Origin of the sequence: Pseudoduganella plicata, from assembly GCF_004421005.1 — a bacterium.
GTDB classification, from domain to species: Bacteria; Pseudomonadota; Gammaproteobacteria; order Burkholderiales; family Burkholderiaceae_D; genus Rugamonas; species Rugamonas plicata.
On sequence record NZ_CP038026.1, the window covers coordinates 4,657,014 to 5,118,386 of the forward strand.

A 461,373-nucleotide genomic window follows, 5' to 3' on the forward strand; every position below is an offset into this window, starting at 1 on the left:
CGGAGAGCATCCTGCGTGCCTGCGTGCACTGCGGCTTCTGTACGGCCACCTGTCCCACTTACCAATTGCTGGGCGACGAACTGGATGGCCCGCGCGGGCGCATCTACCTGATCAAGCAGGTGCTGGAAGGCGCGCCAGTGAGCGCCACCACGCAGCTGCACCTGGACCGCTGCCTGACGTGCCGCAACTGCGAAAGTACATGCCCGTCCGGCGTGCGCTATGGGCGCCTGGCCGATATCGGCCGCGATGTCGTGGAGCGCCGCGTCCGGCGCTCGCTGCCGGACCGGATCAAGCGCTACGTGCTGAAAGAGGGCATGTCGCGCAAGGCGGTGTTCACGCCGGCGTTGCGCGTCGGGCAGGTGTTGCGGCCCTTGCTGTCGCCGGCGCTGCAGGACAAGCTGCCGCCGCTGCGGCGCGCCACGCCATGGCCCACGCGCCGGCACGCACGCCGCATGCTGGTACTCGATGGCTGCGTGCAGCCGGGCATGGCACCCAATATCAATGCCGCGGCGGCGCGCGTGCTCGATGCTGTCGGCATACAGCTGTTTGCCGCGCCACGTGCCGGCTGTTGCGGCGCGCTGCGCTTTCATCTGAACGACCAGGAGGGCGGGCGCGATCACATGCGCCGCAATATCGACGCCTGGTGGCCGTACGTGGAGGAAGTCGAAGCCATCGTCATGACGGCCTCCGGCTGCGGTGCCACCGTGCGTGAATACGGCCACCTGCTGGCGCACGATCCGGTCTATGCGGAAAAGGCGGCGCGTATCTCCGCGCTGACGCGCGACCTGTCCGAGATCCTGCCCGCGTTCGAAGGGGAGCTGGCGCGGCTGGCGCAACGGCACGCCGAGCCGGTGGCGTACCACCCGCCCTGCACGCTGCAGCATGGCCAGCAGGTGCGCGGCAAGGTCGAAGGCCTGCTGCGGGCGCTGGGCCTGGAGGTGCGGCTGTGCGGCGAGTCGCACCTGTGCTGCGGCTCCGCCGGCACGTATTCGCTGCTGCACCCGGAGCTGTCGCTGCAGCTGCGCGACCGCAAGCTGGAACAGCTGGCCGACACCGGCGCCCCCCGCATCGTCTCGGCCAATATCGGCTGCATCGGCCACCTGCAATCGGGAACGCAAACGCCGGTGGAGCACTGGATCGAGCTGGTGGACCGGATGATCGGCAGCCGGTGAGGTGCCATTCCACGACGTTCAAGCTGGCGTCGACAGATTCAAGTCACGGCTGAAATCGCGCAACTCGCCGCGCAGATCCATCAAGGGCCCCAGCAAACTGGCATCCTCCCAGGCCGGCACCTTGACGAAGCCGTCGGCCCATCCTGGCACGTCTTCGGCCGGCATCGGCCGCGCAATCCCGTACCCTTGCGCCAGGTCGCAACCCAGCCGGATCAGCAGGGCGCCATGTTCGGCCGTCTCGACGCCTTCGGCAATGACGCCGCGGTTGAAGGCGCGCGCCAGGCCGATGACGGCGCTGACGAGGTGCAGGTCGTCCCGGTCCACCAGCATATTGCGCACAAAACTCTGGTCTACCTTCAAGACGTCGGCGGGCAGGCGCTTCAGGTACGCCATCGACGAGTAGCCGGTGCCGAAATCGTCCAGTGCGAAGCGGATGCCCAGCGCCTGGCATTCCTGCATGATCGAGCGCACGTGATTGACGTCGTGCAGGGCCGACGATTCGAGGATCTCGAGCTCCAGCAGCCGTGGCGGCACGGCGGGGAATTCGTCGAGGATGGCGCGCAGCCGCCGCACGAAATCCGGGCGCTGGAAATGGCGTGCGGCGATGTTCACGCTGACGCCCCACAGCTGGCCCTTGCCGCCCCACGCGGTCAACTGTTGCAGGGCCTCGCGCAGCACCCATTCGCCGATGTCGGCAATGAGGTCGGTGTGCTCCACGGCGGGCAGGAACTCGGCGGGACCGAGAATGCCGCGCTGCGGATGGCGCCAGCGCAGCAGCGCTTCCATGCCGACGACGCGGCCGTGGCGCATGTCCACTTTCGGCTGGTAGTACAGGCACAGCTGGCCCGCCAGCAGTGCGTCGCGCACTTCGGTGCGGCGGTTGTGGTGGGTGCGGACCTGCTCGTCCAGCACCGCGTCGAAGAAGTGCACCTTGCGGCGGCCTTCGACCTTGGCCTGGTACAGCGCCTGGTCGGCGTGGCGCAGCAGGTTGTCGGCGCTGACGTCGCTGCCCTGGTACAGCGCCACGCCCGCGCTGGCCGTCAGCGGCACCGTGCGCGATCCCGCCTGGTAGCCCCGTGTCAGCGCGAGCATCAGCCGCTCCAGCGTCCGCTCGACGCCTGCCTTGTCGCCATGGTCGCGCAGCAGCAGCACGAATTCGTCGCCGCCGAGGCGGGCCACGTAATGGTCGTTGCCGGCAAATTCGTGCAGGCGGCTTGCCACCTGTTTCAGCACTTCGTCGCCCAGCGCGTGGCCGCCGCTGTCGTTGATCTGCCGGAAGTGATCGAGGTCGAACAGGCAGACGGCCAGCAGGGCGCCGCCATCGCGGGCGCGGGCGATCTCCTGTTCGAAACGGCCCGCGAGCGCGGCGCGGTTGGGCAGCCCGGTCAGCACGTCGTGATAGCTGCGCCACGACATCTGCTGGATCAGCTCACGCGTCTCGCTGACGTCGCGGAACACCAGCACGGTGCCCAGCATGCCGCCGGCGCTTTGCCGGATCGGCGCGGCCGTATATTCGACATTGAAGCGGCGGCCGTCGCGGTGGCGCAGGTTCTGGTCCTTGGCCTTGACGGCGGGGCCGCCCGCCTGCACGGCGGCCAGCGTCTTCATGAGCGTGTGCTGGCCGAAGTTGTTTGCCAGCGCGAACACGTCGTGCAGTTCCTGGCCGCGCGCCTCGCCGGCAGTATAGCCCGTCAGCACCTGCGCCGTCTCGTTCATCGATTCGACGCGGCCCCACGGGTCGGTCACGATGACGGCGTCGCCAATCGATGCCAGCGTGACTTCGCTGCGCTCCTTTTCCGATTGCAGCGTCAGCATCAGGTCCTGGATGCGCGCCGCCATCTCGTTGAACGTGGTGGCCACCGCTTGCGCCTCCGGAAAGCCCCGCACGGGCAGGCGCACGTGGTACTGGCCGTCGCGGAAGGCCTGCGTGGCGCGGCTGATCCGGCGCAGCATGCGCCGCGTGGCAAAGATCAGGAGGCCGAGCAGGCAGTAGATCAGGAAGATGTTCAGCGCCGTTACCAGCGCCTGGTGGCGCAGTGCGCGCCACGCCACGTTCAGCGCCGGGGTGGCGCTGAACCATATTTCCACATGGGAGCCGGAGGCGCCAACCGGCACCGTGTAGGTCAGCGGATCGATGCCGGCAACAGCGGAAAACCAGGCCGGGTAGAGCGGCGCGTCGGGCAAGCGCATCGCCTCCAGGGCCGTCCCGTCCTCCAGCCAGCGCACGCGCGAGACGCCCTCGCTGACATTGGCGGTGCGCTGCAACAGCGCCGTGACAGCGGCCCGGTCGTGTGCCGCCGCCAGAGGGGCGAGAGCTTCGGCAAGGTTTTGCGTGACCTGGCGCGTTTCCAGAACCAGCTGGTGCCGCGCCTGCCCGGCTTCCGAATCCACCAGCAGGGTATAGCGCACGGCCACGATAGCCACGATCAGCAGGGAAATTGGTACGAACAGGCGGGAATAGGCGCCCATTCTGATCCAACGGGATACGATACTTGCGGGGAGCGGCATGGCGTGGTTTTGTGAGCAAAAGTGCGCCCGCCATTATTACCTAGAATGCAATTCCAGTGTGCAACGATATCGCGTTCTCTCAGTAATGAACAGATTTCTGCGGTTACAGCACAACATGATGCATGTAACCACTAGTTATTGCTCAGCCGACAGCACTCCCCAGCAGCGCTTCGATATCGCGTGCGATTTCCTCCGGTTTCGTCATGGGCCCGTAGCGGTGCGCGACGGTACCGTCGCGCCGGACGAGGAATTTGGTGAAATTCCACTTGATCGCCTTGGTGCCGAGCACGCCAGGCGCGCTTTTTTTCAGATATTGGTAGAGCGGGTGGGCGGCGGCGCCATTGACATCGATCTTGGCAAACAGGGGGAAGGTGACGGCATACTTTGTCTCGCAGAAAGCGCCGATTTCCTCCGCCGTGCCGGGTTCCTGGGCGCCGAACTGGTTGCAGGGAAAGCCCAGCACCATGAAGCCCTGCGGCCCGTAGCGCTCATGCAGCTTCTCCAGCCCCGTGTACTGCGGCGTGAAGCCGCATGCGCTGGCCGTGTTCACGATCAGCAGCACCTTGTCGTGGTACTGCGCCAGCTCAACGGGTTGGCCGGCCAGACTGACGGCGAAGAAATCGAAGACGGACGTCATGGTGCGCTCCTCAGATCAGGCCCAGATGCTCGGTGCCGGCGGACAGGTCGCGGTTTTTCGCGCCCTTGCCTTCCAGTTTGATGGCAAGACGCAGGTCGTTGACGGAATCGGCGTTGCGCAGAGCGTCCTCGTAGCTGATCTTGTCCGCTTCGTACAGGTCGAACAGCGACTGGTCGAACGTCTGCATGCCCAGCTCGCGCGACTTCTTCATCAGCTCCTTGATCTCGTGCACCTGCCCCTTGAAGATCAGGTCCGAGATCAGCGGAGAGTTCAGCATGATCTCGATGGCCACCGCACGGCCCTTCCCTTCCTTCAGCGGCACCAGGCGCTGCGAGATCATGCCTTTCATGTTCAGCGACAGGTCCATCAGCAGTTGCTGGCGGCGCTCTTCGGGGAAGAAGTTGATGATGCGGTCCAGCGCCTGGTTGGCGTTATTCGCATGCATCGTGGCCAGGCACAGGTGGCCCGTTTCGGCAAACGCGATGGCGTGGTCCATCGTCGCGCGGTCGCGGATCTCGCCGATCTGGATCACGTCCGGCGCCTGGCGCAGCGTATTTTTCAGCGCCACTTCCCAGTCTTCCGTATCAACGCCCACTTCTCGCTGCGTGACGATGCAGTTGTGGTGCGGGTGGACGAACTCCACCGGGTCTTCGATCGTGATGATGTGCCCATGGCTGTTGGCGTTGCGCCAGCCGACCATCGCCGCCAGCGTCGTCGATTTGCCGGAGCCCGTGGCGCCGACCATGATGACGAGGCCGCGCTTGGCCATCACGATGTCCTTTAGGACCTCTGGCAGGCCCAGGTCTTCCAGCTTCGGGATGGCGCTGTTAATCGTGCGCAGCACCATGCCCACAGAACTCATCTGCACGAAGGCGGACACGCGAAAGCGCCCGAGGTCGCCGGGACTGATGGCGAAGTTGGCCTCCTTGGTCGCCTCGAACGATGCCGTCTGCTTGTCGTTCATGATGGAGCGGGCCAGATCGGCCGTGTGTGCCGCCGTCAAAGGCTGCGCCGAGACGGGGGTGAGCTTGCCGTCGATCTTCATCGCCGGCGGAAAGCCGGCCGTGATGAACAGGTCCGAGCCTTTCTTGCCGACCATCAGGCGCAGCAGGTCGAACATGAATTTGGATGCCTGGTCGCGTTCCATCGCCGCTCCTTAACCGGGGAAGTTCTCGGGATCTTGGCGGCGGCGCGGGCGGCGGCCGACGAGATCACGTTGCGGCGCACCAGGTCCGTCAGGTTCTGGTCGAGCGTCTGCATGCCCACGTTGCTGCCCGTCTGGATTGCCGAGTACATCTGCGCGATCTTCGCTTCGCGGATCAGGTTGCGAATCGCCGGCGTGCCCACCATGATCTCGTGCGCGGCTACGCGGCCTGCGCCATCCTTCGTCTTCAGCAGCGTCTGGGAGATGACGGCCTGCAGCGATTCGGACAGCATGGCCCGTACCATCTCCTTTTCCTCGGCGGGGAAGACGTCGACGATGCGGTCGATCGTCTTCGCGGCGGACGACGTGTGCAGCGTGCCGAACACGAGGTGGCCCGTCTCCGCCGCCGACAGGGCCAGGCGGATCGTCTCCAGGTCGCGCAGCTCGCCGACGAGGATCGCATCGGGATCCTCCCGCAGCGCCGAGCGCAGCGCGTTACTGAACGACAGGGTGTGCGGGCCCACTTCGCGCTGGTTGATCAGGCACTTCTTCGATTCGTGCACGAATTCGATCGGGTCCTCGATCGTCAGGATATGGCCGTACTCGTGCTCATTGAGGTGGTTGACCATGGCTGCCAGCGTGGTCGACTTGCCCGAGCCGGTGGGACCCGTGACGAGCACGAGGCCGCGCGGCTTGAGCGCGAAGTCGGCGAAGATCTTCGGCGCGTTCAGGTCTTCCAGCGTGAGTATCTTCGACGGGATCGTGCGCAGCACGGCGGAAGCGCCACGGTCCTGGTTGAACGCATTGACGCGAAAGCGCGCCAGGCCGGGAATGGCGAAGCTGAAGTCGATCTCGAGCAGCTCCTCGTACACCTTGCGCTGGCTGTCGTTCATGATGTCATAGATCATGCCGTGCACGTCCTTGTGCTCCAGCGGCGGCAGGTTGATGCGGCGGACATCGCCGTGCACGCGGATCATCGGCGGCAGGCCGGCGGACAGGTGCAGGTCCGATGCCTTGTTCTTGACGGAGAAAGCGAGAAGTTCGGAGATGTCCATTTATAATCCAGTGATCAAAACAATAAGCTCATTAAAACCGGAACCGCAGGCTGCCGGCGCGCGACTGCTGACAAGGGGGCAACCCGGGTGGCAACTCAGGTGGCAACTCAGGTGGCAACCCGGTTGCACGCTGAATTGCAACCACGCTGAAACAGCAGGCGCAGACGGGCTCCTGGCAAGGCCGGATCGACGATTATGTCCACAATCACTCTGAACATGCAAGCAGTCGGGGATGCCATCGCGGCGGCCGCCGACGAGGCGCGGCGCCCACGCGACAGCGTGCGCCTGCTGGCTGTCTCCAAGACCTTCGGCCCCGATGCCGTGATCGAAGCGGCGGGGGCCGGGCAGCGCGCCTTTGGCGAAAACTATGTGCAGGAAGGCGTCGACAAGGTGCGTGCCGTCGCGGCCGCGCTGCCCGCCGCATTGACTGACCTGCCGCTGGAATGGCACTTCATCGGCCCGATCCAGAGCAACAAGACGCGGCCCATCGCCGAGCATTTCGACTGGGTACATACCGTCGAGCGAGAGAAGATCGCCCAGCGCCTGGCCGAACAGCGGCCGGATGGACGGGGCCTGCTCAATATCTGCCTGCAGGTCAATATCAGCGGGGAAGCCAGCAAGAGTGGCGTAGCCCCGGCGGACGTGGCGGCGCTGGCGCGCGCCGTGGCCGCACTGCCGAAGCTGCGTCTGCGCGGCCTGATGGCCATTCCCGAGCCGACGGAGGACTTCGATGCGCAGCGCGCCGCGTTTGCGGCGCTGCGCACGCTGTACGACGATCTGCGCGAACAAGGCTTCGCGCTGGACACGCTGTCGATGGGCATGTCGGCCGACCTGCGCGCGGCAGTCCTGGAAGGCGCCACCATCGTGCGCGTCGGCAGCGCCATTTTCGGCGCCCGTCACACCAACAAGGAACCTCAATGAAGATTGCATTTATCGGCGGCGGCAATATGGCCGCGGCGCTGATTGCCGGACTGGCGGGGCGGGTCACGCCAGGCGCAAACATCCATGTCGTGGACCCCAACCCGGCGGCGCTGGAACACCTGCAGCGCGAGTATGGCCTGACGACAGCCGCCGCGATTGACGCGGCCGTGACGGCAGCGGAAGTCATCGTGCTGGCCGTGAAACCGCAAAACATGCGCGACGTGGCAGCCACGCTGCAGCCGCTGCTGGCATTGGTGGGGCACCAGCCCCTGGTCGTCTCCATCGCCGCCGGCATCCGCGCGCGCGATCTGTCACGCTGGCTGGGCGGCTACGGCGCCATCGTGCGTTGCATGCCTAATACCCCTGCCTTGATCGGCATGGGCATCACGGGCATGGTGGCGTACGACGGCGTTACTGCCGCGCAGCGCACGATGGCCGACCAGATGCTGGCCGGTGTCGGCACGACGATGTGGCTGGACGACGAAGGGCTGATCGACGCGGTAACGGCGGTATCGGGCAGCGGCCCCGCCTACGTCTTTTACTTCATGGAGGCGATGCAGCAGGCCGGCGTGGAGCTGGGCCTGACGCCGGCACAAAGCCTGGCGCTGGCGCAGGGCACGTTCGCGGGCGCGGCGGCATTGGCCGGGCGTTCGGAGGAACCCTTGTCGACCTTGCGCGAGCGCGTCACGTCGAAGGGCGGCACCACCTACGCGGCGCTGACGAGCATGGAGGCGGCCGGCGTGAAGGACGCCGTCACCACCGCCGTCAAGGCGGCTGCGGCACGCGGCCGGGAGCTGGGCGACGAGTTGGGGGCGCAATGATCCATCACCTGTCGCTGGGCGTGCGCGACCTGGCCGCCGGCGCGGCGTTTTATGACGGCGTGCTTGGCGCGCTGGGGTTCCGTCGCGTGTTCGAGGACGATGAAGCGATCGGCTACGGAACCGTGGACGACCAGGATATCCTGTGCCTGAAGCAGCGTGACGACGCGGCCGCGCCCGGCGACGGCTTTCACCTGGCCTTCGCGGCACCGACGCGCGGGCTGTCGATGCGTTCCACGCGGCGGGCATGCGCGCCGGCGGCAGGGACAACGGCGGGCCGGGGCTGCGCGAGGACTACGGTCCGGCTTACTACGCCGCGTTCCTGGCCGATCCGGACGGCCATCGGGTCGAAGCGGTGTTCAAGGGCGGCGTGTGAAGGGGCAGCCGTTCTGGCCCTGAAAACAAAACGGCCCGCACTGCGAGCCGTTTTTCGTTACCGCGTCACGCCTCAGTCGCGCGACACAATGACACCCAGCAGCAGGCCCACGACGCCGCCGATGATGACGGCTTTCCATGGGTTGTCGTGCACATAGGTGTCGGTGGCCTGCGCCGCCAGTTTGCTTTTCGCCACCACGGAATCTTCCAGTGTCAGCAGATTGGTCTTTGCCGAGCGCAGCGTTTCCTGGACTTTGGCGCGGGCATCGCCCAGATCCTCCGCCGTGCTGCTGGCCGCGCCGCGCAGCCACTGTTCCGCATCGCCGATGGTTTTCTTCAGGTCGCCCATCAGGCGCTCGCGGGTTTGCGCGCTGTCGCCGGAGTTGTAGGTGCTGCCATTGCCTTTGGTGCTGCCGGTGCCTTCGAGATTGGTCGTCTGATCCATAATCGCCTCTTCTTTTGAATGTCAGCTGAACGTCAGCAGGAACGTCAATCCTAGTCAGCGACGGCATTGCCTGGTGGAATCAGCGCAGCGCATAATCCAGCGCGATCCCGACAAATACCGCCGCTCCCAGGTAGTTATTGTGGCGGAATGCCGCAAAACAAGGCGCACGCTCGCGATTGCGGATGAGGAAGTAGTGATAGACGACGCAGCCGGCGGCCACGGCGAGTCCGGCCAGGAACCAGGAGCCGAGACCGAAGTGCACGCCGGCCAGCAGCAGAATGGCGAGATGGAGGACGTAGCACAGCATGACGATGGCGACGTCCCAGCGGCCAAACGTGATGGCGGACGTCTTGATGCCGATTTTCAGGTCGTCGTCGCGGTCGACCATCGCATATTCCGTGTCGTAGGCCACGGCCCAGAACACATTGCCCAGGAGTAGCAGCCACGCGATGGCGGGCACGGTATTCTGCACGGCGGCGAACGCCATCGGAATACCGAAGCCGAACGCAATGCCGAGGTAGGCCTGCGGAATGGCAAAGAAGCGTTTGAAGTAGGGATAGGTGCCGGCGATGATGACGGCGGCCACGCTCAGCTGCTTGACGAGCGCATTGAGCGGCAGGATCAGCAGGAACGCGACGATCGACAGGCCGGCCGCGATGGCGACGGCTTCCTTGCCACTGATGCGTCCGCTGGTGATGGGGCGGTCGGCCGTCCGCTTGACGTGGCGGTCGAAATCCTGGTCCGCGTAATCGTTGATTGCGCAGCCGGCCGAACGCATCAGCAACGTGCCCAGCGAGAAGATGACGAGCAGGTGCCAGGCAGGCACGCCACCACTGGCGAGCCACAGGCCCATCAGTGTCGGCCACAGCAGCAGCACGGTGCCGATGGGCTTGTCAAGCCGCACAAGGCGGAAATACAGCTGCAATTTGGAAGGGGCGGGAGCGTACACGGTATTGTCGAAGTCAGGTCAGGCGGCGGCAGGGGCATCCAGCATGGTCACGCCAGGCAGGTCGCATCCGGCAATCGCTTCCACGACGGCGTCGATGGCGGCCTTGCGCGTGAAGCTCTTGCGCCAGACGATGACGACGCGGCGCGACGGCTGCGGGTTCTCGAAATGGCGGAACTGCAGCATGCCGCCGCGGGCATCCATGTCGGGGACGGAGGCGCGCGGCAGCACTGTAAGGCCGATGCCGCTGGCCACCATGTGGCGGATCGTTTCCAGCGAGGAGCCCTCGAAAGTGCGTTGCATGCCGTTGCCTGGCGTGGAGAAGCGCGCCATCTCCGGGCACACTTCCAGCACCTGATCGCGGAAGCAGTGGCCGTTGCCGAGCAATAGCATTGTTTCCTTCTTCAGGTCCTCCGCGGGGATGCGGTCGCGCGCGACCCACGGGTGGTGGTTCGGCATGGCGACGACGAAGGGCTCGTCGTACAGGTCCTGCATCGCCATGCCGTGGTCCGGCAGGGGCAGGGCCATGATGGCGGCGTCCAGTTCGCCCTGGCGCAGCAGCTCCAGCAGCTTGACGGTGAAGTTTTCCTGCAGGATCAATGGCATCTGCGGCGTCTTCCCGATCATCGCCCTGACCAGCGGCGGCAGCAGATAGGGGCCAATCGTGTAGATGACGCCCAGGCGCAGTGGGCCGGCCAGCGGGTCCTTGTTCTGTTTGGCAAGTTCCTTGATAGCGGCCGTCTGCTCCAGCACGCGCTCGGCCTGCGCCACGATCTGCGCACCCAGCGGCGTGACGGAAATCTCGGCGCCGCCCCGTTCGAACAGCGTCACACCCAGCTCATCCTCAAGTTTCTTGATCGCGACCGACAGCGTCGGCTGCGCCACGAAGCAGGCCTCGGCCGCGTGGCCGAAATGTTTGGCGCGCGCGACCGCGACGATGTACTTGAGTTCGGTAAGTGTCATAGGTTCTTGGCTGGTAGGGGCCGGAGGCGGTCATATTGTAACGGAATGCACTGGCTATAATGGGCGCGATACCCATAGCAAGAGAGACTTCATGCCCCGATTCGAAGAGAAAATCTGTTCCCGCGCCGAGCTGCGGGCCCGCGTGGCGGCGCTGCCGAAACCTGTCGTGCTGACCAATGGGGTGTTCGACATCCTGCACCGGGGCCACGTCACCTACCTGGCGCAGGCGCGCGAGCTGGGAGCGTCGCTGGTCGTGGCGGCCAATACGGACGCGTCCGTCAAACGGCTGGGCAAGGGCGACGATCGTCCCCTGAACACGTGCGACGACCGGATGGCGCTGCTGGCGGCGCTGGAATCGGTCAGCCTGGTGGTGCCGTTCGACGAGGATACGGCGCTGGAAGTGGTGCTGGAAGCGCAGCCGGAGATTTACGCCAAGGGCGGCGACTACGATATGACGGCGATTCCGGAAGGGAAGGCGGTGCTCGCGTATGGCGGCAAGGCCGTCGCGATCGACTTCGAGCACGACCGCTCGACGACCAAGCTGCTGGCCAAGGTTCGCACGTTCGGCGCGTAAGGCTAGTTCTGCAGGATGGTGATCTTGCCGTCCGGTTCAAGGAAGGCGCATTTCATCTTGTGCAGGGGACAGTCGGCCTCGCGCAGCGCCTGCTCGACGTCGCCTTCGGCCACGCGGCATTTCTTGACGACGTCGGTGAAGACCTTGCCGTCACGGCCCAGCAGCACGGGCGACCCGTCGACCAGCTCCGCGATCTTGCGGCTGCGCGAGGTGGCGACGGCGATGATGACGTTCAAGGCGATCAGCGTCGACGCGAGAATCAGTCCGCCCTGGATGGAATTGTCGCCACCGTTGAGCGAATTCGACACAGCCTCGCTCAGCAGCATCACGATCAGCAGATCGAACGGCGTGAACTGGCCAATGGTCCGCTTGCCCGTCAGCCGCACCATCACGAGCAGAAAAGCATAAATGATGGTGCCGCGGGCAATAAATTCCCACCAGGGCAAATCCATATCGAACATGCGACCTCCGCCGTAGAGCCGAAAGCTCACTTATACGGCGTCTAGTGCATTTATGCCAACACGAATGCGTCCAACCGCTCAGCCCGTGACAACATCGGGGTCAGTCACAAAAACTGTCACAGACTGGTCCGTAATGGCGTATCGCCTGTCAGCCAGCGCCCTGTCAACCGTACTGAGCGAGACGCCGAACTGCCTGGCGATCTGGCTGCGCGGGTAACGTCCGCGGTGGAACGCTGCGGCCATTGCCGTTCGCCTGTCGGCATACAGGGTATGAAACGCTTCCAGCGGCAGCCTTGGCCCATCGCGCGTGGTCGACCCGTTGTCGCGCTCCCTGTGGTGGCGTAGCGGGTCGGCGGCGCCGATACCTGCACGGATGAACCCGTCGTAATGCGACGTGCCGTGCTCTTGCGTGCTGGCAAACATTTCGAGCACCACGTCCCGCGTAAGCCAGTCCGGTACGACGTCGAGGGCGCAATAGTAGCGGTGGCTGCTCCAGCGCCAATCGGCTGGCGCAGCCACCAACCTGGCCCGAACGGGATTGAGTGCGATATATCGTGCCACCTCGAGCAATTGCTCATCCTGTTCGACAAGCACGGCATGGTACCGACCCTGGATGAGGTGGCCTGCCTGGCCATGCCGTTGGTTGTAGCGTCTCGCATAGCTGCCGTTCAGGTAATGCATCGCCTGCGACAGGTTCGGTTCGCGCGTTTCGATCAGCAGGTGAAAGTGATTCGGCATCAGACAGAATGCGTGGATCACGACCTTGAAACGGCCGACGACGACGGCCAGCGTGTCTTGCCAGATCAGATGGTCCTTGTCGTCCGCAAAGATGTTTGCCCGTCGATTGCCCCGCGACGTCACGTGGTACAGGGCTCCGGCGAGAAGGGTACGGTGAGGTCTGCTCATCCATGCACGTTAGCATCTGACTCGGTTGCGGCCATGATGACCGTCAACGCTCGCTAATGAGCTGAGTTCGTGACAGTTTTCGTGCCTGACCCCGATGTTGTCAGTGCCGTTTATCGACTGGAAAGATGGCGAAGACGATTGCTACGGCTGCGAGAATGAGGGTTGTTGCCAGGTGGCCGGCCATCGTGAGCCAGAATCTGCCCTGCTGGAGCTGCATCGAATACGTGTGGTGGGTGCCGTACTTGTTGAGCGAGGTTGTCACGCCAGTCGCGAGGCCGTCGTAAAGCAGGCAGCATCCGAGCCCGCAGCCGATCGTGGCGATCGCTACCAGCAGCCAGTTCAGCGATCTCATCAGCATGGCCCGCCCGCGGGCCGGCGCTTGCGGGCGTTGATCGACTTTACGTTTGGCCCGCTTGCGTGGAGGAAGCTTCGACGCCATGTCTGCGGTCCTATGCCCCGCCCGCATACCCCTGCTGCCGCCACGCCTCGTAGACAACGATGGCAACCGTGTTCGACAGGTTCAGGCTGCGGTTGTCCGGCCGCATCGGTACGCGGATGCGCTGGCTGGCGGGGAAACTTTCGCGGAACGCCGGCGCCAGGCCGCGCGTTTCCGAGCCGAAGACGAACACGTCGCCCGGCTCGAACGCCAACTGCGCAAACGGTGTCGAGCCGTGCGTGGTCATGGCGAACATGCGTGCCGTGTCCGGTTGCACGTCGGCCAGGAACGCGGCCCAGTCCTTGTGCACCTTCATGCGCGCGTATTCGTGATAGTCGAGGCCCGCGCGGCGCAGCTTGGCGTCGTCCAGCGGGAAGCCGAGCGGTTCGATCAGGTGCAGTTGCGCGCCCGTGTTGGCACACAGGCGGATGACGTTGCCGGTGTTCGGCGGAATTTCGGGATTGACGAGTACAACGTGAAACAAACTTTTCTCCTAACGATGCTATGACGGTCGAAGCGGCGGCGTGCGCGCAAACACGAGGTTCGTGACCCGCGCGGCGCCGTGCCGCTTCAGGACGGCGGCCAGTTCGTGCAAGGTCTGCCCGCTGCTCATTACGTCGTCGACGATGCCGATGTGGCGGCCGGCCACCAGTGTCCGGTCCGGCACGGCAAAGACATGCGCCATATTCGCGCGCCGGGCCGAGCCCCGCAGCTTGCTCTGGGCCGCCGTTTCCTGCACCCGCTGCGTCAGCCGGGGCGACACGGCGATGTCCAGCAGACGGCCCAGCGGACGGGCGATTTCCAGCGCCTGGTTGAAGCCCCGCTCGGCAAGCCGGGCAGGCCCCAGCGGAACCGGACACAGCAGCGCCGGGCGCTCCAGCGCCGGCACCTCGTCCACCGCCCGCGCGATCTGCTGCGCGAACAGCCGCGCATGGGCCAGCCGTCCGCCGAATTTCAGTTCCAGCACCAGGCGGTCCAGCGGCATGGCATACGAGGCGGCCGCAACGGTAGCGTCGTAGGCAGGGCGCTGCGCCACGCAACGGCCGCACGGCACTACCGCCGAGCCGTCCGGCAGCGGTTCCGCGCAGACGGGACAACGGCGATCGCCGCCACGGAAGAACTGCCCGCGGCACGGCGGACACAGCGCGTCGCGGCCATACGCCCCGCACAACGCGCAGCCGCATGGCAACAACGCCGTCAGTCCTGCCTTCCAGAGGGCGCTTCCCATTGCTGCTCCCATCGCAATTGGCCACGAACAGGTAAACTACCACCCTGTACACGCCTTTACATTATCTCACCCCAGCAAAGAACACCATGCAAGTGCCCGCCAAGCCACCGAAACTTTCCGCCCCCATCGACGTCGAGCGCGTGCGCAGGCTGTTCTCCCGCCCGCTGCGCGTGCTGGAGGGCGACTTCCTGCGCCGCGAGATCGCCCACCGGATGCACGAGCGGCTGCAACTGGTGCGCCTCGTGCCCCAGCGCGTGCTGGATGCAGGTTGCGGCAGCGGGGCGGATCTGGCACTGCTGCACAAGGCTTACGTAGCGGCCCAGGTGGTGGGCATTGACGCATCGGAAGCGATGCTGCGCTCGCTGCCCGGCCAGCCAGGCCGGCAGTCGGCGTTGAACCAGCTGCTGGGCAGGCTGCTGCCGGCAAAAAGCGGCATCGACCTGCTGTGCGGCGACTTTGCCGACCTGCCGCTCGGCCCCAACAGCGTCGACCTGGTCTGGTCGAATCTGGCGCTGCACTGGCATCCGCAGCCGGACCGCGTGTTCGCCGAGTGGCGCCGCGTCCTGCGCGTGGACGGGCTGCTGATGTTTTCCTGCTTCGGTCCCGACACCTTCCAGGAGGTGCGGGCCGCGTTTGCCGACGTCGACCTCGCACCGCACACCTTGCCGTTTGTCGACATGCACGACTTTGGCGACCAGCTCGTGGAAGCCGGATTTGCCACGCCCGTGATGGATATGGAAAAGCTGACTGTCACTTATGACAGTGCCGACAAGCTGCTGGCCGACGTGCGCGCGCTGGGCGGCAACCCGCTCGCGACGGCGCGCAAGGGCCTGCTGGGCCGGGCGGCCCATGCGCGCCTGCTGTCAGGACTGGAGAAGGGCCGTCGCGCGGACGGCAAGCTGGCATTGACGTTCGAGGTGATCTACGGGCACGCCTTCCGTCCCGCTCCCCGGGTGACGAAGGATGGCGAGGCGATTATCCGCTTCGACCCGTCGCGCCGCCCCGGCAAATAAGCTGTTGGCACGGGCGCCACAATGGCGCGCTGCACCATTTCAAACACAGCTATACGCTTGATATGGCTAAGTAATAATGCTTATAATCCTTGACTAATTTTGCTACTTTTTTCCAACCGGACACACAAGAATCCGGCGTAAAAAGCGGCCGGAATCAGCAAGGCATCAATAATCAGCGTCATCGGTGATATTGTGTCTGCCGGTGGCATTGTCAAGGTTGAGCAGGCTTCTAGCCTGCTTGCAACTTTTGGTGTTTTACGCACGACGACGCACCCGGCACAGCCAGTGGCGTCGCAGTGAAAATTTTTTCTTATCTTGGGTGGTTTGGGGAAAACATGAAACTTGCGAAGCGACTTCAATCGTTGATGCACGGGCTGGCCGCGACGGTGGCAGTATCCCTGGCCGGAGCACCGGTATGGGCGGCACCTGCGGCAACGAACCAGGGCACTTACCATGCAGCCACCGGCGGCACCGGCGGCCCGATGCCGAACCAGCTTGACCTCCAGCCCGCCGCAACGCAAATCGCTTCGGAAATCTACAGCCTGCACAACTGGATGATGATCGTCTGCCTCGTCATCTTCGTGGCCGTGTTCGGGGTGATGTTCTACTCTATCTTCAAGCACCGCAAATCGGTGGGCCACAAGGCCGCCACCTTCCACGAGTCGACCGCCGTGGAGATTGCCTGGACCGTCGTGCCGTTCCTAATCGTTATCGGCATGGCGCTGCCCGCCACCCGCACCGTCGTCGGCATGAAGGACACGTCCAACGCCGACATCACCATCAAGGCCACCGGCATGCAGTGGAAGTGGGGCTACGACTACCTGAACGGCGAAGGCGAGGGCATCTCGTTCATCTCCAATCTGGCGACGCCCCGTGCGCAGGTCGGCGCGCCCGGCACCGCACCCACGCAGCCGCGCGGTGAGAACTACTTGCTGGAAGTCGATAACGAAGTCTACGTGCCGGTGCACAAGAAAGTGCGCATTGTGACAACGGCCAACGACGTGATCCACTCCTGGACCGTGCCGGCCTTCGGCGTCAAGCAGGATGCGATTCCCGGCTTCGTGCGCGACACGTGGTTCAAGTCCGAGCATACTGGCGTCTTCCGCGGCAACTGTGTGGAGCTGTGCGGCAAGGAGCATGCGTTCATGCCAATCGTCGTGCGGGTCGTCACAGCCGAGGAATACACGGCATGGGTCGACAAGAAGAAAAAGGAAATGGCCGCGCTGGCGGACGATCCGAACAAGACCTGGACCATCGACGAACTGAAAACCAAAGGCGAAAAGGTGTATAACGCCAATTGCGCCGTCTGCCACCAGCCAACCGGCAAGGGCGTGCCGAACGCCTTTGCCGCGCTGGATGGCTCGCCGGTGGTCAACGGTCCGAAAGGCCCGCAGATCGACATCCTGCTGCACGGTCAGAAGAGCGGCAAATACCCGGCCGAGATGCCGGCCTGGAAGCAGCTGTCGGATACCGACATTGCCGCCGTGATCACCTACACGCGCAACAACTGGTCGAACAAGCCAGAAGAGAACATCGTCCAACCGGCCGAAATTGTGGCAGCACGTAAGTAACAGGAGCTTCATTATCATGAGCACGACTACTATCGATCAACCACAAACGCATGGTCACGCCGATGGGCACGGACATGGGCACGATCACGCGCACGATCATCCCACCGGCCTGAAACGCTGGCTGTTCGCGACCAACCACAAGGATATCGGCACGCTCTACCTGTGGTTCTCGTTCGTCATGCTGCTGTCCGGCGGCGTGCTGGCGCTGTTGATCCGTACGGAGCTGTTCCAGCCCGGCCTGCAGTTCTTCCAGCCCGAGTTCTTCAACCAGCTGACGACGATGCACGGCCTGGTGATGGTGTTCGGCGCGATCATGCCGGCCTTCGTCGGCTTTGCCAACTGGATGATTCCACTGCAGGTGGGCGCTTCCGACATGGCGTTCGCACGCATGAACAACTTCTCGTTCTGGCTGCTGCCGCCTGCCGCGCTGCTGCTGGCCGGCTCGTTCTTCGCCCCGGGCGGCGCCACCGCCGCCGGCTGGACGCTGTATGCGCCGCTGTCCACGCAGATGGGCCCCGGCATGGACATGGCGATCTTCGCGTTGCACATCATGGGCGCCTCGTCGATCATGGGCTCGATCAACATCATCGTCACCATCCTGAACATGCGCGCGCCCGGCATGACCCTGATGAAGATGCCGATGTTCTGCTGGACGTGGCTGATCACCGCCTACCTGCTCATTGCCGTCATGCCCGTGCTGGCCGGCGCCATCACGATGACGTTGACGGACCGCCACTTCGGCACGTCGTTCTTCAACGCCGCCGGCGGTGGCGATCCGATCATGTATCAGCACATCTTCTGGTTCTTCGGCCACCCCGAGGTCTACATCATGATCCTGCCGGCCTTCGGCATCGTCTCGCAGATCATCCCGGCCTTTGCCCGCAAGCCGCTGTTCGGCTATGCATCGATGGTCTATGCCACCGCGTCGATCGCCATCCTGTCGTTCATCGTCTGGGCGCACCACATGTTCACGACCGGCATGCCCGTCACGTCGCAGCTGTTCTTCATGTACGCCACGATGCTCATTGCCGTACCGACCGGCGTGAAGGTGTTCAACTGGATCGCCACGATGTGGAAGGGTTCGATGACGTTCGAGACGCCGATGCTGTTCGCCGTCGGCTTCATTTTCGTCTTCACCATCGGCGGCTTCACGGGCCTGATCCTGGCGGTAACGCCGATCGACATCCAGGTACAGGATACATACTACGTGGTGGCGCACTTCCACTACGTGCTGGTGGCCGGATCGCTGTTCGCGCTGTTCGCCGGCTTCTATTACTGGGCGCCGAAATGGACCGGCCATATGTACCCTGAGCTGGGCGGCAAGATCCACTTCTGGGCCTCGCTGATCACGTTCAACATCACGTTCTTCCCGATGCACTTCCTGGGCCTGGCAGGCATGCCGCGTCGTTACGCCGACTATCCGACCCAGTTCACCGACTTCAACATGATCGTCTCCGTCGGCGCGTTCGGCTTCGGCCTGTCGCAGGTCTACTTCCTGTTCTTCGTTGTGCTGCCGACGATCCGCGGCGGCAAGAAGGCAGCCGACAAGCCATGGGAAGGCGCGGAAGGCCTGGAGTGGACCGTGCCGTCGCCGGCGCCGTTCCACACGTTCGAGACGCCGCCGCTGGTGAAGTAACGTTGACCTGAAAACAGCGCGGGCCGCGGCCCGCGCGCCTGCAGTTGGCAATCGAGTGAATGGAAGCAGCATGCCCGACCAGAACAAGCCGAACAACCTGCGCCTGGCCCTGATCCTGGGGGCGCTCGCGCTCGTGTTCTTCGTTGCCGTCATCGCCAAGAGAACCTGGTTCAGCTGAGCGCCGCATCGTGAACGACAACGATCCTCAGGAAGGACGCAGTGAAGAGCGCGATACGAATCGCAAGATGCTGGGCAAGCTGGTGGTCGTCGCCGTTGCCATGTTCGGCTTCGGCTATGCGCTCATTCCCGTCTACCGGCACATTTGCGAAGTCCTCGGCATCAACGTGCTGACGCAGAAGGACGGCACGGTGGCGCCGCCGAAGAACACGCAGGTCGACATGAGCCGTTCCATCACCGTGGAGCTGGACAGCAATGTGCAGGGCACGCTGCGCTTCCGGCCGACGCAGCGCAGCATCACGGTGCATCCCGGCGAGATGGCCACGGTGGTCTATGAAGTGGTGAACTCGCAGGCGCGGCCCGTCACGGCGCAGGCCATTCCAAGCTACGCGCCGCAAAGCGCCACGCCGCACTTCAAGAAGGTGGAGTGCTTCTGCTTCCAGCAGCAGACGTTGCAGGCGAACGAGGCAAAGCAGATGCCGGTCGTGTTCTTCCTCGATCCGGCACTGCCGAAAGAGGTGAAAACGATCACGCTGTCGTACACCTTCATTGAAATCGCCGGCGTGAATAAAACCGCAGCCGCGCCGGGCGGGGTGGTGCGATGAGCGGGAGCGGCAAACCGTCGTTCCTCTACTCGCTCAAGGCGGTCATGTGGTCGTTCGTGGGGCTGCGCCGCAAGAGCGACTTCGATAAGGATGACGTGAAACTCAATCCGTTTCACGTGATCCTGGCGGGCCTGCTGGCCGTCGCGCTGTTCATCGGTATATTGGTAACTGTCGTCAAATTGGTGGTTTCATAAGAGTTCACGAGGAGATGAATATGAGTTCGAATAACGCGACGGCGCCGCATTACTTCGTGCCCGGACCCTCCCGCTGGCCGATGCTGGCGGGGATGTCGATGCTGGTCACGATGGTGGGCGCATCCGGCTGGGTCAACGATGCCGCGTGGGGCCGGATCGTCTGCCTCGTCGGCATCGTGGCGATGATCGCCGTGCTGTTCGGCTGGTTCGGCGACGCCATCCGCGAATCCGAGAGCGGCTTGTACGGCAAACGCATCGACTACTCGTTCCGCTGGTCGATGGGCTGGTTCATCTTCTCCGAAGTGATGTTCTTCGGTGCTTTCTTCGGCGCGCTGTTCTACGCCCGCGTCATCACGATGCCATGGCTGGGCGACCTGGACAACAAAGTGCTGTGGCCCGACTACGCGCCGCAGTGGGGCAATGCCGGCCCGGCCGGCGTCGTGGACGCTTTCAACACGATGGGTCCGTTCCCGATCCCCACGCTGAACACGGCGCTGCTGCTGGCGTCCGGCGTCACGCTCACGATCGCCCACCACGCGCTGCAGGCAGGCAAGCGGTCGAAAACCATCGCCTGGCTGGCCGCCACGGTCCTGCTGGGCGCTGTCTTCATGGGCTTCCAGGCCTATGAATACATCCATGCCTACAGCGAGCTGAATCTGAAGCTCACGTCGGGCATCTATGGTTCCACGTTCTTCATGCTGACGGGCTTCCACGGCTTCCACGTGACGATGGGCGCCATCATGCTGTCCGTCGTTCTGTTCCGGTTGATGAAAGGTCACTTCACGCCCGAGCACCACTTCGCCTTCGAGGGAGCGGCCTGGTACTGGCACTTCGTGGACGTCGTCTGGCTGGGACTTTATGTCATAGTCTACTGGCTGTAAGGCGGCGTTATAATCGGCCCGCCCATGCAGCCAAAGCCGCAGCGGCCCGCCGCTGCGGCTTTTTTGTTGCCAGAAAACCGGTGACAGGCTCCATTTTCGGGAAAATGGAGCCTGTCACCGGTTTTCTGGACGAGCCGCGGTGGCTTAGTGCAGGCCCGTTGGCTGGATATAGCCCAGGCGGTTGGCGACAAGGATCAGGACGAACAGCAGTACCGAGAAGCCGACGCGCAGCGCGAGGGCGCGCACGGTGCGCCGGCTGCCGCCCTTGTCGCGCATCAGGTAGAACAGCGCCGAACCCAGGCTGCCGATAATGAGGATGAAGGCGATGGCGACAAGAATTTTCATACGCGGTCCGGTGGTTGAAAGCTTGCGAAGCCCATTCTAATGCGTATCGCGTTCCGTTTTAAGCTCATTCCGTTTGTCGCCACCATGCTGCTGGTGGCGCTGGGCATCGCGCTGGGTCAGTGGCAGACGCGCCGCGCCGACGACAAGCTGGCGATGCAGGCAAAGGTGGCCGCGGCCAATACGCAGGCGCCGTTGCGGCTCGATGGCACGCCCGTCGACATTGCGCAGGCCGAGTGGCGCCGCGTCAGCGTCAGCGGGACGTTCGTGGCCGGCTGGCCCGTTTACCTGGACAACCGCCCCCAGGCGGGGCGGGCCGGCCTGTACGTACTGATGCCGTTTCGCATCGACGGCAGCGACAGCCACGTGCTGGTCCTGCGCGGCTGGCTGCCGGTCGATGCGGCTCACCGTGGGCGCATCGCGCCGTACGCAACGCCCGCCCGCCGCGTCACGTTGGAAGGCATCGCGCGGTGCGACCCTGGCCACGTGCTGGGCCTGGGGACCGACGCCCGCCTGGCGCCGGGCGCCATCGTCCTCAATGCCGACGTAGCGGGTGTCGCAACGGCAAGCGGCCTGCGGTTCCAGCCGTTCGTGCTGCAGCAGACTTCGGGGGGGACGGACACGCTCGTGCGCGACTGGCCGGCACCGGCGCTGGGTATCGAGAAACACCGCGGCTATGCGTTCCAGTGGTATGCGCTGGCGCTGACCGCCTTCCTGTTCTTTGTCATAACCGGATTTTTGAGTGGGCGCAAATAAGTGGACGTAAATAAGGTGGATGCCAACAAGACTGAATCACGCCAGCGCACGCGCGGGCGCTGGAAGCTCTTCGCCGTGCTGGCCGTGTGCGCTTCGCCGCTGCTGGCGTCGTACTTCACGTACTACGTCGTCAAACCGACGGGACGCACCAACTATGGCACGCTGATCGATCCGCGCGAGTATCCGATCCCGCCCATGGCCAGCCGCACGCTGGCGCAGCAGCCGACGACGCTCGACACATACAAGGGCAAGTGGATCATGCTGAAGGTGGGCGGCTCCGACTGCCGGCAGCCCTGCCAGGACCAGCTCTTCTTGATGCGCCAGTTGCGCACGATGCAGGGCAAGGAGATGGGCCGCATCGAGCGGGTCTGGCTCATTACCGACGAGGCGCCGCTGGAAACGATGCTGCTGCGCGTGAACGACGGCACGCGCATGCTGCGCGCACCAAACGATGTCGTCGCGAAGTGGCTGCCGGTGGAGCCGGGCGGCGACGCCAGCGAGCACATTTACCTGATCGACCCGCTGGGCAACCTGATGATGCGCTTCCCGAAGAACCCGGACCCGGCGAAGATGAAAAAGGATGTCGCGAAACTGCTGAAGGCTTCGGCCATCGGCTGAGGATTGAGAACGCCATGCACCACACCACATTGGCCCAGATGGCCATCACCGCCCTGATCGTCGCGCTGCTGCCGCTGTCGATGGCCTGGATTTCAAAGGACGCCAGCAGGTACCGCAAGCTGGTCTGGATCGGCGTGTTCCTGACGTTCGACCTGATCGTGTTCGGCGCTTTTACCCGTCTCACCGATTCCGGCCTGGGGTGCCCGGACTGGCCGGGCTGCTACGGCCTTGCCAATCCGTTTCTGGCCCACGCCGAGATCCGCGCCGCCGAAGCGCTGCAGCCGACCGGGCCCGTGACGATGGTCAAGGCGTGGATCGAGATGATCCACCGCTACCTCGCCATGGCGATCGGCATCCTGATCGTTGCCATGATGGCCGTCGCGTGGCGGCGCTGGACGAAGACCAGGCAGCCCGGCTACGCGCCCGGCTATCCAACGTTCCTGTTTTTCTTCGTCTGCTTGCAGGGCGCGTTTGGCGCCTGGACGGTGACGCTGAAACTGCAGCCGGTGATCGTGACGATGCACCTGCTGCTGGGTATGGGGCTGCTGGCGCTGCTGACTTGGTTCGGCGGCCGCCAGGACCAGCTGCTGCGTCCCGCTACCGCCGCCGGCCCGGCCGTGCCGCGCGCGCGGCTGGCCGGCGTACGCAAGCTGGCGCTGGTCTCCGGCCTCGTGCTGCTGGTGCAGCTGTTCCTGGGCGGCTGGGTCAGCACCAACTACGCCACGCTGGCATGCACCGAATTCCCGCTGTGTGCCGGCAAGCTGGTGCCGGAAATGGACTTCGAACACGGCTTTCACCTGTGGCGCGAGCTGGGCAAGACGGCGGCCGGTCATTACCTGCCGTTTTCCGCGCTGACGGCGATCCATTGGGTGCACCGCAATTTCGCCTTCGTGGTCGTGCTGGTGCTGGGCTGGACGGTGGCCCGTGCGTGGCCGATTCCCGCCCTGCGGCCGGTGGCACGGGGCCTCGCGGCCGCGCTGGCGCTGCAGGCGCTGACGGGTGTCGCGACGATTTACCTGAATTATCCGCTGACGATCGCGGTGCTGCATAACGCCGGGGCGGCCGCCCTGGTGCTGCTTCTTACCATGCTAAACTACCGGGCTAAGTTTTTCAACGACGCCCCCGCCGCACACTGATGACAACCCGCACCGCCACCCAGAAACAGAACCACCGCATCGCCCAGTACTGGGCGTTGACGAAACCGCGCGTGACGCAGCTGGCGGTGTTCTGCGCCGTGATCGGGATGTTCCTGGCCACCGACGGCATGCCCGACTGGCGCGTTGTCCTGGCGGCCACGATCGGCATCTGGCTGCTGGCAGGCGCGGCGTTCGCCGTCAATTGCCTGGCCGAACGCGAGATCGACGCGCGCATGGCACGCACGGCGCGCCGGCCGATGGCGCTGGGCGACATCACCGTCGGCCAGACGGTCGTGTTCTCGGCTGTCATCGGCGGCATCGGCATGTGGGTGTTGTACACGCTCGTCAATCCGCTGACGATGTGGCTGACGTTCGTCACGTTCGTCGGCTATGCCGTCATTTACACGATGATCCTGAAACCGGCCACGCCTCAGAACATCGTCATCGGCGGCCTGTCCGGCGCGATGCCGCCGGCACTGGGCTGGGCGGCCGTCGCCAACGAAGTGCCGATGCAGGCGTGGCTGCTGGTGCTGATCATCTTCCTGTGGACGCCGCCGCATTTCTGGGCGCTGGCGCTGTACCGCCGCGACGACTATGCGCGCTCCGGCCTGCCGATGCTGCCCGTCACGCACGGCATGCCGTTCACGCAGTTCCACGTGTTCCTGTATTCGATCGCGCTGGCGGCCACCACGTTGCTGCCGTTCGCCGTGCGCATGAGCGGCCTGATTTACCTGGTCAGCGCCATCGTCCTCGACGCGATCTTCCTGTGGTACGGCTGGCGCATCTACAAGCACTACACCGACCTCGTGGCCCGCAAGGCATTCACGTTCTCCATTGTCTACCTGTCGCTGCTGTTCGTGGCGCTGCTGGTGGACCACTACATCCCGATCCAGCCATGAAAAAACTGTTCGCCGCACTGTGCATGCTGTTTGTTCTCGTCGCCTGTTCGGAGAAGCGCCCCGCGTTCACGAACACGGACATCACGGGCATCGACTACGCCAAGGGCTTTTCGCTGAAGGATCACACGGGCAAGCCCGTGACGCTGGAAAGCTATAAAGGCAAGGTCGTCGTGATGTTCTTCGGCTTCACGCAATGCCCGGACGTGTGCCCGACCACGATGTCGGAAATGGCGGCAGTGATGAAGGAGCTGGGTCCGCAGTCGGACCAGGTCCAGGTGCTCTTCGTGACGCTCGACCCGGAGCGCGACACGTCCGAGCTGCTGGCCCAGTACGCTCCCGCGTTCGACAAGCGCTTCGTCGGCCTGTACGGCACGCCGGCGGAAATCGCCACGACGGCCAAGGAATTCAAGGTGTTCTACCAGAAGGTGCCGGGCAAGACGCCGGACACCTACACGATCGACCATACGGCGGGCAGCTACGTGTTCGACAAGGAGGGCCGGGTGCGGCTGTTCCTGCGCCACAACCAGGGGCCGGCCCCGATCGTGCACGACCTCAAGCTGCTGCTGTCCTGAGCTTATTGCATTGCGGGAGCGATGGGACGGGACATGACGTAGGCATCCACGAAGCCTGACCGCGCGTGCAGGAAGGCTTCGGGCAGCGTGCCCACAATCCGGAAGCCATGTCGCTCGTACAGCGACACGGCGGCGCGGTTGGTCGACACCACGAAATTGAACTGCATCGAGCGGTAGCCCTGCGCGGCGGCCCGCGCCAGCGAATCGCGCAGCATCGCGGTACCGATGCCCTGTCCCTGCAGGTCCGGCCGGACCAGATAGGTGGCGCTGCCGACATGCGCGGCCCTTCCCGGCAGATTGGCGTTGAGCTTGTACATGCCGGCCAGGCTGCCGTCGACGAGCGCGACGTAGGTCTGCACGCCTGCCGACAGCCACATGGCATCGAATGCCGCGTCGGGAATATCCGGCGTGAATGGCAGCGCGTCGCCCTGGCGGCAAACGGTGCGAAACAGGTCCGCCATGGCATCGCGGCAGTCCGGCGATGCTTCGACCAGTGAGATCGGCTGTTGCACGCGGCGCTCCTTTGTCAGGTGAATCCACTCGCATGGGGCGGCGGACATCCACCCATCTTACCGCAGCCGTTTGCGGACTGACCAGCTCTCGCCCGGCCGCCCGCCGGCGCAGGCGAACCAACGCTCAGTGCCGGCGCTGCTGGCCCGCGGGGCCGCTACGGTCCGGTTCCGCGCCACCAGCCTGCCCCGCATTGCGGCGCGCACCGCCAATCGCCGGCACCCGGTTCAGCCGCTCGCGTATCCACCCATGGCTGCGCGCCAGCACCTGCCGCGCCATTGCGGTGCGGAAGTGGATGAAGCCATGCGGCGCTTCCGGCACCAGGTGCAACTCCACATCGGCCACCGAACGCCAGCGGTTCGCCATGCCGACCGTGTCGTCCAGCAGCGGGTCGAGCGTACCCGCAAACATCAGCGCGGGCGGTAATCCCTCCAGCTCTCCGTACAGCGGCGACAGCGGCGGCGCCCGGCGCGCCACGTCGTCCAGGTCCGGCGTCAGCAGGCGCAGACCCGTTGCCATCCCTGGTCCGTGCAGCACCAGCGTCTCCGGCCCCGCCGCGTGCACGGACGGGGTGCCGGCCAGGTCGTAGACGCCGTAATACAGCAGCGCCCCATGTACGCGGCGCAGCAGCGCAGGCTCGTCGCGCAGGCGCAGCAGGGTCGCCGCCGCCAGGTGGCCCCCGGCCGACTCCCCGACCACCAGTACCGGCAGATGCTCGCATCCGGGCAGCCCGGCAGCCAGCAACCAGCGTGCGGCCGCCAGGCAGTCGTCCAGCAGCCCTTGCAGCGGCGTATGCACGGCCAGCCGGTAATCGACCGAGACGACGGCCACGTGGCACGCCGCGATCATGGCCGCATTCAGGTCGTCGTTCATGCGCGCGTTGCCGATGACCCAGCCGCCGCCATGGATGTCCAGCACGACGCCCCGGATCGCTCCAGCCGGGCGCAGGATGCGCAACGGCACGCGCGTCCCCCCGTCCGTCACCACGTGGCGCTCCACGCCGATGCCGGCGCGTGCCAGCTTGCGGTCCGCACCGAGTTGCGATGCGCGGAGCAACGACTGGATCAGCAGCGGCGTAAGGCGGTTGCGCACCCGGAAGCGGGGCATGCGCGCGAGTTTGCGGTTGAAGGCGCGGGCTTCCTCCAACGTGGCATCGTCGAAGTGCAGTGGGGTCATCGTCGAATCCTCTGTGTTGTCCGGGGCGGCAGGCTTTCCTGTAAGCTTGCAATCTCTCGCTACAGTGAGATGCTACGACACGAACCCGGAAATTGGATGGAAAAGCGTTTTCAACCGTACAGCCGCCTGGCGGCCATCGTCTTTCTCTCAATCGGCTGCCTGTGGGTTCTGCGGCCCTTTCTGCCGGCGATCCTGTTCGCCTGTGCAATCACCATTTCCAGCTGGCCCCTCCACCTGCGCCTGCTGGCGCGCATGAAGCAGCGCGAGACGCTGGCCGCCGCCGTCATGACGGTGTCGCTGATTCTCGTCATCATCCTGCCGCTGGCCCTCGTCACGTGGAACGTTGCCGACAACGCGGGCCAGTTTTACCGCGGCCTGCGCGACGCGCTGCATGCTGGCCAGCTGGCGCCGCCGGACTGGCTGCGGCAGATTCCTGTGGTCGGCGAGACGCTCGACGCGTATCTGCGCGGATTGATCGGCAACCGCCAGCAGTTGATTGCCCTGGCGAAGCGTTACATGGAGCCGGCGCGCCACATCCTGCTCGGTGGCGGCATCGTGCTGGGGAGCGGCGTCGCGCAGGTCAGCCTGGCCGCCTTCGTCAGTTTCTTCCTGTACCGCGATGGACTGACCCTGCTGCGCGCGCTCGCCGTCGGCATGGAGAAAATCATGGGCGAGCATGCGGTGGCTGTGGCCGATACCGTCAGCCGCACGGTGCGCGGCGTCATGTACGGGCTGCTGGGGACCGCGTTGGCGCAGGCCGCGGTGGCTGCCGTCGGCTTCCTGATCGCCGGCGTGCCCGCCGTGGCGCTGCTGGCCGTCGCCACGTTCCTGTTTTCCCTCGTGCCCGTGGGGCCGCCGCTGATCTGGGGCGGTGCCGCCTTCTGGCTGTTCAGCCAGGGCAGCACGGGGTGGGGCGTCTTCATGCTGATCTGGGGCGTGTTCCTGATCAGCGGCGTCGACAACGTCGTCAAGCCGGTGCTGATCAGCCGCGGCTCCAGCCTGCCGTTCCTGCTTGTGCTGCTGGGGGTCTTGGGCGGCGTGATCGCGTTCGGCTTCGTCGGCCTGTTCATCGGCCCGACCTTGCTGGCCGTGGCGCTTGGGCTGCTGCGTAACTGGACGGGCGTGCACCCCGTCGTCGCAGCCTAGTCGATCAACGCCTTGATGAGCAGGCGCCCGTCCGGCATGCGGCTTTCCTGGCGCACCATCAGCTGGGTGGTGCGGGCAAACCAGAATTTCGACACGGTGCCGGGCTGGTTGTAGTCGGTCGTGACGACCCAGCAGTCGACCGGGCCGGCCGGGCCGGCGATCGCCTCGCTGCCGGAGACGCGGAATGTATAGCGGGCGGGCGCCGCCGGCCCGCCCGGGTGGTACAGCACCAGCTGCGCCTCGTAGCCATCGGCAAGCGGCAAGGTTTGCAGCAGTTCCATGTCGGCTTCGAAATTGAATACGGGCTCAGGCGACGCGACCGACAGCGCCTTCTGGGTATTGTTCGGCAGGTCGGGCAGGCCCGTGATCCGGTCCGGCGCGAACGCGAAACCTTCCACGGTTTTCTTGCCGTCCTTTTCCGTGATGCGCGTGTGCGTGAGCGGGCGCAAGCTGCCCGCCTCGAACGATGAATCGAGCCATTTGACGGACGGCGCCTTGCCGGTGGCATCCCAGCGCTGGCGGATCTGCACGCGCTTGCCGTCGAAGCGGATGTCGCGCTGCCAGATGTCGAGGGGGGTATTGCTGTCGGCCGCCTGCAGGTAGCGCAGGTAGCGGTGGCTGCCTTCCTTCAGGAGGTGGAAGCGCGGCAGCGGCGTGCCTGCCGCCACGTACTGCGGCGCGGCGTGGGCCGCGGCCATCAGGGAGATCAGGGCGGTGGCACAGAGCAGGCGGGTGGCGCGCATCGTGGTCCTCATGGTTAATCGTGATCGGCGTTGTCTTCCGGATCGAGGCGGGGAATGACCTTCACCAGCAGGATGCGCGGGCCGTTCATCTTCTTTACCACCAGGTCGAAGCGGTTGAAGTTGACGCGCTGGCCCTGTTTCGGAATATCGCCCAGCTTCAGCATGATCAGGCCACCGACCGATTCCACTTCGTCCAGGCCCAGTTCCTCGTTCTCGATGTCGATCCCGAGCGCGCGCTCGAGCGAGAAGATCGGCAGGCTGGCCTTGCCGATCAGGGCGCCGTCCGGCTGCTTCAGCCAGTCGTTTTCGTTCAGACGGAATTCGTCGTGGATCTCGCCCACCATCGCACCGAGCAGATTGTCGAGCGTGAGGAAGCCCACGGGGCGCTTGCCCTTTTCGCCGATCAGCGCGAAGTGCGGCGCGCCCTCGCGGAAGCGGCGGAACAGGTCGATCGCCTTGGTGCGCGCCGAGATGGTTTCGACGGGGCGCAGGAACGATGTGAACGACGTGATCGGCTTGCCCGACTGCTGCGCGAAGAACAGGTCCTTCAGGTGGACGACGCCCAGCACCGTGCTGCCGTCCTCGTCGAAGTACGGGTAGCGCGAGAAGCGGTTGCGCACCACGGTGTCCAGGTTGTCCTCCAGCGAGCGCGTGGCATGCAGGGCGATCACCTCGTTAATGGGGCGCATCAGGTCCGACACGCGCAGCTCCGAGAAGTCCAGCGAGTGGGCCAGGATGTTGCGCTCGTCCTTGTTGAACTGCTCGCCCGGTTTGCTGGTGCGCAGGATCAGCTTGAGCTCTTCCGTCGAATAATGCGCTTCGTGGCCGCCGGCGCCGTGCAGGCCCGCCAGCTTCAATACCAGATTGGCGCTGTGATTGAGCAGCCAGATGGCAGGGTACATGATCCAGTAGAACGCATACAGCGGCAGCGCGCTCCACAGGCCGACGACTTCCGGAATGCGGATGGCCAGCGACTTCGGCGCCAGCTCGCCCACGACAATGTGCAGGAACGAGATTGTGACGAATGCAAAGATGAATGCGATCGTGTGAATGATCTCGGGAGAATCGATGCCGATGGCTGCGAGCACGGGTTCAAGCAGGCCGGCGAATGCGGGTTCGCCGATCCAGCCCAGGCCCAGCGAAGCGAGCGTGATGCCCAGCTGGCATGCGGACAGGTAGGCGTCCAGCTGGCCGTGCACTTTCTCCAGGATCCGGCCTTTCAGCCCCTGCGTCTTGGCAATGGCGCGCACGCGCGTGCGCCGCAATGTGACGATGCCGAATTCGGCGGCAACAAAGAAACCGTTGAGTGCAACGAGGAGGAAAGCCAGCAGGACAAGCAAAAGGTTGTGCATAAAGCGCACTGAAGCGGGTAGTTGAAAGCATCATCTTAGCCGACACGGGCCGAGGCTAGCGCAAATTTCAACATTGCCATGTGGATACGTCGGTATCGTCTGGCGAGGCGCGCGACAATCAGACCGGTCGCAGGCCGACCGGATTGCAGCCAATCCTGCCAGGCCGACATCGCCATCAGCCCTGGACCCGCACGGAATATTCGGGACAGATCCGGAAAGTGCCGTTGCGCCGGCCTTCCCGGTGCCTTACCCGCCGAACAACCCTGTCTGCCCGGCCAGGATCGCCTCGACGGCCGGATGGCGGATGCGCCGTTCGCTGGAAATCGCATAGAACTGCTCGCGCAAGCCCGTGGCCGCGCCGACCGGCACCGCGTTGAACTGGCCGCGGATATCGTCCTCCAGGCCGGCCGGTGCGAAAAACAGGCCGAGGCCGCGGCGGCCGAAGGTGTTGAGCATGGCGTTGTCCTCGAACTCGCCGACGATATCGGGCCGGATGTGGTGCTGCAGCAGCCATTCGTCGATGCGGCCGCGCAGCGCGTTGTTGCGTGTCGGCAGCAGCAGGGGAGCGCCATTCAGGCTGTCCGGAAAATCGCGGCCATGCCTGCGTGCCAGCGCCGACGCGCCGAACAGCATCATCTCGCTTTCGCCCAGCAGGTGGCTGAACACGCGCAGGCTGGCGGACGCGCGCACCGTTCGGTCCGTCAGCACCACGTCGAGCTTGTGCAGCGCCAGGTCGGCCAGCAAGGTTTCGAATTCACGCTCCACACAGATGAGCTTGATGGGCGACTCCATGCCGAACGCCGTTTCCATCAGCCGGTAGGCGATCAGCTTGGGCAGCGAGTCGGAGATGCCGACCGTGAGGCGCATGCGTCCGTTGTCCGCCTCGTCGAGCGCCTCCTGCATGCGGTCGCCCAGCTCGAAGATCTGCTCGGCGTAGGTCAGCGCGACGCGGCCGGCATCGGTGGGCACCAGGCGCCGCCCCTGCTGGGTCAGCAGCGACTTGCCCACCGACTGCTCCAGCGCCGCCACCTGCGTGCTGACGGTCTGGATGGCAAGGCCGAGCCGCTCGGCAGCTCGGGTAACGCTGCCTTCCGAGGCCACGACGCGGAAGAAATACAGGTGGCGGAAATTGATGCCGGTTGCTTTCATGAGCTCATCCAATACTGCCTGACGTTTCGGTTTTTACGAAGTGAAGCTTCGATTATCTACCATTTTTCTAAATCGATTAAGTCTGTACAATCCTCGCATTGATTAACAACAAAGGAAAAAAAGATGAAGCACTTCAGGATGTCGTTCCTGGTCTCCTTCATCTGCCTGGCGGTAGCGGCATGGTGGGGCTATCAAAAAGGTGGATTGACGGGAGCACTGTCCGCGCTGGGCATCGCAGTGATCTTGAGCGTGATGGAAGTTTCGTTGTCGTTCGATAACGCGGTGGTGAACGCCTCCGTTCTGAAGACGTGGGATGAATTTTGGCAGAAGCTGTTCCTGGGCGTGGGCATCATCATCGCCGTCTTCGGCATGCGCCTGCTGTTCCCGCTGGTGATCGTCGCGGTTGCGGCCGATATTGGCCTGACGGACGTGTGGACGCTGGCACTGAACAACCCGGACGAGTATTCGCGGCACCTGACTAACCACCACGCGGAAGTGGCGGCCTTCGGCGGCATGTTCCTGCTGCTGGTGTTCCTGAACTTCCTGCTCGACCATGAAAAGGAAATGCACTGGCTGGGCAATGTCGAGAAGAAACTGGGTTCGCTGGGCAAGGTCTCGTCGATCTCCGTGATGGTCGCGCTGGGTGTACTGCTGGGCAGCCTGAGTCTCGTCGAGGAAGCGCAGAAGTTTGTCGTGCTGATCTCCGGCCTGTGGGGCGTGCTGATCTACGTTGGCGTCGATGCGATCTCGAACTACCTTGAAAAAGAGGAAGAGGGCGGCTCGAATGTGGGCGACATGGTCAAGAAGGGCGGTATCGGGGGCTTCCTGTACCTGGAAGTGCTGGATGCTTCGTTCAGTTTCGACGGCGTGATCGGCGCGTTTGCCATCACCAAGGACGTCGTGATCATCATGCTGGGCCTGGCGATCGGTGCGATGTTCGTGCGTTCGATGACGGTGTACCTGGTGCACAAGGGCACGCTCGACCAGTACGTCTACCTGGAGCACGGCGCGCACTACGCAATCGGCATCCTGGCAGTCATCATGCTGGCGAGTATGAAGTTCCATATTCCCGAGATCTTCACCGGCCTGATTGGTGTCGCGTTCATCGTCGGTTCGTTGTGGTCCTCGGTACGGTATCGCAAGCAGCAGGCTGCGTTGACAGCCTGAAGGTAGCAACGGAGGGGCGCTTGCCCCTCCCGCATGGAATACGCGGCACGCTCATGACACCAGCCTGTCGCGTCGGTAGTGGGTGTCTCTTTTCATCAAACTTTACGGAGAAATCAACATGGCAATCAGTCTGCAAAAAGGCGGTAACGTCAACCTGAGCAAGGAAGCTCCCGGCCTGACCCAACTGACGGTCGGCCTGGGCTGGGATGCACGCAGCAGCGACGGCGCCGCATTCGACATCGACAGCTCGGCCTTCCTGCTGAAAGTCGATGGCAAGGTGCGCGCCGATACGGACTTCATCTTCTACAACAACCTGAAATCGACCGACGGCGCCGTGCAGCACTCGGGCGACAACCGCACCGGTGCCGGCGACGGCGATGACGAAACCGTCCGCATCGACCTGACGAAAGTGCCGGCGGACGTGGAGCGCATCGCCATCTGCGTGACGATCCACGACGCCGACAGCCGCCGCCAGAACTTCGGCCAGGTGCAAAAGGCGTTCATCCGCTGCGTCAACAGCGGCTCGAACCAGGAAATCGCCCGCTACGACCTGTCCGAAGACGGTTCGACGGAAACGGCGATGGTGTTCGGCGAGGTGTATCGCAACGGCGCCGACTGGAAGTTCAAGGCCGTTGGCCAGGGCTACACGGGCGGCCTGGGCGCACTGGCTTCGTCGTTCGGCGTTTCGGTCTAAGCCATGCCGACTTTTACCGTGACGGGGGACGTCGATCCCTTCCTGCACGTTTCGATGCGCCATGGCGAAAAGATTTACTGCGAATCGAACGCCATGGTGATGATGGAGTCGGCCCTTGAACTGAAGGGCCGCATGCAGGGCGGCCTGGGTGCGGCACTGATGCGCACGTTCGCCAACGGCGAGTCGTTCTTCCAGCAGCATATCGAAGCGGTGAAGGGCGACGGCGACTGCCTGCTGTCGCCCACCCTGCCGGGTGCGATGCAGGTGGTCGATGTGGGCCAGCGCCAGTACCTGCTCAGCGATGGCGCGTTTGTCGCGGCGACGTCGGGCGTGGACCTGAAGGTGCGCACGCAAAACGTCGGCAACGCGCTGTTCGGCCAGAGCGGCGGTTTCTTCATCACGGAGACCACCGGCAGCGGCCAGCTGGTGGTGTCGGGCTTCGGTTCGATGTCCCAGCTCGAGGTTACTCCGGGCAACGACATCGTGATCGACAACGCGCACGTCGTCTGCTGGGACAGCGCGCTGCGCTACGAGATCTCGGTGACGACCAACCAGAGCGGCGGCTTCCTGGGCAACCTGGTAAACAGTGTCACCAGCGGCGAAGGGATGGTGCTGCGCTTCTCGGGCGCCGGCAAGGTGCTGGTCTGCTCGCGCAACCGCGAAACATTCGTTGCATGGCTCAACAAGGGCCGGCAACAGTAAGTAAAACTGGAGGTACTACATGTCTGTAAATCTGACGAAGGGCCAGAAGATCTCTCTGGACAAGGAAGCTGGCAGCACATTGACCCGCGTGGTCATGGGCCTGGGCTGGGATGCCGTCAAAACCAAGGGCTTCCTCGGTTTCGGCTCGAAAGGCGCCGATGTCGACCTGGACGCGTCCTGCGTGCTGTTCGACGAGTCCAACAAGCCGCTGGACGTGGTCTGGTTCCGCCAGCTCAAAAGCCGCGACGGCAGCGTCTCGCACTCGGGCGACAACCGCACGGGTGCCGGCGATGGCGACGACGAACAGATCAGCGTCAACCTGCAGGATGTCCCGCCAAACGTGAAGGCCATCGTCTTCACGGTCAACAGCTTCACGGGCCAGAGCTTCGCACAGGTGGAAAACGCCTACTGCCGCCTGATGAACGCGGACGGCGGCAAGGAAGTGGCGCGCTTCAACCTGTCCGTGCAGGGCCAGCACAACGCCCAGCTGATGGCCAAGCTGTACCGCCATAACGGCGAATGGAAGATGCATGCGATCGGCGAGAACGGCGCCGGCCGCACGTTTGACGAACTGCTGCCGCAAATCACGCAGCACCTGTAAAAGCACGCCGCCGCCGCGTACCGGCGCGGCGGCCATGAGTTGCTGTAGTAAGCATTGTTCGTGTAAGCGATGTTGTAGTAAAGCGTTTCACCTGCGCCTGCCCCATGGCGCGCTTCCCTTTGCGGTGGTCCAGGCAACTGGCCACCGCTTTTTTTTGTCCCCGACTATTCTCGCCTGGTGTCTGTCACCGGGGTTCCGCGCGACCTTTGCTGTATCCTCCCGCACCATGAAACTCCTGCACGCCCTTATCCTGATCGCCGCTTTCCTCTGCATCGTCTGGGGACCATCGGTCATGGTGGCGCGCCGGCTGCGCCGGCGCGGCGACGACAGCGCCATGCGCGCGCTGCGTTTCGTGCTGCCGGCGCAGCTCATCGTCGTGTTGAGCCTGGCCGTCGGCGCCGAACTGCTGGAGGCATCCAATCCGGCGGCGCTGCTGGTGGCGGTGGTCGCCGCCACCAGCGCGCTCGGGGCAGGCATGCTGATGCTGGTGGCGGCGTGGGCGCGCCTGCGCCGGCACTGAAGCGTTACGTCACTGCGAGGCGGAAGCCTGCGCGCTGCCGCTGCCGCTGGCCTGCGCCTGGACCGACAGCGCCTGTGCCGACTGGGCAGCGCCGGCCGCGTTGCCTCCTGCGTCACGTGCCGTGCCGATGCTGCCGCGTCCTGCGCCGGCTGCAGTGGCCGCACTGCCGGCGGCGTAGTCGCGGGTGGACGCAGCCTGGGACCGGGCTGCGTCGCGTGCAGGCGCCGCCGTGGCCGCGCCTGCCGCCAGTGCCCCGGCGCCGGCACCAAGTGCCATGCCGCCCAGGCTGTTTCGGTCGACCGACGCGGTTGCCGTTCCCTGGCCGCTGCCGTTGCCCGTTGCTCCGGCGGACTGGCTCGTCGGCGCCGCCGTGGCCGCAGGGGAGGATTGCGCGCCACCGATATCCAGGTTCCCACCCAGCTCGCCCTGCTTGCTCAACGAGCCGGTCAGCGGCTGCGGGCTCGTGGCCGGTGATGCGGTGCTGGCGGCCGGCGTCGGCTGGGGCGTTGTGCGGGCCAGCGCGCCCGTGATAACGCCACCGCCATTGCCGTTGGCAGTGGCGCCGCGGTGACTTGCGCCGGCGGGCGCCACGCTGCCGATGCCGCCGCGTTCCGTGACCATGTCGATGCCGCCGCGGCCGGCGAAGCTGCCGCTGCCCGACATCATGCCCCCCAGCGATCCGCCCAGCGGGGCGCCACGTCCGAGCAGCTGCGCGTGGGCGGAGGCCGCGATGGCGCAAGAAACGATGATGGCGATATGACCGGCGATTTTTTTGACTTGCATGATGGATTCTCCTGTGAATGGCGCGGCGATGTCCGCTGCCGTTACAGTGAAAACGCCGGGCATGCGGCATTTATTCCATCGGAACGAAAATAATTTTTCAGCGCAGCGTGGCGGGATCCACACGCAGCTCGGCGCCGACGATGCCGTAACCGATGGCGTCGCGCTCCGGCACGGGGCCCGGCAAGGCCTGCCGGGCCAGGCGGGCGACAGCCTCCCTGGCCGCGGCCCCGTCGGGATGGGGCAATTGCGGCGCCAGCAGCGCCGCCACCAGCGGCGCGGCGAAGGAAGTGCCGCGTACCTGTCGATAGGGCGGCGTACCGGGTGCCGCGCTGGCCATCTGGCTGCCGGGCGCGGCGAACATCACCTGAGGCCCGCGCGCCGCTTCCGGCAAAGGCCTGCCGTTGCGATCGACGGCACTGACGCCGACCACGCCGGGGTAGGCGGCAGGGTACAGCGGCGGCGCAGCCGGTCCGTCATTGCCCACGGCGGCGACAAGCAGGTGACCGCGGGCCACCATCGCGGCGACCACGCGGCGCAATGCTTCATTTGGCGGTCCAACCAAGCTGAGGTTGATGACGCCGACGCGTTGGCCAGCCAGCCAGGCCAGCGCTGCCCCGATTCGTTCTGCCGAGCCGCCGGTAGGGCTGTCGCAATAGATGTCCGCGGCGTACAGCGGCGTCTTCGGCGCGGCGCCGCGGAACCGGTCGTCCTGCCCCACCAGCAGCGCGGCCACCGCAGTGCCATGGCGATGCGGCCGCGCCCCCCCGTCGCAGCCCCAGCGCCGTACGCTGGCGCCGGACAGCGCCGTGTGAGCGGTATCGACTCCGCTGTCGACCAGCCCGACGGCGCCGCCGCGCGCGGGGCCGGCCGGAACGGCCGGCGCGTCGCCGGAGCCGCTGTACAGGTGATTGAAGTCGTAGGTGCCGTCCGGGTCGGCCGCACGCAGCGCCGCCAGCAGGACGGCGGTGGCGCCGTTCGTCGGCACCGCCAGCACCACGATGCTCTGCTCCAGTTCCTCCAGCCGCTGCACGCGCAGCACAGTCAAACCCAGTGCGGCGGCGCGCGCGAGCCCATCGGGCGACGGCGAGGTTGCCAGGATTTCACGGCGGACAGCAGGTTCGCCACGCGGGTCGGCTTCCAGCACGTCCGCATGGCGCCGCAGCAGCTGCGCGACCTGATCGAGGCGCGTGCCCGTCAAGTCGCCCGGAACTCGGCTGTCGAGCAGGCGTCCGGCCGCGTGCGACACCAGTTCCTGGTCGAGACCCCGCGGCAGCGGCAGGTTCAGAGACGGCAGGCGCAACTGTGCGTGTGCGCCGGCAGTGCTGGCGCACAGGAGCAGCATTGTCGTAACGCGCGCGGCAAATGGCAGGCGGGAAGAGGTCATCGGAGAATGATAAACTGTTTTGCTCGTAGGAATGATTTCCGAGTTTTTTTACACTGGCAGGGAAGAAACGTCGTCGTGGCGGCGTTATCCCGGTACTGGACGCACAATGACCCTCGATACCGACATTGCCGATCTGCTGCCGCGCATGCGCCGCTTTGCGCGCGCTTTGACCTACCATCGCGAGGATGCGGATGACCTGGTGCAGGTCGCCGTCGAGCGCGCACTGGTGCGCCAGCGGCAGTGGGAGCCAGGCACGCGGCTGGACAGCTGGATTTTTCGCATTGTCAAGAATGCATGGGTCGACGAGGTGCGCAGCCGCATGCGGCGCGACCGCATCTTCGCGCCGGCGGAAGAGGGCGCGACCGTGGGCGACGATTCGGCCGCCACGGACCAGCAGCGACTGGCGATCCGGAAGGCCATCGGCATGTTGTCGGAAGAGCATCGCCTCGTGGTGGCGCTGGTGCTGGTCGATGGCATGCCGTACAAGGAGGCCGCCGAGGTACTGGAGATCCCGATAGGGACGCTGACCAGCCGGCTGGCGCGCGCACGCGAGGCATTGCAGGGATTATTGTCCGATCAGGCGAAGGTGGGGAAATGACGTTTTCCGATGAAGTGTTAATGGCGTATGCGGACGGCGAGCTGGCCGGGCCCGAGCGCAGCGCTGTCGAACGCGCGATGCATGAAGACCCGGCAGTGGCCGAGGCCATCGCGCGCCACCGCCAGCTGCGCGGCGACGTGTTCGCGGCGTTTGCGGACGTACTCGACGAGCCGGTGCCCGTACCGTTGCGACAGGCCGTGCAGCCGAAGGTCGCCGGGCTGGAGGCGGCGCGCGTGGCGCGCAGCGGGCAGGGCACGCGCGCGCAAGGGGACTGGTGGCGCTGGGGGGGCATGGCCGCTTCGCTGGTGGTGGGTATCCTGGTGGGCATCGGTGGCTGGCAGGCCTATCGCCAGGATGGCGGCACCGCGTCGCTGGTGGCCGCAGCCGGAGGCGTGCTGGCCCAGGGAAAGCTCGCCGATGCGCTGTCGCGCGAGCTTGCGGGCAGTCCCGCGGCCGACGCGTCCGTACGCATCGGCGTCACGTTCCAGGCGCGCGACGGCAACTACTGCCGCAGTTTTGCGCTGGCCGGGGCTGCCGGTCTGGCGTGCCGCGAGGGCGATGCCTGGCGTGTCGCCGTGCTGCAGCAACAGGCTCCGGCCGCGCAGCCGGCTTACCGCCAGGCCGGCGTCGCCATGCCGCCGGCCGTGCTGGAAGCGATCGACGAGCGTATCGCCGGCACTGCGCTGGACGCGGCCGGCGAACGGGCAGCGCGTGAGCGAGGCTGGCGGCGCTGAACGGTACGCGTCACAGCTGCACGGCGATCATGGCCCCGTTGTACAGCGCATGCGTGACGATGGGTGCCAGCAGGCCCTTGCCCCGTTCGTAGGCGCAGCCGGCGCAGACGCCCAGCACGAAGACGGGCAGCATCGACAGCGGCGGGTGGATGACGGCAAAGACAGCCGCGCTGGCGCCCAGTGCCGGCAGCAGGCGCAGCGAGCGGCGCAGGCCGTTGAAGATCAGGCCGCGGAATATGAACTCCTCGAACAGCGGCGCCGCCACGCTGGCCAGCGCCACCAGCCAGGCGACGCGGCCATCGATGGCGACAGCCGGAATGGCGACGCCGGCGTGGCGCAGTCCCGCCATCCATACCAGCCCGATGGCAATGGCCGGCAGCGCGCAAGCGGCACCCCAGCCCAGCGTACCCGCCATGCCGCCGTGCAGCAGCACGGGCACGCCGTTCGCACCGGTACGCCAGTAGACCAGGCGCACGAGCGCATAGACGACGGCGCCGGCGATGGCAAACGCCAGCGCCATGTCCGGCAACGCCGGCGGCCCGGCTGCGTCGTGCAGGGCGAAGAATGCGACGGCCTGCAAGGCAAAGAACGCGACGGCCGCCAGCATGCCGTCGGCCGCCGACACACGCGACGGCGGCGCTGCCGTGGGGTCGAGCAGGAACGGCAGTTCGTCGCGCGCCTTCTGCCACAACGCCACCGCGAGCGCGGCCATCAGCACGACGACTGCCAGCCGGCGGGCCCACGCATCCGTGTACAGCCCGTAGCCATACAGGCTCGCCAGCATCATGTACAGGTAGACGAACGTGGGGCGCACGCGCGCGTGCGGTTCCGGCGCCAGCGGGTCGCAAGCCCAGACGCCCAGCGCCACGGCGATCAGCGCGAACACGGGCATGCCGATCGCCACCTGCGCCATCAGCGCCAGCAGGCGGGAGTCGACGCTGGCGCCCGATGCGATGCCGACGGCGAAGACGACGGCGGGGTAGGCCAGCGCCAGCGCGGCCCACAGCGCCGCCTTCTCGCGCAGCATGCGCGCCAGCGTATGCGGGAAGGTGTACAGCATCCACAGCGCCTGGCCTTCCGTATTGACGGTCTGCAGGGCCGACAGCACCAGCACATAACTTCCCAGGCCGAACGCGACCGACGCCAGCAGCTTCGGGTCGCTGCCCAGCTGCGCCATGTCGCGCAGGGCGCCCGTGAAGAACATCTGGCTGGCGATGACGATCACCGGGATCAGCAGGCTTTGCACGAGGAAGTTGCGGTCGCGTGCCAGCAGGCGCAGTTCGCGGCGCTGCAGCGGTGTGCCGGGCAGGATGCGCAACGTGCCGGCAACGCCGGTGCGCCGGCCCGCTTCGCGCGTGCCGGTGGCGACAACGCCGTCGGCCAGCTGGCGTTGCAGCAGCGCGATGCCGGCGTACAGGATCAACACGACCTGCGCGGCCAGCAGCAATGCCAGCCAGGGCGCGCCGCCATCGAGGCACTGGATGACGAGACCCGGCGGCGTCCACAGCGTCCAGGCGGGAAAGGCTTCGGCCCAGCCCAGCGCAATGCCCTGTCCCGGTACGGACAGCGAAATGGTCAGGTAAATCAGCGGCATCGCCGCGACCGACACCGCGGCCTGCAGGTTGCGCAATTGCGAAGGCGGCAGCGACAGTCGCAGCCCTGTGTCGGCCAGCGTGCGCAGCATGCTTGATGCTGCCAGCAGTGCCAGCGTGGCCAGCGTCGCGGGGGCGATCGCCCACCAGCGCAGGCCGCCGTACCAGCCGATGACGAGGCAGGTGGGCCACAGCATCAGCATGCCGGTGGCATTGGTTACTGTGCGTTCCAGTACCCGCGCCCACAGCAGCGTCGCGCGCGGGACGGGCAACGTGACGAGCCATTCGAGGTCCCAGTCCGTGTGCGCCAGCTCGCGACTGCCCAGCGGCACCAGCAGGCTGGCGAGCCACAGCAGCGCCACGTGCATCGTCAGCCCGCGCATCAGCTCAGGACTGAAGCGCTCCTGTATCAGTTCGTTGACTGCCACGTCCTGCGCGTCGTACGCCGCCGTTTGCGCGCCGCAAGCGGTGACGGGCGCCAGCTCGCAGTGCAGGTTCAGCAAGATGGAGCGCGACATGCTCGTGAACGCCGCCGTCATCAGGAGCGCCATCACGATGGGCAGGATCCAGCGCCCGCGCCCCTTGCGGCCCGTCGCGGCGCGGCTCCTGCCAGGCTTGGGCTTGCGCGCATACACGCTGCCGGACAGGTTCCACAGCCGCAGCAGCCGCAGGCGCACCAGCAGCCAGACGGCGTGCGCGCCGGACGGCGGCGTCATGGCACGGCCGCCGGATCGGTTATCCTCAGGAAGACTTCCTCCAGCGACGCGTCGGCTTCGCCGCGCAGCTCGTCCAGCGACCCGGTGGCGGCAAGCCTGCCGCGGTGGATGATGCCCACGCGGTCGCACATGCGCTGCGCCATGTCGAGCAGGTGGGTGGAGACAAAGATGGTCTTGCCGGCGGCGGCGCGGCCGATCAGCAGGTCCTGCACGTCGCGTGCGGCGCGAGGGTCAAGGCCGTTGATCGGTTCATCGAGGATCAGCACCGCCGGATCGTGCACCAGCGCGCAGGCGAGGCCCAGCTTCTTCTTCATCCCCATCGAATAGTTGACGGCGAATTCCTCGGCCACTTCGTCGAGGCCGAATTCATCCAGCAGGGCGTCCGCCCGCACCGCGGCGGCGGGGCGCGCCAGCCCGTGCATCTCGCCGACGAAGCGCAGGATCTCGCGCCCGCGCAGGTAGTCGTAGAAGATCGGGTTGTCGGGCAGGTAGCCCACGTGACGCTTGACCTGCGCCGCGTCGCGGTGGCAATCGAGACCGTCGACCAGCACGCGCCCGCTGCTGGGCACGAGAATGCCCATCATCATGCGGATGGTCGTCGTCTTGCCCGCGCCGTTCGGGCCCAGGAAGCCGAACACCTCGCCGCGCCGCACTGTCAGCGTCAACGGGTGCACGGCTTCGTAAGCGCCATAGCGCTTGGCCAGCGCGTCGAATTCGATCATGCCGCCTCCGGAAACAGGGATGCGGCGATTCTATAACAGCGGCGTTACTCCGGGCGCAGGCTCATGCCGATGCGTTCCCCGCGCGGGGCCCAGTTGCCTTTGATGTCCGCGGAGACGAGGATGCGTTCGGCGCGGCCGATCAGCAGCTCGCGCGGCACGGTGCCGAACACGCGCGAGTCGCCGCTGTTGTCGCGGTTGTCCCCGAGCATCAGGTAGCGGTCGGCGGGCACGGTGACGGGGCCGAAGTCGCGCATCGCCGACACCTGCGGCAGCACCTGGATGCGATACGTGGCGTCGCCACTGCGTTCCTTCAGGTGCAGCGCCGTCAACTCACCGAGCGGCTCGACCTTTTCGATGCCGTTGCCCAGCACCGTGTAGTCGGCCGGCTTGCCGTTGATGAGCAGGCGTTCGCTGCGCATCTCGATCGTGTCGCCCGGCAGGGCGGCGATGCGCTTGATCAGGCGCGTACCGTCCTTCGGCGACGAGAACGTGACGACGTCGCCCCGCTGCGGATCGCCGAGGCGTGCCAGCGACACGTTCGTCAGCGGAATCTTGGCGTCATAGGCCAGGCGGTTGACGAAGACCACGTCGCCTTCCAGCAGGTTCGGCCGCATCGACGCGGACGGAATCGGGTTCCAGTCCGCCACGGCGGTGCGGAAGATCCCGAACAGCACGAGGAATGCGACGAAGCCTTTGTTGGCGCGAAACCAGCGGGTCATGGGCGTCTCCGGTGAGATTTGTATGGTTGAGGAATCCGCAGTTTGTGGCGATTTTCTTAAGCCGGACTTACCATGTCGAAAGCAGCCAACAACCGGCGTTGGCCCTTTGTCGGCACGGCCAGCGCACGGCTGTCGAGGTCCTGCTCGACCCAGCCCTGGCGCAGTGCCAGTTGCAGCAGGCCCGCGCCGAGCGCGCCACCCAGGTGCGGCTTGCGCTCGCTCCATTCCAGGCACGGGCAGGCGAAGCGGCGGCGCAGTTTGCGCAGCGGCGCCGGGTCGAGCCCCAGCCGCGCGAAACGCTCTTCTCCGGCTGCCGTCAACGCATACTCGCCCGCCGCGCCATCGGTCAGCCAGCCTTGCATCACGCAATGCTCATGCAGCTCGACGGCCAACGCGCCGGCCATATGGCCGTAGCAGGTGCGGGCCTGGCGCAGCCGGGCGGGCGTACCCGGCTTGAACGGCGCGCGCGGTACGCCTGCCACGACCAGCAGCGCTTCCAGCGCGGCAGCGTTCACGGCGCAGCCGGTGACATCGGCGGCGCGCGCATCGACGCGGGCCAGACGATCCTGCTGGTGCTGGCGGCGGCCGGCCGCCCGTTCGGCCATGGCCGCCACGCCAGCCCGGGCCAGGCGCTGGCGCGCACGATCGCCACGCAGGCGCTGTCGCACCTCGGCGCGCTGCCGGACGTGGACTGGCACTACCTTGCCTCGCCCAACGCGCGGCTGGCGGTGTTTACGGAAAGGGAAGTGAAATGATTGCCGTGATCTTTGAAGTGATACCGCACCCGGACCGGCGCCAGCGTTATCTGGACATTGCCGCGGCGCTGCGGCCGCTGCTGGAGGAGATCGACGGTTTCATCTCCATCGAGCGCTTCCAGAGCTTGGCCGACCCGGCCAAGCTGCTGTCGCTGTCGTTCTTCCGCGACGAGGCGGCAATCGCGCAGTGGCGCGCGCTGGAGGCGCACCGCGCGGCGCAGGCGGCAGGGCGGGGCCGTGACGATAACGGCCGCGCGCTGTTTGCCGACTACCGGCTGCGCATTGCTGGCGTGGTGCGCGACTACGGCATGCACGAGCGCGCGCAGGCGCCCGCGGACAGCCGCGTCGTCAACGGCTAGAGGTTCGGCTTGGTACTTAGTATTTCCAGTTCAGCGTCACGCTGGCGTTGCGCGGCGCGGCGTAGTACGCCTGGCTCCAGTACAAGCTGGTGAGGTACTTCTTGTCGGCCACGTTGTTGACGTTGGCGGCAATGCTCAGCTGACGGTTGATGTCGTAGCGCGCCATCAGGCCGACGACGGCGTAGGACGCCTGGCGGATCACGGCGCCGCCGGCCTCGTTGCGGTACGTGTCGTCCTGCCAGTTGGCGGTGGCGCCCACCGTCAGCGCCGGCAGGGCAGGCACCTTGTACGTCGTCGACAGGCGCAGCGTGCGGCGCGGCAGGTAGGTCTTGACGACCTGGCCGGCCGGGTCTTCCAGCGACAGCACCGTGAAGCCGGCACTGGCTTGCAGGCCGCGTGCCAGTTCGCCGGACAGGTCCAGCTCGATGCCTTTCGATTCCGCGTCGATGCCGTGGTAATAGGCCCGCGTCCCGACGTTGCCCAGCTGTTCGGCCGTGTTGTCCTGGCGCGTCTTGAACAGCGCGCCGGAGGCGTTCAGTTTGCCACCGAACCATTCGCTCTTCAGGCCCAGTTCCGCCGTCCTGCCTTCCATCGGATCGAGGGTCGCGCCGTCGAAGTCCGTCTCGCTTTGCGGGTTGAAGATCGTCGTGTAGCTGCCGTAGGCCGTCACGTTCGGCGTCAGGTCGTAGGTCAGGCCCACGTACGGCGTGCTCTTGCTGGCCGACTTGTAGTGGGCCACGCCGTACTGGATGCCGTCGCTGTCCGCCTTGGTCGTCGAGATCCCGGTGACCAGTTTCATCGGGTCGGTCAGGTTGAAGCGCGCCGCGATGAAGGCGGATTTGCGCTTGTCCTCATACGAGCTGCCGTCGATGCGTGCGTCGAACGTCGGTTCCGCGTAGCTGCCGTCCCAGCCGTTCAGCGACGGCATCGGATTGCCGATGCCCTGGCCGTAGTGCGAGATGTCGTCAAGCGTGGACTTCGACCAGTTGGCGCCGAATGTCAGCTCGTGCTGGCGCCCGCCCAGGTTGAACTGGCCGGTGGCGGATGCGTCGAACAGCGTCTGCTTGTTGTCGGCATCGTAGCGCGACGGATAGGCGAACAGGCCCAGGCCCGTCTGGCGGTCCGGCGTGCCGTACACATACAGCATCTTGCTGCGGTTCTTGAACGTGTTGTGCGACAGCGTGGCCTGCGCGCGCCAGCCGTTCTCGAACTGGTGCGTCAGTTCGACGAAGCTGCGCTGGTGCTCGTTGCGGTTGCGGGTCCAGTCGGCCGCCGTGTTGGCGCCGACGTCCAGGTCCACCGGCGACAGATCAGTGTAGTACAGCGGCAGCGCGCCCCACATATTGCCCTTCGACGTGCCGATCTGCGCGGTATGGCCGGCCGTCAGCGTCGTGGCGTTCGACAGCTTCGCTTCCAGCACGCCGGACAGCACTTTGCGCTTGGTCGAGTAGCGATCCAGATAGGAGTCGCCTTCGTCGTAGGCTGCCACCAGGCGGCCCGTCAGCGTGCGCGCCTCGTTCAGCGCGCCGGAGACGTCCGCCTCGACGCGGCGCTTGTCCCACGATCCCGCCGTGACGGCGACCGACGCCTGCGTCATTGCGGTCGGGCGCTTACGGATGAAGTTGACGGTGGCCGACGGATTGCCCGTGCCGGACATCAGGCCGTTCGCGCCGCGCACGACGTCGATGCGCTCGTACAGCACCGTATCGAGTTCGCCATAGACGTTGCCGAAGACGAAGGGAATGCCCACGCCGTCATACTGGAAATTGGTGATGTCGAAGCCGCGCGCCGTGTAGTAGGTACGGTCCGACTCGACCTTCTCGACCGTGACGCCCGTGGTGTTGGCCAGCACGTCGCTGGCGGAGTTCAGGCGGAAGTCGTCCATCTGCTGGCGGGTGACGACGGAGACCGACTGCGGCGTCTCGCGCAGCGACAGGTCCAGGCGCGCCGAGGAAGCGCTGCTGCGCGCCGTGTAGCCGCCCGTGTTTTCGCCCTTGACGACCACCGTCTGGATCGGCGCTTCCGCTGCGTCGACCGCCGGCCCGTCGGGCGCGGCGTAGGCGCCACCGCACAGCAGGGCGGCGGCAAGAGCGAGGGGCGTCAGGGCGGTGCGATGGGGCGACATGGTCTTCCTTATGTTATTAATTAACGCAAATGAGAATGATTCGCATTGTATATCGGAAATGGTGATAGCGCCAGCGCAGCAGCTCTGCCGTACAGCACGACCACTGCCCGAGCAAAACCGGTGGCAGGCTTAAAACCGGTGACAGGCTCCATTTTCGGCGTAGCGTTGCCCGGACCTTTCCGGGACCGTTCCGGATTTTTCCGGCCACCGGAAGGTCCCGGCGCCGCAGGCCGCACCCGCAGACCTGCTACCATGGCGCGCTTCACGTATCGCCGAACAGCAGAGAGAAACCATGGCCGCGTACTTCACCCCGAGCCGCATCCACCCGACCGCGGAGCAGACCGACCTGCAGACGGCCACGCAGCCCGTCGTGCTGGGCGAGGCCAATGCCGGTGCGGCCAAGACGACGACGCTGGCGCTGCGCATCGCCGAGTCGCTCGCGCGCAATGTGGAGCCGGCGCGCATCCTGGCGCTGGCGTTCACGCCGGAAGCGCGCGACGTGCTGCGTCAGCGCCTGCTCGATATCGGCGTGCCGTGGGAGACGGTCAACGGGCTGGACATCCTGACCATCGAGGACCTGGCGATGCGTACGCTGGGGCAGGTCGAGGGCGAACCGCTACGCCTGACGCAGCAGCCGCGCAAGCTGAAGACCCATGTCTGCGATGCCATCGATGCCGTGGCGGACCGCTACGTGGGAAGGTACGACGCTCTCGACCTGCGCAAGTCCGATATCGCCGTCTCAGGTTTTCTCGACACGCTGTTGCGGCTGAAGGCGCGCATGGCGCTGCACGGCGAGTACGACGACGATCCGGTCGAAGCGGCCGAGGTGGCGGGCGTGCCGCTGACGGACTACCTGGTGGCGCAGTCGTACGAAACGGCGCGGCTGGACGGCGAGGAGCGGGCGCTGTTCCGCACGGCGTTCGATCCCACCTACGATCTGGCGCGCTGGCTGCAGCGCGAGCCGGGGTGTGCCGACACGTTCCCGCGCTACCGCGTGATCGTCTGCGACGAGCTGCACGACATGAACGAAGCCAGCTTCGTCATCGTCGAAGCGCTGGTCCGCTCCACCGGCGCGTTCTTCACGGGCGTGGGCGACAAGCATCAGGTCATCCACGACCAGCTGGGCGCCAGCCACGACTACCTCGGCTTCCGCTTCCGCCACGCGTTCCCGGCACTGAAAACCTATCCGCTGACGACGACGTACCGCCACGGCCCGCATCTGACCCTGGCGATCACGCAGCTGATGGGCAACAACGGCACGTCGGGCGCGCCGGACCACACGGAGATCCGCCAGCTGCATTACGACGAGGCGTCCGATTGCGCGGCCCAGGTGGTCGAGGCGATCCGGCAGTGGAAAAAGGACAAGCACAAGCTGGAAGATTGCGCGGTGCTAATGCGCGACCGGCACCAGTCCGTGGCACTGGAGAATGCGCTGATCGAGGCGGGCATCGCCTACCGCACTCCCGTGATGAAGGGTTATATGCAGCGCGAGGAAATCCTGTTCCTGCGCGGCGTGCTGGCGATCTGCCTGAACGACCTGAAGGCCGTGCCGTCGTATGAAGTGCGCACCGCCGTCGTCGAGGCCCTGGCGGTCTTCGCCGGCATGGAGACGGCGGCGAACTTCGAGAAGGTCAAGCACGATATCGCCAAGGAGCCGTCGCTGCTGACGGGTTTCTTCCAGGGCCACCTGGGCGGCAACGCACTGGCCGACGCCGCCACGGCGTTCGCGGACGTGATGCGCTACCTGCTGCAGGTGCCGGCCGACAGCCCTGCGGGCGACGTGCTGAGCGAGGTATGCACGCGCATGGATCTGGCGGCGGTGGCGAAGCGCGTGTACGTCAATCCGTATGCCGCGTCCGTGGTGGCGCGCTCGGTCGACGGCTTTGTCGCGATGGCCCGCTCGTCCGGCCTTGACCTGGCGGCGTTCTGGAAGAAGATCAATGCGGCCGAGGTGTTCGCCAGCCGCAAGCGCGAGAAGGATTTCATCCATCTCGATTGCGTGGCGGACGTGAAGGGCAAGGAGTTCGGCCACGTCATCATGCCGTACCTGGAAGTGAACGAATTTCCGAATTCGCTGATGCCGGCGAAGACGGAGCGTAACCTGTTTTACGTAGGCGTGAGCCGCACGGTGGCGCGGCTGACGCTGATCTCGCCCACGCAGCCGGAGCGGCGTAGCAGCTTCCTGCGCCAGATGCAGATCGCGACGGTGGCGCCGAAAGCGGACCAGGCGCTGCGCCAGCTGGAGGATAAGGTCGAACAGGAGCGCACGTACCGCACCTACCTGACGGCCCGCTACGAAGACCGCGAGGAAGTGCGCGCGCTGGGCGCGAACTTCGACACGGTGCGCAAGAAGTGGTACATCGAGTCAGGGCAGGACCAGGCGCCGTTCAGGCGCTGGCTGCCATAGCCGGAACTTCGGATCGTCAGTGCCCGCGGCGCTGCACCAAAGCGCTGCCGATGCCGTGGCGGTGCTTTTCGCTGACTGCCGTCACGGTGCCGTCCGGGTTGAAGACAATGGCGTTGGCCGCGCCGATTTCCTCGGGCTGCGGGCTCCAGCGATGGCCGTACGCTGCCAGCGCCTTTGCCTGCGCGGTATCCGCAAAGCCAGGCTCGACGTCCGTCATGGCTCCGTTGCGTTGCGACAGCCGCGGCGCCGCGATGGCTTCGTCCATCGGCATGCCGAAGTCGACGTAATTGACGATCGTCTGCAATACCGTCGTGATGATCGTCGCGCCGCCCGGGCTGCCTACCGTGAAGGCCGGCTTGCCGTTGCGCAGCGCGATTGTTGGCGCCATGCTGCTGCGCGGGCGCTTGCCCGCTTCCGGCACGTTCGGCGCCGGGCCGGAAAAATCGAAATCCGTCAGCTCGTTATTGAGCAGGAAGCCGTGGCCCGGCACCGTGATGCCGCTGCCGCCCCACGACTCGATGGTGAACGTGTAGGCGACAACATTGCCGTCCTTGTCCGACACCGTCAGGTGCGTCGTATGGGCACTTTCCTTTTGCAGGGGCACCGGCGCGGGGCGCAGCGGCACGCTGGTGTCGTTCTGGAACGCATACGGATCGCCTGCCGCGACCGGGGCCGCCGGTGCGCGCCGCCCGTCGATCAACGCGCGGCGGCGGGCGGCGAACTCCTTGCTGAGCAGGCCGGCGACAGGCGCGTCGACGTATTCCGGGTCCGCCAGGTAGGCGTTGCGGTCGGCGAAGGCCAGCCGGCTCGCTTCCAGGTACAGGTGCTCTGCCTGCGCGCGCGGCAGCTTGCCCAGGTCGTAGCCTTCCAGGATGTTCAGTGCCTCGCCGATGGCGACGGCGCCGCTGCCTGGCAGTGCCATGCCGTACAGGTCGTAGCCCCGATAGGTGCTGTGCAAGGGCTGGCGCAGGCGCGCTTCGTAGTTTGCCAGGTCGGCCAGCGTCATCTTGCCGGCGCGGACGTTGACGCCCGCCGCGACAGGCGGGCGGTTGACGGCGTCGACGACGGCGTGGGCGATGGGCCCTTCGTAGAACGCCTTGACGCCGCCCTTGGACAGAATGCCGTACGTTTTCGCCAGGTCCGGGTTGCGCAGCAGCGTGCCGGCGGGGAGGGGCTTGCCGTCGCGCAGATACAGCGCGGCGGTGGCCGGGAACTTGCGGAACTTTGCCGTGTTTTCCGCGACGAGGTGGCTGAAGTTGTCGTTGACGGTGAAACCCTTGTTCGCCACGTCGATGGCCGGGGCCAGTACCTGCGCGAACGACATCGTGCCGTAGCGCTGCAGCGCCTCATGCCAGCCGCGCACCGTGCCGGGCACGCCGACAGAGAGGCCGCTGGCGACGACGCTATCGAAGTCGAGCTCCTTGCCGTCGGCCATGAACACGGCCGGCGTGTAAGACGCCGGTGCCGTCTCGCGGTGGTCGATCGTTACAACGCGCTTGTCCTTGGCGAGATAGACCACCAGGAAGCCGCCGCCACCGATGCCGCAGCTGAACGGGTCCGTCACGCCCAGCGTCGCGGCGGCCGCCACGGCGGCATCGATGGCGTTGCCGCCCCGGTTGAGGATGGCCAGCGCCGACTGCGACGCCTGCTCGCTGATGGTGGCGACGGCGCCGCCGGTGCCGGTAGCGACAGGCGTCTTGCCCTGCGCGGTGGTCGTGATCGTGAGGACGATGGTGCAGAGGGCAAGGCGAATGTGCATGGCGGTATCAGTTAGGCTGGGCGATGGTGACGCGGACGTTGATGCGGTAGTCGGGCATTGCCGTGGCGTGCAGCTCGGGTGGCTCGGGCGGTTCCAGGCTTTCCAGCGCAAACGTCAGGCCGTCGTGGGTGGCGGTGGGGCTGGCGTTCGGCATGTTCTCGGCCAGGAGGAATTCACGGCTGCCGGCGGGATGGGTCAGCTTGAACGTATAGCTGATGTAGCCCGCCCAGACGCACACGGCGCCTTTCTTGCAGCGGCTGTCGTTGACTCGCTCGAGCTTGAGTGTCGTACCCGGGCCGAGGGTAACGGCTGCGCCCTGGCCCAGCGCATAGCTGGCGCTGGTGCGCGCCGGTGCATCCGATTTACGCTCCACCATCGCGCCCTCCCGCTGTTCGTTGGCCGTGGTGACGCCGCAGGCGGCAACGATGCCGAGTATCAGTGCGGCACCGGCGGCGGTGACGAGTTTTCGTTGCATGCATCCTCCATGCGCGTTGGCTGAGGGACGATCTTATCGAAAAAACATCATCGATGCCGCACGGCAGAGTGTTCTCGTCTGAAATATTGCCCGAAATCTCTCCAGCAGGCTATCGAAGAAAAACACCGGTGACAGTCACCAGTTGTTTTCCAGGAGGGCGCTGGGTACCACGCACGCCACAGTAGGCAACCCGAGAAAACCGGTGACAGGCTCCGGTTTTCTCGGGGCGGGTCCGGGCCGCAGGCCGGCGGTGCGAAATCGGAGCCTGTCACCGGTTTTTCGAAATCGGAGCCTGTCACCGGTTTTTGGGCAATAAAAAACCGGGCAGGCGCCCGGTTTTCGTGGTGCCGGGTACGCTTAGACGTAAGCGGCCAGCGAGCCCTTCATTTTCTTCAGCGCGGCCGACTCGATCTGGCGGATGCGCTCGGCCGAGACGCCGAACTCTTCTGCCAGCGTGTGCAACGTCGCGCCCGAACCGTCGTCGTTGGCCAGCCAGCGCGATTCGACGATGCGGCGCGAGCGTGGATCGAGCTTGGCCAGCGCCGTTTCCAGGCCTTCGGACTGCAGGCGCGTGACCTGTTCCGCTTCCAGCACCTTGGTCGGCTCCGTCTGGTCGGACGAGAGGTAGGCGATCGGGGCAAACTTGTCGTCCTCGTCGTCCGTCGGCGATTCCAGTGCGATGTCCCGGCCCGACAGGCGGGTTTCCATCTCGATCACTTCCTCGCGCTTGACGTCCAGCAGCTTGGCCAGCTGGTCGATCTGGCCCGGCGTCATCGCATCCAGGCCCGTCTTGTGGCTGCGCAGGTTGAAGAACAGCTTGCGCTGAGCCTTCGTGGTTGCCACTTTGACGAGGCGCCAGTTTTTCAGGATGTACTCATGCATCTCTGCCTTGATCCAGTGCATCGCGTACGACACGAGCCGGACGCCCTGGTCCGGGTCGAAGCGCTTGACTGCCTTCATCAGGCCGATATTGCCTTCCTGGATCAGGTCGGCGTGCGGCAGGCCATAGCCCAGGTAGCCACGGGCGATCGAGACCACCAGGCGCAAGTGCGACAGGACGAGCTTTTCGGCGGCCTTCAGGTCGTTGTTATCCTTGAGGCGACGGCCCAGCTGGACTTCTTCGTCGTGCGTCAGCATTGGCAGGCGGTTGACGGCGGAAATGTAGGCGTCCAGGTTTCCCAGGTTGCCGCTGAAACCGAGGTTCAGAGCACTTGTGCCGGCTGGAACCAGGGCGGTAGGTGCGGACATCGTGTTCATTGGTATTCCTCGCTTGTATTTTGGTGCAATAGGCCGTGCGGGATTGCAGAGGGCACTGTCATGGCATACAGCATGCAGCGTGGAACTTAAAGTCGTCTTAACCATTTTCCGACGCCTCCTAGCAGTTCCAGCGTTGCGTTTGAACATATATTAGCACTCTCGTCTTGTGAGTGCCAATCTCGGCATTTTTATCACTTCGATAGCCCTGTGCTATCGGAGATTAGTGGCCGGGGAAACGCAGGATGGAAGGAACTAAATAAAAACTGCTCGTTTTGGCCATCTTTTGTGGCAAATCAAGCAGAAAGGTCAGGTTAGCGTGCGTGGAAAGCTGCGCTCTGTGCGTGAACGCACGCTTGCGCGGGCACCCGGACAAGGCTGAAGGTCATTCCAGGGGCAATGTCGGAGCGTTCCGACACCGGAACAGGAAGGCCCACCGTCGAGATACCGGCAGTAACCAGACAGGCACTGGCCGCCGGTGCCCGCCATCACGACAGCCGCGCCAGCTGACGTCGCACGGACAGCGCGGCGCCCACCAGGCCCAGGCCGGCCGACAGCGCCAGGAGGAGGGCCATGGCCAGCGGATCCAGCGGCGACAGCTGGAATTCGGATGCATACAGCCGGGCAAACTCGGCAATCGCCGTGTTCAGCGGCCGCAGCGACAGCGCAACGGCACCCAGCGCCACGGCGCCGGCAAACAGGCCCAGCAGCGCACCCGTGTAATAGAAAGGGCGCTGGATATACGTGCTGGTGGCGCCGATCAGACGCAGCACCAGGATCTCCTCACGCTGCGTCAGTACCTGCAACCGGATCGTGTTGAAGACCACGGCGATGACGACGGTGCCCAGGGTGGCGGCCAGCAGCAGCAGACCCATGCGTAGTATGCCCAGCAGCGCGGCCAGCCGCTTCACCCAGGCGGAATCGACCTGCACGGACTCGACGCCAGGGATCTCCCGCAACTGCTCCGCCACTTCGTCCACGTGTGCGCTTTGGGCGGCACTCTGGAATGCGTTCAGCTTCACGACATAACTGTCCGGCAGGGGATTGTCGCCCAGCGTGTCGATCACCCCAGCCAGCCCGTTCTTGTTCTGCAGCTCCGCCAGCGCGTTTTCGCGCGGCACGAAGACGATGCGGGCGTCCTTTGCGACGGCCCGCAGCGAGCCGGCCATGCCTTGCGCATGCTCGCGTGGCAGGTCTTGTTTCAGGAAGACGGACAGTTCCGGGTCGACCGAGAGCTGTTCCGACATCGGCCGTACATTGTCCAGTACCGTCAGGCCGGCAAAGGGCAGGGCCAGCGCAATGGCGACCACCAGGATATTGAACAGGAAACTGCCGGGCGCGCGGCGCAGGTGTACCAGCGCGGAGCCCAGCGCGAAACCATGTTGACGCAGCCACACGCTCATGCCGCCTCCGCCTGCAGTTCGCCTTGCGCCAGACGGATGACGCGGGCACCACTCTCCAGCACGAGGTCGTCGTGGGTGGAGATGACGCACGTCACGCCCACGTTGTTGAACGCACGCAGTGCATCGAACACCTTGTTCGCGCTGGCACGGTCGAGGTTGGCCGTCGGTTCGTCGGCCAGGATGATCTGCGGACGGTTGACGATGGCGCGGGCAATCGACACGCGCTGCTGCTCGCCGCCCGAGAGCGCCAGCGGCTGCGCATTCGCGCGCGCCAGCAGGCCCACCTTCTCGAGCGCGGCGCGGGCGCGTTCCTCCGCCTCGGCGCGGGACAGGCCCGCTACCAGCATGGGCATCATGACGTTGTCCAGCACGGAACGGTCCGTCAGCAGCCGCTGCTGCTGGAAAATCAGGCCGAGATTACGGCGCAGGAACGGAATGCCGGCCGCCTTCAGCTTGCCGATATCGGTGCCGTTGACCGTGACCTTGCCCGAGCTGGGACGCTCCATCGCGGCAATCATCTTCAGCAGCGTGGACTTGCCGGCGCCGGACGGGCCGGCCAGATACACCAGTTCGCCCTTGGCAATGGTCAATGTGACGCCGCGCAGCGCGAGCGCATCGCCGGCATACGTCTTGGAAACGTTCTGGAATTCGATCATCGCGGTATCGCCACTTAACCGAGCAGTGCTTCGACGAACTCGGCCGCATTGAACGGCTGCAGGTCCTCGATTTTTTCGCCGATCCCGATGAAATAGACGGGCACCGGGCGCACGCGCGCGATCGCGGCAATGACGCCGCCCTTGGCCGTACCGTCCAGCTTGGTAATGATCAGGCCCGTCAGCGCCAGCGCGTCGTCGAACGCCTTGACCTGCGCCAGCGCATTCTGGCCCGTGTTGCCGTCGATAACGAGTAGCGTTTCATGGGGCGCGCCGTCCATGCCCTTGCCGATGACACGCTTGATCTTCTTCAGCTCTTCCATCAAGTGCAGCTGCGTCGGCAGGCGCCCGGCCGTATCGATCATCACGACGTTGGTGCCCTTGGCCTTGCCGGACTGGACGGCGTCGAACGACACGGCGGCCGGGTCGCCCGACTCCTGCGACACGACTGTCACGTTGTTGCGCTGGCCCCACACCATCAGCTGTTCGCGGGCGGCGGCACGGAACGTGTCGCCGGCGGCCAGCAGCACGGACTGGCCGTGTGCCTGCATGTGCTTGGCGAGTTTGCCGATGGTTGTCGTCTTTCCGGCGCCATTGACGCCGGAAATCATCATCACGGTGGGCTGGTGCCGGCCCAGCTCGAACGACTTCTCCAGCGGGCGCAGCAGGTCGGTCATCAGCTCCTTCAGCGCGCCCTTGACGGCGGCAGCGTCCAGCAGCTTGTCTTCCTTGACTTTGCGCTTCAGGGCGTCGAGCAGGTAGGTCGTGGCGTCCATGCCGGCGTCCGACATCAGCAGCGCCGCTTCCAGTTCGTCGTACAGGTCGTCGTCGATGCGCGCACCGACAAACAGGACGGACAGGTTGGCGGACGTCTTCGACAGGCCTGCCTTCAGGCGGCTCATCCACGACCCCTTCGGCTCGGGCCGGGCTGCCGTTTCCATGTCGAAGTCAAGCAGAGAACTGTCCGGAATGGACGCAGGTTCGGGCGCAATCGCGGGTGCGCTCTCGGGGATGGCGGGGGCCGGCACCGATGGGGCTGGAACGTCCGGCGTGACAGGTTTTTTCTTGAAGAAGCTGAACATTGTGTGCGGTAGGTGGCGCGGCGGCCATGGGGCCGGGATCACCGGCTATTTTACCAGAGCGCCCGCGTCAACCCTGCTGTACGGTTGACAACGTTTTCGACGGCGCAATCCCGAGCTGCGCCATCAGGCGAGCGTGGCAAGATCGTGCATGGCGCGCTGACGCCAGCCGGCCAGGGCCGGACCCAGTTCCTGCAGCGTCAACACCGTCACAAAGGCGGGCGCGCGGCGGCGCAGTGCGGGGTTGGCGCCGCCGGCCCAGATGGCGATGTCCTGGGGCAGGCGCGTGCGCAGCTCCTTGAGAGCGTCCAGCACGTGGCGCGGGTTCATTGTGCTGGAAAACGACAGCGCCACCATGTCGCAGCGGTGACGGCTGGCGGCTTCCACGATGTCCGGCAGCGGCGTCTGCGTGCCCAGCGCCAGGCAGTGGGCGCCCTCTGCGGCCATCAGCGCTTCGGCCATCAGCAGGCCGAGGCCGTGTTTTTCCTGTGGCGTCGTCGTCAGCAGGATGCGCGGCTGGGACGCCGTGCCGTGCTCGGGCTGCGGCATCGAGAAAATCGCGCTGCGGATAACGGTTTGCAGCGCTTCCGTGAACAGGTGTTCTTCGTAGATGGCGATGTCGCCGCAGGCCCACGCATCGCCGACCATCGTGGTCAGCGGTGCCATCAGGTCCAGCACGAAGTTGCGCAGGCCCATGACCATCAGGCTTTGCGACAGCTTGCGGCGCAGCGCATCGGCCTGGTGGCTGCGGCACAGCTCGACATAAGGCTGCAGATCGCCCGCGGGAACGCGCGGCCGGGCATTGCTGGCAGCCTGCTCGGCCAGCACGTGCAGCGCCTGGGTGGATTGCCCGATCACCTTGCCGGGCCGGAAACCCAGGTCGATCAGGCGCTTGACCAGCCGCAGCTTCTGCACCTGCTCGAACGGATACAGCCGCTCGCCGAACGTATCGCGCTGCGGCTGGGGAAAGTCGTAACGGCGCTCCCAGACGCGCAAGGTTTCCTTCGCCACGCCGGTATCGCGTTCGACGTCGCTGATCGTGCACGGGGCTGGCAAGGCCAGGTCGGTGGAGTTCATCTGGGGCACGTTCCTTTATCAGGCGAGCATTCTACCCCGATAGCGTATTCGCAACCCCCTGGTTGTAACAGTTGTGCGCTGGCTCGCCCCACGGGTGCGCTCAGGCGCTCAGCCACGGCATGAACTGCCGGGACAGGGGAACCGTGACGAGGGCCAGCAGCGTCTGCAGGGTGATCAGCGACGCCATCAGACGGCTGTCGCCGCCCAGCTGCTTGGCCATGATATAGGCGTTCGGAGCCGTCGGCAGCGCACAGTAGAAGCAGGCGGCCAGCGCCACTTGCGGCGACACGGCAAACACGAGGCAGACCTGGGCAGCCAGCAGCGGCATCACCAGCAGTTTCAGTACCGACGTGAGCGTCAGCGCACCCGGACGGACGCCTTCCAGCGAAAACACGAGGCCGCCACCGACGCACAACAGGCCCAGCGCGGTGGCCGATTTGCCGAGGATGTCCAGCGTATTCATCAGCTCGCCCGGCAACGTCAGGCCGGACAGGCTGACCAGTACGCCGGCCAGGGTGGCCAGGATAATGGGATTGCGCGCCAGCGTCTTGCCGACGGTGACGAAGTTCGGCTTGTTGCCACTCCACCACGCCAGCGCGATCACGGACAACGCATTGACGACCGGCAGGCACAGCGCCAGCGACAGCATCACGAGCGACGCCGTCTTCGGCTCGAAGAACAGGCCGGCCACGGCCAGCCCGAAATACGTGTTCGGACGCATCGCGCCCTGCATGACGGACGAGCGGCTGGCGCCCGGCAGCGCCGGCCACAGCAGCAGCGACGCCAACGTCAGCGCCACGATGAGGAAGGTCGGCAACAATGTCGCCAACGCCAGCTCGCCGACCTGGCTGCCATGGAAACTCAGGCGTGCCGTGCCCGCAAACAGCATGGCGGGGAAAGCGATGTTGTACGAAAACTTCTCGACGGAAGGGAAGAAATCCGCCGGCATCCAGCCAAAGCGGCGGATGGCCACGCCCAGCAGAATGATCGCGAAGACCGGGATGATCGAAGCTAGCATTGGTATTTCTACTTATATATATACAGAGATGCGAGAGGGCGTGCGTGAATCAGTCGGCCGAAATGCCGGACGGGCCCACGCGGCGCGCGTTCGGGGTGCTGGAGACGCGGATGCGGATCAGGTGACGGCCCGGATCCGTGTACATCGCGCGGCCATGCAGCGTGCGGTGGTTGTCGGCCCACAGCAGCGTGTCATCGGGCAGCTGACGAATGAAGCGCGGAGCGTGCTCTTCGACGATGCCATTCAGCAGGCGCAGGGCCGCTACCAGTTCCGGTGTGGCCAGATCGGGGCGCGCCGCAAGTCCTTTTTCAATCGAATCGTAGCGCCAGCGCATCGCCAGGCCGTCTTCCTGGAAGACCGGAGCGTAGAATAACTCAATCTGCTCGTCCTGGGCGGCGTAGACGGATGGCACGCGGAACGGAACTTCAGTGTGGCGCAGCAGCGCGTAGGCGGCGCGGCCTTCCTCGGTACGCTGCAGTTCCTTGACGATGTCTTCCACATCGATGAGCAGCGATTCGCCGCCGTTGCAACGGGCCGATGCCACCACGTACAGCAGGAATTGCTCTTCCGGCATCGGATAGAACGACGAGTCGGTATGCATATCGGCATTGCCGGTGCGTTCGGAGAAGGTGACGAATTCCGATTGCACACCCTGGCGTGCACGCACGTCCCATGCCACGCGGTGCGTACGCTGGTCGGTCGAGGTCGGGAAGCCCTGCGTCAGTGCGATGGCGTACAGCACGGCGTTGCGGTGCGGCTCGGACAGGCCGGCCAGGCCCAGGTCCGTAATGGCCAGGCCGCGCGACTTGCGCTCGGCAAGCTGTTCGGCGAAGTTGCGCAAGGTCGGCACGGACAGCAACTGCTGTTGCAACGCTTCTTCATCCGGGTGCGGATAGAAGCCGTTACCGTTGAAGTCCTCGAAGTGGGCTTCAATGATGGCGATGACTTTGGCTAGGTCCTCACCCCAGGTGAAGTTGGTTTTGACAACAGCGATGTTGCCGCTCTGCTCGATGGTTGAGAACATGATCTGGGTCCTTTGCATGAATTGCCTTGCGGCAATAAAAGCCACATTCTGAACCGGTTCGACGTTACTTTCAAGAATAATTTGTTGCGTTGCAGCAAATTGGGATTTGGCCGTAGTTCATTCATTCCTAAAGCAATCACCGCAGGAAGCCTTTCATGACAGGGATACTTGCAAAATGCAACACAGCTTGCCCGTAGGGCTAACGTGAAAAAATGCTCAGCCCGAAAAACGACAGATGTGTCGAACATGACCGGTTCTGCTCGTAGTTCAGAGCACTGATCGTTACAATGCGATAGAATTTTTGCCGCACGGCAATATCTCCGCCTGAACTTTCAATTCCCGAGGAAATCACATGAAGTGGCTCTCCGAGCGCAAGCTCTCCACCAAACTTGGACTGGCATTTGCGGCCGTCCTGCTGCTGACGGCATTCGTCGGCCTGTTCTCCATCAATCAGCTCTCGAAGGTGAACGAAACAACCGATGCCCTGTCGACGCGCTGGATGCCAGCCCTGCGGGTGATCCAAGACATCAAGGCCCAGATCGCCCGCGTGCGTACGCGGGAGCTGCAATACATCATCTCCGACCAGGTGTCGGAACTGGACAAGTACGACAAGGTCATCGCCAACGATCTGGTCGACCTGAAGAAGATGCAGGACGATTACGTCAAGCTGATCAAGACGCCGGAAGAGCGCGAGATGTACGACAATTTCCTGTCCATGTGGGACCGCTACATGGCGGAAGACGCGAAGCTGCGCGCCGCCGTGCGTGCCGGCGACAGCGTCCTGGCCAAGCAGCTCATCCGCGGCGAATCGAACAAACTGATCGTCGCCCTGCGCGGCGAAGTGGACAAACTGGTCAAGGTGTACGACGAAGGTGGCAAGCGCGCAGCAGATTTTGGTGATCAGGTATACAATACTTCCCGCGCATGGATCTTCAGCCTGCTGGTGATCAGTGTCGTCCTTGGTGCACTGGGTGCGCTGCTGATCACGCGCTGGCTTGTCAATACCCTTGGCGGCGAACCGCAGTACGCAGTGAAACTGGCGAACAAGATCGCCGCTGGCGAACTCAATGTGGACGTCGTGACCCGTCCAGGCGACAAGACCAGCCTGCTGTTCGCGATGAAATCGATGCGCGACAGCCTGGCCAACATCGTCGGCCAGGTCCGCCACGCAACCGACACGATCGCCAGCGCGGCGCAGCAAGTGGTGGCAGGCAACCTGGATCTGTCGGGCCGTACCGAGTCGCAGGCCAGCTCGCTGGAAGAAACCGCCGCGTCGATGGAAGAACTGACGACGACCGTCCGCCACAACTCGGACAGTGCGCGTCAGGCCAACCAGCTGGCGCTCAATGCGTCGTCGATTGCGGAGCAGGGCGGCCAGGTGGTATCGCAGGTGGTCGACAAGATGGGCACGATCAACGAATCGGCCAAAAAGATTTCGGACATCACCAGTGTGATCGACGGCATCGCGTTCCAGACCAACATCCTCGCGTTGAACGCGGCGGTGGAAGCGGCACGTGCAGGGGAGCAGGGCCGCGGGTTCGCGGTGGTGGCGTCGGAAGTGCGCAACCTGGCACAACGTTCGGCATCGGCCGCGCGCGAGATCAAGGAGCTGATCGGCGATTCGGTCGACCAGGTCGAAGCAGGCACGAAACTGGTGAACCAGGCCGGCAGCACGATGGAAGAAGTGGTGGTCAGTGTCCGTCGCGTAACCGACATCATGGGCGAGATTACTGTTGCGGGACAACAACAGAGTGCCGGCATCGTGCAGGTCAACGAAGCCATTGCCCAGATGGATGCGGTAACGCAGCAGAATGCGGCGTTGGTGGAAGAAGCAACCGCCGCGTCGCACAGCATGCAGGATCAGGCCGCAAGCCTGGCCCAGCTTGTGAGTATCTTTACACTTGATGGATTGCCAAACCATCAGTATAGTGCCGCCTCCAGTGCCTCGCGCACTGAATCGAAGCCGGCACGATTGAATCGGCCGCGACAATAAGAGTGAGCGCCGTCTGACGGCACAGTGGCAAATCGGGGTTTGCCCTCACCATAAGCGGTACCAGCCATGGCCTGGTTCGGTATCGCAAGACCGAATTAAGCCGTTGCTTTTCTTTTTTTGCATGCAACACAACTGAAGGAACCTGTAATGAAAAAAACTCTAATCTCCGTCGCAGTTCTGGGCGCAATGAGCAGCGCCGCTTTTGCACAGTCGAATGTAACGATTTACGGTATCGTGGACGCGGGCATCGTCAGCGAGCGCGGCGGTAAAGCAGGCAACGTCACCAAAGTGTCGTCCGGCACCGCCAACGCATCGCGTATCGGCTTCCGTGGTACGGAAGACCTGGGTGGCGGCCTGTCCGCAATCTTCACCCTGGAAACGGGCTACAAAGTCGACGACGGCCAGCTGGACGCGAGCAACACGCTGTTCAACCGTCAGGCGTTCGTCGGTCTGCGTTCGGCAACCGCCGGCACGATCACGATCGGTCGTCAGTACACCCCTTGGTACAACGCGCTGGCACAAGTTGCCGACCCGTTCGCTGCCGGCCTGGCTGGTTCCGCAAAGAACCTGTTCCCAGCCAATGGCGCCAACCTGCGTAACAGCAACGCTGTTGTGTACCAGACCCCGGTCTTCAACGGTTTCTCCGGCGAAGTCTTCTACGGCTTCGGCGAGCAGTCCGAATCGTCGGCTGGCCGTCAGGTTTCCGCTGCCGTTTCGTACTCGAACGGTCCTCTGAATGCCCGTCTGGCCTACAACAACCGCAATAACGACGTTGCGACCGGTCTGGTTCCAACGGTTGAGCGCGACATCGGCCACAACAGCCTGCTGGCTGTGAACTACGACTTCAAAGTCGTCAAAGCATTCGTTGCCTACGGCGCCAACAAAGGCCTGAACAGCTCCACGCTGCCAAACGCTGCCGCCTACACGACGGCACCGATCACGGCATCGATGGACACCCGCAACGCCCTGGTTGGCGTGCAAGTGCCTGTGGGCATGTCGGGCAAGGTCATCGCTTCGGCTATCCACACGGATGACCGCGAGTCCTTCAACCGCGATGCAAACCAGTACGCCATCGGCTACATGCACGACCTGTCGAAGCGTACCTCGGCTTACGTTTCGTACGCCAAGATCGACAACAAGAACGGCGCTTCGTACACCGTCGGTGGCAACACCGAAGTCGGTACCGGCGACTCCGCGTTCAACGTCGGCCTGCGTCACTCCTTCTAAGCTTCGGCTTGGTTGAACAAACCGGCTGCTTCGGCAGCCGGTTTTTTTTGCGCTGCGTTTTTGTGCAGCGGCAGCGAGCAGGGATTACGCGTTCGCGGTGCTGCGCCCCCTGGCACGCTCGCGGGCAATGGCTGTCCACTCGGCGTCTTCTTCGATGGCAAGCTCCGGGAATGCGCGGATGGCCGGATTGACGAGCCGGTCAACTACCTCGCCCATCAAATCCCCCACAGTCCGCTTCAGCTGCGTTGCTTCGTCCGCGGGCAATCCCGCAAGGGCTGCGAGCAGGGCGGCGTCCAATGCCGCGATGGCGTCGATCCCGCCGTCTCTGGCAGCTCTCGCACTGTCGATCCTGGTGAAATGCATGGTTTATTCCTCTTTATTGTTCCGCTGCGGCCCGCATCGATAATGCCTGACTCTGCCATACCCGAAAAACCCGGGACAGACCCAAATGCCGTTAAGTTAAGGTGTTGAAATTGTGGTGGCGGTTGAGAAGGGCTGGGGTCAGACCCGCCGGGTCTGACCCCGGATCTCATCAGCCGCCGACACGGCCCGCGCGAAAACAGGATAACTTAACGGCATTGGGGACAGACCCTGGTTTTGAGGGAAATTCCCTAAATACAGGGAAGTGCCCTGGGTTTCAGCTGTCGGCCTCCGTCCGGGCCGGCAAGTTAGAATGACGACTGTCGATACTTCCACTACTGCCATGAACACCACCTACGCTGTCGCCTGCGCCTTGTTGATCGTTTCGGGGGCCGTCATTGCTGCCGGCGCGCCAAAGAGCAACGCCCGCACCGAGCCGCGCAGCGGCGTGCCACGCTATGGCATGGTGGTGTATTCCGATTTGTGCGTGAATCCGCAAAGCGGCGAGTTCGGCGGGCAGCGCATTACCTTGCAGCGCTTCGCCGAGGTCGATACAGTGATTTACGAATACACGGCCGGCGGCCTGTCGTGGCCGATTGTCGCCAGCGACGTCAACGTCGACCCGCGCGGCAAGATGATGTATTTCACGGTACAGCCGGCCGAAGGCGAGGAGCGCACCATCAGCGGCAAGTTCTCGCCGGACGGCGCCACGCTGACCCTGGATGGCGGTTACTGTGGCGATGAAACGGTGCCGATGAAGCTGGCGAAGATGCGCGATTTCGGCCGCAAGGCAGGCGCCTGCCGGCCATGCCCCGCCAGCCGGACCAAGCCGGCGGCAATCCCGCATGGAGAGGAAATCAAGCCGGAAGGGGAGACGCCCGTACCGCCGGAGCCGCCGGCACCGCTACCGAAGTGGGAGCCGGCACCGCCGTCGCAGGGCTGAAAGGAAACGGCCCGCATCCGTGGGCCATGCAATGATCAGGCGGGGTTGGCGGCAATATACGCGCCGGCACCGGCGCCTGCGCTCAGCATCCACGCCATCAGCAGCAGGAAGGCCAGCTGCATGGCAAACAGCGTCGAGACGCGGCGTGCATCGGCGAGATTCTCGAACAACGCCTGCCGGTCGTAGCGGTAGCCGATGAAATAGGCGGCAAATACCGTGGACAGGTAATGCACGGCGCCGAACATCTCGCCCAGCTCGCCCTTGCGCGGATGGTCGATCAGTGCATGCGACAGGGCGACCAGCACGAGGTAGATGACGGATGCGGTCAGCGGCGGCAGGTACAGGCCCAGGCTTTCCACCCAGGTCCGGATGCCCGGACGCCAGCGCGCCAGCAGCGGCAGGACAATGTTGTGCGTCAGGCCGACCAGAGCGATCACCTTCAGCAGCACAACCTTGTGCAGGCTTTCTTTGCCCATCGCCAGGTTGTGGAGGTTCGTTTCGGCCTGCTTGTTATTCTGCAGGAAGAATTCGGGTGATTCCACGTGCAGGATGCGCTGGAACCAGCTGATTTCCTCCAGTGCCGCCAATGCGACGAGGGCCGTCAGGCCGGCCAGGGCCAGGATTTCAAGGCGCATGCCCGGCTGGCGCTGCCAGCGTTGCACGGTGGCGAAGCCCAGCATGCCGGACAGTACGGCAAAGCAGAGGAACTGCATCCACTCGACGATGCCGTCCTCGACCAGCAGGCGATGCAGTTTTGCCGCATCGCCCGACCACGTCACGGCCAGGCCGAGAATGAATATGTTGATGGCGATCCCGACCGCGATCACCCTTGGCAAATGCCATGTCTTAGTTGCCACTCGTTTTACTCCTTGATTGTCGAAGAATGTTCCATTGCCGCCGGGCCGAGCGGGCTCAGCGAAGACACCGGCTGCAGTTCGGCGGATTGGCCGGCGACCGGCTCTGGCGAGGTCGTGGCTCGGGTGCGGGCGCGGTTGCGGACGGCGTTGACGGCCAGCGTGACAACGGCCCAGCCCCACAGCAGCGGGTCGAGCACCGCATCCCACAGGTTGCCCGTCGGCAGGCGCAGCAGGGTGAACAGCAGGATCGTTGTCAGCAGCGCGCCCGCCTGCGCGCGTGCCTGGCCCTGAACGAGCGCGAGCGCGCAGCCGATGGCTCCCAGCACGGCCAGCACCGGCGCAGCGGTGGGGCCGAAGCCGGCATAGTAATAGCCCTGCGTCAGCAGGCCCATCGCGTCGAGATACAGCAGCAGACCTGTCAGGGCCAGCGCCCCGGCCAATGATGGCGTCATGACGGGCGCGCCGCCGGCGCGGCCATCCCAATGCTGGCGCAGTTTCAGCACGCAGCAGCCGAACAGCAGGCCGCTGGGGTACTGGAAGGCAAGGGTCAGCCAGTAGGCGGGCGACGCTTTGCCCGGCAGCAGAAACAGCACGGCCATGCCGGCCAGCAGCACGGCTCTGGCACGGCGCGGCAGCGGCGCGGCGCGCAGCAGGGACAGCAAGGCAAACAGCACGGTGGCCGTCACGACGGCCCATGCCAGGCGGCCATAGACGAACTGGCTGGCGAGATCGGGAAGCGTCATCAGTGATTGTCTCCGATAGTGATGCGGTAGCGGTGGTGTGCAATGGCCCGGCGCTGATAGGTGTACGCGATGTGCAGCTCGTTGCCGACCTGCTGCATCGTCGGGTACGAGAATTCGTCGCCGGCGTTGCCGCTGGCGATGTCCACGAACGGTCGCCACGTGCGGCCGTTTTTCGAGACGGACAGGCGCAGCATGCTGCGCGAGGTAGCGTCGCCTTCGACGTGGTTGTGCAGCATCAGGAACTCGCCGTTGCGCAGGCGGATCGCTGCCAGCGACGTGCTCTGGTTCGGCAGGTCGAGCGCCGGCAGGTCTTCCCAGCTGGCCCGCCATCGCGGCTGTAGGCCTGTTGCACGCGCTGCTCGTCGCTGGCATCGCGCATCCAGGCGCGCACTTCCGTTTTCGAGATGGGCACGACGGTCGGCTGCAAGGTGCTGATGCGGCTGCCGATGCGGGCCAGCGACGACGGATCGCCATTGGCATCGAACGACATCAGCATCGGGTATTTGATGCCGATCTCGAAATAGACGGGCAGCCACCAGCCGCCGTCCACCAGCCCGACGGGCGACGTGCGCACCAGCACGCTCGTATTGAACAGCGGCGACATCGGCAGCAGCCGGCGCACGGTAAAGGTGGCGCCCTGGTTGTTCGACACGAGATGGACCAGCCGCGAGGCGGCCCAGCCGCCCATGCCCGTGGCGACGACGTACAGGTGGATGCGGCCGTCATGGGCCGTCCATGCGACCGGATTACCGATCCGGCGCACGCCGAAACCGAGCGCCTTGCCCAGCGACGCGCGGCTGGCCACTTCCCATGGCTGGCCCCATTTGCCTTCCTGCCAGCGGGCGGCATAGACCTTGACGTTGGGAGCGCTCTCACGATCGCCCGCCCACCAGAAGGCAAGCATGCGGTCGCCCGGCAGCGTGGTCAGCGCGCTGGCATGGGCCGACGGCACGTCGCGCGGCATGGGAATAAACGAATTGGAAATTTCCGTCAGCCGCGCGGCGCCGTGCGCGACGACGCCAACCGTCGCGGGCGTGGTGGCGGCGCGCGTGGCACGCGCCCAGCGCACGCCTTCAGCCGTGATGACAGTCAATACCGCCAGGAGACAGACCAGTGCCGTCCGGTGGCGCGCGCACAGCTGCGCGAAGCGGGAACTCTCCATAGCCTTCCGTAGAGGGGCCCGGTCTGCAAGCGTTCGCGCTCGACGTGAGGGGCACCAGCAATTACAACGGGCGGCGCAGAAGCGCACGCCATGCCCGGAGACGGCATATGTTGCAAGGCAGCATACGAGTGTCCTGTCTGAAGCGGGCAAAGCCGCTATCCTACAGGAAATAGGATTGGCTGAACAACCTCAAGAGACGTTTTTTCGGTAAATTCCCGCGCGCTATGCCAACAACATTTTGCGCTGCCGCTGTGACGCGGCAGCAGTCGGCGGCACCGCGGCTTCAGGCAGCGGCGGAAAACGACTCGTGCGACGGGAAGCGCACAGCGGCCCACTCTTTGCGCAGTTGCAATGCCGTCATCACGTCCTGCGGCAGGGTGTCGATGATTTTCCCATCGTCGCCGGGCGTATCGGCCAGAAGGCTGGCCAGATGGATGATGCCGGCCAGGCGGCAGAACGGATGCGCCGCCATCGGGTCGGACGAGCACTCCAGTGCCCGCACGATTTTTTCCGGGAAATTCCAGCGGCGGCCCAGCTCGGCCGTGATCTGGCCTTCCGAGAAGCCCAGCAGGCGCTGCTCGCGCTCCCATCGTCCGCCCGGCAAGTGAGGCAGCTGTTCGATCTGGGCAAAGGCCACGGGCGACACCTGGTAGATCAGCAGCTCGCCCAGGCGCAGCATCATGCCGGCCAGCCAGGCTTCGCCGCCGTCCACGCCGAGTCCGCCGGCCAGCCATTTTGCGTAGCCGGCGCAGGCCATGCTGCTCTTCCAGAATTCGTCCGTATCCAGGCCCGGCAGTTGCGGAAACGTGTCGGCAAAGCAGGCCGCCAGGGCCAGGGTGCGGATGTGGGCCATGCCGGCCAGCGCGATGGCATCGTCAAGCGAGGCAACGTTGCGGCTGGAGCCAAAGCGCGCGCTGTTGGCCAGGCGCATCAGCTTGGCCGTCAGCGCGGGATCGCGGGCAATGATGGCGGCGACGCTCTTGGCCGACGCGTCGTCGTTGTCGAGGGTGGCAATCAGCGCATGGCCGACTTCGGAGATCGTGGGAAGCTTGACGTTGTCAAAGAAAATGGCGAGGGTGGTCATGGGGGGCTTTCGGCTGGTTGCAGCTCTGCGGATGAGCTCAGTGCCAGTGTACTGCCCGAATCTCTTGATTTACGGAATGTTTGTTTTAAATCAGTAGTGAGTGTGGTTTTTGGGCAGGCACGTTTTTCCCCGGACAGTCACCCGTGCAAAGTGCCCGTCCCCGATGCCTGTCCTCGCCGCTTATTCGACCCTTATTTCACGCTTCTCTGGCCTTGGCCGCGGCAGCCGATGCGCGGATGGCTGCCAGCGTCGCTCCTGGCGTGATCAGTTCGCCGTCATAGCGCAATTCGATCACGGCCGGCAGGTTGCGCTCGCGGGTGAAGGCAAGGGCACGCTGCAGTGCAGGTGCGAAGTCGGCGGTCCTGTCGACCACTTCGCCTTGGCCGCCGTATGCCTGCGCCAGCGCGGCGAAGTCCGGGTTATGCAGCGCCGTGCCGGACACGCGGCCCGGATACTCGCGCTCCTGGTGCATCCGGATGGTGCCGAACATGCCGTTGTTGAAGACAATGATGACGACACCGGCGTTGTACTGCACGGCCGTCGCCAGCTCCTGGCCGTTCATCATGTATTCGCCGTCGCCGGCAAACGTGATGACGGTACGGGACGGGTCGACGATCTTGGCCGCTACGCCGGCCGGCACGCTGTAGCCCATGGCGCCGCTGGTCGGGGCGAGCTGCGTGCGCATGCCGCCGTAACGGTGGAAGCGGTGCGCCCAAGTGGCGTAGTTGCCGGCACCGTTCGTGATGACGGTGTCGTGCGGCGCCAGTGCGCCGATGTCCTGCACGACCTGCCACAGGTCCAGCGGTGCGCTGCCGTCCTGGAAGATGGCCGGCTTGCCCTGCCATGCGCGCAGTGCCGCTTTTGCTTCCTCCACGCTGCCACGCCATGCGCTGCTGTCCACGGGCGCCAGCGCCGCCAGCATGCGCGCCGCCTGCGGCATGCCGCTGGCGATCATCAGGTGGGCCTGGAAAACGGTGCCCAATTCCTCGGTGCTGGCGTGGATGTGCACCAGCTTCTGTTTCGGCACGGGCGAGGCGATGATGGAATAGCCGCTCGTCGTCATCTCGCCCAGGCGCGGGCCGATGGCGATCAGCAGGTCCGCATCGCGGACGCGCGCGGCCAGCTTCGGGTTGATGCCGATGCCCACGTCGCCCACGTAGTGCGGATGCTCGTTGTCCACCAGGTCCTGGAAGCGGAACGCGCACGCCACGGGCAGCGCGTTCGCTTCGGCAAAGCGCAGGATGTGCGCGCAGGCCTCGGGCGTCCAGCCGCTGCCGCCCAGCAGCAGCAGGGGGCGCTGCGCTGCAGCCAGCAGCGTGCGCAGCTCGTTCATCTGTTCCTGCGATGGCGATGCCTGCACGGGCTGGTAGCGGCGTGTGTCCGCCACGGCGGCCTGGCTGACCAGCATGTCCTCGGGCAGCGCCAACACGACAGGGCCCTGGCGGCCGCTGGTGGCGACCTGGAAGGCGCGGGCGATGTATTCGGGAATGCGGTCGGCGCGATCGATCTGCGCCACCCACTTCGCCATCTGGCCGAACATGCGGCGATAGTCCACTTCCTGGAACGCCTCGCGGTCCGTGAAGTCGCTGCCGACCTGGCCGATGAACAGGATCATCGGCGTCGAGTCCTGGTAGGCCGTGTGCACGCCGATGGACGCATTGGTGGCGCCCGGACCGCGCGTAACGAAGCAGATGCCCGGCTTGCCCGTCATCTTGCCGTAGGCATCGGCCATGAACGCGGCGCCGCCTTCCTGGCGATTGATGACGAAGCGGATCGACGACTCATGCAGTGCGTCCAGCACATCCAGATAGCTCTCGCCGGGCACGCCAAAGGCAGTGTCGACGCCGTGGATTTTCAGTGCGTCGACCAGGATCTGGCCGCCGGAGCGGGATGGGTGCGTCATATTCTGCCTCGAAGGATGTGATCCGTGCATTCTAGAGTGACGGTGGCGCCGCGGCCTTCAGATAGGCGACATCAAATTTCTGTTTTGTCACGCCAGGCGGGCGTGTCAAAAATCTGTTGACCGCCTTACACCTGTCAGATATTGTTTACACATGAAACGCGAAAATAAAACCAGCGACGGCGACCGCATGCTGACCGTGCTGGCGGCCCTGGCCAACCCGCACCGGCTGCGCATCCTGGCCGCGCTGACGACGGGCGGGCGCAACTACGTCAGCCAGCTGGCGCGCGAGATCGGCATCAGTCGGCCCCTGCTGCACCTGCACCTGCAGAAGCTTGAGGATGCGGGACTGGTTGTCAGCCGGATGGAATTGTCCGCGGACGGCAAGGCACTGAATTACTTCGATGTTACCCAGTTCGAGTTCGCACTGACTCCGGCGGCCATCGCCGCGGCGGCGCGCTCGTTGACCACCAACCCAGATCAGTAGAGGCTTCCGATGTCCGCACCCATTTACCTGACCACCCTCGGCATCTTCTTCGGCACCGTGCTGCTGGTATTCGGGATGCGCTACCTGTCCGTCATCGCGCAGGCGAAATACCGCCACGCCAGCGACGACGCCTATCGCCAGCTGGCGCAGCAGGCCTTGCAGCAGCAGGCCGAAACGGCCGCCACGCTCAAAGCGTTGCAGGCCACACTGGGCGAAGTCAATGGCCGCCTGGTGACGGTGGAAACCGTGCTGAAGGAAGTCGGCTGACGTTTTCGCATGCTCAACCCACCGGAGAACCCAATGCACGACATATCGATATTTCGCGTGAACCTGCTGCGTGCCGTCTATCTGCTGATCGGCGTCGGCCTGGCGCTGAGCATCTGGCCGCAGCTGGGGCGGCCGCAGGAACTGATGCAGGGTGTCGTCAACTGCATGCTGGCCGTTGTGGCCGTGCTGGCGCTGGTCGGCGTGCGCCACCCGCTGCGCATGCTGCCACTGCTGCTCTGGGAAATGCTGTGGAAAACGTTGTGGGTGCTGCTGGTGGCGCTGCCGGCGTGGCGCGCCGGCACGATGGACGAGGGTATCGCAGCCACGCTGTTTGCGTGCGCCGTGGGCGCGATCGTTCCGCTCACGCTGCCCTGGTCCCATGTGTGGCGGCGCTACGTCACGGATGGCGCCGAGCCATGGCGCCGGGCCAAAGCGCCGGCGTCGGGCGCACATGCAGTACAATAGCGCCCGAAGCAAGCCAGACAGCCGCTGGCCGGCGCAGCAATGCGCTGGCGGGAGGAAGGTCCGGACTCCACAGAGCGGGGTGACGGTTAACGGCCGTCCGCTGAAAGTCCTTCGGGATATAAGGCGAGGAACAGGGCCACAGAGACGAGCGTATTAAGTTACGGTGAAACGCGGTAACCTCCACCTGGTGCAATTTCAAATAGGCACGCGATGATGCTGCTCGCGGAGCGTGCGGGTAGAAAGCTTGAGCGACGGAGTAATTCGTCGCCTAGAGGAATGGCTGTCATAGCGCGGGCGACCGCGCCGTAACAGAATCCGGCCTATCGGCTTGCTTCACTTTATTCCCAGGGTCGGTAGCCTCACGTCTATCGTCAGACAAGAGAGGCTTCCATGACCTGCGCCGTCCTGGCGCCGACCAGGGAACATCAGCTCCTCCGCCATCCGTTCAAGCCGCCCCGCAGCCGGCTGGGCGACGCACGAACTCCCACAGCACTGCCTGGCCGTCAAGACGGTCCCATGAATATCTGGACACGCCAGCTGACGTGCCCAGATGCTGTGCCAGGCAAACGGGGCTGCGCACCGCGCTTGCCGTCTGCACGCCCATCAGTGCCGTCGCGCTTGAACCGGCAATGGCGGCGCCGCAGCGGGAAGTGTTGTCATCGCGCAGGAATCGGCAGGTGGCGCGGGCGGAGGCATGGGAGCAACCTTTGTAACCGCGAAGTACGCACTTCGCTGGCAAGGCGCATGGCGTCTGGGTTCGGTCGAGCCGGCTCAGGCAGGTCGGCATGCGATGGCCTTCGGCGGCTGAGCGTGCCCGGACGCGTATAATCTCGCCTGAGGGCGCTCAGGTAATAAAATTTGTATAGACAACCTATTGCTTCGCGGAATTTTTAGCCGACGCCAGACGTCCTCTGGCGGTTAAGATTTTGTTAGGATCGCGGGGCTTTTTTACCGTCGGCGGGATAGTGCTCACTACGCCAGAATGCCCGGATTTCCCTATTGATGAGCTAACGCCACTGTCACCAGGAGCCGCCAAGGCGGGGCTTGCGCAACCGTTGCCGGGGCCCGACGCCGATATTGCCAGCCGGAAACGAGATGGCTATTTCCTAATTTTTTTTGGTAACACTGTCCACCAGTTTTTTGCTGCCAGCAGATGAGGTAGCACTTTCAAATTCCTTCCTAGGTGCCTGATTTCTCGAGTTATTTTGACTTGAGACTGCTTCAAGGAACGGCGCTAAGTCCTTAATTTCATTAGTAAAAATCGCATTTTGCTAGCCGGAAATCGCTTGACCACCCTCTTGCGTTACTCTAAAGTGGGCATGCGTGTGAAAAAGTGTAGTTTTGTGGGAAAGTCTGGCGAAACGGCACCACCAAAAAATCACCGAACAATAACCAGGGTTCTGAAAAGAAAGTTTAGCCGTGTTCCAGGGCGCGTCCGCAATCACTCTCGATGCGAAAGGCAGGATGTCTATCCCCGCCAAGCACCGTGACGCACTGAGCATTCAGTGCGAAGGACGCCTCACGCTGACCAAGCACCCGGACGGCTGCCTGCTGATGTATCCGCGTCCCGTCTGGGAAGCTAAGCGCGACCAGATCGCCGCGTGGCCGATGTCGGCCCGCGGCTGGCAGCGCATTCTGCTGGGCAACGCCAGCGATGTCGAGATGGACTCGGCCGGCCGCATCCTGGTCGCGCCGGAGCTGCGCGACGCCGTCGGCCTGGGCCGCGACGTCGTCCTGTCCGGCATGCTGACCCATTTCGAAATCTGGGACCCGGTCAAGCGTGCCGAGAACGAGCAGGCCACGATCGACGTCGGCATGCCCGACACCCTGTCCGATTTCTCCTTCTAAGGCCCGCACATGACGAACACAGCGGTGCCAGATTTTCAGCATCGTACGGTGCTGTTGGATGAAGCGGTTGACGCGCTTGCCATCGCCGGCGCGCGCGCGGACGGCATTTATGTCGACGGCACCTTCGGTCGCGGCGGCCACAGTCGCCTGTTGCTGTCGCGCCTCGGCCCGAATGGCCGCCTGATCGCCTTCGACAAGGATCCGCAGGCGATCGCCACGGCGGAAACGATCGCCGACCCACGTTTCACCATTGTCCACGACAGCTTCGCCACGATGGCGGCGGCGCTGGCCGAGCGCGGAATCACGCAAGTGGACGGCGTGCTGCTGGACCTGGGCATTTCGTCGCCCCAGGTCGATGACGCGGCACGCGGATTTTCCTTCCGCAACGACGGCCCGCTCGACATGCGCATGGACACCACGCGCGGCATGTCGGCGGCACAGTGGCTTGCCACGGAATCCGAACAGACACTGGAAAAGGTGATCAGGGAATATGGGGAAGAACGGTTTGCTTTTCAGATTGCAAAGGCGATTGTTGCTCGCCGGGCAATCGAGCCAATTTCAACCACACGACAGCTTGCCGGCATCGTGGCAGGCGCGGTCAAAACCCGGGAGAAGGGCAAGGATCCGGCCACACGGACCTTTCAGGCTATCCGGATTTTCGTCAATAAAGAGCTTGAGGACCTCGAAGCAGGCCTGAAGCAGGCATACGACACCCTGGCGATCGGCGGCATCATGGCCGTCATCAGCTTCCACTCGCTGGAAGACCGCATGGTCAAGCGCTTCTTCGCCGAACGGGTCAACGTGGCGCAGCCGGACCGGCGCCTGCCGATCCGTGCGGTGGACCTGCCGCAGCCGGAACTGAAGCTGCTGGCGAAGATGAAGCCGTCCGACGCCGAAGTGGATGCCAACCCTCGCGCCCGCTCCGCCGTCATGCGCGTCGCGCAGCGGCTGGCGACCAATCACGCCGGGAGCGCACGATGAGCGGCAAGATCAATGCCGTGCTGGCCGCGCTGCTGGTCATCTGCGCACTGTCGCTGGTGAAGGCGCAGTATGAAGCGCGCCACCTCTTTATCGAACTGGAACGCACGCAGTCGCAGGCGCGCCAGCTCGATATCGAATGGGCGCAGTTGCAGCTCGATCAGTCGACGCTGGGCAAGCACGCCCGTATCGAGGAAATCGCCCGGCGCGACCTGGAAATGACGCCGCTGACGCCGGCGCGCACGCAATACCTGACGGAGGGCGGCGAATGACGCGCTCCAACCGGGCAACGACATCACGCGCGACCGCGGCTGCGGGTTCGCGCGTTGCCGCTTCCAAGGGCGTGTCGTTCTCGAAGAGCCCCGTGCTGGCCGTGCGCCTGCCCACGTGGCGCTCGCGCGTGGTGCTGTTCGTGCTGTTCGCCGCCTTTGCCGCGCTGGCCGGCCGCGCCTTGTGGCTGCAAGGCCTGTCGACGCAATTCCTGCAGAAGCAGGGCGAGATCCGTTACGCGCGCACCATCGAACTGCCCGCCACGCGCGGCAAGATCACCGACCGCAACGGCCAGGTGCTGGCATCGTCGATTCCCGTCAAGGCCATCTGGGCGATTCCAGACGACGTGCTGCAGGCGCCGCCGGAAAAGCTGCGCGAACTGGCGCGCCTGCTGGACATGAGCGAAGCGGACCTGCGCAAGAAGCTCGACTCGGACCGCAATTTCGTCTACCTGAAACGCCAGGTGGAACAGGACGTGGCCGACCGGATCGCGAAACTGAAGATCGACGGCATCGACACCCGCAAGGAATACAAGCGCTTCTACCCGCAGGGCGAAGTGATGACGCACGTCGTCGGCTTCACCAACGTGGAAGACGTGGGCCAGGAATCGATGGAGCTGGCGCAGCAGAAGACGCTGGTCGGCACGCCCGGCTCGCGCCGCGTCATCAAGGACCGCCTCGGCCGCATCGTCGAGGACATCGGCGCCAAGCACGAACCGCACGACGGCAAGGACCTGGTGCTGTCGGTCGATTCGAAGATCCAGTACATCGCGTTCACGCAGCTGAAGGGCGCGGTGGAAAAGTTCAAGGCCAAGGCCGGCGCCGCCGTCGTGCTGGACGTGCACACGGGCGAAGTGCTGGCGCTGGCGAACTACCCCAGCTACGACCCGAACGACCGCCGCGCGCTGACGGGCGCGCAGCTGCGCAACCGCGTCATGACCGACTCGTTCGAACCCGGCTCCACGCTGAAACCCATCACGGTGGCGCTGGCGCTGGACAAGGGCAAGGTCAGCCCGCACACGACCATCGACACCGGCAATGGCCGGCTGCAGATCCTCGACCGCACCATCAGCGATACCAAGGCGCACGGCGTCATCAACGTGCAGCAGATCGTCGAGATGTCGTCCAATATCGGCACGTCGAAAATCGCGCTGTCGATGCCGGCGCAGGACATGTGGGAAATGTTTACCAAGGTGGGCTTCGGCCAGCAGCCGAAATGGGGCTTCCCCGGCGCCGTTGCCGGCCGCGTGCGGCCTTATAAATCCTGGCGTCCCGTCGAACAGGCCACGATGAGCTACGGTAACGGCATTGCCGTCTCGCTGATCCAGCTGGCGCGTTCGTACCTGATGTTCGCCCGTAACGGCGACACGATTCCGCTGACGTTCCAGAAATCGCAGGAGCAGCCCATGGGCCAGCAGATCATCAAGCCGCAGACGGCGCGCGAGATGCGCGAGATGCTGGAGATGGTCGTCTCGGGCAAGGACGGCACGGCCAAGCAGGCCCAGATACCCGGCTACCGCGTGGGTGGCAAGACGGGTACCGCCTATAAAGTGGAGAACGGCCGTTACGCGATGCCGCGCAAATATATCGGCACCTTCGTCGGCATCGTGCCGATGTCGGCGCCGCGTTTCGTCATCGCCGTGATGATCGACGAGCCGACCCAGGGCGGCCACTACGGCGGCCAGGTCGCCGCACCGACTTTTGCGAAGGTCGCAGAGAACGCGCTGCGAGCTTCAAACGTGCCTCCCGATTCCACAGTGACGGAAATCGTCGTCCCGACCGATACCGGTCCGGAGGCCATGTAATGAGCGACATGAAGAACAACAACGATATCAGCAACTGGATCAGACAGGCCGCGCCCACGGGGCAGCTGGCTTCCGACTCGCGCCGCATCAGGACGGGCGACGTATTTTTTGCGTATTCAGCCGACCCTTCGAATGACGGCGCAGGCGATGGCCGCGCGTTCATCGACGCAGCCGTGAAGCAGGGCGCCGCGGCGGTCGTCTACGACCCCGCCGGCTTCGACTGGAAGCCCGAATGGACGGTGGCCAGCCTGGCCGTACCGGACCTGAAACGCCGCGCCGGACCCATCGCGCATGCGTTTTACGACATGCCCGATGCAGGCATGTTTACCGTGGGCGTGACGGGTACGAACGGCAAGACCTCCAGCGCCGTCTGGCTGGGACACGCGCTGGCCCGCGGCGGCGACACCGCCGCCGTCATCGGCACGCTCGGCGTGGCGTTGTTCCAGGGCCGCACCGAACCGGAGTTCGATGCCACCGGCTATACCACGCCGGACCAGGTGCTGCTGGCCCGCACCCTGGCCGACTGCCGCGCCGCCGGCGCCGCCGCGCTGGCGATCGAGGTGTCGTCGATCGGCCTGGAACAGGGCCGTGCCGACGGCATGCATTTCGACGTGGCGCTGTTTACCAACCTCACGCGCGACCATCTGGACTTCCACGGAACGATGGAAGCGTATGAAGCCGCCAAGCGCCGCCTGTTCGACTGGCCCGGCCTGAAAACGGCTGTGGTCAACCTGGACGATCCGGCCGGACTGCGCCTGGCGCAGCACGTGCTGGCCCAGGGCAAGGCCGCGGTAACGGGCTACACCTTGAAAGACGCGGCAACGCAGCCGGACATTGCCGGCGTCAACCTGCTGCGCGCAAGCCAGGTGCGCACGCGCAGCGCCGGCACGGAATTCATGCTGGAGTCGCCGCTTGGCGGCGCGCACGTCAAGACGCAGCTGGTCGGTTCGTTCAACGTCAGCAATGCGCTTGGCGTTCTCGGCGCGCTGCTGGCGAAAGGCCTGACGCTGCGCGCGGCCGTGGAAGCCATCGAGGCGCTGACGCCGGCGCCGGGCCGCATGCAGCTCGTCGGCGGCAACGATGCGCCGATGGTCGTTATCGACTACGCCCACACGCCCGATGCGCTGGAAAAAACCGTCGAGGTGCTGCGCAGCGTGGCGCAGGACCGCAACGGCCAGCTGTGGTGCGTGTTCGGCTGCGGCGGCGACCGCGATCCGGGCAAGCGCCCGCAGATGGGCCGCATCGCGCAGGCGGCGGATCACGTGCTCGTCACCAGCGACAACCCGCGCAGCGAAGACCCGCACACGATCATCGCCCAGATCGTCGCCGGCATGGACAAGAGCCTGCCCGCCAAGGTACAGGCCATCGAGGACCGCGCGGCGGCCATTCTGTCGGCCATCAAGCACGCTGCAAGGAACGACGTGATCCTCGTGGCCGGCAAGGGGCACGAACCGTACCAGGAAATCAAGGGCAAGAAGCTGCCGTTCTCGGACGCCGACCATGCCCAGCTGGCGCTGTCCGCCCGCCTGACGATGATGAGGCCGAACTGATGCGCGCCACCATTGTCGATATCCTGTCCGCGCTGCCGGGCGCGCGATACGTCCACGGCGCCGACAGCCTGGCGTTCGACGGCGTCTCCACCGACAGCCGCACCGTGCAGGCGGGCGCGCTGTTCGTCGCCCTGCGCGGCGAAGTGTTCGACGCGCACGACTTCCTGCCGCAGGTCGCGACAAAGAACGTGGCCGCCGTCGTCGTCGAGGCGCTGCCGGACGGCTGGACGCTGCCCGCCATCGTTGTTCCCGACACGCTGGTCGCCCTGGGCCGCATCGCCAATTGGTGGCGCCGCCAGTTCGCCGTGCCCGTCATCGGCGTTACCGGCAGTAACGGCAAGACGACGGTCAAGGAAATGATCGCCGCCATCCTGGCTGTCGCCCACGGCGAAGACGGCCGTCTCGCCACACGCGGGAACCTGAACAACGAGATCGGCGTCCCGCTCACATTGTTCCGCCTGTCGGGCGAACATCGCTCGGCCGTCGTGGAACTGGGCATGAACCACCCAGGCGAGATCGGCCGGCTGGCCGCCATCGCCGCGCCGACGATCGGCATGGTCAACAACGCCCAGCGCGAGCACCAGGAGTTCATGCATACGGTCGAAGCGGTGGCGCGCGAGAACGGCTCCGTGCTGGCGGCCTTGCCGCTTGATGGCGTGGCCGTGTTCCCCGCGCAGGACGAGTTCACGCCGATCTGGCAGGAGCTGTCCGCCGGACGGCGCGTGCTGACCTTCGGCCTGACGAAAGAGGCGGACGTCAGCTGCACGTTCCGCGCCGACGATTTCGGCAACCAGATGTTCGTCACGGTCAGGACCGACGCGGAGCCGCTGCAGTTCTACATTGGCCTGCAGGCGGCCGGCGAGCATAACGTGCGCAATGCGCTGGCGGCGATCGCCTGCACCTACGCGGCCGGCATCGCACCGGAGCAGATCAAGCAGGGCCTGGACAGCTTCGCGCCCGTCAGCGGCCGCCTGCAAAGGAAAACGGCAGCCAATGGGGCCGTCGTCATCGACGACACCTACAACGCCAATCCCGACTCCGTACGCGCGGCCATCGACGTGCTGGCCAATGCCGCCGTGCCGCGCGTGCTGGTCCTGGGCGACATGGGCGAGGTGGGCACCCAGGGACGCGAGTTCCACGAGGAGATTGCCGCCTACGCGGCAAGCCGCGGCATCGAGCAGGTGCTGGCAACGGGCGAGCTGGCCCGGCATATGGCAGTGGCAGGACAGGCGCGCCATTTCGAACAGTTCGATGCGTTGCTGGCCGCCGTGGACGCGGCGGTAACGCCGGGTACGACCGTATTGATCAAGGGCTCCCGTTTCATGAAGATGGAACGGGTCGTGCAGCATTTGATTGGATCGCAACAAGCTAACAAGGACTCACACTAATCATGCTGCTTTGGCTCGCACAATATCTGCAGGACGACATCGGCGCCTTCCGCGTCTTCAACTTCATCACGTTCCGTGCCGTCTTCGCCACGATTACCGCGCTCCTGATCGGCCTGATCGCCGGTCCTGCCGTCATCCGCAAGCTGACGGTGATGAAGTACGGCCAGGCCGTGCGCACCGACGGTCCGCAGACACACCTGAAAAAACACGGCACGCCGACGATGGGCGGCGTGCTGCTGCTGATCGCCATTGGCGTCTCCACCTTGCTGTGGTGCGACTGGTCCAACCGCCTGATCTGGCCCGTGATGGTCGTGACGATCGGCTTCGGCATCGTCGGCTGGGTCGACGACTACCGCAAGGTCGTGCGGCAGGATCCCGAGGGCATGCGTTCGGCCGAAAAATACTTCTGGCAGTCGCTGGTCGGCGTGGCCGCCGCGCTGTACCTGGCCTTCTCCGTATCGGCGCCGACGCCGGCCGAAGTATTCCGCCTGTTCTTCGCGTGGGTGCAGTCGGGCTTCTCGATGGACCTGCCGCCCAAGGCCGACCTGATCGTCCCGTTCTTCAAGACGATCAGCTATCCGCTGGGCGTCTGGGGCTTCATCGCGCTGACGTACTGCGTCATCGTCGGCTCGTCCAATGCCGTCAACTTCACCGATGGCCTGGACGGCCTGGCGATCATGCCGACGGTAATGGTGGGTTCGGGCCTTGGCCTGTTCGCCTACCTGACCGGCAGCGCCACCTATTCGAAATACCTGTTCATCCCGCACATTCCCGGTGCCGGTGAGCTGATCATCTTTGTCGGCGCAATGGCCGGCGCGGGTCTCGCCTTCCTCTGGTATAACACGCACCCGGCGCAGGTCTTCATGGGCGACGTGGGCGCGCTGGCGCTCGGCGGCGCGCTTGGCACCATTGCGGTCGTCGTGCGCCAGGAGATCGTGCTGTTCATCATGGGCGGCATCTTCGTTGCCGAAACGGTTTCCGTGATCATCCAGGTGGGCTGGTTCAAATACACCAAGAAGCGCTACGGCGTGGGCCGCCGCGTCTTCCTGATGGCGCCCCTGCATCACCACTTCGAGCAGAAAGGCTGGAAGGAGACGCAGGTCGTCGTGCGTTTCTGGATCATCACGATGATGCTCGTGCTGCTTGGCCTGTCGACACTGAAGCTGCGTTGACCTCATGATCTATAACGGCAAAATCGCACTGGTACTGGGGCTCGGGGAATCCGGGCTCGCCATGGCGCAGTGGCTGGCCCGCTGCTGCGCGCTGCTGCGCGTGGCCGACACGCGCCCCGTGCCCGAGCGGCTGCCCGTACTGCGCGAAACGCTGCCGGGCACGCAGTTCGTCTCGGGCCCGTTCAACGCCGCACTGCTCGATGGCGTCGATTTCGTTGCGGTCAGCCCCGGCCTGGCGCCGCACCGCGAACTGGCTGGGATCATCCCGGCCGCGCAGGCCGCCGGCATTCCCGTCTGGGGCGAGATCGAGATATTCGCCCAGGCGCTGGCCTGGCTGAAGGCGGACCGCGGCTATACGCCGAAGGTCATCGCCATCACGGGCACCAACGGCAAGACCACCGTCACCACCTTGACGGGCCAGCTGTGCGAGCGCGCCGGCCTGACCACGCGCGTGGCCGGCAATATCAGCCCGGCCGCGCTGGACGTGCTGCGCGCCGATATGGACAGCCCCGACGCACTGCCGCAGGTGTGGGTATTGGAGCTGTCCAGCTTCCAGCTGCACACGACGTACTCGCTGCAGGCCGATGCCGCAACGGTGCTGAACGTGACGCAGGACCACCTGGACTGGCACGGCACCATGCAGGCGTATGCGGATGACAAGGCCCGTATCTTCGGCACCGACACGGTGCGCGTGCTGAACCGCAACGACGCCTACAGCCTGCGCATGGCCAACCCGACGGGAACCAATGTCACGTTCGGCACGGATGCGCCGGAAGCGCCGGACAGCTTCGGGCTCGTCAGTGAACGGGGCATCCACTGGCTGGCGACGGCCGAGCCTCTGGACGATGCGGAACCGAAGAAGCGCCGCAAGAACGAACCCGCGCCCGTTGTCGAAACGATGCTCAAAAAGCTGATGCCGGCCGACGCGCTGCAGATCCGCGGCACGCACAACGCGTCGAACGCGCTGGCCGCGCTGGCGCTGTGCCGGGCGATCGGCCTGCCGTTCGCACCGCTGCTGCATGCGCTGCGCGACTACAAGGGCCAGCCGCACCGCGTGGAACTGGTGGCGGCCATCGACGGCGTCGAGTTCTACGACGACAGCAAGGGCACCAACGTGGGCGCGACGGTCGCGGCCATCGACGGCCTGGGCAAGAGTTTCACGGGTGAAAACCAGAAGCTGGTGCTGATTGCCGGCGGCGACGGCAAGGGCCAGGAATTCGAACCGCTGGCCGGGCCGGTGTCGCGCTACGTACGCGCCGTGGTGCTGATCGGGCGCGATGCGCCGGCCATCCGTGCCGCGCTGCTCGATTCCGGGGTGCGCCTGGAGGATTGCGCCACACTGGAGGAAGCAACGAAACGCGCCGCGGCCCTGGCGCATGGCGGCGATGCAGTGCTGCTGTCGCCGGCGTGCGCCAGCCTGGACATGTTCAAGAACTATGCCCATCGCGCCCAGGTATTCATCGACACCGTGCGCGAGCTGGCACTGGACGCGGGGCAGGAGATCTGATGCAGCTCCCGTTCAAATTCGGCGGCGGTTCGGCGGCAACGCCAATCGACATCCGTGCGCGCCAGTCGCGCATGATGGAATACGACCAGCCGCTGGTCTGGGTTGTCATCCTGCTGATGCTGCTGGGGATGGTGATGGTGTATTCCGCCTCCATCGCACTGCCCGATTCGCCCAAGTTCGCCGCATACTCGAACACGTACTTCCTCAGCCGCCAGGCCACCTTCATGGCCATTGCCGCGGTCGCGGCGGCGTTCGTGTTCCGCGTTCCCATCGCAACAATGCAAAAGGCGGCGCCGTACCTGTTCATCGCCACCCTGGTGCTGCTGGTGCTGGTGCTGATCCCCGGCATCGGCATCGTCGTCAACGGCGGGCGCCGCTGGCTGCCGTTCCGCCTGGGCCAGCCGTCCGAAGTGATGAAGCTGATCATGGTGCTGTACGCGGCCGATTACACGGTACGCAAGCAGGAATACATGCACAAGCTGACCAAGGGTTTCCTGCCGATGGCGCTGGCCGTCAGCTTCGTCGGCCTGCTGCTCCTGCTGGAGCCCGATCTGGGCGCGTTCGGCGTGATCGTCTGCATCGCCATGGGTATCCTGTTCCTGGGCGGCGTCAACGCCATCTGGTTCGGCGGCATCGGCGCGATGCTGGTGACGATCTTCGTGACGATCATCGCGCTGTCGAAGTTCCGGCGGGACCGCTTCTTCGCCTACCTCAATCCGTGGGAGGAGGAGAACGCGTTGAACAAGGCTTACCAGCTGACGCACTCGCTGATCGCCTTCGGGCGCGGCGAGTTGTTTGGCGTGGGCCTGGGTGGCAGCGTCGAGAAGCTGCACTACCTGCCCGAAGCGCATACCGACTTCCTGCTGGCCGTGATCGGCGAGGAACTGGGTTTGGTCGGCGTGCTGGTCGTCATCGCGCTGTTCTACTGGATCGTCAAGCGCGCATTCGATATCGGCCGCCAGGCCATCGCCATCGACCAGACCTTTGCCGGCCTGGTTGCCAAGGGCATCGGCATCTGGCTGGGCGTGCAGTGCTTCATCAATATGGGTGTGAACCTGGGACTGCTGCCAACCAAGGGCCTGACGTTGCCCCTGATGAGCTATGGCGGCTCCGGCGTCGTCATCAACTGCGTGGGCCTGGCGATCCTGCTGCGCATCGATTACGAGAACCGCGTGCTGATGCGAGGAGGCCGGGTATGACGCGATCTGTCAAACGACTGATGATCATGGCGGCCGGCACGGGCGGCCATATCTTCCCGGGCCTGGCGATCGCGCAGACGATGCGCGCGCGCGGCTGGGAAGTCACGTGGCTCGGCACGTCGCATGGCATGGAACAGGATCTCGTGCCGAAGCAGGGCGTGGCGATGGACGTCGTCCATTTCAGCGGCATGCGCGGCAAGGGCCTGGGCCACACCGTGTCAGGCGGCTTCAAGCTGCTCAAGGCGTTTGCCGACTGCTCCGGCTATCTGAAGCGCAGGAAGCCCGACGTCGTGCTGGGCATGGGGGCTACGTGACCGTGCCGGGCGGGATGAGCGCGAAGCTGCGCGGCGTGCCGCTGGTGCTCGTCAATGCCGATGCGGCGCTGCTGCTGTCCAATAAGACGTTGGCGCCGCTCGCCTCGCGCGTGTGCTTCGGCTTCCCGGCGGACTTCGGCAGCGCGGCCGCCAAGGCGGTCGTAACGGGCAACCCGGTGCGCAAGGAGATCCTGGACCTGCCCACCCCGGCGCAGCGCTTTGCCGGCCGTAGCGGCCCGCTGCGCATCCTCGTGGTTGGCGGCAGCCTGGGGGCGAAAGCGCTGAACGATGCCTTGCCCGCTGCGCTGGCGCTGCTGCCGGAAGCCGAACGGCCGCTGGTGACGCACCAGTCGGGCAAGAAGAATATCGACGCGCTGCGCGCCGCGTACACGGGCGCGAACGTGTCCGCAAAAGTGGTCGACTTCATCGACGACATGGCTGGCGCGTACGCGCAGGCGGACGTCGTCATCTGCCGCGCCGGCGCGATCACCGTGTCGGAGCTGACGGCAGCCGGCGTGGCCAGCGTGCTGGTGCCGCTGGTGGCATCGACGACCAGCCACCAGCGCGACAACGCGCAGTGGATGGCAGGGCAGAAGGCGGCGATTCACCTTCCGCAAACGGAACTGACGGCGCAAGGCCTGGCCGCGCTGCTGCAAACGCTGACGCGCGCCGACTGCGAACGGATGGCCGTGGCGGCGCATGCGGTGGGCAAGCGCGACGCCAACGACGCGATTGCCGCCGTGCTGGAACAACTTTCATAAGAAGAAAAACGTGAAACATAAAGTCAAGAACATCCATTTTGTAGGCATCGGCGGCAGCGGCATGAGCGGCATCGCCGAGGTGCTGGTCACGCTGGGCTACAACGTCTCCGGCTCGGACCTGGGCAGCAATGCCGTCACGCAGCGCCTGGCCGACATGGGCGCCACCGTGCACCAGGGCCATGCGGCCGAATTCATCGGCGCAGCGGACGCCGTTGTCACGTCCACCGCTGTCAAGGCGGACAACCCGGAAGTGCTGGAAGCGCGTCGCCGCAAGATTCCCATCGTGCCGCGCGCCGTCATGCTCGGTGAGCTGATGCGCCTGAAGCGCGGCATCGCTATTGCCGGCACGCACGGCAAGACAACGACGACATCGCTGGTTGCCTCCGTGCTGGCGCAGGGCGGGCTCGATCCGACGTTCGTCATCGGCGGCCGCCTGACGGCGGCCGGCGCCAACGCCCGGCTGGGCTCCGGCGAATACCTGGTGGCCGAGGCCGACGAGTCGGATGCATCGTTCCTGAACCTGACACCGATGATCGAGGTGATCACGAACATCGATGCCGACCATATGGACACGTACGAGCACGATTTCGAGAAACTGAAAGCGGCGTTCGTGCACTTCACGCACCGTTTGCCGTTCTATGGCCGCGCGATGATGTGCATCGACGACCCGCACGTGCGCAGCATCCTGCCGCAGGTGACGAAACCGGTGACGACGTACGGCTTCGCCGAGGATGCCGAGGTGCGCGCCGTGAACGCCCGCGCCGACGGCACGCTGATGCGCTTCACGGTGCTGCAGGAAGGCTATCCGGACACGGAATTCGTGCTGAACCAGCCCGGCATGCACAACGTGCAGAACGCCTGCTCGGCCATCGCCATCGCCCGCGAGATCGGTGTCGAGGACAAGGACACGCAGGCCGGCCTGGCCGGATTTGCCGGCGTGGGCCGCCGCTTCACCAAGTATGGCGAGGTGGCCGCGCCGAACGGCGGGACATTCGCGCTGGTGGACGACTTCGGCCACCACCCGGTGGAAACGGAAGTGACGCTGGCCGCCGCGCGCGCCGCGTACCCGGGCCGCCGCCTGGTTCTGGCGTTCCAGCCGCACCGCTACAGCCGCACGCGCGACCTGTTCGACGATTTCGCCAAGGTACTCTCCAAGGTCGATGTGCTGCTGCTGGTGGACGTCTACCCGGCCGGCGAAGCGCCGATCGTGGGCGCCGATGGCCGCTCGCTGGTGCGCGCGATCCGCGCCCGCGGCCAGACGGAACCCGTGTTTGTCGAGACCCTTGCCGACCTGCCGGAAACGATCATGAACGTGGTGCGCGACGGCGACGTCGTGCTGACGATGGGGGCGGGCGCGATCGGCGGCATCCCCGCGAAACTGACCAGCTATCAGAAAGTCACTCAATGAACCCAATCACTTCGCAGGAAGCCAAGGGCTTCGGCAAGGTCGGCGTGCTGTTCGGCGGCCGCTCGGCCGAGCGCGACGTTTCCATCATGTCCGGCAGCGGCGTGCTGGCCGCGCTGCAAAGCCAGGGCATCGACGCCCACGCATTCGATCCAGGCCAGCGTTCGCTGGCCGAACTGGCGGCGGAAAAATTCGACCGCGTCTTCATCGCGCTGCACGGCCGCTATGGCGAGGATGGCACCCTGCAGGGCGCCCTGGAGCTGCTGGGCATTCCGTACACGGGCAGCGGCGTCATGGCCAGCGCCATCGCAATGGACAAGATCACGACGAAAATCCTGTGGCTGAAGGAAGGCATTCCGACGCCGGCCTACGCCGTGCTGCATGCCGACACGGACCTCAGCGCTGCCGCCGCGCAACTGGGCCTGCCGCTGATCGTCAAGCCGCCGCACGAGGGATCGTCGATCGGCTTCTCGAAAGTGGAGGCGGTGGCCGACTTCCAGGCCGCGTATGACAAGTGCGCGCCGCTGGACGACTCCGTGCTGGCCGAATCGTTCGTACAGGGGCGCGAGTTTACCGTCGCCGTGCTGGGCACGGGCGCCGCCGCGCGCGCGCTCCCGGTCGTCGAGATTGTCGCGCCGCAGGGCGACTACGACTACCAGAACAAATATTTTACGGACACGACGCAGTATTTCTGCCCGCCGCAGCTGGATGACGCCATTCAGGCCGAGATGCGCGACCTGGCCGTACAGGCCTACCGCGCCGTCGGCTGCGAGGGTTGGGGCCGCGTGGACGTGCTGCTGCGCGCACAGGACAACCGTCCGTTCCTGCTGGAGGTGAATACGTCCCCCGGCATGACGAGCCACTCGCTGGTGCCGATGGCGGCGCGCGCGGAAGGCCTCAGCTATGAGCAGCTGTGCGTGGAAATCCTGCGCGGCGCGCGGCTGAAGAACGCAAAAGGCTGAAGAACCGATGTGGCATGACGCGAAAGCCCTGAATGCAACCGCCAGCGGCATATTTGCCGTGGTGGTGGGCGCTTGCGTTGCGACAGGGGTGTGGTGGCTGGCGCACCGTCCTGTATTCGATCTGCGCACCATCCGCGTTGAGTCGATGGACCGTGGCGAGTTGCGGCACGTGAACCTGCTGACTTTGAAGAACGGCACGCAGGGGCGCATCGTCGGCAACTTCTTCACGGCGAACCTGGAGACGGTGCGCCAGGTGTTCGAGGCGGTGCCGTGGGTACGCCGCGCAACGGTGCGGCGCGAATGGCCCGACCAGTTGATCGTGGAAGTGGAAGAGCACGAGGCGCTGGGGACGTGGGGCGAGGATGGCCGCCTGCTGTCGGTCAAGGGCGATGTGTTTACCGCCAACCTGGCCGAGGCGGAAGAGGACCAGCGCGAGGATCATCAGCTGCCCCAGTTCTCGGGACCGGAGGGCAGCGAGAAGGAAGTGCTGACGCGCTACACGGAGCTGCGCAAGTGGTTCGCACCCGTGCAGCTGGCGCCGCAGGGACTGGCGCTGTCGACCCGCTACGCGTGGACGGTGACGCTCGACAACGGCATGAGCGTGGCGCTGGGGCGCGAGCAGACGCCGACGACGCTGAAGGAGCGCGTGCAGCGCCTGGTGGGCATCTGGCCGCAGCTGGCCAGCCGCGTGCAGAACATCGAGAACATCGACATGCGCTACCAGAACGGTCTGGCGCTGTCCGCGACAGGATTGAAGATACCGGCCGAGAAGCCGCACAGGTAGCTGTAAAAACTATCAGTGACAAACAACAGAAGCAGCAGTAACGACGACGAAAAGAACAGCAGGCAAAACAGATGACAAAAGACGCGAAAAACCTGATCGTCGGCCTCGACATCGGCACCTCCAAAGTGGTGGCCGTGGTGGCCGAAGTGATGGCCGATGGACGCCACGAAGTGATCGGGCTGGGTCAGCACGAATCGAAGGGCCTGAAGAAGGGCGTGGTGGTCAACATCGAAGCGACCGTGGAGTCGATCCAGCGCGCGCTCGAAGAGGCCGAGCTGATGGCCGACTGCAAGATCCGCAATGTCTACGCGGGTATCGCGGGCAGCCATATCCGCAGCTTCAATTCGAGCGGCATGGTGGCCATCAAGGAAAAGGAAGTCACGGCGACCGACGTGGCGCGCGTCATCGAAACGGCAAAGGCGGTTAACATCCCGACCGATCAACAGCTGCTGCATACCGTGCCACAGGAATTCATCGTCGACAGCCAGGAAGACGTGCGCGAGCCGATCGGCATGAGCGGCATCCGCCTGGAAGTGAAAGTCCACATCGTGACCGGCGCCGTCAGCGCCGTGCAGAACATCGTCAAGTGCGTGCGCCGCTGCGGGCTCGAGGTCTCGGACCTGATCCTGCAGCCGATGGCATCGGCAGATGCCGTGCTGACGCCGGACGAAAAAGAATTGGGTGTAGTGCTGATCGATATCGGCGGCGGCACCACCGACGTTGCAGTGTTCTCGGACGGCGCGATCCGCCATACGGCAGTGATCCCTATCGCCGGTGACCAGATCACCAACGACATCGCAATGGCCTTGCGGACCCCCACCTCGGAAGCGGAAGAAATCAAGATCCGTTACGGCGTGGCCAAACAGGTACTGGCAGATCCGGGGGAACACCTGGAAGTGCCGGGCCTGGGCGACCGTGGCCCCCGCAACCTTTCCCGCCAGGCGCTGGCTGCCGTCATCGAGCCGCGCGTGGAGGAATTGTTCGCCATGGTGCACCAGGTCGTGCGCGAATCCGGATACGAGGGCGTGCTCTCGTCCGGGATCGTGCTGACCGGGGGCACGGCGATCATGCCCGGCATGATCGAGATGGCGGAAGACATCTTCCTGAAGCCGGCGCGCATGGGGACGCCGGACTATCGCGGCCAGCTGGCCGACGTGGTGCGCAGCCCCCGCTACGCCACCGTGCTCGGACTCCTGATGGAAGCGAAGAAGCAGTATCTGCGCGGGCATATCGTGACGCGCCAGGACGGGTCGGTAAAAGCGGTGTGGCAGCGCATGAAGGAGTGGTTCCTGGGTAATTTCTAAAAATGGGGAAGGCGTTGGCTGCGACAGCGGTTGCGCTTCCCGGGACGGTACAAGATTTCAGTTTTTTGGGTATTTCTCATTCAATTATATTTTTGCGCTGTTCAATCGCCAGTTCTCCTACCGATATGAGGCCTGTCGCTTGAAACCGCATACTTTTAGGAGCACATCATGGAGTTCGATATGGTCGATAACGCAGCACTGGGTACGGTCATCAAGGTCGTCGGTGTCGGTGGAGCAGGCGGCAACGCCGTGCAGCACATGATCAACAAAGGTATGAGCGGCGTCGAATTCATCGCCGCCAATACCGATGCCCAGGCGTTGTCCGCTTCCAAGGCCGGCAACATCATCCAGATCGGGGATACCGGCCTGGGTGCGGGCATGAAGCCCGAAGTCGGTCGCAAGCTGGCCGAGGAATCGCGCGCCCGCATCGAAGATGCGCTGCGTGGCGCGCACATGGTGTTCATCGCCGCCGGCATGGGCGGTGGCACGGGTACGGGTGCCGCGCCGATCGTCGCCGAAGTGGCGAAGTCGCTGGGCGCGCTGACGGTGGCCGTCGTCTCCAAGCCGTTTTCGCACGAAGGCCAGAAGTGCATGGACATCGCCGACGAGGGCCTGGAGCAGCTGTCTGAAAATGTCGACTCGCTGATCGTCATCCTGAACGAGAAGCTGGAAGAGATCTACGAAGACGAATCGCTGATCGAATGGCTGCAGCACGCCGACGACGTCCTGAATAACGCCGTTGCCGGTATCGCCGAGATCATCAACGTGCCGGGCCACATCAACGTCGACTTCAACGACGTCAAGACGATCATGGGCGAGCAGGGCAAGGCCATGATGGGTACGGCCACCGCCGCAGGCGTGGACCGCGCGCGCATCGCGGCCGAGCAGGCCGTTGCTTCGCCGCTGCTGGATGGCATCGACCTGTCCGGTGCGCGCGGCGTGCTGGTCAACGTCACGGCCAGCCGTAGCCTGAAGGGCAAGGAGATCAAGGAAGTCATGGCTGCCGTGCGTGCATTCGCGGCACCGGACGCGTCGATCGCGCAAGGTATCGCGTACGACGACTCGATGGGCGATTCGATCCGCGTGACCGTCGTGGCGACGGGCCTGGGCAAGGCGAAGAAGCACGTGCAGCTGGTGCCGCAGCAGATGCTGCGCACGGGTACCAACGGCGGCCTGCATCCACAGGCTTCGCTGGGCGGCGGCGTGGGTTCGACGTCCGTCTCGATGGGTGCCGGTGTGGGCGCCGGCCAGTCGTTCGAAGGCATGAAGGCGCCGGCCGTATGGCGTCGCGAATCGGCCTCCGAGCAGGTACGCGCGATGGAAAAGAACGGCATGGAGACGTACGACATTCCGGCATTCCTGCGCAAGCAGGCGGACTGACGTTCACGACACAACAAGGCGCCCCAACGCCCGCAGGGCAAACCGGGGCGCCCGCTGCCGGGTCTACGTGAGAGGGATACTGGCACTTTGAGCAAGATTGCTCACCCTCTGGCATACTGCTGCCGGAGGCTGGCCGCGCCTGACGCGGCCTTTTTTTATTCTGAACTGGAGTTCCCATGACCATCAAGATCGGCGACACGCTGCCGGAAGGCACGCTGTCCGAATACATCGAAGTCGAAACGGAAGCCTGCGCGCTGGGCCCGAACACGTTCAACGTCCAGGAGCTTGCGAAGGGCAAGAAGATCGCCATCTTCGGCCTGCCGGGCGCCTACACGCCAACCTGCTCGGCCAAGCACGCCCCGGGCTACATCGCCCATGCCGACGAGCTCAAAGCCAAGGGCATCGACGAGATCTGGTGCATCTCCGTCAACGACGCCTTCGTCATGGGCGCTTGGGGCCGCGAACTGAACGCCACGGGCGTCGTACGCATGATGGGCGACGGCAACGCCGCGTTCACCAAAGCGCTGGGCCTGGACGCCGACTTCGCCAAGTTCGGCATGGGCACGCGCTCGCAGCGCTACTCGATGCTGGTCGAGGATGGCGTCGTCAGGCAGCTCAACGTGGAGCAGGGCGGGAAGTTCGAAGTGTCGAATGTGGAGACGTTGCTGGGGCAGATCTGAACCCAGGACGTTGGAGCAGTACGCCGGGGAGGGCAAGGTGCCAGTCCCCGGCAGTTCGCGAGCGTTGCGTGGATGCAGGCAAAAAACCGGGTCAGTCCGCGGTGGGGACAGGCCCCTGCTTCTTCCGGCTGCGCTTCTTCGGCGCCAGCATGACGCCCGTGCAGGTCGGTGCGCCGCAGTGGCAGGCGAATGCCTTCTTGACGGCCGGGGTGTGGCGCTCGTCGTAGATCAGGCCGTAGTTGTACTTGAGCTCTTCGCCCTTCTCGATGTCCATCAGCGCGTGGATGTAGACGCGGCCTTCGTCTTCCATCGCTTCGCAGTTCGGTTCGCACGAGTGGTTGATGAAGCGCGCGTCGTTGCCGCCGGCGCCGCCGTCGATCAGCATGCCGTCGTTCAGCGTGAAGAAGAACGTGTGGTTGATCGGCCCGCCCTTTTCGGCGGTGCGGCGGCAGGTTTCCTCCCAGTCGACGATCTCGCCCGTGTATTCGATGATGCGTTCACCGGCCTTGATCTTGCGGCGCGCAAAGACGCCCCGGCCGTGGATGGGGGATTCGTGGACGACGTACAGGGGTGTGGCGGGCTTGGTCATGTCGAAATGATACCGCGCGTTGGCGCCTCGCACGATTCGTTGTGGTCACGCCGCACATTATTTTGCGATGACAGGCTTTTGCCACTTCGACAGGTCGACGGATTCCCAGACATCGTCTTCCGCCGTGGGTCCGCGGTACGGCGTTCCCGTCTCTTCCGGGTTCGGTACGCGCGTGCCCACGATGCGCCATGCGCCATCGGTCTGGCGCAGTACCGCCGTTTCGACGTAGCGGATAAAACCACCCCGTTCCAGCGTGACGGCGTAACAGCCGTCGCCCTGGCCGGCCCAGCGAAAACGCGTCATCGGCGCGGGGTTCTTGCTGAGCGCATCGGTGGCGCTGAAGCGTTCGTTCGAATCGGCCAGGCCGCCGATTCCCGGTCTGCCGCGCCCCAGCAGCTGCTGGATGTCGAGCGGCAGTTCGTGGATCAGCAGCGGCAGTGCGGGCTTGATGCAATCGGCGGCGGCAGGAACCTCGGCGGCGTGGACGGCGCCGCTGGCGAGCAGTGCAAGCAGGGTGAGTTTTTTCATGGGAGAAGGGCAATGGTGTCTCTCCAGTCTAGCGGAAAAAGCCCCGGCCGCGACCTGACATTGTTACAAGTCTTTGCGTACAATGACCAGCACGACCACAGGAGATGGAGCCCCGTTGAAACCGCACGCCAAGGAAAACCTGCATGCCATCTACGCGATGACGATTGCCGTCGCGATGTTCTCGTTCATGGACACCGCCATGAAGCTGCTGGCCGGCCACTATCCCGCGATGCAGGTGACGGTGCTGCGCTCGTTCTCGTCGCTGCCGCTGGTGTGCGCGTGGGTCGCCTGGCGCGGCAGGTTCCCGACGATGCTGAAGGTGCGCTGGTCGCTGCAGCTGCTGCGCGCCGCGCTGGGCATCGCCATGCTGACGATGTTTGCCTTTGCCCTGAAGTCGCTGCCGCTGGCCGAAACCTATTCCGTGTTTTTCATCGCGCCGGCGCTGATCACCGCGTTGTCCGTCCTCGTGCTGAAGGAAAAAGTCGACGGCATGCAGTGGCTGGCCATCGGCGTGGGCCTGGTTGGCGTTCTGGTGGTACTGCGGCCCGACGGCACCAGCTTCATTTCCGTGGCCGGCCTGGCGGTGCTGGGATCGGCCGCATGCTATGCCGTGTCGGCCATCGCCAGCCGCATCCTGTCGCGCACCGACTCGAACGAGCAGATCATGTTCTGGATCCTCATCATGATGGGCTGCGGCGCGTTGCCGCTGGCGTGGAGCGGCTGGGTGCCGCTGCGGCTTGAGGACTGGCCCGTGCTGCTGGCGCTGGCCGTCAGCGGCTTCCTCGGCCAGCTGGCGATCACGCGCGCGTTCAGCATGGGCAAGGCGTCGATCGTCGCGCCGTTCGAGTACACGGCGCTGGCATGGGGCGTCGCCATCGACTGGGCGCTGTGGAACACGCTGCCGGACCGCTGGACCATCACGGGCGCCGGTATCATCATTGCCAGCGGTCTTTACCTGGCGCGGCGCGAGGCCGTGCACAAGGAAGCGGAGCATCCTTGACCAACTGTTCGGCTGTTATCGCAAACTCTTTCATCGCATATCACACTCGTGACCTGGCCGCAACGGCCCCCGGCACCCGGCAGGGAAAGCCGATATAATCGTCAGATGAAACAACGTACGATCAAAGAAATGGTCCGCACCACAGGTGTGGGAGTGCACTCGGGCACGAAGGTGGAACTGACCCTGCGACCCGCGCCGCCGGATACCGGCATCGTCTTTTCCCGCGTCGACCTGAAGCCGCCGGTGGTGTTCCCCGTGGGGCCGATGGAAATCGGCGACACCCGCATGGCCACCGTCATGATCCGGGACGGTGCCCGCGTATCGACCATCGAACACCTGCTGTCCGCCTGTGCGGGTCTCGGCATCGACAACCTGTATATCGACGTCACGGCCGAAGAGATCCCGATCATGGACGGCTCGGCGTCGTCGTTCGTCTACCTGCTGCAGCAGGCCGGCCTGGCGGAGCAGGAAGCGCCGAAGAAGTTCATCCGCATCCTGAAGCCGGTGGAAGTGCGCGAAGGCGAAGGCGCCCGCGAAAAATGGGCCCGCCTGGTGCCGCACGAAGGCTTCAAGCTCGACTTCTTCATCGAATTCAACCACCCCGCCGTGGACGGCACGGCGCAGCGCGCGCTGGTCGATTTCGGCGAGCAGTCGTATATCCAGGCGGTGGCGCGGGCGCGCACGTTCGGCTTCATGCAGGACGTGGAGATGCTGCGCGGGATTGGCCTGGCGCGCGGCGGCTCGCTGGAAAACGCCATCGTCATGGACGAATACCGCATCCTGAACCCGGACGGCCTGCGCTACGACGACGAATTCGTGCGCCACAAGATCCTGGACGCCATCGGCGACCTGTACGTGATCGGCCACCCGCTGATCTGCGCCTATGAGGCGCACAAGTCCGGCCATGCGCTGAACAACCTGCTGCTGCGCGAACTGCTGAAGCGGCCGGACGCCTACGAAATCGTCACCTACGATTCGGCCGAGAAGGCGCCGCCGTCGTATGCGCGGCAGATGGAACAGGAATGGTCGTATAACTGACCGGCGGGGCAACCGGGCCGGCCGCTAGCGGCGGTGCGCCACCAGGTTGCGCAGCGCCGCGATCAGTGTCGCGTTCTGCCTGGTCGGCTCCAGCTTTTCCGACAGCTCGGCAAACGAATCCACGCCCACTTCGGGGATCACCAGCTTGCGCGGCTCGACCGGCGGCGTCGACATCGCCCGCATCATCTGCACCTTCAGGCGGATGTTCTCGACCTGCCAGCCTTTTCGCGCGAGCGCTTCTTGCAGTTTTGGCAATTGCTGTTTAAGCTTGGCGGCAACCGACGTATTCGGCGTCGACAGTACCAGCACGCCCCCTTCGAACGACAGGATTTCGCAAAACGAGAATGCCGTCGGCAGGACGGCGGCGCAATCCTGCTGCAACTGCGCCATGCGCTGCACGGCCGGCAGCAGTGCTGCCATACGGTCGTTGCGGCGCAGGAAGTCCGTCGCTTCGACGGCTGTCCGGTTCTGGTTGGGAGAGTTGAATCGCATCGGCGAAACATATCATAGCCAGGCCGCGTGCGCAGCGGTCGGGTGCATCCGGTGGAATGTTCCGAGATTGTTTCCAGATTTGCTATTGTGTTACTGGCGGCAATCCCAACCTGACCCCGCATGCTAAAATCACAGGTATTTTGCCATTAGCGGGCACCAGAGGAACTTCGGCGGGGCGAACATGGAGCATCCGTTCGCACGGGCAAGGTCGCAGAGCGGGCTTTAGAAGCGGGCTTTTTTTAACGGCGTTTAATCAAGAATTCAAGCATGTCCTTACTGACCCAGATTTTCGGCAGCCGTAACCAGCGGTTGCTCAAGCAATACCAGAAGACCGTAAAAGCGATCAATGCACTCGAACCCGCATTCGAAAAGCTGACGGACGCCGAGCTGCAGGCGAAAACGCCCGAGTTCCGCGACCGCGTCGCGAAGGGCGAGTCGCTGGACGACCTGCTGCCCGAAGCCTTTGCCGTCTGCCGCGAGGCGTCCAAGCGCGTCTTCAAGATGCGCCACTTCGACGTCCAGCTGCTGGGCGGTATGGTGCTGCACCACGGCAAGATCGCCGAGATGCGCACGGGCGAGGGCAAGACGCTGACCGCCACGCTGGCGGCCTACCTGAACGCGCTGTCCGGCAAGGGCGTGCACATCGTCACCGTCAACGATTACCTGGCGCAGCGCGACTCGGACACGATGGGCAAGCTCTATCGCTGGCTGGGCCTGACGACGGGCGTCAACCTGTCGCAGATGGACCATGGCGTCAAACAGGCGGCCTATGGTTCCGACATCACCTACGGCACCAACAACGAATTCGGCTTCGACTACCTGCGCGACAATATGGTGTTCGAAGTGCGCGAACGCGTGCAGCGCGGCCTGAACTTCGCCATCGTCGATGAAGTCGACTCGATCCTGATCGACGAGGCGCGTACGCCGCTGATCATCTCCGGCCAGGCCGAGAACCACACGGACCTGTACCACAAGATCAACACCGTGCCGCCTCAGCTGGTGCTGCAGGTCGGCGAAGAGACGCCGGACGGCAAGGGCAAGATTGAAGTCCCGGGCGACTACACGAAGGACGAAAAGGCGCACCAGGTGCTGCTGACGGAAGCGGGCCACGAAAAAGCCGAAGCGATCCTGACGCAAATGGGCCTGCTGCCCGAAGGCGCGTCGCTGTACGACTCGGCCAACATCACGCTGGTGCACCACCTGTATGCGGCGCTGCGCGCCCATGCGCTGTACCACAAGGACCAGCACTACGTGGTGCAGAACGGCGAGATCGTCATCGTCGACGAATTCACGGGCCGCATGATGACGGGCCGCCGCTGGTCGGACGGCCTGCACCAGGCGGTCGAGGCGAAAGAGGGCGTGCGCATCCAGAACGAGAACCAGACGCTCGCGTCGATCACGTTCCAGAACTACTTCCGCATGTACGGCAAGCTGTCCGGCATGACGGGTACGGCCGATACGGAAGCCTACGAATTCCAGGAGATCTACGGCCTGGAAACCGTCGTCATCCCGCCGAACCGCCCATCGGCCCGCAAGGACAAGCAGGACCAGGTCTACAAATCGGCGCAGGAAAAATATGGCGCCATGCTCAACGACATCCGCGACTGCTATGAGCGCGGCCAGCCCGTGCTGGTGGGTACGACGTCGATCGAGAACTCGGAACTGCTGTCGTCGATCCTGACCAAGGCCAAGCTGCCGCACAACGTGCTGAACGCCAAGCAGCACGCCCGTGAAGCGGAGATCATCGCCCAGGCGGGTTCGCCGAAGGCGATCACGATCGCCACCAACATGGCCGGTCGCGGTACCGACATCGTCCTGGGCGGTAACGTCGAAAACCAGATCAAGTTCCTCGAGGCCGACCCGTCCCTGTCCGATGCGGAAAAAGCCGAACGTGCCCACAAGCTGAGCGACGGCTGGCAGGCGCTGCACGAGCAGGTGGTGGCGGCCGGCGGCCTGCACATCATCGGCACGGAACGCCACGAATCGCGCCGCGTCGACAATCAGCTGCGTGGCCGTTCCGGCCGCCAGGGCGACCCGGGCTCGTCGCGCTTCTACCTGTCGCTGGACGATCCGTTGCTGCGCATCTTCGCGGGCGACCGCGTGCGCGCCATCATGGACCGCCTCAAGATGCCGGAAGGCGAACCGATCGAAGCGGGCATCGTCACCCGTTCCATCGAGTCCGCCCAGCGCAAGGTCGAGGCTCGTAACTTCGACATCAGGAAGCAGCTGCTGGAATACGACGACGTCGCCAACGACCAGCGCAAGGTGATCTACCAGCAGCGTAACGAGCTGCTGGAAGCGACCGACATCTCCGAGACGATCCAGAACCTGCGCCGCAGCGTGTTCGAGGATCTGGTGCGCGAATACGTGCCGGCCGAATCTGTCGAGGAACAGTGGGACGTGCCGGCGCTGCAGGCCGTGCTGGCGTCCGAGTGGCAGATCAACCTGCCGCTGACGGAGATGCTGGAGAAGGAATCGAACCTGACCGACGAGGACATCGTCGAACGCGTGCAGGCGGCGGCGGACGAGCAGTACAACGCCAAGATCGCCGTCGTCGGCAAGGACGCGTTCGGCGGCTTCGAGCGCAACGTGATGCTGCAAAGCGTCGACAGCCACTGGCGCGAACACCTGGCCGCGCTAGACCACCTGCGCCAGGGCATCCACCTGCGCGGCTACGCGCAGAAGAACCCGAAGCAGGAATACAAGCGCGAAGCGTTCGAGCTGTTCAGCCAGATGCTGGACATGATCAAGAACGAAGTCGTCAAGATGGTCATGACGGTGCGTATCCAGTCGCGCGAGGAAGTCGAGGCGGCGGAAGCGGCCATGGCGGCTGCGGCGCCCCACCTGGAAAACGTGCACTACCAGCACGCCGACTTCAACCCGAACGCGGCGCCGGAAGAGCTGCTGGCACCGATGGCAACGCCGGCCAACATGCCGGAAGTGGGCATCAGCGCCGGCGTCAAGGTGGGACGCAATGACCCTTGCCCTTGCGGCAGCGGCAAGAAATACAAGGCTTGCCACGGCAAGCTGGCGTGATGAGAAGACCGGAGCTTGCTCCGGTTTTTTTATCGGCTGGCGTCATATACATCGGCTGGTTCTATCCGCCGGGTGGGTCCGACATCTGGACGCGAGCCCGGCCTTAACGGTCGGGTTGTCGAGTGCCGGACCTGTCCCGGCACGCTGGCGATGTGACAATCCCTTGTCGCGCGGTTATCGAAAGCGTTGCGCCGGCGCGGCAGGCGGTGAACATTGGGCCGCGCGCGCCCATCGGCACTGGCTCATGGGACTCCCGATTGGTAGACTGGATGCTGACTTTGTTCATTGATGAACGTTCCCATCCCATCCCATGTCCCTGTTCAGCCACCTGTCGATCAAAACCAAACTGATGCTCAGCATGGGCCTGTGCCTGCTGCTGTTTATCGCCATTTCTTCCACGCTCAGCGTCACGATGAGCAGCGCGCATCTGCGCGAACGGGTGGTCGGGACCGAGCTGCCGGCCCAGGTTGGCGAGATTCGCAACGATATCCTGCGCCAGATCGCCGAGCCACTGTCCGTCTCGCGCACCCTGGCGAACACGACCTTCCTGCACGCGTGGGAAGACACCGGCACACCGGACGACGGCACGGCCGGCTGGCACGCGTATGCCACGCGTGTGAAAGCATTCACGCATGCCGCGACGGTGTTCTGGGTCTCGGCCGACAGCGGCAAGTATTTCACGGAAACGGGCTATGACCGTACGCTGTCGAAGACGTCGCCGGACGACAGCTGGTTCTACAACTTCCTCAACAGTGGCGTACCGTACCGCCTCGACCTGAACAAGAATCCCGGCTCGGATGCGCTGATGTTGTTCATCAACACCCGCGTGCAGACGCCGGGCGGCAAGCTGGCTGCGGCTGGCCTCGGACTGTCGGCCGAGGCGCTGGCGCAAAGCATCCGCGGCTACAAGCTGGGCCAGTCGGGCTTCGTCTACCTGGTCAACGCGGACGGCAGCATCCTGATTCACAAGACGGCAGCACTGGCGGACGGCAAACACCAGCTGCGCGCACTGCCGGGCTTTACGCCCGAGCTGGCGCAGTCTCTGCTCAAGCGCGAGAAGTTTGCGTACGTGCGCGTGGTTGGCGCCGATGGCACGCAGTTCGTCGCTTCGTCGTTCGTGCCGGAGCTGAATCTGTACGTGATGGCGGACGTGCCGGAAGCGGAAGTGCTGGGCGACGTGGCCAGATCGGCCACGCTGTCCGCGCTGATCGCCGCTGTCGTCGGCGGCGGCATCGGCATGGTCGCCATCTGGCTGATCGCCCGCGCCATTGCCGCGCCGGTGATGGGCGCCGCGCGCCTACTGGAGGAAATCGCCAGCGGCGACGGCGACCTGAGCCGCAAGATGCCCGTGAACAGCAACGACGAGGTGGGCGCGCTGGCGCGCGCCTTCAATCGCTTCGTCTCGTCGCTGGGGAAAACGATCGCCGAAGTGCGCGACAGCACGGCCGTGATCGCCACGGCCAGCAGCGAAATCGCGCACGGCAATCTGGACCTGTCCGGCCGCACGGAAGCGCAGGCGTCCAGTCTGCAGCAGACAGCCGCGGCGATGGAAGAACTGACGACGACGGTGCGCCAGAACGCGGACAACGCGCTGCAGGCCAACCGCCTCGTGACGGCGACGGCGCAGTCGGCCGAGAAGGGCGGCGCCGTGGTGGCCGATGTCGTGCGCACGATGGCGGACATCTCCGGCAGCTCGCACAAGATCGCGGACATTATTTCCGTCATCGACGGCATCGCCTTCCAGACCAACATCCTGGCGCTGAACGCGGCGGTGGAAGCGGCGCGGGCGGGCGAGCAGGGCCGCGGCTTCGCCGTCGTCGCCAGCGAGGTGCGTAACCTGGCGCAGCGCTCGGCGTCGGCAGCGAAGGAGATCCGCGAGCTGATCCTCGACTCCGTCAGCAAGGTCGATGCCGGCAGCGCGCTGGCCGACGGTGCCGGCGCGGCGATGGCCGAGATCGTGCAGACGGTGCGCGAAGCGGAAGCGTTGATGAAGCAGATCGCCGTGGCCAGCCAGGAGCAGAGCCAGGGCATCGGCCAGGTCAACCAGAGCGTGGCGTCCATGGACGATGCCACGCAGCAGAACGCGGCACTGGTCGAACAGGCCGCCGCGGCCGCCGGGTCGCTGCAGGAACAGGCCAGCAAGCTGGAACAGGTCGTCGCCACCTTCAAGCTGGAAAACTGAACACGCTGGCGCACCCGCGCAACGCCACGGTTGTGCCTCGTGGGCTGCATCGCCAACGGCGGCGAGGCGGACGAGGCGGATAAAGCGGCGAATCAAGCCAGCAAGCCCGTGGTCGTGAGCCCGCACGAGGATTCGCGGTCGGCCACGGCTGCGATTGCGTCCCCCCCCCGCAGCTCCGGCTATTTTCATGCGTACGCCAACCGTGCGTGGAACTGCCATGGCAAGAGCCGCAGGCCGATCGAACTCACCGTCACGTTCCCCGGGGTGCACTGACGGCCCGTGACTTCCGGCACTGCCGGATGTGGGCGCGCATCCCTACACTTCGCCCGTGAATCGCCGCATCGCGGCGACACGTGATCGAAGAGGGAAGCCTGATGTCAAAGAAGATCTTCGTGGCCCTGTGCCTTGTCGGATTGCTGGGCGCCTGCGGCGGCGGCGAGGGGGCACGCTACCCGGCGGCGAGCATCCTGCTGCAGGCCAAGGCCGAGCGCGCGCGCGAGGAGGGGGCACTGCCGGGAGTGTCGATCGTTGCCGTCGCAGGGAACGCGATCGACGTGGCCAGCGCGGGCACGCGCATGGCCGGCAGCACCGCGCCGTTGCTGGCAACGGATGCGCTGCAGGCCGGCTCCCAGACAAAGGCGCTGACGGCCATGCTGCTGGCGCGTCTCGTCGAGCAGGGGAAGCTGCGCTGGGACAGCACGCTGGCCGAACTCTTCCCCGCCTGGCACGACACCATGCAGCCCGCACTGCGGGCCGTGACGGTCGAGCAGTTGCTGCGTCACCGCGCCGGCCTGAAGCGCGACCCGGACGATGCCGCTGCCGACGAGCTTCGCCTGCTGTTGACGGGAGACCCCGTCGCGGACCGGGCCGCTGTCGCGCATTACATGCTGCGCCAGCCGCCGGAGCACGTGCCGGGTTCCACGTTCCTGTACTCGAACACGGGCTATCTGGTGGCGGGGCTGATCGCCGAGACGGTGGGCGGCGCGCCATTTGAAACGCTGATGCAGGACGAAGTCTTCGCACCGCTGGGCATTACCGCATCGTTCGGGTTTCCGGAGGATGCCGGCAGCGGCACGGTCCACGGACATGAATGGCGGGCGGGCGGCTGGCAGAGCGCCGGATATCCTGCCGAGGACCGCTACAATATGGGCCGCATCGGTGCCGCTGCGGGCGGCCTGATGATTTCGATGCCGGAGTACGGCAAGCTTTTGCGCGAGCATCTGCGCGGCCTGCAGGGGAAGTCCACCTATCTGCGTCAGGAAACCTTCGCCCGCCTGCACGGACCGGCGGGCGAATACGGCCTGGGCTGGGATGTGACGGAGGTGCCGGGCCATGGCGTTGTCAGCGCCCATGCCGGCAGCTGGGGCAGCTATTACGTCTTTGCGATCCTGGTGCCGCAATCGAACCGTGCAGTGGCGGTGGCGTGCAACTGCTACGGCCCTGCCGCTGTCGAACAGCTCGACGAGCTGACGCGCCGGCTGGCGCTGGCGCCGTAACGCCGGGCAGCGCGGGCAGGACGAAAAAGCCCGGCACAAGGCCGGGCTTCGGGGTACCGCGGGAGGGGCTTACTGCAGCGTCAGGATAACCTTGACGGTATCGTCCACGGCCGACTTGTCGATGTAGCCGATGGCTTTCGGGTCGTCCGCGACGGCTTTCTTCACCTCCGCGTTCGACTTGAATTCCTTCGGTTCGGCCGTGGCCTTGCCCGTGAAGACCAGCTTCGACCAGATGGCCTTGACCTGGCCGGCATCCTTGTCCGTGACCTTCTTGTAGAAGTCGGTACGGATGGCCGAGCCCTCGGCCTGGTCGATCGGCGTGAACATCATCGATTTGCCGAGGAAGAACTGGGCAGCCTGTTCGGAGAACATGCGGCTGGCCGGGTTCTTGGCGCTGACGATGACGACGGTTTCGGCCGAAGCCGGCAGTGCGGTTGCAGCAACGGCAGCAACGATCAGGGAAATCAGTACTTTTTTCATGGCTGCTTATCCTTAAAACACGAAGTCCACGCCGGCGGCGACGACGGTCACACCCTTGCCGCGACCGGCGGCCGTAAGCGGACGCAGGAAACCGTTGGTCGAGCCATCCTTGACGCGGTCGACCTGAACCTTCAGGGCCGCCGACTTGGCGAAGTCCCAACGCACGCCCACGGTGTCGGAGGACTGCGAACCGCCGGCCATCAGGCCGGTCACGGCGGCGTTCAGGGCCGGAATGCGTGCCAGTGCGGCTGGCGGCGTGATGTTGGAGCCCTTGCCTTGGTACTTGGCGTGGGCGTAGTACGGCAGGATCTTGCCGAAGCGGTAGCCGGCCATCGTGTACCAGCCATTGGTGTCAGTCAGGTAGACCGGGTCCTTGGCGCGGCGCATGCCGTACTCGGCCTGTACGACGATATTGTGCCAGTCAGCCAGCAGGCCGACGGAGGTAAACGCGATGCGTTTGGCTTCGACAAGGCCCATGTCTTCGGCCAGTTGCGGGAAACCGACTGCGGCCACCGTATTGGTCAGCGACCTGAGGGTGGTAGCGTCCGGCGACTTCAGCTTCACCTGTACGTGCGCCACGCGCAACGTGACCGGGCCATGCTCGGCACTGATGGCGAGGCCGGTGGTGCCAGCCTGGTAACGTGGCTCGGTGCCATTGCTGGCGACATAGGTCTTGCCGCGGGAAATGCCGACGACCGCCTGGGCGGTGACGTTGGTGTCGCCGAAGCTGTGCTGCCAGTCGATGTCGAGCCCGTCAGCGTTTTCGATTTTGTTCTGGCCGTACATTTCAACCGGCGGACGCATCATCGTGTTGGCGTAGCCCACGTTCTGGTAGTCGGAGATCAGGAACGATGGAACGACCACGCGGCCGACCCGCACCGAGAACTCGTCGGTAACCTTGTACTTCACGAAGGCCCACGCCAGTTCGGTCGTGAAGGTATCGCCCGTCATCTTGCGCGTCAGGACCTGTGCCGTCGCGGAGATCTTGTCATTGAACGTGTAGGTGGCTTGCAGGCCCAGGTTCGAGTCGAGGCCGAACGTCGTGGTGCCGGCCGTGCCTTCGCGCTGATTGTCGCGGTTGAAGCGGACATCTTCGCTGTTGCTCTTCGCGGCGGCCAGCGTGCCGAAGCCGCTGATGGTCAGGTTCTCGTTGCCAAGGGTGGCGGCTTGGGCCTGTGCCAGGCTCAGGGCACCCAGGATGGATGCGACTAACAGTTTGCGTTTCATGCTGTGTGGGTCCGATTGTAGTGTTTATGTGTTGGGTGGTGCTCTGTCGTGGCGCCGCTGCGGAGGTGGGGGAGCGGCCGGACGACTTCGTGCATGCAGGTTGTACCTTAGTGGATATTGCTGAGAGGCATCAATGAAAACTTCGGAATGCATATATTTAATGAAATCTTCTGTCGTTTTTTGTGAACTTTCCGGCCACCCGCACTGCTCTTTATGCATGTTTGCCTCGGGACGCGGCGTGCAAATGTAAAAAAGCCCGGCACAGGGCCGGGCTTTCGGGGTGTCGCGACGGGGCGATTACTGCAGCGTCAGGATGACCTTGACGGTGTCGTCCACGGCCGACTTGTCGATGTAGCCGATGGCTTTCGGGTCGTCGGCAACGGCTTTTTTCACCTCGGCGTTCGATTTGAAGGCCTTCGGTTCGGCCGTCGCCTTGCCGGTGAAGACCAGCTTGGACCAGATCGCCTTGACCTGGGCAGCATCCTTGTCCGTTACCTTCTTGTAGAAGTCGTTACGAATGGCCGAGCCTTCGGCCTGGTCGATCGGGGTGAACATCGTCGATTTGCCAAGGAAGAACTGGGCAGCCTGTTCGGAGAACATGCGGCTGGCCGGATTCTTGGCGCTGACGATGACGACGGTCTCGGCCGCGGCCGGCAGTGCTGCCGCGGCAAAGGCGGCAACGATCAGGGAAGTCAGAATCTTTTTCATGAATGCTTGTCCTTAGAACACGAAATCGACGCCGGCGGCGACGACGGTCACGCCCTTGCCCGTTGCGGTCACGTCACGCAGGAAGCCGTTGGTGGAGCCGCTCTTGACGCGGTCGACCTGCACTTTCAGGGCCGCCGATTTGGCGAAGTCCCAACGCACGCCGACGGTGTCGGACGACTGTTCGCCGCCCGCCAGCAGGCCGCGCACGCCGGCGTTCAGCGCAGGAATGCGCGCCAGCGCGGCCGGTGCCTGGATGACCGAGCCCTTGCCTTCGTATTTGGCATGGCTGTAATACGGCAGGACCGTGCCGAAGCGGTAGCCGGCCATCGCGTACCAGCCGTTCGTATCGGTCAGGTAGACAGGTTCCTTGGCGCGGCGCATGCCGTACTCGGCCTGCACGACGATATTGTTCCAGTCAGCCAGCAGGCCGACGGAGGTGAACGCGATGCGCTTGGCTTCGGCGATGCCGATGTCATCGGCCAGCTGCGGGAAGCCGACGGCGGCGATCGTGTCGGTGAACGAGCGGATGCTCGTCGCTTCCGGCGACTTCACCTTGGCCTGGACGTGCGCGATGCGCAGCGTGACGGGACCATGTTCGGCGCTGATGGCGAAACCGGTGGTGCCGGCCTGGTAGCGCGGTTCCGTGTTGTTGCTGCCGACGTAGCTCTTGCCGCGGGCAATACCCACCACAGCCTGAGCGGTCACATTGGTGTCGCCGAAGCTGTGCTGCCAGTTGACGTCCACGCCGTCGGCGTTTTCGATGATGTTCTGGCCGTACATTTCAATTGGCGGACGCATCATCGTGTTGGCATAGCCCACGTTCTGGTAGTCCGAAATCAGGAACGACGGCACCACGACACGGCCGACGCGCACTGCGAATTCGTCGGTGACCTTGTATTTGACAAAGGCCCATGCCAGTTCGGTGGTGAAGCTGTTACCGGTCGTCTTGCGCGTCAGGATCTGTGTCGTGGCCGACAGTTTGTCGTTGATCGTGTAGGTTGCCTGCAGGCCCAGGTTGGAATCGAGGCCGAACGTGTTGGTACCGGCCGTGCCTTCGCGCTGGTTTGCGCGCGTGAAGCGGGCATCTTCCGTGTTGCTCCTGGCGGCGGCCAGCGTGCCGAAGCCGCTGATCGTCAGGTTGTCGTTGCCGAGGGTGGCGGCTTGCGCCTGGGCCAGGCTGAGGATGCCCACGATGGCGGCGACTAACAGTTTTTGTTTCATTGGTGAATCCGTTGTTGAGAGTTGTCTGGGCTGCCGGTCGTGGCGCCGCTGTGGTAATTGCGAGCGGCGTTACACACGACACGGTGCAATGGGAGCAGAACATTAACGCACGGCAACATGAGCGGACAACAACAATTTCTTGCTGAATACATATAATGAAAACTTATGTCGTTTTTTATCAACTATTCAGTAGTGAAATAATAACCCTTGCCTTCCATATGGCGCCGGCGCGTGCCGCAGCCCGCCACTGCGTCGGCACAATGCTGCAGGTATTACAATAGCGACTCCATTAATCAGACCGCACGAGAACAACACCATGGCCGTCAATTCCCCCATTCCTGTCGCCGCCGACCTGAAGCCCGTTGCGGGCATCGAGATCGGATATGCCCAAGCAGGTATCAAGAAGCCGAACCGCAAGGACGTGCTGGTGATGAAGCTGGCTGAAGGCGCCACGGTGGCGGGCGTCTTTACGCTCAATCGCTTCTGCGCGGCACCCGTGCAAATCTCCAAGGACAACCTGGCGGCGGTAAAAGCGGGCGGCAAGCCGATCCGCGCCCTGCTGGTCAATACAGGCAATGCCAACGCGGGCACGGGAGAGCAGGGCCTGGCGCGGGCGCAGGAAACGTGCGCCGCGCTGGCCGCCGAGCTGGGCGTGGATGCCCAGCAGATCCTGCCGTTCTCCACCGGCGTGATCCTGGAGCCGCTGCCCGTCGAGAAGATCAAGGCGGGCCTGCCGGCTGCCGTGCAAAACCTGCGGCAAGACAACTGGTTCAACGCGGCCGAAGCCATCATGACGACCGACACGCAGCCGAAAGCCGGCTCGCGCACCGTCACCATCGGCGGCCACACGGTGACGCTGACGGGCATCAGCAAGGGCGCCGGCATGATCAAGCCGAACATGGCAACGATGCTGGGCTACCTGGCGTTCGACGCGAAGGTGGCCCAGCCCGTGCTGGACGTGCTGGTGAAGGAAGCAGCCGATAAATCGTTCAACTGCATCACCATCGATGGCGACACGTCCACCAACGATTCGTTCATGCTGATCGCCACGGGCGCGGGTTCGCTGGAAGTGAACTCGGTCGAGTCGCCGGAGTACCGCGAGCTGGCGGCTGCCGTGACGGAACTGTCCGTATTCCTGGCGCAGGCCATCATCCGCGACGGCGAAGGCGCAACCAAGTTCATCACGATCACGGTGGAAGAGGGCGAGTCGGTGGAGGAGTGCCGCAAGATCGCGTATTCCATCGCCCACTCGCCGCTGGTCAAGACGGCGTTCTTCGCGTCCGATCCGAACCTGGGGCGCATCCTGGCCGCCATCGGCTATGCCGGTGTCGACCTGGACGTGTCGAAAATCAACCTGTGGCTGGACGACGTGTGGGTGGCGAAAGACGGCGGCCGCAATCCCGAGTACAAGGAAGAGGACGGCCAGCGGGTCATGAAGCAGAGCGAGATCGCCGTGCGCGTGAAGCTGGCGCGCGGCGCGGCGCAGGCGACCGTCTACACGTGCGACCTGTCGCATGACTACGTGTCGATCAACGCCGACTACCGTTCGTGATGGCTTCCCTGGAACTGTTCCTGGCGCGCGCCGAACGGGTGCTGGCGCGCGTGGAAGCACTGCTGCCGCCCGCGGTGGCAGCGCCCAACTGGGACGCAGCCCGGGCGTTCCGCTGGCGCAAGCGCCATGGGGCCGGCGGCACTTCCGGCTGGCTGCAGCCGGTCACGCATGCGTCGCGCATCGGCCTGGACGACCTGCACAACGTGAGTACCCAGAAGGCGCAGATCGAGCAGAACACGCTGCAGTTCGTGCAGGGACGGCCCGCCAACAACGTCCTGCTGACGGGCGCACGCGGCACCGGTAAATCCTCGCTGATCAAGGCGTGCCTGAACCGCTTTGCCGACCAGGGCCTGCGCCTGATCGAGGTGGACAAGGCCGACCTGGCCGACCTGCCGGACATTATCGACCTGGTGGCCGGGCGGCCGGAAAAATTCGTCGTGTTCTGCGACGACCTGTCGTTCGAGGAAGGCGAGGGTGGCTACAAGGCGCTGAAGGTGGCGCTGGATGGCTCCATCACGGCGCAGTCGGACAATGTGCTGATCTACGCCACGTCGAACCGGCGTCACCTGATGCCCGAGCGTATGTCGGACAACACCAGCTACCGCCACGACGAGGACGGCGACCTGCATCCCGGCGAAACGGTGGAGGAAAAGATCTCGCTGTCCGAGCGCTTCGGCCTGTGGCTGTCGTTCTACCCGTTCAAGCAGGACGACTACCTGGACATCGCGGCGCACTGGCTGGCCTCGTTCGGCTGCACGCCGGCACAGATCGAGGAAGCGCGCGGCGATGCACTGCGCTGGGCGCTGCAGCGCGGTTCCCGTTCGGGCCGCGTGGCGTGGCAGTTCGCCCGCGACTATGCGGGCAAGCTGGCATGACGGCGTCGGCGCGGCCCATCGACGTGGCCGTCGGCATCCTGATGAAACCCAACGGCGACGTCCTGCTGGGCCAGCGCCCTGCCGGCAAGCCGTACGCGGGCTACTGGGAATTCCCCGGCGGTAAAGTCGATCCGGGCGAGACGATCCTGGACGCGCTCAAGCGCGAATTCATGGAAGAGCTGGGCATCGAAGTGCTGTCCGCCGAGGAATGGTGCGGCGTCGAGCATGTCTACGAACATGCCCACGTGCGGCTACACTTCTTCATCAGCAGGGAGTGGCGCGGCGAACCGCAAAGCCTGGAAGGCCAGGCCTTCGCCTGGCAGGGCGAGGTCAGCGTGGAGCCGCTGCTGCCGGCCACGATCCCGCTGCTGCAGTGGATACGCCAGGCGGTGGAATGCCGAGGCTCACGCCCCCATCGGTAATCCGCTCGCCCAGCCGCTGGCCATTCCGCCGATCTGCGCCGACCCGCCCTGTGCGGCAGCCCGTGCGTCACGCCGCCGGCACGCGGCTTCATCGGTAATGAACAGCTCGGCGGCAAACTGCCGCGCCCCCAGCGTCTGGCCCCGCGTCTTCGGCCCGCGTAGCGCCGTAAAGGCGGCCAGTGCGTGCTCCAGCCGGTCTGCGTGGGCCGCCAGGCAACGCGGCAGATGCCAGGCGTCTTCCAGGGCCTGCGACGCCCCCTGACCCGAGGTCGGCAGCGATGAATGGGCCGCATCGCCCAGCAGCAGTACGTTGGCGCGGTGCCAGCCTGGCACGGGATCGACGTCGTGCACGGCAATGAGGCGCACCTGTTCCCGCGGCGTTTGGCGCAGCAGGGCCGGGATAGGTGCCGGCCAGTCGCCGAAGCGGCTGTACAGCGCGTCGAAAGGGGGCAGCCGGTCCAGTCCTGGCGCCGCGACTGCCGCGGCCCAATACACCTTACGGTCCGTCACGGTGACGACGCCGAAGCGCTCGCCGATACCCCAGAAATCCAGCACGCCCGGCGCAGCGTCCGTACTCCGTTCCAGCTCGACCGCGCCGACCCAGTTGACGAAACCTTGAAATCGCGGCGGCGCATCGCCCAGCACGAACTGGCGGGCGATGGAGTGCTTGCGCCCGTCCGCACCCAATAGAAGGTCCGCGTGCACCGTCGCGCCGTCGGCACATTCCAGCCACGCCTGGCCGTCGGCACCGGCGCGCAGCGCCAGCCCGGCAACCCCGTAATGTACCGGCACGCCATTCTGCGCCAGCCAGTCGGCCAGGATGCGCATCAGGTCGCGCCGCAGGACGGCGTGGCTTGCATATCCCATCTCACGGTCGAGCTGGCCAATGTCCAGCGACTGCAACAGTCGTCCCTGCCGATCGAGGCGATGCATCGCTTGTGGCACGCCACTGACGGCGGCCACCGCGGACAGCAGCCCCAACTGGTCGAGCACGAAGCCGGCGTTGGGCCACAACACCATGCCGCCACCGGCGCAGTATGGGTCCGCATGACGCTCGTACACCGCGACACGATGGCCGGCGCGCGTCAGCGCGATGGCGCCGGCCAGGCCAGCAATACCCGCGCCGATAATCACGATCCTCATCGATTCAGTTCCTGATTTAAAACCCGGCAGTATTAACTAAAAAACCGCCCGTTACAAACCTGTAAATTTCCACAGCTTCGACAGCTCAGCATTTGCCGCCACACTCCTGCTTGCAAAAAAATAATTAATTCTAGGGAAGCAATATGCAAGATGGGATTGTAGCGTCGCGTCCGCAAAATGCGGCAGAGGCTCCCTCCGGGGGCGGCCAGCTGGTCATCGACAGTCTGTACATCAGCGCGGACATCGATGCCGCCGGGCGCTTTCAGTGCGGCTATCCACGCCAGCCGCGCCCGGACAGCGCAGGGCTGAGCGCGCAACTGCAGAAATCCAAACGTCTCAGCAGCCTGAGCAGAAAAGTCCTGCGGCACCTGCTTACCCACCACGATCTCGGCCAATTCGACTATACGGTGTTTTGTTCCCGCTTCGGCGAGTTGGCGAGTATCGAAGAAAACAACCGCTGCAATGTCGCGCGGGAAGAGCTGTCGCCGTCCAACTTTTCTTATTCAGTCCAGAACGCTCTGGCGGGCCAGTTGTCGATCCTGCTCGGATCGCGCCGTCCCAGCAGTTCGATTTCGGCCACCAGCTTCGTGGTGCGCAATGCGCTGATGGATGCGCAGGCATTTCTGTTCGACCAGCCGGACGCGCAGCGGGTACTGGCGGTGTTTTACGACGGCGATCTGCCGCCGCGCTTCCATGCCGAATTTGCCGGCTGGCCACGCGACTACGTCGTGTCGTGCAGCGTGCGCCGCGCCGTGCCCGGCGAAGCGGGAGCGTTGACGCCGACGCGGCAGTTTTCCTCGCCAACCGTGGCCGCCCAGATCGGGGCCTTGCTCGGGCATGCCGGGCCGGTTGCCAACCAAGTCATCTATGAATGGGAGTAAGCATGTCCGATATCAAGCAACGGATTCAAAAAGCGCTGCAGGCGGCGATCCAGATCGACGGTGGGCCAGTCACCGATGACGAGGATTTCTTCGACGGCCGGCTGGAACTCGATTCGATTGACGTGCTGGAAATCGTCATCGCCATCAAGAAGGAATTCAAGATCGACCTGAAATTGAAGACCGACGACAAGGAAGGCGTGTTCCGCAACCTGCGCCAACTGCAGGAACTGGTCGAGTCGCGCATGGCGGAAGCAGCATAGTGGCAACGCCGAACCAGGCGGTGGTGGCGCGATTCGACGATGGGCGCACGGTCCATCGCGAACAGGCCGGTCGGGACATTGCCGGCCTCATGGCGGCCCTGGCCGGGGCGCCTGGCGCCATCCTGCTCGACTGCCAGTGCAGTTACCGCTTCTATGTCGCCCTGCTCGCCTGCCTGGCGGCGGGCCGCCAGGTGGTGCTGCTGCCCAATACGCTGCCGGCCACCTGCGCGCGCTATCGGGACCAGTATGACAGCGTGATCGACGATGCCGGCGGGGTGCTGCGCCTGCGTCACGGCACCAGCGCGGTCGCCCTGGTGGAGTCAGGCGGCACGCCGTGGGATGGCCAGCTCGATCCGGCGGCGATGGTGTTGCTGTATACCTCCGGATCGACCGGTGAACCGAAAAAAGTCGTCAAGACAGTGGCCGGCCTGATGGCGGAAGTGAGCGACCTGCAAGCCCTGTTCCTGGGGCCGCCAGCGCTGCTGATCGCCGCTACCGTGCCGCACTACCACCTGTATGGCCTGCTGTTTCGGATTCTGTTGCCGTTCCAGTCGGGCTACCCGTTCCTGGCCGGCACGATCCGCTCGCCGGCTGAGCTGGCGGAGCTGGCCGACTATGTGCTGGTCAGCAGCCCGGCCTTCCTGCGCCGGCTGACGGAGCAGGAGCCGATCGGCGGCGCTGCCCTGGTGTTCTCGTCGGGCGGTGCCTTGATGCCTGACGAGGAACTGCTGGTGCAACAGGTGTTCGGCGCGCCGTGCTTCGAGATCTACGGCAGCAGTGAAACGGGCGGTATCGCCTACCGCCGCGCCGAGGCGGGGCAGCATTTGTGGCCGCTTCCCGGTACCGAGGTCAAGATGGGTACCGATGGCCGGCTGTGGCTCTGGTCGCGCTATTGCAGTGAAGCGGGCTGGATCGAACGCGACGACCTGATCCAGCTGCATGCCGACGGCAGCTTCCGCGTGCTGGGCCGCGCCGACGATATCGTCAAGATCGAAGAGAAACGCATTTCGCTGGCCCATCTGGCCAGCTTGATCCGTGGCACGTCGCCGGCGATCCGTACCGCACGCCTCATGGTCTACGACGAGCCGATGCGCAAGCGCCTGGCGGCCATCGTCGTGGTCGACGCGGCCGTACCGGAAAGCCAGTTCGCGCAGATCGAGCAAGCGGCAAAGGCGGAGCTGCAAGGCCACGTCGAGCGCATGTTCGTACCGCGCAAGTGGAAAGTGGTGCACGAGGCGGTCCTCGACGGGATGGGCAAGCTGTCGCGCTCGAGCATGCTGGAGCTGATGCATGAGTGAGCTCGGGGTGGCCCTGCCGGAACAGGAACTGCGCTTCGCACCCGGCGCTGCGTATTACGACGGCCATTTCGAGGGCAATCCGGTAACGCCTGCCATTGCACAGATTGGCGCGTGCCTGGCGCAGCTGGCGCCCTATGCCGCCGCACGGGGGCGCAGCGCCCGGCCGCTGGCGGCAAGATTTTATGCGGTGATCGCACCTGGCGACACCATCCGTTTGACCTGGAAGCTCGGGCAGGAAGGGGCCGTCGAAGCGGTACTCCACCGGTCGGAGCAGTTGTGTTCACGCATCACTTTCGAGCTGGCCAACGCCGGCGGGGGACTCTAGCATCATGAAAAGAACTTTAACGATTTCGCAGCAGCGCCTGACGATCGAAGACATCGTCGACCTCAGCCAGCAGCGCGTCCACGTGGCACTGTCGACCGATGCCGCGTTCCAGCAACGCATCAAGAAGGGCGCCGACTTCCTCGACCGCCTGCTGGAAACCGAAGGCGAGATCTATGGCGTGACGACCGGCTACGGCGACTCCGTGACCCGCCAGGTATCGCGCGAGCTGATCGAGCAGCTGCCGGTCAACCTGCTGCGCTTCCACGGCTGTGGCCTGGGCGAGCACTTCGACCTGGAAACGTCGCGGGCCATCATGGCGGCGCGCCTGGTATCGCTGTCGCGCGGCTATTCGGGCGTGACGCCCGCGCTGCTGCAGCAGCTCGCCAGCATGCTCGAGCACGACATCATTCCGCTGATCCCGCAGGAAGGTTCCGTTGGCGCCAGCGGCGACCTGACCCCGCTGTCGTACGTGGCGGCGGCGATGATCGGCGAGCGCGAAGTGCGCTACCGCGACCAGGTCCGGCCAAGCGCCGAAGTGCTGGCCGAATGCGGCCTGACGCCGCTGCGCCTGCGACCGAAGGAAGGGCTGGCGATGATGAACGGCACGGCGGTGATGACCGCTCTGGCGTGCCTGGCCTTCAAGCGCGCCGAGTACCTGAGCCGCCTGTGCACGCGCACCACGGCACTGGCGGCGATCGCCCTGAAGAGCAACCTGCATCATTTCGACGAAGACCTGTTCAAGGCCAAGCCGCATCCGGGCCTGCAGCGCATCGCCGCGCTGATCCGCGCCGACCTGATGCCGCAACACGATCCAGCCGAGCGCCTGCAGGACCGCTACTCGATCCGCTGCGCACCGCACGTGATCGGCGTGCTGGAAGACAGCATGGCGCACTTCCGCAGCGTCATCGAGAATGAGCTCAACAGTGCGAACGACAACCCGCTGCTCGATCCGGAAAAGGAAAAGCTGCTGCACGGCGGCCACTTCTACGGTGGCCACATCGCGCACGTGATGGACACGCTCAAGACCCAGATCGCCAACCTGGCCGACCTGATGGACCGTCAGCTCGCGTTGCTGGTGGACACCCGCTACAACAACGGCATGACGGCCAACCTGTCGCTGCCCGATCCGAGCCGGGCGTCGATCAACCATGGTTTCAAGGCCGTCCAGATCGGCGTGTCGGCGTGGACGGCGGAAGCGCTGCAGAACTGCATGCCGGCCAGCGTGTTCTCGCGTTCGACCGAATGCCATAACCAGGACAAGGTCAGCATGGGCACGATCGCGGCGCGCAGCTGCATTCGCGTCATCGAACTGGTGGAGCAGGTGCAGGCGGCGATGGTGCTGGCGGCTACCCAGGCCATCGCCGTGCGGCGCCGGGTGGAGCCGGGCGCCAGCCTGCCGATCGGCCTCGACGCGCACGGCTTCATCGAGACCGTCGAAGCGGAGTTCGCGCTGGTGGGCGAGGATCGCCCGCTGGAAGCGGACCTGCGCCGCTTCATCGCCTATATCCGCGAACAGCGCTGGACCTTCCCGGCATGAGGCATTGTTATATCCACGGCATGGGCGTCGTCAGCGCGGCCGGCGTCGGGCGCGATGCCCTGTACGCCAGCCTGTTGAATGGCAACCAGGACGGTTTCGTCGCGTCGGCGCCGCTGTGGAGCGGACGGCGTGCGACCATCGGCGTCGTCGGCCAGGTGCTGGCACCGCTGCCGGCGCGGCTGGCGCACTTCGCCAGCCGTACCAATATCTTGCTGCATGCAGCGCTGGAGCAGGCTGCCGACACCATTCACGAGGCCGTGGAACGGTACGGCGCCGACCGGGTCGGCGTGGTCATGGGGTCGTGCACGGCAGGCTTCCAGGAAGCCGACCGGGCCCGCGCGGCGGAAGCGCAAGGCGCGCTGCCGCCCGGCTACCGCCATGACATCGAGCTGATGGACAGTGTCTCGGCGATGGCGGCCGCCTATGCCGGCGCCACCGGGCCGACGCTTACGGTCAGTACCGCGTGCACGTCGTCCGGCAAGGCCATCGCGATGGGCCTGCGCCTGATCCGCAGCGGCCAGCTCGACGCCGTCATCGTGGGCGGTGCCGACAGCCATTCGCTGTCCACCCTGAACGGCTTCGATTGCCTGGCCTCGATTGCCGACGGCATGTGCCAGCCGCTGGGGCAGGCGCGCAACGGCATCAACCTGGGCGAAGGCGCGGCTGTGCTGGTGCTGCGCGCCGATCCCGCGCCGTTGCGGCTGATGGGGGCGGGCGAGAGTTCCGACGGCCACCATATCTCGGCGCCCGATCCGCAGGGACGTGGCGCCGAACTGGCCATCCGGCGCGCGCTGGCCAGCGCCGCCGTCGCTCCTGCCGACGTGGGATACCTGAACCTGCACGGCACGGCGACCGTGCAGAACGACGAGGTCGAGGCAGCCGCCGTCTACCGCGTGTTCGGCGACGGCGTGGTGTGCAGTTCGACCAAGAACCTGACCGGCCACACGCTGGGCGCGGCCTCGGCGCTGGAACTGGTGGCCTGCGCCACCATGCTGGAGCGCGGCAATGGCGCCGTGCCGGTGATCCCCCAGCATGGCGACTATCCGCGCGACCCGGCGCTGGCCCCGATCGCGCTGGGCCAGCCGGGCCAGCACAGCGAGCGGACGGTGTTCGCCTCGACGTCGTTCGCTTTTGGCGGCAGCAACGTATGCCTGGTAATCGGCAGGAGCGCCCATGACCATGCATGACGCGGCGCCTTACCTGCCGCATGGCGGCGCCATGCGCCTGATCGACCTGGTCGCCGACGATGGCAGCGCGCACGCCACGATCCGCGCCGACAATCCGTTCCTGCTGCCGGCCGGGCTGCCGGCCTGGGTCGGTCTGGAATACATGGCGCAGGGCGTCGCTGCGGCCCATAACCTGCGCGCCGGGCAGGCCGGCGCACCCCGGTCCGGCGTCATCACGGCCTTCAAGGCGCTGCGCTGCGCGGGCGAGTGGCTCGATCCGGCGCTGGGCCTGACGGTCAGCAGCGAGCTGCTGCACGCGGATGGGGGACACGCCGTCAGCGCCTGCCGCCTGTGGCAGGGCGGCCTGGAAGTGGCCTCGGTCACGGTCTATACGAAGGAACACGATGCAGGAGGGCAGGCATGACTGATCCCGTACGCAAGATCCTGGTCACCGGCGCCAGTCGCGGCATCGGCCGCGCCATCGCGCTGCGCCTGGCCCGCGACGGCTTCCACGTGGTGTGCCACTACGGTAACGACCGGCAGGGCGCGCTCGATACGCTGGCCCTGACCGGCGGCGAGCCCGGGCGCGACCTGCTGTGCTTTGACGTCAGCGACGGCGATGCCACCCGCACGGTACTCGACGAGCACGTCGAACGCCATGGCGCGTTCTGGGGCGTCGTGGCGAACGCCGGCATCCGGGCCGACGCCGTGTTTGCCGGCATGGCGCGGGCGGACTGGCAGCGCGTGCTGGACGTCAATCTGAGCGGCTTCTTCAACGTGGTCCAGCCGCTGGTGCAACCGATGCTGCGCCTGCGCGACGGCGGCCGCATCCTCGGCGTGTCGTCGCTGTCCTCGTCCGTCGGGGTGCCGGGCCAGGCCAACTATTCGGCCAGTAAAGCAGGCATGGAAGCGGCCGCGCGTGCACTGGCGGTGGAGCTGGCGCGGCGGCGCATCACCGTCAATTGCATCCTGCCGGGCTACGTCGCGACCGACATGCTGGACGAGGCCGACCTGGAAGCGCTGGCCGCGCAGGTGCCGCTGCGCCGGCTCGGCCAGCCCGACGAAGTGGCCGCCCTGGCCGGCTTCCTGTGCGGCGAGACGGCGGGCTACATCACCAAACAATCAATTCGCATCGATGGAGGCATAGGATGAAGGAACGTACTATCTTGATATCCGGCGGTACCGCCGGGCTGGGCCTGGAACTGGCCCGCCTGCTGGCGCAGGACAACTGCGTGATCGTGTTCGGGCGCACGCCCGTCGCGGCGGCGCCCGGACAGGCCTTCGAACAGTTCAGTGCCGACGTGGCCGATCTGGAAAGCCTGCTGCGCCTGCGCGAGACGCTGGCGCAGCGGCAGGTCGTCGTCGATGTGCTGATCAACAATGCCGGCGTGTTCGACAGCGGCGACGTGTTCAAGCCGGCCGCGCAGGCCGCCGGCGCGAAGATCATCGCCACCAACATCACCGGGCCGCTGAATCTGCTGCGCGTGTTCGGCGACGATCTGGCGCGTTCGCGCCACCCGGCCATCGTCAATATGTCGTCGGTGCTGGCGTATGCGCCGGCCGGCTTCTGCCCCGTCTATTCGGGCAGCAAGGCCTTTCTGTCGGCGTTCAGCAAGGGCTTGCGCGCGGCCGGCAGCGGGCGTGGCCTGCGCGTGGTCGAAGTCGTGCTGCCAATGCTCGACACCAGCATGACCAGCGCGATCCGGATCGCCGGCCTGAACAAACTGGCGCCGCGCGCCGCGGCCGAGCAGATCGTGCGCGAGCTGGCGACCAACGCGACCCAGATCCGCATCGGCGAAGCCGGCATCGTGATGAAGCTGCTGCGCCTCATCCCGGCCCGTATCCAGGCGCGCTTCGACGCCATCAGCCAACAGTACCTCAAGGACCAGCCATTGTGAACGCTCCCGCCAACCCTTTCCTGAGCAAACCCATCGGCCGGCTCTACCTGCAAACCGCGCTGCCCATCGTGGTGGTGCTGTTGATTAACGGCCTGTACAACGTGATCAACGCCTGGTTCCTCGGCAACTACGTCGACAAGCAGGCGCTTACCGCGGTCACGCTGGTGTTCCCCCTGCAACTGGCGCTGTTCGCGATGGCAACGCTGGTGGCCAGCGGCATGGCGTCGGTATTGGCGCGCCGCTTCGGCGCGCGCGATATCGGCGGCGCCTCGCAGGCATTCACCAGCGCTCTGATCCTGGTGCTGATCATCATGGGCCTCGTCAATCTCGGCTTCGCCTGGAGCGGCGACATGCTGATCGCCCGCATCTGCGGCGACCTGCCGCACGTGAACGCGCTGGCGTCCAGCTATATCTCCGTGCTGGTGTACGGCGCGCCGATCCTGGGCCTGCTGGTGGTCAATACCGACGCGCTGCGTTCCGAAGGCAAGATCCAGTTCATGAGCAGCTGCATGCTGTTGTCGGCGCTGCTCAACGTCGCGCTCGACTACATACTGATCGTGCGCCTGCACCAGGGCGTGGCGGCGGCCGCGCTGGCGACGTTGCTGTCGCAGTCCGTATCGCTGAGCGCCATCGTGCTGTTCCGCCTGCGCGGCAAGTCCAGCCTGCGCTTGCGCTTCGGCGGCCTGACGGTGCTCAAGGGGCACGCGGCGGAGATGCTGCCGCTGGGTGTACCGATGAGCCTGTCGCACGTGGGCGTGGCGATCCAGGTCGGCATGGTCAACTACGCACTGAAGAACTGGGCCTGGGTGGACTATCCGACGCTGGTGGGCGCCTATGGCATCGTCACCCGCCTGATGACCTTGGCCATCATGCCGCTGATCGGCCTGAACGTCGCGTTCCAGACGATCCTGGGCAATAACTTCGGCGCTGGCATCAAGCCACGCGTGGACGCGACCGTCAGCACCGGCCTGAAAATCGCCGTGGCCTACTGCGCCACCGTGACACTGCTGTTCGTGCTGGCCGCCGGCGCGCTGGGTGCCGGTTTCGTCGACGACGCGGCAATGGCGGCCCAGGCGGCGCGCCTGACGAGGATCGTCGTGTCGGGCTTCGTGCTGTTCGGGGCGGCCATGATCATCGGCAGCTATTTCCAGGCGATCGGCCAGCCGAAGTACGCCATCCTGCTGTCCACGGCCAAGAACTACCTGATCATCGTGCCGCTGCTGCTGGTGTTGCCCGCGGCGATTGGCGAGCCCGGCATCTGGTATGCGTTCCCGCTGTCGGACATCCTGACGGCGCTGCTGGCCGCGCTCGTCCTGAACCGTAACGCCAGCCGGTCCGGTGCCCGCCTGGGCCTGTACTCGAACGTCTGAGGAGCGCGCATGTTCGACTTGTTTGCACAGGCATGCGCCGCGCATCCCGCGCATCCGGCTCTGGTGTCGGGCACGCTGCGCCTGAGCTATGCCGAGCTGGGGCAGCGCGTGCTGCACTGCGCCGCGCAGCTGGAACAGGCGCCCGGCGCGCTGGTCGCCTTCCAGTTGGCGCGGGCCGAGGCGGTGGTGCTGATGCTGGCGTGCCTGAGGGCGGGCAAGACGTTCCTGCCGATCGACGCCGGTACGGCGCCGGCCGTGCGCGACCAGATGCTCGGCAGCGTCGGCTGCGACACGCTCGTCGAGCAGCTCGACCTGGACAGCGGCACGCCGTCGCTGCGCCCGCTCGCGCCGACATCCGTTAGCACCCCGGCCGCGTTCGACGGCGTGATGTCGCTGATGTTCACGTCCGGCTCGACCGGCCGGCCGAAGGCGGTGATGGTGCGCGCCGCAGCGGTGCGCAACCTGCTGCATGCGCCGGACTTCTTCGCGCTGCGGCCGGACGATGTGTTCGCGACGTATTCGCCGCTGTCGTTCGACGCCTCGACATTTGAGATCTTCACGCCTCTGCTCAACGGCAATACCCTCGTCGTGCTCGACAAGAACGACGTGCTGGCCGGGCGGACGCTGGCGGCGGCGGTGCGTGCCGAAGGCATTTCCGTCATGTGGCTGACCGCCGGGCTGTTCCAGGCAATGGTGGTGGGCGGGCAGTGCGCCGGACTTGCCAGCCTGCGCACGTTGCTGGTGGGTGGCGATAAGGTCGATTGGCATGCCGCGCGGCGCTTCCTGACGCTGGCCCCGCACGTGGCCCTGTATAACGGCTACGGCCCGACCGAGAACACGGTGTTCACCACGGTGGCCCGGCTGGACGCCGCGCTGCTGGACGGCGCGCCCGGGGTGGTGCCGATCGGCCGCCCGGTGCGCGGCGTGCAATGCGTGCTGCGCAACGACGCCGGCGAGCTGCTGGCTGGGCCCGCCAGCGGGCGTCTGCTGGTCGGGGGCGCGGGGCTCGCGGCGGGCTATGTGGGCGAGGCCGGCACCGAGGCATTCCTGGCGCATCCCGAGGCCGTCGGTGGACGTTTCTACGACACCGGCGACCAGGTGCGCCGCGACAGCGCCGGCACCTGTTATTTCCTCGGCCGCCAGGACGCCCAGGTGAAGCTCAATGGCCACCGTGTCGACCTGAACGGGATCGAGCAGCGCTGCATTCAGGCCGGCCTGGCGCCGCGGGTGCTGGCGCTGTACCACGCGGCGTTGGGCGGGCTGGTGCTGGTGTGCGCCGACGGCGGCGCCGACCGGGTAACGCCGTGCAACGCGCTCGTCGAGGGCGTGCTGAGCGCCTGGGAACGTCCCAAGCGCATCGTCTACGTGGCCGAATGGGCCCTGACCGCGAATGGCAAGACCGACACCGGCACGCTGCGCGTACGTGCCGAAGCGCTGCTTGCCGCGCCGGCCGACGCGGCCGCTGGCCCCCTCCCGGACCCGCTGCTTGAACTGGCCGAGGGGCTGCTCGGGGTGCGCATTCACGACCGTCGCGCCAGGCTGTTCGCGCTCGGCTTCGACTCCGTCAGCATGCTCGGACTGCAGGCCGGCCTGAACGCGCGATTCGGCGTCGATCTGGACCTGCTCGATATTTACGAAGCGGCCACGCTGGCCGGGATTGAGGACATGCTCCGTGACCGCTGCTGCATCTGAACAGGCGTTTTACCTGCGCCAAAGCGCCAACACCGACCCCGGACCGTATGCGGGCCTGCTCGACAGCGCCGGCAACGATGTCGAGCGGGTGTTCGCGGCCGCCCGCAATGTCGTCGAGCATCATGCCGGCCTGAACAGCGAGCGGATCGGCCGCGAACGCCTGGCTGAGCTCGACATTTATACCGTGCGCGAGCTGCTGGCGCACGTGGCCGGGCACGGCGTCGGCAACCTGCGCGCGCCGATCCCGCTGGCCCACAAGGTAGTCGGCAATTGCCTGAACATTTCCAAGCTGGCCTGCGCGATGCTGCGCCAGCGCGGCGTGCCGGCGCGCCTGCGCTATGCCTACTGCAGTTATTTTTACCCGGATTTCGCCCACGAACAGACGCTGGTGGAGTACTGGGATACCGGCCTTGGCCGCTGGCTGCGCGGCGATGCGTCGATGAACCGGCCCGTGCTCGAAGCGCTGGGCAATCCGGTGCAAATCGACTTGCGCGACGTCGCCCCCGACCTGTCGCTGCCGATCGCCCAGGTCTGGCGCGACTGCCGCGCCGGGCTGGCCGATTTTGCCGGTTTCGGCGCCTCGGTCGAGAACCGCAAGCGCGCCGGCGCCGGCAATGTGGCGCTGAAGATGCTGCAGGACCTGGCCTGCCTGAACCACGTGGAAATGATGCCGTGGGACTTTGCCGCGCCGTCGGCGCGCTTCCTGCGCTCGCGCCATCTGGACTTGCCGGCCTTCGACGCCCTGGCCGCGCTGATGCTGGAGGGCGACTGGCACGACTTGCTGTACGTGAACGGCCGACTGCCGTTTTTTGCGATACCGCGCCGCGTGTTGCGGCGCAGCCCCTACACGGGATGCAGTGTAACTCTGGTAAAGGATGGAATATGGATCACGCAATGAACGACCAAATGATTGCCATCGTACGCTCGCTGTACACCGACGTATTCGACACCGGCAACTGTCCGGCCGTCAACAGCCACTATCACGACGATGCGATCTGCCATTTCAACGGCAAGGACCTGAGCATCGAATCGCTGAAGTCGTCGATGCGCGACTTCGTCGAAGCCCATACGGATATCGAGACGAAGATCGAGTCGGTATTCGCCAGCGGCGACCGTACCTTCGCGCGGCTGACGCGCAGCGTCACCGAGAAGGCAAGCGGCGTGCGGCGCCAGATCCAGCTGATGGTGGAAAAACGCTTTGTCGGCAACAAGGTGCAGGAACTGTGGTTCATGGTCGATGACGAGCAGTACCGGACAACCTGGGACCGTTGAGATGACCGCACTAGCGCAGATGGACCACCGCATCGCGGTCATCGGGACGGCGCTGGCGCTGCCGGGCGCGGACTCGCTGGCCGGATTCGAGCGCATGGCGTTCGACGCCGCGGATGCGTTCTCGGCCCGGCCCGGCGCAGCCGCAGCCGGCGAGAACTGGGTCGACCGGGCCGCCTACCTGGACGACTGGTCCGGGTTCGACTATCGCCTGTATGGCTTGTCGCTGCGCGACAGCGTCATCATCGACCCCCAGCAGCGGCTGTTCCTGCAGCACTGCTGGAAGGCCGCCGAGGCGGCCGGCTACAACCCGCTGGCGCTGCCGGCCCGCAGTGCGGTGTTCTCGACTGCCTCCGACAGCGACTTCGTGCAGCTGGCACGCGCCGCGGCGGACGATGCCGGCAACTACCATCCGTTCGAGATCGAGGTCGGCTCGAACAAGGAACAGCAGGCGCTGCGGGTGTCGCACGTGCTGAATCTGCGCGGCCCCAGCTTCGGGGTGCAGTCGGCCTGTTCCAGCGGCCTGCTGGTGCTGCACACGGCCATGCAGGCGCTGGCGCTGCACGACTGCGACCTGGCCCTGGCCGGTGGCGCCTGCCTGCCGTTCCCCCTGCACGAGGGCTATGAATACCGCCCCGGCATGAATCTGTCGCGCAGCGGCGTGATCCGCTCGTTCGACCAGGACGCCGACGGCATGGTGCCCGGCTTCGGTTGCGTCGTCTTCGTACTGAAGCGGCTGGTGGACGCCGAACGCGACCGCGACCCGGTCCTGGCGGTGCTGGCCGCGAGCACACTGAACAACGATGGCAGCAACAAGGCCAGCTACGTGGCGCCCAGCTCGGCGGCCGTGGCCGAGAACCTGCAGGCGCTGCTGCGCAAGGGCGGCCTGGGGCCGGGCGCCATCGATTTCGTCGAGGCCCACGGTTCCGGCACCTACATTGGCGACGTGATCGAGGCGGCTGCGCTGCGCCAGGTGTTTCGCGCCAGTCCGCGCGCGGCGGCCGGCACCGCGGTGGCGTCGGCAAAGGCCTCGGTCGGCCACCTCGACACGGTGGCCGGGCTGGTCGGCCTGCTGCGCGCAATCGTCCAGATCGGCCGCGGCAGCATCGCGCCGGCGGCCAATTTCACCGCGCTCAATCCGCGCATCAGTTTCGACGGGACCCCGCTGTACGTGCCGACCGCGGCCGTCGCCGCTAGCCGGCCACTCACCGGCATCGTCAATGCGCTCGGCATCGGCGGCACCAACTGCGCGCTGCTGGTCCAGTCGGCACCGCCGTCGCCGGCGGTGAGCGCGGCCGCGGGCGGCGTGCTGCCGGTGCGCGTGGGCGCAGGCAGCGCGGAACGCCTGCGCGCGGCCGTCGCACGCGCCGCTGCGGCACTGACCACCACGCACGCCGATTTCGAAGCAATCGCGTTTTCGTTGAACCGGCGTGCGCAGGGCAAACCGTTCCTTGCGCAGTTCGCGGCCGCCGACGCCAGCGCGCTGGCGGCCCAGATGGCCGCTTACGATGGCGCGGCCTTGCCGGCCACGGCGCCGCAGCCAGAGGTGGGCGCCGGCCCCCGCGCCGTCGACCTGGGCTGGAGCGAAATCGATCCGCAGGCGCGGGTCGGCCTGCCGCAGGCGCCCATGGCCGAGGTCGCGCCTGCCGGCGCCAACGATGCCGCCCAGCGCCTGCGCGCCATCTGGCAGTCGGCGCTGCTGCTGCAGGACGTGGCGCCGCAGATGTCGTTCCGTGACGCCGGCGGCCATTCGATGCTGGCGCTGACGATGCTCGACGATATCAACGGGGCGTTCGGCACGCAGCACGACCTCGACTGGATCGACCAGCACGACCGCTTCGACCAGCAACTTGCCGCGCTCGACGCGCCGTCCGGCCCTGCGCCGGCGACCCGTCTCGTCAAGCTGATCCGCCCCGCGCAGGGTACGCCGCGGCTGCGCCTGGTGCTGGTGCATGCAAGTATTTCGGGCTACGAAACCTACCGGCCGCTCGCGGCCCAGCTGGCGCCCGATATCGAACTGCTGGCGATCGATTCGCACAACCTGTATGCGGAGGAGGGGCAGCTGATCCGCGACGCGGCCGCGCTGGCCGCGCTGTATGCCGACCAGTTGCGCGCCGCGCTGCCGCAGCGCGCGGTGCCGCTGTACCTGGGCGGCTGGTCGCTGGGCGGCATGCTGGCGGACCTGATGGTGCCGTTGCTTGCCGCCGATTACCCGCTGTGCGGCACGGTGGCGATCGATTCGGTGGTGTACCGCGAGGAACATGCCGCGCTGTTCGCCGACAGCGCGCTGGCGTATTTCATGGACCAGACCAGCCTGCTGGCCGACCGCTTCGAGGCCGACCAGTTGCAGCGCCAGGCGCGCCGCCTGCAGCAGGTGTTCGCCGCCGAACGGGCGATGGCGCGCGCATTCGTGCCGGGTGGGCGGGAGCTGCCGTTCCTGAACATCGTTGCCGTCGGCACGCGTATGCCGCTCACCGAGCCGGCGCTGTTGCAGGCATTCGATCGCGCCAAGAACGACAACGGATGGCGCCGTCACACGGGCGAGCCGATCGTGCGCATCGACGCCCACCACGTACAGATCGTCGATCCGGCCCACCTGGCCATGATCGCCTTGCACATCAACCGATTCACGAGGTCCGCATGTACTACCACGTCATCCTGATGCGCTTCGCGCCGGCCGTCACGGCGCAGCAGGCCGAGCACGCCCTGCATGCGCTGGGCCAGTTGCGCGCGCAGATTCCGCAGATGCTGTCCTATTCCTACGGGCCGAACGATCCGGACAACCCGCATCAGCGCGGTTTCAGCCACGGCTTCGTCATGGGCTTCGCGGGCCGCGCCGAACGCGACCTATACCAGCAGCACCCGGCGCACCTGGACTTCATCGGCACCCATCTGGAACCGCTGCTCGACGAAGCCGTCGTGTTCGACTTCGCCGACCTGGGCGGCCGCGCATGAGCGCGCCCGTACACGAGCCGCTGGCCATCGTTGGCATGGCCTGTGCGTTGCCCGGCGCCGCCGATTACGGGGCGTACTGGCGTGCGCTGGCCGATGGCGCTCCCGCGCTGGCGCAGGACACGGCGTATGCCGAACTGTTCGATCCGGCGCGCTACGGCATCACCGAGCAGGAGGCGCGCATCATGGACCCGCAGTGCCGCCAGTTCCTGATGCTGGCCGAAGCGGCCTTCGCCGACGCGGGTTACGAGCGGGGCCAGGGCATGGGCAAGGTCGGCGTGGTGGCCTCCCAGGCCTGCAACGGCACCTATCACGATTACCTCGCCACGCTTGCCGCGCAAGGTCATATCCCCTCGTTGCCGACGCTGCTGGAAAACGTCAACCGCGGCAGCGATTTCCTGGCCACGCGGGTCAGTTATACATTCGACCTGAACGGCCCGGCCTTCAACCTGCAAAGCGGTTGCTCGTCTTCGCTGGTGGCGGTCAGCGAAGCCTGCCACCTGCTGTGGAGCGGGCGCTGCGATGCCGTGCTGGCCGGCGGCGTGGCAATTACCTATCCGCTTGACGGTCAGTATGTGTACCAGGCCGGATCGATTTATTCCGAGGGCGGCGTGTGCCGGCCGTTCGATGCGCGGGCCGACGGTACCGTGCCGGCCGGCGGCGGCGGGGCCGTGCTGATCAAGCCGCTGGCGCAGGCGCTGCGCGACGGCGACCGGATCCATGCGCTGGTGCGCGGTGCCGGCGTCAACAACGATGGCGCGCGCAAGGTCAGCTTTGCCGCGCCGTCCAGCGACGGCCAGCTGGCGCTGCTGCGCGAGACGTACTCGGCGGCCGGCGTGGCGCCGGCACGGCTGGCGTTTGTCGAGTGCCACGCGACCGGCACAGTGGTCGGCGATCCCATCGAAGTGCGCGCGTTACGGCGGCTGGTCGAAGCGTATCCGCCGGCGCAGCCGCACCGGCCGATCCTGCTCGGTTCGGTCAAGGGACATATCGGCCACCTGTTCTGGTCGTCCGGGATCGCGTCGCTGGTCAAGGCGGTGCTCGCCCTCGACCATGCGTGCTACCCGGGCACGGCCAACCTCGAGACGCCGAATCCCCTGTTGAAGCTGAACGATTCGCCCTTCGCGGTGGCCGCCACGGCCAGCGTGCTCGACGTTGACACGCACGACTGCTGCGGCGTCAGTTCAATGGGTGTCGGCGGCACCAACGCCCACGTGATCCTGCAGCGCTACCAGGGGCAGCCTGGCAGCCGCGCCCGGCTGCCAGCGCCGGACTGGCAGTTGCGCCGCTTCAGCCTGGTCCCGGAAAAAGCCGCATCCGGCGTGGCCGCCGGCTCGGCCGCGGCGCTGCCAAAGGCGCCGCCGGGCGAGGCCCAGCTGTGCGCCGCCATCGTGGCGCTGTACGAGGAAGCGCTGTCCGATACCGGATTGGATGAAAACAGCAATTACTTCGACCTGTACGGCGATTCGATCACGGCCATCACGCTGATCGACCAGCTGGACGCGCAATTCGGCATCGTGCTGACCCAGGACGATATCTATCAGCATCCGACGCCGCTGGCGCTGGCACGCCACCTGGTGACGAAGCTGGGGCGGGCGGCCGCGCCGGTCGCAGCGGAACCGCCGGCGCCCGCCGAGACGTGCCTGAATCCCTACCAGTCACGCTTTTACCTGCTGGAGAAGATGCAGCGCGGTGCCTACAGCCACTACAACGTTCCGCTGTGCCTGACCGGCGCCGTTGCGCCCGATTGGGAGCGGCTGAGCCAGGCGTTGCTGGCGGTGCTGGCCGCGCAGCCGTCATTTGCCCGTTGCCTCAAGTGGAACGCCGGCACGATCGAACTGGGACCGCCACGCGCGGAGCTGCTGGTCGCCGAGCGGCGCGAACTGGCGCCGGATGAAGACCCGGCGGCCACGTTGACGGCCTTCTTCGGCCATCGTTTCGGCCTGGAGACCGGGCCGACGGCACGCCTCTTGCTGCTGCGCCACGGCGCGCAGCACTATCTGGCCTTGAATTTCCCGCATCTGCTGATCGACGGCGTGGGCCTGGAAAACCTGCTGCGCGCGCTCGAACGCGCGCTGGCGGGGCAGAGCATGGCGGCCGTGGTCGCGCCGCCGGTGCGTGCCTGGGACGACGCCGACCAGCAGTTCTGGCGCGACCGGCTGGCCGGCGTCGCGCCCAGCACCCTGGCGGCGCGGCCGCCGCGCGGCGCCGGCAGTGCGCCGCAGTACCCGGCCGGCAGCGTCGAAGCCGTCGTGCCGCCCGCCCTGTATGGCGCGGCGCGCGCCGTCTGCCGGGCCAACAACTGCACGCCATTTGTCCTGTACTACGCCATCTTCAATGCGCTGGTGGCGCAGCAAAGCGGGGCGCGCCATGTCTTGACGGGCACGACGCTGAACAACCGCGACGGCGCCGCCCTTCAGCGGATCGACTGCCGCATCAACAACCTGCCGCTGCACGTGCCGGTCCAGGACGCGCACGACTACGGCGCGATCCTGGCGGCGACCGCCAGCCAGTTGAGCGCCGCATTGCAGCACGCGGCGGTGCCGCTCGACGTGATCGTGCAGGCCGCCGGGGGCGGCGTGCCTTACCGCATGCTGTTCATGTTCCAGAACCAGAACGACGGCTACCGGCTGGAACTGGACGGCGCGGTGTGGCGCGAGGGTGGCTGCCGCTACCAGCCGGTGTATGGCGAACTGTGTTTCCAGTTCAAGGCGGACGCCGGCGACGGGCTGCGGCTGGTCGTTCACCATGACCCGGACTATCACAGCCAGGCGGATGCGGACAGCATGATCGTCGCGTTCTTCGCGCTCGGCACCCAATTCACCCATCATTTACTGGAAGCTGACCGCCATGCTTAGTGGACGCATCACCTCGGGCTATCCCGACTTCATCGCGCGCTTCGACGGCGCGGCCGCACGCTGGCCGGAACGCACCGCCCTGCGTTGCGGCACGCTGGAATGGACCTACGCCCAGTTGCGCCAGCAGGCCATCGACAGCGCCGCGCTGCTGGCCGGCCTGACGCTGGCGCCGGATGCGGCTGTGCTGTTGTGCCTGCCACGCGGCGCGGCGCTGCTGGCGGCCATGATCGGCTGCCAGTACCTCGGCGTGCCGTACATTCCGATCGGCTGGAGCACACCGCCCGCACGCCTGCAGCAGATGCTGGGCGCGCTGCCCGGCAGCGTGGTACTGCACGACAGCGCCAGCCCGTCCCATCCGGGACTGTCCGGCATCGGTGCCGGGGTTGCCCTGGTCGACCTGGCCGCGCGCAACGCGGGGCAGCCGCGACCTGCGCATGCCGGCGGCCGCGAGGCCTACCGCATCTTCACGTCCGGCTCGACCGGCGTGCCGAAGGCGGTGATGGTCACCACGCTAGCCTGCGCCAACCTGCTCGACCATTTCAGCGTGCTGCTGGCCGACCACGCGGCGCCGCTGGTACTGTCCAGTACATCTCCCGGCTTCGATATCTTCTACCTGGAATATGCGTTGGCCCTGGCGAATGGCGCCACCCTGGTGCTGGCCGACGAGCAGCAGGCCGCTTCGCCCCAGGCGCTGGCGCGCCTGCTGACGACGCTGCGACCCGCGCTGTACCAGTCCACCCCATCCCTGCTGAAATGCCTGCTGCCCTATCTGGCGCCGGACTATCGCTTCGATACGGTGCTGGTGGGCGGGGAGGCGCTCGGCCAGCAGCTGTCAGGCACGCTGTTCGCCCGCGCGCGTCACGCCTACAACGTGTACGGCCCGACGGAAACCACGGTGTGGTCGACATGGATGCGGCTGGAGGCACCGGGAGAGCGCCGGATCGGCGTGCCTATCCAGAACACCCTTATAGCTATTGTCGATGCCGACGGTCGCGCCGTGGCATCGGGCGAGTCAGGCCGACTGCTGATCGGTGGTGACGGCCTGGCGCTCGGCTATCTCGGCCAGCCGCAACTGACTGCTGAAAAATTCGGCCACGCCATGCACGATGACGTGCTGTGGTACGACACCGGCGATATCGGCTTCATCGACGCCGATGGCCTGCTCAATTTTGTCACCCGCGCCGGCGACTACGTAAAGGTCAACGGTCACCGCATCGAATTGCTCGAAGTCAGCGACGCGCTCGAAGCGCTGCCGTTCGTGGCCGAGGCCGCCGTGTTGTGCGTGCGCGACCGGCATGACGTGGACACGCTGGCGGCGTTCATCAAGACCGATCCCCGCACGCCGTGCGCGGACCCGGTCGGCAGCGCCCGTGCCGAGCTGGCACGGCTGCTGCCGGCGTATATGCAGCCGCACAGCCTGACGGTGGTCGCCGATTTTCCGCGCAACAGTGCCGGCAAGCTCGATCGCAAGGCGCTGGCGCCGCTGGTGCAGGTTCCGGTGACGCCGGCCAGCCCGGCGACTGGCCTCGCCGGCGATATCGCGGCGCTGCTGGCGCCTTACCTGAACGTATCGCGGCTGGGCCCGGACGACAACCTGTTCGCCCAGGGGCTGACGTCGATGCACGCCGTGTCGTTCCACCTCGACCTGGCGGCGCACTGGCCGCACATCGAGCTGTTCCATGTTTTCGAGCATCCCACGCTATCGCGTCTGTCGGCCCTGGCGGCCGAGCAGCCGTGCACGGCATAACCATTCATCCAAGGAGAGTTCATGAAATCGCTGCACATTGCCGCCCTGACGCTGGCGGTCCTGGCCAGCCCGCTGGCCGCCGCCCACGGTCCCAAGTCGCAAGTCATCCATGCCAAGACGGCGGAGGCGGTGAAGTTCGGCCCCGACCTGACCGACATCCAGATCCTGATTCCGAACGACGACGGGCAGGGTACGATGACGGCCGGGACCGAACGCCTGCCGTCCAAGGTCAGTATTCCGGTGCATTTCCATCCCGGCACGGAGGAATTCATCTATATCGTCGAAGGCGAGGGTGAGGCGTCGCTCGACGGCGAGGTGAGCAAGGTGACGGCGGGCGACATCATCCTCATCGCGCCCGGCACCCATCACGGCCTGAGCAACACCGGCACGGGCACCCTGAAAATGCTGTGGAGCTACAACAACAAGAAGATGGTCGACTTCTTCCGCGAATTCAGCTTCAAGGACGCGGCCGACCGCGATGCGCGCGCCACCCGCGCGTATTGGGATGTGCTGGCCGAAAAGTACAAGAGCGCGATCGTCCTGCTGCCGCCACCAGGGGGCGCCAAGCATGACTAAGGACAGCATCCTGGCCAATGTGCGTCGCCTGCTGCCCGAGCTGGCGGCCGCGCCCGACCTTGAGGCAGGGCATACGCTGCCGGCCTGGGTGGTGGCGCGCCTGAAGGAGGCAGGTTGTTTCCGCATGTGTATGCCGCGCAGCTGGGGCGGTCCCGAGCTGACCACGCTGGAGCAGCTGGAGATCATCGAAGCCTTGGCGAGCGTCAGCGCCTCGGTGGCCTGGTGCGTGATGATCGGTTGCGATTCGGGCCTGTATTCGGGCTACCTGGAGGATGGCGCGGCACGCGAGCTGTATGGCTCGCTGGATGCGGTACAGGCCGGCTGGGTTTATCCGGGCGGGCGCGCTATCGAAACCGACGGCGGCTACAAGGTGACCGGGCGCTGGATTTTCGGCAGCGGCATCAAGCACGCCGACGTGATCGGTGCCGGTTGCCTGATCTACGAACACGGCAGCCCGCGGCTGGACGAGGGGCGGCCCGAATGGATCGTGGTGCTGGGCAAGCAGGGCGACTTTGAAATCGAGGACAACTGGGATACCACCGGCCTGCACGGCACCGGCAGCCACAACTATCACGTCAAGGGCGGATTCTTCCCGCGTGCGCACAGCTTCAGCTTCCGTCAGCCGGCGCAGCGGGCCGGCCTGCTGTGGCAACGCAACGATACCTTCCTGCGCAAGATGGCCGCCGTACCGCTGGGCGTGTGCCGCTCGGCCCTCGATTTCACGCATGGCTACCTGAAGGAGCGGCAGGATTTCAATACCCGCACGCCGCTGCGCAATTCGCCGATCGTCCAGCACAAGCTGGCCGAGTGCGAGATGAAGCACAATGCCGCCCGTGCCTACCTGTACCGTACGCTGGAACGCCAGTGGCAGTGCCTGGAAAACGGCGAAGTGCCGGACGAGCGCTTGCGCGCGGACGTCTGGCTGTCGCGCGTGAGCGCGTTCCGCACGTCGCGCGAAGTGATTCTGGCGCTGTACGACCTGGTGGGCGGGCCGGCAATCCGGCGCGGTGAGACCCCCATCGAGCGGGCGATGCGCGATTCCCTGACGTGGTGCCAGCACCTGGTGGGCAAGGAAAGCGGGTACGAGGCGGTCGGCAACCTGCTGCTGAATGGCAATGTGGCGGAAGGATTCCCGATGCTGTAGGCCTGCCACCCGGCAGGGCCGGCTGTGCACGGTGTGGACGGACCGGCGCCGGCGCGCCCCGCAAGTTTCTTTTTTTACAATTTCTGTCCCGTGCTCCCAAGGCCCTGCCGCCAGGTGGCACCGGATGGAGACGGCGATATGAGGTTACGTGGCAAGCGATAAAATTTTCCGTTGGCAAGAGCCTTTCATGCAGGTGCTGGAGGTGGTAAAGAGCGAAGCCGAGGTACTTGAAGTACTCATCGCGGCGGTGCTGGAGCTGGGGTTCGAATACTGCGCTTTTGGCGTGCGCTGGCCCCTGCCTGTCATCAGGCCGGCGGTGTCGATGATCTCCAACTACCCGGAATCCTGGCGGCAGCGTTATCTGGAAAGGAATTACCTTGCGTGCGACCCCACGGTGGCCCATGGCCTGACGTCGCAGACAGCGCTGGTCTGGTCAGATCAGGTATTCGCGGCAGCGCCAGCGCTGTGGGACGACGCCCGCGACCATGGCTTGCGCGTCGGCGTGGCGCAATCGTCCTACAATGCACGGGGCGTAGCCGGCCTGCTGACGGTCTCGCGTTCGCACGAGCAGCTCGGCGAGGCCGAGCTGCGCGAGCATGCCGCGCACTTGTGGTGGTTGTCCCAGGCCGCGCTCGACGCGATGTCGCGGGTGGCGCCGCAGAGTGGCCGGGTCGAGGCCGACATCTGCCTGACGGCGCGCGAAGTGGAAGTGTTGCGCTGGAGTGCGGACGGCAAGACCGCCAGCGATATCGCGGAAATCATCCAGATCACCGAGCGCACGGTCGGCTTTCACATCAACAATGCGCTGCTGAAGCTGGGCACTGCGAACAAGACGGCGGGCGTGATCAAGGCCGCGCTGCTGCGCCTGCTGTGACGGCGCCGGCCCGTTCCATGCTGCTCGCGCCGACCCCGGGTGCGGATGGGGCGCTGGAGCTGTTCTACACAACGTTCGACACGGCGCACTTCGACGTGGCGTGTTTTGCCGAACATGCCATCGTGCTGCCGCCGGCACTCGCGCACGCGGTGCCGAAACGCCAGGGCGAATTCTTTTTTGGCCGCTGGTGCGGCCGTGCGGCGCTGGCGTATCATGGCCGCGAGGGCACCATCGGCGTCGGGCCGGCGCGCGAGCCGCTCTGGCCGCGTGGCGTTACCGGCAGTATCACTCATAGCCACGGCATCGCCGCCGCAGTGGCAGTGCCCCGGTCGACGTGCCGCGGGGTTGGCATCGATATCGAGACTGTCGCCCAGGGCCGCAGCCTGCAGGCATTGCGCCAGGTCGTGCTGTCGGCCCGCGAGCGCGCCTGGCTGGCGGCGCTCGACTGTCCGATCGCGCCCGACACGTTGCTGACGCTGGTGTTTTCGGCCAAGGAGAGCTTCTACAAGGGCGTATTCGAGACCGTGCGGCGCTTCCTCGACTTCGACGCGATCGAGATCGTTGGCATCGACACCGAAGGGCGGCGCTTGTGGTTTGACGTGGTGCACCCGCTCGACCCGCCGTTCGTGCCCGGGTTCAGGTTTGCGGTCGGCTACACGCTGCTGGAGCAGGGGCGCGTGATGACCGATTTCCGGTGGTGACAGGCGCCGTGGCCGGCTGACGGGCCGCTATTTCAGCTCGTCATCGAGCGGATCGGCAGGCGCGGCCGCAGGAATCGTGTACTTTTCCTCAGCCCAGGCACCCAGGTCGATCTGCTTGCATCGTTCGGAACAGAAGGGGCGGAATTTGTTCTTCTCCGTCCACTCCACTTTGGTGCCGCAGGTAGGGCAATCAACGGTAGGCATGGTTCGTAAATCTTAAAACGCGCAAAGCGTGAGTTCGAAAGGGACGTCTTCTTCCAGCGGCTTCGGTTTCAGGTCGCCGCCCTGGGTGGTGAAGCGTACCCACAGCATGTATTTATTGGCCGAGATTTCGGGGATCGCACCGAGCGAGCTGTCCACGGTCAGGCGCAGCATCTGGTACACCTTGCCCTGCAACATCTGCTGATAGCTGCCGGCGTTGGCGATCATCTTCTTGGCCGCACCGGAATCGCGCAGCAGCCGCAGCACGAGCGCCAGCGCATCGAACAGCGGCGCCAGCGGCGCGAACCACGTCACGATGTCGCCATAGCGCTGCTCGGCGGAACGCTGTTGCCAGGCATAGTACGACGGCAGGTCGAATTCGCAGGCGCCGCCAGGAATGATCGTACGGCCGCGGATGCTCATCAGCCATTCGTTGTCGCGCACGTTCTGGCCCGTTTTTCCCTGGCTTGAGACCAGCGCGCCGGATACGCTGTCCACCTCGGCCAGCACGGCATCGAGCATTTCGGTCTGGACGTTCGGGTTGGAACGGTAGCCCAGCAATGTCTGGCGCTGGCGCTCCAGCTCCTGCAGCAGGTCGGATTTCAGGTCGGCGCGGCCGGCCACTTCGAGCATGTCGAAGATCGTGGACAGCGCCACGTGATGCTGCATCGGGTGTTCCTGGTGAACGAAGAACTTGAATTTGTCGTACAGATCTTCCAGCCGCAACAACGTGCGTATGCGCTCGTTGAAAGGATATTCATAGACGATCAAAGTGAATCCCTCTGTTGGTAGACCTGGAAAGGAACTCGGCACCATGGTGCAGCGGCGCGGTGCCGGCGCTCTGAAAACGACCGGCAGCACAACAGACAGGCGAAGAGGCAACTATCAGCTTCCCGAGCTCCCTGAAAGAATTCTCGTGATTCTGAACCATGCGAGGCAAAAATACAAACGTTGTTAATTGTTTCGCGCTCAGCCGGGGCCCTGTGCCGCCGCCATTCGATTGTAAAACGCATGCAGGCGGTCGATTTGCGGCGCCAGCGCGGCCAGGTCGCCGCTGTTGTCGACAACGTCGTCGGCTGCCGCCAGCCGGACCTGGCGTGGCACCTGCGCGGCCATGATGGCCCGCACTTGCGCCTCGGGCAGGCCGTTGCGGGCGATCACGCGGGCCAGCTGCATGTTCTCGGGGCAGTCCACCACCAGTACGCGCTGCAGCCGTTCGCGCCACGTGCCCGATTCGACCAGCAGGGGGATGTCGAAAATGACGTACGGCCCCGTCCCCAGCAGGCTGGCGGCATACACGGCCTCGCGGATCATCGGGTGCAGGATCGCTTCGAGGCGGCGCTTGGCGTCCGGGTCGGAGAAGACGAGGGCGCGCATCCGTGCCCGGTCCAGCGCACCATCCCGGTCGGCGAAGTCGGCGCCGAACGCCGCCAGCACCGCCGGCATCGCGGCGCCACCGGCGACCGTCAGGCCGCGCGCGATCCGGTCGGTGTCGACGATGTCCACGCCCCGCTCGGCAAACATGCGTGCCACGACGCTTTTTCCGGAACCGATGCCGCCGGTCAGGCCGACGGTAAAGCGCGCCGTTGCCGCCATCACGCGCCGCCCAGCAGGCCGGTCGTGAAACCGGCGATCTGGCCGCCGAACAGCAGCGCAATCATGCCGGCCGCGGCCAGGTAAGGGCCGAACGGAATGGGATTGCCGCGTCCCCGACCAGCAAAGACGATCAGGCCGATGCCGACGAGGGCGCCGACGACGGACGACAGCAGGATAATCGTCGGCAGCATCGTCCAGCCCAGCCATGCGCCCAGCGCGGCCAGCAGCTTGAAGTCGCCGTAGCCCATGCCTTCCTTGCCGGTGGCAAGCTTGAACAGCCAGTAGACGGTCCACAGCACCAGATAGCCTGCCGCCGCGCCGATGACGGCATCGGCCAGCGGCACGAAAGTGCCATTGATGTTGACCAGCAGGCCGGCCCACAGCAGCGGGTAGGTCAGGTCGTCCGGCAGCAGCTGCGTGTCGGCGTCGATGAACGTCATCGCGATCAGCAGGTACGCGAACAGCAAGGTGGCCAGGCCCATCACGCCGCTGCCGAACTGCCAGATCAGCAGCGCGGACAACAGGCCGGTCAACGCTTCGATGACGGGATAGCGCGCCGAGATGCGCGCCTTGCACTGGCTGCACTTGCCCCGCAACGCCAGCCAGCTGATGACGGGCACGTTTTCCAGCGCCGTGATCTTGTGGCCGCAATGCGGGCACGCGGAGCGGGGCAGCACCAGGTCGAAGCGCTCTGTGTAAGGCAGCGGCTGGCCCGATTCGGCGGCCACGTAATTGGCGGACTCGCGCCGCATCATCTCCGGAATGCGGTAGATGACGACGTTCAGGAAGCTGCCGATCAACAGGCCGAAGATGCCGGCGAGGATGGCGGCGCCAGCGGTGGCGGGTGGGGCGAACAGGTAGAGGTCCTGGAGCATGGTTGACTTTTCGGATTCGGCAGCTTCGTGGGATGAAAACCGGGGTCAGTCCCGATGGAAACGGACCCCTTGAAAACCGAAGCTTACACCACCGAACCCAACTTGAAGATAGGCAGATACATCGCCACGACCAACCCGCCGATCAGGACGCCGAGAATGACCATGATCGCCGGCTCCATCAGCGCCGCCAGCGAGGCGACCGCCTCGTCCACTTCGTCCTCGTAGAAATCGGCCACCTTGCCCAGCATGGCATCGAGCGCGCCCGATTCCTCGCCGATCGACACCATCTGCGTGACCATGTTCGGGAACACCTCCACGTTCTGCATCGCCACCGTCAGGCTCGTGCCCGTGGAGACTTCGTTCTGGATCTTGCGCGTGGCCTCCAGGTAGACGGCATTGCCGGCCGCGCCGCCGACGGAGTCGAGCGCCTCGACCAGCGGGACGCCGGCCGCGAACATCGTCGACAGCGTGCGGGTCCAGCGCGCCACGGTGGCCTTGCGGATCACGTCGCCGAATACGGGCACGCGCAGCAGCAGCCGGTCCATCGCCTGCTGCATCCTGATCGAGCGTTTCCACGACTCGAAGAAAAAGTAGACGGACCAGAACACGACGAGCAGCATGATGTACCAGTTGTTGACGAAAAATTCCGACATCGCCATCACGAACAGCGTGGGCGCGGGCAGGTCGGCACCGAAGCTGGTGAAGACTTCCTTGAACGCCGGAACCACCCAGATCATGATGACGGCCGTGACGATGAACGCCACGGCCAGGATGGCGATGGGATACGTCAGCGCCGACTTGATCTTGGCCTTCATCGCCAGCGTCTTTTCCTTGTATATCGCCAGCCGCGTCAGCAGGTCTTCCAGGATGCCGGCCTGTTCGCCGGCGCCGACCAGGTTGCAAAACAGCGGATCGAAATACAGGGGGAACTTGCGGAACGCCTGGTTCAGGCTCGTGCCCGTCTCGATGTCCGCGCGCAGGTCCATGATCAGTTTCGACACGGACGGATTGGCGTGGCCCTTGCCGACGATATCGAACGACTGCAGCAGCGGCACGCCGGCCTTCATCATCGTGGCCAGCTGGCGCGTGAACAGCGTGATGTCCTTGTCCGTGACCTTTCGCCCGGACCGGTACACCTTCTTCTTCACTTTCGTGACCATGATGCCCTGGCGCCGCAGTGTCACGTTCACCACGGCGACGCCGCCGGCGCGCAGCTCCCCGCGCACCGTCTTGCCCGTTTTGTCCTTGCCTTCCCAGGCGAAGACGGATTCCTTGACCTGGTTGCCCGTGGATGCCATCGCGCTTGTCCTCATGTTCGTCCTACTCGTTGGTGCAGCCCAGCACTTCTTCCAGGCTGGTCAGACCCGCCTTGACCTTCACGAGGCCCGACTGGCGCAGCGAGCGCACGCCCTCAAGCTCGGACTGCGCGGCGATCTGCATGGCATTACCGTGCGCCAGGATCAGCGCCTCGATTGCCGGCGTGATCGGCATGATCTGGTAGATGCCCACGCGGCCCTTGTAACCGGTGCCGTTGCACCGTTCGCAGCCCACCGGGCCGTACGGCTTCCAGCTGCCATCGAGTTGCGCCGGCCGGAAGCCGGCCCGCAGCAGCAGGTCGGTCGAGACGTCGACGGGACGCTTGCATGCGCACAGCCGCCGCGCCAGGCGCTGCGCCGTGATCAATACAATCGACGATGCGATATTGAACGGCGCCACGCCCATGTTCATGAGGCGCGTCAACGTCGATGGCGCATCGTTCGTGTGCAGCGTCGAAAACACCATGTGGCCCGTCTGCGCCGCCTTGATGGCGATGTCCGCCGTCTCCAGGTCGCGGATCTCGCCGACCATGATGATGTCCGGATCCTGGCGCAGGAAGGACTTCAGCGCGACGGGGAACGTCAGCCCCGCCTTGTCGTTGACATTGACCTGGTTCACACCGGGCAGGTTGATCTCGGCCGGGTCTTCCGCCGTCGAGATATTGATGCCCGGCTTGTTCAGGATGTTCAGGCAGGTGTACAGCGACACCGTCTTGCCGGAGCCTGTCGGACCCGTCACCAGCACCATGCCGTACGGGCGCGAGATCGCATCGAGCAGCAGCGCCTTCTGGTCCGCGTCGTAGCCCAGCGCATCGATGCCCATCTGCGCCTGCGTGGGGTCGAGGATACGCATCACCGTCTTTTCGCCGAACAGCGTGGGCAACGTGGAGATACGCAGGTCCACCGTTTTCGTCGGCGAGACGATCAGGCGCATGCGCCCGTCCTGCGGGACGCGTTTTTCCGAGATGTCCAGTTTCGCCAGCACCTTGATGCGCGACACCAGCTTGTCCTTGATGGCGATAGGCGGCTGCGCATGCTCGACCAGCACACCGTCGACACGGAAGCGGATGCGGTAGAACTTCTCGAACGGCTCGAAGTGCAGGTCCGACGCCCCCATGTTGACGGCGTCCATCAACATCTTGTTCAGGAAGCGCACGATCGGCGCATCCTCGACGTCCGTGGCCGGCGCCTCCACCAGCGCCGCTTCCTGTTCTTCGGCGAACTGGATCTCTGCCTCTTCACCGGCCAGCTCGCCCATCAGCTGTTCGCTGTTCTTGGCCAGCTCCGCCAGCAGGCGCACCAGCGCGTCGTGCGGCACGATGACGGGTTCCACCGACGTTTCGGTCTGGAACTTGATCTGGTCCAGTGCCTGCGTGTTGGTGGGGTCCGATATCGCCACGGACATCTTGTTGCCCCGTTTCGACAGCGCCACCACCCGCTGGCTCTGCATCAGTTTCGGGTCGATCGCCTTGGCGGGCAGTGCGGCCGGGGAGAGCGCCTGCAGATCCAGCATCGGATAGGCGAAGGTGTCGGCGCAGAACACGGCCAGTTCGCGGCCGCCGATCGCACCGCTGGCCAGCAGCACGTCGATGAACGGCAGTTTTTCCAGGATGGATTTTTTCAGCAGCGCGTCCGCCTGCGGCGGCGTGAGACGCCCCGCCTGCATCAAGGCACGCGCCAGGCCCGACATGGGAGCGCCTGCCGCCGTGGTGGGTTGGACTGCTGCCATAAGGACACTAATGCCGAAACTACATGAATGAAAGGGACCTGACCAACAAACGATGATGCCCGTGGGCATTATTTTTGTAAAGCGAAGACGGCCGGATTTCGGCTTCCGTTCAATGCTGTCGTAATTTGACGACTTTAATCGACTGATTCTGCACTTGCACCACTTCGATGATGCAATTGCCAATACGCACGCTGATGGGCGCATCGGGGATGTCCTGCAGCCATTCCAGCAACAGGCCGTTCAGCGTTTTCGGGCCGTCCAGCGGGAAGTTCAGTCCGAGGCGCTTGTTGACGTCGCGCAAAGCCGTCGTGCCTTCGAGCAGGCATTCGCGCTTGCTGTCCCAGCCGAAGCTGTCGGCACGGGCCGCGCTCGGCGTGGACGTGGTGAATTCGCCGATCATCTCCTCGATGATGTCGTCCAGTGTGACCAGGCCCTGCACTTCGCCATACTCGTCGACGATGATGGCCAGGCGCTCGCGGTTCTCCTGGAAGTTCTGCAACTGTGCGAACACGGCGGTGTCCTGCGGAATGAAGTAGGGCTCGGACAGCAGCGCACGGAAATGGTCCGCCGTCAGCTCGTCTTCCTCGTTCAAGAGGCCAACGGCCTTGCGCACGTGCAGGATGCCGACGATCTGATTGATTTCGCCATCGTAGACGGGCAGCTTGTTGTGATAGCACGTCGTCAGTTGCTGCTTGATCTCGTCGACCGGCACCGCCAGGTTCAGGGCCTCGATCTGCGCGCGCGGCGTCATCACGTCCTCGACGGAGATGGTATCCAGGTCGAACAGGTTCAGCAGAATACTCTTGTGTTTTTGCGGAATGAAATTGCCACTCTCCAGCAATACCGAGCGCAGCTCTTCCGACGACAGCCCGCCGTCCTGCGGGTTCAGCGCCGCCTTGACGCGAAACAGCCGGAACAGCGTCTTGACGAACAGGTTGACGAACCAGATCACGGGAGACATCGCCCGCAGCAGCGGGCGCAGGATGACGCTGGCCGGCAGCACGATCTGGTCGGCATAGCGGGCGCCGACGATTTTCGGCGAGATCTCCGCCAGCACGATGAGCATAAAGACCACGGCGCCGGTGGAAATCAGGATGACGTGTTCTTCCAGGCCGAAGGCATTGATGGCAATGGCCGTGACGAGGGCGATCGCCATCGCGTTCAGCAGCGTGTTGGCAATGAGGACGAGCGACAGCAGCTGTTCGGTACGTTCAAGCAACCACAGGGTGGCAATGGCGCGACGGCTGCCGCGCTTTGCCTCGTGGCGCAAACGGAAACGGCTGGCCGCCATCAGGGCGGTTTCGGCCATGGCAAAGAAGGCCGACAGGAAGATCAGGCAGGCGAGTGCAAGAATCTGCACCCATAAGGGAATGTTGTCCAAAGCGTGGGAGAAGTGGCGCGGATTGCGGCCGCAGAGCGTCAAATTCTACGGTAACGGGGTGGGCGGTGCAAGCAGCGTCCGGCTGACCCCGCCAATGGGAGAGTTGCAGGCGTGCTCACTACATGACGGTTGCGCTATGATGAGCCGAACCATACGAGGAGGGCAATGCATGCGCAGGATGCTGATCGGGTTGGCGGTGTCGATGGTCTGTGGCGCGGCGGCGGCGGGGGTGGCCGATACCGCGTTGCTGGCAAAGGCGGAAGCGCGCAAGGCGCCCGCGCTGGCATTGCTGGAGAGGCTCGTCAATATCGATTCCGGCACGTTCAACGGCAAGGGGCTGGACGACGTGGGCGCCATCGCCGCGGCGGAACTGAAAGGGCTGGGCTTTGCCGTGGAGACGGTTCCCGCCACGCCCGCGCTGAGCAGGAACGTCGTCGCCACGCTGGACGGCCAGGGCCGTGGCCGCATCCTGCTGGTGGCGCATATGGACACCGTATTCGGCGACGGCACGGCAAAGGCGCATCCGTTCCGCATCGACGGCAAACGGGCTTATGGTCCCGGCATCATGGATGACAAGGGCGGCATCGTCATCGGCATCGAGGCGCTGCGGGTGTTGCGCGAAGGCGGATTTGCAGACTTCAGGCGTATCACGGTGCTGCTCAATACGAATGAAGAAACGGGCTCGCATGGCTCGCGTGCGCTGATCGAGCGCCTGTCGAAAGCGCACGATATCGTCTTCAACCTGGAGCCGGGCCGGCCGGCCGACGGCCTCGTGGTCACGCGCAAGGGCAGCGGCGACATCGAACTGGCGGTGCGCGGCAAGGCCTCGCATGCCGGCGTGGCGCCGAAGCAGGGCGTCAATGCGGCGCTGGAAGCTTCCCACCAGCTGGTGCAGCTGTCGAAACTGGGCGACGACGCCAAAGGCACGACCGTCAACTGGACCGTCATCAAGGGCGGTGAGCGCAGCAATGTGATCCCGGACCAGGCCACGGCGCAGGCGGACGTGCGCGTGGTGCGGGCCGAAGAATTCGACCGCGTCGAACAGGACATGCGGCGCATCGCGGCAAGGCAGCTGGTGCCGGAAGCGAAGGTGGAGATCGCGCTGAAACGCAGCTTCCCGCCCATGCCGCCCAGCCCCGTGACGGATGCAGTGGCGCGCGCCGCGTCGGACATCTACGCGGAACTGGGCCGCAAGCTGACATTGGAAAGCTCCGGCGGTGCGGCCGATTCGTCGATCGTGTTCGCGGCCGGCGTGCCGACGATCGACGGCCTGGGCATCGTCGGCGGCGGCATCCATACGCTAGAGGAGTATGCGGAGGTGGACAGTATCGCGCCCCGCATCTATCTGCTGGCGCGGCTGCTCCAGCAGTTCGGAAAGGACCCTCAGCTGCCCCGGTAAGTCGAGTACGACCAGGGCGAGACCACCAGGGGCACGTGGCAGTTCTGGTCGGTGTGGGCGATGCCGAAGGCGATGGTGACGACGTCGATGAAGCGCGGTACCGGCAGCTCGACGCCCGCCTGCGCGAAATAGTCGCCGGCGTGGAAGGCCAGTTCGTACTGGCCTGCATGCAGCGCGTCGCCTTCCAGCAGCGGCGTGGCGCAGCGGCCGTCGGCATTGGTGACATCCGTTTTCAACAGTTGCCGGCTGCCGGCCCGGACGGCATACAGGTGGACCGTGACGCCGGCGCCGGGGCGGCCGTGGGCGGTGTCGAGAACGTGCGTGGTGAGTTTTCCCATATCGATTCCAGTGACAGTCGTATGCATCGGATCATATACTGTTGTGAGCTGGACAATATATCGTTGTGCTGATGGAGACAGGACGAAAAACATGATGATCAGGTTTGCGTATCCGGGTGTGCTGTTGCTGTCCTTGGCGACGCCGGCGTTTGCCGCCTCCGCGCTGCCGGCGGTAGCGCACGTCGAGGGCGGTGCCATCGAAGGCACCATCAGCGACGGCGTGCGCGCCTTCAAGGGCGTGCCGTTTGCCGCGCCGCCTGTCGGCACATTGCGCTGGAAACCGCCGCAGCCGGTGCAGCCGTGGAACGGCGTGCGCCCGGCAAAGGATTTTGGCAACCGTGCGATGCAGCTGCCGCTGTTCGCCGACATGGTGTTCCGCTCGCCCGGCACGGACGAGGATTGCCTGTACCTGAACGTCTGGACGCCGGCGGCGCGGGCGAAGAAAAAGCTGCCGGTCCTGGTCTACTTCCACGGTGGCGGCCTGGCAGCGGGCGACGGCTCCGAGCCCCGCTACGATGGCGCCGCGATGGCGCGGCAGGGCATCGTCGCGCTGACGGTCAACTACCGCCTGGGCGTGTTCGGCTTCCTCGCGCATCCTGAACTGAGCGCCGAAGGGCCCGTGCGCGCCTCCGGCAACTACGGCCTGATGGACCAGGCGGCCGCGCTGCGCTGGGTGCAACGCAATATCGCGTCGTTCGGCGGCGATCCGGCGCAGGTGACGATTGCCGGCGAATCGGCCGGTTCCTATTCCGTCAGCGCGCAGATGATCAACCCGCAGGCGCGCGGCCTGTTCGCGCGCGCGATCGGCGAGAGCGGCTCCGTGCTGGGCCGGGAACCGCTGCCCACGCTGACGCAGGCGGAGCAGCAGGGCGTGGCATTCGCCGGGGCGGCGGGGGCGACGTCGCTGGCCGAGCTGCGGGCGATGCCGGCGCAACGCCTGCTGGAAGTCGTCCGCCAGCCCGGCATGCCATGGTTCGGCATCGTCCAGGATGGCGCCGTCATCGAACGCGCGCCGCTGGAGACGTACCGCCGTGGCATGCAGGCGAAAGTGCCGCTGCTGGCCGGCTGGAATTCGCAGGAGATGCATGCGGGCGCGATCCTCGGCAAGGAAGCCGTCACGAAGGAGAACTTCGCGGCCGCGCTCGAAAAACTGTATGGCGACTCCGCCCGCGACGCCGCGCGCGCTTACGACTACGACGTCGCGGAGGCGGCGCGCGACCTGGCCAGCGACCGCTGGATCGTCTACGGCACGTGGAAGTGGATCGACCTGCACAGCCGCATCGCGCCGACGTACCGCTATTACTTCTCGCGGCCCCGTCCGGAGACCACCGCCGGCAAGCCGGCCGATGCGGGCGCCGTGCATTCGGGCGAAATCGAGTACGCGCTGGGTAACCTGGACGGCAACAAGGTCTACCGCTGGAGCGAGGACGACCGCCGTGTCTCCGCCACGATGCAGGGCTACTTCGCCAATTTCATCAGGACGGGCAATCCGAATGGCGCCGGCATGGCCAATTGGCCGGTCGTCAATCATCCCGCGCCGAACGTGATGCGCATCGACGTGCGGTCCGCGCCGTACAACCCGCGCGACCGCGAGCGCTTCGAGTTCCACGACCGCCAGCAAGAGAAACCATGAGCACTTATCCACGCGACCTGGTCGGCTACGGCCGCACGCCGCCGCACGCGAACTGGCCGAACCGCGCCCGGGTGGCGCTGCAGTTCGTGCTGAATTACGAGGAGGGCGCCGAGAACAGCGTGCTGCATGGCGATCCTGCCTCGGAGACGTTCCTGTCCGAGATCGTCGGAGCGGCGGCGTTCCCGGCGCGGCACATGAGCATGGAGTCGCTGTACGAGTACGGCTCGCGCGCCGGCCTGTGGCGCCTGCTGCGCATGTTCGAGGAGCGCCGGCTGCCGTTGACGGTGTTCGGCGTCTCGATGGCGTTGCAGCGCAATCCGGAAGCGGTGGCGGCGTTCCGCGAACTGGGGCACGAAATCGCCTGCCACGGGCTGCGCTGGATCTCCTACCAGAACGTGGACGAGGCAACGGAGCGCGCGCACATGAAGGAAGCGGTGGACACCATCCGCGACCTGACCGGCAGCGCGCCGCTGGGCTGGTACACGGGCCGCGACTCGCCCAACACGCGCCGGCTGGTGGTCGAACACGGCGGCTTCCGCTACGACGCCGACTACTACGGCGATGACCTGCCGTTCTGGCAGCGGGTCGAACACACGGGGGCCGATGGCCAGCCGGCCGTGACGCCGCAACTCATCGTGCCGTACACGCTCGACACCAACGACATGCGCTTCGCCGCCATGCAGGGCTTCAACAGCGGCACGCAGTTCTTCGATTACCTGAAGGATGCGTTCGACGTGCTGTACGCCGAAGGCGATCCGCATGGCATGAACCGGCCCAAGATGCTGTCGATCGGCCTGCACTGCCGGCTGGTGGGGCGGCCTGCGCGGGCGGCCGCGCTGGCGCGCTTCCTCGATTACGTGCAGGGCCATGCGGACGTGTGGATCGCCCGGCGCATCGATATCGCCGAGCATTGGCACACGCACCATCCGTTCGACGGCGCCTGAATGGCGGTGGACACGGCGCTGATCGGCAAGTGGCTGCGGGCGCGCTCGATCTGCCACGGCCTGCCGCCGCCCGTGTCCGACCGGGGCGGCTGGCGGCTCGACACGGCGCAGCCGGGCGAACTGCGACGCTACGTTTTCGGCGCCCCTTGCGACGGATTGCGCGAGCTGGGCGAGTCGATCGTCATCCCGCGCGTGTACCTGAAGCTGTGCGGCGACGCGGAAGAACTGCGCGCGCTGCTGCCGTCGCGCTGGCATCTGGACGAGCCGCGCCACGTGATGGTCGCCGACGAATGGCCTGCCGCCGCACCGCTGGCGCCGGGCTGTACGCTGCGGCTCACGCGCGTCGGCGTCGTGACCACAGCGCACGTCGTTACCGATGCCGGCGCCATCGCCGCCAGCGGCTACGCGGCCGAGTGGGGCGGCGTGTTCATCTACGACCGCATCGAGACCGCCCCGGCGCACCGGCGGCGCGGGCTGGCTGCATGCGTGATGGGCGCATTGCGGCAGGTGCGGCGCGATGCGCAGGCAATCGAAATCCTCGTTGCCACGGACGCCGGACAGGCGCTGTACACGTCGCTGGGATGGCGCACGATCTCCCCGTACAGTACGGCTTTTATCCCTGCATGAGAGTTGTATAATTGCATCCTGTGAATAAGATAAGCATTTGAGGCACTGTCTCCGTTGCCGGTATTCCTGATCCAGCAGGAATATCTCCGATATAAATCGTCAAGTTGAATGGGAAGTCTTGATGAGTTCAGAGAATGACACCTTCCTGCCACGGGGCGCGATGGCGTTTCCAGGGCCTGAATTGGTCTTTAGCGAGGATCAGCAGGATCTGGCTTCGTATTTATTGCCCCTGCTGTCCGTAAGGCTGGACGATATAAGGCCATCCGATCCGGCCTGGCGCGGCTTCCTGCACGTCCTCGCGCCCGCCGAGCCTGTATATGGGGTAATCGGAGGCGAAACGGAGCATGCCCACGCCCCATTGCTCAGACCGAACTGGATCGGCTTTACCGTGAAAGACGGCCGGTATAGTCTCGCAGGCGATCCGCGTTTCTTTGTTTCCCACCCCGATAACCGGGATCTGGAGCTGCAGGAGTCTACGCGCGCGGACATCCTGAAAGGGCGCGACGAGGCTTTTGCCATGCTCGCCGCCGCGCGTGAACGCTACGAACGCGATGGTACGTTGCAGCGGGTCGATTGGGACGAACCCGGAGAAGAACCGCAGCCGCAGGAATGGGTGGAGCAATACGGCGGGCCTGTGGATGCCTTGGGAAACTGGGTGGAGCTGGGAGATTTCCCCATGAGCTTCGAAGACAGCAGTGATGGCGGAGAGGCGGAACAGTATGCCTATCCGGTAAGCCCTGCCGGCCACCGCTTTCATCACGTGGTGACGATTCCCGGTCACTGCTATCTTCCGGACCAACCTTGTATCCTGCTTTTCTTCGAGCCGATCGAGCAACTGGCATTGCTGACCTTCGACTGGTCATGACAAGCCCCTGTCAAAGGAAGATTCAGTAATGACGCAAGATGTAACAGAATCGCTGGACGACCTGCCCGAAGAACTGCATGCGCCGGTCAGGGCATACATGGCGAACTTCATTAATATGGTCAAATCCGGAGTGGCTGTCGTCAATGGAGAGTCGAACCACAGCGGCCCGGATAAGCACCCTGATTCAGACGAGGTCGATCGGGACTGGCGGCAGAGTTTCATGGATGACGGGTATCTGGTCACCGCCTGGCGAGCGAACCAGAAACAACCCGCTGGGCGATATTCAAGGAATGGCGGCTGGTGCCAAAGCCAACGGTATTCGTGTTCATTGACCTGCATTCCGAGAGCAGTGACCGCAAGCTGCAAATTTATGCCGCACTGGCTCCGGCTGCGGATGGCCGCCTCAAACAGTGTTACGACGTGATGAAGTAAGATATCGCAAGACATATAACGCTCATCTACGTTATCCCATAAGCCAAGCCCGCCGGAGTGTTAGTCTGGGAAGATAGGACCATTCCGAGGCCAGCATGTCTGAACCCATCCGTTTTTATTACCGCGGCGCCGTGCACGAAGTGCGCGATGCCGCTCCCACGCAGACTGTTTTGCAGCATCTGCGCGAGGACCTGCACTGTACCGGCACCAAGGAAGGCTGCGCCGAAGGCGACTGCGGTGCCTGCACTGTGGTGCTGGGCACGGTGGTGGACGGCCGGCTGGAGCTGAAGGCCGTCAATTCCTGCATCCAGCTGACGCCCACGCTGGACGGCAAGGCGCTGTTCACGGTGGAGGACCTACAGCAGCCGGACGGCGCGCTGCATCCGGTGCAGCAGGCGCTGGTCGAGTGCCACGGCTCGCAGTGCGGCTTCTGCACGCCGGGCTTTGCGATGTCGCTGTGGGGCATGTACCTGAAGCTGGACGGCCAGGCGCCGCAGCGCAAGCAGATCGACGACTGCCTGTCCGGCAATCTGTGCCGCTGCACCGGCTACCGTCCCATCATCGACGCGGCGCGGCGCATGACTGAGCTGCCGCGCGTGACGTTCGACACGGCGCAGCTGACGGAACAACTGGCGGCGCTGAAGCGCGACCGCCTGGCCGTCTACAGCGCGCACGGCCAGACGTTCCTGGCGCCGCGCACGCTGGACGAGTTGATCCAGCTGCGTGCCGCCAACCCGGCCGCCACCTTGCTGGCCGGCTGCACGGACGTGGGCCTGTGGATCACCAAGGGACTGCGCGAACTGAACGACATCATCTATCTTGGCCACGTCGATGCGCTGAAGACCGTGACGGAGCGCGACGGCATGATCGAGATCGGCGCCGGCGTATCGCTGGAGACCGCGTACGGCGCGCTGTGCCGGCACTATCCGCAGGAACTGGGCGAGATGCGCCAGCGCTTTGCCTCGCTGCCGATCCGGAATGCGGGCACCCTGGGCGGCAACGTCGCCAACGGTTCGCCCATCGGCGACTCGATGCCGTGGCTGATCGCACTGGGCGCGCAGGTCGTGCTGTGCGGCGCGGGCGGCGACCGCGTGCTGGCGCTGGAGGATTTTTACCTGGATTACATGAAGAAGGACCTGCAGCCGGGCGAATTCGTGCGCGCCGTGCGCGTGCCGCTGCGCCGTCCGGAGGTTGCGTTCCGCACGTATAAACTGGCGAAGCGCTTCGACCAGGATATCTCGGCCGTCTGCGCCGCCTTCGCGTTCACGCTGGACGGCGACACCATTGGATCCGCCCGCATCGCCTTCGGCGGCATGGCCGCCACGCCGAAGCGGGCCCGCACGGCCGAAGCGCTGCTGGCCGGCCGCCGCTGGGACGAACCCGCGCTGAAGGAAGCGATGGCAGCGTTGGCGCTGGATTACGCGCCGCTGTCGGACATGCGCGCGTCCAGCGGTTACCGGCTGCGCAGCGCGCAGAACCTGCTGCGCCGCTTCTGGCTGGAGACGCGTCCCGATGCGCCGCTGGCTGCCAGCGCCGTCAACGCTTTCGCCTGCGTGAAGGAGCTGTCATGAACCATCCCGTCACGCCTGAACTGACCGCGCCCTGGACGGCCGTCGGCGTCGCGCGCCCGCATGAATCGGCCGAGCTGCACGTCCTCGGCCAGGCCACGTATACGGACGATATCCCGGAAGTGCAGGGCACCCTGCACGCGGCATTGGGCCTGTCGTCGAAGGCGCACGCGAAAATTCTCAACCTGGACCTGGCGCCCGTGCTGGCCTGCCCCGGCGTCGTGGCCGCGTACACGGCTGGCGATATTCCCGGCACCAACGACTGCGGCCCGATCATCCACGACGATCCGATCTTCGCGGTGGACGAAGTGCTGTACGTGGGCCAGCCCATCTTCATCGTGGTGGCCGATACGCATACGAACGCACGGCGCGCCGCGCGCAAGGCCGTCGTCACGTACGAAGAACTGCCGGCCATCCTGACGCCGCAGGCGGCCAAGGCGGCCGGCTCCTACGTGCTGCCGCCGATGCGGCTGCAGCGGGGCGATGCGCAGGCCGCGTTCGAGCGCGCGCCGCACGTGGTGCGGGGCGAGCTGTTCGTCGGCGGCCAGGAGCAGTTCTACCTGGAAGGCCAGATCGCGTACGCGATCCCGAAGGAGAACCGCGGCATGCTGGTGCAGTGCTCGACGCAGCACCCGAGCGAGATGCAGCACGTCGTCGCGCATGCGCTGGGACTGCACTCGCATCACGTGACCGTCGAATGCCGGCGCATGGGCGGCGGCTTCGGCGGCAAGGAGTCGCAGTCGGCGCTGTGGGCAGCGGCGGCAGCGATCGCGGCCGCGCTGACGAAGCGTCCCGTGAAGCTGCGCGCGGACCGGGACGACGACATGCTCGTCACCGGCAAGCGCCACTGTTTCTACTATGAATATGAAGTGGGCTACGACGATGCCGGCAAGATCGTGGCCGCCCGTGTCGACATGACGTTGCGGGCCGGCTATTCCGCCGACCTGTCCGGCCCTGTCGCCACGCGTGCCGTCTGCCACTTCGACAATGCATATTATTTGTCGGACGTGGACATCCGCGCCGGCTGCGGCAAGACCAACACGCAGTCCAACACGGCGTTCCGTGGCTTCGGCGGACCTCAGGGCGCGATCGCCATCGAATACGTCATCGACGAAATCGCCCGCAACCTAGGGCGCGACCCGCTCGATATCCGCCGCGCCAATTACTATGGCAAGAGCGAGCGTAACGAAACGCCGTACGGCCAGGTCATCGTCGACAACGTCCTTGACGAGTTGACTGCGGAACTGGAAAGCACCAGCGCCTACCGCGAGCGTCGCGAAGCCATCGCCGCATTCAACGCCACCAGCCCCGTGCTGAAGAAGGGCCTGGCGCTGACCCCGGTCAAATTCGGCATCGCCTTCAATGTCACGCACCTGAACCAGGCGGGCGCGCTGGTGCACGTGTACGTGGACGGCTCGGTACTCGTCAACCATGGCGGCACGGAGATGGGGCAGGGCATCAACACGAAAGTGATGCAGGTCGTCGCGCATGAACTGGGTGTGGACATGTGCCACGTACGCGCCAGCGCGACGGACACGGGCAAGGTCGCCAACACGTCCGCCACGGCCGCCTCCACAGGCGCGGACCTGAATGGGAAGGCGGCGCAGGATGCGGCGCGCCGGATCCGCGAGCGGCTGGCAGCCTTCGCGGTGAAGCAGTACGGCGGCGACGTGGCGGCGGTGCGCTTCCACAATGACGCCGTCCACGTCGACGGCCACGCCGTACCTTTCCCGGAGCTGGTGCAGAAAGCCTACCTGGCGCGCGTGCAGCTGTGGTCCGATGGCTTCTATGCGACACCCGGCCTGCACTGGGATCCGAAGACGATGACCGGCCACCCGTTCTCGTACTACTCATACGGTGCCGCCGTCTCGGAGGTCGTCGTCGATACGCTGACGGGCGAATGGAAGTTGCTGCGCGCCGATGCGCTGTACGACGCAGGCGCCTCGCTCAACCCCGCCATCGATATCGGCCAGGTCGAAGGTGCCTTCATCCAGGGCATGGGCTGGCTGACGACGGAGCAGCTGTGGTGGAACGATGCGGGCAAGCTGATGACGCATGCGCCGTCGACGTACAAGATCCCCGGCATCTCCGACTGCCCGGAAGATTTTCGGGTACGCCTGTTCGACAACCGCAATGTCGAGGACAGCATCCATCGCTCCAAGGCGACGGGCGAGCCGCCGCTGCTGCTGCCGTTCTCCGTCTTCTTTGCCATCCGCGACGCGATCTCCAGCGTGGGCGAACACAAGGTTAACCCGCCGCTGAACGCCCCCGCGACGAGCGAAGAAATTTTGCGCGCCATCGACGCCGTGCAGGTTAGCGTTTCCTCAAAACAGGGGTCTGTCCCGGGTTTTGTGTCCCGGGTTTTTGCCGATGAATGAGTGGCTGACGGCGACCGCCGGGCTGGCCGTGCTGGTCACGGTGGCGCGGGTGGAAGGATCGAGCCCGCGCGCGACCGGCACGAAGATGCTGGTGACGGCGGGAGCGCAGCTGGACACCGTCGGCGGTGGCCATCTGGAGCTGCGCGCCGCTGAAATCGCACGCGAAATGATCGCTGCGGGCGACGTGGCTGTCCGTTATGAACGCTTCCCGCTCGGTCCCAGCCTCGGCCAGTGCTGCGGCGGCGTGGTGTGGCTGACGCTGGAACCCGTCCGCGCCGACCTGGCGGGCGTGCTGCAGGCGTTGCGTGGACGACGCCGTGCAGACTCCTGGCGCGTGACGGCCATCGACGGCGAGCCCGCATGCGCACTGTTCGACGACGCCGGTGCGCTGATCGCGGGCAGCGCCATCGCACCGGTCGGCAACGGCACCGCGCGCCTGATCGCTGATGCCTCCGGCCGCCGCTGGCTGGTCGATCCTGTCCTCGCGCCGCGCGCCAACGTGCTGCTGTTCGGCGCCGGCCACGTGGGCGCGGCGATCGTGCGCGCGCTGGCGGAGCTGCCGTGCAGCGTCACGTGGGTGGACGAGCGCGACGACATGTTCCCGGCCGTCATACCGGCCAACGTGACGGTGGAGGTGACGGATACGCCGGAAACGCTGGTGGCGCTGGCGCCGCCGAACGCCACGTACCTCGTCATGACGCACAGCCATGCGCTGGACCAGCGCCTGTGCGAAGCCATCCTGGCGCGCGAGCGCGTCGGCTGGTTCGGCCTGATCGGCTCGAAAACCAAGCGCGCCCAATTCGAAAGCCGCATGGCCGCGCGCGGCATTGCGCCCGAGCGCATTGCCACGATGGTGTGCCCGATCGGCCTGCCGGGCATCGATGACAAGGCGCCGCCCGTGATCGCCGCCTCCGTCGCCGCGCAATTACTGATACTGTGGCAGGCGCAAGCCGCCCTTGACCCCCAAGAGAACTGAAGATATGACCGCAACAACCCTGCAAGCCTACCGAGCCGGCTTGCTGCATTTTCACGCCGATCCGGCCTTCGCGGAACACGCCCATGCGTGGCACGAGGACGGGTTGCTGATCGTCGCCGACGGTAAAGTCGTCGCGGCCGGCGACTACGCGCAACTGGTGGGGACGCTGCCCCCGGATACGCCTGCCGCCGACTACCGCGGCAAGGTGATCACGCCGGGCTTCATCGACGTACACGTGCACTATCCGCAGACCGACATGATCGCCTCGCCGGCGCCAGGCCTGCTGCCTTGGCTGGAGCAGTACACGTTCCCGACCGAGCGCGCGTTTGCCGATCCGTCGCATGCGGCGGGCGTGGCGGAGTTCTTCCTCGACGAGCTGCTGCGCTGCGGCACCACGACGGCGATGGTGTATTGCACCGTGCATCCGCAATCGGTGGACGCGTTCTTTACGGCCAGCGAGGCGCGCGGCCTGCGCATGATCGCCGGGAAGGTGCTGATGGACCGCAACTGCCCGGACTTCCTGCGCGACACGGCCGAAAGCGGCGCGCGCGAGACGGAAGAGCTGATCCGCCGCTGGCACAGGCACGAGCGCTCGCTGTATGCGATCACGCCGCGCTTCGCGCCCACGTCCACGGAAGCGCAGATGGCCGTCACGGGCGAGCTTGCAAACGCCTACCCGGATACGTTCCTGCAGACGCACGTGTCCGAAAACGAAGCGGAGTGCGGCTGGGTGAAGACGCTGTATCCGCAGGCGCGCAGCTACCTGGACGTGTACGACCGCTACGGCATGCTGCGTCCGCGCGCCGTGTTCGGCCACTGCATCTGGCTCGATGGCGAGGATCGCGCGCGCATGGCAGCCACCGGCTCGGCGGCCGCCGTGTGCCCGACGTCGAACCTGTTCCTTGGCAGCGGCCTGTTCGATTTTGAAAAGGCCGACCAGGCGGGCATGCGCATGGCGCTGGCGACGGACGTGGGCGCAGGCACGTCGTTCTCGATGTTGCAAACGATGAATGAAGCCTATAAAGTAGCGCGCTTGAAGGGCAGCTACCTGCCGGCGCTGCGCATGTTCTATTTGTCCACGCTGGGCGCCGCGCGCAGCCTGCACCTGGACGACACGATCGGCAGCTTTGCCGCCGGACGCGAGGCCGACTTCATCGTCCTCGATCCTCAGGCCACGCCGCTGCTGGCGCGCCGCACGGCCAACTCGGACAGCCTGGAAGAACTGCTGTTTGCGCTGGCGCTGCTGGGCGACGACCGGGCCGTCGCCGCCACGTATTCGGCGGGGCGGCTGGTGCACGAACGCCGGGACTGACCTTCCTCACACACAGGAGCCGTCATGCAGAAAAACCTCATCATCGCAGCGGCCGTCATCGCTGCCTTTGCCGGCAGCGCGCAAGCGGCCAGCAACGAAGACATCGTCAAGCGTCACTTTGCCACCCTGGTGGCCGGGCCGCAGCCGAAGACGGCCGAACTGACGATGTTCCTGACGATGATGCCCAAAGGCGGCGACCTGCATCATCACTACTCCGGCGCCATCTATGCGGAGCAGTATCTGGAGTGGGTGGACAAGCAGGGCTACTGCGTCAACAAGACGAACTTGCGCATCAATACCGACAAGGCGGCAGTCGCCGCTGAAAAGGCCAAGGCGGCGCCGCTGCGGTCCTGCGTTTCCGGCGCCGACCTGGTGGCCGACAACAACGCGTATCGGGCGCTGCTGCAGAAGTGGTCGACGCTGGATTTCTATAACCACAGCACCGACCAGTCCCCGCCCGACCAGACATTCTTCGACACGTTCGGCTATTTCGGTCCCGTCGCGTCGACCAACTCGAACGAAGGCCTGCGCACGCTGAAGAACCGCGCAATCGCCGAAAACCTGGCGTACATCGAAACGATCTTCGAGCTGGCCCCGGTGACGCCCGATCCGGACTTCGACAAGCTGGTACAGTCGCCCGGCTTCGATCCGAAGGCGCTGGATGGGGCGCTGACGGCGCTGGCGGCGAAGCTGGAGGCCAATCCGGCTTTCGCCAAGGGGATCGACGATTACCTGGCCAACGTGAGAACCAGCAGCGCCGGCATCGACGACGACCAGTTTACGATGCGCTACCAGCCTTACGTGCTGCGTTTCCTGTCACCGTCAATCGTGTTCTCGCAGATGCTGTCGAGCTTCAAGCTGGCGCAGGCCAGCCCGCAGATCGTCGGCGTCAATATCGTCGGGCAGGAAAGCCTGAATGTGTCGATGCGCGACTACAGCCTGCACATGCAGATGTTCCGCTTCCTCAAGACGAAGTATCCGGACGTGAAAACGGCGCTGCACGCCGGCGAGCTGAAGCTGGGTATCGTGCCGCCGGAAGGGTTGACGTTCCACATCGCCGAAGCGGTGCGGGTGGCGGGCGCGGACCGCATCGGCCATGGCATCGACATCGCACATGAAAAGGATGCACTCGGCGTGTTGCGCAGCATGCGCGAGCGCAAGGTGCCCGTGGAGGTGAACCTGACGAGCAACGAGTTCATCCTGGGCGTCAAGGGCGCGGAGCACCCGATCGAGCTGTACCGCAAATATCGCGTGCCGTTCGTGCTGTCCACGGACGATGCCGGCGTCACGCGCCACAACCTGTCGAACGAGTACGTGCTGTTTGCCACGCGCTACAAGACCGATTACGCGGAGGTGAAAAAGCTGTCGTACGACAGCATCCGCTACGCGTTCCTGGCCCCTGCCGACAAACAGCGCCTGCTCAAGCAGCTGGACAGCCGGTTCAGCAAGTTCGAAGCCGGCATCGTCGCAGCCATCAAATAATGCTGGGGCCAGGCACCTTGGCGCGGAAACCGGTGACAGGCTCCGTTTTCGGAAAACCGGAGCCTGTCACCGGTTTCACGCCTTCCTGGTCCCGGCCAACAAGACGCGCCTGCTGAAGCAGCTCGACAGCCTCTTCGACAAGTGCGAAGCGGACATCGCCGCAGCCATCAAGCCAGAAACCGGAGCCTGTCACCGGTTTTTTCCGCCAGGGGCAATCAACCAGCCGCCCAAAAAAATATCCCGGTGACCGAAGCCACCGGGATATCCCCCTTCCTGACAATCTCTTCGGCCATCCCAAACCGAAAATGTTGTCTGCTCTTCTTTTTATTCCGACAACTCTGTGGTCGCCGCGCTACAGTTTGTGGTGTGTCTGCCACCGATTTTGCAATTTCTAAATGAATTAATTTCATCAAGAAACCGCTCATTTATAATCGCGCCGGTCAGCCGGCTCCCGCCAGCGCACTCATTCCAGCGAGTTTTTACCATCGATTTATTGCTTGCGCATATAAGTAAGCGCCGTAAATCGAATTTGTCACGTCTTTGGCACTCATGCATAGTAATTCGACAGCTATGAGTCTAGCCCGAAGGTGCGCTTGGGTTGTCACGAAAGTGTCATAAAGATGTCATGGTTGTGACATTGACCCCCGCTAGAATTCCGGGTCGGCTAGGGGACCCTCGTACAGTCAGCCGTGTGGTTGCGAGGTCGTCCCTGCAATGATTTTGCAGCACAAGTAAAGAGTGGCGTCGACGGCGTAACTTGCAGGAACTACGCCAAAAACGCCTATAAAACAGTCCTTTTTGGGGTTAGATAATGATGAATCAAAAACGGCTCCGGCTAACGCAGATCGCGCTCAGCCTGTCCATCGCACTGGCTGCGGCACCGGCGTTCGCCCAGAACACTACTTCCGCCATCGGCGGTCGCGTGTCCGGCGCGGACGGCAATCCTGCCGCTGGCGCAACGGTCACCATCCTGCACGTCGAGTCCGGCTCCGTCAGCAACGTCACCACCGACGCACAGGGCCGCTACGTCGCGCGCGGCCTGCGCGTAGGCGGTCCGTATACGATCACGATCGAGAAGAACGGCGTCATCGAAAAGCGTGACAACGTCTTCGTCAACCTCGCCGAAACGGCCGCGATCGACGCCCAGCTGGGCCAGCCGATGCAGACGGTCGTCGTGGCCGGCAGCGCCGTGCGCAACGACCGCTTCTCGAAAACCACGATGGGCGCCGGCACGAACATCAGCGCCACCGAACTGGCAATCCAGGGTTCGATCAATCGCAACCTGCAGGACTACGCCCGTACCGATCCGCGCGTATCGCAGACCGACAAGGAACGCGGCGAACTGTCCGTGGCCGGCCAGAACAGCCGCTACAACACGCTGACCATCGACGGCGTGTCCGTCAGCGACACGTTCGGCCTGGAAGCCTCCGGCTCGCCGACGTCGAAGCAGCCGATCTCGATCGAAGCGATCCAGTCGGTGCAGGTCAACGTCGCCAACTACGACGTCACGCAGAAGGGCTACACCGGCGGCAACATCAACGCCGTGACGAAGTCCGGCACGAACAAGGTGCGCGGCAGCGTCTACTACGTCTTCCGTAACGACAGCACCGTGGGCGACCGCTTCAACCAGTCCACCGGCGAGTACTACGAGCCAGCCAAGTTCAAGGAAACGACGAAGGGCGCCACCGTCGGCGGCCCGCTGATCAAGGACAAGCTGTTCATCTTCGCCAACTACGAGAAGCTGGAATCGACCCGTACCGCGCCGTCGTTCGGCCCGGTCGGCAGCAACCTGACGAACGTGGCCATCACGCCGGCAGCAATCGCCCAGGCGCAGCAGATCGCCAAGGACCGTTACGGCATGGACGTCGGCAGCTCGACCGTCCCTGGCGGCACGATGCTGGACGTTACCGACAAGCTGCTGAAGTTCGACTGGAACATCAGCGACGATCACCGCGCGATGTTCCGCTGGTCCAAGACCGAGCAGACCGAACCGATCTTCCCGGGCCTGTCCGCCACCGGCATCTCGCTGAACTCGTACTGGTATAACCAGGCTAAAGTCATCGAGACCAAGGTTGCGCAGCTGACGTCCGACTGGACCCCGACCTTCTCCACCGAAGTCAAGCTGTCCACGCGCGACTACGACAGCGTGCCCAAGCTGAACTCGCAGCTGCCGCTGGTCGGGCTGCGTTTCTCCGGTGCGCTGCCGGCCGGCACGCCATCGGGCACGTCGACCAACGACCGCAACCTGAACTTCGGTACGGAAAACAGCCGCCAGCGCAACGTGCTGGGCACGAAGACGGACGACTACTACGTCGGCGCCAACTGGCAGCTGGGCGCGCATGAAGTCAAGTTCGGCGCGGACTACCAGAAGAACGAGATCATGAACGCATTCGTCCAGAACGTGTACGGCAACTACACGTTCGCCTGCCAGCAGGGCATCGGCTACCAGTTCCTGCCGCGCGACGCGCAAGGCAACGAAGGGGTGCTGGCATCGTGCGGCAACAACGTCGCCGCCTCGACGATCGAAGCGGCGGTGCTGGAGAACTTCCGCCGCGGCCGTCCGACGTCGTACCAGAGCACCATCGCCAATACGGGCTACTCGCTGGAAGACGCGGTCGCCAGGTTCACGATGAAGAACACGGGCCTGTTCCTGCAGGACACATGGACCGTCACGCCACAGCTGACCGTCAGCGGCGGCTTCCGCGTCGACAGCATCGACGTCGGCTCGCGTCCGCTGCGCAACAACGCCGTGGCCGCCGCCACCGTGGCGCGCACGTCGCCGACGGGTCGCCAGACGGGCGGCTTCGGTCTGGACAACACGAACACATTCGACGGCCAGAAACTGTGGCAGCCACGCTTCGGCTTCAACTACAACTTCGAATCCGCACGCCGCACGCAGCTGCGCGGCGGTGTGGGCCTGTTCCAGGGTTCGGCCATGGCCGTCTGGCTGGGCAACCCGTTCCAGAACGCCGGCGTGGCAACGGCAGTCGCCGGCTGCGGCACCAGCGGCCTGGCAGCCTGCAACACCACGGGCGGCCTGTTCAGCCCGGACATCGCCAACCAGCCGATCCCGTCCACCGGCACGCCGGCGGCATCGGTCGACATCCTGGCGCCTGGCCTTCGCCAGCCGTCGGTGTGGAAGGCCAACCTGGCCATCGATCACGAACTGCCATGGTACAACCTGGTCGTCAGCGCGGAATACCTGAAAACGGACGTGCGTGACGCGATCTACTACCGCAACCTGAACCTGGGCGAAGCAACGCGCATCGGCAGCGATGGCCGCGAGCTGTACTACACCAGCCAGGCCTACAACACCGATTGCTGGACCTCGACCGGCGCCCGCGTCACCACCGGCGCCTGCTCGGGCCTGCGTGCCCGCTCCGGCGCCAATGCCGGCTTCGCCAACGTGCTGGTTGCCACCGGCACCAAGCAGGGCGGCAGCAACCTGGCGACGCTGTCGCTGAGCCGTCCGATGATCTCGGGCCTGGGCTGGTCGGTGTCGTACACGTACACGGAGTCGAAGGAAGTGTCGCCGCTGACGTCGTCCACGTCGAACTCGAACTGGAACGGCCGCTCGGTCTACAACCCGAACGAAGAAGTCGTCGCCAACTCGAGCTACCTGGTCAAGGACCGCATCAACGCGGTGCTGAACTTCCGCAAGCGCTTCTTCGGTGCGTACAACACGACCTTCGGCCTGTTCTACGAAGGCCGTTCGGGCAAGCCATACAGCTGGACGTTCAACAACGACATGAACGGCGACGATATCGCCGGCAACGACCTGATGTACATCCCGAAGGCGTTCGGTTCGGGTGAAGTCGTGTTCAAGGGCGATTCGGCAACGAACCACGCCAACGAGCAGAAGTTCTGGAGCATCGTGGACGCGAACCGCGGCCTGCGTGACTCCGCCGGCAAGGTCGTCGGCCGCAACACGAGCTTCTCGCCATGGACCAACACGTTCGATCTGCGTATCTCGCAAGAGGTGCCTGGCTTCTGGCAGGGTCACAAGGGTGTAGTCACCTTCGACCTGTTCAACGTGGGCAACCTGCTGAACAAGAAGTGGGGCCGTATCAACGAGGTGGGCTTCCAGTCCGTTGGTGGCGCGCAGGCGCGTAACTTCGTCGACTTCGCCGGTATCGAAGGCGGCAAGTACGTCTACCAGGTACGCGACAAGGTCGAGGACTTCGAAGTGCGCCAGGTCAAGGGCGAATCGCAGTGGGCCCTGCAGGCTACCGTGAAGTACGAATTCTAAGTTCTTCATGACTTGATTCGATCGAAAGGCCGGCGCGCAATCGCCGGCCTTTTTTTGCGGTCGCATCGGCGTCGGACAGCCATGTAACGTAAGGTTTCAACGCATAATTTGCCGTCCGGCGAGCACCGTCGCGCCTGTACAATAAACAGTTCCCGTTCCGTATCGATCCCATGAAATTCTCCCCACATTCCCTTGCCGTTGCCGCCGCCCTGATCGCGCTGGCCGGCTGCGCCACGCGCCCCACCGAAGGCACGACCGAAATCAACCTGGTCGCCATCAACGACCTGCACGGCCACCTGGAAGCCGACAAGTTCACCTATGCCGGCGTCGGCGAGAAGAAGGAACGCACGGTGCAGGCAGGCGGCATCGACACGCTGGGTGCCGCGCTGCAGGCGTGGCGCAAGGAAGACCGCGAGCTGCTGCTGGTGGGCGCCGGCGACATGATCGGCGCCAGCCCGGCACTGTCGGCCATGTGGGCCGACGAACCGACGATCGGCGCGCTCGACCTGCTGGGGTTGCAGGTCTCGTCCGTCGGCAACCATGAATTCGACCAGGGCCGGATCGAGCTGCTGCGCCAGCAGAAGGGCGGCTGCGCGTCGCCACGTGCCGAGAAGGCATGCAAGTTCGACGGCGCCTGGGGTGGCGCGAAATTCGATTACCTGGCCGCCAACGTCATCGATGCCAATACGCGCAAGCCCTTGCTGCCCCCGTACCGCATCCTCGAATCGAAAGGGGTCAAGATCGCCTTCATCGGCGCGGTGCTGAAGGACACGGCCGAAGTGGTGGCCTCTGCCAACATCGCCGGCCTGCAGTTCGGCGACGAAGCCGAAGCCGTCAACCGGCTGCTGCCGGAACTGCGCAAGCAGGGCGTGGGGGTCTTTGTCGTACTGCTGCACCAGGGCGGCCGTACCGCCGCCGAATTCGACAAACAGTATTGCGACGACCTGGAAGGCGATCTCGTCCCGGTCGTCAGAAAGCTCGACCCGGCGATCAAACTCGTCATCAGCGGCCACTCGCACAAGGGTTACCTGTGCAAAGTGGACGGCAAGCTGGTGACGCAGGCGCAGATGGGCGGCCATATGCTGTCGCGCATCAAGCTGGTCGTCGACCGCCAGACCAACCAGGTGGTCGATGTCAGTGCCCGCAACGTCGTCATGGAAAAAGGCGCCTTCGGCAGCGATCCACGCGCCGAAGCGTATCTGGCGAAAGTGCGCCAGCGCGGCAACGCGGAACTGGCCAAGCCCGTGGCGCGCATCGCCGTACCCGCCGTCACGCGCGATGCGAAAGGCGGCGACGAATCGGCGCTGGGCAACCTGGTGGCCGATGCCACGCTGTTCGGCGGCCGTCCCTACGGCGCGCAGATCGCGTTCATGAACACGGGCGGCATCCGCGCCACCCTGGAAACGGGGGAGGGCAACGTCGTCTCGAAAGGCCAGGCGCTGGCCGTCCTCCCGTTCGGTAACACGACCACGGTGATGAACCTGACGGGCGCGCAGATCCGCGCATTGCTGGAACAGCAGTGGGTCGGCGACAAGGCCGAGACGCGCGGCCTGCTGCAGGTATCCGAAGGTTTTACGTACCAATACGACCTGCGCAAGCCGGCCGGCCAGCGCGTGCTGGAGGCGAGCCTGAACGGCATCCCGCTGGACGACAACGCATCGTACCGCGTCGCCGCCAACAACTTCCTGGCCGAAGGGGGCGACGCGTTCCCGATGTTCGCGAAAGGGACGAATCGCGCCGAGACGGGCATCCGCGACATCGATTCGCTGAACGCCTACCTGGCGCGCCGCGAGCAGGACCAGAAACCGGCCGGCCTCGCGCCGGCACAGCCGCGCATCGTGCGCGTCCGATAAGGAGCCGTCATGCGCCGCATCCTGTTCTCTTTGCTGCTGGCCGCCGGCACGGGCAGCGCCCACGCCGACTTCCGCATTCCCGGCTTCGAGCTGGTGCTGACGACGCCCGTCGAGACGTCGCTCGCCAACCCCGACGTGCGCGACGCCATCACCGTCTGGTGCGAGCTGTTCGACAATGCCCGCCAGGACATCGCCATCGGCCAGTTCTACGCCGTCGGCAAGGCCGGCGCACCGTTCGAGAAAGTCATCGAGCGGCTGGAAGCTGCCGGCAGGCGCGGCGTCAAGATCCGCTTCCTGCTCGATAAAAAGGGCGTGAACCTGTCCGATGCGGCGACGCTGGACCGCCTGCGCGCCATCCCCAACCTGGAACTGCGCATCCTCGACTACAGCCAGATCACGGGCAACGGCATCATCCATGCCAAGTACGCGCTGGTCGACGGCAAGGTGGCGTTCGTCGGCAGCCAGAACTTCGACTGGCGCTCGTTCACGCATATCCACGAGACGGGCCTGAAGATCGACGATGCCACGGTCGTCGGCCAGGTCAAGGCCATCTTCGAGCAGGACTGGGCGGCGCAAGGCACGCTGGCGCACGGCGCGAAAGTGGCGCCGCTGCAGGCAAAGGCCGCTGCCGCCGTCGCGCCGACGGAACTGGCGCGGCCGGCGTATCTGCTGGCCAGCCCCGCCGCGTACAACCCGCCCGGCGTGCGCGACTCCGAAACGGGACTGCCGGCATTGCTGGCGGACGCCAGGGAAGAAGTGCGCATCCAGCTGCTCGACTACGCGCCGCTGTCGTATGGACCGAATGGCACGCGGCCGTACTACGCCGTCATCGACAACGCCGTGCGTGCCGCCGCCAACCGGGGCGTGAAGATCAAGCTGATGGTGTCGAACTGGAACCTGGAAGCGCCCGCGCTGCCCTACCTGAAAAGCCTGGCCGTGCTGCCGAACGTGGAGATCCGCGTCGTCACCTTGCCGCGCGCCTCCACCGGCTTCATTCCGTTCGCCCGCGTCATTCACAGCAAGACGATGACGATCGACGGCAAGCTGGCATGGGTCGGCACCAGCAACTGGGCCGGCGGCTATTTCGACCTGTCGCGCAACCTGGAAGTCGTCATGCGCAACGAAGCCATGGCGCGCCGGCTGACGGCGCTGCACGAGCAGACCTGGAGCTCGCCGTATGCGCAGAAGCTGGACATCAACCGCGATTACCCGAAACCGAACAAGGCAACCGAAAAGGCTGTAGCAGAATGAAGAAACTCGCATGCATCGTGGCGCTGGCCGGCGCCTTCGTCACGTCCAACGCGCTGGCATGGGGCAGCGACGGCCACCGCGCCGTGGGCGCCATTGCCGATAAGCTGATCAAGGGCAGCAACGCGGAGAAACAGGTGGCGGCACTGCTGCTGCCCGGCGAGAGCCTGGAGAAGATCGCCGTCTGGGCCGACTGCGTCAAGGGCAACTGGTGCGGCCCGCAAACGGCGGAGATGACGGAATACGTCAACGCCAATCCGAAGCACTCGGAATACCACTACACAGATGTGCCGTTCCAGCTGGACGCGTATCACGACCACGGCGTCGGCACGTTCGACGACGACATCGTGCAGACTCTGAAAGGGGCGATTGCCGTCCTGCAGGGCAAGGACACGCCGCAGACCAATCCGCACAAATTCACCAAACGCCAGGCGCTGCTGATCGTCACGCACCTGGCCGGCGACATCCACCAGCCACTGCACGTGGGCGCGGGCTTTGTCGGCAAGGATGGAAAATTCGTCGTGCCCACGAAGCAGGCGGAGGTCGATGCGCTGAATGTCTTCGATTCGCGCGGCGGCAACAGCCTGCTGCTGGACGATGCGGTGCTGGCGGCGACGTCGAGCAAGCTGATTCCGCCGGCACCACCGAAAGACGACGCCGCGCCTGTGCCGGCGCAGAAGTCGCCGACGAAGCCGTTCCACTCGTACTGGGACACGACGGTCGTCGATTATGCGATGCGCCGCTCCAGCACCCGCACGCCGGAGCAATTCGCGCAATACGCCATCGACACCAAGCCGACGGTTTCCGTCAACACGGGCGATGTCATGAACTGGCCATACCAGTGGGCCAACGACGCGCTGGTCGTGTCGAAGCTGGCGCACACGGGCGTCACGGTCGGCGCGGTGTCCACGCAGACCAGCAAGAGCACGGGCGAGTCGTACAAGGTGTGGGCGCTCACCGTACCGGAGAATTATCCGGTGCCGTCGTCCGCCATCGCGCGCGAGCAGCTGATCAAGGGCGGGTATCACCTGGCCGCGCTGCTGCAGACGATCTGGCCCTGAATCATCTGGTCCTGATTCGCTTTGAGGTGAACGTCGGGGGCAGGCACGTTCCACAGGGTAGGAGACCCCGAGAAACGAGCCAGTCCCCCATGTCTCCTACGCCAACGTTACTTCGATCCCCATCTCCCGGTACGGCGCCAGCAGCGCCGCATCCGTCTTCCCGCTGACGACGATGCCGTCGATTGTCGCCAGCGGCGCAATCGCGAACGGCGCCGCGGTGCCCAGCTTCTCGGGCGACGCCAGCACAATTGTCCGCTGCGCCGTCGCGCTGATCGCGCGCTTCATGCACGCCTCGTCGTAATCTCCCGTCGTGATCCCCGCCTCCGGATCGAGGCTGCACACGCCCATGAAAAACACGTCGCAGCGGATGCCGGCGATGGCTTCCAGCGCCTGCGCGCCGCAGGCCACGATCGAGTGCTTGAACAGCCGCCCGCCGACGATGATGACCTCAACGTGCGGGTGTTCGACCAGCTCCACCGCAACGGATGGGCTGTGCGTGACGACGGTGGCGCGCAGGTCGCGCGGCAGCGCGCGCGCCAGCTGGACGGACGTCGTGCCGCCGTCGATGAACACGACCTGGCCGGGTTCGATCAGCGCGGCGGCGGCGCGGGCGATGGCAGGCTTGGCGTCCGTGGAGATGGTCTCGCGCACGGCGAAGTTGGCCTGCGCGGGCGAGGCGGGCAGGGCGCCGCCGTGCACCCGTTGCAGCAGACCCTCCTTGGCCAGTTCGCGCAGGTCGCGCCGGATCGTGTCCTCGGACAGCCCCAGCGATTCGGACAGCGTCTTGGCGACGATCTGTCCCTCCTCATCGAGAATCTTGAGCAGCAGTTGTTTGCGTTGTCGGGTCAGCATATGCGCGAAATTTCTTGAGATTGCATGATATTGCATGATATCGTAAAAACAACGCAAACAGATGGAGCCATCATGGACATACGCATCAGGGAAGTGACAACGCTGTCGGACGACTGGTATCTGCTGAAGAAAACCACGTTCGACTACCGCCGCCGCGACGGCACGTGGCAGACGGTCTCGCGCGAGACGTACGATCGCGGCCACGGCGCGACGATCCTGCTGTACAACCTGGCACGGCGCACCGTCATCCTCGTACGCCAGTTCCGCTTTCCTGCCTGGCGCTACGGCGGCACGCACGACGGCTTCCTGCTCGAAGCGCCCGCCGGCCTGCTGGACGCCGCCACGCCGGAAGAGCGCATCCGCGCCGAGGTCGAGGAGGAGACGGGTTACCGCGTCGGTGAAGTGCGGCGCGTCTTCGAGGCGTTCATGAGCCCGGGGTCCGTCACCGAACGGCTGCACTTCTTTGTCGCCGAATACGGCGCGGACAAGCGGATCGGGCAGGGCGGCGGTGTGGTGGAGGAGGGGGAAGACATCGAGGTTGTGGAGCTCGACATCGATGCGGCGCTGGCGATGGCGGCCGGTGGCGCCATCGAGGACGGCAAGACGATCATGCTGCTGCAGTACGCGGCGTTGCACCTGTTTTCGCGGGGCGATGTCGGCGCCGTCAAAACGCGGGATGCTCTAGAATCGGAGTAATTCAATCAGGGGAGCACACAATGAAGAAACAACTTGTCGCAGCAGGTCTGCTGTCGTTTGCAGCAATCGTCAGCGCTTCGCTGGCACACGCCGCCACGCCGGAAGAGTTGGCGAAATCGAAGAACTGCATGGCCTGCCACGCCGTCGCAACGAAGCTGGTCGGCCCGGCCTACAAGGACGTCGCCGCCAAGTACAAAGGGCAGAAGGATGCCGAGGCCAAGCTGGCACAGAAGATCATCAAGGGCGGCGCCGGTGTCTGGGGCCCGGTGCCGATGCCGCCGAATGCCGTCTCCGATGCCGAGGCGCATACGCTGGTGAAATGGGTGCTGGCGCAGAAATGACGCGTGGGGTCTGTCCCCGGTAAGGAAAGGCTTTCACCACAGTCGTTAGCGCAGTCAGGGGACCGACCCCGGTTTTTTGCCCGAGGCACAGGCAAAATTCAAAAACCGGGGTCAGTCCCCTGAATAAGCCGGCGACTCCGGCACACCCACCACTTACCGGGGACAGACCCCAGCGCCGGCGACCAAGGCAAGGCCGCCACTTACCGGGGACAGACCCCAGCGGATCAGCCGCCAGCCGCGACCTCAAGCCCCGGCACCATCAGCGCGACTTCACGAACGGCACCCCGATCGCCTTCGGCGCCACCGACTTCGCCATCAACCCGGCCAGCACGATCACGGTCACGACATACGGCACCATCTGGATCAGCGCGCCGGGAATGCGGCCCACGACCGGCAGGTCGACGCCTTCCAGCTGGATCTGCACGGCGTTGAAGAAGCCGAACATCAGGCAGCCCAGGAAGGTAAACGTCGGGCGCCAGTTACCGAACACCATGGCCGTCAGCGCCAGGTAGCCCATGCCGGCCGACATGTCGCGCAGGAAGAAGCCGCTCTGCACGATGGCCAGGTACGCGCCCGAGAACGAGCACAGTGCGCCGGCAATCAGCATCGCCGTATAGCGGGTGCGTTCGACGGAGACGCCGGCGGCATCGGCCGCGTGCGGGTTCTCGCCGCAGGCACGCAGGCGCAGGCCGAAGCGGGTGTGGTACAGCAGCCAGTGCACCAGCGGCACCAGCAGGAATGCGGCGTACACCAGCACCGAGTGGCCGCCCAGCAGCTGCGTCCAGATCCAGCCCAGCACCGGCACGTCCGCCACCGCTTCGCTGCCCGGCAGGGTCACGTACGGCAGGCGCGCTTCGCCCAGGTCCGGCGTGCGGCCGCCCTGCTGGAAGAAGTACTGCGCCACGACGAACGTCAGGCCGCTCATGGCGATATTGATGGCGATGCCGGCGACGAGCTGGTTGCCCTTTTGCGTGACGGCCACGTAACCCTGCAGCGTGGCCAGCGCGATCGACACGGCCATGCCGGCCAGGATGCCGTACCAGGGGTTCTGCGTCGCGAATGCGACTGCCGCAGAGACGAAAGCGGAGGCCAGGATCTTGCCTTCCAGGCCGATGTCGATGACGCCGGAGCGCTCCGCGAACAGGCCGGCCATGGCGGCGAAAATCAGGACCGGCGCGTTGCGCACGGTCGAGACGACGATACTGCCCAGATGAAGATCTTCGAAGGTCATGATCTCAGCCCTTTTTCCCTTTGATCAGTTTGATGAGCACGGGCGCGTACAGGTTTTCCATCGCGCCGCAGAACAGGATGATCAGGCCCTGGATAAAGATGAACGTCTCGGTCGGGATGTTCGGCTTTTCCAGCGACAGGTCGAAGCCGCCCTGGATCAGCGCGCCGAACAGCACGGACGACAGGAAGATGCCGACCGGATGCTGGCGTCCCATCAGCGCAATCGCAATGCCGACGAAGCCGGCGCCGCCGACGAAGTTCAGCGACAGGTAGTGCGTCGAGCCCATGATGGAATTGACGGCGCCCAGGCCGGCCAGGGCGCCCGAGATCAGCATCGTGACGATGATCATGGCGGAGATCTTCACGCCGGCGTAGTGCGCGGCGTGCTTGTTCAGGCCCGTGGCGCGCAGTTTGTAGCCCCACGCGGAGCGCGACACGACGACACCGTAGATCACCAGCGCGATGATGGCCAGGAAGAAGCTGATGTTCAGCGGCGTATCGCCCAGCACGGGGAACCAGGCGTTCAGCGGCGGCAGCGCGGCCGCATCCGAGAACACGCGGCTGGCGGTATTCTGCTCGCCCGGCGGGATCAGGTATTTGACGATGACGAAGTTCATCAGCGACGCGGCGATGAAGTTGAACATGATCGTCGTCACCACGACATGGCTGCCGCGTTTGGCCTGCAGGTAGCCGGGAATGAAGGCCCACAGCGCGCCGAACAGGGCCGCGCCGATCATGCCGGCCAGGATCAGCAGGTACCACGGCAGCGCTGCGTCGAACGCCAGCATCGCCAGCGTCAGGCCCAGGCCGCCGAAGTACATCTGGCCTTCGGCGCCGATATTGAACAGGCCCGCCTGCATCGCGATCGATACGGCCAGGCCCGTGAAGACGAAGGTCGACGCGTAGAACAGCGTGTACGACAACCCTTCCGGATTGACGATGGCGCTGTTGATCAGGATCTGCATCGACTCGACGGGGTCTTCGCCCAGCAGGTGGATCACCAGCGCGGCAACGAGCAGCGCGGAGAGCAGGTTCAGGATCGGCAGGACAATGCCGGTTGCCCAGCGTGGCATATCGTTAGTGGTCATGATTTTTGCATCCCGCCCATCAGCAGCCCGATACGGGTGGTGTCGAATTCTTCAATCTTCAGTTCGCCGGTAATGCGGCCGCCGCACATCACGAGGATGCGGTCGGCCAGTGCCCGGACTTCTTCCAGTTCCACCGACACCAGCAGGATGGCGACGCCGGCGTCGCGCAGTGCCAGCAGCTGGGTGTGGATCGCCTCGATGGTGCCGATGTCGACGCCGCGCGTCGGCTGGCCCACCAGCATCAGCTTCGGCTTGGCCAGCACCTCGCGGGCGATGACGACCTTCTGCTGGTTGCCGCCCGAGAGCAGGCCGATACGCAGGTCCGGATTGGGCGGACGCACGTCGAATTCCTTCAGCAGGCTTTCGCAGCGCTCGGCGATGTGGCCGAAGTCGAACAGGCCGAAACTGCCTTTCAGGTGGTCCTGGTACCCCAGCACCGTGTTCTGCATGACCGAGAAGTTCTTCACCACGCCGTCGCGCAGGCGGTCTTCCGGAACGTGGGCGATGCCCAGGTGGCGAAACACCAGCGGCAGGCCATCGGCGTCGGAACGGTCGAAGGGGAGGGGCTTGCCTTCGAAGTCGGCCGCGCCGGACGTCGGCAGGCGCATGCCCGACAGGATCTCCATCAGTTCGCTCTGGCCGTTGCCGGAGACGCCGGCGATCGCGACGATCTCGCCGGCACGCAGCGTGAAGCCGATGTCCTCCAGCAGCGCCACGCCGGTGCTGTCCTTCAGTTGCAGGTCGCGCACGTCCAGCACCGCCTTGCCCGGGTTGTACGGCGCACGCGGCAGGTTGTTTTCGATGGGGCGGCCGACCATCATGTTGGCCAGCTCCTCCTTCGTGGTCTGCGCCGTTCGCACGGCACCGACCACGCGGCCGGCGCGCATGACCGTCACGCTGTCGGTAATGTCCATGATCTCCTGCAGCTTGTGCGTGATCAGGATGATGGTCTTGCCCTGTTCCCTGAACAGCCGCAGGATCTGGAACAGCGACTCCGTCTCCTGCGCCGTCAGCACGGCCGTCGGCTCGTCCAGGATCAGGATGTTGGCGCTGCGATAGATCTGCTTGAGAATCTCCACGCGCTGCTGCGCGCCGACGGACAGGTCGTGGATCGTGGCAAGCGGATCGACGTCGAGGCGGTACGTGGCGCAGATCTCGCGCAGCTTCTTCTCCGTGGCGGCGCGGTGCGACGACAGGCGAAAGCCCCCCTCGGTCCCCAGCATCACGTTATCGAGCACGGTCATGTTCTCGACCAGCATGAAGTGCTGGTGCACCATGCCGATACCCAGGCGGATGGCTTCCTGGCTGCTGCGGATCTGGCGCGGCTGGCCGTCAAGCAGGATCTCGCCGCCGTCGGCGTGATAGTAGCCGTACAGGATGCTCATCAGGGTCGATTTGCCGGCGCCGTTCTCGCCTACGAGGCCGTGAATGGCGCCCTTGGCGATCGCGAAGCTGACGTCCGTATTCGCCTTGACCGCTCCGAAGTGCTTGGAGATGCCGCGAAATTCAACTGCTGGCTGCATAGGATTTTCAGGTGGTTGTTACTGAAAAACGCGCCGCAGGAGAATGCCCCTGCGGCGCGTTTCTACGGGAAGTCCCGATCGTTAGAGGATGGTCAGGCCGGGCAGGCGGCGCCCGAGCGGATGTCGATGACCTTGACCTTGCCATCGATGATGTCCTTGCGGGCACCCAGCACCTTCTTCTCGATTTCCGGCGTGATCAGCTTGCGGTTGTGGGCGTCCAGCGCCCAGTCCACGCCGCCTTCCTTGATGCCCTTGGCCGTGACGCCGGCCTTCCACGTACCGTTCTTCATTTGCATGAAGCTGTCGTAGACGGCGTTGTCGACGCGCTTGACCATTGAGGTCAGGACCGAGCCGGGATACAGGTGGTTCTGGTTGGAGTCCACACCGATGGCCAGCTTGCCTTTGTCCTTGGCCATCTGCAGCGTGCCCATGCCCGAGCCGCCCGCGACGGCAAACACGACGTCCACGCCGCGCTCGAACTGCGAGCGCGCCAGTTCGCCGCCCTTGGCCGGGTCGTTCCAGGCCGCAGCCGTGGTACCGACCATGTTCTGCACGACTTCCGCTTTCTTGTCGACGGCCTTCGCACCCTGCGCGTAGCCGCAGGCGAACGTGCGGATCAGGGGGATGTCGATGCCGCCGATGAAGCCCAGCTTCTTCGACTTCGATGCCATCGCGCCGGCAACGCCCACCAGGTAGGAGCCTTCTTCTTCCTTGAACGTGATCGAGTTGACGTTGTTGCCCTGGGCGACGCCGTCGATCAGCACGAAGCGCACGTTGGGGAATTCCTTGGCGACCTTCTGCACCGCCTGCGTCTGCGCAAAGCCGATCGAGGCGATCAGGTCCAGCTTCTTGCGGGCCAGCCCGCGCAGCACCTGTTCGGCCTGCGTGTCGGACGAGGCCTGCACTTCGATGAAGTTGATGTTCGTGTCCTTCTTGAAGCGCGAGGCGCCTTCGAAAGCGGACTGGTTGAACGACTTGTCGAACTTGCCGCCCGCATCGTAGACGATGCCCAGTTTCGGGTTGGCCGCCGCAGCGCTGGCCGATACCGCCACTGCGGCGATCATCATCGTTACTTGTTTGATTTGCATGAGTAGGCTCCTGGAAGTTCGTTATTGTATAGTTTTTGCGAGCAAAACATGTAGACCACTATTGCCTGCATCTCGGAAACCCGCCGATTTAGAGGGCTTGCTCAGTGCATTCGCGCTAACAAGCGTTGCTAGATTTCCATCAGTTGCACATTATTTAACGCAATGAATTAACGATCTGTTATCACTGTCGCGTTGGCGCAACATTACGTCGGTGGTTCGAGCAACGCCTCTAGCGTTGTTTTTCGCGCCGGACGACCGGTGCCGTCATTTTCAATACGCCTCCCACTATTTGCCTTCTTCCCTCTGCGCGCCCTGCCACAGAGCGCTCGCCGCTGTCTCGAGCGCGACGGAAGGGTAGCTCTCAACTATGCAACAGCCATGATATGTATGACAAATACGTTTTTGATTAGCGATTTATATATTTTTCATATCAATGGAATGGGGCTGCGGGCAATTTTCGCACCTGTCAATTGGTGCTAGCATCGCGTTTTGCCTGCACGTTTCGTCTGCTTTTTCCGCATAGCTGCGGTGTTTTTTAATCCATAGAAGGAGCTGGTCCATGACTGAACCCACCCGCTACGCTGCGCGTACGCTGATCGCGCTGGCAGTCGCCGCGGCATTCCCGCTGCACGGTGCCGTTGCACAGGAGGCGCGACAGCCTGCCGCCGACGGCATGTCCGACGTTGTGGTCGAGAAACGCCAGCCGGGCCAGCTCGAACAGGTCATCGTCACGGCCCAGCGCCGCGCCGAGAACATCAAGGACGTGCCGATGTCGATCGCCACCGTCAAGGGCGAGAAGCTCGACGTGCTGACGTCCGGCGGCCAGGACATCCGCTTCCTGTCCGGCCGTTCGCCGTCCGTTGCGATCGAATCCGATTACGGCCGCACGTTCCCGCGCTTTTATATCCGTGGCCTGGGCAATACGGACTTCGACCTGAACGCGTCGCAGCCGGTCGGCCTGGTGATGGACGACATCGTCCAGGAAAACCCGATGCTCAAGGGCTTCCCCGTGTTCGACGTGGACCAGGTGGAAGTGCTGCGCGGTCCACAGGGCACCCTGTTCGGCCGTAACTCGCCGGCCGGCGTCATCAAGTTCGACTCGGCCAAGCCGGTGTTCAAGACGGAAGGCTACCTGTCGGCCGGCTTCGGCAAGGACCGCATCCGCAATGTCGACGGTGCGTACAACATCCCCGTCAGCGATACCGTGGCGATCCGCTTCTCCGGCCAGTCGCAGCACCGCGGCAACCGCGTGGACAACAACCGCCCGACCGGCACGCGCGAATTCGAAGGCTACAAGGACAACGCTGCGCGCCTGCAGGTGCTGGTCAAGCCGACGTCGAACTTCAGCGCGCTGTTCAACGTCCATGGCCGCGACATGGATGGCAACGCGACGCTGTTCCGCGCCAATATCCTGAAGAAGGGCACCAATGAGCTGGTCGACAACTTCGACTTCGGCAGCTACCCGACCGACGGCATCAACGAGCAGCATCTGAAGAACAAGGGCGCCAACCTGCGCCTGCGCTGGGACCTCCCGGGCGTGACGCTGCACTCGATCACGGGCTACGAAACGCTGGACTTCTACAGCCGCGCCGACGTGGACGGTGGCTACGGCGCCGTGTACGCGCCGCCGATGGGCCCGGGCTTTATACCGTTTGTCGTCGAGACGGCGGACGTGATCCCGAACCACAAGCAGCTGTCGCAGGAGTTCCGCGCCGAGTCGACGAACAAGGGCCCGCTGCAGTGGATCGCCGGCGTGTTCTTCTTCAAGGAAGACATCCAGATCGACAGCATCTCGTTCGATTCGCTGGCACCGGGCAATCCGCAGAACGCCAACTACGCAACGCAGGAGCAGAACGCGAAGTCGTGGGCGGCCTTCGGCTCCGTCAACTACGCGATCAACGACCGCCTGAAAGTGCGCGGCGGCCTGCGCTACACCAGCGACAAGAAGGACTTCGTGGCGCAGCGCATCGAAACGACGGGCCGCACCTACCTGCCGCTGTCGGACGACTCGACCAACGTCAGCTGGGATGCCAGCGGCACGTACGTCGTCACGAAAGACACCAACGTGTTCGCCCGCATCGCCACGGGCTACCGCGCGCCGTCGATGCAGGGCCGCCTGAACGACCTGGCCAGCCGTCCTTCGATGGCTGGCGCCGAGAAGGTGCTGTCGTATGAAGCCGGTATCAAGCAGGACCTGTTCGACCGCCGCGCGCGCCTGTCGGCCACGGTGTTCCACTACCGCGTCAAGGACAAGCAGCTCACCGCCGGCAGCGGCACGGTCAACATGAACCAGCTGCTCAACGCCGACAAGGCGACCGGCAAGGGCGTGGAGCTGGACATCCAGGCCAATCTGTCCGATGCCCTGTCGATGACGTTCGGCAGCAGCTACAACGATACCGAGATCAAGGATTCGAGCCTGTACGTGCTGCCATGCGGCTCCGGCTGCACGGTGACGAACCCGGTCTCGTTTGTCGGCGGCACCCGCGTCGCGCTGATCAACGGCAATCCGCTGCCGCGCGCACCGAAGTGGCAGCACAACTTCACGCTAAAATACAGCGTGCCGGTGGCGAACGGCGAGGCCTACGCGTTCACGGACTGGTCATACCGCTCGTCGTACAACTTCTTCCTGTACGAAGCGGTGGAGTACAAGGCCAAGGACCTGCTGGAAGGCGGCCTGCGCGTCGGCTACAAGTGGGGCGACGGCAAATACGACCTGGCGCTGTACGGCCGCAACATCACCGACGAGGTGCAATCCGTCGGTGCCATCGATTTCAACAACCTGACCGGCATCCTGAACGAGCCGCGCACGTACGGTGTGCAGTTCAAGATGAATTTCTGATACTGTTGGTTACGTAGCTTGAAGTCTGCCCCGCCCATGTGCGGGGCTTTTTTATGCCGCGATATTTCTGCGTTAGCACAGCCGTCGAAAACCGGAGCTTGTCACCGTTTTTCTGTAAAACCGGTGACAGGCTCCGGTTTTTTCGAATTTTCTGGGAGGAACGATGCAGTCTGCTGTCAACCTGTGGCCCCTGCTGGGTGTCGCCGTCATCATCGCCGGCTTCCTGTTGCGCCTGCACCCTGTGCTGGTGGTGATCGCCGCGTGTCTTGCCACCGGAGCGGCCGTGCTGATGCCGCCGCTCGATTTGCTGGCCGCGTTGGGCAAGGCGTTTGTCGAGACGCGCAACCTGCCGCTGATCCTGCTGCTGCCGCTGGCGGCCATCGGCCTGCTGGAGCGCTTCGGCCTGCGCGAGCATGCGCAGGCTGCGATCAGCCGCGTGCGGTCCGCCACTGCGGGCCGGCTGCTGATCCTGTACCTGGCCATCCGCGAGGGCTGCGCGGCCGTCGGGCTGACGTCGATCGGCGGGCATCCGACGATGGTGCGTCCGCTGATGGCGCCGATGGCCGAAGGCGCCGCCGAGCGCCAGGCCGCGGCGCGCGGCGCGGTCCTGTCCGATGCGGCGCGCCAGCGCGTGCGGGCGATGACGGCCGCCACCGATAACGTCGGCCTGTTCTTCGGCGAGGACATCTTCGTGGCCTTCGGCGCCATCGTGCTGATGCAGACCATCCTGCGTGCCGAGGGCATCGAGGTCGATCCGCTGCACATGGCACTCTGGGGCATCCCGACGGCGATATCGGCCTTCGTCATCCACGCATGGCGCCTGCGCCGGCTTGACCTGTATCTGGCACGCGAGGCCCGCAAATGATCCTGCGGCTGGAGGACTTCTATTATGTGGTCGGCGCCATCCTTGCCATCGTCGCGTGGATGTCGGCAACGGATCGCAGCAATGGGCGGCGCTGGACCACGGCTCTGTTCTGGGGGCTGTATGCATTGCTGTATCTCGCCGGCGAAGCGCTGCCGCCGGCGTTCGCTGGCGCCGTCGTGGTCGCGATGGCGCTGCTGGCGGGGTTCGGGGGCGTGCGCAGCGGCACACCGGACGTGCTGCCGGACGACGTGCGCCGCGCCAGCGCGCGCCGGCTGGGGCATTGGCTGTTCCTGCCGGCGCTGGCCATCCCGCTCGTCACCGTGATCGCTTCGACGCTGCTGAAGGATGTGAAGGTCGGTGAGTTGTTCCTGATCGATCCGAAGCAGGCCACGCTGGTCGGCCTGGGCTGCGCGTCGATCATCGCCGCGGCGCTGGCCTGCCGGCTGACGCGGTCCACACCGGTCCAGGCGATGCGCGAGCACCGCCGCCTCGTCGATGCGCTGGGCTGGGCGTTCTTCCTGCCGCATCTGCTGGCGATTCTTGGGCTGCTGTTTACCCAGGTGGGCGTCGGCAAGGCGGTCGCGCACATCGCCACGTCGTACATTCCGATGGATTCGAAACTGGTGGCCGTAACGGTGTATTGTGTCGGCATGGCGCTGTTTACGATCGTCATGGGCAACGGCTTCGCGGCGTTTCCCGTGATGACGGGCGGCGTTGGCATACCGGTGCTGGTCGGCGTCTTCCACGCCAACCCGGCCGTGATGGCGGCGATCGGCATGTTCAGCGCTTATTGCGGCACCCTGATGACGCCGATGGCGGCGAACTTCAATATCGTTCCGGCCGCGCTGCTGGAGCTGCCGGACAAGCATGCCGTCATCAAGGCGCAGGTGCCCACGGCGCTGCCGCTGCTGGGCGTGAATATCCTCTTGCTGTATTTTCTGATGAACCGACCATGAAGACTGTGCTCCTGACGGGCTTCGAGCCCTTTAACAAGCAGCCCATCAACCCCGCATGGGAGGCCGTGCGTGCGCTGGAAGGATGGGCGGAGGAGGGCTTTGACGTCCAGGTGCGGCAGCTGCCCTGCGTGTTCGGCGCGGCCATCGAAACGCTGCTCGATGCCATCGGGGCCACGGCGCCGGACGTCGTCATCGCCGTCGGGCAGGCAGGCGGCCGCGCCGACATCACCGTGGAGCGCGTCGCCATCAATATCGACGATGCGCCGATCATGGACAATCGCGGCAGCCAGCTGGTGGACGAGCCCATCGTCCCGGACGGCCCGGCCGCCTACTTCGCCACCTTGCCCATCAAGGCCATCGTGCACGCGCTGCGTGGCGCCGGCCTGCCGGCCTCCGTGTCGCAGACGGCAGGCACCTTTGTCTGCAATCACGTGTTCTATGGGCTGATGCATGCGGTGCGCGCACAGCCGTCGACCCGTGCCGGATTCATTCACATCCCGTTCCTGCCGCAGCAGGCCGCGCACCAGCCGGCGCCGACGCCCAGCATGGCGCTGGCCGATATGATCGAGGGGTTGAAGGTTGCGGTGCGAACCAGCTGCGGCGCCGAGGCAGACCTGCGCGAAGCCGGCGGCCGCACGCACTGACGAACAGCAGACATCGTGACAACCCTGGGGTCAGGCACAAAAACTATCAGGTCCGAGCGCAGCGGAGCCGGTCCCACCAGAGCTGCGCACGCAGGCTTATCCGGCCAGCAATCGGCGTGTAATTGTTCAGGTCGTGACAGTTTTTGTGCCTGACCCCGATGTTGTCACGGGCTCTGCCTGGTGCTTACTCTCTGGCGGGCGGCCGCAGGATGTTCAGAAACGCCCGCACTACCGGCGCGTCGTCCGTGGTGGCGTAGGTGATGTACAGATTGGCCGACGGCGGATTGGTGCGGATCGGCAGGAACACCACGCCCGGCCAGCCGATGCGGCTGGTCGTTTCCGGCATCAGCGTCACGCCCAGGCCCGCGCCCACCATTGCCAGCAAGGTTTGCGGTTCGGACGCTTCCTGGAAAATGGCCGGCTGGAAGCCGGCGTTGACGCAGCACCCGATCAGGTAGCGGGGGAATGCGGACTTGTCGAGGGCGAGCGTCAGCATCGGCTCGTCGGCGATGTCGGTCAGTTCGATTGCTTCGCGTTTGGCCAGCGGATGATGCTCGTTGACGGCCACGCAGACGTTCTCGCGAAAGCACAGCTCCTGGCGCAGGTTGTCGTTTTTGAGGTCGTTCTCGTCGAGCTTCGGCTCGCGCCAGAAGCCCACGTCGATCTGCCTGGCGCGCAGCGCGTCGTACTGCACCGTCGGGCCGAACTCGTGCAGCGTCCACGTCACGCGCGGATACTGGCTCTGGAACTGCTCGAGCAGGCTCGGGATCGGTCCCCACATCGCCGATCCGACGATGCCCACGCGCAGGCGCCCGACCTCGCCGCGGTCGATCTGCCGCACGGTGTCGATGGTCATGCGCATTTTCGCCAGCAGCTCCGCCGCCTCGTTCATCAGCGCGCGGCCCGCGACCGTCAGCTCGAAGCTGCGCGTGGTGCGGGCAAACAGCTTCACGCCCAGCTCCGCCTCCAGCTTCATGATCTGCTGCGACAGCGGCGGCTGCGAGATGTGCAGCCGCTCGGCCGCACGGCTGAAGCTTTTTTCTTCGGCGACGGCCAGGAAATACTTCAGCTGTTTCAGGTCGATGGACATGGCCCGTGGCTCAGGGCAGCGGACGTTCGGCCAGCGCGCGCGCCAGTGCCGCGCCCACGCGGGCGTTGTTCTTCACCAGCGCAATGTTCGTCGCCAGGCTGCGCCCCTGCGTCAGGGTCTTGATGCGGGCCAGCAGGAACGGCGTCACCTTCTTGCCCGTGACGCCATTCTCGGCCGCTTCCTGCAATGCCTGCAGCGTGATGCCGTCGATTTCTTCCTTGCGCATCGCGTCCGCCTCGGGCACCGGATTGCTGACGACGATGCCGCCTTTCAGGCCCAGGTGCCACTTGGTCTGGATGAACGCGGCCTGCTCGGCCGGTGTGTCGAGCTGGAAGTCGGCATTAAAGCCGCTTTCGCGCGTGAAGAAGGCGGGGAAGCCCGGCTGGCCCACGCTGACGACTGGCACGCCCTGCGTTTCCAGGTATTCCAGGGTCAGGCCGATGTCGAGGATGGATTTGACGCCGGCGCACACCACGGCCACATTCGTCTGCGACAGTTCCTGCAGGTCGGCGGAGATGTCGAAGCTCGTTTCGGCGCCGCGGTGCACGCCGCCGATGCCGCCGGTGACGAAGACTGGAATTTCCGCCAGCGCCGCGCAGATCATCGTCGCGGCGACGGTGGTCGCACCCAGCTTGTTCTGCGACAGCACATAGGCCAGGTCGCGCCGGCTTACCTTCATCGCTTCCGGCGACTGGCCCAGCAGTTCGAGCTGTTCGTCCGTCAGGCCCACGCGGATCTTGCCGTCGATGACGGCGATCGTGGCCGGCACGGCGCCGCCGTCGCGGATGATCTGCTCGACCTCGCGCGCCGTCTGCACGTTCTGCGGATACGGCATGCCGTGCGAGATGATCGTCGATTCCAGCGCCACGATGGGCAGGCCGGCGGCGCGCGCGTTCGCCACTTCGGGCGAGAAGGAGAGGAATTGGTGCATATCTGTCAGTCCTGTTCTTGAGGAGAAGGCGCGCTGAACGCATCGGGTGTCAGCGCGGGGGAGACGGTGTGCGGGCTTTGCACGGTAAGCGCGGCGGCCTGCAGGCCGCGCAGGCAGGCGCGCGTCAGGTCGGCGTCGCCTTGGGCCAGCGACCAGCACACGGCCGCAGAAAAGGCGTCGCCGGCGCCGGTGACGTCGATCACGTCGGCGGCCGGTATCTCATGCGCGGGCAGCCAGTGCAGGTCGCCCGGGACCGTGTGGTAGACGCCGGCCGCGCCGCACGTGACGATCACGTCCTGCGCGCCATCGGCCTGCAATGTGCGGCATGCTTCGCGCACGTGCGCTTCCGTGGGCAGCGCACGGCCGGCGCGCGCTTCCAATTCACCGCGGTTCAGGATCAGGAGGCGCAGGCCGCGCAGGTCGCGGGGCAGCCGGTCCATCTTCGGCTGCGATACCGCGACGATGACAAGTTGCGCGCTGCCCCGTTGCGCGTCCCCCAGCAGCAGGGCGACGCTCGCTTCCGGCAGGTTCAGGTCCGCGACGACCAGCGATGCTGCGGCGCGCTGCGGCTGCCGGTCGGCCAGGAAGGCCGGTGTGATGTGGTCGTACAGTGCCATGTCGGCGAGCGCGACGACCATCTCGCCCGCGCCGTCCAGCACTGCCGTGTAGGTGCCGGTCGCGCTGCCGGGCAGTTTCAGCGACCCGGTCATGTCGATGCCTGCGCCTTCCGCATGCTTGCGTAGCGCGTCGCCGGCGCTGTCCATGCCGACCGCCGTCAGCAGAGCGCTTGGGGTGCCAAGCCGGGCCAGGTTTTCCGCGATATTGCGTGCGACGCCGCCGTAGGTTTCGGTTGCACTGGCGGGATTGGACGTGGCCATGCGCAGCACCCCCAGCGTGCGCAGCTTGCGGTCCAGGTTCGCCGCACCGATGCACAGCACGGTGCGTGACGCCGGCAGCACATAGGCGCGGCCCAGCAAGCGACGCTCGCGGATCAGACTGGCGATATGGCCCGCCACGGCCGAGCGCGACAGGCCGAGCTGGTCCGCCAGCTGCTGCTGGGAAACGAAAGGATTGGAACGGACCAGCTGAAACAGCTGTTCTTTCTTGGGGATGTCGCTCACGCAGGCCTTGAGAATGATTTCAAACAACTGTCTGCAATCGTAAACACTTGTTCACTTCATGTCAAACTGGACCGGTCCGTTATAATAGAGCACTATTTATATATCCTGCATATAAATGGCAAAGAAAAATGGTATTTGCCATACATATCAGGGATGATGCATAGTGTCGCCTTGTCAGTGCAGCCCCCTTTTTTCACGGGAATGCCGGCGCCACTGCATCGTCACAGACCGACACTCAGAGGACCTCATGTTGAACAATTCCCCCTTCCAGGCAGCCGCCATCGTCCGCTCGCGCATGCCCGCGAACTTCCAGCCGCGCTGCGCGCTGATCCTGGGTTCCGGCCTGGGCGTGCTGGCCGAGCAGATGACGGACTCGGTGTCCATTGGCTTCGACGAGCTGCCGGGCTTCCCGATCAGCACCGTGCATGGCCATGCGGGCCAGATGGTTCTGGGCACGCTGGCCGGCGTGCAGGTGGTCTGCCTGAAGGGGCGCGGTCACTTCTACGAAGGCTATGGCCTGGGCGTCATGACGAGCGCCGTGCGCACGTTGAAGCTGTTGGGCTGCGAATTTGTCTTCGTGACGAATGCCGCCGGCTCGCTGCGTCCGGAAGTGGACGCCGGCTCGCTGGTGGCGCTGAACGACCATATCAACTTCCTGCCCGGCACGCCGATGATCGGCCCGAACGACGAGCGTTTCGGCCCGCGCTTCTTCAGCATGGCGAACGCGTATGACGCGGACCTGCGCAAGCTGCTGCAGGACACTGCCGCCGAGCAAGGTATCACCCTGCACGAAGGCGTCTACATCGCCTACGCCGGCCCGAACTTCGAAACGCCTGCGGAGATCCGCGCCTTTGGCCGCCTGGGCGCCGATGTTGTCGGCATGTCCGTCGTGCCCGAAGTCGTGCCGGCCCGCCACTGCGGCCTGAAGGTCGTGGGCGTGTCCGTCATCACCAACCTGGCCGAAGGGCTGTCGCCGTTCCCGCTGTCGCACGAGCAGACGCTGAAGTACGCCGCCATCGGCGCGGAAAGCCTGGTGAAGCTGATCCACGCGTTCATGTCCAACATCGCCAAGACGCCTGCACAGGCATAAATCAAGCGTTTCAACGGGCGGCTGCGGCCGCCCTTCATTTTTTACGGGACACATCATGTCACGCGCATTCATCCTCCTGCTCGACTCCTTCGGCCTTGGCGCCACGCCGGATGCCGATAAATACGGCGACGCCGCCGCCAACACCTTCGGCAGCATCGCCGCCTGGGCCGCCCGCGAAGGCAAGCCGATGGCGCTGCCGAACCTGGAACAACTGGGCCTGGCCGCCGCCGCCCACACAGCAACCGGCAAGTGGGCCGAGGGCTTCAGCCTGCGCGATGGTTTCAAGGGCGCCTATGGCGTCGCGCGCGAACAGTCCACCGGCAAGGACACCCAAAGCGGCCACTGGGAAATCGCCGGCGTGCCGGTGCTGTTCGACTGGGGCTACTTCCCGAAAACCGTGCCGTCGTCCCCGCAGGAGCTGACGGACAAACTGCAGGAACTGGGCAAGCTGCCCGGCTTCCTGGGCAACTGCCACGCCTCCGGCACGACGATCATCAACGAGCTGGGTGACGAGCACGTGGCCACCGGCAAGCCGATCCTGTACACGTCGGCCGATTCCGTGCTGCAGATCGCCGCACACGAGGAACACTTCGGCCTTGAGCGCCTGTACGAGATCTGCGAGATCGCCTATGAGCTGGTCAAGCCGTACAACATCGGCCGGGTGATCGCCCGTCCGTTCACGGGCGCCAACGGCGACTACAAGCGCACGGCCAACCGCCACGACTACGCCGTGCCGCCGCCGGCGCCAACCCTGCTGGACCACGTCAAGGACGCGGGCGGCGAAGTCATCGCACTGGGCAAGATCAGCGACATCTACGCCGCCAAGGGCGTATCGCGCGTCGTGAAAGGGCCGGACAACATGGCGCTGTTCGACGCGCTGCTGAAGGTGCAGGATGAAGCGGGCGACAAATCGCTGACGTTCGTGAACTTCGTCGACTTCGACATGCTGTTCGGCCACCGCCGCGACGTGCAGGGCTATTCGAATGCGCTGCACGAACTGGACGCGCGCCTGCCGGAATTCATCGCGAAGCTGAAGGACGGCGACATGGTCGTCGTCACGGCCGATCACGGCTGCGACCCGACGTCGCCCGGTTCGGACCACACGCGCGAGCATATCCCGATGATCTTCTTCGGCCCGGCAGTGCAGCCGCGCGCGCTCGGCATCTCCGAAACGTTCTCCGACATCGGCCAGACGCTGGCCCATCACCTGGGCGTGAAACCTCTTTCCAACGGAACCAACCTGTTATGAGCATCCCTGCAGATTTCAAGCGCAACGAGGCCATCGGCCTTGACCTGGGCTGGCTGAATCACATTCACGTCAACAAGGCGGCGGCCGACCGCCGCGCCGCGTCGCTGGCGAACCGCCGCACCGTCAAGAAGGAATATCAGGCCGCGTGGCTGGTCAAAGCCATCGAGCTGATCGACCTGACGACCCTGTCCGGCGACGATACGCCCGGCCGCGTCGAGCGCCTGTGCATGAAGGCGATGCGCCCGCTGCGCACGGACCTGGTGGAAGCGCTGGGCCTGCAGGAGCGCAATCTGATGACGGGCGCCGTCTGCGTCTATCACGAGATGATCCGCCATGCGGACAAGGTACTGAAGGGCCGCCTGCCCATCGCCGCCGTGTCGACGGGCTTCCCGGCCGGCCTGACGAGCATGGAAACGAAGGTGCGCGAGATCGAGCTGTCGGTGGCCGACGGCGCCCAGGAGATCGACATCGTCATCACGCGCCAGCACGTCCTGACCGGCAACTGGCAGGCGCTGTACGACGAGATGGTGGCTTACCGCCAGGCGTGCGGCGAAGCGCACGTCAAGGCGATCCTGGCGACGGGCGATCTCGTCACCCTGGAAAACGTGGCGAAAGCCTCGATGGTGTGCATGATGGCGGGCGCGGACTTCATCAAGACGTCCACCGGCAAGGAAGGCGTCAACGCGACGATTCCCGTGTCGCTGGTGATGGTGCGGGCGATCCGCGAGTTCCACGAGCGCACGGGCTTCAAGGTGGGCTACAAGCCGGCCGGCGGCGTCTCGACCGCCAAGGCCGCGCTGCAGTACATGACCGTCATGAAGGAAGAGCTGGGCAACGAGTGGCTGGAACCGCACCTGTTCCGCATCGGTGCATCGAGCCTCCTGACCGACATCGAGCGCCAGCTGGAGCACCACGTGACCGGCAACTACTCCGCTGTCCACCGTCACGCGCAACCTTAAAGATCACGCCATGCCTACAATTACTGAGATTCTGAACACCATGGAATACGGCCCTGCACCGGAAAGCACGAAAGAAGCGCAAGCGTGGCTGGACCAGCATGGCCGCACCTTCGGCCTGTTTATCGACAATGAGTGGACCTCGCCCGGCGAGACCTTCGCCTCGACCAATCCGGCCGATGGCCGGGAGCTGGCGCAGCTGACGCAGGCCACGAGCGAAGACGTCGACCGCGCCGTGCAGGCCGCGCGCCGTGCGCAGCCGGCTTGGGCCGCCATGGGTGGTCCTGCCCGCGCGCGCATCATGTATGCGATTGCGCGCCTGATGCAGAAGCATGCGCGCCTGTTCGCCGTGCTGGAAACGCTGGACAACGGCAAGACGATCCGCGAAACGCGCGATGCCGACCTGCCGCTGGTTGCCCGCCACTTCTACCATCACGCCGGCTGGGCACAGCTCTTGGACGAGGAATTCCCCGGCCACCGCGCCGTCGGCGTTGTCGGCCAGATCGTCCCATGGAACTTCCCGCTGCTGATGCTGGCGTGGAAGATCGCTCCGGCCATGGCGGCCGGTAACGCCATCGTCTTCAAGCCGGCCGAATTCACGCCGTTGACCGCACTGCTGTTTGCCGAGATCTGCGTGCAGGCCGGCGTGCCGGCCGGCGTGGTGAACATCGTCACGGGCGACGGCCGCACGGGCGAAGCCATCGTCAAGCACGATGGCATCGACAAGCTGGCGTTCACGGGCTCCACCGAAGTGGGCCGCCTGATCCGCGAAGCCACGGCCGGCAGCGGCAAGAAGCTGTCCCTGGAACTGGGCGGCAAGTCGCCGTACATCGTCTTTGAAGATGCCGATATCGACGCGGCCGTCGAAGGCCTGGTCGATTCGATCTGGTTCAACCAGGGCCAGGTCTGCTGCGCCGGTTCGCGCCTGCTGGTGCAGGAATCCGTTGAAGAGCGCTTCCTGAAAAAACTGAAAAGCCGAATGGACAACCTGCGTCTCGGTTCGCCGCTCGATAAATCGATGGACATCGGCGCGCTGGTCGACCCGATCCAGCGCCAGCGTATCCATGGCCTGGTGGAAGCGGCACGCGCCGAGGGCTGCGAGATTTACCAGCCATCGGCGTGCGAGATCCCCGCCGAAGGTTCGTGGTTCCCGCCGACCTTGATCACGGGCGCATCGACGTCCGCTGCCGTGGCCCAGGCCGAGATCTTCGGCCCCGTGCTGGTGGCAATGAGCTTCCGCACGCCAGCCGAAGCGGTGCAGCTGGCGAACAACACGGTCTACGGCCTGGCCGCGTGCGTCTGGAGCGAGAACATCAGCCTGGCGCTGGACGTGGCGCCGCAGATCAAGGCCGGCGTGGTGTGGATCAACACGGCCAACCAGTTCGACGCCGCCTGCGGCTTCGGCGGCTACAAGGAATCGGGCTATGGCCGTGAAGGCGGCCGCGAAGGCATGTTCGAGTATCTGGTGCCGGTGTCCGAAGACGCGCGTCCGGCACTGCCGGCAGTAGCGAAATCCGCTGCCGCCAAGCCTGCCGCCGCGTCGAGCGATCCGTTCGCCATCGACCGTACCGCCAAGCTGTACATCGGCGGCAAGCAGGCCCGCCCCGACGGCGCCTACAGCCGCGCCATCCATGGTGCGGACGGCACGTTCCTCGGCGAGATTGGCGAAGGCAATCGCAAGGACATCCGCAACGCCGTCGAAGCGGCGCACAAGGCGTCCGGCTGGACCAAGGCCACGGCGCACAACCGCGCGCAGGTGCTGTACTACATCGCCGAGAACCTGGCCGCCCGCGGCAGGGAATTCGCCGAGCGCATCGCCGCGCAGACCGGCAGCAAGACTACGGAAAAAGAAGTGCAGGCATCCATTGAGCGCCTGTTCTACTGGGCCGCGTGGGCCGACAAGTACGACGGCGCCGCGCACCAGCCGCCGATGCACGGCATCACCGTCGCGCTGAACGAAGCGATCGGCGTGATCGGCATCGTCTGCCCGAACGAGAACCCGCTGCTGGGCTTCATCTCGCTGGTCGCGCCGGCCATCGCCGTGGGCAACCGCGTCGTGGCCGTGCCGTCGGAAGCGCACCCGCTGTCGGCCACGGACCTGTACCAGGTGTTCAACACGTCGGACCTGCCGGGCGGCGTCGTCAACATCGTTACGGGCAGCGCCGACGAGCTGGCGCGCACCCTGGCGTCGCACAGCGATATCGATGCCGTCTGGCGTCACGACGGCTCGGCCGCCGGCTGCGCCGAAGTGGAGAAGCTGTCGGCCGGCTCGCTCAAGCGCACCTGGACAAGCGGCGGCAAGGGCCGCGACTGGTTCAGCACGCAGCAGGCGGCCGGACGGACGGTGCTGGCGCATGCCACGCAGGTGAAGAATATCTGGATTCCTTACGGCGTTTGAGTTGACCGGCGGGTGATGCATCCGCTACGGCCTGATCCGCTGGGGTCTGTCCCCGGTAAGCAGCGGCTCTGGCGCTTGCCGTTTGCTTTACGAGGGGACTGGAGCGGATGATGGCAAGTATGCCATCATCCGCTGCGCAGGCGCGGAGCATGCTCCGCGAAACCCCTGCTTCGCCCCCGGTTTTTTCCAGTGCTTCGCGATAAATACCGGGGTCGTTCCCCTAACGAAGCCGCTGGCAAGCGCTGGAGCTGACACTTACCGGGGACAGACCCCAGGCACACGCCAACAAAGTTAAGAAAGAACAAATCATGTACCTCCCCCAAGAAATCATCCGCAAGAAGCGCGACGGCGGCGTCCTGACCGCCGATGAAATCCGCTTCTTCGTCGGCGGCATCACCAGCGGCGCCACCACCGAAGGCCAGATCGCCGCGCTCGCGATGGCCGTCTTCTTCAACGACATGACGATGGACGAGCGGGTCGCCTTTACGCTGGCGATGCGCGACTCCGGAGACGTGCTGGAATGGAAGTCGCTGAACCTGCCCGGCCCTGTCATGGACAAGCACTCCACCGGCGGCGTCGGCGACGTCGTTTCGCTGCTGCTGGGCCCAATGATCGCCGCGTGCGGCGGCTTCGTGCCGATGATCTCGGGCCGCGGCCTGGGACACACGGGCGGCACGCTGGACAAGTTCGATTCGATCCCGGGCTATTGCACGGTGCCGGACAATGCCTTGTTCCGCAAGGTCGTCAAGGACGTGGGCGTGGCCATCATCGGCCAGACCGCGTCGCTCGCGCCGTCCGACAAGAAGTTCTACAGCATCCGCGACGTGACGGCGACGGTGGAATCGGTCGCCATGATCACGGGTTCCATCCTGTCGAAGAAGCTGTCGGCGGGCCTCGACGTGCTGGCGATGGACGTCAAGGCCGGCAGTGGCGCGTTCATGCCGACCTATGAAAAATCGGTGGAGCTGGCCGAGTCGATCGTCAAGGTCGGCAATGGCGCCGGCATGATGACGTCCGCGCTGCTGACCGACATGAACGAGTCGCTGGCCCCGGCCGCCGGCAACGCCGTCGAAGTGCGCTGCGCGATCGATTACCTGACCGGTAAATCGCGTCCGGCGCGCCTGCATGAAGTGACGATGGCGCTGTGCGCCGAGATGCTCGTGCTGGGCAAACTGGCCGCCAACGAAACGGAAGCGCGCGCCAGGCTGCAGGCATCGCTCGACAGCGGCGCCGCGGCGGAACGCTTCGCGAAGATGGTCACGGCGCTGGGCGGTCCGGCCGACCTGCTGGAGAACATGGACAAGCACCTGGACCGTGCGCCGTTTATCGTCGAAGTGCCGGCCCTGCAGTCGGGTTACGCCGCCACAACGAACTGCCGCGGCCTGGGACTGGCAGTCGTCAGCCTGGGCGGCGGCCGCCGTCGTCCGCAGGACGCGATCGACTTCGGCGTCGGCCTGACGAACCTGGCGGAACTGGGCCAGAAGATCGACGCCGGCCAGCCGCTGGCAATCGTCCACGCACGCACCGAGGAAGCGGCCAAGCAGGCCGTGGCCGAAGTCCAGGCGGCGTACACGATCGCCGACACGGCACCGGCTGCCAACCCGATCGTCTACCGCACGATCCGCCCGTAATGAAACCCGGGACCCATATGAATACCCAACAACTGATCGAAGAAGCCAAGGCCGCACGGCTGAAGGCCTATACCCCGTATTCGAACTTCAAGGTCGGCGCCGCTTTGCTGTGCAGCGACGGCAAGGTCTTTCATGGCTGCAACGTGGAAAATGCCGCCTATGGCCTGTGCAACTGCGCCGAGCGCACCGCGTTCTTCTCCGCGTTTGCCCACGGCTACAAGCAGGGCGACTTCGACAAGCTCGTAGTCGTTGGCGAGACCGATGGTCCGATCGCACCGTGCGGCGCGTGCCGTCAGGTCATCATTGAACTGGGCGGCAACGCGCTGCCCGTCGTGCTGACGAACCTGAACGGCGACGTGTTCGAGACGACAGCGGCCGAGCAGCTGCCGAACGCGTTCGGCGGCCACGACCTGAAGAAAAAATAAGCGGTGAAAAAAGCCATCGACGTGCAGGCCGCGGTCGCCATCGCGTCGCTGGAAGCCATCGCCGCCAAGACGCAAGGCACGTTCGGTGTCGGCGGCGTCATGCTGGACAGCTTTGGCACCGTGCTGCAGTCGGTACACAACAATGTGATTCGCCATGGCCTGATCCACGATCCCACGGCCCATGGCGAACGGCAGCTGATCGACTGGTACTACGCCGAAGCGGCCAAGGGCAGGGCACTGCCGCCGTCGCACGAGATCACCATCGTCACGTCGCTCGATCCCTGCTGCATGTGCGCCGGGGCCATCCTGGCGGGCGGCTTCCACGTTGTCGTGGCCGCGAACGATTGCAACGCCGGTGTCAACCACGAAGGCGACGCGTCGTTCACTGCGCTGCCCGAGGCCTTGCGCGAGCAGGCGCGTGGCACGTTTTCCTATCCGGCGGTGCTGGGGACGTCGTCGTATGCACGCCAGCAGCGTGGTGCGGCACCGCCGCCTTTCTTCATCGGCAAGACCATCGCCGAGCCGACGCAGGCATTGTGCTCCCTGGTGTTCGAGGCAACCACGGAAAGCGTCATCGGCCTGTTCAACGTCGATCCGCCCCGCGCGAGCTTGCTGGACCCGGCCACGTTGCCGGGCGACGACGTTATCGTGCGGGCGCTGAAGCGGGCCTGCCCGGATGCGCTGACCTATCGCTGCGAACCGGGGCGGCCGGACGCGGGGCTGGCGCCGTATCTGGAGCATGCGGTCCGGCGCGACCGCGCACAGGGCGGCAACGGCGATGCCGTCGTGCTGCTCGATGCCTTCGGCAACCTGCTGCTGTGCTGCCACGGCCGGCGCGGCAAATCCGCCATCCGTACCGCATTCATGGAATGCACGCGTGCCTATGCCCAGCTGCGCTACAAGCTGATGGACGGCCTTGAGGCGGCGCGGCAGGACGAAGTGCGCCGCTACCTGGGACACCCGAAAGACGCCACGTTAGTGCTGGCGCGCGCGCCGGACGAGACTGCGCTCGACGTCATGAACCTGGGCGCCTATGGCTCGACGATGGAAGGTCCGCTGCCGGCCCGGAATCCCGCGCAGCTGCAATTTGTGCTGCCGCCGCGCGACGAGGCGGCGCTGGCAAGGCTATGCGCTGGCTTGCCACCACTGTACCGCGACGTGATCGGCATCCACCCCACGCAGGTCGCCGACGCCGGCCTGGTGGCCGCGCTGGCCGCCGGCGCTGCCGCCACCTAGCGCATCCGTTCCGAATCGGCCCACGGATCGTAGGTGCCGATGCTCCACACATGGCCCTCCGGGTCGCGGCACGTGAAGCCGCGTCCGCCGTACTCCTCGTCCTGCAATGCCAGCAGGATCGGCGCTCCCGCCTGCACCGCCCGCTCGTGCACCTGGTCGGCATCGTTGACGACGAGGTAGGAGGTCTGGGTGACGAAGGTGCCGATTTCCGCAGGCTCTTTCAGCAGGCGGCCATAGTCGCTGTCGACCACCGAACCCAGCATGATCATGCCGTTGCCATACGTGAGCTGGGCGTGCGCCACGCTGTCGTCTTCGTTCCGCACCACCAGCCGGGCTTCGAAACCCAGAGTGTTGCAGAGCCATTCGATAGCGGCCGGCGCATCGCGATAACGCAGGCAGGGCATGATGGTGGCGCGCGTTTGCTTCGGTACCGTCGTCATTGTGCTTCTCCTTGTGCTGGCGGATGCCCGCAAGGGGGCGGAATCACCAATATAGACCAGCGTTTTGGGTGCGGCAAGCGGAGTCAGGCAGGGAAAAAACCAACTGGACAATGAGCGGGGTGTCACATCTGCTGGAACAGATGAGTATTGCCGCGGCTGACTTCCAGCTCTTCGGCGAAGTGGCGCACGCGCACCATCTGCCGACCGCGCAGGTCGCGCGTGACTGCGGCGATGGCGTCCACCCGCACGAGCGTGGAGCGGTGGATGCGCCAGAATTCGTCCGGGTCGAGTTCCTCGGCCAGCTCCTTCAGTGTCTTGCGGATCAGGACTTCGCCTTGCGCCGTCTGCACCCGCGTGTACTTCTCGTCGGCGCGAAAGAACAGGATCTCGCGTGTGCTGATCATGCGCAGGCTGTTGCCGACCTGCGCCTGGATCCAGTGCAGGTAACTGCGCGCCGGCCTGACCGCGCCCTGCGCGAGCAGGCGGCCCAGCTGGCGCTCGATGTCGTCCGGCCGGCGGCCAATGCGGCTCTTCAGGCGCGCCACCGTCGCCGTCAGCCGTTCGCCGCCGACAGGCTTCAGCAGGTAGTCCAGCGCGCCGTGTTCGAACGCGTCGATCGCATACTGATCGTAGGCCGTCACGAACACGATATGGCAGCGGTTGAACAGCATCCGCGCCGCTTCGATGCCGGAAACGCCCGGCATGCGGATGTCGAGGAAGACGATGTCGGGCCGGTGCTGCCCCGCCAGCGCGACGGCCTCCACGCCGTTGGCCGCTGCGGCCACGATGGACAGCTCGGGCCAGCAGTCGTGCAGGCGCTTGCTCAGCATGTCGCGCATGGGCTCTTCGTCGTCCGCGATCAGCGCCGTGGCGTTCATGGCTCGGCCTTGGCGAAAATGTCCGGCGTGAACGGCAGCCGGATGCACGCGCGGCAGCCGCCGTGCGCCGGGGTTTCGATCAGCAGCTCGGCGCGGGCGCCGTACAACAGCTTCAGGCGCTCACGCACGTTCGTCAGCCCGACGCCGTCGCCGGCGTAGCGGGAGAAGCCGACACCATCGTCCTGCACCGTCACTTCCATCGTCGCGGCGGTGGCGCGCGCACGGATGTCGATCCGGCCGCCTTCGATCTTCGGCTCAAGGCCGTGCCTGATGGCGTTCTCGATCAGGATCTGCAGCATCATCGGCGGGAAGGTGGCGCTTTCCAGCTCGCGCGGCACATCGATCGACACGGCCAGCCGCGTCTTCATCCGCGCCTGCATGATGGCGAGATAGGAGCGCGACAGGGCGATCTGCCGCCCCAGCGTGGCGCCGCCGCGCGAGCGCATCTGCGGCAGCGTGGAGCGCAGATAGTCGATCAGGTGTTCATGGATGCGGGCCGCCTGCGGCGGGTCGGTCTCGATCAGCTGTCCGATCAGCGCCAGGGTATTGAACAGGAAGTGCGGCTCGACCTGCGCCTGCAGCGCCGCCATCTGCGCTTCCACCAGGCGCCGTTCGGTGCTTTCCGTGCCCGCTTGCGCGGCTGCTTCGCGCGCCTCGATCTCGGCCTTGCGCTTGCCCCCGGCCAGCACTTTCAGGCCGCACGAGATCAGGATGAAGGCGAGCGCCTGTTTCGGCAGCAGGACCGGCGTGCAGGCCAGCAGCAGCGCCAGCACCCACGTCACGACCAGCTGGCGGAACGGCACCTGCGCCAGCCAGTCGAAGAACTGCCACCACAGGCTGCTGGCTGTCTCGCCCAGTTCGCGCAGGAAGCCGAACACGCCGGCGCTTCCGGCCGCCACTCTCATTTTGCGCCGCCCGGCATCGTGTCTTGCGGCTGTTCGTGCACGTGGCGGCGCTGCACGTGCTGCAGCCCGAGCGCTCCGATGAGCAGCTTTGCCAGCAGGAAGATGACGAACAGCGTCAGCGCCAGCGGGAGGATCGTCAGCAGGATCGCCAGCATGACGCACAGCGCCAGCAGCGAAGGCCAGGACTTCCGCTCGAGCCGGCGCATGCCGAAGCGGACAACGCTGACGACCGCGGCGCTGGCTTCGCGCAGGGTTTCGGTAAACGTCTTGTTGATGGTTTTCATGGCGGAAGGCTCCTGCAGGGTGGCGATGTGCGGACTCTAGCGCCCGCGCCGCCACCCTGGAACCGCCGTCCGACGAATTGTTGTTTTGACGGCCTGGCTTGCGCGGAAAGGCGACGAATGGGGCGGGACGAATGCCCGGCTGTCCCTGGCGGTGACGCGTCGGAGCCAGCCTTTCATGCACTGCCCCAAGCGCGGGAGCAGCACGGCAGAGCACAGGGTCGAACCCCAACGTTTCCCCTTTCGGCTGTCGTTGTAGTCAGGGTAACTATTGGTTTTCGTTGCAAACTATGTTATTGTCATGGAAATATATATTGCAAATATGCTAGCCTAGTTGACGCCAAGGACATCATGACCCGCCTTCTGACCACCGCCCTGACCATCGCTTTTGCCGCCGGTACTACGTTCGCCTCGGCCGCCGCTACCGCGCCCTTGACCGCCAATCAGGTCCTCAACCAGCTCAACGTGGTGGCGCTGGACACGATCGACTCGACGTCGCACGTGGATGGCCGCACCTGGGCCGGCGGCAGCGTGAAGGGCGGCGACTACGGCCAGCACCTCGGCAGCGCCCCTGCCTCCGCCTACGCCGGCCTGACGGCGCAAGGGGCCGCCAGCAACCTGCACGTCAACGGCGGCGGCGCCGTGATCGGCGGTTCGCTCGCCAACGCCACCATCAACTCGGGCGCCAGCGTCGTAAAGGGGGGCGCCAGCGGCACCAATTTCAATGGCCCCGCGTACGTCGCCGGGGCGAGCGCATGGAACAACTTCAATGGCGGCCGCGTGACGGACCTGACGGCCGCCATGCAGAGCGCCGATGCGGCGGCCGGCTCGACCGATTTCGGCAACCTGCTGGCCGGCCTGTCGGCATCGCTGAACGGTCTGGCCGATACGGGCAGCACCGTTGCCGTAAACGGCAACAAGGCCGTATTCAATGCGAAGGCCGACGCGAGCGGCGTCGCCGTGTTCGACCTGGATGCGATCGACGAGAGCCTGTTCCGCATGGGCGAATTCGAATTCCACCTGAACGGCGCCAGTACCGTCATCTTCAACACGGACGTGACGACGGCCTCGATCAATGCCAACTTCCTGGGCGGCTCGGCCCAGGCCATCGGCGGCAAGGCGATCTGGAACTTCTCCAGCGCGACCAGCCTGACGCTGGGCAGCCAGTTCGGCGGCGCCGTGCTGGCTACGGGCGCCACGCTGACCAACTGGCAGAACATCGAAGGCGGTGTCTTCGTGCAGGACCTCGTCCAGCGCGGCGAGATCCACCTGCAGCCGTTCACGGGCAACGTGCCGCTGCTGCCGGTGCCCGAGCCGATGAGCGTCTGGCTGCTGCTGGGCGGGCTGGTCGTGCTGGGCGCCCGCGCAACGACCCGCCAGGCGCCGTTCCGCTGATGTAGTACCGCGCACAGGCACCGGACGCCCTGCGGCCGGCACCTGTGCGCAACGTTCCTAAACGCCCCGGCGTATCGCTGTCAGCACCATCGCCACGATGGTCTCCTCGGCGTCCTCGTAATCCCTGCGCGTCAGCCGCCGGTTCAGCACCAGCGCCATTTGAGGCGCGAAGTCGGCATACGACTGCGTCATCGCCCAGATCGAGAACAGCAGGTGCGTCGCGTTGACCGGGGCGATCCGGCCAGCCGCGATCCAGCCTTCGAACACTTCGATATCGCGCCGCAGCACGGGCACCACGCGCTGGCGGATCTGCTCCCCGTACAGCTTGGCGCCGCCGATCACCTCCATCGCATACACGCGCGAAGCGTTGGGCTGCTCGCGTGAAAACTTCAGCTTTGCCTGCACGTAGGCGCGCAGCACGTCCTCCGGCTCGCCCGCATCGGCCAGGTGCGCCATCCGGTCCAGCCACTCGTCCAGCACGTCGTCCAGCACGCGCTGGTACAGCGCACCCTTGCTCGGGAAGTAATACATCAGGTTCTGCTTCGACAGGCCGGCGCTTTCCGCAATGGTGGCGATGGCCGTGCCTTCATAACCGCATTCGGCGAAGATGCGTACCGCCTCGGCCACGATCTGCGCTTCCAGCCGGTCGCGGTTCTGCATCCGCCGCGCCGCGCTGGTGAAACGGGGCGCGATTTTCCGGGGCGGGATCTTATTCATCGCCGCTCCTGACCGAGCGCAGGAACTCTCGCAGCTGCGGCTGATCCGCATAGGCGACGTTGAAGCGGAACCAGATCGAGCGGCTCGGGCGCAGCATGAAGAACTCGTTCGGCGCCAGCAGGATGCCGGCACGCAGCGCGGCGTCCGCGATGATGCGGCCGTTGCGTAGCGCCGTCGGTGCCGTGTGCCAGCCTGCGCTGACGAACATGCCGCCGCGTGGCCGCGCCACGGGCGTCATGCCCACGTCGCGCAGCGCATCGATGGTGCGTTCGCGGCCCGCGTCCAGCTGCACCACCAGCTTCTCGACCATGCGGCGGTAGGGCCGCGCCGTGATGGCATGGTGGACCGCGCGCTCGTTCACTTCCGACGTCGTCAACCCCGTCAGCATCTTCACGCGTACCAGTTCCGGCAGCAGCGAAGCGGAAGCGCAGATGGATCCGACCCGCAACACGGGCGACAGCGTCTTGGAGAAGCTGCCGACGCGGATGACGCGCCGCAGTCCGTCCAGCGCGGCCAGCGATGCCTCCCCGCGCAGGGCAAGTTCGCGGTAGATGTCGTCCTCCACCAGCCAGAAGTCGAACTGCTCGGAAAGTAGCAACAGGCGGTGCGCCTGCGCCGGCGACAGCGACGTGCCGAGAGGATTCTGCAGCACGGTGTTCACGAACATCAGCTTGGGCTGCGCAATTTTCGCCTGTTCCGCCAGGATGTCCATGTCGATGCCATGGTCGTCGCGCGGGATGCCGACGACAGTGCAGCCATGGTGGCGGATCAGCGAGAGCAGGTTGCTGTAGCCGGGATCTTCGACGAACACGGTGTCGCCCGGCCGCGTCAGCGTGCGCAGGATCAGGTCGAACGCATGGGTGGCGCCGTGCGTCAGCAGGATCTGGTCCGGTTCGACGGGGAACAGCTCGTCCGACAGGGTGGCCGCCACGTGCTGGCGCAACGATGGAAAACCCAGCGGGTGGCCATAGCCGCGCAGGCGGTTGGCCGGAATGCGCATGGCCTGGCGGACCGCGTCGAGGATCGTGTCCTCGCCATACCACTCCGGTGGCAGCCAGCCGGCGCCCACCGGCAGCGCGTCCGTGACGCCCGTGTACAGTTCCGGCGTGAGCGCATCCACGGCGGCGGGACCGCTGGCGAAGGGCGGCGGCAGCAAGGTCGCCGGGACTTCCTGGCGCGCCACGAAATAGCCCGAGCCGCGGCGCGACGACAGCAGCCCCAGCGTGACGAGCCGGTCATAGGCTTCGACAACTGTAAAGGTACTGATGCCATTACACTTCGCGAACTGGCGCACGGACGGCATTTTCGTGCCGATGCGAAGTGCCTTTGCCAACACCATCTCCGTGACCGCCGCCACGATCTTGTCGACCAGGCTGCCCTTCTTTGCCCGCTCCAGCGGCAGTACCGGCCAGACGGGAGCAGCGCCCGCCATGCCTTGATCCGCCGCAACGTCCTCATGCGCCATCGTTGACTCCCGTCGCAGAACTGTATTGTTTTAACTACCTGTACGGTTGGAAGGTTTTTCCGATTGTGTATATGTGCCATAGTGAACGGCGTGACTATTATTGCATCATCATTTTGCCAACTGGTAAATTTTTTTACGGGTTGTCAAAGCGGACCGTAAGCAAATCACGTCGCAAGCCAGCCACAAGGAGAACACAATGAACGAGTCCCGCCCGGAGTCGATGGCAGCCTTCTGGATGCCGTTCACGAACAACCGGGATTTCAAGGCCAGCCCACGCCTGCTGGTCTCCGCCGCCGGCGTGCACTACAAGGACGTCGACGGTAACGAGATCCTCGACGGCACCGCCGGCCTGTGGTGCGTTCCATGCGGCCACGCGCAGCCGAAGATCGTGGCGGCGGTGCGCGAAATGGTGGGCCAGCTGGACTTCGCGCCGACGTTCCAGATGGGCCATCCGGCCGCGTTCGACCTGGCCGACAGGCTGATGGCCTACACCAACCACCGCTTCGGCCACGTCTTCTATACCAACTCCGGTTCCGAGGCGGTCGACACGGCACTGAAAATGGCGCTGGCGTACCACCGGGCACGCGGCGAGGCGAGCCGCACCCGCTTCATCGGCCGCGAACGAGGCTACCACGGGGTCGGCTTCGGCGGCATTTCCGTCGGCGGCATTGCCGCCAACCGCAAGCCGTATGGCACCTTGCTGCCCGGTGTCGATCACCTGCCGCACACGCACGACATCGGGAAGAACGCTTTTACGCGCGGCGAACCGGAATACGGCGCGCACCTGGCGGACGAGCTGGAACGTATCGTCGCGCTGCACGACGCCTCGACGATCGCCGCCGTTGTCGTCGAACCCGTGGCCGGCTCCACGGGCGTGCTGATTCCGCCGAAGGGCTACCTGAAGCGGCTGCGCGAGCTGTGCACGAAGCACGGCATCCTGCTGATCTTCGACGAAGTCATCACCGGGTTCGGGCGCATGACGACGCCGTTCGCGGCGGACTACTTCGATGTCGAACCGGACATGATGACGACCGCGAAGGGCCTGACCAATGGCACGGTGCCGATGGGCGCCGTGTTCTCGAAGCGCTTCGTGCACGACGCGTTCATGGAAGGGCCGGCCGGCATCGAACTGTTCCACGGCTACACGTACTCGGGTCACCCGCTGGCCTGCGCGGCCGCGCTGGCCACGCTGGAAGTCTTCGAGGAACAGAAGATCCTCGACCATGCCAAAGGCCTGCAGGATTACTGGGCCGATGCCGTGTACTCGCTCAAGGACCTGCCGCACGTGATCGATCTGCGCTGCATCGGCCTGATCGCCGGCATCGAACTAGCGCCGATCGCCGGCAAGCCCGGCGCGCGCGCCTATGCCGCGTTCAAGAAGGCTTTCGCGGAAGGTGTGCTGATCCGCGTGACGGGCGACATCATCGCGCTGTCGCCACCGCTCGTCCTTGAAAAGCGCCATATCGACGAGCTGTTCGGCAAGCTGGCGAAGATTCTGAAGGAGCTGGACTGACGGTCATATCCCCAACTGCACCGGAGGCCGGCACAACCGGCGCCCGGCCCGGCGGTCACCCATAAGGAGACATCATCATGCTCGTAGGCGTACCCAAGGAAATCAAGAACCAGGAATCGCGCGTCGGCCTGACGCCGGCCAGCGTCAGGGAACTGGCGCTGCGGGGCCACCAGGTGCTGGTGCAGCGCCATGCCGGCGCGGCGATCGGCCTGTCCGACGAGATGTACGGCGCGGCCGGCGCCACCATCGTCGCGACGGCGCAGGAGATCTTCGAGCGGGCGGACATGATCGTCAAGGTCAAGGAGCCGCAGGCGCAGGAATGCGCGATGCTGCGCCCGGACCAGATCCTGTACACCTACCTGCACCTGGCGCCCGATCCCGAACAGACGAAGGCACTGATCGCATCGGGTGCCGTCTGCATCGCCTACGAAACCATCACGGGGCCCGGCGGCGGCCTGCCGCTGCTGGCGCCGATGAGCGAAGTGGCGGGCCGCATGTCGATCCAGGCCGGCGCCGCGCACCTCGAAAAATCCAAGGGCGGCATGGGGCTGCTGCTGGGCGGCGTGCCGGGCGTGGCGCCGGGCCATGTCGCCATTATCGGCGCCGGTGTCGTCGGCACCAATGCGCTGCAGATGGCCATCGGCCTTGGCGCGCGCGTGACGATCCTCGACAAGAACGTGGACCGGCTGCGCCAGATCGATCTCGTGTTCGGCAACCGCGTGCAGACGATGTATTCGACTGCGCACACGATCGAGGAAGCGGTGCTGGATGCGGACCTCGTCATCGGCGGCGTGCTGGTGCCCGGCGCGGCTGCGCCGAAGCTCGTCACCCGCGCAATGGTGGCGGCCATGAAGGCGGGCGCGGTGGTCGTCGATGTCGCCATCGACCAGGGTGGCTGTTTCGAAACGTCGCGCGCGACTACTCATGAGGCGCCCACGTTCGTTGTCGACGATGTGGTGCATTACTGCGTGGCGAACATGCCGGGCGCCGTCGCGCGCACCTCAACGTTTGCCTTGAACAACGCCACCATCGGTCATGCGGTGGCGCTGGCGGACAAGGGCTGGGCCAAGGCCATGGCCGCGAACCCGCACCTGAAGAACGGACTGAATGTATGCCGGGGCAAGGTCACCTATGAAGCGGTGGCCCATGCCCTCGGCCATGACTACCTGCCGGCCGATGCCTTGCTGGCCTGACCTGAAAGAGACCATGGACACCATCACCCATTACATCGGCGGCAGCACCGTCGACACGCGCAGCGGCCGCTATGCCGACGTCTTCAACCCGGCGCTGGGCGAGCCCGTCGCGCGCGTGGCGCTGGGGACCTTTGAAGAAGTCGATGCCGCCGTGCGCGCCGCCGAGGCGGCATTCCCGGCCTGGTCGAACACGCCGCCGCTGGCGCGCGCCCGCATCCTGTCGACATACCTGCAGCTGTGCCAGCAGCACACGGAAGACTTCGCGGCGATGCTGACGCGCGAACACGGCAAGACGCTGGCCGACGCACGCGGCGAGGTGGCACGGGGCATCGAAGTGGTCGAATTCGCGGTCGGCATTCCGCACCTGTTGAAGGGCGAATTCACCGACCAGATCGCGCGCGGCATCGACGCGTGGTCGATGCGCCAGCCGCTCGGTGTCGTGGCCGGCATCACGCCCTTCAACTTCCCCGTCATGGTACCGATGTGGATGTTCCCGGTGGCGCTCGCGTGCGGCAATACCTTCATCCTGAAGCCGTCCGAGCGCGACCCTTCGCCATCGCTGCTGCATGCGCGGTTGCTGAAAGAAGCCGGTTTGCCCGATGGCGTGTTCAACGTGGTCCAGGGCGACAAGGTCACCGTCGATGCGCTGCTTGAGCACCCGACCGTGCAGGCGATCAGCTTCGTCGGCTCGACGCCGATCGCGGAATACATCTACGCCAAAGGCAGCGCGATGGGCAAGCGCGTACAGGCACTTGGCGGTGCCAAGAACCACGCCGTCGTCATGCCCGATGCGGACATGGAGATGACCGTCGACGCGCTGGTCGGCGCCGCATACGGCTCCGCCGGCGAACGTTGCATGGCCATCTCCGTCGTAGCGGCGGTGGGCGAGGCGGCCGACACCCTGGTCGCCGCACTGAAAGGGCGCACGGCCGCACTGAAAATCAGCGACGGCACGGCGCCGGACGCCGAAATGGGGCCCGTCGTGACGGGCGCCGCAAAGCAGCGCATCGAGAAACTGATCGGCGAGGGCGTCGAGCAGGGCGCGGCGCTGGTGGTCGATGGCCGCAATTGCCGCGTGCCGGACCGCCCCAACGGCTTTTTCGTCGGCGGCACCCTGTTCGATCACGTGACGCCGGAGATGTCGATCTACAAGGAAGAGATCTTCGGCCCGTGCTGTGCGTGGTGCGCCTGCCGGACGTGGGCAGCGCCGTGGAGCTGATCAACCGTAACGAATACGGCAACGGCGTGGCGATCTTCACGCGCGACGGCGGCGTGGCGCGCGAATTCGTGCGGCAGATCCAGGTGGGGATGGTGGGCGTGAACGTGCCGCTGCCGGTGCCAATGGCCTTCAACAGCTTCGGCGGCTGGAAGCGCAGCCTGTTCGGCGACCACCATGCCTACGGCCCCGAGGGCGTGCGCTTCTACACGCGGCATAAGGCCGTGATGCAGCGCTGGCCTAACACAGCCAGCGCTGGCGCGGAATTTGCATTCCCACAGATGAAGTAAGCCCGCGTCGAAGTCCGCGGCCGATGCGCATGGGGACTGTCCCTCAGGGACTGCCCCCAACGTTCAACCAGCACAGTGATGTCTCAAAACAGGACCAGCCATGCTAGAAGCTTTGAACTACATCCCTCATCCGACCGCCAGCAACGGCGAACTGGCCACGCACTTCACGGACCTCGCACCACCCTGAGCGCGCGCCAGGCAGCCATCGAGTCGGCCCGCTGCCTGTACTGCTACGACGCGCCATGCACGCGCGTCTGCCCATCTGAAATCGACGTGGCCAGCTTCATCCGCAATATCCACGACGGTAACGTGGATGGCGCCGCCACCGGCATCCTGAAGCAGAACATCTTCGGCGGCAGCTGCGCGCGCGTGTGCCCGACGGAGATCCTGTGCGAGGACGCCTGCGTGCGCAATCACGACGTGGAAGGGCGGCCTGTCCGGATCGCGCTGCTGCAGCGCTACGCGACGGACAACATGTCGTTCGTCGATCATCCGTTCGCGCGGGCGCAGCCGACCGGCAGAACGATTGCCGTCGTGGGAGCGGGCCCGGCGGGACTGTCGTGCGCGCACCGGCTGGCGATGCTGGGGCACGACGTCGTCGTCTTCGAAGCGCAGCCGAAGGCCGGTGGCCTGAACGAATACGGCATCGCGAAATACAAGCTGACGGACGGCTTCGCCCAACGCGAAGTGGAGTTCCTGCTGGGGATCGGCGGTATCGAGATCCGGTACGGTCAAAAGCTGGGGGAGAACCTGCACCTGAAGGACCTGCACGCGCGATACGATGCCGTGTTCCTGGGCATCGGCCTGGGCGCCAGCCGCCGGCTGGGACTGACGGGAGAGGACGCACCGGGCCTGCTGGCCGCGGTGGACTACATCGCCGCGCTGCGCCAGACCGACGACCTGGCGGCGCTGCCCGTGCCGCGCCGGGCCATTGTCATCGGCGCGGGCAACACGGCGGTCGACATGGCCGTGCAGGTCGGGCGTCTCGGCGCGGAACTGGTCACGCTGGTGTACCGGCGCGGCTTCGACGCGATGAGCGCCACCCGTCACGAGCAGGAAATCGCCAAGGCCAACCTGGTGCGGATGGTGACGTGGGCGCAGCCCCGTGAAGTGCTGATCGACGGGGCGGGGCGCGTGCGCGGCCTGAAGCTGGAGAAGACGGCGCTGCAAGACGGCCAGCTGGTCGGCACCGGCGAGACGTTCGAGATTGCCGCCGATGCCGTCTTCAAGGCCATCGGGCAGAGCATGGCGGAAGCGTCGCTGGCCGATCCGCTGGCCACGCTGCTCAAGCGCAGCGGCGACAAGATCGAGGTGGACAACCATTTCCGCACGGCGCTGCCGGGCATCTATGCGGGCGGCGATTGCGTGGCGCCAGGCCAGGACCTGACGGTGCAGGCCGTCCAGCATGGCAAGCTGGCCGCGCTGGCCATCCACGCCGATCTGCTGATGAATATGGAGGTAGCGTGATGAAGGCTGACCTGAGCATCGATTTTTGCGGCATCAAGGCGCCGAACCCGTTCTGGCTGGCGTCCGCGCCACCAACCGACAAGGCCTATAACGTCATCCGCGCGTTCGAGGCGGGGTGGGGCGGCGTGGTCTGGAAGACGCTGGGCGAGGACCCGCCGGCCGTCAACGTGTCGTCGCGCTATTCCGCCATCTACGGCAAGAACCGCGAGGTGGTCGGCTTCAACAACATCGAGCTGATCACCGACCGCTCGCTGGAGATCAATCTGCGCGAGATCACGGCCGTCAAGGAAGCCTGGCCGGATCGCGCCATCGTCGTCTCGCTGATGCTGCCGTGCGAGGAGCACTACTGGGCCGACATCCTGCCGAAGGTCGAGGCGACAGGGGCGGACGGCATCGAGCTCAATTTCGGCTGCCCGCACGGCATGCCGGAACGTGGCATGGGCGCGGCCGTCGGCCAGGTGCCGGAATACGTGCAGCTGGTCACCAGCTGGTGCAAGAAGCACAGCCGGCTGCCCGTCATCGTCAAGCTGACGCCGAACATTACCGACATCCGCCAGCCGGCGCGCGCCGCCAGGGCGGGCGGTGCCGACGCCGTCTCGCTGATCAACACCATCAACTCGATCACCTCGATCGACCTGGATCGCATGGTGGCGCTGCCGACGGTGGGCGGAGCCAGCACGCATGGCGGCTATTGCGGTACGGCGGTCAAGCCGATCGCGCTGAACATGGTGGCCGAGATCGCCCGTGACCCTGCCACGCAGGGCCTGCCCATTTCCGGCATCGGCGGCATCAACAACTGGCGCGACGCGGCCGAATTCATCGCGCTGGGCGCCGGCTGCGTGCAGGTCTGCACGGCCGCCATGCTGCACGGCTTCCGCATCGTCGAGGAGATGAAGGACGGGCTGGCGCGCTGGATGGACTCGAAGGGCTACCGCACGCTGGCCGATTTTGCCGGCAAGGCCGTGCCCAACACGACGGACTGGAAATACCTGGACATGAACTACAAGGTGATTGCCCGGATCGACCAGTCGGCCTGCATCGGCTGCGGCAAGTGCCACGTCGCCTGCGAGGACACGTCGCACCAGGCCGTCGCCCGGCTGATCGATCCCGCCAGCGGCGCGCGCACCTACCAGGTCATCGACAAGGAATGCGTCGGCTGCAACCTGTGCGAGATCACGTGCCCGGTCCAGGGCTGCATCACGATGGTGCCGCAGCAAACCGGCCTGCCGTACATGAACTGGACGCAGGACCCGCGCAATCCGCGTGCGGAAAAAGTGCCTACCGCCGCCTGAGCCTGAGGACTGTCCCCGCATGGGGACTGTCCCCGACTTTAACCACTGACGCATGCCGGACCGTCCCCGACGTTCATCACAAACCCAACCGGAGAAACGCTTGAACCAGAACCTCTGGAACGAAGACCTCGCCCCGACCACCGCGGCCCAGCGCACCTGGCGCTGGTACCACTTCGCGGCGCTGTGGGTGGGCATGGTCATGTGCATCCCGGCCTACACGTTGTCGGCCAGCCTGATCGAAGGTGGCATGTCGGCCTACCAGGCCGTGCTGACGGTGTTCCTGGCCAACGCCATCGTGCTGCTGCCCATGCTGGCCATCGGGCATGCGGGCACGAAGTACGGCATCCCGTATGCGGTGCTGGCGCGGGCGTCGTTCGGCACCGCGGGCGCCCGGCTGCCAGCGCTGATGCGGGCCATTGTCGCCTGCGGCTGGTACGGCATCCAGACGTGGTTCGGCGGACAGATGATCTACACGCTGCTGGGCGTCCTGATGGGCGCACCGATCGGTGGCGACAGGCTGCCCGGCCTCGGCATCAATCTGGCCCAGCTGCTGTGCTTTCTCGCCTTCTGGGCCATCCAGTTCTGGTACATCGTGCACGGCATGGATGCCATCCGCAAACTGGAGACCTATACGGCGCCATTGAAGATCCTGATCTGCTTCGTGCTGCTGTGGTGGGTGTACGACAAGGCCGGCGGCTTCGGTCCTTTGCTGGACAAGCCCTCGGCGTTTGTCCCGGGCGGCAGCAAGGCCGGCCAGTTCTGGGCGACGTTCTGGCCGTCGCTAACCGCCATGGTCGGGTTCTGGGCCACGCTGGCGCTGAACATCCCCGACTTCACCCGCTTCGCGAAGTCGCAGAAGGACCAGCTGGTGGGCCAGTCCGTCGGCCTGCCGGTTCCCATGGGCTTGTTGGCAGCGCTGGCCGTCATCGTCACATCGGCCACCATCGTCCTGTACGGCAAGGCCATCTGGGACCCGGTCGACCTGGCCAGCCGCATGACGGGTGTGGCGGTGCTGGTGGCGCTGCTGATCCTGCTGATCGACACGGTCAGCGTCAACCTGGCGGCCAATCTTGTCGGCCCGGCGTACGACTTCTCGGCGCTGGCACCGAAGCTGATCTCGTACCGCACCGGCGGCTACATCACGGCCGCCATCGCGCTGGCGATGATGCCGTGGAAGCTGCTGGAGACGACGGAAGGCTATATCTTCACGTGGCTGATCGGCTATTCCGCGCTGCTGGGTCCCATCGCCGGCGTGCTGATCGTCGACTACTACGCGGTGCGCAGAACGGAGCTCGACGTGTCCCAGCTGTACCGCGACGACGGTATCTATTCATACGGCAGCGGCTGGAACGCGGCGGCGATGGTTGCCTTCGTGCTGGGCGTGCTGCCGAATATTCCAGGCTTCCTCAACGCGGCGTTCCCGCACTCGTTTCCGCACGTGGGTGACGCGTTCAAGACGATCTACACGTATGCATGGTTCGTCGGCATCGCCATTTCGGCGGTGGTGTATGGCGCCATGATGCGCGGCAAAGCGGTTCCGGCGCTCGCGCCGGCAGCTCAATCCTGATTATGAAACGAGAGATGCCATGACTATCATCATTCGCGGCGGTACCGTGGTCAACGCGGACCGCGCCTTCCATGCCGACGTGCTGTGCGACGGCGACAGGATCGTCGCCGTGGGCGAGCACCTGGAAGCGCCTGCGGGCGCGCAGGCGATCGACGCGACCGGCCAGTATGTGCTGCCGGGCGGGATCGATCCGCACACGCACATGAACCTGCCGTTCATGGGAACGGTGACGGCGGACGATTTCTATACCGGCACGGCAGCTGGCCTGGCCGGCGGTACGACGACGATCATCGACTTCGTCATCCCCGCGCCGCAGCAGTCCCTGCTCGAGGCCTATCACCAGTGGCGTGGCTGGGCCGCGAAGTCGGCCGGCGACTACTCGTTCCACGTGGCGATCACGTGGTGGTCCGACCTGGTGCGCGAAGAGATGGGCGAGCTGGTACACAAGCACGGCGTCAACAGCTTCAAGCACTTCATGGCCTACAAGAACGCGATCATGGCGGACGACGAGACGCTCGTCAAAAGCTTCCGCCGCGCGCTCGAGCTGGGCGCCATCCCGACGGTGCACGCGGAGAACGGGGAGCTGGTCTACCAGCTGCAGCAGGATTTGCTGAAGCAGGGGCTGACGGGACCGTCATCGCATCCGCTGTCGCGCCCTCCCGCCGTGGAAGCGGAGGCCGCCAACCGGGCGATTGCCATTGCCAATGTGCTGCATACACCGCTGTATATCGTGCACGTCTCGTGCAAGGAGTCGCTCGATGCGATCACGCGTGCCCGCGCGACGGGCCAGCGCGTGTACGGCGAAGCGCTGGCCGGCCACCTGCTGATCGACGACAGCGTCTACCAGCACCCAGACTTCGATTACGCCGCGGCGCACGTGATGAGTCCGCCGTTTCGCGGCAAGGAGCACCAGCGCGCGCTGTGGCAGGGCCTGCAGGGCGGTAATCTGCACACGACGGCAACGGATCACTGCACCTTCTGCGGCGAGCAGAAAGCGGCGGGACGCGACGACTTCTCGAAAATTCCGAACGGCTGCGGCGGCGTCGAGGAACGCATGGCCGTGATCTGGGACGAAGGCGTCAACAAGGGACTGCTGACGCCTTCGGAGTTCGTCCGCGTCACCTCCACCAACGCCGCGCAGATCTTCAACATCTACCCGCGCAAAGGCGTGATCGCCCCCGGGGCGGATGCGGATCTCGTGGTCTGGGACCCCGAAGGCACGCGCACCATCTCGGCGGCCACGCAGCATGCGAAAGGCGGTTTCAACGTATTCGAAGGGCGCACGGTCAAGGGCATTCCCAGCACAACGGTCGCCGCCGGCAAGCTGGTATTCCATCGGGGCGAACTGATGGCCGTGGAAGGGGCGGGCCGTCATATCGACCGTCCCGCGTTTGCGCCGGTCTCGGCGCGCTGAAAGGAAAACACCATGAACGATATGAGCGACGCAATAACGCATCTGCGAATCAATGGCAAACGCCTGTGGGATGCGCTGATGGAACTGGCGCAAATCGGCGCGACGGAGAAGGGCGGCGTCAAGCGGCTGGCGTTGACGGACCTGGACCGGCAGGGCCGCGACCTCGTGGTCGGCTGGGGCAAGGCGGCCGGCATGAGCATCACGATCGACCGCATCGGCAATGTCTTCATGCGCCGCGAGGGTACCAACCACGCGCTGCCGCCGGTAATGACGGGCAGCCATATCGATACGCAGCCAACGGGCGGCAAGTTCGACGGCAATTACGGCGTGCTGGCGGGCCTGGAAGTGGTGCGCACGCTGAACGACCATGGGATCCGGACGGAGGCACCGATCGAGGTGGCCTTCTGGACCAATGAAGAAGGCTCGCGGTTCGTGCCGGTGATGATGGGTTCCGGCGTCTTCTGTGGCGCGTTCACGCTGGAGCACGCGTACGCGGCAAAGGACACCGAAGGCCGCACTGTCGGCGAGGAACTGGAGCGCATCGGCTACAAGGGCGAGCAGGTGCCGGGCGATCATCCCATCGGCGCGTACTTCGAGACGCACATCGAGCAAGGCCCCGTGCTGGAAGATGCGGACAAGGTGATCGGGGTCGTACCCGCCGTGATGGGGTTGTCGTGGTACGACTGCACGGTAACGGGCATGGAAGCGCACGCGGGACCGACGCCGATGCATCTGCGCAGGGACGCGATGCAGGCCGCCGCGCGCATCATTCCGGAAGTGGTCGCCATCGCCAACCGTTACCCGCCGTACGGCCGCGGCACCGTGGGCATGATGCAGGTGTTCCCCAACAGCCGCAACGTCATCCCCGGGCAGGTCAAGTTCAGCATCGACCTGCGCAACGTGAACGAACAGCTGCTGAACACGATGCACGAGGAGATCGTGGCGTTTGTCGACAGGACGGCCGCCGAGACGGGTCTGAAAATCGAACTGGAACGGGTGTCGTACTATCCGCCATGCCCGTTCCATCCCGACGTCGTCGGCGCCGTGCGCAGCGCCACCGCAAAGCTGGGCTATCCGACAATGGACGTCGTTTCGGGCGCGGGCCACGATGCGATCTACGCCGCCCGGCTGGCGCCGTCGGGCATGATCTTCGTGCCGTGCAAGGACGGCATCAGCCACAACGAGATCGAGGATGCAAAGCCGGAGCACCTGGAGGCGGGCTGCAATGTGCTGCTGCATGCGATGCTGGAGTGCGCCCGCGTGGTTTGATCGGGAGTCAAACCGGCGCCGCCAGCACATCCACCAGCTCCCGCGCATACCCCGGCAACTCGGCATAGCTGCGCATGCACAGCAACAGCCGCCGCCGCGCCCAGGGATCGGCCAGCCTCACCACTTTCAGGTTGGCCGCGTCGCGCGAGCGCACGACCGCCGACTCGGGCAGCACCGCCAGCCCGGCGCCGCTGGCGACCATGCGGCAGATCGCGTCGAAGCTGCGCAGCCGCACGCGGTAGCGCAGCCGATGGCCGAGCCGAGACCCCTGTTCGCCGATATACTGCTGCAGGGCGCTGTCCCCCGCGAGGCCGATGAAGTCATATTCCACGCAGGCGGAAAACGGCAGCACGGCATTGCGCCGCAGCCCTTTCGCCAGCGGATGCGCCAGTCCCAGGGCCAGCACCAGGCGGTCCTCCTTGAACAGCCGCGTCTCCAGCCCCGAGCTGTCCACGGCATCCGTGACGATGCCGACGTCCGCCAGCTGGTCGCGCATCGCCTCGACGATATCGGTGCTGAGCCGTTCCTCCAGGTCGACGTTGACGTGCGGGTGCTCCGCCATGAACGTCGCCAGTTTGTCGGGCAGGAACTCCGTCAGCGCCGACGTATTCGACAGCAGGCGAATATGTCCCTTGAGCCCCGTGGCGTATTCGCCCAGGTCGGCGCGCATCCGTTCCATCTGCTGCGTGATCTGCCGCGCGTGATGCAGCAGGGTGCGGCCCGCTTCGGTCGGCTCCACGCCGCGCCGGCCACGCACCAGCAGCGGCACGCCCAATGCCTCCTCCATGCCACGGATGCGGGCGCTCGCCGAAGCCAGGGCAAGGTGCGCATGGGCGGCGCCGGCGGTGATGCTGCCGCTGTCGATCACGCGCAGGAACAGTTTCAGGTCGGTCAGGTCGAATCGCATGCTTTCTCCAGCCTTCGTCTGGAGCGAAGGCTGCGAAAGTATATTCCACATTTGCGGCACCGCAAGCGGCTGGCACACTGCGGCCATGGACACCTACACCGGAACGCACATTATTTACATCGCCGTGGTCTTTCTGCTGGCCGGCCTGGTGAAAGGCACGACCGGCATGGGCCTGCCCACCGTCGCCGTAGCGCTGCTGAGCCTTGTCATGGCGCCGATGGAAGCCGCCGCGCTGCTTGTCATGCCTTCGTTGCTGACGAACGGTTGGCAGATGCTGTCGGGCCCGCCGCTGTATCCGTTGTGGCAGCGCCTGCGCGGCATGATGGCGGGCATCTGTCTCGGTACGTTGGTGGGCGGCGCCGTGATGCTGCAGACTCAGGGCGGCGGCATGGTGCTGGGGCTGGCGCTGGTGCTGTATGGCTTGCTGGGCCTGAGCTCATGGGAGTGGCGGCTGGCGGACGACAGCCCGCACTGGCTGGCGCCTGTGGTCGGTGGCGCGACGGGGGTGCTGACGGCCGCCACCGGCGTATTCGTCCTGCCAGCGGTGCCTTATCTGCAGGCGCTGCGGCTGGACAAGGAGGAGCTGGTGCAGGCGATGGGGCTGTCGTTTGTCGTCTCGACCCTGGCGCTGGCCGTCGTGCTGGCGGCGCACGACGCCTGGCAGCCTGCGGCCGCCGGCGTGTCGTTCCTGGCCCAACTGCCTGCGGTGGCCGGCATGCTGCTGGGGCAGCGCCTGCGCCGGCGGCTGAAGCCGGAGACGTTTCGCCGCTGCCTGCTGCTGGTACTGCTGCTGCTTGGCGTGCACCTTGTCGTGGCGAACGGCTGACGCGTTATCGCGGTGGTAGCCCGCGCAGGAAGTCCAGCAGTACGCAAGCCGCCAGGTCGGCATCGTCCGCCGTCATCGTCTCCAGCGGATTGTGGCTGATGCCGCCATTGCCGCAGCGGGCAAACAGCATGGCCATGTCGGTCAGCGCCGCCATCGCCATCGCATCGTGGCCGGCGCCGGACAGCAGGTCGAAGCGCCGCAGGCCCTGGCGCTCGATCGCATCGCCCAGCCGGTCCATCAGCCACGGCGCGCACGGCGCGGCGCAAGCCTCGACGATTCTTTCGGCGGCGAAGTCGATGCGGCGCCGTGCACAGATCGCTTCGATGCCGCGCAGGATGTCGTCCACTGCCGCCATGCGCACGGCATCGTCGGCCGCCCGGATGTCGAGCGACAGGCGGCACGCGCCGGGGATCACGTTGACGGAGCCGTTCGGCACCTGCAGCTGGCCGACGGTGCCGACCAGGGCGGGGAAGCGACTGCACCGTTCTTCCACCAGCAGCACGATTTCGGCCGCCGCCGCGGCGGCGTCCTGGCGCATCGTCATCGGCGTCGTGCCGGCATGGCTGGCAAGGCCCGTCAGGTCGACGAGATAACGCGAGCTGCCCGCAATCGCCGTGACGACGCCCAGCGGCAAGCCGCGCTCCAGCAGCACCGGGCCCTGCTCGATGTGCACTTCGACAAAGGCCAGCACGTCGCCGGCATGGCGCGCGACGGCGGGAATGGCGGCCGGATCGTGGCCCGCAGCCGCCAGCGCCGCGCGCATCGTGACGCCGTCCGCGTCCGTGGCGTCCAGCAGTGCCATGTCGAAGCGGCCCGTGATGGCATTACTGCCCAGGAACGTACTGCGAAAGCGCACGCCTTCTTCCTCCGCGAAGCCGATGACCTCCACGTGGTACGGCAGCTTTTCGCCACGCGCGTGCAGCTCGTGCACGAGCGCCAGCGGCAGCAGGATGCCCAGGCGGCCGTCGTACTTGCCGCCGTTGCGCACCGTGTCGTAGTGCGACCCCGTGATCAGCGTCTTCGCGTCCGGCGCATTGGACAGGTAACGTCCCACGACATTGCCGACCGCATCGATCGTCACGTCCATGCCGGCCGCGCGCATCCAGTCGGCCAGTTGCGCGGCCGTCTGGCGGTGCGCGGCGGTCAGGTAGGCGCAGGTCAGGCCATCGGCATCGTCGCTGAACTGCGCCAGCGTTTCGGCCCAGTCCATGATGCGCGGGCCGTAGGCCAGCCGCACAGCCAGCAGGTCGTTCAGGCGGATTTCGGCGATCCGGTGGATCTGCCGCAGGCTCTCGGCGAGTTCGGCATCGCGGCCGTTCTTCAACCGCCGCGCGAACGTGGCGATGACCGCCTGGCGGCTCAGGCCCTTGCCCGTCGGCCCCTTGACGGCCAGGATGAACGGGAAGCCGAATTTCGCGTTGTAGTCTGCGTTCAGGCGGTGCAGCGTCGCGAACTCCTCGGGGCTGCACAGGTTCAGGCCCGAGGCGGCCTGCTCGCCCGTCGATTCGGCCGTCAGCTCGCCCGCGACGGCCGCCTTGCCGGCCAGCTCAGGGTGGGCGCGGATCAGGCCGAGCTGCTCGTCCGTCGACGCCTGCGTCACCGCCGCCTGCAAGGCCTGTTTCAAGGCCGTGACGGTGGCGAACGGCCGCTGCGCCGCGGCGCGCTCGGGAATCCACGGCGAGTGTTCGTAAATGCCGCGCAGCGCGTCCACGAAGGCGGGCAGGGAACAGGTATTCAGGTCGGAGAGTGTCATCGCAGGCATCCCATGGTGAATGGCGATGATAGCGCCAGTCGGCGGCCGGTGGCTCGACGGTATGATATAGGACGTATCCGGGAGAACTGATGAAGCATGTACTGTCGGCGGCAATCTGGCTGTATCGCCGTTTTGTATCGCCCTACAAGGGGTTTGCCTGTGCCACGCGGGCGCTCACCGGCGGCGCAAGCTGCTCGGCCTATGGCAGGCGTGTCATTGGGCGTTATGCGCGGGGAAGGGCATTGGCTTGCTGCGCCGCCGGCGGCCGGTTGCGGCGAGGTACACCAGCGTGCCGCCTACGCCGACACGCTGCTGCGCCGGCAGCGCGGCGAGTGCCACGTCGACGTGTGCGACGTGTGCAACCCGCTCGATCTGGTCACCTGCGACTGCGGCAACCCTGCCACATGGCGCAAGAGCAAACTGCCGGCGCACTTGCGGGTGAAGTCGCGCAAGGGGCGCAAGTAGGCGCTCAGCCGGCGCCCAATCCCTTCGCCGCCGCCGTCACCTGGTCCCGCAGCCATTTATGCTCGGGCGCCTGATGCACCCGCTCATGCCACAGCTGGTAGAACCGCATCGGCGGGAACTTGACGGGCACGGTGAAGGTTTTCAAAGGCAGCGTCTTCTCGTAGAAGCGCAGGAACTGGCGGCCCGTCGTTAGCACGAGGTCCGTCTGCGTCAGCATGTATGGGATCAGGCCGAAATATGCCGACTCCACCGCCACGTTGCGGCGCAGGTTCTGGCGCTCCAGGAAGGCATCGATCACACCACCATAGCCGGGCACGAGCTGCGACGGCGCCACGTGCGGCAGCGCCAGGTAGTCGTGCAGCGTCATCGCATCGCTGGCGGTGCGCTTCGCATACGGACTGGCGGCATGCATCGCGCAGATGATCGGATCTTCAAACAGCCTGGAGATGTGAAGGTGCTGCGGCGGCTCATCCCAGTTGGCGATGACGAGGTCCATGTCGCCGTCCGACAACAGGCGGACATAATCGATGCCCGGCCCGAGGTTGTGGATGACGACGCGGCTTCGCGGCGAGCCGCGGCGCAGCAGGGCCACGACGTTCGGCAGGAACTGGCTGTCCAGATAGTCGGGGGCGGCGATATGGAAAGTGCGCGCCTCCTCCTGCGGCACGAAAGGCGTCTTCCTGACGAACAGGTTCTCCGTCTCTTCCAGAATGCGCTTGGCCGGTTCGAGGAGGCTTTCGCCATGCTGCGTGGGTACCATGCCGCGGGCGCCGCGCACCAGCAGCGGGTCGCCCGTCAGCTCGCGCAGCTTGCGCAGCGAGGCCGAGATCGAGGGCTGCGGCTGATTCAGTTTGAGCGCCACGCGCGACACGTTTTTCTCGACCAGCAGCAGGTACAGGATGCGGATCAGGTGCAGGTCGAGGTGTTGCGGCAGGGCGGACATCGGCTGTTCTATATGAGCGTGAATATGTGGAATATACGCGAAGATTCATGTGGACGTAACCCGGCGGCGTTATCTTCTGTACACTGCCATTGCTATGGCCGTCCCAGCCGGTCCACCTTGCGAATAAAGGATTTACATGGAAGTCTTCGGCTACCTGATCCCGTATGGCCTCGAATGGCTCAACCTCCTCGTGCGCTGGCTGCACATCATTACCGGCATCGCCTGGATCGGCGCGTCGTTCTATTTTGTCTGGCTGGACAACTCGATCCGTCCGCCCGCGCCTGGGTCGGACCTGGCAAAGAAGGGCGTGATGGGCGAGCTGTGGGCGGTGCACGGCGGCGGCTTCTACAACCCGCAGAAATACCTCGTCGCGCCGGCCGAACTGCCGAAGGAACTGCACTGGTTCAAATGGGAAGCCTATTCCACCTGGCTGTCCGGGTTCGCGCTGCTGACGATCGCTTACTACTTCAATGCGCAGGCAATGATGATCGACCGCTCCGTGGCCGATCTCACGGCAATGCAGTCCGTCGGCATCGGCCTGGGCTTCCTCGTCGCCGGCTGGATCGTCTACGACCTGCTGTGCCGCTCGCCGCTGGGCAAGCACGACCTGTGGTTCGGCATCGTCGTCTTCGCGCTGCTGGTGGCCGCGGCGTGGGCGCTGACACACCTGCTCTCCGGGCGCGCGGCGTACATCCACGTGGGCGCGATGATCGGCACGATCATGGTGGCGAACGTGGCGATGCTGATCATTCCCGGCCAGCGCAAGATGGTGGCCGCGATGCAGGCGGGCGGCAAGCCGGACCCGATCCATGGCCTCCGCGCCAAGCAGCGCTCCGTCCACAATAACTACTTCACGTTGCCGGTGCTGTTCATCATGATCAGCAACCATTATGCGATGACGTACCAGCACGCCCACGCCTGGCTGGTGCTGGCGTTCATCATGGCGGCCGGCGTCTTTATCCGCCACTTCTTCAACCTGCGCCACAAGGGCCGGATCGAATGGCGTTATCCCGCCATCGGCGTGGCACTGCTGCTTGCCGTCGCAGTCGCCATTGCGCCGCCGCGTCCCGCCGCTACCGCGGCTGCCGCCGATCCGGCCGCGCAGTTCGCGCAGGTGCGCGCCATCATGCACGAGCGCTGCCTGTCGTGCCACTCGGCCAAACCCACGCAGCCCGGCTTTGCCACGGCGCCCGCCGGCATCGCGTTCGATACGCCCGACCAGGTTCACCAGCGCGCCGCGCAGATCCACCAGCAGGTCGTCGAGCTGAAGGCCATGCCGATCGGGAACCTCACCAATATGACGGACGCGGAACGCGCCACCATCGCCGCGTGGTTCGCGGCCGGAGCAAAATGACATGAACGCACAAGAACGGACCGAACGGATCAATGCATGGATCGACAGCCACTTCGACGAGGAGGTGGCGTTCCTGCAGCAGGTGCTGCGCGTACCCACCGACACCCCGCCCGGCAACAACGCGCCGCACGCCGACACGGTCGCGCAACTCGTCGAAGCCTTCGGCTGGCAGGCGGAAAAGCACGCGGTGCCGGAAGGGCTGGTGCGCGACTATGGGATGCAGAGCATCACCAATCTGATCGTGCGTCGCCCGTATGCCGATGGCGGGCCGACGGTGGCGCTGAACGCCCACGGCGACGTGGTGCCGCCAGGCGAGAACTGGACACATCCGCCCTACGGCGGTGTGATCGAGGGCGGCTACATCTATGGCCGCGCGGCCGCCGTGTCGAAAAGCGACTTCGCCACGTACATCTTCGCCACGCGCGCCCTGGAGGCGCTGGGCGTGCCATTGAAGGGCGGTGTCGAACTCCACTTCACCTATGACGAGGAATTCGGCGGCCTGCTGGGACCGGGCTGGCTGCTGGAACAGGGCCTGACGAAGCCGGACATGGTCATTGCCGCCGGCTTTTCGTACAACATCGTTACCGCCCACAATGCCTGCCTGCAGCTGGAAATCACCGTGCACGGCAAGTCCGGCCACGGCGCGATGCCGGAAACGGGTGTCGATGCGCTGCAGGCGGCGACCAGGATCCTGAACGCGATCTACGGCCAGCTGCCCGAGCTGAAGAAGATCAGGTCGAAAGTGCCAGGCATCGACTCGCCGACCATGCTGGTGGGCCGCATCGATGGCGGCACCAACACGAACGTCGTGCCGGGCAAGGTTGTCATGAAGATGGACCGCCGCATGATTCCGGAAGAGGACCCCGTCGCCGTGGAAGCGCAGGTGCGCAAGCTGATCGAGGATGCGGTGCGGGACGCGCCGGGCATCCGCATCGAGATCCGGCGCCTGTTGCTGTCGCACGCGCTGCGCCCGTTGCCGGGGTCCGAAAAGCTGGTGGCCGCGCTGCAGAAGCATGCGCAGGCCGTGCTGGACGAAGCCGTTCCCGCCGTCGGTACGCCGCTGTATGCCGATGCGCGGCTGTATGGCGAGAAGGGGATACCGGCCGTGCTGTATGGTGCCGGTCCGCGGACGGTGCCGGAATCGAATGCCAAGAAGGCCGACGAGAAGCTGCTGCTGGAGGATTTGCGGCGGGCGACGAAGGTGGTGGCGCTGACGTTGCTGGAACTGCTGGGGGAGTGATTTCGGGGAAGGGCACCATTCGCATGATGCCCGTCCTCGCTTCTTACTTCAGCGTACGCTCGAACAGCTGGTAGATCCGCCGGTACTGGTCGTACCAGCTCTCCGGCTGGGTGTAGGCGTGGCGCTCGAGCGGATAGCTGGCCAGTTCCCAGTGATCCTTCTTCAGTTCGATCAGGCGCTGCGCCATGCGCACCGAGTCCTGGTAGAACACGTTGTCGTCCACCATGCCGTGCGCGATCAGCAGGTGGCCTTTCAGGCGGTCGGCGTATTCGATCGGCGACGACACCTTGTACGCCTCCGGATCGATGTCCGGCGTGTTCAGGATATTGGCCGTGTAGCCGTGGTTATACGACGTCCAGTCGGAAACGGGGCGCAGCGCGGCGCCGGCCTTGAACAGCTCCGGTTCGCGCATCAGCGCCATGAACGTCATGAAGCCGCCATAGCTGCCGCCGTAGATCCCCACGCGGTCGATGTCGCCCTGCTGGTTCGCCGCCATCCACTTCGCGCCGTCGACGTAGTCCTCCAGCTCCGGGTGGCCCATCTGCCGGTAGATCGCCGTGCGCCAGTCGCGGCCATAGCCCTTCGACGCGCGGTAGTCCATGTCCAGCACGATGTAGCCTTTCTCGACCAGCAGGTTGTGGAACATCTGCTCGCGGAAATAGTTCGACCAGCGATGGCTCACGTTCTGCAGATAGCCGGCGCCATGGACGAACATCACGACGGGATACTTCCTGCCCGGCTCCAGCGTCGTCGGGCGGTACAACTTCGCCCACACGGGCTGCGCACCGTGCGTCGACGGCACGGCAACGAACTGCGGCATGATCCACTCACGCGCCTTGAATTCGAGGCTGCGGGTATCGGTCAACTTGACGGCTGCGCCGCCGGCGGCCGGCACCATCGCCACCTGGGGCGGCACGTACGACGACGACCACCGCACCAGCAGCCGGCGCTGGTCCGGCGACAGCGTGAACTCCTCCACGCCGCCGCCCAGCTGGGTGACCTCGCGCACGCTGCCGTCTTTCGGCGACACGGCACACACTTCGTACTGCCCTGGCGTCTTGCGGTTGCACATGACCCATGCGGCCGTCCCGTCGCTGTTCCAGCTGACTTGCGTGGCCTCCCATTTGCCGCTCGTGAGCGCGCGCTGGCGGCCATCGGCGCCCAGCGTGTACAGGTGCGAGTAACCCGATTCCTCGGACAGGAACCACAGCGTGCGGTTGTCCGGCAGCCAGCCGAATTCGTTGTAGCTGTTGTTGATCCACGCATTGTTCGTCAGGCGGTGCAGCGGTTTCAGGCGCGCCGCGGCCAGGTCGACGGTGGCGATCCAGCGGTCCTTGTTGTCGACGGCGCGGATCGACAGCGCCACCTGCGCACCGTCGCCGCTCCAGGCAATGCCGTTGCCCTCGTCGTCGTCCAGGCGTACGGCGCGGTTGCCCTTGACGGGGTCCAGCTTGCGCGCCGCGCGCATGGCTGCCAGCGGATCGGTGCCGATGCCCGGCAGTGCATCCAGCGGGATATCGCGCAGCTGGCCCGTGCGCAGGTCGATCAGCCTGAACGTCTGCGCCAGCGGCAGGTTGCGGCCCACGCGGGTGCGCTGGTCGTCGAATTCCTCGTAGCCCGATTCCGTCACATAGCGCGGCAGCTTGCCCACGCGGCCGTTGTCCGCCGGTTTCGGCGACGTCGCCAGCACCAGCCAGCGGCCGTCCGGCGACAGTGCGCTGGCGTCGATGACGATCTTCTCGCCCAGGTAGATCGGCGTCGGCGCGCGCGTTGGATCGGCGCGGCGTTCCGCCTCCGTCTGGGCGCGGCCGGCGTCGCGGTCTTCCTTCTGCCGTTTCAGCGTTGCGATCAGGCGCAGCTGCATGGCACGCAGGTAGTCCTCGTCCGATTCCGCAGCGGGATCCTTCATTGCCCGCGGCAGTGCGACGGGGGCGACGAGGCGCTCGGCGCGGTTCCAGCTGAACCAGTCGTGGCCGACGCGGAACTGCACGGAGCGGCCGTCGCTGGCGTATTGCGGGTTGCTGGCGGGCGTCGTGTTGCGGGAGATTTGCGTCAGAACGCCCGTTTTCAGGTCGCGCTCGAACAGGTCGCCATTGCGTACCATGACGGCGCGCGTGCGGTCGCGGTTGTAGACGAGGTTGGGCGCATCGATGGTCCCCAGTTCGGCGTCGCCGACCTTGCGCGGCGTCCCTCCGGCAACGAAGGTATCGCGCAGCGGCGAGCCGACCCGCTTCTGCTTGTAGTAGGCCGTCTTGCTGTCCCAGCTCCACCACGCCGATTCGACGGGCGTGCCGATCCAGTCGGGATTGGCCATGGCCTGGTCGAGAGTGATCGGTGTGGCGGCGGCTGCGGGCAGTGCGGGGAGGAGCAGGGCAGCGGCCAGGCAGGCGCCGGGCAGCTTGAGATGAAGTTTGCGCATTGTGATCGGAAATATGGCAGCGCCAGCGCCGCCGTTCATGACAAAGACCGGGGGCATTCTAGCGCAGGAGCGCGCGGGCGGGAGGCAAACGTCGGCGACGGGAACCGCTGCGGGCGCACGGAACCACGCCTGCCGCCAGGCTGCGTGGCCGGTATTACCGCTGCATCAGCGTGCGCACGGTCTCGTTCAGCGTTTCCATGTTGACGGGTTTCGTCAGATGGCGGTTGAAGCCGGCGGCCATGGCGCCGGTGCGGTCCTTGTCCTGGCCGTAGCCGGTCAGTGCCACAAGGACCGTCTTTTCCAGGCGCGGGTGGCGGCGCATCGCCTCGGCCACTTCGACGCCGCTCATGTCCGGCAGGCCGATGTCGAGGAAGATGACGTCAGGCGCCAGTTGCAGCGCGGCCGCGATGGCGCCGGCGCCATCATGGGCCATGTGCACCTCGTGTCCTGCGAACTGCAGCAGCGCGCAGACGATTTCGGCTGAGTCCATATTGTCGTCGACCACAAGGATGCGGTAAGTGTCGGCCGGGCGCTCCGGCTCCGCCGCGGCACTGGCGCCAGCGGTTTGCGGCGTGCCGTGCAGAACGGGCAGGCGCACCTCGAAGGTCGCACCCTGGTCAAGGCCGCCGCTGCTCGCCCGCACGTCGCCGCCGTGCAGGTTGACGAGCGTACGCACCAGCGAGAGGCCGATGCCAAGGCCGTCCTGCACGCGGTCGGGCGAGTGGCCGGCTTGCGCGAACAGGTCGAAGATCGAGGCGGCATGTTCCGGATCGATGCCGATGCCGTTATCCGTCACGCGGATGACGGCGTTGCCGTCTTCCTCAGAGACAGCCAGCGCGATACGGCCCCGGGTGGCGTGAATTTGGCGGCGTTGTTCAGGAGGTTGCCGACGATCTGCGCCAGGCGGACGCTGTCGCCGTCGACCCAGATGTCATGGTCGGGCAGCGTCACCGTCAGGTTGTGCTTGCGGATGCTGACGTTCGGCTCGGCCGTTTCCACAGCTGTGTGCAACAGGGTGCGCAGTTCGACAGGCGTGCGGCGCAGCGCAATTTTTCCCTGCGAGATGCGCGACACGTCCAGCAGGTCGTCCACCAGGCGTACCATGTGGTCGGTCTGGCGCAAAATGACGCGGCGCGCGTTCTCCTGGGCCGCCGAGACGTGCGGATCGAGGCTGCGCAGCAGCTCGACGGCGTTGCGGATCGGTCCCAGCGGATTGCGCAGCTCGTGCGCGAGGATGGCCAGGAATTCGTCCTTGCGGCGGTCCATGTCGCGCAGCTCGCGCTCGACGCGGCCCAGGCGCAGCAGCGCGCGCACGTTGGCGACCAGTTCGTCGGGCTCGATCGGCTCGAAGAGGTAGTTGTCGGCACCGCTGTCCAGCGCCCGCACCTTGTCGGGCGACGCCAGATAGGAAGCGGACGTCTGCAGCACCAGCACCATGGCCGTGTGCGGGTCCTGCTTCAGCCGGCGGCAGACCTCGAAACCATTGATGTCGGGCAGTTTGGTGTCCAGCAGGACAAGGTCCGGCCCCTCGGCAAGCGCCTTTTCCAGCGCCTCTGTGCCGCTCCCTGCCTCGATAACGTTGAAACCGGCGCGCTGCAGGATACGCGTCTTGGCGTAGCGCGCGGCATCGGTGTCGTCGACATTGAGAATCAGGGATTGGTGCGGAGATACCTTCATGATGCCTCTAGTGTACATGACACAATGCGTTCAATTGCGCCAGTAGTTCGTCGCGCACGACCGGTTTCGCCATATAGGCTTCCGCCCCCAGCGAGAAAGCCTTCTGCCGGTCGGCCACCTCCGATGCGATGATGACGGGGACGTGCTTGCGCCGCTCGTCGTTCTTGGTTTGCGCCAGCCAGCGCCAGCTGTCCTCGCCATGCAGATACAGGTCGAGAACGACGGCAGCCGGCGGCTGCGCCATCCATGCCTGTTCCGCTTCCCAGATGCTGCGCGCACAGACCGCGCGATATGGCGTGTTGCGGAAGAAGCTGCGGTACAGCAGCATCGTCGAGCGGTCGTCCTCGACCACCAGCACGGGGATGCCGGTGGTGTCGTCCTGCGCCAGCGATGCGCGGAACGTCAGCGGATCGGGCATCGCGTCGTAGGCGACCGGAATCGTGGCCGAGAACGTGGAGCCCTGACCCGGCGTGCTGCGCAAACTGACCGAGCCGCCCAGCAGCGCGGCCAGCCGACGGCACAGCGGCAGGCCCAGGCCCGTGCCCTTGGCCTTGTGCTGCAGGCGGTTCTCGACCTGGGAGAATTCCTCGAAGACGATGTGCTGGTGTTCCTCGGCGATGCCGATGCCCGTGTCCTCGACGTCGAAGCGCACGCTGTCGCTGCGCGCCAGCAGCGTGGCGCTCACCTTCACGTGGCCGTTTTCCGTGAACTTCAGCGCGTTCGAGATGAAGTTGCGCAGGATCTGAGACAGCTTCGCCTCGTCCGTCAGCATCGTGATCGGCTGTTCCGGCTCATCGAACAGCAGCTCGACCTTTGTGCTGACCAGCAGCGGGCGCAGCATGCCGCGCAGCGCGGAGAACATCTCGCCCACCTCGAATGTGACCGGGCGCACGTCGATCTTGCCCGCTTCGATCTTCGCGAGGTCCAGCAAGTCGTCCACCAGCTCCGTCAGCGACTCGGCACCCTTCAGGATGAAGCGCACCTGCTTTTCCTGCTCCGTCGTCAGATCGCCATCGACCCGTTCCAGCAACAGGCGAGACAGTGCGCGGATGGAGCTGAGCGGCGTCCGGAATTCGTGGCTCATGTTCGACAGGAAGCGCGTCTTCATCTCGTCGGCGCGGCGCAGGTGGTCGGCCTTTTCGTCCAGCTCCGCGTACAGAGCCACGACGCCGCGGTTGGTGTCTTCGAGCTCGCGGGTCAGCTGCATCAGTTCGTCCTGGCGGGTCTTCAGTTCCGACAATGTCGCCAGCAGCTCGCGGTTCTGCTGCTGCATCTCGCCCATCGTCACGTTGGCCGACATGTCGGCCAGCTGTGCGCCCATGGCGCCGACCGCCTTCGGCGTCACCAGCGGTGCGTCCTGCGGCAGCAGTTTTTTCAGCGTGATGGCGGTGCCTTCCCCCGCTGCCGTGCGAATATCGAACTGGTCCATCAGCCGGCGCGCGCCGAGGATGCCCATGCCCATGCCGGTGCGCGACTGATAGCGCCCGGACAGGATCAGGTCGAGGTCGCCGATGCCGGGACCCTTGTCCTCGATGCGGATCACCAGCAGTTGCGGCACCGTTTCGCCTTCGATGGAAAACTCCACGCGGCCCGTGTTCGCATAGCTGTAAACGTTGCGCGCCAGTTCCGACACGGCCGTTGCGATGCGCGCCTGGTCCTGGTTGCCGAACCCGCACAGCAGCGCAATCTGGCGCGCGCGCTGGCGCGACGCCACCACGTCCATCTCCTCCCGTACGAACAGGCTGAGAATGCGCAGGCTCATGCTGTCCACCCCTGGCGGTCGCGCAGCACCAGCACCGTGACGTCGTCGCGGCCGCGCGTGAAGTCGCGGTACAGCACGCCGGCGATCACCGCCGGGTGGCAGTGGACGAGGCCCGGATAACTGTCCAGGTCCCAGCGCGATCCCAGGCCGTCGGAATGCAGTATCAGCATGCTGTCACTGTGCCACGGGGCGGGAAATTCCTGCACCTTGCGCATATTGCTTCCCACGATGCCGTTGTGCGAGACGAGCTGGCGTCGCTGCTCGCCCTGGATCAGGTGCGCGCTGATATTGCCGACGCCGGCGAATCCCAGCGTATCGCGCAACATGTCGATGCGCACGGCGGCCGCCGCGGCGCCACGGGTGGGGCGCAATGCGGCGTGGGCGTCTTCCAGGACCACGCCGGCGGGCTGTTCGGGCGTACGCATGGCCACGCTGCACGCCAGTTCCGAGGCTTCGGCGGCGAGCGGCCCGTGACCGAGGCCGTCGGCCACCATCACGGTGGCGCTGGTCGGGTCGGTGGCAAGCGCCCAGCTGTCGCCGGCGATGTCCTCGCCCGGCATCGGCAGGCACACGGCGCCGCAGTGCAGCGACCGTTCGGCCCGCGCCACGCCGCTCTGCCACAGCGCCATCATGACGACCGTGCCCTTGCCGGGCGCGCTGTAGATATCGAATTCGCCGGCGAGCCGTCGCATGGCGCCCATGCCGACACCGTAGCTGCCAGCCGTGGAGGTGCCGTCGGCCATACTGGCGCCCATGTTGGCGATACCTGGACCACTGTCCAGCGCCAGGATTTCCACCCCCGCGGCGGCGCCCGCACGCAAGGGCCGCAGCAGGATTTTGCCGTGGCCGGCGTGCTTCAGGATATTGGTCGCGGCCTCGCTGACGGCGATGGCGACCTCGCCCCCATCGGTCGCGTCGAAGCCGAGGCGGACGCACAGGTCGGCCGCCGCGCGGCGCACGGAGCCGATCTGACTCGCATCGCCCAGCGTATGGCAGGTTTGCCGGCCATCGAAGGCTAGAACGGTTTCCATTTGCAGATCTTTACTGTGGTGCCGTTGCCGGGGGAGGATTCGATTTCAAATTCGTCGGCCAGCCGCTTTGCGCCGGACAGGCCGAGGCCCATGCCGCCGCCGGTCGTGAAGCCATCGGTCAGCGCCTGTTTCAGGTCGTCGATGCCGGGACCATGGTCGATGAAGGCGAGGCTGAGGCCGCGGCGCATGCCGTTGGTCAGTTTCAGCATGTGGGCCTCGCCACCGCCGCCGTAGCGCAGCGTGTTGCGGGCCAGCTCGCTGGCGGCCGTGATCATCTTAGTCTGATCGATCAGGCTGAAGCCGGCGGCGATCATGTGTTCGCGCACGGACTGGCGCAGCCGCACCACGTCCTCGTCGGACCGGATCGGCAGCACCAGCGCGTCGACGTCGTTATTGCTCAAGGAAGCCGCCTGTCGAAGTAGTTAGTCCGTCTGCCGTTGAAGAAGGGCGACCCCTTTTTCCACGTTCAGTGCCGTCTGCACGCCGTGCAGCGTCAGTCCCAGTTCCACCAGCGTGATGGCGACGGCCGGCTGCATGCCGACCAGCACCGTGCGCGCATCGAGCACGCGCGCCATCGCCGCGGTGTTGCTGATCATGCGCCCGATGAACGAGTCGACGATGTCCAGCGCCGAGATGTCGATCAGCACGCCGCGGGCGCGGTCCTTGACGATGCGCCCCGTGAGGTCGTCCTGCAGCGTCATGGCCAGCCGGTCGTGCATGTCGACCTGGATGGTGACCAGGAGCAGGTCACCCATCTTCAGAATGGGAATGCGGTCCATGGTAGTCTCAGGCGCCCGTGTCGGTGCGCGTCACGGTCGCACCCACGCGCTTGAGCGCGATCAGGAAGGCGTCGGCCAGCGTGGCCTTGGTGACCACGTCTTCCAGGTTCACGCCCAGGTGCACGATGGTCTGCGCGATCTGTGGGCGGATGCCGCTGATGATGCAGTCGGCGCCCATCAGGCGCGCCGCAGCCACGGTTTTCAGCAAGTGCTGGGCCACCAGCGTATCGACGGTCGGTACGCCCGTGATATCGATGATGGCGATGGAGGCGCCGGTCTCGATGATCTTGTTCAGCAGGTTCTCCATGACGACCTGCGTGCGCGCGCTGTCGAGCGTGCCGATCAGGGGCAGCGCCAGCACGTCCTTCCACAGCTGTACCACGGGCGTGGACAGCTCCAGCAGTTCCTGCTGCTGGCGCAGGATGACGTTCTCGCGGCTTTTTTGGTATTCCTCCACGGTGTACAGGCCCATGCGGTCGAACAGCGTGCCCGTATCGGCCATCTCGGCCGCCAGCACGGCCGGTTCCGCCGCCAACGCCGTCCGCATCAGGTCGAACACGGGTTCTTTCAGCGCAAAGATGAATTGCGCCGTTTCCGTTGGCGAGAAGCCCTGGCGCACGCGCGCGGCCGACATCTCGGCAAGCTGTGCGCGCACTTCGGAAAACGCGCTGCTGTCGAAGTCGTAGCTCTGGGCTTTCTCGATCGCCTTGATGACCTGTGGAATGAAGCGGCCCGCGTGCTGGCGGATATCCGCCTCGGCAGCCTTGTCGCGCCGTACCATGCGGGACAGCATACCGCTCAGCCAACCTTCCAGCAGGGCGTCCTGGTTGTCGTTGAGGATTCTGGCCAGGTGGCCCGTCGTTGCCATGCTCATGCGGTCTCCGTAGAGGGAAAAGTTTTTCGGTAAACAATCAAGTGTAGCAGGTCGGCGTCGTACCAACGAAACGTTTGGAAAGATTTCCTTCGAGTAAATAGGTAGTACTGCTTTGGTAACGCTGTTCCGCCATCATCCACACCGCGTCAGCCGGCAGGAAAAAACAGCTTCCGGTGCAGCGCCGCCAGCGCGTCCGGATCGAACTTGGGCTGGCGGTCGTACGTCAGCAGACCGTTCTGCTCGTGCTCCACGTCGATCAGCTGGGTATAACAGATGCCGGCCAGCGCGGTCAGGCCGGCGATGCCCTCCATCAGGTCGCGGTAGCGCAGCCACAGTTCATCCGTCGTGCGGGCGTTGCCGTAGTAGTCGAACAGGCGGTCGCGCTCGGCTTCCGGCACGCCGGCCGGCTGCATCAGGAAGCCGCCCACTTCGCTCAGCACGATGGGCTGGCCGCGGTAGCTGCCGCCGGGCAGGAACAGCGGCTTGTCCTTGTACCACCCCTTGTCCGGCGGCTGGCCCGTGCGCTGCGTATCGGCGTAGCGCGCCACCAGTTTCTCGGCCGGCTGCGAATAGTCGTGGATCGAGCAGACGTCGGTGAGGTTGGTGTGCTCCCAGCCGTCGTTGTCGATGACGTCGCGGGTGGGGTCGATGCGGCGCGTGCGCATCACCAGCCGCTCCAGGAACGCCTGCTGGCTGGCGTGGCGCCGCAGGGCGGGGAAGCCGAAACTTTCCACCACGGGCACCCACGCCACGATGGACGGGTGGTTCAGGTCGCGCGCAACGGCTCGCTCCCATTCGGCCAGCAGCGCTTCCTCCGCCTCGAGCGACCAGTTGCGCGCGTTCGGCATCTCTTCCCAGACCAGCAGGCCAAGCCGGTCGCACCAGTACAGCCACCGTTCCGCCTCGATCTTCTGGTGCTTGCGCACGGCGTTGAAGCCGAGACGTTTGATCCATTCCACGTCCGCCCGCAGCGCGTCGTCCGACGGCGCCGCCAGCAGCGTATCGGGCCAGTAGCCCTGGTCCAGCACCATCAGCAGGAACGTCTTCTGGCCGTTCAGGTGGAAGTGGGCGTCGCGCGCGACGAAGCTGCGCAGGCCCGCGTACGACTGCACGGTGTCCAGCGTCACGCCGTCCCGCACGAGGCGCAGCCGCAGGCCGTACAGGTGCGGGTCGGTGGTGGACCATGGCCGTGCGCCGTCCAGCTGCACGCGCAGGCCCGCGCTGGCGCGCGCGGCATCGGCGCTGGCGCTGGCAACGACGGGCGCGTCGTCGTCCAGCGACGCCAGCACGTCCAGTTCCACCGTCCAGCCGCCGGCCGGCGCATGCAGCCGCACGTCCAGCGCCAGCGCGCCACCCTGATCGGCGGTAACGAGGCGCATGGCGTCGAGCCGCATGGCCGGCACGGGCTCCAGCCATACGCTCTGCCAGATGCCCGTCGTGCAGTAATAATAGATGCGCACGGGTTTGCCGGACGAGGACTGCTTGCCACGCGGCTGGCACGGGTCCTGGCGGTCTTCGACGCGCAAGGTCAGGCGGTTGCCGCCCGCCTGCAGGAACGGCGCGATGTTGAACGAAAACGGCACGTGGCCGCCCCGGTTGCGGCCCACCAGCCGGCCGTTGATCCACACTTCCGTGACGTAGTCGACGGCGCCGAAGTGCAGCAGGATGTCCTGCTCGCGCCACCGCTCCGGCACCGTGAACGACCGGCTGTACCAGACGATTTCATGGATGTCCTTCGTGCCGATGCCGGAGCGTTCGCTCTGGTAGGGAAACGGCACGGCGATGGACAGCGGCAGCGGCCGGCCATCGTGCCAGCCTTCGGCGCGGCCGATGTCGGCGTCGTCGAACGCGAATTCCCAGGTGCCGTCAAGACTCAGCCATTCCGGACGGCGCCACTGGGGACGGGGGTGCAGGTCGGTGTCGGTGGAGTTCATGGCCGCAGTGTAGCGAAGGTTGCGGTTGGCTGTAGCAACGGTGCGCAGGCCGCGGCAATGTGGAGCGATCGCCGCGTGTTGGTAAAATGTAACTTTTAGCCGTATTGCCGAGGTAAGCCATGATAAAAACCCTGATGTCGACTGTCCTGCTGGGCGCCGCCGGCGCCGCCGTGGCGTTCTCCGGCACGGTTAAGATGGCGCGGCATGACGGCGCCGTTACCCGTACGCTGTCGGTGAGCAACTGGCAGGTCGACAACCGGGGCGTGCCGTCATTCGACTTCCGCTTCCGCCAGAGCGGTGGCGGCTGCGACTACCAGCGCAGCGGCCATGCCGTCGCAGGCTTTGAGGAAGGCGACGGCAAGGCGGAACTGGAAATCTACAGCGGGCAGGACGAACAGGGCAGGGAGACGGCACCGCTGATGATCCTGTACGCGTACGACAGCACCGTCATCTTCAGCACACCCGTGCGGCAGAACCGGGCCTTCTGGATGTCGTTCCAGGATGAGCGGATGCGCCGGTCGGTGCCGAAGCAATGCGGCTACACGGAGCGCGGCTCGGCACTCATGTTCCGGAAATGAGCGGCAGGCCGGCGCAGGCCGTTGCCGGTGTCCGGCTTGGGCCGAGGCGACGCGACGGCATCCTGGTCGTGCTACTGGCGACGTTGCTGTCGCTTCTGGTCGGCGTCGAGCGCCGCGTCGGCGATCACGAGCAGGGCGTCAGTTGGGAGCCGTTCGTCAAGCGGCGGCTTACGTTGCAATGGCGCTTCGAGAACCCGGCCTGGCGCGGCCTGGAAATCGTGCCGCTGGCCGCCATGACCGCACCGCAGCGCGCCGCATTCGCCGAGTTCTGCCAGGTCCGCTTCGGCAGCGCCGATCCCGTGCAGTGCCATGCCATCGTCAGTGCCCGCCACAACTGACCGTTTCGCTCGGCCGAGTGGCAAGCCGGGCGCAGGGCAATATCTCCCGTCAGATGTCAGATCCCGGCAGGTCCAGCTGAGGAGTTACATTATTCCATTTTATCCGTGGAAAAATATGCCTTGCAAAGCAGCATGTTTTATAATGTAGAGTATTTATTTTTTATTATTGCTTGCCGGGAGAGCGGGATGTCGGGTGCGGTTGATTTATTGGTCTCTACAGTCGTCGGCGCACTGGCAGGACATTTTACGCAGCACCAGCGCGTCATCAGGCTGACCACGTCCAACGGCGTACAGTCGTTGTTGGCTGAAACCCTGCGCGGCGAAGAAACGATCGGCAGCGGATTCCGGTTCGAATTGTCCGCGCTGTCGCTGGACGCGGCGATTCCACTCAAGTCCCTGGTCGGCCAGCCCGTGCTCGTGGAACTGCTCACTGGCAGCGAGGCATTGCGCCCGTTCCATGGCCACGTTACCGCCGCGGAGCTGACGGGATCGAACGGCGGCTTTGCCCGTTACAGGCTCGTGATCGAACCATGGACAGCGTTCCTGCGCATCGGTCGCGACAGCCGTATATTCCAGGATAAAAGCGTCATCGATATTCTCGAAGCGGTATTCAAGGGTTATGACGGCAAAGGCCGATTGGCGCCGGCCTGGCGCTTCGATCTGCAGGATCCGGAAGTTTATCCACGCCGCAGCATCACCACGCAATATCAGGAAAGCGACATGGCATTCGTCGAGCGCCTGATGAGTGAAGAAGGGCTGTTCTGTTTCTTTGAACACGAAGGCAATCCGGGCAGCGCCGGCCTGGGCAAGCACACGCTCGTCATTGCCGATCACAATGATGCGTTCGCGGCAAATGCCCAGCCGGAAGTGCGCTTTACGCAGCCGGGCGCCGTCATGCGCGAAGACAGCCTCGACCGATGGCGCATGCAGGCGGTATTGCAGACCAATGCCGTCGAACTGGCGAGCTGGGACTATCGCTCGCGCAGCCTGCGCGAGGTGGCCAGCGCCGCCAGCGGCAGCACGACGCTGACCAGCCGCGACCATCCCGGCGCCTACGCCTACCAGACGCGCAAGCAGGGCGAGCGGATCGCCGAGCGACAGCTGCAGGCACTGCAGGCCCGACAGAAAACCTTTATCGGCGCCGGCACGGTGCGCACCTTTGCGCCCGGTACCACGTTCACGCTGCTGGAGCACGGCAGCTACGACGGCGGCGACGATGCCCGCTTCACCATCGTGCGCGTGTGCCATATGGCCCACAACAACCTGAACGCGGACACGGACGGCGCACTGACGCGCCTGTTGGGTCAGTGCCTGTTGCGCAAGACTAACCTTGCCGATCTGGCGTCGAGCCTGCATGCCGTCGGACGCGGTGCGGGCGAGCGGCCCGTCTATCGCAACCGCATCGACGCGATCCCGGCCGCCACCCCTTACCGCGGCAGCTGGCTGGACGAACGCGGTCATCTGCTGCATCCACGGCCACTCGTGCGCGGGCAACAGACGGCGATCGTCGTGGGCCCGGCCGGGTCGGTGATCCACACGGACCGCGACCATCGCATCAAGGTCCAGTTCCACTGGCAGCGCGGCAGTGCCAGCCACAGCCGGCTGGAGCATCCTGTGCCGGAAGGGCACACGGGCGCCCCGGCGGACGACCAGTCCGGCACATGGGTACGCGTCGCCACGCCGCTTGCCCCCGTGGCCGGTGCCAATTGGGGCAGCAACGCGTTGCCGCGCGTAGGACAGGAAGTGCTGATCGACTTCCTCGAAGGGAATATCGATCGGCCCGTGGTGATCGGCACGCTGCATAACGGCGCCGGCCAGGCCGATGCGCAGAACAACGGCGTGGCACAGGGCACAGGCGCTGCGACCGGTAACGCCCCGGCATGGTTCCCGGGCGAGAGCGGCGCGCATGCGCATCCCGCGGCGCTGTCGGGAATCAAGAGCCAGGCCATGCAAAGCAGCCAGGACGGCACCGGCGCGTTCAGCCAGCTCGTGTTCGACGACAGCCCGAACGAGCCGAGGATCGCCCTGCAGCGCCATGCGAAACCGCATGAAGGAACGGCGGAACTGAACCTGGGACATTTGCGGCACCAGACGGACAATCAGCGGCTCGGTGCCGCCGGGTTCGGTGCCGAGCTGAAAACCGCCCACAGTGTCGCACTGCGTGCAGCGCGAGGGTTGCTTCTGTCCACTGAAGCCAGTAACGGTGGCAGCGGCCACCAGCTCGACTCAGGCGGCGCGCAGGCGCAGAACGAGTCCAGCGCGCGGCTGCAGCTGTCTTTGGCGGAAACGGCGCAGAAACACAATGCCCGCTTGCAGGGCGAAACGGAAGCCGCGAAACTGCCGGCGCTCGTGGGAATGCAGCACAGTGTCGAGGTGCTGCAGGCCACGGAAGCGGGGATGGGAGAAGGCGACACGGGCGGACAGGGGCAGGCAGCGATCCTTGCCGAGCCGCAGCTGCAACTGTCGGCCCCGGCCGGCATCGTGGCCGTCACGCCCGCCAGCGCGATCGTCGCGGCCCGCGCCACGAGCAGCCTGACGGCCGGGCAGGACATCAATATCGCTGCGCAGGCCGACTGGCACAGCGGTGTCAAAGACGGGATCAGCCTGTTCACCTACGGTAAAGCGGACGCGGCAGACAAGCCCAACAAGGAAACCGGCATCGCACTGCATGCCGCCAGCGGCAAGGTGAGCGTGCAAAGCCACGCCGACATGACGAAGCTCACGGCCGACAAGCTCATCACCGTCGCCAGCGTCGGCAAGAGCGTGACGGTGGCCGCGAAAGACCACGTGATGCTGACCGCCCAGGGCGCCTATATCAAGCTCGAGGGCGGCAACATCATGATCCATGGGCCGGGCACGATGTCGTTCAAGGCCAGTTCGAAAGAACTCGGCGGCCCGGCCAACGGCAGCTTCGATGCGCCGGAGCTGCCTTCGTCCAAGCCGCTGTTCGACGAACAGTTCGTACTGACCGACAAGCATACCGGCGAGCCGATGGCGTATACCGCGTATCGCATCGAAGGGCCCGATGGCGTGATGGCGCATGGGGTGACCGACAAGCTCGGTCACACGGACCGGATCAGTACGGGCTTCAAGCGTCAGGCGCTCAAATTGTTCCTCGACGACTGAGCAGCGATTTTCAAAGTGAGTCCGCAGACGACGCGGCCGGCGGTGCCGTCGCGTCGGCCAGTAGTGCGATAACAAGCAGGAAGAAATATTCAGATGCCGAACGATACCACCACACCGCAACCCATCCAGGAAGGCGCCACGAACCCCGCCCGTGGCAGCAAGGTCGAAGCCCAGGCGGAACACGCGCCGATGCTGTTCCTGCGTCCGGAGACGGGCGAAATCATCGCCGTGCCGGTGCCAGAGGTGAACGAACTCAACAAGGAAATCGGCGAATGGAACTCGCTGGTGGCTACGCTGCAGGACGCCAATGCGCAAGTCCAGTACTTCGAGGAGCAATACATCAAGCTGACGCTCGAGCCTGACCGGATGACGCCGGGCGCATTGGAAGAGGCCGAGAAAAACTGGGAATTCGCCCTCGACTGGCAGGAAGAGGTGGTCGACACGTGTCAAGCGAAAATCAAGTCGCTCGCCAAAATCGGCACCGCCGGAAAACAGCTCGTGGAACTCATTCCGCTGCCGACGGCTCCGTCCACCCAGACCTCGAACAAGCCTGCCGAATACAAGGACGGCAAATATTCGAAGGTAATGAAAGGCTCATGGGCAACGGGGAAGAAACGCACACCGTCCCGCGACTGGATCCGCCCGCCGCGCGGCAGTCTGGTCTATGTTCCGTCGGACAAGCTGAAACGCCATTGGCCCACATTCAAGGACGCCACCAAGACGAAGTGGAGCGACGTTATCGCGCGGGATGCGAGCGGCAAACGGACAATCAACAAGGAGAAGGCAGTCGCGTATGGCAAGGAAGCCGCCAAGTTCCAACTGAAGGACCTCGTCAAGCTGGAAGTCGATATCGAGGGCTCGATCGGCAGCTGGGCCACCATGTGGAACTCGGATACGGCTAACAAATTCCACAAGGAAGGCAAGCTGACCGCAGGCCCCGTGACGGGCGACATCGAGCTCGACGCGGGCGCGCAGTTCATGCGTTACCTCTATGGCGCCAGCCTGAACGGCACGTTCGAACCGTTCAAAGGGAACGTCTCCTTCCGCGCGGAAGGTCATGCGGAAGTGGCTTTCGCCGAAGCGAAGGCAACTGCCGCGATCTATTTCCCGCGCAAGGAAGGCTGGATGTGGACGTTGCCGGCCGCGCTGGCTGATGAAAACGCTGCCGCCAAGGATATCGACCTGGGGGCGGTGCGCTTCATGGTACAGATCGACCTGAAGGGTTCGGTCGGCGCCAGCATTGCCGCCGAAGTCAGCCTCGGTATCGAAACGAAGACCGGGCAAATGCCCGCGCGGTCGGCAGAAGAACGAAGAAGAGGGGCAAGCGGCGCGCCCGTACCGTCATCGTCCACGAGCTGGGCGACGAGAAGCAAATGCGCGTGGCCGGCGTCGATGCCGGTCTGAACGCTTTTGCCGGCCTGAAGGCGGATGCGGAGATCAAGGGAGCCATCGAGTGGCGTAACCCTGAAGACAAGAAAAAGGCTTTCGAAGCATTCGCCAACGTCGCCCCTGCCGTCGCCGGGCTCGCCGGTATCGGCGGCAATGCCAAGCTGACGGTGCAATACGTCGATGGCGTATTCAAGGTGCACGCCGACGCCGGCCTGTGCGTCGGCCTCGGCGCGGAAGGAAAGCTCTCGTTCGAGGTGAACGTCAAGCTGCTGCTCAAGTTCATCAAATGGCTGTTCTACCAGCTCTATCATGCGAACTTCAAACGGCTGGATTACATTCAGGAGTCGGCGTTCAACGCGGCGCGCGATCTGGCGTACCTCGCGATCAGCCTGGGAGAGTCTGTTGAAAAGCGGTTCGGGATGGCCGCCGATAAACTGACGGTGAAAGTTCGTGAAGTCAACGCCATGTTCGATGAAGCCGAGGAACGTCAACGTCTGGCGCAACGGATTCTTTCGGACCCGGAAGCGTTGCGCTACGCACCGCCCGAAACGAAAGGGATGTTGATTCACCAGCTCTGCAACGACGGCAATATCGACTGGGCAAAAAGCGGTTTTGGCCTCGGTGATAATTTCCTGCGAGACCAGAAACTCGCCATTCAATACATATTGCGGCGTTGGTCGCACACCCGTACCGACTGCAGGAACGTGATACAGCATATGACTGCGAATGGACGCAAAGGCAATTACGAGGAAAACATGGCGCGCTTGCAGAGGTTCTTCCGCGAAGAAGCGCCGTTCAACCGCGACTTGCCTGGAGTCGACAGCCGACATGGTGAGGATTTCGACGCGTGGTACAACCAACTTACCGCCATGCTCATGGACGAACCAACCCGCGGCTTTCCGATCATGCCAAGCGATTCCATCCAGTATGCAATGCAGCGCGACGCGGGGATGGATCACCCACTCTTTGCATCGACTGGTGATCGAGCATTCTATGCGTGATCCGACGGATCGCGCCTAGTGGATTTTTTCTGATTTCTGCACTGCGCAACGCAATCCCTGAGACAGATAATTGGGCGATATAGTGCCGAGGTCTTCGGTTTCCTCTGCTGGCAACTCCATCGGCCTGGCCCTTCTGTGCATGGTGTTCGGGACAATGGAATCGCTCACGGGCCAGCCCCGTGCGACTTTCATGGTCCCGCCCGCTGGGCCTTTCGGATCATGCTTCGGAGAACGCTGGTAGTAATCCTTATCGAACCAGTCGTTCACCCACTCCTCATTGTCGTGCGATACGTCATACAGTCCCAGCGGATTGGGCGGGAACAGGCCGACGGGATAGCGGCGCTGACTACCCGAGGGCGTAAGTAGTTTCACCTGGCCTGCCGCCGGGATGTTGCGGCCGAAGTCGACATTGCCGTTGTCGGTCGCCCAGACGAAGAACTGCCCGCGGCTGCGGGCGGCGTACTCCCATTGTGCTTCCGTGGGCAAATCAAACGGCTGTCCCGTGATGTTTCCCAGCCATTGGCAATAATCCTTGGCGCGCTGCCATGAGACGCCTGCAGGCGCAGCAGGATAACGCTGCTTTGCCGCTGCCTTGTCGCTCGCAGCACGTTCTGTGCCGCTAGCTTCGGTATAGACATCAAATTCGGCAAACGTCGTCTTGTACTTTGCTATCGAAAAGCTCGACAGCGTGACTTCGTGCACCGGTTTGTTTGTCGGGTCATCGCTGTATGGGAGCTTGTCAGGTGACCAAATGGGACCGAAATCTCCCATCTGAAAGGTTCCGCCCTCGACGAAGATCAGGTCTGTCAAAATTTTCTTTTTGAGTCTGGCCACGCGTTCGTCGATAGTTCCTTTGCCAAGTGCTTCGAGTTCCGCAGCCAGGGCAGCGGGCTGTTTCAGCGCCACCAGCTTCTCCTCATCCACGTACTGCTTGCTTATTGCCGGGATTTTGGGTGGCTTGACTGATGACGCGTGTGCCGATGCGATCAGGCAGCAGAAGACGGCTGGGAGCGGCAGCACCTTACGATGAAGTGACATAAACAAACTTTCAATTTCGCCCGAATTCATGATGTGAGTCCGGCGGGCCAGCACGCAGGAATCAGGGACGCACTCCAGGCGACCTGTGTGACGAGCTGGCGTTTGCCGCATGATGGTTGAGCAGAGGCGAGTTCAGCGCACGGGGGCGGGTTGTTGAACTGCGCAGCGGAACCCGCTGGACCGGTAGCTCGTCACCTCCGCTTTCGTTGAGTCGGCCGTCGTGGCCGCCGCAGACTCGTGCAACAGGCGGGCCCTTCGGTACATCGTATTTGGCACGATGGAATCGCCGATCGGCCATCCCCTGGCAACCTTCTTTGTTCCGGCGGCCGGGCCCTGAGGGTCCCGCTTTGGCGAGACCTTGTAGTAATTTTCATCAAACCAGTCGTTGGTCCACTCTTCTCCGTCATGGGACGCGTCGTACAGCCCCAGTGGGTTCGGCGGGAATAGGCCAACCGGGTAAGGGTCGATTTCGCCCGACGGGGTCAACAATTCCATCTGGCCGGCCGCCGGGATATTTCGGCCGTAATCGATGTTGCCGTTGTCGGTAGCCCACACGAAGAATTGGCCACGGCTGCGGGCCGCATATTCCCATTGCGCCTCGGTCGGCAGATCGATCGGGAGCTGTGTCACCTTGCCCAACCATTGGCAATAATCCTTCGCGCGCTGCCAGGGAACACCTGCCGGAACGGTCGGGTGGCGGTATATTTTATCCAGCGGCCCGTTTGCCGCACGGTCCGTTTTTGTGGCGTCGGAATACACATCGAATTCCGCATACGTTGTCTTGTACTTCGCTATTGAAAAGCTGGACAGCGTGACCTCGTGCACGGCCTTGTTCGTCGGGTCATCGCTATAGGGAAGTTTCTCCGGGGACCAGAGCGGCCCGAAGTCCCCCATCATGAACGTGCCGCCTTTCACGAAAATCAGGTCGGCCAGTATTTTCTTCCTGAGCAGAGCGACGCGTTCCGCCGTCGTTCCCTTGCCGAGAGCATCGAGTTCCGCCGCCACAGGGGCAGGCTGCTTCAGTGCCACCAGCTTCGATTCCTCGATGTACTGCTTGCTCATTTGCGGCACCTTTGGCGGCTTGACGGGCGCTGCAAACGTACTGGATAACAGGCAATAAGACAGGGCAGCCAATGGCAGCGACTTGGCACGACGTGACATTTGTTTTCCTTTGAATTGGTCAGCGAAGATTATAGTGCACAGCCATTTCGCAAGCTTCCATCAGCGTTCCGGTGCGGGGAATGCAGGGTTGTGCGCCAGTGCTAACGCTTCGGGCCACCCAGCGGCAGGTCGAACTGCACCCGCAGCGTGGCCGCCGTCGGCGTGACAGTGCGGCGATCGGTCGCCCCATCTTCCCCGGAATACAACTGCCCATCCGTGCGAGCATCGCGCAGCAGGTTGACGAGACCGATGCGCAGCTTGCCGTGCTGCCCGCCGTTCCAGGCCATGTACGTGTCGAGCGTCCGGACCGGTCCAGTCGCCGCTTGCAGCAGCGGGGTGCGGCGCGACAGGCTGCTGCCCTGGTAACTGTAGTTGATGCCGGCGCTCCAGGCCGCGCCGATGCGGTAATCCGCGCCCAGATTCGCCGTCAGCGGTGTCTGGTCGGCCAGGCGGTTACCGGGCCCGGGCACTGCGTCCACGCGCGACCAGTTGCGGCTCGCGTTGACGCGCAGGTCCAGGTCCGGGCCAGCCGCCAGCAGGGATCGCAGAGGCACCTTCGCGTCGAATTCGATGCCGTGTGCCGTCGCGCCGCCGCCATTTGTCAGCGTCGAGACCCACGTATCCCTGTCGCGGAACAGCCGCTGCACCGTCACGTCGCTGATGCGCCGCGCATAGCCGGTGACGCCGACGACACCCTGGCCGCCGAAGTAGGCTTCCCAGCCGCCATCGACCCCCCACGCCAGTTCCGGGCGCAAGGCGGGGTTGCCCTCGATGTCCGGCGTGCCGGGACTGTTGTCGTTGTTGACGGTATAGCGGCGCGGCACGAGGTTGCGCGTCAGCGGCGCCTTGTAGGTACGCGCCACGGCCAGGCGCCATTGGCCCCGGTCCGGCACCTTCCACAGTGCCTGCAGCACGGGACTCCAGACGCTGGCGCGCGTGCCGACTCCCGCCAGCGTGCTGCCACGCGTGGTGCTGTCGAGGCCTTCCCAGCGCAGCCCGAGATAGGCCTGCAGGTGCTCGCCGATGTCCCACTCGTCCTGGGCGAACAGGGCCAGGCGCGTGACGCCGGCCGTGTAGTCCTGATCGAGCACCGTATCGGCCGGCGCAGTGTCGTGCTGCACGCGTGTCTCCCGGCGGCGCGAGTACGTGGCGTCCCATCCCAGCGCCACCCCGTGGCCCGGCAGCAGCGGCATCAGCAGCTTGCCGTTGCTGCCTGCGCTGTCGTCGCGGGCACTGGAGACGACGTTGCGTGTCATCGTGGGTGTGCCCGCCAGGTCGCTGCCGGTGAATCGATAGTCGCCGCGCCGACGGCTGCTGTTGATGCCCGCCTTTGCCGTCAACCGCGCCGCGCCGAGACGGTGGCTCCAGTTGACGTCACTGCGCAGGATGTCGTCTTCGGCGCTGGCCGTAAAGCGCGACAGCGGGGAGCGCGTGGGCGTGCCAGCCAGCGTCGTCTCGACGGACGTGCCGTCGGTGGCAGTGCGGCCGATGTCGATCAGGCTTTGCCAGGCCAGCGTGTCGCCGTTCGCCATCGTCCACGTCACGCGCGGCGCCAGGCTGGCCTTGTCGACGCGGCCGTGATAATCCTCGTCGAAGCGGCGCCGCGACAGCAGGGTGCCATTCGGCGCTGTCGCATCGGTGGCGACCCGCGGCAGGCTGTCGTAAAACGTGCGCGCCAGCGTGGCCGCGAGCACGTAGGCCATGTCGCCGTGCTTGTCCGCCAGTTGCAGCGTGGCCGTGGGGCTCCACCGGTTTCGTTCGCGGGCGACGCCCAGCTTGACGTCGCGCCGGGTGCCGCGCACCGCCTTGCGCAGCACGATATTGATGCTGCCGGCCATCGCCTGCGCGCTGTACTCGGCGGATGTCGTGCGCATGATCTCGATGCGTTCGACCAGTTCGGGCGCCAGCGTATCGAGGGAGAAGCCGGGCGGTGCAGGGTCGCCGTTGACGCGTACCTGCGTGTAGCCGGCGCCAAGGCCGCGCATGCGGATCTCGCCGTCGGCAACCGACAGTCCGGGCAGCCGTCCCAGGACACCGGACAGCGTGCCGTCGCCAAACTGCAGCAGCTCGTCGCGGGCGACGACGATCGTGCCGGCAGTGTCGCCCTGTCGTTGCGCCGTGTCGCCCGGACCGGTAATGGCGACGCGTTGCATGTCCTGTGCCGACGCCGGTATCGGCAGGAGCAGAAGCAGCCAGTGGAGTAGCCAGTGGAGTAGCCAGTGCAGAGATTTCATGATGAATGAAGAGTGGGTGAAGCTGCGAGTGTAGGAAGGCGTTGCGGCGGCGGACAGTGGCGAGTGACGAAACAGGGCCGCGGCGGGACGGACGGGCCGACGCGCCGTGCCTGCGACAGAACGTGGCCGGTATACTCACCATCCATGATCGATGCCTCCCCCAATCCTCCGCGTTACTTGACAGTCCTTGCCATATCCGCGCTGGCCTGGACCACCATCTGCGCGATGGGTGCGCTGAGCAGCTATGCCGACTGGCAGCGCGACGGCAGCGACCGGCCCTACTGGCAGGCGCTGTGGGCCTGGTGCTTCACGCACCTGCTGCTGATGCTGTACACGTGCCAGCTGTATGTCGTCTTCAGCTGCCGTCCGGCGCTGCTGGCCGATGTGCGCCGTATCGGCGCCGCGTATGCGCTGGTGGTGACGTGCTTCGTGCCGCTGGAGATGCTGTATTCCGCGTTTGTCCGGCTGGTGCAGAAGCACGAGCCGCTCTCCGTGGCGGGGCTGTGGCAGCGGTTGCAAAGGATCGACCGGTACGACTGGTTCATGGAATTCGCGTGGACGAGTTTCACGTTCATCGCCGTCGTGGCGATCTGCACGTGGAGCGTGAAGCGCCGTACGGAGCAGCAATGGCAGCACCTGCAGGTTGACCACCTGCGCCTGCAGCTGGACCTCGAATACCAGCGCCTGCAGGCACTGCGCGGCCAGCTGGAACCGCATTTCATCTTCAACGCGCTCAACGCCATCACGGCGCTGGTGCGTTCCGACGACAGGCGCGCCGCGCTGACGGGGATCAGCCGGCTGAGCGCCCTGTTGCGCTATGCGCTGGTCGCCAGCGAACGTGACTGGGTAAGGGTCGACGAGGAGCTGGCGTTCGTGCGCGATTATCTGAGCCTGCAACGGTTGCGCTATGGCGAGCGCCTGCAGATCCGGATCGAAGGCGACGCCGGACCGGTGCTGGAAGCCTGCTGCCCGCCGCTGCTGCTGCAACCATTGATCGAGAACGCGTTGCGCCATGATCTGGATTGCCATGGCGGATGCGGCGATGTCCGGCTGGCGCTGCGCTGCGAGGCCGCCGAAGTCGTCATCCGCATGTGCAATCCGCTGCATGCGGGCGGCGCGTTTAATCCTGGCCTTGGCCTTGGCCTGCGCAGCACGCGCGCCAGGCTGCAACTGGCCTATGGCGAGCGCGCCAGCCTGCGCACGTGGGAAGAAGCCGGGCGGTTCGTGGCCGAAGTCAGGTTGGACGCCGAAGCGGACGAGGTGGCGTCGTGAAGGACGGTATCTCGCGGGGCGTCATCCGCGCGCTCGTGGTCGACGACGAGGAACCGGGCCGGATCAACCTGCGCTACGCGCTGGCCGAGCATCCGCGCTGGCACATCGCGGCCGAATGCGACGGCGCCGCGGCGGCGCGTGCCGCGCTCGCGGGAGGGGCGATCGACGTCGTCTTCCTGGATATCCAGATGCCCCACGAATCCGGACTGACACTGGCACGCGAGCTGGCCGGCCAAGCCGAGCCGCCGCTGATCGTTTTCGTCACGGCGCACAGCAGCCATGCGGTGGACGCATTCGATGTGCATGCGCTGGACTACCTGTGCAAGCCGTTCGATGACGCGCGTCTGGCCCAGACGCTGGCACGCGCGGCGGCCATGCTGGAGCAGCGGCAGCGCGCAGCCTATGGGGCAGCGTTGCGGGCGTGGAGCAAGCCGCCGAACGCCTACTGGCGCGAGGTGCGGGTGCGTTCCGTCGGCCGCATCGAATGCATCCGCATCGACGAGGTCCTGTGGCTGCAGGCGGCAGGCAATTACGTCGAGCTGCACCTGGCGAGCCGGCAGGTGCTGCATCGGGCACCGCTGCGCCAGGTAGTTGCGAACCTCGATCCCAGTCAGTTCGTCCAGGTACACCGTGGGGCAGTCGTGCGCACGGCGCAGATCGCGGCACTGCGCCGCCACGACGACGGCAATCATGCGGTGACGCTGCGCTGCGGCGATGTCGTGGGCGTCAGCGAGCGTTATCTGGCGGTCTTGAAGGCGCGATTAGAGAACGCCAGCGGGGGCTGAAGCTTCTCTTGGGCATGCGCGAATCGTTGGTCCGCCGCGGCGGGAACGATTTTGTTGTTTTTGGGCCATTTTTACATATTGACATCTCGGAATGATGCTTTGTGTCATTAATTCCATATAGTATTTCGACTTGCTGATCAGATTAGCAATAAACACGCCGTTTGCGGTGCCCGAACCAACAGCGATCATCCTCTCTGATGTCAAAATATCAATGTCACTACGAATGCCTCAAAGTCACCCGCGATGCTCCCGCCGAGGTCATTCGGGCGGCGTACCGGTCGCTGTCGCAAAAACACCATCCCGACAAGAATATTGGCGACGGCAATGCGGCACGGGTAATGGCGCGCCTGAATTACGCGTACAGCGTGTTGTCGGATCCGGGGAAGCGGCAACTGTACGATGCACAGCTCTCGTACGAGCAGCGCACCCGCGACTACTACAGCGCGGATCCTGCTGACGATAACGACGGCACCGCATCGGCGGGTTCGGGGAGGACGTTGCTGCGTCGGATCAGCCTGTATGCGAATGGGCGGAAGGGGCGGATTGCCGTCGTCGTGCTTTGCGTGACAGGCATTGCCGGCGGCGGCGTGTTGCACTCGATCTGGAAGGATCAGCAATCGATGCTGCTCTTGGAACAGGCGGCGATGCCGACCGCAAGCGCGACGGGTTCCGCGCCCGCAAAGGTGGCATCCGACGTGGACATCACGACGACACCGTCCGCTGCCGGCGCGCACAGGGACTCTGCCGAATCGCCGGCACCTGCCGCCGTCCTGGCTGAGCCGGTTGCCATTGCCAGGACGTCCGAGTTCGAGCGCCTGACAACGCTGTTGAAAAGCATGGGCCTGGGCCTGCACAAGCTGGACGCGTCCGTGCAGGCGCCCGTCGCCAAGCGGCCACCGCCTCCAGCCCAGCCGGCCGAACCCGACAAGGCAGTGCTGGAGGCAAACGGGACGGGGGTGCCACCGCGCCCACATGCGTCCGCGCCCGCCGTGCCGACTGAAGCAGCGCGGTCGCGCGAGGACGTGGAACGGCCCGCGGCGCCTGAGCCCGTGCGCGCCGAAGCGAGCCGGGCAACCGTGCCGCAGCCTCCCGTTGCAAACGCACCCGGCACCGCTGCCGCATTGCGCCAGGCGGTCATTGCCGACGCGCGCGCCTGTGCTCCGTCCTATCCGGCGCGCGCCTACAGCAACGGTGAAAGCGGCACCGTGCAGCTGGCGCTGCTGGTCGGCGGCGATGGCGGGGTTCTCGAATCGAAAGTACAGAAATCGAGCGGTCACCCGGAACTCGACAAGGCTGCGCGCAAGGCGCTCTCGAAATGCCAGTTCAAGGTGGCAGGCAACGACCGGCAGGCGGAGCCGGTCTGGACCAATGTGGAATACGCTTTCTCGCTCGACTGACTAGATCCACTGGTCGTTCGCGACGGTGCGCTCCCCCGGCGGACCGTCGCCGGTATTGCGCACGCCGCGCGGCTCGATCAGCAGCAGCTTCACCTCGGACGTGGCGTGCGGCCGATGCTCCACGTTCCTCGGCACTACCGCCATCTGGCCGCTGTGCAGCACGATGGTATCGGCGTCGCGCACGTCGATGTGCAGCACGCCCTCCAGCACGATGAAGGTTTCATCGGTATCGGCGTGCCGGTGCCACTGGAATTCGCCTTCGACTTTCACAACCTTGAACTGGTAATCGTTCATCTCCGCGACAACGCGCGGCTGCCAGTGGCCGTCGATCTGCGCGATTTTTTCGACCAGGTCGATCGACTGGCCCTGGCCGCGGGTCGGGTGGGTGGATGGGGACATCGCTTGCTCCTTTTGATGGACATGCGACCACGATACGCCCGTGCGCCAACGCCGTATTGAACGATCGTGGGTGCGTCAGCGCCCGCTCGCCCCACTGGCATAGCGCAGCCAGCGGCCCGGCGTTTGGCCATACGCCTTCAGGAAATGGCGCGTCATGTGGCTCTGGTCGGCAAAGCCGACGGCCGCCGCCGCGGCGGCCAGCGAACTGCCGGCGAGCAGCAGGCGGCGCACGGTATCCAGGCGCCGCATCGTCAGGTAGCGGTACGGGCTGGTGCCGTAGAAGACGCGGAAGTCATGCGACAGGCTCCAGCGATCCCGCCCGGTCGCCGCTTCCAGTTCGCCCAAGGTGACGGCGCGCAGGTAGTGCGTACGCAGGAAGTCCGCCGCGCGCCGTGCCGCGTGCAGGTCGCCTTTTGCCGGACGTGCCGGCGTGCCAGCCGCAGTGGCCAGCGCATGGGCCAGTTCGGCCAGCGCGTCGCCCTGTTGCAGCGGCTCTGGCCGATTGTCCACGTGCTGCAACAGCCCCGCGGCGGCGGCGGCGAGACGGGGATCGGTGGACAGCCCGCCCTCGATAAAGGGGAGCGCACGGCCGCCCAGCACGGCCTGGATCAACGCCGGCGCCACGTAAATCATCCGGTAGTGGAAGGCCTCATCGGTACCGGCCTGCCCGTCGTGCACCTCGTCGGGGTGCAGCACCATCGTCGTGCCGGGCAGGCTGTCGCGCCGGCTGCGCCGGTAATTGAAACTCTGTACGCCGCCCAGCGTACGGCCGATGGCATAGGTATCGTGGCGGTGCATCGCATAGGCTTTGCCGGAAAGCCGCGCTTCGATGCGCTCGATGCCGTCGATCGGCTCGGCGCGCCGCAGCCAGTCGGCGCTTGCAGTTGCCGTGTGTCGCATCCCGTCTCCAGATGTTTTGATGTGACGATCCCCGGCGATATCGTACCGCCAGTGATTGTTTCGTTGCCAGAAGCCGACGTGATTATCGCGCAGACTGCCGAGAGCACGGGCAGGGGCCCGGCAGCGGTTGTCGGGTCTCCCCGGCCGGATGTTGACGAGCGCCGGTTGAATCGCCCGTTCAATCATACTTGACGTTTCCCACGGACATCATTGCAAGGGCTTCCCGTGCGATCGCGACGTCTCCTGCTGAGCAGTTGTGTCTCTTGCCGCACTGAACGTTTTCATTCCCGCTCGTATGCTCACTCCATGGCTGAGGTTTGCGCGCTCGTCGCCATTGCTGTGCCCCTAAGAGCCCGACCAATCCGGCCGTTGAGTGCGAAATCTGTGGAATTACCGAAAATGAGCAAATCTCCTCCCTTCGCCGCCAGCGTCGCCCATGACGATACCCCTGCGCCGCCCAGGAAAAGACGCCGGGACAAGCCCCTCTCCCTCGCCGCCTGGAAGCAGTTCGTCAATGTCGCGAAACCCTACTGGCAGGAGGACCAGAAAAAGACCGCCTGGTTCCTGTTGCTGCTGCTGATCGCGCTGATGCTGGTCGAGACCCAGCTGGCCGTCATGCTCAACGACCAGGCCGGCGAGATGACCTCCGCCCTGGCGGGCGAGGACGGCGACCGCTTCTGGAACTCGGTGCGCCAGTGCCTGCTCATCCTGGCTGTCGCGGTACCGGTCTATGCGTTCTATTACTATATGCGCGACCTTTTCGCCAACCAATGGCGCAAATGGCTGACGGGCCGCTTCCTCGACGGATATCTGAAAGAGCGGAAATACTACGAACTGGGCGCAGATGCCGACATCGACAATCCCGACCAGCGCATCAGTGAAGACGTCAATACGTTCACCGGCAAGTCCATCCACTTCCTGCTGATTTTCCTGGGCTCGATCATGCAGCTGGTGGCGTTCTCCGCCGTGCTGTGGTCGATCTCGCACGTGCTGGTTGGCGTGCTGGCCGTGTATGCGCTGCTGGGCACCGTCATCGCCCTGTACATCTTTGGCACGCCGCTGATCCACCTGAACTTCTGGCAGCTGCGGCGCGAAGCGGATTTCCGCTTCAGCCTGATGCGGCTGCGCGAAAATGCCGAGTCGATTGCGTTTTACCGGGGCGAAGCCCAGGAGCGCGCCCACATCGACACCAAGCTCGACAAGGTGATCCACAATTTTTCCAGGCTGATCAAGAAGCAGCGTTCGCTCAACTTGTTCCAGCGCACGTTCAGCCAGCTCACCCTGGTACTGCCGTTCGTCATCCTGGCCGAGGGCGTGCTGTCGGGCGAGCTGGAAGTGGGGCGCGCCGTGCAGGCCGCCGGGGCATTTACCGCCGTGCTGACGGCGGTGGGCATCATTGTCGACAATTTCGAAGCCTGAGCCGCTTCGTGGCGGGGATCGGCCGCCTGCAGGCGTTGGCCAACCTGATGCTGCCGGAGGCCGCGTCGAAGAACGTCAGCGAAGCCAAGCACCCGCGCATCGAAAAGCGCCCGGGAAAGCACCTTGCGTTGGAAGCTGTCACCTTGCACCCGCCGCAATCCGAGCGGGTGCTCATCAAGGAACTGACACTGACAGTCAAGCCCGGCGACGCACTGCTCATCACCGGCGACAGCGGCTGCGGCAAGAGCTCGCTCTTGCGTGCGATCGCAGGCTTGTGGCACAAGGGCAGCGGCGTGATCCATCATCCGCCCCTGGAAGATTTCTTCTTCCTGCCGCAACAGCCTTATCTGCAGTCGGGCACGCTGCGCAGCCAGCTCATCTACCCGAGCGCGCAGTCGAGCCTGGGCGATGAAGCACTGCTGGAAATCCTGGACCAGGTGCACCTGCCGCACCTGGCCGAGCGTGTGGGCGGCCTGGACGCCGTGCAGGACTGGGAAAAGCTGCTGTCGGTCGGCGAGCAGCAGCGCCTGGCGTTCGGCCGCGTGCTGGTGCACGAACCGGCCATCGTCATCCTGGACGAGGCAACGAGCGCCCTCGACAGCGGCAACGAAGCCTCGCTTTACGCGCGTCTGCGCGAGAACGGCACGACACTGATCAGCATCGCACACCGCCCCGCAGTGCTGCGTCACCACACTCACGTGCTGCACCTGAGAGGCGAGGGCGCGTGGGAGATTCATGATGCGAGCGTGTATCGGTTCGATGAGCCGGATGCCCAGGCGACGGGCGGCACGGCGCCGGCGAAGACACCGCTGAAGGTGGCGGCGGCTGGGTAGACGGCCGGGCAGCTGAGGCTGGCCTTAAGCTGTCGATACCGAGATGCGTCCGAATGCGTGCGGACGGGCGCATGCCGATACGTTTTGCCCAGGGAACAGGAGCTCAATGATTGCGCCATGTCGCACTTCCGGGACGCGCCCGCCGCTGACATAACCGATTGATTTGATGAGAGACGTGGTCGGGGTGAGAGGATTCGAACCTCCGGCCTCTACGTCCCGAACGTAGCGCTCTACCGGGCTAAGCTACACCCCGACGGGTAGAGGCATTATTAAACCAGAACTTTTTGGCTTTTTCAACCAGTCGGGTTATCTGGACAGTAAGGCCGCGCGAGTTGCTGGCGAGGGCCGCTTCCACTATTATCGAAGAATGGAAACCATCGACGCCATCACCTCTCTCGCTGCGCTTGCGCAGGAATCGCGCCTTGCCGTATTCCGGCTGCTGGTGCAGGCGGGGCCGGATGGCATGGCGGCCAGCCGGATCGCCGAGGCGCTGGATATTGCGCCGTCGTCGTTGTCGTTCCACCTGAAAGAACTCAGTCACGCGCGGCTCGTCACGGCCGTGCGCGATGGCCGGTCCATCATCTACAGCGCCAACTATGCCGCGATGAACGGCCTGATCGGCTTCCTTACCGAAAACTGCTGCAATGGCGCGTCGTGTACGCCCACCTGCGGCTCAACCTCGAATCCATGACCATTACCATCTACCATAACAACGCATGCAGCAATTCGCGCGGCGCGCTGGCACTGATCCGCGAGGCCGGCGTCGAGCCTGTCGTCATCGACTACCTGAAGGAGCCGCCCACGCGGGCGCGGCTGGCGGAACTGATTGCGCAGGCCGGCCTGACCGTGCGCGGCGCGATGCGCGACAAGGGCGACCTGTACGCCGAACTGGGGCTGGCCGATCCCGCGCTGTCCGACGATGCGCTGCTCGATGCGATGGTGGCGCATCCCGCGCTGATCAACCGGCCATTTGTCGTGACGGAAAAGGGTGTGCGCTTGTGCCGGCCGCCGGCTTTGGTGGACGAGATTTTGTAAACTGAAAAAGGCCGCTCGATGGCGGCCCTTGCTGCCGGTTATACGTCGGGAACTGGCACCGCACGGGCCCTTCGGCCCGAGCGGTGCCTGTCCCCAAACCCGCGGCGCGCGGAGCCAGTTCCCGGCCCCTTAGAACTTGTAGCGCAACCCCAGCAGGAACTCGCGGCCCGTGACGTGGTTGACGACGACGCTGTTGCGCTGGCGGCTGGTGAACTGGTCGTTCTCCTCGTCCGTCAGGTTGACGCCTTCCAGCGTCAGCTCCAGCTTGTCGTTGACCTTGTACGACAGCGACAGGTCGACGTTCATCGACTTGTTGCGGCCCTCGACGTCGTTGTTGTTCTGCCCCGGCACGCGGGTCAGGTAGGCGTCGCGCTGCGAAGTCGACAGGCGCGCGCTGAAGCGACCGTCGTCATAGTAGAACGTGGCGTTCCAGGATTTCGGCGAGAGGTTCAGCAGGTCGTCCGTGATCGTGGTATTGGCGGTCGGGGAGATGATGTACTCCATCGTCGACTTCACGTACGTGTAGTTCAGCAGGGTGCCGAAGTTCTTGCCGATCCCCGGCAGGAACGTGAACGGCTGCTGGTAGTTGATCTCGAAGCCGCGCAGCTTGCCGCCGTCCGTGTTGACCGGCGCCGTCACCGAGAACACCTCGTCGCCCGTGAAGTTCGTCGGCAGCAGCGACTGCGGCAGGCCGGTGTCGCGGAAGCGCACGTCGGTGCGCAGGCTCTGGATATACGTGTCGATGTTCTTCTGGAACAGGCCCAGGCCCAGGAAGGCGTTCCTGGCGAAGTACCATTCGAAGCTGGAGTCGAACGTCTTGGCGCGGAAGGGTTTGAGGTTCGGATTGCCGCTCGTGATGGCCAGCGAGCCGGTGGTCGCAATTGTGCCGCCCGGCGACAGGTCGTTCAGCTGCGGGCGCGTCATTACCTTTGCCGCGCCGAAGCGCACGACGAAGTCCGGCCGCAACGTCGCGGCGACGTTGAACGCCGGCAGCGTGTCCGAGTAGCGGTGGTCGACGGTGACGGCGGTGCCGTTGTTGGCCGCCACATAGCCCGTGGACGACAGGTCGGTGCGCACGTAACGCACGCCCACGTTGCCGCGGATCGGGATGCCCCCCAGCTCCGTATTGAAGTCGCCCATCAGGTAGACGCCCTTGTCCTCTTCCGTCACGGAGCGGTTGTTGCCGCGCGCGTTCGGGTTCTCGATCGACGACAGGGTGAAGTCGCCCGGCCCGCCGGCGGGGCCGCTCTTGATGCAGTTGCAGTAGATGTCGTACGCCTGCGCGATCGCCGCCAGGTTCGGCATCGCCCAGCTGGTCGGCGTCCCGGCCGGCAGGTTCATGCCGCCGCCGAAGCCCGTCAACGTGGACGTCAGGCTGGCGACCGACGTGCCGGCCGGCGGCGCGAAGATGGTGTCGCCCTGGTTCACGCGGCGGAATTCATACGAATCGAATTTGTACTTCTTCGCGCTGGCGCCCATCTTCAGGCTGAGGCGGTCCGGCAGCGCATCCCAGGCGACGTTGACGTCCGCTACATCCGTCGTGTTGGTCGTGCCTTGCGGGCGGATGCGGATCTCGCTTGGCGTGGTGTTCGGCACGGACGACGGCTGCGTGCCGCTGGCCACCTGCGGCACGCCGACGATGGTCAACGGCCCGCCCGCCTGCGCCGGATCGAACGGATAGCCGATCACCGGCAGCCGGTCGTTGTTGCGGAAGTCCATCGTGTAGCCGTTGACGTTGAGCGCGTCGAGCGTCGTTGTCGTCTGCACCGGGTTGCGGAACTTCGACTTGGCGCGGCCCACCTTCGCATTCAGGCGCCAGCCTTCGGCCAGGTCCTGCTCCCACGTCAGCGTCGGCTGCGTGAACGTTGTCGTCAGCTCGTCGTAGCGCGATTCGGCGCGGATGTCGACGCCGTTGAACACGCCGTACTGCAGCGCGCCGTTGGCCGCGTACTGCGCCTCGACGACGCTCGTCTGCGGCTTGCCGCCCTGGCTGGCCGAGCGCGAGAACGAGATCGCTTCCAGGTAGTCTTCCGCGCGCGACGCTTCCAGTTTCGAATACAGCATGTCGAAGGTCAGCAGGGAGCCGCGCATCGGGCGCCACTGGACGGAGCCCGTCAGGCCGAGGCGGTCCTGGTCGTGCGTCAGGCGGCCGTAACGCGGAATGCGCGGCGTGTAGTTGCCGGCGGCGCTCGCGGCGTTGTAGGCGTCCACGGCGCCTTGCGAGAACGGCAGGCGGGCGACGCCCTGGGCTGCGGGGCCGCACGTGGTGGCGGTCGAGTTGGCGGGGTTGTTCGCCACGCCCATCGGCGCGCACCAGCCGCCGGCGGACGGGCCGTTATCCCAGCGCACGGTGGAGAAGCCTTCTTCCAGCACGCGGCGTTTGGAGTACGCGCCGGACAGCAGCACGCCCACCTTGCGGTCCATGAAGGTGTTCGACAGCAGGAAGGCGACGCGCGGGTCGGTCTTCTCCGACAGGTCGTTGTACTTGCCCTTGGCCGTGATGGTGGCGTTGAAGCCCTTCAGGTCGAACGGGCGCATCGTGGTCAGATCGACGGTGGCACCCAGCGAGCCTTCGTCGACGTCGGCCGACGAGCTTTTACGCACGGTCAGGGAGCTGAACAGTTCGGAGGCGAACACGTTGAAGTCGAAGCCGCGCGAGCGGTTGGCGCCGCCGGAGGAGTCGGTGCCGCCCGTTGTCGCCAGGCCCTCGATGCCGTTGATGCGCACGCGCGTAAAGTCCTGGCCCAGGCCGCGCACGGTGATGTTGCGGCCTTCGCCGGCGTCGCGGTTGATGGTGACGCCCGGGACGCGCTGCAGCGACTCGGCCAGGTTCGTGTCCGGGAACTTGCCCATGTCCTCGGCCTTGATGACATCGACGATGCCGTTGTCCTCGCGCTTCTTGTTCAGCGCCGATTCCAGCGACGCGCGCAGGCCAGTGACGACAACCCTGGTCGGCTCGTCGGCTGGCGCGGCTGCGGTTTGTGCCGACGCTGCGCCGGCGGCAATCAGTGTGGCGGAGGTAAAGGCAAGCTGGGCGGCAGCGTGCGCGCTGCGGCGCTTGTGCGCACGGCGGGAAGTGGTGGGGTGCATCGTATCTCCAATAATTTTTATTGCTCGCAAAATCTGTGTCTGCGGACCACCGGATGAACTGGTCAGGCCGGTTGATGCATTTTATGGCAGATTTTTAATTATTGGTCAGTCCGCAATCAAGAAATTTTGCTAAGTGGTCTGGCCGCAGAGTGGCAGGCCGGAGATGGGTGTTGTTGCAACACCACGCATGTGAAAACCGGAGCCTGTCACCGGTTTTCAAAAACGGTGACAGGCTCCGGTTTACGGAGTTGCTTCAGATCAGGGATATGTCCCTGATTCCGGCAGGAAGCGCAAATGCCAGCGAGCCGCAGGCGTCATTTTCAGACCCGAGTCCAGGAACTGGGGTCAGGCCCGCTGGGTCTGACCCCGGCTCCCCGCCGGTGGGTTGGCGTTATGTCAGCGGCCCGCTGCCGTTATTCCTTAACCTGGCGGAATTCAGGTCGGTCCCGGGTTCTTATGGCTGCGCCTGCAGGCTGACCTTGATCGGGCTGCGCGCCCGCCTGGCGGCATCGGCCACGTAGGCCTTCCACTGGGCGGCGCTGGTGATTTCGCCGCTGCGGTTCCACGCACCGCCCGCGTAGTAGCGCAGTGCCTGGCCCGGCTTGACCGGTGCCAGCACCAGGTGGTTCAGCGCATCCTGCGTGAATTCCGTCGCGCCCGGCAGGATGATGGCGGTGCCGAATTCGCCCTTGGTCTTCTGCTTGATCCACTGCAGCAGCGTGCCGTCCGCGGCGTCGCGGAACACCTCGATGTCCGGCTGCTCGCCTTTGTCGCTCGGCGTCTTGTTCAGGCCCACGGCGACCGTCAGCGACGCCTTGTCCTTGAACTCGAACGTGCTGTCGATCCGGTCGAGGTAGTGGCCCGCGTCCACCGTGAAGCGCTTGACTTCCGTGACGGGCGTGCCGGCCGCGTCCCATGCGTCGTAACGCAGTTCGAAGATGGTGCGCACCGGGCCGTTCGCCAGGATCTTCCAGCCCGCGTAATTAACGCTTGTGTAAAGGGTCTTGCCATCCCAGATGCCGGTGCCGCCGGCGCCGCGCGACTTGCCCACGTTGTACATGTCCATGCCTTCACCTTCGTCGTGGTGATAGTGGTCATGGCCCTTGTTGTACCAGCGGTCGACGATCGGATACGGCACGCGCTTGAACCACAGATCCAGGCCGCTGGTCTGCAGCACTTCCTTGCCGCTGCCCGGTGGCGCCGGCGCCATCAGCGCGGGGCCGTAGGTGCGGTGCGCCAGCTTGTCGTTCTCCCACGCGAAGTCGTCCAGGCGCTCCTGCACATAGCGGGCATACGCCTGCACGGGGAAGGCCTGTGTCACGCTGTCCGTCGTCTCGACGGTGTAGGTGACGCTTTTCTCGCCGGCCTTGAAGCTGTGCTGGAAAATCAGCTCGCCGTACGCGGCGCCCACGTTCTGCGGATCCTTTGCCAGCGGCGCGACGTTGGTGACCTGGTACGGCACCGGCTTGCCGTTCGCATCCTTGACGGCCAGGCGCTGGATCAGCGCGCCGGGAAGGGCTTTATTCACTTCCGACCACGGGATCGTCACCGTCTCGGAGGCGCGCGCCGTCGGCAGTTCGTTCGACAGCGTCACGCGCAGGCTGGCCGCGTGGGCCGCCGGCAGCAGCAAAGAGGAGAGGAGTGCGGCAGCGCAGGAGCGGTTCAATGTCATCTCGTACCTTTCAATGGTGTTCGCTGTAGTCGGTCTTGCCCGCGCCTTTCGGCTGGTAGTGATACGTGCGGACCTTGTATTCGATGTTCACGTTCGGGTTCTTCAGCAGGCGCAGCATCTCGGCGCCGGCCAGCAGCATCGGACCGTAGCCGTGCAGCGCGTGCACGCTGGTCGGGCGGTGGTAGTAGTACACCTGGTCGCCCGCCAATGTCGTGCCGACGCACGTGCCCTCGACTTGGCCCTGTGCGTTGATCTTCGTCGACAGGCCCGCCCATCCCGCCTGCGCGACGGAACCGTACGCGGTCGGGCTGATCCACCCCTGGTTGATGGCGTGGGCGATCGTGTAGACGAACATGGCGCTGGCCGACGTCTCCAGGTACGAGTCGTTGCGGTCGATCATCTGGTGCCACAGGCCCGTGCCGGACTGGCGTTCGGCGATCCCCTTCAGTGCCGCGCGCAGCTGGTTCAGCACCTTGTCGTAGCCCGGATGGTCCTTCGGCAGCACGTCCAGCAGGTCGCTCATCGCCAGCACCGCCCAGCCGTTCGCGCGCGACCAGTAGAACCGCGGCGACTCCGGCGCATTGGCATGCCAGCCGTGAGTGTAGATACCCAGTTCGGCGTTGAACAGGTACTTGCTCATATTGAGCACATTGTTGACTGCATCGTCGTAGTACTTGCGTTCACCCGTCATGCGGCCCATTTCCGCCAGCGCCGGGATGCTCATGTACATATCGTCGCCCCACAGCGAGACGGCCTGCGGGCGCTTGCGCGCCATCGTGCCGTCGGGGAGGCGGAACTGCTTGTTGGCGACCCAGTCGCCGCAGGTGGCGATCATCCCGGACAAATCCGGGCCGACCTTCGCCGCGCGGGCACGCATCAGCGCCGCGCACATCGAGCCGGCATCGTCCAGCGCGCGCGGATCGAGGAAGCGCGCGAAACTGTTGGCACGCTGCAGGTGGAACTTGTTCTCCTGCGCGCGGAAGTAGGGCAGCTTGTCGGCGAAGAACTGCAGGTGGCGCTGCGTCATCGCGGTGAAGCTCCTGTCGCCAGTGACCTGGGCGGCCTGCAGCAGGCCGGAATGGACGACGCCCATTTCGTAGACCAGGATGCCGTAGTCGCCCGCGGCGTCCTCGAACTTCGCTTCGGCTATCGGGTTCTTGAAGTCCGTGATCGGCGCGCCGGTCTTGCGGTTGACGACGCGGGTCGGCGTCGCCTTGTCCATGTATGCGCGAATGCGGTTCAGCGCATCGGTGATCTCCGCCGCCACCGGCATCTTGTACGGCACGGGATAGGTGCCTTCGGAGACGTCCTTCAGGTTCTTGTTGTCGGGATTGCGGAAAGGGCCTTCGGCATGGGCCGTGCCCAGCAGCGTGCAGCAGGCCAGGGCGGCCAGCATGAGTGTCGTCTTCTTCACCTTGTCTCCGTCGCGCAGGGGCGTGCGCAGTGATTTGCTGTTAGATTGGTCAGGCCATTCTAAAGTGGTCCGGCCAGTTGTGCAAGGCGGGCTGACCGCCTGCAACAGCCTGCGTGACGACGGTTGCGCCGGATTTCGTCAGGAAACATGGTTTTACTATAATCCCGGGATACGGGCGCGGCGGCGTGCCTCATCTTGCAATCCGACAGAGGCAGCACATGACAATTCCCACCGAAGGCGGCGCATCCCATACGGCTGCGAACCTGCAGCGCCTGTTCGACGACACCCGCCGCCGGCTGGTGGAGACGGGCACGCGCAACCGCCTCGTGCACGTCAACCGCGCCAACACGCGCGGCAACGTGATCGCCATCGTCAACGAACGCCCGGACGACGCCTACGCCCTCCTTGCCGGCGGCAAGGCGATGCGTTTCCGCCCGCTGGGCAGCGATGCGGACGAACCCGAGGACGCCGCGAACACCGTGCGCCTGGCCGATGCGGGAGAAGAGGGTTTCGAGCCGGAGCGCTTCCGCGACGGCTGGCTGGAAACGCGCCTGGGGCCGGATGCGCTGCAGAAGCGCCTGCTCAAAATCGCCCGGGAGGCGAGAACGGCGGAAGAGGAGTCGGGCGTCAACGTGCTGTACCTGGCGCTGGGATTCCTGACCTGGATCGAGCAGAAGCCGGGCGCGCCCGTGCGCGAGGCGCCGCTGGTGCTGCTGCCGGTGGAACTGGCGCGCAATGCGCGCACGTCCACATACGATCTGCGCCTGCGCGACGAGGACATCGTCACGAACCTGCCGCTGCAGCAGCGCCTGAAGGAGGACTTCGGCATCGTGCTGCCCGAGCTGGAGATCGACGAAGGCTGGACGCCGGCCGCCTATTTCGCGCAGGTGGAAGCGGTGGTGGCCGCAGGCAGCGGCTGGAAGGTGGACCGCGACGGCATGCAGCTGGGCTTCTTCTCGTTTTCCAAGCTGCTGATGTACCGCGACCTGGCGCCGGACGCGTGGCCGGACGGCGCCATTGCCGGCCACGCGCTGACGCGCGGCCTGCTGTTCGAAGGCTTTGCGCCCACGCCGCCGCTGGCCGCACCGGCGGACCGGCTGGACGACGTGCTGCCGCCGGCGCGCATCTTCCACGTCGTCGATGCCGATGCATCGCAGGCCGTCGTCATCGAGGAAGCGCGCCAGGGCCGCAACCTCGTCGTGCAGGGACCGCCCGGCACGGGCAAGTCGCAGACGATCACGAACATCATCGCCGCCGCCGTCCGGGATGGCAAACGGGTGCTGTTCATGGCCGAGAAGATGGCGGCGCTGTCGGTCGTGCACGACCGGCTGGTGCGGGTGGGCCTGCGCGACGTTTGCCTTGAACTGCATTCCCATAACGCCAACAAGAAGGCTGTATTGGCCGAACTGGCCCGCACCCTCAACGCGGCGGGCGAAGCGCCTGCCATGCCGGGCGCGCCCGATGCGCTGACGGCTGCGCTGGCAGACGTGAACGCGCTTGCCGACGAACTGCATCGGCCCATCGGCAACAGCGGCGAAACGGCGTTTTCCGTGCTGGCGCTGCAGGCGCGCCTGATCGGCCAAGGGGTGCCGGCACCGACCATCGATGGCGGGCCCGTTGCAGCCCTGACGCCGCAGGCGCTGGACAGGTTGCTGGCGGACGTGGCCCGCTTCGGCGAACTGCTGGCGGCCGAGGGACCGTTCGACGCGCACCCGTTTGCCGGAACGGGCAATCTCGACCTGCAGCCGGTGGACCTGGCGCGTCTCGGTCCGCTGCTGGAATCGGCGGCGCAGGCGGCGGAGCAGCTGGCGCAGGCACTGCGCGCGGCAGCGGCGATGCTGGGCGTGACATTGCCGCTGACGCGAGGCGCGGGCACGCCGCTGGCCGCCACGCTGGCGGTGCTGCGTGGACTGCCGCAGGACGGCCAAGCCGCGGCGGCGCGGATGCTGGCGGCCCCCGACTTGCCCCGGCTGCGCCAGGCGCTGGCGGCGGGCGCCGCCTGGCGCACCGCACGCGACGCGGCCGACGGCACGTTCATCGAGCCGGCGTTTGCCGCTGCCGCGCCGCTGCACCTGCGCGCGCCGCTGATCGCCGGCAGCGAATCGTTCTTCGCCCGCTGGGGCGGCGCGTATCGGGGCGCGTCGCGCGAGCTGGCCGGCCTGTTGCGGGAAGCGCTGCCGAAGCGCGCGCCGGAGCGGCTGGCGCTGGTGGATAGATTGATCGACGTGCGCACGCGCCGCGAAAAGTGGCAGGCCGACGAAGCGTTCTGTGCGACGCTGCTCGGCGACCTGTGGCGCGGCGAGCAGACCGACTTCGCCCGCCTGCTGCCGGTCGCCGACTGGTGTATCTCCGCGCTGGCGGCACCACTGCGGCTCGCGCCGGAAACCATGCTGGCCGTGGCGGCGCGCTCGGCCCAGATCGACTCCCTGCTGATCGCGATGGCGACGGCCGAACGGGGCATGGCGCCGCTGGACGAAGCGCAGGCCACGCTGCGCCTGGATCTGGCGGACGTCGAACTGGACGCGATCGTACGCCGGCTGCGCCGGATGGCGTTGACGATGCCCCGCTATGGCGGCTGGGTGGCATTGCAGAGGGCATGCGCTGCATTGATCGACGCGGGCGTGACCGAGGTGGCCGGGCGCATGCGCGCCGGGACGCTGGCGGCCGATGCCGCCATGGTCGAAATCCGCTTCGCGCGGGCGGAAACGCTGTGGAACGCGGCGCGCGAGGCGTCGCCCGTGCTGCGCGACGTGGGCGGCCAGGACCGGCATGCGCTGGTGGCGCGCTTTGTCGCGCTGGAGCGGCAGCACCTGAAGGACAACGTCACCGCCATCGTTGCCGGCCACCTGGCGCAGGTGCCGCAGGGTGCGATGGGCGAGATGAAGGTCGTGCGCGGCGAGATCGGCAAGAAGCGCGGCCATATGGCGCTGCGCAAGCTGTTCTCCAGCGCCGGCACGGCCCTGCAGCGCATCAAGCCCGTCATGCTGATGAGCCCCATCTCGGTGGCGCAGTATGTACCGCCGGGCGCATTGGCGTTCGACCTGCTGATCATCGACGAGGCGTCGCAGGTGCGGCCCGAGGATGCGCTGGGCGCCATTGCGCGGGCGGGCCAGATCGTCGTCGTGGGCGACCAGAAGCAGCTTCCGCCGTCGTCGTTCTTCGATCGCCTGCTCAGTGACGAAACGGCCGACGAGGCGGAGGACGAGGCGCCGGAAGAAGAGGAAGGCGCGCAACTGCTCGGCACCGCGGCCAGCGTGGGCACGATGGAAAGCGTGTTGAGCCTGTGCGAAGCGCGCGGGCTGTCCGGGCGCATGCTGCAGTGGCACTACCGCTCGCGCGACCCGTCGCTGATCCGCGTGTCGAACGCCGAGTTTTACGGCGACGGGCTGTTCCTGCCGCCGTCGCCGCTGGAAAAGGATCCGGCGTTCGGCCTGTGCTTCACGCGCGTGGCCGGTGTGTACGACAAGGGCGGCAAGCGCGATAACCGGATCGAAGGCGATGCCGTGGTAGCCCGCGTGGCCGAGCACGCGCGCCGGCATCCGGACCTGTCGCTGGGCATCGTCACGTTCTCATCGAGCCAGCGCAACCTGATCACGGAGCTGCTGGAACTGAGCCGGCGCGCCGATCCCGTTCTCGACGCGTTCCTGCGCGAGGGGAGAAGCGAGGATGTCTTCGTCAAGAATATCGAGAACGTGCAGGGCGACGAACGCGATGTGATCCTCGTCAGCGTCGGCTACGGCCCCACCGTGGCGGGCGGCCATCTTGCCAGCATGTCCTTCGGGCCGGTCAATGCCGATGGCGGCGAGCGCCGGCTGAACGTGCTGTTTACCCGCGCGCGCCTGCGCTGCGAGGTGTTCGCGTCGTTCGACCCGGCCGATATCGATCCGGCCCGCACCAGCCGCGCCGGGCCGCGCATCCTGAAGCGCTTCCTCGAGGCGGCTCGCGATCGGGGACCTTCGCGGCGGCGGCCGGCATGGCGGCCTCGACGCCGCTGGAGCAGGACGTGGCGGACGTCATCCGCGGCATGGGTTATCTCGTCGATGTGCAGGTGGGCTCCCCGGGCTTCCACGTGGATCTGGGCGTGCGCCATCCCGAGCGGCCGGATACGTATCTGCTGGCGCTGGAATGCGACGGCCCGACGTGGCGCGATGCGCGCTGGGCCCGCGAGCGCGAGCGGCTGCGCCAGGAGGTGCTGCGGCATCTGGGCTGGCGCCTGCACCGGATCTGGAGCACCGACTGGTTCTATCGGCGCGACGGCGAGATCGAGCGGCTGCGGATGGCGCTCGATGCGGCGCTGGACGAGGCGCGCCTGGCGGTGCAGCAGGCGGTGTCGATGGACGGCGCCAATGGCGCCACGCCGCCGGTCGTTGCGGCCGAGCCGGAGGAACCCGTGCTGGCGCCGGCTGCCGCGCCACGGGTGCCGTTATATGCGCGCTGTGTCGTGCCGATGGGCGATGGCGAGCCGCACGAATTGCCGCCGGCGCAGCTGGCGGCGCTGGTCGAGCGCATCGTGACGGAAGAGGGGCCGATCCACGTGGAGGAGGCGGCGCGGCGCGTGGCTGCCTGCTTCGGCAAGGACAAGGCCGGGGCGCGCATCCTGGCGGCGACGCGCACCGCGCTGGAAGGCGCTGGGCTGCTGTCGGACGGGACGTTCTGGTACACGCAGGCGCAGTTCGAGGCACCGCCGGTGCGCGACAGGTCGCAGGAGACGGGCACCGTCGTCAAGGCGGGCAGTATTTCGATGCTGGAGATGGGGGCCGCGTTAAGGCTGGCGCGGGAGGAAAATGCCGGCGGCTCGGATGCGGAGATGATCCGCTGCGCGGCGCGCCTGCTGGGGTTCAAGCGCGTGGGGCCGGAGTTAAGCGAGCGGCTGGCGGCGGGGTTGGCGCAGCAGGTTTGAGAGCTTGTCCTCGGTGCTTCGGAAACCGGTGCCTGTCACCGGTTTTTTCAGCCGCGCGAGAACGTGCGCGTCACGCGCTCCAGGTGGGCGCGCATGGCGTGCCGCGCGCCGGCCGGGTCGTGTGCGGCGATGGCTTCGAGGATCTTGCGGTGGTCCGGCAGCGTTTCCAGCCGCAGTTCCTCGGTCTGGTAATGCTCCTTCAGCTTGTGCCACAAGGAGCCGCGGTTGTTCCACAGGTATTCGATGACGCCGACAAAGGCGGTATTGCCCGTCGCGCGGGCGATCGCCAGGTGGAAGTTGCGGTCGGCCTGCTCGTTGCTGGCGCGGTCCTCGTGGTGGCGTTCCATCTCTTCGACAGCGCGCAGGATCGCGTCCACATGCGCAGCGGTCGCCACCTTGGCGGCGATGGCGGCGATTTCCGATTCGATCAGGCGGCGCGCGGCCAGCACTTCGAACGGGCCAGGGCCGGTTTCCGGCACTTCGGCAGGCAGCGGCCGTTCGCAGACGTAGACGCCCGAGCCGCCACGCACTTCCACCACGCCGCCCAGTTCGAGCGCGATCAGCGCTTCGCGCAGCGAGGCGCGGCTGACGGAGAGCTTGGCGGACAGTTCCCGCTCGGCCGGCAGGCGCGCGCCGGGTGCGATCTTTTCATCCTGGATCAGCTGCTGGACGCGCTCGGCCACGACGCGGTACAGGCGCGGTTCGGGGGTGCCGTTGTCGCCATTGGGCTTTTTCATGGCGCTGCGGCTCAATGGTTACGGTCGACGGCGAAGCGGGCCAGCTGCAGCAGCGAGTCCTTGTAGCGGCTGTCCGGCATGGCGGCGATGGCGTCGATGGCGCGCTGCGCGGCCTTCTGCGCTTCGCGGCGCGTGTAGTCCAATGCGCCGCTGCTGGTGATGGCGGCGAGGATCGCGTCGAAATGCTGTTCGTCGCCCGTCTCGATGCACGAGCGCACCAGCTGGCGCTGTTCTTCCGTGCCGTGCTCCATCAGGTAGATCAGCGGCATGGTTGGCTTGCCCTCGCGCAGGTCGTCGCCCACGTTCTTGCCGATTTCGCTGGCGTCGCCCGCGTAATCGAGCACGTCGTCGATCAGCTGGAACGCGGTGCCCAGCGAGCGGCCGTATTCGCCGGCAGCGGCGATCTGTTCGTCGTTCGCACCGGCGACCAGGGCGCCCAGTTCGGCGGCCGCCTCGAACAGCTTGGCCGTCTTGGAACGGATCACCTGCAGGTAGCTGTCCTGCGTTACGTCCGGGTCGTGCATGTTCAAGAGCTGCAGCACTTCGCCTTCGGCGATGACGTTGGTGGCATCGGACAGGATGCTCATGATGCGCATATTATTCAGCGACACCATCATCTGGAAGGCGCGCGAGTACAGGAAGTCGCCCACCAGCACGGAGGCCGCGTTGCCGAACAGCGCATTGGCCGTGGCGCGGCCGCGGCGCAGCGACGATTCGTCGACGACGTCGTCGTGCAGCAGGGTCGCGGTGTGAATGAATTCGACGACCGCTGCCAGCTCGTGATGCGCCGCGCCCTTGTACGAATAGGCGTTCGCCACCAGCAACACCAGCACCGGCCGGATCCGCTTGCCACCGGCGCTGATGATGTACTCCGCAATCTGATTGACCAGCGCGACCTCCGAGTGCAGGCGCTGGCGGATCACGTCATTGACGGCCTCCATGTCGGCGGCAATGGTACTGATGATGTTGTTCTGGCTGGCTGGTTGGGTGGACAAGGCGGACCTGCGTTGGACGGATTGAGGTGGTCCGAATTATACGACATGCACGTGCCACGTTGCCGACATACCACGAGCGGATGCCTTTGTGAATACTTTTTGACGTCGATTTCCCATCCATGTATAATCACAGGTTCCCCGGCATCCGTCCGTTCGTTTTTGTCTCTTGCGAGGCAATGCGTACTGGCGTTGAGCAAGGGATTTTTAATAACATTTGATGAGGTTTCAAATCATGTACGCGGTCATAAAAACCGGTGGCAAGCAATACAAAGTTGTCGCTGGCGAAAAACTCAAAGTAGAACAGATACCTGCTGACATTGGTTCCGAACTCACCATCGATCAAGTCCTCGCCGTCGGCGCGGGCGACAGCATCAAGTTTGGTGCTCCACTGGTTGAAGGTGCAACGGTTCTCGTGAAAGTGGTTTCCCAAGGTCGTCACGACAAGGTCAAGATCTTCAAGATGCGCCGTCGTAAGCACTACCAGAAACACCAGGGCCATCGTCAGAACTACACCGAAATCCAAATCGTTTCGATCAACGGCTAATCGCTGTTGTCAGAATTTAGTCTTCAAGGAGCATTAAATGGCACACAAAAAAGGTGGCGGTACTACCCGCAACGGCCGCGATTCCGAATCAAAACGCCTGGGCGTTAAGGTTTACGGCGGTCAGACGATCAATGCAGGCGGCATCATCATTCGTCAGCGCGGCACCCCGGTGCGCGCCGGCGAAGGCGTTGGCACCGGCAAGGACCACACCCTGTTCGCTCTGGTGAACGGCGTGGTCAAGTTCGTGACCAAAGGCGCTGGCAACCACAAGTTTGTCACCGTCGTTCCAGCTGCGCAGTAATCCACTGGATCACGACAGGCCCTGATTTCTTGCGGCGTCCGCGCCGCAGGGACCGGGCCTGACAGGACGAGAGTCCTGTCCGATGAAGGGCTCTGCCACAGGTGGAGCCTTTTTTGTTTGGCGCTGTCCTCGTTAAGCACTGATACCCGTCAGTGCTTAACGAGTACAGAGCCCACTATTTTTCAGGCGGTACATTATGAAGTTCATCGACGAAGCAAGAATCGAAGTCATCGGCGGCGACGGCGGCAACGGCTGCGCATCGTTCCGACGCGAGAAGTTCCGCCCGTTCGGCGGCCCGGACGGCGGCGACGGCGGCAAGGGCGGCTCTATCTGGGCCGTGGCCGACCGTAACATCAACACGCTGGTCGACTACCGCTATTCGAAGATGCACCGCGCCAGCAACGGCGAAGCGGGCCGCGGCTCCGACTGCTACGGCAAGGGCGCGGACGACGTCACCCTGCGCGTGCCGGTCGGCACCTTGATCATCGACGAAGTGTCCGGCGAAATCATCGCCGACATGACGGAGCACGGCCAGATCGAACTGCTGGCCAAGGGCGGCGAGGGCGGCTGGGGCAATATCCACTTCAAGACGTCGACCAACCGCGCGCCGCGCCAGAAGACGGAAGGCAAGGAAGGCGAACGCCGCGAACTGCGCCTGGAGCTGAAGGTGCTGGCGGACGTGGGCCTGCTGGGCATGCCGAACGCCGGCAAGTCGACGTTCATCACGGCCGTGTCGAACGCCCGTCCGAAGATCGCCGACTACCCGTTCACGACGCTGCACCCGAACCTGGGCGTCGTGCGCGTGTCGCACGAGAAGAGCTTCGTCATCGCCGACATTCCGGGCCTGATCGAAGGCGCCGCGGAAGGTGCGGGCCTGGGTCACCAGTTCCTGCGTCACCTGTCGCGTACGGGCCTGCTGCTGCACATCGTGGACCTGGCGCCGTTCGAGGCGACCGTGGATCCCGTCAAGGAGGCCAAGGCACTCGTCAAGGAGCTGGAGAAGTACGACCAGGAGCTGCTGGACAAGCCGCGCTGGCTGGTGCTCAACAAGGTGGACGTGATCCCGGCGGAAGAACGCGCCAAGCGCGTGAAGGACTTCGTCAAGAAGTTCGGCTGGAAGGGCCCCGTGTTCGAGATCTCCGCGCTGTCGCACGAAGGCACGCAGGAACTCGTCAACGCCATCTACCTGCACCTCGAGGCGAAGCGCCACACCGAGCAGCGCGCGGAAGAAACGCAGATGACGGAAGAGGCGCGCGGCATCTCGTCGATCGACCCGGACGACCCGCGCTTCAAGGTTCTCGATTAAAATCGCAACACCTGGACTTGCCGGACCTGCCACACGCAGGGGCCGGCAACGTCCGCGGCAAAACCGGGCGACCTGCCTGGCGAATCCAGATCCACTTTTCAATAAGAGATTGGCCGCACACCATGAATTCCCCCATTCCTTCGCTGGTTCACAAAGCCAGCCGCCTGATCGTCAAGGTCGGCTCGTCGCTCGTCACCAATGATGGCCGCGGCCTCGATCATGCGGCCATTGCCCGCTGGGCCGCGCAGATCGCCGCGTTGCGCGCGCTGGGCAAACAGGTGGTCCTGGTCAGCTCCGGCGCGATCGCCGAGGGCATGCTGCGCCTGGGCTTCGAGCATCGCCCCACCGATATCCACGCACTGCAGGCCTGCGCGGCCGTCGGCCAGATGGGCCTGGCGCAGATCTACGAAACGAGTTTTCGCGCGCACGGCATCGGCACGGCGCAGGTGCTCCTCACGCATGCCGACCTGGCCGACCGCGAACGCTACCTGAACGCCCGCTCCACACTGACGACGTTGCTGGGCATGGGCGTTGTCCCCATCATCAACGAGAACGACACGGTCGTCACCGACGAGATCAAGTTCGGCGACAACGACACGCTGGGTGCGCTGGTCGCGAACCTGATCGAAGCGGACGTGCTGATTATCCTGACGGACCAGCGCGGCCTGTTCTCGGCCGACCCGCGCAAGGACCCGGCGGCGTACCTGATCGAACGCGCCAGCGCGGGCGACCCGGCCCTGGAAGCGATGGCGGGCGGCGCCGGTTCCAGCCTGGGCCGCGGCGGCATGCTGACGAAAATCCTGGCTGCCAAACGGGCCGCCCGCTCTGGCGCCCATACGGTGATTGCGTTCGGCCGCGAGGAGGGCGTACTGACGCGACTTGCCGGCGGTGAAGCGATCGGCACGGAACTGGAAGCGCAGATGGGCCACCTGACGGCGCGCAAGCAGTGGATGACGGACCACCTGCACACGGCCGGCCAGGTCGTCATCGACGCGGGTGCTGTGGAGAAGCTGTCGCGCGAGGGCAAGTCACTGCTGCCGATCGGCGTAATCGAAGTGCGCGGCGAGTTCGGCCGCGGTGCCGTCATCACCTGCGTCAGCGAAGGCGGCGTCGCCATTGCGCGCGGGCTGTCCAACTACACCAGCAGCGAAGCCCGCCGCATCGTGCGCAAGCCGTCCGGCGAGATCGAAGGCATCCTCGGCTTCGTCGAGGGACCGGAGCTGATCCACCGCGACAATATGGTGCTGCTCTGACAGCCCGATGACAACATCGGGGTCAGGCACGGAAACTGTCACGTCCTCAACAGTTGGCTGGATGAGCCTGGCTAAGCGGCGAGCTTGTGACAGTTTTTGTGCCTGACCCCGTTGTTGTCACGGGCTCAGCCGGCACCCTATACCACCGAAGGCGCCGGCGTTTTGGCCTTGTACTCGCACAGGTCGGCGATCATGCAGTTCCAGCATTGCGGCTTGCGGGCGATGCAGGTGTAGCGGCCGTGCAGGATCAGCCAGTGATGGGCGTCCTGCAGGAATTCCTTCGGCACGAACTTGAGCAGCTTTTGCTCGACGATGTCGACGTTCTTTCCTGGTGCAATCCCGGTGCGGTTCGACACGCGGAAGATGTGCGTGTCGACGGCAATCGTCGGGTCGCCGAAGGCCGTGTTGAGCACGACGTTGGCCGTCTTGCGGCCCACGCCCGGCAGCGACTCCAGCGCCGCGCGGTCGTGTGGCACTTCGCCGCCGTACTGGTCGACGAGGATCCGGCAGGTCGCCATCACGTTCTTGCCCTTGGTCTTGTACAGGCCGATGGTCTGGATGTAGGTCGTCAGTTCGTCCAGCCCCAGGTCCAGGATCTTCTGTGGCGTATTCGCCACCGGATACAGCTTGCGCGTGGCCTTGTTGACGCCCACGTCCGTCGCCTGCGCCGAGAGCAGCACGGCGATCAGCAGTTCGAACGGCGTCGTGTATTCCAGTTCCGTGGTCGGGTGGGGGTTGGCTTCGCGCAGGCGGCGAAAGATCTCGTGACGTTTGGCTGCGTTCATTGGTCTCCTGGCTTCTCGTTGGCGGCTTTGGCCGCTTCGGCCTTCAGGCGCGCCCGCTCCATCGCGGCGGCGATGATGGCGCGCTTGCGTTCCTTCTCCGCCAGCTCGGCGGCGTTGTCGGGGTTCAGGCGGTCGACCGCCTCCATCTTCGCCTGCGCTTTCGCGGCCAGGCGCGCGTCGTTTTCCTGGCGCTCGCGCTGCAGGCGTGCGTTGCGGAAGTCGTGGCGGTCGCGGGCGGCGTCCGCATCCTGCTGCGACCACGCATCCCAGCCCGTCGTCTCCGTCACGGGATACATGACGATGCAGTCGACGGGGCAGGGCTTGACGCACAGGTCACAGCCCGTGCACAGCTCGGGAACGATGGCGTGCATCTGTTTGGCGGCGCCGGCGATGGCGTCCACAGGACACGCCTGGATGCACAGCGTGCAGCCGATACACAACGCTTCATCGATGAAAGCCACGGCGCGCGGGCGCTCCAGGCCGTTGACGGGATTGAGAGGGATGACGGGATGGCCCGTCACGGAGGACAGCCGGCGGATGCCCTCGGCGCCCCCGGGCGGGCACTGGTTGATCTGCGCCGTGCCCGCCGCGATGGCTTCGGCATAAGGCCGGCAGCCGGCGTAGCCGCACTTGGTGCACTGCGTCTGCGGCAGCGCGTCCTCGATGCGGTCGGCAAAGGATTTCGATTCGGTCACGTTGAAGGACAAGGTTGGCGGAACAAACCGACATTATCCTTCATCGGCGCCCGCGCGGCGAAAACCCGGCCTGGCAGGCGGGGCAAGTACGCATTGCCTCAGGGCTGAACTGTCGCACGGGCGCAGGGCTGGGCACGTATGGCGTTCCTGCCGTTGTTATGGGAGCATATTGCATGTACGAAGTGAAGCCAACCCGCCCAGTGGCAAGCCGATGGCGATTCGCCATCGCCGGCATCATCATGTGTGCAGTATCCCTGGTGCGGGCGCAGACGCCGCAGTCGATCCGTCTTGCGGGCGAGGAATGGCCGCCGTATCTCGCGCGCGGGCTGCCTGACGACGGCCTGACCGGGGCGATGCTGCGCGCCGTGCTGGACCGGCTGGGTTATACGGCCACCATCGATTATTTTCCGTGGCGCCGTGCCGTGGAGGTCGGCATGCACGACCCGCGCTATGCCGGCGTCATGCCCGTGCTGCGCACGCCCGAACGTGAAAAGCAGTGCCATTTCTCCACGCCGCTGGGCCGTACCAGCTATGTGCTGGCGTTCCTGAAGGACCAGCCGGTCCGTGCCGGCAGCCTGGCAGGCCTGCGCGAGCTGCGCATCGGTACCGTGTCCGGCTATTCGTACAGTGCCGAATTCGACACGCAGGCGGCGCAGGGCACGCTGACCGTCGAGGAAGCCGTCAACGACGAAACCAACCTGCGCAAACTGCTGTTCCGCCGTTTCCCCGTCGTCGTCATCGACCGCCAGGTGCTGCGCTACCTGCTGGCGAAGCCCACCTTCACCCCAGCCGACAGGGAGCGCATCGGCACCAGCGACGGCCTGTTCCGCGAACGGACGATGCACCTGTGCTTCCGCCGCACGTCCGTCGGCCAGATGCAGCAGCAGGCTTTCGACAACGCGGCGCGCGAGATTGATTTGCCCAGGCTGGAGCGGGAATACTGGCGCCGTATCGGTTACGACGGGTAGATAACAGTACCAGCGGGAACCCGACCCGCCAGAAAAAAAGCCGCCCGAAGGCGGCGGCATTGCAGTGTTGAAGCGGTCAGGCGTGCTGGCGGATGAACGCGGTGATCTTCGGGCAGACGATCTCGCGCCAGCGGCGGCCGGAGAAGATGCCGTAGTGGCCCGCTTGCGGAACCACGAAGTCTTCCTGCATGTCGGCCGGGATGCCGGTGCACAGTTCGTGCGCGGCCTGCGTCTGTCCGGCGCCGGAGATATCGTCCAGTTCACCTTCGATCGTCAGCAGCGCGACGTTGGTGATGTCCTGCGGACGCACCAGCTGGCCGCCCACTTCCCACGTGCCCTTCGGCAGGCTGAATTCCTGGAACACGGTCTTGATCGTGTCGAGGTAGTACTCCGCCGGCATGTCCAGCACGGCGTTGTATTCGTCGTAGAACTTGCGGTGGCTTTCCGCCGGTTCGTCGTCGCCGCGCACGAGGTGCATGTAGAACTCGCGGTGCGACTGCGCGTGGCGCCCCGGGTTCATGGCGATGAAACCGGCATGCTGCAGGAAGCCGGGATAGACCTTGCGGCCGAAGCCCGGGTAGTTCGGCGGCACCGGATAGATCACCGTGTTCTCGAACCACGAGAATGGCTTTTCGGTAGCCAGGTTGTTGACGGCGGTCGGCGATTTGCGCGGGTCGATCGGGCCGCCCATCATCGTCATCGTCTTCGGCAGCTTGGCATCCTTGTTGGTCGCCATCAGCGAGATCGCGGCCAGCACCGGCACGGTCGGCTGGCAGACGGAAATCACGTGCACATCCGGGCCCAGGTGGCGGATGAAGTCCTGCACATAATAGATATAGTCGTCCAGGTGGAACGGACCTTCCGACAGCGGCACCATGCGGGCGTCCGTCCAGTCGGTGATATAAACGTCGTGTTCCGGCAACAGACCGCGCACGGTGTCGCGCAGCAAGGTCGAATGGTGGCCGGACAGGGGCGCCACCAGCAGCACGACCGGCTGTGCCAGATCGCGCGCTTCGGTGTTGGACAGGTCTTTACGGAAGTGCAGGAGGCGGCAGAACGCCTTGGTCACGGCCGCATGTTCGAAAATGCCGACCGGCTTGCCGTCGATGGTGGTCGTGTCGATGCCGAACGCCGGTTTTTCGTAGTCCTTGCCCAGACGGTACAGCAGCTCGTAGCCGGCGGCGATACGTTGCGAAAATGGCGTGTGCGCGAACGGCGATACCGGATTGCTGAACAGTTTCGAAGACGCTTCCGCCCACTGCATCAGCGGGTTCAGAAAGGTGCGTTGCATTTCATGGAGTTGGTAAAGCATAGGAATTCCTGATCGTGAGCGCCGCGAAGAAAAGACATGAACTGGTGCGGTACGGAAATTTATAAGGTCATTATAGGCCGATTTTTCTTGACGTAAAGCATTTTGAAATGCCGCCGGATGTGCCCGAACAACGCAGTGGTGCATGATCGATCAAGCCTGTGTACAACCTTAATGGTGATCCAAAAACAAAAAAAGCAGCGTTTCCGCTGCTTTTGTGTAGGACGGGTCCGAGGTCAGTCGAACACCGGGGACTCGACGCCCAGCACCTTGTGCAATTTCGGCGACGTCGTCGTGTATTGCATGTGGATCTTCTTGTCAGGGAAGATGTACGGCGCGGCGCCAAAGGCGGCCAGCGCGGCTTCATGGAAGCCCGACAGGATCAGTTTCTTCTTGCCCGGGTAGGTGTTGATGTCGCCGACCGCAAAGATGCCCGGCACGTTCGTCTCGAACTTCTCGGTGCTGACGACCTTCAGCTGTTTGCGCTCGATATCCAGGCCCCATTCGGCGATCGGGCCCAGTTTCGGCGACAGGCCGTAGAACACCAGCAGCATGTCCAGCGGCACGCGGCGCGTCACGCCGTCGGCGCCCGTCACGCGCAGTTCGGACAGCTTGCCTTCCTTCTCCTCGATACCGGAGACCTGGCCGATAATAAGCTGCATCTCGTATTCTTCGCACAGCTGTTTCATCTTCGCCACGGACGCGGGGCGGCACGGAAGTCGTCGCGGCGGTGCAGCAGCACGACCGATTCGGCCTTGCCGACGAAGTTCAGGGCCCAGTCCAGCGCGGAGTCGCCGCCGCCGCAGATGACCAGGTTCTTGCCTTCGAACTGCGCCGGATCCTTGACGCGGTAGAACACCTGCGTGCCTTCGTGCGCGTCGATGCCGTCCACTTTCATCGTGCGGGGCTGGAACGAGCCCACGCCGGCAGCGATAAAGATGGTCTTCGTGATGAATCGGGTGCCCAGGCTCGTTTCAACGTCGAAACGACCGTCTTCACGCTTGTGCACGACGGTCACTTCCTGGCCCAGGTGGAACGTCGGGCCGAAGGGCTCGATCTGCTTGAGCAGGCCGTCGGTCAGTTCCTGGCCCGTACACGATGGGATGGCGGGAATATCGTAGATCGGCTTGTCCGGATACAGTTCCACGCACTGGCCGCCGACGGCTGCGAGCGAATCGATCACGTGGGCCTTGATTTCCAGCAGGCCCAGTTCGAAGACCTGGAACAGGCCGACCGGGCCGGCGCCGATAATGACGGCATCGGTTTCGTGGTGACCACCTGGAGGGGTGCTGACGATATTCATAGCGAGTATTTATCCTGTGATTTCAAAGAGAACGTCCTGCCGGCCGCGGCGCAAGACGTGCATCGGCGTCGCCGCCGGGTGCACCGCACTCACGGCACGTGGATCAGCGCACCAGCAGGTGGGCTTTTTCCTTGACGTCCTTGAACTGCTCGGCTTCCGGCAGGGCTGGCTTGGTCTTCGTGATCGAAGGCCAGTTGCGGGACAGGTCCGCATTGATCTTGATGTATTGCTGCTGGTCCGACGGCACGTCTTCTTCGGCGAAGATGGCGTTGACCGGGCATTCGGCCACGCAGACGGCGCAGTCGATGCATTCGTCCGGATCGATTGCCAGGAAATTCGGGCCTTCACGGAAACAATCTACCGGGCAAACATCGACGCAGTCCGTGTAGCGGCAGCTGATGCAAGATTCGGTGACAACGTGGGTCATAGCGGTCCTATTAATGTTGGTGCGCTGGAGTGTGATCATTTCGATCATGGCGCCGCATCCGCCAAGGGCCGGTACTGCGTGGCGCGTTCTGGCGTTTTCCTCAGCCGGCGATGGCTGTTGAAGTCCCCTCCAGCAAAAGCACTGTATTTTAGGGCAATTCGCTCTTTCTCACAATTCAGGCTTAGACACAATACAAATAAGCAAATACGCCCACCGGCCGCGCGTGGCCAGCGAGCGCGGCCGGCATGGGCACGCAGGATCGGGCCGCGCGGATCCCGGCCAGCAGCCGCTCCCACGGCGCGCTGGCCGGGCTGCCGTCCGGGGTGAAGGCGATGCTGTGCCGGCGCCCGTCCGTTTCGGTGGCGACTGTCCAGCTCAGCAGGTCGGCGCCGGTGGTGCCGGCGCTATGGCGGTCGCGGCATCGAAAAAGCGCAGGTTTGCCACGGCCGCCTCCAGCGCCGGGCCGGCCGGGCTGGAGGCGGTGTCGACACTATGCCGCTGCGTCAGGCCGGCGAAACCACCGCTGGACGCGGCCGTGATTTTCAGGGCACCTCCCGCCCGTGACGGTCTCCTGTGCCGGCGCAAATGGTTCGCGCCGGGGAATGCATGGTCGCGCCGACGGCGATCACAATGTTTGATGCAGCACAAGGAGGGGCGTGTGATTTTGCCTACCGGACGCGAGCGGCCGGTGCGTGATTGCCGTCGTACAATGTGAGCTCAACGAGGAGACCGCAGTGACCCCCAGCACCATCCAGATCGCCGGCGCCGCGCTGTTCGCCATTGCCATCCTGCACACCTTCTGCGCCAGGGCCTTCGAGCGCGTGGCCCACCGTTTTCCCGCCCACGCGGGCATCTGGCACCTGCTGGGCGAGGTCGAGGTCGTGTTCGGCTTCTGGGCACTGGTGCTGGTCGCGTTCATTGCCGGGACGGCCGGCACGGGCGACGCCATTGCCTATGTCGACAGCCGCAACTTCACGGAACCGCTGTTCGTGTTCGTCATCATGGTCATTGCCGCCACCCGGCCCATCCTGCAGACGACCAAGGCGGCCGTGGACCTGCTGGCGCGCGCGCTGCCACTGCCGGGTTCGATGGGATTCGTCGTCGTCGTGCTGGCTGTCGTGCCACTGCTGGGCTCCTTCATCACGGAGCCGGCGGCGATGACCCTGGGGGCGCTGATCCTGGCCGAGCGGCTGTATGCGGGCGGCGCTTCCGAACGGTTGAAATATGCCGTCCTTGGCGTGCTGTTCGTCAACGTGTCGATCGGCGGCACCCTGACGCCGTACGCGGCGCCGCCCGTGCTGATGGTGGCGGCCAAGTGGGGCTGGGACCTGCCGTTCATGCTGGCCCATATCGGCTGGAAGGCGGCACTGGCCGTCCTGGTCAACGCTGCCGGCGTCACGCTGCTGTTCGCGCGCGAACTGACGGCGCACCGGCCGGTGCCAACGCCGCCCCAGGAGCGGGTGCCGCTGCCGCTGGTGCTTGTGCACGTGGTGTTTCTGGCCGGTGTGGTGGCGTTCTCGCATCATCCGGCCGTGTTCCTTGGCCTGTTCCTGTTCTTCCTCGGCGTGGCGCAGGCCTATGAACGGTTCCAGGACCGGCTGATCCTGCGCGAAGGGCTGCTGGTGGCGTTCTTCCTGGCCGGCCTCGTCGTGCTGGGCGGCCAGCAGGCATGGTGGCTGCAACCCGTGCTGATGAGCATGAGCAGCGACGCCGTCTTTTATGGCGCGACCGCGCTGACGGCCGTTACCGACAATGCGGCGCTGACTTACCTGGGCTCGCTGGTGGAAGGGCTCAGCGACGAATTCAAATACGCACTGGTGACGGGCGCCGTGACGGGCGGCGGCCTGACGGTGATCGCCAACGCACCGAATCCGGCCGGCATGTCGATCCTCAAGGGTTACTTCGAACTGGAGACGGTGTCGGCCCTGGGTCTGTTCCTGGCGGCGCTGGCGCCGACACTGGTGGCGATCGCGGCTTTCCGCCTTCTGTAGGCCTGTGGCATCATGTCGCCTTTTTGCCCCGACAGCATGATCAATATTATTCAGGAACACAATCTGACGCCGGACGCGGCCCGCGCCGCGGCGGAACAGGTGGCGCAGAAGCTGGCGCGCGAATTCGACCTGGCCTGCCAGTGGCAGGGCGACGTGCTGCGCTTCGAGCGCAGCGGCATCGAAGGCGCGCTGACCCTGCTGCCGCAGCAGGCGCAGATGCAGATCAAGCTGGGGATGATGTACGGGATGTTCGCTCCGGCGATCCAGAGCAAGGTGGCGGAGAAGATGCGCAAGGTCTTCGCCGGCGCTTGAGGTGCTTGAGGTAACAGAAGAAGCACTGGGGACTGGCGCCTCCAGGCGCCGTCCCCGACGTTCAGCGCAGGCTCAAAACAAGGATCAGCCCTTCAGCTCGCTGATCAGGTCGACGTACTGCTGCTGCGCGTCCTCCTGCGACGTACCTTTCAGCGCGGCCCAGGCGTCGTACTTGGCGCGGTTGACGAAGTCCGTCATGCCCGGGCGCTCGCCCGTGGCGTCGCCGCTCGAGCCTTGCTTGTACAGCGCGTAGATCTTCAGCAGCGTCATATTGTCCGGGCGTTCCGGCAGGTTCTTCGAATCGGCCATGGCCTGATCGAACTGTTCTTGCAGACTCATCGTGGTCCTCGGTTGGTTGGCGATGCGCCATCATACAAAATCCGCACGGTCGTGCTGCGCCAAACTGTAGAGTAATCGCTCGAATCGCCTGCGCTGGAACGAAAAACGGCGGTTCAAGACTCGCGCGATGCCAGCCCTGAACCGCCGTTCTGGCGGAAGTTCGGATTACTTTTCCCCGATTACTTCTTCTTGGTCGGGTTAACGGCAGCCTTCAGCGTGGCGCCAGCCGAGAACTTCGGGGTCTTCGATGCGGCGATCTTGATCGCTTCCCCGGTTGCAGGATTACGGCCTTTGCGAGCAGCACGCTTGGCGACGGAGAACGTGCCGAAACCGGTGATGCCGACCGTGTCGCCTTTTTTCAGACGTTCGGTAACGATGGCAATCAGGGTGTTCACTGCATCGTTAGCGGCGGCACCGGACATTTCGGTACGTTTCGCAAATTCTGCAATCAGTTCGCCTTTTTTCATTACTACCTCCTTCGTTAATAGAGGCCGCAGATTAGCATAATATTTGCCGAAAGTAATGCTTTCCAGGCGAACAAACCCATATGGACATTGGGTTTCCACAAAAAAGCGCGGGCGCGACCCTGCCTGCATCGCGCCCCGTCGGCCGCCACGCGCATTTGCTGCACTGCACACTGCGAGCGGGGCGCGGTGCGCGCCCGCGCCGGTGCTAATATGAAGCCGCGTAGCGCGCGCGCCTGGCCGCATGGCGTGCGCGGCAGGGCTCGCGCAAAGGCGCTGACAACTGGCGGGGAGCCGATGATGACCTTTTCCGATGAAACGCTGATGGCGTACGCCGACGGGGAGCTGGACGCCGCCACCCGCCATGCCGTCGAAGCGGCGTGCACGCGGGACGCCGCGCTGGCGCGGCGCATCGAACACTACAAGATGCGGCGTGCGAACGTATTTGCCGGGTTCGCGCCTGGCGACGACGCCTCCCGCCGGCGCGTGCGGCCGTTGCCTCCCGGCCGGACCGCCACCGTCGTCAGCCTCGATGCCGTGCGTGCCCGGCGCGAAGCGTCGCAACAGGCAGCCCGCAAGGCCAGCCGTGCACCCGGCTGGTCATGGCGCGAGTGGAGCGCGTTGGGCGCCGTGCTGGTGCTGGCCGGGCTTGCCGGTAAATTCGGCATCGATTATCTGCATGAGGACGATATCCGCAGCGATCTCGTGACCAGCCGCGACGGCACCCTGGTGGCACAGGGCCGGCTGGCGGCGGCGCTGGAGCAGCAGCCATCCGCCCCGTCATTACGCGGCGCCGTGCCGGCAACGGGCGCCGTGCGCATCGGCATGTCGTTCGTGTCCACGGAAGGCGGTTACTGCCGCAGTTTCGCCAGCGGCAACGGCAGCGGCCAGATCGACGGCCTGGCCTGCAAGGCCGGCGCGGAGTGGCGCATTCCCGTGCTGGTGCAGAATCCCCGGCCCGCGGCGGCAGGCACGGCGCGTGCCGCCATCGTCGATGCGATGCCTTCCCAGGTGGAGCTGTCGATCGAGCAGCGCATGTCGGGCGAAGCGCTTGACGCAAAGGCCGAAGCGGCGGCTATGCACAGGAACTGGCAACGGTGAAGCAACCTGCAAAAAGCACCCTACAAAACAAGAAAGGCACCGCAAGGTGCCTTTCTTGTTTTGACGATCGTAGCCGCGTGGTGCAGCTTACTTTTTCTCGTCGTCGTCGTCGTCCGACCCGAGGGCCGCCTTGCCGACATAGACCACGCCTTTGCCGGCCGCCACGCCCACGTCAACGGCCGTCGATGCGACGGTGACGCCGGCACCGACCACGGCGCCCGTCACGGCGACGACGGCGCAGCCGGACAGCACGGTGCCGGCGGCGAAGAGGAGCAGGGTGAGGGCCGGGAGGCGCATTACACGCCCAGCAGTTCGACGTCGAAGATCAGCGTGGCGTTCGGTGGAATCACGCCGCCCGCGCCGCGCGCGCCGTAGCCCAGGTCGGCCGGGATGATCAGCTGACGGGTACCGCCCACTTTCATGCCCTGCACGCCTTCGTCCCAGCCGCGGATCACCATGCCGGCGCCCAATGCGAACTCGAACGGGTCATTGCGGTCCTTGCTGGAGTCGAACTTCGCGCCCTTGCTGCCGTCGTCGTTGCGCAGCCAGCCCGTGTAATGCACGGTCACGTTCTGGCCGGCTTTCGCTTCGGCGCCGTCGCCCACGGTGACGTCGTCGTACTGCAGGCCGGATGGGGTGGTGGTGATGGACATGATGTTCCTTTGATAGTGTCAGTCGAGCTGCCGATTGTAGTCCAAGGGAGGGCAAAGCGCCATGTCGGACGCAGCTTGTCGGGACGGCATTGCAAGCCCGTTAATAGTACCTGCGCGGTACCTGCGCGGCGCCGATGACGTTCTGTAAAGGCCGTTGTTTTTCGTGCGGAACCTCGGCTTAATCGCCCCTTAAATCTTGTCCTCCGTAACTATTGCTCAGGCGTTTAACCGTAAAATAGAGCCTTCCATCCCTTACCAGGCGAACCTACATGTTCCGCAGTATCCGTCGCGCTATGATTTCCGCTTGCCTGCTCGCCGCCGGCGTGGCCCAGGCCAATGTCCCGCCAGCGGGCGTCGCCAAGCCCGCCTCGGGCAATGTGGTCGTCGTGCTCAATTCCCGCGACGCCACGGTGCAGCTGCTGGACCAGTCTTCGTACAAGAGTCTGCAGACGTTCGCCGTCGGCAAGGAGCCGCACCACCTGATGGCCACGCCGGACAACAAGTCGCTGATCGTGGCCAGCTCCGCCGGCAACGAACTGGTGTTCCTGGACCCGAAATCGGGCCAGGTGCAGCGCCACATCAAGGACATCCTGGACCCGTACCAGATCGGCTTCACGCCGGACCAGAAATGGTTCGTCGCGACGTCGCTGCGGCTGGACCGCGTCGACCTGTACAAGTTCGACGGCAAGGATTTCACGCTCTCCAGGCGCCTGCCGATGCCGAAGTTGCCCAGCCATATCGCCTTCGACGCCCACAGCAAGATGGCGTTCATCACGCAGCAGGGCAGCGACCAGGTCAGCGCGATCGACCTGGCCACGCAGACGATCAAGTGGACCATCCCCGTCGGCAAGCTGCCGGCCGGGATCACGATGACGCCGGACGACAAGTATCTGCTGGTCGGCATCATGGGCAGCGACTACGTGGAAGTGATCGACTGGCGCACGCAGAAGACCGTCAAGCGCATCAAGGCCGGCGCGGGCACGCACAATTTCCGCGCGCAAGGCGATAACCGCTACACATACGTGTCGAACCGCGTGTCCAATTCCATCAACATCATCGACCAGAAGACGCTGGAAAACGTCGGCCAGATCAATGTGCCGGGCGGTCCGGACTGCATGGAAATCACCGCTGACGGCAAGACCATGTGGGTCACGCTGCGCTGGATCAAGAAGGTCGCCGTGATCGACCTGGCCAGCCGCAAGGTCGTCAAGTACATCCCTGTCGGCCGCTCGCCGCACGGTGTGTTCTTTGCCAATTCGTCCGCCCGCATGTAACGGGCGCGCGCGCCTGCCATGACCGCAACAAAGCGTCTTTCCGCCATCGTCACCGCCGCCCTGGCACTCCTTGCGACCGCTCCCGCGGGCGCGGGGCAGTGCGGCGGCACCATCTACCTCACGTTCGACACGGGCAGCCAGTCGCAGGCCGAACTGATCGCCGGCACGCTCAAGCGCCACAATATCCGCGCCACCTTCTTCCTGGCCAACGAGAAGACGGTGCGCGGCGATTACTCCCTCGATCCCGCCTGGGCGCCGTTCTGGAAGGCGCGCGTGGCCGAAGGCCATGCATTCGGCTCGCACACGTTCGATCACGTCTACTACGCCGGGGACGGCTCGGACGGCGGCATCGTCGTCAAGCCGCAATTCGGCCCTGAAGCGGGCAAGCGCCAGCGGTGGACCGCCGCGCAGTTCTGCGCCGAGATCGGGCGGGTCGACACCCGCTTTGCCGAACTGACGGGCCATCGTCTCGATCCGATCTGGCGCGCTCCCGGCGGCAAGACGTCTGCGCGTACAATAGCGGCCGCGCGGAGTTGCGGCTATACCCATTTCGGCTGGGCGCCGGCGGGGTTTTCCGGCGACGAGCTGTCCAGCGCCGCGTATCCGAATGCGGCGCTGCTGAAGAAGTCCCTCGATAACCTGCGCGATGGCGACATCTTCCTGGCCCATATGGGCATCTGGTCGCGCAAGGACCCGTGGGCGCCGGCCAACCTGGAGCCGCTGATCGCGGGGCTGGAACGCAAGGGCTTCTGTTTTGCCACCCTGCGCGAGCATCCGCATTTTGGCAAATCCCGTACCACCAACACAGCGAAATAAAAACAACATGATTCATCTGCTGACCGAATGGTTCGCACAGGCGCAGGGCTGGCTGTTCCAGTCCGTGATCGAACCCGCGATGTATTACTCAGGCCAGGCCGACTTCCTCGAGGACGCGTTCGAGGGTACCGAATGGTTCCTGATCGGCCTGTGCGAACTGGTGCTGATCCTGCTCGTGCTGCGCCCGCTCGAAGCCCTCGTGCCGGTGCACCGGTTCACGGACACGCGCGCGCGCTGGAACGATTTCGTCTACACGCTGCTGCACCGCCTGGGGTTCTTCCCCGTGCTGATCTTCTTTACCGTCGATCCGGTGATGGATTCCGTGGCGGGCCTGCTGCGCATGGATGGCGTGCGCCCGTTCAACCTGGAGAACCTGGCGCCGGACATGAGCCCGCTGGCCAGCTTCGTCATCTACTTCGTTGTGCTGGACTTCTTCGATTACTGGTTCCACCGCGCCCAGCATCACTTCCGCTGGTGGTGGGGGCTGCACAGCCTGCACCACAGCCAGCAGAACATGAACCTGTGGAGCGACGACCGCAACCACGTGCTCGACGACCTGCTGCGCGACCTGTACATGGCGCTGATCGCGCTGGCCATCGGCGTGCCGCCGGGCCAGTACGTGCTGCTCGTGTCGCTGTCGCGCATCCTGCAAAGCCTGCAGCATGCCAACGTGCGCATTCACTTCGGCCGGGTCGGCGAATGGCTGCTGGTGTCGCCACGCTACCACCGCATGCACCACGCGGTGGGCAAGGGCCACGAGTCGAAGGGCACGGGTTCGCTGGGCGGCTGCAATTTCGCCGTGCTGCTGCCGGTCTGGGACATCGTGTTCCGCACCGCGAACTTCACGCCGGAATTCGCCCACACGGGCGTGCGCGACCAGCTGCCGCGCACCCGTGCCGATGGCAGTGTCGTGCCGGGCCGCGACTACGGCCGCGGCTTCTGGCGCCAGCAGTGGCTGGGCGTGAAGCGGATGATCGAGTTCGGCCGCCGGAGGGCCCGCTGATGCGCGCCGTCGCCAACGCCTACGGCCGCGCCGTCCTGTCGCAGATGCACGTGCGCATGCTGGTGCTGTCGGCAATGCCGCTCGTGCTGTCGCTGCTGCTGTGGGGCGTGGTGCTGTATTTCGGCCTGCAGCCGCTGCTGGACTGGCTGCATGCGAACTTCGTCGACTACGAGATCTTCCGCACCACCAGTTCCTGGCTGGAGTCGATGCATCTGGGCTTTCTGAAGTCGGTCGTGGTGCCTTTCTTCGCGCTGCTGCTGCTGTTGCCGCTGATGATCCTGTCGGCGCTGCTGTTCATGAACATCGCGGCGATGCCGTTCATCGTGCGCCACGTGGGCGGGCGCCATTATGCCAAGCTGGAAAAGAAGGAGGGCGGCAGCATGCTGGGCGGGCTGCGCGCGGCGGTGTCGTCGTTCCTCGTCTTCATCGTCGTCTGGCTGGCTACGCTGCCGCTGTACATCATCCCGCCGCTGGCCGTGATCTCGTCCACCTTGCTGTGGGGCTGGCTGACCAGCCGCGTGCTGTCGTATGACGCGCTGGCCGATTACGCCAGCGAAGAGGAACGCCGCACCATCCAGCGCGAACGGCGCTGGGACCTGCTGGTCATCGGCCTCGTGTCCGGCGCCGCCGGCGCGCTGCCGCCGCTGCTGATGGCGGCCGGCGCCGCGCTCGTCATCGCGCTGCTGCCGCTGTTCCTCGCGCTCATGATGTGGCTGTACGTGCTCATATTTATCTTCACGGCGCTGTGGTTTCAGTATTATTGTCTCGAGGCGCTGGCGCAGCTGCGCGCGCGCAGCGACAGCACAACCGTTGTGGAGAGCGTATGACGATCGGACTCATCATCATTGGCGACGAGATTTTGTCGGGCAAGCGGGTCGACCAGCACTTCCCGAAAGTGCTGCAGCTGCTGGCCGCGCGCGGCTTGCAGCTGGGCTGGGCCGAGTACCTGCCCGACGATCCGGTCCGTATCACGGCCACGCTGCGCCGCACCTTCGCCACGAGCGACATCGTGTTTTCCTGCGGCGGCATCGGCGCCACGCCGGACGACCACACGCGTGCTGCCGCCGCTGCGGCACTGGGCCGCCCGCTCGTGCTGCACGAGGAAGGCAAGCGCAATATCCAGGCGCGTATTGTGCAGATGGCGCGGGAAGCAGGAAACGAGGCCGATCTGGCGTCGCCGGAAAACCTGCACCGCCTCAAGATGGCCGAGTTCGCCGAAGGAGCAGCGCTGATCCCCAACCCGTACAACAATATCGCCGGCTTCGCGCTGGGCACCCATTACTTCGTTCCCGGCTTCCCCGTGATGGCGTGGCCGATGATCGAGTGGGTGCTCGATACCCACCATGCCGACCTGTTCAACCGCGAGCCGCGCAGCGAGCGGGCCGTGCTGGTGTACGAGGCCGCCGAATCGGCGTTGACGCCGCTGATGGTGGCGCTGGAGACATCCTTCCCCGGCATCAAGGTGTTCAGCCTGCCCAGCGTGGGCGACGCCCGGACACGCCGGCATATCGAGCTGGGCGTGAAGGGCGCGCCTGATCAGGTCGAGTCCGCTTTTGCACGCCTGTGCGCCGGCCTCGATGCGCTGCGCGCCGAGTATCATCCCGTCGACAGATGACGCCCGTGTGACGCCGATGTGACAGCATGTTTGCACGTCAACCAACGGGCCATGCGGCCCGTTGTTTTTTTGCGAAAATGACGGGGCCGCGTCAATTATTCGCCGAGTTGGGCTGTGCGCGTCAGGCCGATGTGGTGCAATGACGTTAGCGCGCTGCAACATAAACGGGGCGGCGCAACGAGTCGTCGGCGCAAACGCCAACGATGCACCGGATACTAAAATCGCAGCAGTGATGTAGCAGAACCGCAGTACACCACGCAGCAAAACCACGCAGTCATTTGAATTCTATGTCTTCCCAAACCGACCACGAGAGCCCGCGCCTGGACGACGACCAACCGGCCACGCCGCCACCCTCCGAACCCCGCAAGAGCCGCCGTTCGCGCAATGCCTTCATCGTCCTGATGCTGGTCGTGCTGTCGTTCGCGATCTGGTGGATGGTGCAGGAGTTCCGGACCTCGACAATGCAGTCGCGCTATTTCTCCGGCGTCGTCAAGCAGCTCACCTACAAGGTCGAACCCGGCCCCAGCAAGTCGATCCGCTTTCCGAAGGAGAGCCCGTACGACGAGCGCCTGGGCTATGCCAATATCCCGGACTACCTGGCCCGGCTGAAGCAGCGCGACTACGAGATCACGGCGCAGGCGCGCTTCTCGCCGAAGATGGTGCAGCTGGCCGACATGGGCGTGTTCACCACGTTCCGCGAAAAGACCCGCACGGGCCTGACGATCTACGACTGCCGCGCGCAGCCGCTGTTCAGCGCCAGTTACCCGGAGCGGATCTATCCGGGCTTCGAACAGGCCCCCCAGGCGTTGATCCACAGCCTGCTGTTCATCGAGAACCGCGAGCTGCTCGACAACAAATATCCGACCCGCAATCCGGCCGTCGAGTGGGACCGGCTGTCGAAGGCGATCCTGGAAAAATCGGCCAGCGCCGTTGGGCTGGTGGGCAGCCGCGCCGCCGGCGGCAGCACGCTGGCCACGCAGATCGAGAAATACCGCCACTCGCCGGAAGGTCGCACGGGATCGATGAAGGACAAGCTGCAGCAGATGGTTTCGGCCACGTTGCGCGCCTACCAGCAGGGCCCGGACACGACGGCGGTGCGCCGCCAGATCGTCGTCGATTACCTGAACACCGTGCCGCTGTCGGCGAAGCCGGGCTACGGGGAAGTCAACGGCATCGGTGACGGCATGTGGGTCTGGTACGGCCGCGACTTCAACGAAGTCAACGAGCTGCTGTCGGGCAGCATGGACAAGCCGGGCAGCGCGCTGGCCTTCAAGGAAGCGCTGTCGCTGCTGATCGCGCAGCGCCGCCCCAGCTACTACCTGGGCGCCGGCGACGAGGACCTGGAAACGCTGGCCAACAGCCACCTGCGCCTGCTGGCGCAGGCCGGCGTTATCACGCCGGCACTGCGCGATGCGGCGCTGCAGGTCAAACTGCGTCCGGCCCAGGGCAATGGCCTGCAGTCGGCGCCGCCGATGAGCTACGTGACGAAAAAGGCGTCGAACGCCGTGCGCGTGCACCTGGCAAACCTGCTGGGCGACAACCGCATGTACAACCTGGACCGGCTCGACCTGTCCGTCGTCAGCACGCTCGATGCCACGGCGCAGAAGGCCGTGACGTCGATGCTGCGCGAGCTGCGCGAGGTGGAAGTGGCGGAAAAGGCCGGCCTGACGGGCAAGGGCATGCTGGGCAACGGCGATCCGGCCAACGTCGTCTACAGCTTCACCTTGCTGGAGAAGGGCGACAAGGTCAACTACCTGCGCGTGCAGACGGATAACTACGACCAGCCGCTGGACATCAACGAGGGCGCGAAGCTGGATCTGGGCTCCACGGCCAAGCTGCGCACCCTGGTGACGTACATGGACATCGTCGACCAGCTGCACAAGAAGTACGGCCGCATGAGCGTGGCCGAACTGCAGAAGGTCATCGTCGATCCGAAGGACCGCCTGACCACGTGGGGCATCGAGTACCTGGCGATGACGCCGATGGACAAGCGCGACCTGACGGGGATGCTGAATGCGGCAATGGAGCGCAAGTATTCGGGCAATCCCGGCGAAGGCTTCTTCACCGGCGGCGGATTGCACTACTTCGGCAACTTCTCCAAGCTGGACGACTCGAAAATCCTGACGGTGCGCGAAGGCCTGCGTCATTCGACGAACCTGTTGTTCGTGCGCCTGATGCGCGACGTGGTGCGCTACTACTCGTTCCAGACGCCGGGTTCATCGGCCAGCCTGCTGGCCGATGCGGACGATCCGCGCCGCGCCCAGTACCTGGCGCGCTTCGCCGACAAGGAAGGCAAGGAATTCCTGTACCGCTTCTACGCCAAGTACAAGGGCAAGCCGAAGTCGCAGCTGGACAGGATTCTCGTGGACAGCATCCGCCCGACCCCGGTGCGCCTGGCGAACATCCACCGCACACTGTTCCCGAACGCGTCGCTAGGCGAGTTCGCGATGTTCGTCAACGGTAACCTGACGACGCAGAACGAAGTGCCGCAAGAGCGCCTGGAAAAGATGTACGACCAGTACGCGATGGACAAGTGGAACCTGGCCGACCGTGGCTACCTGTCGAACGTCCACCCGCTGGAGCTGTGGCTGGTGTCCTACCTGCGCCAGCACGAAGGCGCCACGCTGTCGCAGGCGGTGGCCGCGTCGGCGAAGGAGCGCCAGGAAGTGTATCAGTGGCTGTTCAAGACGCACCGCAAGCACGCCCAGGACCGCCGCATCGCCGGCCTGCTGGAAATGGAAGCGTTCATGGAAATCCACCGCCAGTGGAAGAAGATGGGCTATCCGTTCGATTCGCTGGTGCCGTCGTACGCGACCACCCTGGGCGCATCGGCCGACCGTCCGGCCGCGCTGGCCGAGATGATGGGCATTATCGTGAACGGCGGCGTGCGCAAGCCAACGCAACGCATCGATGCACTGCACTTCGCCGCCGGCACGCCGTACGACACGAAAGTGGCGCGAGCCAGGCAGGTCGCCGCCGAGCAGGTGCTGTCGCCGGAAGTGGCGCGCGTGGTGGCCGATGAAATCCGCGGCGTCGTCTCGGACGGCACGGCCAAGCGTGCCAAGGAAGCATTTATCGCGGCCGACGGCACCCATATCCTTGTCGGCGGCAAAACGGGTACGGGCGACCAGCGCTTCGACGTCTACGGTGGCGGCGGTCGCCTGATCGAATCGCGCTACGTGAACCGTTCGGCCACGTTCGTGTTCAATATCGGCGAACGCTTCTTCGGCAGCATGACGGCCTACGTGCACGGCCCGGACTCGAAGAACTACGACTTCACCAGCGCCCTGCCGGTGCAGTTGCTGACGGTGCTGGCGCCAAGCCTGATGCCGCTGATCGAGCCAAACCAGAAGGCCGCGCTGCCCACCGATTCGTCGGTGGCCGCCGCTGCCGCCGCGCTGGGTGCTCCCGTCAAAGCCTGCGGTGGTTGAACGATTGTTGGCCAAATGCCGGGGGGCAGAGCTTGGAAGATGGCCCTGCTCCCGGCGTTTCCGCTACAAACCTTGCGCAGCGGATGAAAAGTTGGCATCGTAGCCAGCCATGAAACCCGTCCTCCGCTCCACGATGAACCGCATCCGCAAGTTCACGAACTTTTCCATACGCGATCTCATCGCGTCCGCCGCTCCCACCATCCTCGTCATCGCCGCCATCTGCCTCGCCGCCTACCTGATCGTCGATCCGGCGCCGCCGCGCAAGGTCGTGCTGGGGACGGGCCAGGACAACAGCGCCTATGACGTCTTCGGCAAGAAGTACGCCGCGGCGCTCAAGGGCGACGGCATCGCCGTTACGCTGCAGCCATCGCACGGCTCGCGCGAGAACCTGCGCCTGCTGAAGGAAGGGAAGGTCGATATCGCCTTCATGCAGAGCGGGACGACCGACGAGTCGGCGCCGGAACGCGAGGGCCTCGTCTCGCTGGGCAGCCTGTTCACGGAACCCGTCTGGCTGTTCCTGCGCGAGCGTCCCGGCCAGCAGCCGATCGCGCAGCTGACGCAGTTGCGCGGCCTGAAGATCAATATCGGCGCCGGGGGCAGCGGGGCGCCGCGGCTGTTCCGGCAGATCCTCGACGTGAACGGTGTCGCCCCGGGCGAGCTGCAGGTCAGCCAGCTCGATAACACGCCGGCCACCGTGGAGCTGCTGGAAGGGCGCATCGACGGCCTGGTGTTCGCGGCCGCGCCGGACGATCCGCTGATCCAGATGCTGCTGCAGACGCCTGGCGTGGCGCTGTTCGATTTCACGCAGGCCGAGGCCTATACGCGCCGCCTGCCGTTCCTGACGCACGTGACGCTGCCGCGCGGGATTGTCGACCTGGGGCGCGACCTGCCGGCGCGCGACTATCACCTGATCGCGCCGACGGCCACGCTGGTGGCGCGCGAGGATCTGCACCCGGCGTTGATCGAGCTGTTCGTGCAGGCCGCGGCGAAGATTCACGGCGGGGCGGGGTGGTTCTCGCAGCAGGGTCAGTTCCCGTCCGCGCGCTACACGGAGATTCCCGTCGCCGACGAGGCGGCGAAGTTCTACAAGGACGGCGCGCCGTTCCTGCAGCGCTACATGAGCTTCTGGCTGGCGAACTTCCTCGACCGCATGTGGGTGCTCGTCGTGGCGCTGGGTGCGCTGATCCTGCCGTTATCAAAAGTGGTGCCGCCGCTGTACGTGTGGCGCGTCCGCTCGCGCATCTATCGCTGGTACGGCCAGCTGCGCACGGTGGAACAGGCGCTGGAAGAGGTACCGCGCGAGGCACCCGCGGCGCAGCGGATGCAAGTGGGGCGCGCGCAGCTGGCGCGGCTGAACGACATCGAGGACCGCGTCAACCAGATCTCCGTGCCGCTGTCGTTTGCCGACGATTTGTATGGCCTGCGCAGCCACATCCAGTTCGTCCGGCAGCGGATTCTTAGCCAAACACCGGATCTGGCGACAGAAAATACGGCCATTGCTGAATAGACCGTTTGTTTATCGCCACAGCTTGCCCTTTTAGCCACTGATTGATTTGACAGCAAGGCGCCCGCGCCGGGAAGATAAAGCCGACTGCCGCGCGCCGCGGCGGCCCTGCTGGATCGCCTGGCTCAATCATTGAACGAAAAGGGATCAAGATGCACCGGAATACCGTACCCACCAAGCTTCTTCTCGCCGCCGCCATCGCCTCGCTGTTCGGCCACGCCGGTGCCCAGGCCCAGACGGCCGACACGCCGGCCGTCGAATCGACCGTCATCGTGACGGGCACGCGGGTCTCGAACCGCACGGTGCTCGACACGTCCGCGCCCGTCGACATCATCTCGGCCGACACCATCAAGAACACGGGGGTACCGGAGATCACGCAGGCGCTGTCGGTGGCGCTGCCATCGCTGAACTTCCCGCGTCCGGGCCTGGCCGACGGCACCGATACCATCCGGCCGGCCACGTTGCGCGGCCTGGCGCCGGACCAGACGCTGGTGCTGGTGAACGGCAAGCGCCGGCATACGTCGTCGCTGGTCAACCTGAACGGCACCATCGGCCGCGGCTCGGCCGCCGTCGACATGAACACGATCCCGACGGGCATCGTCAAGACCATCGAAGTGCTGCGCGACGGCGCCTCCGCGCAGTACGGCTCGGACGCCATCGCCGGCGTCGTCAACATCCGGCTGCGCAACGACCACAGCGGCGGCGAGGCCGTCGTCAGCTACGGCAAGCGCATCACGGACTACAGCTTCGAGCCCGTGCCGGGACCGGCCGGCGCCACGTGGAGCAGCGAGACGGAGCGCTCGCGCCATGACGGCGGCGTGGCCACCGTCAGCCTGTGGAAGGGACTCTCGTTCGGCGAGACGGGTTTCGTGACCATCGCGGCCGAATACAAGGACCAGGACCATACGGAGCGGGGCGGCTACGACATGCGCCAGCAGTACCCGCTCCTCAGTGGCCAACAAGCTGGGCAGTTAGATCCACGCGAGAACACGATCGACCGCTTCAACGCGTGGTACGGCGAACCGGAAATGAAGCAGTCCACGATTTTCGCCAACGCCGGCATGAACCTGGGCGGCAGCGTCAAGCTGTATGGCTGGAGCAGCTACCAGAAGCGCGAGGCCCGCTCGGCCGGCTTCTTCCGCCGCGCGCTGCAGGACAATAACGTCATCGCCATCTATCCGAACGGCTTCCTGCCGATCATCGCCCCAAGCGTGGACGACTTCAGCATCGCCGGCGGCGTCACGTGGACGCTGGACGGCTGGGACATGGACAGCTCGCTCAGCTACGGCAAGAACAAGATGGGCTACACCATCGAGAACACCTTGAACCGCTCGCTGGGCGCGGCCAGCCCGACGACGTTCGACGCGGGCGGATATTCGTACGACCAGCTGACGTACAACCTGTCGGCCGTGCGCCAGTTCGACTGGGGCCTGTCGTCGCCCGTCAACCTGGCGCTGGGTGCCGAGGCGCGCCGCGAAGGCTACAAGCTGGAAGCGGGCGAGCCGGATTCGTACCGCAACGGCGGCATCCTGCTGCCATCGGGCCTGCCTACGGCGTCCGGCGCGCAGGTGTTCCCGGGCTTCCGCCCAAGCGACGAATCGGACAGCCACCGCAACGCGTTCAGCGTGTTCGCCGACGTGGAAGCGAACCTGACGCCGGAGCTGCTGGCGTCCTTCGCCGTGCGCGGCGAGCACTACTCGGACTTCGGCAACAACTGGTCCGGCAAGCTGGCGGGGCGCTATAACTTCACCCCGGCATTCGCGCTGCGCGGCTCCGTGCAGAACGGCTTCCGCGCGCCGTCGATGCAGCAGCAGTTCTTCACGTCCACGTCCACCAATTTCATCAACGGCATTCCGTTCGACCTGACGACGTTCAAGCCGACTGCCCCGGCCGCGGTGGCGCTGGGCGCGAAGCCGCTCGATGCCGAGAAGTCCACCAACTTCTCGCTGGGCGCCGTGGCGAAATTCGGCCGTGGCAGCATCACCGTCGACGGTTACCACATCAAGATCCGCAACCGCATCGTGCTGTCCGAGAACCTGACGCAGGCGAACGTGCGCAATTACCTGACCGCGAACGGCTTTCCCGGCGTGGGCGGCGGGCGCTTCTTCATCAACGGCGTGGATACGACGACCAAAGGGGTGGACATCGTCGCCAACTACCCGTTCGCGCTGGGCCAGGCCGGCAAGATCGACCTGACGCTGGCCGGCAACTACACGGACACCGAAGTGACGAAGGTGCCGGCAACGGCGCAGCTGGCGGCATTGTCGCCGGCGCCGGTGCTGTTCGACCGCGTCAACGTGCTGACGTTCGAGGAAGGCACGCCGAAGACCAAGTTCACGGCCAGCGGCACGTGGTTGCTGGGTCCCTGGGGCGCCACGTTGCGCGCCACGCGCTACGGCAAGGTGCTGACGCCAAGCTCGGCGCCATTCCCCGACCACCTGATGTCGGCCCGCACGCTGGTGGACCTTGAGGGACGCTTTGCGATCACGAAGGCGATGACGTTTGCCGTCGGCGCGGAAAACCTGTTCGACCAGTACCCGGACCCGTATCCGGCCGTGCTGAACTCGACGGGTAATGCGCCGTTCACCAACTACTCGCCGTTCGGCCGTTCGGGCCGCTACGTCTACGCGCGCCTGAGCTACTCGCTGTAACGCAAGTCGCAGGGAACTTGCTGGGGACTGTCCCTTCGGGACTGTCCCCGACTTTGCTTTCCGCTAATGACCCCGCTGCTTCCGGTAAACCTCGGGGACAGTCCCCACTGCATCAGGCGCCCACCCAGGGCAACCCGGCCTTGCACCATCCCCCGACTGTCTTCCGATGCCCCTCGGCGTCCTTGTCCCCCTCGAACCCCTCCAGGATATCGAAGCTGTTGGCATAGCCGTTCTCCGTGGCCAGCCTGGCGGCATGCCGCGAGCGCACGCCGGAGCGGCACAGGAACAGCAGCACGTCGTCTTTCGACGCCAGCGCGGCCAGTTGCTCGGCGAACGCCGGATTCGGCACGCCGCCCGGATACGTACTCCACTGCACCGCGCCATGCTGGGCGTCCGGAATCGCCACGCGGCCGACCCAGTCGCGCTCGGCGTTGGTGCGCACGTCGATCAGCCGGACGTTGGGATGTTCCTCCAGCAGTTGATATGCTTCCTGTGGCGTGACCGCTCCAGCATAGGGCAGTCCCGTGCCGCGCTCGCGGGCGCGTTCGAGGATGTCGGAGTCAATGCCTGTTTTGGTACTCATTTCGCGGTATCCCTCGAGGATCTTCGTTTATCATTGCGCGCGCCGGGTATTGACGACAGCGTGCCTGCAGCGCATACAGGGACTGGGATGCACCAATATATCCGGAATCGCCGACACGCTGCCCGAATTCGGTGCAGAATGCACGCATCGCACCAAAGCGGTGCGGTGCGGAGGTTGCGCTAACGTGGTGCAAAACAGGCCCGCGGCAGGCCCCGAACGATTTTAGTTTCCGTTGGCAGCAAGATCAATGAAGCAATTCGACTATGCTTCCTCGCTCTTTACTGGCACGCTTTCTGCTTTACGTTATTGAAGTTTCCGCCGCACACTGTGCTGGCAGCCCTTTTCACTTAGGAGATACGCATGGCAATGACCGCCGAAGAAGTTTTGCAGATGGTAAAAGACAACGAAGTCAAATTCGTTGATTTCCGTTTTGCCGATACCCGTGGCAAGGAACAGCACGTGACCGTGCCAGTGTCCCACTTCGATATCGACAAGTTCGAAAGCGGTCATGCGTTCGACGGTTCTTCCATCGCCGGCTGGAAAGGTATTGAAGCATCGGACATGATCCTGCTGCCGGACCCTGCGACCGCGAACATCGACCCCTTCATGGAAGAGACGACGCTATTCATGCAGTGCGACGTCATCGAGCCATCCGACGGCAAGGGCTACGACCGTGACCCGCGCTCGATCGCCAAGCGCGCCGAAGCCTACCTGAAGTCCTCCGGCCTGGGCGACACCGCCTACTTCGGTCCGGAACCCGAATTCTTCATCTTCGACTCCGTGAAGTGGAAGATCGACATGTCCGGCGCGATGGTCAAGATCGACTCCGACGAAGCATCGTGGTCGACCGACAAGGACATCGAAGGCGGCAACAGCGGCCACCGTCCGACCGTCAAGGGCGGCTACTTCCCGGTGCCTCCGGTCGATTCGTTCCAGGACATGCGCTCGGAAATGTGCCTGATCCTCGAATCGATGGGCATCCCGGTCGAAGTGCACCACCACGAAGTGGCCGGCGCCGGCCAGAACGAGATCGGCACCAAGTTCTCGACGCTGGTCGAGCGCGCCGACTGGACGCAGAACATGAAGTACGTGATCTGGAACGTGGCCCACAGCTACGGCAAGACCGCTACCTTCATGCCGAAGCCGGTCGTTGGCGACAACGGCTCGGGCATGCACGTGCACCAGTCGATCTGGAAAGACGGCAAGAACCTGTTCGCCGGCGACGGCTATGCGGGCCTGTCGGACTTCGCGCTGTACTACATCGGCGGCATCATCAAGCACGCCAAGGCACTGAACGCCATCACCAACCCTGGCACGAACTCGTACAAGCGCCTGGTGCCTGGCTACGAAGCGCCGGTCAAGCTGGCTTACTCGGCACGTAACCGTTCCGCGTCGATCCGTATCCCGCACGTGGCCAATCCAAAAGGCCGTCGTATCGAGACGCGCTTCCCGGATCCGCTGGCGAACCCGTACCTGTGCTTCGCCGCGCTGATGATGGCCGGCCTGGACGGCGTGCAGAACAAGATCCACCCGGGCGAAGCCGCATCGAAAGACCTGTACCACCTGCCGCCGGAAGAAGACGCGCTGATCCCGACCGTCTGCGCCTCGCTGGAAGAGGCGCTCGATCACCTGAACAAGGACCGCGAGTTCCTGACCCGCGGCGGCGTGTTCAGCGACACGATGATCGATGCCTACATCGAACTGAAGATGACGGAAGTGACCCGCATGCGCCAGACGACGCACCCGGTCGAATTCGACATGTACTACTCGCTGTAAGAACGGCATGCCGGTCTTGAAACACCGGTAACCAGGACGCGGGGACGGCGCTTAGCCCTCCTCGCGTTTTTTTTCGGATGTTGTATAGTCGGGGCATGAAGATCCGTACCGCCGTTTTACTGCCTTTGCTGTGTTGCTCCACCCTGGTTCACGCCCAGATCTACCGCTGCGTGGATGCAAACGGACACAAGGAATACACGGACCGCAAGAAGGGCAGCCACTGCGTGGCGCTGGACCTGCCGGACCCCGTGATCGCGGCGCCGGCCCGGCGGGAAGCGCCGCCGGCACGGCCGCGCCAGCCCGCTGCAGCGCCGGCACCGGCCGTGGCGGCAGGCGCGTTCCCGCGGGTGGACAGTGCGGAGCAGAAGGCGCGCGACGCCGACCGGCGCCAGATCCTCGCCGACGAACTGGACGCCGAAATGCAGAAGCTTGGCGAGCTGCGCCGCGAATTCAACAACGGCGAGCCGGAACGGCGCGGCGACGAGCGCAATTACGCCAAGTACCAGGAACGGGTGGCGAACCTGAAAACGTCCATCGCCCGTTCTGAACAGAACGTTGAAGCGCTGAAGCGGGAAATCGCCAATATACGATGAAAATTGTGACCAATATCGCGCGCGCGGCGGCTGCCGCGGCGTCGGTCTTTCCACGTCCGTCCGCGCTGGCCGGGCTCGATCTGCTGGCCTCGGCCGTCGCGATCGTCGACGGGGAAGGGCATATCGTCTATGCCAATGCGGCGGCCGAGAATCTGCTGGAGAGCTCATTGAAGGCGCTGACGCGCCAGAAGCTGTGCGGCCTGTTTTCCAATCCCGCCGAACTGGAACACGTGATCGCGCAGGCGCGCGCCCATAAATTCTCCGACCTGCGCCAGGAGCTGATCCTCGAGCGGGCCGGCCGCGAGCCGCTGCACGTGCACACGATCGCCAGTGCGCTCGACGAGCCGGCGGACCACGTGCTGCTGGAGCTGCGCGAAACGGTGCAGCAGATGAAGCTCGACCGCGAGGAACGGCTGCTGGACCAGAGCCAGGTCAACAAGGAGCTGATCCGCAACCTGGCGCACGAAATCAAGAACCCGCTGGGCGGCATTCGCGGCGCCGCGCAGCTGCTGGAGATGGAGCTGCCGCCGCTGCACCTGCAGCAGCTGCGCGAGTACACCCAGGTCATCATCAAGGAAGCGGACCGGCTGCAGACGCTGGTGGACCGGCTGCTGGCGCCGCACCGGCGTCCGCACATCGTCGGCGACGTCAATATCCACGAGGTGCTGGAAAGGGTGCGCAGCCTGATGACGGCCGAATTCCCGGCCGGTCTCGCCATCGTGCGCGATTACGACGCATCGTTGCCCGAGTTCCGCGGCGACAAGGAGCAGCTCATCCAGACGGTGCTGAACATCGCCCACAACGCCGCGCAGGCACTGGCTGAACGCATCGACGAGGGCGATGCGCAGATCGTGTTCAAGACGCGCGTGGCCCGGCAGGTCACGCTGGCGAAGGTCCGCTACAACCTGGCATTAGACTTGCATATCATCGACAATGGACCTGGCATCCCGCCCCAGATCCGCGATCGCATCTTCTATCCACTGGTCTCCGGCCGTGATGGAGGCAGCGGCCTCGGACTGACGTTGGCGCAGACCTTCGTGCACCAGCACATGGGCGTCATCGAGTGCGAGAGCCGGCCCGGATATACGGACTTCAGGATCCTGCTGCCGCTGCCATAAGCCTTGGCAGCAGCGGGCCTGGAGCGGTCTCGATCCACATTGCGGGAAGCACACAACACACATGAAGCCAATCTGGATAGTCGACGACGACGAATCGATCCGCTGGGTACTGGAAAAAGCATTGGCGAGGGAAAGCCTCGCCACAAGGAGTTTTGCCAACGCGCGCGACGCGATGGCCGCGCTGGAAGTCGACACGCCGCAGGTGCTGGTGTCGGACATCCGCATGCCCGGCGACTCGGGCCTGGACCTGCTGCAGCTGGTCAAATCGCGCCATCCCGGCTTGCCCGTCATTATCATCACGGCGTTTTCCGACCTGGACTCGGCCGTTGCCGCGTTCCAGGGCGGCGCCTTTGAATATCTCGCCAAGCCGTTCGACATCGACAAGGCCGTCGAACTGATCCGCCGCGCGCTGGACGAGAGCCTGCGCGAAGCGAACGTGGAATCGGGGCCGGCGGAAACGCCGGAAATCCTGGGGCAGGCGCCGGCGATGCAGGAAGTGTTCCGCGCCATCGGCCGGCTGTCGCAGTCGAACGTGACGGTGCTGATCACGGGAGAATCCGGTACCGGCAAGGAGCTCGTCGCACGGGCGCTGCACAAGCATAGCCCGCGCGCCGCGCAGCCGTTCATCGCGCTGAACACGGCGGCAATACCGAAGGATCTGCTGGAGTCCGAACTGTTCGGCCACGAGCGCGGTGCCTTCACGGGCGCGCAGACGACGCGGCGCGGCCGCTTCGAGCAGGCCGAGAATGGCACCCTGTTCCTCGACGAGATCGGCGACATGCCGTTCGATCTGCAGACGCGCCTGTTGCGCGTGCTGTCGGACGGGCATTTCTATCGCGTCGGCGGGCACCAGCCGCTGAAGGCCAACGTGCGCGTCATCACGGCCACGCACCAGAACCTGGAGCAGCGCGTACGCGACGGCCTGTTCCGCGAAGACCTGTACCACCGCCTCAACGTCATCCGCCTGCGCCTGCCCAGCCTGCGCGAACGGCGCGAGGACATCCCGCTGCTGGTGCGCCACTTCCTGCTGCAAAGCGCCAAGCAGCTGGGCGTGGAAGCCAAGCGCATGAGCGACGCGACGCTGACGTTCCTGCAAAGCCTGGACCTGCCGGGCAATGTGCGCCAGCTGGAAAACCTGTGCAACTGGATCACCGTCATGGCGCCGGGTCAGACGGTGGAGGTGAAGGACCTGCCGCTGGAACTGTCGGAAGGGCAGAGCGCCATGCAGGCCGCGCCCGAGCTGCACGTGCCGGCGCACCACGTGCCTGTCGCTGCGGCCGCCGCGCCTGCCGCGCCGGGCCCCGACGGCTGGCTGGCGCTGCTGGAACTGCAGGCGGCGACAATGCTGTCCGCCGGCCAGCAGGACGTCATGGACGTGCTGGGCCGCCAGTTCGAATCGGCCCTGATCCGCACGGCGCTGAAATACACCCACGGCCGCAAGAACGACGCCGCCGTCCGCCTGGGCATCGGCCGCAACACCATCACCCGCAAGATCGCCGAGCTGGGCATCGACGGAGCGAAGGAGGATTGACGCCCAGTGGGCGTCAATCCAAGGCGCCCAGTGGGCGTCAATCCAAAAGCGCCCAGTAGCCGTCATCCAAGAGCCCCGCCCGTGACAACATCGGGGTCAGTCACAAAAACTGTCAAAACGCCGGCTGCCGAGTTTGTGTCCACAACGTTGGACACGGGCTGGACCGCAGAAAAAGCTGTAAGGCTGATGAGCTTCTGTCCTTGTCGGGGTGTAACCCAAGGTGGACAGGACCTCGACCGGACACAATCTCAACAGTAGCGTGATTTGCGGTAAGCTCTCGGCTTCATGCCCAGGGCTTTTTATTATTCGGATTTTGTATGCTGATCAATTGCGTCGCTTATCAACACGGCCACAAGCTTGCCGACATTCCCGTGGCCGATATCAGCGACCATATCGCCGAGCCCGACACCTTCGTCTGGGTGGCGTTGAAGGATGCGAAGAACGACGAGCTGGCCGTCATGCAGGAGGAGTTCAGCCTGCACGAACTGGCCGTCGAGGATGCGCTGCGCGGCCACCAGCGGCCCAAGATCGAGGAGTATGGCGACTCGCTGTTCGTGGTCGTCAAGACGGTCGAGATGGTCGATGACGAGCTGGTCCTGGGTGAAATCGACATCTTTGTCGGCGACAACTACGTGCTGTCGTCGCGCCAGAACAGCGCGCAGAGCTTCATGGGCGTGCGTGCCCGCACCGAGCGCGAGCCGCACCTGCTGCAGCACGGCTCCGGCTTCGTGCTGTACGCGCTGATGGATGCGGCGGTCGACCGCTATTTTCCCATCGTCGATGCGTTCGAGGCGGAGCTGGAGCAGATCGAGGAGCGCATCTTCCTGCAGGAGGCGCAGCGCGCCAATATCCAGCGGCTGTACGAACTGAAACGCAAGGTCATGACGTTGCGCCATGCCGTCGCGCCGCTGCTGGACGCCATCGGCAAGCTGCATGGCGGCCGCGTACCGGCCATGTGCATCAGCAGCCAGGAATACTTCCGCGACGTGCACGACCACCTGGCCCGCATCAACGGCACGCTCGACACGATCCGCGACACGATCGGCACCGCCATCCAGGTCAACCTGTCGATGGTAGCGCTCGATGAAGGGGAGGTCAACAAGCGCCTGGCGGCCTGGGCCGCCATCTTCGCCGTACTGACGGCATTTGCCGGGATCTGGGGCATGAACTTCGAGTTCATGCCGGAACTGAAATGGCGCTACGGCTATCCCGTCGCGCTGGCGGCCATGGCCACCACGTGCCTGTTGCTGTACCGGCGCTTCAAGCGCGCCGGTTGGCTGTAGCGCTTGGTGCTTTTTACTTCTTAAGCGCGCCGGCTGGCTGTAGCGCTTGGTGCTTTTTACTTCTTAAGCGCGCCGGCTGGCTGTAGCGCCTGGTGCTTTTTTATTTCTTAAGCGCGCCGGCTGGCTGTAGCGCTTATTTTTTCGCCGCCATCGACAGCGCGACCGCTTCCGCCACCCTGATGCCGTCCACGCCGGCCGACAGGATGCCGCCCGCGTAGCCCGCGCCTTCGCCGGCCGGGAACAGGCCGCGCGTGTTCAGGCTCTGCAAGTCGTCGTCGCGGCGCTTGATGCGGATCGGCGACGACGTGCGCGTCTCCAGCCCTGTCAGCACGGCGTCGTGCTTGAAGTAGCCGCGCACCTGCTTGTCGAACGCGGGGAACGCTTCGCGCAGCGCTTCCACCGCGTACTCCGGCAGGATCGTTGCCAGGTCCGTCAGGTGCACGCCCGGCTTGTACGACGGCACCACGGCGCCGAATTCGGTGGACGCCTTGCCCGCCACGAAGTCGCCCATCAGCTGGCCTGGCGCACTGTAGTCGCGTCCGCCCAGCTCGAACGCTTTTTCTTCCAGCCGGCGCTGGAACTCGATGCCGGCCAGCGGGTGGCCCGGATAGTCGGACGGGCTGATCGATACGACGATGGCGCTGTTGGCATTGCGCTCCGCGCGCGAATACTGGCTCATGCCGTTCGTCACGACGCGGCCCGGTTCCGAGGCGGCCGCCACGACGGTGCCGCCCGGGCACATGCAGAAGCTGTAGACGGCGCGGCCGTTCTTCGCGTGGTGCACCAGCTTGTAGTCGGCCGCACCGAGGATCGGGTGGCCGGCGTTGGGGCCGAAGCGGCACGTGTCGATCAGCGATTGCGGGTGCTCGACGCGGAAGCCGATCGAGAACGGCTTGGCCTCGATGTAGACGCCGCGGTCGTACAGTGTCTGGAACGTGTCGCGCGAGCTGTGGCCGATGGCCAGCACGACATGGTCCGTGACGATGCGTTCCCCGGTGGCCAGGGTCAGGCCGCGGATCTGGCGCACGCCATTCTTTTCCTCGATCTCGAAATCGGTGACGCGCTGCTCGAAGCGGATCTCGCCGCCCAGCGCGATGATTTCCTCGCGCATCGCTTCCACCATCTTGACGAGGCGGAACGTGCCGATGTGCGGCTTGCTGACGTACAGGATCTCTTCCGGCGCACCGGCCTTGACGAACTCGGTGAGCACCTTGCGGCCCAGGTATTTCGGGTCCTTGATCTGGCTGTACAGCTTGCCGTCGGAGAACGTGCCGGCACCGCCTTCGCCGTACTGCACGTTCGATTCCGGATTCAGTTCGCGCTTGCGCCAGAAGCCGAACGTGTCCTTGGTGCGCTCGCGCACCGTCTTGCCGCGTTCCAGGACGATGGGCTTCAGGCCCATCTGCGCCAGGATCAGTGCCGCGAACAGCCCGCACGGACCCATGCCGATGACGACCGGGCGCGGCTGGCTGCCGTCCAGGTTGACATCCACTGCCACGAACTTGTATTCCATATTGGGCGACGGCATCAGGTGCACGTCGTGCTTGCGACGTTGCAGGATGCCGGCGTCGTCCGTCGTCCGCACGTCCAGCGCGTAGATCAGCACGATATTGCTCTTCTTGCGCGCGTCGTAGCTGCGCTTGTAGACCGTGAAGCTGAGCAGCATGTCCGGCGTGATGTCGAGGCGTTCGAGGATCGCCTGCGTCAGCTCGGGTTCGGTGTGGTTGAGGGGGAGTTTCAGTTCGTTCAGTCGCAGCATCTTGTCGTCCAGGAAAGCAGGGTGGGGCGCGCAACGGGCCCAATCCGCCATTTTACCTGTTTACTGAACGTGATTTCAGGCAACCCGCCGGCCGGTTGCCGCGGTGCGACGGTCCCAAATGGCTTATTAGCGACGGGATGCCGGCAGGCTGCGCCTGGATTACATCCCGCCCCAGCTGGCCGCCAGCACGGCCAGCACGGCCAGCGCCGCCGTCTCCGTGCGCAGGATGCGCGGCCCGACCGACAAGGCCAGCGCACCGTGCTGCAAGGTCAGCGCCTCTTCCTCGTCCGTAAAGCCGCCTTCCGGCCCCACCATCAGGCTCACGGGCTGCGGTGGCTGCGCGCGCGTCCAGTCGGCCAGCGAAACGCTCGCGCGCGGGCTCAGCAGGATGCGCTGGCCGGCGGGTGGCTGGCCCAGCCAGTCGCGCAGGTCGAGCGGCTCGGCCAGCGCCGCCAGCCGGTTGCGTCCGCTCTGTTCGGACGCGGCGACAATCACACCCTGCCAATGCTCCATCTTCTTTTCGGCCCGTTCTTTCGACAGGCGGACCACGCAGCGGCGCGCGGCCAGCGGCTGCACGGCGGCCACGCCCAGTTCGACGGCCTTTTCGATGATCCAGTCCATTTTCGTGCCTTCGGGGAGGGCCTGCGCCAGCGTGACGGGGTAGGGCAGCTCGGCCTCGCGGGCATCGAAGGCGCGCACCTCGGCCGTCGCGCGCTTCTTGCCGACATCGTGCAGTACGGCGGCAAATTCGCCGCCTTCCCCGTTGAACAGGGTCAGCGGCGCGCCGGGTTCGAGGCGGATCACGTTGACGTGGTGGGCAACGTCGGGCGGCAGGTCGACCAGTTGGCCGACGGCCAGCGGCTGGGCGAGATGGAAGCGGGGCATGGCAATCCTGAAAGATGAAATGCACTGATTTTAAGCTGCCGGCGAGCTTCCCATCCGGTGCTCTGGTAAAATAACGGGCTACGCAGCATGGAGTCGTTTCAAAATGGCCGGGCCTTCCGCCATTCTGAAACCGCTTCGACGTCAGGAATGCAACCCAGTCAGTCGGCCGGTTCAGATTTCAAACCTCCCTCGATAGACCACGATGAAACCTACGCTTCCCCACACCCAGATGGCCAACGCAATCCGCGCGCTGGCGATGGACGCTGTCCAGAAGGCCAACTCCGGCCACCCCGGCATGCCGATGGGCATGGCCGAGATCGCCGTCGCCCTCTGGAGCGGCCATCACCGCCACAACCCGGCCAATCCAAAGTGGGTGAACCGCGACCGTTTCCTGCTGTCCAACGGCCACGGCTCGATGCTGCACTACGCGCTGCTGCACCTGTCGGGCTACGACGTGTCGATGGACGACATCCGCAACTTCCGCCAGCTGCACTCGAAAACCCCGGGCCACCCGGAGGTGGACATCACGCCAGGCGTGGAAACCACGACCGGCCCGCTGGGCCAGGGCCTGGCCAACGCCGTCGGCATGGCGCTGGCGGAATACCTGCTGGCGTCCGAGTTCAACAAGCCGGGCCATGCCGTTATCGACCACTACACCTACGCGTTCGTCGGCGACGGCTGCCTGATGGAAGGCATCTCGCACGAAGTGTGCTCGCTGGCCGGCACGCTGGGCCTGAAGAAACTGATCGCCCTGTACGACGACAACGGGATCTCGATCGACGGCAAGGTGGAAGGCTGGTTCACGGACGACACGCCGAAGCGCTTCGAATCGTACGGCTGGAACGTGATCCCGGCGGTGGACGGCCATGATGTCGCTGCCGTACAGGCCGCCATCGAAGCCGCCAAGAAATCCGACAAGCCAACCCTGGTCTGCTGCAAGACCATCATCGGCAAGGGCTCGCCGAACCTGCAGGGCGGCGACAAGGTGCACGGCGCCGCGCTGGGCGACAAGGAAATCGCCGCCGTGCGCGAGTACATCAGCTGGGGCCACGAACCGTTCCTGGTGCCGGACGACGTGTCCACCGCCTGGGCCTTCAAGGAGCAAGGTGCCGCCCTGGAAACCGAGTGGAACAGCAAGTTCGACGCGTATGCCGCCGCCTTCCCGCAAGAAGCTGCCGAGCTAAAGCGCCGCATGAACGGCGAACTGCCGGGCAACTTCGACGCCACGCTGAAGGCCGCCATCGCCGCCTGCGTCGAGAAGAAGGAAACGATCGCCACCCGCAAGGCATCGCAGAACGCGATCCAGGCGCTGTCGGCCATCCTGCCGGAATTCCTGGGCGGCTCGGCCGACCTGACCAGCTCGAACCTGACGAACTGGAAAGAGTCGGTCGCGGTCCGTTCGGGCAAGCCGGGCAACCACATCAACTACGGCGTGCGCGAATTCGGCATGAGCGCCATCATGAACGGCGTCGCGCTGCACGGCGGCTACATCCCGTTCGGTGCCACGTTCCTGACGTTCTCCGACTACTCGCGTAACGCGCTGCGTATGGCCGCGCTGATGAAACAGCGTTCGATCTTCGTGTTCACGCACGATTCGATCGGCCTGGGCGAAGACGGCCCGACCCACCAGTCGGTCGAGCACGTCTCTTCGCTGCGCCTGATCCCGAACCTGGACAACTGGCGTCCGGCCGACACCGTCGAATCAATGGTGGCATGGGGCGAAGCGATCAAGCGCAAGAACGGTCCATCGACCCTGATCTTCTCGCGCCAGAACCTGCCGTTCCAGGAACGCACGGAACAGGCCATCGCCGACATCGCCAAGGGCGGTTACATCCTGGCCGACGCGGCGGACGCGAAGGCCGTCATCATCGCCACCGGTTCCGAAGTGGAACTGGCGATGAGCGCCGCTGCCGCGCTGAAAAATGAAGGCGTCGCCGTGCGCGTCGTGTCGATGCCGTCGGCGGACGTGTTCGACCGCCAGGACGCCGCTTACAAGGCAAGCGTGCTGGGCAAGGGCCTGCCGCGTGTGGCCGTGGAAGCCGGCGTGTCCGATTTCTGGTACAAGTATGTTGGTCTGGAAGGCGCCGTCGTCGGCATCGATACGTTCGGTGAATCCGCTCCGGCAGGGGTGCTGTTCAAGCACTTCGGCTTCACGGTGGACAACGTGGTGGCCAAGGTGAAATCTGTCATTGCTGCATAAGAAATGAATGCCCGGGGCGGGCACAGGTCCGCTCCGAGGTCGGCTGAAAAAAGATTCTTAATCAAAGGAGCACATAGTATGACGATCAAGGTAGCAATCAACGGTTATGGCCGTATCGGCCGCAATGTCCTGCGCGCTTTCTACGAAGGCGGCAAGAAGCAGGATATCCAGATCGTGGCCATCAACGATCTGGGCAACGCGCAATCGAATGCGCACCTGACCCGCTACGACACGGCTCACGGCAAGTTCCCTGGCACCGTCGAAGTCGAAGGCGACAACATGATCGTCAACGGCGACAAGATCCGTGTGTTCGCGCAGCGCAACCCTGCCGAAATCCCATGGGGCGAGCTGGGCGTCGACGTCGTGCTGGAGTGCACCGGCTTCTTCACGACGAAGGAAAAGGCCTCGGCCCACCTGAAGGGCGGCGCCAAGAAAGTCATCATCTCCGCGCCAGGCGGCAAGGATGTCGACGCCACGATCGTCTACGGCGTCAACCATGACGTGCTGAAGTCGACCGACACCGTCATCTCGAACGCATCGTGCACCACCAACTGCCTGGCCCCGCTGGTCAAGCCGCTGAACGACGCCATCGGCGTGGAAACCGGCCTGATGACGACTGTACACTCGTACACCAACGACCAGGTGCTGACCGATGTGATGCACGAAGACCTGCGCCGTGCCCGCTCCGCCACCCAGTCGATGATCCCGACCAAGACCGGCGCCGCTGCCGCTGTCGGCCTGGTGCTGCCGGAACTGAACGGCAAGCTGGACGGCTTCGCCATCCGCGTGCCGACGATCAACGTGTCGCTGGTCGACCTGTCGTTCATCGCCAAGCGCGACACGACCGTCGATGAGGTGAACCAGCTGATGAAGCAGGCTGCCGAAGGCGCGCTGAAAGGCATCCTGACGTACCAGACCGAACCGCTGGTCTCCGTCGACTTCAACCACAACCCGGCCTCGTCGAACTTCGATTCGACCCTGACGAAAGTGTCCGGCCGCCTGGTGAAAGTCTCGTCGTGGTACGACAACGAGTGGGGCTTCAGCAACCGCATGCTGGACACCACCGTGGCGCTGATGAACGCGAAGTAATCGCGGCATCGCAGCAAAGCAAAGGCGCCTTCGGGCGCCTTTTTTTGTTACCCGCATGTCCCGCGTCCCGGAAAAAAAACCGGTGACAGGCTCCTATTTCCGCTGGAAATAGGAGCCTGTCACCGGTTTTTATGCCAACGCCCGAACACAGCAAAAAAGCCCCGCAGGCGCGAGCCGGCGGGGCTTGTCATGCTGCTACAGCTTGGAAGCTGAAGCTGGGCTTAGAAGCTGTACGACGCGCGCGCGTAGAAGGTACGGCCCGTCACGTCGGTGAAACGTGGATCGAAGCCGGCCTGGAACGTCGTTTCCTGGTACGACAGCGGCGGGGTGCGGTCGAACAGGTTGCGCACGCCAAACGTCAGGGCAACGCCCTTCGGCTGCGTGTACGACAGGTAGCCGTCGAACGTGGTGTACGACGCCACGCGGTGGTTTTCCTCGTAGCTGTTTTCCGCGTCCTGGTAGCCCGACTTGTACTTCGCGGTCAGGCCGGCACCGAACTCTTTCGAGCTCCAGCGCACGTTGGCGGTGTTCTGCCAGCGGAACACGGGGCCCACGCCGGAGAAGACGCCGACGTTCTTGTGCCAGTCGCCGTCTTCCACGTTCTGGTACTTGTACTCGTGCACCCACGTGCTGTTCAGCGCGAAGTTGAACGTGCCGTAGCCGGTCGTGCGCAGGCGGTATTGTGCGCCCAGGTCGATACCGTTGGTCTTGATGCTGCCCAGGTTCTGCGTGCGCAGGTCGACGTAGCCGCAGGTTGCCGGGTTAGGGCACTGCGAACCGTCCACGGACAGGTTGCCTGCCGTGTTGCGGTTGAACAGGTCGGCATACTTGACCGGATCGGCAAACGCGTCGTCCTCGGCCAGGTTGGCGATCTGGTGATCCAGCTCGATTGCCCACAGGTCGGCCGTCAGCGTCAGGTTCTTGACGCCTTCGAAGACGATGCCCAGCGTGGCGTTCTTGGATTCTTCCGGATCCAGGCTGGAGTTACCGCCCAACAGCTTCTGGAACTGCACGCGGCAGTTCGTGGCCGACGCCTTGCCTGGAATCGGCACGCCGCCAGGGCAGTTGATCGGATCGCTTTGCGTCGACGTGTTGGTGTACGTGTTGGCTGCGTTGATTTCATACAGCGACGGCGCACGGAAGCCCGTCGAGTACGAACCGCGCACCATCACGGCCGGGCTTGGCTGCCAGCGGAAGCTGACCTTCGGATTGGTCGAGTTGCCGAAGTCGCTGTACTTGTCGTAACGCACGGCGGCCGTCACGTCCAGCGACTTGACGATTGGCACGTTCAGCTCGGCATAGGCCGCGTACACGGTGCGCGAACCTTCGTTGTGCGTGTTCGGGTCGATACCGGTGCTGGCAACGACCTTCTCCGCGTATTCCGTATTGGCCGTCGAGATGAATTCCTCGCGGCTGGCCTGGCCGCCGATGGCCAGCGCGACATTCTTGCCGGCGCCCAGCCAGTCGCCGAATTCGCGGCTGGCGTTCAGGTCGAACGTCTTGGTCGTGCCCTTGGCGTTCTGGATGTTGCCGTCCAGGCCAGCTGCCATCAGCAGGGCCATGCCGGCGGCGCTCTGTTCGCCGAACGGGTTGATGACGCCGTTCAGCACGCCTTGCGTGATCATGTCGCCGTCGCTGTAACCCCGCAGGTTGACGGTGACCTGGTTCTCGCCCCACGACAGGCCCGTGCGGTAGTCCCAGCCGGCGACGTTGCCCGACAGTTCGGCCACGAAGCGCTGCTGGCGGTTGATGTTCTCGTCAGCACGCACGCCGTTCGGCAGGTCGCGCCACATGACGTTGATGTAGCCTGGCTGCGCGCCTGGCGGCAGGTCGCCGGCGCCGAAGGTCGGGTCCAGCGGAATGTTCGGCGTGAAGTTGCCGTTGCCAGGGTAGTAAGGATTTGCGGCACCGTTCGGCAGGCGTGGATTCATGACCAGGCCGCCGTATGGCACGGGCGCGATCTGGCTTTCCACCTTGCTGCGGCTGTGCAGGTATTCCAGGCTCAGTTCATGGTTGTTCGGCAGCTTCAGCGTGCCCTTGAACAGGCCCGTGGCGCGTTCGGAGCGGGGCACGTAGTCGACGAAGCTCGACGTCGTCATCTTGCAGCTGGTGCCATCCGGCACCAGGTTCGGTGCGCTGCTGCAATTTGGCGCGGCCGGATTGCCGGCGTCGCCTTCCTGGTAGTAGTTGGCCGGGAACGTGCTGGCCGACTGGCCGCCGGGGAAGCGGCGGTTGAAGTCGCGTTCCGTGCCGCCGATGGCGCGCTGCTTCTGGAAGTCGCCCATGGCATAGAAGTTGAAGCCGTCCTTGTCGACGTCGCCGTAGCCGTAGCCGATGCTGCTGTTCAGGGCGGTGCCGCCCTTGTGCTCGGGCGAATCGCCGCCGACGCTGACGATGCCGCCGGCGAAGTCGCGCTTTGTGATGAAGTTGATGACGCCGCCCACGGCGTCGGAGCCGTACAGCGCGGAAGCGCCGTCACGCAGCACTTCGACGCGCTCGATGGCCGCGAACGGGATCATGTTCAGGTCGGGCGCGGAGCTGTCGAACGCATTGTTCGCCAGGCGGCGGCCGTTCAGCAGCACCAGCGTCTTGTTGGCGCCCAGGCCGCGCATGTTGGCGAACGATGCGCCGCCCGTGGAGAGCCCGACAACCTGGCTCGTGCCCTGCGTGGCCTGCATCGAAGCCACGGTCGACAACACCTGCTCGACGGTGCTGATGCCTTCGGCCTTCAGGTCCGACATTTTCATCACGGTGACGGGCACCGCGGTTTCCGCATCGATCCGCTTGATCGCGGAACCGGTGATTTCGACACGCGCCATCGGCGCGTTGGCCTCTTGTGCAAAGGCAGGGGCCGCAAGCAGCGAGGCGCCGATAGCGCCAGCCGAGCAGATCAACCTGACGGAATACGCCAGGGTTGTTTCTTTCATCATGTTTGCTCCAGTGTTGTCGTCACAAGGGCGTTCTGTGCGAGGCAGGGAACCTCATGCAGAGAACGACCCAGCATCAGACAACGGAACTTGCCTTGTCGTCAATCGTATGAATCTTTCATATTGTTACTTGTCGGTTACATACAACAATTTAGCAATGAAATGACAATTTCTGTAGCAACAACCGAAGAAAATAAGAAAAAAGCCTGCCGGGCGAGCCCGGCAGGCTTGTCGTGCTGCAACGTGGCAGCTTGAATTACAACGTTGCGCGCAGGCCCAGATAGTAGCGCCGGCCGATCGGATCGTAGGCGCCGGCCTCCGTCTCGGCTCCCGTCGTGTTGCCCGGCAGCCCCGTGACGATCGGTGGCGCTTTCGTGTTGAACGCGTTGTCCAGACCGAGGTAGAACTCCCACTTCTTGCGGAATTCGTACGTGACCTGGAAGTCCTGGTACGTGCGCGAACCCACGCCCACCGAATTGCGCGGCAGGTCGAACTGCGCCAGGAACTGGTCGTCCAGGTATGCCTTGCCGATGTGCGTGGTGGTGCCGGAGATGCCCAGCGGGCCCCATTTGTAAGCGAGGTTGATGGAGGCCTTGTTTTTCGGGCTTTGCTGGATTTCGCCAGCCCAGTAATCGCGCTCCGCGCCCGGCGTCGGCGTGTCGTAGCCTTCACGCAGCCACGTCCATGCCAGGCGGGCGTTCAGGCGGCCAGGGCCGACAGCGCCGACCCACGACGCCGTCAGGTCGACGCCTTCGGTCGCGGTGCTGCCGGTGTTGTTGACCAGCGAGTCGATATACTCCAGCGAGCCGGCGTTGTTCGCGCCCATCTGCTCCGGCCGGCGGGTGATGACGTTGCACAGCGTGCCGTCGCCACCGTAGCAGTTTTCCAGCGCATATTGACGCGGCATGAAGACCAGCGTGTCGGCGATCTTGATGTCGAAGTAGTCGGCAGTGAACGTGAAGTTCTTCAGCGGGGCGATCGAGCGGGGCGTCCAGACGACGCCGACGGTCGTCGACCGGCCTTTCTCTTCGCGCAGGTTCGGGTTGCCGCGGTCGTAGCCGCTGATGCCCTGCTGGTCGGCCTGCGTCAGCGTGAATGCGCCGTTGGCCATGATGTTGGCCATCACGCCCGGTGCCGCGCGGCAGGCGTCGCCGCGCGCGCCGCCGCCGGTGGCCGTGATGCCTTCGCACGGGTCGACGATGTCGGCCGGGAAGGTTTGCTGCGCCGGCTGGTACAGCTCATTGATGTTCGGCGCGCGGGTCGACAGCGCACGCGTCGCACGAATGCGCACATCGGCGATCGGCGACCATTCGCCGCCCACGTTCCAGCTGCTCGTGTAGCCGACCGTCGAATACTTGCCGCGACGGGCGGCGGCGCTGAAGTTCAGCTCCTTGACGAAGGGCTTGTCCTTCAGGACCGGCACGCGCACCTCGGCAAACAGTTCCTTGACATTGAACTTGCCGAACGTTGGCGGCAACGCATTGCCGGCATTCAACCCGGACTGCGTCAGCGCATCGGCTTCGCTGGACGATTCCTCGCCGCGCCATTCGAAGCCGGCCGCGACGCCTATTGCGCCGGCTGGCAGGTCGAATACCTCGCCGTTGATGGAGCCACCCGCCAGCTTCTGCGTGACAGCTGTGTTCAGGCTGCTTGGGGCGTTGACGTATCTCAGCGCTTCCGGCGAGATGGTGCCGAAGCCGAACACATTGATCGGCACGCAACCTTGGGCGCGCGCCGTGGCATCGGCGCAGATGATCTCGTTGCGGTTGTTATTGTTGTTGACGTCGTTGACGTCCTGATAGGCTTCCAGTGCGTTGCGGAAGTTCAGCACGTTGACCTGGCCGTTGCCGCTTTGCGATTCCTTTGTCTGGCCATAGGCCACGTACGTTTCGTAGTTCCACTCACGCAGCAGGTTGAACGTGCCTTTCACGCCGGTTGCCAGGCGGAACGTATCGCGGTTGGCCTTGCTGCCGCGCGTGCCGACCTCGGACATGCGGCGCGTGAAGTAGTAGTCGCGCAGCCCGTCCCCGTCCGTGTCCTCGATATTGTTGTACAGGCGGTCCGGCACGTAAGGATTGCGGCGCAGCACTCCGCCCACCAGCATCTCGGCAGGCACCTGGCCGCCGTTGGCTTCGTAGATCTCTTCCGAACCGAGGCCGAACGGCTCCAGTTTCGTCGTCACGCGGGTGGAGGCGTAGTTACCCTCGAAGAATACGGAGTGCTTGTCGTTCAGGGCCAGCGTGCCCGTCGTGGCCAGCAGGTACCGGTCGGTCGGCACGGCGATCGACCGGAAGTCCGAGCGGTTGAACCCCGTCGGCGTGGCGCCGTTGGTGCCGTTGGTGTTCCACGGGATGATGTTGCCGTTGCGGTCATAGGTAAAGCTGCTGCCGTCGGCCTGGAAGAAGCGGCCCTGCGGCGCAAAGCTGGAATAGAACGGCTTCGTGACCCTGAACAGGTCGGTTTCGTCGAAGGCGGAAGTCTGGTCGATGGCCGAGGCGGCACGGTCCTTCGAGTACACGGCGCCCTGCTTGGAGTAGCCGAAGTGCACCATGATGTTGTTGGTGGCATCGGCGTTGGAGGTGCCCCAGGTGGCGGTGAATTTCTTTTTCGTGTCGTCGTGCTTCGTGCTCTGGCCGCCCTGCACGTCGAGGACCAGGCCCGTGAAGTTGCGCTTGGTGATGATGTTGACGACACCGGCCACGGCGTCCGAGCCGTAAGTTGCCGAGGCGCCGCCCGTCAGCAGCTCGACCCGTTCGATGAAGTCGGTCGGGATGACGTTCAGGTCGACGGCCGTCTCGCCCGGGATGCCGGCGACAAAGCGGCGGCCGTTCAGCAGCACCAGCGTGCGGTTGGTGCCGAGATTGCGCAGGTCGACCGTGGAGACCCCGGCGCTGGAAGTGGAGAAGTTCGAATTGGTCCGGCTGACGCTGGGCGTGCCCAGCGTCGGGTTCTTCATCAGCAGTTCCTGCAGGTTCGTTGCACCGGACGCGGCGATATCGGCCGACGTCAGCACCTGCAGTGGCGACGGCGATTCCGCCCCCGGCGACGCGATGCGCGAACCCGTCACCTGCACCGTCTGCATCGGCGCTTCCGTCGTCTGGGCCGTCGCCCCCAGGCTCAACACGGCACCGCCCACGCAGATCAGTCGCACCGAGTGCGAAATAATTTTCTCTCTCATGTAATGCTCCCTTGGTGATTTAAAGCCGGGCGATCTGGTCGCCAAACAATGAATCTTAGTTAAGGGTGTTGAAAGAGCAAATCGGATTCGTCACTGATTTGGCGCGCTGTGCTTTTTTTGCAACGCTATCATGCCGCTAGTAAAGATCGGACGGTAGCTGTGCGCGCTCAGCCGAAGATCTGTTGCCACAGCCTGGCTGCGTTTTGCGCATGTTGCGCCACCCTTGCCGGCAGCACGCGCGACGGTTCGCCCTGCAGCCGCAGCTGGTGCTGCAGCTTGCGCATGGCGCGGTAGCCGTCCGCCACCTGGGCGGCCAGCGTCGCGTCAATCAGGCCGAGCTCGCCGCTGATGCGCAGCAGCGCGATATTGCCTGCATTTGCCGTCAACTGCGGGTATTGTCCTGAATACTGCAGCACGAGGTACTGCACGATGAACTCGACATCGATCATGCCGCCGGCATCCTGCTTCAGGTCGAAACTGTCGTGCCGGCTCGGGTAGGCATCGTGCATCTTGCGGCGCATTGCCAGCACTTCGTTTTTCAGCTGCTCGCCCGTGACGCGCGGCGCACGCAGGACCACGCTGCGAATGTCCTCGAACTGCTGGCCCACGGCCGCGTCGCCGGCGCAGAAACGCGCCCGCGTCAGCGCCTGGTGCTCCCACACCCATGCCGAGTTCTGCTGATAACGGTCGAACGCCTGTACGGACGAGACCAGCATGCCGCTGGCGCCATCGGGCCGCAGCGCAGTGTCGATATCGAACAGGATCCCGGCAGACGTGTGCGACGTCATCCACGTGATGAAACGCTGCGCCAGCTTGGCGTACAGGCCGGGCGCTTCCTGGTCGTCGTCGTCGAACAGGAAGATGACGTCCAGGTCGGAGATGTAGTTCAGCTCCTTGCCGCCCAGCTTGCCGTAGGCGATGACGGCGAAGCGCGGCACCTCGCGGTGGCGCTTTGCCACCGTGCGCCATGCCCACTTGACGACGGCCGCGACGATCACGTCCGCCAGCGCGGACAGGTAATCGGCCAGCTTCTCCACGGTCAGGTCGCCGGCCAGATCCTGCGCCAGCAGGTGGAACAGCTGGGCGTGATGGACCTCGCGCAGGATGTCGAGCTGGCGCTCCGTATCGTCCGCGGCCACGGCCAGCTGGCGGTCCAGATCCTGCGCCAGCGCGACGGAGTCGAAGACCGTGTGCAGGATACGGTCGTCCAGCAGCTCGTCCAGCAGGATCGGGTGTTGCGTGAGGAACGTCGCGGTCCAGGCGCTTGCATGCATCATGCCGATAACGCGTGCCAGCGTGTGCGGATATTCGATCAACAGCGACAAATAGGCCGAGCGGCGCGCGATCGCCTCGAGGAAATCGAGCAGCCGGCCCAGCGTGGCCATCTGGCGGTGCACGCCGTCCTGTTCGGCAGCACTGGCGATCAGGGGCAGGGCGGCGTTGACGACGGTGACGAGGCGCTGGCGGCTTGCTTCCGGCATCGACCCCAGCCGCGGTGCTTCCCATAGCGCGATCAGGCGGCGCGCGGCGGCCGCCGGATCGTCGTAGCCCAGCGCGGCAAAGCGCGCTTCCATTGCTGCGCGGTTGTCCGGGTCGGCGCAGTCGTTCCACGTGTCGGGATCGACTTCGTCGCTCTTGTCGGCAAACATGGCGTCGAACTGCTCCGCAACGAAGCGTCGGTGCGTGTCCAGCTGTGCCAGCAGCGCCGCCGCGTCCGGCAGGCCCATCATGCGCGCCACCGTCTCCCGGTCGGCCTCATGCGGCGGCAATGTATGCGTCTGCGCGTCGTCCAGGTACTGCAGGCGGTGTTCAAGGTTGCGCAGGAAGGTGTACGACTCCAGCAGGCGTGCGACGACGTCCGGCGCCATCAGGCTCTTGTCCGGCAGCTGGCGCAACGTGGCGCGGGTGGAGCGGTCGCGCAGGCTGGGATCGCGCCCGCCGCGGATCAGCTGGAACACCTGTGCCAGGAACTCGATCTCGCGAATGCCGCCGCGGCCCAGTTTGACGTTATGGCTGCGGTCCGGATGCAGCCGCTCCTGGCGCTTGACCTCGGCACGGATCTGCACGTGCATGGTACGGATGGCTTCGATGACGCTGAAGTCCAGGTAGCGGCGGAAGCAGAACGGCCGCACGATGGCGTCCAGCGCGGCAATGTCTTCCGGACGCCCCGTGACGGCGCGCGCTTTCACCCATGCATAGCGTTCCCATTCGCGGCCCTGCACGATCAGGTACTGCTCCACCATGCCCAGGCTGACGGCCAGCGGGCCCGAGCCGCCATTCGGACGCAGCGCCATGTCGACGCGGAACGTGAAGCCGTCCTCCGTGATCTCGGCGATGGCCGCGATGAGCTTCTTGCCCAGCCGGATGAAGTATTCGTGGTTCGACAGCACGCGCTGGCCGGGCGCCGTCGGCACCGTGTCGCCGTCCTCCGGGTAGACGAAGATCAGGTCGATGTCGGACGACACGTTCAGTTCGAAGCCGCCCTGCTTGCCCATCGCCAGCACGATCAGTTCCTGTTCCTGGCGCGACTCGTGACCCGTCGGCACGCCGTGCGCCGCGCGCATTTCCGCATCGAGCTCGGCCAGGTGGGTGCGGATGGCAAAGTCGGCCAGCCGGGTGGCAGCCGTGACGACCTCATCCAGATCCGCCCGTCCTTCCAGGTCACGTCGGATCAGGCCGGCGATCAGCAGGTTGCGCAGGCGCCGCATGCCGCGCGCCAGCGGCAGCGCCGGACCGTCGCCATTGCGGCGTTCCTGCGCCAGCAGCATGTCGAGGTCGACCGTCGCAAGCGATAATGGAATCAAGGCGTCGATCTTGGCCTGCCGGTCCGGCTCGGCGGCCAGCCAGCGTTGATAGAAACGGGAATCAAGGGCACTGGAAGGGGCGGGCAGGGTGGCGGACATGGGTTTCCAACAATGAGTGTCGTAAATTGTTCGTAACGTTGTGTAAGGAAATGCGCTGCGGAACTTAGTGTAACCGGGCGTTGCGGTAGAATGTCGCCGGCGGCTGGACGGCCGGTACAGCAACGAAATCGTTTATTTTACGCCGGGCATCCGGCCTAGCCTGGGTAAAGAATTGTTGACGGAAAAATCGGCAGAAGACAAGTTCGCCTCCCCGGGCCTGCCGCCCCCTGTGGACGAGCCGCCCATCGTGGCGCGCTGGCATCGCCTGCAGGCCTTCTACCGTCTGTGCAATGTGGCCAGTCACCACGTACTGGGCTTCACGCTGAAGCTGGCGCTGCTGCTGTACTTTGTCTTTGCCGTCGTCGTGCTGGTGCTGCGCTATGCGGTGCTGCCGCAGATCGACAACTACAAGCCCGACATCGAACGCCTGGCCAGCCGTGCCGTCGGCAATCCCGTCACGATCGACCGCATCTATGCCTCCTGGTCCGGGCTGCATCCCAGCCTGTTCCTGGGCGACGTCGTGCTGCGCGACCGCGACGGCCGCCAGGCGCTGCGCCTGCCCAGCGTGTCGGCCACGCTGTCGTGGTGGAGCCTGGTCACGATGGACGTGCGCTTCGATTCGATCGAACTGATCCGCCCGAATCTGGACGTGTCGCGCACGGCCGACGGCCGGCTGTTCGTGGCCGGCATCTTTGTCGACCTGAACAAGAAAGACGATGGCAAGGGCTCCGAATGGGTGCTGGGCCAGCGCGAAATCATCATCCGCGAAGGCCGGCTGGAGTGGCGGGATGCTCAGCGCGGCACGCCGCCGCTGGTGCTGCAGAACATGAACCTGATCCTGCGCAACCAGTGGCGGCGTCACCAGTTCGCCATCCACGCCGTGCCCGCCAGCGGCGCGCGCGACACGCTGGACCTGCGCGCCGACTTCTCGCATCCTGCCTTCGCCAAGCGCGTCTCCGACGTGCGGCAGTGGAAGGGCACGGTCTACGCGGCCGTCCGTGGCGACGACCTGGCCGCATGGCAGCCCTACAATCCCTATGGCGACGCTGCCCCCGCCCGGCTGCAGTCGGGCCGCGGGACCGTGCGCGCCTGGCTCGACATCGACCATGCCCACCTGTACGGCGTGACGGCGGACGTCGACCTGGACAATCTGCGCGCCGCCCTCGGCAGCGACCTGCCGGCGCTGGACGTGGCGTCCATGCGCGGCCGCGTCGCCTACAGCGAGGACAAGCCGGGCCGCGGCAAGCGCGCCGCCGCAGCCGCGCTGCCGTTCAGCGCTCGGGGCCATCGCGCCAGCATCACCGGCCTGACGGTGCGCACGCGCGACGGCGTCGTGCTGGCGCCAACGACCCTGGCGGAGCGTTACGTGCCCGCCAGCGGCCGCGCGCCGGCCAGCACCGAGGTCACGGCCCGTACGCTGGACCTGGGCATTGTGGCCGAGCTGGCGACGCGGCTGCCGCTGGCGCCTGCGCAGCGCAGCCTGCTGGCGGAACTGGCGCCACGGGGCCGCGTCAGTAACCTGGACGCCCGCTGGCTAGGCCCCGCCGCGGCGCCGCAGGCGTGGCGCGTGCGTGCCGAGCTGCACGACCTCGGCATGAATCCGCTGGCGGCCCGCGCCGCGACGCCGGCAATGGGCAAGATTCCGGCCGTGCCCGGGTTCGATCACCTGACGGGCAGCGTGGACGCGGCGCAGGACCACGGTTCCGTCCGCCTGGACGCGCCCGGCCTCGTGCTGAACATGCCGGCCTGGTTTGCCGAACCCGCCATGGCGTTCCAGCAGTTGCAGCTGAAGGCCAGCTGGAAACACGATGACCAGGGCACGAACCTGGCCGTCGACAGCTTCGACTTCGCCCAGGATGGCCTGACGGGCAACCTGAAAGGCACGCACCGGCTGGCGGGCACCGGCCCCGGCATCGCCGACTTCAAGGGCACGCTGGACGGGTTCACGCTCAACCGCATCGGCCGCTATCTGCCGATCGCCACGCCGGAACGCCTGCACCACTGGCTGACGGGCGCGCTGGAAGGGGGCACGGCAACAGAGGCCACCGTGCGCCTGCGCGGCGACCTGGCCCACTTCCCGTTTGCCGACAACACGCCGGACCGTGACAAGGGCGAGTTCCGCGTGGCCGGCAAGCTGGCCGATGCCAAGCTGAACTATGAGCCGGGCGTGTTCGCCAAGGATGGCGTCGCGCCGCTGTGGCCGCAGGCCGAGCAGATCCGCGGCACGTTCGTGTTCGACCGCGCCAGCATGGAAATCAAGGCCGATACGGCCAGGACGGGCAACGTCAACCTGACCAAGGTGCGCGCCTACATCGCCGACCTGATCCATCACGACAGCATTCTGGAGATCGACGGCTTCGGCGCCGGCGCCATGCAGGACTACCTGCGCTACGTAGCGAACAGCCCCGTGCTGGAATGGATCGGCCATTTCACGGACCAGACGACGGCAACCGGCAACGCCAGGCTGGCACTGAAGCTGCAGTTGCCGCTGGCACGGCTGCGCGAAAGCAAGGTACAGGGTTCGTTGCAGTTGCAGGGCAACGACGTCGTGCTGTGGCACGACATGCCGCCCGTGCTGCTGGCCACCGGCAAGATCGAATTCAACGAACACGGCATGAACCTGAACGGCCTGAACGGCACGCTATTGGGCGGCCAGCTGACGGTGGCGGGCGGCACCCAGCGCGACGGCACCATCCAGGTGCGCATCGGCGGCAACGTCACGGCAGACGGGCTGCGCCGCACGTATCCGTCGCCCGTCATGCAGAAGCTGGCCGAACGGTTTTCGGGCGGCACCCGCTACAACGGCGTCATCACGGCGGCCAATCACCAGTACCAGGTGTTCGTCGAGTCCGCGCTGACGGGCGTGGCGCTGGACTTCCCGGCGCCGCTGGCGAAGACCGCGGCCGACGCGCTGCCGCTGCATTTCGTGCTGAACGGCGGCGCCGCCAGCGAGGCCGGCCTGGCGCACGACGAGATCCGCATTTCGCTGGGCAGTGCGGTCGAGGCGCGCTACCAGCGCGAGCGCCAGGACAAGCAGCCTTGGCGCCTCGTGCGCGGCGGAATCGGCGTCAACGTGCCGGCGCCGCAGCCGGACAGCGGCATGGCGCTGCATGCCAGCGTCAAGTCGCTCAATGTCGACGACTGGACGGGGCTGGCCAGCGAGATCTTCGGTGCGGCCGGACCGAAGACGGCCGAAGGCGCAGAAGAGGGGCCAAATCTGTCGCAGTATGTTGCGGTGGACCTGCTGGCGGCACGTGCGGACGAGCTGACCGTGGGCGGACGCAAGGTGGACAACGTTGTTGTCGGCGTCACGCACGGTAACGGCGCGTGGCAGGCCAATATCGATTCGCGCCAGGCCAACGGTTACGTGACGTGGAACGAATCGCCCACCGGGCGCGGCATGGGCAAGGTAACGGCGCGGCTGTCCAGCCTGATCATTCCGGAATCGGCAGCGGGTGACGTCAAGGACCTGCTGGAGAAATCGGCGTCGGCCAGCGCCCCGGCCATTCCGGCGCTGGACATCGTGGCCGAGCGTTTCGAGCTGTTCAACCGCCAGCTGGGCCGCATGGAGCTGCAGGCGTACAACGCGCTGATCACATCGTCGCGCGAGTGGCGCGTGTCCAGGCTGACGCTGGAGAATCCGGACGGCGTGCTGCACGGCACCGGCCGCTGGGTCAGCCGCAACGGCAAACATGACTCGTCGCTCAACTTTGCGCTCGACATCGTGGACGCCGGCAAGCTGCTGGACCGCTTCGGTTTCGCCGACACGCTCAAGGGTGGCAAGGGCAAGCTGTCCGGCGATATCTCGTGGAAGGGCTTGCCATACTCGCTCGACATCCCCACGTTATCGGGCAAGCTGGTCATGGGCGTGGAAAAGGGCCAGTTCCTGAAACAGGATCCGGGCGCGGCCAAGCTGCTGGGCGTGTTGAGCCTGCAGGCCTTGCCGCGGCTGCTGAAGTTCGATTTCCACGACGTGCTTGCCCAGGGCCTTGCCTTCGATGGCATCAGCGCCACGGCCCAGATCGACCGCGGCATCGCAAAGACGGATAATCTGAAGATGCACGGCGTGCAGGCCACCGTGCTGATGTCGGGCACGGCCGACATCGCCAACGAGTCGACCAACCTGCACGTTGTCGTGATCCCGCAGGTGAATTTCGGGACGGCGCCGCTGGTGTATGCGCTGGCCGTCAACCCCGTGATCGGGCTGGGCAGTTACCTGGCCCAGCTGTTCCTGTCGGCGCCCGTGATGAAGGCGCTCACGTACCAGATGCAGGTGACGGGCCCGTGGAAGGCGCCCGTCATCACGAAGCTCGATACCGAACGCGCCGAACCGCAGCAGGCGGTGCGGGCGCAGTAACCCAAGGAGCATCCATGACTATCGTAGCCGCCGTTCAGATGGTCTCCACGCCCGTCGTGGAGGAAAACCTGGCCACCGCCGCCCGCCTCGTTGCCGAGGCCGCCCAAAAGGGCGCCAGACTGGTGCTGCTGCCCGAATACTGGCCCATCATGGGCAGGTCCGACAGCGACAAGGTCGGCAAGGCCGAGCCGCTGGGCCGCGGCGTCATCCAGGAGGCGATGGCGGCCATGGCGCGCGAACACGGCATCTGGCTGCTGGGCGGCACGTTGCCGCTGGCCAGCGACGATCCGGACAAGGTCATCAACACGACGCTCGTCTACGACCCCGAGGGGCAACACGTGGGCCGCTACGACAAGATCCACCTGTTCGGCTTTACCAAGGGCAGCGAGTCGTACAACGAGTCGAAGACGATCGTGCCGGGCCGCTCCGTCGGCACGGTCGAGACGACCGTGGGCAAGGTCGGCATGTCGGTCTGCTACGACCTGCGCTTCCCCGAACTGTACCGGGCGATGGGGCCCGTCAACCTGATCGTCGTGCCTGCCGCCTTTACGTACACGACGGGGCGTGCGCACTGGGAAATCCTGCTGCGCGCCCGCGCCATCGAGAACCAGTGCTATGTGCTGGCAGCGGCGCAGGGGGGCGAGCACGTCAACGGCCGCCGCACCTGGGGCCACAGCATGCTGGTCGATCCGTGGGGCGAGGTGAAGGCCGTGCTGGCCGAAGGCGAAGGCGTCATCCATGGCGAGCTGGACTTGACGTACCTGGCTGGCGTACGCGAGAGCCTGCCGGCCCTGAAGCACCGCACGATGTGACCGGCTCCGGCCCCGGCGTCCGGAACGTGAATCCACTACAATGGCAGCAAAAGTAACGTAGAAAGCCTTATCATGAAACCATTCGAACCGAACCTGTCTTCCCTGGCGCTGGCGCGCGACGTGCTGTTGACCCCGTTCGGCCTGGACGAATCCAAGCTGATCAAGACGCTGGGCACGATGTTCACGCACAAGGTCGATTACGCCGACCTGTACTTCCAGTTCACCAAAAACGAAGGCTGGAGCCTGGAAGAGGGCATCGTCAAGACGGGCAGTTTCTCGATCGACCAGGGCGTCGGCGTGCGCGCCATCTCCGGCGACAAGACGGCGTTCTCCTATTCCGACGAAATTTCCGAAGCGGCCCTGCTGGACGCCGCCGCCGCCACGCGCACGATCGCGCGGGCCGGCGCCGGCAAGATCAAGGTGGCCGGCGCATTGAGCTCGCAGGGCGGCCGCTCGCTGTACCTCCCGCACGATCCGCTGAACTCGCTGGATGCGGCGGCCAAGGTCAAGCTGCTGGAGCGCGTCGAGAAGATCGCCCGCGCGAAAGATCCGCGCGTGGTGCAGGTGATGGCGGGCCTGGCCGGCGAATACGACGTCGTGCTGGTGGTGCGCAGCGACGGCGTGCTGGCCGCGGACATCCGCCCGCTGGTGCGCGTGTCGATCACCGTCATCGTCGAGCAGGATGGCCGGCGCGAGATGGGCTCGGCCGGCGGCGGCGGCCGTTACGACTACAGCTATTTCACGGACGAGCTGCTGACCCAGTATGCCGAGGAAGCCGTCAAGGGCGCGCTGGTGAACCTGGATTCGCGCCCGGCACCGGCCGGCCCGATGACCGTCGTGCTGGGACCGGGCTGGCCCGGCATCCTGCTGCACGAGGCGATCGGCCACGGCCTGGAAGGCGACTTCAACCGCAAGGGCTCGTCCACGTTCTCCGGCCGCATTGGCGAACGCGTGGCGGCGAAGGGTGTCACGGTCGTGGACGACGGCACGCTGGCGGACCGCCGCGGCTCGCTCAACATCGACGACGAAGGCAACCCGACGCAGTGCACGACCTTGATCGAGGACGGCATCCTGCGCGGCTACATCCAGGATACGATGAACGCGCGCCTGATGAAGATGCCCGTGACGGGCAACGCCCGCCGCGAATCGTTCGCCCACCTGCCGATGCCGCGCATGACGAACACGTACATGCTGGCCGGCGACAAGGACCCGGAAGAGATCCTCAAGTCCGTCAAGAACGGCCTGTATGCGGTCAACTTCGGCGGCGGCCAGGTCGACATCACCAACGGCAAGTTCGTTTTCTCCGCCAGCGAGGCCTACATGATCGAGAACGGCAAGGTGACGTACCCGGTCAAGGGCGCGACCCTGATCGGCAACGGCCCGGACGTGCTGAACCGCGTCTCGATGATCGGCAACGACATGAAGCTCGACCCGGGCGTGGGCGTGTGCGGCAAGGAAGGCCAGAGCGTGCCGGTGGGCGTGGGCCAGCCAACCCTGCGCATCGACGGTGTGACGGTGGGCGGCACGGCGTAACACGGCGCCACCCAAAGCAAAGGCGCCCGCGGGCGCCTTTTTTGTTGCGACAAAAAACCGGTGACAGGCACCTATCTCCTGCGGAAACAGGTGCCTGTCACCAATGCATCACGCGCTGACTCAGAACGAGTACGAACCCCGCAGGTACAGCGCGCGGCCGATCGGGTCGGTGTAGCGCGGATCGTAGCCCTTCTGGAATACCGTACCCTGGTTGCTGAACGGCGGTTCCTTGTCGAGGATGTTCTTCACGCCGGCCGTCAGGCTGACGTTCTTGAAGCCCGTGTACGTCGTCGACAGATTGACGAGGCTGTATGACGGCACGTGGTTGCGGAACTGGTCGTCGACCAGGTTCTGGTCTTCATAGCCCGTCTTGAAGTTGTGCGCCAAGGTTGCGCTCCACGCGCCCAGACGCCACGAAATGGCGGCGTTGTGGCGCCAGCGGAAGACCACGTAGTTGTCCGCATAACGGCCCACGTTCTGGACGTACTCACCGTCGCGTTCGTTCTGATACTCGTACTTGTGGATGTACGTACCGTCCAGCGTGAACGTGAAGTTGCCGTAGTCCGTACGCGGTGCGCGCAGCGTCAGGCTGACGTCGACACCGTCCGTGCGCACCTTGCCCAGGTTTTCGTTCAGGTCCAGGATCGCGTTCGGCGAGCCGTCCGGATTGCGCAGGAAGCGGTCGGCGTATTTCTCGTAGTTGCCGTAGATCGTCTGCTCGGGCAGGGCGCCGATCTTCTCGCGCAGGTGGATGTTGAAGTAGTCCAGCGCCAGCGTGACGGCAGGCGTCGGCTCGAACACGGCGCCCAGCGCAAAGGTCCGCGATTTCTCAGGTTGCAGGTCCTTGTTACCGCCTTGCAGCTTGAACTGCTGCAGGTCGCAGTCGCGCAGCGGGTTCGAGCCGGGTTGCGGTACGCCGCCCGGGCACAGGATCGGATCGTTGTACGAGTTGCTGGTGTCGTTGCGCGACAGCGGAGCGTTTTTCTCGAACAGGGTCGGCGCCCGGAAGCCCGTGCTGGCCGAACCGCGCAGCACGAAGCTCTTCACGGGCTGGTAACGGAACGATGCCTTCGGATTGGTGGTGCTGCCCACGTCGCTGTAGTGGTCCCAGCGGGCGGCCAGCGACGCTTCCAGGTTCTGCGTAAACGGCAGGTTGATCTCGCCGAACACGGCCTGGATGGTGCGGCTGCCGGACTTCGGCAGCGAGCCGGACAGGCCCGAGCTGGTCGCCTGGCTGGCGATGTCGCGGTTGACGTTGAATTCGGCCTTCTCGTGACGCAGCTCGGTGCCCAGTGCCACGGCCAGCTTGCCGCCGCCCATGTCCATCAGTTCGCGGCTGCCTTTCAGGTCGAACGCGGTGACGGCGTTCTTTGCATCCTGCACGCGGCCGCGCAGCGCCGTCGTGGCCAGGTAGGCGCGGCCCGCTTCGTTCTGCAGGCCGAACGGGTTCAGGATGCCGTTGCGTACGCCCGCCGCGAACGACGCGTCCTGCACATAGCCGTTGGTGAATTCTTCCTGCGACCGGCTGACGGAGTGCGACAGGCCGCCCTGGTAATCCCAGCCGGCGACGATGCCTTCCAGCGAACCGAGGAAGCGGTCGCCCGAACCGCGCGACAGGATCTGGCGCTGGCCCGCTTCGGTGGGCCGCCAGTTGACGGACAGCGGGCTGCCCGACAGGCCGGCCTGCGCCGGCACGCCGCCAGAGTTGCCCGGGTAGTAGGGGCTCGTGGCCGGCAGGGTCAGGTCCGTCTGTGGCGGTGGCGCGGTGCGCCCGTTGACCTTGTTCTCCGAGTGAAGCACTTCGAAGGTGGCCGTGTGATCGGCGCCCAGCTTGAGGCTGGCACGGCCGAACACGGTGGCGCGTTCTTGTTCCGGCAGGTCGTCGATCTGGCGCGTGTAATCCTGGCGGCACGTGCCGTTGGTGGGGTGCGGGACCGACAGCGGCGCATTGCAGCCGGTCGGATTGCCCGGGTTGCCCTGCACGCCGGTGACGGGATCGAAGTAGTTGCCGGGGAAGGTCGTGCCCGACGTCAGGTTCAGCCCGCGCGACGGAATCACGCCGGTCGACGAGAAATCGCGCTGCTGCGAGGTCAGCACGTCCTGCTTGTGGTAATCGGCCACGGCCAGCACGGCCCAGCCGTCGCGGGCCAGGTCGCCGGCACCCGTGGTGACGTTGGCGCGGCGCTCGCGGCCGCCCGTCTCCTGCGGCAGCACCGTTTCGATTGCAACGGTAGTCTGCTGCACCGAGCGGCGCGTGATGAAGTTGATGACGCCGCCGATGGCGTCGGTGCCGTAGATGGCGGAGGCGCCGTCGCGCAGCACCTCGACGCGCTCCAGCGCGGCAACGGGAATCAGGTTCAGGTCGACACTGGCGCCGTCGTACGGATGGCTCGCCAGGCGGCGGCCGTTCAGCAGTACGAGGGTCTTGTCGCCACCCAGGCCGCGCAGGTCGGCCGTGGCCTGGCCGCCTGTGGGCAAGCCGCTGGCATTGCCGCCCACGGCGTTGGCTGCGCCGAAGCTGCTCTGGTTGGCAGGGATGCGGTCCAGCACTTCCTGGGCCGTGGTCAAGCCTTGCTTGACGAATTCTTCCGCCTTGAACACCGTCAGCGGCGTGGCGGTTTCGTTGACGAGGCGTTTGATGGACGAGCCCGTGATCTCCACGCGCATCATCTGGCCTTCGCCGGCGGCTGCGTCCTGTTGGGCGAACGCGGGTGCGAATGCGGGCAATGCTGCAATACCGATGCAAAGCGGCCGCGCAATGCGACCGAACTGTCCTGCTCCGAATTTTCCTGCTCTTTTCTTAGCCAAAACTCTCTCCCGATGTTGAGAAAAAATGGTGCAGCTCCTTGATGCGATGTAAACATTTGGTCACAGCGCTCAGAAGCACACTTTGACACGGCCTTGATCTTTAGAAAACTAAAGGCGATAAAAAATGGGGCCGAAGCCCCATTTTTGTTGTAACGACCGCAACTGGACGGTCAGAACGTATAACGAACGCCCGCGCTGAAGTACCGGCCCAGGGCACCGCTGTAGTCCAGCGGGTTGTAGCCGGCAGCGCCATAGGTCAGCGGATCGAGCGGTGGTTCCTTGTCGAACACGTTCTGGATCGTGGCGAAGAATTCGGCCTTCGGCGTGAAGCGGTACTTGGCCGTCAGGTCCAGCGTCGTGAACGAGCTGATCTTGCAACCGCCTGGCGCGTCGCCGCCACCGGCCGATTCGGCGAAGTGGAATGCGCACCCATCCGGATCGTCCTTGAAGTTCGTGTTGTCGAACTTGCCGCGATGGTTGACGACGCCGGAGATGCGCAGCGGGCCGCGGTCCCAGGTCAGGCCGAGGTTGACGCGGTTATCCGGCGTGCCGATGCAGTTCGTCACGTCGCAGTTGCCGTGTGTGCCTGCATAATCCACGGTCGTGCCGTCCTGTTCGGTACGCTCGAACTTGAACATGTGGGTCCACTTGATATCGGCCGTCAGGTTGCCCGCGTCCCCCATCTGGAACGTGGTGCGCGCATCCAGGTCGACGCCGTTGACCTTGGTCGAGTTGGAGTTGACGTAGTTGGTCAGCACCGCGATGACCGCGCCCGGATCGCCGGCCACGCCCGGTACGGCCGAGCCAGGATCGCGCACCACGTGACCGGCCGCGATCGCCGCACCGGTACCTTCCTGGTTGATCTCGTTCTTGCGCTTGATCTGCCAGGCGTCCAGGGAAATGCTGGTGCGCGGCAGCGGATCCCACACCGCGCCGATCGAATAGCTCTTCGAGCGTTCAGGCGACAGGTCGGGGTTGGGCGACGTGATCACTGCCACCGAGGACGCTGTGCAGGCCTGGGTAACGCCCAGCGCGCAGCGCAGCGGGTCCGATGCGGTGGAGTAGGCCGCCAAACCGCCGCGGCCGTTCTCCGCCGCGCTCGGTGCGCGGAAGCCCCGCGCAAACGTCCCCCGCAGCGCGAAGCTGCGTACCGGCGTCCATTTCACGCCCAGCTTGGGCGTGTAGGAGTTGCCGACGTCGTTGAAGTGGTCATAGCGCAGCGCGGCCGACAGTTCCAGTGTCCGGTGCACCGGCGCCAGCAGCTCGGCATACAGCGCGGCCGAGTTGCGCTGGCCTTCGTAGGCCGAGTAGCCCAGGCCGATGATGTTGCCGCGCTCCGTGCCCGCAGTCGGTTGCAGTTCGGTCGAATCATGACGGAACTCGGCACCCACCGCCAGGCCGATGGCGCCGCCCGGCAGCTGGCCGATTTCGCGCGAGGCCTTGACGTCCGCCAGCGCCAGGCGTGTGACCGCATCGTTCGAGATCGATGGCGACAGGGCGGCATACAACGCCTGGGAGTTCAGGCCCGAGTTCTCGCCGATGCGCCAGAAGGTACCGGCCGGCAGGGCCGCATACGCCGCGCTGCCGGCGTTGGCCGCCGCGACGTTCGCCGCGGTCGGGTTGAGCAGTGCAAACGCCACGTCGCGCTGCAGATAGCCGGAACGGTCGTTCTTGGTCTTGCTTTGCGAGAACAGGATGGCGCTGTCGATATCCCAGCCCGCCGCCGAGCCCTTCAGGCCGGCCACGGCGCGTACGAAGTTCGATTCCACATTGCTGACGCGCGGACCCACGTCCCAGGCCAGGTAGCGCACCCGTGCCGCCGAACCGAAGTACGGGTTGTCCGGATGGGCCGCGCCCAGCGAAACGCCGGCGTTGTTGACCGGGCCGCCAGGATAGCCGACGCTGTTATGCACACCCGATGGCGTGGTCCACGACTCCGAATCGCTGTGGTAGCCGTTCAGCTCGACGTACGCCTGCCAGCCATCGTTCAGCTGGAACGTCGCCCGGCTGAACAGGTTCAGCGTTTCCTGGCGCGGCTGGATCTGGTTGTATTGCTGCGTCGCGTCGATCAGGCAGCCGCCCAGCGGATCGCCTTGCGGGTGGCTGGTCAGGTTGGCGCAGTTCGCGCCGGGGAACGTACGGGTAAAGCCATTGCCTGCCACCATGCTGTCGCGGCTCCAGTAACGCCCGCCTGCCGCGGGGTTCAGCACATTGCCGATGATGGAGCTGGTGGCCGAGCCGGCATTGACGATCGCGCCGCTGCCGCCCAGGGATTCCTGGGCCGAGAAGCCGAAGTCGCGCAGGTCGGCACGGCCGACGGCGCCGCGGTCGCCACGGTCGCGGTTCCACACTTCCTTCTTCTTGCCATACTCGGCGGAGAACAGGAAGTTGTAGCGGTCCCTCTCCAGGTCGCCCACGCCGTGGGTAACCGCGAGCCGGGTATCGCCGCCGTCGCTTTCATTGGACAGGCCCTGGCTGGCGCGCACGGTGGTGCCCACGTAATCCTTGCGCAGGATGACGTTGACAACGCCGGCAATGGCGTCGGAACCGTAAATCGCGGACGCGCCATCCTTGAGGATCTCGACACGCTCGACGGCTTCGGCGGGGATGATGTTCAGGTCGGCAAAGACTTTCTGCCCGTCGTCGGCCAGGCCGTACGGCGCAATGCGGCGGCCGTTCAGCAGCACCAGCGTGGAGGCGGAGCCGAGGCCGCGCAGCGAGATGCCCGATGCACCCGAGGCGAAACCGCTGCCGAAGGTGGTTGGCACGGAGCCCTGGTTGTCAACCGCCAGCGTCTGCAGCAGTTCGGCGACCGTTGTCTTGCCGGACTTTTCGATGTCGGCGCGGTTGACCGTCTGTACGGGGGACGCCGTTTCCGCCTGCGAGCGGCGGATGTTCGAACCGGTGATTTCGACACGCTGCATAGGCTGCGCGCCGGCCGGTGGCGGCGTCTGGGCCTGGGCCTGGCCTGCCATCATACTGAGCAGCAGCGGGGCGGTGGCCAGAGGGAAGATACGTCGGACAACGCCCGGCAAAGGGCGCATTCTTGGTAGGTTCATGCACTTCTCCAAAAAGGACGATGGTTTTTTTCGTGAGAGGCCTTTGTTATACCGGAGACAACGCCGCTGCGAGCAATTCCGTATCATGTGCGCCACACAGTTCCTGCGGACAATTTGCTTGCCAACCGGTCGTCCTTGTTGTTATAGTGATTCGCATCTCACCAGGACGACTCCATGCACCACTGCGTTTTCTTTGCCGGCTTCTTTTATTTTTGGCTCCCTGCCCACAAGGCGGTTGAGTAGAGGCCGGTTCACGTAGCAGCACAGCGAGAGTCCCACCCAATACCCAAGAGACCGCCAGCGATGGCGGTCTTTTTTTTCGGCAGAATTTTTACAAGCTATTTTAGGAGAGCACCATGCAACGCACCGACGACCTGCGCATTCGCGAGATGAAGGAACTGACGCCCCCGGCGCACCTGATCCGCGAATTCCCCTGCACCGAGGCGGCTTCGCAGACCGCGTCCGCGGCGCGCATTGCGCTGCACCGCATCCTGCACGGCCAGGACGACCGCCTGATGGTCGTCGTGGGGCCATGCTCGATCCACGATCCGAAGGCCGCAATGGAATACGCGCGCCGCCTGGTCGAAGTGCGTTCGCGCCTGCAGGGCGACCTGGAAATCGTCATGCGCGTCTACTTCGAGAAGCCGCGCACGACGGTGGGCTGGAAAGGCATGATCAACGATCCGTACATGGACAACAGCTTCCGCATCAACGACGGCCTGCGCATGGCGCGCGAGCTGCTGCGCAATATCAATGAACTGGGCCTGCCGGCCGGCACCGAGTTCCTCGACGTGATCAGCCCGCAGTACATCGCCGACCTGATCGCCTGGGGCGCCATCGGCGCGCGCACGACCGAATCGCAGGTGCACCGCGAGCTGGCGTCGGGGCTGTCCTGCCCCGTCGGCTTCAAGAACGGCACGGATGGCAACACGAAGATTGCCGTCGAGGCCATCAAGGCCGCCTCGCAGCCGCACCACTTCCTGTCCGTGACGAAAGGTGGCCACTCGGCCATCGTCTCGACCAACGGCAACGAGGACTGCCACATCATCCTGCGCGGCGGCAAGACCCCGAACTACGACGCGGCCAGCGTCGACGAAGCCTGCAAGGCCATCGCCGGCTACGGTCTCGCTGCGCGCCTGATGATCGACGCGTCGCACGCGAACAGCTCGAAGAAGCCGGAAAACCAGGTGCCCGTCTGCGCCGATATCGCCGGGCAAGTGGCCGGCGGCGACGACCGCATCGTCGGCGTGATGGTGGAATCGCACCTCGTCGCCGGGCGGCAGGATCTGGTGCCGGGCAAGGAGCTGACGTACGGCCAGTCCGTCACGGACGGCTGCATCGACTGGGACTCGACCGTGCAGGTGCTGGACAACCTGGCCGCCGCCGTGCGCCAGCGCCGCCTGCGCCAGGACTGACGGGCGCGGCGTGGCTAAGTCAACTGCGGAAGACGTCGCGGCACTGCAGCGGCAGATCGGCGTGGCCATCCAGGCCGGCCGCGACAACGAGGCGGGCCAGTTGTGGCAACGCCTGCTGGACATCGATGGCGCCAATACCAAGGCGCTGTTCGCGCTGAGCCAGCGCGCCTTCCGTGCCGGCGATCTGCAACGTGCCCGCGAACTGCTGGGACACCTCGTCGCGATCGACGGGCGCGACCAGCAGCAGTGGATCAACCTGGCCGTGGTCTGCCGCGGCCTGCATGACGAGGCCGGCGAGGCGGAAGCGTTGACGGGCGCGCTGACGGTGGACCCGACCGACATGCTGGCGCAGCTGTTGCGGGGCGACCTGTTCGAGCGGCAGGGACGCCGGCACGAGGCGGCACGCGCGTACGGCGCCGGCGCGATGGCGGCGCCGCCCGTCGAGCAGCTGGATCCGTCGTTGCGCCCGCTGCTGCAGCGGGCCCACGCGTTCCAGGAACAATATCGGCGCGACTACGGCGACTGGATGGATGCGCACCTGGCGCCGCTGCTGGGCGACCTGCATGGCGAACCGCTGGGGCGCTTCCGCGATGCCGTCGACATCATGTTCGGCCGCAAGCGCCGCTACGACCCGCAGCCGGCGCTGTTCTATTATCCGGGCCTGGCGCCGGTGACGTTCTTCGAGCGCGAGCTGTTTCCCTGGATGCCTGCACTGGAAGCCCGGACGGAGGCGATCCGCGCCGAATTCCTGGCCGTGCTGGAAGCGCAGCAGGGCTTCGTGCCGTACCTCAGCTATCCGCCGGACCAGCCGCATTTCCAGTTTGCCCAGCTGAACAACTCGCCCGACTGGAGCGCGTTCCACCTGATCGAACAGGGCCGCATCAACGAGGCCAATGCGGCGCAGTGTCCGGTGACGATGGCCGCGCTCGCAGACCTGCCGCAGCCCCGTCAGCTCAACCGCACGCCCAGCGCCATGTTCTCGCTGCTGCGGCCGCACACGCGCATCCCGGCGCACACGGGCGTGAGCAACGTGCGCCTGGTGGGGCACCTGCCGCTGGTTTTGCCGAATCATCTGCCGGGCCAGTGCGCGCTGCGGGTCGGCAACGACGTCCGCGAATGGGAGATGAACAAGGCGTGGGTGTTCGACGACACGATCGAACACGAAGCCTGGAACGACAGCGATGCCTTGCGCGTGGTGCTGATCTTCGACGTCTGGCATCCGCACCTGTCGCAGGCGGAACGCACGATGATCACCGCGCTGGCCGACGGTATCGCGCAATATGGCGCCGGCAGCGGCGGCTTCGAGCTGTAACCCGTGGGGATGCGCGGAATGCATCATGGCGGCGATCTTAGCCCTGAGAAAACGCGCTGCGCCACAAATTCCCTGTCATACCCCGGTATGACAGGGAATTTGCGTCTTGCCGGACACGTTTTTCAGGACTAATCTCATCCACCAGCAATCAATCAGCGCTTCCCTGGCGGCACACCGTGGCCGGGTCCAGCCGGCGCGCGGGCGGCCGCGGCAGCGCGATGCCGCGTCGCCTCGCTTCATTTTCAACGACGTCGCCGCCCGCCGCCTGCGCATACGCCGCATCGGCCTGCGCCGACGCCAGCGTCACATAGCGGGCGCCGGCAGCCTCGAGCCGCTCCAGCACATCGGGCAGCGTGGCCGCGCTCCACGCGCCCACATGCGTCAGCAGCACCTGCGGGATCACGCGGCCGAACAGCTGGCGCGACGCTGCCTTCATGCGTGCGATGCCGTCGTCCACCTCGTCCAGATACTGCTTCTTCATCGCACCGATGGCGGCGCTGTCGTTGCGCGCCAGGCAGTGCGTGTACGCGTCCGTGTAGGCCCAGTCGTCGAACGAGACGCTGACACCGGCCAGCCGGTAGCCCTGCGCCGTCAGCCACGCCAGCGCCGCGCCGCGCCGGACCGGATCGGTGCCGGTGGAGAGATACGGATAGCGGAACCAGCGCCAGTCCTGCCCCGTCATCCGCGCCGCCACCGCGGCTTCGCCCGCCGCCACGTCGGCCTGCCAGGCCGCCAGCGTGGGCGCCGCGTCCAGGCTCAGGTGGCTGTAGGCATGGTTGCCCAGCGGGTGGCCGGCCGAGCGCCACGTCGCCAGTGCCGCGGCGCTGTCGGGCTCCTGTTCCAGCCGGTTGGCATTCACGAAGCCGAAGGCTTCCGGCACCCCGCGCGCCTTGAACAGCGCAACGTGGCTCGCGGCGATGTCCGCCCGCGTCATGCCGGACGGCAGCGGACCGTGGGCGGGCAGGTCGTCAACGGTGATGGCGATGTCGAAACGTTCGGGTGGCTGCGCCAGGGCCGTGGCGGATGCAAGCAGTGCGCCAAGCAGCGCCAGTGTGGTTCCGAACATGGGGTCTCCCGGATGGATGTTGCGCGATTATGCACCGCGGCGGGCGGGTAAGGCATGGCTTGAAACCGGAGCCTGTCACCGGTTTTTGAAAACCGGTGACAGGCTCCGGTTTGCAGGGCGGGCAACGCAAAAAAAACCGCCCGGCAAGCCGGGCGGTAAGCTTACAACACAACAACCGTTATCAGAACCGTGCGCTGGCGCTCAGGAAGATGCGGCGGCCCATCGCGTCATACGTGGATGGATACGTGTTGCCGTTGCCCAGGCCGGTGGCCAGCTGCGACGTCAGCGGCGGGTCGCGGTCGAACACGTTGTTGATGCCCAGCATGATCGAGTAGTTGCGCTTGTACGTGTACGTTGCCGTCAGGTCCAGGTAGTCGCGCTTGCCCAGTTCGCGGTCGACGGCATTGGTGCCGTGGCCTTCGGACGTATCGCCGTCGTTGAGCAGCGGGTTGTCCGACAGGTTCTGCAGCTCCACGCTGTTGAGATGGCGCCAGGTGGCGGCGATATCGACGTTCCACGGGGTGCTCCACGTGCCGCGCAGCTTGTGACGCCATTTCGGGTTCGGCGAGCCGCACTTGTTGGCACCATAGTAGCCGACGCAGTCGTACTCGCCTTCGCCCTTGATTTCCTCGGTCGTCAGCTTGTCCAGGTAGGTGCCGTTGAAGGCCAGGCCGAAGCGGCCCCACTCGCCCAGGCGCATCATGTAGTTCGCGCCCAGGTCGACGCCGCGGGTGTGCTGGCTGCCGATATTCTGTTGCGTGCCGACGATGCGGCCGTTATCGAACAGCCACAGCGAGCCGGTACGGTCACGCGTGATCAGCGAGCAGAAGCGTGCGTCGCCCGTGGCCAGGCACTTCGACAGCGTGGTGGCCGGATCGACGTTGTCGATCTTGTCGTCCACCTTGATGTCGAAGTAGTCGACCGTCACCGAGAGGTCGCGCGTCGGCGTCAGCACCAGGCCGAACGTTTTCGACTTGGCTTTTTCCGGCGCCAGGTTGGCATTGCCGCCCTGCAGGTAGTTGTACTGGCCGGCCGGGCTGTCCGAGATCGTGCCGTACTGGGCTGCCGTGACGCCGGTGTTCTGGCAGGCGGACAGCGAAGCGGTCGGGTTTTCGCCGGCGCATGGATCGGCGTTCATGTCGAACAGGTTGTTGCCCTGTGGCGTGTACAGTTCGATCAGGTTCGGTGCCCGCACCGCTTTCTGGTACGTGGCGCGCACGCGCACCTGGTCGATCGGCGACCAGATCACGCCCAGGCCGAACGTATTGGTCTTGTTGCCCGTGCTGTAGTTGGAGTGGCGGTAGGAGCCTTCCAGTTGCAGCAGCTTGGCAAACGCCATGTCCTCGATCAGCGGCAGCTTGGTTTCGCCGAAGTAGTCGCGCACGGAGTACTGGCCCGTCACGCCGCCCGTCGGGCCGCCCGAACCGGACAGGTCGCCGGCCTGCGTGGCCGCATCCGTCATCAGTTCCAGCTTCTCGCGGCGGTGTTCGAAGCCGAACGAAACGCCCACGCCGCTCTTGGCCGTCGGCACTTTCCAGCCGTATTCGCCCAGGTCGGCACCGATCGTCGCACCCTGGAACTGCTGTTCCGTCGAGCCCTTGCGCATGCCCGGGATCTGCAGGTAACCCAGCATTTCCGGCGTGATCGCGCCCAGCTGATAGACGTTGTACGGCACGCAGGCGGCATCGCCGGATGCGCAGGCGGCCTTGCCGTTGACGTTGATGACGTCCAGGGCCTTGTCGATGCGCTGCGACGAGAAATAGTTCTCTTCGCTTTGCGAGTAGATCACCTTGGCGGACTGGGCGTACACGTCGTACGACCAGATGCCCAGCTCGCCCTTGACGCCGAACAGTTCGCGGAACGACGTGTTGCGGTACTCGGACTGGCGTCCGCCGCCTTCGACGTTGCGGCGGTTGACGACGACTTCGACCGGGTTGGCGGCCGTGATGCCCAGCGTGTCCTTCAGCTGCTGCGACAGGAACGGATTGTCGTTGCGCAGGATGGCCGAATTGCCGAAGATGCCGCCCGGCGCGATCTGCGCCACGGTGCGGTCGTCGTGGAACGAGAAGTCGGAGTAGATCCGCATCTTGTCGTTGACGTCGTAGTGGATGTTGGCGTTGAAGCCGTAGCGCTCGGAAGGACGCTGGTAGTGGTTGATCGGGCCGAAGTTGTACTGGTCCAGCGCGTTGTTGAAGATGCGCGCATTGCCGCTGGCATCGACAGTGTAGACCTTGCCCTTGTTGGGGCCGCTCAGCGCCTGGATACGGCCGGTGGCGTTGGTGCCCGAGCCGCCGCAGGCGAAGCCGGTGGCGGTGGAGCTGACGGTGCAGGAGGAAAAGTCGCGGTCGGCCTGCAGCAGCTCGTCTTCCTTCTTGTAGCTGAAGAAGAGGGTGGCGTTACCCTTGTTGTCGGCGAAGTTCGAGCCCATCAGCAGGCTGGCGTCGCGCGATTTGCCGTCCCAGCCCTTGTCGCCGGGCAGCGAGAACTGCGACGGGTTCGAGGCGCCGCGTTCGGACACCAGGCGGGCGATGTCGCCGCCGTTCTGCTGGTGGTTGAAGCCGCTCATATTGGCTTCGACCTGGATGCCCTGGAAGTTGTCCTGCATGATGAAGTTGACGACCCCGGACACGGCGTCGGAACCGTACACGGCGCCGGCGCCGCCCGTCAGCACTTCGACGCGCTTGATCAGCGGTGCCGGGATCTGGTTCAGGTCGGCTGCGGTATTGGTCGGGCTGCCCATCGGCAGGCGCTTGCCGTTGACCAGCACCAGCGTACGCTCGGCGCCCAGGCCGCGCAGGTTGACGGTGGCGGTGCCGGTCGAGCCGTTGACGACGTTGCCGCCCTGGTCGGCAAACACCTGCGGCATATTGTTCAACAGACTCTCGACGTTACGCACGCCATCCGTCTTGATGTCCTTTGCCGTGATCGTCGTGACCGGGCTCGTGCCTTCCAGGTTGACCGTCGGAATACGGGAGCCCGTGACTTCCACCTTGGTCATCGGGGCTTCGGCCTGCTGGGCGTGTGCCGCCTGCATCCCGAATGCCATGCCGGATGCGCAGATCATGCGAATCGAGCGGGACAACAATTTTTCCATTGCCATATTGTTTGCTTCCTATTCCCGAGTAATTGAATTGCGTTGCACGTTGCTGCCGCCGTTGCAAGCTCGCAAACTTGTCGTTGCTCATTCATCAAACCATCGCTAGGAATTCTGTGTCAATTGATGCAGTTGGCCGCATTTGGGGCGCGGTTGCGCTAACACGGTGCAACGGTGCCCGTTAGTCAGTTACATTAGGAAACAAATTGCCGTCGAGTTAAGCGAGGTTGCGTCAACATTACGTGAAGATCAGCAACTTCTGTGTCGCACCAAGCTGGTGCATTGAAGGAGGAAGGGAGACGATTTATTCTGCAGCGACGTGGTGCCACCGTGACACGTTCGTTACATTATTGCGACAATTGCACCATCAATGAAGTATTTTAGGCGTTTCGGCAACGACGCTGGCGCTGGCGGAAGCCCTGCCCGGGGACTTTAAAAGTTGCCCCGGCGTCGCCGCTCGACGCGCTGGGCGGGCAACTGGACGAAAAAAAAGGCGACGCAAGCGTCGCCTTCAGACCATCACAAGGTCGGAAACAGCTTAGAAGCGATACGAGCCGGACAGGTAGAACTGACGGCCCAGCGCGCTGGAGTACGACGGGTTATAGCCCACCTGGTGCGAACCGGCATTACGCAGCGAGAACGGCGGATTGCGGTCGAACAGGTTGACGATACCGGCGGTGATTTCCACTTTCGGCATTGGACGGTACGCGACCTGGTAGTCGAACGTCGTGTAGCTCGGCACGCGCAGTGTCACGCCGTAGCACTCGCCCGGCGAACCGGCCACGATCACGGCGCAGTCGTCTTCCGTCTGCGGCTTGTCGATGTAGCCGTTACGGTAGGCGGCGGTCAGCGTGTGCGTGAACTGCTTCGTCTCGAACGACGACGAGGCCTTGATCACGTGACGGAAGCTGACGGCGTCGTCGATGCCGTAACGGTTCAGGTCGGTCGTCCACTCGTCGCTCGTGCCCGGTACCGTGTAGCGCGAACGCAGCAGGTACGTGCCGGCCAGGCGGCTCGTCAGCTTGCCGCCGTAGACGTTGATCTTGTGCGTGAAGTCGTAGTCGATACCACGGTTCTCGCGCTGGCCGATGTTAATCGGCAGCATTTTCACTGCCAGCACGTCCTGGCCGGTGGCATTGATGTGCTTGACCGTGTACAGGTCGGTGTACTTGCCCGGATTGGCGAAGATGTCGGCTTCGTTGACTTCCGAAACCTGGTTGCTGATCTTTACGTTCCACAGGTCCAGCGCCATCGAGATGTTGTTGGTCGGTTCCCAGACGGTGCCGATCGACCACTGTTTCGACTCTTCCGGCTTCAGGTTCGGGTTACCGCCGCGGAAGGCTTCGAATTGCTGGCGGCCAACGCCGTTGCAGTACGACGCCAGCGGGTGGCCGGTGCCGGTCAGCGGGCACTGGTAGTTACCGCCGGTAACGCCCCAGTCTTCCAGCACGCCGGCGATTTCCTGCATCGACGCAACACGGAAGCCCGTGCCGGCCGCGGCGCGGAACATCAGGCTCTTGGTGGCGGAGAATTTGCCGGACACTTTCCACGTCGTGGCGTTTTCCTTGTTGCCGATCTTCTGGCCCGTCAGCTTGTCCTCGACGGCGCCGATCTGGTCGTAACGCAGCGAGCCGGTCAGTTCCAGCTGTTTCGTCACGGGCATCATCAGCTCGGCATAGGCGCCGGCGTTGTCGCGCTCGAAGCCGCTGTCCACGGCACCGCCGTCGCCTTGCAGCAGCGCGTTCTTCGCCACGTCTTCGTTGGCCATCGTGTACGACGTGTTGCGGTAGTCGACGCCGACGCCCAGCATGGCCGTGCCGCCAGGCAGCGCGAAGGCGGAACGGGAAGCGCGCGCGTCCCAGCCCTTCATCGTGACGGTCTGCGTCTGGTACAGGCCGGAGAAATCGCTGGCCAGCAGCGCCGCACGGGTCGCGTCGGAGACGGAGCCCGAGAACGGATCGATCGCGCCGGCATCGACGGCCGCCTGGAACCTGTCCGCCCATGGCGTGCCGCCCACATAGTCCGTGGTCTGCTTGTTGCGCGACCAGGTCAGCGCGGAATTGACATCCCAGCCGAACGCGTTGCCATCGACGCCGACGACAGCATGCGTGGCCTTGGTGCCGTAGTCATAGACGCGGTTGCCCAGGCCCGTGGCGCGATAGTTGGCGACGGTGCTGACGGCGTTGGCGGCCTGTTCGGCGGTCAGGTTCGGCAGGATGTACTGGTTGTACAGCGACGAGCCCTGGCCGATCGAGAACTGGGCCGGCAGCGGCGCGATGCTGGCGCGCACGTTCGCTTCCGTGTAGGCGAAGTCGTAGAAGGCGTTGAAGCCGGTCTTGCCGATCTTCAAGCTGCCGGAGCTGAACAGCGCGTCACGCTTCGTTTCCGGGTTGATTTCGATCGTCGACGGCGAATCGAAGTAGCAGTTGCCGTCGCCGAAGAAGTCGTGGTTCAGGGGTGCGCAGCCGCCGTTGGCCAGTGCGTACGGGTTCAGGTTGACGTTGCTCGTGGTGCCGTCGGCTTTGCGGTACTTGACCGTTGCATTGCCGGGAATGGCGCGCGAGGAGCCGTTGATGAACTGGAGCGCTTTGCCGTTGGCCGGGTCGGTGAAGTTGATGACGCCGGTCCTGGCGAAGTCGCGCTGCGATGCGCGCAGCGACTTCTGCTCGTCGTGGCTGGCCGAGAAGAACACGCTGTAGCCGTCGTCGTCGATGTCGCCGAAGCCCTTCGAGATCGAGACCGAGTTCGACGCGCCGCCCGATTCCTGCGGACGGTTGTACTTGGCGTTGATCTCCCAGTCGGAGGCGCCTTTCTTCAGGATGAAGTTGACGACGCCGGCAATGGCGTCCGCGCCGTACAGGGCGGAGGCGCCGTCCGTCAGCACTTCCACGCGCTCGATGGCCGAGAGGGGAATGGAATTCAGGTCGATCGTCGTGCCCGAGTTGGCGGGCGCGATGCGGCGGCCATTGAGCAGCACGAGGGTGTAGGCCGAGCCGATATCGTGGATCGATGCCGTCGTCACGCCGCCGCCGCCGCCGCCGACGGAGTCGGCCGCCACGGAGAAGCCCTGCATGGCGGGGATCTGCTGGATGAAGTCCGTCACGGTCGTGACGCCGGACTTCTTGATGTCTTTCTGGTTGAACGACTGCACCGGCAGCGACGCTTCGGCAGCGATACGCTTAATGGAGGAACCGGTGATTTCAACGCGCTGCATGGGCTGGTCGGCGGCTTCCTGGGCGGTCGCGGCCTGCATGCCCATGACCAGGCTGCCCGCGAACATCACGCGCAGGGAACGAGACAGAACTTTCTCAATCATTGCAACTTCTTTCGGAAAATGGGAAAAACAACCCGCGCCGGGTGGGGGCGGAGAAGGCGCAGCCCTCGCTGCTTTACTCTTGGTTACTATGGTCTAGTGACTGTGAGCCCTGCGATTTCTCACAAAAAATCACGGGGTCTGTATCAAACCACCACGGCAGCGGTTTTGTCAATTTTTGTTTGGCTTTGTAAGCAACTGTGAATGTTTTATGCCAACAAATTGTGGTTTTCTATAGTGTTGCTGAGACGAAATGGTAAATACAGCAATAAAGAGTTTGTCAATGAATTAATGGGGGCCGCCATCCATCGAGCGGGGTGAAGTCCGGCAACCGACGCCGTTCGGGGGAGGGGAGCCGGACGGCGCCGGTGATCGGCGTCGGCGTGCCGTTGGCGGCCGTCGGGGCAACGAACCGGGTCCAGCACGGAAGCCGGACCGGATTTTCCATGGATGTGGAACGTGACATGACGTCCCATCAGTATTGACGCGGATGTGGTTGGGCGACACATTCAACAAGAAAGGGACCGGTGCCGCTACGGACGAATGTCCGAAGCGGCACCGGTCCCCCGGCCGTCATTCGCGGTGCGATCAGAAGAACTTGTAGCTTGCGCCCAGCTTGAAGTAGCGGCCGATGGCGCCGGAAGCGTCCATCGGGTTGTAGCCCAGCGCGCCGTACGTCAGCGGATCGAGCGGCGCCACCTTGTCGAACACGTTGCTGACGGAAGCAAAGAACGTCAGCTGCTTGTTGACGTTCCAGCGCGTGGACAGGTCCACCGTCGTGAACGACGCGATCTCGCAGTTCTTCGTGCCCGGCTGGCCGTTGGCCAGCAGCGATGCGCACGGGTTACCCTCGAACAGGATGTTCTTCATCTTGTCGCGGTAGTTCACGTTGCCCGAGAAGTTCCACGCGCCGATGTCCCACGAGGCCGTTGCGTTGACCTTGTTCTTCGGCGTGCCGGCGCAGTTCGACGTATCGCAGTTGCCGTGCGTGCCGGCAAACTGGTACGCGCGCGTGGCCGACTCCTGGCGCAGCCAGGATGCGGTATGGCTGATGACGACGCCCAGGTTCAGGCGGCCGTATTCGCCCAGGCGCAGGCGCTGGCGCACGTCCAGGTCAACACCCGACACTTCCGTGAAGCTGGAGTTGCGGTACGGCGCCTGCGTCATGATCAGCGTGCCCGAGTTCGGGATGACCTGGCCGTTGATGACGAGGTTGTTGTCCGAGCGGATCGCCGTCGGCAGCGCGGCGGCCTCGTTGTACGGCAGCGGATTGATCTCGTTGCTGCGCTTGATCTTCCAGCCGTCCAGCGCAATGCTGGTACCGTCGAACGGATCCCAGACGAGGCCGAGCGAGTAGCCTTTCGACGTTTCCGGCTGCAGGTTCGGATTGCCGACCTTGACGGCCGCGACGGACAGGCCGCAGTCCGTCGACGTTGCACCGCCGGCCGTCAGGGCCTGCCCACCCGGGCAGCGCACCGGATCGGCCACGGTGGAGTTGCCGGTGGACTGCGAACGCGTGCCGCCTTCGGCCGGGCCCGGCGCGCGGAAGCCTTCCGTGTACGTGCCGCGCAGCGCAAAGTTCTTCACCGGCGTCCACTTGATGCCGGCCTTCGGCGTCGTCGAGTTGAAGTTGTCGTATTTGTCGTAACGCACGGCGGCGGAGAGTTCCACGCCGGTCAGCACGGGCGCCAGCAGCTCGGCGTAGACGGCCGACACCTTCGAGTCGCCAAAGGCGGCCACGTAGTTCGAGTTGATCGAACCGTTTTCCGAGCCCGACAGCGAAGGATTGCTCAGTTTCTCGCGACGATGCTCGGCACCGACGGCAATACCCAGGTTACCGCCGGGCAGGGCAAACAGCTCGCGCGATGCCTTGAAGTCGACGACGGCCAGGCTGCTCTTCGACAGCGACGCGGCGTTGACGGCCAGCGCCGCATACAGCGACGCCGGGTTGCGGCCCGCTTCCGCGCCCATGTAGTACGGGAAGTACTGCGACGTGGGATCGCCCAGCGCCGCGCGCATCACGTTCATGTTCAGCATGTTCGTGTAGATCAGCTGCAGCTCGGAATTCGAGTACGTGAAGCCGGTGTCGTAGTCCCAGCCGAAGGCCGAACCCTTGATGCCCGCCACGAAGCGCTTGAACTCGTTGTTGGCTTTGCGCACGCTCGGGCCGATGTCGCCGGCCAGGTAGCGGATGCGGGCCGGCGCGCCGAACGGGTTCTGTGGGTGCGAGGCGGCCAGCAGGTTCAGGTTGCTGTAGTTGATGAAGCCTTGCGGGTTCTGCGCGTTCGGCGGGAACGCCACCGTCGGCGTGAACGATGGCGGCACCATCGTAAACGACGTGTCGCGCTTCGAGTAGCCCACCTCGACGTACGCTTGCGTGGCCGGGTTCACCTGGAAGGTGCCGCGCGTGTACAGGTTGACGGATTCGATCTCCGGCTGCATGTCGCGCCACTGGTTCACGTGCGTCAGGCAGCCGCCGTTGGCACCGGTCTGGTCCTGCGTGGCGGTGAGGCCGGCGCAGCCCGGCAGGGTGACATAATTGGTGGTGACGGGGTTGCGCACGGCGCCGGCAACGCTCTGGTTGGCATTGTTGGTGCCGGAAATAAAGCCGTTGGCGAACTGCGTGCCGACGGGAAAGCCCCATGGCCGCAGGTCGCCCGCGCCGATATAGCCACGCCGGCCCGAGCGGTCGCTGTTGGCGATGCTGTCGGACTGCATGTACTCGGCGTTGACCACCCAGTTGTAGCGGTCCTCTTCCAGGTCGCCCTGGCCGTAGGTGATCGACGCCTTGTTCTGCTTGCCGTCGTCATAGCGCGACCAGCCCGTGTCCGCCTTCAGCTCCAGGCCGCGGAAATCCTTGCGCAGGATAATGTTGACGACACCGGCAATCGCATCCGCGCCGTACGTGGACGAGGCGCCGTCCTTCAGGATCTCGATGCGCTCGACGATCTGCATCGGCACGGTGGACAGGTCGGTAAAGCTTTTCTGGCCGTCGTCGGCGCGGGCAAACGGCGCCATGCGCCGGCCGTTCAGCAGCACGAGGGTCGAGGTGGCGCCCAGGCCGCGCAGCGAGATGGCGGTGGAGCCCGCCGCGAAGCCGTTGCCGAACCCGGTCGGCAGCGAACCGGCGCCGTCCACGGCCAGGGTTTGCAGGTATTCGGCCACGGTGCCCTTGCCGGAGCGCAGCAGCTCTTCACGGCTGACGACCTGGACCGGCGACGCCGTCTCGGCGGTCGCGCGCTTGATGCTCGAGCCGGTGATCTCGACCCGTTGAATATTTGTATTGTCCTGTGCTGTCGCTGCGCCCGTCAGGCCCAGCGAAGCGGCGAAGCCGCCGGCGCACAACAGGCGCACCGAACGCGACATCATTTTTTCTACCATGAACTACCTCCACAGATGATTTTCAACGAGCGGCAGAGCGGGTGATTCTGCGATGCCAAGTGGAGAAGCGGTTCGCTTCTCGCCATGGCATGAAAGCACCCGTCATACTTTTCCGTCAATAAAGTTCGTCCAGCAAAATTGTTTAGTAATGCATCAAGTCGAGGCGCCGTTGCACCGGGGCGGTGCAATTGTCGGGACGCTGGCCCTTCCATCGCTCCAACTGTCGATATCGTCGTCTAACGCGCGAGAGGAATGCTCCGCAATGGCGCAGCGCCAGGAGCGGGAGTTTGTTGGGTATATGCGACAGCGGCTGCCAGGCGCGCGCGGGCCGTGATGCCCGCTGCGGCGATCGCCGCAGCACGGTGCATTTTGCGTGTCGGATGCGTTATCGTTACGGCTTTTAGCGCCGAGCCGCCTGAGCCGCTCACGTGTAAGGAACCGGATGCCCGCTTTTATCTTTCGCCGCCTGTGGCAGATGCTGCCGACCATGCTGGGCGTCGTGCTGCTCGTATTCTTGTTGTTCAACTGGGTGGGTGGCGACCCCGCTTATATCCTGGCTGGCAAGATGTCCAGCCCTGATGCGATTGCCAATATCCGCCGCCAGCTGGGCGTGGACGAGCCATATTACGTCCAGCTCGGCATCTTCCTGAAACAGATCGTCACCTTCGACTTCGGACAGAGCTGGGCCACGGGAGAACCGGTCGGCCGGATCATCGCCACGCGGCTGGGGCCGTCGCTGACGGTGCTGGTGCCGATGACGGTGCTGGAAACGCTGATCGGCGTGGCGCTGGCGCTGGCCGTCGCCTTTGTGCGCGGCTCGCTGACGGACCGCGCGGTCATGGTGGCGTGCACCGTCGGCATGTCGATCTCGATTCTGGTGTACATCATCGTGTTCCAGTACGGGCTGGCATACCGCCTTGGCCTGTTCCCCGTGCAGGGGTGGGGCGACAACTTTACCGACAACCTGCTGCGTTACGCCCCGCTGCCCATCCTGATCGGCCTGGCCGTGTCGATCGCGCCCACCTTGCGGCTGTACCGCAGCTTCGTGCTGGACGAAGTCAACCAGGATTACGTGCGCACGGCGCGCGCCAAGGGATTGCCGGAACGCCGCGTGCTGTGGGTGCACGTGCTGAGGAACGCCGCCATCCCCATCATCACGCACGTGATGGCAAACCTGCCGGCGCTGTTGATCGGCGCCTTCCTGCTGGAGCGCTTTTTCGGCATTCCCGGCATCGGCCGCGAGGTGATCCTGGCCGTCGAGCGCAGCGACTTCCCCGTCATCAAGGCCGTCACCGTATACGTTGCCGCCGCCACGATGGTGTTCAACCTGCTGGCGGACCTGCTGTACCAGGCCGTCGATCCACGGGTGCAGCTGTCATGACCGCGCTTCCCGTCGATCATGGTTCCGCAGGGCTGTGGACGTTGGCGTGGCGCCGGCTGCGCGAAGACCGCATCGCGATGGTCGCGCTGGCCATCGTGGCCGCGTTTCTCGTCATGCTGATGCTGTCCGCCACCGGCCTCATTGCCGCCGACTGGGAAGAGGAAGTCGGCGTGAACTATGCGCCGCCCGCGTTCGTCGGCGCCTCCGCCGCCACGATGCCGGCCGCCGGCGCTGCTACGCCGGTGCCGGACAATCCGTTCGACCCGCTGGCCGCCGACATCGGCGCGCTACGGGGCGAAGGCGCTGCCACGGCCGCGCCGCGCCGCGCCACGCTGCCGTTCGGCGCCGACAAATGGGGGCACGACGTCGTCAGGAAAACGATCAAGGGCGGCGAGACGTCCATCATCGTCGGCCTGATCGCCGCGCTGGTGGCGGTGGGGCTCGGTACCCTCTTCGGCGCCATTTCAGGATTCTATGGCGGCATCGTCGACGACCTGTTCAACTGGTTCTACAGCGTGTTCACGTCGATCCCGTCGATCCTCATGATCCTGACGGTGGCGGCCGTACTGCAGCAGAAAGGCGTGTTGACGATCGTGCTGATCCTCGGGCTGACGGGGTGGACGGGGCCGTACCGGCTGATCCGCGCCGAATACATGCGCCACAAGGCGCGCGAATACGTGCTGGCGGCCGATGCCATCGGCGCCTCGTCCTGGCGCAAGATGTTCGCCCATATCTTTCCCAACGTCAGCCACGTCGCGCTGGTGCAGCTGTCGATCCTGGCGGTGGGCTTCATCAAGGCCGAAGTGATCCTGTCGTTCCTGGGCTTTGGCGTGCCGGTGGGCGCCGTTTCGTGGGGCTCGATGCTGAACGAGGCGCAGAACGAGCTGTTGCTGGGCAAATGGTGGCAGCTCACCAGCGCCGCCGTGGCGATGGCCGTGCTGGTGACGGCGTTCTCGCTGCTGGCGGACGCCCTGCGCGACGCCCTCGACCCGAAGGTGAAATGATGGCGCCATTATTGCAAGTGCGCGGCCTGCGCATTGCCTTCCGCGTCGACAGGCGGACCACGTTCGAAGCCGTCAAGGGCATTTCGTTTAACGTGCCGCAGGACGCCACGGTGGCGCTGGTGGGCGAATCGGGCAGCGGCAAGTCGGTCAGCTCGCTGGCCATCATGGGGCTGCTGCCGAAGGCGACGACCTTGATCGCCCCCGCGGGCAGGGTCCTGTTCGACGGGCGAGACGTGCTGCACCTGCCGGACGCCGAGCGCCGCGCGCTGTGCGGGCGCGATATCGCCATGATCTTCCAGGAGCCGATGTCGTCGCTCAATCCCGTGTTCACGGTGGGGTACCAGATCGGCGAGGTGCTGCGCCGGCACATGGGGATGAACCGCCGCCAGGCGCGGGCGCGCACCCTGGCGCTGCTGGACGAAGTGGGCATTCCCGACCCGCAGGCAAAGATCGACGCGTATCCCGGCCAGATGTCGGGCGGGCAGCAGCAGCGGGTGATGATCGCGATGGCGCTGGCCTGCGAGCCCAGGCTGCTGATCGCGGACGAACCGACGACGGCGCTGGACGTGACGATCCAGAAGCAGATCATTGCGCTGCTGGCCGCGCTGCGCCGCAAGCGCCGCATGTCCGTGCTGTTCATTACGCACGACCTGGGCCTGGTGGGCGAGATCGCCGACGAAGTGATTGTCATGCGCCATGGCGAGATCCGCGAGACGGGTCCGGTGCGGACGATCTTCGGCGCCCCGCGCGATAACTACACGCGCGCGCTGCTGCACTGCCGCCCGCCGCTGGACGCGCGGCCCTGGCGCCTGCCGGTCATCGCCGATTATATGGACGGCCAGGTCGAGGCGAATCCACGACAGCGCGAGCGGGGTTATGCGCCGGACGACGACATCGTGCTGGACGTGCGCAACCTGAAGAAAAGCTTCTGGGTCAAGGATGGGCTGTTCGGCAGGCGCGAGTTCCAGGCCGTGAAGGACGTGTCGTTCCGGCTGGCGCGGGGCAAGACGCTCGGCGTCGTCGGCGAATCGGGCTCGGGGAAAAGCACGATGGGGCTGACGTTGTTGCGCCTGCACGAGGCCACGGCGGGCAGCGCGCTGTTCGAGGGGACCGACCTGCTGGCGCTGTCGAAGCGCCAGTTCCACCCTTACAAGCGGCGCATCCAGATCATCTTCCAGAATCCGTACGCGTCGCTCAACCCGCGCTTTACCGTCGGCCAGATCCTGCTGGAGCCGATGCGCCTGCACGGCATCGGTGCCGACGACCGCGAACGGGTGGCGCTGGTGCAGGCCCTCTTGGCCCGGGTGGGCCTGCCCCCGGTGGCCTATCACCGTTATCCGCACGAGTTTTCCGGCGGCCAGCGGCAGCGCATCGCCATTGCCCGCTGCCTGACGATGAAGCCGGAAATCCTCGTCTGCGACGAATCCGTGTCCGCGCTGGACGTCTCGGTGCAGGCGCAGGTGCTGAACCTGCTGCAGGAGCTGCAGGACGAATACGGCCTGTCCTATATCTTCATTTCGCACGATCTGGCGGTGGTGAAATACATCTCCGACCAGGTCATGGTGATGAACAAGGGAGAGGTCGTGGAGATCGGCGATGCGGATGAGCTGTACCGCGATCCCCGCCATCCGTACACGCGCACGCTGCTGGGCGCGATACCCCGATCGCCCGATGCGGCCCCTGAAGCCCGGTGATAAGATGGACAAAAAGATGGACAAACTATGGCAAACCTGATTTCACTTCTGCAAGACTACGGCGTACTGATCGTCTTCATTGTCGTGCTGGTCGAGCAGATGGGTGCGCCCATTCCCGCCTATCCCGTGCTGATCGTCTCCGGTGCGCTGGCCGTGGACGGGGGCGGCACGTCTCTGGCAGGGGTGCTGGCAATCAGCCTCGCCGCCTGCATGCTGGCGGACTTCTTCTGGTTCCGCGCCGGACGGCATTACGGCAAGCGGATACTGAAACTGCTGTGCCGGATTTCGCTGTCGCCCGACTACTGCGTCAGCCAGACGGAGGACAACTTCCGCAAATGGGGCCCGAAATCGCTGATCGTCGCCAAATTCATCCCCGGTTTCAACACGATCGGGCCGCCGCTGGCAGGAGCGATGGGCACGCGCGTGTCCGTCTTCTTCAGCTACAGCGCGCTGGGCGGCCTGCTGTGGAGCCTGACGGGCATCTCGATCGGCGCGTATTTCCACGCCAACGTCGACGACGTGCTGGACATGCTGGCGACGATGGGCAGCACGGCGCTGTCCGTGCTGGGCGCCTTGCTGGCGCTGTTCGTGCTCTTCAAATATGTCGAGCGGCGCCGCTTCCAGCGCGCCATGCGCACCGAGCGCATCAGCGTCGACCAGCTGAAGGGGCTGCTGGCGGACGGCCACGAACCCATCCTGATCGACGCCCGCAGCGCGACGGCGCAGCAGATGGAACCGCCCGTGCCTGGGGCACTGCTGCTGAACGGCGACCCGCTCAGGATCATCGACGCACTGCCGCGCGACCGCCACATCGTCGTCTACTGCAGTTGTCCGAACGACGTCACGGCCGCCACTGTGGCCAAGCAGTTGCAACAGCACGGCTACACGCTGGCCAAACCGCTGCACGGCGGCCTGGAGGCGTGGAACACGGCTTTCGCGGACGAGCGCACGGTGGTGGTGGCGGAACAGATTCCGGCGGAAGCCCGCTGAGACGGACTGCAAAAAAACGGTGACAGGCTCCGGTTTCCCGGCCCGGATTATAAAACCGGTGACAGGCTCCTGTTAATTCGGGTTCCCATTGGGGAAACCGGAGCCTGTCACTGGTTTTCGGGGCTGCCGGGCACCTCCGCCGGGATATATGGCATCACTATTTTGGTAGTCGTACTACGCTTCAGTTGGCGCTGTTTTCAGGGCTTTGTCGTACGGGTGTACTAAAACTACACGCAACTCTTGCGCCGTTGCTAAGAAATCCGATACGATGAGGGGTCATTAATTTTCGTCCGAACCATGAACGCCATGTCCGATACCGCGTCGTTGAACACCTCTACCGTATTTTCCGGCGGCGCGCGCCTGCTGGCGGACGTCGGCGGCACCAATGCCCGTTTTGCCCTGGAGCTGAGCCCGGCCAGGTTCAGTCATATTCATGTGCTGGCGTGTGCCGATTATCCGACGCTGGCGGACGCGATGCGCGCCTACCTGGCGCTGCCGGACGTGGCGGCCGCCGCACCGGGCATCCGCCATGGCGCCATTGCCATCGCCAACCCGGTCACGGGCGACGTGGTGCGCATGACGAACCACCATTGGGAATTCTCCATCGAGGCGCTGCGCCGCGAGGTGAACTTCGAAGTGCTGGCCGTTGTCAACGACTTCACGGCGCTGGCCCGGTCGCTGCCGCATATCCCGGCCGCACAGAAGCGCCAGGTCGGCGGCGGGGCGGCGGTGGAAGGCGCGCCGCTGGGTCTGATCGGCGCAGGCACGGGCCTGGGCGTGTCGGGGCTGATTCCGTCTGCAACGGGGTGGACGGCGCTGCTGTCCGAGGGCGGCCACGTCACCTTCGCACCATACAACGAAACGGAAGTGGCGATCCTGCAGTTCGCCTGGCGCGAGTTCGAGCACGTGTCGGCCGAGCGGCTGCTGTCGGGCGTCGGCATCGAACTGATCTACCGGGCGCTGGCGGATTATCGCAAGAAGGCCGACGCCGAAGTGCTGGGGGCGCCGGAGATCGCGCGCCGTGCGCTGGATGGCAGCTGCCCGCTCTGCGAAGAGGCCATCGAGGCGTTCTGCACGATGCTGGGCACGATCGCCGGCAACCTTGGCGTGACGTTGGGCGCGCAGGGCGGCATCTATATTGGCGGCGGCATCGTGCCGCGCCTGGGGGAGCGCTTCGACCGGTCCGGTTTCCGCGCCCGTTTCGAAGCGAAAGGGCGCTTCCGCGAATACCTGGCCGCAATTCCCACGTTTGTCATCACGGCCGAATATCCGGCATTCCTGGGCGTGTCGGCCATTCTGGCGGAGCGCCTTGCAGCCGCCTGACGCCCGAGGGAAAACAGGGCCGTTGCGCCGCCGCGGTCGCACGGCAGCGGCGCGAATTGCGCTATTCCCGATTTTATCGGGTACAATGAGCAAAGTTGGATGAAACGGCAGCGCGCGTTGGTTGAGCGCGATCCTGAGAAATCTTGGGAAGCCCCTGGCGGGCGGCGCCAGTTCGGTCCAGGCGCCTGTGTCGCGGCGCCACCGACCGGACCGTGCCCTTGCAGAGCAGTGGCAGCAGGATTTGCCGTCAGGTTTTCTCCCCGAAAACACATCTCTCCATCTGTGACCTTTCCGCCCCGGCGCGCAGCGGCCCGGCGGCTTCTTGCATGGATGTGCAACCACAGAATTGCTTATGGATACAGCTGAGGCCAAGAAAGTCCTCGAAACCGCGCTGCTTTGCGCTCGTGAACCGTTATCGATTCACAGCCTGAAAAAGTTATATGTCGAAACCGACGATCAGGGCCGCCCGCTGGGCGCCGGCGTCGGTGCCGATACGATCCGGGACCTGCTGGAGCAACTGCGGCAGGACTGGCAAGGCAGGGGCATCGAGGTGGTTGGCCTCGCGTCCGGCTGGCGTTTCCAGAGCCGGCCCGAAATGAAGCAGTACCTGGACCGGCTGAATCCGGAAAAGCCCCAGAAGTATTCGCGGGCGACACTGGAAACGCTGGCGATCATCGCCTATCGTCAACCTGTGACGCGTGGCGATATCGAAGAGATTCGCGGCGTAGCCGTGAACTCGCAGACGATCAAGATGCTGGAAGACCGTGGCTGGATCGACGTGGTCGGCTACCGCGATGTGCTGGGACGCCCGGCACTGTTGGGAACGACCAGACAGTTTCTGGATGACCTGGGATTACAGTCGCTGTCCCAGCTGCCGCCGTTGCAGCAAATCAGCGACGTGCAGAATGCCAATTCGATGGAAGTGCTCGAAGCCGCTCTGCAAGAGAATTTCGAGAAGGCGGCCCATGCCGCCGAAGCCCCTGACAATGTAGCGCCCGAGGACGCACCCGCCACCGGCGCGGTGCAGGAAGCAGCGCCTGACGCTGACCCCACGCAAGAACAAACGAATGAACAACACAGATAAGACCACCGAGACCGGCGCCCAGGAACCAGCCGCAGCGGCAGCCGCCGTCAAGCCCAAGCGCCGTACCAAGGCCCAGATCGAGGCGGATAACGCGGCCCTGCTGGCTGCAGGCGAAACGCCGAAGCCGAAGCGCACCCGTAAGGCCGCCGCGCCTGCCGAAGCCGGTGTCGCTGCCGCCGCGGACGTGACGCCAGCCGCGCCGGAAGCGCCGGCCGATGCCGCCCCCAGGAAGCCACGCGCCCGAGTGGCCAAGCCGAAAGCGGACGCCGTAGCGCCCGCACCGGCCGCGGTCGCCGCGCAGCCGGACGCTCCGGTCGAGGCAGCACCGGCCGAAGAACAGAAATCGCCGCGCGGCCCACGTGGTCCACGCCAGATGCGTGCCCAGCGCGCATTGCGCGATGCCGAAAAGGCACAGCACGCCGAAGCGGCGCCAGCGGGCGAGCAGCCTGCCGAAGCGCAGCCGGAAGCGGTCCAGGGCGAAGGCGCGCCGGCGCGCACCGGTCGCCAGGGCCGCAATGCCGAAGGCCGCAATGTTGAAGGCCGCAACACCGAAGGCCGCAACACCGAAGGCCGCAATGGCGAAGCGCGCGGCAAGCGCAAGGGCAAGCCGGGTCCGCCCGGCCAGCAGCTGCAAGGCCAGCAGGGCGGACGCCGCGGCGGCCAGGGTGCCAACGGCGCCAAGCCAAGCGAAGCCGATGCCGTGTTCTCGTTCGTGACGTCCGACGCGTTCGACCGCGACGAGGGCGCGCGCGGCAAGGGGCCGCAGAAAGCGGTACGCCGCGACCTGACGGCCGAAGACGACGCACCGAAGCTGCACAAGGTGCTGGCGGAGGCGGGCCTGGGCTCGCGCCGCGACATGGAAGACCTGATCGTCGCGGGCCGCGTGTCCGTCAATGGCGAGCCGGCCCATATCGGCCAGCGCATCCTGCCGACCGATGCCGTGCGCATCAACGGCAAGTTGATCCAGCGCAAGGTCAGCAAGAAGCCGCCACGGGTGCTGGTGTACCACAAGCCGGCTGGCGAAATCGTCTCGCATGACGATCCGGAAGGCCGTCCGTCCGTGTTCGACCGCCTGCCGACGATGAAGGTCGGCAAATGGCTGGCCGTCGGCCGCCTTGACTTCAATACGGAAGGCCTGTTGCTGTTCACGACGTCCGGCGACCTCGCCAACCGCCTGATGCACCCGCGTTATAACATCGACCGCGAATACGCCGTGCGCACGCTGGGCGTGCTGGAAGAAGGCATGCGCCAGAAGCTGCTGGCCGGCGTCGAGCTGGAAGACGGCCTGGCGCAGTTCTCCAAGATCGCCGACGGCGGCGGCGAAGGCATCAACAAGTGGTACCGCGTGGTGATCGGCGAAGGCCGTAACCGCGAGGTGCGCCGCATGTTCGAAGCCGTCGGCCTGACGGTGTCGCGCCTGATCCGTACCCGCTACGGCGCGCTGACCCTGCCGAGCAACCTGAAGCGCGGCCGCTGGGAAGAGATGGAAGAAAACACGGTACGCGACCTGCTGGCGATGGTCGGTGTCGAGAAGAAGGCGTCCGGCGACGGCGCGCCGGCCAAGGTCGGCAACGTCCGGGGCGAGCGCGGCGAACGCGGCAATGAGCGGGGGGCGGAGCGCGGCAATGAGCGCGGTAACGATCGTCGCGCTGGCCGCGGCGAGAAGGAGCCAAACTTCAACCGCCTGGATGTCAGCAACAAGAACGCCGATCCGTTCCCGCAGGCACCGCGCGGTCCGCGCGGCGGCCAGGGGCAGGGCAGCTACTTCGGCGCCGGCGGCTCGGGCCGTCCGGGTACTGCCGGCCGTGGCCAGGGCTTCGGCCGTGCCGGCCTGGGCGACCAGAACGGCGGCCGTCCGGCCCAGCCGGGCAAAGGCCGCGGTCCGAAACAGCCAGATCCGCTGCAGACGACGTTTGGTTTTGCTGGTCAGCAACCACGTCGCGGCGGTCCGCCGCGCGGCGGGGCGATCGACCACGGCATGCCGCGCCGCCGCAAGGGTTAATGGCGGCAGGGCGGGGCCGCCATGGCCCCGCTCAGCCGACCTCGGCGCCAACTTTGCCAGTGTTGTAACTACGTTCCGCTTCATTATGCGGCATTGCAGCGAAATCAATAAGCCGTTATAATGAGTAGCCTAGTAAAAGTTCTTTGCAGGAGTATTTGCTGAGAGTGCTTTCATCTGGCTGGCAGGAACAAGAAGATGGGCAGTTGCCCATTTTTTTTTTGCTCACCGAAAGTGAGCGCGTTATATGAAGGTCTGGAGGTCGCTTCCGGACCCCGATCTGGAGATTTTTCTTTGCAACAGCTGGACTTGATTGAGAAGACCGTTGTCGGTCTGGGCTACGAGCTGGTCGATTTTGAGCGAGCCGAGCGTGGACTGCTGCGCGTCTATATCGACTTCCCCGCCGCGGATGCGGAAGAAAAAGGTCCGATCACAGTGGAAGACTGTGCCACGGTCAGCCATCAGCTGTCGCACGTGCTGACGGTCGAAAATGTTCCTTACGAACGGCTTGAGATTTCGTCGCCCGGCCTGGACCGGCCGCTGCGAAAATTCGCCGACTTCGAACGTTTCGCAGGCCACGAGGCCATCGTCAAGCTGCGCATGGCGCTGCCGGGCACGTCGAACCGCAAGTCCTACCAGGGCATTCTGCAGCAGCCCGAAGGCGAGCAACTGGGTATTGAATTCGAAAGTAAAGATGGTCCTGCGGTGCTGAATTTCACGCTCGCGGATATGGATAAGGCACGTTTGGTGCCGCAGGTGGATTTTAGGAGCCGCAAAGCATGAGTCGCGAAGTATTGTTATTGGTGGATGCGCTGGCGCGCGAGAAGAACGTCGACAAGGACGTGGTATTCGGCGCGCTCGAGTTCGCACTGGCGCAGGCCACGAAAAAGCGCTATGAAGGCGAAGTGGACATCCGCGTTTCGATCGACCGCGATTCGGGCGAATTCGAATCCTTCCGCCGCTGGCACGTGGTGCCGGACGAAGCGGGCCTGCAGCTGCCTGACCAGGAAGTGCTGCTGTTCGAAGCGAAAGAGCAGATTCCCGACATCGAAGTCGACGAATACATCGAAGAACCGATCGAGTCCGTTGAATTCGGCCGCCGCTTCGCGCAGGATACGAAGCAGGTCGTCCTGCAGCGCGTGCGCGATGCGGAACGCGAACAGATCCTGGCGGACTTCCTGGAACGCGGCGATTCGCTGGTGACGGGCACGATCAAGCGCATGGAACGTGGCGACGCGATCGTCGAATCGGGCAAGATCGAAGCGCGCCTGCCGCGCGACCAGATGATCCCGAAAGAGAACCTGCGTATCGGCGACCGCGTGCGTGCCTATATCCTGCGTGTGGACCGCAATATGCGTGGCCCGCAGGTGATCCTGTCGCGCACCGCGCCCGAGTTCATCATGAAGCTGTTCGAACTGGAAGTGCCGGAAATCGAACAGGGCTCGCTGGAAATCAAATCGGCGGCCCGCGATGCCGGCGTGCGCGCCAAGATCGCCGTCTACACGGCCGACAAGCGCATCGATCCGATCGGCACCTGCGTCGGCATGCGCGGTTCGCGCGTGCAGGCCGTCACCGGCGAGCTCGGTGGCGAGCGTGTCGATATCGTGCTGTGGTCGGAAGACCCGGCGCAATTCGTCATCGGCGCGCTGGCACCGGCCAACGTGTCGTCGATCGTTGTCGACGAAGAGAAGCACGCGATGGACGTCGTCGTCGACGAAGAAAACCTGGCGATCGCCATCGGTCGCTCGGGCCAGAACGTGCGTCTGGCTTCCGAGCTGACCGGCTGGAAGATCAATATCATGACGGCCGAGGAATCGGCCGACAAGTCGGCCCAGGAAACGGCGGCCGTACGCGCCTTGTTCATGGCAAAGCTGGATGTGGACCAGGAAGTGGCCGACATCCTCGTGGAAGAAGGTTTCGCCAGCCTGGAAGAGATCGCCTACGTGCCGATCTCCGAAATGCTGGAAATCGATGCCTTCGACGAAGACACCGTGAACGAACTGCGTACCCGTGCCCGTGACGCTCTGGTGACCGAAGCGATCGCTTCGGAAGAGGGGCTGGAAGGCATGGACGAAGCACTGGTTGGCCTGGAAGGCATGGACCGCATTACTGCGGGCAAGCTTGGCCTGGCAGGCATCAAGACCGTCGAGCAGTTTGCCGGTCTGGCCTACGACGAATTCGGCGCCATCCTGGCGTTGTCGTCGGACCGTGCACGCGAACTGATCAATACTGAATTTGCAGATGTGACCGACGATGAAATGAAGCTGGTCGACGGCAAGTACGACGACCGTGCCAAGGCCCTCCAGGCCAAGGCGTGGGCACTGGCAGAAACGGCCAAAGCTTGAGCAGCATTCTTATCATCACCGCGACACATAGAAAAGAGGACTGAATGGCGAGTAACAACGTAGCCCAATTTGCCACCGAACTGAAGATGCCTGCAGACCTGCTGCTGACGCAGCTGCGTTCTGCCGGCGTCGAGAAGCAATCGGCGTCAGATCCGTTGTCGAAAGATGATAAGGACAAGCTGCTGGAACACCTGCGCCGTACGCACGGCGCAGCGGAAGGAACCGAGAAAAAGAAGATCACGCTGACCCGCAAGGAAACCACCGAGATCAAGCAGGCCGACGCCACGGGCAAGTCGCGCACGATCCAGGTGGAAGTGCGCAAGAAGCGCACCTTCGTCCAGCGTGACGACCTGACGACGACGACGGCTGCCGCCACGCCGGCGCCTGCCGCCGCGCCGGTCATCGACGAAGCCGAACGTGCCCGTCGTGAAGAGGAAGTGCGCAAGCAGGCCGAGCTGATCGCCCGCCAGGAAGCGGACCTGCGCGAGAAGCAGGAACGCCTCGCCAAGCTGGACGCGGAGAAGGAAGCCCAGGCGAAAGCCAGCGCCGCCGCCGAAGCGGAAGCGAAGCGCCGTGCCGACGCGGACGCGGCCAAGGCCGCCGCCGAAAAGGCTGCAGCGGAGAAGGCCGACAAGGCCGGCGCCGCCGATGCGGCGGCGGATGCGCAGAAGGCCGAGGCCGCTGCCGCCGCCGACAAGAAGCGTCAGGCTGAAGCCGAGGAAGCGAAGAAGAAAGCCGAGCAGGCTGCCAAGGAAGCGGCGGAACGCGCCGAAGCAACCGAGCGCGCCCGCAAGGCCGTGGCCGATGAAGTGGCACAGATCAAGCTGATGATGAGTCAGCCGCGCCGCGTCATCAAGGCACCGGAACCGGCGCCTGCGCCGGTCAAGCCGAAGGTTGCCGAAGGCACGCTGCACAAGCCTGCGGACAAGAAGCCGGCCCCTGGCGCGACGACGACGGACAAGAAAGACGACAAGAAGGGCGACAAGAAATCGATCAAGTCGGCCAATGTGTCGTCGACCTGGTCGGACGACGCCAAGAAGCGCGGCGCGCCGGGCGGTGGCCTGAAGGGCCGCGGCAACTCGGCGCCGACGGGTCGCGATGGCTGGCGTGCCGGCGGCCGTGGCCGTGGCCGCAACTCGCACGACGACCGCGAAACGAACTTCCAGGCACCGACGGAAGCCATCGTCAAGGAAGTGCACGTGCCGGAAACGATCACCGTTGCCGAACTGGCGCACAAGATGTCCGTCAAGGCATCCGAAGTGATCAAGCAGCTGATGAAGCTGGGCCAGATGTGCACGATCAACCAGGTGCTGGACCAGGAAACGGCGATGATCGTCGTGGAAGAAATGGGCCACAAGGCCTTCGCGGCTGCCGAGGACGATCCGGAAGCGCTGCTGGCCGACCAGGGCGAACACGCCCATTTCGAAGCGACCCCGCGTGCGCCGGTCGTGACGGTGATGGGCCACGTCGACCACGGTAAAACGTCGCTGCTGGACTACATCCGCCGCGCCAAGGTCGCGTCGGGCGAAGCCGGCGGCATTACGCAGCACATCGGTGCCTACCACGTGGATACGCCGCGCGGCATGATCACCTTCCTCGATACGCCGGGCCACGAAGCCTTTACGGCCATGCGTGCCCGCGGTGCGAAGGCAACGGACATCGTCATCCTGGTGGTGGCGGCGGACGACGGCGTGATGCCGCAGACGAAGGAAGCGATCGCCCACGCGAAAGCGGCCGGCGTACCCCTGGTTGTGGCCATCAACAAGGTCGACAAACCGGGCGGCAACGTGGACCGCGTGACGCAGGAGCTGATTGCCGAAGGCGTCGTGCCGGAAGAATACGGTGGCGAAGCGCCATTCGTGCCGGTGTCGGCAAAAACGGGTCAGGGCATCGACGCGCTGCTCGAAAACGTGCTGCTGCAGGCCGAAGTGCTGGAACTGAGGGCGCCGGTGGAAGCGCCGGCCCGCGGTCTGGTGGTCGAAGCCCGTCTGGACAAGGGCCGCGGCCCGGTCGCGACGATCCTGGTGCAGTCCGGTACCCTGAAGCGCGGCGACGTCGTGCTGGCAGGTTCGTCGTACGGCCGTGTTCGTGCGATGCTGGACGAGAACGGCAAATCGGTGGCCGAAGCCGGCCCATCGATCCCGGTCGAAATCCAGGGCCTGACGGAAGTGCCGGCCGCCGGTGAAGAAGTCATGGTCATGGCGGACGAACGCAAGGCCCGCGAGATCGGTAACTTCCGTCAAGGCAAGTTCCGCGACGTGAAACTGGCGAAGCAGCAGGCCGCCAAGCTGGAGAACATGTTCGACCAGATGGCCGAAGGCGAAGTGAAGAACCTGCCGCTGATCGTCAAGACCGACGTGCAGGGTTCGCAGGAAGCGCTGGTGGGTTCGCTGCAGAAGCTGTCGACCTCGGAAGTGCGTGTGCAGGTCGTGCACGCCGCCGTGGGTGGCATCTCCGAATCGGACGTCAACCTGGCGGTGGCCTCGAAAGCGGTCATCATCGGCTTCAACGCCCGTGCCGACGGCCAGGCCCGCAAGCTGGCCGAAGCCAACGGTGTGGACATCCGCTACTACAACATCATTTATGATGCGATCGAAGAGGTCAAGGCGGCACTGTCGGGCATGCTGGCACCGGAGAAGCGCGAAACCGTCACGGGTCAGGTCGAGATTCGCCAGGTTATCCTGGTCTCGAAAGTCGGCGCGATTGCCGGCTGCCTGGTCACCGATGGTGTCGTCAAGCGTTCGTCGTCGGTCCGCCTGCTGCGCAACAACATCGTTGTCTGGACCGGCGAGATCGAGTCGCTCAAGCGCTTCAAGGACGACGCGAAGGAAGTGCGCGCCGGCCTGGAATGCGGCCTGTCGCTGAAGAACTACAACGACATTATCGTTGGCGACGTGCTGGAAGCCTTCGAAGTCACCGAAGTGGCGCGTACGCTGTAATCGCAACGAATGCGGTATCCGTGGCGGGTGCCGCCCGCTCCGCGCAAGCGGGGTGGGCGCCACCCGCCATTATTTTTATTGGTAGGACATCATGGCTAAACACAGCAAATCCATCCCGGCCCGCGGCCTGCGCGTCGCCGACCAGATCCAGAAAGACCTCTCCGAGCTGATCGCCTTCGAACTGAAGGACCCGCGCGTCGGCATGCTGACGCTGGCCGAAGTGCAGCTCACCCCGGACTACGCGCATGCGAAGATCTACTTCACGATGCTCAAGGACGACCCGGAAACGGTGAAGAACACGCTGGCCGGCCTGCAGGCCGCCGCCGGCTATCTGCGCAACCAGCTGGGCAAGCGCCTGCACATCCACACGCTGCCGCAGCTGCACTTCGTGCACGACACGTCGGCCTCGCGCGGCATCGCCATGTCCGCGCTGATCGACAAGGCCAACGCTACCCGCGCGGCCGATTACGAAGAAGACGACAAAGAATCCTGATGACGCAGCAACGAGTAAAACGGGTGCGCGACCTGGTCGACGGTGTGCTGCTGCTGGACAAACCTGTCGGGCTGTCTTCCAACGACGCGCTGATCAAGGCCAAGCGCGTACTGAACGCGAAGAAGGCGGGCCATACGGGCACGCTCGATCCGTTCGCCACGGGACTCCTGCCGCTGTGCTTCGGCGAGGCGACCAAGTTCTCGCAGGACCTGCTGGAGGCGGACAAGACGTACCTGGCCACCGTCCACCTGGGCGTTCGCACCGACACGGGCGATACGGAAGGGCAGGTACTGCAGACGTATCCCGTGGACGTCACGGTCGAACAGATCGAGGCGGCGCTGGCGCGGTTCCGGGGCCCCATCGCGCAGGTGCCGCCGATGTATTCGGCCCTGAAGCGCGACGGCAAGCCGCTCTATGAATATGCCCGTGCCGGCATCGTGCTGGAACGCGAAGCGCGCAATGTCGTCATCTACAAGCTGGAACTGGTGAGCTACGAGGCGCCGTTCGTCAAGATCGAGGTCACCTGCAGCAAGGGCACGTACATCCGCGTGCTGGGTGAAGATATCGGTGCGGCACTGGGCTGCGGTGCGCACCTGAACGCGTTGCGGCGCATCGGGGTGGGCGCGCTGCGGGCCGAGGAGATGATCACGGCCGAAGCGCTGCTGGCGCATCCGGCGCCGTTGTCGCTGCTCGCACCGGTGGACGCGCTGTTGTCGTCCTTCCCGCGCATCGACCTGACGCCGCAGCTGGCGAAGCGCTTCCTGCAGGGCCAGCGCCTGCCGCTGGGGAAGGAGCCGGCGGTGGTGACGCCGGCGTCGTATGAAGGCCGCGTGCGCGTGTATGAAGGCACCCGCTTGCTGGGCACTGGCACGCTGGGGGAGTGGGCGATTCTGGCGCCCGAGCGGTTGATCGCCGCGGCACAGTAATCCGCGGGGCTGGCGGAAGGCCAGCCCCTTTCGGGCCGGTCCAGCCTTTCGTTAACCAAACGATAAGTTTTGCGTGCCAGTATACGGCCTTCCGATTACAAGGAGACGCCATGACCGACCCGTACGACCTGCAATCCCGCTACGATGCCATCTGGCACGAAGCCGCGCCGGCACTGTCGCGCGGCGACGTGTCATGCGACGCCCAACTGGCCACCGGCAACGATCCACGCCGCGGCCTGACCCTGATCGCGCGGCCCGACGCGCAGCTGGCCGCCAGCTTTTCGGCGCTGCTGGACCGGCTGACGGATATCGAACCCGAACAATATCGCCACCCGGTGCCGGACATGCACGTCACGGTGCTGTCGCTGTTCACGGCCACCGTCGACCACGAGCCCGAGCTGGCCCGGGCCGCAGCCTACCGCGCGGCCGTGGCGGCCGCCGTGCGCGGCACGCCGCCATTCACGATCGAGTTCACCGGCATCACCGCCTCGCGCGGCGCCGTGCTTGCGCAGGGTTTCCCGCAAGGCGACGCGCTGCCCGCTTTACGCGACAGGCTGCGCGACGAACTGCGTGCGCGCGGCCTCGATGGTTCGCTGGACGGCCGCTACAAGCTGGTCACGGCCCATTCGACGCTGCTGCGCTTTGTCCGTCCGCTCGCGGCGCCGAAACGCTTCCTTCATGCCCTCACGCAGCTGCGCGAAACGCCGCTGGGCGCGATGCACGTGAACGCGCTGGAACTGGTGCAGAACGACTGGTACATGTCGAGTGCGACGCTGGAGCAGCACGACCGGCACGACCTGCGCTGACAGCGCCCGTCCCCGGCATGATCCCGATATCTACACGCCGCCAGCCGCGAACCCATCCAGCACCCGCGACAGCGCCTCCGTATCGACCGGCTTGACGAAGTGATGGTCGAACCCCGCGGCGCTGGACAGCAGGCGGTCGGCCGGCTGCCCATACCCCGTCAGCGCGATCATCAGCGCCTTGGACGTCCCGGCCCGGCTGCGCAGGTGCCGCGCCAGCGCGTAGCCGTCCATGCCCGGCAGGCCGATATCGAGCACAAATGCCTGTACCTTTTCCAGCGCCCCATCGTACAACGCCATCTCGGCATCCTCGGCGACCGCCACCGTGTGGCCCTGCGCCTCCAGCAGTGCTGCCAGCGAATTGGCTCCGTCGATATTGTCGTCGACAATCATGATGCGCAGCCCCTGCGACGCGGCGCCCGGCACGTGCTGCGGGGGCACGTCGCTGCAGGCAACATCGCCGTCCGCCAGCGGCAGCGTAATGGTAAATGTGCTGCCCTGTCCTTCGCCCGGGCTCTCGGCCGTGGCGCTCCCGCCGTGCAGCGCCGTCAGGCTGCGCACCAGCGCCAGGCCCAGTCCGAGGCCACCCTGCGTGCGGTCCGGGCTGCGTTCGCCCTGGATGAACAGGTCGAAGATATCCGGTAGCAGGGCAGCGGCGATGCCGTTGCCGTTGTCGGCGATGGCGATGCGGGCGTGGCTGCCGTCCACGTCGAGCGTCAGCACGATGCGGCCGTTCGACGGCGTGTACTTGGCGGCGTTATTGAGTACGTTGGCGATGACCTGCACGAGGCGCGTGCGGTCGCCCCGCACGTGCGTCCGTTGCGGCGGCGTGCGCACCTCCAGCGCGTGCCGGCGCGACTCGATCAGCGGTAAGGCCTGCTCGACGGCGCTGTTGACGATCTGCTTCAGGTCCAGGGTCGTCATGTGCAGCTCGACCAGGCCGCGCGTGACGCGCGAGACGTCCAGCAGGTCGTCCACCAGCTCCGTCATGTGGCGCACCTGGCGCACGATGATCTCGCTGGCCATCGTCCGTGCCTTTTCGTCCGCGTGCCGTACGCGTAGCAGCTGCGCGGCCGTGCTGATGGGCGCCAGCGGATTGCGCAGTTCGTGCGCCAGCATTGCCAGGAATTCATCCTTGCGCTGGGCCGCCTCGCGCAGCGCATCCTCGGCCAGCTTCTGCGTGTGGATGTCGGTGCAGGTGCCCATCCAGCGCACGATGCGGCCAGTCTCGTCGCGAATCGGCAGCGCGCGGCCCAGCACCCAGCGGTATTCGCCGGAACGGTGGCGCAGCCGGTACTGGATCTCGTAGGTGTCGCCGGACGCCAGGCTGTGGTGCCAGGCATGCCAGGCGCGCTGCTGATCGTCCGGATGGAACACGTCGTTCCAGCCCCTGCCGTCCGTGGAGCCTGCGGGCACGCCCGTGTATTCGTACCATTGCTGGTTGTAGTAGTCGTGATAGCCGTCGGGCAGCGTGGACCAGACCATCTGCGGCATGGCGTCGGCAATCGTGCGGAATTTCGCTTCGCTGTCGCGCAGCGCCAGCATGCTGGTCAGCCGTTCCGTCGCGGTGCGGGCCCGCTCGGCCACTTCGCGCATCAGTGCACAGTCCTCCGGCGACCAGTTGCGCGGGCTGGCATTGTTGACGAACAGGACGTTCATCAGGCGGCCCCCTTCCGTCAGCGGGATGTTGACGAAGGCCGTCGAACTGCGAGCGCGCAGCGCCTCGGCGGCACTCGCCGCGCGCGGGTCGGCAAAGGCATCGTCGACGATGACAATGCGGCCAAGCTTCATGTCGTCGACATAGTCGCCATAGTCGCCCAGATCGAGGCTGCCGGACAGCGACGCGACGCCGGGCGCCGCCCAGTCGTGAGCAAAGCGTACTTCGCCCGTGCGCTGGTCGAACGCGCCATACCCTACGCGGCTCACGCCAAGCGTCTCGCCCAGGATGCGCGCGGCGGTGTAGGCGATTTCGTCGGGGGTGCGCAGGTCGCGCAGGGCGTCGGTGAGACGGATCAGCGCATCGCGGCGGGCATTGGCCTGGACCCGGTCCGTGACATCGATCCCTTCGACGAAGATCCCGCGCACCGTTCCTTCCGGCGTGCGGATGGGCTGGAACACGAAGTCGATGTAACGTTCCTCGACCGGACCGCCGGGCAGCATCTGTACCGCGTACAGCGCGCTGCTCGCGGCCAGCGGCCGGCCGCTGCGGTAGACCTCGTCGAGCAGCGCGACGTACGCGCGCCCGGCCGCGCCGCCGAAACATTCCGCCACGGAGCGGCCCACCACGTCGCGGTGGCCCGTCAGCCGCAGGAAGCCCTGGTTGAGCAGGTCCACCTGATGCGCCGGACCGGACAGCATTGCCATGAACGTGGGCGACTGCTGGAACAGCTCTGCGAACTGCCGGCTTTCGCGCGCGTGCTGGGCCTGCGCCAGCAGCTCCGACTCCATCCGCATCGTCAGCGCGTGCGCCTGCACGGCAGCCGTCACGTCTTCCACCCGATGGATAATGTGGATGAGTTCTCCGTGCTCGCCGAATACGGGTGCGTTGACGGGACTCCAGTGGCGCTGTTCGAAGCCGCCGGCCATGCCGGGGATCGGAATGTCGTACTTCTGCACGGCCATCACATCGGCCATGCCGGTCTGGCGCACGCGCATCAGCGAGGCCCGCAGGTTGGCCACGCCATCGGCATTCGGATCGCTGGGGTTGTCGGGGAACGCGTCGAAGACGTTGCGGCCCACGATGGCTTCACGCTGCGTTGCGGTGGCGCGCAGATAGGCGTCGTTTGCCGCGACGATGGTGAATTCGGGCGACAGCAGCAGGTAGGGAGCGGGGCTGGCTTCGAATACGCGCTGGTAATCCGGTGCGCCGGCAGGCGCCGGGGGACGCGATTCGCGCGGCACGCGCCGCCTCAGGTGGCGCGGGACGGGCAGGCTTCCAGTCTGATTGTCGGGTGGACTTGCGGTGGCCATGGTTGTTGGATCTATGCTTTACGACAGCATGCCAGAATTCCGGCGCCCCGTTGTTTATTGTAGGGTGGCGGCGCCGCGTTGGTTATGAGAGCCATGCCATGGTATACTAGTGGGTTCAAGTGCAGCCGCACTCGCAGTTTTTCTGTAAACACAACGACTATGTCAAATACTAAACGCGCAATTCGCAATATCGCCATCATCGCTCACGTCGACCACGGCAAAACCACCCTCGTGGACCAACTGCTGCGCCAGTCGGGCACCTTCCGTGAAAACCAGCAGGTCGACACTCGCGTCATGGACTCGAACGACCTCGAGAAAGAGCGGGGCATCACGATTCTGTCGAAGAATTGCGCCGTCGAGTACGAAGGCACCCACATCAATATCGTCGATACGCCGGGCCACGCCGACTTCGGCGGTGAAGTCGAGCGCGTGCTGTCGATGGTCGACTCCGTGCTGCTGCTGGTCGATGCGCAGGAAGGCCCGATGCCACAGACGCGTTTCGTGACGCGCAAGGCACTGGCGCTGGGCCTGAAGCCGATCGTTGTCGTCAACAAGATCGACCGTCCGGGCGCGCGCGCCGACTGGGCCATCAATGCCACGTTCGAACTGTTCGACAAGCTGGGCGCCAACGACGAGCAGCTGGACTTCCCGATTGTCTACGCCTCGGGCCTGAACGGCTATGCCGGCCTGACGGAAGACGTCCGCGGCGGCGACATGAAGCCGCTGTTCGAAGCGATCCTGCAGCACGTTCCCGTCCGTGACGACAACCCGGACGGCCCGCTGCAGATGCAGATCACGTCGCTGGACTATTCGTCGTACGTGGGCAAGATCGGTATCGGCCGCATCTCGCGCGGCCGTGTCAAGGCCGGCCAGGATGTCGTCGTGGTCGACGGTCCGGGCGCAACCCCGATCAAGGGCCGCATCAACCAGGTGCTGAACTTCAAGGGCCTGGAACGCGTGCTGGTCGATGAGGCCGTCGCCGGCGACATCGTCCTGATCAACGGTATCGAAGAAATCGGTATCGGCTCCACCGTCTGCGCACCGGACACCGTGGATCCGCTGCCGATGCTGACCGTCGACGAGCCAACGCTGACGATGAACTTCATGGTCAACAACTCGCCGCTGGCGGGCCGCGAAGGCAAGTTCGTCACGTCGCGCCAGCTGCGCGACCGCCTGGACAAGGAACTGAAGGCCAACGTGGCACTGCGCGTGGCGCCGACCGACGACGACACGATCTTCGAAGTATCGGGCCGCGGCGAACTGCACCTGACGATCCTGATCGAAAACATGCGCCGCGAAGGTTTCGAGCTGGCCGTATCGCGTCCGCGCGTGGTGTTCAAGATGGTCGACGGCGTGCGTCACGAGCCGTATGAAAACCTGTCCGTGGACGTCGAAGAAGCCAACCAGGGCGGCGTCATGGAAGAACTGGGCCGTCGTCGTGGCGACCTGCAGAACATGGAATCGGACGGCAAGGGCCGCGTGCGCCTCGAGTACCGTATCCCTGCGCGTGGCCTGATCGGCTTCCAGGGTGAGTTCATGACGCTGACGCGCGGCACGGGCCTGATGAGCCACGTGTTCGACGCCTACGCACCGGTCGACAACACCCGTGGCGAAATGGCCGGCCGCCGCAACGGCGTGCTGATCTCGCAGGACGACGGCGCCGCCGTGGCCTACGCGATCTGGAAGCTGCAGGATCGCGGCCGCATGTTCGTGTCGCACAACGACCCGGTCTATGAAGGCATGATCATCGGTATCCACTCGCGCGACAACGATCTGGTCGTCAACCCGATCAAGGGCAAGCAGCTGACCAACGTGCGTTCGTCCGGTACCGACGAAGCGGTGCGCCTGGTGCCGCCGATCCAGATGTCGCTGGAATACGCCGTCGAATTCATCGAGGACGACGAACTGGTCGAGATCACGCCGAAGTCGATCCGCCTGCGCAAGCGCTTCCTGAAAGAGCACGAGCGCAAGAAGGCTTCGCGCGAAGCGTAATACCCGTCAGTCTCTGACAAAGCCGCCGGCATCCGCAAGGAGCCGGCGGCTTTTTTTGTCGCAGCTGCCAGGAGCGTTTTATTTGCGACGTCGCCGGCCTGGCGACGTTCACGTTCACCTCCACGTCCTCCGCGCAAAAGCCGCTCAACATAATGAGCAAAACTCCCCGTTAATCATCATGCTGATTCTTTGAAATCACGCGCCTTTTTATCCGCATGCCTCCCCTAGAATAAAAAACAGCCGGGCAAGAGAGCCCGCAAAACACAGGCCAATCAAAGGCCGACACCGGAGGAGATCATCGTGACCGAGCATTCGAACAACCGCCGCATCCACGCCCGCCACTGCCGCATGAGCGCCTGCGCGTTTGCCGCGGCGCTGCTCGCGGTGCAGGCCGCGCATGCGCAGACCGCTGCCCAACCGGCTGCGACGTCGGCCGACACGCCGGCGGGCGCGCCAGCCGCCGGCACGGCCGGTGCCGGCGGTGCGCCAGGCCGCCAGGCCGGCGGCGGCGACCAGGGCAATGTCGTGATGGTGGTCGGCACGCGCAAATCCGTCGCCTCCGCGATTGACCGCAAGATCCGCAACGCCACGGTGTCCGACTCGCTGGTGGCCGAGGACATCAACCAGTTCCCCGACAAGAACGTGGGCGAAGCGCTGTCGCGGATCACCGGCGTGCAGCTGTCGCGCTCCTTCGGCGAAGGCTCGCAGGTAGCGATTCGCGGCGTGGAGCCGGACCTGAACCGGGTAGAGATCAACGGCATGTCGGTGCTGAGCACGGGCGGCGGAGCGGGGCGCGGCGCCGAGCTGCGCGAGCTGGCGTCGGAACTGATCGCGTCGATCGACGTCTACAAGGGCACCACGGCGGACATGACGGAGGGAGGCGTCGGCGGCACCGTCAGCATCAAGACGCGCAAGCCGCTCGATTTCAAGAAGCCGATGATCGCCACGACGATCTCCGGCGAACATTCGACCAGCCGCGGTGGCGTCGATCCCCGTGCCAGCCTGCTGCTGGCGGACCGCTATTTCGGCAACCGCCTCGGGCTGATGGCCAACCTCGTCTACGACAAGGTGCTGACGCAGAACGACTATGCCCGCAACACGTCGTGGCGCTTCCTGCGCGACTGGGACATGTCGGCCGAGAAGACGGTGGTCAGCCGCAACCCCGCGCTGGCGGCAATCGGCACGAAGGCGGGCTGCGATGGCGTCGCCGCGGACGACAAGACGGCCTGCCTGAATCAGTGGAACGACTACTCGCCCGGCATTCCGCGCTACGGCATCTGGACGCGCGACCACAAGCGCACGTCGGCAGAACTGACGGCCCAGTATGAATTCGCCAAGGACTTCACCGCGTTCGCCAGCTACCAGGACAACAAGCAGGACCAGCGCCTGAACGACCGCAACTACGGCACCAACTTCGAGAACATCAATCGCCTGTACAACGCCGGCAGTGCCCCGGTGTATGACGGCGCGGGCCGGCAGACCACGGCCGGCACGTGCACCCCCGTCTCCACCACGGCCACGCCGGCCGGCATGACGGTGCGCGATCATTACGTCACCGAATACACGGTCGGCGACTGCGTGTACACCGCGGGGCAGGGCGGCCAGGGCGCCTTCTACACGTCGGCCCGCGACTTCTCGCTGAACGTCCGGTCGAAATACTATTCGACGGGTTTCAACTTCAAGCGCGGCCGGCTGGAAGCGGAAGGCCTGGTCGGCAAGTCGAAGTCCGACTACATCAGCCAGAGCAACAACGTGACGATGACGATGGACGCGCCGGGGCTGAAGGTATCGCTGGACAACCAGGGCTTGCCGCACTTCGGCTTCCCGGCCGGGTATTCGCCCGAGAACAGCAGTGCGTACACGCAGGTGCAACTGCAGTACCGCCCCGAGGAAGTGAAGAACACGGAAGACCAGGTCAAGCTCGATCTGAAGTACCGACTCGACACGCCGTTCTTCACGAAGATCTGGTTCGGCGCGCAGGCGCGCAAGTCGACGGGGCGCCAGTTCAAGGGCGGCGGCTTCCTGCGCAGTAACGGTTCGGACCTGGCCGGCGTGGGCGACGACGTCATCGTCCCGAGCGCGAACGTCAACCAGACGCTGATCTGGGACCCGAACTGGAGCGGCACGCCGCGCGCGCCCGATACGCGGTCGCTGCTCAACCCTTACAGCTCGACCGCCTACGTGACCGGCGCCCAGATGGCGCAGCTGATCGACACGATCCGCACCCGCTCGCCCGGGTCCTTTTTCAAGGGCTTCGACAACGTCAGCAACCTGCCGTCGAACTGGACCGCGCCCGATTTCAACAAGGCGGCGCCGTACTTCGACCTTTCGCACTTCAACCATGATTTGGTGCAGAGCGCCCGCGCCAGCGACGGCAACGTCTATCCACAGATCCCCACCTACGGCGCCGAAGAACGCGTGCGCTCGACCTACGGCCGGCTGGACTTCGACACGGAGCTGTTCGGCTATACCATCAACGGCAACGTTGGCGCGCGCTACACGCACACCCGCGCCGTGGCGACGGGTTCGTACCAGAACAAGGTGCGCATCGCCACCGGCACGGGGACGTCCGGGTGGGTCGACTACATCGTCGAAAACGGCATCTCCAGCGTGGCGAGCTCGTACCACGACGTGCTGCCCAGCGCGAACGCGATGATGTGGCTCGTGCCGGACATCTTCCTGGCGCGCGTCGGCTGGGGCAAGGTGATGTCGCGCCCGCGCATCGACCTGCTGGCGCCGAACGCCATCTGCACCCTGAACAGCGGCAGCAGCGCCTTCGGCGGCGACGGGACGGACGACTGCACGGCCGGCAATCCGGACCTGAAGCCGTTCCGCGCCACGAACACGGACCTGTCGCTGGAATACTACCCGGGCCCGGACACGCAGGTCAGCGCGGCCTTCTTCAAGAAGGAGATCTCGAGCTACATCCTGGAGAAGCAGCTGCAGAAGGGTGTCGACGTGTTCCATGACGGCAGCCGTTGGGACGTCACGCAGCCGGTCAACGGCAAGGGCGCCACGACCAGGGGCATCGAGATCACGGCGCGCACGGCGTTCACGTTCCTGCCCGGCTGGCTGGGCGGCTTCGGCGGCGACGTCAACTACACGCGCATGACGTACAAATATGCGGCGGGCACGGAGCGCCTGAATGTCCTCGATGGCACGGTGCTGCCATATCCGGGCCTGTCGAAAAACAGCTATAACGTGGCGCTGTGGTATGACCGCGGTCCGATCAATGCCCGCGTCGCCTACAACGCGCGCGACCGCTACTACACGGGCGGAAACGACATCTCGGGCAATCCGAATTTCCAGGAGAAGACGGGCTACCTCGATGCCAAGTTCCAGTACCGCTACAATGACAACATCACGTTCTCGATCGAGGGCAAGAACCTGACGGACCAGGAGGAGATCACCGACGCGGGCGACCTGTTCCGCGTCAACGAGCTGGCCTTCTCCGGGCGCCGTTACTACGCCAGCGTCTCGCTCAAATTCTGACCATGCGCCAGTCTGTCTCCGGCGCCGCGGGCCTCGTGCTCGCGGTGTTGTTCGCATCCGTAGCCGTCGCCGCCGATGCCGCTGCCACATTCGACAATCCGTTGGTGCGGCAGCGCGCCGACCCGCACGTGACGCTGCAGCCCGACGGCCACTACTACTTCACGGCCACGGTGCCCGAATACGACCGCATCGAGCTGCGGCGTGCGCGCAGCCTCGACGCATTGGGCGCGGCCGAGTCCAGGGTGGTGTGGCGCAAGCATGCGGAAGGTCCCATGAGCCATCACATCTGGGCGCCCGAGCTGCACCGCATCGACGGCAAGTGGTACCTGTACTTCACGGCCGGGCGCGCGGATGCCATCTGGGACATCCGCCTGTACGTCCTGGAGAACGCATCGGACGATCCGTTCGCCGGACAGTGGATCGAACGGGGCCAGCTGAAGACAGGCTGGGAATCGTTCTCCCTCGACGCCACGACGTTCGCGCTGGAGGGAAAACGCTATCTGGTCTGGACGCAGCGTCCGCCTAACAGCCCGAAGCAGGTCACCGCGATCTACATTGCGCGCATGGACACGCCACTGTCCATCGCCGGCCGCGCGACGCTGCTGTCGCAGCCGGACTACCCGTGGGAGAAGGTGAAGCACGACGTCAACGAAGCACCCGCCGTGCTGGTGAAGAACGGCCGCGTGTTCCTCACCTATTCGGCCAGTGCGACGGACGCCAGCTATGCGCTGGGCATGCTGACGGCGTCCGCCGGTGCCGACCTGCTGGATGCGCGATCCTGGACCAAGTCGCCGCAGCCGGTCTTCGCCAGCAGCGCCGCCAACCGCCAGTACGGACCAGGCCACAACGCGTTTACGACGACGCCGGACGGCAAGACCGACATCCTCGTCTACCATGCGCGCAACTACCGCGACATCGTCGGCGATCCGTTGAAAAACCCGGACCGGCACACGCGCGCGCAGGCAATCGACTGGCGCGCCGACGGGACGCCCGACTTCGGTAATCCCGTCGCCGACTGAAAAAAATGAGGTAAAAGAAACGGGGTCAAAAAAACGGGGTCAGCTGCTGCTGCGTTTCCTGAACTGGGCCGCCTTGTAGCGGTTGCCGCACAGGGCCATGCTGCACCAGCGCCGCTTGTGCGCCTTCGTGCGGTCGTAGAACCACAACACGCAGTCGGGGTGCTCGCATTGCCTGACGAGGGCGAAATCGCCTTCCGCCAGCAGGCCCGCTACCGCTTCGGCAACGGGGCCGAGCAATGCCGCCAGCGTCGTGCCGCGCTGCGTGCGGGTCAGCACCAGATTGCCCGCTCCGTCGCGCTCCAGATGCGGCGCGCTGAGGCAGGCGTGCAGATACTCGTTCAGGCCGTCGATATCGCCCATCGTGTTCTCCTTGCGCTGGACGATCAACCTGTGCGCCAGCGCGCGCAGCGCTTTCGCGCGCGTCAGCAACGCATTGCGGTCGATCGCGCCGGTTTTTGGAGCGATATCATGCCGCGCCAGCCAATCCAGTACGTCGTCGCCGCTGTTCCAGTAATCGACGGTCGCGCCGTCGTTGCGCGCCTGCGTATTGAGCAGATCGAGCGCCAGATGGTCGCCTACGATTGGCGCCACGCTTATGCCGCCGTCATCCGACACTGCCGAATCCTTCATTTCGTAACCTGTAAAAATTGAGTTGACAGGTTATTTTGTGCCGCGCATACTGGGCTCACAGTAACCTGTTAAGCTAAATTATACAGGTTATTTAATCCGACCGCCTTTACACCAGGGGAATCACATGACCGCACAAAATACGCTGCTCGCCGCCGCCACCCTTGCCACCGCCTTTAACGCCAATGCCGTCGACAGTCCCGTGCAGGTCCACCACAGGACAATCGATATCCAGGGGGTGACCGTGTTCTACCGCGAGGCTGGCCCCGCACAGGCCCCGACCGTCCTGTTGCTGCACGGATTCGGCGCTTCGTCGTACATGTTCCGCGAGCTGATCCCGCGGCTGGCCGTGAAGTACCACGTGGTCGCCCCCGACTTGCCGGGCTTCGGGCAGACGTCCGTCATGCCGGGCGTGGCGTTCCGCTACACGTTCGACAACCTCGCTGCCGTGATCGACGCCTTCACCGTCGCGAAAGGCATGGAGCGCTACGCCATGTACGTGTTCGATTACGGTGCGCCGGTGGGCTGGCGGCTGGCGGTCAGGAACCCGCACAGGATTGCGGCGATCGTCAGCCAGAACGGTAACGGCTATGAGGAGGGCCTGAGCGCCGGCTGGGCGGACATGCGCAAGGCATGGGCGGCGCCCACGGCGGCGAACCGCGAGGCGCTGCGCCGATTCAACACGCTCGAGATGACGAAGTGGCAGTACACGGAGGGCGTGAGCGACACGTCGCTGATCGCGCCGGAGACCTACCAGCTGGCCCATGCGGCGATCGAGCGCATCGGCGTCGAGGCGCAGATGGATCTGCTGCTCGACTACGGCCAGAATATCCGCCAGTATGCGCAGCTGCACGACTTCTTCCGGCGCTACCAGCCGCCGCTGCTCGCAATCTGGGGGAAGAACGATCCGTTCTTCACGCCGGCCGGCGCCGAGGCGTTCCGGCGCGACAACCCGAACGCCGAGGTGCGCTTCCTCGACACCGGCCACTTCGCCATCGAAACGCACGGCCAGGACATTGCGGCGGGAATGCTGGAGTTCCTGGGCCGCAGCCTGGATCTGCCCGCGAAGCCTGCCACGCCTTAAGCCATCGGCAGGGGCGGCACGTGTATCAGTTCAGGCGGTGCAGCCACGCATCGCGGTAAGCCACCCAGCGGTCGAGACGGAGCGGCGCCGCAATGGCCGACCGCGCCCGTGGCACGCTGCCCCAATGGGCCAGCATCCAGCCGCCGCACGTGGTGCCGCTGGCATCGTCGGTCACGGCGACGGATTGGCCTGGCCGCAGGGCCGCCAGCAGCGGCGCGAAGTGCGGGTTATTCGTAAAGCTGCCTTCGACGACAATGGCGCCATCGGCGCCCAGGGCCGACAGGCAGTAGTCGCTCATCAGCACGCAGTACAGTGTGGCCAGCGCGCAGCGCTCCTTGTCGTTGACGGGCGCCGGACCGGCGACGCTGCCGGCACGGCCGGCAAACGGTCCGCCGGCGCCGGCAAAGCCGGGCAACGCGTATGTGCCGCCGTCGATCATGCGTTGCAGCGCAGCGGCGTCGCAGGATACCGGGTTGGCGCCCGCCAGCTCGGCGAATTCGCGTCCGCCCATGAATCGCATGCTGGGCACGGCGTGGCCCGACGCGCTGGTATTGGCCAGCATGTCCGCTTCCTCGCGCAAGCCGTCCAGCGGCTTGCCAGGTGCCGCGGCAATGACCCACGTCCCCGTGGACAGCACGGCGGGACCATCGGAGCCGCCCAGATGACGCAGCAGCGATGCATTGCTGTCGTGAATGCCGCAGACGACGCGGCAGCCGGCAGGCAATCCGGTCTGCGCGGCCAGCGCGGGCAGGATCGTGCCGAGCGTGTCCCAGGCGCGGCGCAGCGGCGGCAGCAGGTCCTGCCAGCCCATCTTGTCGACCAGCCCCGAATACTGCTGGCGCGCCGGATCCCACAGGTCAGTATGGCAGCCCAGCGACGTCACTTCGCCGGCGGCCACGCCACACAGCCGCCACGCCCAGTATTGCGGATACATGAGAATGTGGCGCGTGCGCGCGAATTCGATCGGGTACGCCGTCGCCAGCCATGCCAGTTGCCGGCCCAGGTTCAAGCCCGCCGGCAGGCGCGGCGAGCGCGTGTCTGCATAGGCCGGCCGCACGGCGAGATACTGCGCCAGCGGGACGGCCGGTTCGTGCTCGTAGTCCGGGATCGGCAGCGTCAGGCCGTCGTCATCGACCAGGGCGGCTGTCGCCCCGTGCGTGACGGGCACGATGGCATCGATGGCCGCCATGGTGGCGAACTCGCCCAGACCGTCGAGCATCCAGTGCCAGATGCCTTCCGTGTCGTGGTGCGGATAGGGGCCGTCGCGCAGCACGGCATTGGCGCGGCGCCGCTCGGCCAGCTGGCGGCCGTCGGCATCGATCAGTGCCAGCTTGACGTTGGTCTTGCCGATATCGAGAACGACGGTCGCCGTCATTTCGCCACCTTGCGCCCGCGCAGCAGCCGTGGCACGGCAATCGTCACGAGCAGCAGCAGGCCGATCACGATCGTCATGTAGATGCCCGGCACGTTCGCCAGCGACAGGCCGTACGTCACGGTGCCCAGCGTCAGCACGGCCAGCAGCACGCCGCCGATGGTGCCGGCGCCGCCGGCGATACTGACGCCGCCGAGGATCACCATCGTGATCACTTCCAGCTCCCAGCCCATGGCGATATTGGGCCGCGTGCTGCCGATGCGACCCGTCAGCAGGTATGCCGCCAGGCCCGCCATGGCGCCCGTCAGCATGAACAGCACGAGGCGGTAGCGATCGACTTCGATGCCGGCAAAACGCGCCGCGACGGGGTTGTTGCCAATGGCGTAGATGCGCCGGCCCCAGCGCGTCGCATGCAGCACGACGGCGAACAGTGCCGCGAACGCCAGCAGCACGACGAATTCGCGGGGGATCACGTCGAAGAAGTAGCCTTGCCCCCAGTCGGCCATCAGTTGCGGGTAGCCGGTAAAGGCCTTGTCGCCCAACACCACACTGGCCAGGCCCCGGAACAGCGAGACGGTGCCGATGGTGACAACGATGGAAGGCAGCGCGAAGCGCGTCACCAGTACACCGTTCAGCAGGCCGCAGGCCGTGCCGGCCGCCAGCGCGACGGGCAGCAGCAGCGCCGGTGGCACGCCATGGGTGTTGGCCAGGCCGAGGGCGACGGAACACAGCGCCAGGATGCCGGACACGGAGATGTCGATCTCGCGGCAGATGATCAACAGCGCCATCGGCAGTGCGATCAGTGCCTTCTCGCTGAAGTTGAACGTGCCGTCGGCGAGGTTGTACGGATCGAGGAAGTTCGGCACGAGGATGCCGTTGACGAGGAACGCGGCCACGAAGAGAAGGGCCAGCAGCGTCTCCCATTTGCCCAGCAGGGCATAGGGGCGGAAGCCGGGCCGGTCGAGGATCGTGTAGCGCGAGCTGTGGGTGCTGGTCATGTTGGCGGTCGATGAGTTCATGCGGCACCCCGTTGCAGCAGGTGCAGGGGCAGGATCTGGCGTCCGGCATGCTTGGCGTCGCGGGCATTGATCAGCACCGCGGCAAGGATGACGAGGCCCGTCAGCGCGCTTTGCCAGAACGGCGACACCTGTACGACGGGCAGCGCGTTGCCGATCACGGCGAGGAACAGCGCACCCAGCACGGCACCCGTGACGCTGCCCGTGCCGCCGGCGATGCTGATGCCGCCGATGACGCAGGCGGCGATCACGGTGAATTCAAAGCCGTAGGCGATCTCCGTATAGGCGACGGCATAGCGCGCCACCCACAGAAAGCCGCACAGGCCGGCCATGGCGCCGGACAGGCCATAGGTCCACAGCAGCCGGCGCGCCATCGGGATCCCGACATAGCGGGCGCACGACGGCGCATTGCCGACGGCATACAGGTCGCGGCCGAAGCGGCTGTGGCGCGCAATGAACCACGCCGCCAGCACGGCGACAGCCGCGATCCAGACGAGGTGCGTGATGCCGAGGAAGCGCGTCAGCGGGAACGCGATGAAGTCCTGCGGCATCTGATGCGACGACACCCATGCGCCGCCGGACAGCACGAACACGAGGCCGCGATAGACGCTCATTGTGCCAAGCGTGACGACAATGGGCGGCAGCTCGAGGTAGCCGATCAGCCAGCCGTTGACGAGGCCCAGCACGAGGCCGATGGCGGTGGCGGCCAGCACTACTGTGACCAGTGGCAGGGCGGGATGGCGCGACGCCAGCAGCGCGGCCATCATTCCGGACAGCGCCAGGTTCGACGCCACGGACAGGTCGACGCCGCGCGTGACGATGACCAGCATCTGCGTCAGCGCCAGCATGGTCAAGAGGGTGCTGTCTGTCAGCAGGTTGGACAGGCTGGCGGCGCTGACGAATACGGGCGAGCGCAGGCCCACGAGGCACACCAGCACGATGATGGAGCAGGCCAGCAGCGTTTCACGTTGTTTAAGCATGTTCATACGGCCTCCGGGACGGCTGCATTTTCATCCGGGCTGCAACCGGATGCGGCGGCAACGACGTTTTCCGGCGTGGCCTCAAACCGGGAGAACTCGCGTTGCACGCGACCCTGGTGCATCACGACGATGCGGTCGGCCAGTCCCAGCACCTCGGGCAGTTCGGACGATACGAGGATGACGGCCAGGCCCTGGCCGACCAGCTGGCCGATGAAACGGTGCACGGCGGCCTTTGAGCCGATGTCGATACCCTTGGTCGGCTCGTCGAGGATGATCACCTTCGGATTGGTCGCCAGCCATTTGCCCAGCACGACCTTCTGCTGATTGCCGCCCGAGAGTTCGGCCACGTGCTGGCACAGGTGGCTGGCCTTCAGCTCCAGCTGCTCGCTGTAGTGGCGCGCCACGGCGCTCTCCTCGGCGCGGCGGCCGCGCAGGAAGAAGCCGATGCGGTCCAGGATCGGCAACGTGATGTTATGCAGGATCGGCATCGTCAGGTGCGCGCCCTGGTGCTGGCGGTCCTCAGGCACGTAGGCGATGCCATGGCGGATCGCCTCGGCCGCGCAGCCGATGCGCACCGGGGCGCCGTCCAGTTTTACGGCGCCGCGTGCCTGTGGGCTCAGGCCGAACAGCGCCTGCATCACTTCCGAGCGGCCCGCGCCGACCAGTCCGTAGAAGCCCAGGATTTCACCCCTGCGCAACTGGAAGCTGACGCCGTCGAATTCCGTCGGGTGGCAGAAATTTTCCACCTCCAGCACCATGGGGCCGGGTGTCACGTCCGCTTTCGGGTAGGCCTGGTGCACGGCGCGGCCCACCATCAGGGCGACCAGGTCCGCCTCCGTCACGTCGGCAATGCTGCCGCTGGAAACGTACTGGCCGTCGCGCAGCACCGTGTAGCGGTCCGCCACGGCGAAAATCTCGTCGAACTTGTGGGTAATGAAGATGATGGCCGTGCCGGCCGCGCGCAGCTGGCGCACGATCCGGTACAGCTCCTGGATCTCGCGCTGCGACAGCGCGGCGGTGGGCTCGTCGAGGATGACGACGCGGGCCCGCTGCGACAACGCCCGCGCGATCTCGACAAAGTGGCGCTGCGCGACTGACAGGTCCTTGACCTTCGCCCGCACGGGCAGCGCCACTTCCAGCCGTGCGAACAGCTGCGCCGCTTCCTGCTCCACCCGGGCCCAGTCGACGCGGCCGCCCTTGACGGGGTGGCGGCCCACGTAGATGTTCTCGGCCACCGTCAGCTCGTCGAACATCACGCTTTCCTGGTGCACGGCGGTGATCCCGGCCGCCATCGCGTCCTGCGCGTTGGCGAACGTGACGCTCTGCCCGCCCAGCAGGATGCTGCCTTCGTCGGGCTGATAGATGCCCGTCAGCGTCTTGACGAGCGTGGACTTGCCGGCGCCGTTCTCGCCGATCAGCGCCATCACTTCGCCGGCTGACACGGATAGCGCTACCTTGTTGAGTGCCACGATGCCGGCGAAGCGCTTGCCGATCCCGGTCAGCTGCAGTACGGGGGCAGGTGCGAGGCCCGAGGCGGAGGTGTGCGGGGGCGTTCCCGGCGCTGCCGGGTCATGAAGAGTCGCTGCCATGGCGGTTAGAAAATCTTCGAGAATTGATCGACGTTGGAGGCGTTGTACGTGAACGGCTCGGCCATCGCGGCCTCGCCTTTCGCGTCGATGGCGATGCTGCCCATGCGCCCGGCATCCACCTTGCCGCCCGCCCTGGCGTCCGGCCGGCCCTTGACGAAGTCATAGGCCGCGTACGTGGCCGCGTAACCCAGGTCGATCGGATTCCAGATGGCGAATTCCTTGACCGCGCCGCTCTTCACGTGACCGGCCATTTCGGACGGCAGCCCCAGGCCGGTGACGTACACCTTGCCGACCAGTTTTTCGTCGACGACCGCCTTGCCGGCCGCGTTGATGCCGACGGTGGTGGGGGCGATGATCGCCTTCAGGTTCGGATAGCTGCGCAGCAGACCCTGCGCCTCGCGGTAGCTCTTGTCCGACTGGTCGTCGCCGTAGACGGTGGCAACCAGCTTCAGTTTCGCGAACTCCGGCTTGGCCAGCTCCGACTTCATCACGTCGATCCACAGGTTCTGATTGGTGGCCTGGGCCGACGCGGACAGGATGGCGATCTCGCCGGCACCGCCGATGGCGCTGCTCGCCATCTCCAGCTGCTTGCGCCCGATCAGCCGGGCGCTGGATGGGTTCAGCTGCATCAGCCGCCCTTCGGGCGCCAGGCCGCTGTCGAAGGACACCACCTTGATCCCTCGCTGCATGGCCTTCTTCGCGATGGGCACCAGCGCGTTCGGGTCATTGGCGGAGATGACGATCGCATTGACCTTCTGGCTGATCAGGGAGTTGACGATCTCGATCTGGCCTTCCGCGCTGGGCGTGGTCGGCCCCGTGTAGATGATCTCAACATCCTTCAGCTGCGCCGCCGCTTCGTTCGCGCCCGTGTGGGCGGCGTCGAAGAAGCCGTTGCCCAGGCTTTTCACGACCATGGCGATGCGGATCTTGCCGTCGGCCGGCGCGGCGGCCTTGTCGCCGCAGCCTGCGAACAAACCCAATGCCAGCAGGGACAGCGAAGCAGCCAGCGTCCGGCGTTTCATTGCTTTCTGGTTCAATGCGAAAGGGCTCAATGGGATGTCTCCGTCTGGTAGAGGCTCGGTGCCTGGAATTCGAAGCCATACGGGAAGGACATCGGCGGCTGCGGCGCCGGCACGGCTTCCGGTGCGACGGTGACGACCTTCACGCCGGATTGCTCCAGCAACTGCACGGCCGCGTCGGACGCATACGTATCGGTGATGACGGTGGCAACGCGATCGAGGCCGCACAGGATCAGGCCCGCCTTCTTGGCAAACTTGGAGCTGTCGGCCAGCACGATCAGTTCCTCGGCCTGGCCGATCAGGCGCTTCTCGGCCTGGATCAGCAGCGGGTCGGCCTCCATCAGTCCCAGCAGGGACAGGCCGTAGACGCTCATGAACATCTTGGCTGCGTAGTGGTGCTGCGTGATGTCGTTGTCGAACGGGGAGAGGATCACGTTCTGCTCGCGATAGACCTTGCCGCCGGGGAGAATGATCTCGTTTTCGCTGGAGACCAGCAGCCGCTCGGCCATCAGGAAGGAGTTCGTCAGGATCTTCAGGTGTTTATCGACCAGGAATTCGGCCATCATGAAGGTGGTGGTGCCGCCGTTGATGACAATGGTTTCGCCTTCGTCGCACATGCCGGCAGCGTAGCGGGCAATGGCCCGTTTGCGCTCGGCGAAGCACTGGATATTGTGCTCGAACGTTTCGCTCGTCAGGGCGAAGTTGCGCTTCTTTTGCGCCAGGTTGGCCGCGCCGCCGCGGGTTCGCGTCAACAGATTGCGCGCCGCCAGCCAGCTGATGTCGCGGCGCACGGTGGCGGGGGAAGCGCTGAGCCATTCGACCAGTTGCGGAACACTGGCGTTCTGGTGCTCGGCGAGCAGCTTCAGCAAACGTTTACGGCGCTTGTGATTAACCATTGTCGTCTCCTTTATGTTGATCCTACTTCTCAGGCTTGGCCCGGAGTGGTCTGTTTGTTAACGGTAGAGGCTAAACACTTCAATTTCGGTCGTCAATCACCAACTGCTCAATACCGTGACTATTTGCCCACACCGATGTGAGCGGATGCGTGTTTCGATCATCCTTATGATTAATTCATTCTTGGTCATCCGGTTGAGCGCTTGCGCATTGACACCCCGAGGGCCGCTGTTTTCTACTGACTGCGCTTGCCAGGGAGGCGAACGCCTGGCAAAACAAACGCAAATCAACGACGGAGAACGTATGACGGCATCGCATGAACCAGGACAGGAATCAGGGCAAAGCAGCGCGCACCAACGGCGGCAAAGACAGCCCATCGCATCGTTATGGATTGATGAGAAGGCGGCCGCCATGAGCGAGCCGGAACTGCTGCTGTACCGCTCCAACCTGCTGGGCTCCGACCTGCGCATCACCAATTTCGGCGGCGGCAATACGTCGGCCAAGGTGATGATGGAAGATCCTCTCAGCGGCGAACAGGTCGAGGTGCTGTGGGTGAAAGGCTCCGGCGGAGACCTGGGCAGCATCAGGCTCGATGGCTTCTCGACGCTGTACATGGACAAGCTGCGCGCGCTCAAAGGGCGCTATCGCGGCCTGGCCAACGAAGACGAAATGGTGGCCTACCTGCCGCACTGCACGTTCAACCTGAATCCGCGCGCGGCCAGCATCGATACGCCGCTGCATGCCTACATCGACCGCAAGCACGTCGATCACATGCACCCGGATGCCGTGATCGCGATCGCCGCCTGCGCCAACAGCCGTGCGCTCACCCAGCGCATCTTCGAAGGTGAGCTGGGCTGGCTGCCGTGGCAGCGTCCCGGCTACGACCTGGGCCTGAAGCTGGAGGAGGTATCTCAGGGCCAGCCGAATCTGAAAGGGATCATCCTGGAAGGGCACGGCCTGTTCACCTGGGGCGATACGGCCAGATCGTGCTACGAAAACACGCTGGCGATGATCCAGCGCGCCGAGGAATGGCTGGGCGCGAACGTGAAGCAGCCCGTGTTCGGCGGTGCCGCCGTAACACCGCTGCCCTCGGACGAACGTTCCGCGCTGGCCGCTCGCCTGATGCCCCTGTTGCGGGGGAAGATCGGGAAAACGGAATACAAGCTCGGTCACTTCGACGATTCGGAAGCCGTGCTGGAATTCGTCTGCAGCCGCGATCTGCAGCCGCTGGCGGCGCTGGGCACCTCCTGCCCCGATCACTTCCTGCGCACCAAGATCCGCCCGTACGTGATCGAATTCGATCCTGCCCATCCCGACTTCGACAAGGTCGCGGCCAGCCTGGATGAAGGGCTGGCACGCTACCGCGACGACTACGTGGCCTATTACGAGCGCTGCAAGCACGCCGACAGCCCGGCCGTGCGCGACGCCAATCCGATCATCTACCTGATCCCCGGTGTGGGCATGCTGTCGTTCGCCAAGGACAAGGCCACGGCCCGCATCGCCGGCGAGTTCTACGTCAATGCAATCAACGTGATGCGCGGCGCGAATGGCGTCGACACCTACGTCGGCCTGCCGGAACAGGAAGCGTTCGACATCGAATACTGGCTGCTGGAAGAAGCGAAACTGCAGCGCATGCCGAAGCCGAAAAGCCTGGCCGGGCGCATTGCGCTGGTGACTGGCGGCGCCGGCGGCATTGGCCAGGCCGTGGCACGCCAGCTGCTGGCCGAGGGCGCGTGCGTGATGCTGACCGATATCGACGCCGAGGCGCTCGAGCAGGCGCGGGAAAACCTGGCGAAGGTGGGCGGCAAGGACAGCGTGGCCGGCGTCGTGGCGGACATCACCAGCGAAGAGCATGTCGAGAAAGTGCTGTCGGCCTGTGCGCTGCGCTTCGGCGGCGTCGATCTGCTGATCTCGAATGCCGGCATCGCCTCATCGAGCCCGCTGGAAGACACGACGCTGGACGTCTGGAACCGCAACCAGGACATCCTCGTCAAAGGGTACTTCCTTGCCAGCCGCAGCGCGTTCCGCATGATGAAGCAGCAGGGGCTGGGCGGCAGCATGGTCTTCGTCGCCAGCAAGAACGGTCTGGTGGCGTCGGCCGGCGCGTCGGCCTACTGCACCGCCAAGGCGGCCGAGATTCACCTGGCCCGTTGCATCGCGCTGGAAGGCGCGCCGCACGGCATCCGCGTCAATGTCGTCAATCCGGACGCCGTCATCCGCGGCTCGCGCATCTGGGACGGCAAATGGAAGCAGGAGCGCGCGCAGTCGAACAAGATCGATGCGGACGACGTGGAGAAGTTCTACCGCGAGCGCAGCATGCTGAAGCTGTCCGTGCTGCCCGAGGATATCGCCGAAGCCGTGTATTTCCTCGCCAGCGACAAGGCCGCCAAAAGCACAGGCAATATCCTCAACGTCGATGCCGGCAATGCCGGCGCGTTCACGCGCTAGAATCCAACATATAAAAGGCGGCTGCGGCCGCCGGCAGAACAGGTACTCAAGGAGACATGATGAACGCAGGTGCAATGAATCCCGTGATCGACAGCGGTCGCGTGGCCGAACACAACGCCTCGGTGCAGGCGAACGTCCAGGCGGACTATGAAGCGCTGGGCGGCATGCTGGCGCGGCGCGGCATCGATATCGAACAGATGACGGCGCTGGCGCAAGGCTTCGCCGTTGCGGTGCCCAGCTGGGGCGTCGGCACGGGCGGCACGCGCTTCGCCCGCTTCCCTGGCCGGGGCGAACCGCGCAACGTGTTCGAGAAGATGGAAGACTGCGCCGTGATCCACCAGCTGACGCGTGCCACGCCGGCCGTCTCGCTGCACTTCCCGTGGGACCGCACCGACGATCCGGCCGCGCTGCGTGAAGTCGCCGAAGGCTACGGCCTGGGGTTCGATGCCGTCAACTCGAACACGTTCCAGGACCAGCAGAACCAGGAACAGTCGTACAAATACGGCAGCCTGACGGCGCAAAGCGGCGCCGTGCGTGCCCAGGCGGTGGCGCACAATATCGAATGCATCGAGCTTGGCCGCGCGCTGGGCTCGAAAGCGCTGACGGTGTGGGTGGGCGACGGCGCCAACTTCCCCGGCCAGCACAATCTGCGCGGCGCGCTGGAACGCTACCTGGACAGCATGCGCGACATCTACGGCGCGCTGCCACAGGACTGGCAGCTGTTCATCGAACATAAACTGTTCGAGCCCGCGTTCTACGCGACCACGATCGCCGACTGGGGCACGAGCTTCGCTTGCGCCACCGAGCTGGGGCCGAAAGCGAAATGCCTCGTCGACCTCGGGCACCACGCGCCGAACACCAATATCGAAATGATCGTGGCGCGCCTCGCCCAGTTCGGCAAGCTGGGCGGCTTCCACTTCAACGACAGCAAATACGGCGACGACGACCTGGACTCCGGCAGCATCAACCCGTTCCAGCTGTTCCTCGTCTTTAACGAGCTGGCCGACGCGGCCCAGCGCGATCCGTCGTTCAGTCCCGCCTATATGCTGGACCAGTCGCATAACGTGACGGACCCCATCGAAAGCCTGATGTCCAGCGCCGTGGAAGTGCAACGCGCGTTCGTGCAGGCCGCACTGGTGGACCGCAATGCGCTGCGCGCGCACCAGGAAGGCAACGACGTGCTGCAGGCTGCGCAGACGCTCAAGGCGGCTTACCGCACGGACGTCAGCCCGATCCTGGCAATGGCGCGGCTGCGTGCCGGCGGCGCCGCCGACCCGGTCGGGGCGTATCGCGCCAGTGGCTACCGCACGATGGCGGCCGAGCGGCGCCCGGCGAAGGCGGGTGCTTCCAGCAGCGGCATCGTCTGACGCCGTTCCCATGATGGCCCGTATCGCGCGCGGGCGGGCACCGGCCCGCCTGCCGGCGCTCGGCTGCTTCATGTTGTGCAGGGTGGGGTGACCGCGCAATGAACAAACTACTTGGAGCTGTGCTGGCGCTGCTGCTCATGACAGGCGCCGCGGCGGCAACGGTCAGCGTCGACCGGTTCGGCGCGAAGCCGGACGGCCGGACGCTCAACACCAGGGCGATCCAGGCTGCCATCGACGCGGCGGCAAAGGAGGGCGGCACGGTCGTCTTCCCGGCGGGGACCTATCTGACAGGCTCGATCTTCGTCAAGAGCGGCGTGACGCTGCGTCTCGACAGGGGCGTCACCCTGCTGGGGTCGCAGGACATCCGCGACTATCCTGTCATGCCGACGCGGATCGCCGGCATCGAGATGGCGTGGCCGGCCGCGCTCGTTAACGTCTACCGGCAGCGCAAGGCCGCCATCGAAGGCGAAGGAACGATCGACGGCGACGGCAAGGTGTTCTGGGACAGCTACTGGACTCTGCGTAAAACCTACGAACCGCGCGGCCTGCGCTGGGCCTCGGATTACGACGCCCCGCGTCCGCGCCTGATCCAGGTCTTCGATTCGGCCAACGTCAAGGTAGGCGGCGGCCTGCTATTGCGCCGCTCCGGCTTCTGGACGCTGCACATCTGCTACTCGGCGGATGTGACGGTGGACGGTGTCGTCATTCGCAACAACTCCGACGGCCTGGGACCGTCGACGGACGGCATCGATATCGACTCGTCGAAACGGGTGCTGGTGCAGCACGCGGACATCGACGTCAACGACGACGCGCTGTGCATGAAGGCGGGCCGCGACGCGGACGGACTGCGCGTGGCGCGGCCAACGGAGGACGTCGTCATCCGCGACTCCATCGTGCGCGCGGGCGCGGCCGGCATCACGTTCGGCAGCGAGACGTCCGGGGGCTTCCGCAACATCGAGGCGTACAACATCACGGTGGAAGGGAAGGTCCCGGTGGGCATCCTGTTCAAGTCGGCGCACACGCGCGGCGGCTTCGGCGAGAACCTGCGGCTGCACGACATCACGATGAAGAACGTTGCCGTCGTGCTGCGCATCACGATGAACTGGAACCCCAGCTACAGCTATGCGCGCATTCCTGCCGACGTGCGTGACGTGCCGCCGGTCTGGCGCGTGCTGGCGACGCCTGTGCCGCCCGATCAGGGCAAGGCGCACCTGCACGACGTCACCATCGCCGACATCAAGGCGACGGGCGCCACGCGCGCATTCGAAGTGGATGGCTACCCGGACGTGCCGTTGCAGCGCTTCCGACTCGGTAACCTGGACATCCAGGCGAAAGAGGGCGGCTGGCTGTACGATATCGCCGACTGGCGCGTCGGGGGCGCCAGGCTGGCGCTGGGCGCGCCCATCGAGGTGGAGGACGGCCAGCAGTTGACCGGTTTGCCGCCCGCGAGCGTGGTGGTGCGCCCACGCCGGCCGAAAGAAGATCCTTCGAAGAAGAGCTACGAGGAGCAGGACAAGTCATGAACACGACGACAAGGACGATAAGGGCCGCCGCGTTGGCCGCAACGTTGGTGGGCGGCCGGATGGGCGGCATCCCGCAAACGGGCCCCGAGCCGGCGTACTGCGGGCCTTCTTCCAGCTACAACGATGGCGTCGGCGCGTTCATGCTGGCCGGCGCGGAACTGAAAAGGATGGTAACCGAATGAATGGTGCAGCGATGATCCAGCGCGGTTTCAAGATGCAGCTGAAACCCGGCATGGCGGCGGAGTACAGGCGCCGGCACGACGAACTGTGGCCGGACCTGGCCGAAGCGCTGTCGCAGGCCGGCATCCACGACTATTCCATCTTCCTGGACGAGGAAACGCTGATACTGTTCGCCGTGCTGAAGCTGCGCGAGAACCACTCGGCCGACGCGCTGCCGCAACTGCCGGTGATGCGCCGCTGGTGGGACCACATGGCGGACATCATGGAAGTGGAGCCGGGCAACCGGCCCCGCGAGTGGCCGCTGCAGCCGATGTTCTATTTCGCCTGAGTGGCGCTGGTGGCCGAAGGCGTGAGCAGGCCTCGGCTGCGCAGCCATTCCTCCGCGCGGCGGGGCCACATCGAGGCATTGGCCAGCCCGTCACGCATGCCCATGCCGTGTTCGCCCTGCTCGAACAGGTACATCTCGGCCGGCACGCGCGCCTTCGTCAACGCCTGGTAGAACAGGATGCTGTTTTCCACGGGGACGGAAGCGTCGGCCTGCGTGTGGATCAGCAGTGTCGGCGGCGTGCGCGGCGTGACCTGGCGCTCCACCGACATCAGCTGCACCGCCTCAAGCGTCGGGTTCGCGCCCAACAGTGCTTTGCGCGACCCCGCGTGCACGGCCGGGCCGTCCATCGTGATGACGGGGTACATCAGCATCAGGAAGTCGGGCCGGGCGCTGACCTTGTCGAGGGCATTGCCGGTGCGTCCCAGCGGATGGTCGAACAGCGTGCCGGCACTGGCGGCCAGGTGGCCGCCGGCGGAACTGCCCATCACGCCGATGCGGTCCGGGTCGAGATGGAATTGCGCGGCGCGCGAACGCAGCAGCCGCACGGCGCGCAGCACATCCTGCAGCGGCGCCGGATGGCCGAATTCCTGCATGCGGTACTTCAGCACGAAGGTCGTCACGCCCAGGGTGCTGAGCCAGGTGGCGTACTGGGTGCCTTCGCGGTCGGCCGACTGGCGCACGTAGCCGCCACCCGGAGCGACGATCACGGCCGTGCCGTTGGGGCGGTCGACGGCGGGGCCGACCAGGGTCAGTGCCGGTTCGCTGACGTTGGCAATGCGTCCGTTGTCGTGCCGTTCGGGGCCGATGGCGCGTGCGCCGGGCACGCCTTCCGGCCACAGGGGCAAAACATTCTGCGCCAGCGCGCAGGTGGAGAGTGTGGGCAGCATCAGAGCGAGTGCGAGCTTTTTCATTGATGGCGTGAGTTCGAAGTGTAAGGCATGATCGTGACACTATTGTGCACCGGAGCGGCGCGGTGCCGTCACCGCATGCCGTCGCCCTTGCGCCGATGCGGTCATTTGCGCGCCAGCCAGTCCTCCGGCACCGGCACGACTACGATATTCATCGAGCGCCCGTCCTCGGCCAGCATGGCCGACTGGATCTCGATCCTGGTGCCGTCGGCATTGAAGGTCGGGTGCGGGTGGTCGGCGGCAGTGGTCTTGTGGCCCGTGGTCAGGAGGCGCATCTCGCGCGTGCGGCGGTCGATCAGCCATACGCTGCGTGAAAAATCGTCGCCGACGGCCCAGCGTCCGTCGGCCGAGCCGTGCACGTGCCACAAGCCGCTGCCGGAGGGCGTCTGCCCGGCGATCGTCATCTCGCGCGTGCGCAGGTTGACGATTCCCAGTCCGCTCGGCTTCTCGCGCGTGCCGGCCGGACCCCACGCGGCATCCTGCCCCGGATTGGCGCCGCCGACATCGGTGGCGGCACCGCTGACGGCTATTGCGCCATTCGGGATCGGGCGGTGGCCCATGATGGCGAACGCCACTTCGTCGCGCGTAATGACGGCTTCGTGGGTGACCCACTCGTACGGCGCCTCCGGGTAGAGCGGGCGCAGGCCGCTGCCGTCGGCCTGCACTGTCCACGTGCGCTGCGGCGATTTGCCGCCCGTCTCCCAGCTGAACACGATCTCGCCGGGCTGCCACAGGTTGGCCTGGATATGGCCAACCTGGAACGGCACCGACACCACGTGGCGGATCTCGCCCGTGCGCACGTGCATCCGCGCGATGCCGTTCGGACCGGCGCCCATCTTGCGGGGGCCGCAGTCCGGTTCGATCTTCGTGCCGGCCGCCAGGTGGCGCGCCGCTTCCGTTGCGCCGACCCGGAAGTAGACCCATTCCTCGTCCGCGTCGAGCGCCATGTCGCCGCCCGCATCCAGCGCCGCAGGCGTGGTGCCGCATACCCGCTGGTAGGCGGCGGCGGCTTTCATCCGGCCGGCGGCGCTGTCGGCCCAGCACGGCCGCCAGGTCCACTTCGACCACCTGCAGGCGTCCCGCCGCCGTATCCTGGCGCATGAAGTACAGCTTCATCGACTTGCGGGCCAGGTTCAGCATGCCCGTATAGCCGCCTTGCGTGACCTGGACGATGTCGCCGCTGGCTTCATTGACGGCGAGCGCCTCGTTGCCGGCCAGCTTCGAGCGGAACACGACCCATTTGCCGTCCACCGTCCACTGAGGGTGCGTCGGGTAGATCTTCGAATCACCGTGGGCGCGCGTGGTGAGAAAGGTCAGCGGCGTGCCCGTCACAGGATCGGGAACGACCCTGCGCTCGGAGGGGAAGCGCTGGCCGATATCGGCATAGGCCGCCGTGGCGGACAACAGCACGCAAACAACGGTGCGGGACAGGAGGCGCATGGTGGCAAAGGGGCGAGAGGATCGATGCGCAATTGTGCGTTCGCGCGAGCCGGCCGATTGCTCATCTTCCTGATTCTTTGCAAGCTGCCGGCGACCATGTTCTGCTCTAGAATGGACTCATGGACCGCTACCTGAAGGCGCTCGTCTGCGCCACCCTCCTGTTGATCTTTTGCGGTGCGCGGGCGCAGGCCCTGCCTGCCGCCGTGAACACCGACCCCGCGCGCGCCGCGGTCACGCTGCCGGAGCCGGCCAACCCCGCTTTACCGTCGCTGATCCTGATCGGCGACTCCACCGTGCGTAATGGCCATGACGACGGCCAGGGCAAGGGGGCGGCAGGCCAGTGGGGCTGGGGCCGTCCCCTCGCGGACTACTTCGACCCGGACCGCATCAACGTCGTCAACCGCGCGGTAGGCGGACTGTCCAGCCGTACCTATCTGACCAGCGGTCACTGGCAGCGCACGCTGGCGCTGGTAAAACGGGGCGATGTCGTCGTCATGCAGTTCGGGCATAACGACGCCAGTCCCGTGAACGACGACGGCCGCGCGCGCGGTACCCTGCGCGGTACGGGTGAAGAGACCGCAACGATCGATAATCTGCTGACCGGGCAGCGCGAAACGGTGCATACGTATGGCTGGTACCTGCGCCGCTTCATTGCCGACATCCGCGCCAGGGGAGCCACGCCGGTGATCTGCTCGCCCGTTCCGTTCAAGCGCTGGGATGCCGACGGCAAGGTGCGCCGTGCCGGTGCCGATTACGGCGGCTGGGCGGCCCAGGTGGCGCGGCAGGAGAAGGTTGGCTTCATCGACCTGAACGACCTGGCCGCTGGCCGTTACGACACGATGGGCCGCGCCGCCGTCATTGCGCTGTTCCCGCAGGTGCAGCCTGAAGAGACGGTGCACACTAACCTGGCGGGCGCCCGGTTGAATGCCGAAATCGTCGTGGCGGGCCTGCGTGCACAGGGTGTGCCGCCGCTGGTGGCGGCCCTGAACGAGAAAGGCCGGGCGATTGCGCCAGCCGACGATGCGCGTCCGGTAGTTGAGGCCAACCGTATCGGGCGTCCGGCCGATCCAGCGCTGCCGACGCTCTTCGTCGTTGGCGACTCCACCGTCAAGAGCGGCGCGACAAACGGGATGGTGGGCTGGGGCGAACGCATCGCGCCCTACTTCGACACTGCCAAAGTCAACGTCGTCAATCACGCCATCGGTGGCCGAAGCAGCCGTACGTTTTATACCGAAGGGCGCTGGAACGACGTGCTGGAGCAGATGAAGCCGGGGGACGCGGTGCTGATCCAGTTCGGCCATAACGACGGCGGCCGCATTGGCGACCCTGCCATGAAGAGGCGCGCCTCCGGCCCCGGCACGGGTCCCGAGACGGTGGACGACCCGCGTCCGGACGGCAGCGTGGAACGGGTCCATACCTTTGGCTGGTACATGGCGCGTTACGTGGCCGATGCGAAAGCGAAAGGGGCCACCGTCGTACTGTTGTCGCCCGTGCCGCACCGCGATCGCTGGCTGTCGGAGCGCGATTTCGCCGAGTTCGCCGAATGGGACCGGCGGGTGGCGGCAGCCGGCGGCGCCCTGTTCGGCGACCTGACGCTGGCCGTGACGGAGGGCTATCGTGAAGTGGGGGCGGCGACCGTGGACGGTTTCTTTGCCGACGCCCGCACGCATACCAACGACGCCGGCGCGCGCTTCAATGCCGCAACCGTGGTCGCCGTGCTGAGGACGCTGCCGGGCGATCCGTTCAGGTCATGGCTGAAGGGCCGGTAAGCATCACACCTATTCCGCTGCCGCGGGAGCGCCGATATAGAACGAAGGCCACGGCGGCTGGTTATACGCGGTGTTCTGCCAGGCCACGGCGGCCCGGTACTGCGGATCGTGCATCAACGTCGTGATCCGGTGCGCGGTCGGGATCGACGTCGAGTAAATCCGCAAGCTGTTGTTGTCGGCCGCGCGCCAGACGATCTCCTCGCGCCAGTCGCCGAACAGATCCGCCTGCAGTGCCGGCGTCGCCTTGGTGCCGTTATTGGACGCGGCACCGGCGGCGTCCAGCAGCACCGTCGATTCACCCTTGCGCCAGTCCCATTTGAAGACGCCCGTACCGTCCACCAGTTCGCGCAGCAGGTCGCCGTCCCACCATGCCATGAAGTTGACCTGGCGCGGGTGCACGGGGCCGATGACGTTGCCGCGCACGTCGTACAGATTCGGCGAATTCGACGCCCACGCTTCCGTGCCTGGATACCGGGGATCGATATCGCCGACCACGCCGCGGCCCGTGTCCTTGTCGGCCGCCGTGCGCCACAACACCTCACCCGTGCGCGCATCGACCATCGCTGCGCCCGTGTTGCGCGACATCGTCATGTTTTCATGCACGCCGAATTTCTCCAGGCCGGAGCGGCGCGGGTCGAAGTCGCCAACGTGCATCGTGTCGCCATGGCCCATCCCCATGCTCCACAGCGGCCGGCCATCGTCGTCCAGCGCGATCGAGCCGTAGACGATTTCGTGGCGGCCGTCGCCGTCCACGTCGGCCACGCTGAACTGGTGGTTGCCCTGGCCCGAATAGCCCGGCGGGGCGCCGGGTGCTTCGGAATCGAAGTACCAGCGCCGGGTAAGTTTGCCGTCGCGGAAATCGACGGCGGCAATGGTGGTGCGGGCGTAATAGCCGCGCGCGAAAATGGCGCTGGGCAGCCGTCCGTCCAGCCATGCGGTGCCGGCCAGGAAGCGGTCGGAGCGATTGGCATAGCCGTCGCCCCAGCGGGCCTTCATTTCTTCCTGTGATGGATTGTCGCCATGGGCGCCGCGTGGCGAAGGGTAGGGGATCGTGTCGAGTACGCGGCCGGTTGCGCCCTCGAACACGCTGAGGTATTCCGGCCCCGTCAGGATGCGTCCCGTCAGCCCGGCCATCAGCTTGCCGTCCTCGGTGCGGCGCGCGTCGGTGCGGTCGCCCTGTTCGATCTCGCCGCCATCGGTAACCCATCGTGCGTTCGCGTCGCCAATGACCTGGCCGACGCCATCGCGCGTGCCGTCGGCCGTCTTGACGATCATCTCGGCCTTGCCGTCGCCGTCGAAGTCGGCCACCTGGAACTGGCTGTAGTGGGCGCCGGCGCGGATGTTCGGTCCCAGGGCGATGCGCCACAGCCGCGTGCCGTCGAGCCGATACGCGTCAAACAGCACGATGCCCGTGTGGCCCGCGCAGCAGTTGTCCTGCGCCGCCGTGGGTTCCCATTTCAGGACCATCTCGTACCGGCCGTCGCCATCGAGGTCGCCCACCGAGGCGTCGTTGGCCGTATAGGTATAGGGCTTGCCGTCGGCCGTGGTGCCGCTGGGAGGCCGCTGCAGCGGCACCGTCAGATAGCCGTCGAAGCCGAGTGCCCGGCTGGCGGCACCTTCCTTGCCGCCGCGGACCTCGCGCACCTCATAGCTGCCCGCGCCACCTGTGCTGTCGAGGAGATTGCTGGAGTGGGCGATCGGCGTGGCGTTCAGCCTGCGGCCATCGCGGTAGACATTGAACGCCAGGCCGGCCGGATCGGTCGCCAGCGCGCGCCAGCCGACCAGCGTTCCCGCGCTGCTCTTGACGGCGACAGCGCCGCGGTCGAGCCGCTCCAGCTGCATGGCGGCGTGGACGTCGGCGGCCAACAGCAGCGCGGCGGCCGCAAGTATGGTGCGTTGCATACGTCTCTCCTCAGCGCTGGCCCTGGTACATGAAACCGCTGTCGTTCAGCCCGAAGCGGTATCGCCGGTTCATCTCGATGACTTCCGCGCCTGCCAGCAGCACGGGACCGTAGCCGTGCGCGGCGCGCACGCTGACGGGCCGGTAATAATAGAACGCGGGATCGAACGCCATGCCCGTGCCGACGCAGATGCCTTCGATCTCGCCTTTCGCATTGACCTTGCCGGCGACGGCGTTCCATGCCAGGTTGATCATCGGGCCGTACATTTCCTTGTCCAGGTAACCCCGGTTGACGGCGCGCGCCAGCGCATAAGCGTAGATCGCGCTGGCCGACGTTTCCAGGTACGAGTCGGGCCGGTCGATCAGCTGGTGCCACAGGCCGTCCTTGTCCTGGAAGCTGGCCAGGCCGCGCGCGTGCGCGCGCAGCTGCGCTTCCACCGCCTGGTAGCCCTTGTGGCTCTTCGGCAGCACCTCCAGCACTTCGACCATCGCCATGATGGCCCAGCCGTTGGCGCGGGCCCAGTGCATCTCCGGGTGATCCTTCATGCCTTCCACATAGCCGTGCATGTAGATGCCCAGCTTCGGATTGAACATCCGTTTCGAGAACTGCAGCACCTGGTTGACGGCGTCGTCATAGTGCTTTGCGTTGCCGGTATGCTTGCCCATCAGGGCGATGGTCGGCACGCCCATGAACATGTCGTCCAGCCACAGGGTGTCGGGCAGGGGCCGCATCTTGACGCCGCCCTTCCCATCGGGTCCGCCGCGCGCCAGCGTGCCATCCTTCAGCCGGTATTCCTTCTGCGTGACGAAGGAGCCGCAGACGTCCACCATCTGGCTATAGTCGACCCCGACCCCCAGGTTCTCCGCCTTCAGGAAGCTCATGCAAAGCGCGCCCGCGTCGTCCAGCGCATGCGGGTTGAGGAAGCTCTTGATCGGCGCCTGCGCATTGGCCGGATCAGCTTTCACGGCGGGCAGGTACAGGCGCGTGAGCTCTGCCAGCAGCCGATGCCGGCGCACGGTGTAATCGGTGTAGCGCGCGTCGCCGGTGGCGGCGCCGGCGGCCAGCATGCCGGCGTAGGTGACGCCCCATTCATAGCTGGTCAGGCGGAAGTCGCCGGGCTTCAGCACGGCGTCGGGATCGGCCTTGTCCAGCCTTGCGATGGGTGTGCCATTCGTCTTGCTGACCAGTTGCGCCGGCGTGCTGGCATCCAGGTAGGCGAAGACGCGATCCAGCACGGCCTTGACCTCGGTGGCATCCATGGCGCGATAGGGGTTGTCGTAATTGACGGCCAGCGCATGCAGCATCGCGTCTTTCGGGGCCGGGCCCTTCTCCTGCGGTGGCGGGGCTTCCTGCGCGCCCGCGTGGAAGGTAAGGGCGGACAGGGCAGCCAGGCAGGCGAGCAGCGGCTTTTTCAACTGGGTGTTCGGCACTTGAAATCATCTCCACGGGTTGGTAGCGGCCGCGTGTGCGGGCCGAAACCACAGTAGCCGATCTCCTTGCGCTCTGCAATGCGATGCGCGCGCCGCCCGCATATCACTCGCCTAGTTGATCGGATCGCGCTTTGCGCAGGGCTTCCAACAGCGCGGGCGGCACGGCGAACACGGTGCCGTGGCGCATACGCTGGGGCGTGCCTTCGTCCGGGATGTGCATCCGCTCCGACACGTCTTCCCATGTGCGCAGGTCGCGCGAGCGCAGCGCGCCGTAACGCTTGCCGATGTAGGCGTCGTAGTAGACGATGACGTCGCCGGCGGCTTCGATGGCCGTTGGGCCTTCGACCCACTGGCCGGGCAGCGTAATCGGCACGCTCAAGGCGCCGAACGGCCCGCGCAGGTCGGGCGCCTCGGCCACTTGCAGGTATTTGCGCGGCGGATTGCGCGTTTCGTCCTTGACGAGCAGCCAGGATTTGCCGCGCGCCCGCAGAAACGTGGCGTCGATGACGGAGAAACCAGGGTCATAGAACAGCTGCGTGGGGCTGAACTGGTGGAAGTCCTTCGTCGTTGTGAAGTAGATGCGGTGGTTGTATCGTTCCTCCGACGAACCGGCAGTTGCGGCGAACTTGCCCGGCACCGTGGAAGCCCAGAAGATCAGGAACTCGGCGCGCGCTTCGTCATAAGCGATCTCCGGCGCCCATGTGTTCAGGACGTCCGGCTCGTGCGCCATTACAGGCAGTTCCCGCTGCGCCGACCAGTGCACAAGGTCGCGCGAGGATGCATAGCCAATATTGTTTTCATTCCAGCCGGACGTCCAGACCATGTGATACGTGCCGTCCGGCCCGCGCACGATGCACGGGTCGCGCATCAGCTTTGCCTTGCCCACTCGTGGCTTCAGAAAGCTGCGGCCGTCCCCCAGTTTGTCCCAATGGTAGGCGTCCGTGCTGCCGGCCAGGTGCAGGCCGTCCTCGCCGTTTTTCGTGAAGTAGGCGAAGATCCACGCATCCGCCGCGCAGCAGGAGCCGCAGAATAGCGCCAGCGCCGCACCGACGAGTGTGCGCGTCACCGGTTGCTCTCGTCGCCCAGCGGGCGCTCGTTGTCGTAGCGCGGACTGGCCGGCACCTTGAACGCGGCGACGGGGTCGGGCCGCGCAGGGTCGAACGCAAAGCCGTCGACGACGTGTTCGGCCACGGTGATGCCGGCGCTGCGCAAGCCGGCGACCACGGCCTTGGCCAGCTCGTAGCTGCCGTAGTTGTTGTGGTGCGTGTTGTCGATCTTCCCTGGTGCGGGCTGTGCGAACGCCGCCTTCGACTGTTCCGGGCCAAGTGCCTCGTAGAACGGACGGCTCATTGCGTTCAGGTCGATGAAAGGTGTACGCAGCTCGCGCGCCGACTGCGCTGCGGCCTGTGCGTAGTCCGCCAGCGAACCGACGACTTTGCCGTTGGGCTCGAACGCGCGCCGCTCCATCGGCGACACGATGACGGGAATGCCGCCCCGCGCACGGATTGCTTCGACGTGCGTCCTGATCTCCGTCTTGTACGTCGTGAACGGGCCGCCGTTGCCCTGCGCGATCTGCTTCTGGTCGTTGTGCCCGAACTGCATCAGCACCGTGTCGCCCGGCCGGATGATGCTCACGATCTTGTCGAGCCGGCGCCGTGCCAGCGAGTCGCGGTAGGTTTCGCCCGATTCGCCGTGGTTGGCGACGGCGACGGTGGGTTTGAAGAAGCGCGGCAGCATCTGGCCCCAGCTGGCATAAGGCTCGCCCGGCTGGTCGCAGACGGTGGAGTCGCCCAGCAGGAACAAGGTGGACACGTGCGCGGGCCGGATCTCGATGGTGCGCACGGGACCGTGCACTTCGAGCGTGAGGCGCCCGTCCCAGTTCCACGCTTCCTGCACCGTTTCGCGCGGCGCCTTCAGGTCCACCGCACCCGCAGCGATCCCGTTGCCACAGTCGATGCGCGGCGTGCGCGTATTGACGATGAACGTGCGCGTGACCATTGCGCCGGCGGCGGCCGGGACGTTTTCCAGCATCAGCCGGCGCAGCTCCGCCTTGACCGTTGTGGTGGACGGCTTTAACGCGTCGCCAAACCTCACCGTGACGGCATGATTGCCTTCCGGGACAGCGACGGAGAAGAAAAATGGTTTCGCACCCATCTCGGGGAGTGCTGGCTTTCCCCGGCGGTTGGCTGCGCCGGGGTGCCGGGCTCGAAACCGAAACCGGTCTTGTCGTTGTAGGTCGTATCGGGGTGGATCGCGGTGTGGCCTGGCGGGGGCGTGGCGGTGAAGGCGAAGCGCCACGTGTCTTGTCTGGCCGCGTTGGCTGCACTGGTACCTGCGAGGGCGGGCAGGATGGTTGCGAGGTGGAGAAAGGCTGAGAACTTCATCTGGTCATCGTGTGCGGTGGCTGCTGGCTTGACGTCGGAGACAGGCATCGAACAACGACGCCTGTCCCGAATTTGCCCAATGCTTAACGGGGGCGGATCGGTGCCGGCACCACCGGCTTCATGCCTTCGCCGAGGTAAAAACTCGGGTGCGGCGGCTGGTTGTAGCCGGCGTTCTGGCCTGCCACCTGCACGCGGTACTGCGGATCGTGCATCAGTGTCGGGATGCGGTATGGCGTCGGTGCAGTCGTGGAAAACACCAGCAGCGCCGTATTGTCGGCCGTGCGCCACACGACTTCCTCGCGCCAGTCGCCCAGGATGTCGGCCGACAGCACGGGAGTCGCCTTGGTACCGTTGTTCGACGCCGCGTTGGCCGTGGCGCCTTCCAGGATGCGCGTGAAGCCGGTGGTGGCCGGGTCCCATTTATCGATGCCGGTTCCGTCCAGCGATTCGCGCAGCGGGTCGCCATCCCACCAGAAGGCGAAGTTCATCCGGTTCGGCCGGGTAGCGGAGATCTGCTGCCCGCTTGCGCTCATCAGGCCACCGACGGAGGCCCAGCATTCTTCGCCGGGATACGCCGGGTCGATGTCCATGCAGACGCCGCGGCCCACGTCGCGCCCATTGCCCGGCACGCTCCACAGGATTTTGCCCGTGGCCGCATCGTGCATCTCGGCGCCCGATACACCGTAGCAGCTCGGGCTTTCGTGCACCATGAAGATCTGCTGGCCGTCGCGTGCCGGATCGAGCTTGCCGACGTGGAGCGCATCGCCGTGGCACAGGTTGGTGCTGTACAGCAGATGGCCGTCGCTGCCGATGGTGGCCGCGCCGTAGACGATGTCGTCGCGGCCGTCGCTGTCCACGTCCGCGACGGAGAACCAGTGCGCGCCCTGGCCGCGCGCTTCGGCGCCTTCGACGTTGGTATCGAAGACCCAGCGGCTGCTCAAGACGCCGTCGCGCCAGTCCCATGCCGCCACGACGGCGCGCGTATAGTAGCCACGGGCGAAGATGGCGCTGGGCCGCGAGCCGTCCAGATAAGCGACGCCGCCGAGGAAGCGGTCGACGCGGTTGCCGTAGTTGTCGCCCCACGAGCCCACGGTACCGCGCGCCGGCAGGTAGCCCGCGGTCGCCAGCGCCTTGCCGGTGCGGCCGTCGAACACCGTCATGAACTCGGGGCCGTCGAGGACGTAGCCGGCCGGGTTGCGGTAGTCCGCCGCCGGGTCGCCGATGACGGTGCCGCGGCCATCGACCGTGCCGTCGGCCGTCTTCAGCATGACTTCGGCGCGGCCGTTGCCGTCGAAGTCGTAGGCGACGAACGTCGTGTAGTGCGCCCCGGCGCGGATATTGCGACCCAGGTCGATGCGCCACAGCCGCCTGCCATCGAGTTCGTAGGCGTCGATATAGGTATTGCCCGTGTAGCCGGACTGCGAATTGTCCTTGGCGTTGGTGGGCTGCCACTTGACGATCAATTCGTACTGGCCGTCGCCATCGAGATCGGCCGCCGAACCGTCATTGAGTTCATAGGTGTACGCCACGCCATCGGGCGTGACGCCGCCGGCCGGCTGCTGCACGGGCACGCGCAGGGCCTGGCCATTCCACGGGGCGGCCGCGTAATCCTTGTCCTGCTCCACGCCCTTGACGACGTCGCGCACCATGTACCGGGATATCGGCGTGCCGGACGCATCGACGACATTGCCCGCTTCCAGCGGCGCCGCATTCACCTTGATGCCGTCGCGGTACAGGTTGAAGCGGGTGTCTGCCGCGTCGGTTCCAAGCACGCGCCAGCCGACGAAGTTGCCGCTGCCGGTGGCAATGGCGAGCACGCCGCGATCGAGTTTTTCGACCTGTTTGGCCGGGTCCGCATAGGCGGACTGCGTGAATGCGAACAGCAGGGCAATGGGCGCCAGGCGTGCGGCGGAACGGGCGGAGAAACGGGTCATGGGCGTCACCGGTCGTCGGATGAGGGATGGGCTTCGTGCAGCGATGGCAAACGAGTATCGGCAGTCGTCCCGGCAGTGTCAACGGCGCGGCCGCATGTAATCACGACGATGAGCAAGGACGGTGCAAGACGTGTAAGCTTGGGCCATGAGCGCAACCACCCACATCGCCGAAATCGCCGTCCCCGCCGCAAGCCGGCTGCATGCGCGCCTGCCGGGGGCCCACTTCCACGACTGCTATCGCATGGCGCTGCCGGACGGGCGTCCTGTGCTGGCGCTGTTCCTGGATGCGGTGGCGCGCACGCCGCCCTGGGTCAACCGTCTGATGGCGCTGCGTAACGCCGTCGTCGCGCCGCTGGGCCTGAAGAACCTGGGAGGGCTGAACAACGTCGATCCGGCCAAGCCGGTGGACGCGTATCGGCCGGGCGACCGGGTCGGCATCTTCACGCTGCTGCACGTGTCGGACGACGAGGTGGTCCTCGGCGACGCGGACCGCCACCTGGACGTGCAGGTCTCGCTGTGCCGTCTCGACGACGGCCTGGCCGTGTCGACCGTGGTGCATGTGCATCGCCTGCTGGGGCATCTGTACATGCTGCCGGTGGCGCCGCTGCACCGGCGTATCGTGCCGGCCGTCATGCGGCGCATGGGCTGAGCGACGGCCGCGGACGGCCTGTATAATGTGCGGCCCCGCATTCCAGCTCCTTCGCCATGATCCCCACCAACAGCCCAACCGTCTCTGCCACGCCGCGTGGCCGCCGCTTGTCCGTCGCCCCGATGATGGACTGGACCGACCGCCACTGCCGCCTGTTCCACCGCCAGATCACGAAGCACACGTGGCTGTACACGGAGATGGTGACAACGGGCGCGCTGGTGTATGGCGACGTGGAACGGCACTTGCGCTTCAACGACGAGGAACATCCCGTCGCGCTGCAGCTGGGCGGCAGCGATCCGCATGACCTGGCCGTGAGCGCGAAGCTGGGCGAGAAGTGGGGCTATGACGAAATCAACCTCAATTGCGGCTGCCCGTCCGAGCGCGTGCAGAAGGGGGCGTTCGGCGCCTGCCTGATGGCCGAGCCGGAGCTGGTGCGCGACTGCGTCAAGGCGATGCGCGATGCCGTCAGCATCGACGTCACCGTCAAGCACCGCATCGGCATCAACGAGACGGAAAGCTATGACTTCGTGCGCGACTTCGTCGGCACGGTGGCCGATGCCGGCTGCACGACGTTCGTCGTCCATGCCCGCAACGCGATCCTGAAAGGGCTGTCGCCGAAGGAAAACCGCGAGATCCCGCCGCTGAAGTACGAATATGCCTATCGCCTCAAGCGCGACTTTCCCCAGTTCGAGATCCTGATCAACGGCGGCATCAGGACGGAGGCGGAGATCGACGAGCACCTGAAACACGTCGATGGCGTCATGCTGGGCCGCGAGGCGTATCACAACCCCTACCTGATGGCGACGTTCGACCAGCGGTACTACGGCGACGACGCGCCCGTCAAATCGCGCGAGGAAGTCCTGCACGCGATGATGCCGTACATTGCCGCGCAGCTGGCGAAGGAGGGCGGCCGCGGCCTGAAACTGAACACCATCACGCGCCACATGCTGGGCCTGATGCAGGGGCTGCCGGGCGCGAAGAACTTCCGCCAGACCCTGTCCGACTCGAAAAAGCTGGCGGGCGGCGATCCCGCGCTGCTGCTCGAAGCCATCCCCCGCTTCCGCTGACGCAGCAGGCTGTCCGACTTCTGACAACGGCCTGCCACCAAGTCTCCCACAGCTCTTCCAGCTGAGTCCGAGACAGTTTTCGTGCCTGACCCCGATGCTGTCACAGACAACGTCGGGCCAGCCACCAAGTCTTCTACCGCTCTTCCTGAGTCCGTGACAGTTTTTGTGCCTGACCCCGGGGCTGTCACGGGCTGAGTCGCGCGACTGCCGCGCTACCGCGCACCGTTCCCAAACCCATCATCGTGCCGCATCAGGACGCGGGCAACGCGACCTTCTCATGCGCAATCGTTTGCGTGTCTCTTTTTCCCCAAACAAATTTGGCTTGCGTAGTTTTTGGGCAAGTTATGCTTGCCCGCTGGCAATGTGGGCAACTATAATTTCTTGGAAGACACACGAATGTGATGAAAAAATGTGTCAAAAAGGGACGAAAAAACGACAGCAGTCTTTCGTTTTGGCGGCCTTGTTTTGCATTCGCAGTCAATGTTTGTTACTGTAATTACTTGCGTTACAGCAAGGATCAGTGAGCGATATCAATAATATACGTTCCTGGGCAATCATAACAATCGTCATTTTTAACGAAGAGCCGAAATGAATTTGAGCAAAATGAAAGTAGGGACCCGCCTGGGTCTCGGGTTCGCACTGGTACTGCTGTTCCTGATCGCAGTCACGGTAGTGGGCATCTTCCGCATGGCGCAGATTCAGGACCGGCTCGATCACGTGGTCAGCGTGAATAACGTCGTGACGCGCCTGGTCGTCGATATGCGTCATAACGTCTCCGACCGCGTCGGCTCGCTGCGCGTGTTGACGCTGATGTCGGACCCGGCCGATATGGAACCGGAATTCGCGCGTCTGAAAGAGCAGACCGCGAAATATGAAGCGGCACTGAAAAAGCTGGAAGCGCAATTCGCCGTGGAAGCGGCGCCGGAAGAAAAGAAGCTGCTGGCGCAGATCAAGGAATACGAAGCCCTGGCAATGCCTGCCATCGAGCGCGCTTCCGCGCTGTGGCTGGCCAATGACGCGATGGGCGCAACCAGAATCCTGATCAAGGAAATCCGCCCCGCCCAGAACAAATGGATGGGCGCACTGGATCAGCTGGGCGCATTCGAGGACAAACTGAATAACCAGGTCAAGATCGACGCGGCGGAAGGTTTCAGCAGCGCCCGTACGTTCATGATCGGCCTGGGCGTGATGGCCGTGCTCATTTCGCTGTCCGCCGCTTACGCCATTACCCGCGGCCTGCTCAAGCAGCTGGGCGGCGAGCCGGAATACACCGCATCGATCGCCGGCAGCATCGCCAATGGCGACCTGTCGATCGATATCGATACCTCGTCCACGGACAAGGGCAGCCTGCTGGTGGAAATGAAGGAAATGCGCGACAGCCTGGTGGGCATCGTCGGGCAGGTGCGCGTCGGTACCGAAACGATCGGCACCGCGTCCCGCGAAATCGCCGCCGGTAATATCGACCTGTCGTCCCGTACCGAAATGCAGGCATCGTCGCTGGAGAAGACCGCTTCCGCGATGGAAGAACTGACGTCGACCGTCAAGCAGAATGCCAACAATGCCCGTGAAGCCAATCAGCTGGCTGCCAGCGCCTCCGACGTGGCCCGCAAGGGTGGCGCCGTGGTGTCGCAGGTGGTTGACACGATGAGCTCGATCAACGAGTCCGCCAACAAGATCGTCGACATTATCGGCGTGATCGACGGCATCGCCTTCCAGACCAACATCCTGGCCCTGAACGCCGCCGTCGAAGCGGCCCGTGCCGGGGAACAGGGCCGCGGCTTCGCTGTCGTGGCATCGGAAGTGCGTAACCTGGCCCAGCGTTCGGCCGGCGCCGCCAAGGAAATCAAGGCCCTGATCGGCGACTCCGTCGAGAAGGTCGAGCGTGGCTCGAAGCTGGTCGGCCAGGCCGGTGTGACGATGGACGAAGTGGTGGACTCGGTCCGCCGCGTAACCGACATCATGGGCGAGATCGCCAACGCCAGCCAGGAACAAAGCGCCGGCATCGAGCAGGTCAACCAGTCGATCATCGAGATGGACAGCATGACGCAGCAGAACGCCGCGCTGGTCGAAGAAGCCGCCGCCGCCGCGCAGAGCCTGCAGGACCAGGCGTCCGAACTGGCCCGCGTCGTCAGCATCTTCAAGCTGGAAGCGGGCGAAGAACGCGCAGTCCAGGCCGCTACCGCCGCGACCGTCAAGCAGATCCCCGTGGTCAAGCCGGCCATTCCGGCGGTCCGTACCCCGGCGCCTCGCAAGGCCGTCGCAGCGCCTGTGGCGGCCGCGCCGAAGCCGAAGAAGGTCGTTGCGACCGCTTCGTCCGGTGCGGACGAGTGGGAAGAATTCTAAGGACCGTGGGCTGCGCACGGCGCGGCCCGCGGTGGCACACCCGGATTACAAGCTCTTGAATACAGCGGAAATAAAAATGAACAAGCGTTTCATCGGTTTTATCGCAGCAACCCTCGTCTCCGGCGCAGCGTTTGGCGTCGAAGTCCCAGCCTCCGTGGATGCCCGCAAATGCAAGGCGGACTATCCAAAAGCCTCCCTGTTGAATGAGGAGCAAGGCGCCGTCACGATGGCGTTCCTCGTTTCGCCGGGTGGCGACGTGCTGGATTCGAAGGTCGAAAAATCGAGCGGCTACAAGAACCTGGACAAGGCAGCACTGAAAGCGCTGACCTCGTGCAAGTTCAAGCCGGGCACCAGGGACGGTGCCGTAGCGCAGACCTGGACGAAGGTCGACTACGTTTGGTCGCTGTAATTCATCGATTGATACACTAAGGGGAATAAAAACATGTTCACGAATAAGCTGAAGTTCAGTGTGGTGGCTGCGGTGCTGGTGTCGGGCGCGGCGTTTGGCGCGGAAGTGCCGGCATCGTTCGATGCGAAAAACTGCAAGGCCGAATATCCGAAGGCTTCGCTGATGAATGAAGAGCAGGGCACCGTATCGATGTCGTTCCTGGTCTCGGCCGGCGGCGACGTGAAGGATTCCAAGGTCGAGAAATCGAGCGGCTTCAAGAATCTGGACAAGGCTGCCATCAAATCGCTGTCCGCCTGCAAATTCAAGCCAGGCTCGAAGGACGGCGCGCCGGCGGAAACGTGGACCAAGGTCGACTACGCATGGAAACTGGACTGACCCAGTCGCTGCGCACAGCGGTATCGCGCATTTCAGGAGACCGGCTTCGAGAAGCCGGTTTTTTTACGCCCGTCGCCACTCGGTCAGCCGCGCTGTTGGAGCCTGCGCACATCTGTTAATCTGGCGGGGTCGCTTGCATCGTTCCCAGTCATGAAATATCCGTATCCACCAAAGCTGTCGCTCCTCCTCCTGACCGCCGCGATGCTGTCCGGTTGCAGCATGATGCGCAATCCCCACGATCCGGCACGCAACAAGGAAACCGTCAACGTCATCAACGCGATGACGTGGACCAATCCGATGTCCGGCAAGCGCGACGGCATTCGCACGGGCTGGCCGCTGGCACAGCTGGCCAATCACGAGGAAATCTTTCCTCTGGCGCAGATCAAGCATTGCGACAATGCGGCGATGCCGTGCAAGTGGGGCGTGCTGAGCGCGGCGCGCAGCATCACCCGTTACGAATACATCGCGGGCGGGGTGACGCTGGACGTGGGCTTCTCGGTCGACGTGCACCGGCGCCAGCAGGACCGGCGGCGCAACTTCCACACGTCGATGGCGATCCCGGGCGACGTGCCCGCGCTGTCCTATCAGAAGAAGGACAAGGAAGGCATCGTGCTGCCGTATGGCCGCGTATACCGCGTCGAGATGGAATACGGCATCCGGTACGAGATTTGCGCCCAGCGTGTCGATGCGGCCGGGCGTGCGCTCGATAAGTGCGATATCCCGTATATTTAATTCGCAGGGAGACGTGGGTCTCTTTGAGCGAACGGGAGAGTTCAGATGGCGCAATCGAAATCGTCGGGCAGTCAGAACAAGCAGTCGGCAACCCAGGCTGACGTGGAAGCGACGCCTTCCAAGAAGAAAGCCAAGAGCGGCAAGGAAGCTGCAAGCCATACCAAGGCGGGCAGCGACAAGGGCGCTGGCGGCGGCAAGAAGCAGGCCCGCGGGCACTGATCGGCAACGCCGAAGGTCGGGAAGAGGGGCGGCGCGATGCCGCAACGATGGCGCGCCGGTCAGTTCCGGCTCGCTGTCATGGTACGGCTCGCTGTCGTGGTACGGCTCGCTGTCGTCGTGCGGCCCCTGTTGTGTCCCCTTCCTGCTCCTTCCCCGGTCGGTTCCGAGTCCTGAACGGCATGCTTCAGTTTGCCAGAGTGCGCATGTTGTTTCGCGCTGTAACCGTGTGTAAATCCCCGGCAGGCACACGCGATATTCCTTATCATGTCTGATCGGGAAGGAGATCTGCGATGAAAACCCTGTTATTGACGTTGCCTGTTGTACTTGCACTGGCCGGCTGTGCCGTGCCAGGTCCATACTACACCGCTCAACCTGTCGATCCCTATCAGTGGCGCACCGTATCGGTAACGCCAGTGCCCGTCGGCACGGGCGCCTCGGCCGGCAGCAACTACACATCGGAACCGGTGACCACAACGACCTACGTGCAGCGCCCGATCTATGTGCCGACGCCCGTCTATGCACCGGCGCCGGTGTATGCGCCGGCACCTGTATATGCGGCCCCGCCAGCCTATTACTGGCCGCCGGTGTCAATCGGGTTGGATTTTATGTTCAGCAATCACCGCCATCGCGGTTGGGGCGGACGCGGCTGGGGCGGAGGGCGCGGCTGGGGCCGCCGCTGACAATGAGACGCGTCAGCCCCGGCGCGACGTCAGTGCAGCAGGAAGAATGTCCCGTGCGTCAGCATGTCAGCCGAGCACAGCAGATAGGTCGACGTAGCGACGAATCCCACGACAATCGAGCTCAGCGTAAGTGGAAGATGGCGTAACATGATGTGCTCCTGATGACCGTCGCGTTTGGATTCGTGATGGTTCCATCTTAAGCGGTGCTTAAGGAGCGGTCATCGGCAAAAGCGTCGAGCCGTTGTAGGAATACGGCTCGCCGGAATGCGCAGGCAGTCTGGCCTGCGCTTTTTCTTGCAAGTGACGGTACTGCGAGCAACCAGGGGCGATTGCCTTACTTGCGGCCAAACGGAATGACGCTCGACTCCGGCGCGGTGTCGAGCGCGTTGGAAATCGTCAGCCAGTGGTTCAGCTGTTCGGGATGGCTGATGCGGATGCCCATGCCGTCGATCAGGCCGATCAGCTCAAGCGTGCTGGCGTTCATCTTCGCTTTCGACACGGTGGGGGCGGTCGCGATCAGGCGATCGTACGCTTTGCGTACCTTGTGCTCCCACTTGTGCAGGCCCGATTCGTCGAAACGGTTGGCTTCGAAATAGACCGTCAGCGAGCCGTCGACATTGCCGAAACCGACGATGCCGGCGCCCTTGCGGATAGTCGTCGACGCATCCAGGTCGAACGATTCGGTGGGAACGAAGATGCCGGCGCGTCCGCCAAAATTGGGATGGCCGACCGGGGTGTCCTTGCTGTATGTCGTGAATTCCCGGGTGGGGATGTCTGCTGCCATGATGGATGCATTTCGCAAAGGTCGATGGCGTTATTTTAGCGCTAAACTAGTGCCGAGTGGAAACAATCACGAAGTTTCCCCCATTCTGTTGCCGGACAACCGCACTCTGTATCAGCCCACCCGCAATCCCAGCTCGGCGACGATCTCCGCCGCCTGCCGCGGCGAGATCCATGCACCTTTGAACAATCTGGTGTCAGCCAGTGTCAGTCCGCCCAGATCTGCTTCGCGCAGGTCCGCGTTGTCGAAACGCGCGCCCTTGAGGTTGGCGTCGCGCAGGCTGCCGCCCTGAAAGACAGTGTCGCGCAGGTCGCATCCGGCCAGGTCCGCGTCGGACAGGTCCAGCTCCAACAGCGTGGCTTTGCGCAACGACATGCGGCGCAGGTCGGCGCCGATCAGCAGACACTCCTCGAACGTCAGCCCCAGGTGGGCCGCTTCCTCGAAACTGGCGCCCGTCAGCTTGCATCCCTTGAAGAGGACGGAAGCCAGTTTGGCGCGCCGCCAGCTGCTGTTGTTCAGGTCGCAGCTGTGGAAGCGCGCGTCCGTCACGTCGGCCGATTCGAAGTCCGCCTCGCGGCCGCGGCAGCGCTGCCACGTGCTGTGGCCAAGGCCGGCCGCATAGAACGACGTCTGCGCCACGCTGCAATTGCTGAAGGACGCGCCGCGCAGGTCCAGGCGCGACAGGTCGGCGCCATCGAAGTCGCAGCCGTCAAAGACTGGCGTGCCCTCCGCTAGAAGGGCGACGACGTCGTCGCGGCCCAGGGTCCGATCCACAACCTGCATCAATATGCCTCCAAGTGCGCGCCAAAAACAAAAAGCCCCGTGCGGACACGGGGCTTTTCGACGAATTCGGTGGGGTGGCTGATGGGGCTCGAACCCACGACAACAGGAATCACAATCCTGGACTCTACCAACTGAGCTACAGCCACCACTGAACTACTACTGCTTCTGCAACACCTTCTGCATGACAGAGGCCGCATTATACATAGCCGTTTTGCTTCTGGCAAATCTAAATGCAAAGCCTCTAGAAAAGCCTGGAAACCGGAGCCTGTCACCGGTTTTCCAAAACCGGTGACAGGCTCCGGTTTTCTTGTCGGTGGGTCAGGCGACGTTGACCGACTCCACTTGCGGCGTCAGCCCCAGCAGGCCATGGAACGCTGCGGCCAGCGTGGCGGGGTCGGCCGTCGTGTAGCCGCGCAGGCGCGGTGTGCCGGCGGGGCGCAGCAGGCCCGCGCCTTCCAGCAGCCGCGCCAGCTGGCGGGCCACGGCGTCGCCCGTGTCGATCAGGGTGACGGGGCCCGTTGCATGGCTGGCGACGACTTGCCGGATGAGCTCTTCCACGAACGGATAGTGCGTGCAGCCCAGCACCAGCGTGTCGGCACCCTGCTCCAGCAGCGGCACGACGAACTGCTCCAGCATGGCCGCCGTTTCCACCGACCCCAGTTCGCCCCGTTCGATCCGGTCCACCAGGCCGACGCACGGCTGCAGCAGAAACTGCGCGCCCGTGTCGGCGGCGATCTGGTCGCGCAGCTGCAGCAGTTTTTCGCCGCGCAGCGTGCGGTCGGTAGCGAGCACGCCCACCTTGCCGGACTGCGTGGCGGCCGCGCCAGGCTTCAACCCCGGTTCGACGCCGACGATCGGCATGCCGGGCCACTCGGCGCGGATCGCCTTGATGGCGGCCACCGTCGCCGTATTGCAGGCCACAACCAGCGCCTTGGCCCCCTGGCCGAACAGGAATCCTGCCACGGCCAGCGAACGCGCAATGAGCCACTCCTCGCTGCGGCCGCCGTACGGTGCATAGCCGGAGTCGGCGAAGTACAGCAAGTGCTCGTGTGGCAGTTGCGCGTGGATATGGCGCAATACTGACAGCCCGCCGATGCCGGAATCGAAAATGCCGATCGGGGAGTCGACGGACGTGGCATGGACAGGCTGCGTCATCGCATCACCTCAGGCCGGAACGGCGGTCTTCAGCGATTCGATCTTGACGGACCATTCCTTCGGGCCCGTCTGGTGCACCGAGGTGCCCGTCGAATCGACGGCAACCGTGACCGGCATGTCGACGACGTCGAACTCGTAGATCGCTTCCATGCCCAGGTCCTCGAAGCCAACCACCTTCGCATGCTTGATCGCCTTCGAGACCAAGTAAGCGGCGCCGCCAACGGCCATCAGGTAAGCCGACTTGTGCTTCTGGATCGATTCGATCGCCGTCGGACCGCGTTCGGCCTTGCCGACCATCGAGATCAGGCCCGTTTTCTCCAGCATCATGTCGGTGAACTTGTCCATGCGCGTGGCCGTCGTCGGGCCGGCCGGGCCCACCACTTCGTCGCCGACCGGATCGACCGGGCCGACGTAGTAGATGACGCGGTTGGTGAAGTCCACCGGCAGCGGCTCGCCCTTGGCCAGCATGTCCTGGATGCGCTTGTGCGCTGCATCGCGGCCCGTCAGCATCTTGCCATTCAGGAGCAGGGTCTGGCCCGGCGTCCAGGAGGCCACTTCTTCCTTCGTCAGCGTGTTCAGGTCGACGCGTTTGGACTTTTCCGTGTCCGGTGCCCAGCTGACGCTCGGCCAGTCGGACAGCTTTGGCGGCTCGATGTACGCCGGGCCGGAGCCGTCCAGCACGAAGTGCGCATGGCGCGTGGCGGCGCAGTTCGGGATCATCGCGACGGGCTTCGATGCCGCGTGCGTCGGGTACATATTGATCTTCACGTCGAGCACCGTCGTGAGGCCGCCCAGGCCCTGCGCGCCGATTCCCAGCGCGTTGATCTTGTCGCACAGCTCGATGCGCAGTTCTTCCAGCTTGTTTTGCGGGCCGCGCTGCTTCAGCTCATACATGTCGATGTCTTCCATCAGCGACTCTTTTGCCAGCAGCATGGCCTTTTCGGCGCTGCCGCCGATGCCGATGCCCAGCATGCCCGGCGGGCACCAGCCGGCGCCCATCAGCGGCACGGTCTTGATGACCCAGTCCACCAGCGAGTCGGACGGGTTCAGCATGACGAACTTGGTCTTGTTCTCCGATCCGCCGCCCTTGGCCGCCACGGCCACTTCCACCGTGTTCCCCTCGACCAGTTCCATGTGCACGACAGCCGGGGTGTTGTCCTTCGTGTTCTTGCGCTCGAAGTGCGGGTCCGCCACGATCGATGCGCGCAGCTTGTTGTCGGCGAAGTTGTACGCGCGGCGCACGCCTTCGTTGACGGCGTCCGTGACCGTGCCGCGGAAGCCCTCGAAGCGCACGCCCATGCCGATTTTCAGGAAGACGTTGACCATGCCCGTGTCCTGGCAGATCGGGCGCTTGCCTTCCGCGCACATGCGCGAATTGGTCAGGATCTGCGCGATCGCGTCCTTGGCGGCCGGGCTCTGTTCCGCTTCATACGCACGGGCCAGGTGCTGGATATAGTCGGCAGGATGGTAGTAGCTGATGTATTGCAGCGCTGCCGCCACGGATTCGATCAGGTCGTCTTGCTTGATGATGGTCATGTTAAAAACTCACTAGCGGTTGGCTGGATTAGTGCTTCTTGGATTCGTTGTGCGTCGTCGACATCAGGCGGTCCGTATAGGCGATGGCGATGGCGGACAGCAGGAAGGCAATGTGTATGACGGTCTGTGCGATCAACACTTTCGGCGTGTAGGCCTCGGCATTGATAAACGTTTTCAGCAGGTGGATCGACGAGATGCCGATGATCGCGGTCGCCAGCTTCGTCTTCAGCACCGATGCGTTCACGTGCGACAGCCATTCCGGCTGGTCCGGGTGGCCCTCCAGGTTCATGCGCGAGACAAACGTCTCGTAACCGCCCACGATGACCATGATCAGCAGATTCGAAATCATGACGACATCGATCAGGCCCAGTACCACCAGCATAATCGTCGTCTCGTTCAGTTTCGTCGGCATGGCGGCGCCTGGCACCGCCACGGCCTGGAAGATGTGCTCCAGCGAGGCCTGGTTGCCCATCGCCGCGCCGATCAGGTCCTTCAGCTCAACCCAGAAATGGAACACGTATACGCATTGCGCCAGGATCAGGCCCAGGTACAGGGGCAATTGCAGCCAGCGCGACATGAAAATGAAGGAAGCAATGGGGCTGAGGCGCGGGGTGTTCGGGCGGTCGGGGCGATTGGGGTCGAGCATCGTGCGGCTTCTCCTGAGGGTCGTGCGGGCAAATGCTGCAGGTAACTGCTGCGGGCAAAAAACACCCGACATTCTACACCCGTCGCCTGCTTGCCGCAGCTCAAGGCCGAGACTTCTCGGGCGGTCTGCGACAGCGTGCAGGCCAGGCCGACAGGAAAAGCAGCACGTCCCGGTAATTCGGCATGTTCAGCCTGCATGGCCAGCGCCGCACGCCGGCACTGGCCCTGGCCGACCCGACGCCTGATACACTCTGGCCTTTTTGGCAACCGCCGCGCCAGCGCGGCGGACGGAAGAGGCGGATGAAAGAAGGGGACGACAAACTGCGCTGGGTGCAGGCGCTGCGCGGTGTCGCGGTGCTGTGCGTGGTACTGACGCACGCGCGCTACCTGCTGCAGAACACGGACCAGTTTCCGCTGGCGCAGTGCCTGTTGTATCCGGGCGCGATGGGCGTCGACCTGTTCTTCATCATCAGCGGCTTCATCATGGTGTATACGACGGCCGGGGCCACGGGCGCCCGCGCCGCGCTGCTGTTCGGCGTCAAGCGCTTCGCCCGCATCTGGCCCGCCTACGCCGTCGTCACGGTGCTGTACCTGCTGCTGCGCCGCGGCGGCCCTGAATTTTTTACCGACATCGACCGCATCGGCGCCTTCATCAGGTCCCTGCTGTTCATCCCCGTCGACCCTGCCGATCCGCCGTTCTTCGGCTTCGCCTTCCCGCTTGGCTGGACGCTGGCATTCGAGATGTATTTCTACCTCGTGTTCGGCCTGTGCATGCTGACGGGCCGGCTGCGCTGGTTCACGTTCTGTGCGTGGATGCTGCTCACGCTCGTGCTGCTGCCGATGGGCCGAGGTGGACCGTCGCTGAACGTGCGCCAGCAGCTCGAGTTCTCCGCACCGTACCTGCATCTGGTGACCAATCCGATCGTTTTCGAGTTCCTCGCCGGCGTGGCGATCGGCCACCTGTACCGGTGCGCCTGGTTCCGCGTGCGCAGCGTGCAAGTGGCGTGGCTGCTGGTCGTCTGCGGCATCGGCTTCGCGGCGTGGTACGTGTTCGGCAATATCGGCATGTTCCATGGGCCGCGCGAATGGGGCTGGCCGCTGGCCCTGATGGTGCTGCTGCTGGCGCTGGCCAGCAAGACGGTAGTGCTCGATCCTCCCGCGCCGCTGGTCTGGCTCGGCACCGTGTCGTACTCGATGTACCTGACGCATTACCTCGGCCAGTGGCTGCTCGTCGGGTACGTGTCGCGCTGGGGGATCGATACGCAGACCTGGGCGCAGGTCTTCCTGACCGTGCTGTGCGCGCTGCCGCTGGCCGCGGTGGCGCATTGGCTGCTGGAACAGAAGCTCAGCGGCGCGGTGCGGCGGATGCTGACGGCCGGCCTGCGGCGCGTGCTGCCGGCGCCACCCCAGGGCGCCGAACGCTGAACTGCCGGGGCGGAAACAGGGCGTCGTCGTCCTTCGTGGATTCTGAGTAGAATGGCAGCATTGTCATTTGCCGACGGGCGGGTGCCCGGCTGTAAGGGGGGTGTAAGGGCGCCCGCTTACTGTTTTGGCAAACTAATACCACGATGGAGACAAGCATGACCGCTACCGCAGCACAGCAAGGCACCGAACAACAAGGACCTGTCGAATCGCGCGTGTTCGCGCCACCCGCGCAGTTCACGGCCCAGGCCACCGTGGCCGGCATGGAGGCCTACCAGGCCCTGTGCGACGAAGCGGCACGCGATTACGAAGGCTTCTGGGCCCGCCTCGCACGCGAAAACCTCGACTGGCAGACGCCATTCACGCGTACGCTCAACGAAGACGAGGCGCCGTTCTACAAATGGTTCGACGACGGCAAACTGAATGCCTCGTACAACTGCCTGGACCGCAACCTCGCCAACGGCAATGCCGACAAGACCGCCATCGTCTTCGAGGCCGATGACGGCGCCGTCACGCGCGTCACGTATCGCGAGCTGCACGAAAAGGTCGGCAAGTTCGCCAACGGCCTGAAGTCGCTGGGCATCAAGAAGGGCGACCGCGTCGTCATCTACATGTCGATGTCGGTCGAAGGCGTGGCCGCGATGCAGGCCTGCGCGCGCATCGGCGCCACGCACTCCGTCGTGTTCGGCGGCTTCTCGGCCAAGAGCCTGCAGGAACGCATCATCGACGCGGGCGCCGTCGCCGTCATCACGGCCGACGAGCAGCTGCGCGGCGGCAAACAGCTGCCGCTGAAAAGCATCGTCGACGAAGCGCTGGCGATGGGCGGCTGCGACACGATCCGCAACGTCATCGTCTACAAGCGCACCGGCGGCAACATCGATTTCGTCGCAGGGCGCGACCTGTGGCTGTCCGACCTCGTCGAGGGCCAGAGCGCGGACTGCGAGCCGGAGTGGGTGGAGGCCGAGCACCCGCTGTTCATCCTGTACACGTCCGGCTCGACGGGCACGCCGAAGGGCGTGCAGCATTCGACCGGCGGCTACCTGCTGTGGGCCGCGCTGACGATGAAGTGGACGTTCGACATCAAGCCTGACGACGTCTACTGGTGCACGGCCGATATCGGCTGGGTCACCGGCCACACCTACATCGCCTACGGCCCGACCGCCGTTGGCGCCACGCAGCTGATCTTCGAAGGCATCCCCACGTTCCCGCACGCGGGCCGCTTCTGGGAGACCATCGCCAAGCACAAGGTATCGATCTTCTACACGGCGCCCACCGCGATCCGTTCGCTGATCAAGGCATCGGACGTGGACGCGAAAGTCCATCCGAAGAACTTCGACCTGTCGTCGCTGCGCCTCCTGGGCACCGTCGGCGAGCCGATCAATCCGGAAGCGTGGATGTGGTACTACCGGAACGTCGGCCAGGAAAAGTGCCCGATCGTCGACACGTTCTGGCAGACGGAAACGGGCGGCCACATGATCACGCCGCTGCCGGGCGCGACGCCCATGGTGCCAGGCTCCTGCACACTGCCGCTGCCGGGCATCATGGCGGCAATCGTCGACGAATCGGGCGCCGACGTACCGAACGGGCAGGGCGGCATCCTGGTGGTGAAGCGTCCATGGCCATCGATGATCCGCACGATCTGGAACAACCCGGAGCGCTTCCGCACCAGCTACTTCCCGGATGAACTGGGCGGCAAATACTACCTGGCCGGCGACGGCGCGATCCGCAACAAGGACACGGGCTACTTCACGATCACGGGCCGCATCGACGACGTGCTGAACGTCTCGGGCCACCGCATGGGCACGATGGAAATCGAATCCGCGCTGGTGGCGAATCCGCTGGTGGCGGAAGCGGCCGTCGTCGGCAAACCGGACGACACGACCGGCGAATCGATCTGCGCCTTCGTCGTGCTGAAACAGGCCCGCCCGACCGGCGACGAAGCGAAGAAGCTGGCAACGGAACTGCGCAACTGGGTCGGCAAGGAGATCGGTCCGATCGCCAAGCCAAAGGAAATCCGCTTCGGCGACAACCTGCCGAAGACCCGCTCCGGCAAGATCATGCGCCGCCTGCTGCGCGTGCTGGCCAAAGGCGAGAACATCACGCAGGACGTGTCGACGCTGGAGAATCCGGCGATTCTGGAACAGCTCAAGGAATCGGCATAACAGTCTACGCATCGGCGAGCGACACCAGCAAAAGCCACCTCGCGGTGGCTTTTGTCGTTTCAGGGGCGGCTGTCATCGGCGCGTCACATCGCTGTCATATAACAGGCGGCTGACCGAATTCATGACAACCTTATAACCAGGAGCCGCCCCATGCCAGCCGTCCATCCATCGCGCACGCCGATCAATGCCGCCATCCTTGCCGTCACGCTCGCGCTGAGCGCCAGTGCGGGCGCCGCACCGTTCACGATCAATGGCGCCGTCACCACGGGCCAGCTCCTGGGGCCGGGCAGCGGTCAGGTGGGTACGGTGAGCGCCGGCGCTTCGCTGACGACGACCGGCGGCACGGTGGCGGTGACGATCTCCGGCAACGACGCGGTGCTGAACAACCTGGGCACGATCGAGCAGACCGGCTCGGGCCGCGCGATCCGCGACAACAAGGGCGTCACGGGCCTCGTCATCAACAACGCCAGCGGTGCGCTGATCCGCACCGCCGATGCGGACGTCATCCAGGTCAACGTAGCGACAGGCACCGCAACGCTGAACAACTACGGCACGCTGTTGTCCCAGAACGCATCGGCAGGCGGGGCGCAGGCCGTCGATTTCTCCGCCATGACGGGCGCGAACGCGATCAACAACTTTGCCGGCGGGACGATGAGCGCTTCCGAAGCCGACGCTGTACGGCCCGGCGCCAACGGCACGCTGTTCAATGCCGGCACGATCCGCTCGCTGACGGCAACGGGCGCCAGCAGCGACGGCATCGACGGCCAGGACAACTCGGGCATTCGCGTTACGAACGCCGCCACGGGCCTCGTCTCCGGCGCGCGCCACGGCATCACGGCGGAGCAGGCGTCCGCGGGCGTGGCGTTCACGCTGGCGGTGACGAATGCCAGCGGCGGCACGATCCGCGGTAACAGCGGTTCGGGCATCAACGTGGATGGCTTCAATGCGCGGCAGGTCGTCACGGTCGTCAACGACGGCGCGATCCTCGGCAACGGCGTGACCGGCGATGGCGACGGCGTCGATGTCGACGGCCTGGTCGATATCACCAACCGTGGCGTCATCCGCTCGCTGAACGCCTACAGCGATGCGGGCAGCGGCCCGGCATTCAGCGAAGGCATCTCGGCGGGCGGCGGCAAGATCGTCAACGCCGGCATCATCGAGGGCCTGACGGCGGCAGGCAACCGCAACGCCGTGGGCCGCGGCATCACGCTGGCCGGCAACGACATCGCCAGCGGCCCGCTGGCGGGAACACGCGAGGGCCTGTACGGCAATACCACCATCGTCAACCAGGCCGGTGGCCTGATTCGGGGGCAAAGCGACGCGGCCATCTTCGCGACCGGCGCGGCCAGCGGCTTCACGGTAACGGTCAACAACCACGCCGGTGCGACCATCCAGGGCGGCGGCGCCCAACGTGCCGCGATCCAGGGCGGGGCGGACAATACGTTTATCTACAACGCGGGAGCCATCGACGGCAGCAGCAGCGGCAAGGCCATCGCGCTGGGCGGCGGTGTCAACACCGTGACCGTCAATGGCGGCAACGCGAGCATCGTCGGCGCTATCGACGGCGGCAGCGGTGCGGCCAACACGATGATCGTCGACGCGGGCGCGGGCAACACGTTCGCCTATGCCGGCGCGATCTCGGGCTTCGCCAGCGTGGAGTTGCGCAGCGGCGCCATGACGCTGACCGGCCAGAGCACCTACACCGGCAGCACACTTCTCGGCGACGCCACCCTGACGCTGGTGGGCGCCAACCGCATCGACGCGGCCAGCGCGCTGGTCATGGCAGGCGGCACGCTGGACCTGACGGGCGCCGCCGCCCAGACGTTCGCCAGCCTGGCGCTGACGGGCGACGCCACCATCGTGCTGGGCCAGTCCGCACTCACCTTCAACGGCCTGGCGGCAGTCAGCGATGGCGCCAGCCTGACGGTGCTGGACGACGAGGGCACCCCAGGCTACGCCTTCCGCCTGCTCGGCAACTACGCCGGCAACGCCACGTTCCTCGACCTGATGCGCGCCACGACAGTGGACGCGATGGCCGTCACGTACAGCTTCGACGGTACCTACACCAACGTCCAGGCAGTACCGGAACCCGCCACGGCAGCCATGCTGCTGGGCGGCCTGGCCGTACTGACCAGCGTCGCCCGCCGCCGCAAAGCTCGCTCGATGACGGGACAATAATTGTTCCACCGAAAAAACTTGGTACTCAACGGCGATCCTTGCTATAATCTGCGCCTCTCGCAAGGCGGGAGCAGCAGCATGCAGGAGAGATGGATGAGTGGTTTAAGTCGCACGCCTGGAAAGCGTGTGTAGGTTCATAGCCTACCGGGGGTTCGAATCCCCCTCTCTCCGCCAGGAACACAAATGTAAAAAAGCCACCCTCGGGTGGCTTTTTTACATTTGTTTCATGGCGGAGAGAAGGAGAGCCCCTGCGGGCTCTCCGCGGGGGATTCGAAGACTCGCGCCTACCAGCGCGGGGCTCTCCGAATCGCCCATTTGTCGTTGGGGAGCGATTGTCCGCTGCGCGGGCAATCGCTTCCCAACGGCGCCGCGCGCCAAGGGCGCGCGCAGTAACCCATTCAAAACCACGCCCGCGACCTCGCGTCCCAAAACCCTGCAACGATCAACGCGACGTTGCTGGCGACCACCGGAACGCGCCACGCCAACGCCACCGCGCCTTTGCGACCAACCGCCGCAAAGGCGCAGTTGACCCTAAAAAGACGCTGCAAGTTAAACAACGCCTCCGCCGGATTCAGGGTGGTCCGCTACCGTAGGCAACCTGAGCGATACGGCCGCAATGGCGCCTTAAGCTACTCGGCAATCTGAACCGTCCCTTTGTCGAAACGCAGCGCAGCAGTGCCCCGCGTCACAGTCATCTGTTGTTTGACCCCATAGGTAACAGGCGTATTATCCTTGTCGGCGCAATTCTCCAGTATGACCGTCATGCCCCAGTATTCTGTCCACGCTGCCTTAGTCTTGTATTCATAGTGATACTGGTTCGACGCTGGGTAGGGAAGGGGACAGGGCCTAACGCACCGGCCAGTCCATGTTGCGTAACACAAACAAACGATGAAGGGGGTTCGTCGTCCGCTGGGACGGCACCCGCTTTTTTGGAACGGAAAACCTGGAACTTCCCCGATCCGAGCTCCCCTTTCATCCTTGAAATTTCCCTGGGTGTATGGAAATTCACGGCCCAGTAACGCGGTTTATCACTCTCCGCATAATCGTAAATCACAGCAATGCCCAGCTTCCGATTGTAGGCAACCGTGCGAATCGCGGACTTAAGCCTGGATTCCCAGAAAGGGTAATCGGCGATGCGTTGTTGATATGCGGAAGTTGCATCCCCGGTAGTAACGGTCCAGCCCGTGTCACTCGTGTAGTAGTTTGTGAGCCTGCCGACGGTTCGCATCGAAGCTTCAGGGATACCGAATCTGGTCGTATCTTTTGGTTCTGCCTGGCCCATCCCATCGTCATAAGTCAGTGCGTTCTTGTAGCGCGTAGCGCGACGGAGCAGTGCTTTTTTTTCACTTGGAACATTTTCGTCACCTGTGCCATATTCCCCACTGGAGATGAAAATTGGAGAGCCTTTGGAAACAAAAGCAAAGCCATTATTGTCGCCATGGTTATGGTTGTAGGTGCCTAGCCGGCTTGATCGGAAATAAAGACTAGAGCGGTCGGGGTTCGCGGTGTCCGAATGCATTGCAACCAGTCCGGCATCTTCAAATAAATATGAATTCGGTAACTCTGGGGTTTCGGCGGTGCCGGGCGGCACGGAAAGGCCGAACATAAAGAAGTTGAAGAAACGCAGTTGCGTGTTGTCCCCGATTTCCAACTTGGGAGAATTATCTCTGTAATACCATTCATCAATCGGTTTTCCCGTCACGTGCGCGTATAGCCGATAAGAGTTCCAGGCGTACGAATAATAGTTATCGGTTCTCTCCGCTGAGTCGCCAAACGGGCTACCCAGCAGCGTGTCTTTCTCCCGTGTTCGTGGCGTGAATGCGATGAAATTGTCATGGAACTTGTGAAGTGCCGGCGTATTGCCCAGATCTATGTCTGCCAGCAGCTTGAACGCAGCCAGCGTGCGGCTGTAAACATCCAAGGTCATCCAGCCATAATAGGTACTGTTGCCGAAAGCACTGTCGTCACCGCTACCCCATGGGGCAAGTGTCGTAACAGCGCGGTCCCAGGCTTGCGACAGCATTGTCCCATCCGGGTCGACCTTGAAGCCATCCAGGTCCATGCCGCTGGTGTACATCAGTGCCTCAGCAAGATAAAGCGCGCCAGTCAATCCGTGGGAATCGTAAGGATTTTCCTGGAGGTTCGGTAATAGCTCAAATTTCTTGTCGTAGTGGTCAATCGCCAGCTTCATCCTTGCCACAATTGCCTGAGCGATTGGTACGCTCTGCTTTTTCTCGGCAGCCGTCATGTCCGCGTAAAGCAAGTCCAGCGCACGGGCCAGAGTCAAGTAAATCTCACGATTGGCCTGGTCTCCTTCGGTGGTTTCGCCGGTTGGCCCGTCTCCCGATACGTCCCAGGCGGCCATCGCCAACATCCGCTTCAGAGCAGCGTCGCGATATGTCGAGTCTTTGGTGATGACGGCGGCGATGGCGATGCGTTCCAACGGCCTTGTCGCTGTTATGGTTGCGTTAGTCCTGCCTGTGCCACTCATTCCTGTATTAGGTTCGGGCGGTAAGGTGGATATATCTTTCTCCGCCAAGGCAGTGGTGAGCAGGCGGTCATAAAGGGTCTCTAAATGCCCGCCTCCCAATTTGCTTCTAATAGTCGTGAAGCTGACCGGGGTACCGTTATTCTCGCGCGGCACAATACGCGGATGCTGTTTTTGGCGAACAGTTGCGGTAACAGTCGCGGCGCTGGGATAACTGTCCAGCTCAGCGCCCAAATACTCGAATTTTCGGGTTTGGGTCCGGTCACCGTATCCTGCTCTGGCAAATACCACTGTCCAGGTGTATACCCCCGTTTTTGTCAGCGGCTGGTCCAGCAAGAGCCGCGGTATGGACACGGATTGGCGGTCCACGATCTTATTGCCGTCGGGATCGACCAGCGTGAACGACATGCTGTATTCTTTTAAACTGTCGGCTTGCGGCCAGACAAATACCGGATGCTCGACCCGTACCGTCGCGCAATGCCGAGGTTCGACCCGTGGATAATAGTGTGTCGGAACCGGCTCTCTGGGGTCGCAGCCCGCCGTGTACCGTTCCTTGATAAACTCCCCGGTCAGCGCACTTCCGTACCGGAAATTCAGCGTCTTCACACCCCCATCGGACGTCCGCAAAGTGTAGGTAACCGCCAATGCCGAACCTTGCTCAGGTACGATCACACTTACTAAGGATCCCGTGACTGGCGCTCCGTCCAGAGTGACGCTTACGCCAGGCGTAACGGACCACTCCAGTTTTATCGACTGCTTTGGTACCACCGTTGGCAGACCATCGGCCCGGCCGTTGGAAGTAAAGGAATTTATACCGGCGTAACAGCTCATCGACAGCACAGACAGCGATACTGCGGCTGCGGTCTTTATTAACATGGGTTCTCCATAATTTAGGAAGGCGAACGCTCTGAGTCTAGTCTGCGACCACACCAAGACTAAGCAAAAGTGAGCGGAAAATGGGGTATGCCTGGACGGAACGTCGTAAGCTCCAATCGCCGAGACGATAACGAATCCTCCCAGCCGCCGACGATTATATATTGATAATAATACACTTGTGAGCAATTTCGCTCGCTGGCGTGTGCTACGGAAGACATTTTCGGTCAGTGCCTCCACCCGAGCCAAGGCCCGCAGAGAGAGAGATGCCGGCGCAGCATTACTTTATCGACGCATGCGGCCGTGGAGACCCCAACCTGTCCGCAAATAACTGTGCTAATGTCACGCAACCTTAATGATTGCGCTACCATGCCAAAATTCCTAGCCAACACCCTCCGCTGGCAAATGATCACCCTGATCATGCTAGGCGCAGTCATCAACTACCTCACCCGCAGCACCCTGGCAGTAGCGGCCCCCACGCTGCTGCAAGAGCTCCAGATAACCACCCAGGAATACTCATACATCACGGCAGCCTTCCAGGCGACGATCATGCTGCAACCGCTGTGCGGCTACCTGCTTGACGTGATCGGCCTGAAACTGGGCTTCGCCATCTTCGCCACCGCCTGGTCGATCATCTGCATGCTGCACGGCCTGGCGACGAACTGGCAGATGCTGGCGGTGCTGCGCGGTGCGCTGGGACTGGCCGAAGGCTCGGCGAATCCCGCCGGGATGAAGGCGGTGTCGGAGTGGTTTCCCGCCAGGGAGCGGGGCATGGCGGGCGGGATCTACAACGTGGGCGCGTCGTTCGGGTCGATGCTGGCGCCGCCGCTGGTCGTGTGGGCCATCCTGTACTACAACTGGCAGTCGGCGTTCGTCATCACGGGGGCGCTCGGTCTGATCTGGGTCGCGGCGTGGCTGCTGCTGTATGACGCGCCGAAGAAACACCGGCGGCTGTCGCTTGATGAGGCGCGGCATATCACGGCCGGGCAGGAGGCGCATCTGCAGGGCGACGGCACCCGCCCGTCCATCCTCAGCGTGCTTAAAATGCGCAATTTCTGGGGCATCGCGTTGCCGCGCTTCCTGGCCGATCCGGCGTGGGGCACGCTGTCGTTCTGGGTCCCGCTGTACCTGACGACTGTGCGTCACTTCGACCTGGCGCAGATCGCCATGTTTGCGTGGCTGCCTTTCCTGGCGGCCGATCTGGGATGCCTGTTCGGACCCGTCGTCGTGCTGGCGTTGCAGAAGCGTGGCGTACGGCTGATCGATGCGCGCCGCGGTGCGTTCACGCTGGGCGCCTGCATGATGATGGGCGTCGCCTTTGTCGGCTTTGTCGACAGCCCGTATGCGGCCATCGCCTTGCTCAGCCTCGCCGGTTTTGCGCACCAGACGCTGTCCGTGACCGTCATCACGATGTCGTCCGACCTTTTCAGGCGCAACGAGGTGGCGACGGTTGCCGGCATGTGCGGCACCTTCGGCAACCTGGGCCTGCTGATCTTCTCGCTGCTGATCGGCGGCCTGATGGCCAGTGTCGGCTACACGCCATTCTTTGTCAGCCTGGCCGTGCTCGATCTCGTGGCCGCTGTGCTGCTGTGGACCCTCGTGCGCGAACCCCAACCTGCCGATACAAAATGATCCAGAACCCCATCCTGCGCGGTTTCAATCCCGACCCGTCCATCGTCCGCGTGGGCGACGATTACTACATCGCCACGTCGACCTTCGAGTGGTATCCCGGCGTGCAGATCCACCACTCGCGCGACCTGATGAACTGGCGTCTGCTGACGCGGCCCCTCACGCGCCCCAGCCAGCTCGATATGCTGGGTGTCCCGGATTCGTGCGGCGTGTGGGCGCCGTGCCTGACGCATGCGGACGGCCTGTTCTGGCTGATCTACACGGACGTCAAGCGCTACGGCTGCACGTCCACCGGCGGTGCCACGGGCAGCGCTTCGCTGCGCGACTTTCACAACTACCTCGTCACCAGCCCGGCGATCGACGGGCCATGGTCCGATCCGGTACACCTGAACAGCAGCGGCTTCGATCCGTCGCTGTTCCATGACGACGACGGCCGCAAATACCTGCTCAACCAGCTGTGGGACCACCGCCCCGGCGGCAACCGCTTCGCCGGGATCGTCCTGCAGGAATACTCCGTGGCGGAGCGCCGGCTGGTCGGCCAGCGCCAGAATATCTTCCAGGGCACGGCGCACGGGCTGACGGAAGCGCCGCATCTGTACCGACGGGACGGCTGGTATTACCTCCTCACGGCCGAAGGCGGCACGGGCTGGAACCACGGGGTGACGATGGCACGCTCGCGCCATCTGCACGGTCCCTATGAACTGCATCCCGAGCAAACCATTCTTACCGCCCGCAATCGTCCCGATGCGCCATTGCAGCGCGCAGGCCACGCGGACCTGGTCGAGACGCCGGACGGCCGCACGTACATGGTGTACCTGTGCGGCCGTCCGCTGCGCAATCGCGGCGCGTGCACATTGGGACGCGAGACGGCGGTCCAGCCGGTCGAGTGGGGCGACGATGGCTGGCTGCGCAAGACGGCGCCGCAGCTTCAGGCGCTGGCGCCGGGCTTGCCCGAGCATCCGTTCCCGTCCGCGCCGGAGCGGGAAGACTTCGATGCGCCAATGCTGCCGGTGGATTTCCAGTGGCTGCGCACACCATGGCCGGAAGAGCTGTTCAGCCTGAGGGCGCGACCTGGTTACCTGCGCCTGGTCGGCCGCGAAAGCATTGGCAGCCAGTATCGCCAGGCACTGGTCGCGCGCCGCCAGCAGGCGCATTGCTACAGCGCCGGCACCGTCGTGGATTTCGAGCCCGAGCACTTCCAGCAGCAGGCGGGGCTGGTCTGCTACTACAACGCCAGCAAATTCCATTATCTCTACATCACGCACGACGAAACGCTCGGCAAACATCTGCGCGTGATGAGCAGCCTGCCAAACCACGTGCAGACGGATACGTTTACGGCACCGATCCCGCTGCCGTCCGGCGTGCCCGTGCAGCTGCGTGTCGAGGTGGACGAAGAACGCCTGCTGTTCGCTTACCGTCTTCCCGGGGGCGACTGGCAGAGGCTGGCGCAGCAGTTCGATGCCAGCATCCTGTCCGACGAAGCCAACGCCCCCGGCCAGCCGAACTTCACGGGCGCGTTTGTCGGAATGGCCTGCCAGGACATGTCGGGCAGCGCTCTGCATGCCGACTTTGACTATTTCGACTATCGCGAGCGGCCATATTGTGTCGATGCAATGGAGCCGCCGACGTAGAAAAGGGCTCCCAAGGGAGCCCCGGCCGGCGCAAGCGTATCAACCAGAGGCGCGCCAGCGCCAATCTGCGCATCAGCAACCTTGCGCCGTGCACAGTGGCACGATATTGCTGCTGGTGAAGCGCGGGCCGTTGTACGTCTGGCCGAACGTGCCCGTGCAGGCAGCGCTCTGGTAGCCGTGCACCACGGAGTTGACGTAGTTGCCGTTGCGGTACTGGCGGATCCATGGGCCGCCGCTGGAACCGTACGTCATGTTGCAGCCCGTGTTCAGCACGGCGGCGCCGCCGCACGCCGCGCTGGCGCCGAAGCTTTCGGACGCGCACAGCTGCAGGGTCTGTCCGCTGCCGATGTTGCCGGGATAGCCGAGCGAGTGGTGGCTCTGCGTCGTGCCCCAATCCCACGAACGGCCCAGCCAGCCGGTGTAGTACGTCACGGGACGGCCTGCCGTATTGTTTCCAAGCTGAATCAGGCAGATGTCGGATGCGGTATCGCCGTTGTTGATCCAGCTGGCCGGAACGCGGGCCTGGACCCATGGGAACATGCCGTAGGGTGCGCTGCCGTTGTTGTACGCCGGCGCAAACGACCAGCCGTACGCCCAGGCGCCGGTGCCGCGGTTATAGCAGCAGTGCGCCGCCGTCACGATGATGTTATTGCCGCTGATGACAGAGGCGGAGCAGGTGCCGCTGTTGCTGAACAGCTTGCCGATAGCGCGTGGCGTGTTCGGATTGCCGGTCTCCTGATATTGGGTGTAGACGTCCGGCGTGCCGGCATAGGCTTGCGCCGACAGGCCCATGCAGACGGCAACAACGCTGGCGCGGAACAGTGGCTGGCCCAGGATAGGTTTCGTGATCATTTTGTGACTCCTTTGATTGATGTGATTAACGATCCTGTTGATCCATGGCTTTCCACTCTTCGGAAAAGTCGCGTCGCGCTTCGTCATCCGCGCTCGAATTGGGCGCGCCGCCATCGCTCAGTTCCGCCTTCGCGCCCTGCAGCGCCGCCTTGTCGTCAGCCGACATTGCCGACTGCTTCTGCACGCCGGTCGCGGCTTTCCAGTCCACAGGTTTCGCGGCGAGACGCTGTTCGCGCGTCATCGTCAATGGACCTGCGATGCCGCGTGCCATATTGGTTTCGGCCTTGACCGCGACAGTTTTATCCGTCGTGGTTTTCGTTTGGGCAATGGCCACCGTGCTCATTTGCACCAGTGCGACACCAGCTGCCATCAAAACGGTTTTCCTCAACATATCCGACATATTTCCTCCCTGATTAATGATGCCGTCACGCTTGATCGTGTTGGCTCGAAAAGATTCCCCGTGCAAGCATTTTTTGGAACGAAAGATCTTCGTCTCTCGTTCATCGCTTACCGGTTTCAATCGTAGGAGTATCCGGCGGCCAGTTCATCCGCTTTTCGTCATCGATTGGGTAGGATTTGTCGCGATTATGTAGGGCTTCCGGCTTTACCGCTGCTCATCTATAAGCTGCGGCTGCCTCCCGCGTGGTCATCAGCAGAATTTAGGAATCTGATAAGAATCAGTGACTTATGCGTGGCCTCTGACCAGGATTAAGCTTGTTCAAGCCAGAATACGGCGCGGCGAAAAATGTAACTCTTCCATGCGCGGCGCTCGGCGAACAGGCCGCGAGGAATGGCGCAAAAAAGAACCCGGTAAGAGAAATACCGTTGAGTGAAGGTGTTGAAATTGTGGTGGCGGTTGAGAAGGGCCGGGGTCAGACCCGCCGGGTCCGACCCCGGATCTCATCAGCCGCCGACAGCGCCCTTTCGAAAACAGGATAATTCAACGGCATTAACCCCAATATGAGGCCCTTCCGCCAGCTGGCCGGACAATGCAGCGGGTGCATTGCCGGCGTTCCTCAGCAATCGATCGTCGTGCACAGCGGTACGATATTGGTGTCGTTAAGGCGCGGCCCGTTGAATGTCTGGCCGACAGTGCCGGTGCAGGCGGCGCCGGACCATCCACTGACCACCGGGTTGACGTAATTACCGCGACGGTATTGCCAGATTCATGGCCCGCCGCGGGCGCCATAGGTCATATTGCATCCCATATTCAGCGTATTCGGTTCGCCGCACGTCGAACCGAAACTCTCGGCCGTGGTTGGCATAACGGCGTGTCCGGTACACGTGTGGGCGATCGACAGCGCTGCCGTGCGTGGCGATCGGTAGTGCTGCCGCAAGGCCAATGCTCCCAGGCGACCAACATAGTTGTATATATGCCCAAACATAGGGTGTGCTATTGAGACGGTCGCAACGCCGTGCTAGGATCGTTAACAACCGTTGAGTTCGGGAACTGTCGCCCGGGCCCTGCCAGGTCCGCATGTCCACCATCTCGACTGGAAGACCGCTATCGATGTCAGGCCTGTTAGTGAAATTACATAAAAGCCCGGTATCCTCGTGGCTGGCAACGGCGGTCGGCTTGCCGTGCGAGCTGGCGCGCCGGCACCTTCGCTGCGGCAGGGCTGGCAGCCGCGCGACGTGGCCGGGCTGGTAGCCTTTGCGTTGGCATTACCGGCAACACGATCCGCGTATGCGGCCAGGGGCTGACCGGCGCCCGAGCCGCAATGCAGTACCGATAACGATGGCGCGGCAATGACCGCCCACGTGACGGTCCGCGCCAGCGGGCCAGTCGTCAGAGCAGTATCGACCCGCGTCGATTACAACGGAGACAAGCATGCGCAGTAAGATGCCACCCCTCGCCGGCGCCACCGGCGCCCGCCTGGCTGCCCCCGATGGCGCAATCCCTATTCACGGCCCCGGCCGTACCAGAGCATCAGCCTAGCCTGACCGCCGGCCGCGCGAGCGGCCGCAACGATTTCACCTGCACTCATATAAAACGACGGAGGAGACTCATGAAGCAAGCAGTGGATCAAGCAGGAACACAAGCAGAAACACAAGCAGTGAAACGCGCAGCGGCAACGATGCCGATGGTGCCGATGGCACGGCGGGCCCTGGCCTTGTCGGCCTTGTCACTGGCCTGCGGCGCGGCCTGGGCGCAGTCCTCGGTCACCGTCTACGGCCTGCTGGACGTGGGTGTCGACCAGGTCCGCAAGGGGGAGGGCAATGTGCAGGGCACGCTGTTCGGCATGTCCGGCACGACGCCCGTGCCGAACGCAATGGCGTCGCCGGAGACCCGCACCAACCGGATGGCGCCGTCACTTTCCGCGCAGAGCCACTTCGGCTTCAAGGGCACGGAAGACCTGGGGGGCGGCTGGAAAGGCGGCTTTACGCTGGAAGGCGGGATCCAGGCCGACGGCGGCGTGCTGTCCAACGACGGCCGTCTGTTCGGCCGTCAGGCATTCGTCAGCCTGACCACGCCGGTAGGCGAAGTGCGGCTGGGCCGGCAGGCCTCGCCAATGCTGATCGGCTACTACCTCGCCACGACGGAGCGCCTGGGCGGCACCGACCTGATGGGGGCGGGCCTGGTCGTCAACACGCTGCAGACGTACCAGGACAATATGGCATCGTTCCTCGTGCGCAAGGGGCCGTGGCTGGGCGTGCTGTCGTATTCCACCAACGCTGGCGTCTCCAACCGCATCAGTGCGGCCCGTGCCAGCGCCACCAGCGCCACGCCGGCGGCCAATGCGGCGACGGGCCAGATCATCGGCGGCCTGACGGCAGGCGCCGAGTCGCCGGACGACCGGGGCAGGGCGCAGGGCGCGCTGCTGGCCTACAACGGTACGCCGTTCTCCGTGATTGCCACCTACCACCGCAACGACTTCCGCGGGGCGCAAGTCGGCGTGGCGTCCGCCGCCAACGGCGGCACGTTCGTTCCGCTGTATGCGCTCGACACCTACACCGGCGCCATGATCGGTGCGAAATACAAGGCGCCGACGGACACGATGATCGTCGCCAACTTCCACGTCGGCAAATACGACAACGTGGGGCCGCTGGACCCGAAAGTGCAGACGGCCTCGGTCGGTGTCAAGCAGGCATTTGGCGCGTTCGAGCTGGGGGTGCAATACATGCAGAGCCGGTTCAAGAACTTCACGCGTGGCAAGGACTCGGGTGTCATGTTGGGGGCCGACTACAACTTCTCGAAGCGCACGGCTGTCTACAGCCGTATCGGCTTTGTCGACGACGACCGCGGCAACATCGTGCGCGGCACCGTCACGCCGCTGCCGATCGCGGGCGGTCCCGGCGCGCTGCTGGTGCCGCTGGGCGCGCAGGAAGTGCCGCTGTTCTCGGGCGCTGGCCAGAACACCGACGCGCGCACGAGCATCGTCAGCGTCGGCATCCGGCACCTGTTCTAAACGGGGAGGCGGGCTCGCCCGCCTTTACGCGCCTTACGTTGCTGGCCTGGCGCTGCCGTCGAGCGGCTGCAGGAACAACTTGCGGGCGAAATTGAGCTGCCGCTTGCGGGCCTTTTCGTCATTCACGTCCCACAGCAGCGCTTGCGACATCTGGAAGCTGTAGATCAGGAACGCCCGGTTCTCCGCTTCCGTTTTCGAAAAGCCGCTGTTGCGCAGCGCGTCCGTGTACAGGCCGAGCCGTTGCTGATCCACTTCCAGCACGGCCTGGCGTGCCATATCGTCGCGCCGGGCCCATCCACGGATGGCGAATTCCACCATGGCCGCGTGGCGGGCAGTCAGGCCGTGCAATGGCAGCGCCATGAGCTCATACGCCAGTTCGTCAATGGGCATGCCCGCGTATTCATGCATCACCTGGGCCGTCGTGCGCTCGTGCCACTGGCGCAGCACGCTGGCCAGCAGGTCGTTGCGGTCCTTGAAGTGGTAATAAAAGCTGCCGATCGTGATGCCCAGATCGCGCGCCAGCGTGGCGGGATGGATCGCATCGACGCTTTTGCTGACAAGGATTTCCGTCGCCGCGTCGATCCAGTCCAGGCGCGTCAGGGTGCGGCGCCCCCCTTTCTTGCCCGGCTGTTCTTGCTGTGCCGTTGTTTCGTCGTTGTCGTTATGTTTTCTCACACCCGCACCTTCCGCTGTCCCCACGAATGGGCGCCGTCGCGCCGAACCCCCAACCGGATTATAAGGCTGCGGCGGCAGGCGCACCCGGTCGTGTCAGCGGCCGCGCCCCAGCACCTGGGTCCAGTAGACACGGCCCCGTAGCGGATTGACGGCGTACGCCAGTCCCATCTCCTCGAAGCCGGGATTCATGATGTTGGCGCAGTGGCCGGGGCTGTCGAGCCAGCTGGCCACGGCTTCGGCCACGGACTTCTGCCCGGCGGCGATGTTCTCGCCGATCCGCTGCCATGCATACCCGGCCCGCGTGGCGCGGTCGTCCACCACGCTGCCGTTCCTTTCCGTATGGCTGAAATAGCGGTGCGTGGCCATGTCGCTGCTGTGCGCCAGCGCCGCTTTGGTCAGCGCGTCGTTCCAGCGCAGCGGCGGGGCGGCGTCGAAATGCTGCTCGCCACAGTTGCGGGGCGCCGCCCGCGCCGCGTTGACGGCCGCCAGCACTTCCGCGTCCAGCACGGTCGGGTCCGGCAGGGGCACCTCGTGCAGCGGGCGGGCAAACAGGACGATCCAGTCGTCGCCCGTACGCACGGCGCCGGCCGCCGCGAAATCGGTGCTCAGCAGTTTCTCGCAGAAGTTCAGCCGCAGCAGTGCCATCGCGGCCGGGGCATCCGACACGTTGGACAGGTACACGGCCTCCGCGTGCTCGACCGGATAGCCGGCCTGCTCCAGCGCCAGCTCCAGGAAGGTGCCCGCGCCAATACGCACGCGCGCCATCGCCGGCGGGGCGTCGAGTGCCGGCAGCGGCGCGGCGCGTTCACCGTCGCACGGTGGCGGCGCGGCGCGATAAGCGTTGATCAGGCCGACGAGATCCTGGCCCCGCGCCTGCAGAGGCAGCGCTGTCAGCAGCGTCATGACGGCGCAGGCGGCGATGAAGCGGCAATGTCTGAATGAGCGAAACAGGCGTATCGGGAACATCGGGAGCATCTGCAGCGGCAGCACGCTGTTGGAGCAGGCGATTGTGACGTGATGAGCACCCAGTCTGTCACAAAACCCCTGGCAAGGCAAACGCCTTCGCGCCTGCGCGCCGCTTACCGCCATCGCTTACCTGGCGCGTAATTGGCGCAGGCGAGGCGGTGTCGGACACTGGCACCACCCAAGCCGCCAAAAGGAGAACGCCATGCACACCGTTGCCCCATCCAGCCTGCTGAAACGGGCACTGCTGCTCGACGCCGCCGGCAGCGGCGCTATCGCCGTGCTGCAACTTATGCTACCCGGCCCGCTGCACGCAGCGCTGGGCCTGCCGCCAGCGCTGCTCACCGGCACCGGGCTGTTCCTGCTCGTCTATGCGCTGGCGCTGGCGGTACTGGCACGCTCTGGCGCGCTATGGCCGGCGCTGGTGCGATTTGTGATTGCCGGTAATCTCGGCTGGGTCGCGCTCAGCCTGCTGTTGCCGCTGACCGGGGCTGTGACCGTCACGCTGCCGGGAGCGCTGTATATTGCTGCGCAGGCCGCAGCCGTGCTACTGTTTGCCGGGCTCGAGTGGCGCGGACTGACGCGGTCGCTGCCGGACCGCGTAACGCGGCGAGGGGCGATGCCGGCCGGACGTGTGCTGTAGTTCAGATCGAAAAAACGCCGGCGGCTGCTTGCTTGCGCGAACAGCCGCCGGCCATAAGGCGGGAAAGGCAGTCTGCAAAAACCGCCTTCCCGCCGGGCTGTCTTACGGCCCGACCATCACTTGAAACGGTACTACGGGCTAACGCGGATCGAGCGGCCCTGGACGTCCTCGATGTCCTGCGGGATGACGCCGCCCGTCCCACCCAACTCATTGCTCGATATTGTCCCGATATGCCAGTGCCGCCATCTGTCGCACAGCCGCTGCGGGCAGTGCTCGGAGCAGGATGCCGGCCGCTGCGACAGGCGCGTTGCCACACGCCTCCATAGAAGGTAGCGGTTTGCAAGTTACCTGGTCAATTGAACATTGATGAACAACCTATAAGTGACGCGTGCGCGCAACAAATGCGGGCTTGGTGAGGGCAGGGCGCGCGCCGCAGCCACGGCCGGTAGATAGGCCTTTTGCCAAGCCTGTGCCCCCGGGCGGACAAGCCACGACACGCGTGCCGCCACCCGCGCCGGGCGGCGGGTGGTTGAAAGCGGTGACGCCATAGGTAGCTCGTGTTGTGGTGTAATGGCGGCGCTTGCCGCCATTACACCTGGCCGACGCCTGTGTCCGGCGGCTGCTGCGCCTGGAAGCGGTGCCGCCAGCGAAAGCTCGTGTTGCGATGGATGCCGACGGTGGCAGCGGAACCGCGCACCGTCATCGATCGCAAGGCGCACTCGAGGAACGGCAGCCATTTGCCGCGCAGCCGCAGGTGGGCCAGCGGCGTGTTCGTCAGCGCGTTGCAGGTACGGCCGCAATGCCTGCAGCGGTAGCGCTGCAGGCCGCGCGTGACGCCGTGCCGGTACAGCCGGTCGCCATGGCAGTGGGGACAATGGGTCAGACGCTGGCCCCGCTCTTCCAGCGCGCGCAGGCATTGTGCCAGCTCGGTATCGCTGTCCAGCAGAGCGCGCAGCTGTTCGCTGTGCAGTCCCGAAAAATCCAGCAGAGTTCGTCCTGCCGTGTCACGTCGATCGCCCGCATGTTCAGCTTTCATGGCCCGCTCCCGAATTGTCGCGATAACGGGTAAGACAACGGTCCAGCAAAAAAGTTCGGAACGGGCGTCGAGCGCCATTCGAGAAACGACCGGCCGGCACGCAACCACGGCCGGATCCAAGGTGGACGTTTACGCTGCGGTGGTTGCGGCGACGCTTCGCGAAGCTCGGTATGCACACGCCGACGCGGTCCGGCTGTGAGGGAAGCCAGCCGCTATGGCAGGCAAAAAAATAGCCCGCCGAAGCGGGCCATCGTTCTGCGGCCAGAGCCGATCAGCGCTTGACGGACGAGTCGTCCGCATTGCTTGGGTTCGATGGCGAATTGCCTGGCGTGCCGGTGGTGGACGAATTGGTGCCCGACTGGCCGGAAGCGGCGCCGGTGCTGCCCGTGGTGCCGGAGGCGCCTGCCGAGCCTGCCGACCCGGTGCTGCCGCTCGTTGCGCTGGAGCCCATCGAGGAGCTGTCGCTTGCGCCACTGGTCGAATCGGTGGTGCTGCAGGCGGCCAGTGCGACGCAGAATGCTGCTGCGAACATCGTCTTCATCATTGCCATGGTATTTTCCTTTTATAAGCGGGTTGAAACGATACGGCGTGAGCGTTGATCATATATAAAGCCCTCCTCGACGGGCGCGCGTTTGAATTTAGGCAACTTTTCTGGCGCAAAAACGCAACAGACCCACGCCGGGTACAGCCCGTTCCCCGCCGCGCCAGGCAGTCGGGATAGCGACCGCAGTGGAGCGGGCGTCGGTCCGGCGCAGTCCCGTGTAAGATCGTCGCAGCGTTACCATCGTGTGCGCATTGACATGTGGGTTCCCTCATGTCAGCATTAGTTTCTTGACGACAATAGGCAGTCAACGTGGAGCGTTTCATGAGTGCACTTACTTTTGACCAGCCCGACCTCGCTCGCGCCCTGGCAGCCGCCAGCGCGGACGAGCTCGACACGCTGGACTTTGGCATTATCGGCTTCGACGCCGATACCGTGGTGCGCCGCTACAACCGCTTCGAGTCGCAGGCTGCCGGCCTGTCGCCTGCCAGTGTCCTGGGGCTGCCGCTGTTTACCACGGTGGCGCCCTGCATGAACAATTTTCTGGTGGCCCAGCGTTTCGAGGACGCGGCGGCGGACGGCACGGTGCTGGACGAGACGATCGGCTACGTCCTGACGCTGCGGATGAAGCCGGTCAAAGTACTGCTGCGCCTGCTGGCACTGCCCGGTGCGCCGTTGCGGTATGTCCTTGTGCAGCGGCGGCTGTGACAGAGCTCGCACGCGACGCCGGGGCCGATATCGCCGCCGAGCATGAAGCGCTGATGCAGTTCCTGTACCTGGCCCCGGTCGGGCTGGTGCAGCTCGCGCCCGGGGGCGACGTCGTCATGATCAATGCCGTCTCGGCCCAGCTGCTCATGCCGCTGGCGCACGACGGCTGCCTGAACAACCTGTTCGACACGCTGCGCGACGTCGCGCCGGAGCTGCGCACGCTGGTTGCCGCCTTCGGTGCACCGCGCGGCATGATCTGCGACGGCCTGCGCCTGCACCTGCACGCGGGCGGCGGCACCGGCCCGGAAATCCTCGCGTTGTCGCTGGTGAAACTGGATGCGCGGCGGCTGATGGCCGTCCTGTCCGATATCACGCAGCAGGTGCGGCGCGAGCGCCAGCTGCGCCGCAGCGACGCGTGGCTCAATGCGCTGCTGGCCGGCAGCACCGACTACGCGCTGGCCACCCTGGATGGCGCCGGACGCATCGACCGCTGGCACGACAGCATCGGCCGCATCACGGCCCACTCCGAAGCGGTCGTCGGCCAGTCCTATGCCGTGCTGCTGGGCAACGACGGCGCGCCAGCGGACCGCCTGCGCGATGCCGACAACCAGGGCTGGAGCTTCGACGAAGGGCTGTACCGGCGCGCCGACGGCAGCAGTTTCCGCGGCAGTTCCATCGTTGCGCCGGTGCCCGCCGCCGAAGGCGATACGGAGCGCACCTACTGCCTGGTGCTGCGCGACCTGACGGCGTGCGACGGTGGCGCAACGATTTCGCCGCTGCTGACGGATGCGCTGACGGGCCTGGCCAACCGGCGCGCGTTCTTCGAAGCGGCGCAACTGGAAATGGCCCGGCACCACCGGCAGCCGCGCCCCACATCGATGATCCTGGTCGATGCCGACCATTTCGACGACGTCGTGGGCCGTTACGGCAGTGCCGCCGGCGACGCCCTGTTGTGCGCCCTGACCTATGCGTTGCAGACGGCGTTTCGCGGCGCGGACGTGATCGCGCGCGTCGGCGATGCCCGCTTCGGTGTGCTGCTGCCGGCAACGAACCTGGCGGCCGCCGCGCAGGTGGCCGAACGGCTGCGCGCCGGCGTCCAGCAGGAAGTCGTGGAAGTGGATGGCCGCACGGTGCATTACACCGTCAGTGCGGGCGTCGCGGCCATGCCGGACGGGCTGACGGATGTCGAAGCGCTGCTGCGTCAAGCCGACGAGGCGCTGGCGCACGCCGTGGCGCAGGGACGCAACCGCGTCGTCCATCAACCGCAGCAGGAGGCCGGCGATGGCCGTTGAAGACAGCGCCTACGAGGCCCTGATCCAGTTCCTTTACCGCACCCCGATCGGGCTGGTGCAGACGACGCTCGACGGCACTATCGAGATGCTGAACCCGATGTCGTCGCAGCTGCTGATGCCGCTGGCGCGCGAGACAGGACTGGAAAACCTCTTTGCCGTCTTCGATCCCGTCGTGCCGCGCCTGCGCGTCATGGTGACGGCGTTTGCACCGGCCTCCGGCGTTGTTTGCGAAGGGCTGCGCGTGGATCTGGACGGCACCGACGGCGCCCAGGTGCTGTCCTTGAGCGTGCTCAAACTCGATGACGCGCGGCTGATGGTGGCCGTTACCGACATCACGCTGGAGACGCAGCGCGAGCAGGAGCGCATGGCGCATCGCCTGTCCAGCGAGGCGCGCACCGATGCGCTGACGCGTATGCCGAACCGCAGCGCCGTGCTGGAGCAACTGCGCCTGATCCAGGGGGCGCAGCAGCCCGACGACGGCAGCGGCTTCGCGGTGCTGTTCATGAACTGCGACCGCTTCCGCCAGGTCAACGACGCGCTGGGCCAGAGTGCCGGCGACCAGCTGCTGATCATGATCGCCGACCGCATCCGCACCGTGCTGCGTCCGCCCAGCGACCGCATCGGCCTTGGCGGCCAACTGGCCGCGCGCGTGGGCGGCGACGAATTCATCGTCGTGCTGGACGGCCTGCGCCGCCCGGAGGACGCGGAAAGCGTGGCGGCACGCCTGATCGGCGCCATCGGCCGGGGCTATACGGTGCAGGGACACGACGTGGTCTGCAACGTCAGTGTCGGCATCGCGTGGGGCGGCGCCGCGCCGCAGGAACCGGACGAACTGCTGCGCGATGCCAGTATCGCCATGGTGGAAGCCAAGCGCACGGGCGGCGGCCGGCACGTGCGTTTTGCCCAGGCGATGCGTGAACGGGCCGCACGGCGCAGCGATATCGAGGCCGACCTGCGCCTTGCCCTGCAGGAAAACCAGCTCTTTGTGATGTACCAGCCCGTGGTGGCACTGCGCGCCGACGGCAGCACCGACTATTCGGCCGGCGTCGAGGCGCTGGTGCGCTGGCAGCACCCGGTGCGCGGCGTCGTACCGCCGTTCGAATTCATCGGCATCGCCGAGGAGTGCGGCCTGATCGGCGCGCTGGGCGACTTCGTGCTGGAGCAGGCGTGCCAGGACTTCCGCGGGTGGCAGCGGACACTGGGAGACGCCGCACCGCGTCTGCTGGCCGTCAACCTGTCGCGGGCGCAGCTGGGCCAGCCCGGCTGGAGCGCGACCGTCGCCCGCATCCTGACCGAGGCGGACGTATCGCCGCACCACCTTCAGCTGGAAGTGACGGAAAGCCTGGCCGCGCAGGACGCGCAGATCCAGCAGCGCCTGCACGAGCTGAAGGCGCTGGGTCTGACGCTGGCGCTGGACGATTTCGGCACGGGTTACTCCTCGCTTGCCAGCCTGCACCTCCTGCCCGTCGACACGGTCAAGATCGACCGCTCGTTCGTCAGCCAGAGCGAGAGCAGCGAGCACCATCGGGTACTGATCGAGGCGACGGTGAAGGTGGCGCAAAGCCTGGGCATGAGCACCGTGGCCGAAGGCATCGAGACGGTGGCGCAGGCCGAAGTCGTGCGCGCATTGCGCTGCGATAAAGGGCAGGGCTACCTGTACAGCAAGCCGCTGACGTCCGACGCGCTGGTCAAGTGGCTCGACGAGCACCGAACGGGCGACTGAAGGCGGAACGGGGCAGGTTCGCACGGTCGCCCGGTGCGCGCAGGAAGTCCTGCAGCACGCAGTCGTACAGCGCCAGCGCGTCGCCGTAGCGGCGCTGGCGCATCGCCCCCGGGGCGAGCAGGAAGCGCAGCGCAAAATAATCGGCCAGCAGGTCGCCCTGCGCCTCCATATTGAAGTCGCCCAGCCGCCTGTGCGGCGCCAGCTCGTACGCATACGGCAAGCCGATGCGCAGCGCGCCGCGCCATTTGACGGGATAACCCAGCTGGTACTGCCACACGTGCGTCATCTCGTGGATGAACCACAGCAGCCGCCACGCATGCTCGCGCGAGAAATCCGCGCTGAAGTCTTCCGGGTTGAACCAGATCTCGCCGTCCGGGGCGACGGCCACGTGGCGCCGCTGCAGGCCGAACCAGAAATAGCTGCCGCCGTGGACGCGCACCCGCTCGTAATCGATGGCGCCGCCGAACAGGCGCCGGCACCAGTGGATTTCGCCGGGGCTCAGTGTGCGCGTGACGATGGCGATGGGTCTACTCCAGGGCGGTGGCGATGGATGTGGCAATGAACGCGGCGATGGCGCGATTGACGTCCGCCGCGTGCGTGATCGGCGCCATGTGGCCGCCCGGTGTGCGGTGCAAGGCCGCGCGGGGCAGGGCGGCGGCCAGTTCCTCGGCGACCGTGCGGGTCGACATCGGCCCCTGCGCGCCGAACAGCACGAGCGTCGGAATGTCCAGCGCCGCCATGTCGGCCAAGGTGGCAGGTTCCGACATCAGCGCAACGAAATCCAGCCGCACCTTGGCGATTTGCGCGGTGAAGCGCTCCTGCATCGGGACGGGCAGTGCGGCAAACGCGCCGGGACCGTTCCAGTAATCGATGAACGCGGCGGCGCCGTCGCGGGGCGTGGCCGCCGCCTCGATGCAGGCGATGATTTTTTCGATGTCGATACGGGCATGGTCGCCTGGCGCCAGCAGGTGAAACGCCACCGGCTCGAACAACGTCAGCGACAGGATACGCCCGGTATCAAGCAGCCGGCGCGCCAGGCGCAGCGCCGTGGCGCCGCCATACGAGTGGCCGACCAGGTGGAACGGTTCGTCCGGCGCGATCTCATCCGCCAGCGCGGCCAGTACTGCCTCCACTTCATGCGCCAGCGAGAAGCGCTGCTGCTGCGCGGCCGTCGGGAACGGGCCTTGCCGTAGCCCAGCAGATCGACGGCGACGCAGCGCAACGTACTCTCCTGCTGCGCAGCCAGCGCGTTCCACTGGCTGCGTGAACTCATCGAACTGTGCAACAGGACACAGGCGGGACGCCCGTCGGACGAGGTAATCGATGCGGTCATGTCAGCTGCCGGGTAACGGAAAGGCCGCATTATAGCGACCTCGACCGTCTCAAGGCTGCCGCGACCTTGCGTCCCTTTGTCGCGCAATCGTCACCAGTTGTGTCCGCTTAACGGAAGGCGGCGGCCCGTCACCGGCGGGCGCGACGCCGTGCCAGCGCGGCCATGCCCGCCAGCCCAGCCAGCAGCATGCCGCCTTGCGCCGGCTCCGGCACGGGGCTGATGCTGATATTGTCGACGGCCACGTCGAAATAGGTGAACCCGTACACGAAGCCCGGCACGAGGGTGGTGAAGGCCACTTCGTCCACCCCGGCCAGTACGCTGGCAAACGTGCGGTCGGACGGCAGGAACGGATTGCCTTGCGCATCCTCGGCCCCATAGCCGCCCCAGCCGGATGGCAGGCCCAGTACGGACGTGTCGTCGATCGTCACCGACAGGTGTTGCCAGCCCGTCTTGCCGGCGTCCAGCGTGCCGACCTTGGCCCAGACGCTCGTGTAGGGCAGTCCGTTGGCCTGGTTGTCGTAGTCGCGCAGTTCGATGACGAGATCGCGCGTGACTTCCCGGTTGAAGAACCAGACACTGTTGGCCAGTACGTCGATGCCGAACGTCACGCTCTGCATCTGCGTGTAGTCGCGCACGAAGTCCGTGTTGGTTGTCGTGCTCCAGGTCGCGCCGAAATGTTCGATGCGCGTGTGCAGTGCCGGTGCGCCGTTACCCAGCGACGTGTCGATGCCGGAGCCCCCGTTGCCGTCTGCGGGCTGCAGCCCGTGCCAGCCTTCCTCTCCCTGCCCGAACGTGACAGTGGCGCCGGCCGCGCGGCGGCCACGGCGGTAACCTGGAGTGCGGCGAGCAGCAACATCGTCAAAGTCTTTTTCATGGTAGTCCTTTGTATGTCGGAGAACCCGTATCGCTGCGCCGCCGCGGGACGTGCGGGGCCAGCCCGGCGCTTCGGGAAAGGCGCCGGCCTTAAACTGTTGTTCAGGGATACGAGACCATTCTCGACAGCCGTCTACCGGACGTCAAAGATGCAAGTGACCTTGTTTGTAACAAAGTGCCGTGTGAATACGGCAGTGTGAACACGGCAATGGCGACCGTCGAATAATGTCCGGTCGCGTCACTCGCCGATTGCTGGCGGCATGCGGCCTGCGCGTCTGTCGGTCGCGCCAGGCTGCCGCGCCGCATAAGGAGTTTATTCGGAAACGCCACCGTGGCGTGGACGGTACAACTCAGCGCGAGGCGGTCTTTTCGCTCAGTTCAAGATTGAGTTTGGCGGCCTTTAACGTGGCGACATCGATCTTCGGCGCCGTCGAGGTGGGCGATTTGCGGTTCCACTGGCTGCGGTCGAACTCGGCGGGGGGCAGCGTATAGCGTTCCTTGACCACGACGGGGCGTGGCGGTTCTTCCGCCGCTGCGTCGATATCCGTCGGCACCGCGGCGACGTCGGCCGGCAGCGTCGCGGGTGCCGTGGTCGTGTCCGCCGCAACGCTTTGCACGACTGCGCAGGGTTTGTCGGACAGCATCAACGCGCCGTTCGGGTCCACGCATTTGTAGAGTTGATCGTTGGCGAACGCGCCCTGGCCCCCCAGCATTGCCAGCGGCAGGGCCAGGGTCAGGGTGGCAAAAATGGTCGAGCGTCGCATGATGCACCTCCTCTTCTGAACATGCGGGAAGTGTGCGCGCCTGCCGCAAACGGGTCTGTTAGGCAGTTCACGATGACGCGGAGGACGAGTCCTACAGCGATGTCAGCTATTTTGCCGGCTGGGCCGCCACGTCCGCCACGCCAGGGATGGGCGTCGTCGGCCGTGCGAACTTGCCGTTGAGCGCGTCGACGCCGGACTGGGGCCGGGCCAGTGCGCGCAGGTCGGTACGGTCACGCCGTTTCTTTGCCGTATCGGTGCCCAGCTTGCGATCGCGCTTCTGTGCCAGCGCCGGCAGGGCTTCGCCGTCGCGGCTGAACGACCACGCCAGCTTCGCGTCGCCCAGCGGCAATGCCTCGCCGGTGTGGCCTTCGTGGCCGGTGTTCCACGTGTGCCACGTCTTGCCGTAGCTGTTCATCTTGGTTTTCATCAGCGACTTCTCGGCCGCCTCCGGTATCCCCGGCGCGACCAGTTGGCCGGACAGGATTTCGCCGTTGTGCGGGTGCCAGTATTTGCGTTCCGCTGCCGGCAGCAGCGCGAACGCCTTTTCCGAGATGATGTATTCGATGCCGTTCATGTTCGCATCGGCCGTGTTGCCGTCGAACAGGATGCACTGGGCGAAATCCTCGTTGCGCTGGTGGCAGTAGTGGTGTGCTTCCATCTGTTTTTCCGGCTCGTCCTTCATGGGATGGAAGCCGACCAGATAGATGTCGAAACCGCGCATCGGCGCCGCGCTCTGCAGCACGCGTGCGCCCACTTCCAGCGCCTGCGTCTTCGTGCTCTTGGGCGCGCCGGCGGGACCGACGGACGGTGGTGAATCGTGCTGGGCATGGCAGCTCAGGGCGGTGGTCAACAACGCCGCGCCGGACAGACGGATCAGGATGGGGGACATGGTGGGTTTTACGAAGTTGTCATGCCCTGAATGCTACCGTGGCCCCTGCAAGAGCGGCGCTCGGAACGCGTTGCGCGCTCGCAGCAGCCTTTCCCAGGCCGGGATGGCCGCCTGCCAGAACGCGGGTATCGTTCCGGCAGCGATGTCCAGGCCGAGGAAGCGCGCGGCCGGCAGCAGCGCATCGGCCAGCAGGGCCTCGGAGGCGGCGCCGTTGTCGAATGCCTGGGCGCCCGTCTGCTTCGACAGCTTCTCGCCATCGGCGTTGACGACAACGGGCACGTGCAGGTAGCGTGGATGGGGCAGTCCCAGCAGATCCTGCAGGTACAGCTGGCGCGGCGTGGAATCGAGCAGGTCGGCGCCGCGGACGATATCGGTGATGCCCTGCGCGCCGTCGTCGACGACCACGGCCAGCTGGTAGGCCCAGAAGCCGTCGGCGCGGCGAATGACGAAGTCGCCCACCTCGGCCGTGATGTCCTGGCTGACCGGCCCGTGCCAGCGGTCGGTGAAGCCGATCACGTGCGCCTCGCCTGCCGGCGTGCGCAGGCGCAGCGCGCGCGGCACCTTGCCAGGGGCAAGGCCGGCGCGGCAAGTGCCGGGGTAGACGAGGGCGGCGTTGCCGTGGCCGGATCCGGCGAGCCGCGTCTGCGAATCGAGGATCTCGCGGCGCGAGCAGCCGCAGGGGTAGATATGGTCGGCAAGTTGCGCCAGCGCGGCGTCGTACAGCGCTTCGCGGCGCGTCTGCCACGTCACCTCGCCGTCCCAGAACATGCCGCAGCGGCGCAGCGAAGCAAGGATGTGCTCGTCGGCGCCCGCCACGTTGCGGTCGCGGTCGACGTCCTCGATACGCACCAGCCACCGGCCGCCATGGGCCTTCGCGTCCAGGTAGCTGGCCATGGCCGCGACCAGGGAACCGAGGTGCAGGGGGCCGGTGGGGGACGGGGCGAAACGGCCGATGTAGGGTGCTGGCGCTGTCATGCGCGCAGTATCCCCGAGCGGAATGCGGCGCGTCAACGGGCGACGTCCGGGATCAGTGCTGCCGCTTCTCGGTGGCGAACACCGCCAGGCCCAGGGCCGGGAAGACAAGGCCCGTCATCAGCACGCCCTGCCAGCCGTGGTGGGCATACATCCAGGCGCCCAGCATCGAGCCCAGCGCGCCGCCCATGAAGAAGATCGCCATGTACAGTCCGTTCAGGCGGCTGCGTACGTCCGCGCCCAGCGAATAGATGGCGCGCTGGCCGACGACCAGGCTGCCGGATACGCCCGCATCCAGCACGATCGACGCCGCGACCAGCAGGCCCAGTGCGAACGTGCGCTCGCCGTGCACCAGCAGCGGTACCGCGAACGACAGCACGCCGGCCGCCAGGGCCATGCCTGTCGTCGAACGCGATTTGCCCTGGTCGGCGCGGCGTCCCGCGATCGGCGAGACGATGGCGCCGGCGATGCCGGCCAGCGCGAACATGGCGATGCCTGTCTGCGACAGCCCGAAGGCGTCGCTGGCCAGTACCAGCGGCACCGTCGTCCAGAACAGGCTGAAGGCGCCGAACATGCAGAACTGGTAGGCAGCGCGGCGGCGCAGGATCGGCGTCGTCTTCAGCAGGTGCCACATGGAGCCCAGCAGCGCGGCATACGTGCTGGTGTGCTCCGGTTCGCGCAGCGGCAGGCGCAGTTTCAGCAGCAGCGCCAGCGCGGCTGTCCAGATCGACGACAGGATGAAGATCGCGTGCCAGCCCAGCGCATCGGTGACGAGGCTCGACACGGGTCGCGCCAGCATGATCCCCATCAGCAGGCCGCTGACCACGGTGCCGACCGTCTGGCCACGCTTCTCGGGCCGCGACAGGTGCGCCGCGAACGGCACGATGATCTGCGCCGCGGTGGACCCGAGGCCGATGCAGAAGCACGCGGCCAGGAACACGGCGGCGCTGGTGCTGAACGCCGCCGCGGCCAGGGCGAGGGCGGAGACGCACAGGGCCGTGACGATCATGCGGCGGTTTTCGAACAGGTCGCCCAGCGGGACGATGAACAGCATGCCGAGGCAGTAGCCCAGCTGCGTCAGTGTGACGATCAGGCCGGCGGCGCCCGCATCGAGGCCCGTGGCACGGCTGATGGGGCCGACGAGCGGCTGCGCGTAATACAGGCTGGCGACGATCAGGCCGGTGGCGCTTGCCATCAGCCATACCATGGCGGGGGAAATATCTTGTTGTTCGTGTGCGCTCACGGTCGCTCCAATTGCAAAAAGCCGGCAATTGTACGCAATGGCAGCCTCCTTTGCTGTTGAGCAGACGAATACCCGGTATCAGCGCCAGCCGATCTCACCCGGATGACAACATCGGGGTCAGGCACGAAAACTGTCACGGCCTGTGCCTTGGCGTCGGCGATCCAGCCTACAGCACAGCTCGTGACAGGAATGGTGCCTGACCCCGATGTTGTCGCGCGACGAGCGCGGGAAGGACACCTGCCGGGCAGGTGCCCTTCGCCGTCGTTCCTACCGGCGCGGCCGCTACATGGCGCGGTGCACGTCCGCCAGGATTTCGTAGGAGCGCAGGCGCGCGCTGTGCTCGAAGATCTGCGACGTGATCATCAGTTCGTCCGGCTGCGTGCTGGCGATGAACGCTTTCATTTGCGCAGCCACCGTGTCTGCCGAACCGATGGCGGAGCAGGACAGCACGGAGTCGAGCATCGCGTTTTCCTGCGGCCCCAGCGCGTCGCGGTAATTGCTGACGGGCGGCGGCAGCTTGCCCGGATTGCCGGTGCGCAGGTTGACGAACGCCTGCTGCATCGACGTGGCACGCCATTGCGCTTCCTCGTCGGTGTCGGCGGCAAAGACGTTATAGCCGAGCATGACGTAGGGCTTGTCCAGCTGTGCCGACGGCTTGAAGTTGTTCCGGTACATGCTGATCGCCTGCATCATCATCTGCGGCGCGAAGTGCGACGCGAACGCGTACGGCAGGCCCAGATGCGCGGCCAGCTGGGCGCCGAACAGGCTGGAGCCGAGGATCCACAGCGGCACCTTCGCGCCGTGGCCCGGCACGGCCAGCACCCGCTGGCGCGGCGATTCGGACATGTAGTCCTGCAGTTCGACGACGTCCTGCGGGAACTCGTCCGCGTCGGAGCCGAGGTTGCGGCGCAGCGCCCGCGCCGTGGTCTGGTCGGAGCCGGGCGCGCGGCCCAGGCCCAGGTCGATGCGGCCTGGGAACAGGGCTTCGAGCGTACCGAATTGTTCGGCGATCACGAGCGGCGAATGGTTCGGCAGCATGATGCCGCCGGCGCCGACGCGGATTGTCGACGTGCCGCCCGCCACGTGGGCGATGACGACGGCCGTCGCCGCGCTGGCGATGCCCGGCATGCCATGGTGTTCCGCCAGCCAGTAGCGGTTGTAGCCCCACCGTTCGCCGTGCTGGGCCAGGTCGAGCGTGTTGCGCAGGGACGTGCCGGCATCGCTGCCTTGCGCGATGGGGGAGAGGTCGAGTATGGAAAATGGAATCATGTCGGGGCATGTCGGGGCGCCTGCCGGGGTTTCAAGCAAGGCCCTGCCTCTGGTATGGGTTTAGGGTTGGCGTCAGGGGGTGTCGGCCGTTGCCAGCGCACGTGCCCGCAGCAGGTCGTTGAGTTGCGCCAGCTGCAACGGCTTGACGATATGGTGATCGAACCCGGCGGCGCGCGAACGCTGCTGGTCCTGTAGCTGCCCCCAGCCGGTGACGGCCACCAGGGTGCAGTCGCGCAGGTTGGGATCGGCGCGCAGCCGGCGCGCCAGTTCGTAACCATCCAGCCGGGGCATGCCGATGTCGAGGAACGCGATCTGCGGCGCGAACGCTTCGGCGCAGCGCAGCGCGGACAGGCCGTCATAGCAGACCTGCACACTCTGGCCGGCGGCCAGCAGCAGCGTACGCAGCGTGTTGGCGTGATCGACGTTGTCGTCCGCCACCAGCACGCGCAGCGGGGGAATCGCCAGCGTGGCACTGTTGTCGCGGTGCGGCATCGGGGCTGCGCCTTGCGTCACGGGCAGCTCGATGGCAAACGTGCTGCCCAGGCCTTCGCCGGGACTGGTGGCCGTCAGCGTGCCGCCGTGCAGTTCGACCAGCCGGCGCGCCAGCGACAGCCCGATGCCCAGACCGGCCTGGGACCGGCCCAGCGAGCGGTCGGCCTGGAAGAAGATGTCGAACACCTGGGGCAGGGCGCCGGCGGCGATGCCGATGCCGTTGTCGCTGATTTCAATGCGTACGGCGCCCGTTGCCTGCGGCACCACGTGCAGCGCGATGCGGCCGCCGTTGGGCGTGTACTTGGCCGCGTTGTTCAGCAGGTTGGAAAACACCTGCGCGAGGCGGGTGGCGTCGCCCGCCAGTGCGATGGGGCTGTCGGGCTGGTGCACGGACAGGCTGTGCCGGCGCTGCTGGAGCAGGGGGCCGGACGTTTCCAGCGCATGGGCGATCACGTCCTGCAGCACGAGCGGTTCGTGGCGAATGCCCAGCTTGTTAGTCGTGATGCGGGAGACGTCCAGCAGATCGTCCACCAGGCGGACCATCTGCCGCAGCTGGCGCTCCATGATGTCCAGCACGTTGGCGGCCGGCGCGGCCGTTGTGCGGCCGGGCAGGCGCAGGATTTCCAGTGCATTGACGAGCGGGGCCATCGGATTGCGCAGCTCGTGCGCCAGCGTGGCGAGGAATTCGTCCTTGCGCACGTCGGCTGCCTGCAGCGCCTCCTGGGCGACGCGCCGCTCGCGCAGTTCCTGGTCCGCCCGGTCACGTGCCTCCGCCAGCGCCTGGGCGGCGCGCGACAGGGAATCGGCCACTTGCTGGGCTTCGCGGAAGTCCACTGCCGGCGGCTGGACCGGCTTGCCGGCCCCCAGCGCCGTGGCCGGCTCGATCAGCGCATGCACGGAGTGGGCGATGCGGCCGCCCACCAGCCATGCCATGCCAAATCCCATCGCCAGCAGCACAACCGTGGCGATGATCAGCGATTCGAGCGTGCGCAGCAGGCCCGCCGTCAGATTGCGATGCGGCACGCCCAGCATCACGGTCCAGCCGGACTTGGGCGAGCGGCTGTACAGCGTGACAACCTCGACGTCGTCCACCGTCTGCGAATCGAACGTGTCCTCCGGCTGTTCGCGTACGCGCGCCACCACTTCCGGGCGCGGCTGGCGGCCCTGGAACAGCTCGATCTCGCGGTTGCGGGCGACAATGAACGTGCCGCTGTCAAGAATGGCGGCGCGCCAGCTGTCGGGAATTTTCTGTTCGGTCAGGATGGCGTTGAGCGCCGACGGCCTCACCTGCGCCGCCAGGATATAGCGCACGCCGCCGTCACGCAGCACCGGCACCGCGACGGTGATCGTGGCAACGCCGCCCGGTCCCCGGTACATGCCGGAAACAGCCGGCTGCGCCGTCCGTGCGACCTGGCGCAGCAGGCCCGAGTTGCCAGGCTCGCGGCCGGTCGCGATGTCCCGGGACGACGTGCTCATCAGCTGGTCATGGGTGGCGGGATCGTACAGCGCGATTTCCGTGATGGGCAGGATGGCGTGCGCGTTGGCGGCCTGGCGCCGGAATTCCGTGCGGTCCGCCATGTCGATGTCGTTCGACACGGACAAGGTGCGCAGCGCCGTCACCACGGTATCGAAATCCCGATCCACGACGGACACCATCGACCGCGCGGTCGACATCGCTTCGGCCAGCAGGCTCGATCGTTCGACCCGGTAGTGGTCATAGATGAGAAACCCGGAAACGATGGCGGCCGGCAGCACACAGCTGAGCACGAGCAGCGCCAGCCTGAACCGGATTGTCGGCAGGCGTGCCGCGGATGCATGGCTTGCCGCGCCACCGCCGGGCTGGAGTGGACCGGGTCGGTTTGCGGGCTGAGCAGGATTTCTCTGCACGGCATCGCCGGCTTTAGGCTGCACTGGGTTGGACTGCACTGGACCGCCGGCGTTGAAGGTGGAAAAGATGTAAGCTGGTAATTGTTGTAACACGTTACCATAGCTTCTGCCACAGTGGCAGCCTTGCCGGCTGGTGTCGTTCCAGAGCGGGACGTTGGGCCCGGCAAGCAACCGATTCCGTTACGGATCCCGAGGTCCTCATGCTGAAGAAATCCGTTCTGCTTGCCGCATCGATCGCAGCGGCGCTGGCACGGCCTGACGCCCACGCCGCGCCCAGCGCCGTGGCGGTGGACACCGCCAGGCACGCCCGCGCGGCCTATGCCGGCAAGGTCGTCGACACGCTTGCCGCCATGGTCAGTTTCAATACGGTGGCGGACCCCAAGGTGCCGTTCGAGCGCAATCCCGCGCACCTCGGGTTCAAGCAGTTGCTGAAGGACGAGGCGGCGCGGCTGGGCTTCGATTACACGGATGCAGGCTACGTTGTCGTCATCGGCCATGGCAGCGGTGCAGAGCGGGTCGGCGTGATCACCCATGGCGACGTGCAGCCCGTCGACCCTTCCAAGTGGCGGCAGTCGCCGTTCAAGCTGGACCGCACGAGCGAGCCCGGCCTGCTGCTGGGGCGCGGCACGGAGGACGACAAGGGGCCGATCGCCACGGCACTGTATGCAATGAAAGCGATCAAGGACCGCAAGGTGCCGCTGACGAAACGCATCGAGCTGTACGTGTATATGGCCGAGGAATCCGATTGGGAGCCGCTCGAAGCATATCTGAAAACGCATACGCCGCCGCAGATCAACATCACGCTCGACGCCGAGTATCCCGCCGTCACGGCCGAGAAGGGCTGGGGTCTTGTCAGCGTGACGATTCCGTCCGCTCCGCCGGGTTCTGCAGCCGTTCCCGGTGCGGCTCTGCAGGAAGGCCCCACGCTGGCCAGTTACACGGGCGGGTTTTTCGACAGCCAGATCCCGGAAGACGCCACGGCCATCATCGACGGCGCAACAAGCGCACTGGAGGCATCGATCCGTGCCCGGGCGGCCGCGCAGAAGGGCATGCGCTACGGCTTCGAGCGGGCCGGACAGCGGCTGACGATCCGGGCCAAGGGCGTCTCCGCACACTCGTCCAAGCCGGAGGACGGGGTCAATGCCATCGCACTGCTGGCCGATGCGCTGGCGGTGCAGCCATGGCGCGGCACGCCGGCCGCGGCAATGGTGAATTTCGTGAACGAGCTGGTCGGCACCGGGCTGTATGGCGAAAAGTTCGGCCAGGTGGCCTATCGCGACGCTTTCATGGGTCCGATGACGGTGGCGCCCGTGGTGCTGAAGGAAACCGGCAATGGCCTGCAACTGAACATCAATCTGCGGCGCCCCCGCGGCAAGTCGGCCGCGCAGCTGGAAGGCCAGCTTGCCGCTGCCTTCGACGCGTGGAAGGCGAAGCAGGGCGGCAGTGCGACGGGCGCACAGCTGACGGCACAGCTGGGCGAGCCATGGGTGCGGGACGATGCGCCGCAGCTGCCGGTGCTGCTGGACGTATTTTCTCATTACACGGGCATCGGGAACGCCCGGCCGGTCGCGATCGGCGGCGGCACGAATTCACGGCTGTTCCCGAACGCCGTCAGCTTCGGCCCAGGCATGCCGGGTGCCGTGTACACGGGCCATTCCGAGCATGAGTTCATCAGCGAGAAGCAGCTGCTGCTCAATCTGGAGATGTACACGGCCGTCCTGGTCGAGCTGGCGCGGTGATCTGGCGCGGCGGCGATGGATGAGGCAACCCGCACCATCCAACGTAGGCCGTGATCGGCTCGCCGTGGCGTTGCTGGCGCAATCGACGACCGGCTGACGTTGTCCGATGGCCTCGGGCCATCCAAACCCCCGTCGCGCGGGCATCGGGCGTCCCGACCGGCGCTACCTCGGCCTCGGTTGACCTGAACCGCGCACCGGGAATACCGCGCGACCTCAACCTTCCGCCACCCGGCACCGGCGCCCTTGATCGTTCCGGCGCACCCCCCGGGCCGGCATAGTGCAATCAGTAGCGAGTAACCCGTCAGCGGACTGTTATCTCAACCGTATTGCTGTTATCTCAACCGTATTGCTGAATTGGCCAGCCTCCGTGCAAATACATCAATATGACCAGTTGATAATGATTGAATAATCGGACAATTATTTGTTGTAACTCCTCGAAATATTACCCCGCACTGCACAGAAACCGGTTTTCTCCGCGCATCAAATCATTTACCATGGGCAACAGGTCGCAGTCCATGCGGCCTCCAGCCCATGCCCGGCTGTCGCTTACGGGCATTCACCTTTCGGTTTTCATTATCGAAGACACCAGTTTGTTATTGACTGGTAAAGGAATCTGCATGCCGCGTTTTTTGATTATCGCTGTCGCTTTATTTATCTCATGGTCGGCTAACAGTATGGAAATGAGCGTCCCCAATGCGGTTACCGCTACGGTTACTGCCGCCGATCCCGCCGTTAATTCCATTTGCCCCTCCGCACCGCGTCGTGGCGCCCTTTACAAGATTCGCCACGATGGCAAAACCAGTTATCTGTTCGGCACGATCCACGTCGGGAAGCAAGGCTTTTTCCCGCTCGAGCCCGAAGTCACCCGCGCATTGGCAGACGCCAGTGCCCTTGTCCTCGAGCTCGACACCCGTGCCCACAAACCGTTCGAGCAGGCCCTGGCAAAATACGGCAGCTATCCGGCCGGCGACGCCATCACCCGGCACCTGTCGCCGTACGCGCTCGGGCAACTGAACAAAGCCCTGGCGAAAGCCGGTATCGCGCTTGCCAACGTTGCCATGTACCGGCCGTGGCTGGTTGCCAATATTCTGGTCGGTAGCGAAATCGAAAAACACGGCTACCACCGCAGCAATGGCGTTGAAGGGTTCCTGCTGTCGACCGCCATCGAACAGAAAAAGACGGTGCACGAGCTGGAATCGGCCGACTACCAGCTGAGCCTTTTTGCGTCGCTCGACGATGCCCAGCAGGAGCGCTATCTGCTGGAAAACCTGGAAGAGCTGGAGAACGGCCGTGCCGTACAGAAGTCGGCCGGCCTCATCGATGCATGGAGTAATGCCGACGCAGCACGCATCGCCGTGATGGCACGCGAACTGACGTCTGGCGACAGCGTTTCGGCCACCTTCATGGACCGCACACTGCTGGGCAAACGCAATCCGGAAATGGCCGCACAGATCGAGCAGATCATGCGGACGGACCAGATCGCCTTTGTCGGCATCGGCCTGCTCCACCTCGTCGGGGACAACGGCATTCCCGAGCTGCTGCGCCAGCGCGGGTATCAGGTCGAGAAAGTCTATTGATCTGTGCAGTTCATTACGCTGTGCAGTCCACCAAGCTGTGCAGTCCATCAAGCTGAGCAGTTCATCAAGCTGAGCAATCATCAAGTTGAGCGGTCACTCAAGCTGAACAGTCCGTCGAGCTGAGCAATCATCAAGCTGAGTAGTCACTCAAGCTGAACAGTTCATTAAGCTGAGCGATCATCAAGCTGAGCAATCATCAAGCTGAACAGTCCGCCGAGCTGAGCAATCCATGAAGCGGAACAGTCCATCAAGCTGCGCAGTCCGTCTGCGCGCGCTACCTTTACCTGAGCTGCAGTGATGTGTTTCTGAGCAGCCGCACACGGACCGCTCACGTCGGCACGGTAAGCAGTGCGAACGCAAGCGGCCGGAATGCGACTACTCCGACTTGATCGCTCCGTCAGCAAAGGTCACCTGGTCTCCTGCTTGATAGACCGGCGGGTTTTCCACGATGACGTGATGGCTGCGGCCATCCTGCCCGCGCAGCGTGACACGGTACACCGTGTTCCCGGCGGTCCCCAAGCCGGCAACCGTGCCCCCAACGGCAGCGGCGGCCGGAGAGCCGCCCAGACCGATCCCCATGCCGGCTTCCTGGCGCGACAGTGGCTCGATGGCCAGGACCGTTGCGCGCCAGTTCGGATGCGAGCCGGCACGAACGTCCGCTGCCACCGGTACGCTTCGCATGGTGCCTTGCTCGTCGAGCATGGCACTGTTGCCCTGCGTTGCGCCATCCTGCCACACATCGGGTAGTCCATCCTGCATCGGCCTCTGCTGCATATCGCGGCTGCTGCCGGTCGTGCCGCCGTTGGAACCGCCCGACGTGCCGCTCTTGCCCATGGTGGAGCATCCCGCTACAGCCAGGCACAGCAACGCCACCGCCCAACACGCACAATGCGCCATCGGCGTTTTCCCCGACCTCGTGATTTTCGATTCCATGACCGATCTCCCGGAATGGGCAATGTGCCCTGACCTATACAAGATAGAGCACCGGCCGCCCTGTTACGTTCACGATAGGCTGCCAGTGTTTGATATGGATCAAACCGCGTGTGCGTCAGCACAGCAATAATTGGCCCATGGAAATTTTTTTGAGGACAGAGATGGCATACAGACAGACGGACCGGGTGATCGCCGAACTGGTCGACGCAACGTGCGGCCGGCATGACGACATGCGCGCGCGCTACCTTCTGGAGCAGGCTTTGTACGGCCTCGTCAGGCTCGCCAAGGTGGAGCAGTTAACCGATATGCGCGTCGACAGCGAGCGCGCGGGGGCCCTCACCGATCCGGCGCGGCAGCGCGCCACGCGCGCGTTGCTGCGCAAGGTGCGGATGGACGTGGCCGCCAGCAGGCGACGTCTGCGCGATGACGCCTGCGACGAGTGCCGCGAGTCGCCTGAGCAGCCGTGCGGCGAGTGTTAGACGGGGACCTTGCGTGTGCTCCACAGCATCCACATCAGGCTGGCCGTCACCAGCGCGGCGGTGGTATCGACCAGCCAGTCGTGGACAGCGCCGTGGCGGTACGGCAGGAAGGTCTGGATCAGTTCGTCCAGAGCGCCCATGGCCGCGATCGTCAGCACTGCCTTGACCGCCCGCTGGCCGGAGGTACCGTTACCGCCTGTGAATACGAGGAAGGTCAGCACCGCATAGGCGCACGAGTGGAGCACGACACCGGAAGCGACCTCGCCCGCGTCGGCGCGCGCGCCGGGGATGGAGCCGACAATGATGATCAAGGCAAAAATGGTCCACGCACTCAGATAGCGCAGACGGGCATGGGAAGAGGTCAGCAGGAGCGTTTTCAGCAGAGTCAACACGTTGATGGCAACTGGGTAGTGGTTGGGACAAGCTGCAACGATAGCACGGTTCCCATGAACAAACGCCCGCTGGAACCGCGGGCGCTGTTACGTGACGACAAATTCGGAGCGGTGTGCCGAAGCCGGCACACCTGTTCTGCTGCCACGCATATCGGTTGCGTGTGCGGCAGATGGAGCCAGTATAGGACGGGTTTGTGACGACGCGATGACACTGCTCAATATGTCGGCGCTGATCTTTATGCAAATGTTTTGGTTTTGGTTGGCGGGTATTGGTAACCATCGGTAACAAGCCTGACAAATGTCCGTAGTGGATATTTCATAATCAAAGTGTATGACAGAACAATATTTAGTATTTCTAAAAAATAAGTAACTTTCAATGCAGTAGCTGCGCCAAACATTGTTCCGAACAAGCAGTGTCGTTACATTGCAACAACATATGTTCTTGACTGACTTTACGGCGTGAAAGTGGTCTGATACAGGCCCTCAAAAGGGCTGTCCGTGCCACACGGACAACATACAAAAGCGACCACTTGCAGGAGAGAGTCTTGAATCAGAAGTTGGTGTTGAAGCGCAGCGTGATCGCTGTCGCCATGGCGGTAGCTGCCCAGGCAGCGTTTGCCCAGGAGGCGCAAGCCCCCGTCCAGAAGGTTTTCGTGACCGGTTCGAATATCAAGCGCGCGGACAAGGAAGGTTCGTCCCCCGTCCAGACCGTATCGGCAAAGCAGATCGCCGCAACGGGTGCCAACACGGTCGCCGAACTGCTGCACTCGATCCCGGCCTTTGGCTCGGGCGCGTCGGTCGACGGTTCCGACGGCGGCTTCTCGAACGGCGCCAGCACCGCTTCGCTGCGTGGCCTGGGTTCGTCCTCGACGCTGATCCTGCTGAACGGCCGCCGCATCACGGCCTCCGCGTATGCCGACCCGAACCAGGGCAAATCGGCCGTCTATGACCTGAACACCATTCCGATCTCCGCCATCGAGCGCGTCGAGATCTTCAAGGATGGCGCTTCCGCCGTGTACGGTTCCGACGCCATTGCCGGCGTCATCAACTTCATCACGAAGACGGACGTGCAGGGCCTGCAGCTGTCGGCAAGCGTCAGCGCCAACGACGACGGTGAATACAAGCGCGAGAACGTCAATGGCGTCTGGGGCTTCGGCGACCTGGAGTCGAAAGGCTGGAGCGGCTTCGTCGCGTTCGACGCATCGAAGCGCCAGCGTACGACGATCAAGGACCAGAAGGACGTCGAGAACGAGCTGTACCGCGACATCAACACGCGCCTGAACCCGTTCTCGAACTCGCTGTCGGCATCGCCTTTCTTCTACAAGGAAACGAAACCGGGCAGCATGGCGTTCTTCAACAACTACGCCAACCGCGCCAGTGTCATCAACCAGGTCAACTGCGACAAGTCGCAGCAACTGGTCGGCGATCGTGCAACGCACAATCTGACGGCCACCGACACCCTGATCGGTCGCACGTTCTGTAACTTCGACACGAATGGGTACAACGAAGTGCAGGGCAAGGGCGAGGACGCGAACCTGCTGTCCAAGTTCACGTTCAAGATCAACAACGACATCACGGCCTTCGCCGAAGCATCGTACAGCCGCACCGAGCGTTACTTCACGGCGGCCCCGCGCGCGGTCCGTTCGACGGCACCGTCGACCGTGTTCACGAACGGCGGCATCCCGTCGCAGTTCCAGATCGTGCTGCCGGTGGGCCACCCGGACAATCCGTTCACGGATGCCCGCTCGGCGGTCGGCTTCCGCCTGGTGAACTCCACCAACGCGTCCGAGAATATCAACGAATCGTACCGCATGGTCGTCGGCCTGCAGGGCAGCGCCAAGGGCTGGGACTGGGAAACGGCCCTGCTGTGGAACCGCGGCGAACGTACCGAACGTGGCTACGGCTACCTGTACCTGCCGACGATGCGCCGCATCATGACGGAGAACCGCACGCTGGCTGCCACGATGGCGGACCCGACGGCCACCCGTGACATCGAGAACCGTGGCTTTGCTCAAGTGAAGCAGATCGACGCGAAAGCGTCGACGTCGTTCGGCAAGCTGCCAGGCGGCGAGATCGGCCTGGCCTTGGGCGGCGAGATCCGCCAGGAACAGATCGGCCTGACCCCGGACCTGGCAGTCCAGCGCGGCGACATTATCGGCCTGGCCAACTCCACGGCCGACGGTTCGCGCATGGTCAAGTCGGCCTTCGTCGAACTGCGCACGCCGTTCTTCAGCAACTTCGAGATGGACTTCGCTGGCCGCTGGGACAAATACCCGACCGCCAGCAACTTCGTGCCGAAGGTGGGCGCCAAGTGGACCGCCAACGAGCACTTCACCTTCCGCGGCACGTTCGCCGAAGGCTTCCGCGCGCCGGCCCTGACCCAGGTTTCACCAGGCGGCGTGCAGTCGTTCACCATCGTGACCGATACGCTGCGCTGCCCGGATGGCGTCAGCCCGCGGGATGGCGCCGACCAGGCCGACTGCTCGAAAGGTGTCTCCAGCCTGTCCGCGGCCAACCCGAACCTGGCCAACGAACGCTCGCGCAGCCTGTCGTTCGGCATGATCGTCACGCCGACGAAGAACCTGGACATCCTGGTCGACTGGTACCGCATCAAGAAGGTCGACGAAACCGCGCTGCTGGGCGCCCAGACCGTCATCGATCACAGTGCCGAGTATCCTGGCCTGGTGGTACGCGATACCAACCCGAACAACTGGGTGACCGATGCCAACGGCAACGTGATCCGCAATTCGGGCGCCATCACGCAGGTGAACCGTTCCTACGTCAACCAGGGCAGCACCGAAGTGTCCGGTATCGACCTGGAAATCACGCACCGCCTGCCGCTGGGCGACCTGGGCAAGGTGACCACATCGCTGAACTGGGCCTACCTGGCCGAGTTCCGCCGCGCCGAGCACTACGGGGACGTGGCGCACAACCTGACCGGCACCCGTGGCGGCCTGTCCGACTGGAACACGTCCGTGGGTGACAACCCGCGCAACCGCGGCACGCTGTCGGTCAACTGGCTGCGTGGCGACCACTCGGTCACCGCGACCGCGAACTACGTGGGTGGCGTCTCGCTGCTGCGCCGTTACGACAACGACGTGACGTACGCGCAGCCGTACTGCCACTTCGGTACCGGCCAGCCAACCGGCGCCTACGCCCTGGGTGGCCTGCCAAAGTTCACCAGCTACTTCGGCAACAACTGTTCCGTGGCGGCGTGGACGACGTTCGACCTGAACTACAGCTTCTCCGGTATCAAGAACCTGGTACTGTCGTTCAACGTGAAGAACCTGTTCGACCGCAAGGCACCGTACGATCCTGACTACGGCACCACCAGCGACTTCCAGGGCTTCAACGAGCAGCTGCACAACGGCAAGGGCCGCTACTTCCGCCTGAGCGCGAGCTACAACTTCTAATGCCGTGAATGACGTTGCCGGCGCCATGCCGGCAGCCGTCGCAAAGCCGCCGTACCTTTGGGGACGGCGGCTTTTTTTCATGGGTGGAGAAATTGCGGACAAAAAAAAGCCCGCGCAAGAGAGGCGGGCTTCAAACTATTATCTTGGAGGAGAATAGTGGAGACAGGTGCGATTATGCTGCGTCGCCAGATATGCGTCCAATTTTGATTTCCGATAAGCGTTATAGAAAAAATCAATATCTCAGCAGTGCGCTGGTGGCTCATTGATGAGGTTGCCGCTCGGCGCGCCGGGCAAGGAGCAGGATGCATGTGTTCGCAGCGACGATGGCAGCAGCAGAATTCCGCGTAGCAGACCTGCAGGCGTGTCGGATGCGCTATCTCCATGACACTGTCGGCTTCTGTCCTGTTCGGAGGGATGGGTGCCGACAAGGATACGAACTCGGCAGTGCTCCACATGACCGGCAACCGCCGTTCCGCACGCATTCCGGACAAAAAAAAGCCCGCGCAAGAGAGGCGGGCTTCAAACTATTATCTTGGAGGAGAATAGTGGAGACAGGTGAGATTATGCTGCGATGCGATATATTCGTCCAATTTTGGTTTTCGATAAGCGTTATAAAAACATCGCATATCTCGACGGCGCCTCAGTCGCTCACGGGTACCGTGTAGTTCAGCGCCAGCCGGCCGCCGTCGACGTACAGCGTCTGGCCCGTCATGTAGCTGGCGTCGTCGCTGGCCAGAAACGCGGCGATCGCTGCCACTTCCTCCGGCTCGCCGCAACGGCCCAGCGGCGTGCGCGACAGGATCGTGTGCCGTGCCTCCGCGCTGCCCAGGACAGCCTTCCTTGCCAGCTCCGTCAGGATCGTGCCGGGGCCGATGCCATTGACGCGGATGCCGTACGGCGCCAGGTTCAGCGCCATCACCTTCGTCAGCTGGTTGATGCCGCCCTTGGACACCACATAGGGCACCTGGTTCGGTATTGCCAGCGCGGCATTGACGCTGGACATATTGATGATGCAGCCGGACCCGCGTGCCACCATCAGCCGCGCGACAGCCTGGCCGCACAGGAACATCGATTTGAGGTTGGTACGCAGTACGCGGTCGAAGTCTTCTTCCGTCACATCGAGAAAATCGGCGGCGTGCACGACGCCGGCATTGTTGACGAGGATATCGATGTGACCGAAGGCATCGGCGGTTGCCGCGACCAGCGCGTCCACCTCCGCCTTGATACCGACGTCGGCCTGGAAGAAGCGGGCGCCGTCGCCCAGCGCCCCGGCGGCCTGCGCCCCTTCCGGCAGCACGTCGGCCAGCATGACACGGGCGCCTTCGGCGACGAAGCGCTGCGCGATGGCCAGGCCGATGCCGCGCGTCGCGCCCGTCACGAGAGCGGTTCTATGCGTCAGTTTCATGCTCGCCTCCATGGAGTGCAATCCTGGCAGCGCGGCCGTCGTCAGAGAATCACGGCCTCGTTGGACAACTGGTTGGGTCGGGCGCCATTTGCGGGGAAGTGGCGTTGCAGCAGCTCGGTCAGCTGACGCAGCGCGGCCAGCGTGCTGTCGTGGAAGTCGCCGCGGGCGAACCCGGTCGTCATCGTGCGGCAGACGGCCTGCCACTCGCTGTCCGCGATCAGGCGGCCGACGTTGCGGTCGGCAACGATGTCGACTTCGCGGGACGCCAGGTTCACGTAGATCAGCACGCCGCAGTTCTCTTCCGTGTCCCAGACGCCATACTGCGCGAACAGAGTCCGCGCCCGGTCGCGGTTGCTGAGGTTGTCAAAGGCGGCGCCAAACGCCAGCGCCGGCTCGACGATCAGCCGCACTTCGGCGCGGTGCCGCGTTTCGCCCTCGGCGATGGCCGCCGCGATGGCGGTCAGCGTCGCGGGCGGGAAGCAGCGCCGGCCCAGCGACGAACCCGTCAGCAGATGCCGCAACGCACGCCGGCAGCGGCCGATTAAAGTGTCAGGTAGGGTGCTCATTACCAGTCTCCCGAGGCGCCGCCGCCGTCGAAGGTGCCGCCGCCACCGCCGCCGAAGCCGCCACCGCTACCAGAGCCGCTGCGTCCGCCGCCACCCAGCACGCTGCCGATGACACTGCCGATCAGCACACCGGCCGCGTCGGAACCCCAGCCGGAGCGGTGCAGGCCGCGCCGTCGGCTCCCGCCGCGCAGCATCGGCAGTACGACAAAAACGCCGAACAGCAGCAATGGCCACAGCGGGAAGCCGCCGCCTTCGGCTTGTTTCGGTGCGGGTGCCTGCTGGGCGGGAGCAGGGAACTGCTCCTTGTCCAGCAAGGTGGCGATGGCGCCGACGCCGGCCGTCAGGCCGCCGTAATAATCGTTGTTGCGAAAGTGTGGCGCGATAACGTCCTGCAGCACGCGCTTCGACTGCGCGTCCGTCAGCACGCCCTGCACGCCGCGGCCCGCCTCGATGCGCAGGCGCCGCAGCGACGAAGGATTGTCCTTGGCCACGACCAGCAGTACGCCGTCGTCGACACCCTTGCGCCCCAGCTTCCACGCATCCGTCACGCGGATGCTGTATTGCTCGATCGGTTCCGGTGCCGTGCTGGACATCAGCAGGACGGCAATCTGGCTGCCCGTCTTCGTTTCATAGTCGGCCAGCACCGCCTCCAGCGACGCGCGCTGCTCGGCGGTCAGCAGGTTGACCTGGTCCGTCACGCGCGACTGCAGCTGGGGCACGGGCACGAACCCGTCCGCCCGCTTCGTGCCCTGCGCCTTCGCCGCCTCGACGACAAGCAGCGCAAAGCTCAGGATGACCACCAGGATCGTGTACCGGACCAGCCAATGGCTCAGCCAGCCGCCCGACGGTTTCTGCGGCGGCCAGCGCAGCCGGCGCCGGCGACCGCGACTGCGCACGTCGCGCTCGTTGGTGACCTCGGCCGTGCCAAGCCACTTGCCCTCGGCGGGATGCTCGCGCGAGCGCCGCCGGGCGGGCGCCGCGGGCGGGGTCACATGGTCCGTTGGGCCAACCGGCATGGCGCTTCCTTATTTCTTGTTGAAGTCGACGGTCGGTGCCGTGGAGATCGCTTTTTCGTTCTCCACCTGGAAGCTTGGCCGCACCTCGTAACCGAACATCTTGGCCGTCAGGTTGGTGGGGAAGCGCCGTGCCAGGATATTGTAGTCCTGCACGGATGCAATATAGCGCTGGCGCGCCACCGTGATGCGGTTTTCCGTGCCTTCCAGCTGCGACTGCAGGTCGCGGAAGCTGGTATCGGCCTTCAGGTCAGGGTATTTTTCCGACACCACCATCAGGCGCGACAGCGCGGACGACAGCTCGCCTTGGGCCTGCTGGAATTTCTGGAACGCCGCAGGATTGTTCAACGTTTCAGGTGTCACCTGGATGCTGGTGGCCTGGGCCCGCGCCTTGGTCACCGCCTCCAGTGTTTCGCGTTCGTGCGACGCGTAACCCTTGACGGTATTGACGAGGTTTGGAATCAGGTCGGCACGGCGCTGGTACTGGTTGACCACCTCGCCCCACGCGGCCTTGACGCCCTCATCCTTCGTCTGGAAGTCGTTGTAGCCGCAGCCGGACAGGGCCACGGCAGTCAGGACCAGTGCGATCCATCGTTCGAACCTGTTGCGCATGATTTCTCCTTATTGTTCGCGTTCGCCCACGGCGGTCGCTCCACCGTGGCTGGGTTGACTATACACGGAACGCAAGACCTCTATTGTTCGATGCAGCACATAGCGTTGCCGCACCCGCAAGCGTCCCTCACCTATAATATTGGGTTTGCAACGTATTACTCAAAGGGGCCGTCGTGACTTTCATTAACAAATTGAACGCTGCCTGGGCAGCCAACGACTCCTTGCTGTGCGTCGGCCTCGATCCGGACATGGCCCGCCTGCCGCCACAGTTCCAGTCCGCGCCGGACGGGATCTACCAATTCTGCACGGCGATTATCGACGCCACGGCCGACCTGGCCTGCGCTTTCAAGCCGCAGATTGCCTACTTCGCGGCGCTGGCTGCCGAAGGGCAGCTGGAACGCATCTGCGCCTACCTGCGCGACAAGTACCCGCACATCCCCCTGATCCTCGACTCCAAGCGCGGCGATATCGGCGCTACGGCAAAGCAGTACGCGTGCGAGGCGTACGACCGCTACGGGGCCGACGCCGTGACGGTCAGCCCGTACATGGGCAGCGACTCCGTAGAGCCGTACATGGAATGGCGCGACCGCGGCGTGATCGTCCTGTGCCGCACGTCCAACCCGGGCGGGTCGGACCTGCAGTTCCTGGACGTGAACGGCCGCCCGCTGTACCAGCACGTGGCCCAGCTCGTTGCCGACAAATGGAACGCGAACGGCCAGTGCGCGCTCGTGGTCGGCGCCACGTTCCCGGAAGAGCTGGCGCAGGTGCGGGCCATTGTCGGCGACATGCCGCTGCTGGTGCCCGGCATCGGGGCGCAGGGCGGGGATATCGTTGCGACCGTCACCGCCGGCAAGACCGGCAGCGGCTCGGGCATGATGATCAATTCGTCGCGCGCGATCCTGTACGCCACCGCCGCGGTGGGCGAAGACTTTGCGCAGGCGGCGCGGCGCGTGGCTTCGGAGACGCGCGACGCCATCAACGCGGCGCGCTGACGTGTTTGGTGGCAGGCACCGCTGCAGGTGTCCAACCCGCAAAGGCGCCTGCCCCATCCATTAATACGGCTGCGGCACGATCATCTCCGCGTAATCGTACAGCTGCCCCAGGATCGCCTCGGCGCGCTCGTCCGCTTCTGCCGACAGGTGGTCGATCTCGCCGAACAGCTGGTCCAGGCTGCGGGCGCCGTCGGCGCCTTCCAGCAGCCGGGCGGCGCGGTGCTGTTCCCAGTGCTCGAATTCCTGTTCCGACAGCGTCTCGGGAAAATTGCGGGCGCGATAGCGGAACAGCAGCTCGCCCAGCCGCTCGTCCTCGAAATGCGGCGCCAGCGTGGCGAGCCGTTGCGGGCTTTCGCGGCGCAGCGATTCGAGCAGCCGGCGGTCGGTCGAGCCGACGAAGCCGCCATACAGATCCTCGTCCACGTCGCCCGGCTCGCTGGCAGGACGGTGGAATACCGCCTCCCAGATCGCCGACATGTCCGGCCCTGCGCCCGCGTAACCGGCGTGCGTCAGGGCGCGCTCCACGTCCATCCCCCACCGTTCGGCCATTTGCGCCGACAGCGTTTTCAGGTTCGACACCAGCATCGGCGATTTGTTCAGGTGGATCGTCTTGATGGGCAGGCGCGTCACGCCTTCGGGCAGGTCGTCGCCGCGCGTGAACATGCGCTGGCGGATCGTGTCGGCATCGAGCTCGAACAGCTCGCGCGGATCGTGGTGGCAATCCCAGACGATCAGCTCGTTGCGGTTGGTCGGGTGGCTGGCCAGCGGCCACACCAGCGCCATGCAACCCCGCTCGGCAGGAAACATGCCGGACACGTGCAAGAACGGCCGGCGCAGCTCGCGCGCCAGGTGCAGCCCCGCTTCCTCGGCCACGCGATCCTTCTTGTGCAGCGCCAGGCAGAAGTCGTACAGGCGCGGCTGCTTCTGGCGGATCAGCCGCGCCAGCGCGATGGTGGCGCGCACGTCGGACAGTGCGTCGTGCGCCGCCTCGTGCTGCAAACCGTTGGCGGCTGTTAATAATTCAAGTTTGAAGCTGGGCTTGCCGTTATCCCCTGCAGGCCAGTTGATGCCGTCGGGGCGCAACGCGTAGCACATGCGCACGACGTCCAGCAGGTCCCAGCGGCCGCAGCCGTTCTGCCATTCGCGGGCGTACGGGTCGATCAGGTTGCGCCAGAACAGGAAGCGCGTCACTTCGTCGTCGAAGCGGATGGTGTTGTAGCCGACGCCGATCGTGCCCGGCTGGGAAAACGCTCCTTCGATGACGCGGGCGAATTCGTGCTCCGGCACGCCATCGTTCAGGCACTGCTGCGGCGTGATCCCCGTGATCAGGCAGGACTGCGGGTCGGGCAGGTAGTCGTTGGCGGGCTGGCAGAACAGCATGATCGGCTCGCCGATTTCGTTCAGCTCGGCATCGGTGCGGATTGCGGCGAACTGGGCAGGGCGGTCGCGGCGCGGTACGACGCCGAAGGTTTCGTAATCGTGCCAAAGAAAGGTGTGGTTGCTCATGGTTCGCAGGTTTGTAGCGCAGTTTGTAGTAACCGGGCCCCCGTCGGGGTGTGCCCTCCAGGAGGATTATCGTGGCAAACTCTGTTTCTCTCAATGCAAAATCACCCCCCGCCGAGACGCGGGCCGGCAGCCGGGTCGAGGCCAAACCTGAGCTCACGCCCACGCAGCGCGCGAAACTGCAGCTGAACGCTTCGATCATGCAGGCATCCGCGTCGATATCCATCGGCGCGCAGGACGACCCGCAGGCGCTGCTGTACAAGTCGGCGATTACCGGCATCAACGAAGCACTGCAGGCTGAGCTGGGCGATAACGCTGTCCAGAACGCCGCATCGCAGGACCATTCGCCGGAAGGCACGGCTGGCCGCATCCTGTCGTTTTCGACAGCCTTCCTGGGCGCCTACAAAAAGCAGAACCCCGGTATGGAAGACTCGGCAGCCATGGAAAAGTTCATGGACACGATCAAGGGCGGTATCGAAAAAGGCTTCAGGGAAGCGCGCGACATTTTGAAGGGACTGAACGTGCTGGGCGGCGATATCGCCGGCAGTATCGACCGGACCTACGAACTGGTGATGAAGGGGCTGGACGACTTTGCCGCCAACGCCGGCGGCCCGGAGGAAGAAAAAGCCGCCTGATCAGGCGGCGCTCGGCAGCACGGGCGTCGAGCTGGCGCTGCCATCCACGTCGACACGGTCGCGCCCGGCCGCCTTGGCGCGGTACAGCGCCGCGTCCGCGGTGGCCACCAGCTGCTGTTCGTCCTGCGCCGGCGCCAGGCTGGCCACGCCGAACGATGCCGTGATATGCGGCAGCGGGTGGGCGTCGGGCAGCACGCTGGCCTGGCGCATGCGTTCGCACAGGCGTCCGGCCACGGCGGCTGCGACGGTGCCGCTGGTCTCCGGCAGGATCACCATCAGCTCCTCGCCGCCATAACGCACGGCGCAATCGGAGGGACGCAAAGCGCTCGCCAGCACCTGTGCCGCCGCGCGCAGCGCCTGGTCGCCCTGCGGGTGGCCGTGGCGGTCATTGAAACGCTTGAAATGGTCGATATCGAGCATGATGACGGACAATGGCTTGCCCGTCTTGTGTGCCGTGCCCACCAGGCGCGGCAGCATATCGTTCAGCCAGGCGCGGTTGTGCAGGCCCGTCAGGCCATCGTTCATCGACAGCTGGCGGTAGAACTCGCCCAGCTTCTGGCGCTTGCGCAGCTGCACGTTAGCGGCGCGGATGCGGAATGACAGCAGCCGCAGCAGGTTGCGCGCCACGCCGTCCGATTCCTCGATCAGGCGCCACGCGACGTCGGCATCGATCAGCAGCAGCTCGCTCCGCTCCAGCGCCGTCAGGATGGCCGGGTCCGCATCGTCGTCCAGCACCGATTGCTCGCCGACGCTTTCGCCCGGCAGCAGGCGTGTGGTGACGCCTTCGGCCTGGACGGACAGCGTGCCGCGCAGCACGACCGTCAACCGCGGCCGGGTGGGATCGGAGACATTCTCGCCCGCTTCCGCCTGCATCACCGGGCACTCCGCCAGCAATGCCGCAGCCGCCCGCGTATCCGCGTCGCGCAGCAGGTGCAGGTCGGCAATCGGATAGGAGGAGGCGGCAAAATTGCTCAGGAGCTTCATTGTTGGCTTTCGGCAAAACTGGCACCATCATAGCGCACGCGACTTAAGATATGCTTCAACCAGACGATATCTCACCGATTTTTACAACAACATGGAATACACCGACGCCATCGGCCGGCGCCACGCCGCCAACCCGCACGCCCGCATCGTGTCACTGGTGCCATCGATCACGGAACTGCTGTGCGACCTGGGCCTGGCGCCGCAGCTGGTCGGACGCACGGGGTTCTGCATCCATCCCGCCGACGTGGTGCGCGACGTCCCGAAAATCGGCGGCACGAAGGACGTCAATCTCGACAAGATCCGCAAGCTTGCGCCGACCCACGTGATCGTCAACATCGACGAAAACGAGAAACCGACCGTGGACCGGCTGGCTCAGTTCGTGCCCAACATCGTGGTAACGCATCCGGTCAAGCCGGCGGACAACGCCGCACTGGCACAGCTGATGGGCGGCATCTTCTGCGCCGCGGATCGGGCCGAGGCCTGGTGCGCTGCCTTTGAAGCGGAACTGGCCGCATTGCGCGCGATACCGAAGGGCCCGGCGCAGCGGGTGCTGTACTGCATCTGGCAGGACCCGTGGATGACTGTTTCGGCCGATACGTATATCGCTGCCATGCTGGCCGAGCTGGGCTGGACCGTGCCGGCGCTGGGCGACGCGCGCTATCCCCGTTTCGAGTGGACGCCGGCACTGCTGGCCCAGGTGGACCTGGTGCTGCTGTCGTCGGAACCGTACCGTTTCACGGAAGCGCACGTGGACGCGCTGGAACGCCAGATCGGCAAGCCCACGGCACTGGTGGATGGGGAGATGATGTCGTGGTACGGCAGCCGCGCGCTGCGCGGCGTGCGGTACCTGGCAACGTTGCGCGGCCTGGCGGGGCAGTAGCCCGAGGCCGCGCGAAGGATGGTGACGTCAGTCCCGGGTCGGCTCGACGGCCTCGGGCTCGACAAGGTCGGCCACGGGGATGTTCTTCTTGTTGTCGTGCAGCTTGCCCAGGGCGCTGTCGAGCGCGCGCTTGAGCTTGTCGGCAGCACGGTTGATGGCCTGGTGCAGCGTCTGTGCGTGGTCCGTGACGACGACCGGCTGATAGCCGTTGACACGCGCTTCCATCATGCAGCGGTTGTCGCCATCGGCGGACTTCTGCGCGTTGTCGTCGCTCAGGTGGACTTCGACGCGGCTGATCTGCTCGCCGAAGCGGCCGATGGCGGCGTTGACGACTTCGGCGACGTGCTCGTCCAGGGCGGAGGTATGGTCGATGCTTTTGTTGGTATTGACTTGAATCTGCATTGTGAGCTCCTCTTCGTTATCGGTATGAGCCGATGTTACGCCCTTTGTCCCTGCGCCGCCGTTAAGTGCTGCACATTGCCGGGAAATACTTGACCCCGGTTATTTTTGTGCCGCCAGTTCCTTTTCGTGGTGGGGAAAGCGGTCCATCCGCGACAGCACGGGGAACAGCCGGATCCAGCCTGCCGTCACCGCCAGCGTAACGGCACCGCCGAAGATAATGGCGCGCTGCAGGCCGAACCAGCCGGCCGTGACGCCCGATTCGAACTCGCCCAGTTCATTGGACGCGCCGATGAACACGGAGTTCACGGCGCTGACGCGGCCGCGGATGGCGTCCGGCGTCTCGAACTGCACCAGCAGGTGACGCACGTAGACGCTGACCATGTCCCCCGCGCCCATGACCAGCAGGCAGGCAAGGGCGACGGCGAAGCTGTCCGTCGCGCCCAGGATCACGGTGCCCAACCCGAACAGCGCGACGCCGCCGAACATCCACAGGCCGACACGACGCGTGATGGGGAAGAAGGCCAGCGCCACCGAGCACAGCGCCGCACCGGCACCCGGGGCGGTGCGCAGCAGGCCCAGCCCCGTGGGCCCGATGTGCAGCACGTCGTGCGCCAGCGCCGGCAGCAGCGCCGTGGCGCCGCCGAACAGCACGGCAAACAGGTCCAGCGACATCGCGCCCAGCACGACGGGCCGCGAGAAGACGAAGCGCAACCCCTCCAGCACGCTGTGCCACGTGGGCGGGTCGCGGTGCGTTACCTGCGGCGGGGACTTCGTCAGCGCCATCAGCACCGTCGAGGCCAGCAGCAGCACGGCCGCGGCCACGTACACGACCGTCGGGCCGTAGATGTACAGCAGGCCGCCCAGCGTCGGCCCCAGGATGACGGCCACGTGGAAGCTGGAACTGGACAGCGCGACGGCCTTGCTGAAGTCCCGCTGCGGCACCATGTTCACCAGGATCGCCTGGGTGGCCGGCCCCATGAATGCACGTGCGCTGCCGAACAGCACCAGCACGGCAAATACGGGCCACACGACCTGCATGCCCGACAGCGTGAAGGCCAGCAGCGCCAGCCCCACCAGCAGTTGCAGGCCCAGGCAGATCGTGATGATGCGGCGGCGGTCATAGCGGTCGGCCGCGTGGCCGGCCAGCAAGATCAGCAGCAGGAACGGCGCGAACTGCGCCAGTCCGATCATGCCCAGGTAAAACAGGTTGTGCGTCATCGAGTAGACCTGCCAGCCGATGGCGACGTTCTGCATCTGCACGGCCAGCGTGCCGAGGATGCGGGCGCTCAGGTAAAACGAAAAATTTCGGTGACGCAGGACGGAAAAGCCGTTCGAGGAGGAAGACATTGAGGAACAAAGACGCGGCAGAAGTAAAAACGCCGACGGGGGCCGTCGGCGTAGGGAAGAAATCAGGGCTTGGCGAGGTCCGCTTCGGTGGTGAACGCGTCCGCGTAGAACTCGTCGTCGGGCAAGCCGCACAGCGCCGTGAAGTCGCGCTTGGCCGATTCGACGACGATCGGCGCGCCGCAGGCATACACCTGCCAGCCGGACAGGTCCGGCTGATCGGCCACCACGGCCTGATGCACGTAACCCGTGCGGCCCGCCCAGCCGTCCTCGGGCAGCGCATCCGACACCACTGGCACGTAGCGCAAGTTCGGCAGTTCCTGCTCCCACTGGCGGCACAGCGCGTCCATGTACAGGTCTTGCGGACGACGCCCGCCCCAGTACAGCACCATCGGCCGCTTCGAGCCGGTGGCGCGCATCTGCTCGACGATGGCCTTGATGGGGGCAAAGCCCGTGCCGGAGGCCAGCAGCACCATCGGCTTGTCGCTGTCCTCGCGCACGAAGAACGTGCCCAGCGGACCTTCGAAGCGCAGGATGTCGCGCTCCTTCATCGTGCCGAACACCTGGTCGGTAAACAGTCCGCCCGGCATGTGGCGGATGTGCAGCGAAATCGCACCCTGGCCCGGCGCCGTCGCCATGCTGTAGCTGCGGCGCTTGCCGCCGGGCAGCAGGAATTCGATGTACTGGCCGGCGCGGTATTCCAGCACCTCGTTGGCGGGCAGTTGCAGCGTGATGACGATGACGTCCGGCGCCACCCGTTCCAGGGTCGATACGCGCGACGGCATTTTCTTGACGGGGAAGTCGCCGCTGCCGGCCACTTCGCGCGCCTCGATCACGAGGTCGGAATGGGGCAGGGCGCAGCAGAACAGCGACATGCCCTTTTCTTCCTCGTCTTCCGTGAGAGCGCGGCGCTGGTGCGGTTTATGCGTGATGGAACCTGAAACGACCTTGCCCTTGCAGGAGCTGCACGCGCCGTTCTTGCAGCCGTAAGGCAGGCCGACACCGGCCCGCATGGCGGCTGCCAGCACGGTCTCGTCTTCGTCGCACGGGAACTGGTGGCCGCTGGGCTGAACAGTAATCTGAAACGTCATACAATCCTTGAGATGAATATTCCAAAACAACAAAAATTCGGCAGGCCCCGCCTGTTGATCCTGGGCTGCGGGGACATCGGGATGCGCCTGCTGCCGCTGCTGCGGGCGCGCTATCGCGTGTTTGCCGTCACCACCCAGGCGGCGCGTCTGGACGAACTGCGCGCGGCCGGCGCCGTGCCCGTGCTGGCGGACCTCGATCGGCCGGGTACGTTGCGCCGGCTGGCGGGGCTGGCGCACCGGGTGATTCACCTGGCGCCGCCGCAGCCGGACGGGGCGCTGGACCGCCGCACGCGTCACGTGACCGCCATTCTACCCGAGGGCGCACAGGTGGTTTACGTGAGCACGACGGGCGTGTATGGCGACCTGCAAGGTGCGCTGGTGGACGAAACGCAGCCGGTGGCGCCGCGCAATGCCCGGGCGCACCGCCGCGTTGACGCCGAACGGACACTGCGCGCATGGTCGCGCCGGGCGGGCGGGCGTGTCGCCATCCTGCGTGCACCAGGGATCTATGCGGCCGACCGGCTGCCGCTGGCGCGGCTGCACGCGGGCACGCCGGCGCTCGTGGCAGAAGACGACGTCTACACCAATCACATCCATGCGGACGACCTGGCGGCCATCGTCCGCCAGGCGCTGTACCGGGCGCAGCCAGGGCGCGTGTACCACGCCGTGGACGACACCGACCTGCGCATGGCGGACTATTTCGATGCCGTGGCCGATGCGTTCGCGCTGGCGCGACCGCCGCGGCTGCCACGTGCCGAGCTGGCGCGGGTGGTGTCGCCGACTTTGCTGTCGTATATGTCGGAATCGCGCCGGCTGGCCAACGACCGGCTGACGCGGGAGCTGGGCGTGCGCCTCCAATACCCGACGGTAACGGACGGGCTGCGCGCAGCCATTTCGGGGATGCCGTAAAGCTCTGGATATAGCGTTTGGCAATACTGGAGGGGCGTACCTTTGCGCCGCAACCATCGTGGCAACGGTTGTTGCGGCTAACGTAGGCGGACACGATCAGGATGGCGTATGGACGCACACCGGTATGCGGACCTGCGGCAGGCGGCAGTGCTCGCCGAACTGGCGGCAGCCACGCTGCTGGCCTGGTGCACGGCGTTCGTTCCAAAGGCGGGACAGTCAGAAAAATTGACAGGACAATTACCTAGCACAACAAATCGGGTTAAAATCTCACACATTGTCACAATCGTCGCTCCAGGCTGGCCCTGAACGGCGATGGTGGAACCCGGGTAATGCAAGGCGCGGCGCTTTGCGCCATGCCAGGGGACACCGTTGCTGAAATTTGTCTGCCCGTGTCGTACTCCACGAGCGCGACCGCTAACCCAAGATTGAAAATGCTACTGAAAGAACTGACGTCCTCGCCGACGTACAACCCGAACCGCGTCCTGGACGCCATCATGGAAAAGCTGCAGCTGAAAACGGACGCCGCGCTGTCGCGCGCACTGGAAGTGGCGCCGCCCGTCATCAGCAAGATCCGGCACAACACGCTGCCGATCGGCGCGACCATCCTGATCCGCATGCACGAGATCAGCGAGTTCAGTATTCGCGAGCTGCAGGAGTTGATGGCGCACTGAGCACTGAGCACTGCGCGATGTGCAAAAGGCCGGCACCTGGATCCAGGTGCCGGCCTTTCTACTTTGAAATCCTCATTTTGAGGTATTTGACGCCGTCGGAATCACTCAGCGTTGATGCGCGGGCGGGCGTTGTAAAACGCGTCCTGCACCGACGGGGCGGCCTGCACGCGTCCCGAGAACGCGGTCTTGTCCGCCACGCGTCCGGAGAACGCCGCTACATTGTCCGCACTGATGCGCCCGGAGAAAGCAAGCTTTGCCGCAATCGTGGGCTCGGCGACGCGGCCGGAGAACCCGGTGGCGGCGCTGATCCGGCCGGAAAACGCGGTCTGCCCGGCAACCCGGCCGGAGAACGCCGTCTGTTCGCTGATGCGGCCGGAAAACGCGGTTTGCTCGGCAACCCGTCCCGAGAATGCCGTCTGCGCGCTGATCCGCCCGGAGAATGCGGTCTGGTCCGTAACCCGTCCCGAGAACGCGGTCGCTTCGCTGACCCGCCCGGAAAACGCCGTCTGTTCGGCAACGCGGCCCGAAAATGCCTGCGCCGGCGTTTCGGCACGGGCGCCGATGCCATAGGGCTCGCCGAACGTGCTTTCGTACAGTTCCTTCATCCGCTGTCCCACGCGCTCGTGCGCCGCCTCGTCGTCCTCGCCGCGCAGTCCGATGTACGGGAAGTGGTGCAGGAAGTAGCCAAACACGGCCTCGCAGTCGATGGCGTATTTCATCGTATCGAGGATGTGGTAGTGCCAGAAGATGTCGACGTCCATCAGCGGTGCCGTCTGTTCCTGCGGGAACATCTTCATCAGGTACAGGAAGCGGCGGTACTCGAACTCGACAGCATTGGCCTTCTCCAGCGACCAGCCTTCGCCGGACTCGACGTGCATCAGCTTGACCTTGATGGGTTCCAGGTCGAGGGCCGCGATTGGGTTGAAGTGTTCGGTAGAAAACATGCGTGATGACCTTTACTCGAGGTGGGCACAGGCATTGTCCTGGCCAGCGTGGCCGGATGCCGGGGGAAGTGAAACGGGCGTGTTGATTCGCATCAACTCAAACTAGTATATTGAAAGTCGCTCTGATTACAAGCGGCAAGTTCTATCGTGCGCACGCAACGAATGTGGCTGTAGAGGAGAGCGATAGCGGAAACCAGAACCGCTGTTGCGGTTCCGGTACAACAGGACTTCAGGCAGCGTGGGTCAGACGCGGCCGTTGCGCGTAGAACTGATCGGCAGGCACCTGCGCTACGGGCATGGCGGACGAGGCCACCTGAGGCGAGCCGGAAAACGCTGCCGATGCCCGTCCCGCGGGCGCACCGGAGAACGCGGCACGGGCCGCGCCCGCCGGCGCACCGGAGAACGCTGCCTGCGTCCCGGTCGCGGCACCGGAAAAGGCGACCTGCTCGCTACCGGCAGCGGCGCCCGAGAATGCCACCTGCGCACTGCCGGTCGCGGCACCAGAGAACGCCGTGCGCATCCGCGCGGCAGGCGCGCCCGAGAAGGCGATCTGTTGCCCGCCTCTTGCCGCGCCCGAGAATGCGGTCCGCGCCGCCGCGCCGGAAAATGCCGTGCGCACGCCGTCGGCAGGCGCGCCGGAAAACGCGGCAGCGGCCCGGCCCGCATGGATATACGGCTCGTTGAACGTCGCTTCGTACAGTTCCTTCATGCGTTCGCCAACCCTGTGGTGTGCCGCCTCGTCCTCCTCGCCGCGCAGGCCGATGTAGGGGAAGTGGTGCAGGAAGTAACCGAACACGGCCTGGCAGTCAGCGGCGTATTTCAGCGTATCGAGGATGTGATAGTGCCAGAACGTGTCGACGTCTTGCAGCGGTGCGGTCTGTTCCTGCGGAAATTTCTTCATCAGGTAAAGGAAGCGCCGGTATTCGAATTCGACGGCATTGGCCCGTTCCAGCGACCAGCCTTCTCACGATTCCTCGTGCATCAGCTTGACTTTGATGGGTTCCAGATCCAACTCGGCAATCGTATCGAAATCGTTCGTGTCCATAATCGTATCCTTTCGTGGTTGGGAGTGCAGGCAAATCTTTTTCTCAGGCGTCTCGGCACGTCTGGTAACGCAACAGCTGGGAAAAACTCGTCAATGCTCGGCGAACTGGCTGATAAACGGCGGCAGCGCTCCCCGGTACGCGACGGGGACGGAGACCGTGATGGTGGTGCCCCCGTCCGGAATGCTGCTGATCGCGCACGTCCCGCCCAGCAGGTTGATGCGCTCCTCAATACCGACGAGCCCGAACGAGCCCGTCTTGTTCCGGCTGGCCGCCTGCAGGCCGACGCCGTTGTCGGTAATGCTCATCTGCAGCAGGCCTTGCTGCTGGTGCAGCTCGACCTTCACCCGGGTGGCCTGCGCATGCTGGCAGATATTGCTGAGCGACTCCTGCAGCACGCGGAAGAAGGCCGTGGCGCAGCGGTCGTCGATATCGACGTCGCCGCCGTGTTCGATCAGCTCGCAGTCGATGCCCGAACGCTTGCGGAACTGCGCCACCTGCCACTCCACGGCGGCGTTCAGGCCAAGGTCCAGCACGTTCGGCCGCAGATCGTTGATGATGTGGCGCACGCTGCGGATCGTGTTGTCGATCTGGTTCAGGGTGTAGCGGGCGCGTGCATGCAGGTAGGGATGACGCTTGGCAGTGCGGGTGGCGAGGATGTCCGCTTCGATCCGCAGCGCCAGCAGGTTCTGGCCCAGATCGTCATGGATCTCGCGGGCGATACGCTTGCGCTCCTCTTCCTTGATCTGGTCGGCATGCGCGGCCAGCCGGCGCAGGCGCTGGTGCGACAGCTGCAGCTTGGCCTGGCTGTCGCGCAGCTCGCGCGTCATGGCGCGGGCAATCTTCAGCGCCCGTTTGCGCGACGAGGCCAGGGTATGGAACAGCGCATACAGCAACAGGCAGCTGATCGTGCCCGTCAGTCCGGCGAGGACCGGCAGGTAGGCATCGAAGCGTGTGTAAAGCGCGGCCTTCGGGGCGCTGAAGTAGGCCGTCCACACACGGCCGTTGAAGTCGATGGGCAGCATGTGCTGGAACGTCCGGTCCGGCGCTTCCAGCCGGGCCGAATCGGCGCTGTCGAACAGCAGCTGGCGCGTTTCGTCGACCGTGCCGGCGCTATCGGGAACGCGGCGCCCCACGTCGTACAGCTGCAGCCGGACATTGGGGACCGGCATCTCGTCCAGCGCTCCCTGCAGCAGGCGCGGCACGCTGAAACCGATGCCCACCGAACCCATGTACGCCGTGCGGCGCTGCAGAATCGTGTCGAGCGGCATGCCAGGGTAGTACAGGGGCAGGCGCATGCCCAGATCGGCGCCGTGGGGCCGCGCCATGATGCCGATCGGGCGGCCCGACGAGGCCAGTTCGCCGGTGTCGCGCGAGCGCGCCAGGGCGGCGGCCACGTGCGGCTTGCCGGATAGATTGACCCCGTATTTTTCCTCGAAGCCGCCGATGGGTTCGAGCATGGCCAGCACCTCGTAGGTGGGATAGCGCGTGCCAGGCTTGATCGCAAAGGGGGATACCCGTCCGCCGAGGCGCCGTTGTGACGCATGGACAGTTCGAACCCGGCCCGCTCGTCGTCGCGCACGTAGCGGGCGAAATTGATGTTGTCGATGGCAGGGAAGTTATGGGGCAGGTCGAGGCCGCGGACGAAACGGTGGAAACTGGCACGGGAAACGTCGTCATCGGCCTGGAAGAAGCTGGCCGTGGCGCGCAGCACGTCCGTATAGGTCTTGATGCGCGACGCGATGCTGAACTGGGCGGTACGGGCATGGTTGCTGAAGCGCTGGCGCGCGTCGGTTTCGATCGAGCGGGCCGCAGCGCCGTAGAACAGCGCACCCGCAGCCAGCGACAGCAGCACTCCCGGCCACCAGCGCGGATTTTTCGGAAGCGCATGCCCGATCGGGCGGAATAATGCGTGCATGATCAGAACCCTCTTTGTGCTGCCATTAATATAAGAATGGTGCTGGTGCTTCGTCAAGTAGCGTTCGAGATTTACGACCAGAAGTTATTCAATCTGGTAGACCGATACATAATACCGTTGCATTCATTGCTCAGTGGGTGCAAAGGCTATTAAAGTGATACCAGAAAAGCGGTGTGTACGCATAGCTGTCATTCTTGCCAGCGACAGTGCCTCGATGTAACAGCGATTACCGGATACCGATCGCATAGGGTCGCAAGGCGCAAGCGATATTCGCGCCGGATATGCCGCTGGCGCAAAAATAAATAAATACGGCAGCGATAATCAGATCCGAAAAGCCGTTTTTCCGGAACGAAAAAAAACCGCCGATCGGCGGTTTTTTTTTGCGTATGAAAATGCTTTATTTGGTGCCCCAGCTGTCCTTCAGCGTGACGATCCGGTTGAATACGGGTTTGCCCGGCTGCGAATCGACGCGGTCGGCCACGAAATAGCCGTGCCGCTCGAACTGGAAGCGCTGTTCCGCCTGGGCATCCTTCAGGCCCGGCTCCAGGTAGGCCGTAATGACCTCCTTCGAGTGCGGGTTGAGGAACTGCTTGAAGTCCTTGCCGCCCGAATCAGGCTGCGCGTCCGTGAACAGGCGGTCGTACAGGCGTACTTCCGCAGCCAGCGCGGCAGCGGCGCTGACCCAGGTGATGTTGCCCTTGACCTTGTAGTTGTTGGCGCCGTCCGTACCGGACTTGCTGTCCGGGAAATAGTTGACGTGCACGGCCGTGACTTTGCCGTTCTCGTCCTTGTCATAGCCGATGCACTCCACCACGAAGCCGTATTTCAGGCGCACGCGCGCGCCGGGCTGGCCGTCGACGGGCGGGTAGAAGCGGAAGTAGCCCTTGGTCGGCACTTCCATGAAATCCTCTTCCTCGATCCACAGTTCGCGGGTGAACGGGAACGTGCGGTTGCCCAGCTCCGGATGGTGTGGGTGGACAGGCGAGCTGCACTCGACGCTGTCATTGGCGTCGAAGTTGTCGACGATCAGTTTCAAGGGTCGCAGCACGGCGATCGCACGCGGCGCCTTCGGGTCGAGATCCTCGCGCACGGCGCCTTCCAGCACGCCGTAGTCGATCCAGCCGTCCGACTTCGTCACGCCGGTGCGCTCGGCCATCAACTGAATGCCTTCCGGCGTGAAGCCGCGGCGGCGCATGCCCACCAGCGTGGGCAGGCGGGGGTCGTCCCAGCCGTCGACGATGCATTCTTCCACCAGCTGGCGCAGCTTGCGCTTGGACGTGACGATGTAGGTCAGGTTCAGGCGCGCGAACTCGTACTGCTTTGGCACGGGCTGCCGGAAGAAGCCGCCTTCGGCCAAGGTGGCCAGCAGCCAGTCGTAGAACGGCCGGTGATCCTGGAACTCCAGCGTGCAGATGGAATGGGTAATGTTTTCCAGCGCGTCCGAGATCGGGTGCGTGTAGTCGTACATCGGGTAGATGCACCACTTGTCGCCGGTGCGGTGGTGATGTGCGTGGCGGATGCGGTAAATGGCCGGATCGCGCAGGTTCATGTTCGGCGATGCCATCGCGTCCTCACTGATCTTCGCGCGCAGGATATGTTCGCCGTCGGCGTATTTGCCGGCTTTCATGTCGCGGAACAGCTGCAGCGATTCCTCCGCGGGGCGGTTGCGGAACGGCGAATTGGTGCCGGGCGTATTGAAATTGCCGCGGTTGGCCGCCATCTCGTCGGCGCTCTGGCTGTCGACGTAGGCGAAACCGGCCTTGATCAGGTATTCCGCCATCTCGTACAGCCGGTCGAAATAATCGCTGGCATAGTACAGGTGCGTGCCGGCGCCGACGGGGCCCTTGTGTTCCCAGTCGAAACCCAGCCATTTGACGCTGTCGATGATGGAATCGACGTATTCCTGCTCTTCCTTCGCGGGATTGGTGTCGTCGAAGCGCAGGTGGCAGCGGCCCGCGTAATCGCGTGCCAGGCCGAAATTCAGGCAGATCGACTTGGCGTGGCCGATGTGCAGGTAGCCGTTCGGCTCCGGCGGGAAGCGGGTAATGACGGACGGCAGGCCTTCGCGCTGATAGGCGCCGGTTGCCAGGTCTTGTTCAACGATGTTACGCAGGAAATTCGGTGCGGGAGCGGCAGTGGCGGCGGTTTTGTCGTTGCTCATGTAAAAAGACGGTAATTGGAGTCGAATAGCGGGCATTTTACCGTACACGCGAGCAGCCGTCGGGACGGCGCTCGCATTTATATAGGATAATTCGCCCTTACGCCTGGAGATACCGCCGGGGCGGGGGCGGCAGCAAGAATGCGCGCACCCGCTACCGCGGCTCCACGCATTCCGGACGACCCAGGAGAATTATGGACAATTTGTACAACGTGCTCGGTGTCGCGCCCAATGCGTCGGACGACGAAATCAAGAAGGTCTACCGCTCGCTGGCAATGCGCTTCCACCCGGACCGCAACCCCGAGCGGGGTGCTGCAGCGCGCTTCCAGGGCATCGCCAAGGCTTACGAGGTGCTGTCCGACCCCGTCAGGCGCGAGGAATACAACCAGAGCCTGAACCACCGCATCATCATCGACCCGGAAGCCGAAGCTTACCAGCTGTGGCGCTCCGTGTTCGGTTTGCATGGCGTGGCGCTGCCGGCCGAATGACGATCACACTAGAAAGCAAGCAATGAGAAAAGTACACCCCGAGTTCGCCTACCAGTCGCGCGAACTGGCTGCCCAGATCGAAGGCATCCTGGGCGACCCGCCCGACCGCAAGAATTACCAGAAGATGCTGGACGCGCTGATGGACGAGTACGCCAACGGCGGCGGCATTGAAGACCTGAACATGATGGCGTTCGCCCTGGTGGACGTCATCGAGTTTACCGACCCGAAAGCCATCCTGGCGGACGCGGGCGACTACGAGTACGGCGACCCGGCCCGCGTGTTCGCGGCTGCCTCGTGCCCCGAAGGCAAGCCGGCGCAGATGCTGGCGGCGCTGGAGGAGAACCACCCGGACCTGGGACGCCAGGCCATCGTCACCGCCTTCCTGCACAAGCATCCGCGGCTGTGGGACGACGACGACATGTCGCTCGACCAGCTGGCCGAAGGCGATGAAGGCGATGACGACAACGATGATGAGGACATGGTGAGCGACGACTTCGCGCAGATGTTCGACCAGGAAGGAGAGAAGTAATGTCCGACGAAACGTCCAATAAGAATCTGCCGGCCATCAGCAAGCAGGTCACCGAGCTGGTGCTGGCCGGCTCGCTGAGCCACGCCGAACAGGCGTTTGCCGAAGCGGCCGAGCAGCACGGCGACCTGGTCGTCGCTGAAGTGCTGCAGAACATTCCGCCGCACGTGACGGCGCTGCACATGGCCGGCTTCGACGGCGGCAAGATGTCGCTGGCGACCCTGCTGGTGCCACCGAAAGCGTGGGCCGACAGCCTGGCCTATATCGCCGCGACGTGGAACGAAGACATGATCGAGGACGACCCGGAGCGCATCGCCGAGTCGCTGTTCGCGCACATCCATGGCGTGGTCTTCGCCACGGACGACGAGGAGCGACGCAACGAACTGCTGCAGGAAGCGTCCGCCACCGACTGGGGCTGCACGGCGTTCGCGACGGTGTTCTCGCTGGCGCCGAAGGAAGTGATGGAGCTGGCCGGCGAGATCATCTCGAAAGGGCAGTACATCACGGCGCAGACGGGGTCCGACAGCGATATCGCGCCGCTGGCCGTCGCATTGGCCAAGGCCAGCGAAGATGGCTGGGACCGCGCGCTGTTCGAGCTGTTCCCGGAATTCCGCCACAGCGCCGACCTGGCCGATGCCGAGTTCTCCGACGACCCGGACGAGGAACAGCCATTCATGCAGCGTTCGACGAAAGAGCTGCTGTACCGCATGCGCAAGCAGGTACCGAGCACGCGCAACGCCAGCGGCCGCACGGGCCGCCGCAGCCTCGGCTCGGGGATCTTCAGCTGATGCTGCCGGCACTCGTAGGGGAAAACCTGCCGCGGCTGACGCGTGCGATCAAGCTGCTGGTGGGGACGAACGACGATACCGCCGTGGTGCTGGCCGACGAGCTGGCCGGCATCACGGCCATGGTGGCGGAAAAGTTCACCAACAACCGGACATCCGAAGGCATCCAGAAGGCCGTCAACCTGACGGTAGGCGGCGTCTCGCTGGGCCTGGAAAACGTGCTCACCATGGACAGCGACGAGCAGGCGCTGGACTACCTGGTCGACAACGGCGCCGAAGCCGCGTTCCAGGCGGGCTTTCGCCAGCTGAAGGATTTGGCAGCCATGCCGGAGGACACGCTGGTGGGCGAGTACGACCAGGACCCGGTCTACGCCCAACGCCGCCTGCGCGACATCTTCTTCGACATCTGCCTGACGGACCCGAACCAGAACTGGGACGGCCCGGCACGCTACCAGCAGCAATTGAAGCAGCGCCAGGAAGCGCAGGCCATCGTGCGGCTGGCGTCCTGGATGCGCCGCCACAACAGCGAAGGTCCGATCACCGACACCGACCTGAACGCCGAAGGCGTCATTGCGCTGGCGATCATCTTCGCGGTCGAAGGCGGCGGGCGTATCGTCGCCCGCACGGGCCAGAAGGAATTCGAGCGCTTCGTCAAGTCCGTGCGCAAGAACAAGCCGGACTACGAAGCGGGCTGGGCCGCGCTGGCCGCCGCCGTCCCCGCACAGCACCACCCGGTACTGCTGCACCGCATCGACCTGTACCGCCGCACCTGTACGGTACTGCAGCACATCCCCGGCCGCACGGCCATGAAGACGCTGTTTGCCGAGCTGGAGAATTATGCCGGGTCGGAGTTGGAAGCGGACTACGACTGATACAACCGGGACAGACGCCTGGTTTGAGTAATGTTTCTTTAAAACCCGGGCTTGTCCCGGGTTTTTATATTGCAACGCCGGCGCTGACCAAGGGTACGAACGGACTTCGATTAAGGTCAATCGAATGCTCTGCTGTGGATCATGGACGAGCCGATACCTCTGCGATATAATCTATGGTTGCAAAATTTATAATTCGCACAGTTTAAAGCGTGGCAGGTGTCATTTCCTCGGCAACGCCGCCCGTGCACACGACAAACCAAGGAAGTTTCTGAGCATGACTGATATGAGCACGCCATCCTTCCCCGCCACGGCCATGGTCGGCCAACAAGATCGCCTTCTACAATTGACGACGCCTCTGGGCGAGGACGTTTTTTTGCCACAACGCGTCGTGGCGCACGAACGGCTGGGTCGTGGGTATGAATATACCGTGGACTGCCTGTCTGTCCGTGACGATATCGAACTGAAAAAGCTGATTGCACAGCCGGTGACGTTGTGGATACAGCAGGACGATCGCAGCTATAGTCCCGTCCATGGCTACATCCACATGGTAAAGCGCCTCGGCAGCGACGGGCAGTTCGTTGCGTGCCAGCTGGCCTTTTCTCCCTGGCTGCATTTGCTGAGATTTCGCAGGGATGCCCGGATCTGGCAGGACAAGACGGCCGACGACATCCTTGCGGATGTATTCAACGTACATCCTCAGGCGCAGGGCAACTTCCGTTTCGACGTTCGCGATCCTGCGGTACCCCGTTCTTATTGCACGCAGTATGAGACGGACTGGCATTTCGCCCAGCGTCTGATGGAAGAGGAAGGCTGGTACAGCTATCACGAACAGAAGCCCGATGGTTCGGGCCATATTCTCGTGATTACCGATACACCGGATCAGCTTAAACCGGTTACTGGCGAAAGTATTTACTTTCACCACGGCGGTACCGAAGACGAAGTGCACAAGATCGTTCACTGGAGTGCTGACCGCAGCCTGGCTCCCAGCCAATATTCCGCCAGGACGAACGACTACAAGGCGCCGAACGCATTAAAACACACGAATACTGCGGTACGGCACGAGCATGGAGATTTGCCGGCCCAGCTGGAGGTATATGAATATACCGGCGCATATACATATTCGAATCACGAACAAGGCGACCGGCAGTCGCGGCTGCGTGTCGAGCAATGGGAATCCAGCATGAAGCGGTTTTGTGCCGTGTCGGGCGTGCGCTCCCTGTACGCTGGCGCATGGTTCACGCTGGAAGATCATCCGGCACATCAGGCTGACTCGCCCGACGACCGGGAATTCATGATCGTTGCGCTCGACTGGAGCATTGAGAACAATCTACCGTTCTCCCATCAGGTCAAGAGCTTCCCCGGCAGTCTCGCAGCGGAGCTGGAGGCTTTCAAGACGGCCATAGGCCGAACACAGGTCCGGCGCGCCGAGGCAACCAACGTCCATACGGGGCACTGTTTTAATCGGATGGAAGTCCAGCGCCGTAAGGTGCCGTTTCGCAGCCCCTTCGAGCATACAAAGCCCATACTGCATCCGCAGACAGCCATCGTGGTCGGACCCGCCGGCGAAGAGGTGTACACGGATCACCTCAACCGCGTAAAGGTCCAGTTCCGCTGGGACCGGCAGAATCCCGGCGACGAGCGCGCGTCTTGCTGGGTGCGTGTCAGCTATCCGAATGCCGGACAGGACTGGGGCGCCCTCCATGTGCCGCGCATCCGTCAGGAAGTAATCGTGACGTTCCTCGATGGCGATGCCGATCGCCCTGTGATTACGGGCCGCCTGTACAACGAGGAACAGACGCCGCAATGGCATACGGATGGCGTACTTTCCGGCCAAGTCCAAGGAGTACAAGGGCAGCGGTTTCAACCAGCTGGCGCTGGACGATACGACGGGACAGAACCGGGTCCACCTGTACAGCACCAATACCAATGCTCAGTTGAATCTGGGGTATCTCGTTTCGCAGACCGGTAACAAGCGCGGAAATTTCTACGGATCCGGTTTCGCGCTCTGCACGGACGATTTCGGTGCCATCGTTACGCACAAGGGATTGTATCTCAGCACCCATGGCCGTCCCGGCCCGCAAGGTACACAGATGGATGCTACGGAAGCCACCAGCCAGCTGAAGGCGGGCGCGGCGCTGACCAAAAATCTGTCCGACACCGCATCCAGGGCCGGTGCGGAGCCACTGGTCGGCCAGGAGGCGCTGAACACTTTTATCGATGCCACGCAGGATCGGTATGAGGGCGATGGACAAGGCGGTGCGAACCGGTTCAAGGAACCCGTACTGCTGGCAGGTTCCCCGGCCGGTATCGGGCTGGCCAGCGCCCAGGGAACCCATGTCCACGCCGGCGCGGAAGTAACGCTGTCGTCCGGCCAGGATACCAACATCGCGGTGGGCAAGAGTCTGCTAGCCAGCATCGCCGAGAAAATCAGCCTGTTTGCGTACAACGCAGGCATAAAACTCTTCGCCGCCAAGGGCAAGGTCGAAGTGCAGGCGCAAAGCGGCGACCTCGATCTGATCGCGGAAAAGGTGGTGCGCATGCTGTCGACAACGGCACGCATCGAAATTCACGCGAAGGAGGAAGTGCTGATCTCCGCAGGTGGGTCGTTCGTCAAGATCAACGGCTCCGGCATTACCAACGGCACCTCAGGTACCTGGACCGCTCAGGCGTCGATGCATACGATGCCGGGGCCGGTGACCAATTCGCATGTGATGCCGCACGTGCCGAAACCGGAACTGGAAAAGAACGACCTCGAGTTCCGTCACATGACGGACTGGGGCGAGCCGCTGGCCGGGGCGGCATACAAGGCAATCCTGAGCGACGGCAGTATCCGCAAGGGCATTCTGGATGCGGCAGGTATCGCGCGCATCAGCGGCGTGCCGCCGGGCGTGGGGGCAAAAATCGAATATGACTACCGGCCATTGCAGGCAAGTTCCACTGTCAGTACAGAGCTGGACGATGACGTGCATGAGTTACTGAACTGGGTTCCGGGTGGAACGGGCAAGAAGGGGCAGGCATGACCCAGCGCGCACCTGATCAGAATAATATTCTTGAAGATGCATGGGGCCAGGTCGTAGGCGGCATGGATTGGCTAAAATCGGTCCTGCTTGGCGAGTTCGCCGATCACCGCCCGCTGTCGGTCATCGTGGCCGACATGCTGGTCAGCTTCATTCCCGGCGTCGTTATCGTGACCAGCGCCCGCGACGCGGTCGCCGTCATCCTGCGACTGGCAAGGCACCCCGAGAAGCGCGACGACCTGTTGGAATGGGTGCTGCTTTCCGCCTGCATGATCGTCATTGCCCTGCCCGTCGCCATGGCGGCAGCAGGTCTGGCAGCGGCAGGCGTCGGCGCGATCGTCGGCGGCATTGCCGGCTCGGAACTGGGCGCGGCACTGCGCGCGGTCATGCTGCTGCTGATCAAGGAAGCGTCCAAGCTGGTCGAACTCGTGCAGTTCCTGCAAAAGTTCATCAAAGGCGACATCATCAAATTCCTTCGTGCGATCGACTTCGTCAAGTACGAGAAACCGCTGCTGCAAGCGCTGAACAAGCTGACCGGCAAGCTGGTGTCGATCGTCAAGTCCCTGCGCACCCACCTGGAAAGCCTGAGCTACTTCGATGCGGTCAAGGCGACGATCGCGAAGCTGAAACAGTGGGAAGATGCGTTCTATGAAGTGCAGCGAGCGGCAATACGGCAGATACCGAAAGCGCTCGCGGAATTGAACGTGCGGCTGGCGAAGGTGCTGACGCAGATGTTGCCAAAGGAGGCGCATACCGTTGCCGCTGGTGTAAGCGCAGACAAGAACGTCGTGGTTCCGCCGACGCGACAGCGCGTCAGGGATACGCCGGGTAATGTTCTTGCTCATACAGGCGAGGGCGCGCCTGCGGCGGGCGGCAAGGCGACAGGCAAGGGCGGTGCAAAGGCGAAGCCCAAGGCCGCAGCGAAAGCCGAGACGAAGCCGAAGCCGCCACTGAAGGACAAGCCTGAGCCGCCTCCGAAGCCGCCCGAGGGCACGAATACGAAGAAGCAGGTTGCTGCCGATGTCAAGGCGGCTGCGGACCGGGAGCGGATTACGCAGTTGTCGAATGAGGCGCTAGAAGCCGAAAAGCGGGGCGACACGGCGTTAAAGGATAAGAAGATCGGGGAGGCTCAGGATATATTACGACCGTATTTTCCTAAGAAGAACTCTAACGAAACATGGGATGAAGTTATAAAACGGCTGGATGTGGCATCACCCAAGGATGGGGCAGTTTTCTGGTCTGGAACTGCAAGGTTGGCGGATGATACCGGTAAACCAGACGCTGCGAGAGCATTTGCGGAGAAGATCGGCGGCGTGACGTTGGAGACGACGCCTGGTGGGCGGATCGTCGATGGTTGGAAAGAGATTAATGTTGATTATCCCTGGAACGAGAAGAATGGACCCCCGCCATTTGCAAGCGAATTGTGGCAAGGTATTTCAACAAACTATGCACAGTCCGCGACTGGGAATGTGAATGTTGTTCAGACCGCGGATAAATTGCGGGCAGATTATACCGTTTGGTATAACTTTGAGAAGGGTGAACTCATTAGTCGCAGAAGGAACGGGCTTGTGAATGATATAAATATTCACGTAGCAAATGCTGATTCGACGCTTACCACGCTGGGAAAAGATGAGGTCGAGGATCTATTGTTCTATAGGAAGTAATTATGAACGCGTATCAGAACTTCTTGAATTTTTTTTCAATGCACAATAAGGAGCGGCTAGATGGACTTACTGTTGCCTATTTTGATGCAATGACACAAGATGAAAAGGCGAGAGCATATGAGTATCTACTTGCACGGATAAAAACGGGCGGTGTCGAAGAAGATGTTAACGGTCTTTTTCTAGTGGACCCTAAGTTGGCCTATCAGGATGTCGCTAATCTCTTGAAATCAAATCAACTCGGCAGGGAAGCAATAATTGTTGGTGCAGGGCGCCTCTACACTGATTCTCAAGACCAAAATTTGATAAATATCTTCGTAAGCGCGATGTCCAGTCGGGAAAAACGTCTGCGTGAACTAGGGGCTCGCTATGTACCAGCGATCCCCGAGCCGGAGGTTGTGGGAAGTTTGCAAGGAATGATCAGGACCGAAACCGATAGGCGATTGCTTATTCAAGCGGCCACGAAGTTGTTGCAGTGTTGTAATGTTACTAGGCACACGGTTGGGACGAACCGATATATCGATCTATTTGACGGATTGTTGAGTGACGATACTGCTGTAAAGGAGCATTCTATCGCAAGCCTACATTCTTCTGTTTAATGCTTGGCTACATAGACAGCGGCGGTGCCTTGTATGTCGCACGCATACGAGCCGCTGAACAACCGCTGTAACGGCATCTCGAATCTTGGACGTTCTGCCGGTGCAATTTGAAAGGAAATATCGTGAGCTTGCCAATTGTTAGGATGGGGGATGCCACGTCACATGGAGGCCGTGTCGTGACCGCCTCGCCAACTCATACAATCGGAGGAATCGGAATAGCGCGTGTTGGCGACAAAATCGTTTGCCCGTTGCCTGGGCACGGCGTTAACATCATAGTCGAAGGCGCTCCAAACTATCTCATCAGCGGTCGTATGGTAGCGTTACATGGGCACCATGGCGCATGTGGTTGCACACTAATCTCCGGCCTCGTAACAGCAACACATGGGTAATGGAAGTCAATACAGATCAAGGGCGTGGAACTGAATACCTCCGGCAGGCACAGGGCGGCGGAGCTCTACGTATTTCAGGTTGGGCGGGAGGCAAGGGCTGGACGAACAATTCCTCAGCCATTTCCAGGGCATGACCACACGAGCTGTACAATAGATTCAGCTCGGCGAATCAGTAAGAAGTCTTCTACTCTGTGTCAGCGTGCGAGATGTTCCAAGTGACACTCGCGCATGGCTGGCCGACTGGCAGCGGGCCGCGCCTTGCTCGGCGCGGCTGCGTTATTGCAGACCCCGCGCCGCCCGTTCCGCCAACTCCACAAACGCCTCCACCCGGGGATTTCCATCCTCCACCCGCTGCGCCAGCATCATCGTCGTCATGGCCGCCGGATCGGCCAGCGGCCGGTAGACGACGCCCTCCATATTGATACGATCGAACGAGCTCGGCAGCACCGAGATGCCGATGCCCGCCGCAACGAGGCCGATGATCGTCGACGCTTCGCCCGCTTCCATCGCGATTTGCGGTACGAAGCCGGCTTCGCGGCACATGCGGAAGATCTGCGGGTAGATGCCCGTGCCGGCGTTCTTCGGGTACATCACGAACTGCTGGCCTGCCAGATCTCTAACCGCCACCGTTTCCTGCGCGGCCAGCGGCGAATCGGCTGGCAGTACGAGCCGCAGCGGGACGTGCTGCAGCGTGGTCAGGCGTACGGTGTCCGGCACGGCGACGGAAACCGAGCGGACGAAGCCCAGGTCCAGCTCGCGCGCCTCCAGCGCCGCCAGCTGCGGCAGTGTCGCCATCTCGTGCAACGTCAGCGCCACGCCGGGGAACTGCTGACGGTATTGGCGTATCACGGTGGCAAACAGCGGCGTGAAGGGCGTCGAGAAGGTGAAGCCGACGCGCAGTTCGCCAGCTTCGCCACGTGCCGCGCGGCGTGCCGTTTCCTTGGACTGCTCGGCCAGGGCCAGCATGCGGCGAGCGTCGGCCAGGAACAGCTTGCCCGCTTCCGTCAGGCGTACCCAGCGCTTGCTGCGCTCTAGCAGCAGGGTGCCCACTTCCGCTTCCAGCGCCTGGATCTGCTGGCTCAGCGGTGGCTGGCCGATGTGTAGCCGCTCGGCCGCGCGTGTAAAGCTCAGTTCTTCCGCGACGGCGACAAAATAACGTAGATGGCGCAGTTCCATGTTATCGCTTCAAAGTATTAATAACGCCTCAAATATATATTGGACAGTAATAGAACGCAAAACTAAGATCGTTCCACTGTCAGATCGAGGTTCATCATGTCCCGCATCGCCGTCGGTACCGCCGACTTCAAACGCACCAACCGCGCCATGTTCTTTGGCGGCTTCTCCTGCTTTGCCCTGCTGTACTGCGTGCAGCCGCTGATGCCGTTGCTGGCCCATGAGTTCGTGCTGACACCGGCGCAGAGCAGTCTGTCGCTGTCGATCTCGACGGGCGCGCTGGCGCTGTCGCTGCTGGTGTCGTCGGTCGTGTCCGACCGCTTCGGACGCAAGCCCATCATGGTCGCCGCCATGGCGATCGCGGCGTTGATGACACTGGCCTGCGCATTTGCCGACGGCTACCCGCAACTGCTGGCGATGCGTGCCTTGCTGGGCCTGGCGCTGGGCGGCATGCCTGCCGTGGCGATGGCCTATCTGGGCGAGGAGATCGAGCCGGCATCGCTGGGCCTGTCGATGGGGTTGTACATCAGCGGCAGCGCGTTTGGCGGCATGTTCGGCCGGGTGCTGGCGTCCACCCTGTCCGATTTCCTGTCGTGGCGGGTTGCAATGGCCGTCATCGGCATCGCCGGCGTCCTGGCCGCGGCCGAGTTCTGGCGCAGCCTGCCCGCTTCCCGGCACTTCCGGCGCGGGCCCGGCGGGCTGCGCGCTCTCGCTGGCGGCCTGCGCCGGCATTTCGGCGACGCGGGCCTGCCGTGGCTGTTCGCGCTGGCTTTCCTGCTGATGGGCTGCTTCGTCAGCGCCTATAACTATATCGGCTACCGGCTGCTGGGCACGCCATACGGGCTGCGCCAGAGTGTCGTTGGCGGCATCTCGTTCCTGTATTTGCTGGGCATTTTCAGTTCGGTGTGGGCCGGCAAGCTGGCCGACCGCCTCGGCCGCCGCGGTGTGCTGTGGCTGGTAATGTCCGTGATGGCGGCCGGTCTGGCGCTGACGCTGTCACATGCCTTGCCGCTGATCGTCCTCGGCATGGCACTGTTTACGTTCGGCTTCTTCGCCTCGCACTCGGTCACGAGCAGCTGGGTGGGACGGCGCGCCCGTCCGCCGCAGGCGCTTGCCTCTGCGCTGTACCTGTTCTTCTATTACCTGGGATCGAGCGTGGTGGGGTGGCTGTGCGGACACCTGTGGGCATGGGCCGGCTGGAACGGCGTCGTGTTGCTGCTGGGAACGCTGCTGGGCGGCGCCCTGTTGATCGCGCGGCGCCTGCGCAGCCTGATGCCGCTCGACCCGGCGGCATCGCTGGCCGCGGCCACTTGACGTTTGAGACGCGTCAAGCGGCAATCATCCGCCCGCAACTTGCGCACGGTGCCGCCCTCCAACGATCAGTGGCGCACGGGCGCCTTTCGATATGGAGGGATCATGTTGCCTGAACAGGAAATCCGAAGCCGTCTCAGCAGTTTGCAGCTTGCCGTGGGCCATGCCGCCCAGGCATTGTCCGCCGAGCGCCACCTGCCCGGCGAGTTGCGCGAATACATACAGCGGCTGGACCATCATTCGGATCGCATCACGGAGATCCTGGCGCTGCGCGACCCGCGCCGGATCGTCAAGCTGGTGGACGATATGGAACTGCTCGGGGCACGCGCCCGCCGCGTCTGCGCCAGCGGACTACCGCTGTCCGGGCAGATGAAGTCGGCTGTCAATCATATGTATAACGAGCTGGTCGAGTTCAAGCAGCGCCTGCATTGAGTCGGCGGCCGCGGCCAGGTTTTTGTCGGGTGACATGGGTGACACTCGCCCGGAGGCACGAGTGGCGCATGCCGGTTGGGACTGTAGTGTCGCCCGATGGGGCAAGCTGCCGGCGGCGGCCCGTATGCAATCGTCGGCAGTGCAGGCAGGTATCCGCGCGCCTGGCCTGCGTTGCCGCTGCCGCAAACCGCCGGGCCGTCAGCAGGGCAGGTTACAGCACGCCAGCCGCCCGCAGCGCCGCCAGCTCCTCCTCGCTACGCCCCAGCAGCTCGCGCAGCACCTCGTCCGTATGCTGCCCCAGCGTGGGCGGGGCCGTGCGCACGTCCGCCGGGGAGGCCGAGAGGCGCATCGGGCTGCGCACGAGCTTCGTGCTGCCGGCGGTAGGGTGGGGCACGTCGACCACCATGCCGCGCGCCTGCACCTGCGGATTCTTGTAGACGTCGGCCAGGTCGTTGATGGGGCCGCACGGCACGTTGACCGCTTCCAGCAGCGCGATCCATTCGTCGCGCGACTTCTGCAGCACCATGTCGGCCAGCAGCGGGACCAGCACGTCGCGGTTCTGCACGCGCAGCGGATTGGTGGCGAAGCGCGGATCCGCCGCCAGCTCGGCGCGGCCGCCGGCTTCGACGAATTTGACGTACTGGCCGTCGTTGCCGGTGGCGACGATGATGTAGCCGTCGGCACACTGGAACGTCTGGTACGGCACGATGTTCGGGTGCGCGTTGCCCCAGCGCTTCGGCGCCTTCCCGCTGTTGAGGTAATTGCTGCCCATATTGGCCAGCATGGCGACCTGCACGTCCAGCAGCGCCATGTCGATGTACTGACCCTCGCCCGTGCGGTCGCGGTGGATCAGCGCGGCCTGGATGGCAATGGTGGCGTACATGCCCGTCATCAGGTCGCACAGGGCCACGCCGGCCTTTTGCGGGCCGCCGCCGGGCAGGTCGTCGCGCTCGCCCGTCACGCTCATCAATCCGCCCATGCCCTGGATCAGGAAGTCGTAGCCGGCGCGGTGGGCATACGGGCCGTCCTGGCCGAAGCCCGTCACGGAGCAGTAGACGATGTCGGGCTTGACGGCTTTCAGCGACGCGTAGTCGAGACCATAGCGTTGCAGTTGCCCCACC

General features: G+C 65.0%; 388 protein-coding genes, 3 tRNA genes, 1 other RNA gene and 6 pseudogenes (2 of these 398 running past the window's edge). 228 read left to right on the forward strand and 170 right to left on the reverse strand.

The features are described from left to right. On the forward strand, positions 1-1,172 hold the 3' portion of the coding sequence (gene glcF, locus E1742_RS20610; protein ID WP_134387008.1) for a glycolate oxidase subunit GlcF. Its footprint begins 52 nt before the window's first position; only the last 1,172 of its 1,224 coding nucleotides appear in the window; its start codon lies beyond the left edge, outside the window; its stop codon occupies positions 1,170-1,172. Positions 1,173-1,190: 18 nt separating this feature from the next. On the opposite strand, the gene E1742_RS20615 is transcribed toward glcF, so the two are convergent. The 4 genes from E1742_RS20615 to E1742_RS20630 all read right to left on the reverse strand — a co-directional run bounded on the left by E1742_RS20615 (position 1,191) and on the right by E1742_RS20630 (position 6,516). Then, positions 1,191-3,641 carry a putative bifunctional diguanylate cyclase/phosphodiesterase gene (locus E1742_RS20615; protein WP_134387009.1) on the reverse strand — a complete coding sequence of 817 codons (2,451 nt, stop codon included), beginning with the start codon at positions 3,639-3,641 and terminating at the stop codon, positions 1,191-1,193. Positions 3,642-3,822: 181 nt separating this feature from the next. Next, on the reverse strand, positions 3,823-4,317 hold the full coding sequence (locus E1742_RS20620) for a glutathione peroxidase (RefSeq protein WP_134387010.1): 495 nt from the start codon (positions 4,315-4,317) through the stop codon (positions 3,823-3,825). A gap of 10 nt (positions 4,318-4,327) precedes the next feature. Beyond that, positions 4,328-5,464 (reverse strand): PilT/PilU family type 4a pilus ATPase, encoded by a 1,137-nt coding sequence (locus tag E1742_RS20625; protein ID WP_134387011.1) that lies wholly within the window; start codon positions 5,462-5,464, stop codon positions 4,328-4,330. Next, positions 5,416-6,516 (reverse strand): type IV pilus twitching motility protein PilT, encoded by a 1,101-nt coding sequence (locus tag E1742_RS20630; RefSeq protein WP_229466152.1) that lies wholly within the window; start codon positions 6,514-6,516, stop codon positions 5,416-5,418. Before E1742_RS20630 ends, E1742_RS20625 begins: the two co-directional genes overlap by 49 nt. A gap of 195 nt (positions 6,517-6,711) precedes the next feature. Between E1742_RS20630 and E1742_RS20635 the strand changes: the two genes are divergently transcribed. From E1742_RS20635 to E1742_RS27415, 3 genes are all read left to right on the forward strand, one after another. Then, positions 6,712-7,437, forward strand: a complete 726-nt coding sequence (locus E1742_RS20635) for a YggS family pyridoxal phosphate-dependent enzyme (RefSeq protein ID WP_134387012.1) — start codon at positions 6,712-6,714, stop codon at positions 7,435-7,437. Continuing rightward, the gene (gene proC, locus E1742_RS20640; RefSeq protein ID WP_134387013.1) at positions 7,434-8,258 is read left to right on the forward strand and encodes a pyrroline-5-carboxylate reductase; all 825 of its coding nucleotides are present in this window, start codon (positions 7,434-7,436) and stop codon (positions 8,256-8,258) included. The genes E1742_RS20635 and proC overlap by 4 nt, the downstream gene beginning before the upstream one ends. Before the next feature lie 244 nt (positions 8,259-8,502). Further along, a complete protein-coding gene (locus tag E1742_RS27415) occupies positions 8,503-8,631 on the forward strand; it encodes a VOC family protein (RefSeq protein ID WP_371860168.1) in 129 nt (42 codons plus the stop codon). 72 nt (positions 8,632-8,703) lie between these two features. Here the strand turns inward: E1742_RS27415 and E1742_RS20650 are convergent, their stop codons facing one another. The 3 genes from E1742_RS20650 to E1742_RS20660 form a co-directional block, all read right to left on the reverse strand. Next, on the reverse strand, positions 8,704-9,075 hold the full coding sequence (locus E1742_RS20650) for an ElaB/YgaM/YqjD family protein (protein WP_134387014.1): 372 nt from the start codon (positions 9,073-9,075) through the stop codon (positions 8,704-8,706). 79 nt (positions 9,076-9,154) lie between these two features. Beyond that, on the reverse strand, positions 9,155-10,024 hold the full coding sequence (gene ubiA / locus E1742_RS20655; protein WP_134387015.1) for a 4-hydroxybenzoate octaprenyltransferase: 870 nt from the start codon (positions 10,022-10,024) through the stop codon (positions 9,155-9,157). A gap of 18 nt (positions 10,025-10,042) precedes the next feature. Next, the gene (locus E1742_RS20660; RefSeq protein ID WP_134387016.1) at positions 10,043-10,984 is read right to left on the reverse strand and encodes a hydrogen peroxide-inducible genes activator; all 942 of its coding nucleotides are present in this window, start codon (positions 10,982-10,984) and stop codon (positions 10,043-10,045) included. A gap of 91 nt (positions 10,985-11,075) precedes the next feature. On the opposite strand from E1742_RS20660, the gene E1742_RS20665 reads away from it, so the two are divergent. Next, entirely contained in the window at positions 11,076-11,558 is a 483-nt protein-coding gene (locus E1742_RS20665) for an adenylyltransferase/cytidyltransferase family protein (protein WP_134387017.1), read from the forward strand. A 2-nt stretch (positions 11,559-11,560) separates the two neighbouring features. Here E1742_RS20665 and E1742_RS20670 read toward each other — a convergent pair whose 3' ends face one another. The 5 genes from E1742_RS20670 to E1742_RS20690 all read right to left on the reverse strand — a co-directional run bounded on the left by E1742_RS20670 (position 11,561) and on the right by E1742_RS20690 (position 14,589). Then, complete coding sequence (locus tag E1742_RS20670) at positions 11,561-12,019, reverse strand: DUF421 domain-containing protein (protein ID WP_134387018.1); 459 nt, start codon at positions 12,017-12,019, stop codon at positions 11,561-11,563. A 78-nt stretch (positions 12,020-12,097) separates the two neighbouring features. Next, positions 12,098-12,925 carry an REP-associated tyrosine transposase gene (locus E1742_RS20675; RefSeq protein ID WP_134387019.1) on the reverse strand — a complete coding sequence of 276 codons (828 nt, stop codon included), beginning with the start codon at positions 12,923-12,925 and terminating at the stop codon, positions 12,098-12,100. Positions 12,926-13,025: 100 nt separating this feature from the next. Next, on the reverse strand, positions 13,026-13,364 hold the full coding sequence (locus E1742_RS20680; RefSeq protein WP_134387020.1) for a hypothetical protein: 339 nt from the start codon (positions 13,362-13,364) through the stop codon (positions 13,026-13,028). Positions 13,365-13,374: 10 nt separating this feature from the next. Continuing rightward, complete coding sequence (trmL, locus tag E1742_RS20685; RefSeq protein WP_134387021.1) at positions 13,375-13,845, reverse strand: tRNA (uridine(34)/cytosine(34)/5-carboxymethylaminomethyluridine(34)-2'-O)-methyltransferase TrmL; 471 nt, start codon at positions 13,843-13,845, stop codon at positions 13,375-13,377. Between the two features lie 18 nt (positions 13,846-13,863). Continuing rightward, complete coding sequence (locus E1742_RS20690; protein WP_134387022.1) at positions 13,864-14,589, reverse strand: ComF family protein; 726 nt, start codon at positions 14,587-14,589, stop codon at positions 13,864-13,866. A gap of 86 nt (positions 14,590-14,675) precedes the next feature. Here E1742_RS20690 and E1742_RS20695 point away from each other — a divergent pair, with 86 nt between their 5' ends. The 7 genes from E1742_RS20695 (at position 14,676) to E1742_RS20720 (ending at position 20,666) form a co-directional block, all read left to right on the forward strand. Beyond that, positions 14,676-15,602 carry a methyltransferase domain-containing protein gene (locus E1742_RS20695; protein WP_134387023.1) on the forward strand — a complete coding sequence of 309 codons (927 nt, stop codon included), beginning with the start codon at positions 14,676-14,678 and terminating at the stop codon, positions 15,600-15,602. Positions 15,603-15,937: 335 nt separating this feature from the next. Beyond that, positions 15,938-17,173, forward strand: a complete 1,236-nt coding sequence (coxB, locus tag E1742_RS20700) for a cytochrome c oxidase subunit II (protein WP_134387024.1) — start codon at positions 15,938-15,940, stop codon at positions 17,171-17,173. Positions 17,174-17,189: 16 nt separating this feature from the next. Beyond that, positions 17,190-18,809 carry a cytochrome c oxidase subunit I gene (ctaD, locus tag E1742_RS20705; protein ID WP_134387025.1) on the forward strand — a complete coding sequence of 540 codons (1,620 nt, stop codon included), beginning with the start codon at positions 17,190-17,192 and terminating at the stop codon, positions 18,807-18,809. A 70-nt stretch (positions 18,810-18,879) separates the two neighbouring features. Continuing rightward, complete coding sequence (locus tag E1742_RS26900) at positions 18,880-18,987, forward strand: cytochrome oxidase small assembly protein (protein ID WP_229466154.1); 108 nt, start codon at positions 18,880-18,882, stop codon at positions 18,985-18,987. Positions 18,988-18,997: 10 nt separating this feature from the next. After that, positions 18,998-19,591: a cytochrome c oxidase assembly protein gene (locus E1742_RS20710; protein ID WP_134387026.1), complete on the forward strand. Its 594-nt coding sequence runs from the start codon at positions 18,998-19,000 to the stop codon at positions 19,589-19,591. Continuing rightward, on the forward strand, positions 19,588-19,785 hold the full coding sequence (locus E1742_RS20715) for a DUF2970 domain-containing protein (RefSeq protein WP_134387027.1): 198 nt from the start codon (positions 19,588-19,590) through the stop codon (positions 19,783-19,785). Before E1742_RS20710 ends, E1742_RS20715 begins: the two co-directional genes overlap by 4 nt. A 20-nt stretch (positions 19,786-19,805) precedes the next feature. Beyond that, complete coding sequence (locus E1742_RS20720) at positions 19,806-20,666, forward strand: cytochrome c oxidase subunit 3 (protein ID WP_134387028.1); 861 nt, start codon at positions 19,806-19,808, stop codon at positions 20,664-20,666. Between the two features lie 144 nt (positions 20,667-20,810). On the opposite strand, the gene E1742_RS20725 is transcribed toward E1742_RS20720, so the two are convergent. Continuing rightward, positions 20,811-21,011, reverse strand: a complete 201-nt coding sequence (locus tag E1742_RS20725) for a twin transmembrane helix small protein (protein ID WP_134387029.1) — start codon at positions 21,009-21,011, stop codon at positions 20,811-20,813. Positions 21,012-21,050: 39 nt separating this feature from the next. On the opposite strand from E1742_RS20725, the gene E1742_RS20730 reads away from it, so the two are divergent. The 5 genes from E1742_RS20730 to E1742_RS20750 are packed head-to-tail and all read left to right on the forward strand — an operon-like array spanning position 21,051 to position 24,989. Then, positions 21,051-21,764 (forward strand): SURF1 family protein, encoded by a 714-nt coding sequence (locus tag E1742_RS20730; RefSeq protein WP_134387030.1) that lies wholly within the window; start codon positions 21,051-21,053, stop codon positions 21,762-21,764. Continuing rightward, entirely contained in the window at positions 21,765-22,382 is a 618-nt protein-coding gene (locus E1742_RS20735; RefSeq protein ID WP_229466156.1) for an SCO family protein, read from the forward strand. A 14-nt stretch (positions 22,383-22,396) separates the two neighbouring features. Continuing rightward, positions 22,397-23,518, forward strand: coding sequence for a COX15/CtaA family protein (locus E1742_RS20740; RefSeq protein WP_229466159.1), 1,122 nt, complete (start codon positions 22,397-22,399; stop codon positions 23,516-23,518). Beyond that, on the forward strand, positions 23,518-24,417 hold the full coding sequence (gene cyoE, locus E1742_RS20745; protein WP_134387031.1) for a heme o synthase: 900 nt from the start codon (positions 23,518-23,520) through the stop codon (positions 24,415-24,417). Before E1742_RS20740 ends, cyoE begins: the two co-directional genes overlap by 1 nt. Continuing rightward, positions 24,414-24,989: an SCO family protein gene (locus E1742_RS20750; RefSeq protein ID WP_134387032.1), complete on the forward strand. Its 576-nt coding sequence runs from the start codon at positions 24,414-24,416 to the stop codon at positions 24,987-24,989. Before cyoE ends, E1742_RS20750 begins: the two co-directional genes overlap by 4 nt. Before the next feature lie 2 nt (positions 24,990-24,991). Here E1742_RS20750 and E1742_RS20755 read toward each other — a convergent pair whose 3' ends face one another. Then, positions 24,992-25,501 carry a GNAT family N-acetyltransferase gene (locus tag E1742_RS20755; protein WP_166793524.1) on the reverse strand — a complete coding sequence of 170 codons (510 nt, stop codon included), beginning with the start codon at positions 25,499-25,501 and terminating at the stop codon, positions 24,992-24,994. Positions 25,502-25,625: 124 nt separating this feature from the next. Beyond that, on the reverse strand, positions 25,626-26,675 hold the full coding sequence (locus tag E1742_RS20760; protein WP_134387034.1) for an alpha/beta hydrolase fold domain-containing protein: 1,050 nt from the start codon (positions 26,673-26,675) through the stop codon (positions 25,626-25,628). A 96-nt stretch (positions 26,676-26,771) separates the two neighbouring features. Here E1742_RS20760 and E1742_RS20765 point away from each other — a divergent pair, with 96 nt between their 5' ends. After that, positions 26,772-27,821: an AI-2E family transporter gene (locus tag E1742_RS20765; RefSeq protein ID WP_134387035.1), complete on the forward strand. Its 1,050-nt coding sequence runs from the start codon at positions 26,772-26,774 to the stop codon at positions 27,819-27,821. Here the strand turns inward: E1742_RS20765 and E1742_RS20770 are convergent. From E1742_RS20770 to E1742_RS20780, 3 genes are all read right to left on the reverse strand, one after another. Then, on the reverse strand, positions 27,818-28,576 hold the full coding sequence (locus tag E1742_RS20770; protein WP_206076695.1) for a DUF3108 domain-containing protein: 759 nt from the start codon (positions 28,574-28,576) through the stop codon (positions 27,818-27,820). The two genes, E1742_RS20765 and E1742_RS20770, sit on opposite strands and share 4 nt — an antisense overlap. Positions 28,577-28,578: 2 nt before the next feature. Then, on the reverse strand, positions 28,579-29,916 hold the full coding sequence (locus E1742_RS20775; protein ID WP_134387036.1) for a hemolysin family protein: 1,338 nt from the start codon (positions 29,914-29,916) through the stop codon (positions 28,579-28,581). 246 nt (positions 29,917-30,162) lie between these two features. Further along, positions 30,163-31,065: a LysR family transcriptional regulator gene (locus E1742_RS20780; protein WP_134387037.1), complete on the reverse strand. Its 903-nt coding sequence runs from the start codon at positions 31,063-31,065 to the stop codon at positions 30,163-30,165. A gap of 123 nt (positions 31,066-31,188) precedes the next feature. Between E1742_RS20780 and E1742_RS20785 the strand changes: the two genes are divergently transcribed. From E1742_RS20785 to E1742_RS20805, 5 genes are all read left to right on the forward strand, one after another. Further along, positions 31,189-32,232: a DUF475 domain-containing protein gene (locus E1742_RS20785; protein WP_134387038.1), complete on the forward strand. Its 1,044-nt coding sequence runs from the start codon at positions 31,189-31,191 to the stop codon at positions 32,230-32,232. A 118-nt stretch (positions 32,233-32,350) separates the two neighbouring features. Beyond that, positions 32,351-32,926, forward strand: a complete 576-nt coding sequence (locus tag E1742_RS20790; protein WP_134387039.1) for a TerD family protein — start codon at positions 32,351-32,353, stop codon at positions 32,924-32,926. 3 nt (positions 32,927-32,929) lie between these two features. Then, entirely contained in the window at positions 32,930-33,628 is a 699-nt protein-coding gene (locus E1742_RS20795) for a TIGR00266 family protein (protein ID WP_134387040.1), read from the forward strand. A gap of 19 nt (positions 33,629-33,647) precedes the next feature. Further along, positions 33,648-34,229: a TerD family protein gene (locus E1742_RS20800; protein ID WP_134387041.1), complete on the forward strand. Its 582-nt coding sequence runs from the start codon at positions 33,648-33,650 to the stop codon at positions 34,227-34,229. A gap of 226 nt (positions 34,230-34,455) precedes the next feature. Next, positions 34,456-34,749 carry a hypothetical protein gene (locus E1742_RS20805; RefSeq protein WP_134387042.1) on the forward strand — a complete coding sequence of 98 codons (294 nt, stop codon included), beginning with the start codon at positions 34,456-34,458 and terminating at the stop codon, positions 34,747-34,749. Positions 34,750-34,758: 9 nt separating this feature from the next. On the opposite strand, the gene E1742_RS20810 is transcribed toward E1742_RS20805, so the two are convergent. After that, on the reverse strand, positions 34,759-35,532 hold the full coding sequence (locus tag E1742_RS20810; protein ID WP_134387043.1) for a hypothetical protein: 774 nt from the start codon (positions 35,530-35,532) through the stop codon (positions 34,759-34,761). A 97-nt stretch (positions 35,533-35,629) separates the two neighbouring features. Beyond that, positions 35,630-36,916, reverse strand: a complete 1,287-nt coding sequence (locus E1742_RS20815) for a S8 family serine peptidase (RefSeq protein WP_229466160.1) — start codon at positions 36,914-36,916, stop codon at positions 35,630-35,632. Between the two features lie 106 nt (positions 36,917-37,022). Here E1742_RS20815 and E1742_RS20820 point away from each other — a divergent pair, with 106 nt between their 5' ends. Continuing rightward, the gene (locus E1742_RS20820; protein ID WP_134387044.1) at positions 37,023-37,514 is read left to right on the forward strand and encodes an RNA polymerase sigma factor; all 492 of its coding nucleotides are present in this window, start codon (positions 37,023-37,025) and stop codon (positions 37,512-37,514) included. Further along, on the forward strand, positions 37,511-38,248 hold the full coding sequence (locus tag E1742_RS20825; protein ID WP_134387045.1) for an anti-sigma factor family protein: 738 nt from the start codon (positions 37,511-37,513) through the stop codon (positions 38,246-38,248). The genes E1742_RS20820 and E1742_RS20825 overlap by 4 nt, the downstream gene beginning before the upstream one ends. A 10-nt stretch (positions 38,249-38,258) precedes the next feature. Here E1742_RS20825 and E1742_RS20830 read toward each other — a convergent pair whose 3' ends face one another. Genes E1742_RS20830 through E1742_RS20845 form a run of 4 tightly spaced genes read right to left on the reverse strand, consistent with a single transcriptional unit; the run spans position 38,259 to position 42,362 of the window. Further along, on the reverse strand, positions 38,259-40,556 hold the full coding sequence (locus E1742_RS20830) for a type II CAAX endopeptidase family protein (RefSeq protein ID WP_134387046.1): 2,298 nt from the start codon (positions 40,554-40,556) through the stop codon (positions 38,259-38,261). Further along, a complete protein-coding gene (locus tag E1742_RS20835; protein ID WP_134387047.1) occupies positions 40,553-41,278 on the reverse strand; it encodes an ABC transporter ATP-binding protein in 726 nt (241 codons plus the stop codon). The genes E1742_RS20830 and E1742_RS20835 overlap by 4 nt, the downstream gene beginning before the upstream one ends. A gap of 44 nt (positions 41,279-41,322) precedes the next feature. Then, positions 41,323-41,997 carry a signal peptidase I gene (lepB, locus tag E1742_RS20840; RefSeq protein WP_134387048.1) on the reverse strand — a complete coding sequence of 225 codons (675 nt, stop codon included), beginning with the start codon at positions 41,995-41,997 and terminating at the stop codon, positions 41,323-41,325. Positions 41,998-42,053: 56 nt separating this feature from the next. Continuing rightward, positions 42,054-42,362: a hypothetical protein gene (locus E1742_RS20845; RefSeq protein ID WP_134387049.1), complete on the reverse strand. Its 309-nt coding sequence runs from the start codon at positions 42,360-42,362 to the stop codon at positions 42,054-42,056. Between the two features lie 9 nt (positions 42,363-42,371). Between E1742_RS20845 and E1742_RS27280 the strand changes: the two genes are divergently transcribed. Together E1742_RS27280 and E1742_RS20855 are read left to right on the forward strand one after the other, a co-directional pair. After that, the gene (locus E1742_RS27280; RefSeq protein ID WP_189568624.1) at positions 42,372-42,752 is read left to right on the forward strand and encodes a hypothetical protein; all 381 of its coding nucleotides are present in this window, start codon (positions 42,372-42,374) and stop codon (positions 42,750-42,752) included. Beyond that, positions 42,749-43,111, forward strand: a complete 363-nt coding sequence (locus tag E1742_RS20855; RefSeq protein WP_134387050.1) for an antibiotic biosynthesis monooxygenase family protein — start codon at positions 42,749-42,751, stop codon at positions 43,109-43,111. Before E1742_RS27280 ends, E1742_RS20855 begins: the two co-directional genes overlap by 4 nt. 16 nt (positions 43,112-43,127) lie before the next feature. Here E1742_RS20855 and E1742_RS20860 read toward each other — a convergent pair whose 3' ends face one another. Further along, complete coding sequence (locus E1742_RS20860) at positions 43,128-45,236, reverse strand: TonB-dependent siderophore receptor (RefSeq protein ID WP_134387051.1); 2,109 nt, start codon at positions 45,234-45,236, stop codon at positions 43,128-43,130. Between the two features lie 292 nt (positions 45,237-45,528). On the opposite strand from E1742_RS20860, the gene E1742_RS20865 reads away from it, so the two are divergent. After that, positions 45,529-47,643 carry a 3'-5' exonuclease gene (locus tag E1742_RS20865; RefSeq protein ID WP_134387052.1) on the forward strand — a complete coding sequence of 705 codons (2,115 nt, stop codon included), beginning with the start codon at positions 45,529-45,531 and terminating at the stop codon, positions 47,641-47,643. Positions 47,644-47,659: 16 nt separating this feature from the next. Here the strand turns inward: E1742_RS20865 and ggt are convergent, their stop codons facing one another. The 9 genes from ggt to E1742_RS20910 all read right to left on the reverse strand — a co-directional run bounded on the left by ggt (position 47,660) and on the right by E1742_RS20910 (position 57,385). Beyond that, positions 47,660-49,402 (reverse strand): gamma-glutamyltransferase, encoded by a 1,743-nt coding sequence (gene ggt / locus E1742_RS20870; RefSeq protein WP_134387053.1) that lies wholly within the window; start codon positions 49,400-49,402, stop codon positions 47,660-47,662. Positions 49,403-49,409: 7 nt separating this feature from the next. Then, the gene (locus E1742_RS20875) at positions 49,410-49,877 is read right to left on the reverse strand and encodes a hypothetical protein (RefSeq protein ID WP_134387054.1); all 468 of its coding nucleotides are present in this window, start codon (positions 49,875-49,877) and stop codon (positions 49,410-49,412) included. 357 nt (positions 49,878-50,234) lie between these two features. Further along, positions 50,235-51,134, reverse strand: coding sequence for an RNA polymerase sigma factor RpoH (rpoH, locus tag E1742_RS20880; RefSeq protein ID WP_134387055.1), 900 nt, complete (start codon positions 51,132-51,134; stop codon positions 50,235-50,237). A 485-nt stretch (positions 51,135-51,619) separates the two neighbouring features. Further along, positions 51,620-52,534 (reverse strand): permease-like cell division protein FtsX, encoded by a 915-nt coding sequence (ftsX, locus tag E1742_RS20885; RefSeq protein ID WP_134387056.1) that lies wholly within the window; start codon positions 52,532-52,534, stop codon positions 51,620-51,622. Continuing rightward, complete coding sequence (locus tag E1742_RS20890; protein WP_134387057.1) at positions 52,531-53,190, reverse strand: cell division ATP-binding protein FtsE; 660 nt, start codon at positions 53,188-53,190, stop codon at positions 52,531-52,533. Before E1742_RS20890 ends, ftsX begins: the two co-directional genes overlap by 4 nt. Before the next feature lie 14 nt (positions 53,191-53,204). Continuing rightward, a complete protein-coding gene (ftsY, locus tag E1742_RS20895) occupies positions 53,205-54,269 on the reverse strand; it encodes a signal recognition particle-docking protein FtsY (protein ID WP_134387058.1) in 1,065 nt (354 codons plus the stop codon). Between the two features lie 123 nt (positions 54,270-54,392). After that, positions 54,393-55,343, reverse strand: a complete 951-nt coding sequence (locus tag E1742_RS20900) for a MerR family transcriptional regulator (RefSeq protein WP_134387059.1) — start codon at positions 55,341-55,343, stop codon at positions 54,393-54,395. A gap of 100 nt (positions 55,344-55,443) precedes the next feature. After that, entirely contained in the window at positions 55,444-56,361 is a 918-nt protein-coding gene (locus tag E1742_RS20905) for an AEC family transporter (RefSeq protein ID WP_134387060.1), read from the reverse strand. A gap of 49 nt (positions 56,362-56,410) precedes the next feature. Continuing rightward, positions 56,411-57,385, reverse strand: a complete 975-nt coding sequence (locus E1742_RS20910) for a TauD/TfdA family dioxygenase (protein ID WP_166793525.1) — start codon at positions 57,383-57,385, stop codon at positions 56,411-56,413. A gap of 352 nt (positions 57,386-57,737) precedes the next feature. Here E1742_RS20910 and E1742_RS27175 point away from each other — a divergent pair, with 352 nt between their 5' ends. After that, positions 57,738-59,378 carry a methyl-accepting chemotaxis protein gene (locus E1742_RS27175; RefSeq protein WP_134387062.1) on the forward strand — a complete coding sequence of 547 codons (1,641 nt, stop codon included), beginning with the start codon at positions 57,738-57,740 and terminating at the stop codon, positions 59,376-59,378. Between the two features lie 147 nt (positions 59,379-59,525). Continuing rightward, complete coding sequence (locus E1742_RS20920; protein ID WP_134387063.1) at positions 59,526-60,605, forward strand: porin; 1,080 nt, start codon at positions 59,526-59,528, stop codon at positions 60,603-60,605. Positions 60,606-60,689: 84 nt separating this feature from the next. Here the strand turns inward: E1742_RS20920 and E1742_RS20925 are convergent, their stop codons facing one another. Next, a complete protein-coding gene (locus E1742_RS20925) occupies positions 60,690-60,968 on the reverse strand; it encodes a hypothetical protein (RefSeq protein WP_134387064.1) in 279 nt (92 codons plus the stop codon). A gap of 340 nt (positions 60,969-61,308) precedes the next feature. Between E1742_RS20925 and E1742_RS20930 the strand changes: the two genes are divergently transcribed. Then, positions 61,309-61,908, forward strand: a complete 600-nt coding sequence (locus E1742_RS20930; RefSeq protein WP_206076696.1) for a hypothetical protein — start codon at positions 61,309-61,311, stop codon at positions 61,906-61,908. A 35-nt stretch (positions 61,909-61,943) separates the two neighbouring features. Here E1742_RS20930 and E1742_RS20935 read toward each other — a convergent pair whose 3' ends face one another. From E1742_RS20935 to E1742_RS20955, 6 genes are all read right to left on the reverse strand, one after another. Beyond that, positions 61,944-62,765, reverse strand: a complete 822-nt coding sequence (locus E1742_RS20935) for a hypothetical protein (RefSeq protein ID WP_229466165.1) — start codon at positions 62,763-62,765, stop codon at positions 61,944-61,946. Between the two features lie 5 nt (positions 62,766-62,770). Beyond that, on the reverse strand, positions 62,771-63,508 hold the full coding sequence (locus tag E1742_RS20940; RefSeq protein ID WP_134387065.1) for a hypothetical protein: 738 nt from the start codon (positions 63,506-63,508) through the stop codon (positions 62,771-62,773). After that, positions 63,508-63,816, reverse strand: a complete 309-nt coding sequence (locus E1742_RS27420; RefSeq protein ID WP_371860235.1) for an exo-alpha-sialidase — start codon at positions 63,814-63,816, stop codon at positions 63,508-63,510. Before E1742_RS27420 ends, E1742_RS20940 begins: the two co-directional genes overlap by 1 nt. Beyond that, complete coding sequence (locus E1742_RS20945) at positions 63,744-64,670, reverse strand: exo-alpha-sialidase (RefSeq protein WP_371860171.1); 927 nt, start codon at positions 64,668-64,670, stop codon at positions 63,744-63,746. The genes E1742_RS27420 and E1742_RS20945 overlap by 73 nt, the downstream gene beginning before the upstream one ends. A gap of 283 nt (positions 64,671-64,953) precedes the next feature. After that, positions 64,954-65,754 (reverse strand): HDOD domain-containing protein, encoded by an 801-nt coding sequence (locus tag E1742_RS20950; protein ID WP_134387066.1) that lies wholly within the window; start codon positions 65,752-65,754, stop codon positions 64,954-64,956. A gap of 196 nt (positions 65,755-65,950) precedes the next feature. Then, positions 65,951-67,657 carry a thiamine pyrophosphate-binding protein gene (locus E1742_RS20955; protein WP_134387067.1) on the reverse strand — a complete coding sequence of 569 codons (1,707 nt, stop codon included), beginning with the start codon at positions 67,655-67,657 and terminating at the stop codon, positions 65,951-65,953. Positions 67,658-67,808: 151 nt separating this feature from the next. Between E1742_RS20955 and E1742_RS20960 the strand changes: the two genes are divergently transcribed. The 20 genes and pseudogenes from E1742_RS20960 (at position 67,809) to E1742_RS21055 (ending at position 88,179) form a co-directional block, all read left to right on the forward strand. Further along, the gene (locus E1742_RS20960) at positions 67,809-68,141 is read left to right on the forward strand and encodes an ArsR/SmtB family transcription factor (RefSeq protein WP_134387068.1); all 333 of its coding nucleotides are present in this window, start codon (positions 67,809-67,811) and stop codon (positions 68,139-68,141) included. A gap of 9 nt (positions 68,142-68,150) precedes the next feature. Further along, positions 68,151-68,408, forward strand: coding sequence for a hypothetical protein (locus tag E1742_RS20965; RefSeq protein ID WP_134387069.1), 258 nt, complete (start codon positions 68,151-68,153; stop codon positions 68,406-68,408). A 33-nt stretch (positions 68,409-68,441) separates the two neighbouring features. Then, on the forward strand, positions 68,442-68,873 hold the full coding sequence (locus E1742_RS20970; RefSeq protein WP_189568635.1) for a hypothetical protein: 432 nt from the start codon (positions 68,442-68,444) through the stop codon (positions 68,871-68,873). Between the two features lie 5 nt (positions 68,874-68,878). Next, an RNA gene (rnpB, locus tag E1742_RS20975) (RNase P RNA component class A) lies at positions 68,879-69,212 on the forward strand. 1,080 nt (positions 69,213-70,292) lie between these two features. Further along, positions 70,293-70,721, forward strand: coding sequence for a division/cell wall cluster transcriptional repressor MraZ (mraZ, locus tag E1742_RS20980; RefSeq protein WP_134387070.1), 429 nt, complete (start codon positions 70,293-70,295; stop codon positions 70,719-70,721). 9 nt (positions 70,722-70,730) lie between these two features. Then, on the forward strand, positions 70,731-71,702 hold the full coding sequence (gene rsmH / locus E1742_RS20985) for a 16S rRNA (cytosine(1402)-N(4))-methyltransferase RsmH (protein ID WP_134387071.1): 972 nt from the start codon (positions 70,731-70,733) through the stop codon (positions 71,700-71,702). After that, entirely contained in the window at positions 71,699-71,971 is a 273-nt protein-coding gene (ftsL, locus tag E1742_RS20990; protein ID WP_134387072.1) for a cell division protein FtsL, read from the forward strand. The genes rsmH and ftsL overlap by 4 nt, the downstream gene beginning before the upstream one ends. Then, a complete protein-coding gene (locus E1742_RS20995; protein ID WP_134387073.1) occupies positions 71,968-73,773 on the forward strand; it encodes a peptidoglycan D,D-transpeptidase FtsI family protein in 1,806 nt (601 codons plus the stop codon). Before ftsL ends, E1742_RS20995 begins: the two co-directional genes overlap by 4 nt. Then, positions 73,773-75,323, forward strand: coding sequence for a UDP-N-acetylmuramoyl-L-alanyl-D-glutamate--2,6-diaminopimelate ligase (locus tag E1742_RS21000; RefSeq protein ID WP_134387074.1), 1,551 nt, complete (start codon positions 73,773-73,775; stop codon positions 75,321-75,323). The genes E1742_RS20995 and E1742_RS21000 overlap by 1 nt, the downstream gene beginning before the upstream one ends. Further along, complete coding sequence (locus tag E1742_RS21005; protein WP_134387075.1) at positions 75,323-76,711, forward strand: UDP-N-acetylmuramoyl-tripeptide--D-alanyl-D-alanine ligase; 1,389 nt, start codon at positions 75,323-75,325, stop codon at positions 76,709-76,711. Before E1742_RS21000 ends, E1742_RS21005 begins: the two co-directional genes overlap by 1 nt. A 2-nt stretch (positions 76,712-76,713) precedes the next feature. After that, the gene (gene mraY, locus E1742_RS21010) at positions 76,714-77,883 is read left to right on the forward strand and encodes a phospho-N-acetylmuramoyl-pentapeptide-transferase (protein WP_134387076.1); all 1,170 of its coding nucleotides are present in this window, start codon (positions 76,714-76,716) and stop codon (positions 77,881-77,883) included. Positions 77,884-77,887: 4 nt separating this feature from the next. Beyond that, positions 77,888-79,390: a UDP-N-acetylmuramoyl-L-alanine--D-glutamate ligase gene (gene murD / locus E1742_RS21015; RefSeq protein WP_134387077.1), complete on the forward strand. Its 1,503-nt coding sequence runs from the start codon at positions 77,888-77,890 to the stop codon at positions 79,388-79,390. Continuing rightward, entirely contained in the window at positions 79,390-80,589 is a 1,200-nt protein-coding gene (gene ftsW, locus E1742_RS21020; protein WP_134387078.1) for a putative lipid II flippase FtsW, read from the forward strand. Before murD ends, ftsW begins: the two co-directional genes overlap by 1 nt. Positions 80,590-80,609: 20 nt before the next feature. Beyond that, positions 80,610-81,664: pseudogene (gene murG / locus E1742_RS21025) on the forward strand (undecaprenyldiphospho-muramoylpentapeptide beta-N-acetylglucosaminyltransferase). 10 nt (positions 81,665-81,674) lie between these two features. Then, complete coding sequence (gene murC, locus E1742_RS21030; RefSeq protein WP_134387079.1) at positions 81,675-83,072, forward strand: UDP-N-acetylmuramate--L-alanine ligase; 1,398 nt, start codon at positions 81,675-81,677, stop codon at positions 83,070-83,072. Then, entirely contained in the window at positions 83,069-84,031 is a 963-nt protein-coding gene (locus tag E1742_RS21035; protein WP_134387080.1) for a D-alanine--D-alanine ligase, read from the forward strand. The genes murC and E1742_RS21035 overlap by 4 nt, the downstream gene beginning before the upstream one ends. Before the next feature lie 7 nt (positions 84,032-84,038). Continuing rightward, the gene (locus tag E1742_RS21040) at positions 84,039-84,815 is read left to right on the forward strand and encodes a cell division protein FtsQ/DivIB (protein WP_134387081.1); all 777 of its coding nucleotides are present in this window, start codon (positions 84,039-84,041) and stop codon (positions 84,813-84,815) included. A gap of 71 nt (positions 84,816-84,886) precedes the next feature. After that, positions 84,887-86,119: a cell division protein FtsA gene (gene ftsA, locus E1742_RS21045; protein WP_134387082.1), complete on the forward strand. Its 1,233-nt coding sequence runs from the start codon at positions 84,887-84,889 to the stop codon at positions 86,117-86,119. 168 nt (positions 86,120-86,287) lie between these two features. After that, positions 86,288-87,499, forward strand: coding sequence for a cell division protein FtsZ (gene ftsZ, locus E1742_RS21050; RefSeq protein ID WP_134387083.1), 1,212 nt, complete (start codon positions 86,288-86,290; stop codon positions 87,497-87,499). A 176-nt stretch (positions 87,500-87,675) separates the two neighbouring features. Further along, positions 87,676-88,179, forward strand: coding sequence for a peroxiredoxin (locus tag E1742_RS21055; protein WP_134387084.1), 504 nt, complete (start codon positions 87,676-87,678; stop codon positions 88,177-88,179). A 91-nt stretch (positions 88,180-88,270) separates the two neighbouring features. Here the strand turns inward: E1742_RS21055 and E1742_RS21060 are convergent, their stop codons facing one another. Both E1742_RS21060 and E1742_RS21065 read right to left on the reverse strand, forming a co-directional pair. Further along, the gene (locus E1742_RS21060; protein ID WP_134387085.1) at positions 88,271-88,768 is read right to left on the reverse strand and encodes an SET domain-containing protein; all 498 of its coding nucleotides are present in this window, start codon (positions 88,766-88,768) and stop codon (positions 88,271-88,273) included. A gap of 57 nt (positions 88,769-88,825) precedes the next feature. Continuing rightward, positions 88,826-89,296: a hypothetical protein gene (locus E1742_RS21065; RefSeq protein WP_134387086.1), complete on the reverse strand. Its 471-nt coding sequence runs from the start codon at positions 89,294-89,296 to the stop codon at positions 88,826-88,828. A gap of 157 nt (positions 89,297-89,453) precedes the next feature. Here E1742_RS21065 and E1742_RS21070 point away from each other — a divergent pair, with 157 nt between their 5' ends. Both E1742_RS21070 and lpxC read left to right on the forward strand, forming a co-directional pair. Then, the gene (locus E1742_RS21070; RefSeq protein ID WP_134388267.1) at positions 89,454-90,296 is read left to right on the forward strand and encodes a DMT family transporter; all 843 of its coding nucleotides are present in this window, start codon (positions 89,454-89,456) and stop codon (positions 90,294-90,296) included. 105 nt (positions 90,297-90,401) lie between these two features. Beyond that, positions 90,402-91,334 (forward strand): UDP-3-O-acyl-N-acetylglucosamine deacetylase, encoded by a 933-nt coding sequence (gene lpxC, locus E1742_RS21075; protein ID WP_134387087.1) that lies wholly within the window; start codon positions 90,402-90,404, stop codon positions 91,332-91,334. Positions 91,335-91,358: 24 nt separating this feature from the next. On the opposite strand, the gene E1742_RS21080 is transcribed toward lpxC, so the two are convergent. Next, positions 91,359-91,826 (reverse strand): DciA family protein, encoded by a 468-nt coding sequence (locus tag E1742_RS21080; RefSeq protein ID WP_134387088.1) that lies wholly within the window; start codon positions 91,824-91,826, stop codon positions 91,359-91,361. A 267-nt stretch (positions 91,827-92,093) separates the two neighbouring features. On the opposite strand from E1742_RS21080, the gene secA reads away from it, so the two are divergent. The 3 genes from secA (at position 92,094) to E1742_RS21095 (ending at position 98,540) form a co-directional block, all read left to right on the forward strand. Further along, complete coding sequence (gene secA / locus E1742_RS21085) at positions 92,094-94,862, forward strand: preprotein translocase subunit SecA (RefSeq protein WP_134387089.1); 2,769 nt, start codon at positions 92,094-92,096, stop codon at positions 94,860-94,862. Between the two features lie 310 nt (positions 94,863-95,172). Beyond that, positions 95,173-97,044 carry a methyl-accepting chemotaxis protein gene (locus tag E1742_RS21090; RefSeq protein WP_134387090.1) on the forward strand — a complete coding sequence of 624 codons (1,872 nt, stop codon included), beginning with the start codon at positions 95,173-95,175 and terminating at the stop codon, positions 97,042-97,044. A gap of 374 nt (positions 97,045-97,418) precedes the next feature. Next, a complete protein-coding gene (locus E1742_RS21095; RefSeq protein ID WP_134387091.1) occupies positions 97,419-98,540 on the forward strand; it encodes a serine hydrolase domain-containing protein in 1,122 nt (373 codons plus the stop codon). Between the two features lie 69 nt (positions 98,541-98,609). Here E1742_RS21095 and E1742_RS21100 read toward each other — a convergent pair whose 3' ends face one another. The 4 genes from E1742_RS21100 to E1742_RS21115 all read right to left on the reverse strand — a co-directional run bounded on the left by E1742_RS21100 (position 98,610) and on the right by E1742_RS21115 (position 102,176). Next, positions 98,610-99,020: a type 2 periplasmic-binding domain-containing protein gene (locus E1742_RS21100; RefSeq protein ID WP_134387092.1), complete on the reverse strand. Its 411-nt coding sequence runs from the start codon at positions 99,018-99,020 to the stop codon at positions 98,610-98,612. A gap of 12 nt (positions 99,021-99,032) precedes the next feature. Beyond that, positions 99,033-100,247 carry a porin gene (locus tag E1742_RS26255; protein ID WP_166793526.1) on the reverse strand — a complete coding sequence of 405 codons (1,215 nt, stop codon included), beginning with the start codon at positions 100,245-100,247 and terminating at the stop codon, positions 99,033-99,035. A 297-nt stretch (positions 100,248-100,544) separates the two neighbouring features. After that, positions 100,545-100,955: a type 2 periplasmic-binding domain-containing protein gene (locus E1742_RS21110; RefSeq protein WP_134387093.1), complete on the reverse strand. Its 411-nt coding sequence runs from the start codon at positions 100,953-100,955 to the stop codon at positions 100,545-100,547. Positions 100,956-100,967: 12 nt separating this feature from the next. After that, positions 100,968-102,176, reverse strand: coding sequence for a porin (locus E1742_RS21115; protein ID WP_134387094.1), 1,209 nt, complete (start codon positions 102,174-102,176; stop codon positions 100,968-100,970). Between the two features lie 316 nt (positions 102,177-102,492). Here E1742_RS21115 and argJ point away from each other — a divergent pair, with 316 nt between their 5' ends. From argJ to E1742_RS21130, 3 genes are read left to right on the forward strand one after another with little or no spacing between them, the layout of a single operon-like run. Further along, the gene (argJ, locus tag E1742_RS21120) at positions 102,493-103,728 is read left to right on the forward strand and encodes a bifunctional glutamate N-acetyltransferase/amino-acid acetyltransferase ArgJ (RefSeq protein ID WP_134387095.1); all 1,236 of its coding nucleotides are present in this window, start codon (positions 102,493-102,495) and stop codon (positions 103,726-103,728) included. Continuing rightward, positions 103,728-104,603, forward strand: a complete 876-nt coding sequence (locus tag E1742_RS21125; RefSeq protein WP_134387096.1) for an ATP-binding protein — start codon at positions 103,728-103,730, stop codon at positions 104,601-104,603. Before argJ ends, E1742_RS21125 begins: the two co-directional genes overlap by 1 nt. Further along, positions 104,600-105,025, forward strand: a complete 426-nt coding sequence (locus tag E1742_RS21130) for an NUDIX domain-containing protein (RefSeq protein ID WP_134387097.1) — start codon at positions 104,600-104,602, stop codon at positions 105,023-105,025. The genes E1742_RS21125 and E1742_RS21130 overlap by 4 nt, the downstream gene beginning before the upstream one ends. On the opposite strand, the gene E1742_RS21135 is transcribed toward E1742_RS21130, so the two are convergent. Then, on the reverse strand, positions 105,008-106,168 hold the full coding sequence (locus tag E1742_RS21135; protein ID WP_134387098.1) for an FAD-dependent monooxygenase: 1,161 nt from the start codon (positions 106,166-106,168) through the stop codon (positions 105,008-105,010). The genes E1742_RS21130 and E1742_RS21135 overlap by 18 nt on opposite strands. 143 nt (positions 106,169-106,311) lie before the next feature. Between E1742_RS21135 and E1742_RS21140 the strand changes: the two genes are divergently transcribed. From E1742_RS21140 to E1742_RS21240, 21 genes are all read left to right on the forward strand, one after another. Continuing rightward, positions 106,312-107,049: a beta-ketoacyl synthase chain length factor gene (locus E1742_RS21140; RefSeq protein ID WP_134387099.1), complete on the forward strand. Its 738-nt coding sequence runs from the start codon at positions 106,312-106,314 to the stop codon at positions 107,047-107,049. A 2-nt stretch (positions 107,050-107,051) separates the two neighbouring features. Continuing rightward, entirely contained in the window at positions 107,052-107,309 is a 258-nt protein-coding gene (locus E1742_RS21145) for an acyl carrier protein (RefSeq protein WP_166793527.1), read from the forward strand. Then, a complete protein-coding gene (locus tag E1742_RS21150) occupies positions 107,309-108,607 on the forward strand; it encodes an AMP-binding protein (RefSeq protein WP_134387101.1) in 1,299 nt (432 codons plus the stop codon). Before E1742_RS21145 ends, E1742_RS21150 begins: the two co-directional genes overlap by 1 nt. Next, positions 108,600-108,932 (forward strand): ApeI family dehydratase, encoded by a 333-nt coding sequence (locus E1742_RS21155; protein ID WP_134387102.1) that lies wholly within the window; start codon positions 108,600-108,602, stop codon positions 108,930-108,932. The genes E1742_RS21150 and E1742_RS21155 overlap by 8 nt, the downstream gene beginning before the upstream one ends. A 4-nt stretch (positions 108,933-108,936) precedes the next feature. Further along, positions 108,937-110,469 (forward strand): HAL/PAL/TAL family ammonia-lyase, encoded by a 1,533-nt coding sequence (locus E1742_RS21160; protein WP_134387103.1) that lies wholly within the window; start codon positions 108,937-108,939, stop codon positions 110,467-110,469. Further along, positions 110,466-111,656, forward strand: a complete 1,191-nt coding sequence (locus E1742_RS21165; RefSeq protein WP_134387104.1) for a beta-ketoacyl-ACP synthase — start codon at positions 110,466-110,468, stop codon at positions 111,654-111,656. The genes E1742_RS21160 and E1742_RS21165 overlap by 4 nt, the downstream gene beginning before the upstream one ends. After that, on the forward strand, positions 111,643-112,059 hold the full coding sequence (locus tag E1742_RS21170) for a hotdog family protein (RefSeq protein WP_134387105.1): 417 nt from the start codon (positions 111,643-111,645) through the stop codon (positions 112,057-112,059). The genes E1742_RS21165 and E1742_RS21170 overlap by 14 nt, the downstream gene beginning before the upstream one ends. Further along, positions 112,056-112,787: a 3-oxoacyl-ACP reductase FabG gene (fabG, locus tag E1742_RS21175; RefSeq protein WP_134387106.1), complete on the forward strand. Its 732-nt coding sequence runs from the start codon at positions 112,056-112,058 to the stop codon at positions 112,785-112,787. The genes E1742_RS21170 and fabG overlap by 4 nt, the downstream gene beginning before the upstream one ends. Then, entirely contained in the window at positions 112,784-113,533 is a 750-nt protein-coding gene (locus E1742_RS21180; RefSeq protein WP_134387107.1) for an SDR family NAD(P)-dependent oxidoreductase, read from the forward strand. The genes fabG and E1742_RS21180 overlap by 4 nt, the downstream gene beginning before the upstream one ends. Continuing rightward, positions 113,530-114,903, forward strand: a complete 1,374-nt coding sequence (locus tag E1742_RS21185; protein ID WP_134387108.1) for an MATE family efflux transporter — start codon at positions 113,530-113,532, stop codon at positions 114,901-114,903. Before E1742_RS21180 ends, E1742_RS21185 begins: the two co-directional genes overlap by 4 nt. 9 nt (positions 114,904-114,912) lie before the next feature. Continuing rightward, the gene (locus E1742_RS21190; protein ID WP_134387109.1) at positions 114,913-116,595 is read left to right on the forward strand and encodes a non-ribosomal peptide synthetase; all 1,683 of its coding nucleotides are present in this window, start codon (positions 114,913-114,915) and stop codon (positions 116,593-116,595) included. Continuing rightward, positions 116,576-117,493 carry a transglutaminase-like domain-containing protein gene (locus E1742_RS21195; RefSeq protein WP_134387110.1) on the forward strand — a complete coding sequence of 306 codons (918 nt, stop codon included), beginning with the start codon at positions 116,576-116,578 and terminating at the stop codon, positions 117,491-117,493. The genes E1742_RS21190 and E1742_RS21195 overlap by 20 nt, the downstream gene beginning before the upstream one ends. Continuing rightward, on the forward strand, positions 117,490-117,867 hold the full coding sequence (locus E1742_RS21200; RefSeq protein ID WP_166793528.1) for an ester cyclase: 378 nt from the start codon (positions 117,490-117,492) through the stop codon (positions 117,865-117,867). Before E1742_RS21195 ends, E1742_RS21200 begins: the two co-directional genes overlap by 4 nt. 1 nt (position 117,868) lies before the next feature. After that, positions 117,869-120,526 carry a beta-ketoacyl [acyl carrier protein] synthase domain-containing protein gene (locus tag E1742_RS21205; protein ID WP_166793529.1) on the forward strand — a complete coding sequence of 886 codons (2,658 nt, stop codon included), beginning with the start codon at positions 117,869-117,871 and terminating at the stop codon, positions 120,524-120,526. Continuing rightward, positions 120,505-120,819, forward strand: a complete 315-nt coding sequence (locus E1742_RS21210) for a Dabb family protein (protein ID WP_166793530.1) — start codon at positions 120,505-120,507, stop codon at positions 120,817-120,819. The genes E1742_RS21205 and E1742_RS21210 overlap by 22 nt, the downstream gene beginning before the upstream one ends. Beyond that, entirely contained in the window at positions 120,816-123,674 is a 2,859-nt protein-coding gene (locus E1742_RS21215) for a beta-ketoacyl synthase N-terminal-like domain-containing protein (RefSeq protein ID WP_134387114.1), read from the forward strand. Before E1742_RS21210 ends, E1742_RS21215 begins: the two co-directional genes overlap by 4 nt. Beyond that, on the forward strand, positions 123,667-125,421 hold the full coding sequence (locus E1742_RS21220) for a non-ribosomal peptide synthetase (protein ID WP_134387115.1): 1,755 nt from the start codon (positions 123,667-123,669) through the stop codon (positions 125,419-125,421). Before E1742_RS21215 ends, E1742_RS21220 begins: the two co-directional genes overlap by 8 nt. Before the next feature lie 21 nt (positions 125,422-125,442). Continuing rightward, positions 125,443-125,997, forward strand: coding sequence for a cupin domain-containing protein (locus E1742_RS21225; protein WP_134387116.1), 555 nt, complete (start codon positions 125,443-125,445; stop codon positions 125,995-125,997). Beyond that, complete coding sequence (locus E1742_RS21230; protein ID WP_166793531.1) at positions 125,990-127,141, forward strand: acyl-CoA dehydrogenase family protein; 1,152 nt, start codon at positions 125,990-125,992, stop codon at positions 127,139-127,141. Before E1742_RS21225 ends, E1742_RS21230 begins: the two co-directional genes overlap by 8 nt. Positions 127,142-127,328: 187 nt before the next feature. Further along, positions 127,329-128,015, forward strand: coding sequence for an autoinducer binding domain-containing protein (locus E1742_RS21235; RefSeq protein WP_134387118.1), 687 nt, complete (start codon positions 127,329-127,331; stop codon positions 128,013-128,015). Positions 128,016-128,032: 17 nt separating this feature from the next. After that, positions 128,033-128,716, forward strand: a complete 684-nt coding sequence (locus tag E1742_RS21240; protein WP_134387119.1) for a 4'-phosphopantetheinyl transferase family protein — start codon at positions 128,033-128,035, stop codon at positions 128,714-128,716. Positions 128,717-128,743: 27 nt separating this feature from the next. On the opposite strand, the gene yacG is transcribed toward E1742_RS21240, so the two are convergent. The 7 genes from yacG to E1742_RS21275 form a co-directional block, all read right to left on the reverse strand. Beyond that, a complete protein-coding gene (gene yacG / locus E1742_RS21245; protein WP_134387120.1) occupies positions 128,744-128,920 on the reverse strand; it encodes a DNA gyrase inhibitor YacG in 177 nt (58 codons plus the stop codon). A 12-nt stretch (positions 128,921-128,932) separates the two neighbouring features. Then, complete coding sequence (zapD, locus tag E1742_RS21250; protein ID WP_134387121.1) at positions 128,933-129,688, reverse strand: cell division protein ZapD; 756 nt, start codon at positions 129,686-129,688, stop codon at positions 128,933-128,935. Positions 129,689-129,886: 198 nt separating this feature from the next. Then, the gene (gene coaE / locus E1742_RS21255) at positions 129,887-130,513 is read right to left on the reverse strand and encodes a dephospho-CoA kinase (RefSeq protein WP_134387122.1); all 627 of its coding nucleotides are present in this window, start codon (positions 130,511-130,513) and stop codon (positions 129,887-129,889) included. After that, on the reverse strand, positions 130,513-131,388 hold the full coding sequence (locus tag E1742_RS21260) for a prepilin peptidase (protein WP_134387123.1): 876 nt from the start codon (positions 131,386-131,388) through the stop codon (positions 130,513-130,515). Before E1742_RS21260 ends, coaE begins: the two co-directional genes overlap by 1 nt. An 83-nt stretch (positions 131,389-131,471) precedes the next feature. Then, on the reverse strand, positions 131,472-132,701 hold the full coding sequence (locus E1742_RS21265) for a type II secretion system F family protein (RefSeq protein ID WP_134387124.1): 1,230 nt from the start codon (positions 132,699-132,701) through the stop codon (positions 131,472-131,474). 7 nt (positions 132,702-132,708) lie between these two features. After that, positions 132,709-134,433 carry a type IV-A pilus assembly ATPase PilB gene (pilB, locus tag E1742_RS21270; RefSeq protein ID WP_134387125.1) on the reverse strand — a complete coding sequence of 575 codons (1,725 nt, stop codon included), beginning with the start codon at positions 134,431-134,433 and terminating at the stop codon, positions 132,709-132,711. Between the two features lie 109 nt (positions 134,434-134,542). Beyond that, positions 134,543-135,814 (reverse strand): HlyC/CorC family transporter, encoded by a 1,272-nt coding sequence (locus E1742_RS21275; protein WP_134387126.1) that lies wholly within the window; start codon positions 135,812-135,814, stop codon positions 134,543-134,545. Between the two features lie 169 nt (positions 135,815-135,983). Between E1742_RS21275 and E1742_RS21280 the strand changes: the two genes are divergently transcribed. Further along, positions 135,984-137,213: a glutamate carboxypeptidase gene (locus E1742_RS21280; protein ID WP_134387127.1), complete on the forward strand. Its 1,230-nt coding sequence runs from the start codon at positions 135,984-135,986 to the stop codon at positions 137,211-137,213. On the opposite strand, the gene uraH is transcribed toward E1742_RS21280, so the two are convergent. After that, positions 137,198-137,551 carry a hydroxyisourate hydrolase gene (uraH, locus tag E1742_RS21285; protein WP_134387128.1) on the reverse strand — a complete coding sequence of 118 codons (354 nt, stop codon included), beginning with the start codon at positions 137,549-137,551 and terminating at the stop codon, positions 137,198-137,200. The two genes, E1742_RS21280 and uraH, sit on opposite strands and share 16 nt — an antisense overlap. Before the next feature lie 91 nt (positions 137,552-137,642). Here uraH and E1742_RS21290 point away from each other — a divergent pair, with 91 nt between their 5' ends. The 10 genes from E1742_RS21290 (at position 137,643) to E1742_RS21335 (ending at position 149,768) form a co-directional block, all read left to right on the forward strand. Next, a complete protein-coding gene (locus E1742_RS21290; RefSeq protein WP_229466167.1) occupies positions 137,643-139,184 on the forward strand; it encodes a carboxylesterase/lipase family protein in 1,542 nt (513 codons plus the stop codon). Further along, positions 139,181-140,128 carry an allantoinase PuuE gene (gene puuE, locus E1742_RS21295; RefSeq protein WP_134387129.1) on the forward strand — a complete coding sequence of 316 codons (948 nt, stop codon included), beginning with the start codon at positions 139,181-139,183 and terminating at the stop codon, positions 140,126-140,128. The genes E1742_RS21290 and puuE overlap by 4 nt, the downstream gene beginning before the upstream one ends. Then, positions 140,129-140,755 carry a GNAT family N-acetyltransferase gene (locus tag E1742_RS21300; RefSeq protein WP_134387130.1) on the forward strand — a complete coding sequence of 209 codons (627 nt, stop codon included), beginning with the start codon at positions 140,129-140,131 and terminating at the stop codon, positions 140,753-140,755. Positions 140,756-140,876: 121 nt separating this feature from the next. Continuing rightward, positions 140,877-141,620: a hypothetical protein gene (locus E1742_RS21305; RefSeq protein ID WP_134387131.1), complete on the forward strand. Its 744-nt coding sequence runs from the start codon at positions 140,877-140,879 to the stop codon at positions 141,618-141,620. 28 nt (positions 141,621-141,648) lie between these two features. After that, positions 141,649-142,044, forward strand: a complete 396-nt coding sequence (locus tag E1742_RS21310; protein ID WP_134387132.1) for a hypothetical protein — start codon at positions 141,649-141,651, stop codon at positions 142,042-142,044. Between the two features lie 103 nt (positions 142,045-142,147). Next, positions 142,148-143,623 (forward strand): xanthine dehydrogenase small subunit, encoded by a 1,476-nt coding sequence (xdhA, locus tag E1742_RS21315; RefSeq protein WP_134387133.1) that lies wholly within the window; start codon positions 142,148-142,150, stop codon positions 143,621-143,623. After that, the gene (gene xdhB / locus E1742_RS21320; RefSeq protein ID WP_134387134.1) at positions 143,620-145,998 is read left to right on the forward strand and encodes a xanthine dehydrogenase molybdopterin binding subunit; all 2,379 of its coding nucleotides are present in this window, start codon (positions 143,620-143,622) and stop codon (positions 145,996-145,998) included. The genes xdhA and xdhB overlap by 4 nt, the downstream gene beginning before the upstream one ends. Beyond that, the gene (xdhC, locus tag E1742_RS21325) at positions 145,991-146,974 is read left to right on the forward strand and encodes a xanthine dehydrogenase accessory protein XdhC (protein ID WP_134387135.1); all 984 of its coding nucleotides are present in this window, start codon (positions 145,991-145,993) and stop codon (positions 146,972-146,974) included. The genes xdhB and xdhC overlap by 8 nt, the downstream gene beginning before the upstream one ends. A 4-nt stretch (positions 146,975-146,978) precedes the next feature. Next, positions 146,979-148,286 carry a guanine deaminase gene (gene guaD / locus E1742_RS21330; RefSeq protein WP_134387136.1) on the forward strand — a complete coding sequence of 436 codons (1,308 nt, stop codon included), beginning with the start codon at positions 146,979-146,981 and terminating at the stop codon, positions 148,284-148,286. Between the two features lie 24 nt (positions 148,287-148,310). After that, the gene (locus E1742_RS21335; RefSeq protein WP_134387137.1) at positions 148,311-149,768 is read left to right on the forward strand and encodes an adenosine deaminase family protein; all 1,458 of its coding nucleotides are present in this window, start codon (positions 148,311-148,313) and stop codon (positions 149,766-149,768) included. Here E1742_RS21335 and E1742_RS21340 read toward each other — a convergent pair. Continuing rightward, positions 149,761-149,961: a hypothetical protein gene (locus tag E1742_RS21340; protein ID WP_134387138.1), complete on the reverse strand. Its 201-nt coding sequence runs from the start codon at positions 149,959-149,961 to the stop codon at positions 149,761-149,763. The genes E1742_RS21335 and E1742_RS21340 overlap by 8 nt on opposite strands. A 618-nt stretch (positions 149,962-150,579) precedes the next feature. Between E1742_RS21340 and E1742_RS21345 the strand changes: the two genes are divergently transcribed. From E1742_RS21345 to E1742_RS21360, 4 genes are all read left to right on the forward strand, one after another. Next, positions 150,580-154,017, forward strand: a complete 3,438-nt coding sequence (locus E1742_RS21345) for a TonB-dependent receptor (RefSeq protein WP_134387139.1) — start codon at positions 150,580-150,582, stop codon at positions 154,015-154,017. Between the two features lie 170 nt (positions 154,018-154,187). Further along, positions 154,188-155,870 (forward strand): bifunctional metallophosphatase/5'-nucleotidase, encoded by a 1,683-nt coding sequence (locus E1742_RS21350; RefSeq protein WP_134387140.1) that lies wholly within the window; start codon positions 154,188-154,190, stop codon positions 155,868-155,870. 9 nt (positions 155,871-155,879) lie between these two features. Next, positions 155,880-157,121, forward strand: coding sequence for a phospholipase D-like domain-containing protein (locus E1742_RS21355; RefSeq protein ID WP_134387141.1), 1,242 nt, complete (start codon positions 155,880-155,882; stop codon positions 157,119-157,121). Then, positions 157,118-158,179 (forward strand): S1/P1 nuclease, encoded by a 1,062-nt coding sequence (locus E1742_RS21360; protein ID WP_134387142.1) that lies wholly within the window; start codon positions 157,118-157,120, stop codon positions 158,177-158,179. Before E1742_RS21355 ends, E1742_RS21360 begins: the two co-directional genes overlap by 4 nt. 96 nt (positions 158,180-158,275) lie before the next feature. Here the strand turns inward: E1742_RS21360 and E1742_RS21365 are convergent, their stop codons facing one another. Continuing rightward, positions 158,276-159,031: a DeoR/GlpR family DNA-binding transcription regulator gene (locus E1742_RS21365; protein WP_134387143.1), complete on the reverse strand. Its 756-nt coding sequence runs from the start codon at positions 159,029-159,031 to the stop codon at positions 158,276-158,278. A gap of 72 nt (positions 159,032-159,103) precedes the next feature. Here E1742_RS21365 and E1742_RS21370 point away from each other — a divergent pair, with 72 nt between their 5' ends. Beyond that, positions 159,104-159,727, forward strand: a complete 624-nt coding sequence (locus tag E1742_RS21370; RefSeq protein ID WP_134387144.1) for an NUDIX domain-containing protein — start codon at positions 159,104-159,106, stop codon at positions 159,725-159,727. 20 nt (positions 159,728-159,747) lie between these two features. Continuing rightward, a complete protein-coding gene (locus E1742_RS21375) occupies positions 159,748-160,068 on the forward strand; it encodes a c-type cytochrome (RefSeq protein WP_134387145.1) in 321 nt (106 codons plus the stop codon). A gap of 259 nt (positions 160,069-160,327) precedes the next feature. Here the strand turns inward: E1742_RS21375 and E1742_RS21380 are convergent, their stop codons facing one another. From E1742_RS21380 to E1742_RS21395, 4 genes are all read right to left on the reverse strand, one after another. Continuing rightward, the gene (locus E1742_RS21380; protein WP_134387146.1) at positions 160,328-161,299 is read right to left on the reverse strand and encodes an ABC transporter permease; all 972 of its coding nucleotides are present in this window, start codon (positions 161,297-161,299) and stop codon (positions 160,328-160,330) included. A 4-nt stretch (positions 161,300-161,303) separates the two neighbouring features. Beyond that, the gene (locus E1742_RS21385; protein ID WP_134387147.1) at positions 161,304-162,386 is read right to left on the reverse strand and encodes an ABC transporter permease; all 1,083 of its coding nucleotides are present in this window, start codon (positions 162,384-162,386) and stop codon (positions 161,304-161,306) included. Then, positions 162,383-163,909, reverse strand: coding sequence for an ABC transporter ATP-binding protein (locus E1742_RS21390; RefSeq protein WP_134387148.1), 1,527 nt, complete (start codon positions 163,907-163,909; stop codon positions 162,383-162,385). The genes E1742_RS21385 and E1742_RS21390 overlap by 4 nt, the downstream gene beginning before the upstream one ends. A 92-nt stretch (positions 163,910-164,001) precedes the next feature. After that, positions 164,002-164,997 (reverse strand): BMP family lipoprotein, encoded by a 996-nt coding sequence (locus E1742_RS21395; RefSeq protein WP_166793532.1) that lies wholly within the window; start codon positions 164,995-164,997, stop codon positions 164,002-164,004. A gap of 559 nt (positions 164,998-165,556) precedes the next feature. Here E1742_RS21395 and E1742_RS21400 point away from each other — a divergent pair. The 4 genes from E1742_RS21400 to pcp all read left to right on the forward strand — a co-directional run bounded on the left by E1742_RS21400 (position 165,557) and on the right by pcp (position 170,301). Continuing rightward, the gene (locus E1742_RS21400) at positions 165,557-167,836 is read left to right on the forward strand and encodes a TonB-dependent receptor (protein ID WP_134387149.1); all 2,280 of its coding nucleotides are present in this window, start codon (positions 165,557-165,559) and stop codon (positions 167,834-167,836) included. A 163-nt stretch (positions 167,837-167,999) separates the two neighbouring features. Continuing rightward, entirely contained in the window at positions 168,000-168,701 is a 702-nt protein-coding gene (locus E1742_RS21405) for a DUF969 domain-containing protein (RefSeq protein WP_134387150.1), read from the forward strand. Further along, positions 168,698-169,657 (forward strand): DUF979 domain-containing protein, encoded by a 960-nt coding sequence (locus tag E1742_RS21410; protein ID WP_134387151.1) that lies wholly within the window; start codon positions 168,698-168,700, stop codon positions 169,655-169,657. Before E1742_RS21405 ends, E1742_RS21410 begins: the two co-directional genes overlap by 4 nt. Continuing rightward, on the forward strand, positions 169,654-170,301 hold the full coding sequence (gene pcp, locus E1742_RS21415; RefSeq protein WP_134387152.1) for a pyroglutamyl-peptidase I: 648 nt from the start codon (positions 169,654-169,656) through the stop codon (positions 170,299-170,301). Before E1742_RS21410 ends, pcp begins: the two co-directional genes overlap by 4 nt. A gap of 184 nt (positions 170,302-170,485) precedes the next feature. On the opposite strand, the gene E1742_RS21420 is transcribed toward pcp, so the two are convergent. From E1742_RS21420 to E1742_RS21430, 3 genes are read right to left on the reverse strand one after another with little or no spacing between them, the layout of a single operon-like run. Further along, positions 170,486-171,391 (reverse strand): LysR family transcriptional regulator, encoded by a 906-nt coding sequence (locus E1742_RS21420; RefSeq protein WP_134387153.1) that lies wholly within the window; start codon positions 171,389-171,391, stop codon positions 170,486-170,488. Positions 171,392-171,401: 10 nt separating this feature from the next. Further along, positions 171,402-172,322, reverse strand: a complete 921-nt coding sequence (locus tag E1742_RS21425; protein ID WP_134387154.1) for a pseudouridine-5'-phosphate glycosidase — start codon at positions 172,320-172,322, stop codon at positions 171,402-171,404. 5 nt (positions 172,323-172,327) lie between these two features. Next, positions 172,328-173,443 (reverse strand): carbohydrate kinase family protein, encoded by a 1,116-nt coding sequence (locus tag E1742_RS21430; protein WP_134387155.1) that lies wholly within the window; start codon positions 173,441-173,443, stop codon positions 172,328-172,330. Positions 173,444-173,690: 247 nt separating this feature from the next. Here E1742_RS21430 and xapA point away from each other — a divergent pair, with 247 nt between their 5' ends. The 7 genes from xapA to E1742_RS21465 all read left to right on the forward strand — a co-directional run bounded on the left by xapA (position 173,691) and on the right by E1742_RS21465 (position 182,428). Next, positions 173,691-174,533, forward strand: a complete 843-nt coding sequence (xapA, locus tag E1742_RS21435) for a xanthosine phosphorylase (protein WP_134387156.1) — start codon at positions 173,691-173,693, stop codon at positions 174,531-174,533. 55 nt (positions 174,534-174,588) lie between these two features. After that, entirely contained in the window at positions 174,589-175,782 is a 1,194-nt protein-coding gene (locus E1742_RS21440; RefSeq protein WP_134387157.1) for a phosphopentomutase, read from the forward strand. After that, entirely contained in the window at positions 175,779-176,741 is a 963-nt protein-coding gene (deoC, locus tag E1742_RS21445; protein ID WP_134387158.1) for a deoxyribose-phosphate aldolase, read from the forward strand. Before E1742_RS21440 ends, deoC begins: the two co-directional genes overlap by 4 nt. 10 nt (positions 176,742-176,751) lie before the next feature. Then, positions 176,752-179,136, forward strand: coding sequence for an aldehyde dehydrogenase family protein (locus tag E1742_RS21450; protein ID WP_371860173.1), 2,385 nt, complete (start codon positions 176,752-176,754; stop codon positions 179,134-179,136). Between the two features lie 308 nt (positions 179,137-179,444). After that, positions 179,445-180,767 carry a thymidine phosphorylase gene (deoA, locus tag E1742_RS21455; RefSeq protein ID WP_134387159.1) on the forward strand — a complete coding sequence of 441 codons (1,323 nt, stop codon included), beginning with the start codon at positions 179,445-179,447 and terminating at the stop codon, positions 180,765-180,767. 17 nt (positions 180,768-180,784) lie between these two features. After that, a complete protein-coding gene (locus tag E1742_RS21460; protein ID WP_134387160.1) occupies positions 180,785-181,192 on the forward strand; it encodes a cytidine deaminase in 408 nt (135 codons plus the stop codon). A gap of 3 nt (positions 181,193-181,195) precedes the next feature. Continuing rightward, a complete protein-coding gene (locus E1742_RS21465; protein WP_134387161.1) occupies positions 181,196-182,428 on the forward strand; it encodes a nucleoside deaminase in 1,233 nt (410 codons plus the stop codon). Here E1742_RS21465 and E1742_RS21470 read toward each other — a convergent pair. From E1742_RS21470 to E1742_RS21485, 4 genes are all read right to left on the reverse strand, one after another. Continuing rightward, positions 182,425-182,868 carry a VOC family protein gene (locus E1742_RS21470; RefSeq protein ID WP_134387162.1) on the reverse strand — a complete coding sequence of 148 codons (444 nt, stop codon included), beginning with the start codon at positions 182,866-182,868 and terminating at the stop codon, positions 182,425-182,427. The two genes, E1742_RS21465 and E1742_RS21470, sit on opposite strands and share 4 nt — an antisense overlap. A 122-nt stretch (positions 182,869-182,990) precedes the next feature. Next, a complete protein-coding gene (locus E1742_RS21475) occupies positions 182,991-183,746 on the reverse strand; it encodes a LytR/AlgR family response regulator transcription factor (RefSeq protein WP_134387163.1) in 756 nt (251 codons plus the stop codon). Next, positions 183,743-184,651: a sensor histidine kinase gene (locus E1742_RS21480; RefSeq protein WP_134387164.1), complete on the reverse strand. Its 909-nt coding sequence runs from the start codon at positions 184,649-184,651 to the stop codon at positions 183,743-183,745. Before E1742_RS21480 ends, E1742_RS21475 begins: the two co-directional genes overlap by 4 nt. Further along, on the reverse strand, positions 184,648-184,935 hold the full coding sequence (locus E1742_RS21485) for a hypothetical protein (RefSeq protein WP_134387165.1): 288 nt from the start codon (positions 184,933-184,935) through the stop codon (positions 184,648-184,650). Before E1742_RS21485 ends, E1742_RS21480 begins: the two co-directional genes overlap by 4 nt. A 348-nt stretch (positions 184,936-185,283) precedes the next feature. On the opposite strand from E1742_RS21485, the gene E1742_RS21490 reads away from it, so the two are divergent. Beyond that, positions 185,284-186,327: a choice-of-anchor A family protein gene (locus E1742_RS21490; RefSeq protein ID WP_134387166.1), complete on the forward strand. Its 1,044-nt coding sequence runs from the start codon at positions 185,284-185,286 to the stop codon at positions 186,325-186,327. A gap of 57 nt (positions 186,328-186,384) precedes the next feature. Here the strand turns inward: E1742_RS21490 and E1742_RS21495 are convergent, their stop codons facing one another. Both E1742_RS21495 and E1742_RS21500 read right to left on the reverse strand, forming a co-directional pair. After that, entirely contained in the window at positions 186,385-187,044 is a 660-nt protein-coding gene (locus E1742_RS21495; protein WP_134387167.1) for a TetR/AcrR family transcriptional regulator, read from the reverse strand. After that, positions 187,037-188,476: an aminotransferase-like domain-containing protein gene (locus E1742_RS21500; RefSeq protein WP_134387168.1), complete on the reverse strand. Its 1,440-nt coding sequence runs from the start codon at positions 188,474-188,476 to the stop codon at positions 187,037-187,039. The genes E1742_RS21495 and E1742_RS21500 overlap by 8 nt, the downstream gene beginning before the upstream one ends. 229 nt (positions 188,477-188,705) lie before the next feature. Between E1742_RS21500 and aptA the strand changes: the two genes are divergently transcribed. The 8 genes and pseudogenes from aptA (at position 188,706) to E1742_RS21540 (ending at position 199,730) form a co-directional block, all read left to right on the forward strand. Further along, a complete protein-coding gene (aptA, locus tag E1742_RS21505) occupies positions 188,706-190,022 on the forward strand; it encodes an omega-aminotransferase AptA (RefSeq protein WP_134387169.1) in 1,317 nt (438 codons plus the stop codon). A 77-nt stretch (positions 190,023-190,099) separates the two neighbouring features. Continuing rightward, complete coding sequence (gene ald / locus E1742_RS21510; protein WP_134387170.1) at positions 190,100-191,215, forward strand: alanine dehydrogenase; 1,116 nt, start codon at positions 190,100-190,102, stop codon at positions 191,213-191,215. A 13-nt stretch (positions 191,216-191,228) separates the two neighbouring features. Next, a pseudogene (locus E1742_RS21515) lies at positions 191,229-192,721 on the forward strand (CoA-acylating methylmalonate-semialdehyde dehydrogenase). Positions 192,722-192,821: 100 nt separating this feature from the next. Then, a pseudogene (locus E1742_RS21520) lies at positions 192,822-194,188 on the forward strand (NAD(P)-dependent oxidoreductase). Continuing rightward, on the forward strand, positions 194,188-195,480 hold the full coding sequence (gene preA, locus E1742_RS21525) for an NAD-dependent dihydropyrimidine dehydrogenase subunit PreA (RefSeq protein WP_134387172.1): 1,293 nt from the start codon (positions 194,188-194,190) through the stop codon (positions 195,478-195,480). Before E1742_RS21520 ends, preA begins: the two are co-directional and overlap by 1 nt. A gap of 100 nt (positions 195,481-195,580) precedes the next feature. Then, entirely contained in the window at positions 195,581-197,047 is a 1,467-nt protein-coding gene (locus E1742_RS21530; RefSeq protein WP_229466172.1) for an NCS1 family nucleobase:cation symporter-1, read from the forward strand. Positions 197,048-197,066: 19 nt separating this feature from the next. Further along, positions 197,067-198,461 (forward strand): dihydropyrimidinase, encoded by a 1,395-nt coding sequence (gene hydA, locus E1742_RS21535; protein ID WP_134387174.1) that lies wholly within the window; start codon positions 197,067-197,069, stop codon positions 198,459-198,461. 12 nt (positions 198,462-198,473) lie between these two features. Next, positions 198,474-199,730 (forward strand): Zn-dependent hydrolase, encoded by a 1,257-nt coding sequence (locus E1742_RS21540; RefSeq protein WP_134387175.1) that lies wholly within the window; start codon positions 198,474-198,476, stop codon positions 199,728-199,730. 7 nt (positions 199,731-199,737) lie between these two features. Here E1742_RS21540 and E1742_RS21545 read toward each other — a convergent pair whose 3' ends face one another. After that, a complete protein-coding gene (locus E1742_RS21545) occupies positions 199,738-200,637 on the reverse strand; it encodes a LysR substrate-binding domain-containing protein (RefSeq protein ID WP_134387176.1) in 900 nt (299 codons plus the stop codon). Positions 200,638-200,722: 85 nt separating this feature from the next. Here E1742_RS21545 and E1742_RS21550 point away from each other — a divergent pair, with 85 nt between their 5' ends. Continuing rightward, positions 200,723-201,463, forward strand: coding sequence for a sulfite exporter TauE/SafE family protein (locus E1742_RS21550; RefSeq protein WP_134387177.1), 741 nt, complete (start codon positions 200,723-200,725; stop codon positions 201,461-201,463). Between the two features lie 4 nt (positions 201,464-201,467). Here E1742_RS21550 and E1742_RS21555 read toward each other — a convergent pair whose 3' ends face one another. Then, positions 201,468-203,216 (reverse strand): allantoate amidohydrolase, encoded by a 1,749-nt coding sequence (locus E1742_RS21555; protein WP_229466174.1) that lies wholly within the window; start codon positions 203,214-203,216, stop codon positions 201,468-201,470. Positions 203,217-203,432: 216 nt separating this feature from the next. Here E1742_RS21555 and E1742_RS21560 point away from each other — a divergent pair, with 216 nt between their 5' ends. Continuing rightward, positions 203,433-203,681 (forward strand): hypothetical protein, encoded by a 249-nt coding sequence (locus tag E1742_RS21560; RefSeq protein ID WP_134387179.1) that lies wholly within the window; start codon positions 203,433-203,435, stop codon positions 203,679-203,681. A gap of 4 nt (positions 203,682-203,685) precedes the next feature. Here E1742_RS21560 and E1742_RS21565 read toward each other — a convergent pair whose 3' ends face one another. Continuing rightward, positions 203,686-204,624 carry a LysR family transcriptional regulator gene (locus tag E1742_RS21565; protein WP_134387180.1) on the reverse strand — a complete coding sequence of 313 codons (939 nt, stop codon included), beginning with the start codon at positions 204,622-204,624 and terminating at the stop codon, positions 203,686-203,688. Between the two features lie 136 nt (positions 204,625-204,760). On the opposite strand from E1742_RS21565, the gene E1742_RS21570 reads away from it, so the two are divergent. Beyond that, entirely contained in the window at positions 204,761-205,978 is a 1,218-nt protein-coding gene (locus E1742_RS21570; protein WP_134387181.1) for a urate hydroxylase PuuD, read from the forward strand. A 1-nt stretch (position 205,979) separates the two neighbouring features. Then, positions 205,980-207,218 carry a M20/M25/M40 family metallo-hydrolase gene (locus E1742_RS21575; protein WP_134387182.1) on the forward strand — a complete coding sequence of 413 codons (1,239 nt, stop codon included), beginning with the start codon at positions 205,980-205,982 and terminating at the stop codon, positions 207,216-207,218. Between the two features lie 43 nt (positions 207,219-207,261). On the opposite strand, the gene E1742_RS21580 is transcribed toward E1742_RS21575, so the two are convergent. From E1742_RS21580 to E1742_RS21615, 9 genes are all read right to left on the reverse strand, one after another. After that, positions 207,262-209,637, reverse strand: coding sequence for a S9 family peptidase (locus E1742_RS21580; RefSeq protein WP_134387183.1), 2,376 nt, complete (start codon positions 209,635-209,637; stop codon positions 207,262-207,264). A gap of 154 nt (positions 209,638-209,791) precedes the next feature. After that, positions 209,792-210,433, reverse strand: coding sequence for an ATP-binding response regulator (locus E1742_RS26920; protein WP_229466185.1), 642 nt, complete (start codon positions 210,431-210,433; stop codon positions 209,792-209,794). After that, positions 210,430-211,314: a hybrid sensor histidine kinase/response regulator gene (locus tag E1742_RS26925; RefSeq protein ID WP_229466187.1), complete on the reverse strand. Its 885-nt coding sequence runs from the start codon at positions 211,312-211,314 to the stop codon at positions 210,430-210,432. Before E1742_RS26925 ends, E1742_RS26920 begins: the two co-directional genes overlap by 4 nt. A 7-nt stretch (positions 211,315-211,321) precedes the next feature. Further along, complete coding sequence (locus E1742_RS21590; protein WP_134387184.1) at positions 211,322-213,076, reverse strand: ATP-binding protein; 1,755 nt, start codon at positions 213,074-213,076, stop codon at positions 211,322-211,324. Further along, positions 213,073-214,107 (reverse strand): ATP-binding SpoIIE family protein phosphatase, encoded by a 1,035-nt coding sequence (locus E1742_RS21595; RefSeq protein ID WP_134387185.1) that lies wholly within the window; start codon positions 214,105-214,107, stop codon positions 213,073-213,075. The genes E1742_RS21590 and E1742_RS21595 overlap by 4 nt, the downstream gene beginning before the upstream one ends. Beyond that, positions 214,092-214,508, reverse strand: a complete 417-nt coding sequence (locus tag E1742_RS21600; RefSeq protein WP_229466189.1) for an ATP-binding protein — start codon at positions 214,506-214,508, stop codon at positions 214,092-214,094. Before E1742_RS21600 ends, E1742_RS21595 begins: the two co-directional genes overlap by 16 nt. Before the next feature lie 21 nt (positions 214,509-214,529). Beyond that, positions 214,530-214,886: an STAS domain-containing protein gene (locus tag E1742_RS21605; protein ID WP_134387186.1), complete on the reverse strand. Its 357-nt coding sequence runs from the start codon at positions 214,884-214,886 to the stop codon at positions 214,530-214,532. Between the two features lie 7 nt (positions 214,887-214,893). Then, positions 214,894-215,760, reverse strand: a complete 867-nt coding sequence (locus E1742_RS21610; protein WP_134387187.1) for an STAS domain-containing protein — start codon at positions 215,758-215,760, stop codon at positions 214,894-214,896. Positions 215,761-215,906: 146 nt separating this feature from the next. Then, complete coding sequence (locus tag E1742_RS21615; protein ID WP_134387188.1) at positions 215,907-217,694, reverse strand: glycoside hydrolase family 2 protein; 1,788 nt, start codon at positions 217,692-217,694, stop codon at positions 215,907-215,909. A 119-nt stretch (positions 217,695-217,813) separates the two neighbouring features. Between E1742_RS21615 and E1742_RS21620 the strand changes: the two genes are divergently transcribed. The 5 genes from E1742_RS21620 to E1742_RS21640 all read left to right on the forward strand — a co-directional run bounded on the left by E1742_RS21620 (position 217,814) and on the right by E1742_RS21640 (position 224,126). After that, positions 217,814-218,272: a hypothetical protein gene (locus tag E1742_RS21620; RefSeq protein ID WP_134387189.1), complete on the forward strand. Its 459-nt coding sequence runs from the start codon at positions 217,814-217,816 to the stop codon at positions 218,270-218,272. Beyond that, positions 218,269-218,610 carry a hypothetical protein gene (locus E1742_RS21625; protein ID WP_134387190.1) on the forward strand — a complete coding sequence of 114 codons (342 nt, stop codon included), beginning with the start codon at positions 218,269-218,271 and terminating at the stop codon, positions 218,608-218,610. The genes E1742_RS21620 and E1742_RS21625 overlap by 4 nt, the downstream gene beginning before the upstream one ends. Positions 218,611-218,796: 186 nt before the next feature. Further along, a complete protein-coding gene (locus E1742_RS21630) occupies positions 218,797-221,736 on the forward strand; it encodes a type VI secretion system Vgr family protein (protein ID WP_134387191.1) in 2,940 nt (979 codons plus the stop codon). Between the two features lie 93 nt (positions 221,737-221,829). Continuing rightward, positions 221,830-223,140, forward strand: a complete 1,311-nt coding sequence (locus E1742_RS21635) for a hypothetical protein (RefSeq protein ID WP_134387192.1) — start codon at positions 221,830-221,832, stop codon at positions 223,138-223,140. After that, positions 223,110-224,126, forward strand: a complete 1,017-nt coding sequence (locus tag E1742_RS21640; protein ID WP_134387193.1) for a hypothetical protein — start codon at positions 223,110-223,112, stop codon at positions 224,124-224,126. The genes E1742_RS21635 and E1742_RS21640 overlap by 31 nt, the downstream gene beginning before the upstream one ends. Positions 224,127-224,141: 15 nt before the next feature. On the opposite strand, the gene E1742_RS21645 is transcribed toward E1742_RS21640, so the two are convergent. The 3 genes from E1742_RS21645 to E1742_RS21655 form a co-directional block, all read right to left on the reverse strand. After that, positions 224,142-225,194 carry a formylglycine-generating enzyme family protein gene (locus tag E1742_RS21645; protein WP_166793533.1) on the reverse strand — a complete coding sequence of 351 codons (1,053 nt, stop codon included), beginning with the start codon at positions 225,192-225,194 and terminating at the stop codon, positions 224,142-224,144. A gap of 102 nt (positions 225,195-225,296) precedes the next feature. Beyond that, positions 225,297-226,325, reverse strand: coding sequence for a formylglycine-generating enzyme family protein (locus E1742_RS21650; protein WP_134387195.1), 1,029 nt, complete (start codon positions 226,323-226,325; stop codon positions 225,297-225,299). Positions 226,326-226,426: 101 nt separating this feature from the next. Then, on the reverse strand, positions 226,427-228,478 hold the full coding sequence (locus E1742_RS21655; protein WP_134387196.1) for a TonB-dependent receptor plug domain-containing protein: 2,052 nt from the start codon (positions 228,476-228,478) through the stop codon (positions 226,427-226,429). A gap of 258 nt (positions 228,479-228,736) precedes the next feature. Here E1742_RS21655 and E1742_RS21660 point away from each other — a divergent pair, with 258 nt between their 5' ends. The 3 genes from E1742_RS21660 (at position 228,737) to E1742_RS21670 (ending at position 232,013) form a co-directional block, all read left to right on the forward strand. After that, a complete protein-coding gene (locus E1742_RS21660; protein ID WP_229466192.1) occupies positions 228,737-229,831 on the forward strand; it encodes a sensor histidine kinase in 1,095 nt (364 codons plus the stop codon). Next, a complete protein-coding gene (locus E1742_RS21665; RefSeq protein ID WP_229466200.1) occupies positions 229,828-230,616 on the forward strand; it encodes a LytR/AlgR family response regulator transcription factor in 789 nt (262 codons plus the stop codon). Before E1742_RS21660 ends, E1742_RS21665 begins: the two co-directional genes overlap by 4 nt. A 197-nt stretch (positions 230,617-230,813) precedes the next feature. Further along, positions 230,814-232,013 carry a TonB family protein gene (locus E1742_RS21670; protein ID WP_134387198.1) on the forward strand — a complete coding sequence of 400 codons (1,200 nt, stop codon included), beginning with the start codon at positions 230,814-230,816 and terminating at the stop codon, positions 232,011-232,013. Here the strand turns inward: E1742_RS21670 and E1742_RS21675 are convergent, their stop codons facing one another. Both E1742_RS21675 and E1742_RS21680 read right to left on the reverse strand, forming a co-directional pair. After that, positions 232,014-232,412, reverse strand: a complete 399-nt coding sequence (locus E1742_RS21675; protein WP_134387199.1) for a cupin domain-containing protein — start codon at positions 232,410-232,412, stop codon at positions 232,014-232,016. It lies immediately after the preceding gene. A 75-nt stretch (positions 232,413-232,487) separates the two neighbouring features. Further along, positions 232,488-233,312 carry an AraC family transcriptional regulator gene (locus E1742_RS21680; protein ID WP_134387200.1) on the reverse strand — a complete coding sequence of 275 codons (825 nt, stop codon included), beginning with the start codon at positions 233,310-233,312 and terminating at the stop codon, positions 232,488-232,490. Positions 233,313-233,711: 399 nt separating this feature from the next. Between E1742_RS21680 and E1742_RS27485 the strand changes: the two genes are divergently transcribed. Further along, the gene (locus tag E1742_RS27485) at positions 233,712-234,731 is read left to right on the forward strand and encodes an ABC transporter ATP-binding protein/permease (RefSeq protein ID WP_307721890.1); all 1,020 of its coding nucleotides are present in this window, start codon (positions 233,712-233,714) and stop codon (positions 234,729-234,731) included. An 8-nt stretch (positions 234,732-234,739) separates the two neighbouring features. Then, a complete protein-coding gene (locus tag E1742_RS27490; RefSeq protein WP_307721891.1) occupies positions 234,740-235,564 on the forward strand; it encodes an ATP-binding cassette domain-containing protein in 825 nt (274 codons plus the stop codon). A gap of 176 nt (positions 235,565-235,740) precedes the next feature. On the opposite strand, the gene E1742_RS21690 is transcribed toward E1742_RS27490, so the two are convergent. Continuing rightward, a tRNA-Pro gene (locus E1742_RS21690) sits at positions 235,741-235,817 on the reverse strand. 114 nt (positions 235,818-235,931) lie between these two features. Here E1742_RS21690 and E1742_RS21695 point away from each other — a divergent pair. Together E1742_RS21695 and arsC are read left to right on the forward strand one after the other, a co-directional pair. Further along, the gene (locus tag E1742_RS21695) at positions 235,932-236,255 is read left to right on the forward strand and encodes an ArsR/SmtB family transcription factor (protein ID WP_134387201.1); all 324 of its coding nucleotides are present in this window, start codon (positions 235,932-235,934) and stop codon (positions 236,253-236,255) included. Beyond that, on the forward strand, positions 236,252-236,599 hold the full coding sequence (gene arsC / locus E1742_RS21700; RefSeq protein ID WP_134387202.1) for an arsenate reductase (glutaredoxin): 348 nt from the start codon (positions 236,252-236,254) through the stop codon (positions 236,597-236,599). The genes E1742_RS21695 and arsC overlap by 4 nt, the downstream gene beginning before the upstream one ends. Positions 236,600-236,728: 129 nt before the next feature. Here arsC and E1742_RS21705 read toward each other — a convergent pair whose 3' ends face one another. The 3 genes from E1742_RS21705 to E1742_RS21715 form a co-directional block, all read right to left on the reverse strand. Next, entirely contained in the window at positions 236,729-239,689 is a 2,961-nt protein-coding gene (locus E1742_RS21705) for a TonB-dependent receptor (RefSeq protein ID WP_134387203.1), read from the reverse strand. 454 nt (positions 239,690-240,143) lie between these two features. Beyond that, positions 240,144-241,361: a BT3233 family polysaccharide utilization protein gene (locus E1742_RS21710; protein ID WP_134387204.1), complete on the reverse strand. Its 1,218-nt coding sequence runs from the start codon at positions 241,359-241,361 to the stop codon at positions 240,144-240,146. A gap of 10 nt (positions 241,362-241,371) precedes the next feature. Next, complete coding sequence (locus tag E1742_RS21715; protein WP_134387205.1) at positions 241,372-242,775, reverse strand: glycoside hydrolase family 88/105 protein; 1,404 nt, start codon at positions 242,773-242,775, stop codon at positions 241,372-241,374. A 218-nt stretch (positions 242,776-242,993) separates the two neighbouring features. Here E1742_RS21715 and E1742_RS26930 point away from each other — a divergent pair. Together E1742_RS26930 and E1742_RS27495 are read left to right on the forward strand one after the other, a co-directional pair. Next, positions 242,994-246,617 (forward strand): annotated as a pseudogene (locus tag E1742_RS26930) (DUF4011 domain-containing protein); the annotation flags it as partial. A 182-nt stretch (positions 246,618-246,799) separates the two neighbouring features. Beyond that, complete coding sequence (locus E1742_RS27495) at positions 246,800-247,675, forward strand: DUF3320 domain-containing protein (RefSeq protein WP_503826307.1); 876 nt, start codon at positions 246,800-246,802, stop codon at positions 247,673-247,675. 47 nt (positions 247,676-247,722) lie between these two features. On the opposite strand, the gene E1742_RS21725 is transcribed toward E1742_RS27495, so the two are convergent. Then, positions 247,723-248,412, reverse strand: coding sequence for a FadR/GntR family transcriptional regulator (locus tag E1742_RS21725; RefSeq protein ID WP_134387206.1), 690 nt, complete (start codon positions 248,410-248,412; stop codon positions 247,723-247,725). 11 nt (positions 248,413-248,423) lie between these two features. Further along, positions 248,424-249,407: an octaprenyl diphosphate synthase gene (gene ispB / locus E1742_RS21730; protein WP_134387207.1), complete on the reverse strand. Its 984-nt coding sequence runs from the start codon at positions 249,405-249,407 to the stop codon at positions 248,424-248,426. Between the two features lie 232 nt (positions 249,408-249,639). Here ispB and rplU point away from each other — a divergent pair, with 232 nt between their 5' ends. The 4 genes from rplU (at position 249,640) to proB (ending at position 252,811) form a co-directional block, all read left to right on the forward strand. Continuing rightward, positions 249,640-249,951, forward strand: coding sequence for a 50S ribosomal protein L21 (rplU, locus tag E1742_RS21735; RefSeq protein ID WP_130185982.1), 312 nt, complete (start codon positions 249,640-249,642; stop codon positions 249,949-249,951). Between the two features lie 37 nt (positions 249,952-249,988). Next, positions 249,989-250,252, forward strand: coding sequence for a 50S ribosomal protein L27 (gene rpmA, locus E1742_RS21740; RefSeq protein ID WP_134387208.1), 264 nt, complete (start codon positions 249,989-249,991; stop codon positions 250,250-250,252). A gap of 196 nt (positions 250,253-250,448) precedes the next feature. Then, positions 250,449-251,558, forward strand: coding sequence for a GTPase ObgE (gene obgE / locus E1742_RS21745; RefSeq protein WP_134387209.1), 1,110 nt, complete (start codon positions 250,449-250,451; stop codon positions 251,556-251,558). Positions 251,559-251,680: 122 nt separating this feature from the next. Continuing rightward, on the forward strand, positions 251,681-252,811 hold the full coding sequence (gene proB / locus E1742_RS21750; RefSeq protein WP_189568662.1) for a glutamate 5-kinase: 1,131 nt from the start codon (positions 251,681-251,683) through the stop codon (positions 252,809-252,811). Between the two features lie 137 nt (positions 252,812-252,948). Here proB and nth read toward each other — a convergent pair whose 3' ends face one another. Then, positions 252,949-253,596 (reverse strand): endonuclease III, encoded by a 648-nt coding sequence (nth, locus tag E1742_RS21755; RefSeq protein WP_134387210.1) that lies wholly within the window; start codon positions 253,594-253,596, stop codon positions 252,949-252,951. Then, positions 253,593-254,303 (reverse strand): electron transport complex subunit RsxB, encoded by a 711-nt coding sequence (gene rsxB, locus E1742_RS21760; protein WP_229466207.1) that lies wholly within the window; start codon positions 254,301-254,303, stop codon positions 253,593-253,595. Before rsxB ends, nth begins: the two co-directional genes overlap by 4 nt. Positions 254,304-254,530: 227 nt before the next feature. Here rsxB and E1742_RS21765 point away from each other — a divergent pair, with 227 nt between their 5' ends. Further along, complete coding sequence (locus E1742_RS21765; protein ID WP_166793534.1) at positions 254,531-255,259, forward strand: substrate-binding periplasmic protein; 729 nt, start codon at positions 254,531-254,533, stop codon at positions 255,257-255,259. A gap of 76 nt (positions 255,260-255,335) precedes the next feature. On the opposite strand, the gene E1742_RS21770 is transcribed toward E1742_RS21765, so the two are convergent. From E1742_RS21770 to fdxA, 3 genes and pseudogenes are all read right to left on the reverse strand, one after another. Further along, positions 255,336-256,571: a polyhydroxyalkanoate depolymerase gene (locus E1742_RS21770; RefSeq protein ID WP_134387213.1), complete on the reverse strand. Its 1,236-nt coding sequence runs from the start codon at positions 256,569-256,571 to the stop codon at positions 255,336-255,338. A 233-nt stretch (positions 256,572-256,804) separates the two neighbouring features. Further along, positions 256,805-257,871: pseudogene (locus tag E1742_RS21775) on the reverse strand (NAD(P)/FAD-dependent oxidoreductase). A 103-nt stretch (positions 257,872-257,974) separates the two neighbouring features. Beyond that, on the reverse strand, positions 257,975-258,298 hold the full coding sequence (gene fdxA / locus E1742_RS21780; protein WP_134387214.1) for a ferredoxin FdxA: 324 nt from the start codon (positions 258,296-258,298) through the stop codon (positions 257,975-257,977). 734 nt (positions 258,299-259,032) lie between these two features. Between fdxA and E1742_RS21785 the strand changes: the two genes are divergently transcribed. Next, positions 259,033-260,289, forward strand: a complete 1,257-nt coding sequence (locus E1742_RS21785) for a putative Na+/H+ antiporter (RefSeq protein WP_134387215.1) — start codon at positions 259,033-259,035, stop codon at positions 260,287-260,289. Between the two features lie 36 nt (positions 260,290-260,325). Beyond that, complete coding sequence (locus E1742_RS21790) at positions 260,326-260,601, forward strand: polyhydroxyalkanoic acid system family protein (RefSeq protein ID WP_229466209.1); 276 nt, start codon at positions 260,326-260,328, stop codon at positions 260,599-260,601. A gap of 84 nt (positions 260,602-260,685) precedes the next feature. Here E1742_RS21790 and E1742_RS21795 read toward each other — a convergent pair whose 3' ends face one another. Together E1742_RS21795 and E1742_RS21800 are read right to left on the reverse strand one after the other, a co-directional pair. Next, positions 260,686-260,940 carry an acyl-CoA-binding protein gene (locus E1742_RS21795; protein ID WP_134387217.1) on the reverse strand — a complete coding sequence of 85 codons (255 nt, stop codon included), beginning with the start codon at positions 260,938-260,940 and terminating at the stop codon, positions 260,686-260,688. Positions 260,941-261,119: 179 nt separating this feature from the next. Beyond that, on the reverse strand, positions 261,120-261,407 hold the full coding sequence (locus E1742_RS21800; protein ID WP_050409188.1) for an HU family DNA-binding protein: 288 nt from the start codon (positions 261,405-261,407) through the stop codon (positions 261,120-261,122). 294 nt (positions 261,408-261,701) lie between these two features. On the opposite strand from E1742_RS21800, the gene E1742_RS21805 reads away from it, so the two are divergent. Beyond that, complete coding sequence (locus tag E1742_RS21805) at positions 261,702-262,505, forward strand: anti-sigma factor family protein (RefSeq protein ID WP_229466211.1); 804 nt, start codon at positions 261,702-261,704, stop codon at positions 262,503-262,505. A gap of 87 nt (positions 262,506-262,592) precedes the next feature. On the opposite strand, the gene E1742_RS21810 is transcribed toward E1742_RS21805, so the two are convergent. Both E1742_RS21810 and E1742_RS21815 read right to left on the reverse strand, forming a co-directional pair. Then, the gene (locus E1742_RS21810) at positions 262,593-262,802 is read right to left on the reverse strand and encodes a hypothetical protein (RefSeq protein ID WP_134387219.1); all 210 of its coding nucleotides are present in this window, start codon (positions 262,800-262,802) and stop codon (positions 262,593-262,595) included. Continuing rightward, complete coding sequence (locus E1742_RS21815) at positions 262,802-263,158, reverse strand: FKBP-type peptidyl-prolyl cis-trans isomerase (RefSeq protein ID WP_134387220.1); 357 nt, start codon at positions 263,156-263,158, stop codon at positions 262,802-262,804. Before E1742_RS21815 ends, E1742_RS21810 begins: the two co-directional genes overlap by 1 nt. A gap of 269 nt (positions 263,159-263,427) precedes the next feature. Between E1742_RS21815 and E1742_RS21820 the strand changes: the two genes are divergently transcribed. The 8 genes from E1742_RS21820 to E1742_RS21855 all read left to right on the forward strand — a co-directional run bounded on the left by E1742_RS21820 (position 263,428) and on the right by E1742_RS21855 (position 275,452). Beyond that, positions 263,428-264,432 (forward strand): YVTN family beta-propeller repeat protein, encoded by a 1,005-nt coding sequence (locus E1742_RS21820; protein WP_134387221.1) that lies wholly within the window; start codon positions 263,428-263,430, stop codon positions 264,430-264,432. A gap of 18 nt (positions 264,433-264,450) precedes the next feature. Further along, positions 264,451-265,248, forward strand: a complete 798-nt coding sequence (locus tag E1742_RS21825) for a polysaccharide deacetylase family protein (protein WP_134387222.1) — start codon at positions 264,451-264,453, stop codon at positions 265,246-265,248. A 7-nt stretch (positions 265,249-265,255) separates the two neighbouring features. Continuing rightward, positions 265,256-266,251: a sterol desaturase family protein gene (locus E1742_RS21830; protein WP_134387223.1), complete on the forward strand. Its 996-nt coding sequence runs from the start codon at positions 265,256-265,258 to the stop codon at positions 266,249-266,251. Next, positions 266,251-267,078 (forward strand): EI24 domain-containing protein, encoded by an 828-nt coding sequence (locus E1742_RS21835; RefSeq protein WP_134387224.1) that lies wholly within the window; start codon positions 266,251-266,253, stop codon positions 267,076-267,078. Before E1742_RS21830 ends, E1742_RS21835 begins: the two co-directional genes overlap by 1 nt. After that, complete coding sequence (locus E1742_RS21840; protein ID WP_134387225.1) at positions 267,075-267,866, forward strand: competence/damage-inducible protein A; 792 nt, start codon at positions 267,075-267,077, stop codon at positions 267,864-267,866. Before E1742_RS21835 ends, E1742_RS21840 begins: the two co-directional genes overlap by 4 nt. A 287-nt stretch (positions 267,867-268,153) precedes the next feature. Further along, complete coding sequence (locus E1742_RS21845) at positions 268,154-271,297, forward strand: transglycosylase domain-containing protein (protein ID WP_134387226.1); 3,144 nt, start codon at positions 268,154-268,156, stop codon at positions 271,295-271,297. Positions 271,298-271,430: 133 nt separating this feature from the next. Beyond that, on the forward strand, positions 271,431-272,804 hold the full coding sequence (locus E1742_RS21850; protein WP_134388274.1) for a TAXI family TRAP transporter solute-binding subunit: 1,374 nt from the start codon (positions 271,431-271,433) through the stop codon (positions 272,802-272,804). 149 nt (positions 272,805-272,953) lie between these two features. Beyond that, positions 272,954-275,452, forward strand: a complete 2,499-nt coding sequence (locus tag E1742_RS21855; RefSeq protein ID WP_134387227.1) for a TonB-dependent receptor plug domain-containing protein — start codon at positions 272,954-272,956, stop codon at positions 275,450-275,452. A gap of 112 nt (positions 275,453-275,564) precedes the next feature. Here the strand turns inward: E1742_RS21855 and E1742_RS21860 are convergent, their stop codons facing one another. Then, positions 275,565-276,035 (reverse strand): rhodanese-like domain-containing protein, encoded by a 471-nt coding sequence (locus tag E1742_RS21860; RefSeq protein ID WP_134387228.1) that lies wholly within the window; start codon positions 276,033-276,035, stop codon positions 275,565-275,567. Positions 276,036-276,395: 360 nt separating this feature from the next. Between E1742_RS21860 and glnA the strand changes: the two genes are divergently transcribed. The 5 genes from glnA (at position 276,396) to corA (ending at position 282,336) form a co-directional block, all read left to right on the forward strand. Continuing rightward, positions 276,396-277,811 carry a type I glutamate--ammonia ligase gene (gene glnA, locus E1742_RS21865; protein ID WP_134387229.1) on the forward strand — a complete coding sequence of 472 codons (1,416 nt, stop codon included), beginning with the start codon at positions 276,396-276,398 and terminating at the stop codon, positions 277,809-277,811. 95 nt (positions 277,812-277,906) lie between these two features. Then, positions 277,907-278,404 (forward strand): DUF4124 domain-containing protein, encoded by a 498-nt coding sequence (locus tag E1742_RS21870; RefSeq protein WP_134387230.1) that lies wholly within the window; start codon positions 277,907-277,909, stop codon positions 278,402-278,404. After that, positions 278,401-279,522: a nitrogen regulation protein NR(II) gene (gene glnL / locus E1742_RS21875; RefSeq protein WP_134387231.1), complete on the forward strand. Its 1,122-nt coding sequence runs from the start codon at positions 278,401-278,403 to the stop codon at positions 279,520-279,522. The genes E1742_RS21870 and glnL overlap by 4 nt, the downstream gene beginning before the upstream one ends. A gap of 61 nt (positions 279,523-279,583) precedes the next feature. Further along, the gene (gene ntrC, locus E1742_RS21880) at positions 279,584-281,053 is read left to right on the forward strand and encodes a nitrogen regulation protein NR(I) (RefSeq protein WP_134387232.1); all 1,470 of its coding nucleotides are present in this window, start codon (positions 279,584-279,586) and stop codon (positions 281,051-281,053) included. A gap of 317 nt (positions 281,054-281,370) precedes the next feature. After that, positions 281,371-282,336, forward strand: a complete 966-nt coding sequence (gene corA / locus E1742_RS21885) for a magnesium/cobalt transporter CorA (protein WP_134387233.1) — start codon at positions 281,371-281,373, stop codon at positions 282,334-282,336. Positions 282,337-282,469: 133 nt separating this feature from the next. Here the strand turns inward: corA and E1742_RS21890 are convergent, their stop codons facing one another. Next, on the reverse strand, positions 282,470-284,095 hold the full coding sequence (locus tag E1742_RS21890) for an NAD(P)/FAD-dependent oxidoreductase (RefSeq protein ID WP_134387234.1): 1,626 nt from the start codon (positions 284,093-284,095) through the stop codon (positions 282,470-282,472). 159 nt (positions 284,096-284,254) lie between these two features. Then, on the reverse strand, positions 284,255-284,980 hold the full coding sequence (locus E1742_RS21895) for a 16S rRNA (uracil(1498)-N(3))-methyltransferase (protein ID WP_134387235.1): 726 nt from the start codon (positions 284,978-284,980) through the stop codon (positions 284,255-284,257). Between the two features lie 202 nt (positions 284,981-285,182). On the opposite strand from E1742_RS21895, the gene tkt reads away from it, so the two are divergent. Then, a complete protein-coding gene (gene tkt / locus E1742_RS21900; RefSeq protein WP_134387236.1) occupies positions 285,183-287,180 on the forward strand; it encodes a transketolase in 1,998 nt (665 codons plus the stop codon). A gap of 78 nt (positions 287,181-287,258) precedes the next feature. After that, positions 287,259-288,269, forward strand: a complete 1,011-nt coding sequence (gene gap / locus E1742_RS21905; protein WP_134387237.1) for a type I glyceraldehyde-3-phosphate dehydrogenase — start codon at positions 287,259-287,261, stop codon at positions 288,267-288,269. A gap of 221 nt (positions 288,270-288,490) precedes the next feature. Here gap and E1742_RS21910 read toward each other — a convergent pair whose 3' ends face one another. The 3 genes from E1742_RS21910 to glnE form a co-directional block, all read right to left on the reverse strand. Further along, a complete protein-coding gene (locus tag E1742_RS21910; protein WP_134387238.1) occupies positions 288,491-291,199 on the reverse strand; it encodes a TonB-dependent receptor in 2,709 nt (902 codons plus the stop codon). A 253-nt stretch (positions 291,200-291,452) separates the two neighbouring features. Further along, positions 291,453-294,374 carry a TonB-dependent receptor plug domain-containing protein gene (locus E1742_RS21915; RefSeq protein ID WP_134387239.1) on the reverse strand — a complete coding sequence of 974 codons (2,922 nt, stop codon included), beginning with the start codon at positions 294,372-294,374 and terminating at the stop codon, positions 291,453-291,455. 167 nt (positions 294,375-294,541) lie between these two features. Next, positions 294,542-297,277, reverse strand: a complete 2,736-nt coding sequence (gene glnE / locus E1742_RS21920; RefSeq protein WP_134387240.1) for a bifunctional [glutamate--ammonia ligase]-adenylyl-L-tyrosine phosphorylase/[glutamate--ammonia-ligase] adenylyltransferase — start codon at positions 297,275-297,277, stop codon at positions 294,542-294,544. A 175-nt stretch (positions 297,278-297,452) separates the two neighbouring features. On the opposite strand from glnE, the gene E1742_RS21925 reads away from it, so the two are divergent. The 3 genes from E1742_RS21925 to tldD all read left to right on the forward strand — a co-directional run bounded on the left by E1742_RS21925 (position 297,453) and on the right by tldD (position 303,979). Next, the gene (locus E1742_RS21925; RefSeq protein ID WP_229466214.1) at positions 297,453-301,634 is read left to right on the forward strand and encodes a YhdP family protein; all 4,182 of its coding nucleotides are present in this window, start codon (positions 297,453-297,455) and stop codon (positions 301,632-301,634) included. 14 nt (positions 301,635-301,648) lie between these two features. Beyond that, positions 301,649-302,446: a carbon-nitrogen hydrolase family protein gene (locus E1742_RS21930; protein WP_229466216.1), complete on the forward strand. Its 798-nt coding sequence runs from the start codon at positions 301,649-301,651 to the stop codon at positions 302,444-302,446. 72 nt (positions 302,447-302,518) lie between these two features. Next, a complete protein-coding gene (gene tldD, locus E1742_RS21935) occupies positions 302,519-303,979 on the forward strand; it encodes a metalloprotease TldD (RefSeq protein WP_134387241.1) in 1,461 nt (486 codons plus the stop codon). Positions 303,980-304,099: 120 nt separating this feature from the next. Here tldD and E1742_RS21940 read toward each other — a convergent pair whose 3' ends face one another. Together E1742_RS21940 and E1742_RS21945 are read right to left on the reverse strand one after the other, a co-directional pair. Further along, entirely contained in the window at positions 304,100-306,706 is a 2,607-nt protein-coding gene (locus E1742_RS21940) for a TonB-dependent receptor plug domain-containing protein (protein WP_229466218.1), read from the reverse strand. Positions 306,707-306,957: 251 nt separating this feature from the next. Continuing rightward, positions 306,958-309,846 (reverse strand): TonB-dependent receptor, encoded by a 2,889-nt coding sequence (locus tag E1742_RS21945; protein WP_229466220.1) that lies wholly within the window; start codon positions 309,844-309,846, stop codon positions 306,958-306,960. 356 nt (positions 309,847-310,202) lie between these two features. Between E1742_RS21945 and aroG the strand changes: the two genes are divergently transcribed. Together aroG and E1742_RS21955 are read left to right on the forward strand one after the other, a co-directional pair. After that, positions 310,203-311,261: a 3-deoxy-7-phosphoheptulonate synthase AroG gene (aroG, locus tag E1742_RS21950; protein ID WP_134387242.1), complete on the forward strand. Its 1,059-nt coding sequence runs from the start codon at positions 310,203-310,205 to the stop codon at positions 311,259-311,261. Positions 311,262-311,271: 10 nt separating this feature from the next. Next, positions 311,272-312,573: an aspartyl/asparaginyl beta-hydroxylase domain-containing protein gene (locus E1742_RS21955; protein ID WP_134387243.1), complete on the forward strand. Its 1,302-nt coding sequence runs from the start codon at positions 311,272-311,274 to the stop codon at positions 312,571-312,573. A 148-nt stretch (positions 312,574-312,721) separates the two neighbouring features. Here the strand turns inward: E1742_RS21955 and E1742_RS21960 are convergent, their stop codons facing one another. The 4 genes from E1742_RS21960 to E1742_RS21975 form a co-directional block, all read right to left on the reverse strand. Then, on the reverse strand, positions 312,722-313,639 hold the full coding sequence (locus tag E1742_RS21960; protein WP_134387244.1) for a polysaccharide deacetylase family protein: 918 nt from the start codon (positions 313,637-313,639) through the stop codon (positions 312,722-312,724). Between the two features lie 181 nt (positions 313,640-313,820). Further along, complete coding sequence (locus E1742_RS21965; RefSeq protein ID WP_229466222.1) at positions 313,821-316,721, reverse strand: TonB-dependent receptor domain-containing protein; 2,901 nt, start codon at positions 316,719-316,721, stop codon at positions 313,821-313,823. A 550-nt stretch (positions 316,722-317,271) separates the two neighbouring features. Continuing rightward, complete coding sequence (locus E1742_RS21970; RefSeq protein ID WP_134387245.1) at positions 317,272-320,049, reverse strand: TonB-dependent receptor domain-containing protein; 2,778 nt, start codon at positions 320,047-320,049, stop codon at positions 317,272-317,274. Positions 320,050-320,634: 585 nt separating this feature from the next. Then, positions 320,635-323,427: a TonB-dependent receptor gene (locus tag E1742_RS21975; RefSeq protein ID WP_229466224.1), complete on the reverse strand. Its 2,793-nt coding sequence runs from the start codon at positions 323,425-323,427 to the stop codon at positions 320,635-320,637. A 442-nt stretch (positions 323,428-323,869) separates the two neighbouring features. Between E1742_RS21975 and E1742_RS21980 the strand changes: the two genes are divergently transcribed. The 13 genes from E1742_RS21980 to E1742_RS22040 all read left to right on the forward strand — a co-directional run bounded on the left by E1742_RS21980 (position 323,870) and on the right by E1742_RS22040 (position 340,411). Next, entirely contained in the window at positions 323,870-324,808 is a 939-nt protein-coding gene (locus E1742_RS21980; RefSeq protein ID WP_134387246.1) for an ABC transporter permease, read from the forward strand. Then, the gene (locus tag E1742_RS21985; RefSeq protein WP_134387247.1) at positions 324,805-325,812 is read left to right on the forward strand and encodes an ABC transporter permease; all 1,008 of its coding nucleotides are present in this window, start codon (positions 324,805-324,807) and stop codon (positions 325,810-325,812) included. Before E1742_RS21980 ends, E1742_RS21985 begins: the two co-directional genes overlap by 4 nt. Beyond that, on the forward strand, positions 325,809-327,506 hold the full coding sequence (locus E1742_RS21990; protein ID WP_134387248.1) for an ABC transporter ATP-binding protein: 1,698 nt from the start codon (positions 325,809-325,811) through the stop codon (positions 327,504-327,506). The genes E1742_RS21985 and E1742_RS21990 overlap by 4 nt, the downstream gene beginning before the upstream one ends. Before the next feature lie 27 nt (positions 327,507-327,533). Continuing rightward, positions 327,534-328,496: a VTT domain-containing protein gene (locus E1742_RS21995; protein ID WP_134387249.1), complete on the forward strand. Its 963-nt coding sequence runs from the start codon at positions 327,534-327,536 to the stop codon at positions 328,494-328,496. Positions 328,497-328,802: 306 nt separating this feature from the next. Further along, positions 328,803-329,819: a glucokinase gene (locus tag E1742_RS22000; RefSeq protein WP_134387250.1), complete on the forward strand. Its 1,017-nt coding sequence runs from the start codon at positions 328,803-328,805 to the stop codon at positions 329,817-329,819. Between the two features lie 352 nt (positions 329,820-330,171). After that, entirely contained in the window at positions 330,172-330,903 is a 732-nt protein-coding gene (scpB, locus tag E1742_RS22005; protein ID WP_134387251.1) for an SMC-Scp complex subunit ScpB, read from the forward strand. Next, positions 330,887-332,905: a 23S rRNA pseudouridine(2605) synthase RluB gene (gene rluB / locus E1742_RS22010; protein ID WP_134387252.1), complete on the forward strand. Its 2,019-nt coding sequence runs from the start codon at positions 330,887-330,889 to the stop codon at positions 332,903-332,905. Before scpB ends, rluB begins: the two co-directional genes overlap by 17 nt. 291 nt (positions 332,906-333,196) lie before the next feature. Then, positions 333,197-333,685 (forward strand): ribosome maturation factor RimP, encoded by a 489-nt coding sequence (gene rimP, locus E1742_RS22015; RefSeq protein WP_134387253.1) that lies wholly within the window; start codon positions 333,197-333,199, stop codon positions 333,683-333,685. Further along, on the forward strand, positions 333,682-335,247 hold the full coding sequence (nusA, locus tag E1742_RS22020; protein WP_134387254.1) for a transcription termination factor NusA: 1,566 nt from the start codon (positions 333,682-333,684) through the stop codon (positions 335,245-335,247). The genes rimP and nusA overlap by 4 nt, the downstream gene beginning before the upstream one ends. 44 nt (positions 335,248-335,291) lie before the next feature. Next, entirely contained in the window at positions 335,292-338,186 is a 2,895-nt protein-coding gene (infB, locus tag E1742_RS22025) for a translation initiation factor IF-2 (RefSeq protein WP_134387255.1), read from the forward strand. A 91-nt stretch (positions 338,187-338,277) separates the two neighbouring features. Then, positions 338,278-338,679 carry a 30S ribosome-binding factor RbfA gene (rbfA, locus tag E1742_RS22030; RefSeq protein ID WP_134387256.1) on the forward strand — a complete coding sequence of 134 codons (402 nt, stop codon included), beginning with the start codon at positions 338,278-338,280 and terminating at the stop codon, positions 338,677-338,679. Then, complete coding sequence (truB, locus tag E1742_RS22035) at positions 338,679-339,605, forward strand: tRNA pseudouridine(55) synthase TruB (protein WP_134387257.1); 927 nt, start codon at positions 338,679-338,681, stop codon at positions 339,603-339,605. The genes rbfA and truB overlap by 1 nt, the downstream gene beginning before the upstream one ends. Before the next feature lie 110 nt (positions 339,606-339,715). Further along, positions 339,716-340,411, forward strand: a complete 696-nt coding sequence (locus E1742_RS22040; protein WP_134387258.1) for a 2'-5' RNA ligase family protein — start codon at positions 339,716-339,718, stop codon at positions 340,409-340,411. A 30-nt stretch (positions 340,412-340,441) separates the two neighbouring features. Here the strand turns inward: E1742_RS22040 and E1742_RS22045 are convergent, their stop codons facing one another. Next, positions 340,442-343,378, reverse strand: a complete 2,937-nt coding sequence (locus E1742_RS22045; protein ID WP_134387259.1) for a PAS domain-containing protein — start codon at positions 343,376-343,378, stop codon at positions 340,442-340,444. Between the two features lie 159 nt (positions 343,379-343,537). Here E1742_RS22045 and typA point away from each other — a divergent pair, with 159 nt between their 5' ends. From typA to E1742_RS22060, 3 genes are all read left to right on the forward strand, one after another. Further along, on the forward strand, positions 343,538-345,370 hold the full coding sequence (gene typA, locus E1742_RS22050; protein ID WP_134387260.1) for a translational GTPase TypA: 1,833 nt from the start codon (positions 343,538-343,540) through the stop codon (positions 345,368-345,370). 300 nt (positions 345,371-345,670) lie between these two features. After that, positions 345,671-348,862, forward strand: a complete 3,192-nt coding sequence (locus tag E1742_RS22055; RefSeq protein WP_229466226.1) for a TonB-dependent receptor — start codon at positions 345,671-345,673, stop codon at positions 348,860-348,862. Between the two features lie 2 nt (positions 348,863-348,864). Next, a complete protein-coding gene (locus E1742_RS22060; protein ID WP_134387261.1) occupies positions 348,865-349,881 on the forward strand; it encodes a glycoside hydrolase family 43 protein in 1,017 nt (338 codons plus the stop codon). A gap of 39 nt (positions 349,882-349,920) precedes the next feature. Here E1742_RS22060 and E1742_RS22065 read toward each other — a convergent pair whose 3' ends face one another. Next, a complete protein-coding gene (locus E1742_RS22065) occupies positions 349,921-350,472 on the reverse strand; it encodes a CGNR zinc finger domain-containing protein (RefSeq protein WP_229466228.1) in 552 nt (183 codons plus the stop codon). A gap of 163 nt (positions 350,473-350,635) precedes the next feature. Between E1742_RS22065 and E1742_RS22070 the strand changes: the two genes are divergently transcribed. Further along, complete coding sequence (locus tag E1742_RS22070; RefSeq protein WP_134387263.1) at positions 350,636-351,592, forward strand: alpha/beta fold hydrolase; 957 nt, start codon at positions 350,636-350,638, stop codon at positions 351,590-351,592. Positions 351,593-351,617: 25 nt separating this feature from the next. Here E1742_RS22070 and E1742_RS22075 read toward each other — a convergent pair whose 3' ends face one another. From E1742_RS22075 to E1742_RS22100, 6 genes are read right to left on the reverse strand one after another with little or no spacing between them, the layout of a single operon-like run. Further along, complete coding sequence (locus E1742_RS22075) at positions 351,618-352,967, reverse strand: FGGY-family carbohydrate kinase (RefSeq protein WP_134387264.1); 1,350 nt, start codon at positions 352,965-352,967, stop codon at positions 351,618-351,620. Beyond that, complete coding sequence (locus E1742_RS22080; RefSeq protein ID WP_134387265.1) at positions 352,964-353,983, reverse strand: ABC transporter permease; 1,020 nt, start codon at positions 353,981-353,983, stop codon at positions 352,964-352,966. Before E1742_RS22080 ends, E1742_RS22075 begins: the two co-directional genes overlap by 4 nt. Beyond that, on the reverse strand, positions 353,980-354,966 hold the full coding sequence (locus tag E1742_RS22085; protein ID WP_134387266.1) for an ABC transporter permease: 987 nt from the start codon (positions 354,964-354,966) through the stop codon (positions 353,980-353,982). The genes E1742_RS22080 and E1742_RS22085 overlap by 4 nt, the downstream gene beginning before the upstream one ends. Continuing rightward, positions 354,963-356,549: a sugar ABC transporter ATP-binding protein gene (locus tag E1742_RS22090; protein WP_134387267.1), complete on the reverse strand. Its 1,587-nt coding sequence runs from the start codon at positions 356,547-356,549 to the stop codon at positions 354,963-354,965. Before E1742_RS22090 ends, E1742_RS22085 begins: the two co-directional genes overlap by 4 nt. 5 nt (positions 356,550-356,554) lie before the next feature. After that, positions 356,555-357,571, reverse strand: a complete 1,017-nt coding sequence (gene rhaS, locus E1742_RS22095; RefSeq protein WP_134387268.1) for a rhamnose ABC transporter substrate-binding protein — start codon at positions 357,569-357,571, stop codon at positions 356,555-356,557. Between the two features lie 26 nt (positions 357,572-357,597). Beyond that, the gene (locus E1742_RS22100; protein ID WP_134387269.1) at positions 357,598-358,464 is read right to left on the reverse strand and encodes a DeoR/GlpR family DNA-binding transcription regulator; all 867 of its coding nucleotides are present in this window, start codon (positions 358,462-358,464) and stop codon (positions 357,598-357,600) included. Positions 358,465-358,765: 301 nt separating this feature from the next. On the opposite strand from E1742_RS22100, the gene E1742_RS22105 reads away from it, so the two are divergent. From E1742_RS22105 to E1742_RS22125, 5 genes are all read left to right on the forward strand, one after another. Continuing rightward, complete coding sequence (locus tag E1742_RS22105) at positions 358,766-360,910, forward strand: bifunctional rhamnulose-1-phosphate aldolase/short-chain dehydrogenase (RefSeq protein ID WP_134387270.1); 2,145 nt, start codon at positions 358,766-358,768, stop codon at positions 360,908-360,910. Positions 360,911-360,984: 74 nt separating this feature from the next. Beyond that, positions 360,985-362,277: an L-rhamnose catabolism isomerase gene (rhaI, locus tag E1742_RS22110; RefSeq protein WP_134388282.1), complete on the forward strand. Its 1,293-nt coding sequence runs from the start codon at positions 360,985-360,987 to the stop codon at positions 362,275-362,277. 98 nt (positions 362,278-362,375) lie between these two features. Next, entirely contained in the window at positions 362,376-363,800 is a 1,425-nt protein-coding gene (locus E1742_RS22115) for a glycoside hydrolase family 28 protein (protein ID WP_134387271.1), read from the forward strand. Further along, a complete protein-coding gene (locus E1742_RS22120; RefSeq protein ID WP_189568670.1) occupies positions 363,797-363,982 on the forward strand; it encodes a hypothetical protein in 186 nt (61 codons plus the stop codon). Before E1742_RS22115 ends, E1742_RS22120 begins: the two co-directional genes overlap by 4 nt. Continuing rightward, a complete protein-coding gene (locus tag E1742_RS22125) occupies positions 363,979-364,308 on the forward strand; it encodes an L-rhamnose mutarotase (RefSeq protein ID WP_206076698.1) in 330 nt (109 codons plus the stop codon). The genes E1742_RS22120 and E1742_RS22125 overlap by 4 nt, the downstream gene beginning before the upstream one ends. Here E1742_RS22125 and E1742_RS22130 read toward each other — a convergent pair. Then, complete coding sequence (locus E1742_RS22130; RefSeq protein WP_134387272.1) at positions 364,296-365,219, reverse strand: alpha/beta hydrolase; 924 nt, start codon at positions 365,217-365,219, stop codon at positions 364,296-364,298. The two genes, E1742_RS22125 and E1742_RS22130, sit on opposite strands and share 13 nt — an antisense overlap. Positions 365,220-365,320: 101 nt before the next feature. Further along, positions 365,321-366,232, reverse strand: a complete 912-nt coding sequence (locus tag E1742_RS22135) for a hypothetical protein (protein ID WP_229466232.1) — start codon at positions 366,230-366,232, stop codon at positions 365,321-365,323. Positions 366,233-366,775: 543 nt separating this feature from the next. On the opposite strand from E1742_RS22135, the gene E1742_RS22140 reads away from it, so the two are divergent. After that, positions 366,776-368,425: a rhamnogalacturonan acetylesterase gene (locus E1742_RS22140; RefSeq protein ID WP_134387273.1), complete on the forward strand. Its 1,650-nt coding sequence runs from the start codon at positions 366,776-366,778 to the stop codon at positions 368,423-368,425. A 9-nt stretch (positions 368,426-368,434) separates the two neighbouring features. Here E1742_RS22140 and E1742_RS22145 read toward each other — a convergent pair whose 3' ends face one another. The 5 genes from E1742_RS22145 to E1742_RS22165 form a co-directional block, all read right to left on the reverse strand. After that, on the reverse strand, positions 368,435-370,327 hold the full coding sequence (locus E1742_RS22145; protein ID WP_134387274.1) for a rhamnogalacturonan lyase: 1,893 nt from the start codon (positions 370,325-370,327) through the stop codon (positions 368,435-368,437). A gap of 10 nt (positions 370,328-370,337) precedes the next feature. After that, positions 370,338-371,756 carry a glycoside hydrolase family 88/105 protein gene (locus tag E1742_RS22150; RefSeq protein WP_229466234.1) on the reverse strand — a complete coding sequence of 473 codons (1,419 nt, stop codon included), beginning with the start codon at positions 371,754-371,756 and terminating at the stop codon, positions 370,338-370,340. Between the two features lie 103 nt (positions 371,757-371,859). Further along, on the reverse strand, positions 371,860-372,822 hold the full coding sequence (locus E1742_RS22155; RefSeq protein WP_134387275.1) for a glycoside hydrolase family 43 protein: 963 nt from the start codon (positions 372,820-372,822) through the stop codon (positions 371,860-371,862). Next, positions 372,819-373,910: a rhamnogalacturonan acetylesterase gene (locus E1742_RS22160; protein WP_134387276.1), complete on the reverse strand. Its 1,092-nt coding sequence runs from the start codon at positions 373,908-373,910 to the stop codon at positions 372,819-372,821. Before E1742_RS22160 ends, E1742_RS22155 begins: the two co-directional genes overlap by 4 nt. 313 nt (positions 373,911-374,223) lie before the next feature. Then, the gene (locus tag E1742_RS22165; protein WP_134387277.1) at positions 374,224-376,074 is read right to left on the reverse strand and encodes a rhamnogalacturonan lyase; all 1,851 of its coding nucleotides are present in this window, start codon (positions 376,072-376,074) and stop codon (positions 374,224-374,226) included. A 145-nt stretch (positions 376,075-376,219) separates the two neighbouring features. Between E1742_RS22165 and E1742_RS22170 the strand changes: the two genes are divergently transcribed. From E1742_RS22170 to E1742_RS22200, 8 genes are all read left to right on the forward strand, one after another. Beyond that, positions 376,220-376,723: a DUF2867 domain-containing protein gene (locus tag E1742_RS22170; protein ID WP_229466236.1), complete on the forward strand. Its 504-nt coding sequence runs from the start codon at positions 376,220-376,222 to the stop codon at positions 376,721-376,723. A 56-nt stretch (positions 376,724-376,779) separates the two neighbouring features. After that, positions 376,780-377,790, forward strand: a complete 1,011-nt coding sequence (gene dusA, locus E1742_RS22175; RefSeq protein ID WP_134387278.1) for a tRNA dihydrouridine(20/20a) synthase DusA — start codon at positions 376,780-376,782, stop codon at positions 377,788-377,790. Positions 377,791-378,393: 603 nt separating this feature from the next. After that, the gene (locus E1742_RS22180; protein ID WP_134388286.1) at positions 378,394-380,133 is read left to right on the forward strand and encodes a methyl-accepting chemotaxis protein; all 1,740 of its coding nucleotides are present in this window, start codon (positions 378,394-378,396) and stop codon (positions 380,131-380,133) included. Positions 380,134-380,209: 76 nt separating this feature from the next. Then, positions 380,210-380,542 (forward strand): energy transducer TonB, encoded by a 333-nt coding sequence (locus E1742_RS22185; protein WP_134387279.1) that lies wholly within the window; start codon positions 380,210-380,212, stop codon positions 380,540-380,542. 33 nt (positions 380,543-380,575) lie between these two features. Continuing rightward, complete coding sequence (locus E1742_RS22190; RefSeq protein WP_134387280.1) at positions 380,576-380,917, forward strand: energy transducer TonB; 342 nt, start codon at positions 380,576-380,578, stop codon at positions 380,915-380,917. Positions 380,918-381,067: 150 nt separating this feature from the next. Then, positions 381,068-381,649, forward strand: coding sequence for a hypothetical protein (locus E1742_RS22195; protein WP_166793535.1), 582 nt, complete (start codon positions 381,068-381,070; stop codon positions 381,647-381,649). Between the two features lie 45 nt (positions 381,650-381,694). Then, on the forward strand, positions 381,695-381,868 hold the full coding sequence (locus tag E1742_RS26260) for a hypothetical protein (protein ID WP_166793536.1): 174 nt from the start codon (positions 381,695-381,697) through the stop codon (positions 381,866-381,868). Between the two features lie 290 nt (positions 381,869-382,158). Next, a complete protein-coding gene (locus E1742_RS22200; protein ID WP_134387282.1) occupies positions 382,159-382,548 on the forward strand; it encodes a hypothetical protein in 390 nt (129 codons plus the stop codon). Positions 382,549-382,882: 334 nt separating this feature from the next. Here the strand turns inward: E1742_RS22200 and E1742_RS22205 are convergent, their stop codons facing one another. The 6 genes from E1742_RS22205 to E1742_RS22230 form a co-directional block, all read right to left on the reverse strand. Continuing rightward, positions 382,883-383,332 carry a hypothetical protein gene (locus tag E1742_RS22205; RefSeq protein WP_134387283.1) on the reverse strand — a complete coding sequence of 150 codons (450 nt, stop codon included), beginning with the start codon at positions 383,330-383,332 and terminating at the stop codon, positions 382,883-382,885. A 111-nt stretch (positions 383,333-383,443) separates the two neighbouring features. After that, positions 383,444-384,112 (reverse strand): pentapeptide repeat-containing protein, encoded by a 669-nt coding sequence (locus E1742_RS22210; RefSeq protein ID WP_134387284.1) that lies wholly within the window; start codon positions 384,110-384,112, stop codon positions 383,444-383,446. Positions 384,113-384,182: 70 nt separating this feature from the next. Then, a tRNA-His gene (locus E1742_RS22215) sits at positions 384,183-384,258 on the reverse strand. A gap of 172 nt (positions 384,259-384,430) precedes the next feature. Beyond that, positions 384,431-385,267, reverse strand: coding sequence for a glutamate racemase (gene murI / locus E1742_RS22220; RefSeq protein ID WP_134387285.1), 837 nt, complete (start codon positions 385,265-385,267; stop codon positions 384,431-384,433). A gap of 9 nt (positions 385,268-385,276) precedes the next feature. Then, on the reverse strand, positions 385,277-386,803 hold the full coding sequence (locus E1742_RS22225; RefSeq protein ID WP_134387286.1) for a fumarate hydratase: 1,527 nt from the start codon (positions 386,801-386,803) through the stop codon (positions 385,277-385,279). 28 nt (positions 386,804-386,831) lie between these two features. Next, positions 386,832-387,449, reverse strand: a complete 618-nt coding sequence (locus tag E1742_RS22230; protein WP_134387287.1) for a YqhA family protein — start codon at positions 387,447-387,449, stop codon at positions 386,832-386,834. 299 nt (positions 387,450-387,748) lie between these two features. Between E1742_RS22230 and E1742_RS22235 the strand changes: the two genes are divergently transcribed. The 4 genes from E1742_RS22235 (at position 387,749) to E1742_RS22250 (ending at position 393,384) form a co-directional block, all read left to right on the forward strand. After that, positions 387,749-388,873 (forward strand): acyltransferase family protein, encoded by a 1,125-nt coding sequence (locus E1742_RS22235; RefSeq protein ID WP_166793537.1) that lies wholly within the window; start codon positions 387,749-387,751, stop codon positions 388,871-388,873. 155 nt (positions 388,874-389,028) lie between these two features. Then, complete coding sequence (gene acs / locus E1742_RS22240; RefSeq protein WP_134387289.1) at positions 389,029-391,032, forward strand: acetate--CoA ligase; 2,004 nt, start codon at positions 389,029-389,031, stop codon at positions 391,030-391,032. Positions 391,033-391,182: 150 nt separating this feature from the next. Continuing rightward, positions 391,183-393,210, forward strand: coding sequence for a beta strand repeat-containing protein (locus tag E1742_RS22245; protein WP_134387290.1), 2,028 nt, complete (start codon positions 391,183-391,185; stop codon positions 393,208-393,210). An 83-nt stretch (positions 393,211-393,293) separates the two neighbouring features. Further along, positions 393,294-393,384, forward strand: a tRNA-Ser gene (locus E1742_RS22250). 455 nt (positions 393,385-393,839) lie between these two features. Here E1742_RS22250 and E1742_RS27100 read toward each other — a convergent pair. Beyond that, positions 393,840-393,974, reverse strand: a complete 135-nt coding sequence (locus E1742_RS27100; RefSeq protein ID WP_259772412.1) for a hypothetical protein — start codon at positions 393,972-393,974, stop codon at positions 393,840-393,842. Then, positions 393,971-396,574, reverse strand: a complete 2,604-nt coding sequence (locus E1742_RS22255; protein ID WP_134387291.1) for a heparinase II/III domain-containing protein — start codon at positions 396,572-396,574, stop codon at positions 393,971-393,973. The genes E1742_RS27100 and E1742_RS22255 overlap by 4 nt, the downstream gene beginning before the upstream one ends. A 402-nt stretch (positions 396,575-396,976) precedes the next feature. On the opposite strand from E1742_RS22255, the gene E1742_RS22260 reads away from it, so the two are divergent. Both E1742_RS22260 and E1742_RS22265 read left to right on the forward strand, forming a co-directional pair. After that, complete coding sequence (locus E1742_RS22260; protein ID WP_229466238.1) at positions 396,977-398,203, forward strand: MFS transporter; 1,227 nt, start codon at positions 396,977-396,979, stop codon at positions 398,201-398,203. Continuing rightward, the gene (locus E1742_RS22265) at positions 398,200-399,831 is read left to right on the forward strand and encodes a glycoside hydrolase family 43 protein (RefSeq protein ID WP_134387293.1); all 1,632 of its coding nucleotides are present in this window, start codon (positions 398,200-398,202) and stop codon (positions 399,829-399,831) included. The genes E1742_RS22260 and E1742_RS22265 overlap by 4 nt, the downstream gene beginning before the upstream one ends. Before the next feature lie 72 nt (positions 399,832-399,903). Here E1742_RS22265 and E1742_RS22270 read toward each other — a convergent pair whose 3' ends face one another. Together E1742_RS22270 and E1742_RS22275 are read right to left on the reverse strand one after the other, a co-directional pair. After that, entirely contained in the window at positions 399,904-400,683 is a 780-nt protein-coding gene (locus E1742_RS22270) for a trypsin-like serine peptidase (RefSeq protein ID WP_166793538.1), read from the reverse strand. Between the two features lie 25 nt (positions 400,684-400,708). Further along, positions 400,709-401,203, reverse strand: a complete 495-nt coding sequence (locus E1742_RS22275) for a hypothetical protein (protein WP_134387295.1) — start codon at positions 401,201-401,203, stop codon at positions 400,709-400,711. Between the two features lie 194 nt (positions 401,204-401,397). Here E1742_RS22275 and E1742_RS22280 point away from each other — a divergent pair, with 194 nt between their 5' ends. After that, on the forward strand, positions 401,398-401,622 hold the full coding sequence (locus tag E1742_RS22280) for a hypothetical protein (protein WP_134387296.1): 225 nt from the start codon (positions 401,398-401,400) through the stop codon (positions 401,620-401,622). A 1,118-nt stretch (positions 401,623-402,740) separates the two neighbouring features. Further along, positions 402,741-404,093 carry a porin gene (locus E1742_RS22285; protein WP_229466240.1) on the forward strand — a complete coding sequence of 451 codons (1,353 nt, stop codon included), beginning with the start codon at positions 402,741-402,743 and terminating at the stop codon, positions 404,091-404,093. A gap of 33 nt (positions 404,094-404,126) precedes the next feature. On the opposite strand, the gene E1742_RS22290 is transcribed toward E1742_RS22285, so the two are convergent. Both E1742_RS22290 and E1742_RS22295 read right to left on the reverse strand, forming a co-directional pair. Continuing rightward, positions 404,127-404,768, reverse strand: coding sequence for a TetR/AcrR family transcriptional regulator (locus E1742_RS22290; protein WP_134387297.1), 642 nt, complete (start codon positions 404,766-404,768; stop codon positions 404,127-404,129). A gap of 93 nt (positions 404,769-404,861) precedes the next feature. Continuing rightward, positions 404,862-405,671, reverse strand: coding sequence for a CAP domain-containing protein (locus E1742_RS22295; protein WP_166793539.1), 810 nt, complete (start codon positions 405,669-405,671; stop codon positions 404,862-404,864). Between the two features lie 265 nt (positions 405,672-405,936). Between E1742_RS22295 and E1742_RS22300 the strand changes: the two genes are divergently transcribed. After that, positions 405,937-406,374 (forward strand): hypothetical protein, encoded by a 438-nt coding sequence (locus E1742_RS22300; RefSeq protein WP_134387299.1) that lies wholly within the window; start codon positions 405,937-405,939, stop codon positions 406,372-406,374. A gap of 631 nt (positions 406,375-407,005) precedes the next feature. Here the strand turns inward: E1742_RS22300 and E1742_RS27480 are convergent. Then, positions 407,006-407,248 (reverse strand): annotated as a pseudogene (locus E1742_RS27480) (transposase); the annotation flags it as partial. Positions 407,249-407,688: 440 nt separating this feature from the next. On the opposite strand from E1742_RS27480, the gene E1742_RS22310 reads away from it, so the two are divergent. The 4 genes from E1742_RS22310 (at position 407,689) to E1742_RS22325 (ending at position 411,674) form a co-directional block, all read left to right on the forward strand. Beyond that, on the forward strand, positions 407,689-408,009 hold the full coding sequence (locus E1742_RS22310; protein WP_134387301.1) for a hypothetical protein: 321 nt from the start codon (positions 407,689-407,691) through the stop codon (positions 408,007-408,009). A 266-nt stretch (positions 408,010-408,275) separates the two neighbouring features. After that, positions 408,276-408,659 carry a phosphonate transporter gene (locus E1742_RS22315; RefSeq protein ID WP_134387302.1) on the forward strand — a complete coding sequence of 128 codons (384 nt, stop codon included), beginning with the start codon at positions 408,276-408,278 and terminating at the stop codon, positions 408,657-408,659. Continuing rightward, positions 408,656-409,951, forward strand: a complete 1,296-nt coding sequence (locus tag E1742_RS22320) for a GGDEF domain-containing protein (protein WP_229466242.1) — start codon at positions 408,656-408,658, stop codon at positions 409,949-409,951. The genes E1742_RS22315 and E1742_RS22320 overlap by 4 nt, the downstream gene beginning before the upstream one ends. Then, positions 409,941-411,674 (forward strand): putative bifunctional diguanylate cyclase/phosphodiesterase, encoded by a 1,734-nt coding sequence (locus E1742_RS22325; RefSeq protein WP_134387303.1) that lies wholly within the window; start codon positions 409,941-409,943, stop codon positions 411,672-411,674. Before E1742_RS22320 ends, E1742_RS22325 begins: the two co-directional genes overlap by 11 nt. On the opposite strand, the gene E1742_RS22330 is transcribed toward E1742_RS22325, so the two are convergent. From E1742_RS22330 to E1742_RS22370, 9 genes are all read right to left on the reverse strand, one after another. Beyond that, the gene (locus tag E1742_RS22330; protein ID WP_229466244.1) at positions 411,640-412,233 is read right to left on the reverse strand and encodes a Rhs element Vgr protein; all 594 of its coding nucleotides are present in this window, start codon (positions 412,231-412,233) and stop codon (positions 411,640-411,642) included. The genes E1742_RS22325 and E1742_RS22330 overlap by 35 nt on opposite strands. After that, positions 412,202-412,930: an alpha/beta fold hydrolase gene (locus E1742_RS22335; protein WP_229466246.1), complete on the reverse strand. Its 729-nt coding sequence runs from the start codon at positions 412,928-412,930 to the stop codon at positions 412,202-412,204. The genes E1742_RS22330 and E1742_RS22335 overlap by 32 nt, the downstream gene beginning before the upstream one ends. 205 nt (positions 412,931-413,135) lie before the next feature. Continuing rightward, on the reverse strand, positions 413,136-413,642 hold the full coding sequence (locus E1742_RS22340; protein WP_206076699.1) for a PEP-CTERM sorting domain-containing protein: 507 nt from the start codon (positions 413,640-413,642) through the stop codon (positions 413,136-413,138). 588 nt (positions 413,643-414,230) lie between these two features. Beyond that, complete coding sequence (locus tag E1742_RS22345; RefSeq protein WP_134387304.1) at positions 414,231-414,644, reverse strand: hypothetical protein; 414 nt, start codon at positions 414,642-414,644, stop codon at positions 414,231-414,233. A 106-nt stretch (positions 414,645-414,750) separates the two neighbouring features. Further along, positions 414,751-415,533, reverse strand: a complete 783-nt coding sequence (locus E1742_RS22350; protein WP_134387305.1) for an OBAP family protein — start codon at positions 415,531-415,533, stop codon at positions 414,751-414,753. A 33-nt stretch (positions 415,534-415,566) separates the two neighbouring features. After that, a complete protein-coding gene (gluQRS, locus tag E1742_RS22355; protein WP_134387306.1) occupies positions 415,567-416,508 on the reverse strand; it encodes a tRNA glutamyl-Q(34) synthetase GluQRS in 942 nt (313 codons plus the stop codon). A 52-nt stretch (positions 416,509-416,560) separates the two neighbouring features. After that, positions 416,561-417,712, reverse strand: coding sequence for an MFS transporter (locus E1742_RS22360; protein ID WP_134388291.1), 1,152 nt, complete (start codon positions 417,710-417,712; stop codon positions 416,561-416,563). A gap of 318 nt (positions 417,713-418,030) precedes the next feature. Beyond that, complete coding sequence (locus E1742_RS22365) at positions 418,031-419,017, reverse strand: LLM class flavin-dependent oxidoreductase (RefSeq protein WP_134387307.1); 987 nt, start codon at positions 419,015-419,017, stop codon at positions 418,031-418,033. 72 nt (positions 419,018-419,089) lie between these two features. Further along, on the reverse strand, positions 419,090-421,276 hold the full coding sequence (locus E1742_RS22370) for a hybrid sensor histidine kinase/response regulator (protein WP_134387308.1): 2,187 nt from the start codon (positions 421,274-421,276) through the stop codon (positions 419,090-419,092). Between the two features lie 320 nt (positions 421,277-421,596). On the opposite strand from E1742_RS22370, the gene E1742_RS22375 reads away from it, so the two are divergent. Together E1742_RS22375 and E1742_RS22380 are read left to right on the forward strand one after the other, a co-directional pair. Next, entirely contained in the window at positions 421,597-423,135 is a 1,539-nt protein-coding gene (locus E1742_RS22375) for a dipeptidase (RefSeq protein ID WP_134387309.1), read from the forward strand. A 515-nt stretch (positions 423,136-423,650) separates the two neighbouring features. After that, a complete protein-coding gene (locus E1742_RS22380) occupies positions 423,651-424,712 on the forward strand; it encodes a TraB/GumN family protein (protein ID WP_229466248.1) in 1,062 nt (353 codons plus the stop codon). 375 nt (positions 424,713-425,087) lie between these two features. On the opposite strand, the gene E1742_RS22385 is transcribed toward E1742_RS22380, so the two are convergent. Then, a complete protein-coding gene (locus E1742_RS22385) occupies positions 425,088-425,645 on the reverse strand; it encodes a hypothetical protein (RefSeq protein WP_134387310.1) in 558 nt (185 codons plus the stop codon). A gap of 161 nt (positions 425,646-425,806) precedes the next feature. Between E1742_RS22385 and E1742_RS22390 the strand changes: the two genes are divergently transcribed. Beyond that, positions 425,807-426,124, forward strand: coding sequence for a hypothetical protein (locus E1742_RS22390; protein ID WP_134387311.1), 318 nt, complete (start codon positions 425,807-425,809; stop codon positions 426,122-426,124). Here the strand turns inward: E1742_RS22390 and E1742_RS22395 are convergent. Then, positions 426,121-426,516, reverse strand: a complete 396-nt coding sequence (locus E1742_RS22395; RefSeq protein ID WP_371860176.1) for a VanZ family protein — start codon at positions 426,514-426,516, stop codon at positions 426,121-426,123. The genes E1742_RS22390 and E1742_RS22395 overlap by 4 nt on opposite strands. A 545-nt stretch (positions 426,517-427,061) precedes the next feature. Here E1742_RS22395 and E1742_RS22400 point away from each other — a divergent pair. Further along, positions 427,062-429,929, forward strand: a complete 2,868-nt coding sequence (locus tag E1742_RS22400; protein WP_134387312.1) for a TonB-dependent receptor domain-containing protein — start codon at positions 427,062-427,064, stop codon at positions 429,927-429,929. 640 nt (positions 429,930-430,569) lie between these two features. Here E1742_RS22400 and E1742_RS22405 read toward each other — a convergent pair. The 4 genes from E1742_RS22405 to E1742_RS22420 all read right to left on the reverse strand — a co-directional run bounded on the left by E1742_RS22405 (position 430,570) and on the right by E1742_RS22420 (position 433,525). Then, positions 430,570-431,334 (reverse strand): SDR family NAD(P)-dependent oxidoreductase, encoded by a 765-nt coding sequence (locus E1742_RS22405; RefSeq protein WP_134387313.1) that lies wholly within the window; start codon positions 431,332-431,334, stop codon positions 430,570-430,572. A gap of 41 nt (positions 431,335-431,375) precedes the next feature. Beyond that, positions 431,376-431,900 carry a TPM domain-containing protein gene (locus tag E1742_RS22410; RefSeq protein ID WP_134387314.1) on the reverse strand — a complete coding sequence of 175 codons (525 nt, stop codon included), beginning with the start codon at positions 431,898-431,900 and terminating at the stop codon, positions 431,376-431,378. Further along, a complete protein-coding gene (locus E1742_RS22415) occupies positions 431,900-432,694 on the reverse strand; it encodes a TPM domain-containing protein (RefSeq protein ID WP_371860237.1) in 795 nt (264 codons plus the stop codon). Before E1742_RS22415 ends, E1742_RS22410 begins: the two co-directional genes overlap by 1 nt. A gap of 231 nt (positions 432,695-432,925) precedes the next feature. Further along, positions 432,926-433,525, reverse strand: a complete 600-nt coding sequence (locus E1742_RS22420) for a LemA family protein (RefSeq protein WP_134387316.1) — start codon at positions 433,523-433,525, stop codon at positions 432,926-432,928. A 173-nt stretch (positions 433,526-433,698) separates the two neighbouring features. Here E1742_RS22420 and pyrF point away from each other — a divergent pair, with 173 nt between their 5' ends. Beyond that, on the forward strand, positions 433,699-434,517 hold the full coding sequence (pyrF, locus tag E1742_RS22425) for an orotidine-5'-phosphate decarboxylase (RefSeq protein WP_134387317.1): 819 nt from the start codon (positions 433,699-433,701) through the stop codon (positions 434,515-434,517). Between the two features lie 60 nt (positions 434,518-434,577). Here pyrF and sbcB read toward each other — a convergent pair whose 3' ends face one another. Next, positions 434,578-436,023: an exodeoxyribonuclease I gene (gene sbcB / locus E1742_RS22430; protein ID WP_134387318.1), complete on the reverse strand. Its 1,446-nt coding sequence runs from the start codon at positions 436,021-436,023 to the stop codon at positions 434,578-434,580. Between the two features lie 71 nt (positions 436,024-436,094). Between sbcB and E1742_RS22435 the strand changes: the two genes are divergently transcribed. After that, positions 436,095-436,655, forward strand: coding sequence for a DUF5610 domain-containing protein (locus tag E1742_RS22435; RefSeq protein ID WP_134387319.1), 561 nt, complete (start codon positions 436,095-436,097; stop codon positions 436,653-436,655). Here the strand turns inward: E1742_RS22435 and E1742_RS22440 are convergent, their stop codons facing one another. Further along, the gene (locus E1742_RS22440) at positions 436,656-437,639 is read right to left on the reverse strand and encodes a GGDEF domain-containing protein (RefSeq protein WP_134387320.1); all 984 of its coding nucleotides are present in this window, start codon (positions 437,637-437,639) and stop codon (positions 436,656-436,658) included. Positions 437,640-437,730: 91 nt separating this feature from the next. Between E1742_RS22440 and E1742_RS22445 the strand changes: the two genes are divergently transcribed. Further along, positions 437,731-438,519 (forward strand): helical backbone metal receptor, encoded by a 789-nt coding sequence (locus tag E1742_RS22445; RefSeq protein ID WP_134387321.1) that lies wholly within the window; start codon positions 437,731-437,733, stop codon positions 438,517-438,519. Positions 438,520-438,546: 27 nt separating this feature from the next. On the opposite strand, the gene E1742_RS22450 is transcribed toward E1742_RS22445, so the two are convergent. The 3 genes from E1742_RS22450 to E1742_RS22460 all read right to left on the reverse strand — a co-directional run bounded on the left by E1742_RS22450 (position 438,547) and on the right by E1742_RS22460 (position 441,356). Continuing rightward, positions 438,547-438,921 carry an HPF/RaiA family ribosome-associated protein gene (locus E1742_RS22450; RefSeq protein ID WP_134387322.1) on the reverse strand — a complete coding sequence of 125 codons (375 nt, stop codon included), beginning with the start codon at positions 438,919-438,921 and terminating at the stop codon, positions 438,547-438,549. A gap of 99 nt (positions 438,922-439,020) precedes the next feature. Continuing rightward, a complete protein-coding gene (locus E1742_RS22455) occupies positions 439,021-440,268 on the reverse strand; it encodes an MFS transporter (protein ID WP_134387323.1) in 1,248 nt (415 codons plus the stop codon). Positions 440,269-440,330: 62 nt separating this feature from the next. Continuing rightward, a complete protein-coding gene (locus E1742_RS22460; protein WP_134387324.1) occupies positions 440,331-441,356 on the reverse strand; it encodes a CDP-6-deoxy-delta-3,4-glucoseen reductase in 1,026 nt (341 codons plus the stop codon). Between the two features lie 12 nt (positions 441,357-441,368). On the opposite strand from E1742_RS22460, the gene E1742_RS22465 reads away from it, so the two are divergent. Both E1742_RS22465 and E1742_RS22470 read left to right on the forward strand, forming a co-directional pair. Then, complete coding sequence (locus E1742_RS22465; RefSeq protein ID WP_134387325.1) at positions 441,369-442,265, forward strand: SDR family oxidoreductase; 897 nt, start codon at positions 441,369-441,371, stop codon at positions 442,263-442,265. A 431-nt stretch (positions 442,266-442,696) separates the two neighbouring features. Then, positions 442,697-442,936 carry a hypothetical protein gene (locus E1742_RS22470; RefSeq protein ID WP_134387326.1) on the forward strand — a complete coding sequence of 80 codons (240 nt, stop codon included), beginning with the start codon at positions 442,697-442,699 and terminating at the stop codon, positions 442,934-442,936. 101 nt (positions 442,937-443,037) lie between these two features. Here the strand turns inward: E1742_RS22470 and E1742_RS22475 are convergent, their stop codons facing one another. The 3 genes from E1742_RS22475 to E1742_RS22485 form a co-directional block, all read right to left on the reverse strand. Then, on the reverse strand, positions 443,038-443,880 hold the full coding sequence (locus tag E1742_RS22475; protein WP_134387327.1) for a glycine-rich domain-containing protein: 843 nt from the start codon (positions 443,878-443,880) through the stop codon (positions 443,038-443,040). Positions 443,881-444,109: 229 nt separating this feature from the next. After that, positions 444,110-444,832: a glycine-rich domain-containing protein gene (locus E1742_RS22480; protein WP_503826308.1), complete on the reverse strand. Its 723-nt coding sequence runs from the start codon at positions 444,830-444,832 to the stop codon at positions 444,110-444,112. A gap of 183 nt (positions 444,833-445,015) precedes the next feature. Continuing rightward, positions 445,016-446,383 carry a sensor histidine kinase gene (locus tag E1742_RS22485; protein WP_371860177.1) on the reverse strand — a complete coding sequence of 456 codons (1,368 nt, stop codon included), beginning with the start codon at positions 446,381-446,383 and terminating at the stop codon, positions 445,016-445,018. A gap of 77 nt (positions 446,384-446,460) precedes the next feature. Here E1742_RS22485 and E1742_RS27500 point away from each other — a divergent pair, with 77 nt between their 5' ends. Next, positions 446,461-446,832 carry a hypothetical protein gene (locus tag E1742_RS27500; protein WP_503826301.1) on the forward strand — a complete coding sequence of 124 codons (372 nt, stop codon included), beginning with the start codon at positions 446,461-446,463 and terminating at the stop codon, positions 446,830-446,832. 406 nt (positions 446,833-447,238) lie between these two features. Here the strand turns inward: E1742_RS27500 and E1742_RS22490 are convergent, their stop codons facing one another. Beyond that, a complete protein-coding gene (locus E1742_RS22490) occupies positions 447,239-449,002 on the reverse strand; it encodes a glutamine--tRNA ligase/YqeY domain fusion protein (protein ID WP_134387328.1) in 1,764 nt (587 codons plus the stop codon). Positions 449,003-449,193: 191 nt separating this feature from the next. On the opposite strand from E1742_RS22490, the gene E1742_RS22495 reads away from it, so the two are divergent. The 9 genes from E1742_RS22495 (at position 449,194) to E1742_RS22530 (ending at position 457,336) form a co-directional block, all read left to right on the forward strand. Beyond that, a complete protein-coding gene (locus E1742_RS22495) occupies positions 449,194-449,487 on the forward strand; it encodes a J domain-containing protein (RefSeq protein ID WP_134387329.1) in 294 nt (97 codons plus the stop codon). A 22-nt stretch (positions 449,488-449,509) separates the two neighbouring features. Further along, entirely contained in the window at positions 449,510-450,016 is a 507-nt protein-coding gene (locus tag E1742_RS22500) for a hypothetical protein (RefSeq protein ID WP_134387330.1), read from the forward strand. Continuing rightward, positions 450,016-450,801 carry a hypothetical protein gene (locus E1742_RS22505; RefSeq protein ID WP_134387331.1) on the forward strand — a complete coding sequence of 262 codons (786 nt, stop codon included), beginning with the start codon at positions 450,016-450,018 and terminating at the stop codon, positions 450,799-450,801. Before E1742_RS22500 ends, E1742_RS22505 begins: the two co-directional genes overlap by 1 nt. Then, the gene (locus E1742_RS22510) at positions 450,801-451,670 is read left to right on the forward strand and encodes a hypothetical protein (RefSeq protein ID WP_134387332.1); all 870 of its coding nucleotides are present in this window, start codon (positions 450,801-450,803) and stop codon (positions 451,668-451,670) included. The genes E1742_RS22505 and E1742_RS22510 overlap by 1 nt, the downstream gene beginning before the upstream one ends. Before the next feature lie 274 nt (positions 451,671-451,944). Then, entirely contained in the window at positions 451,945-453,639 is a 1,695-nt protein-coding gene (locus E1742_RS26945) for a type VI secretion system Vgr family protein (RefSeq protein WP_229466254.1), read from the forward strand. After that, positions 453,545-454,690 carry a DUF2345 domain-containing protein gene (locus tag E1742_RS26950; RefSeq protein ID WP_229466876.1) on the forward strand — a complete coding sequence of 382 codons (1,146 nt, stop codon included), beginning with the start codon at positions 453,545-453,547 and terminating at the stop codon, positions 454,688-454,690. Before E1742_RS26945 ends, E1742_RS26950 begins: the two co-directional genes overlap by 95 nt. Continuing rightward, a complete protein-coding gene (locus tag E1742_RS22520) occupies positions 454,687-456,351 on the forward strand; it encodes a hypothetical protein (protein WP_134387333.1) in 1,665 nt (554 codons plus the stop codon). Before E1742_RS26950 ends, E1742_RS22520 begins: the two co-directional genes overlap by 4 nt. A 2-nt stretch (positions 456,352-456,353) precedes the next feature. After that, complete coding sequence (locus E1742_RS22525; RefSeq protein WP_134387334.1) at positions 456,354-456,947, forward strand: hypothetical protein; 594 nt, start codon at positions 456,354-456,356, stop codon at positions 456,945-456,947. 143 nt (positions 456,948-457,090) lie between these two features. Further along, the gene (locus E1742_RS22530) at positions 457,091-457,336 is read left to right on the forward strand and encodes a PAAR domain-containing protein (RefSeq protein ID WP_189568731.1); all 246 of its coding nucleotides are present in this window, start codon (positions 457,091-457,093) and stop codon (positions 457,334-457,336) included. A 276-nt stretch (positions 457,337-457,612) separates the two neighbouring features. Here E1742_RS22530 and E1742_RS22535 read toward each other — a convergent pair whose 3' ends face one another. After that, positions 457,613-458,512, reverse strand: a complete 900-nt coding sequence (locus E1742_RS22535) for a LysR substrate-binding domain-containing protein (protein WP_134387336.1) — start codon at positions 458,510-458,512, stop codon at positions 457,613-457,615. A gap of 96 nt (positions 458,513-458,608) precedes the next feature. Here E1742_RS22535 and E1742_RS22540 point away from each other — a divergent pair, with 96 nt between their 5' ends. Together E1742_RS22540 and E1742_RS22545 are read left to right on the forward strand one after the other, a co-directional pair. Next, positions 458,609-459,823 (forward strand): MFS transporter, encoded by a 1,215-nt coding sequence (locus tag E1742_RS22540; protein WP_134387337.1) that lies wholly within the window; start codon positions 458,609-458,611, stop codon positions 459,821-459,823. A 102-nt stretch (positions 459,824-459,925) separates the two neighbouring features. Next, positions 459,926-460,252 (forward strand): hypothetical protein, encoded by a 327-nt coding sequence (locus E1742_RS22545; protein WP_134387338.1) that lies wholly within the window; start codon positions 459,926-459,928, stop codon positions 460,250-460,252. A gap of 211 nt (positions 460,253-460,463) precedes the next feature. Here the strand turns inward: E1742_RS22545 and E1742_RS22550 are convergent, their stop codons facing one another. After that, a protein-coding gene (locus E1742_RS22550; RefSeq protein WP_134387339.1) for a CaiB/BaiF CoA transferase family protein crosses the window boundary here: on the reverse strand, positions 460,464-461,373 show its 3' portion. Its footprint extends 335 nt past the window's final position; only the last 910 of its 1,245 coding nucleotides appear in the window; the start codon falls outside the window, past its right edge; it ends in the stop codon at positions 460,464-460,466.

Coding starts and splice junctions, on each gene's coding strand:
- E1742_RS21470 (WP_134387162.1), bottom strand. CDS start 182,868: ATGACGACGGTACCGAAGCAAACGCGCGCCACCATCATGCCCTGCCTG.
- E1742_RS21265 (WP_134387124.1), bottom strand. CDS start 132,701: ATGAGGACAAGCGCGATGGCATCCACGGGCAACCAGGTCAAGGAATCC.
- E1742_RS22325 (WP_134387303.1), top strand. CDS start 409,941: ATGGCCGTTGAAGACAGCGCCTACGAGGCCCTGATCCAGTTCCTTTAC.
- argJ (WP_134387095.1), top strand. CDS start 102,493: ATGGCCGTCAATTCCCCCATTCCTGTCGCCGCCGACCTGAAGCCCGTT.
- E1742_RS20695 (WP_134387023.1), top strand. CDS start 14,676: ATGCAAGTGCCCGCCAAGCCACCGAAACTTTCCGCCCCCATCGACGTC.
- E1742_RS20635 (WP_134387012.1), top strand. CDS start 6,712: ATGTCCACAATCACTCTGAACATGCAAGCAGTCGGGGATGCCATCGCG.
- E1742_RS21910 (WP_134387238.1), bottom strand. CDS start 291,199: ATGATGAAAGAAACAACCCTGGCGTATTCCGTCAGGTTGATCTGCTCG.
- E1742_RS21375 (WP_134387145.1), top strand. CDS start 159,748: ATGAAGAAACAACTTGTCGCAGCAGGTCTGCTGTCGTTTGCAGCAATC.
- E1742_RS21070 (WP_134388267.1), top strand. CDS start 89,454: ATGACGATTGCCGTCGCGATGTTCTCGTTCATGGACACCGCCATGAAG.
- E1742_RS22135 (WP_229466232.1), bottom strand. CDS start 366,232: ATGAAAGCCGCCGCCGCCTACCAGCGGGTATGCGGCACCACGCCTGCG.
- E1742_RS21915 (WP_134387239.1), bottom strand. CDS start 294,374: ATGAGAGAGAAAATTATTTCGCACTCGGTGCGACTGATCTGCGTGGGC.
- fabG (WP_134387106.1), top strand. CDS start 112,056: ATGACTGATCCCGTACGCAAGATCCTGGTCACCGGCGCCAGTCGCGGC.
- E1742_RS21850 (WP_134388274.1), top strand. CDS start 271,431: ATGAACCGCATCCGCAAGTTCACGAACTTTTCCATACGCGATCTCATC.
- xdhC (WP_134387135.1), top strand. CDS start 145,991: ATGAATGAGTGGCTGACGGCGACCGCCGGGCTGGCCGTGCTGGTCACG.
- E1742_RS21805 (WP_229466211.1), top strand. CDS start 261,702: ATGATGACCTTTTCCGATGAAACGCTGATGGCGTACGCCGACGGGGAG.
- E1742_RS21485 (WP_134387165.1), bottom strand. CDS start 184,935: ATGAAAACCATCAACAAGACGTTTACCGAAACCCTGCGCGAAGCCAGC.
- E1742_RS21705 (WP_134387203.1), bottom strand. CDS start 239,689: ATGCACCCCACCACTTCCCGCCGTGCGCACAAGCGCCGCAGCGCGCAC.
- E1742_RS22500 (WP_134387330.1), top strand. CDS start 449,510: ATGAGAAAAGTACACCCCGAGTTCGCCTACCAGTCGCGCGAACTGGCT.
- aroG (WP_134387242.1), top strand. CDS start 310,203: ATGCAACGCACCGACGACCTGCGCATTCGCGAGATGAAGGAACTGACG.
- ftsW (WP_134387078.1), top strand. CDS start 79,390: ATGCAGCTCCCGTTCAAATTCGGCGGCGGTTCGGCGGCAACGCCAATC.
- E1742_RS22390 (WP_134387311.1), top strand. CDS start 425,807: ATGGCATACAGACAGACGGACCGGGTGATCGCCGAACTGGTCGACGCA.
- rplU (WP_130185982.1), top strand. CDS start 249,640: ATGTACGCGGTCATAAAAACCGGTGGCAAGCAATACAAAGTTGTCGCT.
- E1742_RS22235 (WP_166793537.1), top strand. CDS start 387,749: ATGAAAGAAGGGGACGACAAACTGCGCTGGGTGCAGGCGCTGCGCGGT.
- E1742_RS20945 (WP_371860171.1), bottom strand. CDS start 64,670: ATGGAGAGTTCCCGCTTCGCGCAGCTGTGCGCGCGCCACCGGACGGCA.
- E1742_RS20760 (WP_134387034.1), bottom strand. CDS start 26,675: ATGACCCCACTGCACTTCGACGATGCCACGTTGGAGGAAGCCCGCGCC.
- E1742_RS21365 (WP_134387143.1), bottom strand. CDS start 159,031: ATGCTGACCCGACAACGCAAACAACTGCTGCTCAAGATTCTCGATGAG.
- E1742_RS22445 (WP_134387321.1), top strand. CDS start 437,731: ATGGAATACACCGACGCCATCGGCCGGCGCCACGCCGCCAACCCGCAC.
- E1742_RS21725 (WP_134387206.1), bottom strand. CDS start 248,412: ATGAAAAAGCCCAATGGCGACAACGGCACCCCCGAACCGCGCCTGTAC.
- E1742_RS22070 (WP_134387263.1), top strand. CDS start 350,636: ATGACCGCACAAAATACGCTGCTCGCCGCCGCCACCCTTGCCACCGCC.
- E1742_RS21225 (WP_134387116.1), top strand. CDS start 125,443: ATGAAATCGCTGCACATTGCCGCCCTGACGCTGGCGGTCCTGGCCAGC.
- E1742_RS20765 (WP_134387035.1), top strand. CDS start 26,772: ATGGAAAAGCGTTTTCAACCGTACAGCCGCCTGGCGGCCATCGTCTTT.
- E1742_RS21960 (WP_134387244.1), bottom strand. CDS start 313,639: ATGTTCGGAACCACACTGGCGCTGCTTGGCGCACTGCTTGCATCCGCC.
- E1742_RS21095 (WP_134387091.1), top strand. CDS start 97,419: ATGTCAAAGAAGATCTTCGTGGCCCTGTGCCTTGTCGGATTGCTGGGC.
- E1742_RS21350 (WP_134387140.1), top strand. CDS start 154,188: ATGAAATTCTCCCCACATTCCCTTGCCGTTGCCGCCGCCCTGATCGCG.
- E1742_RS21570 (WP_134387181.1), top strand. CDS start 204,761: ATGGAAGTCTTCGGCTACCTGATCCCGTATGGCCTCGAATGGCTCAAC.
- E1742_RS22460 (WP_134387324.1), bottom strand. CDS start 441,356: ATGACGTTTCAGATTACTGTTCAGCCCAGCGGCCACCAGTTCCCGTGC.
- arsC (WP_134387202.1), top strand. CDS start 236,252: ATGACCATTACCATCTACCATAACAACGCATGCAGCAATTCGCGCGGC.
- ftsX (WP_134387056.1), bottom strand. CDS start 52,534: ATGAGCGTGTGGCTGCGTCAACATGGTTTCGCGCTGGGCTCCGCGCTG.
- E1742_RS21995 (WP_134387249.1), top strand. CDS start 327,534: ATGGCAAACCTGATTTCACTTCTGCAAGACTACGGCGTACTGATCGTC.
- E1742_RS22185 (WP_134387279.1), top strand. CDS start 380,210: ATGAACAAGCGTTTCATCGGTTTTATCGCAGCAACCCTCGTCTCCGGC.
- E1742_RS21810 (WP_134387219.1), bottom strand. CDS start 262,802: ATGCGCCTCCCGGCCCTCACCCTGCTCCTCTTCGCCGCCGGCACCGTG.
- E1742_RS22345 (WP_134387304.1), bottom strand. CDS start 414,644: ATGCGACGCTCGACCATTTTTGCCACCCTGACCCTGGCCCTGCCGCTG.
- acs (WP_134387289.1), top strand. CDS start 389,029: ATGACCGCTACCGCAGCACAGCAAGGCACCGAACAACAAGGACCTGTC.
- E1742_RS21985 (WP_134387247.1), top strand. CDS start 324,805: ATGACCGCGCTTCCCGTCGATCATGGTTCCGCAGGGCTGTGGACGTTG.
- E1742_RS21800 (WP_050409188.1), bottom strand. CDS start 261,407: ATGAAAAAAGGCGAACTGATTGCAGAATTTGCGAAACGTACCGAAATG.
- E1742_RS20830 (WP_134387046.1), bottom strand. CDS start 40,556: ATGACGCCGCCGTCCGGCGCGCACGCCGTCTGGCTGCTGGTGCGCCTG.
- E1742_RS21035 (WP_134387080.1), top strand. CDS start 83,069: ATGAACCCAATCACTTCGCAGGAAGCCAAGGGCTTCGGCAAGGTCGGC.
- E1742_RS22160 (WP_134387276.1), bottom strand. CDS start 373,910: ATGGGTGCGAAACCATTTTTCTTCTCCGTCGCTGTCCCGGAAGGCAAT.
- E1742_RS20785 (WP_134387038.1), top strand. CDS start 31,189: ATGAAGCACTTCAGGATGTCGTTCCTGGTCTCCTTCATCTGCCTGGCG.
- E1742_RS22450 (WP_134387322.1), bottom strand. CDS start 438,921: ATGCAGATTCAAGTCAATACCAACAAAAGCATCGACCATACCTCCGCC.
- E1742_RS22405 (WP_134387313.1), bottom strand. CDS start 431,334: ATGAAACTGACGCATAGAACCGCTCTCGTGACGGGCGCGACGCGCGGC.
- E1742_RS21405 (WP_134387150.1), top strand. CDS start 168,000: ATGCAGTCTGCTGTCAACCTGTGGCCCCTGCTGGGTGTCGCCGTCATC.
- ftsL (WP_134387072.1), top strand. CDS start 71,699: ATGAGCGGCAAGATCAATGCCGTGCTGGCCGCGCTGCTGGTCATCTGC.
- aptA (WP_134387169.1), top strand. CDS start 188,706: ATGAACGAGTCCCGCCCGGAGTCGATGGCAGCCTTCTGGATGCCGTTC.
- E1742_RS21065 (WP_134387086.1), bottom strand. CDS start 89,296: ATGAAAAAACTCACCCTGCTTGCACTGCTCGCCAGCGGCGCCGTCCAC.
- E1742_RS21380 (WP_134387146.1), bottom strand. CDS start 161,299: ATGACCTTCGAAGATCTTCATCTGGGCAGTATCGTCGTCTCGACCGTG.
- E1742_RS20675 (WP_134387019.1), bottom strand. CDS start 12,925: ATGAGCAGACCTCACCGTACCCTTCTCGCCGGAGCCCTGTACCACGTG.
- E1742_RS22090 (WP_134387267.1), bottom strand. CDS start 356,549: ATGGCAGCGACTCTTCATGACCCGGCAGCGCCGGGAACGCCCCCGCAC.
- ftsY (WP_134387058.1), bottom strand. CDS start 54,269: ATGTTCAGCTTCTTCAAGAAAAAACCTGTCACGCCGGACGTTCCAGCC.
- E1742_RS21420 (WP_134387153.1), bottom strand. CDS start 171,391: ATGTCCATCGACCTGAAACAGCTGAAGTATTTCCTGGCCGTCGCCGAA.
- E1742_RS22530 (WP_189568731.1), top strand. CDS start 457,091: ATGGGGGATGCCACGTCACATGGAGGCCGTGTCGTGACCGCCTCGCCA.
- E1742_RS21235 (WP_134387118.1), top strand. CDS start 127,329: ATGCAGGTGCTGGAGGTGGTAAAGAGCGAAGCCGAGGTACTTGAAGTA.
- E1742_RS22210 (WP_134387284.1), bottom strand. CDS start 384,112: ATGCAGGTTGTGGATCGGACCCTGGGCCGCGACGACGTCGTCGCCCTT.
- E1742_RS21895 (WP_134387235.1), bottom strand. CDS start 284,980: ATGCCCCGCTTCCATCTCGCCCAGCCGCTGGCCGTCGGCCAACTGGTC.
- E1742_RS22145 (WP_134387274.1), bottom strand. CDS start 370,327: ATGCAACGCACCATACTTGCGGCCGCCGCGCTGCTGTTGGCCGCCGAC.
- E1742_RS21110 (WP_134387093.1), bottom strand. CDS start 100,955: ATGAAAAAGATTCTGACTTCCCTGATCGTTGCCGCCTTTGCCGCGGCA.
- E1742_RS21640 (WP_134387193.1), top strand. CDS start 223,110: ATGCGCGTGGCCGGCGTCGATGCCGGTCTGAACGCTTTTGCCGGCCTG.
- E1742_RS21615 (WP_134387188.1), bottom strand. CDS start 217,694: ATGAACTCCACCGACACCGACCTGCACCCCCGTCCCCAGTGGCGCCGT.
- E1742_RS22040 (WP_134387258.1), top strand. CDS start 339,716: ATGACCGACCCGTACGACCTGCAATCCCGCTACGATGCCATCTGGCAC.
- lepB (WP_134387048.1), bottom strand. CDS start 41,997: ATGACCCGCTGGTTTCGCGCCAACAAAGGCTTCGTCGCATTCCTCGTG.
- E1742_RS21630 (WP_134387191.1), top strand. CDS start 218,797: ATGTCGGGTGCGGTTGATTTATTGGTCTCTACAGTCGTCGGCGCACTG.
- ald (WP_134387170.1), top strand. CDS start 190,100: ATGCTCGTAGGCGTACCCAAGGAAATCAAGAACCAGGAATCGCGCGTC.
- gluQRS (WP_134387306.1), bottom strand. CDS start 416,508: ATGACAGCGCCAGCACCCTACATCGGCCGTTTCGCCCCGTCCCCCACC.
- E1742_RS20630 (WP_229466152.1), bottom strand. CDS start 6,516: ATGGACATCTCCGAACTTCTCGCTTTCTCCGTCAAGAACAAGGCATCG.
- E1742_RS26925 (WP_229466187.1), bottom strand. CDS start 211,314: ATGAAGGTATCTCCGCACCAATCCCTGATTCTCAATGTCGACGACACC.
- E1742_RS21990 (WP_134387248.1), top strand. CDS start 325,809: ATGATGGCGCCATTATTGCAAGTGCGCGGCCTGCGCATTGCCTTCCGC.
- E1742_RS21040 (WP_134387081.1), top strand. CDS start 84,039: ATGTGGCATGACGCGAAAGCCCTGAATGCAACCGCCAGCGGCATATTT.
- ggt (WP_134387053.1), bottom strand. CDS start 49,402: ATGCACATTCGCCTTGCCCTCTGCACCATCGTCCTCACGATCACGACC.
- corA (WP_134387233.1), top strand. CDS start 281,371: ATGCTGATCAATTGCGTCGCTTATCAACACGGCCACAAGCTTGCCGAC.
- E1742_RS21595 (WP_134387185.1), bottom strand. CDS start 214,107: ATGGAAACCGTTCTAGCCTTCGATGGCCGGCAAACCTGCCATACGCTG.
- E1742_RS22105 (WP_134387270.1), top strand. CDS start 358,766: ATGACGGCATCGCATGAACCAGGACAGGAATCAGGGCAAAGCAGCGCG.
- E1742_RS22490 (WP_134387328.1), bottom strand. CDS start 449,002: ATGAGCAACGACAAAACCGCCGCCACTGCCGCTCCCGCACCGAATTTC.
- murD (WP_134387077.1), top strand. CDS start 77,888: ATGATCTATAACGGCAAAATCGCACTGGTACTGGGGCTCGGGGAATCC.
- E1742_RS22125 (WP_206076698.1), top strand. CDS start 363,979: ATGAATGGTGCAGCGATGATCCAGCGCGGTTTCAAGATGCAGCTGAAA.
- E1742_RS22260 (WP_229466238.1), top strand. CDS start 396,977: ATGATCACCCTGATCATGCTAGGCGCAGTCATCAACTACCTCACCCGC.
- E1742_RS21425 (WP_134387154.1), bottom strand. CDS start 172,322: ATGCACCAATTCCTCTCCTTCTCGCCCGAAGTGGCGAACGCGCGCGCC.
- E1742_RS22525 (WP_134387334.1), top strand. CDS start 456,354: ATGAACGCGTATCAGAACTTCTTGAATTTTTTTTCAATGCACAATAAG.
- E1742_RS21645 (WP_166793533.1), bottom strand. CDS start 225,194: ATGAATTCGGGCGAAATTGAAAGTTTGTTTATGTCACTTCATCGTAAG.
- E1742_RS21280 (WP_134387127.1), top strand. CDS start 135,984: ATGCGCAGGATGCTGATCGGGTTGGCGGTGTCGATGGTCTGTGGCGCG.
- deoA (WP_134387159.1), top strand. CDS start 179,445: ATGTACCTCCCCCAAGAAATCATCCGCAAGAAGCGCGACGGCGGCGTC.
- E1742_RS20920 (WP_134387063.1), top strand. CDS start 59,526: ATGAAAAAAACTCTAATCTCCGTCGCAGTTCTGGGCGCAATGAGCAGC.
- E1742_RS21300 (WP_134387130.1), top strand. CDS start 140,129: ATGGCGGTGGACACGGCGCTGATCGGCAAGTGGCTGCGGGCGCGCTCG.
- glnE (WP_134387240.1), bottom strand. CDS start 297,277: ATGTCCGCCACCCTGCCCGCCCCTTCCAGTGCCCTTGATTCCCGTTTC.
- E1742_RS22350 (WP_134387305.1), bottom strand. CDS start 415,533: ATGTCCCCCATCCTGATCCGTCTGTCCGGCGCGGCGTTGTTGACCACC.
- E1742_RS22170 (WP_229466236.1), top strand. CDS start 376,220: ATGAGCGCAACCACCCACATCGCCGAAATCGCCGTCCCCGCCGCAAGC.
- E1742_RS21190 (WP_134387109.1), top strand. CDS start 114,913: ATGTTCGACTTGTTTGCACAGGCATGCGCCGCGCATCCCGCGCATCCG.
- E1742_RS22455 (WP_134387323.1), bottom strand. CDS start 440,268: ATGTCTTCCTCCTCGAACGGCTTTTCCGTCCTGCGTCACCGAAATTTT.
- E1742_RS21675 (WP_134387199.1), bottom strand. CDS start 232,412: ATGTCCCCATCCACCCACCCGACCCGCGGCCAGGGCCAGTCGATCGAC.
- E1742_RS20795 (WP_134387040.1), top strand. CDS start 32,930: ATGCCGACTTTTACCGTGACGGGGGACGTCGATCCCTTCCTGCACGTT.
- E1742_RS20810 (WP_134387043.1), bottom strand. CDS start 35,532: ATGCAAGTCAAAAAAATCGCCGGTCATATCGCCATCATCGTTTCTTGC.
- E1742_RS21890 (WP_134387234.1), bottom strand. CDS start 284,095: ATGCTGCGACTGAACGAACTGAAACTCCCCCTCAACCACACCGAACCC.
- rluB (WP_134387252.1), top strand. CDS start 330,887: ATGAACAACACAGATAAGACCACCGAGACCGGCGCCCAGGAACCAGCC.
- E1742_RS20775 (WP_134387036.1), bottom strand. CDS start 29,916: ATGCACAACCTTTTGCTTGTCCTGCTGGCTTTCCTCCTCGTTGCACTC.
- E1742_RS21440 (WP_134387157.1), top strand. CDS start 174,589: ATGTCACGCGCATTCATCCTCCTGCTCGACTCCTTCGGCCTTGGCGCC.
- E1742_RS22470 (WP_134387326.1), top strand. CDS start 442,697: ATGCTACTGAAAGAACTGACGTCCTCGCCGACGTACAACCCGAACCGC.
- E1742_RS20940 (WP_134387065.1), bottom strand. CDS start 63,508: ATGACGCTTCCCGATCTCGCCAGCCAGTTCGTCTATGGCCGCCTGGCA.
- cyoE (WP_134387031.1), top strand. CDS start 23,518: ATGACAACCCGCACCGCCACCCAGAAACAGAACCACCGCATCGCCCAG.
- scpB (WP_134387251.1), top strand. CDS start 330,172: ATGGATACAGCTGAGGCCAAGAAAGTCCTCGAAACCGCGCTGCTTTGC.
- E1742_RS26255 (WP_166793526.1), bottom strand. CDS start 100,247: ATGAAACGCAAACTGTTAGTCGCATCCATCCTGGGTGCCCTGAGCCTG.
- ntrC (WP_134387232.1), top strand. CDS start 279,584: ATGAAGCCAATCTGGATAGTCGACGACGACGAATCGATCCGCTGGGTA.
- sbcB (WP_134387318.1), bottom strand. CDS start 436,023: ATGAGCAACCACACCTTTCTTTGGCACGATTACGAAACCTTCGGCGTC.
- E1742_RS22380 (WP_229466248.1), top strand. CDS start 423,651: ATGCGGCCTCCAGCCCATGCCCGGCTGTCGCTTACGGGCATTCACCTT.
- E1742_RS21670 (WP_134387198.1), top strand. CDS start 230,814: ATGTCAAAATATCAATGTCACTACGAATGCCTCAAAGTCACCCGCGAT.
- E1742_RS22375 (WP_134387309.1), top strand. CDS start 421,597: ATGCTGAAGAAATCCGTTCTGCTTGCCGCATCGATCGCAGCGGCGCTG.
- rbfA (WP_134387256.1), top strand. CDS start 338,278: ATGGCTAAACACAGCAAATCCATCCCGGCCCGCGGCCTGCGCGTCGCC.
- coaE (WP_134387122.1), bottom strand. CDS start 130,513: ATGGCGGCAACGGCGCGCTTTACCGTCGGCCTGACCGGCGGCATCGGT.
- nusA (WP_134387254.1), top strand. CDS start 333,682: ATGAGTCGCGAAGTATTGTTATTGGTGGATGCGCTGGCGCGCGAGAAG.
- E1742_RS22545 (WP_134387338.1), top strand. CDS start 459,926: ATGTTGCCTGAACAGGAAATCCGAAGCCGTCTCAGCAGTTTGCAGCTT.
- E1742_RS21970 (WP_134387245.1), bottom strand. CDS start 320,049: ATGATTGAGAAAGTTCTGTCTCGTTCCCTGCGCGTGATGTTCGCGGGC.
- E1742_RS20660 (WP_134387016.1), bottom strand. CDS start 10,984: ATGACACTTACCGAACTCAAGTACATCGTCGCGGTCGCGCGCGCCAAA.
- uraH (WP_134387128.1), bottom strand. CDS start 137,551: ATGGGAAAACTCACCACGCACGTTCTCGACACCGCCCACGGCCGCCCC.
- rhaS (WP_134387268.1), bottom strand. CDS start 357,571: ATGAAACGCCGGACGCTGGCTGCTTCGCTGTCCCTGCTGGCATTGGGT.
- E1742_RS21390 (WP_134387148.1), bottom strand. CDS start 163,909: ATGCAGCCAGCAGTTGAATTTCGCGGCATCTCCAAGCACTTCGGAGCG.
- E1742_RS22045 (WP_134387259.1), bottom strand. CDS start 343,378: ATGGCCACCGCAAGTCCACCCGACAATCAGACTGGAAGCCTGCCCGTC.
- E1742_RS21620 (WP_134387189.1), top strand. CDS start 217,814: ATGATAAAAACCCTGATGTCGACTGTCCTGCTGGGCGCCGCCGGCGCC.
- ftsZ (WP_134387083.1), top strand. CDS start 86,288: ATGGAGTTCGATATGGTCGATAACGCAGCACTGGGTACGGTCATCAAG.
- E1742_RS22300 (WP_134387299.1), top strand. CDS start 405,937: ATGCACACCGTTGCCCCATCCAGCCTGCTGAAACGGGCACTGCTGCTC.
- E1742_RS21695 (WP_134387201.1), top strand. CDS start 235,932: ATGGAAACCATCGACGCCATCACCTCTCTCGCTGCGCTTGCGCAGGAA.
- E1742_RS20780 (WP_134387037.1), bottom strand. CDS start 31,065: ATGAAAGCAACCGGCATCAATTTCCGCCACCTGTATTTCTTCCGCGTC.
- E1742_RS22265 (WP_134387293.1), top strand. CDS start 398,200: ATGATCCAGAACCCCATCCTGCGCGGTTTCAATCCCGACCCGTCCATC.
- E1742_RS21310 (WP_134387132.1), top strand. CDS start 141,649: ATGACGCAAGATGTAACAGAATCGCTGGACGACCTGCCCGAAGAACTG.
- E1742_RS22130 (WP_134387272.1), bottom strand. CDS start 365,219: ATGAAAAAGCTCGCACTCGCTCTGATGCTGCCCACACTCTCCACCTGC.
- E1742_RS21610 (WP_134387187.1), bottom strand. CDS start 215,760: ATGAGCATGGCAACGACGGGCCACCTGGCCAGAATCCTCAACGACAAC.
- E1742_RS20815 (WP_229466160.1), bottom strand. CDS start 36,916: ATGACCTCTTCCCGCCTGCCATTTGCCGCGCGCGTTACGACAATGCTG.
- E1742_RS21165 (WP_134387104.1), top strand. CDS start 110,466: ATGAGGCATTGTTATATCCACGGCATGGGCGTCGTCAGCGCGGCCGGC.
- E1742_RS27100 (WP_259772412.1), bottom strand. CDS start 393,974: ATGACGGTCATACTGGAGAATTGCGCCGACAAGGATAATACGCCTGTT.
- E1742_RS22000 (WP_134387250.1), top strand. CDS start 328,803: ATGTCCGATACCGCGTCGTTGAACACCTCTACCGTATTTTCCGGCGGC.
- deoC (WP_134387158.1), top strand. CDS start 175,779: ATGAGCATCCCTGCAGATTTCAAGCGCAACGAGGCCATCGGCCTTGAC.
- E1742_RS21975 (WP_229466224.1), bottom strand. CDS start 323,427: ATGGTAGAAAAAATGATGTCGCGTTCGGTGCGCCTGTTGTGCGCCGGC.
- E1742_RS21355 (WP_134387141.1), top strand. CDS start 155,880: ATGCGCCGCATCCTGTTCTCTTTGCTGCTGGCCGCCGGCACGGGCAGC.
- E1742_RS22295 (WP_166793539.1), bottom strand. CDS start 405,671: ATGACGCTGCTGACAGCGCTGCCTCTGCAGGCGCGGGGCCAGGATCTC.
- yacG (WP_134387120.1), bottom strand. CDS start 128,920: ATGCCTACCGTTGATTGCCCTACCTGCGGCACCAAAGTGGAGTGGACG.
- E1742_RS20725 (WP_134387029.1), bottom strand. CDS start 21,011: ATGAAAATTCTTGTCGCCATCGCCTTCATCCTCATTATCGGCAGCCTG.
- E1742_RS20625 (WP_134387011.1), bottom strand. CDS start 5,464: ATGGAACGCGACCAGGCATCCAAATTCATGTTCGACCTGCTGCGCCTG.
- E1742_RS20825 (WP_134387045.1), top strand. CDS start 37,511: ATGACGTTTTCCGATGAAGTGTTAATGGCGTATGCGGACGGCGAGCTG.
- E1742_RS20865 (WP_134387052.1), top strand. CDS start 45,529: ATGGCCGCGTACTTCACCCCGAGCCGCATCCACCCGACCGCGGAGCAG.
- E1742_RS22360 (WP_134388291.1), bottom strand. CDS start 417,712: ATGGTATGGCTGATGGCAAGCGCCACCGGCCTGATCGTCGCCAGCCTG.
- E1742_RS21830 (WP_134387223.1), top strand. CDS start 265,256: ATGATTCATCTGCTGACCGAATGGTTCGCACAGGCGCAGGGCTGGCTG.
- E1742_RS21200 (WP_166793528.1), top strand. CDS start 117,490: ATGAACGACCAAATGATTGCCATCGTACGCTCGCTGTACACCGACGTA.
- glnL (WP_134387231.1), top strand. CDS start 278,401: ATGAAAATTGTGACCAATATCGCGCGCGCGGCGGCTGCCGCGGCGTCG.
- E1742_RS20720 (WP_134387028.1), top strand. CDS start 19,806: ATGAGTTCGAATAACGCGACGGCGCCGCATTACTTCGTGCCCGGACCC.
- E1742_RS21605 (WP_134387186.1), bottom strand. CDS start 214,886: ATGGACCGCATTCCCATTCTGAAGATGGGTGACCTGCTCCTGGTCACC.
- E1742_RS22085 (WP_134387266.1), bottom strand. CDS start 354,966: ATGAACATGCTTAAACAACGTGAAACGCTGCTGGCCTGCTCCATCATC.
- E1742_RS22205 (WP_134387283.1), bottom strand. CDS start 383,332: ATGGCAGCAGACATCCCCACCCGGGAATTCACGACATACAGCAAGGAC.
- E1742_RS21945 (WP_229466220.1), bottom strand. CDS start 309,846: ATGAACCTACCAAGAATGCGCCCTTTGCCGGGCGTTGTCCGACGTATC.
- E1742_RS20690 (WP_134387022.1), bottom strand. CDS start 14,589: ATGGGAAGCGCCCTCTGGAAGGCAGGACTGACGGCGTTGTTGCCATGC.
- E1742_RS21930 (WP_229466216.1), top strand. CDS start 301,649: ATGACTATCGTAGCCGCCGTTCAGATGGTCTCCACGCCCGTCGTGGAG.
- E1742_RS21360 (WP_134387142.1), top strand. CDS start 157,118: ATGAAGAAACTCGCATGCATCGTGGCGCTGGCCGGCGCCTTCGTCACG.
- tldD (WP_134387241.1), top strand. CDS start 302,519: ATGAAACCATTCGAACCGAACCTGTCTTCCCTGGCGCTGGCGCGCGAC.
- E1742_RS21060 (WP_134387085.1), bottom strand. CDS start 88,768: ATGACCAAGCCCGCCACACCCCTGTACGTCGTCCACGAATCCCCCATC.
- xdhB (WP_134387134.1), top strand. CDS start 143,620: ATGAACCATCCCGTCACGCCTGAACTGACCGCGCCCTGGACGGCCGTC.
- E1742_RS22440 (WP_134387320.1), bottom strand. CDS start 437,639: ATGAAGCTCCTGAGCAATTTTGCCGCCTCCTCCTATCCGATTGCCGAC.
- E1742_RS21550 (WP_134387177.1), top strand. CDS start 200,723: ATGGACACCTACACCGGAACGCACATTATTTACATCGCCGTGGTCTTT.
- E1742_RS22255 (WP_134387291.1), bottom strand. CDS start 396,574: ATGTTAATAAAGACCGCAGCCGCAGTATCGCTGTCTGTGCTGTCGATG.
- rsmH (WP_134387071.1), top strand. CDS start 70,731: ATGACGAACACAGCGGTGCCAGATTTTCAGCATCGTACGGTGCTGTTG.
- E1742_RS22270 (WP_166793538.1), bottom strand. CDS start 400,683: ATGATCACGAAACCTATCCTGGGCCAGCCACTGTTCCGCGCCAGCGTT.
- E1742_RS20930 (WP_206076696.1), top strand. CDS start 61,309: ATGAACACCACCTACGCTGTCGCCTGCGCCTTGTTGATCGTTTCGGGG.
- E1742_RS22505 (WP_134387331.1), top strand. CDS start 450,016: ATGTCCGACGAAACGTCCAATAAGAATCTGCCGGCCATCAGCAAGCAG.
- E1742_RS22075 (WP_134387264.1), bottom strand. CDS start 352,967: ATGACGGCGACCGTCGTTCTCGATATCGGCAAGACCAACGTCAAGCTG.
- E1742_RS22200 (WP_134387282.1), top strand. CDS start 382,159: ATGAAAACCCTGTTATTGACGTTGCCTGTTGTACTTGCACTGGCCGGC.
- E1742_RS20995 (WP_134387073.1), top strand. CDS start 71,968: ATGACGCGCTCCAACCGGGCAACGACATCACGCGCGACCGCGGCTGCG.
- E1742_RS26945 (WP_229466254.1), top strand. CDS start 451,945: ATGACTGATATGAGCACGCCATCCTTCCCCGCCACGGCCATGGTCGGC.
- E1742_RS22410 (WP_134387314.1), bottom strand. CDS start 431,900: ATGAGCACCCTACCTGACACTTTAATCGGCCGCTGCCGGCGTGCGTTG.
- E1742_RS20820 (WP_134387044.1), top strand. CDS start 37,023: ATGACCCTCGATACCGACATTGCCGATCTGCTGCCGCGCATGCGCCGC.
- E1742_RS20670 (WP_134387018.1), bottom strand. CDS start 12,019: ATGTTCGATATGGATTTGCCCTGGTGGGAATTTATTGCCCGCGGCACC.
- E1742_RS27175 (WP_134387062.1), top strand. CDS start 57,738: ATGAAGTGGCTCTCCGAGCGCAAGCTCTCCACCAAACTTGGACTGGCA.
- E1742_RS21795 (WP_134387217.1), bottom strand. CDS start 260,940: ATGAGTCTGCAAGAACAGTTCGATCAGGCCATGGCCGATTCGAAGAAC.
- E1742_RS20790 (WP_134387039.1), top strand. CDS start 32,351: ATGGCAATCAGTCTGCAAAAAGGCGGTAACGTCAACCTGAGCAAGGAA.
- E1742_RS27485 (WP_307721890.1), top strand. CDS start 233,712: ATGAGCAAATCTCCTCCCTTCGCCGCCAGCGTCGCCCATGACGATACC.
- E1742_RS21115 (WP_134387094.1), bottom strand. CDS start 102,176: ATGAAACAAAAACTGTTAGTCGCCGCCATCGTGGGCATCCTCAGCCTG.
- E1742_RS21305 (WP_134387131.1), top strand. CDS start 140,877: ATGAGTTCAGAGAATGACACCTTCCTGCCACGGGGCGCGATGGCGTTT.
- E1742_RS20950 (WP_134387066.1), bottom strand. CDS start 65,754: ATGACCACCCTCGCCATTTTCTTTGACAACGTCAAGCTTCCCACGATC.
- E1742_RS21625 (WP_134387190.1), top strand. CDS start 218,269: ATGAGCGGCAGGCCGGCGCAGGCCGTTGCCGGTGTCCGGCTTGGGCCG.
- E1742_RS21540 (WP_134387175.1), top strand. CDS start 198,474: ATGAACGATATGAGCGACGCAATAACGCATCTGCGAATCAATGGCAAA.
- hydA (WP_134387174.1), top strand. CDS start 197,067: ATGACTATCATCATTCGCGGCGGTACCGTGGTCAACGCGGACCGCGCC.
- E1742_RS22140 (WP_134387273.1), top strand. CDS start 366,776: ATGGACCGCTACCTGAAGGCGCTCGTCTGCGCCACCCTCCTGTTGATC.
- E1742_RS21135 (WP_134387098.1), bottom strand. CDS start 106,168: ATGAGGATCGTGATTATCGGCGCGGGTATTGCTGGCCTGGCCGGCGCC.
- puuE (WP_134387129.1), top strand. CDS start 139,181: ATGAGCACTTATCCACGCGACCTGGTCGGCTACGGCCGCACGCCGCCG.
- lpxC (WP_134387087.1), top strand. CDS start 90,402: ATGAAACAACGTACGATCAAAGAAATGGTCCGCACCACAGGTGTGGGA.
- E1742_RS22195 (WP_166793535.1), top strand. CDS start 381,068: ATGAAATATCCGTATCCACCAAAGCTGTCGCTCCTCCTCCTGACCGCC.
- xapA (WP_134387156.1), top strand. CDS start 173,691: ATGTTGAACAATTCCCCCTTCCAGGCAGCCGCCATCGTCCGCTCGCGC.
- E1742_RS26260 (WP_166793536.1), top strand. CDS start 381,695: ATGGCGCAATCGAAATCGTCGGGCAGTCAGAACAAGCAGTCGGCAACC.
- ctaD (WP_134387025.1), top strand. CDS start 17,190: ATGAGCACGACTACTATCGATCAACCACAAACGCATGGTCACGCCGAT.
- preA (WP_134387172.1), top strand. CDS start 194,188: ATGAAGGCTGACCTGAGCATCGATTTTTGCGGCATCAAGGCGCCGAAC.
- E1742_RS20860 (WP_134387051.1), bottom strand. CDS start 45,236: ATGTCGCCCCATCGCACCGCCCTGACGCCCCTCGCTCTTGCCGCCGCC.
- E1742_RS20925 (WP_134387064.1), bottom strand. CDS start 60,968: ATGCATTTCACCAGGATCGACAGTGCGAGAGCTGCCAGAGACGGCGGG.
- E1742_RS20905 (WP_134387060.1), bottom strand. CDS start 56,361: ATGCTAGCTTCGATCATCCCGGTCTTCGCGATCATTCTGCTGGGCGTG.
- E1742_RS21410 (WP_134387151.1), top strand. CDS start 168,698: ATGATCCTGCGGCTGGAGGACTTCTATTATGTGGTCGGCGCCATCCTT.
- E1742_RS21055 (WP_134387084.1), top strand. CDS start 87,676: ATGACCATCAAGATCGGCGACACGCTGCCGGAAGGCACGCTGTCCGAA.
- tkt (WP_134387236.1), top strand. CDS start 285,183: ATGAAACCTACGCTTCCCCACACCCAGATGGCCAACGCAATCCGCGCG.
- E1742_RS21385 (WP_134387147.1), bottom strand. CDS start 162,386: ATGACCACTAACGATATGCCACGCTGGGCAACCGGCATTGTCCTGCCG.
- E1742_RS22535 (WP_134387336.1), bottom strand. CDS start 458,512: ATGGAACTGCGCCATCTACGTTATTTTGTCGCCGTCGCGGAAGAACTG.
- E1742_RS21580 (WP_134387183.1), bottom strand. CDS start 209,637: ATGCGCAAACTTCATCTCAAGCTGCCCGGCGCCTGCCTGGCCGCTGCC.
- E1742_RS21125 (WP_134387096.1), top strand. CDS start 103,728: ATGGCTTCCCTGGAACTGTTCCTGGCGCGCGCCGAACGGGTGCTGGCG.
- glnA (WP_134387229.1), top strand. CDS start 276,396: ATGGCAATGACCGCCGAAGAAGTTTTGCAGATGGTAAAAGACAACGAA.
- E1742_RS27495 (WP_503826307.1), top strand. CDS start 246,800: ATGGGTTATCTCGTCGATGTGCAGGTGGGCTCCCCGGGCTTCCACGTG.
- E1742_RS21490 (WP_134387166.1), top strand. CDS start 185,284: ATGACCCGCCTTCTGACCACCGCCCTGACCATCGCTTTTGCCGCCGGT.
- E1742_RS21575 (WP_134387182.1), top strand. CDS start 205,980: ATGAACGCACAAGAACGGACCGAACGGATCAATGCATGGATCGACAGC.
- E1742_RS20715 (WP_134387027.1), top strand. CDS start 19,588: ATGAGCGGGAGCGGCAAACCGTCGTTCCTCTACTCGCTCAAGGCGGTC.
- guaD (WP_134387136.1), top strand. CDS start 146,979: ATGACCGCAACAACCCTGCAAGCCTACCGAGCCGGCTTGCTGCATTTT.
- E1742_RS21555 (WP_229466174.1), bottom strand. CDS start 203,216: ATGACACTCTCCGACCTGAATACCTGTTCCCTGCCCGCCTTCGTGGAC.
- E1742_RS21395 (WP_166793532.1), bottom strand. CDS start 164,997: ATGCAAATCAAACAAGTAACGATGATGATCGCCGCAGTGGCGGTATCG.
- E1742_RS27280 (WP_189568624.1), top strand. CDS start 42,372: ATGCAGCTCGACGGCCAACGCGCCGGCCATATGGCCGTAGCAGGTGCG.
- E1742_RS21140 (WP_134387099.1), top strand. CDS start 106,312: ATGCAAGATGGGATTGTAGCGTCGCGTCCGCAAAATGCGGCAGAGGCT.
- E1742_RS21635 (WP_134387192.1), top strand. CDS start 221,830: ATGCCGAACGATACCACCACACCGCAACCCATCCAGGAAGGCGCCACG.
- dusA (WP_134387278.1), top strand. CDS start 376,780: ATGATCCCCACCAACAGCCCAACCGTCTCTGCCACGCCGCGTGGCCGC.
- E1742_RS22485 (WP_371860177.1), bottom strand. CDS start 446,383: ATGCTCGAACCCATCGGCGGCTTCGAGGAAAAATACGGGGTCAATCTA.
- E1742_RS21260 (WP_134387123.1), bottom strand. CDS start 131,388: ATGCTCCAGGACCTCTACCTGTTCGCCCCACCCGCCACCGCTGGCGCC.
- E1742_RS21495 (WP_134387167.1), bottom strand. CDS start 187,044: ATGAATAAGATCCCGCCCCGGAAAATCGCGCCCCGTTTCACCAGCGCG.
- E1742_RS21835 (WP_134387224.1), top strand. CDS start 266,251: ATGCGCGCCGTCGCCAACGCCTACGGCCGCGCCGTCCTGTCGCAGATG.
- nth (WP_134387210.1), bottom strand. CDS start 253,596: ATGAACGCAGCCAAACGTCACGAGATCTTTCGCCGCCTGCGCGAAGCC.
- E1742_RS20960 (WP_134387068.1), top strand. CDS start 67,809: ATGAAACGCGAAAATAAAACCAGCGACGGCGACCGCATGCTGACCGTG.
- E1742_RS20680 (WP_134387020.1), bottom strand. CDS start 13,364: ATGGCGTCGAAGCTTCCTCCACGCAAGCGGGCCAAACGTAAAGTCGAT.
- E1742_RS22115 (WP_134387271.1), top strand. CDS start 362,376: ATGAACAAACTACTTGGAGCTGTGCTGGCGCTGCTGCTCATGACAGGC.
- E1742_RS21180 (WP_134387107.1), top strand. CDS start 112,784: ATGAAGGAACGTACTATCTTGATATCCGGCGGTACCGCCGGGCTGGGC.
- E1742_RS22245 (WP_134387290.1), top strand. CDS start 391,183: ATGCCAGCCGTCCATCCATCGCGCACGCCGATCAATGCCGCCATCCTT.
- E1742_RS21460 (WP_134387160.1), top strand. CDS start 180,785: ATGAATACCCAACAACTGATCGAAGAAGCCAAGGCCGCACGGCTGAAG.
- E1742_RS21335 (WP_134387137.1), top strand. CDS start 148,311: ATGCAGAAAAACCTCATCATCGCAGCGGCCGTCATCGCTGCCTTTGCC.
- E1742_RS20740 (WP_229466159.1), top strand. CDS start 22,397: ATGCACCACACCACATTGGCCCAGATGGCCATCACCGCCCTGATCGTC.
- E1742_RS20835 (WP_134387047.1), bottom strand. CDS start 41,278: ATGATCGAATTCGACGCGCTGGCCAAGCGCTATGGCGCTTACGAAGCC.
- proC (WP_134387013.1), top strand. CDS start 7,434: ATGAAGATTGCATTTATCGGCGGCGGCAATATGGCCGCGGCGCTGATT.
- ftsA (WP_134387082.1), top strand. CDS start 84,887: ATGACAAAAGACGCGAAAAACCTGATCGTCGGCCTCGACATCGGCACC.
- E1742_RS21160 (WP_134387103.1), top strand. CDS start 108,937: ATGAAAAGAACTTTAACGATTTCGCAGCAGCGCCTGACGATCGAAGAC.
- E1742_RS21370 (WP_134387144.1), top strand. CDS start 159,104: ATGGACATACGCATCAGGGAAGTGACAACGCTGTCGGACGACTGGTAT.
- E1742_RS22495 (WP_134387329.1), top strand. CDS start 449,194: ATGGACAATTTGTACAACGTGCTCGGTGTCGCGCCCAATGCGTCGGAC.
- E1742_RS21240 (WP_134387119.1), top strand. CDS start 128,033: ATGCTGCTCGCGCCGACCCCGGGTGCGGATGGGGCGCTGGAGCTGTTC.
- E1742_RS26900 (WP_229466154.1), top strand. CDS start 18,880: ATGCCCGACCAGAACAAGCCGAACAACCTGCGCCTGGCCCTGATCCTG.
- pcp (WP_134387152.1), top strand. CDS start 169,654: ATGAAGACTGTGCTCCTGACGGGCTTCGAGCCCTTTAACAAGCAGCCC.
- E1742_RS21000 (WP_134387074.1), top strand. CDS start 73,773: ATGAGCGACATGAAGAACAACAACGATATCAGCAACTGGATCAGACAG.
- E1742_RS21870 (WP_134387230.1), top strand. CDS start 277,907: ATGAAGATCCGTACCGCCGTTTTACTGCCTTTGCTGTGTTGCTCCACC.
- typA (WP_134387260.1), top strand. CDS start 343,538: ATGTCAAATACTAAACGCGCAATTCGCAATATCGCCATCATCGCTCAC.
- secA (WP_134387089.1), top strand. CDS start 92,094: ATGTCCTTACTGACCCAGATTTTCGGCAGCCGTAACCAGCGGTTGCTC.
- mraY (WP_134387076.1), top strand. CDS start 76,714: ATGCTGCTTTGGCTCGCACAATATCTGCAGGACGACATCGGCGCCTTC.
- E1742_RS22510 (WP_134387332.1), top strand. CDS start 450,801: ATGCTGCCGGCACTCGTAGGGGAAAACCTGCCGCGGCTGACGCGTGCG.
- E1742_RS21855 (WP_134387227.1), top strand. CDS start 272,954: ATGCACCGGAATACCGTACCCACCAAGCTTCTTCTCGCCGCCGCCATC.
- E1742_RS22225 (WP_134387286.1), bottom strand. CDS start 386,803: ATGACCATCATCAAGCAAGACGACCTGATCGAATCCGTGGCGGCAGCG.
- E1742_RS20965 (WP_134387069.1), top strand. CDS start 68,151: ATGTCCGCACCCATTTACCTGACCACCCTCGGCATCTTCTTCGGCACC.
- E1742_RS21825 (WP_134387222.1), top strand. CDS start 264,451: ATGACCGCAACAAAGCGTCTTTCCGCCATCGTCACCGCCGCCCTGGCA.
- E1742_RS21205 (WP_166793529.1), top strand. CDS start 117,869: ATGACCGCACTAGCGCAGATGGACCACCGCATCGCGGTCATCGGGACG.
- E1742_RS21230 (WP_166793531.1), top strand. CDS start 125,990: ATGACTAAGGACAGCATCCTGGCCAATGTGCGTCGCCTGCTGCCCGAG.
- E1742_RS22520 (WP_134387333.1), top strand. CDS start 454,687: ATGACCCAGCGCGCACCTGATCAGAATAATATTCTTGAAGATGCATGG.
- E1742_RS20770 (WP_206076695.1), bottom strand. CDS start 28,576: ATGAGGACCACGATGCGCGCCACCCGCCTGCTCTGTGCCACCGCCCTG.
- E1742_RS22100 (WP_134387269.1), bottom strand. CDS start 358,464: ATGGTTAATCACAAGCGCCGTAAACGTTTGCTGAAGCTGCTCGCCGAG.
- E1742_RS22365 (WP_134387307.1), bottom strand. CDS start 419,017: ATGATTCCATTTTCCATACTCGACCTCTCCCCCATCGCGCAAGGCAGC.
- E1742_RS21765 (WP_166793534.1), top strand. CDS start 254,531: ATGTGTGCAGTATCCCTGGTGCGGGCGCAGACGCCGCAGTCGATCCGT.
- E1742_RS20970 (WP_189568635.1), top strand. CDS start 68,442: ATGCACGACATATCGATATTTCGCGTGAACCTGCTGCGTGCCGTCTAT.
- E1742_RS20615 (WP_134387009.1), bottom strand. CDS start 3,641: ATGGGCGCCTATTCCCGCCTGTTCGTACCAATTTCCCTGCTGATCGTG.
- E1742_RS21650 (WP_134387195.1), bottom strand. CDS start 226,325: ATGTCACGTCGTGCCAAGTCGCTGCCATTGGCTGCCCTGTCTTATTGC.
- E1742_RS21005 (WP_134387075.1), top strand. CDS start 75,323: ATGCGCGCCACCATTGTCGATATCCTGTCCGCGCTGCCGGGCGCGCGA.
- E1742_RS21100 (WP_134387092.1), bottom strand. CDS start 99,020: ATGAAAAAAGTACTGATTTCCCTGATCGTTGCTGCCGTTGCTGCAACC.
- E1742_RS20910 (WP_166793525.1), bottom strand. CDS start 57,385: ATGTTCTCAACCATCGAGCAGAGCGGCAACATCGCTGTTGTCAAAACC.
- E1742_RS21500 (WP_134387168.1), bottom strand. CDS start 188,476: ATGGCGGGCGCTGCTCCCGTCTGGCCGGTACTGCCGCTGGAGCGGGCA.
- E1742_RS21710 (WP_134387204.1), bottom strand. CDS start 241,361: ATGACATTGAACCGCTCCTGCGCTGCCGCACTCCTCTCCTCTTTGCTG.
- E1742_RS27415 (WP_371860168.1), top strand. CDS start 8,503: ATGCGCGCCGGCGGCAGGGACAACGGCGGGCCGGGGCTGCGCGAGGAC.
- E1742_RS20750 (WP_134387032.1), top strand. CDS start 24,414: ATGAAAAAACTGTTCGCCGCACTGTGCATGCTGTTTGTTCTCGTCGCC.
- E1742_RS21545 (WP_134387176.1), bottom strand. CDS start 200,637: ATGCGATTCGACCTGACCGACCTGAAACTGTTCCTGCGCGTGATCGAC.
- rpoH (WP_134387055.1), bottom strand. CDS start 51,134: ATGAACACGATGTCCGCACCTACCGCCCTGGTTCCAGCCGGCACAAGT.
- E1742_RS21220 (WP_134387115.1), top strand. CDS start 123,667: ATGCTTAGTGGACGCATCACCTCGGGCTATCCCGACTTCATCGCGCGC.
- E1742_RS21145 (WP_166793527.1), top strand. CDS start 107,052: ATGTCCGATATCAAGCAACGGATTCAAAAAGCGCTGCAGGCGGCGATC.
- E1742_RS20650 (WP_134387014.1), bottom strand. CDS start 9,075: ATGGATCAGACGACCAATCTCGAAGGCACCGGCAGCACCAAAGGCAAT.
- E1742_RS21400 (WP_134387149.1), top strand. CDS start 165,557: ATGACTGAACCCACCCGCTACGCTGCGCGTACGCTGATCGCGCTGGCA.
- truB (WP_134387257.1), top strand. CDS start 338,679: ATGACGCAGCAACGAGTAAAACGGGTGCGCGACCTGGTCGACGGTGTG.
- E1742_RS21080 (WP_134387088.1), bottom strand. CDS start 91,826: ATGCGATTCAACTCTCCCAACCAGAACCGGACAGCCGTCGAAGCGACG.
- xdhA (WP_134387133.1), top strand. CDS start 142,148: ATGTCTGAACCCATCCGTTTTTATTACCGCGGCGCCGTGCACGAAGTG.
- E1742_RS20620 (WP_134387010.1), bottom strand. CDS start 4,317: ATGACGTCCGTCTTCGATTTCTTCGCCGTCAGTCTGGCCGGCCAACCC.
- murI (WP_134387285.1), bottom strand. CDS start 385,267: ATGACGCAGCCTGTCCATGCCACGTCCGTCGACTCCCCGATCGGCATT.
- E1742_RS21655 (WP_134387196.1), bottom strand. CDS start 228,478: ATGCAACGCGTCGCCATTACCGGTCCGGGCGACACGGCGCAACGACAG.
- E1742_RS20875 (WP_134387054.1), bottom strand. CDS start 49,877: ATGCAACGAAAACTCGTCACCGCCGCCGGTGCCGCACTGATACTCGGC.
- E1742_RS21590 (WP_134387184.1), bottom strand. CDS start 213,076: ATGAGCCTGCGCATTCTCAGCCTGTTCGTACGGGAGGAGATGGACGTG.
- E1742_RS22080 (WP_134387265.1), bottom strand. CDS start 353,983: ATGAACTCATCGACCGCCAACATGACCAGCACCCACAGCTCGCGCTAC.
- coxB (WP_134387024.1), top strand. CDS start 15,938: ATGAAACTTGCGAAGCGACTTCAATCGTTGATGCACGGGCTGGCCGCG.
- E1742_RS20800 (WP_134387041.1), top strand. CDS start 33,648: ATGTCTGTAAATCTGACGAAGGGCCAGAAGATCTCTCTGGACAAGGAA.
- gap (WP_134387237.1), top strand. CDS start 287,259: ATGACGATCAAGGTAGCAATCAACGGTTATGGCCGTATCGGCCGCAAT.
- pilB (WP_134387125.1), bottom strand. CDS start 134,433: ATGGCAGCAGTCCAACCCACCACGGCGGCAGGCGCTCCCATGTCGGGC.
- E1742_RS22475 (WP_134387327.1), bottom strand. CDS start 443,880: ATGTTTTCTACCGAACACTTCAACCCAATCGCGGCCCTCGACCTGGAA.
- E1742_RS22180 (WP_134388286.1), top strand. CDS start 378,394: ATGAAAGTAGGGACCCGCCTGGGTCTCGGGTTCGCACTGGTACTGCTG.
- E1742_RS22190 (WP_134387280.1), top strand. CDS start 380,576: ATGTTCACGAATAAGCTGAAGTTCAGTGTGGTGGCTGCGGTGCTGGTG.
- E1742_RS21130 (WP_134387097.1), top strand. CDS start 104,600: ATGACGGCGTCGGCGCGGCCCATCGACGTGGCCGTCGGCATCCTGATG.
- E1742_RS22315 (WP_134387302.1), top strand. CDS start 408,276: ATGAGTGCACTTACTTTTGACCAGCCCGACCTCGCTCGCGCCCTGGCA.
- E1742_RS20900 (WP_134387059.1), bottom strand. CDS start 55,343: ATGAACTCCACCGACCTGGCCTTGCCAGCCCCGTGCACGATCAGCGAC.
- E1742_RS21770 (WP_134387213.1), bottom strand. CDS start 256,571: ATGCTTTACCAACTCCATGAAATGCAACGCACCTTTCTGAACCCGCTG.
- E1742_RS22120 (WP_189568670.1), top strand. CDS start 363,797: ATGAACACGACGACAAGGACGATAAGGGCCGCCGCGTTGGCCGCAACG.
- rpmA (WP_134387208.1), top strand. CDS start 249,989: ATGGCACACAAAAAAGGTGGCGGTACTACCCGCAACGGCCGCGATTCC.
- E1742_RS21820 (WP_134387221.1), top strand. CDS start 263,428: ATGTTCCGCAGTATCCGTCGCGCTATGATTTCCGCTTGCCTGCTCGCC.
- E1742_RS21840 (WP_134387225.1), top strand. CDS start 267,075: ATGACGATCGGACTCATCATCATTGGCGACGAGATTTTGTCGGGCAAG.
- E1742_RS21290 (WP_229466167.1), top strand. CDS start 137,643: ATGATGATCAGGTTTGCGTATCCGGGTGTGCTGTTGCTGTCCTTGGCG.
- obgE (WP_134387209.1), top strand. CDS start 250,449: ATGAAGTTCATCGACGAAGCAAGAATCGAAGTCATCGGCGGCGACGGC.
- E1742_RS21215 (WP_134387114.1), top strand. CDS start 120,816: ATGAGCGCGCCCGTACACGAGCCGCTGGCCATCGTTGGCATGGCCTGT.
- E1742_RS21790 (WP_229466209.1), top strand. CDS start 260,326: ATGATCAATATTATTCAGGAACACAATCTGACGCCGGACGCGGCCCGC.
- E1742_RS22385 (WP_134387310.1), bottom strand. CDS start 425,645: ATGGAATCGAAAATCACGAGGTCGGGGAAAACGCCGATGGCGCATTGT.
- E1742_RS22165 (WP_134387277.1), bottom strand. CDS start 376,074: ATGACCCGTTTCTCCGCCCGTTCCGCCGCACGCCTGGCGCCCATTGCC.
- E1742_RS22230 (WP_134387287.1), bottom strand. CDS start 387,449: ATGCTCGACCCCAATCGCCCCGACCGCCCGAACACCCCGCGCCTCAGC.
- E1742_RS20665 (WP_134387017.1), top strand. CDS start 11,076: ATGCCCCGATTCGAAGAGAAAATCTGTTCCCGCGCCGAGCTGCGGGCC.
- E1742_RS21210 (WP_166793530.1), top strand. CDS start 120,505: ATGTACTACCACGTCATCCTGATGCGCTTCGCGCCGGCCGTCACGGCG.
- E1742_RS21480 (WP_134387164.1), bottom strand. CDS start 184,651: ATGAGAGTGGCGGCCGGAAGCGCCGGCGTGTTCGGCTTCCTGCGCGAA.
- E1742_RS22420 (WP_134387316.1), bottom strand. CDS start 433,525: ATGCGCAACAGGTTCGAACGATGGATCGCACTGGTCCTGACTGCCGTG.
- E1742_RS20890 (WP_134387057.1), bottom strand. CDS start 53,190: ATGATCGAATTCCAGAACGTTTCCAAGACGTATGCCGGCGATGCGCTC.
- E1742_RS21345 (WP_134387139.1), top strand. CDS start 150,580: ATGATGAATCAAAAACGGCTCCGGCTAACGCAGATCGCGCTCAGCCTG.
- E1742_RS21860 (WP_134387228.1), bottom strand. CDS start 276,035: ATGAGTACCAAAACAGGCATTGACTCCGACATCCTCGAACGCGCCCGC.
- E1742_RS22465 (WP_134387325.1), top strand. CDS start 441,369: ATGAATATTCCAAAACAACAAAAATTCGGCAGGCCCCGCCTGTTGATC.
- E1742_RS21980 (WP_134387246.1), top strand. CDS start 323,870: ATGCCCGCTTTTATCTTTCGCCGCCTGTGGCAGATGCTGCCGACCATG.
- E1742_RS21170 (WP_134387105.1), top strand. CDS start 111,643: ATGACCATGCATGACGCGGCGCCTTACCTGCCGCATGGCGGCGCCATG.
- E1742_RS21155 (WP_134387102.1), top strand. CDS start 108,600: ATGAGTGAGCTCGGGGTGGCCCTGCCGGAACAGGAACTGCGCTTCGCA.
- infB (WP_134387255.1), top strand. CDS start 335,292: ATGGCGAGTAACAACGTAGCCCAATTTGCCACCGAACTGAAGATGCCT.
- E1742_RS20955 (WP_134387067.1), bottom strand. CDS start 67,657: ATGACGCACCCATCCCGCTCCGGCGGCCAGATCCTGGTCGACGCACTG.
- E1742_RS21815 (WP_134387220.1), bottom strand. CDS start 263,158: ATGTCCATCACCACCACCCCATCCGGCCTGCAGTACGACGACGTCACC.
- fdxA (WP_134387214.1), bottom strand. CDS start 258,298: ATGACCCACGTTGTCACCGAATCTTGCATCAGCTGCCGCTACACGGAC.
- E1742_RS21845 (WP_134387226.1), top strand. CDS start 268,154: ATGTCTTCCCAAACCGACCACGAGAGCCCGCGCCTGGACGACGACCAA.
- E1742_RS21475 (WP_134387163.1), bottom strand. CDS start 183,746: ATGAACGCCACGGCGCTGATCGCGGACGACGAAGAGCCCATGCGCGAC.
- E1742_RS21680 (WP_134387200.1), bottom strand. CDS start 233,312: ATGCGACACACGGCAACTGCAAGCGCCGACTGGCTGCGGCGCGCCGAG.
- E1742_RS21450 (WP_371860173.1), top strand. CDS start 176,752: ATGCCTACAATTACTGAGATTCTGAACACCATGGAATACGGCCCTGCA.
- E1742_RS20805 (WP_134387042.1), top strand. CDS start 34,456: ATGAAACTCCTGCACGCCCTTATCCTGATCGCCGCTTTCCTCTGCATC.
- rhaI (WP_134388282.1), top strand. CDS start 360,985: ATGAATCCCGTGATCGACAGCGGTCGCGTGGCCGAACACAACGCCTCG.
- E1742_RS20730 (WP_134387030.1), top strand. CDS start 21,051: ATGCGTATCGCGTTCCGTTTTAAGCTCATTCCGTTTGTCGCCACCATG.
- E1742_RS21565 (WP_134387180.1), bottom strand. CDS start 204,624: ATGTCCGCCCTGCCGCAACACCTCGACCTGCACCTGATCCGCATCCTG.
- E1742_RS22540 (WP_134387337.1), top strand. CDS start 458,609: ATGTCCCGCATCGCCGTCGGTACCGCCGACTTCAAACGCACCAACCGC.
- proB (WP_189568662.1), top strand. CDS start 251,681: ATGAATTCCCCCATTCCTTCGCTGGTTCACAAAGCCAGCCGCCTGATC.
- E1742_RS20855 (WP_134387050.1), top strand. CDS start 42,749: ATGATTGCCGTGATCTTTGAAGTGATACCGCACCCGGACCGGCGCCAG.
- E1742_RS21090 (WP_134387090.1), top strand. CDS start 95,173: ATGTCCCTGTTCAGCCACCTGTCGATCAAAACCAAACTGATGCTCAGC.
- E1742_RS22060 (WP_134387261.1), top strand. CDS start 348,865: ATGCGCCAGTCTGTCTCCGGCGCCGCGGGCCTCGTGCTCGCGGTGTTG.